This window comes from Cupriavidus sp. H39, assembly GCF_050271075.1.
In the GTDB taxonomy this organism is placed as follows: Bacteria; Pseudomonadota; Gammaproteobacteria; order Burkholderiales; family Burkholderiaceae; genus Cupriavidus; species Cupriavidus necator_B.
On sequence record NZ_CP189848.1, the window covers coordinates 1,626,596 to 2,083,824 of the forward strand.

Sequence of the window (457,229 nt, forward strand, 5' to 3'; positions counted from 1 at the left end):
GCCACCGAATACATGCGGATGTAGTGCGGCTTGCCCGCTGCATCCGTGCCCGGCGGGACGATGCCGATCGACTGGCCTTCCAGGATCGGGAAGAAGTGGGTGCCGAGATCCAGCACGATATGGTGGATGTCGCTGGAAGCATCCGCGGCGGTGAGCCGGTAGTTCCCCGCCACGGTGGCCGTCACGGGCGCGCGCACGCCATGCAGGTTCACATAGGGATGGGCGGCCGACCACGGCGCGCGCGGTGACGTATGGCGGCTGGTTTCCACGGACTGGATCGCGGCGTCGTTGTCCCCGGCGGCGGGGGCGCTGCCGGCGGAGGCTGGCGCGGATTCATCGGGGGCGTCCAGGTCCGGCAACGGCACCTCGGCCGGCAGTTCGTCCCACAGCAGCTGCGCCTCGATCGGGTAGGCCTGGCCGCGCAGCATGGTGCGCCAGTTGTCGATGGCGCCGGTGGGACACGGCGACAGGCAGGCATTGCAGCCGTTGCACACGTCGGCGCGGACCACGTAGTTGCGGTCGTCATGGGTGATGGCGTCGATCGGGCAGGTGTCTTCGCAGGTATTGCAGCGAATGCAGATTTCCGGATCGATCAGGTGCTGCTTGATGATGTCGGGGGCGCCCATGGCAATCTGGTTCGGTTCAGGTTCAGGTTCAGTTGAAGCGCACGTACTCGAAATCCATCGGCTGGCGGTTGATGCCCACCGCCGGCGGGGCGATCCAGTTGGCGTACTTGCCGGGTTCGGTGACGCGGCCCATCAGCGAGGCGACGAAGGCGCGGTCTTCGTCGGTCGCCAGCCAGTCGCGTTGGTTGGCCTGCCATTCGGCTGCCGATATCAGCTGGCCCGCGGGCGAGACATGGACATTGGCCAGCGTGCCGATCTTGCGGTTGAAGGCCTTGTGCGGCACGGTCAGCCGGAACGCGATGCCGGCCTTTTCGATGACCTTGTTCCAGCGCGCAACGCCGCCCATGCTGTCCTTGATGTAGTCGTCGCGCAGCACTTCATTGAGCGCGTTGAGCATCGGCACCTCGCGCTCGCCCAGATGGCCGTCGCGCACTTCCAGCACGCGGTAGACCTCGCCCTTGAGCACATGGTCGTCGGCGCGCTTGCCTTCCTCGAAGCGGCCCTTCAGGCCCGCGCTGTAGAAGGTGGCCGCGTTCGACGACTGGTCGGCGCCAAACAGGTCGATGGTGACGCTGTAGTGGAAGTTCAGGTAGCGCTGGATGGTGGGCAGGTCGATCACGCCGGCGGCGCGCACCTCGGCCGGGTCTTCGATGCCGCGCTCGCGCATCACCTCGCAAGTGCGCTGGATCACGCGCGATACGCCCGACTCGCCGACGAACATGTGATGCGCTTCCTCGGTCAGCATGAAGCGCGTGGTGCGCGCCAGCGGATCGAAGCCCGACTCGGCCAGCGCGCACAGCTGGAACTTGCCGTCGCGGTCGGTGAAGTAGGTGAACATGAAGAACGCCAGCCAGTCCGGCGTGCGTTCGTTGAAGGCGCCGAGGATGCGCGGGTTGTCCTGGTCGCCCGAGCGGCGCTCCAGCAGCGCCTCGGCTTCCTCGCGGCCATCGCGGCCGAAATAGCGGTGCAGCAGGTACACCATGGCCCACAGGTGGCGGCCTTCTTCCACGTTGACCTGGAACAGGTTGCGCAGGTCGTACAGGCTTGGGGCGGTCAGCCCGAGGTGGCGCTGCTGCTCGACCGAGGCCGGCTCGGTATCGCCCTGCGTCACGATGATGCGGCGCAGGTTGGCGCGGTGCTCGCCCGGTACTTCCTGCCAGGCAGGTTCGCCCTTGTGCTCGCCGAAGTGGATGCGGCGCTCGGGGTCGGCCGGCTGCAGGAAGATGCCCCAGCGATAATCCGGCATCTTGACATGGTCGAAATGCGCCCAGCCCGACGGATCGACCGACACCGCGGTGCGCAGGTATACATCGAAGTTATGCGAGCCATCGGGCCCCATGTCGCGCCACCAGTCGAGGAACGCCGGTTGCCAGTGTTCCAGCGCGCGCTGCAGCGCGCGGTCGTCGGACAGGTTGACGTTGTTCGGGATCTTCTGGCTGTAGTCGATGCTCACGGGCTGTCTCCTGTATGGTCTGGCCGGGCGTCTAGACGCGGTCCCAGTCGAAGCGGGCCTTGTTGCCGCTGCCGAAGACCTTCAGCGCGCCGTGCTCGCCGACGGCGTTGGGGCGCTGGAAGATCCAGTTCTGCCACGCGGTCAGGCGGCCGAAGATGCGCGTTTCCATGGTCTCGGCGCCGCCGAAGCGCAGGTTGGCTTCCATGCCGGTCAGCGCATCGGGCGACAGGCTGGCGCGTTCTTCCAGCGCGATGCGGATCTCGTCTTCCCAGTCGATATCGTCCGGGGCCGCGGTGATCAGGCCGAGCGAGTCGGCGCTGAGCGCGTCCAGTGGCGCGCCGATGTGGTCGCGCACGGCGCCCAGCGCGGCTTCGTCGCCGTAGAAGCGTGCGCTCAGCCGGGTTTGCCCATTGGGCATCGGGTAGTGGCCGAAGTTTAGCGCCGAAACGAACACGCGCGGCGCGTCGTCGGGCGCGTCGGGCAGGTGCAGCATATAGCTGCGGTCGGCGGCCAGCGCCAGTTCCAGCAGCGTGCCGGCAAAGCAGGAATCGGGCTCGATCAGTGCGATCAGGCTGCGCGAAGACACGTCCAACCGTGACAGCGTGCGGCGCAGCATGCCCACGGTCTCGCGCACGAACCAGTGGCCGGCGTGCGCGTCCAGCAGGGCATCGGCCGCCAGCACCGCGGCCGGGTCGCCATCGGTCTTCAGCACCCAGATGCCGATGTCGAGATGGTTGGTGCGCAGCGCCAGGATGGCGTCGTCGAGTTCGCGCGCCATCTTCAGCGGCCACCATTGCGCGCCCGCCGCGACCACGCCGGCAAGATCGGCGGGCTGGTGCTTGTCCGGCCCGAACACGGTCAGCGTGGCCTTGCGCGCGGCGGCATCGATATGCACGCGTACGGTCTCGTAGCGATAGCCGTCCGGCTCCACGGCGCGCGACAGCGGCGTCAGCGTGATGCCGTGGTGGCCCTGGGGGCGGTCGCTGCCTGCCGCCAGCGCCGCGGCGCGCTCGGCGATGTATTCGGCGAAGCGCGCCGGCTTGACCACCTCGTCGACCAGCTTCCAGTCTTTGGCGCGCTGGCCGCGCACGCCTTCGGTGGTGGTGCAGAAGATATCGGCGTGGTCGCGGCGCACATGGCGCTTGTCGGTCACGCGCGTGAGGCCGCCGGTGCCCGGCAGCACACCCAGCAGCGGCACCTCGGGCAGGCTTACGGCGGAGGAGCGGTCGTCGACCAGCACGATCTCGTCGCACGCCAGCGCCAGTTCATAGCCGCCGCCGGCGGTGGTGCCGTTGCAGGCGGCGATGAACTTCAGCCCCGAGTGCCGGCTGGCGTCCTCGATGGCATTGCGGGTCTCGTTGGTGAACTTGCAGAAGTTGACCTTCCACGCATGTGAGGACTGCCCCAGCATGAAGATATTGGCGCCCGAGCAGAAGATGCGCTCGCGCGCGCTGGTCAGCACCACGGTGCGGACCTCGGGGTGCTCGAAGCGGATCCGCTGCAGCGCGTCGTGCAGTTCGATGTCGACGCCGAGGTCGTAGGAATTGAGCTTCAGCGCATAGCCCGGGCGCAGGCCGCCTTCTTCATCGACATCCATCGCCAGCGTGGCGACGGGGCCGTTGAAACTCAGCTTCCAGTGGCGGTACTGGTCCGGATGGCGCTCGAACGTGACAGGCGCGGGGGCGTCTGCCTGGCCGGGGCGTTGCGGGGCGATTGCCGGCGTGGACATGGCTGTCTCCTGAGTGCACTATAGTGCCTTGCGGCTTTTGATGAAATATAGTGCATGGAGACGGCGGGTGCAACGTCTTTGTCAGCGGGCCGGCAGGCGTGGCCGCCCGCGCGGGCGGCATCAGGCGCCGGCGGCCTGCAGCTGGGCGCGCAGTTGCTGCAGCGAGGTGGCGGCGTCCTGGCCGCTGGTGTCGATCGACAGGTCGGCGCGGTCATACAGCGGCGCGCGCGCCTGCAGGATGCGGCGCAGGTCGGCCATGGCCTCGCGGTTGCCTTCCATCGGCCGCATGTCGCCCTGGGCCACCACGCGCGCCATGTGTTCTTCCGGCGAGGTGCGCACCCAGATGGTGTAGCACTGGGCCAGCAGCAGGTTGAAGGTGGCCGGTTCCGATACCAGGCTGCCAGGGGTGGCCAGCACCACGCGGTCATGTTCGCGCAGGGTCCGCTCCAGCGCGCGCATTTCATAGCGGCGATAGGCGGCCTGCCCGTACAGCGAGTGGATCTCGGACAGGCTGGCGCCCGCTTCCTGCTCGATCACGGCATTCAGTTCGACGAAGGGTACGTCGCGCACGGCCGCGAGCGCGCGTCCGAGCGTCGATTTGCCGGCGCCGCGCAGGCCGATCAGCGCGATGCGGCGGTGGCGCGCATCGCCGGATTCCGCCGGCGCCAGCGCATGGCGGCAGGCTTCGCGCACGCGCGCCATGTCCCCCGCCGGCAGCTGCGCCAGCCATTGCACCATCTGCGCGAACTCGGACGCCTGCTGGCCGTTGAGGCTGTCCACTTCGGCCAGCACCACCGGCAGCGGCACGTCCAGCGCGCGCGCCACCTGCCGCAGCAGCAGCACCGAGGCGTTGCCGGTGCCGGTTTCGAGGTTGGCAAGATAGCGTTCGGAGACCGCTGCGCCGCGCGCCAGGTCCTTGCGCGACATGCCGCGCGAGGCGCGCAGCGAACGGATGCGTTCGCCCAGCTGGGTCAGGTAGGGGTCGCGTTCAGCGTTGGCAGCGGCCGCGGGAGGCGTGTCGGCCTCGTCGGCGCTGGTGGCAGGCAGCGGGGCGGAATCGCGGCGCATGGTGTCGGTCGGTTGGTGCGGCCAAAAAACAAGGGCGCATTATACGGTCAGCGCGGTGGGCCAAGTGGTGCCGAAGGCGGCTCCCCCCGGCAACCCTGTCCTATAGTGCATTCCCTTGGTTGCATAATAGTTGATGTGAAATAAAATGCATCAACAAGCGGATCCCGGCTGCAACCCGGCCGGCACCGAGAACAGCGACTGGCCTGGCGCCGGCGCGTGCCTGCCGGCCAGCGGCGGGCCGCGGCGCGCGACACCAAGGAGTGCAGACATGACGCCCCCGAACCCCGCCGCCGGCACCCCCAGTGCCATTGCGGCGCTGCCGTCACGCTATAACGCCGCCGACGACCTGTTGTCGCGCAATCTCGCGGCGGGCCGTGGCGGCAAGACCGCTTATCTCGACGACACCGCTGCGCTGACCTACGCCGAGCTCGACGACCGTGCCCGCCGCTTTGCCGGCGCACTGCGGGCGGCAGGTTTTCGCCAGGAAGAGCGGGTGCTGGTGTGCGCGCTCGATACCATCGATTTTCCGGTCGTGTTCCTCGGCTGCCTGCTCGCGGGGGTGGTGCCGGTGGCGGTCAATACCTTGCTGACCGCTGACGACTACGCCTACATGCTGGGCCACAGCGGCGCCCGCGCGGTGGTGGTGTCGGAGCCGCTGCTGCCGGTGATGAGGGCCGCGATCGACCAGAGCGGACTGTCCCCGACCGTGATCCAGGCGGCCCCGCACGCGGACGCCGCGCCGTCGTGCAGCGTCGGCGCGATGTTGGCGCGCACGCGCACGCCTGTGCCCGCGGCCAGCACAGGGCCCGACGACATGGCGTTCTGGCTGTACTCGTCCGGCTCCACCGGCCGGCCCAAGGGGACCGTGCATACCCATGCCAACCTGTTCCATACCGCCGACCTCTATGCGCGGCAAGTGCTGGGCATCCGCGAGGACGACGTAGTGTTCTCCGCCGCCAAGCTGTTCTTCGCCTATGGGCTGGGCAATGCGCTGACCTTCCCGATGTCGGTCGGTGCCACCACCGTGCTGATGGCCGAGCGGCCCACGCCCGCCGCCGTGTTCAGGCGCCTGCGCGAGCGCAAGCCGACGGTGTTCTGCGGCGTGCCGACGCTGTTCGCCGGCATGCTGGCCGCGCCCGACCTGCCGCCGCGCGCCGAGGTGGCGCTGCGCGTGTGCACCTCCGCCGGCGAGGCGCTGCCGCGCGATATCGGCGAACGCTTCCGCGCGCATTTCGGCTGCGACATCCTCGACGGCATCGGCTCCACCGAGATGCTGCATATCTTCCTGTCGAACCGGCCCGGTGCGGTGCGATACGGCACCACCGGCGTGCCGGTCCCCGGCTATGAGCTCAAGCTGCTCGACGAGCAAGGCGAGCCGTGCGCGGAGGGCGAGATCGGCGACCTTTACATCAAGGGCCCCAGCGCCGCGCTGATGTACTGGTGCAACCGCGACAAGAGCCGCGAGACCTTTGTCGGCGCGTGGACGCGCAGCGGCGACAAGTACCTGCGCGATGCGGACGGGTACTACACCTACGCCGGCCGCAGCGATGACATGCTGAAGGTGGGTGGCATCTACGTCTCGCCGTTCGAGGTCGAGGCCGCGTTGGCACAGCACCCGGCCGTGCTCGAAGCCGCGGTGATCGGCGTGACCGATGCCGATGAACTGGTCAAGCCGAAGGCGTTCGTGGTGCTGCGCCCCGGCCAGCAATGGCACGAGGGCATGGCGGCAGAACTGCAGGCTTTCATCAAGTCGCGCCTGGCGCCGTACAAGTATCCGCGCCAGATCGAATGCGTGCCCGAGTTGCCCAAGACCGCCACCGGCAAGATCCAGCGCTTCCGGCTGCGCCAGCGCGAGCAGGCCGCGCGCGCCTGAAGCGCAATTCCCCTGAACCGATGCAAGCAGACAAGTTATCCATGCCCAGCAGCCTGGTCGAGATACCGTTCGACAACCGCCATATCCAGATCGAGTACCAGTGGCTGCGCGCTGAGCGCGCGCAGCGCCCGCTGGTGGTGTTCCTGCACGAGGGCCTGGGTTCGGTCAGCATGTGGCGGGACTTTCCGCAGGCTTTTTGCGAGGCCGGCGATTACCGCGGGCTGGTGTTTTCCCGTTACGGCTATGGGCGCTCCACGCCGCGGCCGCACGACGAGAAGTGGCGCCCCGATTTCATGCACCGGCAGGCGCGCGAGGCGCTGCCCGCGCTGTTCGATGCGCTCGAGATCGGACCCGGCCGCGCGCGCGGCACGCCATGGCTGCTCGGCCACAGCGATGGCGCTTCGATCGCGCTGATCCATGCCGCCAGCTTTCCGCGCGCGGTGGCCGGCATCACCGTGCTGGCACCGCATATCGTGGTCGAAGACCTGTCGGTGCGCAGCATCGCGGCGACGCGCCAGGCCTACCTGGAGACCGACCTGCGCGAGCGGCTGGCGCGCCATCATGCGGATGTCGATTCCGCCTTCTGGGGCTGGAACGATATCTGGCTCGATCCGGAGTTCCGCCGCTGGGACCTGCGGCCGCTGCTGCCAGCGCTGCAGTGCCCGGTGCTGGCGGTGCAGGGCGAGGACGACGAGTACGGCACCATGGCGCAGATCGAGGGTATCCATCGATATGCCCCCCAGACCACCTTGCTTAAACTCGCGCGATGCGGACATTCGCCCCACCGCGATCAAAAAGAGCCGTTGACGCTGGCCGCGGTTCGGCATATAAACGCATATACTTCAAACCTAAAATAATTCGGCTTCCCGCCGATTGCGCAGGGGTTCCCGGTGCCGGATGCGCCGGCGGTCCGTGGCAAGGGCAGGGGTGACCGGCAACGGTCCAGCGAGCCAACCGGCTTGACCACCAGGAGACACCATGCGTCGCTTCCCCTCGCGCAGGCTTGCGCCTGCCTGCCTTGCCGTCGCCACCGTCTTTGCCATGGCCGGCGCTGCCGCGCAGCCCGCGGCGCCCGCAGCCGGCGCGCCCGCCGGCGGCAAGATCAAGGTCGGCTTCATGCTGCCGTACACCGGCACCTATGCCGCGCTGGGCAACGCCATCGAGAATGGCTTCCGCATGTACGTGCAGCAGCAGGGCGGCAGGCTGGGCGGGCGCGAGATCGAATACTTCAAGGTCGACGATGAGTCCGATCCGGCCAAGGCGCCGGAGAATGCCACCAAGCTGGTCAAGCGCGACCAGGTCGACGTGGTGGTCGGCACGGTGCATTCAGGCGTGCAGATGGGCATCGTCAAGGTGGCCAAGGAAAACAACACGCTGCTGATCATTCCCAATGCCGGCGTCGACGAGGCCACCGGGCCGCTGTGCGGGCCCAACATCTTCCGCACCTCGTTCTCGAACTGGCAGCCGGGCTATGCGATGGGGCAGGTGCTGGGCGAGCGCGGCCTGAAGAAGGTGGTGACGCTGACCTGGAAATACGCTGCCGGCGAGCAGTCGGTCAAGGGCTTCAAGGAAGCGTTCGAGGCCAAGGGCGGCAAGGTGGTGAAAGAGCTGAGCCTGCCGTTTCCCAATGTCGAGTTCCAGGCGCTGATCACCGAAGTGGCGTCGCTCAAGCCCGATGCCGTGTTCGTGTTCTTTGCCGGCGGCGGTGCGGTCAAGTTCGTCAAGGACTGGGCCGCGGCAGGGCTGAAGGACAAGATCCCGCTGTATGGATCCGGCTTCCTGACCGACGGCACGCTCGAGGCACAAGGCAACGCCGCGCAGGGGCTGGAAACCACGCTGCATTATGCCGACGGCCTGACCAACCCGCGCGACAAGAACTTCCGCCTGGACTACGCCAAGGCCTACAAGCTGCAGCCCGACGTGTACGCGGTGCAGGGCTACGATGCCGCCCAGCTGCTTGCCGCCGGCGCAGCCGCGGTGAAGGGCGACATGACGCGCAAGGCCGACCTCTACAAGGCCATGGGCGGCGCCAGGATCGACAGCCCGCGCGGGGCATTCACGCTGTCCAAGGCGCACAACCCGGTGCAGGATTTCTACCTGCGCAAGGTGGACGGGCGCGAGAACAAGGTCAGCGCGGTGGCGGTGAAGGCGCTGGCTGACCCGGCGCGCGGGTGCAGGCTGTAAAGGTTTCAATACCCGCGGGTTGGCTCCCCTCTCCCGCTTGCGGGAGAGGGGCAGGGGGTGAGGGCACGCGGGTCAATGGCTGAGGTCGGTGTTGCAAAGCCATTGGCCCCGTTTGGTGTGACGCCTTGCTAAACCACCCCTCACCCCGACCCTCTCCCCATGCGGGGAAAGGGAGAACACCTTGCTAAGGCAAGTTCCGGCGGCCTTGGCGCACCCAAAACCGTCATCCTGTCGTAGTCTGCAGAAGTGCCCGCATGGACATCGTCTCCTTCCTCATCCAGTGCCTGAACAGCGTCCAGTACGGCCTGCTGCTGTTCCTGGTCGCCAGCGGCCTCACGCTGATCTTCGGCATCATGGGCGTGATCAACCTGGCCCACGGCAGCTTCTACATGCTGGGCGCCTACCTGGCCTTCACGCTGGCCGGCCTGACCGGCAACCTGTTCATCGCCATTCCGCTGGGCATCGTGCTGGCGGTGGCGTTCGGCTATGTGCTGGAGTGGGCGTTCTTCAGCTACCTGTATGAGCGCGACCACCTGCAGCAGGTGCTGATGACCTACGGCCTGATCCTGGTGTTCGAGGAACTGCGCAGCATCCTGGTCGGCGATGACGTGCACGGCGTGCAGGTGCCGGCGCTGCTCGACGGCGCGCTGCCGATCGGCAACGACATGACCTACCCGGTGTACCGCCTGTTCATCTCCGCCATCTGCCTGGCGGTAGCGGTGGCAATGTATTACGTGATTCGCCGCACCCGGCTGGGCATGATGATCCGCGCCGGCGCCACCAACCGCGAGATGGTGCAGTCGCTGGGCATCAATATCACCGTGCTGTACCGCTTTGTGTTTGCGCTCGGCGTGGCGCTGGCGGTGCTGGCCGGCATGATCGCCGCGCCGGTGTCGTCGGTCTATCCGGGCATGGGCGCGCAGGTGCTGATCGTCTGCTTCGTGGTGGTCGTGATCGGCGGCATCGGTTCGGTCAAGGGCGCGCTGGTGGCGTCGCTGTTGCTGGGTTTTGTCGATACCTTCGGCAAGGTGTTCTGGCAGGAGGCAGCCGGCGTGCTGATCTACCTGCTGATGGCGGTGATCCTGCTGTGGAAGCCGCAGGGGCTGTTCAAGGCGGGATGACATGAATCCGACGACAATGCCGGCGCGCCGGCACGCTGCGCGCAACGCCACGCTCGCCACCGCGCTGGGCTGGGTGGTGGCTTTTGCGGTGCTGGCCGGGCTGCCGCTGCTGCTGACCGCGGACAGCCATAAGTTCTATATCGAGCTGGTCAGCAAGGTGATGATCATGGCGATCTTCGCGCTGTCGCTGCAGCTGCTGATCGGCTACACCGGGCTGGTCAGCCTGGGCCATGCCGCTTACTTCGCCATGGCCGCCTACGCCACCGCCATGCTCGCGCCGCAGAGCGGCCCTGGCAACGGCTGGGTCCTGCTGGCCGGCGCGCTGGCGGCATCGGCCGCGCTGGCGCTGGTGGTGGGCGCGCTGGTGCTGCGCACGCGCGGCGTGTATTTCATCATGGTCACGCTGGCGTTCGCGCAGATGGTGTATTTCGTGTTCCATGACACCAAGGTCGCGGGCGGCAGCGACGGCACCTATATCTACTTCCGCCCGGAATTCCCCGTGCCCGGCGAGCACCTGCTGACGGTGAACGACCCCATGCACTTCTACTGGCTGGTGTGGCTGGGCCTGGTGGCGACCGTGGCGGTGCTGATGCTGGTGCTGCGCTCGCGCTTCGGCCACGCGCTGGTCGGCATCCGCCACAACGAGCAGCGCATGCGCGCGGCCGGCTATGCCACCTACCGCTACCAGCTGGGCGCCTTTGTCGCGGGCGGACTGCTGGCGGGGCTGGCCGGGTTTCTCTATGCGATCCAGTTCGGCTTCGTCAATCCGGAGATCGCGTCGTGGCACCAGTCGGGCAACGCCATGCTGATGGTGATCCTGGGCGGTGTCGGCAGCCTGGCCGGCGCGGTGCTGGGCGCGTTTTCGTTCGTGCTGCTGGCCGAATGGTTCAGCACGCTGACCAAGCACTGGCAGCTGCTGATGGGCGGCTTCATCATTGTCGCGGTGGCGCTGCTGCCGCGCGGGCTGGTCAGCCTGCCGTCGGTGCTGCGGCACGGGCGGCGGCGCCGCAATGGCGACGCCGGCCCCGGCACGGACGAAGCGGCGGGCAACCCGGAACGCCGCAGCCATACGGAGGCCGCATGAACACGCCTGCCACCCCCATCCTCGAGGCGCAGCAACTGACCCGGCGCTTCGGCGGGCTGACCGCCGTGGCGGGTGTCGACCTGACGCTGGCGCTGCATGAGATCCACGCCGTGATCGGCACCAACGGCGCGGGCAAGTCGACCCTGATCAATATGCTGTCGGGCGAATTGCCGCCATCCTCCGGCCGGCTGCGCCTGAAGGGCGAGGACGTGACCGGCTGGTCGCAGCCGCGGCTGGCGCGCCATGGGGTAGGGCGCAGCTACCAGCGCAACAACATTTTCCTGCCGCTGACAGTGCGCGAGAACTGCCGGCTGGCGGCGCAGTCGCGCGCGCAGCGCGCCTGGCGCCTGTGGGAAAGCGCCCAGGGCTGCCGCACCAGCGCAACGCTGGCCGACGAGGCCATGGAACGGGCCGGACTGGAACACCTGGCGGAGCGGCGCGCCAGCGAGCTCGCGCACGGGCAGAAGCGCCAGCTGGAGGTGGCGATGTGCCTGGCCACGCAGCCGGTCGCACTGCTGCTGGACGAGCCGCTGGCGGGCATGGGCGCGGAAGAATCGGCACGGATGCTGGCGCTGCTGCGCGGGCTGCGCGAAGGCCACGCCATCCTGCTGGTGGAGCATGACATGGACGCGGTGTTCTCGGTCGCCGACCGCATCACCGTGATGGTCAACGGCGCCGTGATCGCCACCGGCAGCCCGCAGGCGATCCGCACCAACCATGAAGTCCAGGTCGCCTACCTGGGCGAGGAAGAGGACGAGGCCGCATGAACCCGCCGAACCCCGCGGTGGCCCCGGCCACGCCGATGATCGAGGCTGTCGGCATCAACGCCTGGTATGGCTCGAGCCACGTGCTGCGCGACATCGATTTCACCGTCGGCGCGGGCGAGACGGTCGGGCTGCTGGGGCGCAACGGCATGGGCAAGAGCACGCTGTTGCGCACGCTGCTGGGCCACGTGCGCCAGCGCCAGGGCCGGATCCGCGTGGCCGGCCGCGACGTCTCGCGCGCACAGCCGTTCGAGGTGGCGCGGCTGGGCGTGGCCTACGTGCCCGAGGGCCGCGGCATCTTCCCCAGCCTGTCGGTGCGCGAAAACCTGCTGATGGCCGCACGCAAGGGCTGCAATGGCCGCAGCGACTGGGACGAGGCGCGCGTGCTCGATCTGTTCCCGCGCCTAAAGGAACGCTTGTCCCATGGCGGCCAGCAGTTGTCTGGCGGCGAGCAGCAGATGCTGTCGATCGGCCGCGCGCTGATGACCAATCCGGACTGCCTGGTGCTGGACGAGGCCACCGAAGGGCTGGCGCCACGCATCGTGCGCGAGATCTGGGCGGTGATCGCCACCGTGCGCGGGACCGGCATTGCCTCGGTGGTGGTCGACCGCAATTTCCGCTCGGTGCTGGCCCACGCCGACCGCGCCGTGGTGCTGGAGAAAGGGCGGGTGGTGCTGTCCGGCCCCGCTTCTGACCTGGCCGGCAAGCCGGAGGCCCTGGACCGCTACCTGGGGGTCTGAACCGTATTTAAGTGGCCGAAACATCACTAATGTCGCCCCGCCGCAACGGTACTTGCGGGCGCAAGTTGCCGGTGTTTTGCTCTGCCGGGGCTTGACCATCCGCCACTTCCCACCCATTCTTGCGAAGTCACGAAAGCGGCATCCCTTTTTGCCGCAGTGGTCGATAGTCGACAGTTCAACTAGAATTGCGCGCGTTTGTGCAATGCAATAAGAGCCGCAACCAGCACCGGCCCCGGGCGCAGCAACCTGTTGCGCTGTATCGGACCGGACCGCGGCAGAGCCAACAAACCTGCCGGCGCTTCGCTCGAGCAGACCCAATTTCATGACCCAGTCCACAACCAGCCACTATTTTGTCGAGAGCCCCAGCACGCGCGCCCTGGTGCTCGGCGCGGTAGGCGTCGTCTTCGGCGACATCGGCACCAGCCCGCTCTACGCCCTCAAGGAATGCTTCAGCAAGGAGCACGGCATTGCCTTCAGCCCGGACGCCGTGCTGGGCGTCATCTCGATGCTGTTCTGGGCCATGATCATCGTGGTCTCGATCAAGTACGTGATGTTCGTGATGCGCGCCGACAACGACGGCGAAGGCGGGGTGCTGGCGCTGATGGCGCTGGTGCTGCGGTCCGTGGCGCAGCGCTCGGCCAAGGCCAAGGTGCTGATGATGCTCGGCATCTTCGGTTCCTGCATGTTCTACGGCGATGCGGTGATCACCCCGGCGATCTCGGTGCTGTCGGCGGTGGAGGGCCTGGAGATCGCCGCGCCGCAGTTGTCGCAATTCGTGATACCGATCACGCTGGTGATCCTGGCGGCGCTGTTTCTGATCCAGCGCCACGGCACCGCAGCGGTGGGCAAGCTGTTCGGGCCGGTCATGACGGTCTGGTTCGTGGCGCTGGGCGCACTGGGCATCTACAACCTGGTGCAGGCGCCCGAGATCCTGAAGGCGGTGAACCCCTACTACGGCATCAGCTTCCTGATGGAGCACGCGCTGCAGGCGTTCATCGTGCTCGGCTCGGTGTTCCTGGTGCTGACCGGCGCCGAGGCCCTGTACGTCGACATGGGCCACTTCGGCGCGCGCCCGATCCGTATCGGCTGGTTCGTCCTGGTGATGCCGTGCCTGATGCTGAACTACTTCGGCCAGGGCGCGATGCTGCTGAACAATCCGGCCGGTGCCGAGAACCCGTTCTACCTGATGGTGCCGGAGTTGCTGCAGATCCCGATGGTGCTGCTGGCCACCTGCGCCACCGTGATTGCCTCGCAGGCGGTCATCTCGGGCGCGTACTCGCTGACCAGCCAGGCCATCCAGCTGGGGTTCCTGCCGCGCATGCGGGTGCGCTATACCTCGGCGGCGGAGATCGGCCAGATCTACCTGCCGGTGGTCAACTGGCTGTTGCTGCTGCTGGTATTCGGCGTGGTGATCTCGTTCAAGAAATCCGAGAACCTGGCGGCGGCCTATGGCATCGCGGTCACCACCACCATGGTGATCACCACCATCCTGGCGACGGTGTGCATGCGCAATGTCTGGAAATGGAACCCGGCCCTGGTGGCGGTGCTGGGCACGGCCTTCCTCGTGGTGGACTTGTCGTTCTTCGCGGCGAACCTGCTCAAGGTCGCCGAAGGCGGCTGGTTCCCGCTGCTGCTGGGCGCGACCGCATTCTTCCTGCTGATGACCTGGTACAGCGGCCGCAAACTGCTGCGCGCGCGCAGCCTGGAAGACGGCATCCCGCTCGAGCCGTTCATCGCCGGCCTGCTGGCACACCCGCCGCACCGGGTCGAGGGTACCGCGGTGTTCCTGACCGGCAATACGGATTCGGTGCCGGTATCGCTGCTGCACAACCTGAAGCACAACCGCGTGCTGCATGAGCGCGTGGTGTTCCTGAACTTCATCACGCGCGACGTCCCCTACGTGGACGACGACCAGCGCCTGAGCTGCAAGGACCTGGGCGGCGGCGTGTTTATCCTGAAGTCCGAGTACGGCTTCAAGGAAACGCCGGACGTGCAGAAGGTGCTGGACCTGGCCGATCGCAAGCTGGGCATGCATTTCGAACTGATGGAGACCTCCTTCTTCATCGCCCGCGAATCGGTGATCCCGTCCAAGCTGCCGGGCATGCCGATGTGGCGCGAAAGCCTGTTCGCGTGGATGCACCAGAACGGCGCCAAGCCGTCGGACTTCTTCCAGATCCCGGCCAACCGGGTCGTCGAACTGGGCACCAAGGTCGAGATCTGAGCGCGCGCGGGCTACGCCCGCCGCCCGCTCCGCCAGCCCCCGGGCCTGCGCCGCCAGGCGCCCCGGGGGCTTTTCTTTGCGCCGTGATGCCCGGCGGCAGGGCACAGGTCCCGGAAAGCGGCCCGCTGGCGGCCCCAACCGGGACCGTGGCCTCATGCGGCCAGCCCGCCCGCATCCGACAATGCGTCCCTCAGCTTGTCTTCGCCCCGCGCCTTGCGGCAGTTCCCTCATCGGCGTGGCGGCATCCAGACTGCCCCAGCACACCCCCGGATCCCCGGAGTCCGACGCCACGCTGCTGCCCTGATGGGAGGGCAGCCAGCCGGCGCCAGGCAATGGCTTGCACGGCACGGGCGATCCCGTGCAGCCGCACGGTTTGGTCGTCGATCGCCCGAATCACGGTATTGCCGAGGCAGACCTGCTGTCGGCTACCGCAGTTGGAGAATGCAATGCATAGGAATCTTGCCCAGACCCTCGTTGCCGCTGCCGCACTCGCCGCTGGCTTCAGCCACGCGGCCCACGCCGGCGCCTATGGCGAAGCCCTGGCCGCCGCCGTGCCGTACCACGCCGCCGGACGCGACGCTTTCACCGAGGGCGGGCGCAGCCCGGCCGCGCAGAGCGCGCTGCTGCCGGTGATGGCGCGCGGCAACCTTTCCGTGTGCCGGGTCCGCGGCTTTGACGCGAGCCAGGACGGGATGCGCAAGCCGGACCCCTATACGGACGGCGCGCGCATGGGCCGCTTCGATGTCTTCACCGAGGGCGCGCGCACCGGGGCGCGCGACCCCTATGCCGACGGCGCGCGCAGCGATGCGCGCGGCAGCGGCGAATGCCTGTCCTGACCCCACGGCGGCGCTTTTGCGCCGCCCAACCTTTGCCTAAGCTAGGGAAGTCACGCGGCGCGCCCGCATGGCAGCCGCGGCCCGCGGCTGCCGGCCGGCAGTTGCAGCCCGCGCGGCCCCGACATGCCGATGTTCAAGCAGCAGATCCGCCTGTGCACCAGCCGTGATGGCGTGCGGCTGGCCTATGCCATCACCGGCAGCGGTGCGCCGCTGGTCAAGGCGGCCAACTGGATGAGCCACCTGGAATTCGACGTCGGCAGCCCGGTGTGGAGCCACATGATCACGGCGCTGTCCGACACGCACACGCTGATCCGCTATGACGAGCGTGGCTGCGGGCTGTCCGACCGCGAGATCGGGGAGCTGTCCTTCGACGCCTGGCTGCGCGATCTCGAAACCATCGTCGACGCCACCGGCGTGGACCATTTCCCGCTGCTGGGTATCTCGCAGGGCGCATCGATCGCAGTGGCCTACGCGGTCGCGCATCCGCAGCGGGTCAGCCACCTCGTGCTCCACGGCGGCTACGCACGCGGGCGCCTGAAGCGCGACCACCTGAGCCAGCGCCTGCTGGAGGAAGCCGAGTTGATGAACAAGCTGGCCGAGCTGGGCTGGGGCCAGGAGAACCCCGCCTTCCGGCAGTTTTTCACCACCCAGTTCATCCCGGGCGGCACCGCCGAGCAGCATGCCTGGTTCAACGAACTGGAGCGGGTGTCGACCTCGCCGCTGAATGCGGCGCGCTTCATGCGCGTATTCAACGAGATCGATGTGGTGGCGCTGCTGCCGCGCGTATCGTGCCCGACCCTGGTGCTGCATGCGGTGCGCGATGCGCGCGTGCCGTTCGATGAAGGCCGCCTGATCGCCAGCGAGATTCCCGGAGCGCGCTTCGTGCCGCTCGAAAGCGGCAATCACCTGTTGCTGGAGACCGAGCCCGCGTGGCGCCGTTGGCTCGAAGAGGTGCGCGCGTTCCTACCGTCGGCGCAGCCGGGGCGCTCCCCCGCGTTCACCGCGCTCACGCGCCGCGAGCGCGATATCGTCGAGCTGATCGCGCAGGGGCGCGACAACGCGCAGATCGCGGCACACCTTGACCTGTGCGAGAAGACCGTGCGCAACCATATCACCAGCATCTTCGCCAAGCTGGAGGTGGAAAACCGCGGGCAGGCCATCGTGCTGGCGCGCAAGGCCGGCTTCGATCGCGCCGGTGCCTGAGGCGTGCTTCGTGGGGCGCTGGCACAACGGTCTCGCGAGGTTTCCGCGGGTAGTCCCGGCGTCGCAATCACCCTCTTGAAATCCTCCGGGCCGATCACTAAGTTGGGATTGCCCAGCCGCTGCAGCAACGCGCTGTGGCTTCCCGCCAGCCGGCGCCGCCGCTGGCCGGGAACCCAGGCGTCCGTGCGCCTCCCCGCTGCACAGAAGGAGGATCCAACCATGAGTGACTTCATTTTCGGGACTGACCTGTTCAGTGAATTCGACCGGATGCAACGGCAGATGGCAAGCCTGTTCGGCGGCTTTCCGTCCAGCCTGCGCTCCGGGCGTTACGGTGCGTTTCCGCCGCTCAATATCGGCACCACCGACGACTCCATCGAGATCGTGGTGTTTGCCCCGGGCCTGAAGGCGGAACAGTTCGAGGTATCGGTCGACAAGGGCCTGCTGACCATCAGCGGCGAGCGCGCCGCGGTGCAACCGGAGGGCGACGCCGAAGCGCGCCCCTATGCGCAGGAGCGCTTTGCGGGCAGCTTCCGCCGTGTGATCGAGTTGCCGCAAGCGGCCGATCCCGACAAGGTGCAGGCGCGCTACGCCAATGGTTGCCTGTCGATCAGCGTCGGCAAGCGCGAGGCGTCGCGCCCGCGTGCCATCGCCGTCAGCTAATGTGAGGAGATTGCCATGACCGAATTGAATCAAGTGGTTCAGCGCGACCAGGACAATGCGGGCGGGCAGGGCAGCGCCGTGGCGCAGCGCCGCGAGGACGCGCCGGCCATGACGCTGATTCCCGCGGTGGACATCTTCGAGACCGCCGCCGGCGTCACGCTGTGGGCGGACTTGCCGGGGGTGCCGCGCGAAAAGCTCGAGGTCAACGTCCACGACGGCAGCCTGCGCATCGAAGGCGAGGCGGTGCTGCCGATGCCGGCGGGCCTGCGCGTGCAGCATGCCGAGGTGCGGCAGCCGCGCTACGCGCGCACGTTTACACTCAGTCCTGACCTGGACGCATCCGGGATCGAGGCCAACCTGCAGGATGGCGTGCTGAAACTGACCATCCCGCGCCGCGATGAAGCGCGGCCGCGCCGGATCGAGGTCTCGGTGGGCTAAGCCTGCCCGATGCAAGAGGGCGGCGCCTGGCGCCGCCGTCTTGCTGCCTGGCTTCGCCGCAAGTCCTCAGGCCTGGTTGACCAGGATGCGGGCATCGCCGACATGGCCCCGGTACGCCTCGAAGATGCGCCGCAGCGCCGCTTCCATGCTGATCTCCGGGCGCCAGCCCAGCTCTTCGATGGTGTTGTCGATCTTCGGCACGCGGTGCTGCACGTCCTGGTAGCCCTTGCCGTAGAAGTCGCCCGACGAGGTCTCGACGATCTGCGTATGGCGCGCTTCCTGCGCGTACTCCGGGTAGTCGGCGGCCATCTTCAGCATCATCTCGGCCAGTTCGCGCACCGAGTGGATATTGCCCGGGTTGCCGATGTTGTAGATCTTGCCGCTGGCCACGCCGCCGGGATTCTCGATGATGCGCATCAGCGCGCTGATGCCGTCGGCGATGTCGGCGAAGGCCCGCTGCTGCGCGCCGCCGTCGACCAGCTTGATCGGTTCGCCGCGCACGATGTGGCCGAGGAACTGCGTCACCACGCGCGACGAGCCTTCCTTCGATTCGAAGATCGAGTCCAGCCCCGCGCCGATCCAGTTGAAGGGGCGGAACAGCGTGTAGTTCAGCCCCTGCTCCATGCCGTAGGCGTGGATCACGCGGTCCATCAGCTGCTTGGAGCAGGCGTAGATCCAGCGCGGCTTGTTGATCGGGCCGTAGACCAGCGGCGAGGCCTCGGGATCGAACTCTTCATCGCTGCACATGCCGTAGACCTCGGAGGTCGACGGGAACACCAGGTGCTTGCCGTACTTGACCGCGGCGCGCACGATCGGCAGGTTGGCCTCGAAGTCCAGTTCGAACACGCGCAGCGGCTGGCGCACGTAGGTGGCCGGGGTGGCGATGGCGACCAGCGGCAGCACCACGTCGCACTTGCGGATGTTGTACTCGATCCACTCCTTGTTGATGGTGATGTCGCCCTCGAAGAAGTGCATGCGCGGGTGGTCGACCAGATCGCCGAGGCGGTCCGATGCCATGTCCATGCCGTAGACCTCCCACGGCGTGGTTTCCAGGATGCGGCGCGTCAGGTGGTGGCCGATGAAGCCGTTGACGCCGAGGATCAGTACTTTCTTGACTTGCATGCGTTAAGGAATGGCAGGGAAATCGGGAACAAGCCGGCGCGGCTGAAGCTCGCCGGCAAAGGCAAAGTTGGACACCGCGACGCGGCGCCAGTCGCGTGCGATGACATGCATCGGCACGCGCGCGCTCAGCTCGGCAAATGCTTGCGGCGACAGCAGTGCGATCGCGCGCGGGCCATGCTGCCAGGCGTCGACGAAGGCATCGATGGTGGGCAGCCACTTTTGCGGCTCCTGCGCCGCGCCGAAGGCCAGTTCATCGGCCTGCGCCACCATGGTGAGCGGATGGCGCAGGTAGAACGGCAGCGTATGGTCGAGCATGCCGACGCCGTACAGCGGCATGCCGGGCCGCAGCACGCGCGCGATCGGCGCGACCAGGTCGATGCCGGACGCCGAACGGCCGATGGCTTCGTGACCGAGCAGCGCGATGGAAAAGGCCAGCAGCATGCCGAAGGCATAGCCCGTGACGCTGACCATGCGGCCGTGCCGCCGAAGCAGCCACAGCGCCGCGGCGGCACTTGCCATCACCAGCGCGCAAGCCAGCGCCACCCAGATCGCATAGCTGCGGTACAGCGCATTGGGCGTGTTGTTGGCATCGAGGGTGGCTATCACCGGGCTTGCCAGCAGGCCGATGGCGCCAACCACCAGCATGGCGCGCAATTGCCGGGCCCAGGCACGCTCGGCGGTGTGTGCCAGGACTGCGCCGGCCAGGATGGCGAGGGCGGGGAACATGGGCACGATGTAGCCCGGCAGCTTTGAGCCCGACAGGCTGAAGAACACGAAGATCGTCGCTGCCCACAAGCCGGCCATCAGCGCCGGCTGGAAGGGCTGGCAGGGCGGGCTGGCGGTGCGGGCCGCGTGCGCCACGCCGGCGCGCCGCGCGACCGCGCGCACCATGTCCGGCAGCAAGCCCAGCCATGGCAGGAAGCCCCCGGCCAGCAGCGGCACGAAGTACCACGGCGCGCCTCTGCGCGCGTGCACGGTCGAGGTATAGCGCTGCCAGTGCTCATGGATGAAGAAGAAGTGCAGGAATTCCGGGTTGCGCTGCGCCACCAGCCAGTACCATGGCGCCGCCACCAGCAGCATCAGCGCGATCCCGGCCGGTGCATGCAGGCGCCGCCACAGGGCCAGGTCGCGCGTGACGCCGGTGTAGAGCACCAGCACCAGCCCGGGCAGCGCCACGCCGACCAGTCCCTTGGTCAGCACCGCCACGCCCATGGCCGCCCAGCACGCCAGCATCCAGCGGCGGCGCGCGGCCGGCGTCGCGGCCGGATGCTGCGCCAGCAGCAGGCTGGCCAGCACGCAGGCCATGGCGCCGGACAGGGTCATGTCGAGCGTGTTGAAATGCGCCGCGACATTCCACATCGGCGCGCCGGCCAGCACCAGCCCGGCCATCGCCCCGGCGCGCGCGCCGAACCAGCGTGCCGCCGCCAGCATCGACATCCCCAGGCCCGCTGCGCCGGCCAGCGCCACGCACAGCCGCGCCTGCCAGTCGCCAATGCCGAACAGCGCGTACGACACCGCCGTCATCCACATGTGGAACGGCGGCTTCTCAAAGTACTTCAGGCCGTCGTAGCGGATCGTGACCCAGTCGCCGCTGGTCAGCATCTCGCGGGCGATCTCGGCATAGCGGCCTTCGTCGGGACCCAGCAGGTGGCGCATGCCGAGCGTGCCGAACCACAGCAGCGCAAAGGCCATTACCACCAGCGCCAGCGTCAGCGCCGGAAAGCCGGCCACGCGCGCGGCATGCCAGGGCCCGGCGGCCCTGGTGGAGAGGAGCCCGGGCTCGGCGGCAAGGCGATCGGAACGGTGGGGCATGCGGGAACGGCTCGGCGTGGGCGGAATGATGTGGCACGGCAAGCGCCGACGGGCCGGCGCGGGCGGACCAGGCCATGTCCACGCCGGCAAGGCGCGCGGCGTTGTACGGGAGCGCGCCTGAAATGTGAGCGGAGCATAATGCGCGAACCTTAATGGCACATTAAGGCGGCGCGCGTAAGCTGCCGTGATACCTGCAGTCCACTCCAGAGCATGAGACTCCTTATCGTTGAAGACGACCCGATGCTGGGCGACGGCCTGCGCCGCGGCCTGCAGCTACTTGACTACGCGGTCGACTGGTTTCGCAACGGCGCGGACGCCGACCATGCGCTCGGCCTGGCCCACTACGATGCCGTGGTGCTGGACCTGGGCCTGCCGGGCGAGGACGGCATGACGCTGCTGGCGCGCTGGCGCGCGCGGGGCAGCCGCATCCCGGTGATCGTCCTGACCGCGCGCGACGCTATCGACAGCCGCATCGGCGGGCTCGATGCCGGTGCCGACGACTACCTGGTCAAGCCGGTCGCGCTCGATGAACTGGCCGCGCGGCTGCGCGCCGTCACGCGCCGCGCGGCGGGGATGTCCGCGCCGGTGTGGCAGCACGGCGCGCTGGCCTTCCATCCGGCCGCGCGCCAGGCGTACTGGCACGGCAAGCCGGTCGAGCTGACCAGCCGCGAAGCGATGCTGCTGGAACTGTTGCTGGCGCATCCCAACCGGCTGCTGACGCGCGAGGTGCTGCGCGACAAGCTGTATGACTGGCAGGGCGGGATCGAGAGCAATGCGCTGGAAGTCCACATCCACCACTTGCGCCGCAAGATCCATCCGAAGATCGTGCGCACCTTCCGCGGCGCCGGCTACACGCTGGGCGCGGCCGAGGACTGCACATGACGCTGCAGCGCAGGCTGGTGCTGGCGGTGCTGGTCGCCGCGCCGGTGGTATGGCTGCTGACCCTCGGCATGACCTACGTGCGCGCCCGGCACGAGATCAATGAGCTCTACGACACCGACATGGTGCGCATGGCGCTGCAGATGCATTCGGTGGTGCCGTTGGTGGACGTGGCCGCGGCGCCGTCGCGCACCCGGTTGCCGGAGCTGGTCGAGGGCGACCAGGGCGATGCCGGGCTGGGCGACCTCGCCATCGCGGCGTGGCTGCCCGATGGCAAGCCGCTGCATATCGATCCCGAGGGCGACCTGCTGCCACGCGCGCCAGGCGTCAAGGGGTTCACCGAGGTCATGATCAACCGCGAGCCGTGGCGCCTGTACTACCTCGACGATCCCGACACCGGCTGGCGCGTGTGCGTGGGCCAGCAGCTCGGCGAGCGCAATGAGCTGATCCTGTCCTACATTGCCGCGCAGGTGCTGCCGTGGACAGTGGGGCTGCCGCTGCTGATCGGGCTGCTGCTCTGGTTCATGCGGCGCGCGATGGCGCCGGTGCGGGCACTGTCGGCGGACATCGAAGGCCGCACCCCCGAAGACCGCCGCCCCCTCAGCCTGCAAGCCGTCCCCGGCGAGCTGGTGCCGCTGGTACATGCGATGAACCAGTTGCTGGCGCGGGTTTCGGACTCGCTGGAGCACGAACGGCGCCTGACCGCCGATGCCGCGCATGAAATGCGCACGCCGCTGGCGGCGCTCAAGGCGCAATGGGAGCTTGCGCAACGCTCTGCCGACGAAGCCGAGCGTGCCCAGGCGCGCGCCAACGTGGCCGCCGGCATCGATCGCATCAGCCGGCTGGTGTCGCAGCTGCTGACGCTGAGCCGGCTCGAGGACGCCGCCGGGCTGCCGTCGCGCCAGCCGGTCAACTGGGAGCCGGTGGCGCAGCAGGCGCTGTCCGACTGCCTCGCGCTGGCGCAGCAGAAGCAGGTCGACGTGGAGCTGGAATGGCCGCCGCCTGGCCAGGCGCCACTGCCGGTGGCGGGCGACCCCGGGCTGCTGTCGCTGCTGTTGCGCAACCTGCTCGACAACGCGATCCGCTACAGCCCGCCCGGCGCGCTGGTGCGGGTCGATTTCCGGCCCGACAGCATCACCGTGCGCGACCAGGGCCCCGGCGTCGCGCCGGAGTTGCTGGCGCGCCTGGGCGACCGCTTTTTCCGCGGCGGCCAGGGGCAGCGCGAGCAGGGCCACGGCCTGGGCATTTCCATTGCGCAACGCGTGGCGCGGCTGCACGGGCTGGAGATGGCGTTTGCCAACCGCACCGATGGCGCTGGCACGGGGCTGGCGGTGCGGCTGGCCCACGGCGGCTGAAAAGAAAACGCCCCGCACGGTTTCCCGTGCGGGGCGCGATGGCCATGGACTGGCCGCTCAGCGCTTGAGCTTGGCGAACGCCGCCGCCATGGCGCCCGCGGGCTCGGCCTCGCGCCGGCCGCCGCTGAAGCCCTTGCTGTTGCCAGGGCGCTGGCCGCCACGGTCGCCGCCGGCGCGCGCCGCAGCCTGGCCGGGCTCGTCGTCCAGCCGCATCGACAGGCCGATGCGGTTGCGCTTGACGTCGACTTCCATCACCTTGACCTTGACGATCTGGCCGGCCTTGACCACTTCATGCGCGTCCTTGACGAACTTGTTCGACAGCGCCGAGATATGGACCAGGCCATCCTGGTGCACGCCGATATCGACAAACGCGCCGAAGGCCGCCACGTTGGTGACCACGCCTTCCAGCACCATGCCGGGCTGCAGGTCCTTCACGTCCTCCACGCCGTCCTGGAAGGTCGCGGTCTTGAACTCGGGGCGCGGGTCGCGGCCCGGCTTTTCCAGTTCGGACAGGATGTCGCGCACGGTGGGCAGGCCGAACGAGTCGTCGGTGAATTTCTCGGGCGACAGGCCGCGCAGCGCCTCGCGGTTGCCCATCACATCGCGCAGGCCTTTCTTGACGTGGTCCAGGATGCGCTGCACCACCGGATACGCTTCCGGGTGCACCGACGAGCGGTCCAGCGGATTGTCGCCGTCGTTGATGCGCAGGAAACCCGCGGCCTGCTCGAAGGTCTTGTCGCCCAGGCGCGGCACCTGCTTGAGCGCAGCGCGGTTGGGGAAGGCGCCGTTGGCGTCGCGGAATTCGACGATATTGCGCGCCAGCACCGAGTTCAGCCCCGACACGCGCGCCAGCAGCGGCGCCGACGCGGTGTTGACGTCGACGCCCACGGCGTTGACGCAGTCCTCGACCACCGCGTCGAGCGCGCGCGCCAGTTCGCGCTGGTTGACGTCATGCTGGTACTGGCCCACGCCGATCGACTTGGGATCGATCTTGACCAGCTCCGCCAGCGGATCCTGCAGCCGCCGCGCAATCGACACCGCGCCGCGCAGCGACACATCGAGGTCCGGGAATTCCTTGGCCGCCAGTTCCGACGCCGAGTAGACCGAGGCGCCGGCCTCGCTGACCACGATCTTGGTCAGCTTCAGCTCGGGCATCTGCTTCATCAGGTCCTGCACCAGCTTGTCGGTCTCGCGGCTGGCGGTGCCGTTGCCGATCGATACCAGCGCCACGTTGTGCTGCCTGGCCAGGCGCGCCAGCGTGGCGAGCGAGCCGTTCCAGTCGCGGCGCGGCTCGTGCGGATAGATGGTGGCGGTCTCCAGCAGCTTGCCGGTGCTGTCCACCACCGCGATCTTGCAGCCGGTGCGGATGCCCGGGTCGACGCCCATTACCGACTTGGGACCGGCCGGCGCTGCCAGCAGCAGCTCATGCAGGTTGCGGCCGAACACCTTGATGGCCTCGCTCTCGGCGGTTTCGCGCAGCTGCGTCAGCAGTTCCGTTTCCAGGTGCGGCTGCACCTTGACGCGCCAGCACCAGCGGCACACGTCGCCCAGCCACTTGTCCGCCGGGCGGCCCAGCTGCTGGATGCCGACATGGCGCGCGATCATGCCTTCGCACGGGTGCGGCACCATGGCGTCCTGCTCTTCGCCGAGGCCCAGCTTGACCATCAGCACGCCGGCATTGCGGCCGCGGAACAGCGCCAGCGCCCGGTGCGACGGCACCGTGCGCAGGGTTTCGCTGTAGTTGTAGTAGTCGCGGAACTTCTCTTCTTCCGCGCCTTCCTTGCCTTCCATCACCGTGGAGGCCACCACGCCGTGGTTCCACAGGTGCTCGCGCAGCTTGCCCAGCAGTTCGGCGGTTTCGCCGAACTGCTCCGACAGGATGTCGCGCGCGCCGTCCAGCGCGGCCTTGACGTCGGGCACGCCGCCGTCGGCGGTGGGGTTGCCGTTGACGTACTTCGCCGCCTCGGCCTGCGGGTCGAGCGTGGGATCGGCCAGCAGGGCCAGCGCCAGCGGTTCCAGCCCGCATTCACGCGCGATCTGGGCGCGGGTGCGGCGCTTGGGCTTGTAGGGCAGGTAGAGGTCTTCCAGCGCCTGCTTGGTTTGCGCGCCCTCGATGACGGCCTGCAGCTCGGGCGTGAGCTTGCCTTGTTCCTCGATCGACGCCAGGATCGCGGCGCGGCGGTCTTCCATGTCGCGCAGGTACAGCAGGCGCTCTTCCAGGTTGCGCAGCTGCGTATCGTCGAGGTTGCCGGTCACTTCCTTGCGGTAGCGGGCGATGAAGGGGACGGTGGCGCCTTCATCGAGCAGCGCCACGGCCGCGGCCACCTGGCGGGGCTGCACGGACAGTTCAGCCGCGATGAGCGCGACGATCTTTTGCGAGACGGATGCGGGCAGGTTGGACATCTTGGAACGCAGCGTGGGACGCAGTCAGTCGAAAGCGGGGCATTTTGCCACAAGCGCGCGAGCGCTCGGCGCAGGCGGCGGGCGCGCCCGCGACGGGCGGCGTTGCGCGCACCTGCGCAGGGCTGCCGGGCGGGCCGGGGGGCGGCCCGGATGCTAGAATCCGGGCATGATCGCCAAGTCCCGCCCGGCCGCCGCCAAGGCCCCCCTCCTGGCCATGCCAACCTTCGCCAACGTGCCCGCATCTTTCCTGATCCGCTACAGCGCCATGGCCGCCGTGGTCGCCTGCGCCGTGCTCATGCCGCTGCATCAGGCCCAGGCCCAGGCGCCGGCGCCCGCCGCCAGTGCCGCGCCCGCTGCGGGGCGCGACTTTGCCGCCGAGCGCAAGGCCATCGGCGATTCGCGGGCGTGGACCAATTACCGCTTTGCTGCCGCCGAGCGCGAGTGCTACAGCAAGTTCTTCGTCACCCACTGCATCAACAACGCCAAGGAAATCCAGCGCGAAGAAACGCAGGTGCTGCGCAAGCGCGAACTGGAAGTGGGCGAGGCCGAGCGCGCCCACCGCGCCGCCGAGCGCGACCGGGAACAGGCCTTGCGCCGCGCCGAGTTCGAGGCCAGCCAGCCGCAGCGCGCGGCCAGCGAGCAGTCCAGCCGCGAGGCGTTCGAGAAGAAGCAGCAGGAACAGCAGTTGCGCGATGCGCAGCACCAGGCCGAGGCGCCGCAGCGCTCCGCCAACGCACAGGCCTATGAAAAAAAGCAGTCCGACTTCGATGCCCGCATGCAGGAGGCGCAGCAGAAGGGCGCGGAGCAGGCCCGCCAGCGCCAGGAGAACGTGAAGGCATACGACGCCAAGCAGCGCGACCTCGAGCAGCGCCAGAAGGCGCTGGAAGAGCGGCGCGCCAAGGCCAGGGAGCAGCAACAGGGCCCGGCGTCGGCGCCGCGTCCGTTTGGCTTCTGAGCCCCGGCACGGTGATGGCAGCGGAGGCATAGATGGACAGCAACCTGAATACCCTGGAACGCCGCATCATGGAGTTGCAGATCGAGCACCGCGATCTCGACTTCCTGATCGACCGGCTCGCCGGCGATGCGGTCCATGACGAATTGCAGCTGCGCCGGCTGAAAAAGCGCCGGCTCAAGCTGAAGGACGCCATCACGCTGCTGCAGCTGCAGCTCGAACCCGACGTGCCAGCCTGAGCGCCATCGCGCCCAGGCCCGCCGATCGCCGCCGGCAGCGCCCGGCGGCCCATACAACTTTCCTGCAGCCTTGTCCGATCTGATCGATTCCACCGACTTGCCCGATGACACCGGCGCGGACGCCGCCGCGGCGCCCACGCATGCCGCGCCGGCCGACGCCGGCGCCAGCCGCGGCGCCGAGCTCGCCACCATCTTTGCCGATACCGGCACGCTGGCCCAGGCCATTCCCGGCTACCGGCCGCGCGCGTCGCAGCACAAGATGGCCGAGGCCGTCGCCGACGCGATCGCGCAGAACGATTCCGTCATCGTCGAGGCCGGCACCGGCACCGGCAAGACCTACGCCTACCTGGTGCCCGCCATGCTGTGGGGCGGCAAGGTGATCCTGTCCACCGGCACCAAGAACCTGCAGGACCAGTTGTTCCTGCGCGATATCCCGACCGTGCGCCACGCGCTCAATGTGCCGGTGTCGGTGGCGCTGCTCAAGGGCCGCGCCAACTATGTCTGCCACTACCACCTGGAACGCGCGCAGGCCGGCGGCCGGCTGGCCTCGCGCCAGGATGCGGCGTGGCTGCGCGAGATCGGGCGCTTCATCAAGGAAACCGCCACCGGCGACAAGGCCGAACTGGCCGCGGTGCCTGAAAACGCCCCCGTGTGGCAGATGGTGACTTCCACGCGCGATAACTGCCTCGGCTCCGAATGCCCGCATTACAAGGACTGCTTTGTGATGCGCGCGCGCAAGGAAGCGCAGCAGGCCGACGTGGTGGTGGTCAACCACCACCTGTTCTTTGCCGACGTGGTGCTGCGCGACACCGGCATGGCTGAACTGCTGCCCACGGCCAATACCGTGATCTTCGACGAAGCGCACCAGTTGCCCGAGACCGCCACGCTGTTCTTCGGCGAGACGCTGTCGACCAGCCAGTTGCTGGAGATCGCGCGCGATACCGTGGCCGAAGGCCTGTCGCATGCGCGCGATGCGGTGGACTGGGTGGCGCTGGCGGCGCCGCTGGAGCGTGCCACGCGCGATCTGCGCCTGGCCTTCAGCAAGGACAACGCGCGCCTGGCGCTGGGCCAGATCGAAGCCGATCGCCGCATCGCCGAACCGTTCAACGAGACCCTCGATGCGCTGGACGCGGCGCTGTCAGACTTCGTCGCGATGCTCGAAAGCCAGGCCGAGCGTGCCGAATCGCTGCAGCAATGCCACCGCCGCGCGCTCGAGCTGGCCAACAAGCTGGCGGCATGGCGCGCCGATGCCGCGCCGGCGCCGGCGCCGCAGCCGCAAGGCGAGGGCGAGGGCGAGGACAGGGCCGCGCCGGCCGTCGCTGCCGGCCCCGAAACCGTGCGCTGGGTCGAGGTGTTCTCGCACACGGTGCAACTGCACCGCACGCCGCTGTCGATCGCGCCGATCTTCACGCGCCAGCGCGACGGCCAGCCGCGCGCATGGGTCTTCACCTCGGCCACGCTGTCGGTGAAGGGCAATTTCACCCACTACGCCGCGCAGCTGGGGCTGGACAAGGACCGCTCGCTGACGCTGCCCAGCCCGTTCGACTACGCGAAGCAGGGCCTGCTGTACGTGCCGCGCGAGATGCCCGCGCCGCAGTCGCCGCAGTTCACCGACGCCGTGGTGCAGGCGGGGCTGCCACTGATCGAGGCGGCCGGCGGGCGCACCTTCCTGCTGTGCACCACGCTGCGCGCGGTGCAGCGTGCCTCGGACCTGCTCTATGACGCCTTTGCCGAGCGCGGCCTGGACTTGCCCCTGCTGGTCCAGGGCCAGGCCAGCCGCACCGAGCTGCTGGACCGCTTCCGCGAACTGGGCAATGCGGTGCTGGTCGGCAGCCAGAGCTTCTGGGAAGGCGTGGACGTGCGCGGCGAGGCGCTGTCGCTGGTGATCATCGACAAGCTGCCGTTCGCGCCACCCGACGACCCGGTGCTGGCCGCGCGCATGGAAGTGCTGCAGAAGAAGGGCTTGAGCCCGTTCGCGGTCCACCAGCTGCCGCATGCGGTGATCACGCTCAAGCAGGGGGCGGGGCGGCTGATCCGCTCGGAATCGGACCGTGGCGTGCTGGCGATCTTCGACACGCGCCTGGTCGAGAAGCCTTACGGGCGCCAGATCTGGCAGAGCCTGCCGCCGTTCACGCGCACGCGCGAGGCGGCCACGGTGGTGCGCTTCCTCGAGTCGCTGCGCGGACCGGCCAAGGCGGCCGCTGAGACGCCGGCCGAAACCGGTGCCGAGGATTCGGCCGCCAACTGATCGCCACGCGCCACGGCAAAAGAAAAACGGGACGGTCATCCGACACGTCCCGTTTTTTATGGCCGCTGGCGTTGCGGCGTCAGAACACTTCCCACCAGGACTTGTCCTTGCGGCGTGCGCCGTACTTGATGAAGTCGCTTTCGGGGAAATTCTTCTCCATCACGCGGGCGGTGTCGTCGCGCAGGTCCTTCATGCCCAGCGCGTCATAGGAGCGGATCATGATGTACAGCGCCTCTTCGTTGGCCGGTGCCCCGTCGTAGTCCTTCAGCGACTGCTGGGCACGGTTGACGGCCGCGAGGTAGGCGCCGCGCCGGAAGTAGTAGCGCGCGGCATGCACTTCATGCTGGGCCAGCGAATTGACGATGTACTGCATGCGCAGCGTGGCGTCCGGCGTGTACTTGCTGTCCGGGTAGCGCGTGATCAGCGTATGGAAGGCATCGTAGGCGGCACGCGCGGCCTTGGGGTCGCGCTCGCTCAGGTCCTGCCCCGAGAAGCGGCCCAGCCAGCCGAGGTTGTCGTTGAAGTTGATCAGCCCCTTCAGGTAGTAGACGTAATCGATGTTGGGGTGGTTCGGGTGCAGCTGGATGAAGCGGTCCACCGCCGCCAGCGCCGCTGCGGTTTCGCCATCCTTGTAGTTGGCGTAGGCGGTATCGATCTGCGCCTGCTGCGCGTAGCGGCCGAACGGATAGCGGCCTTCGAGCTTTTCATACAGCTTGACGGCGCGGGTGTAGTCGCCGCCATCGAGGGCATCCTTGGCTTCCGAATATAATTTGTTGGCCGACCAGCCGGCGGTCTCGTCGGGCTGGTCCGCGAGCAGGCCGCATGCAGACAGCATGACGCAGCCGCCTGCGAGCAGAACCGCTCCTATTGTCGTGCGCCAGCGCGCGCGTTTCATGCTCTGCAATTGCATGGGCAATCGTATCCCGGATGAAGAAAAATAGCGTCAAGCATTATAGCCCAAGCCCCCAGACCAACCCGGAAGCCGGAGAAGGCGTGGGAGGACTGCCACCCGAACGGGTGCGCGCCGCCGCGGCGGTGGCCGATTTCGAGGACAACCCGGAGGCATTCGACGACGCCGTCGAGGCGCCCGCCGCCAGTGCCGAGCCGGCCGTGACCCTGTCGCTGGAGGTCGACAGCGCCTCGCACGGCGAGCGTCTCGACAAATTGCTGGCGCGTCACTTCAGCGAGTTTTCGCGCAGCCGCCTGCAGCAGTGGATCGAAAGCGGCGCGGTGCGCGTCGACGGCCAGGTGCGCCGTCCGCGCGACGCGGTGCAGATGGGCAACCGCATCGAGATCCAGCCGCAGGCCGCGCCGGAATCGTCCGCGTTCGCGCCCGAGGACGTGCCGCTCGACGTAGTCTATGAGGACGACACGCTGCTGGTGATCGACAAGCCCGCCGGGCTGGTGGTGCATCCGGCCGCCGGCAATTGGAGCGGCACCGTGCTGAACGGCCTGCTGCACCGCTACCCCGGTGCCGGGTCGCTGCCGCGCGCGGGCATCGTGCACCGGCTCGACAAGGAAACCTCGGGGCTGATGGTGGTGGCGCGCACGCTGACCGCGCAGACCGACCTGGTGCGTCAGCTGCAGGCGCGCACCGTCAAGCGCACCTATATCGCGCTGGTGTGGGGCCGCACCTACGACGAAGGCACCATCGACGCGCCCATCGGCCGCGACCCGCGCGAGCGCACGCGCATGGCGATCGTGCATACCGCCAGCGGCAAGCCGTCGCGCACGCATTTCCGCACGCTGGCCACGGTGCCGCTCGGGCGTGGCTTCGTGTCGATGGTGATGTGCAAGCTCGAGACCGGCCGCACCCACCAGATCCGCGTGCATTTCGAATCCATCGGCCATCCGCTGGTGGGCGACCCGGTCTATTTCCGCGCCACCCAGCGCGGCCAGCGTCCCGCGATCCGCGTGCCGCTGCCGGTGCCCTATGCGCGCCAGGCGCTGCATGCCTACCAGCTCGGCCTGGTGCATCCCGCAACCGGCAAGCACATGTCATGGACCGCGCAGCCGCCCGCAGACCTGCAGGCGCTGATCGATGCGCTGGACTTTGAAAGCGCGCAGGCTGATGACGAGGACGAGGCCTGGGACGAAGTGTGGGAAGGCGGCGAAGCGCACTGGGAATACGCTGGCGATGACGATGACGAAGACGGTGATGCCGATGAGCGCGACGCCTGATCCTGCGTGGCTGGTCCCCGACTGGCCGGCGCCGGCGCGCGTGCGCGCGCTGTCGACCACGCGCCAGGGCGGTGTCAGCCAGGCACCGTACGGGCTTGCCGGCGGCATGCCGGGCGGCCTGAACCTCGGCACCCACGTTGGCGACGATCCGGCCGATGTGGCGCGCAACCGCGCGCGGCTGGCCGCGTGCCTGCCGTCGATGCCGCAATGGCTGGAACAAGTGCATGGCTGCGCCGTCGCCACCGTCGACCATGTGGCGGCAGCGACCGACGCCGTGCCGCAGGCCGATGCGAGCCTGGCGCTGGCGCCGGGCCACGTCTGCGCCGTGATGACGGCCGATTGCCTGCCGGTGCTGCTGTGCGATGCGCAGGGCACGGTGGTGGGCGCCGCGCATGCCGGCTGGCGCGGCCTCTGCAACGGCGTGATCGAGGCCACGCTGGCGCGGATGCAGGCAGCCGCCGGCGGCGCTGCCATGCGCTGGCTGGCGTGGCTCGGACCGGCGATCGGCCCCGAGGCCTTCGAGGTGGGCGCCGAAGTGCGCGAAGCCTTTCTCGCGCAGGCACGACCGGACGAACAGGCCGCGGTTGCCGCAGCGTTCCGTGGCGGGGCCGGAGGCAAGTACCTTGCCGACCTTTATGCGCTGGCACGCACGCGGCTGGCCCGCGCGGGCTGTGTCGACGTTCACGGCGGCGATGCCTGCACCGTTGCCGATGCCGACCGCTTCTACTCCTACCGGCGCGACGGTGTGACCGGGCGCATGGCCAGCCTGGTCTGGCTGGCCGACTGAGCGCGGCTGCCTTATTCGTCCGCGCCCTTCGTCGCCTCGCTGGCCGTGTCACCCGTCGCCTGCGCCCGTTCGGCTTCGGCCTTGCGCCGGCGCCGGCCCGGCGTGCCCATGATGTAGAGCACCAGCGCGACCGGCGCGACCCCATACATCACGAAGGTGGCGACGCCCGCCACCACGTTGTGCTCGGTGATCGCCATCATCAGCGCCACGTAGAGCCAGCCAATGGCCACGATGTACATCAGAATTTCATCCTTCTCGCCTATGCTCGATGGCCTCGGCAGGTGCGTGCGCTGCATACCGTCCGGTAGGTCGGGCGGCGTGCCACGCCGGGGCGGATATCCGCATTGACAGCGTGCGCGTTGCAAGGCAACAATGGCCTCGAATGTCTCGGAATCGCTAACGATTCCCAGGTTTTTCCGGCAAGCATAACGCATGGCGCTGGCGGCCGAGGACTCGTGCCCGCCGGATGTCGCCGGATATGCCGCCGGATAATGGGGAGCCGCTATCGGAATGGATGCAAGCCCTGGCCGCGCATGACCTGGCCCGGGTTCCAGGCCAGTTCCAGGGCAGATGTGCCGGCCGACCCTCCCGCATGCGGGGGACTGGAGCCGGGTCCATTCGGATAGCATCTCCCCATCCAGAGTGCCGGCCAGGGCAATGCCCCGAGCCGGTTCGAATAGTGACGGCAGAGAGACAAACTTGATCATGGCGACCGGCAAAGGTGCGGCAGCTTCCACGCAGGAAGGCAAGTCCCAACCACCCAAGTTCACGCCGGGGCCATTCGATCCAGCCACATGGCTGGAATGGTCCCGCCAGTGGCAGGGCACTGAAGGCAACGGCCATGCGGCCGCATCGGGCATGATGTCCGGCATCCCCGGACTCGATTCGCTGGCAGGCGTCAAGATCGCGCCGACGCAGCTGGCCGACATCCAGCAGCGCTACATGAAGGACTTCGCGGCGCTGTGGCAAGCGCTGGCCGAGGGCAAGCCCGATGGCACCGGCCCACTTCACGATCGTCGCTTTGCCGGCGATGCGTGGCGCAACAACGTGCCGTACCGTTACGCTGCCGCCTTCTACCTGCTCAACGCGCGCGCGCTGACCGAACTTGCCGACGCTGTCGAAGCCGATGCCAAGACGCGCCAGCGCATCCGCTTTGCGATCTCGCAGTGGGTCGATGCGATGTCGCCCGCCAACTTCCTCGCCACCAATCCGGAAGCGCAGCGCCTGCTGATCGAATCGGGCGGTGAATCGTTGCGCGCCGGCGTGCGCAACATGATGGAAGACCTGACGCGCGGCAAGATCTCGCAGACCGACGAGACCGCCTTTGAAGTGGGCCGCAATGTCGCGGTGACCGAAGGCGCGGTGGTCTACGAGAACGAATACTTCCAGCTGCTGCAGTACAAGCCGCTCACCGCCAAGGTCCACGCGCGGCCGCTGCTGATGGTGCCGCCTTGCATCAACAAGTACTACATCCTTGACCTGCAGCCGGAAAGCTCGCTGGTGCGGCATACGGTGGAGCAGGGCCATACGGTGTTTCTGGTGTCGTGGCGCAATCCCGATGCCAGCATGGCCTCGCGCACGTGGGACGACTACATCGAGAACGCGGCCATCCGCGCCATCGAAGTCGCGCGCGACATCAGCGGCCAGGACCAGATCAACGTGCTGGGCTTCTGCGTCGGCGGCACCATCATTTCCACGGCGCTGGCGGTGCTGGCCGCGCGTGGCGAGCATCCGGCGGCCAGCCTGACGCTGCTGACCACGCTGCTGGACTTTGCCGACACCGGCATCCTCGATGTCTTCGTCGACGAGGGCCATGTGCAGCTGCGCGAGGCCACGCTCGGCGGCGGTGCCGGCGCGCCGTGCGCGCTGCTGCGCGGGCTCGAGCTGGCCAACACCTTCTCGTTCCTGCGCCCGAACGACTTGGTCTGGAACTATGTGGTCGACAACTACCTGAAGGGCAACACCCCGGTGCCGTTCGACCTGCTGTTCTGGAACGGCGACGCGACCAACCTGCCGGGGCCGTGGTACTGCTGGTACCTGCGCCATACTTACCTGCAGAACGAGCTGAAGGTGCCCGGCAAGCTGACCGTATGCAATGCGCCGGTGGACCTCGGCAGCATCGACGTGCCGACCTATCTCTACGGCTCGCGCGAGGACCATATCGTGCCGTGGACCGCGGCCTATGCCTCGACCGCGCTGCTGAAGAACCAGCTGCGCTTCGTGCTGGGCGCGTCCGGCCATATTGCCGGCGTGATCAATCCGCCGGCGAAGAAAAAGCGCAGCCACTGGACCAATGACGCGTTGCCGGCGTCGCCGCAGCAATGGCTGGCCGGCGCCACCGAGCACCACGGCAGCTGGTGGCCGGACTGGTCGGCATGGCTGGCCGGCCATGCCGGCGCCAAGCGAGCCGCGCCTGCGGAGTACGGCAACGCGCGCTATCCTGCGATCGAACCCGCGCCTGGGCGATACGTGAAAGCCAAGGCTTGATCCCCGCATGTCCCGCCGGCGCGCGCCCTGCGCGAGGCGCCGGCGGGCTTGCGGGTCCCTGTTTCCATTGAGAGGACTACACCATGACTGACGTTGTCATCGTATCCGCGGCCCGTACCGCGGTTGGCAAATTTGGCGGCTCGCTGGCGAAGATCCCGGCGCCGGAACTGGGTGCCTTGGTCATCAAGGCCGCGCTCGAGCGTGCCGGCATCCAGCCGGACCAGGTCAGCGAAGTGATCATGGGCCAGGTGCTGACCGCCGGCTCGGGCCAGAACCCGGCGCGCCAGGCCTCGATCAAGGCCGGCCTGCCGGCCATGGTCCCGGCCATGACCATCAACAAGGTGTGCGGCTCAGGCCTGAAGGCCGTGATGTTGGCGGCCAACGCCATCATGGCCGGCGACGCCGAGATCGTGGTGGCCGGCGGGCAGGAGAACATGAGCGCCGCGCCGCACGTGCTGCCGGGCTCGCGCGACGGCTTCCGCATGGGCGATGCCAAGCTGGTCGACACCATGATCGTCGACGGCCTGTGGGACGTGTACAACCAGTACCACATGGGCATCACCGCCGAGAACGTGGCCAAGGAATACGGCATCACGCGCGAGGCGCAGGATGAATTCGCGGTGGGCTCGCAGAACAAGGCGGAAGCCGCGCAGAAGGCCGGCAAGTTCGATGAAGAGATCGTGCCGGTGCTGATCCCGCAGCGCAAGGGCGACCCGGTGGCGTTTAAGACCGACGAGTTCGTGCGGCAGGGCGCCACGCTGGACAGCATGTCCGGCCTCAAGCCGGCCTTCGACAAGACCGGCTCGGTGACCGCGGCCAACGCTTCGGGCCTGAACGACGGCGCCGCGGCGGTGGTGGTGATGTCGGCCGCCAAGGCCAAGGAGCTGGGCCTGACCCCGCTGGCCACCATCAAGAGCTACGCCAACGCCGGCGTGGACCCGAAGGTGATGGGCATGGGCCCGGTGCCGGCGTCCAAGCGCGCCCTGTCGCGCGCGGGCTGGACCCCGCAGGACCTGGACCTGATGGAAATCAACGAGGCCTTCGCCGCGCAGGCGCTGGCCGTGCACCAGCAAATGGGCTGGGATACCGCCAAGGTCAACGTCAACGGCGGCGCCATCGCCATCGGCCACCCGATCGGCGCGTCGGGCTGCCGTATCCTGGTGACGCTGCTGCACGAAATGAAGCGTCGCGATGCCAAGAAGGGCCTGGCGTCGCTGTGCATCGGCGGCGGCATGGGCGTGGCGCTGGCGGTCGAGCGCAATTAAGGGGTGTGCCGGGCTGCGCATCGCGCGCGCCCGGCATCAAATAACGAAAAGCCAATCAAGGAGTGGACATGACTCAGCGCATTGCGTATGTGACCGGCGGCATGGGTGGTATCGGGACTGCCATTTGCCAGCGGCTGGCCAAGGATGGCTTTCGCGTGGTGGCCGGCTGCGGCCCCAATTCGCCGCGCCGTGAAAAGTGGCTGGAGCAGCAGAAGGCCCTGGGCTTCGATTTCGTGGCGTCGGAAGGCAACGTGGCTGACTGGGACTCGACCAAGGCGGCATTCGACAAGGTCAAGGCCGAGGTCGGCGAGGTCGATGTGCTGATCAACAACGCCGGCATCACCCGCGACGTGGTGTTCCGCAAGATGACCCGCGCCGACTGGGACGCGGTGATCGACACCAACCTGACCTCGCTGTTCAATGTCACCAAGCAGGTGATCGACGGCATGGCCGACCGCGGCTGGGGCCGGATCGTCAATATCTCGTCGGTGAACGGGCAGAAGGGCCAGTTCGGCCAGACCAACTACTCCACCGCCAAGGCCGGCCTGCACGGCTTTACCATGGCGCTGGCGCAGGAGGTGGCGACCAAGGGGGTGACGGTGAACACCGTTTCGCCGGGCTACATCGCCACGGACATGGTCAAGGCCATCCGCCAGGATGTGCTCGACAAGATCATCGGCACGATCCCGGTGAAGCGCCTCGGCGAGCCGGAAGAGATCGCCTCGATCTGCGCCTGGCTGTCGTCGGACGAGTCCGGCTTCTCGACCGGCGCCGACTTCTCGCTCAACGGCGGCCTGCACATGGGCTGACCTGGCACTCTCAGCCAGCCGCGCCGGCAGCCGCGTTTTGCAGTGCAGCCAGCGCGGCGCACAAGGCGGCGTGCCTCGGGTTTCGCCGCCGGTTACGCGGGCCGTCATGGCCCGCGAGTCATTTCCAGGCGGGCGGTATTCAGCGGGCGGTGTCCCGGTTCACCGGGTTTTCCTTAAGTCCAGTCGCTTTTCTTAGTGCTTTGTTGGGCATAGAATCAGGGCAGCGGCGCAGCCAGCACCATAGTCGTGCAGCATGGCCCTCGCGGGGGCGAGACGGCAGGCCGCGGCGCGCAGCACATGCGCGAACAGCTGCAAGAGGGCCGGCACGAGCACGGCAGATGGCGCGGGCGGTACCGATTTGCGCACTGCACCCCATGCGGTGCAGCAGCGCGCAAACAGCGACGACACAAGGACAGAGCACCGATGGCCACGACCAAAAAAGGCGCAGAGCGACTGATCAAAAAGTATCCCAATCGCAGGCTCTACGATACCCAGACCAGCACCTATATCACCCTGGCCGACGTCAAGCAGCTGGTGATGGATACCGAGGACTTCAAGGTCGTCGATGCCAAATCCGGTGACGACCTGACGCGCAGCATTCTGCTGCAGATCATCCTGGAGGAAGAGACCGGCGGCGTGCCGATGTTCTCCAGCGCCATGCTGTCGCAGATCATCCGCTTCTACGGCCATGCCATGCAGGGCATGATGGGCACCTACCTGGAAAAGAACATCCAGGCCTTCATCGACATCCAGAACAAGCTGGCCGAGAACTCCAAGGGCCTGTACTCCGGCGAAGCCTTCAGCCCGGACATGTGGTCGCAATTCATGAACATGCAGGGCCCGATGATGCAGGGCATGATGAGCAACTACATCGAGCAGAGCAAGAACCTGTTCGTGCAGATGCAGGAGCAGATGCAGAACCAGGCCAAGAACATGTTCGGCACCTTCCCGTTCAACCAGCAGGACAAAAAGTAACAGGCCGCGGCGGCGGGCAAGGTGCCCGCCATACCCTGTCCGCAACGGCTAGCCTGCGCTCGCATGCAGCCGTATGCCCAGCGCTCGCATCACCTTCCAGATCGTCCCGAACTCCGGATTGCCTTCGCCCGACAGCGAACGGTAAAGGCTTTCACGCGAGAGGCCGGTTTCACGCGCCAGCCGCGTCATGCCGCGGGCGCGTGCGACCACGCCAAGCGCGTAGGCAATGAACCGGTCGTCGTCTCCCGCTTCGGCCAGGCAGGCGTCCAGGTAGGCGGCAATTTCCTGCTCGTTCCGAAGTTGTGCGGCGGAGTCCCAGGGGCGGGTGGTTTCTTTCATAGCTCACTCCAGATCCAGGTGTGCCGCGAGGTGGCGTGCCCTGTCGATATCAGCCTGCTGGGTCGACTTGTCGCCTCCGCAGAGAAGAATGACAAGGAGCTTGCCGTGTTTCTGAAAATAGATGCGGTAGCCGGGGCCGTGATCCACGCGCATTTCACTGATACCACCGTCCAGGGCCTTCACGTCTCCGGAACTGCCGTTCAGCATGCGGTCGATTCGGACCTGAATGCGAATCCTGGCGGTGTTGTCGCGCAGGGCCGAGTACCAGCGGTCGAACGTTCGGGTTGTGCGGATACTGAGCATACCACACCGTAGCCGTTGGGCTACAATGCCGGAATCGCCGATCCCCGAAAAACAGGCCAATCCCAAAGCAGGTAGAATGCGCGCTTTGCCCCGTCCGGGGCCCTGTCATACGCAACTCTCTCAGCGGCGGCTCAGTTTGGGACTCGCCATATCTGCGCGGCGTCCCATGTCCCAAGTTTTCCAGTTTCCTTGCCACGCGCCGCTGCCTGCGGCGCGCGCCTTGTCATGAGCCGGCTGTTCCTGGCCCCGATGGAGGGGCTTGCCGACTATGTCCTGCGCGACGTCCTGACCGATACCGGCGGCTACGACGGTTGCGTGTCGGAGTTCGTGCGCGTGACGGGCTCGCTGCTTCCGGCGCGGGTCTACGAGCGCGACACCCCGGAGATCCTGTCCGGCGGCTATACCCGCAGCGGCACGCCGATGGTGATCCAGCTGCTGGGCAGCGATCCCGAGTGGCTCGCGCGCAATGCCACCTACGCCGCCTCCTTGTCGCCGCATGGCATCGACCTGAACTTCGGCTGTCCCGCCAAGGTCGTCAACCGGCATGGCGGGGGCGCGATGCTGCTGACCAATCCTGCGCTGCTGAACCGGATCGTCGCGTCAGTGCGCGCCGCGGTGCCGGCCGATATCCCCGTGACGGCAAAGATGCGGCTGGGCGTCTCGGATACCGCGCTCGCCATCGACTGCGCTACCGCGCTGGCCGAAGGCGGCGCGGCCTCGCTGGTGGTGCATGCCCGCACGCGCGACCACGGCTACCGGCCGCCGGCCCACTGGGACTGGATCGCACGGATAGCCGCAGCGGTGGACATCCCTGTGATTGCCAATGGCGAAGTCTGGACGGTGGCGGACTGGGCCCGCTGCCGCGAGGTCAGCGGTTGTGCCGATGTCATGATCGGGCGCGGTGCCGTGTCCGACCCGTTCCTGGCGTTGCGCATCCGCGGCCTGATGGACAGCACGCCGTCCGGCGAAGAATGGTCGCTGGTATTGCGCCAGATCGCGACGTACCTGAAGAAGCTGCATGCCCGCATCGCGTCCTGCCATGAGCACGGCCGCGTGAAGCTCTGGCTCAGCTACCTCAAGCGCACCTGGCCGCAGGCCGGCGAACTGCATGCCGCGATCCGCCGCATGCAGGATTCGCTGGAGATCGAGCAGGTGCTGCGCAGCCAGCCTGGCGTGGCGGCGTTGGCGGAGTGACGTAGACGTTACCGCGACCGTCTTTCCCGATGTCGTGAGTCAGGCGCCGGCAAACGCCTGCAAACGGGTAAAATGCGCGATTCGCTTTTCGCCTGGCGCCTCGTTCCCATAAAGGAATGAACCGGCCGCCGCGGCTTGCCCCCCATTCGGATTCCATTGTGAAAAACCCCTCAGAAGCAACGAACCAGAAAGACCAAAGTCCGCGTGTGGGCTTCGTTTCCCTTGGCTGTCCGAAAGCGCTGGTCGACTCCGAGCAGATCATCACGCAGCTGCGCGCCGAGGGCTACGCCATCAGCGGCACCTATGACGGCGCCGACCTGGTGGTGGTCAATACCTGCGGCTTTATCGACGAAGCCGTGCAGGAAAGCCTGGACGCCATCGGCGAGGCGCTCACCGAGAACGGCAAGGTCATCGTGACCGGCTGCCTGGGCGCGAAGAAGGACGCGTCGGGCCACGACATCGTGTCGTCGGTGCATCCCAAGGTGCTGGCCGTGACCGGTCCGCACGCGCTGGGCGAGGTCATGCAGGCGGTGCACACGCACCTGCCCAAGCCGCACGACCCGTTCACCGACCTGGTGCCGGCCGCCGGCATCAAGCTGACGCCCAAGCACTACGCCTACCTGAAGATCTCCGAGGGCTGCAACCACCGCTGTTCGTTCTGCATCATCCCGTCGATGCGCGGCGACCTGGTCTCGCGTCCGGTGGCCGAAGTCATGCTCGAGGCCGAGAACCTGTTCAAGGCCGGGGTCAAGGAACTGCTGGTGATCTCGCAGGACACCAGCGCCTATGGCGTCGACGTCAAGTACCGCACCGGCTTCTGGAACGGCCGCCCGCTCAAGACCCGCATGACAGAACTGGTGGCGGCGCTGGGCGAGCTGGCCGCGCAGTACGGTGCCTGGGTGCGCCTGCACTATGTGTACCCGTATCCGCACGTCGACGAAATCATCCCGCTGATGAACAACGGCCACGTGCTGCCGTACCTGGACGTGCCGCTGCAGCACGCGCACCCGGACGTGCTCAAGCGCATGAAGCGCCCGGCCAACGCCGAAAAGACCATGGATCGCATCCGCGCCTGGCGCGAGATCTGTCCGGAACTGACTATCCGCAGCACCTTTATCGCCGGCTTCCCGGGCGAGACCGAGGCCGAGTTCCAGACCCTGCTCGACTTCATTGCCGAGGCCGAGCTGGACCGCGTCGGCTGCTTCGCTTACTCGCCGGTGGAAGGCGCGACGGCCAACGACCTGCCGGGCGCGCTGCCCGACGAGGTGCGCGAGGAGCGCCGCGCCCGCTTCATGGAAGTGGCCGAGGCCGTGTCCGCGCGCCGCCTGCAGCGCAAGGTCGGCCAGACCCTGCGCGTGCTGGTCGACGAAGTCAACCAGGACGGCGGCATCGGCCGGTCGTCGGCGGATGCGCCGGAAATCGACGGCCTCGTGTATATCGCGCCGGCGCAGCGCACCTCGCAACGCTACCGCGCCGGAGAGTTCGTCGACGTGCGCATCACCGGGGCCGACGGCCACGATCTGTGGGGCGAGGTCTGAGCTAGTCCCGCCGGACGATGCCGGAAACGGCGCCATTAGGTAAAAGTACGATCGTTCGCTTCGGCCCCGGCACCGCTATACTGTGCGGTGCAACATAACCCACATGGAGACAGTCATGACGCGTGAAGTCGTAGTGGTAAGCGGTGTTCGCACCGCCATCGGAACCTTTGGCGGCAGCCTAAAGGACGTGGCGCCGGCCGAACTGGGCGCGCTGGTCGTGCGCGAGGCGCTGGCCCGCGCGCAGGTGTCGGGCGACGACGTCGGCCATGTGGTGTTCGGCAACGTGATCCAGACCGAGCCGCGTGACATGTACCTGGGCCGCGTCGCGGCGGTCAACGGCGGGGTCTCGGTCAACGCGCCCGCGCTGACCGTGAACCGCTTGTGCGGCTCGGGCCTGCAGGCCATTGTCAGCGCCGCGCAGACCATCCTGCTGGGCGATGCCGACATCGCCATCGGCGGCGGTGCCGAAAGCATGAGCCGCGCCCCGTACCTGGCGCCGGCGGCCCGCTGGGGCGCCCGCATGGGCGATGCCAGCCTGGTCGACATGATGCTGGGCGCGCTGCACGACCCGTTCCACCGCATCCACATGGGCGTCACGGCCGAGAACGTGGCCAAGGAATACGACATCTCGCGCGCGCAGCAGGACGAGGCCGCGCTGGAATCGCACCGCCGCGCCTCGGCCGCGATCAAGGCCGGCTATTTCAAGGACCAGATCGTCCCGGTGGTGAGCAAGGGCCGCAAGGGCGAGGTCACTTTCGACACCGACGAGCATGTGCGCCATGACGCCACCATCGACGACATGACCAAGCTCAAGCCGGTCTTCGTCAAGGAAAACGGCACGGTCACGGCTGGCAATGCCTCGGGCCTGAACGATGCCGCCGCCGCGGTGGTGATGATGGAGCGTGCCGAGGCCGAGCGCCGCGGCCTGAAGCCGCTGGCGCGCCTGGTGTCGTACGGCCATGCCGGCGTCGATCCGAAGACCATGGGCATCGGCCCGGTGCCGGCGACCAAGATCGCGCTGGAGCGTGCCGGGCTGCAGGTGTCGGACCTGGACGTGATCGAAGCCAACGAAGCCTTCGCCGCGCAGGCTTGCGCCGTGACCAAGGCCCTGGGCCTGGACCCGGCCAAGGTCAATCCGAACGGCTCGGGCATCTCGCTGGGCCACCCGATTGGCGCCACCGGCGCGCTGATCACGGTGAAGGCGCTGCACGAACTGAACCGCGTGCAAGGCCGCTACGCGCTGGTGACCATGTGCATCGGCGGCGGGCAGGGCATCGCCGCCATCTTCGAACGGATCTGAGGATTGCCTTGCGCGTGGCCTTGACGGACCTCTGCACGACGCTTGGCGCCGCCGCCGCGCTCGCCCTGGCGGGCGCGGCGCAGGCGGCGCCGGCCACCGAGCTGTCGACCGGCCCGGTGAACAGTGCCGCCGCTGGCGGTGAAGCCCTGGGCCTGAACCAGGCCATCCGCGACGGCGAGACCCGCCGCGGCGCCACGCTGTCGACCGGCGCCGCCAGGGCGCTGGCACCGCGGCCCGAATACGCGTCGCTGCCGGTCTATGTCGGCAAGGTCGGCGACCAGCCGGTGCGCCTGCGCCTGGGCCCCAAGCCCGACGAGCGCGACAGCGTGCGCGGCGAGTACAGCGGCCGTGGCGCCGGGGTGCGCCTGCTGGCGGGCGAGTGGGAGGACGGCGCCTTCCTGATGGAAGAGTCCGACGACGGCACCCGGGTATCGGGCAACTGGGAAGGCACCATCGATGCCAGCGGCGCCGTGCGCGGCACCTGGACCGATGCCTTCAATCCCGCCATCGTGCTGCCGTTCTTCATCCGCCCGCTGGGCATGCTGGTGATTCCGCCGTTCGACATGACGCCCAACAGCGGCGTCACCTACGCGCCGCCGCCGCCGAAATCGTCGATTTCCGGCTGGTAAGCCCTTTCGTGATGCGGTCCGGTGGCGCGGGCGGCATTTGCTGGTAAGCTCGAACGCTCATCGCGTCTCACGCCTGACTGTGCCGCGCGTCTGCCGGGGCGATACCGCCCGTGCAGCGCGCCGCGGCCGGCCAGCAGCCAGCAAGGAAACCGCCGTGTCCGATTCGCCATCCGACAAGCCCGCAGCCCCCGCCCATTACCTGCAAACCGTTGCGGTCCAGCCCGAGCTGGACATCGCGCCCGGCTTTGCGTCGTTCTCCCCGGCCACGCACCGCGGCTCGACCGTGGTGTTCCGCAACCTCGCCGAACTGCGCGCGCATGGCGACGGGGCCACCACGTACTGGCGCTACGGCCTGCATGCGACCCCCACCAGCGAGGCGCTGTGCCAGCACCTGGCATTGATCGAGGGCGCGCGCCACGCGTTGCTGCAGCCGTCGGGCCTGGCGGCGATCTCGCTGGTGTATTTCGCGCTGCTGAAGAGCGGCGACGACGTGCTGGTGCCGCATAACGTCTACGGCCCCAACCGCGACCACGGCGAATGGCTGGCGCGCGACTTCGGCGTCACCGTACGCTACTACGACCCGATGGACGCGGCGGCGGTGCCCGCGCTGATCCAGCCGAACACGCGCCTGATCTGGATGGAGTCGCCCGGCTCGGTGACGATGGAAGTGCCCGACTGCGGCGCCATCGTCGCCGCTGCGCGCGCGCGCGGCGTGCTGACCGCGATCGACAATACCTGGTCGGCCGGCGTCTACTTCCGCCCGTTCGAGCTGGGCGTCGACATCTCGGTGCAGGCCCTGACCAAGTACCAGTCGGGCGGCAGCGACGTGCTGATGGGCGCGGTGCTGACCTGCGACGATGCCCTGCACGGCCGGCTCAAGCGCACCCGCATGCTGATGGGCTGGGGCGTGTCCGCCGACGACTGCCACCTGGTGCTGCGCGGCCTGCCGAGCCTGCCGGTGCGTCTCGCGGCCCATGACCGCGCCGCGCGCGAGGTCGCCGAATGGCTGCGCCAGCGGCCGGAGGTGGCGCGCGTGCTGCATCCCGCGCTACCGGATTGCCCGGGCCATGCCAACTGGCGGCGTGAATTCACCGGCGCCAGCGGGCTGTTCGCCATCATTCTGCGCGAGCGCTATACCCGCCAGCAGGTCGATGCCTTCGTCGAGGCATTGCGGCTGTTCGCTATCGGCTGGTCGTGGGGCGGCGCGCACAGCCTGGCGGTGCCGTATCACGTGGAGGGCATGCGTCCGGCGGGAACCTGGCCGCCGGCCGGCTGGCACGATACCGGCGAGCTGGTGCGGCTCTATATCGGCCTGGAAGACACGCGCGACCTGATTGCCGACCTGCGCCAGGCGCTGGAGGCCACGCTGGCCGCGTAGCCGGCCGGCGGCGCTAGGCTGGCTGTCTCAGCGCCAGGTTGAGCTGGTCGACGACTTCGGCCCAGTCGGCGTCGTCGAGCAGCTCGTCGCGCAGCAGCGTGGCCTGGGCGGGTGTCCAGAAGGGGGCTTCGGCCAGTTCGATGGTCTCGGGCAGCGGCGCATGCTTGCCGATGAAGGCGCGGATGCTGGCTTCGTCCGAGGCCAGGCCGAGCTGGGCGAACAGTTCTGAAAACTGGTGGAAGGTCGGTTCCATGATGGTCGGGCTCGCTATGGTTGGCCACAGGTAGTGTAGGGCAGCCACCGGACCGGTGCGGCGGCGCGGCTCAATAAAAACGGACGCCGCGGCGTCCGTTTTTATTGAGCCGGCGCCGGTGCTTCAGCGCGTATCCGTGCCGGACATCGCCCTGCCACCGCCGGCGGCCCCGGCGGCCTGATGTGCCCGCGCTGCCTGCGGCATGGCCCAGACCGACTCCGCCGGCCCGCTGCGGGCGCGGCGCGCGGTGGCGCGGGCGAGGGCGACAAAGCCCGCGGCCAGCGCGATTGCGCCCAGGTCAAAGCCCGCGATGACCCAGTGCCCGCTGGGGATGCTGTGCAGCAGGTGATCGCCGGTCAGGATCGCATTCGACAGCGGCACCGTCAGCGCCGCCAGCGCGGCGGCGTAGAGCAGCTCCACCGCGGCGCGCACCGGAGGGCGCAGCAAGGCCCAGGCGCAAGCCAGGCCGAACGCGGTGAAATAGGTCTGGCTGACGGCGCGCCCGGGCCACAGCAGCGCCGCCGGGAAGCACAGCGCCACGCCGATGCAGCAGCCGATGCACACGCCCACGGTGGCCTGCGCCAGCAGGCGGTGCACGCGCGGCTGCTCGGCCTGGCGCAGCTTGCGCCGCGATTCGATCCACAGCAGGTTGCCCGAATAGAAGAGGAAGGCGCCGGCCAGCCCGGCCAGCAGGTAGACCAGCCGCACCGGCAGCTCGCCGAAGGTGCCGAAATGCAGCGCGTACAGCGCGCTGTAGAGTCCGTGGTTGCTGTCGCGCGCGCCGGCGGTCTGGTTGGCGGTCAGCTGGCCGGCGTTGGGCTCGCCGCTGGCGGCGTGGATGCCGACCGAGCCGAGGTTGCCGAGCGCCCGCGTGCTGGTGCCGCGCACTTCGACCACGGCGTTGGCGTCGCCGTAGCGCTGGAAGCGGAACGATTCCGGGGTGAAGCGCTCGCCGCCATGTTCGCGCGCAATTTGCATCAGCTTGGCGGCGGGCAGCGTCGGCACCGCGCGGCCCGCCGCGGCCACTTCCGGCACCGCGGTAGTGGCGCGTGGCACCGCCTCGAACAGGCGTCCGTCGAAGGTCAGCGTGTTGAACACCATCATCAGCACCAGCGACAGGCAGAACAGCGCGCCGGTGATGGCAAAGACCAGGTGGAAGGGCAGGCTGAACAGGCCCAGCACATTGTGGGTGTCCATCCAGAATCGCTTGAGGTTGCGCCCGGGGCGCACCGCGAACAGGTCTTTCTTCAGTCGCGGCAGGTGCAGCAGCACGCCGGACACCAGCGCCAGCCCGTACAGCACCGAGATCGCGCCCATGAAATAAATGCCGCCGACCGGGATGCCGAGCGAGTAGTGCAGGCTGTTCAGGAAGGCCGACAGCTCGCCCATGACGTGGTCGCGCGAGGTGTCGCGCTGCATCGCCGGGTTACCGGCCAGGCGCGCATCGGTGGTCATCTGCCACTCGCCGGCCTGGTCCTGCCAGTAGGCGGAGATATTCGGCTCGCCCTCCGATGGCATGATCACGTAGGCGCTGGCCGCGGCCTCGGGGTGGATCGCGACCAGCTTCTGCATGAAGCGGTCGACCGCGGCCGGATCGGCGCTGGCCTCGACCGGCGCGCTGCCCTTGAGCCGCGACGGCGACTGCCAGACGTGCAGCTCGTGGTGGAACACGGTGACCGCCCCGGCAAAGAAGGCGATAAACAGGGCCCAGCCGGCCATCAGGCCGACCCAGGTATGCAGCGTCTGGTACAGGCGCAGGGTTGCGGTTTTCATGATGGTCTCAGGAGGCGGGCACGGCGGCGAGTGCGGCCGGCGCCAAGCCGGCCAGGCGCAGCACCCATAGCGCGCCGAAGCCCAGCAGGTTGGCGCCGGCCAGCCACAGCCACGCGCTGCGGCTGGAACGGAACAGCAGGCTGGCGCTGATGATGCCGACCCACACGGGCAGACACGCCACCACGGCGGCGACCAGGCCGGTCTCCCAGCCACCTGGCAGGCCCAGGATCGCCAGCGTGCACAGGACTACCGCCAGCGGGAGCCCGAGCAGCGCGCCAGCCAGCCACTTGGTGCCCATGCCGGATGCGTCCGCGCTCATGCCCGCTGCTCCCGCGCGCCGTGGCGACGGCGTGCCGCATAGGTGCCGATGAACGGCCACACCGACAGCGCGCAAGGCACTGTGACCAGGCTGGCAGCGAGCGCGACCGGCCAGCCGTCGGTAACGGTCCACAGCCACGTGCTGACGCAGGTAAGGGCCAGCCCCAGCCAGCCCGCCAGCCGCGGCCGGGTCAGGATGCCGGGCGGCAGCAACACCTGGTTGGGCGCGGCCAGGTACAGGCACGCTGCCGCAGCCAGGCCGAGAAGAACGGCCAGTACTTGCATGGGGCAATGTCAGATCAACGAAACATTAATAATAATGATTCGCATTTGACTTCGCAAGCGCTACGTCGGCCGGACGTCCCTTGGGCGGGATTTCACTGCACTGGAACAGACGCTCGCGCGGCGATCGGCGCGTGCGGACCGCGCCCGGGCGGCGCGGACGATTCAGCAGGCAAGCGCGGGGTAAGCGGCAGCGACGCGCGCGCCGCGGGGGATTCAGTGCGGGAACAGCGCCAGCAAGCCGTCCAGCCCCACGTGGTTGAACGCGACGCTGGCCTGCGCGCGCACCACCGGCTTGGCGCGGAACGCCACCGACAGGCCCGCCACGGCCATCATCTTCAGGTCGTTCGAGCCATCGCCCATGACGATGGCCTGGTCCGGCGTGGCGCCGATCTGCGCGCACACTTCCTGCACGGTGCGGGCCTTGACGTCGGCGTTGACGATCTCACCGACCACGTTGCCGGTCAGCTTGCCGTTGACGATCTCGAGCGTGTTGGCGCGGGTGAAATCCAGCTTCAGGCGGGGCTTGAGCTGGTCAGTGAAGTGCACGAAGCCGCCGGATACCAGCAGCGTCTTCAGGCCCAGCGCCTGCACCGCCTGCAGCATGCGCTCGGCGCCCGGCGACAGCCGCAGGCGTTCGGCATAGACGCGGTCCAGCACGGCGGCGTCGAGCCCCTTGAGCAGCGCCACCCGGCGGCGCAGGCTTTCGTTGAAATCAGTAATCTCGCCGCGCATGGCGGCTTCGGTGATGGCGGAGACCTCGGCCTTGAGGCCGCAGAAGTCGGCGATCTCGTCGATGCACTCGATCGTGATCAGGGTCGAGTCCATGTCCATCGCCACCAGGCGGAAGTCGGACAGCCTGCGCCCGGCCGGCACCACCGCCCAGTCGATCGCGCGCGGGCCGCAGAAGTCGTCCAGCGCATCGCGCAGCGCCGGCGTCAGCGGTGCGCAGTCCTCGGCCACGGCCACGGTGTCGCTGCGCGGCACCGGTGCGCTGGCGCGGGCCAGGGTGCGGGCGGTGTCGAGGTCGGCGGGGGAAAGCGGGGCGAGGCTCTGCAGGATCAGGGGCATGACGGATGGGAATCGGGCGCTTGCCGCGGTTGTCGGCAAGGCGGGGGCTGCAACGCGGCAAAAGCGCTATTGTAGCCCCCCGTGGTGCCCCGGGCGAACCCGCTCAGCGTTGCGCCATCACCATGTAGTCCACGGTCAGGCTGGACAACGCGCGCACGCCATTGATCAGCGCCGGCTCATCCACATAGAACTCCGGCGAGTGATTCGATGGCGCCTTGGTCACGTCCTGCCCCTTGGGCGTCACGCCCAGATTGAAGAACAAGCCGGGCACTTTCTCCTGGTAGAAAGAAAAATCCTCGGACGCGGTGGCCTTGGGCGTGATCATCCAGTTGCCCTCGCCGGCCACGCGCCGCAGCGTCGGCGCCATCTGCTCGGTCAGGGCCGGCTGGTTGACGGTGGCGTTGTACAGCTCGACCACGCGGAAGCTGGCCTCGGCCCCGGCGCTGGAGGCAATGGCCTCGGTGGTGCGCTTCATGCGGGCATGGATGTCCTTCTTCATGCCTTCGTCATAGGTGCGGATGGTGCCCATCATCTCGACCTTCTCCGGCACGATGTTCATGCGGTTGCCGCCGTGGAAGGTGCCCACGGTGATCACCGACGGCTCCAGCATGGCATTGACCTGGCGGCTCTGGATGGTCTGCAGGCCCAGCACGATCTGCGACGCCACCACGATCGGGTCGATGCCGCCCCACGGCCGCGCGCCGTGCGTCTGGCGGCCCTTGACGTCGATCCAGAACTGGTCGGCCGCCGCCATCGATGCGCCGCTGCGCCAGCCCAGCTTGCCCGATTCGATGCCGCTGCTGACGTGCAGGCCGAAGATGGCATCGACCTTGGGATTGTCCAGCACGCCCTCCGATACCATCTGCTTGGCGCCCCACATGTTCGAGCCGTTGGGCTCGAAATCGGCCGGGCTTTCCTCGGCCGGCTGGAAGATGAACTTGACGGTGCCGGGCAACTGGTCCTTCATGCCGGCCAGCACTTCCGCGGTGGCCATCAAAATCGCGACGTGGGTGTCATGGCCGCAGGCGTGCATCACGTCCACTTCCTTGCCCAGGTACTGGCCCTTGGCCTTGGAGGCAAACGGCACGTCAACGCGCTCCTTCACCGGCAGCGCGTCCATGTCGGCGCGCAGTGCCACCACGGGTCCCGGCTTGCCACCCTTGAGCAGGCCCACCACGCCGGTCTTGGCCACGCCGGTCTTGACCTCCATGCCGAGCTTGCGCAGGTGGTCCGCCACCAGCTTGGCCGTGCGGGTCTCGTAGTTGCCCAGTTCCGGATGCTGGTGGATATCGCGGCGCCAGGCGATCAGCTGCTTTTCCACCGCCTTGGCGCGGGTTTCGATCTGGGCATGCAGCGCATCGGCGCCGGGGGGTGCCGCCGGGGCCTGCGCCTGAGCGGTGTGGCAGAGCAGCCCGGCGGCCAGGGCCAGGCCGGCGAGGGCGAAGCGGGTGGTGGAACGCGATGCGGTGCGACGTGCAGCCATGCAGGATCTCCTTCGTTGTTGTTGGTTTGATGCTGGCGGTGTGGTTGGCGCGCGGCAGAATGCATGCGCCGAGGAAAGCTGAGTGGTTTCTCCCCTCTCCCGCAAGCGGGAGAGGGGAGCGAGCCAACCCTGGTGAAGTTCAGCCCGCTACCCGCAGGCTGTCCACCACCTTGTGCAGGAACGCCTCGCACGCAGCCAGCTGCTCCAGCGCAACGAACTCGTCCGGCTTGTGCGCCTGCTGGATATCGCCGGGCCCGCACACCACCGCCGGAATGCCCGCGCGCTGGAACAGCCCGGCCTCGGTGCCGTAGGCAACCTTGTTGGTGTCGCGGTCGGCGGTCAGCGCGCGCACCAGCTGCGTGATGGCTTCCTGCTCGGCGACGTCGAGCGACGGCGCGGCGGCGATCTTGCTCAGCGTCAGGCCGGCATCGGCATGCTCGGCGCGCATCTTCGGCAGCAGCACGTCGTTGGCATAGCCCTGGATGCGCGCGTAGATCGCTTCAGGATCGACGCCCGGCAGGTTGCGGAACTCGAACACGAACTCGCACAGCGCCGGAATCGTGTTCAGCGCAATGCCGCCCTGGATAGTGCCGGTCTGCGCGGTGGTGTAGGGCACGTCGAAGGCCTGGTCGTAGGGGCCGTTGGCCTTGAACTCGTCGGCGAGGTCGCGGATGAAGCAGATCAGGCGCGCGGCGTATTCGATCGCATTGACGCCGCGCGGCGTCAGCGACGAATGCGCGGCCTGGCCTTTCACGCAGCAGCGGTAGGCGTTGATGCCCTTGTGCGCAACGATCACGCGCATGCTGGTGGGTTCGCCGACGATGCAGCCGCCCGGGGTCACGCCGCGCTCGCGCAGTTCGGCCAGCAGGTAAGGGGCGCCCATGCAGCCGATCTCTTCGTCGAACGACAGCGCGTAGTGCACCGGCTCGCGCAGCCTGGCATCGAGGATGGCCGGCAGCAGCGACAGGCTGGTGCCGATAAAGCCTTTCATGTCGCAGGTGCCGCGGCCGTACAGCTTGCCGTCGCGCACCACCGGCTTGAACGGGTCGGTGGTCCAGGCCTGTCCGTCCACCGGCACCACGTCGGTATGGCCCGACAGCACGATGCCGCCATTGGTTGCGCCATTGGCCGCCGGCACGGTCACGAACAGGTTGGCCTTGTCCTGCTGCGGGTTGTAGCTTAGATGCGGCTTCAGCCCCTTGGCCAGGAAATGGTCGCGCACCGACTCGATCAGGCCCAGGTTGGAATGGCGGCTGGTGGTGTCGTACGCGACCAGCCGCTGGGTCCATTCCAGCGCGCTGCCGCGCGCGGCGGTTTCGGTGACGGACTGGCGGGAGTCGGCTCGGGCGGCTGGGGCTGGCATGGGGGCGGTATCACTAACTTGTTAAGGAATTGATGCTACACCCGGCCGCGCGCCGCGTCCATGCAGGATCGGCATGGACGCTACGCCAGTTGCCGCAACGTATGCTTGATGGTCTGCGCGCGCACCGCCACGTCCGGCATCTTGGCCTCGATGCGCAGCTTGTCCTGGCCGGCCAGCTTGATATGGCGGTTCTTCTGCACCAGGTCGATGATGCGCATCGCGTCGATCGGCGGGTTGGGCACGAACTGCACGCTGATGGTGGCTTCGCCGGCGTCGATCTTGCGCACGCCCAGCGGCGCCGCGGCAATGCGCAGCCGGTGGGTCTCGACCAGCGCCTGCGCCTGCGCCGGCAGCCGGCCGAAGCGGTCGACCAGCTCTTCCTGGATGTCGTCGACGCGCTCGGGGGTCTCGCAGTTGGCCAGCCGCTTGTACAGCGACAGGCGCTCATGCACGTCGGCGCAGTAATCGTTAGGCAGCAGCGCCGGCGTGCCCAGGTTGATCTCGGTGGTGGCGGCCAGCGGCGCCATCAGGTCGGGCTCCTTGCCGGCCTTCAGCGCCTTGACCGCGGCGTTGAGCATGTCGGTGTACAGCTGGAAGCCGATTTCGTGGATCTCGCCGGATTGCTTGTCGCCCAGCACTTCGCCGGCGCCGCGGATTTCCAGGTCGTGCATGGCCAGGTAGAAGCCCGAGCCGAGTTCCTCCATCTGCTGGATCGCTTCGAGCCGGCGCTGTGCCTGCTTGGTCAGGCCGTCGACGTCATGCACCAGCAGGTAGGCATAGGCCTGGTGGTGCGAGCGCCCGACCCGGCCGCGCAGCTGGTGCAGCTGTGCCAGGCCGAACTTGTCGGCGCGGTGGATCAGGATGGTGTTGGCGGTCGGCACGTCGATGCCGGTCTCGATGATGGTGGTGCACAGCAGGATGTTGTCGCGGCGCGAAACGAAGTCGCGCATCACGCGTTCCAGCTCGCGCTCGTGCATCTGGCCGTGCGCGACCGCGATGCGTGCTTCCGGCACCAGCTCGGCCAGCCGCGCGCGCTTGTTCTCGATGGTCTCGACCTCGTTGTGCAGGAAGTAGACCTGGCCGCCGCGCTTGAGCTCGCGCAGGATGGCCTCGCGGATCACGCCATCTTCTTCGCGGCGCACGAAGGTCTTGATCGCCAGCCGCTTCTGCGGCGCGGTCGCAATCACCGAGAAATCGCGCAGGCCTTCCAGCGCCATGCCCAGCGTGCGCGGGATCGGCGTGGCGGTCAGGGTCAGGATGTCGACTTCGGCGCGCAGCGTCTTCAGCGCTTCCTTCTGGCGCACGCCGAAGCGGTGTTCCTCGTCGATGATGACCAGCCCCAGGCGCTGGAACCTGACCTGGTCGGACAGGATCTTGTGCGTGCCGATGACGATGTCGACGGTGCCTTCGTTGATCTGCTTGATGGCCGCGTCGATCTCCTTCTTGGTCTTGAAGCGCGACAGCTCGACGATGCGCACCGGCCATTCGGCAAAGCGGTCGGACAGCGTCTGGAAATGCTGCTCGGCCAGCAGCGTGGTCGGGGCCAGCATCGCCACCTGCTTGCCGCCCAGCACCGCGACGAAGGCCGCGCGCAGCGCCACCTCGGTCTTGCCGAAGCCGACGTCGCCGCACACCAGCCGGTCCATCGGCTTGCCCGAGGTCATGTCGGCGATCACCGCCGCAATCGCGGCGGCCTGGTCCGGGGTTTCCTCGAAGCCGAAGCTTTCGGCGAAGGTCTCGTAGTCCTTTGGCGACAGCGGGAAGGCAAAGCCCTCGCGCGCGGCGCGGCGCGCATACAGGTTGAGCAGTTCGGCGGCGGTGTCGCGGATCTGCTGGGCGGCCTTGCGCTTGGCCTTGTCCCACTGGCCCGAGCCCAAGTGGTGCAGCGGCGCGGTATCCGGGTCCGCGCCGGAGTAGCGCGAGATCACGTGCAACTGGTGCACCGGTACATAGAGCTTGCTGCCCTTGTCGTAGTCCAGGTGCAGGAATTCCTCGTCGCCCTGGCCCATGTCGAGCGTCACCAGGCCCTGGTAGCGGCCGATGCCGTGCTCGCTGTGCACCACCGGGTCGCCGATCTTCAGCTCGGCCAGGTCGCGCACCATCGAATCGACGGCGGAAGCCTGCTCCTGCTTGCGGCGGCCAGTGCGGCGCGCGGTGCCGGCGTACAGTTCGGCCTCGGTGACAAAGGCCAGTTGCGCCTGCGGCAGCGCAAAGCCGCTCTGCAGCGGCGCCACCGCGATCGAGAAATGCGCGTCGCCGGCGAGGAACGCGGCAAAGTCATCGACCGTCTGCGGGCGCAGGCCGCTTTCGGCAAACAGTTGCAGCAGCGTCTCGCGCCGGCCGGCGGAGTCGGCGCACATCAGCACGCGGGTCTGCTTGTCGAGCAGCAGGGCCTCCAGGTTGACCAGCGGGTCTTCGGCGCGGCGATTGACCGCGACGTCGGGCAGGATCGCCGAAAACGCCGGCTGCTCCGCGTTGGCCTCGGCCTGCAGCACCAGCCGCGCCATCGGCTTGGCGGCGACGAAGAACTGCTCCTCGGACAGGAACAGGTCCGCGGGCGGCAGCAGAGGGCGCTCGCGGTCATGGCGCATGAAGTTGTAGCGCTGCGTGGTGTCGGCCCAGAAGCGGCGGATGGCCTCGTCGACATTGCCGGCGAACGCCAGTTGCGTGTCGGCGGGCAGGTAGTCGAACACGGTGGCGCTGTGCTCGAAGAACAGCGGCAGGTAATACTCGATGCCGGCCGACGGCACGCCGTTGCCGATGTCCTTGTAGATCGGCGACTTGGTCGGGTCGCCTTCGAACAGCTCGCGCCAGCGGCCGCGGAAGGCGGTGCGCGCGGCTTCGTCGAGCGGAAATTCGCGCCCGGGCAGCAGCCGCACTTCCTTCACCGGGTACAGGCTGCGCTGGGTGTCCGGGTCGAAGGCGCGGATGGTCTCGATTTCGTCGCCGAACAGGTCGATCCGGTACGGCAGCGCCGAGCCCATCGGATACAGGTCGATCAGGCCGCCGCGCACGCTGTATTCGCCGGGCCGCATCACCGCGCTGACATGCTCGTAGCCGGCCAGCGTGAACTGCGCCTTGAGCGCGGCTTCGTCGAGCCGCTCGCCTTGCTTGAAGAAGAAGGTGTAGGCCGCCAGGAAGGCTGGCGGCGCCAGCCGGTACAGCGCCGTGGTGGCGGGCACCAGCATCACGTCGCACTGGCCGGTCTGGATGTCGTGCAGCGTCGCCAGGCGTTCGGACACCAGGTCCTGGTGCGGCGAAAAGCTGTCGTAGGGCAGGGTTTCCCAGTCGGGCAGCAGGCGCACGCGCAGCTCCGGCGCGAACCATGGGATTTCCTCGGCCAGGCGCTGCGCGTCGACGGCATGCGAGCACACCACCGCCAGCATCGGCGCGCGCGCGCGGTGCTGGCGCGCGTACGCGGCCAGCGCCAGCGCATCGGCCGAGCCGCGCAGGCCGGCCACGCTGTGGCGCAGCCCCGGCTTGACCAGCGGCAGGTTGACAAAGGGAAAGGCGGGCGTGGCGTCAGGCATGTCGGCAGGGGGCGTTCAAAACGACGACGCCCCGCCGGCGTTGCGGGCGGGGGTCGGAACAGGGGACTTCAGGTGCCGGTGGCGCCAGCCGGTTACGTTGACACGGCATGGCGACAGGCAAGGGCCGTATTATAGAATGCGCACCGGTTGTCCCGCTGGCCAGGCTGGCCGGCGGTGGCCGCGCTTCTTTCACTCCACGCCGATCCTGTGTCCGCTCGCCGCTTTGCCCTGATTCCCTGTGCCGGTACCGGCAGCCGCGCCGGCGGCGCCGTACCCAAGCAATACCAGACCGTGGCCGGCCGGCCGATGATCTGGTACGCGCTGGCGGCCTTTTCGGCGTGCGACGCCATCAATGCCACCGCGCTGGTGCTGGCGCCCGACGACATGCCGCTGGAATCGCGTTTCGGCGCGGCTGCGTTTGCCGGGCTGCGCTTCGATACCGCCTTTGTTGGCGGCGACAGCCGCCATGCCTCGGTGCTGGCGGGCCTGCACCACCTGGCGCAACTGGGCGCGACCGATGCCGACTGGGTGCTGGTGCACGATGCCGCGCGCCCCGGGCTGACCCCGGCGATGGTCCATGCGCTGGTGCGCGCGGTGGAAAGCGATGGCGACGACGATCCCGACGCCGCCATCGGCGGCATCCTGGCCGTGCCGGTGCCCGATACGCTGAAACGGGCCCAGGACGATGCCCGCATCGGCGCCACGGTGCCGCGCGAAGGGCTGTGGCAGGCGCAGACGCCGCAGATGTTTCGCCTGGGCGTGCTGCGCCAGGCGCTGCAGGACGCCATGGCGGCTGGTGCGGTGGTGACCGACGAGGCCAGCGCGATCGAGCGCCTCGGGCTGCATCCGCGGCTGGTCAACGGCTCGCTGCGCAATTTCAAGGTGACCTACCCGGAGGACTTCGCGCTGGCCGAAGTGCTGCTGGGCAACCACGCCAAAGGAGCATGACCGCATGATGCCTTTCGATATCCGGGTGGGACAGGGCTATGACGTCCACGCGCTGGTGCCCGGCCGCAAGCTGATCCTCGGCGGCGTGGAGATTCCGCATGACCGTGGCCTGCTGGGCCATTCCGATGCCGATGCCCTGCTGCACGCGGTCACCGACGCGCTGTTCGGTGCCGCGGCGCTGGGCGATATCGGACGCCATTTCCCCGACACCGATGCGCAGTTCGCCGGCGCCGACAGCCGCGCGCTGTTGCGCGAGGCGGCGCGCCGCGTGCGCGAGGCGGGCTATGAAATCGGCAATGTCGACGCCACGGTGATTGCGCAGGCGCCCAAACTGGCGCCGCATATCGGCGCCATGGTCGCCAACCTGGCCGAAGACCTGGCGATTGCGCGCGGACGTTGCAACGTCAAGGCCAAGACCAACGAGAAGCTGGGCTTCGAAGGGCGCCAGGAAGGGATCGTGGCGCAGGCCGCGGTGCTGCTGTGGCGCGCCTCGGTGGCGGACGCGCAGGACTGAATTCAGCCGCGCGGGGCGTCGGGCGCCGCGGGGTCTTCCGGCGGGATGGCGTAGGTGTAGTCGATCAGCCGCGCCATCGCGCCGCTGCGCGCGCCGGCCTCGGTGCGCTTGGTGAACCCCATCTGCTGGCACAGCCGGTTGGCCGACGCCATTTCCGGCATGGTCCGCACCACCAGCGTCGACGCGCCGATATCGCGCGCGCGCTGGATGCAGATCTGCATCAGCGTGCGGCCCAGCCCCAGGCCGCGCGCCTGCGGGCTGACCGACAGCAGCCGTGCTTCGGGCTGGGTCAGGGTAATGGTGCTGCCGTCCAGCGCCGGCAGCGTCGCACCCGGGTGGCAGAACAGCACGGCGCCCATGATGCCGTGATCGGTCTCCGCCACCCACCATTCCATATCCGGGTTACTGGTCGCCAGCACGGCCTGCATGCCGCGCTGGAACGAGGCGCGGCAATCTTCCATGATGGCCAGCTCATATTGCCCGTAGGCCTGTTGCGTGACGGCGGCGATGTCGCCCCAGTCATGCACCGCCGCCAGGCGGTAATGGAAGCGGGGGGAGTTCGGCGAAGGCAGGGTCATGGCGGGCTGAAAGTGCGTATCCTGCCTGGATTGTAGGCGGATCGCGGGGCCCGCGCAGGTTCGGGCGATGCCGGTTGCAGGATGGGAACAGCCGGCAATCCCGGATGGGAAGCTGCCGGCTGCTGTGCTACGGCGCCAGTTTCCGGGCGCCGGGAGGGCGCGGGGGCGCGCTGATGCCTTACTGCGCCGCGATCACGTTGGCGGCGGCCACGATCACGGCGGCAATGCGGCCGACGTCGCGCAGCTGCTGCGCCGTCATGCCTTGTTCGTTCTTCAGCAACTGGTAGTGCGACTTGACGCAGAAATGGCACTTGCCCACGATCGAGGCGGCCAGCGCGTACATCTCGAAGCGGCGCTTGTCCACGCCACCATGGTTGGCGTAGGCGTTCATGCGCAGCCCGGCCGGCTGGCTGGCCAGGTCCGGATCGTCGGCCATCTCGACATACGGATACCAGGTGTTGTTCATGCCCATCAGCGCGGCCGCGGTCAGCGCGCCATTGGTTTCCTCGGGCGACAGCACCTCGGCGTTGCGGATGGCGTCCACCAGCACCTTGCTCTGCGCCGCGAACGCCGCCGCCAGCGCCACGCCCACCGCATCGTTGCCTTCCAGCGAAGAGCGCGCGATGGTGCCGTCCACGTTCAGGCGGATATCCTTGGCGTAATCGGGAATGAGATTCTTAATCGTGCTGAGGAATTCCATTTATTTCTCCTATCAAGCGGGGCTCAAAAAACCCGCGCAAGCGGGTTTTGCTGCGGAGGGCAGGGCCCTCCGCGGATCGCCACGGCGTCTGGCGACTGACAGCAATTACAGCGTGGCGCCACCAACGGCACGGTTGCACGGGCACAGCTCGTCCGTCTGCAGGCCGTCCAGGATGCGCAGCACTTCGTCCGGGTTGCGGCCGACGTTCAGGTTGTTCACCGACACGTGCTGGATCGTGTTTTCCGGATCGACGATGAAGGTCGCGCGCAGCGCAACGCCGGCAGTGTGGTCACGCACGCCCAGCTGGTCGATCAGCGAACCGGTCACGTCGGCGAATTGCCACTGGTTCAGCTTGTTCAGGTCCTTGTGCTCACGGCGCCATGCCAGCTTGACGAACTCGTTGTCGGTCGAACCGCCCAGCACGATCGCGTCGCGGTCGGCGAAGTCGCCGTTCAGCTTGGCGAACGCCACGATTTCGGTCGGGCACACGAAGGTGAAGTCCTTCGGGTAGAAGTAAATGATCTTCCACTTGCCTTCAAACGACTTCTCAGTGATGTCTTCGAAAGCCGACTGGCCACTCTCTTCGTGATTGTTGAAACCCGGCTTGACACCAACGACGTGGAAGGCTTCGAGCTTGTCACCAACGGTCTTCATAGACTTCTCCTGATACGGTTGCAATGAGAGCGGTGCCGCCGCCGCGGGCCCGGCGTGGGACCGGTGCTACGGCTGCTGCGGCGGCGTACCGCGACAAAACGTGATTATGCGTCATCACCGAGGGGCGGGCTAATTGATATTCTCAAACAGCCCGATAGGCAAAGCATGTGGCGCATCTTCGTGCGGTCTCTGGTGCCATCGGCATCGGCGCGCCAGCGCTGCCGATGCGGTGGGCCAGTATGCCATGCGTGGCGGGACCGCACATGGCAATTGGTGACGTTCGCCGGGAAATCAAGCGGCCGGGATTGCCACCCCGCTGCGGGCATCGAAAACCGGTGAATGCGCCGCGCCGCTCAGGCGCGCCGGAAGCACGCGCTGACCACCAGCCCCGTGGCCGGCGCGGCGCGGTTGGCGAGCAGCAGCCGGCCGCCGTTGCGCTGCATGATGCGGTTGACGATGGACATGCCCAGCCCGGCGCCCTTGGCTTCGCTGCGCGCGGCGTCGAGCCGGTAGAAGGGCCGCGTCAGCAGCGACAGCTGGCCGTCGGGCACGCCGTTGCCGTGGTCGGCCACGGTCAGCACGGCTTCCTTGTCGTCCACGCGCGTGGAGATCTCCACCACAGCCATGCCGGTCTGCTCGTCCTTGGCATAGCGGCGCGCGTTCTCGACCAGGTTGTCGAGGATGCGCTGCACTTCCATGCGGTTGGCTACCGCCATCACCGGCTCGTTGGCGCGCACATGCACGCGCACGTCGTCATGCGCGGCATAGACCCCGACCGCATCGTGCACCAGCGCCGACAGGTCCACCGGCTCGACCGTATCGAGCGGCGGTCGCGCGTAATTGAGGAACTGGCCGATGATGGCGTCCATCTGCTCGATGTCGGCGATCATGGCGTCGCGCGTGGTGCCGTCCATCGGCGACATCTCGGTTTCCAGCCGCAAACGCGTCAGCGGCGTGCGCAGGTCATGCGAGATGCCGGCCAGCATCACCACGCGGTCGTCGTCGAGCTGGCGCAGGTCGCGCACCATCTGGTTGAAGCTGTGGTTGGCCAGTGCCACTTCGCTGGCGCCATGCTCGGGCAGCGGCGGCGGATCGCCGCCGGCACCGATGGCGCGCGCGGCGTTGGCCAGCCGCTTGAGCGGGTAGTTGACGCGCGCGGTGATAAAGGCCGCGCCGATGATCGACAGCAGCAGCGCGGCAATGCTCCACCACAGCCACTGGATGCCAGGCACGCGCTCAAAGCGCTCGGGGCTGATCGCGACCCAGTAGTCGTCGCCCTCGATTTCAAAGCTGACCCATACGCCCGGAATATCGTTGACGGTGGTGGCCAGCACGGTGTCCTCGCCCAGGCGGCTGCGGATCTCCTGCTGTACCAGCGAGGTCAGGAACGGATTGGCGGTGGGCGCGGCGAAGTCGTCGTCCTTCTCGCGCGGATAGACCTTGATGCCTTCGTTCTGCACCAGGTCCAGCAGCAGGAAACGCCGCCGCGCGGGGTCGGAATACAGCAGCGCGGCGCGCGTAAGCTTGACCACGCTGACCACCTGCATCGCGATCTGCTGCGCGCGCGGGGCGCGTTCGAACAGCCGGTAGCTCTGGAACCAGATGCCCAGCGAGATGGCCAGCAACAGGGCGATCAGCATGAAGGTCCGCCAGAACAGCGAACCAAAGAACCGCGTTGCGGTACGGCCGATTACGGTCGCCACGATAGGAACAGCGGCCGTAATCGGTTATTTCACGCCATCGGGAATGAAGACGTAGCCCAGGCCCCACACCGTCTGGATGAAACGGGGGTTGCTGGGGTCCGGCTCGATCAGCTTGCGCAGGCGCGAGATCTGCACGTCCAGGCTGCGGTCGAACACTTCATATTCGCGGCCGCGCGCCATTTCCATCAGCTTTTCGCGCGACAGCGGCTGGCGCGGATGGCGGGCGAACACCTTCAGCACCGAGAACTCGCCGGTGGTCAGCGTGATTTCCTCGTCGTTCTTGGTCAGCGTGCGCGTGGCCAGGTTCAGCACGAAGTCGCCGAAGGCGAAGGTCTCGGGGGTTTCCGACGGGGCGCCGGGCACTTCGGCCGGGCCCTTGCGACGCAGCACCGCGTGGATGCGCGCAATCAGTTCGCGCGGATTGAACGGCTTGGGCAGGTAATCGTCGGCGCCCATCTCAAGGCCGACGATGCGGTCCACGTCCTCGCCCTTGGCGGTGAGCATGATGATCGGGGTCTGGTCGTTGGCGCCGCGCAGCCGGCGGCAGATCGACAGGCCGTCTTCGCCCGGCATCATCAGGTCCAGCACCAGCAGGTCGAAACGCTCGCGCAGCCAGAGCTTGTTCATCGCGGTGGCGTTTTCCGCCACCAGCACGGTGAAACCCTGTTCGCCCAGATAGCGGCGCAGCAAATCGCGCAGACGCGGGTCATCGTCGACGACAAGAATCTTGTGGCTGGTATTTTCCATGGCGGTATCTTAGCGACTATCGCTTTCGCTCAAAATGGCTTAACAAAACGTTACATACTTTACCCCGTGGTATGGCAGTGTGCACCAATCGTGCGATTACACTGCGCAATCCGTCCATTTCGGCGCCGTGCGCGGCAGTTTTCCACGCATTTTCGCCGGACGATCCACGGCTTCCGCCAGCCCGTCCAGCCCTGCTGGCGCAATGCTTGCAGAGGATGCGGCGCCGGACGGGGTATCGGAATCCCAGGCTTCAGGGCGGTCCAACCACCGCCTGATCGCGAAGCCAAGACCGCCATTATCAATGAAAGTGAACCGAACCCGGCCCGGGCATCCGCAGCATGGTATCGCCGGCGCATGCCTTGCGCTGGCGCTGGCCGTGCTGGCGCTGTGCATGCCGGCCGGGACGGCGCGCGCGCAATCGGCGGGAATGGCCCACTTGCTCAAGCGCTACCCGTCGGCACAGGCGAGCGATCCGGGCAACAGCCAGCGCGAGGCCCGCGCCCGCGCAGAGCGCCACCGCGCCGAGCAGCGCGAGGCCGAGCGCCGGCGCGGCGAGGAACGCGGCGGCTCGCGCCTGTCGCCTGACGAGCGCCGCCGTCTGCGCAAGAACCTCTACGACTTCGGCCGCGACATCTACCAGGGCGGCTGACCCGTTGCCGCCGGGCCTCGCGCGTGTCTAGCCGCGCGGCTGGAAGTGCCGCAGGAAATCCACAAAAACCTCAGCGGCCAGCTGCGCATCGTCGGCCGTGATGGTCTCCAGCGGGTTGTGGCTGATGCCGCCATTGCCGCACCGCACGAACAGCATCGCCACATCGGTGATCCGCTGCATCATCATGGCGTCATGGCCGGCCCCCGACGGCAGCTCGAACGCCTGCAGGCCGCGCTTCTTCAGCACCGCCCCGAACTGATCCATCAGCCAGCGCGCGCACGGCGCGTTGTTGACCGGGGGCACGCGCTCCACCTGCGCGGTCAGCCCGCGGCGCCCCGCAATCTGCGCGATGCCGGCCACGATGTCGGTGATGGCGGCCTCGCGGATGCCGTCCTCGCCGGCGCGAATGTCCATCGAGAAGGTGCAGGCCGCCGGGATGACATTGCTCGACCCGTCCGGCACCTGCAGCTGTCCCACCGTGCCAACCAGCGTCGGCGTCGCCGCGCAGCGCTGCTCCACCAGCAGGATCATCTCGGCCGCGCCTGCGGCGGCGTCGCGGCGCATGCCCATCGGCGTGGTGCCGGCGTGGCTCGCGAGACCTTCGACGCGTACCGAGAAACGGCTGCTGCCGGCAATCTGCGTGACCACGCCCAGCGGCAGGCCATGGTGCAGCAGCACCGGGCCCTGTTCGATATGCACTTCGACAAAGCCCAGCAGCGACGCAGGATCGACCGCCGCCGCGCGCAGCGCTTGCAGGTCGCCGGCGCCGGGCAGGCCGGATGCGGCCAGCGCCTCGCGCAACGTGACGCCGTCGGCGTCCTGGCGTTCGAGCAGGGCCGGGTCGAAGCGCCCGGCCAGCACGCTGCTGGCCAGGAAGCTGGTCTTGAAGCGCAGCCCTTCCTCTTCGGCGAACCCCACCACCTCGAGGTGATAGGGCAGGCGGATGCCGGCCTGGTTGAGCGCGCCCACCACGGCGATCGGCAGCAGGATGCCCAGCCGGCCGTCATAGCGCCCGCCATTGCGGACCGTGTCGAAGTGCGAGCCGGTCATCAGCACGCGGGCGTCGCGCACGGCCGCATCGGCGGCATAGCGGCCGATGACATTGCCGATGGCATCGATGCGCACCGGCATGCCGGCGGCTTCCATCCACTGCGCCAGCCGGGCTTGCGCGGCGCGGTGGGCCGGGGTCAGGTAGGCGCAGGTCAGGCCGCCCTCCATGTCGGAGAAACGGGCGAGTGCGTCGGCATGGGCGAGGATGGTGTCGCCGAGGGCGGCGGAGGACTGCGTCATGGCGGTACGGCTTGGGACAAGTGGATCGGGAACGGCAGGCGTGGTCGGCGCGCTAGCTGTTGCGCACCCAGGTCTTCCAGGCGATCCACAGCTTGCGCAGCGGCGTCAGCGCGATACGCTGGTTCAGCACCTGGAACTGGCTGGCTTCCAGTTCATCGAGCAGCGCGTGATAGATCGCGCCCATCAGCAGGCCGGCGCGCTGGGCGCGGCGGTCCTGCCGGGGCAGCAGCGCCAGCGCCTCATGGTACAGCGCGCGCGCGCGGCCGGCGTGGTATTGCATCAGAGCGACAAAGCGCTCGGAATGCTCGCCCTTGAGGATCTCGGATGCCGGCACCTGGAATTGCTGCAGCGTATTGACCGGCAGGTAGATGCGCCCGCGCCGGGCGTCTTCGCCGACATCGCGCAGGATATTGACTAGTTGCAGCGACTGGCCAAGTTTTTCGGCGAAGACCAGCGTCTGCGGATCGGTGTAGCCGAAGAGGCGCGCACTGAGCGTGCCGACCACGCCGGCGACGCAGTGGCAGTAGCGCGCCAGGCCGGCCTCGTCCAGGTAGCGGGTCTGAGTCAGGTCCATCTCCATGCCTTCCAGCACCTCGGCCATCTCGGCCTGGCTCAGGCCGGCGCTGGCGACGTGCGGCTGCAAGGCCTGGGTGGTGGGATGGGTGGGCGCGCCGTCGAACAGGCGGCGCAGCTCGGCGCGCCACCAGTCGAGCTGCTGGTGCGCCAGGGCGGCGTCATGGGTGTCGTCGACCACGTCGTCGACTTCGCGGCACCAGGCGTACAGCGCGGTGATGGCGCGGCGGCGCTCGGCCGGCAGGAACAGGAAGCTGTAGTAGAAGCTCGAGCCGCTCTGGGCGACTTTCTCTTGGCAATACTGATCGGGCGTCACGCCGGTCTCGGGTCGAAGATTGGGGGATGCGGGGCGGGCCGATGCGCAAAAACCGCGACGCAGCCGCAGCGGCGCGCCGGATTGTAGCATCGGCGGGCGGGCTGCCCCGGTGCGCGCTGGCGCAGTTCGCCGGCCAAGATGGCAACTGAGGCTTCCTTCCAGCCGTTTCGTCGCCTGCCGTTTGACGCACCCCGAGGCGGTCGTTATATTACTGACCGGAAAGTTATTTATTGCCCCTCGCCGGCTTCCGGCCCGTCCGTTCAGCCCACCGACAGCCCGCCACGTGGCGCGGCGCGGACGGCCGCTGCGACCGGCCAGCGTCCCGTTGTGCCCATCCGACTTGTTGCCTACCGATGCCAGTGCGTTGCCAAGTGCCGGAAGTTGCGGCCGCAGATACCCCCGTCCTCATGACGCCGCACCGGCAGGCCAGGCGCGCCGCGCGTGGCATGGCCGCGGCGGCGCTGTCGCTGGCCGGTGCGCTGGTACTGGGCGGCTGCGGCAAGCCGCCGGAGCCCGCGCCGGAGATCCGCCCGGTGCGCATGATGCAGCTCAGCCCCCACAGCGGCAAGACTGCCTTCGAGTTTTCCGGCGACGTGCGCCCGCGCGTGGAGTCGCGGCTGGGGTTCCGTGTCGGCGGCAAGATCGCCGCGCGGCTGGTGGATGTCGGGGCGGTGGTCAGCAAGGGCCAGCCGCTGGCGCGCCTGGATCCGACCGACCTGTCGCTGGCCGAAGCCGGTTCGCGCGCGCAGTTCGAGGCCGCCCAGACCGACCGCGACCTCGCCGCGGCCGACCTGAAGCGCTACAACGACCTGTTCGCCAAGGGCTTTATCAGCGCTGCCGAGCAGCATCGGCGCCAGGCCAGTTTCGATGCCGCCGAAGCGCGGCTGCGCCAGGCGCAGGCGGGGCTGCGCAGCCAGTCCAACCAGACTGCCTATGCCGTGCTGCATGCCGACGCTGACGGCGTGGTCACCGCCATCGACGCCGAGGTGGGCCAGGTGGTGACCCCCGGCCAGCCGGTGGTGCGGGTGGCGCAAACGGCCGAGAAGGAAGTGGCGATCGGCCTGCCCGAGGACCAGGTCGGCCTGCTGCGCGGCCTGACCGACGTCACCGTCCATACCTGGGCCGCGCCGCAGCGCGCGCTGCCCGGCCGCGTGCGCGAGATTTCCGCCGCGGCCGACCCGGTCACGCGCACCTATGCCACCCGCGTGAGCGTGCCCAATCCGCCCGCTGACCTCAAGCTCGGCATGACCGCGGTGGTGACCTTCGTGCGCACCGGCGCGGCGACGGCGATCCGGGTGCCGCTGACCGCGTTGCTGCAAGATCACGGGCGCGACCAGGTCTGGGTCTACGACACCGCGTCCGGCACGGTGAAGCCGGTGGCGGTGACACTGGGGGATGCCATCGGCAACGAGATCGAGGTGCGACAGGGCCTGGCGCCGGGCCAGACCATCGTCACCGCGGGCGTGCACCTGCTGCGCCCCGGGCAGAAGGTGCGCCCCCTGCAGACGGTTACGCCGGCCTCGGCAGCGGCCGCCACCCCGAAGCAGGGGTGAGTGGATGGATCATTCCCGCTTCAACCTGTCGCGCTGGGCGCTCGAACACCAGCCGCTGACCCGCTACCTGCTGGTGGTGCTGCTGCTCGGCGGCCTGCTGGCGTTCTTCCAGCTGGGGCAAGACGAGGACCCGCCGTTTACCTTCCGCGTGATGGTGGTGCAGGCCTTCTGGCCCGGGGCCACTGCCGAGCAGATCGCGGTCCAGGTCACCGACAAGATCGAGCGCCAGCTGCAGGAAGTGCCCTATGCGGACAAGATCCGCAGTTTCTCCAAGCCGGGCGAGACCACGGTGATCTTCCAGCTCAAGGACACCTCACCCGCCAGGGAAACCGCGCAGGTCTGGTACACCGTGCGCAAGAAGATCGGCGACATCCAGCAGACCCTGCCGGCCGGCGTGCGCGGGCCGTATTTCAACGACGAGTTCGGCGACGTGTACGGCACCATCTACGCGCTCTCGGCCGACGGCTTCAATTACAAGGAACTGCGCGAATACGCCGACCTGGTGCGCCAGGAGCTGCTGCGCGTGCCGTCGGTGGCCAAGGTGTCGCTGATCGGCCTGCAGGACGAGAAGGTCTACATCGAGTTCAACCAGGCGCGCTTTGCCCAGCTGGGGCTGGACCTCAACGCCATCGCCGACCAGATTGCGCAGCAGAACAACCTGACCGGCAGCGGCGTGCTGGTGACGCCGAGCGACAACCTGCAGGTGCGCCTGTCGGGCCAGTTCGCCAGCGTCGAAGACCTGGAGAACCTGGTGCTGCGCGGGCCCAACGGCATCGCCAATATCCGCCTGGGCGACATCGCCCACGTCTACCGCGGCTATGTCGACCCGACCCAGGCGCGCATGCGCTTCAACGGCAAGGACGTGATCGGCCTGGGCATTTCGATGCAGAAGGGCGGCGACATCATCGAGCTGGGCAAGAACCTGCGCAGCGTCTTCGAGCGGCTGCGCGGCCAGCTGCCGGTGGGCATCGAGATGGACCAGGTGCAGGACCAGCCCGAGGCGGTGCAGCGCTCGGTGGGCGAGTTCGTGCGGGTGCTGATCGAGGCGGTGGTGATCGTGCTCGCGGTGAGCTTTGTCTCGCTCGGCCTGCATACGCGGCCGCTGCGGCTAGATGTGCGGCCGGGGCTGGTGGTGGCGCTGACCATCCCGCTGGTGCTGGCGGTGACGTTCCTGTTCATGAACATCTTCGGCATCGGCCTGCACAAGATTTCGCTGGGCGCGCTGATCGTGGCGCTGGGGCTGCTGGTCGACGACGCCATCATCGCGGTCGAGATGATGGTGCGCAAGCTGGAAGAGGGCTTCTCCAAGATGGAGGCCGCCACCTTCGCCTATACCTCGACGGCGATGCCGATGCTGACCGGCACGCTGATCACCGCGGCCGGTTTCCTGCCGGTGGGGCTGGCGCGCTCGACGGTGGGCGAGTACACCTTCGCCATCTTCGCGGTGACGGCGCTGGCGCTGGTGCTGTCATGGCTGGCCGCTGTCTATTTCACGCCTTACCTGGGCTACCTGTTGCTCAAGAGCCGCGGCCCCGGTGCGGGCGAGGTCCACGAGGTCTTCGACACGCCGTTCTACGCGCGCTTCCGCCGGCTGGTGGACTGGTGCGTCACCTGGCGCAAGCTGGTGATCGCGATCACGCTGGTGGCGTTCGGGCTGGGGCTCTACGCCTTCAAGTTCGTCGAGAAGCAGTTCTTTCCGGATTCGAGCCGCCCGGAGCTGATGGTGGAGCTGTGGATGCCAGAGGGCACCAGCTTTGCGCAGATGGAAACCGAAGCGAAGCGCTTCGAGCAACGGATCGGCAAGGACCAGCAGGTCGCCAGCCTGACCACCTTCGTCGGCACCGGCGCGCCGCGCTTCTACCTGCCGCTGGACCAGATTTTCCCGCAGAGCAACGTGGCGCAGGTGATCGTGATGCCGGCCAGCACCGCAGTGCGCGACGCGCTGCGCCGCCGCATCATCCAGCTGCTCGATGCCGAGTTTCCGTACCTGCGCGGACGCGTCAAGCTGCTGCCCAACGGGCCGCCGGTGGCCTATCCGGTGCAGTTCCGCGTGATCGGGCCGGACGCCGCCGGCGTGCGCCGGCTGGCCGACCAGGTCAAGGCCGAGATGCGCGCCAATCCCAACACCGTCGGCGTCAACGACAACTGGAACGAGAACGTCAAGATGCTGCGCCTGGAAATCGACCAGGACAAGGCGCGTGCACTGGGCGTGACCACCCAGGCCATCGCCCGCGTCACGCAGACCGTGCTGAGCGGCGTGCCGGTGGGACAGTACCGTGACGGCGACAAGCTGATCGACATCCTGATGCGCACGCCGCGCAACGAGCGCGACGCGATCTCGGACCTGAACAACCTGCTGGTGCCGACCAACGCCGGGCGCGTGGTGCCGCTGACGCAGGTGGCGCGCGTGGCGCTGCGCTCCGAGCCCGGCGTGGTCTGGCGCGAGAACCGCGACTTCGGCGTGACCGTGCAGGCCGACGTAGTCGACGGCATCCAGGGGCCGACCGTCACCGCGCAGATCAATCCGAAGCTGGACACGCTGCGCGCGCAATTGCCGCCGGGCTACCGCATCACCGTCGCGGGCGCGGAAGAAGAAAGCGGCAAGGCCGGGGCTTCCATCGCGGCGCAGCTGCCGCTGTGCATTTTCATCATCTTCACGCTGCTGATGTTGCAGCTGCACAGCTTCTCGCGCGCGGCCATGGTGTTCCTGACCGGCCCGCTGGGGCTGATCGGTGCCGCGGCCACGCTGTTGCTGCTGCGCGCGCCGATGGGGTTTGTGGCGCAGCTGGGCATTACCGCGCTGCTGGGCATGATCATCCGCAACTCGGTGATCCTGGTCGACCAGATCGAGCAGGATATCCGCGCCGGCGTGCCGCCATGGACCGCCATCGTCGAAGCCGCGGTGCGCCGCTTCCGCCCGATCATCCTCACCGCCGCCGCCGCCGTACTGGCGATGATCCCGCTGTCGCGCTCGATGTTCTGGGGGCCGATGGCAGTGGCCATCATGGGCGGGCTGATCATCGCCACCGTGCTGACGCTGCTGTTCCTGCCGGCGCTGTACGCGGCGTGGTTCCGCGTCAGGCGGCCGGAAGGCGGACCGGGCGCCGTGGCCGTATAACGACCGGCGCCATGGTCCTGCGCCACTGCAACAGGCCTGCGCCTAGTTGCAGATCGTGCCGGGAACAGGTTTGCCGGAGGCCGTCAGCCCCTGGCAGGCATCGCCGCTGGCCAGGCTGGTGTCCGAAGCCGAGCCCGGCGACAGCCGCAGCTTGCCGGCCACGGTGCAGCATCCGCGCGGCGGTGGCGGGGCGGGGCTGCGTTTGACGGTGGTGCCGGTCAGGGTAGAAGGCGCGCTGGGGACTACCGAGGTATGCGGGACCGGCGTGACTTCCGCCCCGGAGACGGTCGCGGCAGCGGCGGCGCCGGCCTTCGGCGGCCCGCCGGCCTCGGCCGACTCTTCCACTTCGGGATAGACGCATTGCCCCTGGTGGCAGATCCGCTCACCTTTGCACTGCATGTCGTACTGGCATCCGGCGGCCTGTGCGAGCGATGTCCAGCCAGCGGCCATCGACGCTGCCAACAGCAAGGCAGGGAATTTCATATGCCCTCCGATCAGGGCTGAGGTGATGACGCTGGAAGCCACGCGCGCAGCGCGCAGCGCAACTCCAACATCTTCAGCATAGATCGCCGCAAGGGTCCGCGAAAGGCGGCTTCCCTCAGGTGTTCTACCACCTGCTGCAAGCGCCGCGAACGCGCGCGTCATCACTGCGATACGCAGCCGAATGCCGCATGGCCGATCGAACTCGGAAGGGGGAAGGGGCAAGGGGGAAGGTTGTCAGCCCGCCACTTGACAGGCGGGTGGTGCGAGGGAGGGGACTCGAACCCCTACACCATTGCTGGCGTCAGGACCTAAACCTGGTGCGTCTACCAATTTCGCCACCCTCGCGGTCCTTGCGGCGCTGCCCGGACGGGCGGCCGCGATGCTCGTTGCAGGACATGAAAGCAAAAAGGCGGCTGGAATTGCCCGCCTTTGCCCGCTTTGTTGCTGGCGACACCGGCTGCCGGACGTGGTGTCGGCAAGGCTTGCGCCCGCAGTGCAACGAGGCTGCGGATTGTAGCGCAAGGCGCGGGGGGAATCCAGCCCCGGGGTGCCGGGCCGCCCGCGGCTGGCCCGTGCGGCTATATTGTCGGCTTTGCAGATGTTCGTCACCCGCCCATGATTGCCGTTCCGACCCTTACCCCGCTGCGCTGGCGCCTGCTGTTCTGGGCTTGCGCCGCGACCGTGCTGGCGCTTTCGCTGATGCCGCCGACGCAGCCGCTGCCGACCACCGGCTGGGACAAGGCCAACCATATGCTGGGTTTTGCGGTGCTGGGCGTGCTGGGCGGGCGTGCCTACGCCGGGCGCGGCTGGCCGCTGTGGCTGGGGCTGATCGCGTATGGCGGCCTGATCGAACTGCTGCAAGGGCAGACCGGCTACCGCGAGGCCGACTGGCTCGACCTGCTTGCCGACAGCGTCGGCGTGGCTGCGGCCATGGCGCTGGACTGGCTGGTGCGCCGGCTCAGTGCTCCTCGGCTTCGAGCGTGAACCCGGCGCCGTCGTCCTGCCCGAGCAGGTCGACCAGCACGGGCATGGCCTGCTGCAGCGATTCCTGCAGCCGCCACGGCGGATTGACGATGAACATGCCGCTGCCGTGCAGGCCCAGCCCGCCCTCGACCGGGCGCTTGACCGTCAGGGTCACGTGCAGCCAGCTCTTGAGGGGCAGGCCCTGCAATTGCTCCGGCAGCTGCACCGCTTCGCGCCGCTGCACCTGCGGGTACCAGACCGCGTAGACGCCGGTGGCAAAACGCTCCAGCCCGTCGCGCACGGTCTGCACGGTGCGCGCGTAGTCCTGCTTGTCTTCGTAAGAGGGATCGACCAGCACCAGCGCGCGCCGCGGCGGCGGGGGCAGGATGGCCTTGATGCCACCGAAGCCGTCGCCGTCGTACAGCATGACGCGCCGCCCGGCGCCGCGGAAATTGTCGCGCAACACCTGGATCTCGGTGCTGTGTAACTCGAACAGCCGCAGCCGGTCGTGCTCGCGCAGCATCTGCCAGGCCAGCCAGGGCGAGCCGGGGTAGTGGCGCAGGTTGCCGTCCGGGTTGAGCGCGCGCACCTGATCCAGGTATTCGTCCAGCATCGCCGGCAGCGCGGTGCCGCTGGCGGCGGCGCGCCACAGCGGCGCGATGCCGGTCTCGAACTCTGCCTTCTTCTGCGCGTAGGCGTGGTCCAGTGCATAGAGGCCGGCGCCGGCATGGGTGTCGATATACCAGAACGCCTTGTCCTTCTGCGTCAGGTGCTCGAGCAGTTGCACCACGACGGCGTGCTTGAGGACATCGGCATGATTGCCGGCATGGAAGGCGTGACGATAGCTGAGCATGTGGAGCGGGGCGCCGTGGCGGCGCAAAACGGGGCAGACGGCGACGTCCGCGAGAAGGCCGCTATGCTACCATCCGCCGCCAGTTGCTCTTCCTGGCCCCTCCCACGCCCCGGTGCTCCGTCACGGGCAATCTGCTTCAGAATTTCCTGTCCCATGCCGCGCGCACTAGAGCCCGCCGAGCCCATCCTGTCTGCCCAGGGCACGCCGTATTCGCCCCGCTACGACGACGTCTACCACAGCACCGAAGGCGGCCTGGCGCAGGCCGCCCATGTCTTCCTCGGCGGCAATGGCTTGCCGGGCGCGTGGGCCGGACAACGGCAGTTCGTCATCGTCGAGACCGGCTTCGGCCAGGGGCTGAATTTCCTGGCGACCTGGCAGGCATGGCGCGACGATCCGCAGCGCTGCGGCACGCTGCATTTCGTCTCGATCGAAAAGCATCCATTTACGCGCGCCGGGCTGGCGCAACTGCATGCCGGCCTGGATGGGCTGCAGCCGCTGGCGCAGGCGCTGCAGGCGCAATGGCCGTTGGCGCTGCCGGGTCTGCACCGGCTGGCGTTCGACCAGGGCCGCGTGGTGCTGACGCTGGCGCTGGGCGATGCCGAGGCCATGCTGCCGCGGCTGGTCGCCGGTGCCGATGCCTTCTACCTGGACGGCTTCTCCCCGGCGCGCAATGCCGAAATGTGGTCGGCGCCGGTGTTCCGCGGCCTGGCGCGGCTGGCGCGTCCAGGTGCCACGCTGGCGACGTATACCGCCGCGGGCTTCGTGCGGCGCGGGCTGAAGGAAGTCGGCTTCGAAGTCAGCAAAGTGCCCGGCTTTGGCGGCAAGCGCCACATGACGGTGGCACGCTTTCGCCCGCAATGGAAATTGCGTCGCCATGCGCCGCCGCTGCCGGCGCAATGGCCCGAGCGCCATGCCATCGTGGTCGGCGCCGGCCTGGCGGGCTGCGCCATGACCGAGCGGCTGGCCGCGCGCGGCTGGCGCGTAACCCTGTTCGACGGCCACGAGGGACCGGCGCGGCAGACTTCGGCGCATCGCGCCGCGGCCATGCATGCGCACGTGTCGGCCGACGACAGCCTGCTGTCGCGGCTGTCGCGCGCCGGCAACCAGTACGCGCTGCGCGCCTGGGCGGCGCTGGCCGAGGCCGGCCATCCGGTCGGCTGGCACGGCTGCGGCGTGCTGCAGATCGGCGAGGACGAGGCCGACGGCGAGGCCCAGCGCGCGGCGCTGGCGGCAATGGGCTTGCCGCAAGATTTCGTGCGCTGGATGAGCGCGGCGGAGGCGGCCGCGACGCACCACGCCGGCGTGCCGCGCGGCGGCCTGTGGTTTCCGCAAGGCGGGTGGGTCGCGCCGCCGGACATCTGCGCGGCGCAGCTGGCGCGCGCCGGCGCTGCGGTCACGGCGCGCTTCGGCTGCCGGGTCGGCGCGATCGCGCGCGTCGAGGGGCAATGGCAGGCGCTCGGGCAGGACGGCGCCGTGCTGGCCTCGGCGCCGGTGCTGGTGCTGGCCAATGCACACGAGGCCCAGCAACTGCTGCCACAGCGGCACTGGATCCTGCGGCGCGTGCGCGGGCAGCTGACCACGCTGGCGCCGGCGCAGCTCGATGCCCTCGGCGGCTGGCCCGATTGCGTGGTGACCGGCGCGGGGTACCTGCTGCCGCGTGCCGACGACGGCAGCGGCCGCGTCGGCTCCAGCTATGACGACGACACCGGCCCGCTGGTCGAGCAGCCCGCGGTGCACGCCGCCAACCTGGCACGGCTGGCCGGACTGCTGCCGGACCAGGCCGACGCGGTGGCCGCCATCGATCCGGCGGCCGTGTCGGGCTATGTCGGCGTGCGCACCGTGACGCACAACCGGCTGCCGCTGATCGGGCCGGTGCCCGACGAGGCCGCCGCCGCGGCGCAGGCGGCGTCGCTGCGCGGCGCCCACCTGCGCGACTTGCCGCGCCTGCCCGGGCTCTACGCGGCCCTTGCCTATGCCTCGCGCGGCCTCACCTGGGCAGCGCTGGGCGCGGAACTGCTGGCCAGCCAGATCGAAGGCGAGCCACTGCCGCTGGAGTCGGACCTGGCCGATGCGGTGGATCCGGCACGCCTGCTGCTGCGCGCGCTGCGCCATGGGCAGGCAGCGTAGCGCGGCGCACCAGGCTGCAGGGTTGCGGCGCGTTCCGGGCAAAATCTGCCGGAAGCGAATCAAAACCGTGCGATAATCCTCGTTTTCCGTTTGCGCGGAGCTTTCCGTTCGCCGGTGCGCTGCCCGGCCGTCCTGTGGTGACGGCGACGTGGCAGTAAAGCGGACGGTACGCGTACAAGACGGCAGCACCTACGAACACAACTACATTTCTGGATTGGATCTACGACCATGTCGAACGTGATTGAGAACCTCGGCAAGCTGGACCGCAAGGTGACCCTGGCCATCCCCAAGGCCGAAGTGGAAAAGGAAAAGCAGGAGCGCCTGGTTCGCCTGTCGAAGACCGTGAAGATGTCGGGCTTCCGTCCGGGCAAGGTGCCGATGAAGATGGTCGAGAAGCAGTACGGCCAGCAGGTCGAGTTCGAGGTGCGCTTCGACAAGGCCGCGCGCAAGTTCTTCGACCTCACCAAGGAACAGGACGTCAAGGTTGCCGGCCAGCCCAAGTTCGAGATCAAGAACGAAGGCGTGGGCGAGGATGAAGTGGCGTTCGACGCCACCTTCGAGGTGTACCCCGAAGTGACCATCGGCGACCTGTCGGCTGCCGAAGTCACCCGCACCAGCACCGAGATCACCGACGCCGAAGTCGACAAGACCATCGACATCCTGCGCAAGCAGCGCGTGCACTACCACGCCCGCGGCGAAGCCGGCGAGCATGGCGACGGCGGTGCCGACGTCACCGCCCAGAACGGCGACCGCGTCACGCTGGACTTCGTCGGCAAGATCGACGGCGAAGAGTTCCCCGGCGGCAAGGCCGAAGACTTCCCGTTCGTGCTGGGCGAAGGCCGCATGCTGCCCGAGTTCGAGCAGGCCGCGCTGGGCCTGAAGGTCGGCGAAAGCAAGACCTTCCCGCTGGCCTTCCCGGCCGACTACCACGGCAAGGAAGTGGCCGGCAAGACCGCCGAGTTCACCGTGACCCTGAAGAAGATCGAGTGGGCCCACCTGCCGGAAGTGAACGAAGCCTTCGCCAAGTCGCTGGGCATCGCCGACGGCAGCGTCGACAAGATGCGCGCCGACATCCGCGAAAACCTGGAGCGTGAAGTCAAGCGCCGCACGCATTCGATGCTGAAGGACCAGGTCATGGAAGCGCTGCTGAAGGCGAGCGAGCTGGACGTGCCCAAGGCGCTGATCGAGCAGGACCAGGAGCGCCTGGTCGAAATGGCCCGCCGCGACCTGGAACAGCGTGGCATGCCCAACGCCAAGGACATGCCGATCCCGGCCGAGATGTTCGCGCAGCAGGCCGAGCGCCGCGTCAAGCTGGGCCTGATCCTGGCCGAGATCGTCAAGGCCAACGGCCTGGAAGCCAAGGCCGACCAGATCAAGGCCGAGATCGAGGACTTCGCCAAGAGCTACGAAGACCCGAAGGAAGTCATGCGCTGGTACTACGGCGACCAGCAGCGCCTGGCCGAAATGGAAGCCTACGTGCTCGAAAACAACGTGGTAAATTTCGTGTGCGACAAGGCCAAGGTCACCGACAAGAAGGTGTCCTTCGAGGAACTCACCGCCGAAGGCAACCCGCAGCAAGCCTGAGGCCGGAAGTGACCGGCCGCCCCGCGCCACGGTGCGGGGCCCGGACTTCCCGAGTTACCCGGATTGCCTTGCGATCCGATGAATCCATGGAGAACATGCATGACCCGCAATGATTTGCTTGACCGTCTCGCCACCACGCAGGCTTCGGCACTGGAAACCCAGGGCCTGGGGCTGGTGCCGATGGTCGTCGAGCAGTCCGGCCGGGGCGAGCGCGCCTATGACATTTACTCGCGCCTGCTGAAGGAGCGCGTGGTGTTCATGGTGGGCGAGGTCAACGACCAGACCGCCAACCTGGTGGTGGCACAGCTGCTGTTCCTGGAAAGCGAGAACCCCGACAAGGACGTGTCGCTGTACATCAACTCGCCGGGCGGTTCGGTATCGGCGGGGCTGGCCATCTACGACACCATGCAGTTCATCAAGCCGGACGTGTCCACGCTGTGCATGGGCATGGCGGCCAGCATGGGCGCCTTCCTGCTGGCGGCCGGCGCCAAGGGCAAGCGTTCGGCGCTGCCCAACTCGCGCATCATGATCCACCAGCCGCTGGGCGGCGCGCGCGGCCAGGCCTCGGACATCGAGATCCAGGCGCGCGAGATCCTGTACCTGCGCGAGCGGCTCAACACCATCCTGTCGGAAGTGACGGGCCAGCCGGTCGAGAAGATTGCGCGCGATACCGATCGCGACAACTTCATGAGCGGCGACCAGGCGGTCGACTACGGTCTGATCGACAAGGTCCTCGCCCGTCGCGGCTGATGCCGCGGGCCGCCGTGGCGCATTCCGCGGCGGCGGCCGGCCACGCTGGCTTGGGTCCAAATGGCGAAGGCTACACCGGAACGAGGCCCCGTGCCTCGTTTTTTGCATCAGGACCCATGAAACGGGTGCCTGGCCCCACAGCCGGGGGGAACCGCCGGTAGTGCCAATTGTTTTGGCGTATGATGCGTTTGAAGCGTATCGCCGAGGAGCCTGTCGCCCCGCGGTGTGCGCCCTGCAAAAGTGACTGATTCCTATGGCGGACAAAAAAGGTTCATCCAGCGAAAAGCTTCTGTACTGCTCCTTCTGCGGCAAGAGCCAGCATGAGGTCAAGAAGCTGATTGCCGGCCCGTCGGTGTTCATTTGCGACGAATGCATCGACCTGTGCAACGAGATCATCCGCGATGAGGCCACGGCATCCGAGAAAGACGCCGCCGCGGCCGCGCGCTCGGATCTGCCGACGCCCCACGAGATCCGCGAAAGCCTGGACCAGTATGTGATCGGCCAGGAACAGGCCAAGAAGATCCTGGCGGTGGCGGTCTACAACCACTACAAGCGCCTCAAGCACCTCGGCAAGAAGGATGATGTCGAGCTGTCCAAGAGCAACATCCTGCTGATCGGGCCGACCGGCTCCGGCAAGACGCTGCTCGCGCAGACGCTGGCGCGCCTGCTCAACGTGCCGTTCGTGATCGCCGACGCGACCACGCTGACCGAAGCCGGCTACGTCGGCGAGGACGTCGAGAACATCATCCAGAAGCTGCTGCAGAACTGCAATTACGAAGTCGAGAAGGCGCAGCGCGGCATTGTCTACATCGACGAGATCGACAAGATCTCGCGCAAATCGGACAACCCGTCGATCACCCGCGACGTCTCCGGCGAAGGCGTGCAGCAGGCCCTGCTCAAGCTGATCGAAGGCACCATGGCATCGGTGCCGCCGCAAGGTGGCCGCAAGCACCCGAACCAGGACTTCCTGCAGGTGGACACGACCAACATCCTGTTCATCTGCGGTGGTGCTTTCGATGGCCTCGAGAAGGTCATCATGCAGCGCTCGGACAAGACCGGCATCGGCTTTGCCGCGCAGGTCAAGAGCAAGGAAGAGCGCGACGTCAGCGAGGTGCTGCCGCAGACCGAGCCGGAAGACCTGATCAAGTTCGGCCTGATCCCCGAACTGATCGGCCGCCTGCCGGTGGTGGCGACGTTGGCCAAGCTGGACGAGGCCGCGCTGATGCAGATCCTGGTCGAGCCCAAGAATGCCCTGGTCAAGCAATACCAGAAGCTGCTGGCGATGGAAGGCGTCGAGCTGGAAATCCGTCCCGGTGCGCTGAGCGCCATCGCCCGCAAGGCGATCCGCCGCAAGACCGGCGCGCGCGGGCTGCGTTCGATCCTGGAGCAATCGCTGATGGACGTCATGTATGACTTGCCCAACTACAAGGGCGTGCAAAAGGTGGTGATCGATGAAAACACGATCAACGGCGATGCACCCCCGCTGCTGATGTACGAGGAGCAGCAGCCCAAGGTGGCAGGGTCTAACTGACGCGACGGCTGCCAGCGTGGCAAGTGGTTGGCACCACACCGGCAGCAAGGCGGAAAGGCCGTTCGCGTAGAAGCGAGCGGCTTTTTTTGTTTATTTCTACCGACGAGAGGGAGGAAACGCGGGTATGCTGTTTCAGAGGGGCCACCAAGTGCAGGGAGCGGCATCTGCCTGCCTTGATGAATCGATTGGCACGTATCTTGTAATCGATTCGGGCGGCCCAATTTACGCCTTAAATGACTGACTTGGGGAAAATGATGTCCGGAACACAACTCCTCCCGGCCGAGCCGATTCGCCTGCCACTGTTGCCGCTGCGCGACGTGGTGGTGTTTCCGCACATGGTGATCCCGCTGTTCGTGGGTCGCCCAAAGTCCATCAAGGCGCTTGAGACTGCGATGGAGGCGGGCAAGAGCATCATGCTCGTGGCCCAGAAGACGGCGGCCAAGGACGAGCCGACCGCCGACGACCTGTACGAGGTCGGCTGCATCGCCAATATCCTGCAAATGCTGAAGCTGCCCGACGGTACCGTGAAGGTGCTGGTCGAGGGCACCCAGCGCGCAAACATCCGCGAGGTGAGCGAAGACGATTCGCACTTCATGTGCGAAGCCGTGCCCGTGCCGCCCGCGCCTGGCGAAAGCGCCGAGACCGAGGCCCTGCGCCGCGCGATCGTGTCGCAGTTCGACCAGTACGTGAAGCTCAACAAGAAGATCCCGCCTGAGATCCTGACCTCGCTGTCGGGCATCGACGAGGCCGGGCGCCTGGCGGATACCATCGCCGCGCATCTGCCGATCAAGCTCGAGCAGAAGCAGAAGATCCTGGAGATGGTCAATGTGACCGAGCGCCTGGAAAGCCTGCTGTCGCAACTCGAGGGCGAGATCGACATCCTGCAGGTCGAAAAGCGCATCCGTGGCCGCGTCAAGCGCCAGATGGAGAAGAGCCAGCGCGAGTACTACCTGAACGAGCAGGTCAAGGCCATCCAGAAGGAACTGGGCGAGGGCGAAGAAGGCGCCGACCTGGAAGAACTCGACAAGCGCATCAAGGCTGCGCGCATGCCGAAGGAAGCCAAGAAGAAGGCCGACGCCGAATTCAAGAAGCTCAAGCTGATGTCGCCGATGTCGGCCGAAGCCACCGTCGTGCGCAACTACATCGACACGCTGGTGAACCTGCCGTGGCGCAAGAAGAGCAAGGTCAACAATGACCTGGCCAATGCCGAGCGCGTGCTGGAAGAGGACCACTACGGTCTTGAGAAGGTCAAGGAACGTATCCTGGAATACCTCGCTGTGCAGCAGCGCGTGGACAAGCTGAAGGCGCCGATCCTGTGCCTGGTTGGCCCCCCCGGCGTGGGCAAGACCTCGCTCGGCCAGTCGGTGGCGCGCGCAACGAACCGCAAGTTCGTGCGCATGGCGCTGGGTGGCGTGCGCGACGAGGCCGAGATCCGCGGCCACCGCCGCACCTACATCGGCTCGATGCCGGGCAAGATCCTGCAAAGCCTGTCCAAGGTCGGCGTGCGCAATCCGCTCTTCCTGCTCGACGAGATCGACAAGATGGGCGCCGACTTCCGCGGCGATCCGTCGTCGGCGCTGCTCGAGGTGCTGGACCCGGAACAGAACCACACGTTCCAGGACCACTACATCGAAGTGGACTTCGACCTCTCCGACGTGATGTTCGTGGCGACGTCGAACTCGCTGAACATCCCGCCGCCGCTGCTCGACCGCATGGAGGTGATCCGCCTGTCGGGTTACACCGAGGACGAGAAGGTCAATATCGCCCAGCGCTACCTGCTGCCCAAGCAGATCAAGAATAATGGTCTGAAGGCTGGCGAGATCGAGGTGGCCGAAGGCGCGCTTCGCGACATCATCCGCTACTACACGCGTGAGGCGGGTGTGCGTTCGCTGGAACGCGAGGTGTCCAAGATCGCCCGCAAGGTGGTCAAGCTGCTGCTGCTGAAGAAGGAGTCGGGCACGATCAAGGTCGATTCCGAGAACCTGGACAAGTTCCTCGGCGTGCGCAAGTACGACTTCGGCCTGGCCGGCAAGGAAAACCAGGTGGGCCAGGTGACCGGCCTGGCGTGGACCGAGGTGGGCGGCGACCTGCTGACCATCGAAGCCGCGATCATGCCGGGCAAGGGCAACATCACGCGCACCGGTTCGCTGGGCGATGTGATGAAGGAATCCGTCGAAGCCGCGCGTTCGGTGGTGCGTTCGCGGGCACGCCGCCTGGGCATTACGGATGAGATGTTCGAGAAGCGCGACATCCACATCCACGTGCCCGAAGGCGCCACGCCCAAGGACGGCCCGTCAGCGGGCGGTGCGATGACCACCGCGCTGGTGTCGGTGCTGACCGGCATCCCGGTGCGCGCGGATGTCGCCATGACCGGCGAGATCACGCTGCGCGGCGAGGTGCTGCCGATCGGCGGCCTGAAGGAGAAGCTGCTGGCGGCCCACCGGGGCGGCATCAAGCTGGTGCTGATTCCCGAAGACAACGTCAAGGACCTGGCCGAGATCCCTGACAACGTCAAGAACGCCATCGAGATCGTGCCGGTGCGCTGGATCGACAAGGTGCTGGAACTGGCGCTCGAGCGCAAGCCCGAAGCGTTGCCGGAAGAAGATGCCAAGCCCGCCGAGGTGGCCGACAAGGCCACCGCCAAGGTCGAGCGTCTGCATCACTGAGTTCGCTTCAGCCGCATGAAGGAAACGCCGCTGGGCAGCGATGCCCGGCGGCGTTTTTTTGTCCGCACGGCCTTGGCAAACCGAAATCACCTGTATTAAACTTGCGCCCTCGCAACGCAAACCACGGCATCTGCCGCGAGGTGCGGAGCGTTCAGCAAGTTGCAGGCGCCAGCCTGCGAGGGTCGAGCGGGTGCTTAGCTCAGTTGGTAGAGCGGCGCCCTTACAAGGCGTAGGTCGGGGGTTCGAACCCCTCAGCACCCACCAACGTTCGATCGATGAAATCAAGGACTTAGAGCGATCTAGGTCCTTTTTTTATGCCTATTTCACCACCCCGCAAAAGAGGGGCCGACCTCGCTGTGGCGCTTTGGTGACCGTGCGTTTGGCAGACAGTCGCTCGGCTGTTTGCGAGATGATGAGCTTTTTAGCGTAGGCCAGCACATCGCAGGTCATCATTACCCAGGCCCGTCCAACCTTGCCGGCGGGGATAGCTCCCGACCGGATCAGTTCTTCCACTGTCTTGGGATGGACGTGGAGGATCCCGGCTGCCTCGAAGATTCCGACTGTCTGACCGTCTACGGCGTTCGTTAGCCTCCTGTTTTCCGCTTTCCGTAAGGATCGACCCGGCCGCTTAATTGATGGCCGCGCCCGGGCACCCTATCGTTCAGCCAAACCAACAAGAACGGTGCCGTTCCCGTGCGGCCTCACCAACCAGGAGACAAGACTTCGTGGCCTATCCCTTCCTTCTGTTGCCGTAGCGGCAGATCCGACTCCCCGGCCGGGCCCCCGCGCTGCCGGATTCCCCTGACTTCCTTGCCAGGCGGCTTGTGCGCACGCACGCTTGCCGCGACGGAGCCGTTATGTCGTCACACATCATTTCCATCTCGGTGCTAGGGCTGATGTTCGTCATCGCCACGGTACTGCCTATCAACATGGGCGCGCTTGCCTTTGTCGGTGCCTTCCTGGTCGGCACCCTGGTCGCGGCCATGCCGGCCAAGGCTATCCTTGCCGGCTTTCCTGCCGACCTGTTCCTGACCCTGGTCGGCATCACGTACCTGTTCGCCGTGGCGCAGAACAACGGCACCATCGACTGGCTGGTGCGGCTCGCGGTGCGGGCCGTGGGCGGCAGGATCGCAGCCATTCCATGGATCATGTTCATGATCGCGGCGCTGCTGACGTCGGTCGGTGCGGTCAGCCCGGCGGCGGTGGCCATCATCGCGCCGATTGCGCTGGGCTTCGCCGCGCGCTACGGCATCAACCCGCTGCTGATGGGCCTGATGGTCATCCACGGCGCGCAGGGCGGTGGCTTTTCGCCGGTCAGCATCTATGGCGGCATTACTAACAAGATCGTGCAGAAGGCCGGGCTGCCGCTCAACGAGATGGCCACGGCTTTCGCCAGCCTGGGCGTGAACCTGGCCGTGGCTGCCGGCCTCTTCGTTGCGCTGGGCGGGCTGCGCCTGATGCGGCAAGCGGCGCCGGCGGTGGCGCAACCGGTCTCGGGCGGCGTGCTGGCCATGGGCGCGCCGTTCGGCGCGCATACCGTGCCCGCACAGGGAGCGCAGATCTATGGCGATGCGGAGGCCGAGGCCGGCACGGAAGAGCGGAAGACGATGGCGCGCGACCGTGCTTCGCTGCTCGACAGCGGTGCCGAAGGCGCGGGCGAATCCCCTGCCGGTCTGTACCAGTACCTGACCGTGGCGGGCCTGGTCGCGCTGGCGGTGCTGACGCTCTACTTCAAGCTCGATATCGGCTTTGTCTCGCTGACCATCGCGCTGGTGCTCACGCTGATGGCGCCGGAGCTGCAGAAGCGCGCGCTGAGCCAGGTGTCATGGCCCGAGATCATGCTGATCGTCGGGGTCAGTACCTTCGTCGGCGTGATGGACAAGATGGGCACTATCGACTTTGTCGGCCACAGCGTCGCCGGGCTGACGTCGCCGCTGATGGCCGCGCTGCTGCTGTGCGTGGTCGGGGCGGTGGTGTCGGCGTTCGCCTCGTCGACCGCGGTGCTGGGTTCGCTGATCCCGCTGGCGGTGCCGTTCCTGCAACAGGGCTCGGACGTGAGCGCCATCGGTTTTATCGCCGCGATGGCGGTGTCCTCGACCATCGTCGACGTCAGCCCGTTTTCGACCAACGGCGCGTTGGTGCTCGCCAACGCGCAGGGCGTGGACCGGCAGGCCTTCTTCCGCACGCTGCTGATCTATGGCGCGCTGGTCACCGTGATCGCACCGGTCGTGCTGTGGTTCGTCTTCGTCGTGCTTTGATTCCTGCTGACGATACCTGACTCCTGACCATGAAATTGTTTGAATCCCTCATGCATGCCCGGCAGGCCATCCATGGGCCGCATCGACGACGTGCTGAACGTGTCGGGCCACCGCATGGGCACGATGGAGATCGAGTCGGCGCTGGTGGCCAACCCGCTGGTGGCCGAGGCCGCGGTGGTCGGACGTCCCGACGACATGACCGGCGAGGCCATCTGCGCCTTCGTCGTGCTCAAGCGCTCGCGTCCGACTGGCGACGAAGCCGTGAAGATCGCCACCGAGCTGCGCAACTGGGTCGGCAAGGAGATCGGCCCGATCGCCAAGCCAAAGGACATCCGCTTTGGCGACAACCTGCCCAAGACGCGCTCGGGCAAGATCATGCGGCGCCTGCTGCGTTCGCTGGCCAAGGGTGAAGAGATTACGCAAGACACCTCGACGCTGGAGAACCCGGCCATCCTCGAGCAGCTCGGCCAGACCAGTTAGCGGTGCGCACTCGCCGCCCCGCGGCTAAGATAGGAGCCGGCCCCCAACTACAGCCCGACCCATGAGAATCCGCATCGGCGAAGAGATCACCTTCCGCAAGCTCGAAGCCCTGCTGGCGTTCATGGAATCGGGCAACCTGGCCAAGGCGGCAGAGATCCTCGATACCAGCACGGTCAGCGTGCATCGCGCGCTGCACTCGCTGGAAGAGGGCACCAGTTGCGCGCTGTTCCGCCACGAGGGCCGCAACCTGATCCCGACCGACGCCGCCCATGTGCTGGCGGATACGGCCAGGGAGGTGCTCAAGGCCATGGCCGACGGCATCCGCGCCACGCGCGAGGCCGCGGGCTTTTCGGCCGACCACCTCAAGATCGGGTCGCTCTATTCGCTGACGGTCCAGACCGTGCCCAAGATCGTGATCGGCCTGAAGCTGCGGCGCCCCGAACTACAGACCGAGCTGGTGCTGGGATCGAATGCGGACCTGCTGCAGAAGCTCAAGCAGGGCTCGATCGACGCCGCGCTGATGGCCGTGCCCGAGACCGATCCGGAGATCGAATCGATTCCGCTGTTCGAGGACGATATCTTCTTTGCGGCGCCGGCCAATTCGCCCTATGCCTCGATGCCTGCGGTGGATCTGCGCGCCTGCCGCGACGAGCCGTTCGTCAGCCTGAGCGAGGGTTTCGTCACCTACAGCGGCTTCCTGGAGGCGTTCCGCATTGCCGAATTCACGCCGAATGTGGTGATGAAGGTCGGCGATATTTTTTCGCTGATGAACCTGGTGGGCGGCGGCATCGGCTATACGCTGCTGCCGGGCCGGGTGAAAGGCGTGTATTCGCGCAATGTGGCGTTCGTGCCGCTGGCCGGCGAGTACGACATCAAGCAGACCATCGCCCTGAATTTCCTGCGCCGGCGCGAGCGCGATCCCAACCTGCTGGCGCTGGCGGCGGCGTGCCGCATGGCGATGCGCGACGCCGACCAGTAAAGGGGGGGCGGGCGGGCTTTTCGCCCACACCGTGGTCTCGCTTCCGGCCAGCGTAACGGTTCATTTCCCGGCGTGATTGTTTGCCGGACGTCGCCTGTTTAAGGTGGGAGCCATCAGACAGACGCCAGCCGGAGACGCGATGACCAACACCAGCACGGGCCGCCAATGGAATACCCGCAGGGAAGCCAAGGCGCGACGCAAGCAGAACGCCGCCGCCATTGCCCAGGGCAAGGTGGTGCCGACCAGCGACATCGTCGCCTTCCTGGAGGCCGTGCTGGCGTCCGGCGACCGCGTCGTGCTGGAGGGCAACAACCAGAAGCAGGCTGACTTCCTGTCGCGCTCGCTGGCGCAGGTCGACCCGGTGCGCGTGAATGCGCTCCACATGATCATTCCTAGCGTGAGCCGGGTCGAGCATCTCGACCTGTTCGAACGCGGCATCGCGCGCAAGCTGGACTTCTCGTACGCCGGGGCGCAGAGCATCCGCATCTCGCAGTTCCTGGAGGACGGGCAGCTCGAAGTGGGCGCGATCCATACCTATATCGAACTGTATTCGCGGCTGTACGTGGACCTGGTGCCCAATGTGGTGCTGATCGCCGGCTACAAGGCCGACCGCCAGGGCAACCTCTACACCGGCCCGAGCACCGAGGATACGCCGGCGCTGGTCGAGGCCGCGGCCTTTCGCGACGGGCTGGTGATCGCGCAGGTCAACGAGATCGTCGACGATCCCGCGGGCCTGCCGCGCGTCGACGTGCCGGGCTCCTGGATCGACTACGTGGTGCAGGCGGACAAGCCATTCTTCTGCGAGCCGCTGTTCACGCGCGACCCGCGCCTGATCAAGCCGGTCCACGTGCTGATGGCGATGATGGCGATCCGCGGCATCTACGAGCGCCACCAGGTGCAGTCGCTTAATCATGGCATCGGCTTCAACACTGCCGCGATCGAGTTGATCCTGCCGACCTACGGCGAGTCGCTCGGGCTGAAAGGCAAGATCTGCAAGTACTGGACGCTCAACCCGCACCCGACACTGATTCCGGCGATCGAGACTGGCTGGGTCGAGGGCGTGCATAGCTTCGGCAGCGAACTGGGCATGGAACCCTACGTCGCCGCGCGGCCTGACGTGTTCTTTACCGGCGCGGACGGCTCCATGCGTTCCAACCGGGCCCTCTGCCAGCTTGCCGGCCAGTACGCGGTGGACCTGTTCATCGGCTCGACGCTGCAGATCGACGGCGACGGTCATTCGTCCACGGTGACGCGCGGGCGATTGTCCGGCTTCGGCGGCGCGCCCAACATGGGCCACCAGCCGGGCGGGCGCCGCCACCCGACGCCGGCCTGGCTCGACCTGATCGAGACCGACGACCCGCTCGCGCGCGGCCGCAAGCTGGTGGTGCAGATGGTCGAGACCTTCCAGGCGGGCGGCAAGCCGACCTTCGTCGAATCGATGGATGCCGTCGACGTCGCGCGCGAAAGTGGCATGCCGCTGGCGCCGGTGATGATCTACGGCGACGACGTCACGCACGTGCTGACCGAAGAGGGCATCGCCTACCTGTACAAGGCGCAATCGCTGGAAGAGCGGCGCCGGATGATTGCCGCCGTGGCCGGCGTCACGCCCATCGGCATGAAGCACGATCCCGCCACCACGCGCCGCATGCGCAGCGACGGCCTGATCGCGCTGCCTGAGGACCTGGGCGTGCAGCGCAGCCAGGCCACGCGCAGCCTGCTGGCGGCCAAGAGCATGGCCGACCTGGTCGACTGGTCCGGCGGGCTGTACGAACCGCCGGCACGCTTCCGGAGCTGGTGATGGCAGGCGCCCTCGCAAGGATCCTGCCAGTGCCGGCCCCGTACGCGCCCGGGCAGCGCCCGTCGGCGTCCGCCCATGCCGAGGCGCTGGCGGGACTCGCCGTCGGCGCCATCGCGGAAGAAGCGCGGCTCTCGCCCAAGCCCGGCCTGGTCGACAGCCGCGGCAGCGGGGCCCATGCCGACCTGACCTTGCCGCTGATGCTGCGCTCGGCGCACGCGCTGGGGCCGTCGTTCGCGGCCATGGCCGATGCCGGGCTGCAGGCGCCGCGCGTGGGCTATGGCCTGCGCGAACAGCTGGGCGCGCTCGGCCGCGAGGCGGAGGCCGTGATGCTGTGCGCCACCGGCGGCGTCAACACGCATCGCGGCGCGATCTGGTGCATCGGCTTGCTGGTCGGAGCCGCGGCGCATGCGAGCACTGCCGGGCTGGGTGCCGGTGCCGGGGCGATCAGTGCCACGGCCGGCGCCATTGCCTCGCTGTCGGACCGGCACCGACCGCTTCTCACCGGCAACAAGGGCGAACTCGCCTGCCTGGCCTACGGTGTGGGCGGCGCGCGGGCCCAGGCACGAGCGGGTTTCCCGCACGTGACGCGGCTGGCGCTGCCGGCGCTGCAGCGCAGCCGCGCGCGCGGCGATACCGAATCGACGGCACGCCTGAACGCGCTGCTCGCGCTGATGAGCGAACTGGACGATACCTGCGTGCTGGCCAGGTCGGGGCGCCCCGGGCTGGACTACATGCAGGCCGGCGCCAGGGCGGTGCTGTCGGCAGGCGGCGCGGGCACGGTCAACGGGCGGCGCCACCTGCGCAGCCTCGATGCGGGCATGCTGGCCAGGCGGGCCTCGCCGGGCGGCGCGGCAGACCTGCTGGCCGCGACCATTTTCCTCGACCAGCTGTCACGGCACGGCATTGCCGATGTGATGGCTGTGGCCGACGACTTCAGGGGACTTTGATGGAACAACTGCGATTTGAATTCCCGGCGGGGCAGCCCGCCACCGGACGCGTACTGGTCGGCGTGGTGGGATCGGGCGACCTCGAGGTAGTGGTCGAGCCGGGCCAGAGGGGCAAAACCACGGTCGAGGTCACCACCTCGGTCAATGGCTACGGCCGCGTCTGGGATGCGCAGCTGTCGCGCGTCTTTGCCACCGAGCCGCGCGCATCGATGCAAATCCGCATCCACGATTTCGGCGCGACCCCGGGCGTGGTCGGCATGCGCCTGGCGGAAGCCTTTGAAGCGCTTGGCGCGTCGCAACCAGGAGAGGGGGCATGAACACGGCGGAACTGCTGGCGCGCAACAGCTTTATCGAACTCGGCGCACGCGAGCGCGCGCGTGCATTGCTCGATGCGGGCACCTTCCGCGAACTGGCCGGGCCATTCGATGGCCTGCAGTCGCCGTGGCTGCCACCGCAAGGCGTGGTGCCGCAGAGCGACGACGGCGTGGTGGTGGCCAAGGGTCGCATCGACCGGATGCCGGTGGTGGTGCTGGCAATCGAAGGCGCCTTCCAGGGCGGCAGCATGGGCGAGGTCGGGGGCGCCAAGATCGCCGGGGCGCTGGAACTGGCGGCGGAAGACAACCGCCGCGGCGAGCCGACGCGCGCGGTGCTGCTGCTGGAAACCGGCGGCGTGCGCCTGCAGGAGGCCAACCTTGGCCTCGCGGCCATTGCCGAGATCCATGCCGCGATCGTCGACCTGCGCCGGTACCAGCCGGTGGTCGGCGTGATCGCGGGGCAGGTGGGCTGCTTTGGCGGCATGTCGATCGCGGCCGGATTGTGCAGCGCGCTGGTGATGACGCAGGAGGGCCGCCTGGGGCTGAACGGCCCGGCAGTGATCGAGCAGGAAGCGGGAATCGCCGAATACGATTCGCGCGACCGGCCCTCGATCTGGGGCTTTACCGGCGGCAAGCAGCGCGTCGCCACCGCTTTCGCCGATGCGTACGTCGATGATGACTGCGACGCCATGCGCGCGCAGGTTGCCGCGCTGTTGCGCGAGCCGGTCGCCGTCAGCCATCGCAGCGAGCAGTATGCGCAATACCTGGCCGCGTTGCAGGCATACGACGCCAGCGCCCAACCCACGCCCGCGCAGGTGCAGGCGCTGTTTCAACGGGAGACCAAGGCATGAACGCACCACTTCATCCCGCTGCCGCGCGCGAAGCCAGCCGTGGCGAGCGCTGGCTGCAGGCGCTGGCGCCAGCGGCGCCGCGCCAGCCGGGCTATCCGGACTCGGTGCAGGTGGCCGATGGCGAACTCGCCGGCACCGCGGTGCGTTGGATCGCGCTGGTGCCCGACGCCGGCAGCCGCTTCCCGCGCGCGCGCCACGGCGAAGCCGGGTTGCTCGAGGGATGGTCGCTGGCGCGCGCGGTGCGCGAGGCGATCGAGGCGGACCGTACCGCGCCGGTCAAGCGCGCCATCGTGGCGATCGTCGATACGCCCAGCCAGGCGTACGGCAGGCGCGAAGAGGCATTCGGTATCCACCAGTCGCTGGCCGGTGCGGTGGCCGCGTATGCCGAGGCACGCCTGGCGGGGCATCCGGTGGTGGCGCTGATCGTCGGGCGGGCCATGTCGGGCGCCTTCCTCGCGCACGGCTACCAGGCCAACCGCATCATCGCGCTCAATGACCAAGGGGTGCTGGTGCACGCGATGGGCAAGGAAGCGGCCGCGCGCATCACGATGCGCACCGTCGAGGACCTCGAGACGCTCGCGTCGACGGTGCCGCCGATGGCCTACGACATCGAGAATTTCGCCACGCTGGGCATCCTGTGGCGGCTGATCGATGTCGAGTCGGCCAGTGCGCCGGTGGCCGCCGATGCGCATCTGGCGCGCGACACCATCCTCTCCGCGTTGGCAGACATCCGTCGCGACCCGGGGCCGGGCCTGCAAGGCCGCCTTGGCGGGCCCAACCGTAAGGCGTCGGCCGCGGTTCGCGCGTGCCTGTCGCGGCAATGGCAGGCCTGAATAACGGCCGGCCCGCCCCGCACGACCTGGTCTGGCTGGACGATCCGGCCAGCGCCCTGGCGCACGCTGCGCTGCCGGAGTGGATCGCTCTGCCCGCGTTGCTGGAAACGCCGCTGGTCGTGCGGCGCGACTGCCGCCGGCCGGGCGAGATCCCGGTCGGCTTGCGTGGCCGCACGCGCGCGGAGCGCTTCGGCACGTGGATAACGCCGTCGGCGATCCGCAAGCGGGTCACGCCGATGCAGCTGGCCGTCCAACGCGCGTGGCGCCTGAACCCGATGCTGGCGGCATTGCCGGCCATCCGCGCGCTCGAGGCCATGGCCGACTCACTCGATGCCGCCGGCATCCACTGGGGCGTGACAGGTAGCGTTGGCTTTACGCTGGCATGCGCGCGTAACGTGCTGCATGCCGGCAGTGACCTCGACCTGATCGTGAGGGCAGACCGGCCGCTGCCGCCCGGCCACCTGTACCTGCTTGGCGAGTTGCAGCGCACCGCGCCGGCCAGCGTCGATATCCAGGTTGCGACCCCTTATGGCGGCTTTTCGCTGCTAGAGCGGCTGCGCAGCGGGGGCAGGGTGCTGCTGAAGACCGGCCACGGCCCTCGCCTGTGCGACGATCCCTGGCAACCGGCGCCATGCAGGTCCTGATCACGTTCCCCGGCCAGGGTACGCAGCGTCCCGGCATGCTGAAGGACCTGCCAGACGACCCGGCAGTGGCGGCGGTGCTGGCGCAGGCAGAGGAGGTCTTGCAGGTGCCGGTGGCTGGCATGGATACGCCCGAGCGCCTGCAATCCACGGTATGGACGCAGCTATGCCTGCTGACTTCAGGCGTGGCAATGGCGCGGTGCCTGGCCGCGCACGGCGCCCGCGCCGACGCTGTGGCCGGGCTTTCCATCGGCGCGTATGCCGCCGCGGTAACCGCCGGCGTGCTGTCCTTTGCCGATGCCCTGCGGCTGGTGCGCCTGCGCGGCGAACTGATGGCACAGGCCTATCCCAGCGGCTACGGCATGACCGCCATCCTGGGGCTCGACCGCAACCGGCTCGCACCGCTGGTGGCGCAGGTGTGTTCGCCGCAGCGGCCGGTGTATCTGGCGAACTTCAATGCCCCGATGCAGATCGTGATCGCAGGCAGCCAGGCGGCGATGGCCCAGGTCGCAGCGCTCGCGCTTGCCGCCGGCGCGCAGGCCTCAAAGCCGGTCGCGATCCCTGTGCCTTCGCATTGCCCGCTGCTCGATGGCGCCGCGCATGCGCTGCAACAGGCCATGCAGGGCGTGGCGCTGACCGCGCCATCGCTGCGTTATTTCAGCGCCAGCAAGGCGCGCGAGTTGCGCGACCCGGGCAAAATCGCCGACGACCTGGCGCTGAACATGGCAACGCCGGTGCGGTGGCACGAAACCATGTTGCTGGCACATGCCAATGGCGCCCGGCTGGTGGTCGAAGCGCCGCCGGGCGATGTGCTCACGCGCCTGGCGCAGCCAATGCTCGTCGACGGCATGGCGCTGGCCTGCGACAGGGCGCGACTGGACTCGGTCGTGGCGCTGATACGGCGCAGGCAGGGGAATCCCTGAAGCAGTTCTAGATTCGAACAGGGCGCATCTGCCGGCGCTCTTTCTCGCAAGCCTGGCTTCGTTGATTGGGGTGTCTCATGAGGCACTCCAGCAAAGCCGAAATTTATATCGTATAGTTTCGATATTAAATTTGAGAGGGAACGATCTATGTTTCGCAGATTGGCGAAACAGCGTTCCTTGACCCAAGGCGAACCCCTCCATGGACATCGATGCCATCCACAAGGCGCTGGCCAATCCGGTCCGGCGCAATATCCTGGCCTGGCTCAAGACGCCGCAGCAGTGTTTCAGCGAGCAGGAATATCCGCTCGACCTCGGCGTATGCGCGGGCCTGATCGACGCGCGCACCGGGCTGTCGCAATCCACCGTCTCGGCCCACCTCGCGACCTTGCAGCGAGCCGGGCTGGTGACGTCGAAGCGGGTCGGCCAGTGGGTTTTTTTCAAGCGCGATGAAGAGACCATCCGCGCCTTCCTCGATCACATGCAGAGCGATCTTTGAAGGACCGGCACTGCGCATAACCTGCGGCGCGCAAGCGCCAAATTCCGCACCGATGGTGCTTCACCCTCCTCGATACCGAAAACCATGCCTACACTCTTTGACCCGATCCGTATCGGCGACCTCGACCTTCCCAACCGCGTCATCATGGCGCCTCTGACGCGTTCGCGCGCAGTGGGCGGCGGCCGCGTGCCCAACGCGTTGATGGCCCAATACTATGTACAGCGCGCTTCAGCGGGCCTGATCCTGAGCGAAGCCACGGCCGTGACGCCGCAAGGCGTGGGCTATGCCGACACCCCGGGCATCTGGTCGCAAGAACAAGTGGCTGGCTGGAAGCACGTCACCGACGCCGTGCACGCCGCCGGCGGCCGCATCTTCCTGCAACTGTGGCACGTGGGCCGCATCTCCGACCCGGTCTTCCTCGACGGCGAACTGCCGGTGGCACCCAGCGCAATCGCGGCCGGCGGCCATGTCAGCCTGGTGCGCCCCAAGCGCGCCTTTGTTACCCCGCGCGCGCTTGAAACCGATGAAATCCCGGGCATTGTCGCCGCCTACCGGCGCGGCGCGGAGAACGCCAAGGCCGCCGGCTTCGACGGCGTTGAAGTGCACGGCGCCAATGGCTACCTGCTTGATCAGTTCCTGCAGGACAGCACCAACCAGCGCAACGATGCCTACGGCGGCTCGATCGAAAATCGCGCCCGGCTGCTGCTGGAAGTCACGGATGCCTGCATCGCGGTTTGGGGCCCGGCGCGCGTGGGCGTGCACCTGGCCCCGCGCGGCGATGCCCACAGCATGGGCGACTCCAACCCGGCCGCCACCTTCGGCTATGTGGCCCGCGAACTGGGCAAGCGCGGCATTGCCTTCATCTGCTCGCGCGAAGCGCTCGGCGATAACCGCCTGGGGCCGGAACTGAAGCGAGCCTTCGGTGGCACTTATATCGCCAACGAAAAAATGACCAAGGCCACCGCCGAGCACGTCTTGCAGGCCGGCGAAGCTGACGCAGTGGCCTTCGGCCAGCTCTTCATCGCCAACCCTGACCTGCCGCGCCGCCTGCAACTGGATGCGCCGCTCAACGCGCCGCAGCCGGAAACCTTCTACCATCCCGGCGCCGAAGGTTATATCGACTACCCCGCGCTCGCCTGAGCAACGGTTGTGGCCCGCGCACCCGCGCGCGGCCACCAATGCTTTCGCGCCGTGCTCGAGCCGGGGCTTCCGGCGACGATCTCGATCGAGGGACGCGCACGCATCGACGCGGCAGGGGATTCCCTGCCGGCGAACACCTACGATGCGCGCGCCCGGCCTTCCTCAGAGACGCTAGCGTTATGGCCAGATCCCGCTACCTGGCGCCACTGTGCAGCACCGCATTGCGGCGCGCGTACAGGAAGTAGATCACCAGCCCCACCGCCAGCCAGATCAGGAAGGCGGCCCAGGTCAGCACCTGCAGGTGCGCCATCAGAAACAGGCAGAAGCCGATCGACAGCAACGGCACCACCGGCGCGCCCGGGCAGCGGAATGCGCGCGGCAGCTCGGGCCGGGTCTTGCGCAGCACCAGCACTGCCACCGAGATCAGCGTAAACGCCGCCAGCGTGCCGATATTGATCAGTTCCGCCAGCACGTTCAACGGCACCAGAGCGGCAATCGCGGCAAACACGAGGCCCACGGTCCAGGTGGCAAAGTAGGGCGTGGCATGCACCGGGTGCACCGAGGACAGCCGCTCGGGCAGCAGCCCGTCGCGCGACATGGCAAAGATCACGCGGGTCTGGCCATAGGTCATCACCAGGATCACCGTGGTCATGCCCAGGATCGCGCCAAGGTCGACAAAGCCCGCGACCCAGTTCTGCCCCGCAAACTGCAGCGCCAGCGAGACCGGATGATCGACGCCGGCAAACTTCGCGAACGGCACGATGCCGGTCATGATCGCCGCCACCACCACGTACAGCACCGTGCAGACCGCGAGCGAGCCGATGATGCCGATCGGCAGGTCGCGGCGCGGGTTGCGCACTTCTTCCGCGGCCGAGGTCACGGCGTCGAAGCCGATAAACGCAAAGAACACCAGCGCCGCCGCATTGAAGATGCCGGTAAAGCCGAACGGCGCGAACGGCTGCCAGTTGGCCGGCTGCACGTGCCAAACGCCCACCGCGATAAACAGCAGCACCACGCCGATCTTGATCGCGACCATCAGGTTGTTGACGCGCGCGGACTCGCGCACGCCGTAGGACACCACCCAGGTGATGGCCAGCATGATCAGGCATGCCGGCAGGTTCAGCACGGTCTGCACGCCCGGCACCGAGCCCGGCGCCGCGGTCAGCGCCACCGGCAGCTTCATGCCGAAGCCAGCCATCAGCGACTGGAAATAGCCTGACCAGCCGACCGACACCGCCGACGTGGCCAGCCCGTATTCCAGCAGCAGGTCCCAGCCGATCATCCACGCGACGATCTCGCCAAGCGTGGCGTAGCTGTAGGTATAGATCGACCCCGACACCGGGATCGCCGAGGCGAACTCCGCGTAGCACAGCGCGGCAAAGCCGCACGCCAGCGCCGCGATCACGAACGACACCGTCAGCGCCGGCCCCGCGGTCAGCGCGCCAGTGCCGGTCAGCACGAAAATGCCGGTGCCGATGATGGCGCCGATCCCCATCATCACCAGGTCGACCGGACCCAGCACTTTCTTCAAGCCACTAACGTGGTTGTCCGCCAGCATGGCGTCGATGTCCTTGGTTCGGAACAAGCTCATTGCGTAGTCTCCTGCATGTATTGCCGCGCGATCGCACGGGCCCGCGCCGGAGATGGCGATGAGTCATGCGGCCGCGACGGCATCCGGGCAGCGTGCTATCGGGTAGACGGCACGGCTTGCCGGCACGCGGGTCGCGCACCGGCCCCGGTATTTTCTGAATTACCCGGACCGCCCAGGCGGGCGGGGACAGACGTCAAACCGAATCAACGCGGCGCGCGATGTCCTGCGATTCCTTGCACGCCGTCAAACACGCCGGTCTCAATCGACGTGATGCACCCATCCGAACGGGTCGGCGGTCTTTCCGCGCTGGATGCCGGTCAGCAACGAACGGAGGCGTCGCGTGACTTCGCCTTCCCCGCCATCGCCGATCGTGAACTCGCCACCAGCGTGCCGCACCTGCCCGATGGCGGTGACGACCGCGGCCGTGCCGCAGGCGAACGTTTCCTTGACGCGGCCACTGGCTGCGTCTGTGCGCCACGTCTCGAAGTCGTACGGTGTTTCGCTGACCGGAATTCCCTCGTGCCCGGCCAGTTCGATGATCGAAGCGCGTGTAATGCCGGGCAGGATGGTCCCTGATAATGGGGGCGTGCGCAGAGAGCCGTCATCCATCACGAAAAACACATTCATGCCCCCGAGCTCCTCGATCCAGCGGTGCTCCGCGGCGTCAAGGAACACCACCTGGTCGCAGCCCTTGGACGAGGCCTCGGTCTGCGCGATCAGGCTGGCCGCGTAATTGCCGCCGCACTTGGCCGCGCCGGTGCCGCCAGGGGCCGCACGGGTGTATTGATCCGAAACCCATACAGTCACCGCCGACTTGCCGGCCTTGAAATAGGGGCCGACCGGGCACGCGATCACGCAAAATACAAATTCGGCCGAGGCGCGCACGCCGAGGAAACTCTCCGAGGCGAACATGAATGGGCGCAGGTAGAGGCTGCCCTCGCTGCCTGGAATCCAGTCGCGGTCAATATCGACGAGCGCTTCGACGGCTTGCAGGAAGATGGCCTCAGGCAGGTCGGCCATCGACATGCGGGCAGCGGAGGCGCGAAAACGCCTGGCGTTCTCCTGTGGTCGGAACAGCGAGATCTTGCCGTCCTCGCCACGGTATGCCTTCATGCCCTCGAAGATTTCCTGCGCGTAGTGCAGTACTGCGCAGGCGGGATCGATCTGGAATGGACGGCGTGCCTGGACCTTCGCGTCATGCCAGCCGCGACCGTCGGTCCAACGGATCGTGACCATGTGATCTGTGAAAACGCGTCCGAACGTCGGATTCGCCAGCCTGGCAGCGATCTCATCGGCGGGCGTGGGGCTGGGATGCGGCTCTAGAACGAACTGCAATGGATTTTCCGTGCTCATTCTTCAGTGTTCCGGGGATATTGGGCCATATGGCCCGGGCCGCCGCGGTAGCGTCACCGGGGCGGGTGCGTTACAAGGGTGGAGAGTTACTCGCCAGAAAAACCAGGGCTTCGTTGACAACGGGGTGGGAACGCCAGCAGCGAGGTACGTTTTGTCTCCCACGGCGCGTGGTCGACGGCGGCCGGTGCCGAGCCGCGGCAGGCGGAGATGAAGCCGGCCGTCTTCAGGCAGGCGGCGCGGTCGCGCGCATTCTGCAGCATGGGCAAGCGGACCCGCCCTGGACCACGGCCATGTCAACGCGGCCTTTGTCGAGGGGCCTTTTGTCCAGGCTGGCGTAGGCCGCGGCCTGGTGCAGGTCAGCGCGTAATGTGGCATTCACGATGTCTGTCTCCGGATGCTTCTGCTTCTTTTGTTTGGAGGAGTGTAAGAAGCGGCCGCGCTACCGTAAATTCATGAATTCCAACATCTGGTATCTTCAAAACGAATAGCGAGCGATACTCAGACCCATCCGCATCGCCGAAGGCTTCAACATGACTGCCGACCTTGCCCGCTCCTGGTTGACCTTCAGCGCGCCCGTGGCCGCCGCACGCGCCGCCGGCCGCCCGCTCGTGGCGCTGGAATCGACCATCATCGCTCACGGCATGCCGTACCCGGAGAACGTGCGCACTGCGCGCGAAGTGGAAGACTTGATCCGCAACCTAGGCGCAGAGCCAGCGACGATCGCGCTGATCGGTGGCCGGATCCGCATCGGCCTTGCGCATGATGAACTGGAACGGCTCGGCCGCTCGGGCCAGGCACAGAAGGTCAGCCGTCGCGACCTGCCGGCCGTGCTGGCCAGCGGAGGGCTCGGCGCCACGACGGTGGCGGGCACCATGATATGCGCCGCGCTGGCCGGCATCGAGGTCTTCGTCACCGGTGGCATCGGCGGCGTGCACCGCGGTGCGCAGGAGACCTTTGACATCTCGGCCGATCTGCAGGAGCTGGCGAAGACCTCGGTGGCAGTGGTCTGTGCCGGTGCGAAGTCCATCCTGGACATCGGGCTCACACTGGAATACCTGGAGACACATGGCGTGCCGGTGCTCAGTTGCGAGCAGGACAATTTCGCTGCGTTCTACACCCGCGACAGCGGCTTTCGCGCGGATTTCAGGCTGGACGATGCCGCACAGCAGGCACGCTTCATCCGCACCAAATGGGAGCTCGGCCTGGCGGGCGGCGTGGTGTTGAGCACTCCGGTGCCAGAAGCGGCAGCGATGGCATCAGATGAAATCGACGTGCTCACGCAGCAGGCGCTCGCCGACGCCATGGCGCAGGGGATCACCGGCAAGGCCGTGACCCCGTTCCTGCTGGCGCGAATCGAGGCCCTGACAAGCGGGCGCAGCCTGGCGACGAACATCGCGCTCGTCAAACACAATGCCGAGGTGGGGGCAAGGCTGGCACTGGCGCTGGCAAAAGTGCGGTGAAGCCCGGCCTTGACCTGCCATGGCCCCGCGCCTGGAGGGCCGTGCCTGCCTTGGCGATGCTTCAGCCAGCGAGCTCGCGGTGCAACGCCAGATATTCCTGCGCCAGCTTGTGGCGCGGATCCAGGTGGATCATGGGGGTAGCGTACTGGTGCGATTCCCGGATCTTCACCGACGCAGAGAGACGTGATTCAAGTACCGGCAGGCCCTCGCTTACCAGTTCTTCGACCAGTTTCGCCGGCAAGCTTGCACGCGGCTGGAACTGGTTGATCACGATGCCCTCGACTTGCAGCCCGTCGTTGTGGTCCTGCTGGATTTCCTTCACATTATCGAGCAGCGAGTACAGGGCCCGGCGTGAAAAGTCATCGCAATCGAACGGGATCAGGCAGCGTTCCACGGCGATCAGCGCGGACCGGGTGTAAAAATTCAGGGCTGGGGGCGTGTCGATGTAGATGGCGTCATAGACAGCCTCCAGTTCAAGCAGGGCGTCGCGCAGCTTGTAGATCTTGTAGCGGGATTCCAGCTTGCCATGCAGCGCGTCCAGGTCAGGATGCGACGGCATCACGTCCAGGTTCTCAAACGGCGTTGGGCGGACAAAGGACGTCACGTCGACCGGCTTGAAATTGTAGGTCAGGGACGTCTCGAAGAAGTTTGCCGCGGTCGGACCGGCCTCTCCGGCCTGCGCGCCCATCAGATACTGGGTCGAGTTGCCCTGCGCATCCAGGTCAACGACGAGGGTGCGCAAGCCTTCGCTGGCGCTGATCGCGGCGAGGTTGCATACAATGGTTGATTTTCCGACCCCACCCTTCTGATTGAATACGACGCGCCGCATTTGCCCCTCTGGAGAAGATCGATTCGAAGGCGAAAGCATACCTTAGCAAGGCGGGTGGCTGGTAGCAGCCGGAAGCCCTGGCTCGCAGTTTGGCGGACCATTCTCAGCGAGGAGCGGACACTATATTTGTGACCGATGGAAAGAGCGAATGTCGGGTCATGGCCGACGTGCGACGGCCAGATTGCAATGGGGACGACCGCGGTCGGCCAATCCTCGACGGTCGCCGGCATCCAGTGCCGGGGGTTCAATCATTGGCTTGATCCATCCTTCCGGAGCCACTGGCCCGATTCGGGGTGCACGCCGACCCCTTCGCCATTCCGCCACACTTGCTCTTCATTGACCGTCATCGCAAGCATAAGGTCATTGTCGAAGGCGACTTTGAGCGCCTGTCCGACACCGGGATCCTCGATGGGAAGCTCCCACGTCAGGAATATCTGCGTGCAATCCTGGCCGTAAGGGAAGTCAGCCACGTCAAAACGGTTGCTGCCACGCCGGACGACCCCATGAGGCTGGCAAGTATCGAATATCAGAACCGTTCCCCGCCTCAGGGGGATTCGAAGATCGAGCGACGGAAAATATACGTCCTGCCCCTTGTCCTCGCTCAGGAAGAGATTGCAGAAGGCCGCACCGCCATACTGCTCTCCGTCATGGTGATACCTGGCTCCGCGGCAAGCCATGAGCGCCACGTCGCTTGGGGCAAGCAGTCCAGGAAGTCCGAGCGAGCTCGTCCAATGGGACACCTCTCCCACGCAGCGCGAGTAGTCCGGCCAACGCGCGCGCGCGCGTGCTAGTGGCATGACTTCGACATCCCCCGCTTCCAGGGCCATGCGGAGCGATATCTCCCTGGCCCAATCCGCCAGCAGCCGCGCAGGCGGTTCCGGGACGTCGACCGTGCCTGACAGCACAATGTCGCTCACGCTCCGGCTGCGGATGGCGTCGCCACTCCAGAAGAAGGAGGTGACGCGGTTCTGGGTGTGAGGTTGTCGGGGGATGTGGCTCATTTGTGGCAGGCAACGTGGCTTCCGTAATCGACCGAGGTACCGACAGGACGCCGGATGGACCAGAAGTAACCGGCAGCCTGAGCGGAGCGGCACGACTATTTCGATCGCGACGCGTGCGGCCCGCGCTCCAGGATCTTGTACAGATGCGAGCAGGAGATCCGCAGCCGCCATCCATCCATCCTAGTCGACGGCGTCAGCGTTGGAGCCACGCTGCAATTTGAGCCACCGGCTCGGGGTCAGGCCGAAGCCTTCAGCCGGCTGGCGCAGGTTGCGTGGGGACAGCGGCCCGGCAAACGGGCGCCAGTCTGGGTGGCAACGCGCGAGCTACTTCCTGCTGGCGCTCAAATTTGAGTGGCTCCGGGCCGGCTTCAGTCCAATCCCGTGTTCTTCAAGTTCGGCTTCAAGGTGAGCATTTCACGGACCTGGAACCCAGGATCCGCTCGGTATCCTCGCCGAGACGAGGGGCAGGCTTATAGATCGAAGCAGGCGTCCTGGAGAACAGGGCTGTCGGGCGGGTTGTTACCACGTCGCCTTCGGTGGGGTGCGTCATCGTCTGGAACAGCCCGGTGCTTTGTACATGGGGGTGGGTGTGGATGGTGTGAATGGAATACATTTCCGCGACCGGAATATCCATCTCCCGGCATACATCCATCATCTCCTTTGTGGTGTACTGCGAGGTGATGTTGCGCAGCTCCGCATAGATCGCCTGGATGTTCTTGTTGCGCTCGATGCGGCTGCTGATGTTGAACTGGTCGATGAACTCGCCGCGCCCGAAGCGATGGAAGAAGGCCTTCCAGTGCTGCTCCGTGTAGGGCAGCACGGCAATATAGCCATCTCGCGTCGGCGAAGGCTTGCGCCCACCCTTGAGCAGGCGCGCATAGCCGGCATCGCCGATTGGCGGGTGGAAACCATGGCCGCCCAGGTGTTCCGTCATGGTAAAGGCGACCATGGTTTCGAACATCGGCACCTCGACGTACTGGCCTTCGCCGGTGCGGGCCTTGTGCACCAGTGCGCCGAGAATGGCGTTGGCCGTGGCCAGGCCGGCGATCTTGTCGGCCAACAGCGCGGGCGGATAGTCCGGCACGCCGCTCTCATGTCCCACCAGATGGGCCAAGCCACAGGCCCCCTGGATGATGTCGTCGAACGCGGGCTGGCCGGCAAAAGCGCCGCCCTCGCCAAAACCGGTGGCGGCGCAGTAGACGATGCCCGGGTTGATCTGTGCCACCGCATCGTAGTCGAAGCCCAGCCGCTGGATCGCCTTGACCCGGATGTTGTGCACCAGCACGTCGCAGCGGGCAATCAACTGGCGCAACTGCGCCTTGCCTTGCTCCGTCTTCAGGTCGATACAGACCGAACTCTTGTTGCGGTTGATATTCATGAAGGTCGAGCTCATGCCGGGCGTGCGGCTTACGCCGTTGGCACGCATCAGATCGCCCTCGGACGGTTCCACCTTGATCACCTCTGCCCCGTAGTCCGCCAAGACCTGGGTCGCGACCGGACCCAGCACCACAGCGGTTAGGTCCAGCACGCGGATACCGGCGAGAGGGCCGTGGGGAATCGTGGCGTGACGTTGCGTCGGGTCGGTCGTATCGCTTGCTTTCATGGTGGACTGGCTTCTCCTCGTAATTACCTAGAGCGGACTCGAGGCATTCACTATAGAGTTTTGCTTGTTCGCAAGCAAGTAAGGATAAACATGGATACGTTGCACATCGCGGTAGGCGACTTGCCGCCGGAATGCGAGGCGCTGCGCGAGGAAGCCAGGGCATTTGCGAAAGAGCACATGACCCGGTATTCCCGCGTCGAGCGCGCGCACAACTGGGCCGGGCGGGACCCCGCCTTCTCGAAAAAGATGGGCGAGAAGGACTGGCTCGGCATGACGTGGCCGACCGAGGCAGGCGGCGGCGGCAAGAGCATGCTGGAGCGCTACGTGATGCTCGAAGAGCTGCTGGCCGTGGGGGCGCCGATGGGCGCGCACTGGGCCGCGGACCGGCAGATGGGTCCCCTGCTGATCCGCTACAGCCGCGACAAGCTTGCCCCGAAGATCATTCCGCAGATTCGCCGCGGCGAGGCCTTTATCTGCATCGGCATGAGCGAGCCGGACTCGGGCTCCGACCTGGCTTCCATCCGCACCCGCGGCACCCGGGTAGAAGGCGGCTGGAAGATCAACGGCCGCAAGGTATGGACCTCGGGCGCCCACCATGCGCACTACATGGTGGCGCTGGTGCGCACCAGCGAACGCGGCGATGACCGCCACGCCGGCATGAGCCAGATCTTCATCGAGATGGACCGGCCGGGCGTGACCGTGCGCCCGATCGTGTCGCAACTGGGCACCCGCATATTCAACGAGGTGATTCTCGACGACGTCTTTGTCCCCGACGACCACCTCGTCGGCGAAGAGGGCAAGGGCTGGAGCCAGGTCATCAACGAGCTGAAGTACGAGCGTTCCGGCGCGGAGCGCTTCCTGAGCAGCACTCAGTTGCTGCTGGAGATGCTCGATGCCGCCGATGCCGGCAACCGTCAGCAGGCCGTGGCGCTTGGCAAGGTGGTCGCGCGCTATGCCACCTTGCGGCAGATGTCGCAGGGCATCGCGCTGATGCTGGCCGAGGGCCAGGATCCGTCGCTGGCCGCCTCCATCGTCAAGGACCAGGGCGCGCTACTGGAGCAGTCGCTGCCCGATATTGCGTATGAGGTGTTTCCTGACCGGCTGGGCGACGGCAGCGAGTTTGACCAGGTGCTGAACCTGGTAACGCTGGCGGCGCCATCGTTCTCGCTGCGCGGGGGCACGAGAGAGATTTTGCGCGGGATTATTGCGAAAGGACTGGGGCTGCGATGAGCGACAACATGATTGAAGAAACCGTCAGGCGACTGCTCGCCAACGAGGTGAACCGCGAACTGCTGACGGCGGTCGAGGCCGGCGCATTCGCCGGCGCACTGTGGCAGACCATCGCCGCAAGCGGCATGAGCAAGATCCTGTGCCGCGAGGCGCACGGCGGGATCGAGGCCTCCTGGCCCGAAGCGTTGCCGCTGTTCTACCAGGTAGGCTACACGCAGGCCCCGATACCGCTGGCGCAGGCAGTGGTGGGCCAGTACCTGGCATCGCGCTGCGGGCTGGATCTGCCGCCCGACGGCGTGTTCGCGCTTGCTGCCGGGGCGCAGACGCGGTCATTGGCATTGACCAGCCATGAAGCCGGCAAGTCGGCCACGCTCTCCGGCACGATGACCGCCGTGAAGTGGGCGCGCCATGCCCACTGGCTTGTGGTCGAGGCTGCTGGCCACCTTGCACTGGTGGATGCCAGGGGGCCCGGCGTGCGGATAGAGCCAAAGGCCGATGCCGCCTCGCTGCCGGCCGATACCGTGGTGCTAGATCAGGCTCCGGTTTCTCATGCGTTGGCTGCCGGCATTGCGGGCCTGAGCCGACCGCTGGAAGTGTGCTACGCCGCCACCACCGCGGCGCAGCTGACCGGCGCACTGGACTATGCGCTGGACCTTGCGGTGCAGTATGTGAAGGACCGCGTGCAGTTCGGCAAGCCCATCGGCAAGAACCAGGCGATCCAGCAGCAACTGGCGGTGCTGGCCGGCGAAGTGGCCTGCAGTTATGCGGCCGCCACGACGGCGCTGCGCGACCTGCCAGCGATCCATCAGCACAGCGCACCGCAGGCGGAATTCAGCGCAGCGGTCGCCAAGGTGACGGCCAGCGACGCGGTGCGCACCGGCGCCTCGATCGCGCACCAGGTCCATGGCGCCATTGGCTTTACCTACGAATACCCGCTCAACTTCGCCACCCGGCGCCTGTGGGCCTGGCGCGCCGAGGCCGGCACCAGCACCGAATGGGCCGAGCGCCTGGGCCAGGCGTTCATCCAGGCAGGCTCCGAGCAGTTCTGGCCAAACCTGACGGCGCGCACCTTGCCGTCCGGAGATGGCGCGGCGAGCCCCGCTGCCCGGCACACCAAATCGATGCAAGCAGAAGGGAACGCAACCCATGCCTGACACGACGGACCAAGTCATCCTCAGCCGACGCGACGGCCATGTCGCCATCGTCGAACTGAACCGCCCGCCGCACAATTTTTTCGATGTGGACATGATTGCCCGGATCGCCGATGAGCTGGACCGGCTGCAGGGCGACAAGACCTGCCGCGCGGTGCTGCTGCAAGCGGGCGGCAGCGCGTTCTGCGCGGGCGCAGACTTTTCGCGGCGCGACGGCGCCGCGGTACCGCGCAGCGCTTCGCGCGTCAATCCCATCTATCTCGAGGCCTTGCGCATTTTCAGCTTCGGCAAGCCGATCGTGGCTGCGATCGAGGGGCCTGCAGTCGGTGGTGGCCTGGGCCTGGCGCTGGCGGCCGATTTTCGCGTGTCGTGCACGGAGGCGCGCTTTTCCGCCAACTTCAACCGCCTCGGCTTTCATCCGGGGTTTGCGCTTTCGTACACGCTGCCCGCGCTGATCGGCAGGCAAATGGCGGCATGGATGCTATACACCGGCACCCGCGTCGACGGGGCACGCGCCCGGGAGATGGGGCTGGTGGACTTCATCGTGCCCCAGGCCGAGGTGCGCGGCGCCGCGCTGGCCTTGGCTCGGGAACTGGCCACTTCGTCGCCGCGGGCACTGCAGTCTACTCGCCAGACCTTGAAGGCCGACTCGCTCAGCCATATCCGCAATGCCATCTCGCGCGAGAGCGCGGAGCAGGCGGTCCACTTTGGCGGGCCGGACATCGCCGAGGGGGTGAAGGCCATGGCCGAAAGACGCCCACCGGTCTTTGAAGACTGACGCCTGCCGGACAGGTACGGATAATCGATAAACGGAGACAAAGACATGTATCGCAGACAATTCGGCGCTACCCTGCTGGCGGGCGCGGCAACGCTGGCATTTCCCGGCCTGGCGCGGGCGCAGGGCAAGGCGATTCGCGTGATCGTGCCCTTCACGGCGGGTAGCGGCTCGGACGAAGGCGCGCGCTTTTACGCAGAGCAGATCGGCAAGGCCCTTGGCCGCGCCATCGTGGTCGAGAACAAGCCGGGCGCCAGCGGCCTCATCGCCGTACGTACTGTGCTGGCGGAGCCGGCTGACGGCAACACGATTCTGCTGGGCAGCAACTCGCTGATCGCGGTCAACCCGGTGATGGTGAAGAACCTGGGTTACGACCCGTTCAAGGACCTGGTGCCGCTGCACGGCCTGGCCATCTCGGCCGCCGCCTTCGTGGCCAGCAACGATTCGCCGTACCATACCATTGCCGATGTGGTGGCCCGCTACAAGGCCAGCGGCAAGCCAATCTCGGTGGGCAACTATTCCGAAGGATACCGGCTGGTGGGCGAGTGGCTGGCGCAGGCGACGGGCATCAAGACCACGCCGGTGCCCTACAAGGGCGGCGCGCCGATGGTGACGGACGTGATCGGCAACCGGCTCGACATCGGCCTGAACGATATCACCGGCATCGCGCCAATGGAGAAGGCCAGGAAGCTGCGCGTGCTCGCCATCACCGGGGGGGAGCGCGACAAGCTGTTGCCCAATGCCCCGACCATGAAGGAACTGGGCTACACAGACTTCGAGTCTTACGTCTGGTCGTCCTTCTCGATGAAGGCCGGCACCCCGCAGGACAAGCTCAATGAGCTTGCCGCAGCCATCTCCGCCGCACAGAAGACGGAGGAGGCAAAGGCTTACCAGGCCAAGCGCGCCGGCACCTTCCTCAACAAAGCGCTTGGCGAACTGGGAGAATTCCAGCGCGCGGAATACCTGCGGTTCAAGCGCGTCGCGGAAAGGGCCAATATCCAGGCGGGCTGAACTACCGGGCACCGCGCGTACGGCGGCGAACTGCGAACGTGGCAGCCGGTGTTGCCTGCGAGCCGGGCGGGCCGGTGATGCCTGGAAAGCGATCTTTTCCCTTCGGTACAATCTGGCTTCGGCGCAACTTCGCGTTGAACCGGCCGGACCTTTGGTCAACGCGAGGCACGACGACACCACCAATTATCCGCAGGCGGCATCACATTCACTACCTATGAAGCAGCAATCCAGTCGCACCCAGGAGCAACGGCGTGAAGAGTCCGTCGGCCGCATGGTGCAGGCCGCTATCGAGCTGATTTCCGAGAAAGGCCTGGCGGGGCTGACCATGAATGAAGTCGGCACAAAGGCCGGCTATAGCCGCGGCCTGGCGCACACCCACTTCGGCTCCAAGGAAAAGCTGCTGGCGGAGTGCCTGGAGCAGTTGTCGCGTGAATTCAATGCCCAGCGCAAGAAGGATGGCAGCGACACCAGGGGAATTCATGGCATTTACTCGCTGGTGGATGCCTACACCCAGCGCCCGGAAAGCGCGGTCAACAGTATCCGGGCGATGTTCTTCATTGTGCTGGACTCGTCCGTGGCTAACTCGCCTCTGCATGGCTTTGTCCACGACTACAATAAAAAAAACATGGCCTACGTCGAGTACAAGCTCAACGAGGCCAAGGCCCTGGGGCAGATCCGCGCAGACGTCGATACAAAATCCGCGGCCTTCATTCTGATGAGCCTGCTGCGCGGTATCTCCGTGCATCGCCTGAACCGGGCCTCGATGGATCCGGCCGCCGTGAAGGCGGAAATCCTGCGCATGATCGGGGAGTGGTTGCTGTAGAAGAATCATCGCCATAGCGATGGTCAAGGATGGGTGGGCAAAGCAGCCCCTCGGGGCGACGCCGGCCGCGCCGAAGCGTGGCAAAGACAGCGCCGCAGCGGCGCGGGCCAGGGAGAGATTGCTATGGACAGCGGCATGGTCAAGTCGGCTAATCGCGTGTTCGACCTGCTGGAACTGTTCGAGCGCGTGCGGCGGCCGCTGCGCGTTGGCGAGATCGCCGAGCGCCTCGGCATCCCGCAGTCCAGTGTCTCGATGCTGCTGCGGACCATGGTCGCGCGCGGCTACATGGAGTTCGACGCGCAGTTGCGCACCTATTGCCCGTCGGTGCGGGTCGCCTTCCTGTGCGGCTGGACCACGCGCAAGCAAGGCGCCGGCGCGACGGTGCACGACGCCATGCGCCGGCTGTCGAGCGAAACCGGCGAGACCGTGCTGCTGGGCCGCCAGAGCGGCAACATGCTGCAATACTTGTCCGTGATCGAATCCAGCCATGCGCTGCGCCTGTCTGTATCGTCGGGCATTCTCCGGCCAATGCATCGCACCGCGATCGGCATCATGCTGATGAGCCGGATGGAGGACGAGCAGATCGGACGTCTCCTGCGCCGCTACAACGCCGAGGCGGCCGCCGGCGAGCCGCTGGCACGGCCCGCCGAGATCCTGCGCGAGGTCGAGCTGGCGCGGCACCAGGGCTACTACGAATCGGCCAGCCTGGCCACGCCGGGGGCCGGCGTGATTGCCACGCTGATGGCCACACCCATCCGCGGACAGTGGCTGGGCATCGGCACTGGCGGCCCGGTGGCGCGCCTGCATGCGCGCCGGAAGAAACTGCTGGCCGCGGTGCTGGCCGTAGCGCAGGACTGCTGAGCGCTCACGCGTCGTTCAGCGGCCGGGCCGTTCGCTGCGCGCCCGGATGGTGTCGAGCCGCGCCAGCAGGCGCGTGGCCTGTTCCAGGTGCAGGCGCTCGACCATGCGTCCCTCCAGATTGATCACGCCCGCGGCGGCGTGTTCGGGCCGCGCGAAGGCCGCGACGATCGCCCGGGCCTCGGCCGTGGCGGCGTCCGACGGCGTGAACGCCGCATTGGCCGGATCGACCTGCGACGGGTGGATCAGCGTCTTGCCGTTAAAGCCCATCCTGGCCGACTGCAGCACTTCATTGTCGAAGCCGGCGCGGTCGCCGAAGTCGTTCCACACACCGTCGAGCACGTCCGTGCCATAGCGCTTTGCCGCCAGCACCACCGACATCAGCCAGGGCAGCAGGTACGCGCGATGGTCGCCCGGATAGACGCCGGTTTCCTTGGCCAGGTCATTGGTGCCCACCACCAGACAGTCGAGTTGCACCTGCCGGCGCTGGCCGGCTTGCAGGATGCCGTCGATCTGGTGGATCGCGGCAGCCGTTTCGATCATGGCCCATAGCATGGGCGCGGGGCCATTGGCGACGGCGCCGATGGCCGCGGCGAAGCGTTCCAGGTCCGCACCGGAGTCGACCTTCGGCAGCAGGATGGCATCAACCCCGCATGTGGCGGCGGTGCGCAGGTCGGCATCGAACTCGGTGGTTGCCAGCGCATTGACACGGATCACCGTTTCATGCGCCGCAAACGGCTGCGCGGCAAACGCACTGGCCAGATTATCCCTGGCCTGGGCTTTCATCGCCGGGGCCACGGCGTCTTCCAGGTCGAACACGATAGCGTCGCAGGGCAGGTGGCGCGCCTTCTCGATGGCGCGGGTATTGGTGGCAGGCACATACAGCACGGAACGGCGGGGTGCGAGCTTGATCGTGGTCATGAGTGGTGGCGCCGTGGACGCGAATGGTTGACGAAGGCGGGACAGGGCGACCATGCGCGACACTGGGCGCCGCGCATGGCCACGGACGAGAGTTTCGGTCCCAAACGCCCACACATCCTTCACATATGTGATGGATGCCAGCGACCAACATTCATCACATATGTGATGCCGCGCTCCTCGGCATTCGCCAATACTGGGTCCATCGACAACAACACGGCGCCGGCCAACGCGGCGATGCTTCCGGTGGAACCTGACCATACCTTCGACAACACAGCGGACCGCGCCGGCTTCACCCGCGCGCTGGCCGACTGGACCAGCACGGTCGACGATGCCGAAATCGGCGCGCCGGCTTTTGCCTGGGCGCGCCATGCCATGCTCGACTGGATCGCGGTGACCCTCGCCGCCGCGCGCGAGCCGCTGGTCGAAATGCTCGTCGCCGAATATGCCGGCCTGCGTGACCTGCCGTGCGCGCTGGTGGGCAGCCCGCTGCGTGCGGAACCGGCGCAGGCTGCGCTGATCAACGGCGCCGCGGGCCATGCCCTGGACTTTGACGATGTTGCCTCGGCCATGCACGGGCACCCGACCGTGCCGGTGGCGCCCGCGGCGCTGGCTATGGCCCAGGTGGCTGGCGCCAGCGGCAAGGATCTGCTGCGCGCGCTGATCCTGGGGCATGAAGTGGAAAGCCGGATCGGCGAAGTGGTTGGCGCCGAGCAGTATCGCCTCGGCCTGCACCCCACCGGCACCACCGGCACGCTTGGCGCCGCCACTGCCTGTGCGAGGTTGGGTGGACTCGACCCGGCGCGCACGGCTCACGCACTGGGCCTCGCCGCGACGCAGGCCGCGGGGCTCAAGTGCATGTTCGGCACCATGGCCAAGCCGTTGCACGCGGGCAAGGCCGCGATGAATGGCGTGATGGCGGCACGGCTGGCGGCGCGCGGGTTCACCGCCAACGCAAGCGGCATCGAGTGCGAGCAGGGCTTTGGCCGCACCCAGGCGCCCGCCGCGCCGGCGTTTCCAACCACCTTCGAGCGCGGCGCAGGCATGGCGATCGAACGCACCCTATTCAAGTTCCATGCGTCCTGCTACCTCACGCACTCCACCATTGAAGCCGTGGGCCACGCTTGCCGTGAGCACCGTATCGACCTCGATGCGCTCGAGTCGATGACCATCTCCGTGTCCGGTCCGCATCGTGGCGTGTGCGATATCGCGAACCCGCAAACCGGTCTGGAGATCAAGTTCGCCATCCAGCATCTGGCGGCGCTGGCGATGGACGGCGCGCCAACCGCGTCGCTCGCCCTGTATTCGCCGGAGACCGCGCTTGCGCCGCGCTATGTCAGGGCGCGGCAGCGGATCGCCCTGCAGGTGGTGCCCGGCCTGGAGCGCAACGCCGCTACGGTCAAGATCCTGACGCGCGATGGCCGCACGCTGCACGCGCAAGCCAATGTCGCGGTGCCGGCCGCAGACCTTGCCATGCAGTGGCGGCGTCTGGTGGACAAGGCACAGGCCATCGTCGTGCCGCGCATCGGCGCGGCCAAGTTCGCGAAGCTGGTGTCGGTGGTCGACACGCTGGACCAGCTTTCTTCCGTCGAACCCTTGTTTGAGGCAATGCAATGACATCCACCAGTCACGCCATCGGGCGCGTTCCCGAGATCCCCGCCGATCCGGTCGTCGCCCGCCTGAAAGCCGAGGCCCGGCTGCGCGGCCGCGGCAACCGCTACGAGGATTTCGAGCCGGGCCGCCGCTTTAACCACCACTGGGGCCGCACCGTCACCGTGTCGGACAACACAATGTTCTCGGTGCTGACGCTGCACTACAACCCGCAGTACACCAACGAGGCGGTGGCGCGGGCTAACGGCCACCCCGGCGTGCCGGTCAATCCGCTGCTGGTGTTCAACACCGTATTCGGATTGTCGGTGGAAGACCTGTCCGAGGGCGGCGGTCCCTTTCTCGGTGTCGACGAGCTGGCCTATCTGCGGCCGGTCTATCCCGGCGAGACGCTCTATGCCAGCTCCGTCGTGGTGTCGCGCAGGCCGGCCAGCAACCGGCCTGGCTACGGCATCGTCACGTGGCACACGCAGGGCACCAATCAGGAGGGCGATGCGGTGATCGAGTTCAAGCGTACCAATCTGGTCAGGATGAGGGGATAAGCATGTCAGGAGACGGTCTGGGGTACATGACGGAGGCGCGTTGCATGATCCGCGATGCCGCGCGCGAGTTCACGATGAAAGAGGTGCTGCCGGTTGCCAATGCACTGGACGGCCCGGATGGGGAGATCCCGATGTCGCTGCGCGACAAGATGGCCGAGATGGGCTACTTCGGCATCACGATCCCGGAGGAGTACGGCGGCTTGGGCCTTGGCATCTTCGAGTATTGCCTGATCTGCGAGCAGCTGTCGCGCGGCTGGATGTCGGTGGCGTCGATCGTCGCCCGTGCGCAGGGCGGCTGGATCATGAAATCGATGCCCGAGGCCATGCGGCGGGAATACCTGCCGCGGGTGGTGCGCGGGGAATTCCTCAATGCCAGCGCGCTGTCCGAGCCGGATACCGGTTCCGACCTGGCGTCGATTTCCTGCCGCGCGGTGCTGGACGGCGACGAATGGGTGCTGACCGGCAACAAGTACTGGTGCACCTTTGCCGACGGCGCCGACTACCTGATCGTGTTCGCGCGGACGTCCGCGCCGCCATCGCCCGACAAGCGCTGGGAAGGCATTTCATGCTTCATGATCGAGAAGCAGCGAGGGGGGTTCCCGCCGGGCATGACCGGCTCGCCGATCCCCAAGATCGGGTATTTCGGCTGGAAGACCTTCGAGCTGGCACTCGACGGCGTGCGCGTGCCGAAACGCAACCTGATGGGTCCGGAGGGCAAGGCCTTCCTGCTGATGGCCAAAGGGCTGGAGGGTGCCCGCGCGCATACCGCCGCCCGTGCGATCGGCCTGGCGCAGGGCGCGATGGAAGACGCGATCGCCTATTCCCTGGAGCGCCGCCAGTTCGGTATGCCGATCGCCGAGTATCAGGCGATCCGCTTCAAGATCGCGACCATGGCCACCGAGATCGAGGCCGCGCGGCAACTGCTCTACTTCGTCTGCAATGAGATCGACGGCGGGCGCCGCTGCGACAAGGAGGCCTCGATGGTGAAGTACTTCGCCTCGGAGATGGCCGAGCGCGTGACCTCGTCAGCGCTGCAGATCTTCGGCGGCGCTGGCTATACCAAGCTGTTTGCGGTGGAGCGCTACTGGCGCGACGCACGCCTCACCAAGATTTTCGAAGGCACTTCCGAGATCCAGCAACGCATCATCGCCAACAGCCTGCTTGGCAAGTCCGAGGTCGAGGGCATGATCGCCAGCCGCGCATTCGGCGGGCAGGTCCGACAGTCGAAGGAGGCGGCATGAAACTTTGCGCACTCACCAGCCCCGACGGGTACTTCGAGCACTTCGAGCCCGGCATGCTGATCCGCCATGCGCGCGGCAAGACCGTGACCGAGATGGACAACGTCATGCTGACCAACATGGTCATGAATACGGCCGAAGGGCATTTCAACGAAGACGCGATGCGACATGCCGCCGGCGGCATCTTCGCGCAGCGCGTGGTCTTTGGCGGGATCAACCTGTCGATGGTGCTTGGGCTTGCGGCGCAGGACACGGCCGAGCACTGCCTGAGCGAACTGGCGCTGGACAAGATCCGCCTATCGCATCCGGTCTTCCATGGCGACACGCTCTACGCCTTCACCGAGGTGCTGGGCAAGGAGGATGCCGACCGCGAGGATGCCGGCATCGTTCGCTTCCGCCACTACGGCGTGAACCAAAACGACAAGCTGTGCGTGCAGGCGGAGCGGACTGCGCTGATCAAGCGCGAGAGCCATTGGGGCGGGCGATGAGCGCGGATGGCAGCGCAGATGGCCGCCCCAGGGGCGCGCTCGACGGCATGGTGGTGCTCGACCTGACCCAGATGTTGGCCGGCCCGTATTGCTCGATGATGCTTGCTGACCAAGGCGCGCGCGTGATCAAGATCGAGCCGCCCGGAGGCGACCAGACCCGGCGCAACGGTCCGCACCTCGAGGGCGCGTTGCGGATGGAGTCGGGCGGGTTCGGCGGCTACTTCGGCTCCATCAATCGCAACAAGGAATCGCTGGTGCTGGACCTGAAGCAGCCGGCGGGTCGCGCGGCCTTGCTGAAGCTGGTGCGCAGTGCCGATGTGCTGGTCGAAAACTACCGCGCAGGCGTGATGGAGCGCTTCGGCCTTGGCTACGAACGGCTCGCCGAGGAGAACCCCAGGCTGGTGTACGCGGCACTGCGCGGTTTCGGCGACCCGCGCAGCGGGGAGAGCGCCTACGCCAGTTGGCCCGCCTACGATCCCGTCGCGCAGGCAATGGGCGGCATCATGGGGATTACCGGCCCGCAGCGCGGCGGCGCGCCGACCAAGATCGGCCCGGGCGTCGGCGACATCGTGCCGGCCATGTTTCTGGCGTACGGCATCGCGGCGGCGTGCTGGCATGCCCAGCGCACCGGCCGCGGCCAGTTCGTGGATGTGGCCATGGTCGATGCCGTGCTGGCCGTATGCGAGCGCATGGTGTTTCAGTACAGCGCTTCGGCGCAGGCGCCGGGGCCCGAGGGCAACGGCCACCCGCTGCTGTGCCCGTTCGGGCTGTTTCCGGCTAGCGACGGCTTTATCAGCCTGGGGGTACCTAATGACCGCTTCTGGCGCCTGCTGCTGGAGCGGATGGGCCATCCGCCATGGGCCGACGATCCGCGCTTTGCCACCAATGAGCTGCGCGTGCGGCACCGTGCCGAGGTGGAGCAGGCGGTCGCCGCCTGGACCGTGCGCCACACCAAGCGCGCGCTTGCCGGGATGCTGGGCGGCGAGGTGCCATTCGGCCCGGTGTTCGATGCGGCCGACATCTTCGCCGATCCGCATTTCCGCATCCGCGGGATGCTGGTCGAAGCCGAGCAGCCAGGCTCGGCGCGCGCACTGACCATTGCGGGCAGTCCGGTGCGCATGAGCGCCACGCCCGGAGGCGTATGGCATCGGGCCCCCATGACCGGCGAGCACACCGACCGTACCCTGGCCGACCTCGGCTTCGATGCTGCCGAGATCGCCGCGCTGCGCGTGGACGGCGTGGTGCAGTAGGCGGTGGGGCCACGCCGGGACGACTGAAAGACAACACTAGTACAACAATCAGGAGACAACTTCATGCAGGAACGAACTAAGCGGCTGCGCCGTTGCCAGCTGTCCGTACCCGGCTCGAGCGAGAAGATGATGGCCAAGGCCGCGGGCATGGGCGTGGACTTCGTCTTCCTTGACCTGGAGGACGCGGTCGCGCCGAGCGAAAAGCGCCCGGCGCGGCGCAAGATCGTCGACGCGCTCAACGGGCTGGACTGGGGACGCACCACGCGCTGCGTGCGCATCAACGACCTGACCACCGAGTATGCCTATGAGGACATCATCGAAGTGGTGGAGGGTGCCGGCCGCAATCTCGATGTCATCATGCTGCCGAAGGCCATGTCGGCGGCAGATGTGCAGTTTGTCGACAAGCTGTTGTCGATGATGGAGAAGAAGCTTGGCCTGCGCCACCGCATCGCCATCGACGTGCTGATCGAAGAGGTGGAGGCAATGATGAACGTCGAGGCCATTGCCGCGTCGACGCCGCGGCTGGAATGCCTGATCTTCGGCATGGGCGACTATTCGGCCAGCCAGGGCGTATCCATGCGCGACATTGGCGGCAGCGGCGGCTATCCGGGCGACATCTGGCACTACCAGCGCCAGCGGCTGACGATCGCCGCGCGCGCGCACCGGCTCGATGCCGTCGATGGTCCGTTCGCCGACTTCCGCAGCCCCGACGCGTTCCGCGAGGAAGCCCGCCGCGCCATGATTCTAGGCATGGTCGGCAAGTGGGCCATCCATCCGTCGCAAGTCGAACTTGCGCAGGACGTCTTCTCGCCCGCTGCCGCCGACGTGGCGCGCGCCCGCGACATGATGCGCGCCTATGACGAAGCCCTGTCGAAAGGACTAGGCGCCGTCCAGTACGAGGGCAAGATGATCGACATCGCCTCGGTCCGTATCGTCAGGAACATGGTGCAGCGTGCCGACCTGATCGGCATGTAGGGCCATGTAGTGACATGCCGCGCCGGCCGTTGCGCATCGCGACGGCCACCCGGGCGCCCGCGAGCCATCGCGGGCGCAGGCTTGAAGCATTCCGGAGAATACCCATGCGTTCCTCTCTTCGTCCGGGCAACGACTTGCCCGTGGATACCATCGACCTTCGCCGGCGTCGAGTGCTGGGCGCCGCGGCGGGGGCTGCTGCATTGCCCTGGCTGCTGCCGCGCCATGCGCTTGCCAACGACTGGCCCTCACGCCCGATCCGGATCATTGCGGCGCAGGCGCCGGGCTCTTCCAACGACAGCACCGCGCGCGCATTCGCGGAGTTTTTCTCCGCCAAGCTGAAGGTGCCTGTGGTGGTGGAAAACAAGCCCGGCGGCATCGGCATGATCGCCGCGGAGGCCGTGGCCCGGGCAAAGCCCGACGGATGCACGCTGCTGTGCACCTTGCACAGCCAGCTGGCGCAGGCGCCGGTGTTGCTCAAGAAGCCGCCGATCGATCCGTCGCGCGAGCTCACGCCGGTGGCGTCAATGAGTACCGGCGTCGGCGTGATGGTGGCGACCAAGGCGCTGCCGGCCGGTACATTCAAGGAACTGATCGCGCTGGCGCAGAAGCGGCCAGTCAGCGTGGGCAACTACGGCATCGGCTCGGGCTGGCAATTGATGGTGGCGCAACTGAAGAAGCTGACCGGAGCCCAGCTGGATATCATCAACTACAAGGGCACCGGCGCGATGATCGGCGACCTGCTGGCTGGGCACATCGACATCGGCGCCGGCTCGCTGCTCGGCATGTCAGGGGGACTGGGGTCCGGCGGGCTCAAGCCGCTGCTGGTCATTTCCGGCCCGCGTTCCGCGAAGCTGCCCGGCATACCGACTTGGGCGGATGAAGGCATCTCTGACCCGGTATTCAGCAACCTGGCCGAGTGCAACATGCTGCTGGGACCTGCCGGACTGCCTGCCGGCATCGTCTTAACGCTTGCCACGCTGGTACGGCAGTCGGTTACCGAATCCGAGGCGGTCAAGAACGTGCGGGAGCAATTGGGAAGCCAGGACACGCCTCTGACGGGTGAAGCACTGCAACAGTTCATCGGGCGTACATGGCCGACCTACCAGGCCATGACCAGGACGGTAGGGCTCAAAATGGAGTGATGGCCGCGTTGAAATCGGGCGCGCTCATGGCGCGTTACCGGTCTTTCGTTTGCGCAGCTGCGGCGCGTTCGCAGGCATGGTGTTTTCTGGTGGCTCAACTGGGAGCGGACATGCCCACTATCGTCAAGCGGTGGCTCATGCGGCCAAGATGGACAAAATTGCGGCTAGGGGACTTCAAATCCGCATTGAAGAATAGGCATGCAACAGCAAGTGCGTCCTGCGCGGAGACAGCTGACGATTTAATCGAAGCCATCGAGCAACCCCTGACTCTTGGCCCTACGTGCTCGGCGCGACCTTCAGCGCGGCGGACATCCATCTCGGTGCCTCGCTGGCATGGGTGGGGCGATTCGGCCCGCCCCGCTCCGCATCAGCGGGAGCCCGCGCATCCAGGACTACGTCAATCGGGATCACCGCGCGCGACGCGTTCGTGCGCGCGGCGCAGGCCCAGTGAGACGCGGCAAGTCCTGCGGCCTCAGTCCAGCGCAATCTTTGCCTTGCTGATCACCTCGCCCCAGCGCCGCGTCTCAAAGCGCACCAGGTTGGCATAGTCGGCACTGGTGCCGGGCAGCGGGATCGCCCCTTGGGCAGCGAGGCTGTCGGCAGTGGACTTCTCTTTCGCGATCTTGTTGATCTGGAGCGACAGCTTGTCGATCACAGCCTTGGGCGTTCCCGCTGGCGCCAGCACGCCGGACCAGGAGTCGACCACGAAGTCAGGGACGCCAGCTTCCGCCATGGTCGGCACGTCCGGCAGCGAAGCGGCCCGTCGCGCGCTCGCGACCGCGAGGGCGCGCATCTTCCCGCTCTGGATGTGCGGCAAGACGTTAGGCAAGTTCACGAACATCAGGTCGATCTGCCCCGACAGGAGGTCGACTGTCGCAGGGCCCGCGCCCTTGAACGGAACATGCTCGAAATTGGTGCCGGTCTTGTGCTGGAAGAGTTCGCCGACCATTTGGTTGACGCTACCGTTGCCGGCGGAGCCCATGAACAGTGTCTTGCCGCCTGATTTGGAATAGGCGATGAACTCCTTGACGGTTTTCGCCGGCACCTTGTTCGAGACCACGAGCACGTTTGGCACGGCCGCGAACAGCGCCACCTGGACAAAGTCCTTGTTCGGGTCGTAGGGCAGCTTCTTGTAGATGAGCTGGTGGATGGACTGGTGGCTTGATGACGCGAGCAGGAGCGTATAGCCGTCAGCCGGTGACTTGGCAACCACGTCCGCCCCCAACGTGCCGCCCGCGCCGGGCTTGTTCTCCACAATGACCTGCAGGCCCAGGGTCTCCGAGAGACGCTGTGCCAGCACACGGCCGATGAGGTTCACGGTGCCTCCCGCCGCGAACGGGACGATGAGGCGAATCGGCTTGTCCGGGTACGCGGCGGAGGCGCCCGGGGCAACGCAAGCGGCGGTAAGCGCCGCAATCAGGAACTTGGCGATGAGCTTCATGGTTCGTTGACGATGGAAAGATGGTTGGTGGATCAGGCGGCTGCCAATGCGGCGATGTCACGCTTCATCCGATTGCGCGCTGCATCGAGGCGCGCTCGCGTGGAGTTCACCGTAGCCAGCAAGGTGTCAACGTGGCCGCGCTGGCGCTGGATGGCGAGGGTGACCTCCGATGGCGCCGGGCCGCCGTTGCCGCGCGCGTTGACGCTCTCGACGGGATCCAGATACTGCCGCAACTTGTGCTCGGGCCATTCGATTTCCCGCCCGATCACGTCCACCGCGGCACGGTCCAGCATGGCACTGGTCAGCTCGCCTGCGGATCGGCCGGAGTCGAGTGCCATGCGCACCAGTCCGCCCACAACGTGGTGAGCGTCCCGGAACGACAGGCCTGCCTCGGCCACAAGCCCATCGGCCAGGTCCGTCGCCACGGAAAAGTCGAGGCTGGCGCGCTGCAGCATGCTCGGCAGCCTCGGCTCCACGCTGCCTAGGATCAGCTCGAACAGGGACAGACAGCGCGCGGTTTCCTCGCTGCACTCCCAGAAGCTGCGGATGCTCTCCCGGCTGCTGTCACCGGTGTGCGTGAAGTGCGTTCCCTTGACGGTAACCAGGGACGTCGTCAACAGGCCAACAATATGGGCGCTCTTGCCACGCAAGTATTCCAGCACGGCGGGATTCTTCTTCTGCGGCATGATGCTCGAGGTACTTGCCACCCGGTCGGGAAAGGCAACGAGGCCGAACTCGGGCGTGGACCACACGTAGAAGTCCTGTGCGACCCGGCCCCACGTCAGCGCGATGATAGCCAGGGCGGACATCGCCTCCCAGGCGAAGTCGCGGGACGCCACCGCATCCAGAGTGTTGTGCACCAGCGAGCCGAAGCCAAGCCCGTCCGCCGTGACTTGCCTGTCGATCGGGAAACGCGTGCCGGCCAGTGCTCCTGCACCCAGCGGCATGGCGTCGATCCGAGGCAATGCCGCATGGAGCCGGTCCATATCCCGGCCCAGGGCCTCGGACACGGCGCTCAGGTAAAAGCCGAAGGTGATCGGCTGCGCAGGCTGCAGGTGCGTGTATCCCGGCATGACGGCATCGGCGAATTCGCTGGCGCGCTGGAGCGCCACCTTGCGCAGCCTGCCCAGCGCCTCGATGGTGTCGAGAACGATGGTGCGGGCGCGCATCCGGTCAATGGTGGCCGCAATGTCGTTCCTGCTGCGCGCCATGTGCAGCCGCCCGCCGATGTCCCGGCTGGTCACCGTCATCAGCCTGGCTTCGTAGTTGAAATAGGGGTCTTCCTTGGCGGGATCGAGGGTCACCGCGCCCGGGCCTTCATTCTCCATCTGCTGCAGGCCGCTGGCCAGCTTCCTGGCGATCTCCGGTGACACCAGGCCGGTCTTGTGCAGCATGAGCAGGTGTGCCTGGTTCACCTCGGTGAGGTAGGCGAATTGCCTGGTGAAGTCACGCGCAAGACGCGGACCGTAAATGTGCTCGCAGATTTCTTTTGCGAGCGGCTCCTTGAGCCGGCGGCTGACTTTCGATTCCATGGTTTCCGATACGTTCTGTGGTGAATTGAGTATCGGACGGTGCTGGCATACCGGTCAAATGACAGCTTTGGCCGTCGGCATGCATTTTTGATATGGGGGTCCTGAAGAGGCGTTACCATTGCGGGCATGAACTTCAAGCAGATCGAGACCTTCAGGGCCGTCATGCTGACTGGCTCCATGACAGTCGCAGCAAAGCAGCTGCATACGTCCCAACCCAACGTGAGCCGTGTCATCGGCAAGCTCGAAGCGGAGCTCGGCTTCGAGTTGTTCGACAGGCTGCCCGGACGTGTCGTGGCGACCAAAGGGGCCGAGGCGCTGTTCAAGGAAGTGGAGCGCGCCTTCGTAGGGCTGGACAGCCTGGGCGAATCGGCGCGGGCCATCCGCGACGCCGGCGTCGGAACGCTGCGTGTGGCGGCTGCCGCGTCGATATCGCTTAGCGTGATCCCCCTGGCGGTCCGGGTGTTCAGCGAGAAGTACCCCTTGGTCCGCATTGTTCTGGACACCAGTGAGTCCCACGTCATCGCGAACTGGATCGCCACCCAGCACTGCGACATCGGTTTCGTCTCCAACATTGCCGATAAGCCGGGGGTCGTGGCGTCCGTCATACATACCGAAAGCGCGGTTTGTGTCGTGCCGGCGCGACACCCGCTGGCGAGGAAGAAGCGGCTCGTTCCGGAGGATCTGACCGGCGAGCGCTTCATTTCCCTCCCCGGCGGCAGCATGTCAAGGTGCGCAATCGATGCCGTGTTTAGCGACGGGGCGCGGATCATGGCGCTCGAAACTCCCTTTGCGGCGACGATCTGCAGGATGGTCAGCGAAGGCCTGGGGGTAAGCCTGGTGAATCCCATCGTCAGCCGGACGATGAAGTTCCCGGGCGTCGTGGCAATCCCATTCAAGCCGGAAATCCCGTTCAGGAGCTACATGCTGCGCGCGAAACTGGCGCCACGCAACACGCACGTCAATGACTTTGTCGCCTGCATGCGAGCCGCCTTCAAGTCCATGTGACAGGGCCAGCGGGCGGCTTTTCAGTCCACCCCGCCACCGGGCAGAGTTGGGAAGTTTGGTAGCCCCGCTGCCGCGCCGCTTCAATTCTTGAATTGATCACCGATAGAAACACGATGTTGTCCGCGTCAGCCTTCTCAAGGAAGGGCACGCTTCTGGTCCAGATCTTTGTTGCTCGTAGCGTCGGTAACGACGATGCCATACGTGATTTCAGTATCGGGATACTCCTTCATGGGACTTTCCATATCGACTGTGCCGGTTTATCGGATCTTTCCGGTGCGATCGCAATTCAACGGAAGCCGCACGCCCCCGTGCGGGCAAAAGCTTTCGGACATGGGCCTCGTCGTCACGGACACTAGCCGGGCGCCTTGGACTACGGCAACGGCACGTTGGCTTTGAAGAGTTCCTTTACCAGTTTGATGAAGTCCTCAACAACCTTGGAACGCGGTTGATGGGATGGCAAGACCATGGAGAAATGAAACTGCACAGCCGGCAACAACGGGCGCCAAACTACCCCTGGATCCCGCACTCTGCGAGCGGTAAAGGGATCAACTACGGTCAGTCCCAGCCCGCCCGCCACCAGACTGCACGCCACGTGGCCAAGGGACGTGTCCACCGAACGTTTGCATGTCACGCCCGCGGCTTCGAGTTCCATCTCCAACCGTATGCGCACCGAGCTATTGCGGCTCAGGGAGATAAGTGGCTCGTCCTGAAGCTCGGTGATCTTTATTGACTTCTTACGCGCCAAGGCGTGACCCCGAGGGAGCACGCACACCGCGGCGACACTGGGGAGAGGGAAAACATCTACACCGGGATACTCGTCGCCCAACATCTGGACAAATCCGATGTCAATTTGGTGCGCAGCGGCGAGCTTCAGAACGCCTAGAGAGTTTCGGACGTCCAGCGAGATGGCTAAATCAGGTCGTGAGAGGGAAAACTGCCTGACGCCCTCGCTGAGCAAGCTCAATCCCAAGGTGTGCATTGTCGCAATGCGGAGGGTACCGATGCGAGCCGATTTCAGGTCCTGCGCCACTCGCTCGATCTGCTCCATGCCCTGATAGAACCGGTCCACTTCACGGAACAGTCGTTGGGCTTCCGCTCCCGGGATGAGGCGATTGCCTTCCCGCCGAAACAGACGAATCTCTAATCTCTTCTCGAGATCCTTAATGAGCGCGCTCACTGCGGGCTGCGTGATCTTCAGAAGCTCTGCCGCAACCGTCATGCTGCCGGACACCATGACACTACGGAAGGCTTCTAGTTGGCGGGGGTTCAGTTGCATGGGGAGCGAGGAGAAGGCTTTCTCTGAAGCGTAATCAACGTGACAAGGTGCTGCAAGCATAAGATCTATTTATGCGCGTCCAACCTCGGCTGGGGTTGTTTGGCAATACCGCCGAGAGTCAGAATTTCGTCACGCGTCAGGGGTGGGCAGAAGCCGCACTCACCTTGGCTGCCCATGACAGACTTTCGCGCAAACCAGTTTCGCGCTTCCTAAGATCTCGCTCCATGAAGACGTCGTTCGAGCCAGCATTTCGCCACGTCGGTGGTTGCTGGTAGAGCTTTGCCGTCTCGCTCTGGGTTAGTTCGGATCGTCTGTTCTGTTCAACACTTGTTCAATGGAGCGATTCAGTGAATCTTCAGAAGACCCTGCTTGCCGCATTCGCCGCCGGTATTTTTACTATCGGCGCCGGCCATGCGCAGGAGCCAAAGCCTGCTGTAGTCGTCTATGCCACGGGTGGCACCATCGCCGGCGCGTCTAAGAGCAACACGGATACAACGACGTACAAAGCTGCATCGCTTGGCGTGCAGGCATTGCTTGAAGCGGTGCCTGAGCTGGCGCAAGTTGCCAAAGTTAGCGGGGAACAGATCGCAAATGTTGGCAGTAACGCAATCGACCAAGCTATCCTTTTGCGTTTGGCACATGCCATTAATATTCGATTGGCCGAGCCGTCGGTTCATGGTGCTGTAGTGACCCACGGGACCGACACTCTGGAAGAAACGGCCTTCTTCCTGGATCTCACCACCGCGAGTCCCAAGCCCGTCGTAGTCGTCGGATCAATGAGGCCGGCCACCGCGATCAGCGCCGACGGTCCTATGAATCTGCTTCAAGCCGTTACTTTGGCCGCCAGCAAAGATGCAGAGAACCGCGGCGTTCTCATTGCGCTGAACGACAGAATCGGTTCGGCCTACTACACGACCAAGACGAATACCACTGCCGTCGATACCTTCCGCGCTACAGAGCAGGGCTACTTAGGCATGTTCATTGGGACAGTACCCAAGTTTTACTACTCCGCAGCCACACCAGTCCATAAGCCTCATTTCAATGTCGAGGGCGTGAACTCGTTCCCCAAGGTTTCGATTGTCTACATGCACGAAGATCAGGATAACGAACAGATCGAAGCGGCAATTCGTGCCGGCGCGAAGGGGATTGTCATTGCCGGCACGGGCAATGGTTCCGTCCCGCCCGACGTTAAGAAGAGAATTCTGGAGTTGACCGAGCAAGGATTTCCCGTTGTGCGTTCAACGCGGACTGGCAGCGGCTTCGCGACCAAGAAGATGGAAGGAATCGGTTCCGGTGCCTTGAACCCACAGAAGTCCAGAATCCTACTGATGCTCGCACTATCCCAGAGTAGCGACTTGCCGACGATCCGTCGGTATTTCGAAGAGTAGGCACATCATCCTTGGTATGACGGTAGAGTTGGCCGTCGTGGCGATTGGATGCGATGCCGCGCCTGCGTGGCCTCATGCCGAGCATCCGACCTGAATAAGGACGACCTTTCTGGTGTACCGCGGACGTCGGCGGGGGTTACCGGCCACACCTATATAGCCTACGGTCCGCTGGCCCCCGGCGCCACGCAAATCGGCTCATGGTACGAGATCAATTACACGCCCTGGGCACAGAATATGCTCCGCATCAAGCGCATGCTTAAGCAAGCGCATCAGTGCCAGCGCCTCCGGGGTGCGGGAATAACAAAGGAATGGCTTCTTGTGCGTCCCGATCCCGTGTTCAGCCGAGATGCTGCCGTCGAATTCGCGCACCTTGGGGTAAAGCAACTCGCTGATCTCATCCTCGGGAAAATCCTCGGGCGTCGCGCCACGCAGATAGACACTGACGTGCAGGTTGCTGTCGCCGACATGACCGAAGTTGACCAGTTCGGCGTGCGGCCAGCGCGCCAGCACGGCGGTACGCAGGCTCTCGGAAAAGCGTCCGATCTGGCCGATCGGCACGCTCACGTCGTAGGCGGCGTTGGGCGCCCACATCACCGGAAACTCGGCGACCGCGTCGCGCAGTTTCCAGAAACTTGCGGCTTCCTTCTCGCTGGCTGCCACCGCGGCGTCGGTGATTAGGCCGGCTTCCATTGCGGCTTCCAGCATCGACTCGAACGCCGCGCCATCCTGGCCGGCGTCATTGCCTTGCAGATCGAGCAGCACGTAGAACGGCGCGCCCGCCGGCAACGGGGCGCGTACACCGGGCACGCGCGTGGTCACGAGTTCATAGAAGTCGGCCCACATCGCTTCAAACGCGGACACGCGTCCGGATAGCCGGCGCTGCGCGTGGCGCAGCAGCGCGACCACGTCGTCATAGCTGCGCAGCGCGCACAAGGCCGTCTGCGTACAACCGGGCAGCGGCGCGAGGCGAAGCACCGCACGCGTGATCACGCCCAGCGTGCCTTCACTGCCGATGAACAGCTGGCGCAGGTCGTAGCCGGCATTGTTCTTCTGCATCTTGTTGAGCGAACTGACCACGGTGCCGTCTGCCAGCACCGCTTCGAGCCCGAGCACCTGGTCGCGCATCATGCCGTAGCGGATCACCCGGTTGCCGCCCGCATTGGTGGCGATATTGCCGCCGATCTGGCAGCTGCCGCGCGCACCGAGATCCACCGGAAACAGCCAGTCCGCCGCGCGTGCGGCATCCTGCGCTGCCTGCAGCGTCGTGCCAGCCATCACGGTCATGGTGCCGGCCTGCGTATCGATTTCCTCCACGCCGCGCATGCGCTCCAGCGACAGTACCAGTTCGCCCCCCGCGGGCGTGGCCGCACCCGCCAGGCCGGTCAGGCCGCCTTGCGGAACGACGGCTTGCCTGTAGCGGTTGCAGATGGCCAGTACCGCCGATACTTCCGCCGTGCTGCGCGGCCGGGCCACGGCGATCGGCGGCAGCGGGTCCAGCGGCACATACCAGTCCTTGCGGAAGCGGGTCTCGATGGCATCGCCGGTCTGCAAGCCGGCGGGGTCGAGGACGGCGGCCAGTTCGGCCAGCAGGGCGGAGGTGTCGTGCGCGGGTGCCATGTGGGGTGTTTCCGTTTGCGTGTAGGGAGAGGTAGAAGGCGGGCAAGGGCAGCGGCACATGCTAGGCAAGCGGGCGCCCGATGGTAAGGGCCAATCGGTGCCGGCAAGGTGGCACCACCAGTGCCACCAGCGCAATCAGGCGCCGCTCCAGGCTTCGCTGTTGATTCGTGCGCGGAACTCGCGCGGCGGCTGGCGCGTGCGGGCCAGGTGTTCCATGGCGGGTTCGATGACTTCGGCCAGTTTGTGGAACGCCGGGCCGATTTCGTCTTCGGGCACGCAGGCGTAGCCCAGCAGCAGACCCTGGCGCGCATGCACTTCATCGGCGTAGTAGCGCGACAGCGGCCGTGCCGACAGGCCCTGCGTGCGTGCCGCCATGCTGATGCCGAGGTCATCCGCGCCCGGCGGCAGGTGCATCACCAGGTGCAGGCCGGCCTCGTGCGTGGAGGTCGGCCAGTCGCGGCCGAAGCGCGCGGCAATGGCTTCGCGCAGCAGGCCCTGGCGCTGCGCATAGCGCTGGCGCATGCGGCGCAGGTGGGTGGCGTAGTGCCCTTCCTCGATAAAGTCGGCCAGCACCGCCTGCTGCATCAGTTGGCCTTCCCGGAACAGCTCCGATAGCCCGGTGGCGAAATGCGGTGCCAGCGGCTTGGGCAGCACCATGAAACCCATGCGCAGGCCGGGGAAGAGCGTCTTGGAAAACGTGCCCATGTAGATCACGCGGTCATGCTGGTCCAGGCCCTGCAGCGACGCAAGCGGGCGGCCCTCGAAGCGGAACTCGCTGTCGTAGTCGTCTTCGACGATCCACGCACCGCGCTGGCGTGCGTACTCGAGCAGCATGCGCCGACGCGTCAGGCTCATGACCGTGCCAAGCGGATATTGATGGGACGGCGTGGCAAAGATGAAGCGCGGCGGATTCTGCAGCGTGGCGGCGTCGGGCGCGATGCCTTCGTCGTCCACGGGGATCGGGATCACGTCCACGCCGGCATTGGTCAGCAGGCTTCGCGTGCCCCAGTACCCCGGGTCTTCCATCCACGCCTTGTCGCCCGGATCGGCGAGCAGTCGCGCGATCAGGTCGATGGCCTGGTGGATGCCGGTGGTCAGGATGATCTGCTCCGGCTCGCAGCGCACCGCCCGCGCGAGCCGCAGATGCTCGGCGAGCACGCGACGCAGCGGCATATAGCCGCCATGGTGGGCGTAGGTCAGCAATTCCGGGCGCGGATTGCGCCAGTGCTTGTTCAGTAGCCTGGCCCAGACGGCATGGGGGAACAGCGAGACATCGGGTACACCCGCCATGAAGGCGCCCCACTGGCGGTCTGACGCACCAGCGTTGGCGACAAGGTGCATGCCACGTCGTGACAGATCAAAGCGGTTTGTGCTTTGCTGCACCGCAGGCACTGGCATGGTGCCATTCCGCGCGCCGCCCTTGTGCAATGCACTATGGTCGGGAAAAGTCTGCGACACAAAGGTGCCACTTCCTGTCGAGGCCGTGACGTATCCCTCCGCGAGCAATTGCTCGTATGCATAGAGAACGGTATTGCGGGAAACCCTTAGTTCCTTGGCAAGTAGTCGCGATGCCGGCAGCTTGCAACCTGCTGGCATAGAACCAGCAAGGATTTCCTGTCGGATGATTTCGTAGAGCTGGCGGTTCATATGCGCGCCGTTGCCCTCCGCCTTGGCGCCTGCCGTACGTTCCAGACGCTGCAGCAGCAGCTCGGACAGAATGACTTCTTTCAAAGTGGCTCCAGCAAGTGACCGGAATATGGATCTATGTATGGTACCAACGATCGTTTAATTTTCCATCTATGGGTTGCGCCGGTCGGCGCCCCACGTGTCCCCTCGCCAGCCCCCACACGCCAGGAGTATTCATGTCAGGTTCCGATTCCTTCGCGGCTCACGCGTACTCGCAGCAGGCAGCGGTGCCAACCACCGACGAACTCTCCGGCGCCGTGCGCGCGCTCTTGCCCTATATGGTCGAGACGCTGTCGGGCTTCGTGGCGGCCCGGAGCCCGTCGGGCGAAGAGCAGCCCGCCGCCGATTTCATCGAAGCGGCGCTGGCTGACCTGGGCCTGTCTTCCGAGCGCATCGCACTGCGTACCGAAGACATCCGGGACTTGCCAATGTACTCGCCGGCCTGCTGTCCCGACGGCGGCCGCTATAACCTGCTGGCCACGCACCGGCCCAGCCGCAAGGGCGGCCGGTCGGTGCTGTTCAACGGCCATCTCGACGTGGTGCCGACCGGGCCCGAATCGATGTGGAGCCAGTCGCCGTTCGAGCCGGTGGTCCGGGACGGATGGCTCTACGGGCGTGGTGCCGGCGACATGAAGGGCGGCATCGTCTGCGCGCTGGCCGCGTTCAAGGCGCTCGCCAGCCTGGGCCTGCGCCCGGCCGGTGCGGTAGGCTTCAATGCCGTGCTCGAAGAGGAGAACACCGGCAATGGCGCGCTGGCCACGGTCGCGGCGCTTCGCAGCGCAGTTGGCGCGGGCAAGCTGGCTTCGTTCGACACCGTGATCATTCCCGAGCCGCTCGGTGAAAGCCTGATGAGCGCACAGGTGGGCGTGTTCTGGATGTTCATCGAACTGACCGGCAAGCCCGCCCATGCCGCGTACATGACCACAGGTGTCAATCCTGTCGAGGCTGGCATCGCCGTGATGGAGAACCTGCGCCAGCTTGAGGCCGAATGGAACCGCCCGGAGCACCGTCCGGCGGTATACCGCGATCACGCCCATCCGATCAATTTCAACCTGGGCCAGATCCAGGGTGGCGAGTGGAACTCGTCGGTGCCGTGCACATGCACGCTGGGCGTGCGCATCGGCTTCTTCCCCAGCATGGATATCAACGAGGCCAAGGCCACGGTCGAAGCGCGCATCCGCGCGACCGTGGAACGCCTGGCCAGCAATCTCGAACTGCGCATCCGCTATGAGGGCTTTCACGCCCCGGGGTGCGAATTCGATCTCGATGTGCCCAGCATGCAGGCGCTGGGCGAAGCGCACCGCAAGGTCAACGGCGAGCCGATCCGCCGCGAGGCGACCACGGCGACCACCGATGCCCGGCATTTCCGCATCGGGCTGGAAACGCCCGTGACTTGCTATGGCCCGCAGGCTCGCAATATCCACGGCATCGACGAATCGGTGTCGCTGGAGAGCATGGTGCGCGTGACCACGACGCTGGCCCAGTTCCTGGTGGACTGGTGCGGCGTGGAACCGGCCGGCGACGCAGCCTGAAGAAGCCGCGCGCAAGCACAACCGGCATTGCCATCCCGATGTCCACACCAAACTGAGGAACTGCCCGATGAACCGATTCAAGATGCGCCTGACGAGGAGCGTATTTTCGATGGCGCTGGCCGCTGCCGGCCTTTCGCTGCTGCCGCTGGCGCTGCCTGCCGGCAACGCCATGGCCCAGACCAAAGGCGGCACGCTGTCGGGCATAGTCCAGCCCGAACCGCCCATCCTGGTGAGCGCGATGAATTCGCAGGCGCCGACCCAGTACGTGGCGGGCAAGATCTACCAGGGCCTGCTGACCTACGGCCCGGACCTCAAGCCCCGGCCGGAACTGGCCAAATCGTGGTCCATCTCGCCGGATGGCCTGACCTATACCTTCGAGCTGCAGAAGGGCGTCAAGTGGCATGACGGCAAGCCGTTCACGTCGGCCGACGTGGTGTTCTCGATCGACAAGATGCTGCGCGACGTTCATGTGCGCACGCGCGCGGTCATCAACAAGTACATGGCGTCGATCCGCGCCGTCAACGACAGCACGGTCGAGATCAAGCTGAAGGAGCCGTTCCCGCCGTTCATCTCGATGTTCGAGACCGGCACCATGCCGATGATGCCCAAGCACATCTACGACGGCACCGACTACCGCAACAACCCGGCCAACCAGAAGCCCATTGGCACCGGCCCCTTCATGTTCAAGGAGTGGAAGAAGGGCGCCTATATCAAGTTGGCCCGGTTCCCGGACTACTGGAAGAAAGGCAAGCCGTACCTGGACGAGGTGGTCTTCTACGTGATCCCGGATTCGGCTTCGCGCGCGGTGGCGTTCGAAAAGGGCGACGTGCAGGTGCTGCGCGGCGGCGATGTCGACAACGTCGACGTCAAACGCCTGCGGGCGCTGCCGAACGTGGAATACACCACTAAGGGCTGGGAGATGTTCTCGCCGATGGCCAGCATGCTGCTCAACGAGCGCAAGCCGCCGTTCGACAACGTGAAGGTCCGTCAGGCGGTCATGCACGCGCTCAACCGCAAGATGATCGTCAACAACATCTTCTTCGGCATGGGCAAGCCGGCGATCAGCCCGTTCTCGTCGACCACGCTGTTCTTCGACAAGAACATGCCCGAGTACGACTTCAACCTGAAGAAGGCGCGCGACCTGGTCAAGGAATCGGGTGTCGACGTGGGCAAGTACCCGATCAAGATCCTGTCGACTTCGTATGGCGCCAACTGGGATCGCCTGGACGAGTACGTCAAGCAGATGCTGGAGCAGCTCGGCTTCAAGGTCAGCATCGAATCGGCCGACGCGGGGACCTGGTCGGCCCGCGTCAGCAACTGGGACTTCGACCTCACCACCACCTACACCTACCAGTACGGCGATCCCGCGCTGGGCGTGGAGCGGCTCTATGTGACGCGCAATATCGTCAAGGGCACGCCGTTCGCCAACGTGCAGGGCTACAGCAACGCGAAGGCGGACGAGCTGTGGGCCAAGGCAGGTTCGACCATGGACCCTGCGGAGCGCCAGAAGATGTACAGCGAGCTGCAGAAAATCCTGGTGACCGAGGTGGCCAACGCCAACCTGTTCGAGGTGGAGTTCCCGACGCTGTATCGCAAGCACGTCAAGAACCTCGTCACCACCGCGATCGGCCTGAACGAGTCATTCGACAACGTCTCGATCGAGAAGAACTGAGCGAGACGCAAGTCGCCGCCCGCGCCTGAGCCGGGCGGGCGGTACGCCCCGATTTGCTGCCATCGTCGCACCCCATATGGGGCACGGCGAGGGCCAGCTGCATCCCGTTGTTGTGGTCGATTACCCCGGCCGCCAGCATGGAGCAACCCGTGAACTTTCTATCCTTCCTTGGCGCGCGTCTCGGCAAGGCCGTCGTGGTCGTCCTCGGCGTGGTCATCATCAACTTCTTCCTGATCCGCATGGCGCCGGGCGACCCTGCCACGGTCATGGCGGGCGAAGCCGGTGCCGGCGATGCCGCCTTCGTCAACCAGCTGCGCGAGCAGTTCGGCCTTGACCAGCCCGTGCTGACGCAGCTCGGCATCTACCTCAAGGGCGTGGCCCGGCTCGACCTAGGCTATTCCTACCGTAACCACCTGCCGGTGCTCGACCTGATCCTCGACCGACTGCCCGCCACGTTCCTGCTGATGAGCGGCGCCTTTCTCTTCTCCATCATCCTGGGCGTGCTGCTTGGCGTGATCGCGGCACGCACGCGCTACGAGAACCGTCGACGCTGGATCGACAGCGCGGTGATGTCGGGCGCGCTGCTGCTGTACGCCACGCCGCTGTTCTGGCTGTCGCTGATGGCCATCATCCTGTTCTCGGTGGTGCTGGGCTGGCTTCCCGCCTTTGGCATGGAAACCATCGGGGCGGGCTATACGGGCCTTGCACGCATCAAGGACGTGGCGTTGCACCTGATCCTGCCGACCGTGTCGCTCGGCTGCTTCTTCATGGCGGTGTATGTGCGGCTCACGCGCGCTTCCATGCTGGAGGTGATGGGCATGGATTACGTCAAGACCGCGCGGGCCAAGGGCGTGCCGGCCGGCCGCGTGATCCGCCTGCATGTGCTGCGCAACGCGCTGCTGCCCGTGATCACCTTCGCCGGCATCCAGCTGGGCCAGATGGCCGGCGGCGCGGTGCTGACCGAAACCGTGTTCTCGTGGCCGGGTATCGGCCGCCTGATGTTCGATGCGCTGCTGCAGCGGGACTACCAGTTGCTGCTCGGCGTCTTCTTCGTGACCTCGGCGCTGGTGGTGTTCTTCAACCTGGTCACCGACGTGATCTACCGCTTTATCGACCCGCGCATTGCGGCGGGTGCCACGGGAGCCGCAGCATGAAAGCCTTCCTGCAACGCTACTGCCGCAACTACGGCGCGGTGATCGGCTTGGTCGTGCTGCTGGCGGTGCTGGCACTGGCCATGCTGGCGCCGGTCTTCTACGAGGAATCTCCGTGGCTGATGGTGGCCGAGCCGCTGGTGAAGCCGTTCACCGACCCGGCATTGCCGTTCGGCACGGACATGCTGGGCCGCGATATCACCGCGGGCATGCTTTACGGCGCGCGCGTTTCGCTGCTGGTCGGCGTGATCTCCACCGCGGTGGCGCTGGTGGTGGGTGTCGCTGTGGGCGCGGTGGCCGGGTACTGCGGCGGGCGCATCGACGACGCGCTGATGCGCCTCACCGAGTTCTTCCAGACCATCCCGCAACTGGCGATGGCCGTGGTGATCGTGGCCATCTTCAACGCGTCGATCTATTCGATCGTCGCGGCCATCTCCGTGGTCTCGTGGCCGCCGGTGGCGCGCCTGGTGCGGGGGGAATTCCTTTCGCTCAAGCAGCGCGAGTTCGTGCAGGCCGCAGTCGTGATCGGGCAGAAGCCGGTGCGCATCATCGCCACGCAGATCCTGCCGAACGCCATGTCGCCAATCATCGTGTCAGCCTCGTTCATGGTCGCCACCGCGATCCTGACCGAATCCGCGCTGTCGTTCCTGGGCCTGGGCGACCGCAACATGATGAGCTGGGGCTTCATGATCGGCGCGGCGCGCTCCATGATCCGCGAAGCCTGGTGGATGAGCGTATGGCCGGGCGTGGCCATCCTGCTCACGGTGCTGTCGATCAACCTGATCGGCGAAGGCCTGAATGACGCCATGAACCCGCAGCTTCGCCGCCGAGGCGAGTGACCGCTCTCGGACTAGCCAAGGAAAACTGTGATGAAAGCCAGTGACCACGCGCCCCTGCTGTCGATCCGCGATCTTTCAATCGCGCTGCCCAAGGGCGGCGACCGGCCCTATGCGGTGCGCGAAATCTCCTATGACCTGCATGCCGGCGAAATCCTCTGCATCGTGGGCGAATCGGGCTCGGGCAAGTCGATGAGCGCCAACGCCATCATGGGCCTGCTGCCGTCCTACCTGAAGCCGGAAAGCGGCCAGATCCTGTTCAAGGGGCGCGACCTGCTCGTGCAGGACGAAACGACGCTGCTTGCCATGCGCGGCAAGGACATGGCGATGGTGTTCCAGGAGCCGCTGTCCGCGCTGAACCCGGTGATGACCGTTGGAGACCAGATTGCCGAGGTCATGCGCGTGCATCACGCCTATCCCGGCGAAGCGCGTGCGCGGCGCGTGCTCGAACTGCTCGAGTTCGTCGGCCTGCCGGACCCGGCCACGCTGATGCATGCCTACCCGTTCCGCCTGTCGGGCGGCCAGCGCCAGCGCGTGGTGATCGCGATGGCCCTCGCGCTCGAACCGGCGCTGCTCATCGCAGACGAGCCGACCACCGCGCTGGACGTGACCACGCAAGCGCAGATCCTGGACCTGATCCGCCGCATCCAGGCCGAGAAAGGCATGGGTGTCATGTTCGTGACCCACGACTTCGGCGTGGTGGCGGAGATCGCCGACCGCGTTGCGGTGATGGAGAAGGGCTTGCTCGTGGAAATGGGCAGCGCCGAGCAGGTGCTCAACCACCCGCAGCATCCGTACACGCGGCGCCTGATCGGCGCGGTGCCGCACGGCCGTGCCAGCGAGCGCGCGCGCAGCCAGGCCGAGACCGTGCTGGAGGTGCGCGAGCTGCGCAAGACCTATGTCACCGGGGGCGGCCTGTTCACAAAGAAGCGCGTGGTGAACGCGGTGGACGGCGTCAGCTTTACCGTGCGCCGCGGCGAAACGCTGGGCATTGTCGGGGAATCGGGCTCGGGCAAGTCGACCATCGGCAAGTGCCTGCTTCGGCTGACCGGCATCGAAAGCGGCGAGCTGCTGTTCGACGGACAGGACATCGCGAAACTGTCCGAGCGCCAGTTCCGCCCGCTGCGCCGCGACGTGCAGATGATCTTCCAGGACCCGTTCGCGTCGCTCAATCCGCGTCATACGGTCGGGCGCATCATCAGCGACGGTCCGGTCGCCAACGGCGTGCCTCCGGCCGCTGCGCAGGCGCGTGCGCGCGAACTGCTGCAGCTGGTTGGCCTGGAGGTGTCGGCATTCGACCGCTACCCGAACCAGTTCTCCGGCGGCCAGCGCCAGCGCATCGGCATTGCGCGCGCGCTGGCGCTGGAACCGAAGCTGCTGGTGGCCGACGAGTCGGTCTCCGCGCTGGACGTCTCGGTGCAGGCGCAGGTGCTGCAACTGCTGGGCGATCTGCAGAAGCGCCTGAACATCGGGCTGGTCTTCATTACCCACGATCTGCGCGTGGCCGCGCAGATCTGCCACCACGTGATCGTGATGCACAAGGGGCGCGTGGTGGAGTCAGGCCCGCCCGCGCAGATTTTCGACGCTCCGCAGCACGCCTATACCCAGCGCCTGATCGGCGCGATTCCCGGCAAGGAGTGGGATCCCACACTGATCCGTGCCGCTGCGTGAGCGGCGCGGATCCAACCCGTAGCCAAAGCAAAGATAACTGGAGAGAAGTGATGAAGAACGCCGATCTGGTCCGCCGCAAGGACGCCGCCACCCCGCGCGGCGTGGGTGTGATGTGCAATTTCTACGCCGAGCGCGCGCTGAACTCGGAGATCTGGGACGTCGAGGGAAAGCGCTATATCGACTTCGCCGCCGGCATCGCCGTGCTCAACACCGGCCACCGCCATCCGCGCCTGGTCGAGGCGGTGGAAAAGCAGCTGGGTCGCTTCACCCATACCGCCTACCAGATCGTTCCGTACGCCAGCTACATCGAGCTGGCCGAGAAGATCAACCAGCGTGCGCCGGGCCGCTCCGCCAAGAAGACCGCGTTCTTCACCACGGGCGCCGAGGCAGTCGAGAACGCCATCAAGATCGCCCGCGCCGCGACCGGCCGGCCCGGCGTAATTGCGTTCTCGGGCGGCTTCCACGGCCGCACCATGATGGGCATGGCGCTGACCGGCAAGGTCGCACCGTACAAGATCGGCTTCGGGCCTTTCCCGGGCGAGGTCTATCACGCGCCGTATCCGTGCGCACTGCATGGCGTAAGCACCGACGACTCGCTCAAGGCGCTGCAGCACTTGTTCAAAGCGGACATCGATCCCAAGCGCGTCGCCGCCATCATCTTCGAACCCGTGCAGGGCGAGGGGGGCTTCAACGTGGCGCCGTCGGACTTCGTTCGCGCGTTGCGTGCGGTGTGCGACGAACACGGCATCCTGCTGATTGCCGACGAGGTGCAGACCGGCTTTGGCCGCACCGGCAAGCTGTTTGCGATGGAACACTATGACGTGGCGCCGGACCTGACCACCATGGCCAAGAGCCTGGCGGGCGGCATGCCGCTGTCGGCCGTGTGCGGCCGTGCCGAGGTGATGGACGCTCCCGCCCCCGGTGGCCTGGGCGGCACGTATGCGGGCAACCCGCTGGCCGTGGCCTCGGCGCTGGCGGTGCTGGATGTGCTCGAAAGCGAAAACCTGATTCCTCGTGGCGCCGAACTGGGCCAGCGCCTGATGTCCCGCCTGGAGAGCCTGCGCCCGCGCGTGCCGCAGATTGCCGAGGTACGCGGTGTCGGTGGCATGGTCGCGGTCGAGTTCCGGCAGGCCGACGGCACGCCCGATGCCGACTTCACACGAACGGTGCAGAACCGCGCGCTGGAGAAAGGCCTGCTGCTGCTGTCGTGCGGCGTCTACGGCAACGTGATCCGCTTCCTGTTCCCGCTGACGATCCAGGACGCGGTGATGAATGAAGGCCTGGACATCCTGGCCGAGGCACTGACGCGCTGAAGCGCTGAAGCGCAGTTCCCGGCTACGCCCACACCACCGATATCGACGAGGCGATTTATGCAACTCAAGGACCCCGGCCTGCTGCGTGCGCAGGCCTATCTCGCCGGCAACTGGCAGGACGCCGACAGCGGCGCCACCTTTGCCGTGACCGATCCCGCCAGCCGTGCGCTGATCGGCACCGTGCCGGCCATGGGCGCTGCCGAGACGCGCCGCGCCATCGACGCCGCGCAGGCGGCCCAGGCCGGCTGGCGCCGCAAGACCGCGCGCGAGCGCGCCACGGTGCTGCGCGCCTGGTACGAGCTGATGCTCGCGCACGCCGACGATCTCGCGCTGCTGATGACCACCGAGCAGGGCAAGCCGCTGGCCGAGGCCAAAGGTGAAGTCGTGTACGCCGCGTCCTTCCTCGAATGGTTCGCGGAGGAAGCCAAGCGCGTGAGCGGCGACGTGCTGGCCACGCCAGCCAGCGACAAGCGGCTGGTGGTCGTGAAGGAGCCGGTAGGCGTGTGCGCTGCCATCACGCCATGGAATTTCCCGCTCGCGATGATCACGCGCAAGGCTGGCCCGGCGCTGGCAGCGGGCTGTGCGATGGTGCTCAAGCCCGCCGAAGACACGCCGCTGTCCGCGCTGGCACTGGCGGTGCTGGCCGAGCGCGCGGGCCTGCCTGCAGGCCTGTTCAGCGTGATTACCGGCGACGCGGTTGCCATCGGCGGCGAGCTGACCGCCGACCCGGTGGTGCGCAAGCTCAGCTTTACCGGCTCGACCGAGGTGGGCCGCATCCTGATGCGGCAATCCGCCGACACGATCAAGAAGCTCTCGCTGGAACTCGGCGGCAACGCACCGTTTATCGTGTTCGACGATGCCGACCTCGATGCGGCGGTGGAGGGCGCCATCGCGTCCAAGTACCGCAACGCCGGGCAAACGTGCGTCTGCGCAAACCGGCTCTACGTCCACGACAAGGTCTACGACGCGTTCGCCGAAAAGCTCGTCGCCGCGGTCGCCAGACTGAAGGTTGGCTATGGTGTCGAGCCCGGCGTGCTGCAGGGCCCGCTGATCAACGAGGACGCGGTGGCCAAGGTGGAGTCGCATATCGCCGACGCGCTCGGCAAGGGGGCGCGCGTCCTGTCCGGCGGCAAGCGCCATGCGCTCGGCGGCACCTTCTTCGAGCCGACCGTGCTGGCCGACGTCACGCCCGCCATGCGCGTGGCGAAGGAGGAAACCTTCGGTCCGCTAGCGCCGCTGTTCCGCTTTTCGACCGACGAGGAAGCGATCGCCATGGCCAACGACACCGAGTTCGGCCTGGCGTCGTACTTCTTCAGCCGCGATATCGGCCGCGTGTGGCGTGTGGCCGAGGCACTCGAATATGGCATGGTCGGCATCAACACCGGGTTGATCTCCAACGAGGTGGCGCCGTTCGGCGGCGTCAAGCAGTCGGGCCTGGGCCGTGAAGGCTCGAAGTACGGACTCGACGAGTACCTGGAGATCAAGTACCTGTGCATGGGGGGCGTGGACCGATGAGCGAAGCCCGGGACAGGCCCAAAGCTGTCGGCACGGTGCAGGTCGACAACGAGCGCGTGGTGGTCACCGAGTGGCGCTTCGCGCCCGGTGCCGAAACAGGACATCACCGCCATGGCTGCGACTACGTCGTCGTGCCGATGACCACGGGCGCGCTGCGGCTGCAGACGCCGGCGGGGGAGGTCGTCAGTCAGCTGGTCGCGGGCCAGGCGTACTACCGGTCAGCCGGTGTCGAGCACAACGTCATCAATGCGCACGAAGGCGAATGCGTGTTCGTGGAAATCGAGATCAAGCCGGCGGCGGGCGCCGCAGGTGGAGGAAGTTGCCAATGAGCCAGGCCAATTCCAATCTGCGCGAACGCAACGGGGGCCAGATCCTCGTTGAGCAATTGCGCATCCAGGGCGTGCGCCGCGTGTTCCTGGTGCCGGGCGAGAGCTACCTGCCATGCATCGACGCGCTGTATGACCACCAGGACGCGATCACGCCGATCGTCTGCCGCCAGGAGAGCGGCGCCGGCTACATGGCCGAGGCCCACGGCAAGCTGACCGGCGAACCGGGCGTGTGCTTCGTCACGCGCGGCCCGGGCGCCACCAACGCAAGCATCGCCGTGCATACCGCGTTCCAGGACTCGACGCCGATGATCCTGTTCGTGGGCCAGGTCGGCAACGATTTCTACGAGCGCGAAGCGTTCCAGGAGATCGACTACCGCCGCATGTTCGGGCAGATGGCCAAGTGGGTCGCGCAGATCGACCGCACCGACCGCATTCCCGAGTTCATCGCGCGCGCCTTCGCCGTGGCGACCAGCGGCCGGCCGGGCCCGGTCGTGCTGGCGCTGCCCGAGGACACGCTGTGGGGCAAGGCCACCGTGGCGGACATGCCGCGTTACGTGCGCAGCCATGCCGCGCCCACGCCACAGGCGCTGGCGTCGCTGGCCGGCCTGCTGGAACAGGCCAAGCGGCCGTTCCTGATGATCGGCGGCTCCGGCTGGACGCCGGAGGCGATGCGCCAGATGGAAGGTTTCGCCGAACGCTTCGGACTGCCGGTCGGGCTGGCGTGGCGTCGCCTGGAGTGCTTCGACAACCACCATCCCAATTATGCCGGCCACGTCGGCTGGGGCATGGGCGAGGCGCTGCGCGCGCGCATTCGCGAGTCCGACCTGCTGATCGCCGTGGGTACCCGCATGGGCGAGGCAACGACCGAGGGCTATACCGTGGTGGAAAGCCCGCTGCCGCGCCAGCGGCTGGTGCATGTGTATCCCGATCCCGAGGAACTGGGCCGCGTGTTCCGCGCGGAACTGCCCATCGTCGCGGATGTGGTCTCGTTCGCCGCCGCGGTCGACGGCCTGCGGCCGGCGCGCGGACACGACCGCGCGGCACGAGTGGAACGTGCGCGACGCGACTATCTCGACAGTCAAAAGGCGCTGCCCGCACCGGGGCCGCTGAACCTGAACCAGGCGGCCTGCCATGTGCGCGAACGACTGCCGCAGGAGGCCTGCATCACCGTCGGTGCCGGCAACTACGCGGTGTTCCCGCACACGTACTACCGCTACAAGGGCCCCGGCACCAGTCTCGCGCCCACGGTCGGATCGATGGGCTACGGCCTGCCGGCAGCCATTTCGGCCAAGCTCGAGCACCCGGAACGCACGGTGGTCTGCTATGCGGGCGACGGCTGCTTCCAGATGAATTTGCAGGAGCTGGGCGTGGCCATGCAGTACCGCCTCGGCATTGTAGTGCTGGTGTTCAACAATGGCATCTGGGGCACCATCCGCGCGCACCAGGAACGCGAGTTTCCTGGGCGCACGATTGCACTGGGCTTCGAGAACCCGGAGTTCGCCGAACTGGCGCGCGCCTACCGCGGCTATGGCGAGGTTGTCGCCAGCGATGCCGAGTTCGGCCCGGCGCTCGACCGCGCGCTGGACTTCGCCAGCACCCACAGCATGCCGGCGCTGCTGGAACTGCGCTACGACCCCGATGGCATCGCGCCCGGCGCGACGCTCTCGGGCATCCGCGCGGCGGCGCTCGCACGCCAGGCGGCAGGCTGAGGCTCAACCCGTTCACCAACATTCCAACACCATGCGTGCCTTCTTCTCGGATGAACAGTTGCTGCATGAGCCCCGCCAGTTTATGCGCGCGGGCCGGTTGTGCGAGCCGACTGACGTGCCGGCCAGGGCCGCGGCACTGCAACACGCGCTGGCCGCGCGCGGCATCGAACTGGCGGCGCCGCCCGACTGCGGGCGCGCACCGCTGGAGTCGGTGCACAGTGCGGCGTATCTCGATTTCCTGGCGAGCGCCTACGCACGCTGGCAGGAACTGGCACGCCCTGGCTTCGAGCCCGGCATCGAAGTGCTGCCGAATCTGTCGCCGTACCACAACGGCAAGGTGGGCGAGCCGCGCAGGTCCGTGTGTCCTACCGACTCGGTGATCGCGCAGGCCGGCTACTACCTTGGCGACTTGAGCTGCCCGCTCGGGCCGGACAGCTGGCGCGCGATCCTGCGCGGTGCGCACAGCGCTGTGGCGGCCGCGCGCCACGTGTGCGAGCGGCAGGATGGCGCCGGCATGGCTTATGCGTTGTGCCGCCCGTCCGGCCACCATGCCCACAGCGACCGCGCGGCGGGCTTCTGCTACGTCAACAACTCGGCCATTGCGGCGCAGACGCTGCTGAACCGCTTCGGCAAGGTGGCGGTGCTCGATGTCGACGCGCACCACGGCGACGGCACGCAGCAGATCTTCTATCACCGCTCCGACGTGATGACGCTCTCGCTGCATGCCGATCCGGTCGGCTACTACCCGTTCTATACCGGCTATGCCACCGAGCGTGGCTATGGTGCAGGCTACGGGTACAACCTCAACTTCCCGCTGGCACACGGCAGCGGCGACGCGGAGTTCCTGTCGGCACTGGACGGCGCGCTCGACGCGCTGCGCGACTACCGCCCGCAAGCGGTGGTACTGGCGCTGGGCTTCGATACCTACGAGAACGACCCCATCAGCGTGCTCAAGGTCAGCATGGACGGTTACCGCGGCATCGGCGAGCGCATCCACGCACTGGGCCTGCCTACGGTGGTGGTGCAGGAAGGCGGTTACGAGGTGGAGGCGATCGGGCGGGGGCTCGACGCATTCCTGGCCGGCTTCGCGCCGGCGATTGCCTGAGCGGGCCGGCGCACTTACGAATACAGGAGAACAGCAATGACTAGCAAGATCGCGATCAACGGCCAGCGCCTGTGGCAATCGCTGATGGACCTGGCGCGGATCGGCGCCACGCCGAAGGGTGGCAATGCACGGCTGGCGCTGACCGCGCTTGACGGGCAGGGGCGCGACCTGGTCAGCGGCTGGATGCGCGAAGCCGGCCTGAGCGTGACCGTGGACCGCTTGGGGAACATCTTCGGCCGCCGCGCGGGCCGCAATGATGCGCTGCCGCCGGTGATGACCGGCAGCCATATCGATACCCAGCCGACCGGCGGCAAGTTCGACGGCTGCTTCGGTGTGCTGGCCGGGCTGGAAGTCATGCGCACGCTTAACGACCATGGCGTGACCACCGAAGCGCCGCTGGAGCTGGCCATCTGGACCAACGAGGAAGGTACGCGCTTCGTGCCGGTGATGATGGGCTCGGGCGTGTTCGCGGGCATTTTTCCGCTGGAGACAGCGCTGTCCGCGACCGATGCCGACGGCAAACACGTGGCGGACGAGCTTCAGGCCATCGGCTACGCCGGCGCAGCGGAAGTGGGCGGGCGTCAGGTGGGCGCGTATTTCGAGGCGCATATCGAGCAAGGGCCGGTGCTGGAGGCTGCGGACAACGTGATTGGCGTGGTCACCGGTTCTCTCGGGCTGCGCTGGTACGACGTCACCGTGACCGGCATGGAGGCCCATGCCGGCCCCACGCCGATGCCGCTGCGCCGTGACGCGCTCTTTGGCGCCACGCACGTCATGCAGGAAGTCGTTCACATTGCCAACGACTTTGCCCCGCACGGACGTGGCACGGTGGGCGTAGTGAACATCCACCCGGGCTCGCGCAACGTCATTCCCGGCGCGGTGAAGTTTTCCGTCGACCTGCGCCACGAAGACGCGGGCAAGCTCGCCGAGATGGATGCCAGGTTCCGCGCAGCGTGCGAGGCGCTGGCCCAGGGCAAGACCACCGGCGCGCGGCTGGAGGTGAAGATCGACGATGTGCAGTATTTCTCGCCGACCCCGTTCGCACGGGAGCTTGTCGACCACGTGCGCGGCGAGGCCAGTGCGCGCGGCTACAGCCATCAGGACATCGTCACGGGCGCGGGTCACGACGCCGTCTACATGGCCAGCGTGACGCCGACCGCGATGATCTTCGTGCCCTGCAAGGACGGCATCAGCCACAACGAAGTGGAAGACGCGCGGCCCGAGCACCTGGAAGCCGGGGCCAATGTGCTGCTGGGCGCGATGGTGGCGCAGGCCGGCGCATGACCGCCGCGGCCCGGGGCGCGCCCGACTGGTGGCGCGGCGGCCTGCTGTTCCTGTGCGTGGTGATGCTGTTCGCTACGGTGGACGCTACCGCCAAGCACCTGGTCGGGCGCTATCCCGCGCCGTTTCTGAATGCGGTGCGCTACGCCGCAACGCTGGCGGTGGCCGTGGCCATGCTCGCCGGCTCTGGGTGTTTGCGCTTCTGGCATACCCCGCACCGCGGTCTGCTTGTGCTGCGCGGGCTGATGCTGGCCATCGTGGGCACCTGCTTCATGACCGCGCTGCTGTGGATGCCGCTGGCCGAAGCGACCGCCATCTACTTCATGGCGCCGCTGATGGTTGTAGGCCTGTCGCCGTGGATGCTCGGCGAGACAGTCGGGCCGCGCCAGTGGATGGCCGTAGGGGCGGGCTTCTGCGGCATGCTGCTGATCGTGCGTCCGGGCGGTGCGGTGTCGTGGCTCGGCACAGTGCTGATGCTGGCCGCCACGCTCGCTTATGCCATGCTGCAGCTACTCACGCGGCGCATGGCGGGGCAAGTGGACGCGCGCGTGCAGTATGGCTTTTCCGCACTGGTCTGCATGGTCGCCACCGGCTTGCCCGCGCCGTTTTTCCCGCCGCAGGTGTGGCCGGACCTGGCCGACTGGCTGGCGATAGCGGCCATGGGCCTGATGAGCGCGGCGGCCCAGGTGTTGCTGATCCTGGCCTTGCAACGCGCTCCTGCTTCGCGGCTGGCGCCGCTGAACTACTTTCACCTGCTGCTGGCGCTGGTCTACAGCGCGCTGTGGTTTGGCCGCTGGCCTGACGCACTGGCGCTTGCGGGCATTGCCCTGATCGTGGTGGCGGGTCTGACGCAGACCCTGCCGGTGCCCGTCACCGTCTCAACCAAACGAGGAACCCATTGAGTGAAATTCGCGATCTGGCCTACTGGCAGGCACGCGCGGCTACGCTGCGTCCGCAAGGCCGTGCCTGTATCGGCGGCGAATGGACAGACGCCACTGACGGCGCCACCTTCGACAGTATCAACCCGGCAAACGGCCACGTGCTGGCGCGGGTGGCGGCGTGCGGCGCGGCGGACGTGGATCGCGCCGTGGCAGCCGCGCGCCGGTCATTCGAGCAAGGCGTGTGGGCGGGCCTGGCACCGCGCGAACGCAAGGCCGTGCTGCTGCGCCTGGCCGCGCTGATCGAAACCCATGGCGAGGAATTGGCCCTGCTGGAAACGCTGGATATGGGCAAGCCCATTGGCGACACGCTGGCCTACGACATTCCGGAGGCCGCGCGCACGTTTGCCTGGTACGCCGAGGCCATCGACAAGGTCTACGACGAAATCGCGCCCACTGGCGGCAATGTGCTGGCCACCATCACGCGCGAGCCGCTGGGCGTGGTCGCGGCGGTGGTGCCGTGGAACTATCCGCTGCTGATGGCAAGCTGGAAGGTCGCGCCGGCATCTGGCGGCGGGCAACAGCGTCATCCTGAAGCCGGCCGAGCAGTCGCCGCTGACCACGCTGCGCCTGGCGGAGCTTGCCGCGGAAGCTGGCATTCCCGCGGGCGTGTTCAACGTGGTGCCGGGGTTGGGCGCACAGGCAGGGCAGGCGCTGGGCCTGCATCCGGACGTCGATTGCATTGCCTTCACCGGGTCCACGGCGACTGGCAAGCGCTTCATGGAATATTCGGGCCAGTCCAACCTCAAGCGGGTCTGGCTGGAGTGCGGCGGCAAGTCGCCGCATATCGTGTTCGACGACTGCCCCGATCTGGACCGGGCCGCACAGGCCGCTGCCATCGGCATCTTCAACAACCAGGGCGAGATCTGCATCGCGGGCTCGCGCCTGTATGTGCATCGGGCCATCTACGAGCCATTCATGGCGAAGCTTGAGACCTGTGCCAAAGCCATGCAGCCCGGCGACCCGCTCGATCCGGCCTCCGCGATGGGCGCCATCATCGACGCGCGGCAGCTCGATCGCGTGATGTCCTATGTCGATGGTGCGCAGCGCGAAGGCGCGCGACTGCGCCTGGGCGGCGAGCGCGTGCGCGCGGACACTGGCGGCTACTTTCTGCAGCCCACCATCTTCGAATGCCCGAGCCAGTCGCTCGCGATCGTGCGCGAAGAGATCTTCGGACCGGTGCTGGCGGTGACGGTATTCGACAGCGAAGACGAAGCCGTGCGAATGGCCAACGATTCACCGTATGGCCTGGGCTCGGGCCTGTGGACCGCCAGCCTGTCGCGGGCCCACCGGGTGTCGCGCCGGCTGCGCGCCGGCCTCGTGTGGGTCAACTGCTACATGGACGGCGACATCGCCGTACCGTTCGGCGGCGTCAAGCAGTCGGGCTCCGGGCGGGACAAGTCGCTGCACGCGCTGGACAAGTATACCGACCTGAAAGCCACCTGGATCAACTTGGGTTAAGGGATTGAAGGCGACGACCAGATCAAGGCAATCGCTCGCTGTGGAGGCGTCTTCGGCCTAACTGGTCTGAATATTTTCACCGGAGACGACGACGCGTCCGTGTAGGGGTTTGTGGGTCAAATTGATTACGTTGGCGAACTTGTGGGAGCCGATCAGCCACGAATCTGACGGCGTGGTGGCGTTTTTTACCTAACCCATGATGGCCTGCCCAGCCGCGAGAGAGTGCGGGCAAAGGCTCGCGCCGATCTGCCCGCAATGCGGTCATGAGTCGATGCGCCGGTCGCCGGACCAAAAAAAGCGACATGCTTGCGGAAAGTCCAGGCGGCTAACGAACTCGGCCTCCCCAACATTTGCACGTTCTCCTTCACGACAACCGGTCCTTCCGCCTCAACGACGAAGCCACGCTCAATCTCCGACTTGGCTGCCTAACAGGCCGATGCGCTCAAAGCCAAACGGTGGCCGGCTTGCCATCTAACCGTCCACTATGTGCGCTGCAGATCCCGTAGAAAGCATCCCATCGGACACATCCTGCCTTTTGCCTTGACGTGACCCAGCCCGCCACCTATAAATTGACCATCCAGATGGATGGTGCATGGATGGTGCATGGATGGCGCATGGATGGTGACTGATGTTTATGCGCCTGCTTGCGTCATTGAGCCCAACGGAACACATGACCCCTCAGAAAACCGAAGCCTCACCCCTGACGAAACCGAAGACTGGTGATACGGAAAAAATCACCATCAACCTCGGCCCGGTAGACCTCGGGCAGATCGACCTGCTGGTCGAAGAAGGCTTCTACTCGAACCGCTCTGATCTGATTCGGACAGCCATCCGGAACCAACTGGTCGCGCATGCCGTGGTTATCCACGAAACGGTGAGCCGTCGGGCCTTGGTCCTCGGACTGCAGCACTTCACGAAGAAGGACCTGGAAGCGGCGCGCGCGGCCAATGAAAGACTCGATATCCATGTCCTCGGCCTGGCGAGCATTGCCTCAGATGTCAGTCCGGAGCTTGCCCTGGCGACCATCAATTCCGTCGTGGTACTTGGCGCCTTTCACGCCCCGGCCGCAGTCAAGGCTGCGCTGGCCGGGCGAATACGGTAGTTCGCCGCAGTTTCGCTGCCCCTGGTTCGCCAGGTTACCTGGAAACAATGATGAAAATGAATGACGCGTTCCTCGCTTCGATGTACGAGGCCATGCAGTTGCTGCAGACGGCAGGCCCGATGGAGGCCACTGAGGTCATCCAGCGGGCACTGCGCCAGCACGCTTCCGCGGTTGTGCAACCCGGTCCGGCGGCGCCAATGGCGGCACAAGTGGTCGAACGCCTGTTGACCCATGACGGGGCTGCGGTTCGAACCCGCGGCACCGATGGCGTGGGCCCGGAGCCCGCGGCGGCCCGCGCGCCTGCTGTTGCGCCGGCTTCCCAGCCCGCACAAAGCGCTGCCCGCGCCGAACCCGGGCACTTCACGCAGCGCACCTACGCCAACCAGGCCGGCACCCGCGCGTACAAGCTCTACATTCCGGCGGGCCGGCATGCCGAGCCGATGCCGCTGGTCGTGATGCTGCACGGATGCACGCAGGACGCTGACGACTTCGCCGCCGGCACCCGCATGAATGAGCTTGCCGAGCGGCTCGGCTTCGCCGTGCTGTACCCGATCCAGCCCACCGACGCCAACCCATCGAAATGCTGGAACTGGTTCCGGCCCGGCGACCAGCAAGCCGACCGCGGCGAGCCCTCGTTGATTGCCGGCATGACCCGCGAGGTCATCGCCGCCTACGGCATCGACGCCAAGCGCGTCTATGTAGCCGGCCTCTCCGCCGGCGGCGCGATGGCGGCCGTTCTGATCCAGCGCTATCCCGGCCTGTTCGCGGCGGCTGGCATTCACTCGGGCTTGCCCGCGGGCAGCGCGCACGACCTGCCATCCGCGCTGGGCGCCATGCGGGGAGGCAAGGGCATCGGCGTGTCGAAGGGCAACAGCGCGCGACCGCTGCCGCCCATCAGGCCGATGATCGTGTTCCATGGCGATGCCGACAAGACCGTGCACCCGGCCAATGGCAGCCGGCTGGTGGCGCCATTCGAGCAAGGCGAGGCGCGCAAGGGCGAGCAACGCGAGACCGGTCGCGCAGGTCACGGCTACACGCTGCGCAAGATCACGACGCCCGCCGGCATCGACGCCGAGTACTGGATTATCCACGGCGCCGGACACGCGTGGTCGGGCGGGAGCGGTCGCGGCAGTTATACGGATCCGAAGGGGCCCGACGCCAGTGCGGAGATGATGCGGTTTTTCCTAGCGCATCCACGCGCGGACTGAGGCGTGAACGAGGCGGAGGAATTACCCTGAATTTCCGCCCCAACCGGTGCATTTCGCCTCACACAAGGGCAAGTGTATGGTTCATCGAGGAATTCCGGGGAAGGCTGCGCGGATTTTGAAATCTTCGCGTGGACGCGGGCCGTATTGCTTCATGGGGTGATCGCCTATGTTCGATATCGGAAAACCACGCCGGATCAGCTACTATCAAATGCTGCGGAGGTCCATTCAACGAACTCGCTTTCATTGCTCTCGACACCGTTGCCATGCAAGACAAGTCTGATGCGACAAACTTCGTGCCGTTCAGCATGCCCCTGTGCGAAGGACGGGAAGTGCTGGTGCGGGAAATTACCGAAGACGACAAGGTCGGCCTGTTGGCGGCATTCAACAGGCTTTCTGCCGATGCGCGCTACGCCAGATTCATGGCTGCCATGCAACAACTGCCGGAAGCGATGCTCGAACAAGCGACGCATCCGTCGATGGAGCGCGAGTTTGCGCTGGTAGCGCTTGCCACGGAAAACAAGGTGTCATCTATTGTGGGGGGAGCACGCTACGCCGCGGCGCCGGGCAGCGATACCTGCGAGTTTGCGGTGACTGTCGCCGATGACTGGCATCGGCTCGGCCTGGCCAGCCGACTGCTGGGTACACTGATCGACATCGCCCGGAGCCGCGGCTATCGATGCATGGAAGGGTATGTGTTGTCGTCGAATACCGCGATGCGGCGACTGGCTAAACGTTTTGGATTTGCCGATTTAGCGTGCCCAGACGATGCCACGCTGCGCGTGGTGAAGCTTGCGCTTTAAGGCACGAGAGCAGGTGCCAGGTGCATGCGTCTTCGCGCGCAGGGAGTCGAGCAGTTCGGGTGGCGCTCACGGTTTGAACATTCCATACTAGGGGTGTCGCCCTCCGTCGGAATGAGCATTCGTGGGTCGCATCGTCTTGCGATATAGGACGCCATCACCTTACATGGCCTCCTAAGACTACGAAAAGGTCAAGTCTGGCTTGCGCCAGGGCCGAGCAGCCTGCCAATCACCGAACGTAGAGGAGGAGGCGACGCTGGAGATGAAAGCGCCAGGCTTGCTCCTCGCCCTGTCAATCGCCGTGGGGACTGCGCCGCACGCCGGTGCAGTTGGATGCGAATATGACATGCAGTGCAAAGGCGAGCGCATTTGCCAGATGGGCCAATGCGTCTCTCCTGCGTCGACAGGCCCGAACGCAGACCGAGCTACCCAACCATCTTCCGCGACAAGAATCGTCCCGACACCCGAGCCACCTACAAGGGTTCGTCCGGCGATGGGGAATGTCCCAGCAACCGGACAGCCAGCCAAGACTGCTCCAGCGAGAAAGATTGGCCCGGCATCCGAACAACCCGAGCAGCCCTCGATGGCCAAAAGCGGCCCGACACTTCAGCAACCTGCCCTGGCTTCTCCCGCCATGACGAATACTCCAGCACTTTCGACTGAGTTTCGCTCTTGCTGCACGAAGATCGGCAAACTGCCCCTCGACCGAGAGCTGAACTCGGAGGGCGTTGCCGCTACCCCGAGTGATTTGTGTCATGGGAAAACCATTGATGGAACCTCTCTCCCAGGTACTCCGTGCAATTGAAGTGCTCACGTTGCGGTTCGAGTGAACTGCCTCAACCTCGCAGGGCCCGCATGCGACAGGCGGCAATTACGATAATGTCGTCAACGGAAAGCTCTTCGGCAAAATTCGGCGGCTGGCCACGGCTTCTCTAGCGCTTGGCATGAAATGCAAAGTCGATGGAATCTGTTGCAAAGCGCCGGCACGCGTCCGGTTCTACATTGGTCTCCATACGCGGCGTACTTCGCGCCGCCCTAGACCCAGGAGACCAAAGCTGTGGAAAAAATTGTCCGGATGTACGAGATCGGCGGGCCGGAAGTGCTGCGCTATGAAAGCACTGAAGTGGGCGACCCTGGCCCCGGCCAAGTGCGCATCCGCCACGTGGCGGTTGGCCTGAACTATGCCGATACATATTTCCGCAACGGGACCTACCGCGTGCCGCTGCCTTCGGGCATGGGCGTGGAAGCAGCTGGCGTGGTGCAGGCGATCGGCCCGGACGTCACCAATGTTGCCGTCGGCGATCGCGTGACCTATACCGGCTTCATCAATACCCTGGGCGCGTACAGCACTTCGCGCCTGGTGCCCGCCGCAGCGCTGATCCGCCTGCCTGAGACGATCAGCTTCGAGACCGCGGCGGCCATGACCATGCGTGGGCTGACCTCGGCTTACCTGATGCGCCGCATCCATGCCTTCAAGGCAGGCGACAGCATCCTGCTGCACGCCGCGGCCGGTGGCGTGGGTCTGATCGTTTCGCAGTGGGCCAAGCTGCTGGGCCTGACCGTGATCGGCACGGTTTCCTCCGAAGCCAAGGCGGAGGTGGCGCGGGCGCACGGCTGCGATCATGTCATCAACTACAGCCATGAAGACGTGGCGGAGCGGGTGCGCGCGCTGACCGATGGCGTCGGCGTGTCGGTGGTGTTCGACAGCGTGGGCAAGTCGACCTTCATGGCATCGCTGGATTCGCTCAAGCGGCGCGGCACCATGGTGTGCGTAGGCACCGCCTCGGGCCCGATTCCTCCGTTCGACCCGGTGCTCCTCGCCATGAAGGGCTCGTTGTTCCTGACTCGTCCTGCGCTGGCGGACTACATCGCCGACCCGGCCGAAAAGGCCGAACTGGCCGGCGAACTGTTCGATCACGTCGGCGCGGGCCGTATCCGCATCGAGATCAACCAGCGCTATGCCCTGGAAGATGCGGTGCAGGCACACCAGGACCTGGAGTCGCGCAAGACCACAGGCTCTTCGATCTTCGTCATCTGACACAACGCCATGCAAGTCCAACAAACTACCTGCGCGCTTGGCGCCGAACTGAGTGGTGTCGACCTGGCCGATGCGATTCGCGACGACGGCCTGTTTGCCGAGATCCGCGCCTTGCTGCTCGAGCACCGCGTTCTGTTCCTGCGCAACCAGCAGTTCAGCCGCGCCGAACATGTCGCCTTTGCCCGGCGCTTTGGCGAGCTGGAAGACCATCCCGTCGCCGGCAGCGATCCCGAGCACCCGGGCCTGGTCCGCATCTACAAGACCCCGGACCAGCCCAACGACCGCTACGAGAACGCCTGGCACTCCGATGCCACCTGGCGCGAAGCCCCGCAGTTCGGCGCCGTGCTGCGCTGCGTGGAATGCCCGCCAGTTGGCGGCGACACTATGTGGGCCAACATGGCACTTGCCTATGAGCGCCTGCCTGCGTACATCAAGGAGCAGATCGCCGACCTGCGCGCGCGCCACAGCATCGAGGCCTCTTTTGGCGCGGCGATGCCGATCGAGAAGCGCCTGGCGCTGAAGGCCCAGTATCCCGACGCGGAACACCCGGTGGTGCGCACGCACCCGGATACCGGCGAGAAGATCCTGTATGTGAACGCCTTCACCACGCATTTCACCAACTACCACACGCCTGGGCGGGTGCGCTCGGGCCAGGACGCCAATCCGGGCGCGGGCGACCTGCTGCGCTACCTGGTCAGCCAGGCGTATATCCCCGAATACCAGGTGCGCTGGCGCTGGGAACCCAACTCCGTGGCGATCTGGGACAACACCGCCACCCAGCACTACGCCGTGATGGACTATCCGCCTTGCCACCGCAAGATGGAGCGCGCGGGCATTATCGGCAGCAAGCCGTACTGACGGACAAGGCAGGACAAGCAATGCAAGACAACCTGATTACGGCCGCACAGTCGGCCTACGCTTACCCGCTGCTGGTCAAGCAGCTCCTGATCAACTCGGTCAGTCTCTACGGCGACCAGGAGATCAGCTACCGCGGCCAGATGCGCTACACCTTCCGCGATTTCCGCGGCCGCATCGGCCAGCTGGCCTCGGCGCTCACCGCGCTCGGTGCCGGCCACGGGACCACCGTGGCGGTGATGGACTGGGACAGCCATCGTTACCTGGAGTGCTACTTCGGCGTACCCATGATGGGCGCGACGCTGTTCACGGTGAACGTGCGGCTGTCGCCCCAGCAGATCCTGTACACGCTGAACGACGCCGGCGCGGACGTCGTGCTGTTCCATCCGGACTTCGCGCCGGTGCTCGAGCAGATCCGCGGCGAGCTGACCTGCAACCCGCGCTTCGTGCTGATGGCCGACGGCCAGGACGCACCGGCGCTAACCTTGCCGCTCGCGGGGGAGTATGAGGCGCTGCTCGACGACGCGTCGCCTGACTTCGAGTTCAGGGACTTCGACGAGAACACCAAGGCCGCGACCTTCTACACCACCGGCACCACCGGCGATCCCAAGGGCGTCTGCTACAGCCACCGCGAGATCGTGCTGCACACGCTGGCATCGGCAACCAGCCTGTGTTCGCCGCGCGAGGGCCAGCGCATGCATCGTGAAGACGTCTATATGCCGATCACGCCGATGTTCCACGTGCTGGCATGGGGCATCCCGTACATTGCCATGATGCTGGGCCTGCGTACCGTACTGCCGGGCCGCTACGCCCCCGATGCGCTGCTGAAGCTGCGCGAGACCGAAAAAGTCACCTTCTCGCACTGCGTGCCGACCATCCTGCAGATGCTGCTGCAGTCCGCGCAGGGCAGCGCGCAGGACCTGTCGGGCTGGAAGATCATCATCGGCGGCTCGGCGCTGCCGCCCGCGCTGTGCGAGGCGGCGCTGGCGCGGGGCATCGACATCTTTGCCGGCTACGGCATGTCCGAGACCGGCCCGATCGTGTCGCTGGCCCAGATTCCGCCGGGTTGTACGCCCAGGGACCGCGCCGAGGAAGTCCGCATGCGCTGCTCGACTGGTCGCCCGGTGACGCTGGTGGACTACCGCATTGTCAGCGAAGACATGCAGGACCTGCCGCGTGACGGCAAGAGCCGCGGCGAGATCGTGCTGCGCGCGCCGTTCCTGACCAAGGGATATTTCGGCAAGCCGCAAGCGTCGGAAGACCTGTGGTCGGGCGGCTTCCTGCATACCCAGGATGTCGCGGTGATGGGCGAGGACGGCTTCGTGCAGATCGTCGACCGTATCAAGGACGTCATCAAGACCGGCGGTGAATGGGTGTCTTCCATTGAAGTGGAGAACCTGATCACGGAGGTGCCGGGGGTGCAGGAATGCGCCGTGATCGGCGTGCCGGATGCGAAGTGGGGCGAGCGGCCAATGGCCTTCGTGGTGCGCAAGGCGGGCGCCGAAATCAAGGCCGAGCAGATCCGCGACCAGCTGATGGCGCACGCGGATTCGCGCCGGATCAGCAAGTATGCGGTGCCGGAGGCCGAGCGCATCATCTTCATTGAAGCAATCCCAAAGACCAGTGTCGGCAAGATCAATAAGAAGCAGCTGCGCGAAGACGCAGCCTGAAGGGTAATAAAGGGAATTCGCGGCAGTCCTCGGGCGGGGACTGCCGCTATTTTTTTTTGCTTTATCGTCGAGCAGTATTTGACATGAGGGGCTAGACCGCGGGTCGGTGGCAGGGCGATGGCTGGGACAGAATCCGCAACGGTGGGTTCTTTTGCCCGCGTCACGGGCAAAAGCAAAGCGCCTCCCGAAGGAGGCGCACAGGCTGCCGGCGCGTGGCCGGGGTCAGGGCTGGATACTGAAGGTCTTTACGATCGCCGCATTGCGCTCAAACTCGGCATTCAGGGACTGGCTCAATTCCGACAGCGGCTGCTCGCGCAGCGGCTCATAGCTCAATGCCTGCATCCGTTCCTGCACCTTGGGCGTTGCCGCCGCCTTGTAAGTGGCGGCCTGGATCTTCTGCGCCAGCTCTGCGGGCACGCGCGCCGAGGCAATCACGCCGACCCAGTTGCTGAACTCCACATCCGGATAACCCAGCTCCGCGAAGGTCGGCACCTGGGGCAGCAGCGGCGAACGGTTCTTTGAAGCCACCGCGTAGGCTTGCAGCTTGCCGGCCTTGATCATCGGCAGCGAGGTCACCATGCCGTCGTACATCAGCGCGATCTGGCCGCCCATCACCTGGGCCAGCGCCGGCGACGAGCCGGCAAAGGGAACGTGCGCAAGGTCGAGGCCGGCCTTCTGGTTCATGATCACGCCGGCATAGTGGGATGCGGTGCCGGCGCTGTAGGAGGCAAAGCTCAGCTTGCCAGGGTTGGCATGCACGTAGTTCACCAGGCTCTTGAAGTCCTTGGCGGGCAGGGACGGCGCGCCCACCAGCAGCAGGCGCGAGCGTGCCACCGCGGCCAAGGGCCGGATATCCTTCATCGTGTTGTACGGCGTCTTGAGCACGTGGGGGACTTCAGTCAGCACATTGGTGGCCGTCACCATGATGGTCTGGCCGTCAGGCGGTGCCTGCAGCATGGCGCTGATGGCGATGCCGCCGCCGGCGCCCGGCTTGTTGTCGACCACGACCGGCTGGCCGAGGTCCTGCGACAGCTGGTCGGCCAGAAGGCGGGCAATCACGTCCATGGTGCCGCCGGCAGGGGCCGGCACCAGCATGCGTACGGGCTTGTTGGTCCACGCCATGGCCGAGGGCATGGACAGGGCAATGACGGCGCTGACGGCGGCCAAGGCAGCGTGGCGCAGGTGAAAAAGGGCAGGGCGTTGAGGCATCTGTGTCTCCGTTGAACGTCTAGGTATGGATACGCCCATGCCAGCCTTCTTGTCGGGGGCAGTTGCACGGGATATTGCAGAAAAGTCGAGGCGAGGGCGCAATGCCGCCGTCACCAGGGTGTTCAGGCGGTGGCCCGGGTGGCGCGCTGCTTCGCGCGCGCCAGCGTGTGCAACATGGCTTCCAGCAGCGCGGCGGGAGGCCGCGCGCCAGACACGCTGCGGGTGCCGTCGAAGATAAAGTGCGGCACGCCTAGTCCGGCACGCAAGACCGGTTCATGCGGGTCGCCAAGTGACGGCAGCCAGTCCAGGTCACGGTGTGCCTCCGCATCGGGTTGACCCGGGACCTGATCCGGAATCGCGACGCCGCAGGTCGCGGCGGCCTGACGCAGCACGCGCGGATCACCGATGTTCTCGGCGCGCAGGAAGTAGCGCGTGAACAGCTCGTCGATCAGCGCAGCGGCCGCGTCTGCCCCTGCCTGTTGCCGGGCAAGGCGTACCAGGCGATGGGCCAGCAGGGTGTTGGGGAAGGTCTCAATGCGATCCAGTGCCAGGGTGAGGCCGGCATCTTGTGCCGCGGCACAGACCTGTGCCTGGCGTGCCGCCACTGCCTGAGGGCTGCCCAGGCGTGCCACATAGAAGTCGCGGTAGGGCAGGCCGGCCGGCGGCATGGCCGGAATCAGCGGATAAGAACGCCATTCCACCTGCACGGCGATGTCCGGACGCTCCCGCCCGAGCAAGGCGATGGCGCTTTCCAGGTGTTTCTTGCCGATCAGGCACCAGGGACAGATCAGGTCGAAATAGGCCTCGACCGAGAGCGTGGACGGATGGTTCATGGCAGCAGCTTCAAGACGCCAGCCGGCGAGCCCGGCGCAGGCCGCAGCAGGCTGTGAAATATCAGGGAGTGGGCGCCGGGGCGCGGCTGCGCCACGACTGGCGCGCCGGCAGCGAAGCCACGACCTCGGCGCGCTCTGCGTCGGTCATCTGCGCCCAGCGGCCGATTTCGACCGCAGTCCTGCCGCAGCCCTGGCAATACTTGCCAGCGAGGTCCATGCGGCAGATGTTCAGGCACGGATTGATGACGGAGAGGGGCGGGTTCATGGCTTGCAAGGTAGGTTGGACGACGGTGCGGCGGCAGGCACTTGCGCCCGCTGCCGCACCGGTGCGCGCGTCAGGCCGCGCGCAGGGGCAGGTTCTTCTGGCCGGCCTTGCGGTTCGGCGCCATGCCGTGCGCGGCCAGGGTTTCGTCGGCGCTGTCGTACCAGGTGCCGATGCGGTAGATCTCGCGGGCTTCCTTGCCCGAGGCGATCTCGCGGCCGAGTTCCCTGGCCACGCGCACGCACTGTTCGATCTGCTGGACCGAAGTCATGCGGTTGCCATGCTGGTCGATGATGGTGTCCTCGATGCCGCAGCGCGGATGCAGGCCCATCGACATCGCCATCATGTTGAACGGCAGCACGTTCTTCAGCAGCGATTCCGCGGTCAGGGTGCAACCGTCCGGCGCGCGGTGCACGAAGTTGAAGAAGTTGAACGGGTTGGGGCCGTCGAAGCCGCCGCCGATGCCGATCCAGGTCAGGTTCAGCGGGCCCTTGTAGTGGCCTGCGCGCACCATGCGCTCCAGCGTTTCCATGGCGTGGATGCCGGTGAGCTGGAAGTGCGGCTGGATGCCTGCGTTGCTCAGGCGGCGCAGGTGCTCTTCCACCCAGCCCGGGCCGGCCGGCACCGTCATTTCGCGGTAGGCAGCCAGGTAGGCGGGATGCTCCAGCGAGGTACCCTTCAGGTATTCGGGGTACAGCAGCTCCATGATGTTCATCTGCGTGGTGTTGATCGCCACGGTCACCTGGTCCGGCTTCGGGTCCAGTTCAGCCAGCATGTGGCGGGTATCGTCCGAGAGCCACTTGGCCGCCTGGCCGTCGTCTTCCGGCGCGAAGGAGATGGAGCCGCCCACCTGGATGATCATGTCCGGCACCGCGGCGCGCACGCCGGCGATCAGCTCGTTGAACTTGGACAGGCGCTTGGAACCCTTGCCATCCAGTTCGCGCACGTGCAGGTGCAGCACGGTGGCGCCGGCGTTGTAGCAATCCACGGCCTTCTGGATTTGATCTTCCATCGTCACCGGAATATCTTCCGGGAAATCCGCGGGCATCCACTCGGGGCCGTACGGCGCCACGGTGATGACCACCTTGTCCTGGTTTTCGGGGTGCAGGGAATCGTCGAGGAATTGCACAGTTGCTCCTGGTATGTTGTGGGCCGGACCGCCTGGATTTCCGCCTGGCTGGCGGCACCCGACGGTCGCGTTTGCGGTATCAAGTTCAGTGGCTGAAGTATCGTGTATCGACACGCGGCGATTTGATGATCCGGGACGAACGATTTACATTTCGGGACAGTCAGGGAAAACACGAGCGGAGCCGGCGCAAGGGCTGCTCTAGGCATCGATCCGCATTTCCATCGCGCACACGCTGTGACAGAATGCCCCGTCACCCTCTCTCCGGCATGCACTGCCTGCGCCCCGCGTGAACGGCCTGTCCGCTACCGTGCCAATCTCTGTCGTCAATGGCTTCCTGGCCGGCGCCGATCCCATGGCGATCGCGCGGCTGGCCGAGTGCTCAGGCATTGCCGGGGAGTTGCTGGCCGAGCCGGCCGCACGCGTCACGCAGGAACAGTTTTCCACGCTGTACCGCCTGCTCGCCAAGGAAGCCGACGATGAAATGCCCGGCATTTTCAGCCGGCCGCTGCGCAATGGCACGCTCAAGTACCTGTGCCTGAGCTTGCTGGATGCGCCAAGGCTGGAGGTGGCGCTGCATCGCTTCGGCCAGTTCTTCCACCTGATCCTAGATGACTTCCGCATCGAGTCGCGGCGCGATGGTGGGTCTGGCTATGTGGAGCTGGTAGACAACCCGGCCGGCCCCGCCGTCAGCGTGCTGGGGCGGGAACTAATGCTGAAGCTCGTGCATGGCGTGGCGTCGTGGCTGATCCGCCAAAAGATCCCGCTGCAGGCAGTGGAGTTCCAGGTTCATCACTCGCCGCTGGCCGGCGACCATCTATACCTGTTTCCCGGTCCGGTGCATTTCGGTTGCGACCAAAACCGCATCGGCTTCGATGCGGCTTACCTGGACATGCCGGTGCGCCAGCGCAAGCCGGATCTGGAGAAGTTCCTGTCGCGCGCGCCCGAGGACTGGATCTTCGTTTCCTTTGCCGAGCAGATGAGCTCCCACCGGGTCAGGCAATACGTTGCCGAGTGCCTGCCGGTGTCGCCCACCATCGAGGCGGTGGCCCATGCGTTGCACTGTTCGGTGCGCACCCTGTGCCGGCGCCTGTCGGCGGAAGGCACTTCCTTCCAGGCGATCAAGGACGACGTGCGGCGCGATATCGCCATCCAGCGCCTGACGCGCTCCGAGGATCCCATCGCGGCCATTGCCTTCGATGTGGGCTTCGACAATCCCACCGCATTCCATCGCGCCTTCCGCCACTGGACCGGCAGCACCCCCAACGCCTACCGCCGCGCGCTATAGACCCGCCTGCACGGCTGGCAAAGCTGGCCGGCGACTGACAAATCTGGCCACATTAGCCGGCTCTTGCGACGCATGTCGGCCGTTCAGGGCGGCTGCCGCGCAAAGCGGCAGGATTTGTCAGTGAATGGGCAGGTTTGGGTATCCGACTTCGTGCGTGCCGCCACTACGATCGGCACATAACGTTACAGCGCCACCGGTTAGTGAATCGGATGCCGGTGCTGTGGACATTGCACAGAGGCCGAGAATGAGCTACATCGCACCTACCAAGGACATCCTGTTTGTCATCCGCGAGCTGGCCGGACTGACAAAGATTGCCAGCCTGCCTGGCTATGAAGACGCTACCCCCGACACCGTCGAGGCCGTGATCGGCGAAGCCGCAAAGTTCCACGGCGAGGTGATCGCCCCCCTCAACGTTGCCGGCGACAAGCAACCCAGCAGCTGGCACGACGGCGAAGTCAGGACCACCCCCGGCTTCGCGGAAGCGTTCCGCCAGTTTGGCGAGGGCGGCTGGCAGGGCATCGTGCACCCGGTCGAGTTTGGTGGCCAGGGCCTGCCCAAGCTGGTCGGCACGCCGTGCATGGAAATGATGAACGCGGCCAACCTGTCGTTCGCGCTGTGCGCCATGCTGACCGACGGCGCGATCGAAGCGCTGCTCACCGCTGGCGCCGACGAGCTGAAGCAACGCTTCCTGCCGCGCCTGATCGCCGGCGAGTGGACCGGCACCATGAACCTGACCGAGCCCCAGGCCGGTTCCGACCTGGCGCTGGTGCGCACGCGCGCCGAGCCGCAGGCTGACGGCAACTACAAGATCTTTGGCACCAAGATCTTCATCACCTACGGCGAGCACGACATGGCGGACAACATCGTCCACCTGGTGCTGGCGCGCACGCCGGGAGCGCCCGAGGGCGTGAAGGGCATCTCGCTGTTCGTGGTGCCGAAGTTCCTGGTCAACGACGACGGCTCGCTGGGGGCGCGCAATGACGTGCAGTGCGTGTCGATCGAACACAAGCTCGGCATCAAGGCCAGCCCGACCGCGGTGCTGCAGTTTGGCGACCATGGCGGTGCCATCGGTTACCTGGTCGGCGAGGAGAACCGCGGCCTGGAGTACATGTTCGTGATGATGAACGCTGCGCGCTTCGGCGTGGGCGTGCAGGGCATTGCCATCTCCGACCGTGCCTACCAGCAGGCGGTGGCCTATGCGAAGGATCGCGTGCAAAGCCGCCCGGTCGATGGCTCGTCGCGCGAGGCGGTGGCCATCATTCATCACCCCGACGTGCGCCGCATGCTGACCGAGATGCGCGCGCTGACCGAAGGCGCGCGCGCACTGTCGCTGGTGGCGGCTGCGTACTCGGACCTTGCCCACCACGCACCGGATGCCTATACGCGGGCGCAGTTCAAGTCGGCCTACGAGTTCCTGGTGCCCGTCATCAAGGGCTGGAGCACGGAGATGTCGCTGGACGTGACCAGCCTGGGCGTGCAGGTGCACGGCGGCATGGGCTTTATCGAGGAAACCGGTGCCGCGCAGCACTTCCGCGACGCCCGCATCCTGCCGATCTACGAGGGCACTACCGCCATCCAGGCCAACGACTTGGTGGGCCGCAAGACCGTGCGCGATGGCGGCCTGGCCGCGCGCGCCATCCTGGCCGAAGTCGACCAGACCATCGATGCGCTCAGGGACTGCGCCGGTAGCGGCGCGGATGCGGCATGCAGCGCCATGTTCGTGCAGCTCGGCTACGCGCGCATGGCGCTGGGCCGGGCCGTCGACTTTGTGCTGGAGAACGCGGCCAAGGAGCCGAACGCGGTGTTTGGCGCAAGCGTGGCCTACCTCAAGCTGGCCGGCATCGTGCTGACGGGCTGGCAGATGGCGCGCGCGCTGGTCGTGGCGACGCACAAGCGCGGCGAGGACGAGGCGTTCTACGCCGCCAAGATCGCCACCGCTGAGTTCTTCGCCAAGCAGATCCTGCCGCGCGCCGCGGCGCTGGAAGCGGCCATCACCGGTGCGTCGGGCGAGGACGGTTTCCTGAACCTGGACGAATCCCGGTTTTGAAACCCAAACCGTGGCGCAGCGCGGCACGGGCAAAAAGATCAATCAATGCAGGAGGCAGTATGGCAATCGAAAACTACCGCATGGCGACGCTCAACGCGTTCGTCGGCAAGGAACTGGGCGTGTCCGACTGGGTGGAAGTGAACCAGGCGCGCATCGACGCATTCGCGCAATGCACCAACGATAAGCAGTGGATCCACGTGGACGTGGAGCGTGCCGGCAAGGAAAGTCCGTTCGGCGGCACCATCGCGCACGGCTACCTGACGCTGTCGTTGGTGGCAGGCCAAATGCAAGAGATGGGCGTGATCCCGGCCGATGCCAGCGCCGCAGTCAACTACGGACTGGAAAAGACGCGCTTCCTGGCGCCGGTGAAGGCGGGCTCGCGCGTGCGCAATCGCGTCAGCCTGCTGGCTGCAGACAACAAGGGCGGCGGCCGCGTGCTGCTGCGCACGGAAAACACGATCGAGATCGAAGGCGAGGTCAAGCCCGCGCTGGTGGCGGAAGCCCTGGCGCTGCTGGTCGCCTGAAGCAATGAGCAAGACAGTAGTAGCAAGGAATAAGGCGGGAGACGCATGATGACGAGGGTCAGCAGTACGAGAGAGCACGGCAGCAAGGGCGGCAGGGCCGGCAGGGCGAAGGTCGTTATGGCCAAGATCGATAGCGCCAAGGTCGATAGGGACGATAGTGCGGATCAGGCTGCAGCCGTGAGCGCGGCCACCGCGGTGGCGTCCATCGAACGCATGCCGGACATGATGGCCGGCCCCAACCCCTTCGTGGGCCTGCGCCTTGAAGACCTGGTCAGCACTGCGCAGCAGATCGGCGCGCAGTGCCTGCAGGAGCCGGTGCTGGTGCTGGAGCAGCAGGCGCAGCTGGCGCAGGACCTGGTCAGCGTGCTGGACGGCTCGGCCCCGATGCCGTCGGCGCGCGACCGGCGCTTTGGCGACCCGGCCTGGCGGGACAACCCGCTGTACCGCATGTCGCTGCAGGGCTACGAGACCTGGCGCAATTCCATCAGCGGCTTTGTCCGGCGCTCGGTCATGGACGAGCGCAGCAAGCACCGCGCGGAGTACTTCACCTCGCTGGTGGCCGATGCGCTGGCACCGACCAACACGCTGCTGGGCAACCCGGCGGCGCTCAGGAAAACTGTGGAGTCAGGCGGCATGAACCTGATCAGCGGGTTGACCAACCTGGTTACCGACACCCTGACCAACCGCGGCATGCCCGCCCAGGTGGACAAGGAGGCGTTCAGTGTTGGCAAGAACCTGGCCACCACGCCGGGCGTGGTGGTGTTCCGCAACGATGTGCTGGAACTGATCCAGTACACGCCGTCTACCGAGAAGGTCCACGCGCGGCCGCAGCTCATCGTGCCGCCGCAGGTCAACAAGTTCTACGTGTTCGACCTGGCGCAGGGCAAGAGCATGGTGGAGTACCTGCTGGCCCAGGAACTGCAGGTCTTCATCGTGAGCTGGCGCAACCCCACGGCAGCGCATCGCGACTGGGACATGGATACCTATGTCCGCGCGCTGATCGAAGCCATCCACGCCATCCGCGACATCACCGGCAGCCCTGACGTGAACCTGCACGGCGCCTGCTCGGGCGCGATGACGATGTCGGCGCTGATGGGCTACTGCGCCGCGAGCGGCGAGAAGCTTGTGCATGCGGCCACGCTGATGGTGTCGGTGTTCGGGCTGGATGCCCAGTCCCAGCTTGGCCTGTTCAGCACGCCCGAAGCCGTCACGGCCGCCCAGCAGGGCAGCCAGGCGCGCGGCGTGCTCGACGGCGAGGAGCTGGGTCGGGTCTTTGCCTGGCTGCGCCCCAATGACCTGGTGTGGAACTACTGGGTCAACAACTACCTGCTGGGCAATGCGCCGCCGGCCTTCGATGTCCTCTACTGGAACAATGACACCACGCGGCTGCCAGCCGGCCTGCATGGCCAGTTCCTCGACATGCTCACACTGAACCAGTTGGCCACGCCGCGCGCGCTGCGCGTGCTGGGCCACGCCATCGACCTGTCCGAAGTCCAGTGCGACAAATACGTGCTGGCCGGCATGACCGACCACATCACGCCGTGGAAGGCCGTGTACCGCTCGGTGCGCGCCTTTGGCGGACGCACGGAGTTCGTGCTCAGCTCCAGCGGGCATGTCCAGAGCCTGATCAACCCGCCCGGCAACCCCAAGGCGAAGTTCTTCCGCAACGACGCGACCGAGGCGGACCCGGAGACCTGGCTGGAAGGCGCCACGGCCACCCAGGACTCATGGTGGCAGCACTGGAGCCAATGGCTGAAGAAGCGCTCGGGGCCGAAGCGCAACGCACCGGCCAGCCCCGGTAGCCTGCAATACACGCCTTGCGGCGAGGCCCCTGGCCTTTACGTGTCTGAAGCGTAGTCCACCGGCCCCACAGGGCCATCGTTTTCTACAACCCAACCTGTCAGGAGAAATAAAGATGGAATCGACCAATACCGCGGGCACGTCGACCGCACACACCGCCCCGCACAAGAAGCTGTTTGACTTCGTCAAGCTGAACCGCCTGGACCCGGCGGCTATCCTCGAATCGCGCCGCAAGGACATCGAGGCCCTGGCCGGCGTGAATATCGCGCTGCTGGCCGGCCTGCAGTCGCTGGTGCGACAGCAGGGCGAATACCTCTGCGAGACCGCCGCCGACCTGCAGGCGCTGGCCCGTGGCGGCAAGGACGCCGACGGCCAGGCGGCCAAGGTCTCTGAAGTGCTGCCGCGCTCGCTGCAAAAGGCCGTGAACGGCCTGCGCGGCCTGACCGACACCGTGTACAAGACCCAGGCCGACAGCATTACCGCAGTAGGCCGGCGCATCGCCGAGAACGTCGAGGAAGTGAAGGGCATCCTGCGACCCAGGCAGTAAGCACCGGGGTGCACGGCCGCGATCGCAGCGATCGTGGCCGTGCCTTCGCGCCAACGACTCCAGGACAGCTTGATGACAATAAGCAATGCTGGCATCAGGGCCGGCCACATGCAGGTCCAGACTGTAGCTCTGGACGGGCAGCAACTCAGGGTCGGCATCCGGCCCGGCAGCGACGGGGGTCCGCCGCTGCTCATCTTCAACGGCATCGGCGCCAATCTCGAACTGATCGAGCCCTTCGTCGATGCGCTGGTGGGCGTGGAAGTCATCATCTTCGACGTTCCCGGCGCCGGCGGCTCCCCCGCGCCGCTGTTGCCTTACCGCTTCTCCAACCTTTGCGTGCTTGCCGACAGGCTGCTGTCGCACCTTGGCTATGCGGGCCAGGTCGATACGCTCGGCGTGTCGTGGGGTGGTGCGCTCGCGCAGGAATTCGCACGGCTCTATCCGCAGCGTTGCCGCCGCCTGGTGCTGGCGGCAACGTCGCCCGGCGTGCTCATGGTGCCGGGCAGGCTGTCGGTGCTGTCGAAGATGATCGGCGTGCGCCGCTACAGCGATCCGGAGTACCTGCGACGCGTTGGCGCCGACCTCTACGGCGGCGCCTTCCGCGACGATCCTGCACTGCTCGACGAACATGGACGGCACATGCAACCGCCACGGGGACGTGGCTACCTCTACCAACTGCTGGCGGCTTGGGGCTGGAGCAGCCTGCCGTGGCTGCGCGCGGTCAGGCAGCCCACGCTGGTGATGCACGGCGCCGACGATCCCATCGTGCCGCTGGTCAATGCCAGGATCCTCGCCGCCCGCATCCCCAATGCGGAACTGCACGTGCTCGACGACGGGCATCTCTTCCTCGTGACCGGCGCGGAGAACACCGCGCGCGTCATCGGCGCCTTCCTGCGCCGCTAGACCCTTGCTCAAGCCGCAACACGACCGCGGCTTTTTCTTGCTCCTCGAAACGAAAAAGAGCGGCCGCGCGGGGGAATCCCCGGGCGGCCGCAAACGAGCATATTGTCCAGTGTCGATCCGATGACCGGATCGCCTGGTCAGAACTTGTGGCGAATGCCGACGGCGGCTCCTAACATATTGCTCTGGCCATTGCCCAGCGCGTAGCTGTTGCCCAGCGACAGGCTGTTGGCGTAGATCGTTGCCAGCGATTCCATCATCAGGCCGGCGTTCTTGGCGTAGGCGGTCGTCAGGTAGACGTCGGTGCGCTTGGAGAACGCATAGTTCGCCACGAAGGCGATCTGCCAGGGGTTGGCGACGTTGGTATTGCCAAACAGGCTCTTGACGTTGTCGTAGTTGTATTCCAGCGTCAGGCCAATGGCTGACGTGACCTGGTAGTTGGCGCCGATCCAGTAGAAGTCATCACGCTGGATCACGACATCCGCCGCGTTTTTGTTCTGGCCCCAGCGGTAGCCGCCCATGATCTTGGCCGGCCCGATGCTGTAGCTGGCGCCCACCACGGCCTTTTTGGCGGTGCCAGTGCTGGTGCCGATGGTCGGGTTCCACTGATCGTAGCCAGCGGTCACGCCAAACGGGCCGCCCTGGTACGCAACCGCGGCGCCATAGGCGGTATCGCGCCGGAACTGGCCGGGGACCTCGCCGTTGCCACCGATCGGCGTGGCGATGCCCACGGTGGCCGGCAAGGCCAGGCCCGCGCCAAACGACCAGTGCGCCAGCGCCGTGACCGGGCCAAACTTGCCGGTGTACTTGACCGTGTTGTCCTCACGGAAGTTCGGGCCAGACTGCAGCACCACCGGTTCGTATTGCGTGGCATAGGCCGTGGGCGAGAAATTGGCCAGTGCCTCGAACATCGATGTGTACTGGCGGCCCAGGCTGACCATGCCGATGCCGGGCTTCTGCACGCCCACGTACGCCTGGCGCCCGAACAGCCTGCCGCTTTGCTGCGAGGTGCCGCTGTCGACGTTGAAGCCGCTTTCCAGCACGAACAGCGCCTGCAGGCCGCCACCGAGGTCCTCGCTGCCGCGAAGGCCCCAGCGCGAGCCGGAGACGCCGCCAGAGTTCATGCGGTAGACGTCGTTGGCCGGACCGCGGTTGAACTGGTTGGCGGCAGTCGGGACCGCGCCGAGGTGATTGGCATACTCCACGTTGATGTCCGCCACGCCGTACAGCGTAACGTTCGACTGGGCGAAGGCGCCCCCCGAACAGGCGAGCAGCGCGGCCGCGGCCATGCTCCTGAGCTTCATTGGTATTTCTCCTCTTTTCCTTTGGTTGCGATGCGGATGAATCCGTCTGTGTGAGTACTACAGGTACTGCAATCTCTGTGGCGGCTTTGCGCTACGCGAAGCCTATTGCGGCTCAACTGGCGCGCAGCAGCTTTTCCAGCAACTCGGTCGCGCGCGGCCACGGGCCATATCCGGCCGCCGGGTTCAGGTGGCCGACTTCGCCGAGGTCGACCAGGCGGCTGCCCCAGTCGCTGGCCATCTGCGCGGCGCGCTCATAGCTGGCCAGCGGATCGTTGCGGCTGGCGGCGAGGAGGCTGGGGAAGGGCAGTTGCGCCCGGGGCACGGGCAGCCAGCCGTTCCCGGCCAGCGCGGCGTGGTCCGGATAGCCGGCCGGCATCGGCGTTTCAAGATCAGCAGGCGTGGCCAGCAGCGCGCCACGGATCTTGCGGTGGTGCTGTGCGGCCCAATGCACGGTGATCATCACGCCGGCGCTATGCGCCACCAGCACCACCGGGCCGTCGATGTCGGCCAGGGCAGCGTCCAGCGCGCTCACGCGGGCATCACGGCTGAGCTTGTCGTGCTCCAGCGGCGCCACCGAACGGGCGTTCGGCAGCTCGGCCTGGAGCAGGGTCTGCCAGTGTTCCGCCACGTGATCGCGCAGGCCGGGAACCATCAGGAAGGTGATATCAGCGGGAAGGTTCATCAGTTGTCCAGGTAATCAATCAGAAGATCAAGCCTTGTTCGGGTCTGCCTCGCGCTGGCTTTCCAGGCGAAGCAGGTCGGCCATATAGGTGCGGCGCCCCACCAGGAAGCACAGCGCGGCAAGCACGCCTGCCAGCGGGATCAGTTGAAGGGCGCCGAGCAGGCCAATCCGGTCGGCGATCAGGCCAGTGACAAAGGGTCCGGGCGCCAGGCCCAACAGGTTGTTTGCCAGCGTAAGCGTGGCAAAGGCGGTGGCATGGATGGCTGGATGGGTCAGGTTTGCAACCGCGGCACTGGCCGGGCCTGCCGTGCCACCGACAAACAGCATGCCGGCACCGATCAGCACCAGTTGCGCGGTGCCGGCGGGCAGGTGGAACGCAGTGAGCAGCAGCGCGCAGCAGGTCACGCTGTAGGCCACGGCCATCAGCCACTTGCGCCCGGGGACGTGGCGAGCCACCCAGTCCGTCAGCGTGCCGCACAGGACCATCCCTGCGCCAGCCGCCAGCACGAATGCCGCGGCGGTCACGCCGGCACGGTCCGTCGCCATGCCGTAGTAGCGCGCCAGGAAGCTCGGCATCCAGGTGAGCAGGGCTCCCATGACCAGCAACTGCAGCGCACTGCCCACATACGCGCAGAGGATCGAACGCGCCGAAAAGAGAGCAGACAGCAGCGGGCGCAGTGAGACGCTCTCGCGCCGAGCGGCACTGTCCGGTTCCTCGCCCAGCGCACGGCGTTGCGCCTGCAGGCGCGGCTCGGTAATGAAGAGACGGTAGAACCCGACCAGCACAAGCCCGAAGATCGCCATGCCGGCAAAGGCCCAACGCCAGCCAAAGTGAGCGGACAGGGCACCCCCCGCCGCCATCCCCAGCACGGAGCCAAACGCCCCGCCAGCGATGAACGCCGAACTCAGGCTGGCACGCAGATGGCGCGGAAACACCGAAAGCACCACGGCAATGCCGACGCTGCCATAGGCCGCCTCACCAATCCCCACGCACAGCCGCGCCACGAACATCTGCCCGAAATTGCTGGCCAGCGCGCACCCCAGCGTGGCCAGGCTCCACAGCGCCGCCATCAGGATCAGGCTCCTGACCCGGCCCCAGCGGTCGGCCAGGATGGACAGCGGAAACGTCAGCAGGCCAACCATCAAGGCCACGATCCCGCCCAGCGCACCGAGCTCGGTGTCGCTCAGCGACCATTCCACCTTCAGCAGCGGAAAGACGGCGTTGAGCACCTGCCGGGACATGTAGTCAGACAGCAACAAGCCAAAGCTCAGCGCAAAGACGAGCCAGGCGTAAGAACGCGACGAACTCGCACCGGCCGCGCCGGCTGAGATGGGGGAATGCGTGATGGTTTGCCCGAGCATGAAAAGCCTTTTCCTGGATGCGCTTGACTGCGTCATGGCTACGCATGCAGGGAACAAAACCCTCCTTTCACACGCTGGCCACAGTCCTGTCGCGACCGGCGAAGTATCTAGGATTGGCTTTCAGCAGTTTGACTAGCGGGGACAACTTGTTTGCAATTTGGGACAGTCGGGGAAAACGAGGAGTGGGTTGGGGGCTCCGAAGATGTGGCGCATCAGGAGGCGCTCGGAACCGGAACGAGGTCGAAATGGGCCGCGGCATACATGGCGTTGCATGCCCATACCTCTTTTTCGTGCTTATAGAAAGTGACCCACTTGCCGTCGCTAACGCAGTGGGCGCCAGGGTGCACCTCATCATGGCCGTTCGGACTGTCGAGCGGGAAGGGTGCGTGTGGCGTGGCCCACTAATCGCCGCGCGGTAAGGGATCTATTGCCTTTGGCATGCCCCTCACATCCGATGTGGTGGCGCGGTCCTGGCGCCGCTATGGCGAAAACGGAAACAACCTTTGGGGTGAAGTGGGGAACTCCTGCTTGACTAATGCCCTTCGGCCGCCGCTTTTCGTGCGTAAAAACCCGCCACCTCTTCAATCTCCTTGTCCGTCATTGCCCTGGCCATGTTGCGCATCTGGCCTTCGGCGTCGTTGCGCCGCTGCCCGTTGCGAAAGGCGCGTAGTTCAGTGGTGAGGTAGTCATGCGGCATGCCTTCCAGCCAGGGTGCCCCGAACTTCTGGTCGACGCCGCCGTGGCACGAGATGCACGGGGCGATGTTGCGCAGCGGGTCGCCCACGCGGACGAGCGGGGGCAGGGATTCGTCATAGGTGGTCGGTGCGGTACGGGCCTTGGGGAGCGAGGCGTAGTAGGCGGCGAGGTCGGTGATGTCGCGTTCGGACAGGTTGCGGGCCAGCGATTCCATGATCGCGCTGCCGCGCTTGCCGGACCTGTAATCCTGCAACTGCTTGATGACGACTTCCGGGTACTGGCCGGCAAGGTTGGGCGCATTGGACGCGCTCATGCCGCGCGCGCCGTGGCACATCGTGCAATTGTTCAGGGCCAGCGTGGCGCCGCGGCCGACGACGTCGGCGGGCGCGGCGTGGGCCATGCTACGGTCGAGCACGACATTGGTGGCGATGTGGCCGTTGCGTGAGGTGCCCTGGCTATTCCAGCTGGCAGGGGCGCCGGCGGCGCGGCAGATAGCGTCCCACACGCCGCGTGCGGAGAAATCGCTTTGCACGGAGGGAAGCCAGATGAAGCCGACCAGCGCCAGCACCACCGTCAGCACGATCAGCGCCAATACGCTCTTGCTGCCGATGGGGTTGTGATGCGCGGACATTGACCGGGTCTCCTGTTTGGCCTGTGGGCAGCCGAGTCAGCGGCTACCAATCGGCACCACTGGCACCGACGCGTTGTCAAGCACTGCCAGCTGGACGATCGGATAACCGTAGTTGACCAGCGTGAGCGCGATCATCATCGCCACCCACAGCCCCAGGCCGTTCAGCGCTGCCGGAGGACGCGCCTCCGGGTGCAGCGTCTCGCTGAAGGTGTAGGGCGCGGGCGTGCCGGCCGGTCGGCGGTGGCCGGTGGCGAGGAGGATGACGAAGAGCAGCGCCGACAGCACCATCACCAGCCCGCCGAGCGTCGAGGCAATGACCGTCCATGCTTGCGGCTGCAGCGCGGGGTGGCTGTAGTCGTAGTACGCCATGCGGCGTGGCATGCCGAGCAGCCCCACCCAGTGCCACGGCAGCGACAGCACCAGCATGCCCAGGAACCAGAGCCACAATTGCAGGCGCATCAGCCCCGCCGGCAGCGGTCCGCGGCCGGTCAGCTGCGGCCAAAGATCGTAGGCCAGCGCCATGTACATGATGACGATGGCGCCGCCGAAGATCAGGTGAAAGTGGCCGGTGACCCATTGGGTGTTGTGGATCGTTTCGTTGAGTTGGTAGCTCATGTTGATGATGCCCCCCGCGCCACCGAGGCCCAGCATGATGAACGAGAACGTCACAGCCAGCATCATCGGGTTGTGCCACGGCAGCGCGGCCAGCCAGCCGAACGCGCCGCGGCCGCCGCGCAACCGGGCCGCGATCTCGACCGAGGCGACGATGGTGAAGACAGTGAGCAGCGTGGGGACCGACACCATTGCCGTCATCGCCGCATGGACGAACTTGAAGCCTGAGCCGACTTGCGGGTCGGCGAACAGGTGGTGGATGCCGATCGGCATCGAGAAGACCAGGAAGAGCGCGAACGCCACTCGGCCCATGGTGTCGCTGTAGAGTCGTCCGCCGATGGCGCGCGGCACGATGCTGTAGAAGGCGACATAGGCGGGAATCAGCCAGAAATAAACGATGGCATGGAGTGTCCAGGAGAAAAAGACCCGTGCCAGTCCGGCATTGATGGTGTCGGTGAGCCCCAGCGATGCCGGCAGGATCAGCACCAGCACTTCGATGGCCGCGCCCAGCGAGGTCCATGCCCAAAGGTAGGCGCCCGCCACGATGCCATACATGGCCAGCGGCACGGTCGCGCCCGGATTATCGCGCTTCCAGGCGGCCAGGTTGACCGACATCAGCGCCACCCATATCCACGAGCCGACCACCACCAGCACCACGCCCAGGTAGTAGAACGGGCTGCCGATCATCGGCGGGTAGAACGTATAGAGGACCGACGCCTTGCCAAGCCCCATGGTCGCCGCCGCGAGCACCGTGCCGGCGATGACCAGCCAGTAGCCGATCCACGCCCAGCGCAGGCCCAGCAGCGCCCGCTTCAGCGAGAGTTCACTGACCGCGTAGCCGAACCCCATCGCTACCAGCGTGGGCATCACGTACGCCATGACCGTGCCGTGCGCGGTGACGGAGCGGTAGTAATGCTCGGGATTGTTGACCCACTGCGCCAGCGGGCTGCGGATAAACATCTGCCATTCGCCGAGCAGAATGGCGCCCAGAAAGGCGACGAATGCCACCCAGAAATGGGCGAGAACGAGTTTTCTAGCGAGGAACACAGGTCATCCTTTCCGTGTTGCGCGCACGGGCCAAAAAGTCCTCGCGCGGGAGGACCTGCACCTTCGCCCACATGGCCTCGTGGCCAATGCCGCAGTACTCGTGACAGGGCATCAGGTGCTCGCCCGTCTGGTTGAAGGTGGTGGTGAACGTCGCCACGAAGCCGGGAATCAGCATGGTGTTGGCGTTGGTCGTGCCGACGATGAACCCGTGCACCGCGTCGGCGCTGGTGCCGCGGAACGTCACCGGCATGCCCTGCGGCACCACGATGCACTGCGGCTGGAATGAATACTGCTGGGCAACCAGCCGCACCGTGACCTTGCCGTCCCGGTCGACCGCGGTGCCGAGGTTGCCTTCGACGAATTCGCCTTCGAGATGCAGCGTCCTGACGTTGACCGTTTCCACGCGTGACGGCGGCATGGACGCCCAGTGGACGCTGGCGAAGATCATGAGCAGGACGATGACTGCGATGATCAGCCCGACCACCATGGCCCAGCGGCGCTCGGCCGCCACGGCGACCGACTCGGCGTGGTGGCCATCCGGCGCGGCGGTCATTGGACCAGCCCCCGCGGCACGTGCACGAAGAAAAAGAACAAGAGGTAGATGAGAACGACGATCGCCGTCGCCACACCGGCCACGGCGAAGGTGCCGGATGGGCCTGCGCTGACCACGCGATGCACCTCGGCATCGGTCGGGCGCGGCTCGTTGTGATCGGGAGGTTCTGGCATGTCAGGCCTCGTTGCAATCGGTTATTCCGGCAGCAGCTTGCGCAACTCGTTGACCTGCGGCGCTGCCACTGGGGTGCCGGTATTGCCCCAGGCTACGCGGATATAAGTCACCACGGCAGCAGCCTGGTCGTCATTGAGGATGTGAGAGAAGGGCGGCATGCCGTGCGGGCGTGGGTTCTTCTGCGTGCCGGGCGCATAGCCGCCATTCAGCACCATGCGGATGGCATTGACCGGAGACGACATCGTGATCGACTGGTTTGCAGCCAGCGGCGGATAGGATGGCGGATGACCCTTGCCGTCTTCGGCGTGGCACATCGCGCATTGCTGCTGGTAGATCTGGCGGCCTGCCTCCATCACAGCCGGCTGTACCAACCGCTCCTGGCTCGGGGGCGGCGCCTCGGTGTCGCGCTGCGGCAGGGCCTTCAGGTAGACGGCCATCGCCTGCGCATCCTCGTCGCTCATGTATTGCAGGCTGTTGTAGACGACCTCCGCCATCGGTCCGTACACCGTGGCACGGTGCGAGACGCCGACCTGCAGCAGGTCGACGATATCCTGGATCGGCCAGTTGCCAAGGCCGGCCTCGCGGTTCGAGGTCAGTGACGGCGCGTACCAGTTCTGGTTCGGAATCATGCCGCCTTCGAATTCCTTCGACTCGCTGGAGCCGCCCAGCGCATTGATGGCGGTATGGCACATGGCGCAGTGGCCGAGCCCCTGCACGAGATAGGCGCCGCGGTTCCATTGGACCGATTGGCTCGGGTCGGGCTTGAACTCGCCTTCCGTGAAGTAGAGTGTGCGCCACCCAATCAGCAGTTCGCGCTTGTTGAACGGGAAGCGCAGCTCGTGTGGATGGTTCTTGCGCTTTACCGGTGGCACCGACATCAGGTAAGCGTAGATCGCGTCCGAATCCTCGCGCGTGACCTTCGTGTACGACGCGAAAGGCATGGCCGGGTAGAGCAGGGAGCCGTCGCGCGAGACGCCGGTGTGCATCATCCGGTAGAAGTCGTCGGCGGTCCATTGGCCGATGCCGGTCTCGTCGTCGGGCGTAATGTTAGGGACATAGAGGTTGCCGAAGGGCGTCGGCATGGCGCGTCCGCCGGCGAAGGCGGGATTGTTCGGCTCGGTATGGCAGGCCACGCAATCGCCGGCGCGGGCAAGGTACTCGCCCTTGGCGATGATCTGGCTGGCGGGGTTCAGCGCGCCGGCCGCCTTCGCGCCGCTTGCCGCGGTGACGGGTGGGAGCGCGTTCGCCGGTTCGCGATGCATCAGCCGCACGGCCAGGGCGCCCAACGCCGCCACAACGACGATGCCGATGACGAGCGTGAGCAACCCGCGCGCTTTCATGGCGTCCTCATCGCTGGCTGCCGCATGCCAGTGGCATGCGCACCAGGTTGGACGATTCGGGCGAAGGGTCCTTGGGCGGCTGTTGCTGGGACAGCCAGGCGGCTACCGCCGAGATGTCGGCATCCGACAGCCGCGAGGCGACGCGCTTCATGCAGTCCGGTTCCATCGCGTGCCGTTCCCCCACTTTCCAGCGCGTAAGCTGGCCGACGATGTAGGTGTGCCGCAGGCCAACCAGGCCCGGAATGCCCGGCTCCATGCCGGTCAGCCCGGCGCCGTGGCATGCGGCGCATGCAGGAATCCCCTGCTTGGGATCGCCGCTCGCGACCAGTGCCTGCCCGCGCGCCATGGCGGCCTGCGGGACGTCGGTAGGGGCACTTGGCGCGAAAGCGGGGCGCAGCTTGGCGAAATACTCGGCGATTTCCTTCAGATAGGGGTCGGGCAGGTAGGCGACCAGGTAGTTCATCGGCGGATAGCGCCGGGTGCCATCTCGAAAAGCGATCAGCTGGTTATAGAGATAACCGGCTGGTTTGCCAGCAATGCGCGGGTAGTAGCCATTGCCAGTGCCCTGGCCGCTCTGGCCGTGGCAGGTAACGCAGCCCTGCACGCGGGCTTCCATCGAGTCGACCGTCTTGAAGGCGGGGATTGACTCCTGTGGTGGCGCCGGGACCGGCAGGGACTGCGCACGACCGTGGAGCGGCAAGCTGCTCAGCCAGACGAGAAGCGACGCCAACAGCCAATCACGCAGCAATGCCATCCGAGTGGGGCGCATGGTCCATCTGCTGTCCGGTGTGCAAACAGACTCATACTATGCGCTGTGCTGCATTTGTCAAAGTTGACTCCACCTCGACCGCGCGGCGCACTGTCTGAGGACGGCGGCCGGCTTGCCGGCATCAGGCACCTTCGCGCACGGCCGTTTGGGGAGTCCGGACTCATCAAGTTGGTTGCACGTCCATCGGCTGATCTGCAGAACCGCAGAACTGACTGGCAATGCAGTCCAGCGAGGTAGCGTTGTCGGCGTTTGCACCGATCTTGGGGCTGTGCAGTCGATGCCAGCGAGATGGCCCCGCAGATTTTCAGCGAAATGTGTATCGCAGCTTTCTTAGCGGAGCGTGCAAGTGAGATATATGCTGTGTGAACAGCGATGCCGGGCGCATCGTGCGATCAGCTGCTGGTCGGCACTGCCGCCGCCGGCAGTCCTGGCGCAAAAAGATGGCGGTATGGGCGGCGGCAATCAAGTCATTCGACCCCGGCTGGTTACCTACTGCAAGGCTAGCAAACGGAGGATGGCATGAAAGGCAAGACACTACTGGCCACGGCGGTGATGCTGGTGGCAATCACTGCTGCATGGGCGCAACCGAAAACCCGCATGGACGTCACGCAGTCGCCTGACGGGGCGACTGCGACTGGCACCGCGAAGCTCACCGCCACGATTGTAAAGATCGATGTGCCAAGGCGAACCGTCTCATTGAAATCCGGCGACGGCAAGATTACAGATCTCGTTGTGGGGCCGGAGGCCAGGAACTTCGAGCAGTTAAAGGTCGGCGACACTGTCACGGTCGAGTACAGGGAAGCGCTGACCATGAGCCTCAAGAAGGGCAGGGGAGCGCTTGCCATGCATGAGCGCGAGATCTCGGAGCGCGCCGCGCCGGGTGCAAAGCCGGGAGGTACGGTCGGCCGGGAAGTGACCGTCACGGCTGACGTCGTTGCCTTTGACACCGACGCCAGAACCGTCACCCTGAAGGGTCCAAACGGACGCATCGTGGTCCTGCTGGTAGGGGATCCCACACGCCTCAACGGCATCCAGAAGGGCGACCGGGTCGAAGCGGTCTATACCGAGGCCGTTGCCGTGTCCGTACAGCCGGTCGCAGGCAAGTAGGGGGAACAGCGGAGAATGCGTCCGTCGACGAGGAACTTTCAGGCTCCCGCGGCATGAGCAAAACGGCTACCTCTCCCCGGCTATCCCCGAGCCGTCCGGGTCGCCGTCAGGCCTTTCGCGTCCGAACCCCCGTGCCTGGGTGTCACCGCCACAGGCATGATTGGACAAGAAGCCCGAGCCCGGCGCTTCACTGGATGGGTGGCACGGTGCCGAGTTTCTCTGCCAGCATCCGCTCGTACACGCCAAAATGCGTATCCACCTCTGTTTGACCGACGATTACAACGTCAATCGTGACCTGCGCGGGCGCCAAGCCGAACATCGTAGCCAGAGCCATCTCCAGGTGTGGGGCCGCTACTCTGTCCTTCTCGAACGTCGTGCCTATGCTGAGCACATAAGCATCGCCTTGCGCCGTAACATCCACCAAGCGGGCCCGCGCGCTCAGGTTGTTATCGATCGCGAATGTTGCCAGCTCCGCCATGCGCCGCGTCCGTTCGGTAGGAAATCCACGCGTGCACTTAAGCCGCACCCGATGCCTGCCTAGCGTCACCCACTCAGAATCGAATTCCATCAAATTCTCCATCTTGGAAAGTGCTCGCCGCCAAAATAGAGGCCAGTCCGGCGATTTCAAGACCTTTGCATCGCCGCTCGATTTGCTGCGGAGCCGCAAGCGAGCACCGCGCGTGCCAAGCGCCGCCTGTGCCACGGACGGCATGGGCGGCGCGATGCACGGTCAGTAGGAATATGCCGGGCTGAGCGCGCAGGCTGACGCGAGCCTAAGCCCTTGTCGTAGCGCGCCAACTGTCGTCACTTCACCTCGATCGTCCTCACTGAAGATTGCGACGTACCAGTCTTTGGCAGACGCAGCGTCAATACTCCTCGGTCGAATTTCGCATCGATGTGATCGAGGTCGACGCCATCCGGCAGCGGGATACTGCGCATGAAGGCGCCGTATGCCCGCTCCAGGCGGTAGCAGCCGTTTTCCTCGCTTTGAATATCCTGTTTCTTCTCACCCCGTAACACCAGCGCACCGTCTTCGATGGTGGTTTGCAGGTCCTCGCGATCCATGCCGGGCAATTCCGCCGTGATCCTCAGCGCCAAGCCATCATCGACTACATCGATCCGCGGTTGGAAGCGCGACGAACTGAAGTCGCCAAACCATCGATCGAGCCCGCCGAAGCCCGCGAGAGGTTCATGCAGGAACTCGCCCATCGCCCGCCAGGGATCGCCTGAAAACAGCCGCGAAACGTCCGGCCAGTCCGGTGTCGAGCGCCTTGGCGCAGGGACATTCGACGACTCGCCCGTCGGTTGCCTGTCCTCGGTCGATTTGCGCAGGAACTTGAAGGGGTTCCATTTGCCCAGATCTGTTTTCATCTTGCCCTCACCCAATGTCCAACCAATTGGGCGCTGCCGGTAGCGTCCTTGCGGACGCCACCGGTAGCCGCCGACGGCATGTCAAGCCACGTTGACAGCAATGCGACGTGGACGCGCTTCGTCGCGACGCGGGATCGTCAGCTTGAGCACGCCGTCTTGCAGGTTTGCCTCGATCTTCGACGAGTCAAGGTCGGCGCTCAACGAGAAAGCACGTGCGAAGTGCGGTTGGCGAATTTCCGCGTGCTGCACCCGCAGTCCTTGGGGGGTGGGCACCACCGCTTCCGCCTCGATATGGAGATTGCCGTCGTGAACATTGACCTCGAGCTTGTCCTTGGTCACACCCGGAAGGTCGGCCCACAAGGTGACGCCGTTGCTGTCCTCGACGATGTCGACCGCGGGAAGCAGCGTCATCGTCGGCGTCGACCTGTCTTCCTGACCCTTTGTCACAGCGTTCTGGTTGCGTTCAACCACTTGAGTCGTATCGTTCATGGCATTCTCCCCGAGTTATTGGACCGTGATCGCTCGCGGTTTCGAGGCTTCCCGCTTGCCAACGCTGATTGACAAGCAGCCATTGGCGTAGCGCGCCTGGACCTTGTCCGGGTCCGCGCCCTGTGGCAACTCGACCACGCGCCGGAACGTGCCAGAGAACCGCTCTTGTGCGTACCGCCGGAGCTCCGGATCAGCCGCCGCTTGCGCTGCTTCGCGCTCGCCGCTGATGGTCAGCAGGCCCTTGTCGATCGACACCTCGAACTGGTCTGGCTTGAGCCCTGGGGCGAATGCGACGATCTCGATGGCATCGTCCGTGGCGCCGATATTGACGGGGGGAAATGCCCCGAAGCGGCCAGAGCGGAGGCTGGATGGGAACCCGCCAAACAAACTCGCCATCTGCCTTTGCATACGGTCGAGTTCGCTGAAGACATCGGTTCCAAGGAATAGATCACTCATGGTCGTATCCTCCTTCGATGCAGCAAGGAGGCGAAGGGGCATACGCGCTCCCATCCACCTGCCAAGCTGCTGGCAAACAAACAGAAACACGCAGCGCGCAACATCGCGACTGCCTGAGCGAAAATAAGATAGTAATCGGGCTGCCAAATTTCAAGAGCAATCGACCGCACCTATCCGGCCAAAAGACGTCGGTTCGCGACTGCCCTTGGCCGTGGGCTTACCTCCCATGCAGGGTATCTCCATCCGTTTGGCGGCACCCGTTTTGAGTGCCTAATAATGCTCATTTGGTATGCTTCCTACATTGGGAAACGTGGCAGAAGGCGGACGAAACCGGCGGCCCGTGCGCACACCTATGCCCTGAGGTTAGTCATGCTGAGATATCTGACGATTGCGATGTTTGCCTTGGCCACGAATGCCGCGGGCCAGACCATATATCAATGCAGAAGCGCCGCGGGACATGTCACGTTGCAGGACGCCCCTTGTCAGCACGACGCAAAGACTGAAGTGGTGAGGAAATCCATCGGCCAACGAAACGCGGAATACCGTGCTGAACCGTCTTCGTTCTTCGATCAGGAGGGGCAGAAGCGACTCGCATCGACCATCATGTGCCCGTCACTGCGCCAGTCCTACCGGGCAGCGGTTACCCATTCCGAGCGAGCCATGCTCACCCAAAATCCCGCGCAGATCCGGCAAGCATCCGAGGCTGTACAGCAAGCCGGTGCGCAGATATCCCGGTATCGATGCGAGTAAATATTCGCCCGAGAGACCATAGGAGGCCGTCGTGATACTCTCGAATAGCTAGCCTTTCAGTCCGTCACGCCAAGCAATCGCTTCGAGTTCAACTCTGACTGCGTCTTCGACGGAAACTACGGGGTGCGCTTGGAATTCAAGCGCGGGGAATGTTGAGCAAGCCTTGTGAACTGTCAACGGATCGTCGCAGTCCACCAGCATATGCCCACCCCACTCACCGACACGTACGACGAATAACTCGATATTGAGATTGTCCGGGGCCTTCCACTGACTAAACACCTCGAGGATTCGCTTTTGGGCATTCTCGTACTCCGTAGCCGAACCTTGTGGGCGTTCGAACCAACTGATCATGTACTTCATTGCTATCCTCCTTTGAAGCGCTGACGTCATCTAAGTGGTGGCGGTCGACCACCTCTTACAATTTTGCATATTGTCCAGAGCCCCAGTTGTGGCCCTCGGGACGTCGCTCGCCGTTTCCGAGTACGGCTCGCCGCAAGGATGGAAGTAGACGCTGCCGGGCGTTCCCTCGGATAAGAATAGGGTGGTCGGAAGGTCTTAGGGAACTGGCCAGTCGGGTCCAGAGTTGTCGCTCTGTGCGGAGCCGCACACACTTGCCGCCTGGCGTGGGCTCGGTGTGGTGGTGCTTGGGTGCCGGCGGCCTCTGGTACACATCGATTTCTGTGATGCAGGTGACGTTTTTTTTCTCGCGCGGGCACTAACCCCCGAGTGCCCGCCCCTTCAGTAGCGCAACCGCTTCGCGCGCCTGCGCGCCCAATTCGGCCAGGTCCACACTCGGCAGCGTATCGTCCTCGGTGATCATGCGACCGCCTACCAGTAGCGCTCGCAGCGTTGGCCGGCCACCGCTGGCCACCGGCGCAATGGCCGGATCGTGCAGCCCGAAGTAACGCGGATCATCGAGTCGGTAGACCGCGAGGTCCGCAGCCTGCCCCGGCGCAAGGGTGCCGACGCCTTCCAGCCCCAGTACTGCCGCACCGCCGGCGCTGCCCCAGCGCACCACGTCCTCCACGCGCGCGGCATCGGCGCCCCCTTCGCCCTGGCCGCCTTCGGCCAGCGAGCGCGCCAGTTCACCGCGCCTGGCACGCTGCATCAGCCATGCGGCATGGGTTTCGGAAATCATGTCCGCCGCCTCGTTGGAGGCTGCACCGTCAACACCGATGGACACTGGCACGCCGGCTGCCTCCAGCGCCGGAATGTCAGCGATGCCGCTGCCGAGCCGTCCATTGCTCTGCGGGCAGTGCGCAATGCCTGTCCCGGTTTCGCCCAGCATCCGGATTTCCTCCGGGGCGAGCTTGACGAGATGGGCAAACCAGACATCCGGCCCCAGCCACTCGTACTCGCCGCAGAACGCGACTGGCATGGTGTCGTGCAGCGCGCTGGCGGCGTTCTGGTATTCCACCGTTTCGGACAGGTGGCTGTGCAGCCGGATGCCAAGGCGACGTGCCGTGCGCGCGCAGGTACGCAGTTCCTCCGGTGACATCGAATACAGCGGCGTCGTGGGCGCCATGACCACACGGCGCATCGCCCCCGGCCCCGATTGGTGATAGCGGGCGGCCAGCCGTTCGCAGTCGGCCAGGTAGGCATCGAGCGTTTCCGGGCGCAACGCCTGCGGCAAGGCATTCTCCAGCCCGCGCGTGTGCGTCGCGCCGCCGCGGCAGAGCACGAAACGAAGCCCCAGTGCGTCGGCTTCCTCAAACAGGATCGCCGAGCCGTCGAACGGCATGCCGGGGTAATACAGATAGTTGTGGTCCGCCACCGTACCGCAGCCGCTGCGCACCAGTTCGACCAGGCCGATGCGGGCGGCGAGACGGAAGGTATGTTCGTCGAACGCCGCGCGGAATCGGTAGGGCGTGGCGCCGAGCCAAGGCGTCAGCGACAGGTTCAGCCCTTGCGGCTCGCCTTTGAGCAACGACTGGAACAGATGATGGTGCGTGTTGATCCAGGCGGGATAGACGACGCAATCCGTCGCATCGATGACGTGCTCACCGGGCCGTGGCCTCAGATGGCCGATCGCGTCTATCGTGCCATCCACGATGCGCAGATCGGGTCCGGGACTGCGCTCGGGCCGGCCCGGGCTGCCGTCCTGCCCGGTGAGTATCGCGGCCGCGTTGCGGATCAGCAGGGATGCACGTTGTTCGGAAAGAGTCGTCATGCCAGTTCACTTTCATGCCAGTGGGACAGAGCAAGCCGCGACAATGCAACCATGACCGCAAACAGGGTGATGCCCGTCACCGTGATCAGGAACAGCGCGGCAAACAGCCGCGGAATGTTGAGCGAGAAGCCCGCCTGCAGGATCTGGTACGCCAGCCCGGCACCGGTGCCGCCCGTGCCGGCCACGAACTCAGCCACCACCGCGCCGATCAGCGCCAGACCGCACGAGATACGCAGTCCGCCAAAGAAGTACGGCAGTGCGCTCGGAATCCGCAGGCGCAGCAGCGTGTCCCAACGGCTCGCGCGATTGATGCGGAACAGATTGGCGAGTCCGGGATTCACGCTGCGCAAGCCGAGCACCGTGTTCGAGATGATCGGAAACACCGCCACCAGCGTCGCGCAGATGACAAGCGCCAGCGTCGGCTCCTTGACCCAGATAATGATCAGCGGCGCGATCGCCACCACCGGGGTGACCTGCAGCAGGATTGCATAGGGAAACAGGCTGGCTTCGATCAGCCGGCTCTGCACGAACAGGAATGCCGCGACCGTGCCGCCTGCCACGGCCAGCGCAAACGCCAGCAACGTGATGCGCAGCGTCACCCACAGCGAGCCGAACAACAGGGACCAGTCTTCAGCCAGCGTCTTGCCGATGGCCACGGGCGACGGCACCAGGTAGGACGGCACGTCGAATGCCATGCAGACGGACTGCCAGGCGATCAACAGCACGATCCCCACGACCAGCGGCGCTGCCACGCGCTGTACGGCCGGACGGGACAACAACGGAGGGTTCATGATGGGTTCTCCAAAGGTCAGTCGGCTGCCGGCGCACCGGTATTGGCCTGTGTCAGCAGCGCCGACAGTTGCGCGCAGTACTGCATGAAGGCCGGCGACACGCGGAAGGCATCGTCGCGCACGGCCGGGCCTTCGATCGGCACGTCGGCAATGACCCGGCCGGGGCGAGCTGCCATGACGATCACACGGCTCGACAGATAGACCGCCTCGTAGATGCTGTGCGTGACAAACACCACCGTCAGCCCGCGCTCGGCCCACAGTGCGCGCAGGTCCGCATCGAGCTTGTTGCGCGTAAACTCGTCCAGCGCACCAAAGGGCTCGTCCATCAGCAGCAGGTCGGGATGCACGGCCAGGGCACGCGCGATCGACACGCGCATCTGCATGCCGCCGGACAACTCGCGCGGGTACGCTTTGCCGAAGTGACCAAGGCCGACGAGCGCGAGGGCGCGCCGGACGCGCTCGTCGGCCTCCGCGCGCGGCATGCGGGCCAGGTCGAGCGGCAGGCGCGCGTTGTCCGCCACGCTCGCCCATGGCATCAACGTTGCCTCCTGGAATACCATCGCGAGCGTTCGCCCTGGCGTGCCGATACCCGCGGCGAGCGCAGGACCGCCCCACCAGCGCACGTGGCCGGCCGACGGTTGTTCCAGTCCGGCAAACAGCTTGAGCAGCGTGCTCTTGCCACAGCCGGACGGCCCGAGCAGCGAGACGAACTCGCCCGGCTGGATGGCCAGCCTGACCCGCTCGAGGGCCACGGTGCCGTTCGGATACGTCTTCTCGACCTGGTTGGCGAACAACGCCTGGGCATCGGCGGCACGCGCGCCATCCAGCGGAAGCGGGCTGCCACCCGCTGGCGGGACGGCAGCAACGCGGCTGCTGCTACGAAAGACGAGCGACATGGCGGCCTCCCCAATAGAACACGGATTCGGCATGCGATGCGGTCTTCATGGCATCACCTTCAGGTCCTTGACGAACTGCGTGGTGTAGGCACGCTTCCAGTCCAGATCGGCCTTGAGCAGACCGACCTCGACCATGAAATCACGCGTCTTGCGCCAGCGCGCGTCGGTCATCACGCCAATGCCTTGCGTGGCGGCGTCCCCACCGGTGATCATGCGGAACTGCTTGAGCTTGTCCAGGCCATAGGCGAGCTGGTCGTCCTTCATGTTCGGGTTGTCACGCTTGATGAGCGCGTTGGCGGGCGCGGGGTCGGCCAGGTAGCTCTTCCAGCCCTCCATCGAGGCACGCACGAAACGGGCGATCAGATCCGGCTTTTCCCTGACGGTCTTGTCCATCGTCACGATGGTGGTGCCGTAGGGCGGGTAGCCATCATCGGCAAACAGGAAGAAGCGCGCCTTCACGCCTGCCTTGTCGGCGCTGAACAGCTCCGACGACGCGTAGGCCTGCTGCGCGGCATTGGGGTCGGCAAAGAACGGCTGCAGATTGAACGTGTAGACGCGCGACTGAGATTCATCGAGCTTGTATTTGCCCCGCAGCCACGGCCACCAGGTCGTGCGTCCAGAGGTGGAGACCAGGATGGTGCGCGTCTTCAGGTCCGCAAGGCTCTTCACGTCTTCATGCGTCATCATGCCTTGGGGATCGGTCTGCATTGAGGCGCCTACCGTGGTGACAGGCACACCCTGCTCGACGCTCTTGAGCACCTGCAGGTCATAGCCCATGAGAAAGTCTGCCTGGCCGCTGCTCAGGATCTGCATGCCGTTGACTTGTGGCCCGCCCATGCGGATCTGCACATCGAGGCCGTATTTCTTGTAGAGGCCGGTGGCAACGGCCTGGTAGAAGCCGCCATGTTCGGCCTGGGCGTACCAGGAGGTGAGGAAAACGACCTTGTCGAGTGCCAAGGCGCTGGCGGACCAGCAGGTGGCGGCAATGGCTGCCAACCCGAGCAGGCGGCGGAGCAAGAGGCGAGGTGTCATGGCGGGGCGCGGTTTGAGCTGTCGTTCAACACGCCTGCGTCCGAGCCGTCATGAGAGCCAAGCGGTTCAATGGATGCCGGGCATGCGTCATGAAGGCACGGCCTCGGTCCGAACTACCGGACACACAGGCGCGGCTTTCAAGAGCAATTTCCGGCTGTTCGCGCTGGTGATCCGGGAGCCGTTCGGCTCCTGGCGCGACAGTGAACGCTTCTACTCTTGCTCGTACTTCAGCAACTTCCATGCCATTCGCGGCGGCATATATGGGTGCCGTGCCCTTCGTGCCGACACGCCATCGGTGTGCATGTCCCGCCCGTTGCGGGTGCAGCGGGATTAAAGCTGGTGCGTCCACCGGGTAATTAGCCCTCACCTGAGGACCTCACTGCCTGGCGTGAACTTTGCACTGTTGCTGGCGAGAGTAGAAGCGTTCACCAGTCGCGGAGGTTGTGCCGGCTGGCCGGGAATTGCTCTTGAAGTCGGAACTGGTCGAGCCGCGACGGCTTGGCTTGCTTGCCGTTGGAGCTTCAAGACTGCTGCCCGGATCGCTTGCTCGAGCTTCCGCGCGTTGCCTGTTGCTCCCGGTCCGACACCCATCGACCTTCTTTCGCACGGAGCACATATGATTACGCTGACGGCCTCTCCTTACTCCCTGACCGAACTCGACAAGGAAGCCTGCATGGGCGGGCAGGGTTCGGAGACCCAGGCGCGTGAGGTCCGCCGTATCGACCTGTCCGACTTCGAGGCGCGCCGCACGCAGATCACTGAAGCGCTGTGGGCAGCCGCCACCGATGTCGGTTTCTTCCAGCTCGTCAACCACGGCATCGACCTGGCGCAGGTCCAGGGAGCGTTCGAGATGGCGCGGCGCTTCTTCGCCCTGCCGGAAGCCGTCAAAGCGCAGTACCCCTTGCAGCGGGCACTGAACAGCGGCTGGGAGAGCAAGGCACAGGTGCGCCCGTCCACGCGCACACACGACCAGAAGGAGTCGTACCAGATCACGCTGCCGCACATGGCGCCGCTGTGGCCGACCGAAAACGAGTTGCCGGCTTTTCGCGCCGTCATGCTGGCGTTCGAGGCGCAATGCTGGCAGGTCGGCATGCGCGTGCTGTCTTGCTTCGCCGAGAAGCTCGGCTTCGCTCGCGACTTCTTCACCCGCGCGCACGACCCGTCCCGATCCACCTACCAGAGCACGCTGCGCCTGCTGCACTACTTCCCAAGCGACCCCTCGGTGCCCTCCGGACTGTGGCGCGCTGGCGCACATACGGATTTCGACTGCCTGACGCTGCTATTCCAGCGCGCGGGCCAGGGCGGCCTGCAACTGTGTCCGGGCAAGGAGATGGAGGGCCAGGAATGGACCAGCATCGAGCCGGCGGATGACATCATCACCTGCAATATTGGGGACATGCTGATGCGCTGGAGCGATGACCGGTTGCCCTCCAATTTCCACCGCGTGCGCAACCCACAGCCGCACGAATACCAGGGCTCGCGCTACAGTCTGGCGTTCTTTTGCCAGGCCAACCGCGACGTGATGATCGAAAGCCCGTCCGGCAAGTACGCGCCGATCAGCGCGGAGGATTATCTGCGCCAGCGGGTATCCGCCAACTTCGAGCCGACGATGTAAGGATCCGGGCAGCCCCAATGCTTGGAGGCGGCGCCGGCCAGGGACATGCATTGGCAATGCGTCATTTCCCTGGGCACCGCCAAACGGCTGCACATCGAGCACTTGTCGTCGGCCATATCATTCTGGCCGACAAGCCGTGAGAAGCCTTGCCAATAGGGTGAGTCCTTCCGTCAGATCCTCGAAGGAAGGTCCACCAAGACAAAGACGGATTCCGCCCCTCTGATCATCGCCGTCGACCATCACGGCGTCTGGTGGCGTCACCCTGATGCCCAAGGAGGCAGCGGCTGTCGCGAAACGATTGGCGGCGTCGCGCGGCATCGGTAGCCACACGTGATAGGCATCGGGATGCGAGACAAGTGCGCTGGTGCCGAGTAGCGAGACGGCCAGGTCCGATCTGCGTCGCGCCTCATGAAGCAGATCCTGCTGGATCGGCTCAACCACGCCGCTGGATAACCATTCTTCCACTACGGCACAGGATAATGGCGAGGGGGCCATGGGTAAATCTTGCAGGACTTCTTCGGCAGCCGCGTTCATTCCAGCCGGTAGCGCGAGCATGCCGACTCTCAATCCGGGGCCGAGGGACTTCGACAGTCCATTGACGTGGAACACGATCTCGGGCGCCAAGGTCGCGAGTGCAGGGGCAGAGGAGGGGCTCAGCGCATAGACGCCGTCCTCGATGATCCAGGCACCCGCCTGCCGGCAGATATCGACGATTGCCTGCCTTCGCGCAGTTCCCATCGTGGCAGTCGTCGGGTTATGGAGCGTCGGTGTGAGATAGACGGCCCGGTTCCCGGGCGAAGCGATGCCATCGAGGGCGCTGGCAAGCGTTTCCGGCACCATCCCTTCCGCATCGATATCGATGCCCAGCATCCGATAACCTTTGCGCCGGGCCAGCGCGATGGCACCGGAATAGGTGATCCGTTCTGTCAGGATCACCCCTTGCGGGCCACAGGCAAGCTCGAAGGCCAGGGAAATGGCCTGGCGGGCATTACTCGTCAACACCAGATGCGACGGATCGACCGTCATGCCGAGGGTTTCGAGCCAGCTGGCCAGCAGGCGGCGGTGCTCCAGGTGGCCGGCGGGCGGGGCGTAGAGATTCAGGTGAGCCGCGTCGATCTTCCGTGCGATCGCGGTCAATGTCCGCGCCAGCAGACGGGCGCCAAGCATGGCCGGGGGCGCATTGGACGAGAGATCAATCTGTCGGTCCTCACCTGCCTGGCGGATCGCCACGAACGTCCCCCGACCCTTGACACTGCGTGCCAAGCCTCGCCGTTCGAGCGCGGCGTAGGCTTTCGTCACCGTACCAAGCCCAATACCCAGCTTCCAGGCAAGATCGCGATGGGCGGGCAGGCGGTCTCCGCCCCTGAGTCGGCCCTCGATGATGTCGCCGGCCAGAGCCAGCCCCAGCCTTTCAGCGAGACTCGCCTCGATGTCTGCCAGGCGGGGCACCCAGGGGGATTGAAGCCGCATTTTTACGATCCGAATGAATAGTGTCACGTGACACTATTTCAATAGCCAGCAAGTGTAATGCGAGTTATGGTACAGGCCGAACTCTGTACATGACAAATTCAGCCCGACCGTCATTGCGGGCCATCGGAGAGCCGGATGTTCAGCCATGTCACGGTGGGAACGCGAGATCTTGAGCGCGCTGGCAATTTCTATGATGCGGTCCTCGCTCCGCTCAGACTGAGGCGGCGCATGGTCACGCCCGATGGCGGGCCTCCGTCGCTGTGCTGGGTGACACAGGCAGCGCTGTTGCCGCGCTTCTATGTCTACAGCCCCCACAACGGCGAACCGGCGACGGCGGGCAACGGCAGCATGGTCGCCTTTCTGGCCCCGTCCGAAGCGGCCGTGAAAGCGGCGCATGCCGCGGGTCTTCTGCATGGCGGAACCGATGACGGCGCTCCCGGACCGCGTCTGCACTACGGCGACGGCTATTTCGGCGCGTATCTGCGCGATCCCGATGGCAACAAGGTCCACATCGTCCATCGTGGAGATCTCCCGCAATAGCGCGGAAGCCGACCCCGGACGTTTTAGCTTTAACGCAAAACTTTATCCAAAACCCGTTTGCCCTTTTCGGGATGCGTTCCAGGTGAATTTTCAATGAGTGGTAGTCAGATCGCGCTGGTCTATGGCACCTATCTCCTCGCCATCGCCAGTCCGGGGCCAAGCAACATGGCGATCATGGGAGCGGCGATGCGCGACGGCCGCATATCAGCCCTCGTCCTGGCGGCCGGCGTCATGACAGGCTCGCTGTTCTGGGCAACCCTGGCCGCGACCGGCATCTCCGCCGTGCTGGCCGCGTATGCCCAGGCGCTTTCCCTCATCAAGGTCATTGGCGGTGTCTATCTGCTCTACCTGGCGTTTCGCGCGGGCAGGTCCGCCCTGAAGCCGGTTTCGGACTTCGCGGGCACGGACGCAGGGCGGGCGATGCCACGCTATCGGTCTCTCTACCGGCAAGGCGTCCTTATGCACATCGGCAACCCCAAAGCCATCATGGCATGGACGGCGATCATGTCGCTCGGGCTCCGGCAAGACGCCCCGAGCGGCACCTTGCCGGCGATCATCGGCGGCTGCGCTCTTCTCGGCGTCATCGTGTTCGGCGGCTACGCGATCATCTTCTCGACCGCCCCGATGATTGCTTTCTACACCAGAGTCAGGCGTTGGATCGAGGGGGGATTGTCCGCGCTATTTGCGGTCGCGGGAGCGAAGCTCCTTGCATCGCAGAGCTGATGTCCCGGCGTGTAGACGTCGCTATTCGATGGATCAAAATTGACTGGCTACTCCGTCCGCGCCTGCCAGTGCCGCCATGAACCAGAGGAATGATTGATGAGCTTTGTCGTCCAGATGGTCGACGTCTTCGGCTCCGCGCCGGCTTCCGGCAACCCGCTGGCAGTGATCCTTGGCGCCGATGCGCTGGAGACGGACGAGATGCAGCGGTTGACGCGCTGGTTCAACCTGTCGGAGACGGCCTTTCTGCTATCGCCCACAAATCCGTGCGCGGACTACCGGGTCAGGATTTTCACGCTGGACAGGGAAATGCCTTTTGCCGGACACCCGACACTCGGGAGTTGCCGTGCCTGGCTTTCGACCGGCGGCGAGCCGAAGCAGCAGGCCGAAATCATCCAGGAATGCGGCGCAGGGCTGGTTACCGTTCGACGTGATCAGGGACGGCTTTCCTTTGGCGCTCCGCCGCTGATCCGATCCGGCACGCCCACCAACGATGAACTGACCGAGGCGCTGCAGTTTCTGGGGATCGAACCATGCGACGTCGTGGATGCCGCCTGGATCGACAACGGCCCCGGATGGCTGGGGATCAGGCTGGCCTCGGCGGAGAAGGTGCTTTCCCTCAACCCGGCACGAAGCTGGCCACGCAGGATTGATGTCGGCGTCGTCGGCCCCCATGCCGGCGGTGATGCAGCGTTCGAGGTTCGCGCTTTTTTTAGCGATCATCTGGGGACAATTGTCGAAGACCCTGTGACAGGAAGCCTTAATGCCTCGCTGGCGCAGTGGCTGTTTGCCGCAGGCGTGGTTAAGGAAGCCTATGTCGCCGCCCAGGGGACCCGCCTCGGTCGAAAGGGCCGCATTCATGTGAGCCGCGATGAAGCCGGCCGGATCTGGGTCGGCGGCGAAACCCGCACCCATGTCGAAGGCCGGCTGCGAGGCTTTTCAGCGCCGTAGGCAAGCTGCATAACGCATCGTGGCAAGCCAGCTTGCAGGCGCCACTTGCCTGTGCGCCAAGCCGTTCAGGCCACCACCAGGAACCACCCGAATTAAAACGGATATCGGCCTTCTCGACCCGGCCAACGTTTGAAACAAGGAGTTATCCGCATGCCCGCGGTCCCACAGATCCAGCCATCCCCCGCAGCCGCCGTTGACGCCGCGCCACCGGCTTCGGCCGCAGACACCTTGAAAATGCTAGTGCGTTACAAAGAATGGGCGAACGAACTGACCTTCAGGAGCGTGATGGAGCTGCCGGATGGCGAGGCTCTCCGCCCGCGGCCGACGCGGTTTGGGAACATGGTCCACACCTTGAACCATGTGTACGTCGTGGACGACATTTTCAGGCACCATCTGCAAGGCAGGAAACATGGCTACACCGCCCGCAACACCGAGCACACCCCACCGGTTGGTGACCTGTGGCAAGCGGTTCAGGAGATGGACCGCTGGTATATCGATCTTGTGTGCAAGTGGTCGAACGAGGATTTAACCAAGGCCGTTCATTTCGAGTTTGTCGGCGGGGGAGTGGGGGTCATGACACAAGAGGAGATCGTGCTGCATCTCGTCAACCATGCCACCTATCACCGCGGCTTCGTCGGCGACATGATGAATCAGGTTCCCTTTACGCCGCCGTCAAACGATCTGCCCGTCTTCGTCAGGGATCACTATCGCAAGGCTCGGTGAAGACTGTTCCCGGCACGGACGCCTTCCTGAAGGTCAAACAACAATCGCTGGCCGCTTGCAGCTACGGGGGCGCAGGCCACGATTACTCAAGCGCCTCTTCAGCGGCCCGGGCCGTCTTCGCGATCATCTCGCGCAGCCAGACATGACCCTCGTCGTGGTCGTCGCGGCGATGCCAAACCGCGCGCATGGTCTCGCTTCCCGCCTGGTACGGCGGGGGCCGGCGAATCAGGTCACCGCTTTTTGCCAGTGCCAGGGCCAGGGATGCGGGCACAATGGACAGCATGTCCGTATCGCGAAGCAGCGCCGGAATGGCGAGCGCGTGCGGGACGGTGACTCTTAGCCGCGGAACCTGCTTCGATTCAAGCAGTGCCATCTCCAGCGCGCGCCGGTCGAACATCTCCGACTGGCGCGCGAGTCCTCGCTCGATGATAAAGCCGCCTACCGCGCCTTCCTCTTCGCCGCCCACGGACAAGGTGACAAGCGAATACTTCGCCAAATCGCGCAGTGTGAGCTTCCGGCGGGAAGCAGGATGTCCCTTGCCCATCAAGATGGATTCCCCCTGGGACATCAGCGTTCGCGAGTTCAGACGCGCTGGCACCTGGGCAAAAATGCCGAGGGCAATATCGATGCGTCCCAGGTCGATCTGCTCGGCCAGATCCAGCCGCGTGGATGGCCGGATGACGAGGTCGACGCCCGGGGCCGCCTTTTGCAGCGCGCGGGACAACGGCGCAACGATCACCTCAGTGACATGATCGTTCGCTGCCAGGACGAAGCGCCGTCTCGATGCATCGGGGGAAAACGGCTTCACGCCCAAGGCGTCCTCGATGCGGCGCAGCGAGTCCAGCAGGATCGGCGCCATCGCCGTGGCGCGCCCGGTCGGCACCATGCCCTTTCCCATGCGCATGAACAGCTCGTCGCCAACCAGCTCGCGCAGCCGTCGTAGCGCGTGGCTGACGGCCGATTGCGTGAGATTGAGACGTTTGCCCGCCAGTATCAGATTGCGATCCTCGTAGACAGCCTCGAATACCTTCAACAGGTTCAGGTCCATGCGGCCGATGCTCATGATGTCGCTCCGACAGTTGAATGCCATTCATTATGAAAGTGTAAAGACATCAATTCCATTCAATTCTTGCTTGGCGCATGATGAGTTCAAACCTTGTGACAGGAAGCGAACCATGACCGAAGGCCTCATCAAAGATCGAGAAGCGCTGATCGAGCGCTGCATACCCTTCCTTGAGGAAGTGAAGGACCTGACCGCCGGCACCGCGGTCGAGCGCTGGCTGAACCACACCTACGGACCCGGCAGCGAACTCTATGAAACCCTGTCAGGCCTGGTCAGGAAGGGGGTGGAGGAGGGTTGGGCGGCGAACGTCCAGATCGATGGCCCGACTTACCGCCGCAGCCGCATCGCGGCGCCTTCGGAGCGCACGCTTCACTTCAGCATCACCGCTGTGTACATGGATAGCACCGGCAATCGGCAAGGGCACCCTGACCATCGATTCAGGGGGCAATACCACGGCCATCCTTATGGGGAGTTCAACATGGTTGTGCCGCTGGCTCCCGGCGCCGCCCTGAACGGGCCCAATGGCTGGTGCTCCGGAGGCTGGACCGCCCCGGCGCCAGGCAGCCATCACTATCCGGAAGCAAAAGGCGGCGCCGTTATCGCGCTGTTCTTCCTGCCGTCAGGCCGGATTTCCTACCACGATGTCCCGCAGGAGTAGTCCCTGGTGCAGGCAACAATGGAATGGTCCCAGCAGGCGGTGGCGAGATGCGTCGCCACCGTCATCCGCTCCCGGCGGTCGGTTCGTGCCTTCAAGCCTGAGCCGTTGCGCCGAGAACTCGTGGAAGAGATCCTGGGAGACGCAGCCACCGCCCCGAGTGGGGCCAATATCCAGCCCTGGCGAGTGTATGTCGTCAGCGGCGCGGTCAAGGATGAATTGGCCAACGCCCTGGTCGCTGCCTGCCGCGCCGGCACCGCATCACCACCCGCACACTTTCCTGAGCCGTTGCCGGACGTGTTTCGCGCGAGACTGACTGATTTCGGCGCGCGTTACTACGGCTCGCTCGGGATCGATCGCGACGACACCGCGGCGCGCATGCACCAGACCGAGCAGAACTTCTCGTTCTTCGGCGCGCCGGTGGGTCTCATCATCAGTATCGACCGCAGACTGAAGCCGCACAGCTGGGTCGACATCGGCCTTTTCGCGCAGAACCTGATGATCGCCGCGAAAGCGCGCGGCATCGACACCTGCCCGCAGGTTTCCTTCGCGCCGTTCCATGACCTGATCGCTGCGCACCTGCAAATGCCGTCGGAGGAAGTCACCGCCTTCGGTATATCGATGGGATATGGAGACCCGCAGGCCCGGGTCAATCAAACAAGGATGCCGCGGGAGCGTGTCCAGGACTTCGCGCGGCTCTTCGGTTTTCCGGCCTGAGACTTACGTGAGCGTCCATATCGGGTCTTGCGCGGATTCCGGCCAAAGAGCTTGGTCCGAGCACAGGTCTCGGCCGTGAGTCTAACGGGCATTGGTGCCAGCATTTAGTGCTGAAGCACGGAATTGTCCGATTTTGAATCGGCAGCACATTCTGCTGTGCAGCCGATAGAGTCATCCCTCATCAACGCGATCCAGCACCGGCTCTCCTTAATGTCCCGCACCGTCTGGATGATCCTGCGGCGCGGGCCCTTCATCGCCGCGGCTTGAAACGGCGGATGCACTGCGAGAGAAAAAAAGAGGTCCGGATACATCGCGCCAAAAAGCACCAGGCCGCCAGCGGGCCCGACCTGACACGCCGCTGGGGGCGGTGACCTCAAAACAGGCAACCCGGTGTCCATGCACCACCTGAAAAACCACGGAGACAACCAATGAAACTTCGACGACGCCTGCTTGTCATTGCGCCGGCAGTCCAGAAACCGTTCACCGATCCGGGCGTTCGAGTTTCCGATACTGATTGAAGTGCCGAATCGCCTTCTGTATGTGGCCGAGTTCCTGATGCAGGCGCGCGGCATTGTAGTGTGCGTCGGCGTCCCCCGGCGCCAGTTCGATACTGCGCTCGTAGGCACGCAGCGCGGCCTGGGTGGCACCGGTATCCTCGAGCGCGACGCCGAGATTGAAGTGCAGTTCGGGCTCGTCGGGCAGCGCGGTTAGCGCGGCTTCGTAGAGCAAGATCGCTTCGTCAAGCCGCTGCTGGTCGGCGAGCAAGCAGCCGAGATTCAGGTAGGCATCGAGCATCCCCGGACAAAGTGCCACGGCGCGCTGGTACGCTGCCTCCGCGCGCCGGACATCGACAGGCTCGATCGCTCGACCCTGCGCCAGGGCTGCATCCGCTGCGGCGTATGCCGGCTCCTGCCGTCTGAACTCGGTGACCCTGCGGTCCGCGTCCTCGCCGGCCTCAAAGTCAATGAGCCGCTGGCCCGATTCGACGATCCAGGCGCCATGGTGGTCCCGGGCGGATACCTTGCCGCCGCACGCTCCCACGCGGACTGCCGCCAGATGCCGGTTGGGCTTGAGCCGTTCGAGGTGACGCAACGCGCGCAGGATCTGCGCTGGTGTGATCCGAGCCCGATGCAGGGAAGCCGCCGTGCGTATCAGCACCGTGTCCTGGAAGGAAAAGACGTATTCACCGTGCCGGCCCCGTGTCGGGGTCACCAGGCCCGCGGCCACCAGGCCGGCGACCAGGCGCCGCGACACCCCCAGTCGGGCCTCCAGTTCCCGCATGCTCAGGCCTTCGCTGCGCTTCACGCTGATTTCTTCGTGGTGCGTCGGATCGGCGTAGGCTCGGCTGGCGCCGCGCCCCGCCTGGCGGATTTGCGCGCGGGCGGGTTCTGCGCGGACTTGCCCTTTGCCGCCGGTGTTCCCTTCTTCGACAGGCTGGCGCGCAAGGCATCCATCAGGTCGATGACCTGGCCGCCGGCATCGGCTTCCACCGGTTCTGGCGCGACGATATGCTTGCCGGCGATTTTCGCGTCGATGGCGGCGAGAATCCTGGCTTTTTCTTCATCCTGGTACTGGGTCGGATCGTATTCCTCTTCGGAGGCCTGCTCGATCAGCTGGATCGCAAGCTTCAGTTCGGCGTCGGAAACCGCCGCCTCTTCGATATGCAGTTCCGCGATGTTGCGCACTTCGTCGGCGAACAGGAGTTGCTGGAATACCAGCCCGCCCTCGATCGGGCGGATCTGCACGATATGCGATTTGCCTTTGGAAGCCCATTTGGCAATGGCGCAGCGTCCGGTCCTGGACATGGCCTCGCGCAGCAGGCTGTAGGGCTTGCCACCGCGCTTGTCGGGCGCGATGAAATAGGCCTTGTCGTAGTACAGCGGATCGACGCTGCGCTCGGGAATAAACGCGACGATATCGACCATGTGGCTGGCGCTTTCTTCCAGTGCCTTGAGTTCGTCCGGCGCGAACGTGACAAAGCGGCCCTTCTCGAATTCATAGCCCTTGATCATGTCGGCCCGCTCGACCACCTGCTGGGTCTGCTCGGAAATGTACTGCTGCTTCACGCGCGAGCCTTCCTTGCTCAACAGGTTGAAGCGGATCGCTGAACTGGCCTCGGTGGCGGTGTAGAGCTTGACGGGTATCGACACCAGGCCGAACGATAACGACAGGGAGGCGAGGGATCGGGCTGCCATTGGATGTCTCCCACAAGGCGATGCACGTCAGTTCAGCTTAACCGCTCGATGGCCTGCGTCAAAGTCTGGCATGTTTGCCAGTACGCCTGCCACGGATCCGCGAACTGGAAGCTCAGATACTAGCGCGCATTGCGGATAGTCCATTGCGCGCCACTTTTGAGCTTCGAAAGTTGCTTCCACGGCACCAGTAAGCTATATGCAGTCGTTCGGGCTCGGTTGCCTGCGGCATCGCCAACCATGAGATCAATCGCCAGCAAACTTCCTACAGCAGCAATGCCAGCTTCTAAGGGCGCCGTGACGTACGGCTCCCAGGGCGGGGGCTCGGCGGCGCATCGGATGGGCGCGTACGCCTCCGGCAGATTGCTCCGGTTTGATTACTCGGGCTGGATCGCCGCTTCCTTGACCACTTTGCCCCACTTGGCCAGGTCCGACTTGATCAGCGCCGCGTACTCCTGCGGCGTACCGCCTTGCACGTCGATGCCGGCCGTTTCCAGCTTGGCGCGCACTTCAGGCAGCTTCAGCACCGCGTTGATCTCGGTGTTGAGCTTCGCCACGACCTCCTTCGGCGTGTTCGCCGGTGCCAGGAAGCCGCCGTTGGTGTTGGCGTCGTAACCCTTGAGGCCTTGTTCTTCGGCGGTGGGTACATTGGGCAATGTCTTGGATCGCTTGCGCGTAGACACCGCCAGCGCACGCACATTGCCCGACTTCACCTGCTCCTGAATGGCGCTGATCGTGTCGATGTAGAGCACGGTACGTCCGGCGATCAGGTCGGGATGCGCTGCGGACGACCCCTTGTAGGGCACCAGCAATACCGGCGCGCCGCTGACCATGCGGAACATCTCGGCGGCCATTTCCTGCGCACTGCCGCGGCCTGACGTGGCCACCTTGGCCTCGGCGGGGTGGGCCTTCATCCAAGTCACCAGTTCGGGCACGGTCTTCACCGGCAGCTTGGGATAGACCGCGAACACCAACGGAATCTCGTGCGTATATACGATAGGCTCGAAGCTCTTTTCCGGATCCCAGCTCAGGTTCTTGAACAGGAACTTGTTGATGTTATGGCTGCCGCCGACGATGCCGATGGTATAGCCATCGGGCCTGGCGTTGGCCAGCACCGCCGTGCCCAGGTTGTTAGATGCGCCCGGGCGATTCTCGACGATAAACGGCTGGCCGAGCTTGACCGATAGTTTTTCGCCTACCACACGGGCGACGAGGTCGATGCCGCCGCCCGCCGGTGCTGGCACGATGATCGTGACGGGGCGGGTGGGGTAGTTGCCTTGGGCCGAGGCCATGGCGGGCACCCCCATCATGGCGGCGCAGGCAGTCATCGCCCCAATCAGGGTCGTGAGCGTTCGGGTGGGGATTTGCATGGTGTGTCTCCATCGGGATGCTGGTTAACTTGGGTCAACTCTGTGGGCGTCCCACGGATGCGAAGCCGTGGTGGCGCGGTAATTGGTCCGTTCTGTATCAGCCGCGGCCGACGAACGGCATGGCGCTGGCCATGACGGTCATGTTGAGCACGTTGGCGTCCAGCGGCAGCGACGCCATATGGCGCACGGCATTGGCCACGTGGCTGGCATCCATCATCGGCTCTGCCGCCATGGTGCCATTGGCCTGCAGCACGCCGCGCGTCATGCGTTCGGACAACTCGGTGAGCGCATTGCCGATATCCACCTGGCCGGCAGCGATATGGAAGGCGCGGCCATCAAGCGCCAGCGCCTTGGTCAGGCCCGTGACAGCGTGCTTGCTGGCTGTGTACGGCGCGGTGAACGGGCGCGGCGTGTGGGCCGAGACCGAGCCGTTGTTGATGATGCGTCCGCCTTGCGGCGACTGACGGCGCATCAGCGCGAACGCGGCGCGCGCACACAAAAATACGCCGGTGACGTTGGTGTTAATGACGTTGAACCATTGGTCCAGCGGCAACTCATCCATCGGCACCGCTGGCGCGTTCACACCCGCGTTGTTGAATAGCAGGTCGAGCCGGCCGAATTCGCGCTCGATGCTGTCGAACAGCGCCTGCACGCTCGCGGGATCGGTCACGTCGGTCGGCACGGCCAGCGCCGTCCTGCCACGCGCGGCGGCGTCGGCCACCAGCGTCTGTAGCGGATCGGCACGCCGGCCGGCCAGCACCACCGTCCAACCATCTTCCAGCAGAGCCAAGGCGGTCAGACGGCCGACGCCACTGCCGGCGCCAGTCACCAGCGCGATTTTTCGGGAGGGGTTCAACATTGTCTCCATGTTGTGTCAGGTGCTATGCCTGGGTGACCGTCAGCATGATCTCGCCGATGCCGGCCACAGCTGCGTGAATCACGTCGCCCGGTTCCAATGGCGCGACGCCTGACCGGCGATCGTTGCGGCCGATGCAGACAACGCGACGGATCGGGAGATACGCAGTGCTGTGCGTCATGGGCAAAGTGCTTGGCGCTGGCGGTGGCATGACGAAATCCATCATGGCGAAGTCAGGTGGTCAGGCTCATTGTGGGGCGCTTGCCGGCCAGTGCTTCGGCCACGCTGTCCAGCACCATGCGCGCCATGGCACCGCGCGTTTCCCACGTGGCGCTCGCGCGGTGGGCTTGCAGCGTGGTGCGGTCCGACTGGCGCAGCGTCAGCGGCACGCGCGGTTCATCGACAAAGACGTCCAGGCCCGCCCCCGCAATGCTTCCGGCTTCAATGGCCGCAGCTAGGTCGGCCTCGTTGACCAGGCGGCCGCGTGCCACGTTGATCAGGAACCCGCGCGGGCCGAGCGCATCGAGCACGGCTGCATTGACGATGCCTTCGGCCTTGTCAGCGGCAGCGCAGAGCACCAGCGCATCGCTGTCGCGTGCCAGGTCGATCAAGTCGGCGACGAAGGTATGCGTCACGTCGTCCATCGCGCGCAGATCCGTATAGCGGATGGGGCAGCCAAACGCTGCAGCACGGGTGGCCACGGCACGGCCCACCCGGCCCATGCCCACGATGCCGACGCGCATGCCGCTGAAGCGGCGCGCGAGTGGAATAGCGGACGGCGATGGCTGCATTTCCCACTGGCCGTCACGGACAAAACGGTCACCCGCGCAGAGGTTTCGGCACGCCGCGATCAGCAGGCCGATGGCCAGATCGGCCACGTCTTCGGTCAGCGCACCCAATGTGGCGGTCACGGGCAGTTGACGCTCGCGGCAATACGCCAGGTCGACGGCATCGGTGCCCACGCCGTTGACCGCCACCACTTTCAGTGCCGGCAGCTGTTCCAGCATCTCTCGGGAGATCCCGGTGTGACCGCCAGTGATGACGGCTTCGATAGACGGGCCATGCTGTTGCAGAAAGGCGGCTGGATCCTCGATCTCGAAGTACTTGTGCACGCGGTAACGAGCGGCCAGTTCTTCGTTCGCGGCGGGAATCAGGATGGGGTTCAGTTGCAGGATCTGAGGCGTCATATGCGTGGATGTCGTGGCTGAGCAGGTGGATGCATCGTAGGCAATAGTTGATTAACCACGCAATCTTGATATATAAAATCAATATAAATTGACGGGGGCAAGCAACAAGTGGGAACGTGGATATCCATGGAAGAGGCGTGTTCGCAGCTCGGGGTGAGGCCGCAGACCGTTTATGCCTATGTGAGCCGGGGCAAGATCGAGGTCATGTCCGACCCGGCCGATACGCGCCGCAGTCTGTACCGCGCAGAGGACGTGGCAACGCTGGCCAGGCGCAAGCAGGCCGGCCGCAAGCACGAGACACTGGCCGCCAACACGCTGTTCGGCGCAGAGCCCAGCATCCCCACGGCCATCTCTACGTTCGTGCGCGAGCGGCTTTACTACCGGGGACACGATGCGGTGACGCTGGCCGGATCGGCCACGCTGGAAGAGGCCGCGAATCTGCTCTGGGAGGCCGCGCAGCCCGTGGATTTCTCGTCGCCGGCACGTGTCGGCCAGCCGGGCCGCGTAGCGGCGTTCAGGGCCCTGGCGGAGCTGGCGGCGACGGGACATTCCACGCATGGCCGCATGACGCGCGTGCTGCATGGCGAAGCGCAGGGGCTGGTGGGACTGCTGGCCAACGCATTTGGCGCGCGGCCTGGCACGCAACCCTTGCATATGCGGCTGGCACAGGGCTGGGGTCAGCCCGCGGTGGCGGAGTTGTTGCGCACTGCCATGGTCCTGTTGCTCGATCACGAGTTGACCAGTTCGGCGTTTGCGTCGCGCATCGCTGCGTCAACGGGTGCATCGCTGCCGGCGTGCTTGCTGTCCGGGCTGACCACGCTGTCCGGGCCTTTGCATGGCGATGCATCGGGCCGCGTGAAGGCGCTTTTCAGTGAATTGGACCGGCAGGGCGAAGACGAGGTGCTCGCCCATCATCTGTCCACCGGTCAGCCGCTGGCTGGGTTTGGTCATCACCTGTATCCGGATGGCGATCCGCGCGCGACGGCGCTGCTGAGCCTGTTCGATCCGCCGCCCGTGATTGCGCGCTTTGTGGAAAAGGCAACGCGACTGACCGGTTTGCAGCCCAATATCGACGTGGCATTGGCGGCGCTGGTCACGCACTATGATTTGCCTGATGACGCGGCTTTCGGCATGTTTGCCACGGCGCGCAGCGTGGGTTTGCTTGCCCACAGCCTGGAGCAGTTGAACGTCGGTCAGGTGATCCGGCCGCGGGGCCGCTACGTGGGCAAGGTGCCCGAGCGAACCTGATGCTTGCTGATCAGCAATGACCGCCGACACTTCATGCGACTCGCCCTGGCGGGCGGCGCAGCGACTACGCTGTCGTGCCTGTCCCCGGCATATCCTGGACGTGACCGCCTGCCCCGGCTGGGTTTCGCGGGAGCCCGCGAAGGCGTTGGCTCACCCCACCAGCCGTTTCGCAAAACTCAGCTCATGGCCGTCGGGATCGCTGATATGGAAATACCGCTCGCCCCACTCGGCATCGCGCGGGGCGGCCTCGGGACGCAGCCCGTGTTCGAGCGCCCGTTGGTGGATGGCGTCGACATCGTCGACATGGAAAATGACGCGTCCCCACCATGACCATTGCCGGCTGGACGGCTGCGCAATCAGGTTGAGATAACCCGTGCCGACGTGGAAGCTGGTGAATTCCGCGTCGGCGCCTCCATAGCGGATCTGGAATCCGAGCGCCTGGTAGAAGGCAACGGCTCGTGACATGTCGTGGGTGGCGAGTGTCACGGCATCGATCGAGGAAATCATAGGCATTGGCGTGTTTAACCGGACTAGATCAGACTAGATCCCGATTTGCACCGGAATCCGCCGCCGCCCGAACTGGCGCTCGAATTGTCCGAAGCGACCGGCAATCGGCGCAAAGCATTCAGGACAGGTTCCCGCAGCAGTCAACCGATAGCTTTCGATCGCATGCCAGTCGCGCACAATCAGCGGTGCGTGGCATGCGGGGCAAGAGGTCGTGTCACCGGCGGTGTCATGGACATTGCCGGTGTACACGTAGTGCAGCCCCTCTGCCAGTGCGAGCTTGCGGGCACGCGCAAGCGTCGTGCAAGGCGTGGGCGGCACGTCGCGCATCTTGTAGTCGGGGTGGAATCCCGTGAAGTGCAGCGGTACGTCGGTACCTAGTTCCCTGGCGATCCACCGGGCCTCGGCGCGAATCTCGTCATCGCTGTCGTTCTTGCCCGGAATGAGCAGTGTCGTGATCTCGAACCAGACCGCGGTTTCGTGCTTCAGGTATTGGAGCGTCTCCAGCACTGGCTCCAGGTGGGCCCCGGTGCACGCAAGATAGAACGCGTCGGTAAAGCCTTTCAGGTCGACGTTTGCCGCATCCATCTTGGCGTAGAAATCGCGCCGCGCCTGCGCGCCCATATAGCCGGCTGTCACCGCCACCGCCATGATGCCCAGTTCGTGGCAGGCATCGGCCACGTCCATCGCATATTCGGCAAAGATCACGGGGTCGTTATAGGTGAAGGCGACACTCTTGCACCGGTGGGACGCTGCGGCTTCGGCGATGGCTTCGGGCAGCGCTGCATCGGCCAGCGTGTCCATCTCGCGCGATTTGCTGATGTCCCAGTTCTGGCAGAACTTGCATGCCAGGTTGCACCCCGCCGTGCCGAACGACAGGACCGCGCTGCCCGGGTAGAAGTGATTGAGTGGCTTCTTTTCGATGGGATCGATGCAGAATCCCGAGGAGCGGCCATACGCGGTGAGCACCATTTGCTTGCCGGCCCGCTGGCGCACGAAGCAGGCACCGCGCTGCTCGTCATGCAGGCGGCAGTGGCGTGGGCAAAGGTCGCATTGCATGCGGCCGTCGTCCGCGAAATGCCAGTAGCGGCCCGGGTAAGGGCCGGAATGCCTGGGATTAGGGGTCTGCTTCATGGCTCTGTCCCGCACTGGAACTGACTGCACCGGGTGCCGCCCGCACGCTTGACGCTTAATCCTTATGTGCCTTGTGGACGGCCGTTACCGACAACACATCCAGGTCGAAGAAGGGACTGTCCGGTGGCGGCGGTGACACTCCCGCGCCCCAGTTGGCGATGGCGAGCTTGATGTACTCAGCCATCTGCTCGTCGGAAACATCCCTGGGTTGGTCGATCATGACGACATAGCGGCGATTGCTCATGGCAGGTCCTTGGTCTGGCCCGTGACGGCATTCATCCCCGGTACCGCGTGAGGATGCGCCAGTGACCTCCATGGTCGCTGCTGGGAGGGCGCATCGGCTGAGTTCAGTATAGGTCCCCTGCATGCGCCAATGGCGCGCCGGTCAGCGCTGCGCATCCTCGCCGCGCTGCGCCCGAAGCCCCGAAATGAACGTTCTGACTTTCATCATCCGTGGCGAATCGATTCATCGACAGCGACATGGCGGCGCATGTGCACCTCTGCGACAAGCTTGCCGAGACAGGGAACGAACGGGTGGAGGTGTTCCGGCTCTTGCTTGCTTCGGGCGCGCGGCTTGAGTCAGTCCAATCCGCCGAGGCGAACCAGATTCGATGCTGTCGGGGGCGGGCCCTCATACCAATGGTATGCGATGAAGCCGCCGTCGTTGATGGCGAAGGGGCCGTCGTCGCCGTCGCGCCAGGCCAGCGCGGTGTTGCCGATCAGTTCCGGGCCGATGCCGGGCACCTCGGACACGAGGCGCTCCGGCGTGATCTTCATTACCTCCTTGCGGTGCGTCGTGTAGTAGAGGTTGCCCCCGGGCGAGAATACGAAGTCATCGGCGCGCACGGGTTCGGCAAAAACCTCCACGCCGCCGCCGGGCTTCAAGTCGTCGCCGATGCGGATGCGCAGCATGGTGGCGCGAGCGGTGTTCGACACGTAAAGGTGGCCGCGATGGATCTTAAGGCCGTTGGCTGCCGGCGTGGGCAACTGAAACCCGGCCGGCGCATCGAGCGCGTCGTCCCGGATGAAGGGCGAAACCCGCCCGGTCTTCACATCCAGGTGCCAGATCACGCCGCCGCGACCGTCGGCGATGAGCACGCGTCCCGGCGCGAGCAGCGTCATCCCGTTCAGGGCCCTTGCCTGGTCGACCTTGAGCAGCGGGCGCGGCACATCACCGGGCGCCTGGCGGTAGACCCATTGCGTGGGCGGCGAGGTCTTGCCGGTAATGCCAGCCTCCGCAGCGCCAAAGTACAGGGTCCCGTCGGTGTCGAAAACCATGCCCCACGGATGCACGTCGAGTTGTGCGTGGACCGAAAAACCCTTGTCGTCGACGTACTTCAGGATCTGACGGGCCCGGAAGTCCGTGACATAGAGTGCCCGGTCAGGTCCGACGGCGATGCTCTCAAGGAAGGAGGGCGCCGATTGCTGGGCCACCACCATCGGTCGCACGGTGCGGTCGCTTGCCGCTGCGGACTGAGCGCGAAGCGGAAGGCTGTGGCCAAGGAGCGCAACCAGGCAGGCCGCGCAAATTGTGCGTCGGTTCATCGTCTGTCTCTCATGGTTCTGGCGGGAGGCACTCATCGCGCCGGCGGCGCGCCGTCAAACGCGTCCTGCAGCAGTTGCCGCAATGCCTTCGCTTCCAGCGGACGGGGGTTCGGGTAGTGGTTCTCCATCGCCAACGCGCAGGCGCGGTCGAGATCCTCCTCGCGCATGCCGATATCGCGCAGCGCCACGGCAGCATCCAACGAAGCAGCCAGGTCGAACACCGCCTGTGGGCCGCTGGCGTCTCGGCGACCCAACGCAGCGGCAATCGCCGCCATCGCCTGGGGTGCCGCGGGCGCGTTGTATGCCAGCGCGTGCGGCAGCACGATCGTGTGCGTCTCGGCATGGGGCAGGTTGTAGCTGCCGCCGAGCGTGTGGCACAGCTTGTGATGCAGGCCAACCGTGGCGCTGCCCAGCACGGCGCCGCAGAGCCAGGCGCCATACAGTGCGTCGCCCCTGGCCGCGCGCAGCTCGGCGCTGTCCCGCTCGCCACCGGCTGTCGCGATCACCGGAAGCGCACGTCCCAACGCCGCGATGCCTTCCCGGCACATCCAGTCGCTGACGGGTGTCCGATCGCCCGCGTACAGCCCTTCGGCGGCGTGGGCAATGGCATTGATGCCGCTGGTCACGCTCATCGCCACCGGCAGGCCGAGGGTCAGGTCCGGATCGTAGACCACCGTGCGCGGCAGCACGCGTGGATCGCGCCCGGTACGCTTCAGGCCGCCTTCGGTCAGGCCATAGATCGGTGTCATCTCCGAGCCGGCGTAGGTCGTCGGGACGGCAAGGATGGGCAAGTCCGATTCGAGGGCGATGGCCTTGCCAAGCCCGATGGTCGAGCCGCCACCAATCGCCACCACGGCATCGGCGCCGAGTTCCGCCGCGCGGGACCGCGCCAGCCGCGCCTGCTCCACCGGCACGTGCATGACCGCGCCGTCGAAGATGCCGGCGCAGCGCGCGCCCAGCACCGCGGCGGCGCGTTCGGCCAGGTCGCGTTGTTGAGGCGTGCAGAGCACCAGCAGCTTGCGGGCGCGCAAGTTGTCGGCCTCGTCGCCAAGCGTTGCGAGTGAGCCGGCCCGGAAAACGATGCGCTGCGGATGGGTCTGGTAGATAAAGGGTTGCATGATGCCGGGCACCTATTCAAGGACGATGTGGCGCGCCTTGATCAGCCGGCCCCAGCGCGCGGATTCTTCCTGGATCAGCTTGTTGGCCTGGGCACCGTCGCCGGCGATGACATCGAAGCCGCCGTCGCTCAGTACCTTGCCGATGGCCGGATCGCGCAGCGTGGCGTTGACCTCGGCGGTGAGCTTGCCAATCACGCTGGACGGCGTGCGCGCCGGCGCAATCATCGCCACCCACGAATAGGCCTCGAAGCCCTTGTAGGACTCGGCCACTGCCGGCACCCCCGGCAGGCGCGCATCGCGCTGGCCGGCCGTCACGGCCAGTGCGCGCAGCTTGCCGGCCTGCACGTAGGGCATCACCAGCGGCAGGCTGGCGATCATCGAATCGACATGGCCACCCAGCAGGTCGTTGATGGCCGGGCCGCCGCCCTTGTACGGGGTATGCGTGCCGCTGGTCCCGGCGGCTTCATGGAACAGTTCGGCCACCAGCTGGTTGGAACTGCCGGCGCCGACCGACGCGTACGACACGCCATCCTTCTTCTTCGCCGCGGCGACATAGTCCTGCAGCGTCTTGTACGGCGAGCTGGCGGGAACGACCAGCACCATCGGCGAGCGGACCATGTACGAGACGCCGGTCAGGTCCTTCTGCGAGACATACGGCAGTTTGGGATAGATATGCGACTCGGTGGCGAAACCATCGAACACCATGCCGATGGTGTAACCGTCCGGCGTGCTGCGCGCGATCTGTGCGGTGCCGATGGTGCCGCCCGCGCCGGCGCGGTTGTCGATCATCACCGGCTGCGCCAGGCGCTTGCGCAGACCCTCCTGGATCTGCCGCGCCACCTTGTCCACGGTGCCGCCGGCGGCATAAGGCACGATCAGCGTGACCGGCTTGGCCGGCCAGGTCTCGGCGCGGGCGCTGGCGGGGGACATCGACACGGCCGTTACCGTGACCAGCGCCGCTGCCGCCAGCCGTGGCAGCGCGAAGCGCCGGATCGTCTTTGCTGCGGTAGTCTCCATCGGGGTCTGCTCCTCTCTGTCATAGGGGATGCCCAGGCAAGCCGCACTTTTGCTTTGTTTGCTAAAAGCCGGCGCGCCGGGATCGGTCACTGGATGTTAGACTGGGCCGCATCGTGCGGGAAGCCGGTTCGCCTGCGCAATGCCTTTGCGGAGATTGCAAAAATGGAGTTCAGCCGATTCGCAGAAAACCTGTCCATCTTCGTCGAGGTCGCCCAGTCCGGCAGCTTCTCGGCGGTAGCCCGCCAGCGCGGCCTCGTGGCCTCCTCGGTGGCGCGGCAGATCGATACGCTTGAGCGCGAACTAGGGGTGCCGCTGTTCACGCGCTCGACCCGGGCGCTGGTCCGCACCGATGCCGGCGAACTGCTGTTCGCGCGCGCCACGCGCATCCTGCATGAGCTGAGCGATACGCGCGATGCCGTGACGGCGCTGGAGCAGGGCGTCAGCGGGCTGATCCGGGTCGCGTGCCTGCCCGCGTTCGGCCGGCGCCACGTGGTGCCGCACCTCGGCGCGCTGTACGCCCAGTACCCGCGGCTGACGGTGGAGCTGGCGCTGACCGAGCGCATCGTCGATCCCGTGGTCGAACGGTTCGATGTCGTGATCCGCGTCGGCCAGCAGGCCGACAGCTCGCTGGTTGCCCGCTGCATCGCCAGCCAGCGCTACATCATCTGCGCGACGCCTGGCTACCTGGCCCTGCATGGTCGTCCGACGCATGCCGACGAGCTCGGCAGACACCGCCTGATCGACCGTGGCCACAGCACCAGCATGCGTGGCTGGCGTGAGCTGCTGACGCCGGCGCACGCCGCCGAGGCGACGTTTGCGCTCGAGTGTGACGACTGCGATGCGCGCCGGCTGTCGGTGCTGCAGGGCCTGGGCATTGCGCTGATGCCCGACTGGTCAGTCGGACCTGATATCGGCGCGGGCAGGCTGTTGGAACTGACGCTTGACGGCCTGCTGCCGCAGGCGCCCGGCGGCATCTACCTGCTCCGCGCCACCCAGCATGCCAGCGCGAAAGTAAAGGCTTTCTGCACCCATCTGACAGCCAGCATGGGCAGTCCTCCGACCTGGCAACAGGCGATGGCTGGGGAAGTCGCGCTGGCGTAAACGGTCCCCGGGGGCCGGCTTTCGCAACCTCCGCAAAATACTGGGCGAGCAGGGACGCCCGTTGCCTTGGACGCTAGGCCTGTCCGCTCCTTGCGACTTCAGGCACCAGGGCATGGAGTCGGGAAAGAACGTGCCGTGCCGCACGGGACAGCGGATGATGCCGCGTGACGCCCATCGCAATGGTCCGTGGCAAGCGCGGCTCGACAATCTCGACTGCCGACAAGCGCCCGGCGGCCACCTCGTGATCCACCGCCAGGAACGGAAGTATGGTCAACGCGCCACCGGCAAGCGCGACCTCCTTCATCGTGTTCAGCGATTCCACTTCCAGTGCCACGTCCAGCGAGATGCCGAGCTGGCGCGCGTGCTGGTCGAGAATCGAGCGCAGCCCATTGGGCGCCGGCGGCAGCACCAGCGGGACGCCGTCGAGCTTGCAGAACGCCACCGTCGGCATCCCGGCGAGTGGATGCCCGGGCGTGCAGATCAGGTAGGTGGCAACCTGGGCGAGCACGTCTTCGCTCTGTCGGGGCCCGGGGCCATAACGGTTGATGACGGCAAGATCGAGATGGCCCGATTCCAGTTCCTCGTCGAGCTGTCCGCTGAAGCCTTCCGCCACGCGCAGCCGGACACTTGGCGCCGTGGTGCGCAGGTCCTCGAACAGCGCCGGAATCAGGCGTGGTGCCATTGACGGCAGCACGCCGATCCTTACCTGGCCAAACGGCACGCCCGCCGCGTCCTTGACTTCGTCGCGCAGCCGCGCCGACTGGGCCAGCAGCAGCTGGACCTGCGGAAAGATCCGCTGGCCAAACTCCGACAGCACCACGCCGCGGCCGGTCCGTTCGAACAGCCGGTCGCCCCATTCGGCTTCGATCTGGGCAATGACGCGGCTCACCAGCGACTGGGCGATGCCCAGCGAGCGCGCCGCGCGTGACAGCGATCCCAATTCGGCCACCAGCGCCACGGTTTCGAGTTGCTTCAGGTTCACGCTGTTCTCTATCCATAAAGTAGATATCAGGTATCGACGATTCTACTCTTTTGCATTGGTCCCGGACTCCATACACTGAGTCCATCCCTCCTGCACAGAGAGGGGCTTACGAAACCAATGGAGACAACATGCCGCGCTTTTCCGCTGCGCTTCGCGCATTCCGGCGGCCGTTATGCGCTGTGCTTGGGGTTGCCGCGGCTGCCGCCGCGACGGCAGCCTTCAGCGCCGCCGCTGCACCCACCAGCTATCCCGCCAAGCCGATCCGCCTGCTGGTGCCGTTCCCGGCCGGCGGCCCCACTGACGCGATGGCGCGGCTGATCGGCCAGCACCTGTCGCAGCAGCTCGGACAGCCCGTGCTGATCGACAACCGCGGCGGCGCCGGCGGCACCATCGCCACGGAGGCCGCGGCGCAGGCGGCTCCCGACGGCTATACGCTGTTCTTTGCCACCACCGGCACCATGGCGATCAACCCCTGGCTCTACCGCTCGCTGAAGGTCGACCCGGTCAAGTCGTTCGATGCCGTGGGCTCGGTGGCCTCCACGGTCAACGTGCTGGTGGTGCCGGACAGCCTGCCGGTCAGCAACGTCAGGGAGTTGCTGGCGCTGGCAAGGCAGAAGCCCGGCACGCTGACCTTCGGCTCGGCCGGCAACGGCAGCTCCAACCACCTTTCGGGCGAACTGTTCAAGTCGATGGCGGGTGTCGACATCGTCCATGTGCCGTACAAGGGGTCGGCGGCGGCCTTCACCGACCTGCTTGGCGGACGCATCTCGATGATGTTCGACACGGTATCGAGCCAGGTGCAATACATCAGCACAGGCAAGGTCAAGGCGCTCGGCGTGACCGGCGCGACGCGTTCGGAGGCGCTGCCCAGGGTGCCGACCATTGCCGAGGCTGGCCTGCCGGGCTTCGACGTAACGATCTGGTTTGGCCTGTCGGCGCCGAAAGGAACCGCGCCCGACGTGATCCGCCGCCTGAACAGCGAACTGCAGGCCGTGCTGGCGCAGGCAGACGTGCGCAAGCAGCTCGCCGCGCTGGGTGCCCGGCCGCTGCCAGGGACGCCGGCCGACTTTTCCAGGCTGATCCAGCATGACGCCGGCAAGTGGTCGCCGGTGGTCAAGGCATCGGGAGCGACCCTTGACTGAGATCTCCGCAACCTTTGGCGCGCTGTTCTCGCCGGCCTCGGTGGCCGTGATCGGCGCCTCGGACAACCCCAACAAGGTGGGCGGACGGCCGATCCACTACCTGCGCACCTTCGGCTACACGGGCGAGGTGTTTCCGGTCAACCCGGGGCGCGAGGTCATCCAGGGCTATCGCGCGTATCCCGATATCGGTGCGATCGGCAAGGCGCCGGATGCCGTGGTGATCGCCGTGTCCGGCGATGCCACGCTTGAGCAGGTGCGTCAGTGCGGCGCTGCTGGCGTGAAGGCGGCCGTCATCATGGCGTCGGGCTTCGCCGAGACCGGCGAGGCAGGACGCCTGCGGCAGCAGGAACTGGTGGCGCTGGCCAATGACAGCGGCATGCGCTTGGTGGGGCCGAACGCGCAAGGCACGGCCAACTTCGCCAGCGGCGCGGTGCTCAATTTCTCGACCATGTTCATGGAGGTGGCGCCTCGGGACGGCCCGATCGCGATCATCAGCCAGAGCGGCGCGGCGAGCGTCATGCCCTATGCCTTGCTGCGCGAGGCCGGCCATGGCGTGCGCTACCTGGTGGCGACCGGCAACGACGCCGATCTAGACGCCTGCGCGATGACCGCGGCGGTGGCTGCGGACCCCGAAGTGCGGCTGATCCTGGTCTACCTAGAATCGGTGTCCGACCCGGCGCAACTGGCCCGCGCGGCCGCGCTGGCCCGGGCGCGTGGCGCCAGCATCGTGCTGCTCAAGGCCGGCAGCAGCGAGCGCGGCGCGAGGGCGGCAGCCTCGCATACCGGTGCGCTGGTCGGCAACGACGCGGCGATCGATGCCTTCCTGGCGCGCCACGGCATCTGGCGTGCACGCGATATCGGCGAGCTGGTCCGCGCCGTGCCCCTCTATCTGCAGCCCTGCACGCCCGGGCAGGGCCGCACGGTCGTGATGAGCCACAGCGGCGCCGTGGGCGTCATGGCGGCCGACCTGGCCGAGCGGCACGACCTGCCGCTGACCGAACTGCAGCCGGCCACGCTGCGCGAACTGGGCGCGATCCTGCCCGAGTTCGGAACCGCCGGCAATCCGCTCGACATGACCGCGGCGCTGCTGGGCAAGGGCGACATGTTCCCGCGCGTGCTCCAGGCGCTGGGCGCCGAGCCGCAGGCCGACATGGTGATGGTCGGCATTCCGGTGGCCGGTCCCGGCTACGACGTCGAGGCGCTGGCGCGCGACGCCGCTGCCTTCAGTTTGCAACAGGGTAAGCCCCTGGTGGCGAGCGCGCCGCAACAGTCGGTGCGCGAGGCCTTCGTGCGACACGGCATGCCGGCCTTCGTCACCGAAGCGGACGCCATTGCAGCCCTGGCGCAGTTTGCCGCGCATCATCGGCTGGCCGACGCGGCAGCCACGCCGCCCTGGCCTGAAGCACGCCAGCTCGACGGCAGTGGCTTGCAGGATGAAGCCGATAGCCTGGCCCTGCTCGCCGAAGCAGGAGTTCCGACCGTGCCGCACCGGCTGTGCGACAGCGTGGATGCGGCGGTGGCGGCGTATGACGCGCTCGGCGGGGTGCCAGTGGTGGTCAAGGGCTGTGCGGCGGAGATCCCGCACAAGAGCGAGCATGGCCTCGTGCATCTCCGGCTCACCGACGCGGCGGGCGTGGCCCGCGCGACGCGGGACTGCATCGATACGCTGCAGCGGCTGGGCGTGGCATCGCCGCGGGTGGTGGTGGCAACGATGGTAAAGGGCCGCCATGAGTTTGCGCTGGGCGTCTCGGTCGATCCGTTGTTCGGGCCGCTGGTCATGATCGGGGAGGGCGGCACGCTGCTTGAACTCCGCAAGGACGTCGTGACCCTGCTGGCGCCATTCACCGCCGGTGACGTCAAGGCGGCCTGCGCGCGGCTGCGCCTGGCGCCGCTCTTTGATGGCTATCGCGACATTCCGGCGCTCGACCTGGAGGCGCTGGCGTCGTCGGCGGTCGCGCTCGGCGACTGGGCATTGCGTCACCGCACCGCGCTGGTTTCGGTCGACATCAACCCGCTGATGGTGCTGGCGGCCGGCGAGGGGGTGATGGCGGTCGATGCCGTGGTGGAACTCAAGGGCAACAGAAGCGCAACAGAGGCGCAACAGAAGCGCAACTGAAGGGGGTTTGAACATGGAATCCGTACGCGTCGAACAGGATCGCGACGTCGCCATCGTCACGCTGAACCGGCCGGCACGCATGAACGCGGTCAACGACGTCCTGCGCGGCGAGCTGATCGAAGCGCTGGGCAGGCTCAATGCCGAACCATCGGTACGCGCCGTGGTGCTGACCGGTGCCGGCGAGCGGGCGTTCTGCGCCGGGCAGGACCTCGATGAGGCGGCCGTGGTGACCTGGCAGCAGCTCGTGCCCTGGCTGAACCGGCAACGGGCGATGTACCAGGCCGTGCGCGACCTGGACAAGCCGTGCGTGGCCGCCGTGCGCGGCGTCGCGGCAGGCGCGGGCTTCCAGCTGGCGCTGTGCGCGGACTGGCGACTGACCACGGCCGACAGCCGTTGGGGACAGCCGGAGGTCAAGGCAGGCCTGGCGAGCATCGTCGGCTCCTATCTGATGACGCTGCACGTGGGGCACACCCATAACGTGCAGATGTCGCTGTCGGGGGAACTGGTCAGTGGCCAGCGCGCCTTCGAAATCGGCCTGGTGACAGCGTTGTGCGGCGGGGCCGAACTGATGACGCAGGCGCTGGCACAGGCCAGGTTGCTCGGGGCGCTGCCGCCGACCGCCGTGCGCCTGTCAAAGCAGCGCTTACGCGCCATGACGCAGCCGGGATTCGACGAGGCCTGTGTCGCCGGCATCCGGGCACAACTTGAATGCTATGCCGACGGCGAACCGCAGCGCGTGATGGCAGCGTTCCTCGATCAACGCAAGAAACGCGAGACAAGGGAGTCGCAGTGAAGCAGTTGACCCAACACTACATAGACGGCGTACGTCGCCCGATACGAAGCGGCGAATCGATCCGCGTCTACGATTCGGCAACCGAAGCCCCGTTGGCCGAGGTCAGCCTGGGCACCACGGACGATGTGGCCGAAGCCGTGGCGGCGGCAGGGCGGGCGCAGCCACACTGGCAGGCACTGAGCGCGGCCGGGCGTGCGCCATACCTGCATGCGCTGGCCGATGCGCTGGAAGGCTGCGCCGCGGAGCTGGCCCACGAGATCTCGCGCGAAGTCGGCATGCCGCTGAAGCTGTCGCGCCGCATCCAGGTCGATGCGCCGATCGCGGCCTGGCGCGCCACGGCCGCGCTGGCCGGCACCTTCGATTTCCTGCGCACCATCGGCAATTCCCGCGTAACGCTGGCCCCGGTCGGCGTGGTTGCCGCCATCACGCCGTGGAACTACCCATTGCACCAGATCACCGCCAAGCTGGCCCCCGCGCTGCTGGCCGGCTGCACGGTGGTGCTGAAGCCGTCCGAACTGGCTCCGGCCGTCACGGAACGGCTGATGGCCGCGTGCGCGCAGGCACAACTGCCGCCGGGCGTGCTCAATCTCGTGCTGGGCGGCGCCGCAGTCGGCGAGGCGTTGGTCTCGCATCCCGGCATCCAGATGGTGTCGTTCACCGGCTCCACCGCCGTGGGCCGCAAGGTCGCGGCGCAGGCGGCCGGCGACATGAAGCGCGTGTCGATGGAACTGGGCGGAAAGTCGGCGGCCGTCGTGCTGCCGGGTGCTGATCTCGCCAGGGCGGTCAGGGCGACGGTGAGTTCCTGTTTCCTCAATTCGGGACAGACCTGCAGCGCCACCACCCGGCTGATCATCGCACGCGAGGATTACCCGCGCTGCCGGCAACTGCTGGCGGAAGTCGCGGCCGCGATGACCCTCGGGGATCCCGCCGATGGCGCAACCCGCGTCGGCCCCTTGCTGTCGGCGCTGCAGCGCCAGCGCGTGCAGGCGCATATCGCCGCGGCGGAACAGGCCGGCTTCGACCGGATCGCCGGCGGGGCCGATGCGCCGGTGCCGGCTACCGGCTATTTCGTCGCTCCGACCATCTACGGCAACGTCGCACCGGACAGCCGGCTGGCGCAGGAGGAAGTCTTCGGGCCGGTGCTGGCGGTGCTGTGCTACGACAGCGTCGACGAAGCCATCGCCCTGGCCAATGGCACCCCCTACGGACTGGCCGCGACGGTGTGGGCGGCCGATGACAGCACCGGCGAAGCGATTGCCAACGCGCTGCGGGCGGGGCAGGTGGACGTCAATGGCGCCCGCTTCAACCCCGCGGCACCGTTTGGCGGCTTCGGCCTGTCCGGCATCGGGCGCGAAGGTGGCGTCCACGGGCTGGAAGAGTTCCTGGAGCCCAGATCCGTCCAGCTGCCTTAGGCAAGACCAGTCAAGACATCAAGATATCGAAAGGAATCGCACTATGGACAGTCAGGTTACCGTTACTCGCGCCGGAAAAAGCGAGCGCATCGCCGTGGTCACCATGAACCGGCCGGACAAGCTCAACGCGCTGACCAAGGTCATGGAGGCCCAGTTGCGCGATGCCATGGAAGCCGTCGATCGCGACGACAACGTGCGCGTGGTGGTGCTGACCGGCGCCGGCAAGGGTTTTTGCGCCGGCATGGACATCGATGAACTGGAAGTGCTGCCCCCGGGCGACATCCGCGCCGCCCAGTGGATGCGCTCGTTCGACATGAACCGGCGCGCCGACTACCAGACCCGCTATGGCTATTTCCCGGCCATGCGCAAGCCTGTGATCGCGGCGGTCAATGGCGCCGCGGCGGGCCTGGGCCTGGTGTTCGCGCTGTACAGCGACATGCGCTTCGCCAGCGCCCGGGCCGTGTTCAGCACGGCGTTCGCGCGCCGGGGGCTGATTGCCGAGCACGGCATCTCGTGGCTGCTGCCGCGCGTGGTCGGCCCCGGCCATGCGGCCGATCTGCTGTATTCGGCGCGCAAGGTGCAGGCCGACGAAGCCCTGCGGATGGGCCTGGTCGACCGCGTCGCCGATGCGGACACGCTCATGGCGACGACGCTCGAATATGCCGACGACCTCGCCGAGAACGTTTCCCCAAGATCCATCCGGGTGATCAAGCGGCAACTGTGGGAGCAACCGTTCCAGTCATTGGCCGAAGCCACGCGGGTTGCCAATGCCGAGATGTTCGACAGCATCCGGAGCGAGGATTTTATAGAAGGGGTTGCCCATTTCATCGAGCGCAGGCCGGCGAGATTCTCCGGCCGTGACTGATTAGTCTGTCCGGGATGTCGTGACCGAGAACTCTTCCATGGCATTGCGCGCACGCATGGCCATCACGGCGTTACGGCGGCGAAGGCTTCAGGCAATGCCGCCTTGTCATGAACGGTGCGGTCGGTCTGCGCGCCCGCAGACCGTCAAGCCTTATGCGGGTCCGGCGACGCCACCAGCGCCATCAGCGGCGCCATGCACGGGCTGGCCGCCGCCAGCGCGCGGTGCTCGTCCAGGATGGACTGGAGAATTGCGGGCGTCGTATCCGGGTTGGCCAGCACCACGCGGAAAACGGCGATCGCGCGGCCACCCCACTGAGCCGATGTCAACTGCGTGCGCGAGATGAACGAGCGGCCGGCATCGCGCTGCATTTCCTGGATGCTGATGGTCAGCGCATCGAGCGCTTCGAGGATTTTCTCGCGCCGGTCTGCCGCAGCCGTGGCCAGCGCGGCACGGACGGTCTGCGGCACATGGCGATAGGTCAGGATGCAAAGCTGCGGGGCGCTGTCGAGCTCGAAATCCGGCTGTTGCGCGATCAGCGAGGCAAAGTAGCGGGCATTGTCGATGCTGCGCTCGATCAACTGCGCCAGCCCTTTGCGACCTAGCAAGTGCAGGTTCGCATAGAGCATGACCGCCGCCGCGCCGCGCGATCCTTCGAGCGTATGGCGCCCCAGGTCGACCGAGCCCTTGCGCACGATATAGTTGGCATGCTGGATGATTTCCTGCGTCCACGCGGGGCTGCGGAACAGCACCATGCCCGCGCCCATCGGCACGTAGAACTGCTTGTGCGCGTCGATGACGACGGAATCGGCACGCTCGATGCCCGCGAAGCGCCAGCGCTCGCGCTCCGACAGCAGCGTTGCGCCGCCCCAGGCGGCATCCACGTGGAAATGGCAGCCGGCCTCTTGCGCAACATCCGCAATCCCATCGAGCGGATCGACCGCGCCGGTCTCGGTGGTCCCTGCAATGCCGACGATCGCCATCGGCCGGATGTTGCGCTGCTGCAGTTCACGCAGGGTGTCGCGCAGCAGGTCGATGCGCATGCGGCCGTCTGCATCGACCCCGACCGGCACCAGATTGTCGCGCCCGATGCCCAGGACATCGGCGGCCTTGCGCAGCGAGTAGTGTCCGCGCTCCGAGACCACGATCGCGAGACCGTCATGGCCGTAATGGCGCAGCGCCGCCGCCAGTCCGGCGCGATGGATGCCGGCGAAGCCGTCACGCGCGCCCAGCAGCTGGTTGCGGCTGGCCCAGAGCGCGGTGAGGTTGGCGACCGTGCCGCCCGAACAGAACGCGCCCAGCGCGTGGTCGGCATCGTGCAGCCATCTCGCATAGAACGCGCGGTCCCCGGCAAAGACCAGCTTGTGCAGCATGCCGATCACCTGGCGTTCCAGCCCCGTCAGCGCGCCCGACGTCTCCAGCTTGACGACGTTCTGGTTCAGCGCCGTGACCACCTTGGCCAGCGAAGGCATGAACGATGGCAGCGACGACGTCATGTGTCCGACGAACGTTGGCGAGGCCACCGGCATCACGTGCCGGAATACGTCGTTGAGCAGATGATCGGCATGCGCCTGCGGCGACGTCGGCGTCTCGGGCAGCTCGACCGACGCGAAGTGCTCTTCCCGCGTGGCGCAGGCGCCGGCCGGATCAAAATGCTCGCCCGCGAAGAAATCAGCCGGGTGCTCGGCGATCAATCGCTCGAGCGATTCGAATGCGCCGAGATCCGCGTCGAACCAGCGCAAGGGGCAGTCGTCGCCGCCGGTCGTGGTTGGTGAGGTCTCCTCGGGGGAGATGTCCGCCTTGATTTGCATCGCCAGATTCAATCCAGTACCGCCATGGTGGCTTCCGGGATTATGCCGGATCCGACGGATGCTAAGGGCGGATAGCCCGCACCTGGCGCGCCAGGCGCGGCGCCATGCAGATCCGGATTCACGCTTCCGGTCTTGCACCGGTGCGTGACTATGCGCTATAGTTCGGCCTCGCTGCAGCAACCGGCACAGCCCGTTTGCAGCAAGCACCGACACAGGAGTGGTAGTTCAGTCGGTTAGAATACCGGCCTGTCACGCCGGGGGTCGCGGGTTCGAGTCCCGTCCACTCCGCCAGTATCAAAAAATGCCCGCGCCAGCGGGCATTTTTCTTTTTCGGAGTGGGAGGAAGTCGCCTGCGCGGTTTGTGCGCCCCGAAGTTTCGCTCTCTGCACAAACGGTGCCTGCCCACCGGCTCCTGCTAGAATCGCGGAGTTTGTCTTTCGTGCCCATCCACTACCCGAATCCGCATGCTTGATTTCGTACGCAACAACCGGCGCCTGATGCTCTTGCTGCTGCTGGTGCTTGTTTTCCCGTCGTTCGTGTTCTTCGGCGTGGAAAGCTATTCGCGCTTCATGGACAGCTCGCACGATGCCGCCAAGGTCGACGGCCGGGCCATCAGCGTGCAGGAGGTCGACAACGTGGTGCGCGACCAGAGCGAGCGCGCGCGCCAGATCCTGGGCGCCAACTATGACCCGCGCCAGTTCGAGGGGCCGGAGGCGCGCAAGGCGGTGCTCGAGCAACTGGTCCAGCAGCGCGTGATGGCCAATGCGGTGGCCAATGAGCACCTGACGGTGTCGGACGCCAAGCTGCTCGAAGAGATCAGCAACCTGCCGGCGATTGCGCAACTGCCGCGCGGCAAGGATGGCAAGATCGACGACAAGGCTTACCTGCAGCTGCTGCAGTCACAGGGCATGACGCCCGAGCAGTTCGATGCGCGCATGCGCTTCGAACTGGCCACGCAGCAGCTGGGCGCGTCGATTGCTGCGACGGCGTTCGTGCCGAAATCGCTGATCGAGCGCCTGATGGCGGTGCGCGACCAGCAGCGCGAGGTGCAGGCGCTGCTGTTCAAGCCGGCTGGCTACACCGCCAAGGTCCAGCCCGACGCCGCCGCGCTGAAGGCCTACTATGACAGCCACCAGCAGGCCTTCTCGGTGCCGGAGCAGGCCCAGGTGGAATACCTGGTGCTGTCGGGCGAGGCCCTGGCCGCGTCGCAGGCGGTGACGCCGGAAGAGCTGAAGTCGTACTACGAAAGCAATCTCGCGCGCTTCCGCGTCGACGAGCAGCGCCGCGCCAGCCATATCCTCATCAGCGCGCCGAAGGATGCGCCGGCCGCCCAGCGCCAGGCCGCCAAGGACAAGGCCACCAAACTGCTGGAAGACCTGCGCAAGCATCCGGAAACCTTTGCCGACGTGGCGCGCAAGAACTCGCAGGACCCTGGCTCGGCCGAGAAGGGCGGCGACCTCGGCTTCATGGGCCGCGGCGCGCTGGTCAAGCCGTTCGAAGACGCCATGTACGCGCTCAAGGAAGGCCAGATCAGCGACGTGGTCGAGACCGACTTCGGCTATCACATCATCAAGCTGACCGGCACCAAGCCCGCGGAAACCAGGCCGCTGGACGCCGTGCGCACCGAGCTGGAAGCCGAGCTGCGCAAGCAGTTCGCCGACAAGAAGTTTGCCGAGCAGGCCGATGCGTTCGGCAACACCGTCTACGAGCAGGCCGACAGCCTCAAGCCTGCCGCCGACAAGTTCAAGCTGACCATCCAGACCGCCGACAATGTCACGCGCCAGCCGAATCCGGCGCTGGGCGCACAGAGCCCGCTGAACAACGAGAAGCTGCTCAAGGCGCTGTTCAGCGACGACGCCATCAAGAACAAGCGCAACACCGAAGCCGTGCAGGTCGCCCCGAACACGCTGGTGGCCGCGCGTATCGTCGCGTACCGCCCGGCGACCGTGCGCAAGTTCGAAGAGGTGGAAGCCAAGGTGCGCGAAGGCTATATCGCGCAGCAGGCGGCGGAACTGGCGCGCAAGGACGGCGAAGCGCGGCTGGCCAAGCTGAAGCAGGCCGACAGTGCTGAAGGCTTTGGCCCGGCGCAGACCGTATCGCGCACCAAGGCCGAGGGCATGGCGCCGCAGGCCGTGGAAGCGGTGATGCGCGCCGATGCCGCCAAGCTGCCGGCGGTGATGGGGGTCGACCTGGGCGCCCAGGGCTATGCGGTCTATCGCATCACCAAGGTCAGCCAGCCGGCGCAGGCCAATTCGGCGCAGCGCCAGGCCGAGGCGCAGCAGCTGGCCCAGCTGGCCGGCCAGACCGACCTGCAGGCCTTCTACGAAAGCCTGAAGGCCCGTTCCAAGGTCAAGATGCTGGCGCCGGCGGGCGCGACGCAGGGGCAAGGCGCCGAGTGATATCCGCCAGCGCGGCGCCGCCGGCGACGCTGGACAAAAACCCCCTGCCACGCGGCAGGGGTTTTTTATGATCCCTTCGCGGCGCCGCGCTTCAGCAATGGCTTGAGCTGCGGCCACACCGTATCGAGCAAGGCCGGCTGTGCCGCGGCGGTGGGATGAATGCGGTCGGGCTGGAACCAGTCCTGCCGCGCGATCACCTGGTCGAGGAAGAAGGGCACCAGCCGCACCTTGTATTCGCCCGCCAGCCTTGGGTACAGCGTGACGAACTTCTCGGTGTAGTCCTGCCCGTAGTTGGGCGGGATGCGCATGCCGATCAGCAAGACGCTTGCGCCGGCCTTCTGTGCCGTGGTGACCAGGTTGCGCAGGTTGGCTTCGGTGGTCTGCAGCGGCAAGCCGCGCAGCGCGTCGTTGGCACCCAGCTCGATCACCACGATGGCGGGCCGGTGGCGCGACAGCAGGTCGGGCAGGCGGGTCTTGCCGCCGATGGTGGTCTCGCCGCTGATGCTGGCATTGACAACGCTATAATCGAAGCGCTCCTGCCGCAGCCGGTCCTGCAGCAGCGTGACCCAGCCCGCGCCGCGCGCGATGCCGTATTCGGCCGACAGGCTGTCGCCCAGCACCAGCAGCGCGGGGGCGGCACTGGCTGGCGCGGTGGCACGGGTCGCACTTTTTGCCGGGGTCTGGGCTTGCCCCGCGGCCGAAATCGCCAGCGCCATGCCGGCTGCCAGCAGCAGCCTGCGCCTTTTCCCTCGGATCCCTATATCCATGTCTTCTTCCATTCTTGCAGTCGAATCCCTCGGAAAGACCGTGGCCGACACGACCGGTTCGCTGACGATTTTGCACGACGTGACCTTTTCCGTCACGCCGGGCGAAACGCTCGCCATCGTGGGGGCGTCCGGATCGGGCAAGTCGACGCTGCTGGGGCTGCTGGCCGGGCTGGATCTGCCCAGCACCGGCACGGTGCGGCTGCAGGGGCAGGACCTGTTCGCGCTGGACGAGGACCAGCGCGCCGCGGTGCGCGGCCGCCATGTCGGCTTCGTGTTCCAGTCGTTCCAGCTAGTGGGCCACCTGACCGCGCTGGAGAACGTGATGCTGCCGCTGGAGCTGCGCGGCGAAACCGCGCAGGTGCGCGAGCGCGCCTTCGACATGCTGCAGCGCGTGGGCCTGGGCGCGCGCCTGGGCCACTACCCGCGCACGCTGTCGGGCGGCGAGCAGCAGCGCGTGGCGCTGGCGCGGGCCTTCGTGGCGCGCCCGGACATCCTGTTTGCCGACGAACCGACCGGCAGCCTCGATACCGCCACCGGTGAAGCGGTGATCGCGCTGATGTTCGAGCTTAACCGCGACGCGGGCTCGACGCTGGTGCTGGTCACGCACGATCGCTCGGTGGCGTCGCGCTGCGGACGCGTGCTGACCATCGACGCCGGCCGCGTGGCCAGCGACGAATGGATTGGCGCCGAGGTCTAGCGGCTAGCTGGCCGCGTCCGCCTTCAGCACCGCGCGGGCGCGCGCAATCAGCGCGGCGGTGGAGGCATCGTGCTGGCCGGTGGCCGTGCCGGCCAGTTCGGCCTCGATCGGCCGGGCCAGGATCTTGCCCAGCTCCACGCCCCACTGGTCGAACGAGTTGATGCGCCACACCACGCCCTGCACGAAGGTGCGGTGCTCATACAGCGCAATCAGCGCGCCCAGCACCTGCGGCGTCAGATCCTCCATCAGCAGCGTATTGCTGGGACGGTTGCCGTCGAACACCATATGCGCGATGCGCACCTCATCCTTCATCCCGCCGGCACGCAGCTCGTCGGCGCTGCGCCCGCGCATCAGCGCCTCGGCCTGCGCGAAGCAATTGGCCAGCAGCTTGGCGTGATGGCCCGGCAGGCGGCGCGGCGGCACCAGCGGCGCGACGAAGTCCACCGGCACGACCTGTGAACCCTGGTGGATCTGCTGGAAATAGGCGTGCTGGCCGTTGGTGCCGGCCGTGCCCCACACCACCGGCGAGGTATGCGTGCGGACGCCTTGCCCGTCGAGCTGCACGGACTTGCCGTTGCTTTCCATCTCCAGTTGCTGCAGGAACGCGGGAAACAGCTCCAGCGAGGTGGAGTAGGGCGCCATGCAGCTGGTGGGCAGGTTCCAGAAGTTGCGGTACCAGATGCCCAGCATGCCGAGGATCACCGGCATGTTGCGCTCCAGCGGCGCGCTGCGGAAATGTTCGTCCATCGCGCGGCCGCCGGCCAGCAGGTCGGCAAAGGCGTCGAAGCCCACCGCCAGCGTGATCGACAGGCCGACCGCAGACCACAGCGAAAAACGTCCGCCGATCCAGTCCCAGAACTCGAACATATTGGCCGGGTCGATGCCGAACTCGCGCACCGCCTCGGTATTGGTCGAGACCGCGACGAAATGCTTGGCGAGGTCCTGCTCGGCCACGCCGCTGGCGACGAACCAGGCGCGCGCGCTGCGCGCGTTGGCCATGGTTTCCAGCGTGGTGAAGGTCTTGGAGCAGACGATCACCAGGGTCCGCTGCGGATCCAGGCGCACCAGGGTCTCGGCCAGGTCGGTGCCGTCGACGTTGGAGACGAAGTGCAGGCGCGGCGCGGCGTTGCCATCCCCGTCGGCCAGGTGCGACAGCGCCCGGCACACCATGCGCGGCCCCAGGTCGGAGCCGCCGATGCCGATGTTGATGACATCGGTGATGCGCTCGCCGGTCGCGCCTTTCCAGGCGCCGCTGCGCACGCGTGCGGAAAAGTCGCGCATGCGCGCCAGCACCTGCTGGATGGCCGGCACGACCGCTTCGCCGTCGACCTTGTAGCCGGCGCCGGCGTCGGCGCGCAAGGCCACGTGCAGGGCCGCGCGGTCTTCGGTGGTGTTGATATGCTCGCCCGCGAACATCGCGTCGCGGCGCCGGGTGACGCCGGCTTCGGCCGCCAGCTGCATCAGCAGGCGCATGGTCTGCGCCGTGATGCGGTTCTTCGAGTAATCCAGATAGAGGCCGGCGGCCTCCAGCGAGCATTGCGCGACGCGCTGCGCGCCTTCGCGATCGAACCACTCGCGCATGGTGGCGTCGCGAAGCGTGTCATGGTGCCGCAGCAGGGCGTTCCAGGCGTGAAGGTCAGTGGGCATGCGGGACTGGCGTGCAGACTAGCGAGGTTGCGGGGCGCGAGCCGCGTAGCGTTGCCGGCTTGCAAGACGGAGCGGTAAGTATATCCCCGGGGCCTGGCGGCACCGAGGCTCGCGGTGGCGTCATATCGTTACCACTTGCAACATAGCAGCCGCGGCGCCGCGCGAGTATCGGTCGTTGTCTGACGGCATGTGCGCCCAGCACGGCGGGCGCCGGCGCGTCACGGGCAGGCAGTGCTCAGCAACTGGTTGAATACGGCGCGTGCCGGCGCATACAGTTCGCTGGCGGTGACGCCGGCCGGGCCGGTGCCCTCGGCGACCAGCACATCGGCGGCACGGCCGTGGATCCACACGGCCGCCTGCGCCGCGGCCAGCGGCGCCATGCCTTGCGCCAGCAGCGCGCCCAGCATGCCGGCCAGCACGTCTCCGGTGCCGGCGCTGGCCAGGGCGGCGTTGCCGGTGGGGTTCAGCGTCCACGGGCTGCCATCGGGCGCGGCGATCACGCTGCCCGATCCCTTCAGCACCACCACGGCCTGCCATTGGGCCGCCAGCGCGGCGGCGGCGGCAAGCCGGTCGCGCTGGATCTCGGCCACCGGCACGCCCATCAGGCGCGCGGCTTCGAGCGGGTGCGGCGTCATCACGGTGGCCGCGCCGCGGGCGGCCAGCGCGCCCGCCAGCGCCGGCTCGGACGCCAGCAGGTTCAGGGCATCGGCGTCCAGCACCAGCGGCAGCGGCGCGGCCTGCAGCAGCCGCGCCAACTGCTGGCGCGCGCCGGCATCGGTGCCCATCCCCGGCCCGATCACCAGCGCCGACATCGACGCCAGCGCCAGCGCGTCGACCGCATGCAGCATCAGTTCCGGATGCAGCGGATCGAGCAGCGGCGCCGGCTGCGCCAGGAAGCCGATATGCACCTTGCCCGCGCCCAGCCATTGCGCGGCGCGGGCGCCGAGCAGCGGCGCGCCTGTCATGCCGAGGTTACCGCCGATGACGGCGAGCGCGCCATGCGTGCCCTTGTTGCTGGCGTGGTGGCGGCGCGGCAGCGCGGTACTGAACAATGCGGGGCCGTTCACCAGGCCTCGGGGCGTGTCGTGCGGGGGATAGTCGAGGCCGATCGGCGCGATGTCGATTTCGCCGGCGCAATCGCGCCCGTCCAGCGTGAGCAGGCCGGGTTTTCCGGCAATGAAGGTCAGCGTGCGGCGCGCGCGCACGGCCGGTGCGCCCGCGCCGGTATCGGCGGACAGGCCGCTGGGAATATCCAGCGCGTACACCGGCAGCGCGCCACGGTTGAGTTGCGCGATCCACCACGCCATGGTGCCGTCGGCGGGGCGGCTCAGCCCGATGCCCAGCAGGCCGTCGATGACCGCGGCGGTGCCGGCGGGCCAGGGCAGGTCATGCGAGGTATCCACCTGCGCCATCACGCTCGACGGCACGCCCGCGGCCTGCGCCTGCTGCCACGCGGTGGCAGCATCGACGGGCAGGCGCTGCGGATCCGCGGCCAGCCATACCTGCACCGCACGGCCGGCGCGGTGCAGATGCGTGGCGGCGACCAGCGCATCGCCGCCGTTATTGCCGGGCCCCGCCAGGAACAGCAGCGCGCCCTCGGGCGCGTGGCAGGCAAGCCAGCGCGCGGCCGTCGCGCCGGCGCGCGACATCAGCGCGAAGGCCGGCAGCTGTGCCAGCGCGGCGTGTTCGATGCGGCGGATCGCGGCCACGTCGTAGAGCGGCACCGGGTCCGGTGCGGCTGCGTCCAGGGCATGCCAGCCTTCCCCTTGGTCAGCGGGCGTGATGACTGCGGCGGCAGAGGAGGTCATGTCGGGTTTTCAGCTCGGGCTTTCAGGTCGGACTTATCTGGCCGGCCCCAGCCCATAGCGATCCGGCAGCAGGCCTTCCATGTCGATGCCGGGACCGCAGCGGCCGGCGCAAGCACCAGCGCTGGCGGCGATCTGGTCAGCCGCAATCTTGCCTGATCCGCAGCTCATCGCCCAGCCCGTCGAGCCATGGCCCAGGTTCAGGAACAGCCCGGGCACCGCGGTGGGGCCGATCAGCGGCGGGCCGTCGGGCAGCATCGGCCGCGCGCCGGCCCATTGCGTGGCCTCCTGGTAGTTGCCGGCCACCGGGAACCAGTCGCGCGCGACCTTGACCAGCGTGTGCAGCGCGGCGGGGCGCAGGTCGAGCCGGCGCGAGCCCAGTTCCGCCGTGCCGGCCACGCGCAGCCGGTTGCCCATGCGCGTCATCGCGACCTTGTACGACTCATCCATCAGCGCCCCCAGCGGTGCCTGCAGTTCGTCGCGGATCATCACCGTCACCGAATAGCCTTTGACCGGATACAGCGGCACGCGCAGGCCCAGCGGGCGCAACAGCGCGGCGCTGTCGGCGCCGGCGGCGACCAGCACGCGGTCGGCACGCAGCACCGGCGCGGCACCCTGGCCGCCGGCGCGTGACAGTTCGATCTCCAGCTTGCCGGCCTGGCCCGGGCGGATGCGCGTCACCGGGGTTTCGAAGCGGAACGACACGCCCGCGGCCTCGGCATGCCGGTGCAGCGCGCGCACGAACATCGGGCAGTTGCCGGATTCGTCTTCGGGCAGATGCAGCCCGCCGGCCAGCGGCGTGCCGGCGGCCAGGCCCGGTTCGATTTGGCGGCATTCCTGCGCGCTGACCAGCCGGTGCGGCACGTTGTTCTCGCGCAGCAGGGCGACGGCGGGCGCGGCCAGGTCCAGGTCGCGCGCGGTGCGGAACAGCTGCAGGTAGCCTTGCGACTGCTCGTAGTCGATCTCCAGTTCGCTGCGCAGCTGGTGCAGGCAAGCGCGGCTGTAGAACGCCAGCCGCTGCATGCGCAGCTTGTTGGCGCGGTAGCGCTCCAGCCGGCATTCGCGCAGCCAGCGCGCGATCCAGCGCCACATGGCCGGATCGGCGGCAGGGCGGAACAGCACCGGTGCTTCGCGCGCAAAGAGCGTGCGCAGGATCTTGCCGGGCATGCCCGGCGCGGCCCATGGCGTGACATAGCCAGGCGCGATCACGCCGGCATTGCCGAAGCTGGCTTCCTGCGCCGGCGCGCCGCGGCGCTCGAGCACGGTCACGTCGAAACCTGCCTGCCGCAGGTACCAGGCGGAACTGACGCCGATCGCGCCGGCGCCGATGACGATCACATGCATCGGTCTGGGAACCTCCGTGCGAGCCCGTTGCGGTGCCTGTCCATGCTATTTGACTTCCTGCTGCATGACCATGTCCGGCAGCCATGTCACCACCTCCGGCCAGATCGTCACGATGGCGATCGCCACCACCATCATCATGAAGAAGGGCAGCGAGACCCGCGCGATGTAATTGCTGTCCTTGCCGGTCATGCTCTGCAGCACGAACAGGTTGAAGCCCACGGGCGGCGTCACCTCGGCAATCTCCACCAGCAGTACGATGAAAATGCCGAACCAGACCAGGTCGAAGCCGGCCGCCTGCACCATCGGCAGCACCGTGGCGGTGGTTAGCGCAATCATCGAGATGCCGTCCAGCGCCGTGCCCAGCACGATGTAGATCACCGTCAGCACCGCGATCAGCGCCCACGGCGACAGCTGCAGCGCCGCCACCCATTCGGCCAGCGCGCGCGGGATGCCGGTAAAGCTCATGGTCACCGACAGGAACGAGGTGGCGCCCAGCACGAACATGATCATCGCGGTCAGACGCGTGGCCGACATCAGGCTGTCCCAGAACGCCGCGCGCGTGAGCGAGCCGCCGGCCCAAGCCAGCGCCAGCGAGGCCACCACGCCATAGGCGGCCGCCTCTGTCGCGGTGGAGTAGCCGGTCACCATGATCCAGGTAATGAAGGCGATCAGCACGATGCACGGCAAAAGCTGCCGGATCGACGCCAGCCGGGCGCGCCAGTTAAAGTGCTCCGAGGCCGGGGTCTTGTCCGGGTTGGCCAGCGCCCAGACCACGATGTAGCCGGAGAACAGCAGCATCAGCAGCAGCCCCGGGAGAAAGCCCGCCAGGAATACGCGGATGATCGACACGTCCGCCGAGACCGCGTACACCACCATCGTGATCGACGGCGGGATCAGGATGCCGAGCGTGCCGGCGCACGACAGCGAGCCCAGCGTGATGCGCTCGTCGTAGCCGCGCCGCGTCAGTTCGGGCAGGGCCGACTTGGCGATGGTGGCGCAGGTGGCCGCCGACGAGCCCGACACCGAGCCGAAGATGCCGCAGCCCAGGATATTGACGTGCATCAGCCGCCCGGGCAGCCAGCTCAGCCATGGCGAGAGCCCGTTGAACATCTGCTCCGACAGCTTGGTGCGGAACAGGATCTCGCCCATCCAGACGAACAGCGGCAGCGAGGCCAGCGTGTACGACGCGCTTGACGACCACCACGCATTGGCCAGGCTGACCAGGGCCTCGCGGTCGGAGAACACCACCAGCCCGACCCACGACGTGACCGCGATGGCCACCGGAATCCACGCGCCGAGCGCGAGGAAGACGATTAGCACCAGCAGCAGGATCAGTGCAACGACGACGGTGCTCATCAGACCGTCTCCCCGAAATCGCCGGCGGCCAGCTTGGCTTCCTGGGCCAGCTGGTAGCGCGGCTTCTGCCGCCGCACCACGCGCAGCCATTCGTCGGCCACCGCCAGCAGGAAGCCCACGCAGCCCAGCACGGCGAAGCTCTGCGGCATCCACAGCGGGATCACGAGCTGGCCCTGCGAGACATCGCCGATGTCCCAGCTCTGCCATGCAAAGGTGCCCAGCGCCCAGGCCGCGTACGCGGCGAACACCAGGCAGATGGTCAGCGAGACCAGCTCCAGCACCCAGCGCCGGCGCGGGCCGACAGCTTCCAGCAGCATCTCCACGCGCACGATGCCGCCGTGCTGGAAGGTCTGGCCGAGCACCAGGAACGCGGAGGCGGCGCACAGCCAGGCGACGATGTCGTCGCCGCCCTTGAAGATCACCGAGGTTTCACGCGACAGCGACATCAGGATCATGATCACGCAGACGGCAAGGATGCATAGCGCGCCGAGCGTGGCGAACAGGTCCAGCAGGCGGTCGAGCCAGCGCTTGGAGGAGGGGGCAGTGGGCATGATGGGCGGCAAGGGAAGGATGGCCTCCCCGCATGGCAGCCGGCGCGGCCGCGATGCAGGGCGCTCGAGATCGGTGGACGCGGGCCCGCGGGTTTACTTGCGGTACGCGTCGAGGATGGCCTTGCCGTCGGCGCCCGCGCTCTTGGCCCAGTCGTCCACCATGGTCTGGCCGACCTTCTGCATGTCGGCCTTGAGCTGCGGCGAGGGCGGCTGCACCGTCATGCCGTTCTTCGCCAGCGTGGCCAGGTATTCCCGGGTCTTCTGCTCAGACACCTGCCAGCCCCGCTTCTCGGCGTCGGCGACGGCCTTGAGCAGCGCGTCCTGGGTGGGCTTGTCGAGCGCCGCGAAGGCCTTCTTGCTGACCACCAGCATGTTCTTGGGCAGCCAGGCATCGACGGCATAGAAGTACTTCACGCTCTCCCACACCTTGGTGTCGACGCCGGTTGCGCCCGACGACATGAAGGAGTTGACGGTGCCGGTGGCCAGCGCCTGCGCCAGGTCGGCGGCCTGGATCGTGACCGGCTGCGCGCCGACCAGTTCGGCGATGCGCGAGGTGGCGGGATTGTAGGCGCGCCACTTCAGGCCCTTCATGTCCGCGGCCGAATTGATCGGCTTGTTGGCGTAGATGCCTTGCGGCGGCCACGCCACGGCGTACAGCAGCTTCAGGCCCTGCTTGTCGAGTATTTTCTCCGTGACCGGGCGCGATGCGTGCCACAGCTTGTAGGCATCGGCATAGCTGGTGGCCAGGAACGGCACCGCGTCGACGCCGAACACCGGGTTCTCGTTGGCCAGCAGCGACATCAGGATCTCGCCCATCTGCACCTGGCCGGTCTGCACGCCGCGCTTGATCTCGTTGGCCTTGAGCAGCGACCCGTTGGGGTGCAGCACGATCTTGAGCTTGCCGCCGGTGGCCTTGTCCACGTCGCTGGCGAACTGCTGCAGGTTCTCGGTGTGCAGGTTGGCTACGGGGTAGCCGGTGGGCAGGTCCCACTTGGTGTCCGCCTGTGCCGCCGCGGCGGCCAGCATCAGCGCGGCCGCGATCATTGCCTTGACTCGCATCTTTCGATCTCTCCTGGTGTGCGCGCAGGGGCGCGGTTGTACAGCGGGTTGCGTACTACCTGGTACCACGCGCATGCCCGGTGCCCCGGGCGCGCATGGTGCAAGATCAACGGCGCGGCGGCGGGCTCAGTCGTCGCGCGGTGACGGCTGCACGATGCGTTCCAAAGCAAGGGCCGTGCCGAGCAGGCCGGCGTCGCGCATCGGCCCGTGCGACAGCATCAGTCCCACCGGCAGCTCGTCCGGCGCGTGGCAGGGCATCGACACCGAGCAGCCGTCGAAGAAATTGAAGGCGGAGGTGTTGCGCAACAGCAGGGCATTGACGCGGAAGAACTCCGCGTCATCGGTGCGCAGCGGCGCGATCTCGGGCGCCACCATCGGCACGGTCGGGCAGACCACCGCGTCGAAGCCGGCCAGCCGCGCTTCCATGCGGGTAATCCAGTCCAGCCGCGCGCGGCCCAGGTCGATATAGTCGGCGGCGCTGATACCCGCGCCGCGGTCGATGCGCGATGCCACGCGCGCATCGTAGCGGTCGCGGCGGGCCGCCAGCACGTGGCGGTGGATGGCGTAGGCCTCGGCCGCGCTGAAGCCGCCGTGCGCGTTCAGTGCGGCCAGTTCGCCGAGTTCGGGCAGGTCGACATGCTCCAGCCGCACGCCGGCGGCCGACAGCCGGCCCAGGGCGCGGTCGAAGGCGCGCGCCACCACCGGATCGAGATCGTCCAGCAGCAGCTGGCGCGGTATCGCCAGCCGCGTGGCGGCGGGGTCGGTCACGCGCGGCAGCAGGGCGCTGTCGGCGATCACGCTGTCCACCGCGATGCAGTCGCTGACCGTGCGCGCCATGGCGCAGGCGGTGTCGAGCGTGTACGACAGCGGGAACGCCCCGGCCAGCGGCACGCGCCGCGCGGTGGGCTTGAAGCCGGTGATGCCGCACAGCGCGGCCGGGATGCGGATCGAGCCGCCGGTGTCGCTGCCCAGCGCGGCGACCGCCAGCCCCAGCGCCACCGATACCGCGGCGCCCGACGACGATCCGCCCGGGATGCGCGCGGCGCCATCGGCGCCGGCCGGATTGACGGGCGTGCCGTAATGGGGATTGATGCCCACGCCCGAGAACGCGAATTCCGTCATGTTGGTGCGCCCGACCAGGGCTGCGCCGGCCGCGCGCAGCCGCGCCACCACCGGCGCGTCGGCGGCGGCCGGCGCGGCATCGGCGCGCACCAGCGAGGCGGCACGCGTGACCTCGCCCGCCACGTCATACAGGTCCTTGACCGAGACCGGCAGCCCCGCCAGCGGATGCAGCGCCTTGCCGGCGCGGCTGGCGGCATCGGCCGCGCGCGCCACCTGCGCGGCTGCGTCAAAGGTGCTGTGCAGGAACACGGCCTCGGCGGCCGGCGTGGCCGCCCGGGCCGCGGCCTGCTCGATGATCTGCGTGCGGCTGGTGGCGCCGTCGCGCAGGCGGCGGTTCAAGGTATCGAGGTCGGGAAGCATCAATGGCATGGGGTCTGCAAACAGGTGCGGGTCAGCGCTCGGCGGGCGCGGGCGGGCCGGGCAACGCCACCGACCCGGCCTGCCGGGCCGCCGGGGCGGCGCGGGAACCTCAAGGGTAGCAAGAAGCCCCGCAAGGTGACAGATAGGGATGGCCTCTATGGGATGGCGCGCAGGCCGCTGGTATCTACGGCACCGCCGAGCGGGGAACGCCTAGGGCTGGCGCGGCAGGCGTACCTCGAACACCGTGCCGGCCGGATCGGAGCGAGCCTCGATCGATCCCTGGTGGGCCCTGGCGATTTCGCTCGCGATATACAGCCCGAGCCCCAGTCCGGGGGCGTTCTTGTGGTGCGGATCCGGGCCGCGCTTGAGCGGATCGAAAATCTGGGCCAATGTCTGTGGATCAATGGGCGGGCCGCTGTTCCAGACCGCGATACGCACTTCCGCATCCTGGCCCGTCAGGACCACGCGGACCGGCGCGTCCGCCGCGCCGTACGTGACCGCATTGGTCACCAGGTTGGAAAGCAGCTGCTGCAGGCGCAAGCCGTCCCAGACGCCGCGCAAGTCGCCGCTGACATTCAGCTCGATGCGGTGGGCCGGGTGGGCGGCGCGCAGTTGGTCGACGGCATCGCCAAACACCAGCGCCAGGTCGATGCCGGCTGGCGTGATGTTGATACCCAGGCCGAGCTTGGTCCGGTTGAAATCGCACAGGTCGTCGAGCAGCGCATTCATGCGGGCGCCGCTGCGGATGAGCCGGGTGGCGGCTTCCGAAACTTTCTCGCCGGCATTCAGCGCTGCCAGGAAGCGGGCGGTGGTCTGGATGGTCTGCAGCGGACTGCGCATGTCGTGCCCCAGCATGCCGAGCAGCAGGTTGCGCGCCTGCTCGGCCTGGGTATCGAAGAAGCCCACCGATTCCGCGACGGCCTGGTCGACAGCCTCGTTGAAACGGATCATGTCGTCGACATCCGGCGGGTCCGGCTGGCAGGCATCGATCCACAGGCGCAGCACGCTGGCGCGCAGGGCGCGGTACTCGGCGACCATCTGGTTGATGTTGAAGCCGTGGCGGGCGCGCAGCAGCGCGTGGGTCTGGGCCGCGGTTTCCGGTGCATCGGCCAGGCGCGGAGCCCGGCCAATCGACTTTTCCCGCTGGGCGTCGCGGGTTTGCGGGGTCGACAGGTCCTTGGCCACGGCCGACAGGATCTGCTGCGCATGATCGCGCAGGGCAAGGGCATCCAGGTGTCGTGCGGCAGGCATCAGGGTGGCGGCAAACGCCTCCCATTCCGTCACGATGCGCGCCATGTCGCGCAAGATGAAATCAGCAAGTCGCATGTCTGCTCCGGCGGGATGAGCGAACCATCGATGCAGGTTGGCCGCAGCCATCTTACGCTGTTTGCAGGCGCGCTCCCTGATCGATCAACATTGCGATATCAAGCCGGCGGTCCCTCGGGGCTGCCCGCGGCCGCACGCCACCAACATGGCGATGGCTGTGCAGTTCGCCGTTTTACGCGTTCGGCCTGCGCCGATCTCGGTGGAGATCGCCGCCTCGGGCGCCGCGAACCGTCGTGGCTGCATCGGGCTTCCGGACTCCAGTGCCCAGCCATAGTCAATCGGCGTAACGCGAATGATTCGCGCTTGCAGGCCATCCGGATGCGGTGCCGGCCTTGCTTCAGGCAGGCTCGGCGCGATAGGCCGACCAGTAGTAGTGGCTGTGCCGGTTATGGCGGGCGAGCTTCTTCACGATAAAGAGGCGGACCGTGCCGAGATGGCCGGCTTCTACCAGGACCTCATGATGATTGGGCGCGTCCGCCGTGGCGCGCGGCAGGGTCTGCAGCGCGGCGGCGACATGGTGCCCTTGCACTTGCGCCAGTATGCCGTTTGCCCCCGGCGCCGGGTACGTGGCTGGGACCGAAGCCGGCAGGTGACAGGCCGCGGCCCGTTTGCTGTTGCCCATGCTCAGCTCCGCCCCGGCACGACGCGCACGCCGTCCCGACAGGTCTCGATGCGGGGCTGGTGGCCATAGGCGCGCAAGAGCCGGACATCGTGCCTCGCTGACGCCGGAATGTCCTGTCGGCAAGCCAGGGCACTGCGGCTGATGTGGAAGGGGCCGCAACCGGGGCAAAGGTAGAGATAGCCGTGCGGTGCGGCGCGCGTGCGCTCGGCGGCAGCGCCGCAGAGGGGGCAGTTTGCAGGTTCGGGCGACATGGGGGGCTCGGATCGGTACTGTATGGATATACAGTATAGCGCTTCCCGCGATGCGCGAGGGCTGGTCACGCCGCGTGATTGAACCGACCGCCACGCCGGTGGGCCGGTGCGCGAAATGTCGTTTTATTCCTGGTAATTCGCCGATAAACTGTCAGCCCAAAGGCGGTGGCCGCGGGGACGGTCCCGCGAAATTTGCCCCCGTCAACGCGCCCCATCGAAAGGAATCTCCGCATGTCACGCAAGCCAGCCGAAAGCGCGCCCGCCATCGCGGCCGCCGATGCCCCAGCCGGCAGGCCCGCTCCGGCACTGTCGCGCGCCGCCGGCGCGAATATCGTGTCGTCGTCGCATCTGGTGTCGGTGCGCAGCCCCGAGTTGTCGGAATTCGAGTTCGGCCTGAATACCGCCTACAACGCCTACAGCCGCTGGGTGGTGCGTTGCATGGGCGCGGCCGGCGTGCGCGACCTGACCTTCCTGGATGTGCTGGTGCTGCACCATGTCAACCACCGTGGCCGCTCCAAGCGGCTGGCCGACATCTGCTTCGTGCTCAACGTGGAAGACACGCACCTGGTTACCTATGCGCTGAAGAAGCTGCAGGGGCTGGGGCTGGTGAGCGGCGAACGGGTGGGCAAGGAGGCTACCTATTCGACCACCGAGGCTGGCGCCGAGGCGTGTGCGCGTTATCGCGAGATCCGCGAGCAATGCCTGACCAGCAATTTCACCGCGGGCAGTGAAGAGAATGCCGAGATCGGCGAACTGGCCCGGCTGATGCGCGTGCTGACCGGGCTGTACGAGCAGGCCGCGCGCTCGGCGACGTCACTCTGATCCTGTAAGCGGGCCCAAGTGATGCATAAGCGTTATCACGATCTTGCCTGACACAGCGCGGCCGCAATGCCGCAGTGCAAAAAACGGGGGCCGGCAAGGTACAATAGCGGTTTCCCGCCAGCCGGCACCCCATGCAGCGGTGCCGAGCAAGCAGCAGCCCCCTACCTCACCGCCTCCCGACCGCTACGATCATGGCGCATTTCTCGTGCTTCCCCGGCGCTTTGGCGCTTTCCGCCTTCCGTCAGCAACGCCTGCTCACCGCTCTCCGGCAAATCGACGCCGATATCGAGTCGGTGCACGGCCAGTTCCTGCATTTCGTCGATGCGCAGACGCCGCTGTCGGCCGACGACCAGTCGCGCGTGGCGGCGCTGCTGACCTATGGCGCACCATTCGCCGAGCAGCCCGAGGGCGACCGCTTCGTGGTGATCCCGCGCTTCGGCACGATCTCGCCGTGGGCCAGCAAGGCCACCGACATCGCCCACAACTGCGGCCTGACCCATATCCACCGCATCGAGCGCGGCATCGAGATCACCGTGGTCTGCAAGAAGGGCCTGCTGCGCGGCCGCAAGTCGCTGGACGCGGACACCCGCGCCGCCGTCGCCGCGCACCTGTTCGACCGCATGACCGAGACCGTGGTCGCGTCGCGCGACGATGCCGCCGGCCTGTTCCAGGAACTGCCGGCCAAGCCGCTGCGCTTCATCGACATCGCCGCCGGCCGCAGCGCGCTGGCCGCCGCCAACGTCGAGATGGGGCTGGCGCTGTCCGAGGACGAGATCGACTACCTGGTCGACGCCTACCGCAAGCTGGAGCGCAACCCGACCGACGTCGAGCTGATGATGTTCGCACAGGCCAACAGCGAGCATTGCCGCCACAAGATCTTCAACGCCACCTGGACCATTGACGGCGTGCAGCAGGACAAGTCGCTGTTCGCGATGATCCGCAATACGCACCAGCTCAATCCGCAGGGCTCGATCGTGGCCTACTCGGACAACTCGGCGGTGATGGAAGGCGACGTCGCCGAGCGCTGGTTCCCGCGCGGCGACGACCACAAGTACGGCCGCCACGAAGCGCTGACGCACACGCTGATGAAGGTGGAGACGCACAACCACCCGACCGCGATCTCGCCGTTCCCGGGCGCTTCGACCGGCGCCGGCGGTGAAATCCGCGACGAAGGCGCGACCGGCCGCGGCGCCAAGCCCAAGGCCGGCCTGACCGGTTTCACGGTGTCAAACCTGATGCTGCCGGATGCCGTGGAGTCCTGGGAAAACGACCGCGACGCCGCCCAGCCGGTGGCGCACCGCAACCCCGACGACAAGCCCGGCGTGACCGGCAAGCCGGACCGCATCGCCTCGCCGCTGCAGATCATGATCGACGGCCCGCTCGGCGGCGCCGCGTTCAACAATGAATTCGGCCGCGCCAACCTGGGCGGCTACTTCCGCGTCTACGAGCAGAACGTCGGCGGCACCGTGCGCGGCTACCACAAGCCGATCATGATCGCCGGCGGCATCGGCAATATCGACGCCGCGCACACGCACAAGAACCCGCTGCCGGCCGGCACGCTGCTGATCCAGCTGGGCGGCCCGGGCATGCGCATCGGCATGGGCGGCGGCGCCGCCAGCTCGATGGCAACCGGCACCAATACCGCCGACCTGGACTTCGATTCGGTCCAGCGCGGCAACCCCGAAATGGAGCGCCGCGCGCAGGAAGTGATCAACGCCTGCTGGCAGCTCGGCGACGCCAACCCGATCCTGTCGATCCACGACGTCGGCGCGGGCGGCATCTCCAACGCGTTCCCGGAACTGGTGGACGGCGCCGACCGCGGCGCGCGCTTCGACCTGCGCCAGGTGCACCTGGAAGAGTCCGGCCTGTCGCCGGCGGAGATCTGGTGCAACGAGTCGCAGGAGCGCTATGTGCTGGCGATCGCGCCGGATAGCTTCCCGCAGTTCCAGGCCATGTGCGAGCGCGAGCGTTCGCCGTTCGCCGTGGTTGGCATCGCCACCGAGGAAAAGCAGCTGCAGCTGGTCGACGCCAGTGTCGACGCCGCGCTCAAGGAACACTACGCGGTCAACATGCCGATGGACGTGCTGCTCGGCAAGCCGCCGCGCATGCACCGCGACGTCAAGCGCGTCGAGCAGCCGCTGCCGGCCGTGGACGTGACCGGCATCAGCCTGGAGCAGGCGGTGCGCGACGTGCTGCGCCACCCGACCGTGGCCAGCAAGTCGTTCCTGATCAGCATCGGCGACCGGACCGTGGGCGGCATGAACGCGCGCGACCAGATGGTCGGCCCGTGGCAGGTGCCGGTGGCCGACGTGGCCGTGACCACGCTGGACTACCAGGGCAAGGCCGGCGAGGCCATGACCATGGGCGAGCGCACGCCGCTGGCCGTGATCGACGCACCGGCCTCGGGCCGCATGGCGATCGGCGAGGCGCTGACCAACCTGGCCGCCGCGCCGGTCAAGGACCTGGGCAAGGTCAAGCTGTCGGCCAACTGGATGGCGGCCTGCGGCGTCGAAGGCGAGGACGCGAAGCTGTATGACACCGTGCACGCGGTCGGCATGGAGCTGTGCCCGGCGCTGGGCATCAGCATCCCGGTCGGCAAGGATTCGCTGTCGATGCGCACCAAGTGGCAGGACGACGGCGTCGACAAGGAAGTGGTCGCGCCGGTGTCGCTGATCATCTCGGCCTTTGCCGCGGTGGACGACGTCAACCGCACGCTGACGCCGCAGCTGCGCACCGACGCCGGCGACACCGTGCTGATCGCCGTCGACCTGGGCCGCGGCAAGCACCGCATGGGCGGCAGCATCCTGGCGCAGGTGACGCAGCAGGTCGGCGACAGCGCGCCGGACGTCGACAACGCCGAGGACCTGAAGAACTTCTTCAACGTGATCCAGCGCCTGAACCGCGAGGGCAAGCTGCTGGCCTACCACGACCGCTCCGACGGCGGCTTCATGGCGGCGCTGGCGGAAATGGCCTTTGCCGGCCATTGCGGCATCTCGCTCAACGTCGACATGCTGGCGCTCGATCCGCAGCAGGAGCAGGACTACGGCGACGCCAAGAACTGGGCCCAGCAGATCGCCGAACGCCGCAACGACCAGACCCTGCGCGCGCTGTTCTCGGAAGAGCTGGGCGCGGTGGTGCAGGTGCGCATGGAAGACCGCGACGCCGTGTTCGCGGTGCTGCGCGAAGCCGGGCTGTCGGCGTGCAGCCATGTGGTCGGCAAGCCCAACACCACCGACCAGGTCGAGATCTACCGTGACGCCAAGAAGGTGTTCGGCGCGTCGCGTACGGACCTGCAGCGCAACTGGAGCGAAGTCAGCTGGCGCATCGCGCGCCTGCGCGACAACCCGGCCTGCGCCGACAGCGAATATGACCGCCTGTTGGACGCCGCCGACCCGGGCATCAGCACGGTGCTGACCTTCGATCCGGCCGAAGACATCGCCGCGCCGTTCATTGCCACCGGCGCCCGTCCGCGCGTGGCGATCCTGCGCGAGCAGGGCGTCAACTCGCAGATCGAGATGGCATACAGCATGGACCGCGCCGGCTTCGATACGCACGACGTGCACATGAGCGACCTGATCGCCGGCCGCGCCAGCCTGGCCGACTTCCAGGGCTTCGTGGCCTGCGGCGGCTTCAGCTACGGCGACGTGCTGGGCGCGGGCGAGGGCTGGGCCAAGACCATCCTGTTCAACGCGCAGATGGCCGAACAGTTCGCGGCGTTCTTCAACCGCCAGGACACCTTCGCGCTGGGCGTGTGCAACGGCTGCCAGATGATGAGCAACCTGGCCCCGATCATCCCGGGCGCAGGCGCCTGGCCGAAGTTCACGCGCAACCAGTCTGAGCAGTACGAGGCGCGCTATGTCACGGTCGAGGTGCAGTCGTCGCCGTCGATCTTCTTCGCCGGCATGGAAGGCAGCCGCATCCCCATCGTGGTCGCCCACGGCGAAGGGTTTGCCGACTTCTCGCAGCAGGGCAATATCGACCAGGCCCATGTGGCGCTGCGTTTTGTCGACAACTACGGCGCGGTCACGCAGACCTATCCGCTCAACCCGAACGGTTCGCCCGACGGCATCACCTCGGTGACCACCGTCGACGGCCGCTTCACCGTGCTGATGCCGCATCCGGAGCGCGTGTTCCGTGCCGCGACCATGAGCTGGGCGCCGGACGCGTGGAAGCAGGTTGCCGATGGTGGCAGCCCGTGGATGCGGATGTTCCGCAATGCGCGCAAGTGGGTGGGGTGAGATCCAGCGCCAAGGCCGCGAACTGCTGAGGGTTTGCCCCGCTGCTCGCGTATGGTGAGGGCAGACGGGGAGGGCGAGCCGGGGCCTGCAACGGCCGTGACTTCGTCGATACGCCCGCCCACACCCCCGCCCCTCTCCCGCAAGCGGGAGAGGGGAGCCAACCGGTGGCTGCGTCAGATTCCTCGGGCTTTGCAACAGGCCGCTTGCGTGCTCCCTCTCCCGCTTGCGGGAGAGGGCTGGGGTGAGGGCGGGAGCATCAACGAAGTCAGGCGGTCACACCCCCCGCCCGCGAACTCCACACCACACACGCATACGTCAGCATCCGCGCGCCCTCATAGCCGCGCGTAGCCACGAGCGCGCCGCTGGCCAATCGGTAGGCCACCACGGCATGCAAGGTCTTTTCAGGGGAATACCGGTCCCGCAAGGGGAGGTGGGGATGGAGCTGGCGCCAGCCGGGGGCGGCGCCGTCCAGGGTTGCCCAGGCCAGTGCGCAATAGCACATGCCCCGGGACGAGAGATGCCAGAGTTGCCAATAGCGGCCGGTCGTCTCCACGCGCTGCATCCTTGATGGCTGCAGGACCGGGGGGGCGGCCGGCCCGCGGCTTACTGGACCTTGGCCTTGTCCTTCAGCGACTTCATCATGGCCTGGAACTGCTCACGCTGCCAGTTCTGGTCGCCCATCAGCATCTGTGTCAGCTGCGGCTTGACCTCTTCGAACGACGGGATCTTGGCGTCGCGCACGTCGACCAGCTCGATGATGTGCCAGCCAAACTGGGTCTTGACCGGGGTGTCGGTCATCTGGCCCTTCTTCAGGCTGGTCATGGCGGCCGAGAACTCGGGCACGTAGCTGCTGCTGTTGGCCCAGTCCAGGTCGCCTCCGTTGGCGCCCGAGCCCGGGTCCTTGGACGCGGCCTTGGCCTGGTCCTCGAACTTGGCGCCGCCCTTGATCTTGGCGATGATGGCCTTGGCGTCGGCTTCCTTCTCCACCAGGATATGGCGGGCATGGTATTCCTTGCCGTTGCCGAACTGCGACTTGATCTTGTCGTATTGCTTGCGCAGCTCGGCGTCGCTGGCGCCGTGGGTCTTGACGTAGTCTTCGAACACCGCGCCGGCCAGCACGTTCAGGCGCGCCTGTTCCAGTTGCTCCTGCACGTCGTCGCGCTGGGTCAGGCCGCGCTTGTTGGCTTCCTGCACGAGCAGTTCGCGGTCGATCAGCATGTTGCGGGCGCGCGTGCGCAGCTCCGGGCTGTCCGGCTGGCCGGTGCCGGCGATCAACTTGTCCAGCTTTGCCGACGGAATGGCCTTGCCATTCACGACGGCGGCATTCTGGGCGATGGCCGGCAGGCTGCCGGCAGCAAGCACAGCCGCCAGGCTGAACGAGAGGACGGTGGTCTTCATGGAATCAGGTCTGAGAGTTGCTGGAAGAATCGCGTGCGCGGGACTGGTACTCCTGGTCGGTGAACGCAGTCACGGCGAGGGCGTGGATCTGCGTGGGGAACAGACCGCGCAGCGCATCATACACCATGCGGTGTCGGGCAACCCGGTTGTGACCCGCAAAGCGCTCGCTGACGATTGTCACGTCGTAATGTCCGCCGCCAGAGGCGGCGCCGGCATGTCCGGCGTGCAGCGCGCTGTCGTCGCGCACGGCCAGGTGGCTGGGGGCGAGCGCTGCGCGCAGCATCGCCTCGATCGTAGCGGGATCGGCTGCCATCGATGGTTTCCTTCGGTTCTGGAATACGGGAGGGAACGGCGGCGCCGTCAGTCCTGGCTGTTCTCAGGCATGTGGCGCGACAGCCAGACGCTCTGCGCGACGATAAAGACCAGCATCAGCCCCATGCTGCCGAACAGCTTGAAGTTGACCCAGGCCTCGGTCGAGAACTGGTAGGCCACGTACAGGTTAAGCACGCCCATGGCGGCGAAGAAGCCGGCCCAGGCAAGATTCAGCCGCGCCCACACCGGATCCGGCAGGGTGACCTGCTTTTCCATCATGGCGCGGATCAGGTTCTTGCGCCAGACCAGCACCGAGCCCAGCAGCGCAACCGCGAACAGCCAGTACAGCACGGTCGGCTTCCACTTGATGAAGGTCTCGTTGTGCAGCACCAGCGTGGCGCCGCCGAACACCGCGATGATCAGCAGGCTGACCCACTGCATCGGCTCCACCCTGCGGTGGCGGAACCAGACCCAGCCGATCTGCAGCACCGTGGCGCCGATGGCCACGGCGGTGGCGGTGTAGATGTCGGCCAGCTTGAATGCGGCAAAAAACAGGATGACCGGGAACAGGTCGAACAGGAATTTCATGCGGGTCCAGGTTGTGTCCGGCGTCGTGGCCGGACAATTTGGGCTTCAGGGCTGCGGTTCGCGCTTGGGCGCTTCGGCAGCGTGGGCATCATCCGCCGCACGCTGGTCCGGATCGCGATCGTCGAATTTTAGCGCAGCCGAGTTGATGCAATAGCGCAGGCCGGTCGGTGCCGGGCCATCCTCGAACACGTGGCCCAGGTGGCTGCCGCATTCCTTGCAGCGGACTTCCACCCGCGTCATGCCGTGGCTATGGTCGGCGTGCTCGGCAATCACCTCGCCGTTGATCGGGCGGAAATAGCTGGGCCAGCCGCAGCCGGCGTCGAACTTGGTGGCGGATTCGAACAGCGGCGTGCCGCAGCCCACGCAATGGTAGATGCCGTTGTTCCAATGGTCCCAGTAGCGCCCGGTGAAGGGGCGTTCGGTGGCGGCCTCGCGGGTCACGCGGTATTCGATCTCGGAGAGTTGGGCACGCCACTCGGCGTCGGTCTTGGTGGTGGTCATGGTTTTCCTCGCGGAGTTGCTTGGAGTCGATTGCCGGTCAGGCGTTCGTCCGCGTTGGTCGTCGGCAATGCGCGAACCTTACACCGGCCCGCGCCGGCTTGCAGGCGCGCATCACATCCCGTCACGACGAGCAGCTGACTTCCAGCCCCGAGGCCCAGTCCGGCGGCAGCGCCGCATAGTGCTCGGCCTCCGGCTGTTCGTCGAACGGACGCGACAACACCGCCAGCAACCGGTCCACTTCGCTGAAGTCCTTGTCGCGGGCATGGCGGATGGCGGTCTCGGCCAGGTGGTTGCGCAGCACGTACTTGGGGTTGACCGCCAGCATTTCCAGTTCGCGGGCGGCGTCGTGCGAGGACTCGGCACGCAGGCGTACGCGGTAATCGGCCACCCAGGCGTCGAAGGCCGCGCGATCGAGGAACAAGTCGCGCACCGGCCCGTCGCGCGAGGCGTCGGTCGACGCAATGCGGCACAGCCTGCGCCAGAACAGGGTGTAGTCGACGCGCTGGCTATGCAGCAGCTGGAACAGCCCGGTCAGCAGCGGCTCGTCGGCCTTGTCGTCGCCGCCGGCGGGCGGGCGCAGGCCCAGCTTGGCGCGGTAGTGGCGGAAGAAGGCGGCGGCGTAGCGCTCGCGGAACGGGTCCAGCGCGGCGCGCGCGGCTTCGACGGCGGCGTCGCGCGCGCCTTCGCGGTCGGCGTCCTCGGGCGCCAGCCACAGCGGCAGCAGCGCCTGCGCCAGGCAGTGCAGGTTCCAGAACGCCACCTGCGGCTGCTGGCTGTACGCATAGCGGCCCTGGGTGTCGGAGTGGTTGCAGATATGGTTGGCGTCGAACGCGTCGAGAAAGCCGAACGGGCCGTAATCGATGGTCAGGCCGAGGATCGACATATTGTCGGTGTTCATCACGCCGTGGCAGAAGCCCACCGCCTGCCAGTGCGCGATCAGGTCGGCGGTGCGCAGCGAGACCTCGCGCAGCAGCGCCTGGTAGGGCTGCGCGTCGTCGCGGCAGGCGGGCATGAAATTGTCGATGACGAAGTCCGCCAGCTTGCGCAGCGCGGCCACGTCGTCGTGCGCGGCGAAATGCTCGAAGTGCCCGAAGCGGATAAAGGTCGGCGACAGCCGGGTCACGACCGCGGCGGTCTCGATGGTTTCGCGCCGCACCGGCGCGTCCGAACCCATGATCGATAACGCGCGCGTGGTCGGCACGCCCAGCGCGGCCATGGCCTCGGAGCAAAGGTACTCACGGATCGACGAGCGCAGCACCGCGCGTCCGTCGGCCATGCGCGAATACGGTGTCAGGCCCGCGCCCTTGAGCTGGATTTCCCACGGGCCAGTGTCGGTCTCGGCCTGGGCCAGGCGGATGGCGCGGCCGTCGCCGAGCTGGCCAGCCCAGACCCCGAACTGGTGTCCGGAATAAACCGTCGCCAGCGGATCGGCCCAGGCCGGCACCTGGTTGCCAATGAAGGTCTCGATAAAGTCTTGTTGGCTGCCGACGCCGGCGTCCCAACCGAGCAGCGCTGCGGCTCCCGGCGCCACGCTCACCAGGTATGGCGACGGCAGCGGCGTGGGACGCAGGCGTGTGAAGAAATGCGGGCCCAGGTCGGCAAAGCCGGGCGCGGTAGGGAAAGGCAGGGGCAACGTCGCCGGCGCGGCGGCGGCGGATTGGGTAGCGTGCGGCTGGGGCGTATCTGGCATCGCGTAGGGGCGCTCGGGCGTCAGGTGGCAGTGCGCTTTCGGTGCGCTTGGCGGGGTGCCGCGGCACGCGTCCAAGGCGGTGCGGCGCGGGCTGCAGAAGGCACGAAAATGCGATGGTGGCTAGGGAAAACGACATGTTGAGGTGCAACATGCCACGCAGTATTGTACGTCCTCAACGGCACGTCACCGCGCCCGGCGGGACATGCCGCCATGCACCGCAAGGTTATTTCCTGCCTTCACTGCACCCATGAATCCGGTGCATGGACTTCCGCAGAATTGCGGCCCCGACGACAGCAAACGCGACGACAGTACGGCAGTGCACGATCGGATCGGATCGGCTCGGTGCCGGTTCCATGCATGCGAATGACCGTCCAAAAATAGTACGGTTGTTCGTTTTTCGGTGGCAAAGAACAGAATTCAGGAGGCAGGTTCATGGCATTGATGGGTCAAATGATGAGCGCACCGCTGCTCATTTCCTCCATCATCAAGCACGCCGCGCGTTATTACGGCAGCACCGAGATCGTCTCGCGGCGCACGGAGGGCGACCTGCATCGCTATACGTACCGCGATTGCGAACTGCGTGCCCGCAAGCTGGCGCAGGCGCTTGGGGCGCTCGGCGTGGAGCAGGGCGAGCGTGTCGGCACGCTGGCCTGGAACGGCTACCGCCACCTGGAGATCTACTACGGCGTGTCCGGCATGGGCGCCGTCTGCCATACCGTCAACCCGCGCCTGTTTCCCGAGCAAATCGCCTATATCGTCAACCACGCGGAAGACGGCTATATCTTCTTCGACCTGACCTTCCTGCCGCTGGTGGAGGGCGTCGCGCCGCATTGCCCGGGCGTCAAGGGCTGGGTGGCGATGACCGACCGCGCCCACATGCCCGCCGAATCCAAGGTGCCGCTGCTGTGCTACGAAGAACTGCTCGAGGCTCAGGACGGCGATTATGAATGGCCCCAGTTCGACGAGAACCTGGCGTCGAGCCTTTGCTACACCTCGGGCACCACCGGCAATCCGAAGGGCGCGCTGTATTCGCACCGCTCGACGGTGCTGCACTCCTATGCGTCGGCCATGCCCGATGCGCTGGGCTGCTCCGCCAGCGACGTGATCCTGCCCGTGGTGCCGATGTTCCACGTCAATGCCTGGGGCCTGCCGTATTCGGTGCCACTGGTCGGCGCCAAGCTGGTGCTGCCGGGGCCCAAGCTGGATGGTGCCTCGCTCTATGAGTTGTTCGAGCAGGAAAAGGTCACCTTCTCCGCCGGCGTGCCGACGGTGTGGCTGGGCCTGCTGCAGCATGTGCAAGCGAACCAGTTGAAGTTCTCCACTTTCCGCCGCACCGTGATTGGCGGCTCGGCCGCGCCGCCGGCGATGATCCGCGCGCTCGAGGCGCTGGACGTCGAGGTGATCCACGCCTGGGGCATGACCGAGATGTCGCCGCTGGGCACGTCGTGCAAGCTGCTGGCCAAGCACCAGGACCTGTCCGACGCCGAGCGCCACAAGATCCAGGAAAAGCAGGGCCGCGTGATCTACGGCGTCGACATGAAGATCGTCGACGGCGAGGGCAAGGAACTGCCGTGGGACGGCAAGGCCTTCGGCGACCTGCTGGTGCGCGGCCCGTGGATCATCGACCGCTATTTCCGCAATGACGCCAGCCCGCTGGTCGACGGCTGGTTCCCGACCGGCGACGTGGCCACCATCGATGCCGACGGCTTCATGCAGATCACCGACCGCAGCAAGGACGTGATCAAGTCCGGCGGCGAATGGATTTCATCGATCGATATCGAGAACGTTGCCGCGGCGCATCCCGCCGTGCATATGGCGGCCTGCATCTCCGCCTACCACCCCAAGTGGGACGAGCGCCCGCTGCTGGTGGTGGTGAAGAAGCCCGGCGCCGAGGTCACGCGCGAAGAACTGCTCCAGTTCTTCGAAGGCAAGGTCGCCAAGTGGTGGATTCCGGACGACGTGGCCTTTGTCACCGAGATCCCGCTGACCGCCACCGGCAAGATGCAGAAGCTGCGCCTGCGCGAGCAGTTCAAGGACTACAAGCTGCCGACTGCCTGAGGCCGGCAGGTCAGCACCGGTACGCCGTGCCAGCTTGCGGCACGGCGCTGCCGGGGCCGGCCGCGCGGCGCGAACAGGAGGGCGCCACGCGGCGGGCCGCATCGACGACATCGACAACTTCGACGACAAGCCAACGACAAGAGTGAAGGAGACAGGTATGACCAAAATGCGTCCGCTGGTGGCCGGTGTGGCCATGTTTGCCGCACTGGGTTCTGCGCTGGTTTCGGGGTCCGCACTCGCGGATACGGTGAAGATTGCCTTTATCGATCCGCTCTCGGGCCTGATGGCCCCGGTTGGCCAGAACCAGCTCAAGAGCTGGCAGTACGTGGCCGATGTCGCCAACCAGAAAGGCTGGGCCGGTTCGCACAAGTTCGAGGTGGTGGGCTTCGACAACAAGCTGTCGCCGCAGGAAAGCCTGACCATCCTCAAGCAGGTGGCGGACCAGGGCATCCGCTACATCGTGCAGGGCAACGGCTCTTCGGTCGGCCTGGCGCTGCAGGATGCGGTGGCCAAGCACAATGAGCGCAATCCGGGCAAGGAGATCGTCTACCTGAACTACGCCGCGGTGGATCCGGACATGACCAATGCCAAGTGCAACTTCTGGCATTTCCGCCTGGACGCCAACTCGGACATGAAGATGGAGGCGCTGACCACCTTCCTGGCCAAGGACCCGAACGTCAAGAAGGTCTACCTGATCAACCAGAACTATTCGTTCGGCCACCAGGTGGCGCGCGCCGCCAAGGACTACCTCAAGCGCAAGCGCCCGGACATCCAGATCGTCGGCGAAGACCTGCATCCGCTGGCGCAGGTCAAGGACTTTGCACCGTACGCGGCCAAGATCAAGGCCTCCGGCGCCGACACCGTGATCACCGGCAACTGGGGCAGCGACCTCGCGCTGCTGATCAAGGCGGGCAAGGACGCCGGGCTCACCACCAACTATTACACTTACTACGCCGGCACCACCGGCGTGCCGACCGCGATGGGCGCGGCGGGAGCGGAGCACGTCAAGTACGTGGGCTACTACAACCCCAATAACAAGGGCTTCCGCGGCGCCGACATCATCGAAGGCTACAAGAAAAAGTACAACGACGACTTCTACGTGATGGCCTCGTACACCGGCATTGCCATGCTCAGCAAGGCGATGAAGGACGCCAACTCGACCGATCCGGTCAAGGTGGCCAAGGCGCTGGAAGGCATCAAGGTCGACAGCATGAACGGCACGGTCGAGATGCGCAATACCGACCACCAGGCGCAGCAGCCACTGGTGGTCGCCACCTGGACCAAGGTCGACGGCAAGGAAATCAAGTACGACCAGGAAAACACCGGGTACGGCTGGAAGACCAATGCGCTGATGGACCAGTACGTGTCCGCCCAGCCCACCTCCTGCCAGATGAAGCGGCCGGGCTGATCTCGTCCACGGCGGGCCGGCCACGCCGACAAAGTGGCCGCCCGTTCCTGCATACTCTCGGTTTTTTTCGGGTCGATAGCGGGGGGCGTCCGGGCACCATGTGTGCCCGGCGCAAGGGCTGCGCTCACCCTCAATCCAACCGGACGTTGCCGGCCGACCCCGGCTGTGGCCGTTGCGGCGGCCACGGTGCCGGCACCAGCTTGAAGGACACGCTGTGGAATTCTTCGTCATCTCCCTGCTGAACGGCATCAGCTACGGGCTGCTGCTGTTCATGCTGTCATCCGGCCTTACGCTGATCTTCAGCATGATGGGCGTGCTCAACTTCGCCCATGCCAGCTTCTATATGCTGGGCGCCTACTTTGCCTACACCATCGCCAGCAAGATCGGCTTCTGGCCGGCGCTGATCTTCGCGCCGCTGCTGGTGGCGGGCGCGGGCGCGCTGGTCGAGCGCTTTGGCTTGCGCACGGTGCACAAGTACGGCCATGTGGCCGAGCTGCTGTTCACCTTCGGACTGGCCTACCTGATCGAGGAGGGCGTCAAGCTGGTGTGGGGCCTGGCGGCGGTGCCGTACCGGATTCCCGCGGAGCTGGACGGACCGCTGTTCACGGTGTTCACCTCGTCCTTCCCCAAGTACCGCGCCTTCATGATGCTGGTATCGCTGGGCATGCTGGTGGCGATCTACCTGGTGCTGACGCGCACCCGCATCGGCCTGGTGATCCAGGCCGCGCTGACCCATCCGGAAATGGTCGAGGCGCTCGGCCACAACGTGCCGCGCGTATTCATGATGGTGTTCGGCGGCGGCGCCGCGCTGGCCGGGCTGGCCGGCGTGATCGGCGGCAATGCCTTCGTCACCGAGCCATCGATGGCCGCGGCGGTGGGGTCGATCGTGTTCGTGGTGGCGGTGGTGGGCGGCATGGGGTCGCTGGTGGGCGCGTTCATTGCGTCGATCCTGATCGGCGTGCTGCAGACCTTCGCGGTCACCATCGACGCCTCGCTGGCGGGCCTGATGAACAGCCTCGGGCTGGCCGTCGGCGAGGCCACGCCGTTCTATTCGTTGTGGAAGCTGACGGTGGCCCAGGTGGCGCCGGTGCTGCCATACCTGCTGCTGGTGGTGATGCTGATCTTCCGCCCGCGTGGACTGATGGGAACCAGGGAGAGCTGACGCCATGGAGCAAGCGATGCAACCACCCCGCGAGCCGGTGGCGACCGGCCGCACCCTGCGCTACCGCCCGCTGAACCTGGCGCGCTGGATCATCTGGAGCCTGACGGTACTGGTGATGCTGGTGCTGCCGCTGATCTTCACCGGGGGCTTCGCCATTACGCTGCTGTCGCAGATGGGCATCATGATCATCTTCGCGCTGTCGTACAACATGCTGCTGGGGCAGACCGGCATGCTGTCGTTCGGCCATGCGGTGTATTCCGGGCTGGGCGCCTTTATCGCCGTGCATGCGCTGAACCTGGCCGGTGCCGGCAAGGTGTGGCTGCCGGTGTCGATGCTGCCGCTGGTGGGCGGACTGGCCGGCGCCTTCTTCGGCGTCATCTTCGGCTACGTCACCACCAAGAAGGCCGGCACCACCTTCGCCATGATCACCATGGGCATCGGCGAGATGGTCTTTGCCAGCTCGCTGATGTTCCCGGAGTTCTTCGGCGGCGAGGGCGGCATCTCCACCAACCGCGTGGTCGGCGACCCGTTCCTGGGCCTCACCTTCGGGCCCGGGCGCCAGGTCTACTACCTGATCGCGGCGTGGTGCCTGGTGTCGATGGTGGCGATGTACGCCTGGACCCAGACGCCGCTGGGCCGCATTGCCAACGCCGTGCGCGACAACCCCGAGCGGGTCGAGTTCATCGGCTACAACACCCAGCGCGTGCGCTACCTGGTGCTGATCCTGTCGGCGTTCTTCGCCGGCATCTCGGGCGCGCTGGCGGCGATCAACTTCGAGATCGTCTCGGCCGAAAACGTCAGCGCGGTGCGTTCGGGCGGCGTGCTGCTGGCAGTGTTCATCGGTGGCGCGGGCGTGTTCTTCGGCCCGGTCATCGGCGCGGTGGTGTTCGTGCTGTTCGCGGTGGCGCTCTCGGACCTGACCAAGGCCTGGCTGCTCTACCTGGGCCTGTTCTTCGTGCTGATGGTGATGTTCGTGCCGGGCGGCCTGGCCAGCCTGCTGCTGATGCAGTTGCCGCTGCTGGGCAAGGGCAAGCTGGGCCGCATGCTGCCGTACTACGCGCGTGCCGGCGGCGCCGGCGTGGTGCTGTTGCTGGCCATGATCGTCACGGTCGAACTGGTCTACAAGATCCAGGTCGACAGCGCCAACGGCACCGCGATGAAGCTGTTCGGCATCGGCCTCGATGCCGGCACCTGGACGCCATGGCTGGCGGCGGCGGCGCTGTGGGCGGTCGGGCTGGCCGCGTGGCGGCTTGCGGTGCGCGCGTCGCGCGCGCAATGGGACAAGGTGCAGGCAGAAATCGCAGGAGGCAGGGCATGAGCGCGGCGGCACTGGAACTGACCGATGTACGCAAGAAGTTCGGCCAGACGGAAATCATCCGCGGCGTGAACCTCAGTATTCCGAAGGGCGAGCGCCACGCGCTGATCGGCCCCAACGGGGCCGGCAAGTCGACCACCTTCAACCTGATCTCGGGCCGCTTTGCGCCGAGCAGCGGCACGGTGCGCCTGAACGGCGCAGAAATCGGCGGGCTGCAGCCCTTCGTCATCAACCGCATGGGGTTGTCGCGCAGCTTCCAGATCACCAACATCTTTCACCGGCTGTCGGTGTTCGAGAACCTGCGCTGCGCGGTGCTGTGGTCGCTCGGCTACAAGTATTCGTTCTGGCACCGGTTGACCGGCCTGCGCGACGCGCGCGAGCGCGCCGACGAAGTGCTGGAGCTGATCGGCATGCAGCACCGCCGCGATACCCAGGCCGGACTGCTGACTTATGCGGAGCAGCGCGCGCTGGAGATCGGCATCACCATCGCCGGCGGCGCCGAGGTGATCCTGCTGGACGAACCCACCGCCGGCATGAGCCGCTCCGAATCGGACCACGCGGTCGAACTGATCCGCAAGGTCACCGTCGGCAAGACGCTGGTGATGGTCGAGCACGACATGAGCGTGGTGTTCGGGCTGGCCGACCGCATCTCCGTGCTGGTCTACGGCGAGGTCATCGCCACCGATACCCCGCAGGCGATCCGCAACAACCGCAAGGTCAAGGAAGCCTACCTCGGCACCACGCTCGACGAAGCTACCACCGAAGGAGCGCATTGATGGGCAAGCGGATGCTGGAAGTCAAGGGCCTGCACGCCTATTACGGCAAGAGCCATATCCTGCACGGCGTCGACGCGCATATCGACGAAGGCGAGATCGTGGCGCTGCTGGGGCGCAACGGGGTGGGGCGCTCGACCATGGCCAAGGCCATCCTGGGCATGGTCAAGGCCGAAGGGTCGGTCAAGTTCCGGGGCGAAGAGATCCTCGGCCGGCGCACCTTCGAGATCGCGCATCTCGGCATCGGCTACGTGCCGGAGAACCGCGACATCTTCCCCACGCTGACGGTGCGGCAGAACCTGCTGCTGGGCGAGAAGCGCAACCCGCGCCAGCCGAAGCCGCGCTGGTCGGTGGAAGATATGTTCACCATGTTCCCGCGGCTGAAAGAGCGCGAAAACACCTCAGCCGGCGTGCTCTCCGGCGGCGAGCAGCAGATGCTGACGCTGTGCCGCACGCTGATGGGAGATCCCGACCTCATCCTGATCGATGAGCCGACCGAAGGGCTGGCGCCGATGATCGTGGCGCTGGTGGGCGATTACCTGAAGACGCTGAAGGAGCGCGGCGTGTCCGTGCTGCTGATCGAGCAGAAACTGGCGATTGCGCTGGATATCTCGCAGCGCGTTTACGTCATGGGCCACGGGCATATCGTGTTCGAAGGGACGCCGGGCGAACTGAAGGCTAATGGGCAGGTCAGGAAGGAGTGGCTGGAGGTTTAGGTCTGGTCAGGCCGGTGCCTCCGATTCCCCACTATTGAACAATCCCAATGAGGCTGTAGGCAGCCTGCTGCCGGCCGTATCGAGGGGACGCCAGCGGCTGCTGCGCAGGTTCAACAGGCGCATGCGGGCATTGGGCGTTTGCGCGCAGCGCAGCCGAAGGCGTTCCTACGACAAGGCCAGCAGCAGGGACCACCCACCGCTCTGGGCTCGTTCAACCACCACTTCAACGCCCCTGCCACCGACGCGCACCCCTGCGGCAGGCAGCCCAGCTATGTGAGGAAGCGCAGCCCCGTACGAAAACCGCCAGGCACACTACGATAAGACATGCCGCCCGCAGGGCAGTAAACGCGCTTTTTGGTTACTTTTTGTCGCTCGGACAAAAAGTGACCCGCCCAGCAGGGCGGAACCAGGCGGTTCAACGGCCGACAGCATGTCACCAAAACCGACCAACCCCGCCGTTCCAACTCATCCCTTACTCCCCCGGCGTGGCGGAACACCAGCGCGAACGGGCTCACGCCCACGTCGGTCACGTCATTGCGCAGCAGGTTGGGATCGGTATAGGGAATCAGCACGCCGATGACCAGGATGGCCAGCACATAGAACAGCAGGATGCGCCAGAAGGTCTGCCGGATCGCGCGCGGAATCGTGATGGCGGGCCGTTCGGCTTCGCCGGCGGCGACGCCGATCAGGGTCGCTGGACCTTCCGCCGCCGGCATCTCGTGAAGGCCGGGGGCAAAAAACGAAAAGCCGCGAGTCTACCGTGTCCGCCGCGGCTATTTTGCCGTGCAGGTCAAATAAAGTCCGATACTGGTCTGGAAACCGTGCGTCGTGGTGCAGGCAAGTGTCTTACGCGGCATCGCGGGCGCCTGCCTTGCCATCGTTAAGCGCCGGCTCCATGCAGCGCGATCAGGGCCGGCATTCGCAGTGCGCATGGCTCGCGAAATGTTCCGAAATTAAAATTGAACGACCGTGCTATTTTGTGTATGCTTGTTTCGCCCAAGCGCCGGAAGCCGTTGCTGGGCGCGGAAAAGCGGCAGATCGGGGCAAGGGTTAACCCGCCCGTGACGACCGCCACCAGGGGCTTCGGCGGCAGCCGGCACGCCCCGCGCTGTAGAAAATATTCATTCGAGAATTCGAATCCCGAGACAAAACTTTCGTAAAGGAACCAGCATGACAGCGCAGTATCAGGTTCAGGACGGTGTAGCCGTCATCACGCTCGACAATCCCCCTGTCAATGGCCTGGGTCACAGCACCCGGCTTGGCATCGTCGAAGGCATGACCCGTGCGCTGGACGATGCCGCCGTCAAGGCGATCGTCATCACCGGCGCTGGCAAGGCTTTCTCGGGCGGCGCCGACATCCGTGAATTCAATACGCCCAAGGCCATGCAGGAGCCAACGCTGCATTCGGTGATCCGCGTGCTGGAGGCTTCGTCCAAGCCGGTGGTGGCCGCCGTGCACTCGGTCGCCATGGGTGGCGGCCTGGAACTGGCGCTGGGCTGCAATTACCGCGTGGCGTCCAAGGGCGCGCAGATCGCGCTGCCGGAAGTCAAGCTGGGCCTGCTGCCCGGCGCCGGCGGCACGCAGCGCCTGCCGCGCGTGATCGGCCTGGAGGCCGCCGCCAACATGATCGTGTCGGGCACCGCGGTGCCGTCCGAAAAGTTCGCCGGCACCAAGCTGTTCGATGAAATCGTCGAAGGCGACGTGCTGCCCGCGGCGGTCAAGTTCGCGCAGAACGTCGGCGCCGCCAGCGGCCCGCATCCCAAGGTGCGCGACCTGAAGGTGCGCCACGAGAACGCCGAAGGCTACCTCGGCTTCGCGCGCAACACCGTGGCGGCGATGGCCAAGAACTTCCCCGCGCCGCTGAAGTGCCTGGAAGCGGTGGCCGGCTCGCTCAAGCCGTTCGAGCAGGGCCTGAAGGAAGAGCGCGAAGGCTTCCTGTTCCTGGTGACCACGCCGGAATCGCGTGCGCTGCGCCACGCCTTCTTTGGCGAGCGTGCCGCCAGCAAGATCCCGGACGTACCCGAAGGCACCCCGACCCGCAAGATCGAGAAGGTTGCCGTGATCGGCGCCGGCACCATGGGCGGCGGCATCAGCATGAATTTCCTCAACGCGGGCATCCCGGTCACCATCCTGGAAACCAAGCAGGAAGCGCTCGACCGCGGCGTCGGCATCATCCGCAAGAACTACGAGAACAGCGCCAAGAAGGGCAAGCTCACGCAAGAGAAGGTCGAGCAGCGCATGGGCCTGCTGAGCACCACGCTGTCCTATGACGACATCAAGGACGCCGACATGGTGATCGAGGCCGTGTTCGAGGAAATGGGCGTCAAGGAGATCGTGTTCAAGAAGCTGGACGAAGTGATGAAGCCCGGCGCGATCCTGGCTTCGAACACCTCGACGCTGGACGTGAACAAGATCGCCTCGTTCACCAAGCGTCCGCAGGACGTGGTCGGCATGCACTTCTTCAGCCCGGCCAACGTGATGAAGCTGCTGGAGGTGGTGCGCGGCGACAAGACCGGCAAGGACGTGCTGGCCACGGTGATGCAGGTCGCCAAGAAGATCAAGAAGACCGCGGTGGTGTCGGGCGTGTGCGACGGCTTTATCGGCAACCGCATGATCGAGCAGTACAGCCGCCAGGCCGGCTACCTGCTGGACGAAGGCGCGCTGCCGGAACAGGTCGACAAGGCCATCGAGAAGTTCGGCTTTGCCATGGGCCCGTTCCGCATGGGCGACCTGGCCGGCAACGACATCGGCTGGGCCATCCGCAAGCGCCGCGCGGTGGACAAGCCGGACATCCAGTACTCCAAGACCGCCGACCTGCTGTGCGAGATGGGCCGTTACGGCCAGAAGACCGGCGCGGGCTGGTACGACTACAAGGCGGGCGACCGCAAGCCGTACCCGAACCAGCAGGTCAACGACATGATCGTGCAGCATTCGAAGGACCTGGGTATCACGCGCCGCAAGATCTCGGACGAAGAGATTGTCGAGCGCCTGGTGTTCGCGCTGGTCAATGAAGGCGCCAAGATCCTGGAAGAGGGCATTGCTTCCAAGGCCTCGGATATCGACATGGTGTACCTGACCGGCTACGGCTTCCCGCTGTTCCGCGGCGGCCCGATGCTGTATGCGGACCAGGTCGGCCTGTACAACGTGGCGCTGGCCATGAAGCGCTACGCCAAGGGCTACCACGGCGAAGCCTGGCAGGTCGCGCCGCTGCTGCAGAAGCTGGCGGACGAAGGCAAGGGCTTTAACGGCTAAATACCGACGGGTTCAGCCAGGAGCGGCCATGAGCACCACCATCGGACCGGACGATTGCCTGCTGGTGATCGACGTGCAGAACGACTTCATGCCGGGCGGCGCGCTTGCCGTGCCCAACGGCGATGAGGTCGTGCCCGTCATCAACCGGCTGGCGCGCGCGTTCGGCCATGTGGTAGTGACGCAGGACTGGCATCCGGCCGCGCATGTTTCCTTCGCGGCCAGCCATGCCGGCATGCAGCCGTTCCAGGTGCTCGCGCTGCCCTATGGCGAGCAGGTGCTGTGGCCGGTGCACTGCGTACAGGACACGCCCGGCGCCGCGCTGCATGCGGGCCTGCACGTGCCGCACGCGCGGCTGGTGATCCGCAAGGGCCACCATGCCGACGTGGACAGCTACTCCGCCTTCCTGGAAGCGGACCGCACCACGCGCACCGGGCTGGCGGGCTATCTGCGCGAGCAGGGCGTGAAGCGCGTGTTCTGCGCCGGGCTGGCGACAGACTACTGCGTGGCCTGGAGCGCGCTCGACGCGCGCGGTGCCGGCTTCGAGGCCGTGGTGATCGAGGATGCGTGCCGCGCCATCGACCTGCAAGGGTCGCTGGCCAGGGCATGGCAGGACCTCGGCGCCGCCGGCGTCGCGCGCGTGCAGTCCGCCGATGTGCGCAAGGATTGAAGGGCCAGGGCTGAACCGAACCACCGAACTGAACGACACAAGATTCCGAGGAGCAACACATGAACGAAGCAGTCATCGTATCCACCGCACGGACCGGCCTGGCCAAGAGCTGGAAGGGCGCCTTCAACATGACCCACGGCGCCACGCTGGGTGGCCACGCAGTGCAGCACGCCATCGCCCGCGCCAGGATCGACGCCGCCGAAGTGGAAGACGTGCTGATGGGCTGCGCCAACCCGGAAGGCGCCACCGGCGCCAATATCGCGCGCCAGATCGCACTGCGCGCCGGCTGCCCGGTCACGGTGCCCGGCGCCACCGTCAACCGCTTCTGCTCGTCGGGCCTGCAGACCATCGCCATGGCCGCGCAGCGCGTGATTGCCGACGAGGGCGACATCTTCGTTGCCGGCGGCGTGGAAAGCATCTCCTGCGTGCAGCAGGAAATGAACCGCCACATGGTCCAGGAAAGCTGGCTGACCAAGAACAAGCCGGAAATCTACTGGAACATGCTGCAGACCGCCGAGAACGTGGCCAAGCGCTACAACATCTCGAAGGAGCGCCAGGACGAGTACGGCGTGCGCAGCCAGCAACGCGCCGCCGCAGCGCAGGAAGCCGGCAAGTTCAAGGACGAGATCGTGCCGATGACCGTGCTTGCCGGCGTTGCCGACAAGTCCACCGGCCAGCTGGTGACGAAGGAAGTCACCATCGACCGCGACGAAGGCATCCGCGCCGACACCACGCTCGAAGGCGTGGCCAAGATCCGCAGCGCGGTGCCGGGCGGCGTGATTACCGCCGGCAATGCCTCGCAGTTCTCGGACGGCGCCTCGGCGGCGGTGGTGATGAACGCGCGCGTGGCCGAGGCCAAGGGCCTGCAGCCGCTGGGCGTGTTCCGCGGCTTTGCCGTGGCCGGTTGCGAGCCGGACGAGATGGGCATCGGCCCGGTCTTTGCGGTGCCCAAGCTGCTGAAGAAGGCTGGCCTGAAGGTCGACGACATCGGCCTGTGGGAGCTGAACGAAGCCTTCGCCGTGCAGGTGCTGTACTGCGCCGACACGCTCGGCATCCCGATGGACCGCCTCAACGTCAACGGCGGCGCCATCGCGGTGGGCCATCCGTACGGCGTGTCGGGCGCGCGCCTGGTCGGCCATGCGCTGATCGAGGGCAAGCGCCGTGGCGTGAAGTACGTGGTGGTGACCATGTGCATCGGCGGTGGCCAGGGCGCTGCCGGCCTGTTCGAGGTCCTTTGATGTCCGGAGCGGGCACAACGCGGCCTGCGACGGCCGCCGACCTGCTCGCCTGGGGCCGGGAAGTGCTGGCAAGCCAGCCCTTTTCGGTCCTGGTCGGAACCGAACTGGCGACGCTGTCGCCAGGCAAGGCCGAGCTGCGACTGCCGATGCGGCAGGAACTGCGCCAGCAGCATGGCTTCCTGCACGGTGGTGTGGTCAGCTACCTGGCGGACAACGCGCTGACCTATGCGGGCGGTGCGGCCATGCAGGTGCCCGTGGTGACTTCCGAGTACAAGATCAACTATGTGCGCCCGGCGGTCGGCGAGCTACTGATCGCCCGCGCAGAATGCGTCAGCGTGGGCCGCCAGCAGGCGGTGGTGCGCTGCGATGTGTTTGCCGTCAGGGATGGCGAGGAGAAGCTCTGCGCGGTGGCGCAGGGAACCATCGCGCGCCTTGGCGAAGGCGGTTGATAGCGGGCAAGAGCAGGGCGCGGCAGCGCCTTTTTTTGACCGCGCCATCCTGACCTGACAAGAATTCGCGGCGCGCCACGCAGTGCGCCGCATGGAGACACCATGTCGATGATCCTTTCCCGCCGCGACCTGAACTTCATCCTGTACGAATGGCTCAAGGTCGACGAACTCACGCGCATCCCGCGCTACGCCGACCATTCGCGCGAAACCTTCGACGCCGCGCTGGACACCTGCGAGAAGATCGCCACCGACCTGTTCGCGCCGCACAACAAGAAGAACGACCAGCACGAACCCGAATTCGACGGCGAGACCGTCACCATCATCCCCGAGGTCAGCACCGCGCTGAAGGCCTTCTGCGAGGCCGGCCTGATGGCCGCGGGCCAGGATTACGAACTGGGCGGCATGCAGCTGCCGGTGGTGGTCGAGAAAGCCGGTTTCGCCTACTTCAAGGGTGCCAACGTCGGCACCAGTTCCTACCCGTTCCTGACCATCGGCAATGCCAACCTGCTGCTGACGCACGGCACACCGGCGCAGGTCGAGACCTTCGTCAAGCCCGAGATGGCGGGGCGCTTCTTCGGCACCATGTGCCTGTCGGAGCCGCAGGCCGGCTCGTCGCTGTCGGATATCACGACGCGCGCCGAGTATGAAGGCGAATCGCCGCTGGGCGCGCAATACCGGCTGCGCGGCAACAAGATGTGGATTTCCGCCGGCGAGCACGAGCTGTCGGACAACATCGTCCACCTGGTGCTGGCCAAGATCCCCGGCCCGGACGGCAAGCTGATCCCGGGCGTGAAGGGCATCTCGCTGTTTATCGTGCCCAAGTACCTGGTCAACGAGGACGGCTCGCTGGGCGAGCACAACGATGTGGTGCTGGCCGGCCTGAACCACAAGATGGGCTACCGCGGCACCACCAACTGCCTGCTGAATTTCGGCGAAGGCATGAAGTACCAGCCAGGCGGCAAGGCGGGTGCGATCGGCTACCTGGTGGGCGAGCCGCACAAGGGCCTGGCCTGCATGTTCCACATGATGAATGAGGCGCGCATCGGCGTGGGCCTGGGCGCGGTGATGCTCGGCTACACCGGCTACCTGCATGCGCTGGACTATGCGCGCAACCGCCCGCAAGGCCGCCCGGTCGGCCCTGGCGGCAAGGACGCCGCCAGCCCGCAGGTCAAGCTGGTCGAGCATGCCGATATCCGCCGCATGCTGCTGGCGCAGAAGAGCTATGTCGAGGGCGGGCTGGCGCTGAACCTGTACTGCGCCCGGCTGGTGGACGAGGAGGAAGCCGCTGCCGCCGCCGGTGACCAGGAGGCGCATGCGCGCCTGGCGCTGCTGCTCGACATCCTGACGCCGATCGCCAAGAGCTGGCCGTCGCAATGGTGCCTGGAAGCCAACAACCTGGCGATCCAGGTGCACGGCGGCTACGGCTATACGCGCGAGTACAACGTCGAGCAGTTCTACCGCGACAACCGCCTGAACCCGATCCACGAAGGCACGCACGGCATCCAGGGACTTGACCTGCTGGGCCGCAAGGTGGTGATGAAGGATGGCGCAGCGTTCAGGCTGCTGGGCGAGCGCGTGCAGGACACCATTGGCCGCGCGCTGGGCGCGGACGATGCCGAACTGGCCGGGCAGGCGCGCGCGCTCGGCGCCGCGACCCGGCGCCTGGCCGAAGTGACCCAGGCGCTGTGGAGTGCCGGCGATGCCAACGTGACGCTGGCCAACGCGTCGATCTACCTGGAGGCCTTCGGGCACGTGGTGGTGGCGTGGATCTGGCTGGAGCAGGCACTGCTGGCGCAAGCCGCGCTGGCGCAGGCCAGCGGCCAGGAAGACCAGGACTTCTATCGCGGCAAGCTGGCCGCGGCGGCGTACTTCTTCCGCTTCGAGCTGCCCAGGGTCGGTCCTCAGCTTGACCTGCTGGCATCGCTCGACCGCACCACGCTGGACATGCAGGACGCCTGGTTCTGACCGCTTGCGACATCATCAAAGACAACCCAAGGAAGAGACAACATGCGCACCATCCAGCAACTGTTTGACCTGAAGGGCAAGACCGCGCTGATCACCGGCGGCTCGCGCGGGCTGGGCCTGCAGATTGCCGAGGCACTGGGCGAGCAGGGCGCGCGCCTGGTACTGTCGGCACGCAAGGCCGATGAGCTGCAGGCGGCGCAGGCGCACCTGAAGGCGCTCGGCATCGAGGCCGACTGGATCGCCGCCGACGGCTCGCAGGAATCCGAGATCGCCCGGCTGGCCGACGAGGCCATCGCCAAACTGGGTCACGTCGACATCCTGGTCAACAACGCCGGCGCCACCTGGGGCGCGCCGGCCGAGGACCATCCGGTGGAAGCATGGGACAAGGTGATGAACCTGAACATCCGCGGCGTGTTCCTGCTGAGCCAGCGCATCGGCAAGCTGTCGATGATCCCGCGCCGCCAGGGCCGCATCATCAACGTGGCGTCGATCGCGGGCCTGGCCGGCAATCCGCCGGGCAGCATGGAGACCATCGCCTACAACACCTCGAAGGGCGCGGTGGTCAACTTCACGCGCACGCTGGCGGCGGAATGGGGCGAGCACAACATCACTGTCAACGCGCTGGCGCCGGGCTTCTTCCCGTCGAAGATGACCAAGGGCTCGCTCGAGCGCATGGGCGTCGAGGCCATGTGCGCCGGCGTGCCGCTGCACCGCCTGGGCGACGACGAAGACCTGAAGGGCGCCGCGCTGCTGTTCGCCAGCGATGCCGGCAAGCACATCACCGGGCAGATCCTGGCCGTGGACGGCGGCGTCAGCGCGGTCTGAGTCAGCAAGGGCAATCCGGCGCCCGCTTGGCGGAACGGCGGATTGCCCTCAAACTTGGGGCCGGCGCGAGGCCGGAGCCTCGCGGGCATCCACTCTCCAGACTTGCATCGCACATGAACCAGTTCAAAGGCCCCCTGACTCACATCCCCTTCCTTGCCGATCTTGGCGTGACCTGCAACTTCGCCGAGGGGGGGCGCAGCGAGATCGCGTTGCCGATCGAGAAGCGCCACCAGAACAGCTGGGACATGGCCCACGGCGGCGTGATCATGACGCTGCTCGACGTGGCCATGGCGGTGGCCGGCCGCAGCAGCGATGCCGATGGCCGCGGCGTGGTCACCATCGAGATGAAGACCAGCTTCATGGCGCCGGGCCGCGGCGCGCTGACCGCGCGCGGTACCACCGTGCACCGCACCACCACCATGGTGTTCTGCGAAGGCGAGATCGTCGACGCGGACGGCAAGACCGTGGCACGCGGCTCGGGCACCTTCAAGTACATCCGGCGCATGCCGCCGCAGCGCCCGGGTGAAGCCGATACCGGTGCCGACGGCTGAGCGCCGGCACCGACGCAGCAAGCGGGCAGCGCGCCAGGGTATGCGCCGCTGCCGGTTCCGATGCAGTATTCAAGCTGTTCCCATTCCTACTGAAAGGAATCGACCATGTCCAAAACGTTCAAGCGCATCGTCCTGGCCTCGCGTCCCGAAGGCGCGGTGACGCCGGCCAATTTCCGCCTGGAAGAGGTGCCCGTACCGCAACTGGCCGACGGCCAGGTGCTGGTGCGCAACCACTACCTGTCGCTGGACCCGTACATGCGCGGCCGCATGAACGACAGCAAGTCGTATGCCGCGCCGCAGCCGCTCAATGAAGTGATGATCGGCGGCACCGTCGGCGAAGTGGTGGAAAGCAAGAACAGCAAGTTCAAGCCGGGCGACAAGGTGATCGGCATGTTTGGCTGGCAGGAAATGGGCGTCAGCGACGGCACCGGCCTGCAGCCGGTCGATACCACGCATATCCCGCTGTCGGCCTACCTCGGCGCGGTCGGCATGCCGGGCGTGACCGCATGGTATGGCCTGAACAAGATCATCCAGCCCAAGGCGGGCAAGACCATCGCGGTCAGTGCCGCGTCGGGCGCGGTTGGCAGCGTGGTGGGCCAGCTGGCCAAGCTGGCGGGCTGCCGCGCGGTGGGCTTTGCCGGCGGCAAGGACAAGTGCGACTACGTGGTCAATGAGCTGGGCTTCGATGCCTGCATCGACTACAAGGCGGCGCAGGATCCGAAGGACCTCTACCGCATGCTCAAGGAAGCCACGCCGGATGGCATCGACGGCTATTTCGAGAACGTTGGCGGCGATATCCTGGATGCCGTGCTGACGCGCATGAACGCCTTCGGCCGCATCGCCATGTGCGGCATGATCGCGGGCTATGACGGCCAGCCGCTGCCGCTGAAGAACCCGCAGCTGATCCTGGTGTCGCGCCTGACCATCGAAGGCTTTATCGTCTCCGAGCATATGGAGGTATGGCCGCAGGCGCTGAAGGAACTGGGCACCGCGGTCGCGCAGGGCAAGCTCAAGTTCCGCGAGAGCATCGCCGAAGGCCTGGCCAGCGCGCCGGAAGCCTTTATCGGCCTGCTCAAGGGCAAGAACTTCGGCAAGCAACTGGTCAAGCTGGTCTGACCCGCGCAGGCAGGGCCGCGGCGCGCCAGCCAGCGCGCCGCGGGCAAACGGATATCGCTGGACCCAACACAGGAACACAGGAGACACCGATGAATGCCCCGCAAGCCCCGCAAATCCAGAGTGCCGACGAGATCGGCGCCGGCCTGCCCGAAGCGGTCAAGGCGCGCTACCGCAACCTGCCGCAGCCGCCGCAGTTCGCCACCGCCGCCGAAGAGCGCCTGCACCGCAAGCAGCGCCTGGCGGCGGCCTTCCGGCTATTTTCGAAGTTTGGTTTCGATGAAGGCGTGGCCGGCCATATCACCGCGCGCGACCCCGAGTTTACCGATACCTTCTGGGTCAATCCCTTCGGCGTGCATTTCAGCCAGGTCAAGGTCTCGAACCTGATCCGTTGCGATCACCACGGCGACGTGGTCGAGGGCGACTACCCGGTCAATGCCGCGGCCTTCGCCATCCATTCGCGCGTGCACCAGACCCGCCCCGACGCGGTCGCGGCCGCGCATTTGCACAGCACCTATGGCCGCGCCTGGTCGACGCTCGGCCGCCCGCTCGATGCGCTGACGCAGGACGTGTGCGCCTTCTACAACGACCACGCGGTCTATGACGACTTTGGCGGCGTGGTGGTGGAGCTGGACGAGGGCCAGCGCATCGCCAACGCGCTCGGGCAGAACAAGGCCGCGATCCTGCAGAACCACGGCCTGCTGACGGTCGGCAAGACCGTCGACGAAGCGGCGTGGTGGTTCATCACCATGGAACGCTCGTGCCAGGTGCAGCTGCTGGCCGAAGCCGCCGCGGCGCGCACGCAGGCGCCGCTGAAGGTGATTGCCGACGCCGCCGCGCGCCAGGCCTATTCGATCGTCGGCACGGCGCAGGCGGGCTGGTTCCAGTTCCAGCCACTCTATGCCCGCATCGTCAAGGAACAGCCGGACCTGCTGGACTGAACCGCATGGCCGCCATGCGGCCCTGCCATTCCCATTCGACTCAAGCGACAGGACAGACCCCATGAAGGATTTCTCCAACAAGGTGGCCGTCATCACCGGCGGCGCCTCGGGCTTCGGCAAGGAATTTGCCCGTATCGCCGCGGACCTCGGCATGAAGCTGGTGCTGGCCGATGTGCAGGAAGACGCGCTGGACGCGACCGTCGCCGAATTCCAGGCCCGCAACGTGCCCGTGATCGGCTTGCGCACCGACGTCTCGCGCGCCGAGCAGGTGCAGGCGCTGGCTGACGCCGCCATCGAGGCCTTCGGCCAGGTCAACCTGCTGTTCAACAATGCCGGCGTCGGCGCGGGCGGCCTGCTCTGGGAGAACTCGGAGAAGGACTGGGAATGGGTGCTGGGCGTCAACCTGTACGGCGTAGTGCACGGGGTGCGCATCTTCACGCCGCTGATGCTGGCCGCCGCGGACAAGGACCCGGCGTTCCAGGGGCATATCGTCAACACCGCGTCGATGGCGGGCTTGCTGAATCCGCCAGCGATGGGCGTGTACAACGTGTCCAAGCATGCCGTGGTGGCGCTGACCGAAACGCTGTACCAGGACCTGGGCCTGGTGACGCAGCAGGTGCGCTGCTCGGTGCTGTGCCCGTATTTCGTGCCGACCGGCATCAGCCAGTCGCAGCGCAACCGGCCCGCGGACCTCGCCAACCAGGCCCCGCCGACGCGCTCGCAACTGGTATCGCAGGCCTTGTCCGACAAGGCGGTCGGCTCGGGCAAGGTGACCGCGGCCGAGGTGGCGCAGCTGACCTTCGATGCCATCCGCGACGAAAGCTTCTATATTTATTCCCACCCCCAGGCGCTCGCCCCCGTGCGCCAGCGCTTCGAGGATATCGTCGGGCAGCGCAATCCCGGCGATCCGTTTGCCGACAAGCCCGAGGTCCGCGCGGGCCTCGTTGCCGCGTTGCGCGGCTGACCGGCGTTCGCCAACCCCGGCCAGCACCACGCCACAACGAGGAGGACCGCATATGGAGAACAACATGGCAGCCCCCGCCGCCGTGATCCGCCACCTGCAGTACGCCACGCTGCCCAACGGCACCCGGCTGCACTACGCCAGCGCCGGCGAGCGCGGCAAGCCGCTGATGCTGTTCGTGCACGGCTTTCCGGAATTCTGGTTCGAATGGGAGGCGCAGCTGGCCGAGTTCGGGCGCACGCATTTTGCCGTGGCGCCCGACCTGCGCGGCTTCAACCTGTCCAGCAAGCCCGCCGACGTGAACGCCTACCGGCCGCGCCATATCGTCGAAGACCTGGTGCAGCTGGTCAGCGCGCTCGGCTATGACCAGGCCGTGGTAGTGGCGCACGACTGGGGCGGGGCAATCTGCTGGAACCTGGCGATCCAGTTCCCGCAGCTGGTGCGCCAGCTCATCATCGTCAACTCGCCGCACCCGTACCTGTTCGCGCGCGCGCTCGCCACCGACCCGGCGCAGCAGGCCGCTTCGGCCTACATGAACTGGCTGCGCAAGCCGGGCTCGGAACAGGCGCTGGCGGCCAACGACTTCGCGCTGCTGGACCGGATGCTGTCCGGCGACGACGGCAAGCCGGCGCCCTGGTACACCGCGCAGACGCGCGCCAGGTACCACGCCGCGTGGTCGCAGCCTGGCGAAGGCGACGATGCCGGCGTGCATCCGCTGACCGGCGGCGTCAACTTCTACCGCGCCTCGCCGATGCATCCGCCGGGCGAGGGCGAGCCGCCGCCCGATATTTCGCGGCTGGACCCGGCCGCCTTTGTGGTCAGGGTGCCGACGCTCGTGATCTGGGGCGAGCGCGACCGCGCGCTGCCGAAGTCGCTGGTGGACGGGCTGGCCGATTTCGTGCCCGACCTGCGGCTGGAGCGCATCCCCGAGGGCACCCACTGGGTGATCCACGAGCAGCCGGAACGGATCAACCAGCTGATCCGCAGCGCCCTGCCGGCCTGACCGAAGCGTGCGGCGGAAATGGCCGCCGCACGCGCTTTACTTTCAGGTCAGGCGCTCGCGGTAAAGCCGGTAGTTCTCGTCGTCGAAGCAGACGAAGGTGACCTGCTCGATCTCCGGGGCGCCGGCCAGTGCCTCGCGCACCGCAGCGATGGCGATATCCGCCGCGCGTTCGCGCGGGAAGGCATAGATGCCGGTGCTGATGTTGGGGAAGGCCAGCCTGCGCAGGTGGTGCTGCGCCGCCAGCCGGATGCTGTTGCGGTAGGCATTAGCGAGTTGCTCGTCCTCGCCCTGGCCGCCGCCGTGCCACACCGGTCCGACCGCGTGGATCACGTAAGGCGCCGGCAGGCGGCCGCCGGTGGTGATCACCGCCTCGCCGGTGGGGCAGCCGCCCTGCGCGTCGCGGATCGCGCGGCAGGCCTCCATGATGGCGGGGCCGCCGGCCCCGTGGATGGCCCCGTCGACGCCGCCGCCGCCCAGCAGGCCGCTGTTGGCCGCATTGACGATGGCATCGACTTCCATCCGGGTGATATCGCCATGGACTACCTGCAAGTGCTCGCCGCTCATGTTGTCTCCTGCGCTGTGGAGGGAGGGCCGCCGGACAGCCGCTTGGTCGGGTCCGACCGGCGGAAAGCCGCTGGGTGCTACGCGGTGTGCTACATGGACTGCTCAAGCATACGCCGATAATCCGCGGCGCTGGCTTCTTTCGGGTTGGTCTTGTGGCAGTGGTCGAGCAGCGCGCCGGCAATCACCTTGTCGAACATGTCTTCCGTGACGCCCATCTGGCGCAGGCCGGTGGGCAGGCCCAGGCGCGCGGTCATGTCGTGCACCGCCTGCGCGAGATCGGCGCCGTCGGGCAGGTGCATGGCCCGGCGCAAGCGCGCATAGCGGTCGTCGCGCACCACCGTCGGCGCATCGGCATTGAAGCGCAGCACCGCGGGCATCACCACCGCGTTGAGGGTGCCATGGTGCAGGCCGGTGCGGCCATCGATCTTGAGCCCGCCGAGCGGGTGCGACAGCGAATGCACGCAGCCCAGCCCCTTCTGGAACGCCATCGCGCCCTGCATCGACGCGCTCATCATGTTCAGGCGCGCATCGCGATCACTGCCATCGCGGGTGGCGCGCTCGATATGGCCCCAGCCGCGCTCCAGGCCGTCGAGCGCGATGCCGTCCGCGGGCGGGTTGAAGGCGGGGGCGAGGAAGGTCTCGATGCAATGCGCGATCGCGTCCATGCCGGTGGCGGCGGTCAGGCCCGCGGGCAGCCCAAGCGTCAGTTCCGGGTCGCACACGGCCGACTTGGGCAGCAGGTGCCAGGAGTGGAAGCCCAGCTTGCGGCCGTCGTCGAGGATGATGATGGCGCCGCGCGCCACTTCGCTGCCGGTGCCCGAGGTGGTGGGCACCGCGATCAGCGGCGCCGCCTTGTCTGTGATCTTGCCGCTGCCACCCTCGATGGTGGCATAGGTGGTCAGCTCGCCCTCGTGCGTGGCCAGGATGGCGATGCCCTTGGCCAGGTCGATCGACGATCCGCCGCCCACTGCCACCAGCCCGTCGCAGCCTTGCTCGCGGTACTGCGCGGCGGCCTTGCGCACCATGGCCTCGGTCGGGTTCGACGGGGTCTCGTCGAAGACCGCCACCGGCAGGCCCTGCATCGCATCGACGGCGCGCTGCGCCACGCCGGCGGCGACCACGCCCTGGTCGGTCACCAGCAGCGGGCGGCGGATGCCGATGCGCTCGCATTCCGACTTGAGCACGCTTACCGCGCCGAAATCCAGGTGGATATGGGTCAGATAGTAGATGAACGCCATGTTTGCTTGTCTCCTGCGGGGATCCGCCGCGAAATCGTTTGAATTCAGGCTTGGCACCGGGCCTGGGATAGGGGCTCGCCACGTGCGCCGTCTTGGGGTTCAATGGGACTGGTGCACGGTTTCCGCCGGCCCCTCGCATCGCGCCAGCCGATCATCGCGCAAAAACTTGCCGCGTGGCAGGCCGGGCAGGACTTTTCGGGGTTATCTCGGACTGCCGGGGCACGGAAACATCTGGCATCATACTAAAATCGAACGATCGTTCACTATTCGAACTTCTCCCGATGCGGGCATCGCGCCAGGGCTTGTGCGCGGTGCCCGCGCCGGGTCTGGAACCGCTTCACGCCCCATGTCAGCCGTACCGTCTTCCCACCCCGCCACACCAGGCCTGCCGGACAGTCCGCTGGATCCGCAGATGGCAGCGCTGCTGGCCTTGATCGCGCGCGCCAAGCGCCCGCCGATCCACGCCATGGATCCCGAAGACGCCAAGATTGCCTACGAGAAAAGCGCGCCCATCCTGGACATCAACCCGCCGCCGGTGCATACCGCGGAAGACCTGCTGGTGCCGGCGCGCGACGGGCACGCCATCCCGGTCAGGCTGTACACCCCGCGCGAGGCCAGCTGGACCGAGCCGCTGCCGCTGCTGGTGTACTTCCACGGAGGCGGCTTCACGGTCGGCAGCGTCGATTCGCATGATCCGCTGTGCCGCCTGCTGTGCGGGCAGGCCGACTGCATGGTGCTGTCGGTGGATTACCGGCTGGGGCCCCAGTGGCGCTTCCCGACGGCGGTCAACGACGCCTTCGACGTGCTGCACTGGGTCTTCGCCGAGGCCGACAGGCTGGGCGCCGACCCGGCGCGCATCGGCCTGGGCGGCGACAGCGCCGGCGGCACGCTGGCCGCCGCGTGCGCGGTCGAGGCCCGCGATGCCGGCCTGGCCCCGGTGCTGCAGCTGCTGATCTATCCCGGCACCTGCGCGCGCCAGGATACGCCGTCGCACCGAGCGCTGGCCGACGGCTACCTGCTGACGGCGGACATGATCCGCTGGTTCTTTGCCCAGTACCTGGACCAGGACGCCAGCCGCGACGACTGGCGCTTTGCCCCGCTCGACGGCGGCGGCACCGGCGCCGACGTGCGTGGCACCTGCCCGGCCTGGATCGCCGTGGCCGGCTACGACCCGTTGCATGACGAGGGCGTGGCCTACGCCGCGAAGCTGCGCGCCGCCGGTGTCGCGGCGACGCTGGCGGACTACCCCGGCATGATCCATGATTTCTTCAAGTTGGGCCGGTTCGTGCCGGCGGTGGCGCAGGCGCACGCCGACGCCGTTGCCGCGCTGCGCGCCGCGTTCGGCGCATCGCCGGACTAGACCGACTCGCGGTCGAGCCATCCCGGCCTCGACCTGCATTTTTTCAGCAGTGACTTGCAGCACAAGGAGACAGAGTCAAATGCAACGCCGCCACTTCCTCGCCCGCGCGGGCATCGCCGCCGCCACCGCGGCACTGGGTCTTGCCGCCGTGCCCGCCCAGGCACAGGCCGACAAGTTCCCGCAGCGCCCGATCCGCCTGGTGATCGGCTACACCGCCGGCGGCTCCACGGATATACCGTTCCGCGTGCTCGCGGACAATGCCTCGAAGATCCTGGGCCAGCCCGTGATCGTCGAGAACAAGCCGGGTGCCGGCGGTGTGCTGCCGGCGCAGATGATGCAGAGCACCGCGCCGGACGGCTATACGCTGGCGCAGGTCGCCATGCCGGTCTACCGCCTGCCGTACACCACCAAGATCAACTGGGATCCGGTCAAGGACCTCAGCTACATCATCAACCTGGCCGGCTATTCGTTCGGCCTGGTGGTGCCGGCCGATTCGCCGATCAAGACCATGCAGGACTACATTGCCTACGCCAAGGCCAACCCGGGCAAGCTGACCTACGGCTCGCCGGGCTCCATGACCACGCTGCACCTGACCATGGAAGAACTGGCGATGAAGCAGGGCGTGCAGTTCTCGCACATCCCCTACAAGGGCAATTCGGAATCGATGCAGGCCCTGCTGGGTGGCCACGTGATGTCGGTGGCCGACACGCCCGCATGGGCGCCGTACGTGGAGCAGGGCAAGCTGCGGCTGCTGTCGACCTGGGGCGAGAAGCGCTCGGCGCGCTTCCCCAACGTACCGACGCTGAAGGAACTGGGCATGGGCATCGTACAGACCTCGCCGTTCGGCCTGGTGGCGCCCAAGGGCACCGACCCGAAGATCGTGCAGAAGCTGCATGACGCCTTCAAGAAGGCCATGGAAATGCCCAACTACCGCGAGTCGCTGGCCAAGTTCGACATGGAGCCGTACTACATGAACCCCCAGCAATACGCGCAGTTTGCCGCCGACACCGTCAAGAAGGAAAAGGCGATCATCGAAAAGCTGGGACTGGCCAAGCCGCAGTAATCCCCCGATCATCCGCCAAATTGCGTGCATCCAGGCCGCCGCGCCTGCCGGCCTTGCCCCGGCGGGCGCGGCGGCCTGATGCCTTGCACGGTCCGGGACCATCAACAAGGAGAGCAGGCCAATGGCCAAAGAAGAGTTCCGCCACAGCATCCCGCTGCGCGTGCGCTGGTCCGAAGTCGATCCGCAATCGATCGTGTTCAATGCGCACTACCTGACGTATTGCGATATCTGCGTGACCGAATACTGGCGCGCGCTGGGCATCCGCTATCCGGAAGACGTGCTGCACGCGCACGGCGTCGACATCTTCGTGGTGAAGTCCATGCTGGAATACCACGCCTCGGCACGCTTCGACGATGCGCTCGATATCCGCGGCCGCATGGCGCGGCTGGGGCGGTCCAGCATGTTGTTCCGGGTGGAGATGTATCGTGGCGACGAGCACCTGATTACCGGTGAAATCGTCTATGTGTGCGCGGATCCGGCGACGCAGAAGTCGGCGCCGATCCCGGGGGTGGTGCGCGAGGTGATCGAGGGGTATGAGGTGGTGAAGCCGGCTGCGTAAGGATTCGCAAGACACCTTCAAATCCCGCTTGTTTGCTCCCCTCTCCCGCTTGCGGGAGAGGGGACCGGCCCTCAGCCATTGACAGGCTGTAGCAGTAGCTGAGCGAGATAAGCTTACTTCCCCACCCCCACATCCTCCATATAAGCCCGAATCACGTCATCGAAACTCGCGTCGCTCTCGAACCCCAGCGCCAGCGCCCGCTCCGCATTCCACGCCGCCGGCCACGTGCCGACGATGTTCTCGACGCGCTCCTCGCGTTGCCACGTCACCAGATCCGCCACCGCATCGCCTGCCACGCGGCGCAGCGCGTCGACCATGCCCGCGGCGGTGACCGACAGGCCGGGCAGGTTCACCACGCGGCGGTTGCCCAGCCGCTCGCCCGCCAGTTCGATGCCATTCACCAAGGCCGCCACCGCGGCGCGCGGCGACAGCAGCCACAGCCTGGTGTCGGGTGCTACCGGGCAGTTGGCCGCCACGCCCGACAGCGGCTCGCGGATGATGCCGCTGGCAAACGACGAGGCCGCCGCATTGGGCTTGCCGGGGCGCACGCTGATGGTGGGCAGGCGCAGCACGCGGCCGTCGACAAAGCCGCGGCGGCTGTAGTCCGACAGCAGCAGTTCGCCGATGGCCTTCTGCACGCCGTACGACGATTGCGGGTTCAGCGCGGTGTCGTCCTGCACCACCGGCGGCAGCTGGCCGCCGTAGACCGCGACCGAGCTGGTGAACAGCACGCGTGGCTGGTGGCCCAGCGCGCGGCAGGTTTCCAGCAGCGCGCGCGACGCGTCCAGGTTGACGCGCATGCCGAGCTCGAAATCGGCCTCGGCCTGGCCGCTGACCACCGCGGCGAGGTGGAACACGGCGCCGGTATCGGTGTCGAGCGCCTGGCGCAGTACCGCCGGGTCGGACAGGTCGCCGGTGACCACGCGCACGCGCGCATCGTCCAGGCCTTGTGGCGCCACCACGTCCAGCAGCGTCAGGCGCTGGATCGCCACGGGCTGGCCGTCGAGGTTCAGGGTGCCGCGTTGCAGCAGCAGGCGGGCCAGTTGCAGGCCGAGGAAGCCGGCGCCGCCGGTAATCAGTACGTTCATGGCAAGAGAGCTTTGATGGTTTGGGATCAGCGGCCCAGATAGGGTTTGAGCCAGCCCAGGCCGGCCGACGTGCCGGCGCGCGGGCGGTACTCGCAGCCGATCCAGCCGGCATAGCCGAGTGCGTCGATGACGTCGAACAGGTACGGGTAGTGCAGCTCGCCCAGGTCCGGCTCATGGCGCTCGGGCACACCGGCAATCTGGATGTGGCCGATGCCCGCGAAGTCGCGCCTGAGCTTCATCGCGACATCGCCCTCGACGATCTGGCAGTGGTAGCAGTCGAACTGGACCTTCAGGTTGGCCGCGCCGACTTCCTGGCAGATTGCCTGTGCATCGTCCTGGCGGTTGAGGAAGTAGCCAGGCATGTCGCGCGTGTTGATCGGCTCGATCAGCACCGTCACGCCTTGCCTGGCCGCTGCCGTGGCCGCGAAGCCAAGGTTTTCCAGATAGGCGGCGCGGCAGCGGGCGGGGTCGGCATCGGCGGGGACCAGGCCGGCCATCACATGGATGCGGTCGTTGCCGATCACGCCGGCGTATTCCAGCGCGCGCCCGATGGTGCCGCGGAATTCCGCCTCGCGTCCCGGCAGGGCGGCCAGGCCGCGCTCGCCCGCGGCCCAGTCGCCCGGCGGGGCATTGAACAGCGCCTGCGCCAGGCCGTTCGCGTCGAGGCGCGCGCGCAGCTCGGCGGCGGGATGCTCGTACGGGAACAGGTACTCCACGGCCTGGAAGCCGTCCGCCGCGGCGGCGGCAAAGCGGTCCAGGAAGGCGTGCTCTTGGTACATCATCGACAGGTTGGCGGCAAAGCGCGGCATGGGAACTCCAGAAGCAAGAAGCGGGTTCAACGATTGACCAGTTTAGCGGGCGTCAGCCACACCAGCACGGCGCCGACCAACAGGATCGCCGACAGCACGTACATCGGCAGCTGGGTGCTCTGGGTCAGGTCCTTCAGCGCGCCCACCATGTAGGGCGACACGAAGCCCGCCAGGTTGCCCACCGAATTGACCACCGCAATGCCGGACGCCGCGGCGATGCCCGACAGGAACGACGTGGGCAGCGACCAGAACAGCGGCGCGCAGGTCAGCACGCCCGCGGCGGCCAGCGACAGCGCGGCGATGGCCACGGTCGTGTTGTCGGTGAACGACGCGGCGATGGCAAAGCCCGCAGCGCCCATCAGCGCGGGCACGATCAGGTGCCAGCGGCGCTCGCGGCGCGCATCGGCGCTGTGGCCGAGGATGTTCATGACCACCACCGCGCACAGGAACGGAATTGCCGACAGCAGGCCGATGTTGAGGTTGCCGGTCACGCCGCTGGACTTCACCAGCGTCGGCATCCAGAAGGTCAGCGCGTACTGGCCGGTGACGAAGCAGAAGTAGATCAGGCACATCCACCACACGCGGCGATCGGCGAACACCGCGCCCAGCGAGTGGCCATGTCCGGTGCCGGCGGCGGCGCCGGCATTGCGCTGGTCTTCCTCGATATTGCGCTTGAGCACGCGCTTTTCGTCGGCGTCCAGCCACGGGGCCTTGTCGATGCCGTCGCGCAGCACGAAGATCGTGACGATGCCGACCACGAAGGCGGGCAGCGCCTCGAGCAGGAACATCCACTGCCAGCCGCGCATGCCGTGGGTGCCGTTGAACGCGTCCATGATCCAGCCCGACAGCGGGTTGCCGAACATGCCGGCGATGGGAATCCCCGACATGAACAGCGCGATCATTTTCGCGCGGCGGTTGGCCGGGAACCAGTAGGTCAGGTACAGGATCACGCCGGGATAGAAGCCGGCTTCGGCCAGGCCCAGCAGGAAGCGCATCACGTAGAACTGCGTCGGCGTCTTCACGAACAGGAACAGCGCCGAGATGATGCCCCACGTGATCATGATGCGCGCGATCCAGATGCGCGCGCCGATCTTGTGCATCAGCAGGTTGCTGGGCAGCTCGAACAGGAAGTAGCCGATGAAAAACAGGCCGGCGCCGAGGCCGAACACGGTTTCGGAGAAGGCCAGGTCCTGGCCCATCTGCAGCTTGGCAAAGCCGACGTTGACGCGGTCGAGGTAGGCGACCACGTAGCACAGCATCAGGAACGGCATGATGCGCCAGAACACCTTGTGGTAGGCGCGTTTCTCGATCGCGGCGTCGCTGTCCAGCCGGGCGTTGCCGCCCAGGCTGTCGAAGGCGGGCACGCCGGCCGCCGGTTGGTTGGATGGCATCGGTGGTCTCCGGGTATGGTGGTGGGTCTTGTCATGGCGGCCACGCGCAAAGTGCAGGCGTGCGCGTCCCCCGCGCGGTGGCCGGGGCCGCCGCGCCAGGATCAGGCCGTGGGTTGTCAGGGAAACAGCGGGGCTGGTGCTACCAGCGCGCCTGGAAGGCGTCGCGCAGTTCAGCCAGGGCGCTGTCGGGCAGCGCCGCGCGGGCGGCAAAGCCCGGCACGTCTTTCATCGTCATCCATAGCTTGGCGGTCTCCTCCAGTTCTTCCAGCGCGAACGCGGCGCGCGAAACGCTGGATTCCCACACCACCGGACCCAGGCGCTCGAGCAGCACGCCGCGCACCTGCGCGGCCAGCGTGGCCACGCGCGCGGCCACCGCCGGATCGCCGGGGCGATGGTAGGGAATCAGCGGGATATGGCCGACCTTCATCACGTAGTAGGGCGTGAGCGGCGGCAGTACGTCGTCCGGTTGCCAGACACCGGCCAGCGTCAGGGCCACGAGGTGCGTCGAGTGCGTATGCACCACGGCGTGCGCCCCGGGGTTGTTGTCGTAGATGGCGCGATGCAGCGTCAGCGTCTTCGACGGCTTGTCGCCCGAGACCCAGCTGCCGTCGGTGGCCACCTTGGCCACCGCGGCCGGATCCAGCATGCCCAGGCAGGCATCGGTCGGCGTGATCAGCCAGCCGTCGTCGAGCCGCGCGCTGATATTGCCGGCCGAACCCACGGTATAGCCGCGCTGGTACAGGCTGGCGCCGATGCGGCAGATCTCTTCGCGCAGCTTGTTTTCCGTATGCATCAGCGGCCCCCCAGTTGGCGCAGGGCTTCGTCGAAGAAGTCCGGGCCGCCGAAGTTGCCCGACTTGAGCGCCAGCGCCAGCGGCGCGGCGTCCAGCGTGACAGTCGCCGGCACGCCCGGCGCGATCTGCGCGCCGATGCGCAGGGCGCGCACCCCCAGCGCCTGCACCACCGCGCCCGAGGTCTCGCCGCCCGCCACCACGAAGCGCCGCGTGCCGCGTGCCTTCAGCCCGGCGGCGACCGCGGCCAGGCATTGCTCGACCAGGTGGCCGGCGCGCGCCACGCCCAGCTCGGCCTGCACGGCCTTGACTTCGTCGGGGCTCGAGGTGGCATAGACCAGCACGGTGGCGTCATGCGCGGCGGCAAAGGCGAGGGCAGCGTCCGCCACCGCCTCGCCGCGAGCCAGCGCGAGCGGATCGATGCGCAGTGCCGGCCGGCCTTGCTCCAGCCAGCGTGCCACCTGGCTGTTGGTCGCGCGCGACGCGCTGCCCGCCAGCACCACGCCGTGGCCGTCGATGGCCGGCACCGCGTCGGCGTCGGTGCGCTGCGGCAGCAGGCCGGCGCGGCGGAAGTTCTCGGGCAGGCCCAGCGCGATGCCGGAGCCGCCGGTGACTAGCGGCAGGCCGGCGCAAGCCTCGCCCAGCGTCAGCAGGTCCGCGTCGGAGACTGCATCGGCAATCGCCATGCGCACGCCGTCGCGGCGCAGTGCGGCGATGCGCTCGGCGGTGGCCTGCGCGCCGCGCGCCACCGCGTCGTAGCGCAGCAGCCCGACCTGGTTCTTGCTCTGGCGCTGCAGCACGCGCACCAGGTTGGCATCGGTCATCGGCGTCAGCGGGTGGTGCTCCATGCCCGATTCATTCAGCAGCGCATCGCCGACGAACAGATGCCCGCGGAAAATGGTGCGGCCGTTTTCGGGGAAGGCCGGGCAGGCGATGGTGAAGTCGCTGTCCAGCGCCGCCAGCAAGGCCTCGGCCACCGGGCCGATATTGCCGGCATCGGTCGAATCGAAGGTGGAGCAGTACTTGAAGACGAACTGGCGGCAGCCCTGCGCCCGCAGCCACTGCAGCGCGGCCAGCGACTCGGCCACGGCCTGGGCCGCGGGGACGGTGCGCGACTTCAGCGCGACCACCAGTGCGTCGGCTGCGCCGATATCGGCGGCCGATGCGGGCACGCCGATGGTCTGCACGGTGCGCATGCCGTTGCGCACCAGCGTGTTGGCCAGATCGGTGGCGCCGGTAAAGTCGTCGGCGATACAGCCAAGGAGGGCGGTCATGGTCGTGGCTCCTTATTCGGCCTGGCCCGGCAGCGCGATGCCCGGGAAGATCTTGATCACCGCCGAATCGTCCTCGCCGCCGTGGCCGGCGGTCGAGGCCATCATGAACATCTGGTGCGCGGCCGCCGACAGCGGCAGCGGGAATTTGCTGGTGCGCGCGGTGTCGAGCACCATGCCCAGGTCCTTGACGAAGATGTCGACCGCCGACAGCGGCGTGTAGTCGCCCTTCAGGATATGCGGCACGCGGTTCTCGAACATCCACGAGTTGCCCGCGCTGTGGGTGATCACGTCATAGAGCGCGTCCGGGTCAACGCCTTCGCGCAGGCCCAGCGCCATCGCTTCGGCGGCCGCGGCGATATGCACGCCGGCCAGCAGCTGGTTGATGATCTTGACCTTGGAGCCGGCGCCATGCGCGGCACCGAGGCGATACACCTTGCCGGCGATGGCGGCCAGCACGTCCTCGGCCAGCGCATAGGCTTCGGCGGGGCCGGAGGTCATCATCGTCATCTCGCCACTGGCAGCGCGCGCGGCCCCGCCCGAGACCGGCGCGTCCAGCATCAGCAGGCCCTGCGCGGCCAGCCGGCGGCTGAGCGCCTGGGCGAACTCCGGCGGCACCGTGGCGCTGGCGATCACCAGCTTGCCCGGCTGCATCGCGGCCGCGGCACCGTCGGCGCCGAACAGCACCGCCTCGGTCTGCTGCGCGTTGACCACCAGCGTCAGCACCACTTCGCAGCGGCTGCCTAGTTCGGCGGGCGAGGCGCAGGGCACGCCGCCGGCATCGGCAAAGCGCTGCAGCACTTCGGCACGCAGGTCGCAGGCGTGCACGTTGAAACCGGCCCGCAGCAGCGACTGCGCGACACCAAAGCCCATGGCACCAAGGCCGATGACGCCGATATTCCTGGACATAAGGACTCCCTGAAACAGATACGGATGATTCGATGCGGGCGTGGCGCGTCAGTTGGTCGCGCCGTGCGCGGTGCCGCTTTCGTCGGCGCCCAGCTGGGCCAGCCGGCGCGCGGCGTTGTACATGTGGTTCTGCGCGGCATTGCGCGCGGCCAGCGGATCGCCGGCGCGGATGGCGGCGACGATGGCCTGGTGTTCCTCGCGCACCTGGCGCGAAAAGTCGGCGCGCCGCGCTTCGTTGGTGCGGGTCACGCGCGTGGCGGCTTCCAGGTACTGGCTCAGGAACGCCAGCGTCTTGAGGAAATACGGGTTGCCGGTGGCCTCGGCGATGGCGCGGTGGAAGGCCACATCCTCGGCCACGCCGTCGCCGCCGTGCGCCACCTCGTCTTCCAGGCGCGCCAGCGCGGCGTCGATCGCCGCCATCGACGCGTCGGTGCGGCGCCGGGCGGCCTGCGCAGCCACTTCGGCCTCGATCGCGCGGCGCAGCTCGACGATCTGCAGCACCGACTCGAGCGTGCCGGTGTCGGTGTAATCGATCCGCAGTGGCCGGATGCCGGCCTGCAGCGTCACGAACACGCCGCTGCCCTGGCGCGACTCGACCACGCCTTCGTATTTCAGCCGGGAGATGGCCTCGCGGACCACGGTGCGGCTGACGCCGAACTCTTCGGACAGCACCGCCTCGGTGGGCAGCTTGTCGCCGCGGGCGAAGGCGCCGTTCTGGATCTTGTCCAGCAACTGTTCGGCAACGTTGTCGGTGAGGGCGCGGGCTGGGACTTTCTGGAACATGGCAGCTTCCCGGGTCATTCGGTAATCAGGTCATCATACAAATTTGCTATACGGCTGCCGACCCCAGGTAAACCCTGGGATGGTGCAAGTGCCCTGCAACGTGCGGACGGTGCTCCACATCGGTGCGTCTGCGGTGCGCCATCCGCTGGCGTATCATTGGCGCCCGTCCGTGCACGTGGCGCGGACGCGCTTCCTCTACAGCTGCCTGCTTTCACCGCCATGCCCACCGTCCTGATCTGCCCCTGGTCCGAAGCCCGCGATCGCGCGCGCGCCATCCGCTACACCGTCTTTGTCGAAGAGCAGGGCGTGCCGGTGGAACTGGAATGGGACGAATGGGACGAACCCAGCTGGCACGCGCTGGCGCTGGCCGAGGACGGCACGCCGGTGGCTACCGGCCGGCTGTTGCCCGACGGCCATATCGGGCGCATGGCGGTGCTCAAACCGGCGCGAGGCACCGGCGTCGGTGCGCTGGTGCTGGACGCGCTGATGCGCAAGGCGGAACAGCTGGGTTACCCGGAGCTGGTGCTCAACGCGCAAACGCACGCGGCGCCGTTCTATGCGCGCGTGGGCTTTGCGCAGGTGGGGCCGGAATTCGAAGAGGCGGGCATCCCGCACGTGGAGATGCGCAAGCGCCTGGCGGGATAAGGCGCGGCCGTCAGCGCGGGGCCGGCACGATACCGGTGTCGCGCGACAGGTTCAGCGTGCCGTGGTAGGCCACCTCGCCGATGCGGCCGTCGGCGTCGAAGCTGCGCTCGCTCAGGTCGAAACGGCCATCGTGGCGCACCCGCAGTACCGTGCTGGCGCGCGTGCCGTACATCGGCGAGCGGATAAAGGCGGACGACAGCAGCTTTTCCCAATCCGGCGCCACGCCGGTGGACGGCAGTTCGAAATCCGCGGCCTGGCGTTCGTCGGCCAGCATCTGCAGGTACGGCTCGGCGCTGGCATTGGGCTGGCCGCTGTCGGCGGCCAGTACTTCGGCCAGCGCGCCGACGCGGCTGCGCACCTTGGGCCAGGGCGTATCGAGCAGCGCGTTGGACAGGCCGTACAGCCCCGGACGCAGCCGTTGCGGCTGGCGCGACGCCGAGCGGTTGCTGTACCACCACAATTCGCGCAGGTCGCTCGCCAGCAGGTTGAAGCCGTTGTAGGCGCCGTCTTCGCCGGCGAGGCCGTCCAGGTAGTCGAAAGGCGCCGCGTGGCCGCGCAGGAAGCCTGCCACCAGCTCACCGCGCGAACGCGCATCGGTGCGTTTTTCAGACGGGGCGCGGTAGTTGGTCAGCGCGGCAAAACGGCCGTCGGCGTTGACGCCCATCCAGGTGCCGGGCTCGCCGATGACCTCGGCGAGGTCGCGGCCGGCCAGCACCTGTGGCGCATCCTGCCACCAGTGCGCGGCCGCCGCGGGGCGGGCATAGAATTCATCGCGGTTGCCGGCCACGACCAGGGCATAGTCCGGGTGGGATTGCCAGGCAACCAGGATCAGACACATCGCTTTGCTTCCTTTGCCGCGGGGCTTGCCGCGCCAGCGGCCCCCGCGTACTTCAGTCCGACGGCGCCCACAACCGCAATAGCGCCTACAGCACGTCCAGGTCGATAAAGTGTTCGGCCCGCCGCTCGCCTTCGACCCACTGGTCCAGCCCGCTCTGGCGCCACAGCCCTTCGAGCGTGGCATCGAACGCAGGCGGCACGTCGGCGTAGCACTCCATCCAGGTCTGCACGCCGGCGCGGGTTTCCGGCCTGCGCATCAGCGTACCACCAATTCCGGTGGCTTCGGCGACCGTCTCCATCCAGCGGTGCCAGTGCGGCAGCGCCTCGGCGGCGACGGCTTCCGGGACACGGAAATAGACGTACAGGTGATCGCTCATGGCGCGTCCTGTGAAAATCAGCTGGCGGCCTGCGCGGCTTCGCCGATCGGCACCGCGTAGGGCAGGCTGGCAGTGGTTACCGCCATGCCTTCGGCGCTGCCCAGCCGCAGCGCGCTGCCGGCGGCATCGATCTTCAGCTCGGCCAGCCCGGCCCAGCCGCCGTGCGGAGCGGGCGCGGCGTTGACGATCATGCCGCACGGCTGGCCCGGATCTTCCGGCCGATAAATCTCGGCCGCGGGCGCCGGCACTTCGCCTTCGCCCTGCACCAGCCACATGCGGCGCTTGAGCGTGCCGCGGTACTGGCTGCGCGCCACCACTTCCTGGCCCGGATAGCAGCCCTTGCGGAAGTTGACGCCGCCGACCAGTTCGAAATTGATCATCTGCGGCACGAACTGCTCTTGCGTGGCCGCGACGATGCGGGGCAGTCCCGCTTGCACGTCGAGCCAGTCCCACAGCGCTGGCGGGGCGTCCTGCAGCGTGGCGCCAAGCGCCGAACGTACCGCATCGACGCGCTCGGCCGGCAGCACCACCTGCCAGCGCGGGTGGCCCGCGCCGTCGGCCAGGCGGATTACGGTGGCGCCGTCGGCCTCGGCCACGGCAAAGGCCGTCTGCGGCGCGGGCAGGCCGGCGGCGGCAAGCGCCTGCGCGGCACCCGCCCCGGCGAGACCGAGGATGGCATGGGTGGGAGTGATATCGGACAGCTTGGCCTTGGCGCGCAGCACGAACATCGACAGCCGCTTCTGCACCGCGGCCTGGATTTCGGCCGACAGTTGCAGCAGGATGCCGTCGGCGTCGCGCCACATCAGGAAGGTGGCCAGCAGCCGGCCCTTGGGCGAGCAGTAGCCGGCCAGGCGCGCCACGCCCGGCTCCAGGTCATCGACCGCATTGGTCAGCTGGGTGTGCAGGAAGCTGGCGGCATCGTCGCCGGCCACGCGAACCAGGCCGAGCCCGGCGGGGTGGCAAACGACACCGCTGGCGTTCAGCGCGTCAAGGCTTGCGGCGAGTTGCTGGGCTTGGGGATTCAATTCTGGCATTGCGTGGCAATCGTCGAGGCAAATCGGAGAGGGAAAAACCCTGGCGGCACCGTTGGGCGAGGCGCCGGGCAGCGGCCCGCGGGCGGCGCCGGCGCCACGGCTCACGGTCGGTGCCGGGCTGCCGGTTATTATATGGGGCTATGAGATTTTCGGCGGCGCCGGCGGTCCGTGGCGGTGCGCGAGCCCGCCGACGGTGCCGGCAACCGGTCCCTATACCTGATACATGAAACGTTTATTCCTTAGCTTTGCGCTCGCCGTACTGGTGTTCGCGCTGGCAGCCGCAGGCGCGTTCGCGTGGTGGGCCAATCACCCGCTGCCCCTGGGCAAGTCGCCGGTCGAAGTGGTGATCAAGCCCAATTCCGGCGTGGCCAGCGTCGGCCGCCAGATCCAGCGCGGCGGCGTGGGCATGGATCCGCGGCTGTTCCTGCTGCTGGCGCGGCTGACTGGGCACGGCGCCGACCTGAAGGCCGGCGGCTATGAATTCGAAACCGGTGCCACGCCGCTGTCGATCATCGGCAAGCTGGCCCGCGGCGAGGTCACGCACTACGTGGTCACGGTGATCGAGGGCTGGGAATTCCGCAAAATGCGCGCCGCGGTCGATGCCAGCCCGGCGCTGCGCCACGATACCAGCGGCATGTCCGACGCGGAGCTGATGCAGGCCATCGGCGCGGCCGAGACCTCGCCAGAAGGCCTGTTTTTCCCGGATACCTACCTGTTTGCGCGCGGCAGCAGCGATATCGAGCTGTACAAGCACGCCTACCGCGCCATGCAGCGCCGCCTGAACGAGGCATGGAACGCGCGCGCGCCCGGTCTGCCATACCAGACTCCGTATGAGGCACTGGTGATGGCGTCGATCGTCGAGAAGGAAACCGGCCAGGCCGCCGAGCGCCCGATGATTGCCGCGGTGTTTATCAACCGGCTCAGGAAGAACATGCTGCTGCAGACCGACCCCACCGTGATCTACGGCCTGGGCGAGGCCTTCGACGGCGACCTGCGCAAGCGCGACCTGCAGGCCGACACCCCGTACAATACCTACACCCGCACCGGCCTGCCGCCCACGCCGATCGCGCTGCCGGGGCTGGCCTCGCTGGCCGCGGCGACCACGCCGGCGCCGTCCGACGCGCTGTATTTCGTCGCCCGTGGCGACGGCAGCAGCCATTTCTCCAACTCGCTACCTGAACACAACCGCGCGGTCGACAAGTACCAGCGCGGCAAATAGGCATTCCATGCGCGGAAAATTCATTACCTTCGAGGGCATCGACGGCGCCGGCAAGAGCACCCATATCGACTGGGTCGCCGACCGCCTGCGCGCCCGCAGCGACATCGCCGGCGTCGTCACCACGCGCGAGCCCGGCGGCACGTCGCTGGGCGAAGACCTGCGCCAGATCCTGCTGCATCGCAAGATGCACCTGGAAACCGAGGCGCTGCTGATGTTCGCGGCCCGGCGCGAGCATATCGCCGAAGTCATCGCCCCGACGCTGGAGCGTGGCAAGTGGGTCGTTTCCGACCGCTTCACCGATGCCACCTTTGCCTACCAGGGCGGCGGCAGGGGCCTGGACACCGGCCGGCTGGAAGTGCTGGAGAGCTGGGTCCAGGGCGGCCTGCAGCCAGATCTGACGCTGTTGTTCGACGTGCCGCTGGAAACCGCCAGTGCCCGCCTGGCGGGCGCGCGGGCGCCGGACCGATTCGAGGCCGAATCACGCGCGTTCTTCCAGCGCACCCGCGACGAATACCTGCGCCGCGCGGCGCAGTCGCCGCAGCGCTTCCGCGTCATCGACGCCACCCGCAGCATTGCCGATATTCGCGACGAACTTGAGAAAATCCTCGCAACCATCTGATTTGCCTGTCTTTTCTTCCGGGCGCGGCGTCAATGTTCAGCCATTACACGAAGTCAGATCGCTAACCTACTGATTTACATGCTTTATCCCTGGCAGAAAGAAGACTGGCAGCGGCTCGGCGCGCTGCGCGAGCGGCTGCCGCATGCCTTGCTGATCCACGGCCAGCAAGGCATCGGCAAGCGCGACCTGGGGCTGCATTTCGCCCAGGGGCTGCTGTGCGAGGCGCCGCTGGCGGACGGGCAACCTTGCGGCCAGTGCGCCGCCTGCCACTGGTTCAGCCAGGGCAACCACCCGGACTTCACCGTGGTGCGGCCCGAGGCGCTGGACGCCTCGGCCGAGGCTGAAACCGACGACGGCGGCAAGAAGAAGGCGCCTAGCAAGATCATCCGCATGGAGCAGGTGCGCGCGCTGATCGAGGCGGTGGGCGTGGGTACGCACCGCGCCGGCCTGCGCGTGGTGGTGGTCTATCCGCTCGACGCGCTGCAGACCGAGGGCGCCAACGCCTTGCTGAAGACGCTGGAAGAACCGCCGCCGTCTACCGTGTTCCTGCTGGTGACCGACCGCCTGGACCGCATCCTGCCCACCATCCTGTCGCGTTGCCGCCAGTTTTCGGCCCAGCGGCCGACGCCGGAGGCCGCGCTGGCATGGCTGCGCTGGCAGGGCGTGGCGGATGCCGAGGCCCAGCTGGCGCTGGCCGGCGGCTCGCCGCTGACCGCGCTGCATGCCGCCGAGGCCGAGGAGCAGCCGCTGCAGCGCTGGCTGGTCGGCCAGCTCGGCGCGGCGGCCGCCTTCGATGCCGGCGCGGCGGCCGAGCAACTGCAGAAGCTGCCGGTGCCCGCCGTGCTTGGCATCCTGCAGCGCTGGACGTACGATCTGCTGACACTGTGCCTGGATGGCGGCGCGACGCCGCGGTACTTCCCCAAGGAGCGTGCCGCGTTGGCGCGCTGCGCCGGGGCCACCGAGGCGCACGGCCTGCAGGCGTTTGCCGCGCGCCTGAACGCGCACCGCCGCAGCGAGAACCATCCGCTGGCGGCCCGGCTGGTGATGGAAGCGGTGTTCCTGGAATACCGGCAGCTGTTCCGGTAACGCGGCAGGCCGCCAGCAACCAGGTTCATAACAACAAGCAGCATCGTCGTCATTCAGGGGGTCAACCATGAACACAGCAGTCGCCGGCGTTCCGCCGGCTGCGCCGGGCTTTGGCGGCGGATCGGGCAGCGGGGCCGCGTCGCGCCCCAATGTGCTGTCGTTGTCGATCAAGGACCAGGCCGGGCTGTACGCGGCCTATATGCCGTTCCTGGCGCGCGGCGGCATCTTCGTGCCGTCGAACCGGCCGTTCCGGCTGGGCGAGCAGGTGTTCCTGGTATTGTCGCTGCTGGACCGGCCGCAGAAGTACCAGATCGCCGGCCATGTCGCCTGGATCACCCCCGCCGGCACGCCCATGAAAACGCCGGGTGTCGGCGTGCACCTGCCCGATGACGACAACGGCCGCAACCTGCGCCGCGCGGTGGAGGAAATCCTGGGCAAGATGCTGGAATCCGGGCGCCCCACACAAACCTTATAACGTTGTGAGATATCCCTCACAATTTGTTGATTTTCAATGAATTTCTCGCTTCGTATTGCTGAGCCGCGCGACCTCCCGGGCATCGTCGCCATCTATAACAGCACGGTGCCTTCGCGCATGGTCACCGCCGACACCGAGCCGGTTACCGTGGCCTCGCGCCAGGCCTGGTTCGACGCCCACCAGCCCGGGCGTCGCCCGCTGTGGGTGTGCGAGGATGCCGACGGCAGCATGGCCGGCTGGATGAGCTTTTCAGACTTCTACGGGCGCCCGGCCTATGGCGCCACCGCCGAGGTGTCGATCTACCTTGACGCGCAGCGCCGTGGCCAGGGGCTGGGGCGCTACCTGCTGCAGCAGGCCATCGACCATGCGCCCCGCGTCGGCGTGAACACGCTGCTCGGCTTTATCTTCGGCCACAACGCGCCCAGCCTGGCCCTGTTCGCGTCGCTGGGCTTCACGCGCTGGGGCGACCTGCCGCGCGTGGCCGTGCTCGACGGCGTCGAGCGCGACCTGATCATCGTCGGCCGCCGCGTGGACGCCGCCTGAGCCCGTATCCGAGATTGCCTATGTTTGTCGATTCCCACTGCCATATCGATTTCCCCGAACTGGCCGCGCGCCTGCCGGAACTGCTGGAGAACATGCGCGCCAACCAGGTCACGCATGCGCTGTGCATCTCGGTCACGCTGGAAGACTTTCCGCGCGTGCTCGCGCTGGCCGAGCAGCATCCCAACCTGTACGCGTCGGTCGGCGTGCATCCGGACTATGAAGAGGGCGAAGACCCGACGCTGGAGCGATTGGTGGCGCTGTCGGCCCACCCGCGCGTGGTCGGCACCGGCGAGACCGGGCTGGATTACTACCGGCTCAACGGCCGCAGCATCGCCGACATGGCATGGCAGCGCGAGCGCTTCCGCACCCATATCCGCGCCGCGCGCCAGACCGGCAAGCCGCTGATCATCCATACCCGCTCCTCCGCCGACGACACGCTGCGCCTGATGCGCGAAGAGAACGCGGGCGAAGCCGGCGGCGTGATGCACTGCTTCACTGAAACCTGGGACGTGGCCCGCCAGGCGCTGGACCAGGGCTTCCATATCTCGTTCTCAGGCATCGTCACCTTCAAGAGCGCGGCGGACTTGCAGGAAACGGCGCGCAAGGTGCCGCTGGAGCGCATGCTGATCGAGACCGATTCCCCCTACCTGGCGCCGGTGCCGTACCGCGGCAAGATCAACGAGCCGGCCTGGGTGCGCCATGTGGGCGAGTTCATCGCGCAGTTGCGCGGGGTGCCGGTGGAACAGGTCGCGGAACAGACCACGGAAAATTTCTTCAATCTCTTCAAGCACATTGACAGGAAATCTCATGTTTGACATGAAGTATGTCCGGCGTGCCGCCGGCGCCCTGGCGCTGGCCGCCGCCGCGCTTGCGCAGGCCGCGCCGGCCGACGACATGCGCAAGGCGGTGGAATTCGACGACGCCAACACCGTCAAGAAGCTGCTGGCCAAGGGCGTCGATCCCAACATGGTCGACAGCCGCGGCAACCCGGCCCTGGTGCTGGCGCTGCGCGAGAAGTCGCTGAAGGCCGCCACGGTGCTGATCCGCGCCAAGGATATCGATTTCGACAAGGCCAACCCGGCCGGCGAAACCCCGCTGATGATGGCGGCGCTGCAGGGCCAGCTCGACATGGTCAAGCTGATGGTCGACGACATGGAGGCCGAGATCAACAAGACCGGCTGGACCCCGCTGCACTACGCCGCCACCAACGGCCACAACAATGTGGTCAAGTACCTGGTCGACCATGCCGCGTATATCGATGCCGAAAGCCCCAATGGCACCACGCCGCTGATGATGGCCGCGCGCGGCGGCCATATCGAAACGGTCAGGCTGCTGCTGGACGAAGGCGCCGACATGCGCCTGAAGAACCAGCAGGGCATGACCGTGATCGACTTTGCCGAGCGCTACAACCAGGCCGAGATCGCCAGCGGGCTGAAATCGCGCTGGCAGAAGCTGTACCCGCAGACCCCGATCGTGCCGGCGCCGCCGCTGAAGGCGCCCACCGGCGAGCCCGGCGGCCAGCGCCCCGCGGCGCCGCAGGGCAAGGGCTGGTAAGCCGGCCAGGCGGCGATGGCCAACGGCTCGCGCCTGCGCCAGTGGGCGCGCGGGCTGAAAAGCAGCCTGCTGATGCTGTGGTTCTGCAGCCGCCATCCCGCCACGCCGTGGGCGGCGCGGCTGCTGGGCGCGCTGGTGGTGGCCTATGCCTTCAGCCCGATCGACCTGATCCCGGATTTCATCCCGGTGCTGGGCTATGTCGATGACGTGCTGCTGGTGCCGCTGGGCATCTGGCTCACACTGCGGATGATTCCCGCCACCGTGAAGGACGAATGCCGGGGCCGGGCCGAGGCTTGGCAGGCCAGCCATGCGCAGCGGCCGCGCAATCGCGCGGCCGCCGTGGTCATTGTGCTGGTGTGGGTGTTGCTGGCGTGGCTGGCGTGGCGCTGGCTGGCGCCGTACGCCATTTAGCCTCAGGCGTCATCGGCGAGCCGCACGCCGGTGAACTGCCAGCGCTGGTGCGGGTAGAAGAAATTGCGGTAGCTCGCCCGGATATGCGATTCAGGCGTGACGCACGACCCGCCGCGCAGCACCATCTGGCCGCTCATGAACTTGCCGTTGTACTCGCCCACCGCGCCCGCGTTGGGCCGGAAGCCCGGATAAGGCAGGAAGGCGCTCCCGGTCCATTCCCACACATCGCCGAACATCTGGCGCAGCACGCCTGAAGTGTTCTGCCGGTCCGGCAGCGGCCGCAACGCGCGCCCTTCGACGAAGTTCCCGGTGGCCGGCAGGCGGCTGGCCGCGTGCTCCCATTCCGCCTCGGTCGGCAGGCGGCGCTCGGCCCAGCGCGCGAACGCGTCGGCCTCATAGAAGCTGACGTGGGTCACCGGGCTGTCGGGGTCGACCGGGTGCATGCCGCGCAGCGACATCTGCCACCAGGTGCCGTCGCGCTCTTCCCAGTAAAGCGGGGCCTGGATGCCTTGTTCCGCCACCCAGCGCCAGCCGTCCGACAGCCACAGTCCGGCGCTCTGGTAGCCGCCATCCTCGATGAACTCGAACCATTGCCGGTTGCTGACCGGGTGCGAACACAGCGTGAACGGCGCCAGGTAGGCCTTGTGGCGCGGCCCTTCGCAGTCAAAGGCAAAGGCTTCGCCATGGTGGCCGATCTCGACCAGGCCGCCATCGAAGCCGATCCAGTCCGGCGCCGGGCGCGGGTCGGCAATCACGGGGGCGGGCAGTTCCGGGGCAAACGCGGGGCGCAGCGGGTTCTGCGCGAACAGGTGCAGCACGTCCGTCAGCAGCAATTCCTGGTGCTGCTGTTCATGCTGCAGGCCGAGCGTGATCAGCGCGGCCTCGTCGTCGGTCTGGGCGCTGCCCAGCAGCGTCAGCATCGATTCGTCGACGGCCTCCCGGTAGGCCAGCACCTCGTCCAGCGACGGGCGCGACAGCAGCCCGCGCTGCGGGCGCGGGTGGCGCGCGCCGACCGCTTCGTAGTACGAGTTGAAGAGATAGCGGTAGGCCGGGTCCACCGGCTCGTAGTCCGGCAGGCGCGCGGCCAGCACGAATTCCTCGAAGAACCAGGTGGTGTGCGCCAGGTGCCATTTTGCCGGGCTGGCGTCGTCCATGGACTGCACGGTGGCATCGGCATCGGACAGGTCGGCCACCAGGGTTTCGGTGGCGGCGCGTACATGCCGGTACTGCGAAAGCAGGGCGGGTTCGTGCGGGGGATGGAGGGCGGCGGCTGGCAACAGGGCTGAAGTCATGCGGGCTCCCGGGTTGGATCGGTCGATGACTGCAGGCGGTGCGCCACCGCGGCCAGGCGGCCGCGGCCGGCGCGCCGCCCATGGCACGCGGGGCGCCGTAGCGCCCCGAACCATCATAGACCTGATCCGCTCCCGGGGCGAGCCGGCGCCGTCCTACAGCGCCGGCCGGGCCCCCGGCCTCAGGCCGCCAGGCGGCTGGCGTCGTTCAGCGCCGCGATCTCGGTGCGGGCGCTGGCCAGGCCGGCTTCGCGGAACTGCGGGCCCATGGCCAGGCCGTGGGCGCGCACGTAGGTGATGTCGGTAATGCCCAGGAAGCGGAACACCACGTCTACCGTCTTTTCGTGCAGGTCCAGTTCATTGGCATCCTGGCGCACGCCGCCGCGCGACGACACCACGATCACGCGCTTGCCGCCGGCCAGGCCCACGGGACCGTTCTCGGTGTACTTGAAGGTGCGGCCGGCCTGCGCGATGCGGTCGATCCAGGCCTTGAGCTGGCTGGGAATGCTGAAGTTGTATTGCGGCACGCCAACCACCAGCACGTCGGCGGCCAGGAATTCGGCCAGCCACTGCTCGGTGCGCTGCAGTTCGGCTTCCTGCACGGCGTTCAGGCCGTCCTTGGGGCCGCCCAGCACGGGCAGCAGGTTGCCGGACAGGTGTGCCGGGGCGTCCTGGTCCAGGTCGCGCACGGTCACGGTGGCGGCGGGGTTGGCGGCGACCAGGTCGGCCACCACGCTGGCGGTCAGGCTGCGCGAAACGGAGTTGTCGCCGAGGACGCTGGAATCGATCTGCAGGATGTTCATGTCTTTCTCCACAAGGGTGCGGTTGCGATGGAAGAAAGATAGCGGCTGGCCATTGGTATCGGTAGTGAGGCAAAATGCAAAGGATTGTTCTACCGATGCAACGCCACGCCGGGCGGCATTCCTGCTGGAATGTGGGCCGTCCGGGTGGCTCCGGAGCCATCCATGCAAGACCTCAATGATCTGTCTCTGTTCGCCCAGGTGGTCGAGCACGGCAGTTTTTCCGCCGCCAGCCGCGCCACCGGCGTGCCCAAGTCGCGCCTTAGCCGGCGCATCGCCCAGCTCGAGCGCGACATCGGGGTGCAGCTGCTGCGCCGGACCACGCGCCAGGTGCGTGTCACGCCGCTGGGGGAATCCTTCTACGAACGTTGCCGCGCCATGCTCAACGAGGCCCAGGCGGCGCGCGAGGTCATCGAGCAGGCTCGCGAGCAGCCCGGCGGCACGCTGCGGGTCAGCTGCCCGATCGCCATCGCGCAGATCCTGCTGGCGCCGGCCATCGGCCATTTCATGCGTGCCAACCCGGCGGTGCGCATCGAACTGGAAACCACCAACCGGCGCGTCGACGTGATCGGCGAGGGCTTTGACCTGGCGCTGCGTGTGCGCGAGGTGATGGAAGACTCCAGCCTGGCGGTGCGCACCTTCGGCGCCAGCGAACTGATGCTGGTGGCCAGCCCGTCGCTGCTGGACAGCATCGGCCGTCCGCGCACGCCGCAGGCGCTGGACGGCATGCCGGGCATGGGCCAGCAGCCGCACGACGGCAAGCATGTATGGACCTTGCGCTGCAAGACCGGAGATTCGATCCAGATCGCCTACGACCCGCGCCTGGTCACCGATGAATTCGCCGTGCTGCGCGAGGCGGCCATCGCCGGGGTCGGCGTGGCGATGCTGCCGCGCATGTTCTGCCGCGAGGCGCTGGAAAGAGGCGAGCTGGAACTGGTGCTGCCGCAGTACGACATGCCGGTCGGCACGTTGCACGCGGTGTTCCCGTCGCGCAAGGGCGTGACGCCGGCCACCCGGCGCTTCCTGGATTTCCTGGGCGAGGTGTTGCCCGAGTGTGCGCACAAGGTCGGCATGCAGCAGCCGCGGCCGCCGTCGATGCACCGGGTGGTGTAGCGCAAGGTGCGGCACCGCGAGGCGCGGTGGCGGCCGCATCGGCGCCGCCCGCCATCGCGCATTTGCGGCTTTACGTTCACGCCACCTCGAACTAAGGTACAGGGGCGAACCTTGCGGCGTGAGGGCAAAGGCGCATGGATCGACAAACAATACGGTAGACAACGGCAAGGAGAATGGCCATGGGTGGCTCTCAGGGTTCCCAGGACTTGGGCAAGGCGCTGCTGCGCATCGTGCTTGGCGTGCTCATCCTGATGCACGGCATCGCCAAGCTGACCGGCGCGTCCGGCATCGGTTTCGTGTCGAAGGTAGTTGCCGACGCCGGCTTGCCGGCCTGGGTGTCCTACGGCGTCTACATCGGCGAAGTCGTCGCGCCGATCCTGCTGATCATCGGGCTGTGGAGCCGGCTGGCGGCGCTGGTCGTGGCCCTCAATATGCTGTTTGCGCTGGGCCTGGTGCACAGCAAGCAGTTCGGCATGCTGTCCGAGACTGGCGGCTGGGCCCTGGAGCTGCAAGGCATGTACCTTGGGGCGGCGCTGGCGGTGATCCTGCTCGGGGCGGGCAGGCTCAGCGTGGGCGGTATCAACGGCAAGCTCAACTAGCGCTCCACGGCGGCGCGGTACGGCGCGCCGCCGTCAATTCGTGGAGAGGTATCGTGAATGCGTTCCGGCAACTCTTCCCGGTCACGGTAGCGGCGCTGCTGCTGTCGGGCTGCGCCAGCGTCCCCGACATCAAGACCGACTACAACCGCGCCACCGACTTCAGTGCCTACCGCACCTTCGGCTTTGTCGAGCATCCCGGCACCGACCGCGCGGGCTATGAAAGCCTGACCACCCAGTACTTCAAGACCGCGGTCCAGCGCGAGCTGGGCGCGCGCGGCTACCGCTACGCGGCCCAGTCGCCGGACCTGCTGGTCAACTTTAACGCCAGGCTGCAGGAAAAGATCGACGTCAGCCCGGCGCCCGCGCCGATGATGGGCTACTACGGCTATCGTGGCGGACTGTATGCGCCGTGGCCGGGCTACGGCTTCTATCAAGACGTCTATCGCTACACCGAGGGCACCGTGAATATCGACCTGGTCGACCGGCGCCAGATGAAGCTGGTGTGGGAAGGCGTGGCGGTCGGCAGTGTCGACACCAGCGACAAGGCCAGCGCCCAGCAGCGCATCGACAAGACCGTGGCGCAGATCTTCGCCAAGTATCCGTTTCGGGTCGGGCAGTAGCGCCGGCGGCGCTCAGCCCGGCGGCATTGCCGCCGCGCGCTCGATCGCATCTGCGACAAAGGCCTCGGCCGGCCTGGGGGCGGACCACAGGTAGCCTTGGCCCAGCGGACAGCGCAGGGCCTTCAGCGCGGCCCGCTGGGCGTCGGTCTCGACGCCTTCGGCGACGCACTCCAGGCCCAGCTCGCGGGCCAGGCCGATCATGTTGCGGCAGATGGTGGCGCGCTGACCGTGCCCGTCGACTTCGGCGACGAAAGAGCGGTCAACTTTCAGCTGCGTGAACGGCAGGTCGGCCAGCAGCTTGAGCGTGGCGATGCCTACGCCGAAATCGTCGATCGCCACCCCATAGCCGAGCAGCCGCAGGCGATTCATCGCGACCGACAGGGCCAGCGTGTCGGGCACCGGGTAGCCCTCGGTCAGCTCCACCGTGAAGGCGTGTCGCGGCACGCCGCTGGCGGTCACCAGCGCATCGAACGATTCCAGCACGCCGGGCCGGCACAGCGTTTGCGCCGACGCGTTCAGGCCCATCGCAATCTCTACCCCGGCAGCGCGCAGGCGCTGCAGCGCCTGCGCGCACTGGCGCGCGACCAGGAAGAACACGGGGTCGGCCGCGTCCATGGCCTCGAGCTGCGGGATGAAATGGTCGGGCGGTACCAGGCCATGCTCAGGATGGCGCCAGCGCACCAGCGCTTCGGCCCCGGCCAGGCGGCCGCTGGCAATGTCGTGCTGTGGCTGCAGCATGACCAGCAGGTCCGTGCCGGCCCGGCTCGCGGCGAGCAGTTCCTCGGCATCGGGCGACCAGGCGGGCACGCCGGCCTCGGCATCCTGTCGCACCAGGGCATCGGCCAGGATCACTTCGAGCGCATCGCGCGACAGTGGCTTGCGCAGTGCGTGCACGCGGGGGATGCCGGCGGCATGCGCCAGGCCGCGATTGGAATCGAGGATGTCTTCGGCCAGCGCCGTGACCCAGACCCACACCGGCGGCGTGGCGGCAAAGGCGCGCTGGCCGCGCCGGTGCAGCTCGGCGATCAGCTCGGGGCCATTGCCGCCCGGCATTTCGATGTCGCACAGCACCACGTCGAACGGCTCGCGCGCCAGCAGCTCGGCGGCCAGCGCGCCGTTTTGCGCGCTGGTGACGCTCTGCACGCCGACATGTTGCAGCAGGCCCTCGGCGGCGGCGCGCTGGAACGGGTGGTCTTCAACGACGAGGATGCGCAGCCTGGCGTAGCGGATTGGCATGGGGAGGGAAGGGCGGTGGGCCGCCCGTATGCGATCGGGTTGGCCGAATGGTAGCGCGGCGCGGTTGCGCCAAGCGCGGGGAGGCGCAAGGCGTGGTCGCGCCTGCGCCCCGGAACGTCCCGACATCGTTGCGGCATGGCGCCTGGCACGCGCCGCGTTACGAATATTTGCGCTTTCCGATTCAATCGCTGACTGCCATAACCGCTACAATCGCTGCCCGGTGTTTTGAACATGGCATGTCGATAATGGGTTTGGGCTGGTTCGGTTTTTCGACTTTCTGGATAGTACCGCTGCTGTGGCGGCTGGTGACGCGCTGGCTGGCTGGCGAGCGGCGCCTGGCCGGTCCCGGCTCGCTGCGCGTGTGGCTGGGCACGCTGGCGGTGCTGTGCGCAAGCGCCTGCCTGGAAGCGCTGACCAGCGGCGGGGATCCGGAATCGAGCGCCGGCGGCAGCGCCGGCCGCGCGCTGGCCGGCACCCTCGGCAACCTGTTCGGCTGGACCGGCGCCTTGCTGCTGATGCTGGGCGTGCTGGGCCTGGCCGCGCCGATGGTGTTCGGCGAAACCTGGCGCAGCCTGTTCGCCCGCAAGCCGCGCCGCGCTGCAGCGCCCGCCGCCGCACCGGAAGAGCCGGCGGTGTCCTTTGCGCCCACCCAGCCGCTGCGCGAGGCCGAGCGCCGTGACACGCCGGCCCCGGGCAACGCCGGCTGGACCGCGCCCGCGCCGCGCCATCGCAGTTTTGAAGCCGTCTCCGCGCGCCGCCAGCCCGCCTGGCAGCCGCCGCGCCGCACCCGTGAATCGCCGCCGCAGCCTGGCGAGATCTGGCTGCATCATGCCGATGCGCCGGGCGCGGCCAGACCGGTTCGCGCCCCGCAGCCCGCACCGGCGGCCGTTGCGCCAGCCGCGCCGACCGTGCGTCCGGTCCCGCCGGCGGCGCGCAAACCGGCTACGGCCGCCACGGCTGCACCGGCCGCCGCCCCGCGGCCGGCACAGCCTTTGCGCGGTACCGTAGTCAGCAGCCCGTTCCGCCAGCCGCAGCCGCTGGTCCGTTCGGCGATCACGACCTTGCCGGAGGCCTCTGCCAGGGTCGCCACCGTGGCCGCAGCGCCGCCCGCCACCGCCCCGGCCGAGGTTGCCGCCGCCACGCCGGCGCCGGCGCCGACCAGTGCCGCGCAGGACGCCGTCGTAGCGGTCCAGTCACTTGCCGTGCCCGCGACAGAGCCTGCGCCCGCGATTGCCGAGACTGCCGAGAGCGCCGAGAGCGCCGAGAGCGCCGAGAGCGCCGAGAGCGCCGAGAGCACCGAGGGCACCGAGAGCACCGAGGGCAGCATGGCCGCACCGGCCAGCCCGTCCGCACCTCTGCAAGCCGCTGGCACCATCGCCCCGGCCGAACTCCCTGTGCTGGACGGCGAGGCCACGTCGCTGGCGGCGATTCGGCAGGAAGCGCTGGACCTGCTGGCGGAATTGCAGGCGCTGGCGGGCAAGTCCGCGCCAGCGCCGGCAGCCAGCCTGACAGCGAGCCCGGCGGCCATGGCGGAAGCGTCCGCGGACCTTGCCATGGACGCGCAAGCTTCAGCGCCAGCTGCGCTTGCGCCCCAGCCGCAAGCTGAGATGGCGGCCGTATATGGCGTCGAAGGCGAACCCGAAGCGCTGTCGGCTATCGAGGCGGAGTGCACGCCGGACCCGGAGCTGGCGCGCCAAGTCAGCGAGTCGGAGGCTGACGCAAAGGCCAACACAGACGCCGACGCCAACGCAGACGCCGACGCTGACGCCGTGGCTCAGGCCGTAGCCAGCTCCGCGATGGCGGAAGTTGCCGAGGCCGATGCCGAGGCGCTGCCCCCGGCAGCAGACACCGGCACGGAAAGCGCGCTGGTGGATGGCAACGGCCTGGTCGGCGAAGTGGTCGAGCCGGACGATTTGCAGGCCATCGACGCCATCGACGCCGCCGATGCCGTGGCAGGCGCCGAGGCCGTCGAACCTGCGCCATGGTCTGAAACCCAACATCCGGTGGAGTCCGCGCAAGCCAGCCTGCCGCCGGCGCCGCCCGCCAAGCCCCGCATCGTGCTGCCCGCCGTGGTCGGCCGCACCGTGCCGCTGGCGGCTGTCACGCCGGCCGCGCCTGTCCCCGCACCGGCGGCCCCGCCGGCGCCGCGCCCGGTGGTCGACTACCGCCTGCCGCCGGCGGAATTGCTGGAGAGCGAAGTCGACAGCGCCGAGCAGGTTTCGGAAGAACGCTTGCGTGAAACCGGCGAACTGATCGCGCAGCGGCTGGCCGAATTCAAGGTTCCGGTCGCCGTGGTCGGCGCCGGCGCGGGCCCGGTGATCACCCGCTTCGAGGTCGAGCCCGCCATGGGCGTGCGCGGCGCGCAGGTGGTCGGGCTGATGAAGGACCTGGCGCGCGCGCTGGGCGTGACCTCGATCCGCGTGGTCGAGACTATTCCCGGCAAGACCTGCATGGGGCTGGAGCTGCCCAATGCCCGCCGGCAGATGATCCGGCTGTCGGAGATCGTCAACGCGGCCTCGTTCCAGGCGCACCATTCGCGGCTGGTGCTGGCGATGGGCAAGGACATCACCGGCAATCCGGTGGTGACCGACCTGGCCCGCGCGCCGCACCTGCTGGTGGCCGGCACCACTGGCTCCGGCAAGTCGGTGGCGGTCAACGCCATGATCCTGTCGATGCTGTACAAGGCCACGCCGGAAGACGTGCGCATGATCATGATCGACCCCAAGATGCTGGAGCTGTCGGTCTATGAGGGCATTCCGCACCTACTGGCGCCGGTGGTCACCGACATGAAGCAGGCCGCGCACGCGCTCAACTGGTGCGTCGGCGAGATGGAAAAGCGCTACAAGCTGATGTCGGCGCTGGGCGTGCGCAACCTGGCAGGCTACAACCAGAAGATTCGCGCCGCGGAGGCCGCCGAGCAGAAGGTGCCGAACCCGTTCTCGCTGACGCCGGACGCGCCCGAGCCGCTGTCGCGCCTGCCGATGATCGTGGTGGTGATCGACGAACTGGCCGACCTGATGATGGTCGCCGGCAAGAAGATCGAAGAACTGATCGCGCGCCTGGCACAGAAGGCGCGCGCCGCCGGCATCCACCTGATCCTGGCCACGCAGCGCCCCTCGGTGGATGTGATCACCGGCCTGATCAAGGCCAATATCCCCACACGGGTGGCGTTCCAGGTGTCATCCAAGATCGACTCGCGCACCATCCTCGACCAGATGGGCGCAGAAAGCCTGCTCGGCCAGGGCGACATGCTGTTCCTGCCGCCTGGCACCGGCTATCCGCAACGGGTGCACGGGGCTTTTGTCGATGACGACGAAGTGCACCGCGTGGTGGAACACTGGAAGCAGTTCGGCGAGCCGGACTACGATGAAGCCATCCTCGCCGGCGACCCGGCCGAGGCCGGCAGCGCCGACCTGTTGGGCGACAGCAGCGGCGACGGCGAAGCCGACCCGCTCTACGACGAAGCCGCCAGCTTCGTGCTGACCAGCCGCCGCGCCTCGATCTCCGCCGTGCAGCGCCAGCTGCGCATCGGCTACAACCGCGCGGCGCGCCTGATCGAGCAGATGGAGGTTGCCGGACTGGTGTCGCCAATGGGCCGCAACGGCGCGCGCGACGTGCTGGCGCCGGGGGCGGGCGACTGACGGCTTTCACGACCAAGATCCAGGGAGGCAGCATGCAGCCTGAACACGGAAACCTGCTGGCCGAGGTGCCGGCCGGCGCGGCGCAGGAAATCTTCCAGCCGCTGCTGGAACGGCCCGGGCTGCGGATCGAACGCATCGTCTCCAATGGCCAGGCCAGCCCCGAAGGCTTCTGGTACGACAGTGCCGAGGCGGAGTGGGTGCTGTTGCTCAGCGGCAGCGCCGCCATCGAGATCGAAGGGCAGCCCGGGGAGCATCGCATGAAGCCGGGTGACTGGCTGCACCTGCCGGCCCACTGCCGGCACCGCGTGGCCTGGGCCGATGCCACGCAGCCCAGCGTCTGGCTAGCGGTGCATCACGCTGCCGGCTGAGCGGCTGGATCCCGGGCACGGTCAGCCTTCAGCAGCTTGAGCCGGGGCCGCCCGTCTTTTTTGGCCTGTGCGTGGCCGTAGTGCCACTCAATACTGGTACGTCAGCTGGACACCGCCCGTGAAACCGGCGGTATGGAAGGCAGTCGGCTTGTAGACGGGCATGCCGATGAACAGGTCGTAGCTCACACCGCCGAACTTTGTACGGCCGATCCCGCCACGCAAGCCGATGACTGCACCGGCCAGCTGTGTGCCGACCAGCGCCGCAGTGGAGGGCCCGAAGACACGGCCGTAGTCGAGGCCGGCGTACAAAGACTGCCCCGTCGTCGCGATCGGCACCTGCAGCTCGTTGCGCCAGTAGAAGCCGCTGTCGCCGGCGAGTAGATTCTCGCCATCGAAGCCGCGCACCGTATAGCGGCTCCCGATCGTCATGGCATCGAGGAAGTACAGCCGGTCGTTGGAGTACTGGCCGCGGAACGTCGTCACATACCGCAATGGCTGCCCGCCTAGCTTGAGCGGCACTGACAGGTTGGCGTCGGCCACCACCATGCGGTAGCGCCAGGTCGGCCCGCCGTCGGTGGCGAGGGTGTCAGACTGGGCGCCGAACCAGCCGACGCCCTGGCGGTACGCAACGCTCGCATCAAGCTGCGCGGCGCCGAAGTAGTGGCGGTCGGTGAAGCCCACCTCGGCAACGGTGTTGTTGCGCCGCTGCTGCGGGATCTCCGTGTCCTCAATAAAGTTCCGGCCGAAGCGCCGCGAAAGGCGGAACTGCAGGCCGAGTACGTCGTCCTGGCTGCGGTGGACGACGCGATGCAGCTTCAGGTCCGCTGTCTGCGATTCGCCACTGGACACAAAGGTCTGATTGACCCCGGCGATCTGCTGGAAGTAGTTGCTGGAGTACGCGGAGAGCGTCGCGGTCCAGTAACCCCATGGCACCGAATAGAAGCCGTTCCAGCCGTGCGTGCCCCGGGCCTTGTCGCTGCACGCCAGGTCCTGGCTGTAGCCGACATTGAAGAGGTCGTTCAGGCCCAGCGGGTTGTCGATGCCGAGGCCCAGGTTGCTCACCCACTTGCCGGTGGAGCGCGTGCCCGAGTTGTCGACAGAGGTGATGAGGGTCCACGGCTTGCCGCGCTTGACGGCAATGACCACGTCGCTCACGCCCGGCACGGTGGTCGGCACGACCTGCATGTCGACGTCCTGGCTGGCCACGCGCTTCATCTGCTCCAGGCCTTGCTCAAGGTCGCGCAGGTTCAGCAGATTGCCGCCGCGGGCCGGGAAGGCTGTCTTCCAGGTGCCCCAGAGGTTGGGGTCGGTGAAGCGCAACTCGCCAATGACGCCGGGGATCAGGGAGAGCCGCAGGGTGCCGGTGCTCAGGTCCTGCTGCGGCACCAACACGCGCGTGGTCACGTATCCCTTGCTCAGGATCGCCTGGGACACACCCTTGACCAACTGCTCGATGCCCTGCTTGCCAACACAGGCGCCCTCATAGCGCTCCAACCAGGCGTGGGCGAAGGCGAAGGGGTCTTGCGGCAAGGCGGAGGCGCCTTGCGCTTGCGCGGCGGCGGGCAGGTCGGGGGGCACTTCCAGGACGAAGCGGTCGATGCGAAAGCACGGTGTTTCGATGGGCAAGTCCGGATACTCGATTGGCACTGCCGCCGGTGCGCGCACGCGGGGAGCCTCAACGGCCTGGGCCCGTTCACGGGCTTCCTGCTGCTGGCGGGCACGCTGCTCCTGCTCGATGGCGGTTTGGGCCGCGGACTGCGCTGGAGTGGTAGGTGGAGTCTGCGCGAAAGCCGTTGGGCTTAACAACAGAATGCAGCCAGCCGACGGCCAAAGCTTGGTGACCGGGATTTTCTTCTCTTTCATTGTTGGGAAAGCAGGGATGCTACAGACGCTAGGGTATTGCCATCTGCCAAGACAACCCATTAGCTAGAACTCAATGTGAGGCGCACGACCAGATCGTCGAAAGCAACGTCGGATGTCCCATCGAGCCTCCGATCAGAAACCACGGGATAAATGTCAGGAGATAGATTTTGATGTCAACCTTGCTTGCCAGCATTAAAAAGAGGACAACGAAACCTGGGAAAAGTACGATCAGCAATCGCGAGCGACGCTTTTTGAATTTAAAAACGATTTCCGCATCCGGCAACGTTTTTTTGGTGGTATTCATTTTATTGGGCCCGTCAGATGCCGCTCAATTTTTTCAACTACCCTGCAAAGAACCTATTCCTTCGGTTTTTCGTCTTCCGAATAGGTACGCTTCGCCTTGCGCCAAGGCGATTCACCAAGAGGACGTAGGCCAAGTGCCTTTGATCGGCCTGCAAAGCCAGCAGCTGCGACCGCCATCAGTCCGATTGAAAAGCTCGCCAGCCTTCCGGGATAACTCTCAAGCCAATTTACACTCGCATACAAAAAAAACAAGCCAAAGCCAAGAAGCAGAATAATTGATAACCCAGTGAGATTTCCGTTATTAAAAAACATAATCATTTCCTCAACCTTTCATTGATCTTCTTTTGGGCATCGCTGGACCAGTCTGACGCCTTCCCAGCTTCTAACGCTTCATTTACTACCGGTGCAAGTAGCTTCCCATAGCCAGGAATTGCATTTGTGGCTTCACCTACACCAGCTGTCACCGTGTCGGCGGCGAGAGATCCCGCGTTCGGGCGCACAGTTTGTTGCAGCACCGTCAAGGCGAAATTCGCGCCTGTCGCTATCACAGACACGGCCTCTGACAGGGGCACATGAGCACCAGGTACTGCTGACGCCGCAGTTGCAGTGGAAGCGATCCGGCCTGCTTGCTGGCTAGCCCAGCCCGACCCGTCGGCAAAATTCTCCCGCTTCTCATTGAGTTCCTTATCACCCATGGGCTTCGGAAGGCCCGCTGCACAATCCCCTTGCCCGGCACCGCACTTAGCGGTAGGTAACGTGCCCGGTGAGTATCCAATTTTTGGTACATTACTGTAATCTTGGCGGCTTGGGTATGGCACATCGCCCTGCAATGCCTTCTGTTGCGATTGGATATAGGTAATGATTTCAGAATTCGGCTGAGCTTGAACTTCCTGAATACGGGTGGTTCCAGCAACAGATTGCCATTGCACGCCCGAGTCGATCGGCTTGGTGTTAGCCGCATCGATTACGTCCGGCCGACCCGACTCGATCACGTTGCCGTTCATATCGACCAGACTCGATAGCCGCATCTGGGCTTCGATCTGCTCGGCGGTGTATTTGCCGTTGCTGTTGGCAGCCATTTTCTTGGCCAACTGTTTTTCATCCGGATGCAGTTGCCGGTTGAAGCGATCCACATTCGCTGCCGTTGCTGCACCAGAGCCTCCGCCCACAACTGCACCAATACCGCCCGCAGCAATATTGGCCGCCAAGTTGCCAAGTGTTTCATTGAGGTCGGCGTTCCCGGTGTTTGCTCCCTTGGTCACCGCGCTGCTCAGCTCGTTCAGCTTGCCGCCGGCAAGCGATGCAAGCCCGGCTCCCGCAGCACCGGCCAAGGCGTTACCGCCACCAAGTCCGGCGATGAGCGCGCCGCCAGCGGAATGCAGCGCAGCCCGGTAGCTGCCACCTTCGCCCCAGCTCTTGGCCTCGGCCAGGTATTGCTCTTGCAGCCTGGTGTCGCCTGCCTCGCCGGCGGCCTTGGCGTTTCTCATGGCCTCATCGTACTTGGCCGTGGCGACATCGCCCACGGTCTTCGCCACTGCCTCGCCTGCCGCCTGCGCTGCCGCCATCATGTCGGCCTGCTTGCTCAGCAGGTTGTCCAGACCCGGATTGCTGCCGACCTGCGTATTGGTCTTTGACGTGTCGCGCTGCAGCGTCGCCAGATCCTGCTTCTGGTTGGCGCTGTCGGTGATGTTCAGCGTGCCTTCGGCCACCGCCGCCTGGGCGATACCACTTTCGCTACCGCTCTTGTGCTGCGGGACCATCGGGCTGATGCCGCCGGTGTTCTTGCCGGAGGTTGGACCGCTATTGCTTTGTCCGGATGGAGTGCCCATTGCGCCGCCCGCGGAGACACCCATCGATGTGGCGCTGTAGTCCGAGTGGTTCCGGACATCGCTCCAGGTCAGGGTGCCAGTGGTCAGGCTGTTCTTGTCCTTGCTGGCTTCGCTGGCGATCACCGCGCCCTTCAGGTCGGTGTTGCCCTTCACATCGATGTCGAAGCCACCTTGTCCGGCGTAGATGCCGGACTGCTCGGAGACGTTCGCGTAGCTGCTGTCCGCTTTGCCCTTTGAGGCAGACAAACTGGCCGAGCCACCGCCCTGGCTGATGCTGAAACCGCCGCCCATGCTTTGCTGGCGCGCATGGGATTCCTCGGTGTCCTGCCGGCTGGCGAGGTTCAGGTCGCCGCCTACGTTCGCGATCACCTTGCCGCCGCTGACCGTGCCACCGAGGATGTTGGTGTCGTTGCCCGAGACGATGGTCACCGACTCCTTGCCATTGACATGACTGTTGGCCTGGCTCGCTCCAACCGTATCCGCGTTGCCCTTGGATTTCGAAGCCGAGGCCGAAACGCCAAAGCCCTGCGCACCGTATGACACGCCCACACTCGCGCTGCTGGACTTGTTGGTGCTGTGGCTCTCGTCGGTATCGGTCGCCGACACGATGTTCACATCGTTCCTGGCCCCCAGCGCTACCTTGTTAGCATTGATGTCGGAGCCAACGACGTTCAGGGTGCCCGCCGTCTTGTTGCCGTCGGCATCCATGCCTGTGGCGACGAAGGCTGCGGTACCGCCTGCCTTCACCCGCGAGCCGTCGTGGCTGGTGCTGTCCTGTGTCAGCGTCTGCTTGCTCTGGCTGGTGCCCCAGGACAGGGTCACGGCTGCCCCGGCCAGCGGATTGCCCATGGCTTGGGCAGTATCGGCCACGTCCCGTGCGGCGGCGATGCCCCACAGCGCGGAGGCCCGGCCGTCCTGGCTCTTGCCGGCGGAATTGATCTTGTTGCCGGCATTGATCGCCGCGCCGATGGCGCCGCCTGATACGCCCAGCGTAAAGCCGCTTTGCTTCACTTCGTGCGTCTCGTCGTGGTGGCGCGTGCCTTGCGCCGCCTCGATGGTGACGTCTGCCGCCACGCCCGTCACGTCCTTCGCCGCGATCAGGTCACTGCCGCTCACCTTGATCGTGCTGCCGGCTTTTAGATGCACACTGCCATCAGTGGCGCCGACGAGGCTGCCGGTCTGGGTCACCGCGCTGTCGTTGGTGGTGTCCTTCTGATCCCGCTTGCCGTAGGAAATGCCAGAGCCGGTCGCTCCGAATCCCGACTTGGTCGTGTGCTCATAGCTATGCGCGGAACTGGTGTTCTGCGCGCTGCCGATGGTCAGGTTGCGGCCCGCGTCCAGGTTCACGTCATGCGTGGCCGCAAGCGTCGAACCGGAGACCGTCAGGTCTCGCCCGGCGTTGGCCGAGACGCTGTCGCCTGATACCAGCGAACCCACCGCGACGGTCTGTTGCTGGCTGCTCTCCTTGGTCGTCTGCTCCTTCGACATGAAGCCCGAACGCTTGGTCTCCGACCAGCTTTGCGACTGGTGGGTCTCCGTGATGGTGCCCAACGTCACGTCGCCCGTGGCAACCAGGTTGGCAGCGCCCTTGTCGGTGGTCACCGCCGAACCCAGCACCGCCAGGTTGCCGGTGCCATTACTGTCGGGCGAGGCAGGTGCGATGCCGTTGGCCTGCAGCACAGAATTCACACTGGCCGATTGCCCGGCTCCCAGGTTAGCGTTGTTGCCCGCGCGCACTGAACTGCCGCTCGCGCTCTCGTCAACCGACGATGTCGTGTACTGCGCGCCCTTGCCGCCGAGCGAGCCTTCGCTGTGTGTGCGCGTATCCATCAAGGCGGTGACGGTAGTGTCGCGCCCGGCGACCAGCGAAGCGTTGCCGCCTGCCTGGATGGCGGAGCCAGTCAGCGTCGCGTCGCGCCCGGCAACGACCACCGCATTCTGCCCCGCCTGCACCGCGCTGCCCGCGCCGGCGGTAGTCTGGTCATGGTAGTAGCTCTGGCCACCGCGTGAGCTGGAATCCTGGGTGGTGCCCAGCGCCACCGTGCCCAGGTTCAGGTCGCGGCCGGCCGCCAGCAGGGCGTTCTTGCCAGCATCGACGGTGCCACCGGCCATGTCGATGTCGCGTCCGGCGAGCACGGCCGCCGTACCGGTTGCCATAATGCTGGCTACGGCCCCGATCCCGGTCGCCCCGACGCTGTGGGTGCCCATGGCGACCTGGTTGGTGACGGTCTGCGTCTCGTTGACGACGTCACGTCCGGCGGACACCAGGGTGTCGGTACCGGTGATGCGTCCGCCCAGGTTGCGTACGTCCTGCCTGGCCTGGACCACGGTGGTGCCGGTGCTGCCAAGCTGGCCCCGGTTGACGATGTTGTTGCCAAGTACCTGCGTGGCGACGTCGCCAACGATACGGCCGCTGTTGTCGACGTCACCGCTTGCGCCGATCGCCACGGTCTTGCCAGCCACCAGCGAGCCGGAATCGGACAGGTTCACCGTGCTGGCCTGTGCCAGGTAGAGCTTGGGCACCAGTACGGACTGGCGGCTGCCGTCGGGCAATGTCACCTCTTGCGACACCAGCCACACCATGTCCGTGGTGAGCTGGCGCATCTGCGCGTCGGTCAGGCCCACACCCGGCGTCAGGCCGAAGGCATTGGCGTACGTCACGCCGTTCGTCATGAGGGCCTTGTACTCCTCGATGTGGTCAGAGTGCCCGGCAAGGAACGTGCGGCCGGTCAGCTGGGTCACCTGGTCACGCACCAGCTTTTCTTCGTAGAAGCCATCGCCCAGGCGCTTCTGGATCTTCTGCGGATCCAGCCCAAGTTGCCCCAGCAGGTAGTCGCTGGAGATGAACGACTTGTACTGCGTGAAGCGCGGGTCCGTCGCCACCAGGTAGGTCGCGCCCGGTGCAGGCTGGAAACGGAACAGGCCATTGGTCGGCAGCGTCAGGTTCGGTACGCCACCCTGCGCGGTGCCCACGGTTTGCGGACGGCTACTCTGGCCGGAGACACTGCCCACCTGCGCTCCGACGGTACCGCCACCGGTCACGCCATTGGTAGTCACGTTCTGGCCCACCGTGCTCACGGTCGCGACGGTCACATCCTTTGCCGCGATCTGCACTGCCTGGTTGGATGTGACCACGGCCGGCAGCGCCATCACCGTAGTAGGTGCTTGCGGCGTGGTCGGGTAGGGCACAACCTGCGTGTCGTTGTTGCCACCGGTCTTCTGGTGCCAGTAGAAGGTTGAGGTCTCGGTTGTGCTGACGCTGTGCTGCAGCGCTGTGCCGGTGCTGGTGATGCCGCCACCGGGAGCCCGTGCGGCCAGGTCGCCGCCGGCGGCAATGAGGGAAGACTGGTTCAGGATCGACCCGCCCGCGCTGTTGATGCGGATCGCCCCGTTTGCCTGGATCTTGCCCGGGTCGGTGGCGCTCACCAGCCGGTCAGTCGCGGTGGTGGTGGCTGTCGTGCGGGAGATTTCGCTGTAGTCGTGGCTGTCCACGCCCAGGTCAAAGCGCATCCGCACCTCGTCCGGGCGGATCTGCCTGGACGGATCCCAGTCGGGCCAGAAGGTGATGCTGTACGTGCTGCCGTTGTCCGTGATGGACTGGTAGTGCTGCGTCGGCTTGCTGGTCAGATTGCGCGTGAGCGGCTGCGGCGGCGGGCAATCCGAGCAGATGATCCGCGAAGTCACATCGTAGTATTGCTCAACCGGTGGCTGCGTAAAGGAGAACGTCCGTGCCGAGGCATCGAGATGATTGACTGTGGCTTTGTCCACCGTCAGCGTGACGGGCTGCATCAGGGCATAGGTGCGGCTGGCGCTGACCGAGGCATTTTCGCCGTTCCACCTCCAGCCCGGGAATGTCACGCTCTCATGAAAACTCAGGTCCGCACCGGTCATGCCGGCATTCCACATGGTCAGCGTCTTACTTTCCGTCTGCGCCGTGCCCGGCGCCGTGACGATGCTGGTGCGGGTGTTGCTGACCGTGCGCGCGGCAATGTCGATGTCGCCGTCCGCCTCGATCGTTGCGGATCGGTTGGTCAGGGTATTGACCTGGTTGGCGAGCATGCCGCCGGCGTCACGCATGCCATCGCGGGCAATCTGCAGGTTGCCCGCGCTGTAGAGCGTCGCGCCATCGAGGTTTGACACCGAGTTGGTCGCGTAGACCTTGAGATCCTGCGCGGCGGCGATGATCGCCGACGCGCCAGTGTTGGTCAGATCCGCGGCCTGCACCTGCACGGTATTGCCGATCACTGTGCCGGTGTTGTCCAGCGTCGTGCTGGTGGTCTGCACCGTATCGCCCTCGATGCGGCCCGCGTTTGTGATGGCATTGGCGGCCTGCACGCTGGTCATGGTGCCGTTCATGCCGCCGCCGGTGGCATTGATGACATTGGTGCCGGCCACAGTCAGGTTGCCGGCGGCTGCCAGCGCACCCGTGTTGGTCAGCGTGCCGCGGGCGGCCACGCGCAGATTGCCGTCGGCCTTGAGGTGGTTGGCCGCGTCGTTGAGGTAGTCGCCCGCCACGTCGAGCGACAGGTCGCGCCCGGCCGTCATCTCGCCACTGCCGGCAATGGCGCCTTTGGCACTGACGTCCCGGTTGGCACGCACGGCGCCGCCTGCGTTGCTCATCGACGCGACGTTGACCGTCACGTCCTGCCCGCCCAGCATGGTGCCGCCATCGTCGGCAAGCGTCGCGCCCGCCTGGTCCAGCGTCAGGCCGGTGCCGCCATACAGCGTGCCGCCGCGGTTGTCGACGCGGTGGCTGGTGTTCAAGGTCAGTGCCCCGGCGGCGACCAGCGTCGCGCGGCCGGTATTGGCGAGATCCTGGGCGTTGACCGTCACGTCGCCGTTGCCACCGAGCGCGCCGCCCGTGTTATTGAGCGCCGAGGCCGAGCTGACCGTGGTCGAGCCCGTGCCGGCGTTAACGAGCCGCCCGCCGGCGTTGTCGAGGCTGGCCGTCGAGACGACAGCCTGGCTGCCGGCGCCATTGGCGGCGAGGGTACCCCCGGTGTTGCCGAGCGCGCCGGCCGCGCTGACCGCGAGGTCGCCGCCGGTCTGTGTGGTGCCGCCCGTGTTGTCGAAGGCGTCGCCGCTGGTGAGCGACAGGCCGGTTTGTCCGTAGAGCGTGCCCTGGGCATTGTTGACGGTGCCGGCCTGGGTAACGAGCGCCCCATTAGTCTCGATGCGGCCTGCGGTATTGGCAAGCGCGCCCTGGCTGGTGAGCGTGAGCGAGCCGGTACCGGCGTGGTCGATCTGGCCACCGTCGTTGATGAGCGCACCCGCGCCAAGGGTCAAGTTCTGGCCATTGGCGGCGAGCTTGCCGCCAGTGTTGTCCAGCGATCCACCGACGCTAACGGCGGCATCGGTCTGCCCATACTGGCTGATGGTGCCGCTACGGTTGACCAGGTTGTCCGTCGTGCGCAGGCTGAGCTGGTCACTCTCGAGGCGGCCCGCGGTGTTGTCGAGCGAGGCGGCCGACGCGTTCAGCGTGGCGCCGGAGATCGTGCCCTGGCGGTTGCTCAGGGCGCCCGCCACGGTGGCGGTCAGGGTGCCGCCTGCGGTCAGGCTGCCGGCATCGTTGTTTAGCGTGGTTGCACTGACACTGGCATCGCCCGCGCCACTGATCTGGCCATGATTGGCGATGGTGTCGGCAGTCAGTTGCGCACTGCCGTTGCCCCCGATCACGCCGCCCTGGGCACCGGTCGCGGTGGTACCAGCGGCGTTGGTCAAGGCGCCGGCGGCGCGGATTGCCAGGCTGTCGCCGCCCAGTGACACCAGGCGCCCGGCGGTGTTGTCCACGGCGCCCGCGTCAACACCGAGCGCACCTTCGGCCTGGACGGTGCCTTGCGTGTTGTTCAGTGCGCCGGCCGCCTGGATGGTCGTCGCGCCCCGCGAGACGATCTGCCCGGCCTGGTTCGACACGCTGGCGGCCGTCAGGGAAAGATTGCCCTGGCTTGACAGTTGCCCCCGATCGTTGAGGAGGGCGCCCTGAGCGCTGGCAACGAGCGCGCCACCGGCGCTGGCCGCCGCCCCGGTCAGGTCGAGGTTGCCCCCCGTGGCCGTCAGGTTCAGGTTGCCGTTGACGCCGGTCTGGCCGCCCGCGAGCGTGACGCTCGCGCCCTGCAGGGTGGCGCTGCCGCCGGCGACGTTCCTGCCCGTGGCCGCCAGCGCGCCGCTTGCCGTCACGTTCAGATCCCCGCCTTGGACCACTGTGCCGTCGGCGTTGACGCCCGCGCCAAGCGTGCCGCTAGACGCCACGCGGTCGGCATTGACCGTGAGCGCTTGTTGCGCCGCCAGCGTCCCGCTGTTTGTCAGGGCGCCGCCGGTGCTGACCGATGCCGCTCCAGCGCCGTAGGTGATGCCGCTGTTTTCGATACCATCGCGCGCGCTGACGGCCAGGTTGCCGCCGGCGTTGGTTTGCCCCGCAAGGACCAGCTTGCCTTGCGCAGTGAGCATCAGGTCGCCAGCCTGCGCGGCCAGCACGCCCCGGTTTGAAACCCCGACACCCAGCTCGGTCGATGCCAGCAGGATCTTGTTGGCATACATGCCGCCCAACTGGCTCACGTCGATGCCAAGCCCCGGGGCGCCGCCGATGCCAGCCACCGGCGTAGCCGCCAGCGTGGCACGGTCCACCTGGTTCGCGCCGGCCACGACATTGAGCTGGTTGGCATAGAGCGCCGCATTGGCCGACACCGCGCGCGCGATCAGGTCGACCTGATCGACGTTGGCCGCGTTCAGGCCCGCGCCGTCGATACTGATCTGGCCACCGGTCACGCGAAACGCATCCAGGCTGCCACTGCCCCCGAATACCGGCACACCGGTCGTGAGCGTCGCGCGGCTGGTATTGATAAAGCCCGCGCCATTCACGAGGATGCCGTTGGGATTGGCTACGATTACCTCGCTTTTGGGGCCCGCCACCTCAAGATACCCGCGCAACTGGCTCGGCAGCGTACTGGTGACCTGGTTGACGATGAGCCGGGCCGAGCCGCCCGGCAACAGGTTTGGATTGCCGTTGATATAGCCTGCCTGCTGGGTCGAGGCCACCGTCGGCGAGTTGTTCAGGATCACGCCGGTTCTTGGTACATCGAACTGCGTGTAGGCATTGGCGGACACGCCCGCGGCCGAGGGGCGGGTGATGTTGACCTGCGGCAAGGCGTTGGCCGTTTGCCCAACCGTCGGACGATTCGCGCCGGCATTCGGGTCCGCCACCACCTGCGCGACAACCTGCACGGGTAGCCCTGCGGCCAGCCACGCCGCGAGTGTCAGCGCTGGCAGTGCAAAACGTGCAAGAGGCAGCGCGCCTCCAGCTTCCTCTTCTCCCGCCGCACGCGTGCCGGCCTGCTTGCCCTTGCCGGTGCTGGTGGCCGACTCTTCAACGGCAATCAGCATGCCGCGATGCTTGTTGAAAACGAGACGGTAGCGGCGGTGGTTCATAAGGTCGGGAATCCGCGAGGCATTTTTACGCCTCGCAATATAGCCAAGCCCTGTACCGCTCAATCATCAAAGATTCAAAGAATTGCGAGAACTCAAGGAAGTCGGGAAATCGGAATTTTCCGATATACGGCAGTAGAAGAGAATGCTAGCCGTATAATCGCCGGCATTGACGTTGAAGGGCAACGGCCAAGGTCAATTCCGCACGCACCACATTGAGGCTCATGTCGATATCCCAGATCACGAGGTGCGCGCCTTCCATGGCGAGGTCGATTGCAATAGCGCCGCCCATTCCCCGACCAGCGCCGGTGACCAGGGCCACACGACCCGATAGGGGTTGCCTCTGGTGTTGCATGATGATTCTTTATTTCGTCGTTTGCAGTGAGGGCATATCGATGGCCGGCTGTTTGCACGACACACGCGTAGCCAGTGCGAAGAACAGCGCCGAAGAGAGGGTCAGGGCGTCGGTGGTCAGCAATATCCTTGTCAGCGGCACGGTCACCCCATTTGCGATGAGATAGTCCGTCGCGGCACCAACGACCACGGTGCCAATCGCAAGTGCAAAGACGTTGATGCAGAGCATCGTAAAGCCGGAAATCGTCGAGCGCATGTTCTGGGGCGTCATGCTCGCGATTGCCGCATTGGCTGGCCCATAAATCGCCAGCGGCAGAAAGAACGCAACGCACATGCCGACATAGAACAGGGCGGACCCGGCCGGGGCGAGACGAAAGGCGATAACGAGCGGCGCGCAGACGATGACGAGCAGCGCGATGAAGCTTGCACGGCCACCACGGAACCGATGCCCCACGCGATCACTGAGCACGCCACCCGCCACTGCGCCTAGAGTGCCGAACAACAGCTGCAGCGCGCCAATGCGCGTGGCGATGTCGTTGGCTTCCATGCCGCGCTCATTCACTAGCCACAGTTGCATGAAGGACAGGCTGGCGAACGCGACGTGAATCAGCACGAAGCCAACAATGGTGAAACGCAGTGCACGGTGGCCCTTGATCAACTGCAGGACGGCCCGGATCTGTTGCATGGCGGGTGCGCCACGTTCCTGCGATGTCACCTGTCGCCGATCTTCCTTGAGCCATGCCAGCGGCACGGCAATGGCAACGCCGACTGCGCCCAGAATGTAGAAGGTGTCGCGCCAGCCGTGGGAGGCACCGAGTGTGCCCGCCAGCAGAAAGCTGCAACCGATGCCGAGGGGAATGCCCATGAAGAACAGCCCCATCGCCGTACCACGGCGTTTCTCGGAGAACAGTTCAGCAAGCAGACTCACTGCGGCAGGCACCAGTGCCGCCTCGCCGCTGGCGACAAAGAAGCGTGCAACGGCCATCTGCTCGAAGCTCTGTGCATGGCCAGAAGCCCAGGTGCAGACACTCCAGATCAGAATGCCGGCTGCGATAATCCGCGTCCGGCTGAAGCGGTCGGCAAGCGTTCCCATGACCATCGCCATGACCCCGAAGCTAAGCACCCACACCGCGCCAACCAGGAAGCCATATTGCGCATTGTTGAGCGCCAGATCCTTGATGATCTGGGGCGAGAATCCCAGCAACATGTTGCGATCAATGTGCGCAAGCAGATGGAGGGTCAACAGGGTCGCCAGAACGGCTGAAGGGCTTTTTTTCCAAAGCATTGGAGATCTCCACTTCTCGGAGCGCTGGTCATAGGCGGACGGCATGCGGGTACGCTGCCGCGCGCTGTCCGAGACAAGCTTGTGTCAGGCCGCCTTGCGCAACGGAACTCCGCGCTGCGCTGGCGCACGGTTGGGTACCATGCCCAGGGCGTTCAGCGTCTCTTCCGCGGAATTCCACTGGGTACCGATTTGGTAGATGCGGCGCGCATCCACTCCAGTGGCAATCTCGCGGTTCAGTTCGCGCGCAATGCGTACCATTTGATCGATCTGCTGGACAGACGTCGCGCGCTTGCCGTCCGGGCCGAACAGCGTGTCTTCGATACCGACGCGCACATGCAGACCAAGCGCGATTGCCATCGTGTTCATCGGCACGACATTGCGGTTCAGGGTTTCGATCGTGAGGACGGCGCCATCCGGGGTACGACGCGCGAATTCGAGCAGGTCAGCCGGATGCAGCGCTGAGGCGCCGCCGCCAATCGCGACATAGTTCAGGTTCAGTGGCCCGGCATAGACACCCCTGCGAATCAAACGCTCGAGGGTTTCCAGTTGCGTCAGGTTGCCAAGCATGAACTGCGGTTGAATGCCGCTGGCCACCAGGCGCTTGATGTGCTCGACATGCCACGACGGGTTGGACGGCGAGATCATGTCGCGATAGGCTGCCTGCAGCGCGGGATTCATGAACGAGGTGCCGGCGATGTCGGCTTCGGTCATCAACTCCATGATGTTCATCTGGCCGGTGTTGATCGCGACGGTGACTTGATCGGGACGTGGGTTCAAGTCGGCGAGCATATGTCGGGTGTCGTCGTCGGCCCACTTGGCGGCTTCGCCATCGCTCTCGGGCGCAAACGAGATTGAACCACCGACCTGCAACACCATCTCGGGCACGGCGTCGCGCAGGCGAGCGAGCATCTCATTGAATTTCGACAGCCGCTTGCTGCCTTTGCCGTCCGCCTCGCGCACATGGACGTGCAGCACGGTAGCACCGGCGTTATAGCAATCGACCGCCTTCTGGATCTGCTCTTCCATGGTGAGCGGGATATCGTCCGAGTCGCCAGGAATCCATTGCGGACCGTACGGCGCCACCTGGATCACGAGTTTTTCCTGGTTTTCCGGCAGCAGGGAGTCATCTAGGAATTGCATGGGTTAAGTCCTTGGATCGAGTGATTGTGTGACGGTAGGAAAATCGATCAGGCAGCGGTGCGCTCGGCTACACGCTTTTCCTGTTCCATGGCCGCCAGTTCTTCCAGGAGAATCGGGGCGCCCAGACTGGTGGAATGAATCCCCAGCACGCTGACTGCTTGCAAGACCGCGGCGATCTCTGCCCGGGTGGCCCCGAGTTCAAGCGCCTTGCGAATGTGACGGCGTGTGCCAGGTGCGTACATGTGAGTGCATGACGCATCCACTGCGATGGCGAGGAACTCGAGCACCTTCGGCTCGAGTACGCCCGACGTCATCGTGTGCGCGCCCATTGCCATGAATTTCTCGGTCCAGACGGGATCCAGTTCCGCAATCGGGTCCCACGCCGCATTCCAGTTACCAGTCTTGCGCAGTTGGTCGCAGACGGGGGTAGCCCCGGCCATATCGCTCATCGTTTGCCTCCTGAGTTTCGAAGCGGCGCGCATGTCAGCGCCTTGGATGCAAGTATCGGAGACAAGCCATCCGCCGATTTGACATTCCGGGCGTTTTTATTTACATATTCGGCAACACCCAGGGGACGCGCAACATGGCTTACCTCGTTCGAAGCTCCGCCCTCACGGATTACCTCAAGGTGGCGAGGTCCGTTGGCATCGATCCGTACCGCTTCCTCAGGGCAAACAGGATCGATCCCTCGGCACTGGCCTCGGATGTCATGATTCCGGCCGAGGCGGTGGCGCGCCTGCTGGAGGCATCCGCCGAGGCTGCAGGCATCGCGGATTTTGGGTTGCGCATGGCGCGAAGCCGTGAGCTTTCGAACCTCGGAGCCCTTGCTTTCGTGATGCAGGAGCAGCCGACCCTGCGCAAGGCACTTGACTCCGTTGGCCGCTATCTGCGTTTGCAAAACGAGGCACTTCACATGCGGATCGAGGAGGCCGAGGGCATCGTTGTTATCCGGGAAGATGTGCTGGATGGTTTTGCTGGAACCATGCGGCAGGCGATGCAGTTGGTGCTCGGTGTGCTGCATCGAACTCTGACCACGATTCTGGGTAGCTCGTGGAAACCCAGGGCCGTCTGTTTTACGCATGCGGCCCCTTCCAGCGTTGCCATGTACGAGCGGGTGTTCAATGCTCCTGTTTTATTCAAGCAGGACTTTGATGGCCTTATTTGCCGCGCATCCGATCTGGAAGTTGGGATCCCTGCCTATGATCCGGTAATGGCGCAGCAGGTTCGCCGGCACCTTGACATGCTGTTGGCGCAGTCCAATGCGACGATGCCCGAGCAGGTTCGAAAGCTCGTCGTCACGCTGCTGCCGTCGGGAATGTGCTCAATGGATCGGGTGGCGCGGCATTTGGGTGGTTGTCGCAGGACCGTCTCGACCCATCTTGCCCAACATGGCCAAAGCTATCTGTCGATAGTCGACGACGTACGGGAAGATATGGTTATGGGATACCTGGCTAATACCACCCGTCCAGTGTCAGAAGTCGCGACGCTGGTCGGCTTCTCATCTCTGAGTGCATTTTCACGCTGGTTTGGAAACCGATTCGGATCCAGTGTTTCCGAGTGGCGTCGCAAGAATGCTCGCAATGCGGTTTTGGGTAATGGGGACGGACAAGGAGCCGAGCCGTACAGTTCTATGTCGGGCGTGAACGCTGCTGAGACCCCCGCCGTCTTGCAGGGCGAAGATCTTCCGGATGATCTCGACAGCTTGCGTGCTGTTGCATTGCACCAAAACCGCCTTGCGCGTGCCTTGTGGAAGGAACTGGAAAGTCTGAGAAGACAGGTCGGACGGTAGTCGTTTGTGTGGAGTGGCCTATCGAAGGCTTGCTATGTCGGTTAAAGCCGTAAAGGCGGGCAGCAGGAGATTTCCCTAGGCGTGTCGTCGGAGTCCTCTTAAATTGAAGGATCTCTTCGCTCCATGTTGCATCAGTGGACGCTTGTCACCCGCAAGGAGGATGACTGCCATGTCTAGGAAACCAATTCCCGTTCTGATGGCACTTGCTCTCTGCGCGGCTTTGGGCGGTCGCGTTACCTCCGTGGAGGCGTACTTCGAACATCCACTGAGCGGAACCGTTATTGGGAGCATGAACAAAGCCGAAAAAGACGAACTGCTGCGAGCTATCAACACGTTGCTGGACAACGGGAAGGACCGCACGGCGGCTCCATGGCACTACCCTGCCAAGGGTTCACGCAAGGAAATTAAGGGCACGCTAACGCCCCTTAAGACAAAGACGGATCAGGGGCAGTCTTGTCGGCAATTGAATGTCCGCCTGCAGCGTGCCCACCAGAGCGGGAACTGGACGGGATGGTTCTGCAAACAAAGCGACGGTCGTTGGCTTTCACGCAGCGTTTCCCGGGACTAGCCGCGTGCAGAGTACAACTCGTCAACGCCAAGTTATGCCTCAGGGGCGCAAAGGACAAGAATAGGTAGGCTGCCAATACAGCCAGGTGCACGATACCCTGCAGGACATTGGGGCGACCCATGCCCGCGGTGCGGGGCAGCACGCTGCAACTGGCGAGGGCTGCAGCCTACCATCCGGCCGCAGCCACCTGACGGTTTATTCCCCGGTCTGCTCCGGGAACACCGGCTCACCCAGGTTCAGCATCAACCGGTTCGCCCACGCGAAGATTGCGACAGAGTGGATCAGGTCCAGGATCTCCGCATCCGTGAGGCCCGCGTCGCGCAGCGGCTCGATCTGCCCGGCAGTGACTTGCGCCGGTTGCTCGGTTAGTTCGATCGAGAACTTCGCGATCGCCCGTTCGCGCGCGGTGGTGCCGGCGGTGCGGGGATCGTCGAACACCTGGCGGATCACGTCGTTGCGCTTGGCGAGTTGCTCGAAGCGCTGCGCGTGGACCGATGCGCAGTAGACGCAGCCGTTGATGCGGGACACCACCGTGCTGGCCAGTTCGCGTTCGGCGCGCGGCATGCCGCCGGGCGCGTACATGATGGCGTTGAAGGCGGTGGAGCGCTGGCGCAGGATCTCGGGCTGGTGCACCAGGAACAGGTAGTAGTCTGACACCTTGGCCTTGGGATGGCTTTCCTCCAGCACCGCGATCTGCCCGGGCGTGGCGCTGTCGATCCGGACCACATCCAGCCAGGCCTTCCAGTCCAGCACTTCATTGGTGAAGCCATGCGCGCGGATCGGGTTCGGCAGCGTGGTGCCGGCCGGGGCGGCGACGGCCTTGGTGGCCGGTTCGCCGGCCCCCAGCGCCTGCATTGCCTTGAGTCCGGCGACCAGGCGTACCTGGTAGGACAGGAAGGCGACCAGTTGCGCCAGCGTTACCACGTCGGGTGTGGCCAGGCCGGCCGCGGGCAGGGTCTGCAGGGCGGCCTGGTCGCCTTCCACCGGGCGCTCGCTCAGCGTGCGGGTGAACACCAGGATGGCGCGCAGGCGTGCGTCGGCCAGCGTGTCGGGGTTGCCTTGCCCGGCCACGGTGACCAGCGCCGCGTTGGCCTCGATGGCCTGCAGGCGCGCGCGGTAGTGGGCCACCAGGTCGGCGGCGCCCGCCAGGCGGGCGGCGTAGAGCGCGACCAGCAGGCGTTCGGTGAGCGTCAGGCCAGGCAGGGCGGGATCGAACAGCCCGTCGTAGCTGCCCTGGGTGGACGCCACCACCTTGTCGCGCGCGTGGCGCAGCGCATGGATGGCGGAGCCGGCGGCTAGGCCGGCGACTTGATCCACCACGTCGGTGGCGGCAGCGTTGGCTTGGGTCATGCGAAGACTCCCTGAGTGTCGAAGGATGTGTTGTCGTGCGGGCTCGGCCGTGAGCGTCAGCCTGCGGCGGCCTGCTGGCGCGCGGCCACGGCCCGCGCCAGGAATGCGCGTACCCCGCGCCAGGACGCCTCGTCGGCGCCGGCATTGGCCGCGGGCGTGCCACCCGTGGTGCTGATACGGCGGGACACCGGATGCGCGTAGACCGCCTGCGTGGTAGGCACGTAGGGGAACAGGATGGCATGGCCGGCGTCCTCGAAGTCGAGGTGCTCGACCGGATACGGATGGCCGACCTCGGCCAGCTTGTCGGCGACCATGCGTGAATACAGGCTGGATGGCCATGAGCCGTCGTCGGTGCCGGACAGCAGCATCACCGGCCCGCGGATGTGCTCGACCCGGATGCGGGCGCGCGCCACGGCGTCGGCATTCTTCAGCGCGGTCAGGATGGCACGCTCGTGCCGGTGTGGCGCCGGGCCTTCATCGAATGGCGCCCAGCTGGCGTCGGGGTTGTTCTCCCACACATGCGGCAGCGGCTTGCCATGGTGCAGCCAGGCCGCGCCCTCGCGGCCGATGGCCGGGTCCGCGGCATTCTGCGCGCTGTGCACCACCGCGCCCGGCACGTAGCCGACCACCGCCGATACCAGGTTGGGGAAGGTCGCGCCCAGCAGCAGCACCAGTTCGCCGCCGCGCGACTGTCCGGACAGCGCGATGAAGCCGTGCGCGGGTTGCAGTTCGCGATGCATCCATTGCAGGCCGCGCTCGAAGTATTCCAGCGGCGTGTTGGAAATGTAGTCCGACAGGCCCGGCGCCTTGAAATAGCCCAGCGCCAGCGCGGCATAGCCATGCGAGGCATAAAGCGCGGCGCGCGGTTCGTTGATGCCGCCGCCGGAGCCGTTGAGCACCATCACCGCCGGATGCGGGCCGGGGCCTGGCGGGCGGTAGAGCGTGCCGACCAGCCCGTCCGCGCGGATGTCCTCGCGCACCACGCCTGGCGTGGCCAGCCGCTGCACCAGCTCGCCGTGCGCTTCGCCGCCGGCGACGCTGACGGTGATCTCGGTCACCAGGGGCCGGATGGCGTCGGCATGGAACAGTTCGCGGCTGTCCGATGCCACCGGGCGCTGCGCCCACAGCAGGCCCATCGGCGCCACGCCGCTGTAGCTGCCACGCACCGGCGCGTCGCGCTCCAGGTCCACGCTGCCGTCGCTGGCGGCAATGAACTCGGCCTGGCTGGCCCAGGCGACGTCGTGGCCGCGCACGGTGCGCGTGCTGACGGCCACGGTCTCGCCGGGTTGCAGCCCGGTGATGGCGATGCGGCGCGGCACGTCGATGAGCGCATCCGCAGGCGTGACGACAAGGGTGGGGGCGGTCATCGTGGCCATGCTCACTTGCCCGTGCGCGTCACCATCATGGCGGCGGTGCGGTCGCTGGTCATCGGCGCTACCTTCAGGCCCTTTTTCGCCGCCCAGATGTTCTGGTAGTGGTACAGCGGCAGCACGCCCACGTCGTCGGACACCAGCTTGACCGAGCGGCGCAGGATGGCTTCGCGCTTGCCTATGTCGAACTCGGCGGTGGATTCCTCTAGCGCACGGTCCACGGCGGGGTTGCTGTAATGGCCCCAGTTGGAGGCGCCCAGGCCTTTCTTCGCGTCCACGGTGGCCAGCACGTTGACTAGCGCATAGCTGGCCTCGCCGGTGCCGTTGCCCCAGGCCAGCATGCTGACCGCGTACTCGTTCTTGTTGGCGCGGCCGGAGTAGACCGACCAGGGCACCACCTCCACCTGGGTCTTCACGCCCACGCGGGTCCAGAACTGCGCCACCGCCTGCGCCGTTTCCGGGCCCTGAGGGTAGCGGTCGTTTGGGGCATGGATGGTCAGCTTGAAGCCGTCGGGAAAACCGGCCTCGGCCAGCAGCTTCTTCGCCTGGGCGGGGTCATAGGCAATGTCCTTGACCTCGGGGTTGTAGCCAAAGGTCCCCTTGGGCATCCACTGATTGGCTACGGTGGCGGTGTTCTGCAGGATGCGGCCCACCACGGCCTCGCGGTTGATAGCCAGCGACAGCGCGCGGCGCACGCGCACGTCAAGCAGCGGGTTCTTGTCCAGCGGCTTGCCGGCGTTGTCGGTAATGTTGGGGTTGGGGCCCGGCTTGAAGCTCGGCTGCAGCAGCATCACGCGCAGGCCGTTGTAGGGGAACACGCTGACGCCGGGCGATTGCTTGAGCTTGGCAAGGTCAGACACCGAGACCTTGTCGATCACGTCCACGTCACCGGACAGCAGCGCCGCGGTGCGCGCCGGGCCGTTGTTGATATAGCGGTAATTGACCTGTTGCCAGGTCGGCTTGCCGCCCCAGTAGCCGTCATTGCGCGCCATGATCACACGGTCGCCCGGGGTGTAGGAGACGAACTTGTAGGGGCCGGTGCCCACCACCGCACGGCCCGCGTTGTAGTCGTCGGTGCTGGCCTTGTCGCCTACATGCTTGCTGACGATGTGCACGGAGGCCAGGTTCAGCGGCAGGTCGGGGTTGGCGATATGGGTCTTGACCAGCAGCGTGTACGGGTCCTTGGCGGTAGCGGATTCGATGGTGCGCAGGTAGCCCGAGAATGAGGCCACGCTGCCCGGCACGTTGCGCGCGCGCTGGTAGGAGAAGACCACGTCCTCGGCGGTGAAGGGCTTGCCGTCCTGCCACTTGACGTCGCGGCGCAGCTTGAACTCCCAGGTCTTGTCGTCCAGGGCCTTCCACGACAGCGCCAGCCCAGGCTGCAGCTTGTTGTCCTTGTTTTCGACCAGCAGGTCCCAGAAGTGCAGGTCCACCGAGCGGTCACCGGCGTGGTTGTTCAGCTGGGGGTCCAGCGACGACAGCGGGTCGGCAAAGCCGATCGTCAGCGACTGCGCGGATGCCACTGCCGCGCCGGCGCAAAGCACGGCGGCCACGGTGGCGCGCAAGGAGAAGGACAGCGAGCGTTTCATGGGGCGATTCCTCGGGGCGGTTGCTGGAATGGGCGGGCAATAAGAGGGCATGCGGCGTCAGCCATCGTTGAGATGGCAGGCGCTCAAATGGGTGACGGCGATGCCGCGCAGCCTGGGCACCTCTACCGCGCAGCGCGGCATCGCGTGCGGGCAGCGCGGGTGGAAATGGCAGCCGGCCGGCGGCGCCAGCGGGCTGGGGATCTCGCCGCGGATTGCGGTGAAGGTCTTGTGGCGCGCGTCCAGGCGCGGGATTTCAGCGAGCAGCGCCTGCGTGTACGGGTGGTTGGGGCGGCGGAAGATCTCGGTGGTCGGCGCGCTCTCCACCACGCGGCCCAGGTACATGATCATCACGCGGTCGGAGATATGTTCGACCACGCCAAGGTCGTGGCTGATGAACAGGTAGCTCAGGCCCAGCTGCTCGCGCAGGTCCATGAACAGGTTCAGCACCTGCGCCTGGATCGACACGTCCAGCGCGGCCACCGCCTCGTCGCATACCAGCAGTTCCGGCTGCACCGCCAGCGCGCGGGCGATGCCGATGCGCTGGCGCTGGCCGCCGCTGAACTGGTGGGGGTAGCGCTGGCGCAGCCTCGGATCCAGCCCGGCACGCTGCAGCTGCGCGCTGACGTAGTCGTCGAAGCCGGCCGCATCCACCAGCCCTTGCAGGCGCGCGCCCTCGCCGACGATGCGGTCCACGCGCAGGCGCGGGTTCAGGCTGGCGTAGGGATCCTGGAACACCATCTGGATCTTCAGCCGCAGCGCCTGCCGCGCGGCGCGGTCCAGGCTGGCGGGACAGCGGCCGTCGATGCGGATCTCGCCGGCGGACGGGTCGAGCAGGCCTGCGATCATGCGCCCCAGGGTGGACTTGCCACAGCCGGATTCGCCCACCAGCCCGAGCACTTCGCCGTGCTTCAGTTCCAGGTCCACGCCATCCACGGCGTGGGTGATGCGCGCGGGTTCGGACCAGCCCAGGCGTTCCAGCGCCTGGCCGATGCGCCCCGGCTTGAGCTCGCCGAAGCGCTTGGCCAGCGCGCGCGCTGACACCAGCGGCAGCCTGCCGCTTGCCGCCGCCGGCACGGCTTGCGCGTGGCCCGCCTGGGCGGGATGCAGTTCGGGTTCGCTGACGGTCATGCCGGCTCCATGCTGGCGGCCAGCTGGCCGGGGTGGAAGCAGCGCACCTGGCGCAGCGGCGCGGGGGTGCTGATGGCGGGCGCTTCGGCACACGCGGCGCTGGCGCGCGGGCAGCGCGCGGCAAACGCGCATCCGGGCGGCAGCGCGGCCAGGTCGGGCGTCATCCCGGGAATCTGCCGCAGCCGCTGGCCGCGCTGGTTCAGGCTCGGCAGGCTGGCGATCAGGCCGGCGGTGTAAGGGTGGAGCGGGTGGTCCAGCACGTCGTCCACGGGGCCTTGCTCGACGATGCGGCCGGCGTACATGACCGCCACGTCATCGGCGAGGCCCGCCACCACGGACAGGTCGTGCGTGATCCAGATCAGCGCAGTGCCGTGCTGGCGCGCCAGCGCCTGCACTTCCGCGAGGATCTGCGCCTGGATGGTGACATCCAGCGCCGTGGTGGGCTCGTCGGCAATGATCAGGTCGGGCCGGTGCAGCATGGCGATGGCGATGGCCACGCGCTGGCGCATGCCGCCGGAGAGCTGGTGCGGGTAGGCCAGCAGCCGCTCGTCCGGGCTCGGGATGCCCATCATGCCCAGCGTGTCGCGGGCCAGCTCGCGCGCCTGCCGGTGGCTGGCCTTGCCGTGCGCGCGCACCGCCTCGATCATCTGCGCGTCGATCCGCATCACCGGGTTCAGCGTCATCATCGGATCCTGGAAGATCATGGCGATGCGGTTGCCCTGCAGCTGGCGCAACTCGGCCGGGCGCATGCGGGTCAGCTCACGGCCCTGGAACAGGATCTCGCCGCCGGCGATGCGCCCCGGCGCATCCACCAGCCCCATGATCGAGAAGCCGGTGACCGACTTGCCCGAACCGGACTCGCCCACCAGCCCCAGGATGCGGCCGCGGGCCACGGTGAACGAGACATCGTCCACCGCCCGCAGCGCGCCGTTGCGCGCGTCAAAGTGGGTGCGCAGGTGGCGCACTTCCAGCGTGGGGATAGCCGATGGCGTGGCGGGCGCGCTCATTTCTGCAGCCTCGGGTTGAGGACGTCGCGCAGGCGGTCGCCCACCAGGTTGATGGCCACCACGGTCAGCAGCAGCGCGATGCCCGGGAAGAAGCTGATCCAGTACTCGTCGGACAGCATGAACTGATAGCCATTGGCGATCAGCAGGCCGAGCGAGGGCTCGGTCACCGGCACGCCCAGGCCGAGAAAGGACAGCGTGGCCTCCAGCGTGATCGCGCGCGCCACCTGCAGCGAGCCGATCACGATCAGCGGCGGCATGCAGTTGGGTAGGATGTGCCCGACCACGATGCGCCAGTGCGCGATACCCTGGCCGCGCGCGGCTTCCACGTATTCGCGGCGGCTTTCCACCAGCGCCTGGGCGCGCGCCGTGCGGGCGTAGTAGGCCCACTCCAGGATCACCAGCGTCAGCACCACGTTGCCCACGCCCTTGCCCAGGAAGGCCAGGATCATCATCGCCACCAGGATGGACGGGAACGAGAGGAGCAGGTCCACGGTGCGCATGATCAGGCTGTCCACGCGCCCGCCGGCATAGGCCGCGAGCAGCCCCAGCAGGGTGCCGAGCACGCCGGCCAGCGCTGCCGAGCCCACCCCCACCACCAGGCTGATGCGCAGGCCGTAGAGGATGCCTGACAGGATGTCGCGGCCTTGCCCGTCGGTGCCGAGCCAGTAGCTGTAGGTACCGGCACCGGTGGCGGTGCCGGGCGCCAGGCGCGCGTCCATCACGTCCAGTTGCAGCAGATCGTAGGGGTTCTGCGGCGTGATCCACGGCGCCAGCAGCGCGGCGAGCACCAGCAGCACGAGCACCGCCAGCCCGAACACGGCGGTGCGCGAGGCGAGGAAATTGGCCGCCACGCGGCGCCATGGCGATTCGCGCCGCAACGCTGGCGCCGCGGACGGGACAAACTCCGCGGCCGGGATGGCAGTTGGCTTGTCGCTGGCGTTCATGCCGCGCCCTCCAGCCGCACGCGCGGATCGAGCAGTTTGTAGAGCACGTCGACGATCAGGTTAAGCGTGACGAACAGGCACACCACGACCACCAGGTAGGAGACGATCACCGGCCGGTCCAGCGCGTTGATGCTGTCCAGGATCAGCTTGCCCGCGCCGGGCCAGGCGAAGATGTTCTCGGTCACCACCGCGAAGGCGATGGTGGAGCCGAACTCCAGGCCCAGCACCGTCACCAGCGGGATCATGGTGTTGCGCAGCACGTGGCCAAGCACCACGCGCAGCGGCGACAGGCCCTTGGCGCGCGCGAACCTGACCCAGTCCTGCGGCAGCACCTCGCGCACGCCGGCACGCGTCAGGCGCAGCACCAGCGAGACCTTGAATAAGGACAGGTTGATGGCTGGCAGGATCATGTGGCGCAGTCCGTCGGCGGTCAGCCAGGACCAGGGCACGCCCAGCCATTCCGCGGTGGCGCCGCGCCCGCCCGAGGGCAGCCAGCCCAGCCGCACGCTGAAGGCCATGATCAGCATCAGGCCGACCCAGAACGTAGGCAGCGAGAAACCCACAATGCTGCCGGTCATCAGCACGCGCGACAGCGGATGCTCGGGATACAGCCCCGCGAACAGCCCGAGCGGCACGCCCACCAGCACGGCCAGCAGCAGTGCCGCCACCGCCAGCTCCAGCGTGGCCGGCAGCCGCTGCAGGATTAGCTGGATCGCCGGCACGTTGTAGACGAAGCTGTTGCCCAGGTTGCCGTGCAGCGCGCCGTTGAGAAAGCCCAGGTACTGGCGCCACAACGGCTGGTCCAGCCCCAGCGCGGCGATGATGCGGGCGCGGTCGACCTGGTCAACGTCCTGGCCGATCAGGATGTCGACCGGATTGCCGATGGCGTGCAGCCCGGCGAAGACGATGATCGTCATCACCAGCACCACAACCGCCGCCTGCAGCAGGCGGCGCAGCAGCCAGCGCCAGGGCCAGCGGGTGAGGGCGCCCCGCAGGGTTCTCATGGCGCCGGCGTCCATTCGTCGCCGAACACTTCGGGCTCGGCATAGGCTTCCAGGTTGGCGAAGTGAATTTCCACGTCTTCCTGGTACAGCAGGCCGGCAATGCCCTGGCCCAGCCGGCGCGCGCCGTCGCTGATGGCCGGGATGTCGCCCGACACCGTGCCGTGCGACAGCGCGGCCGGATAGCAGAAGCAGTGGATGCGCGACAGCCCGGGGCAGGCGCCGGGCGTCTTCTCGATGAATTCGAACGCGGGGCCCAGGTCCGGCGAGTCGGCCAGCTCCTGGTCTTCCTGGCCGGGGCGGGGCGTGTAGCGGTCGCGCCAGTAGCGGACCTGCGCGGCGAAGGCGGCGAACTCGGGCCTGGTTTCCAGTGCGATGCGGAAACCGGTGGAGAACACCAGGAAGTCCAGCTCGAACACGCCTTTGGGCGTCAGCACGCGCAGGCCGTCGCCATGCGGCTCGATCGCTTCGATCGGACAGCCCAGGTGGAAGCGCGCATTGGCATGGCGCGAGACCCGTAGGGTGCTGCCGCGCGGGGGCGGCACCTGCTCCGCGTTGATGTAATGGCGGATGCGCCATTTCCATTCATCGGACAGCATGGGATGGCCGTGGACCAGACCGGGACTGCCCGCGCCCTTGCCCTTGTTGACGCGCGGGATGTCGGCGCGGCGGATCAGCATTTCCACGCTGGCGGCGCCGGCTTCCAGCGCGGTTGCCGCGCTGTCCATGGCCGACGCGCCCGCACCGACCACGCCCACGCGCTTGCCGCGCAGCGCGGCGTAATCCATCTCGTCGGACGAATGCGCCCACAGGTGGCGCGGCAAGTGGTCCACGATTGGCGGCACGTAGGCACCGCCCAGGCCATCGCGGCCGGTGGCCAGCACCACGCGGCGGGCCAGCACCGTCCGCGGGCCGTCCGGAGTCTGCATTGAAAGCGCTACCAGCCCGTCCGGGCGCGGCACGATGGCATCGACCTGGTGGTTGTTGCGGATATCCAGCGCCAGCACCTGGCGGTACCAGCGCAGGTAGTCCATCCATTGCAGCCGGGGGATCTTGTCCAGCGCCTCCCAGGCGGCTTCGCCGAATTGCGCTTCGAACCAGGCGCGGAAGGTCAGCGCCGGCAGGCCCAGCGCGGGGCCGGTCAGTTGCTTGGGCGAACGCAGGGTTTCCATGCGCGCGGTGGTGGCCCAGGGCCCTTCAAGGCCCGCCGGTGCACGGTCGAAGGCCCGCACGCGGATGCCGAGATGCGTCAGCGTGGCGCAAGCAGCCAGTCCGGCCATGCCGCCGCCGATGACGGCCACGTCGAGGACTTCCTGGCCGTCCTGGATGCGCGGCACGGTCCAGGCCCTGGCGGGCAGTTCCAGCCAGGACAGGTCCTGGCGCAAACGCGCTTCGAGCGCGGCCAGGCCCGCGGGGGTGGGAGAGAAGAGGTCAGTCATGGCTTGGGAGTCCGGCGTCTTGTGTGAGCTTGTCAGTGTCGTCGCCGGCATCGCCGGCATCCCCATAGAGCGATTGCAGCAGCGCGCCATGTTCGGCGGGCTCGCGCCGGACCAGGTCGGGCAGCAGCGCCGCGGCGGCATCGGCCACGGCCTGCACCAGCCCCAGCACCGCTGTGCTGGCCGGCCGCGCCTGCGGCGTGATCACGCCGAAGTAGAAGGGAATATCGGCATCGATGGGCCGCACGGCGATATCGGTCAGCGGCAGCCCGCGTGCGGTCACGGGTTCCAGCACGGCGATGCCCAGCCCGGCGCGCACCAGGGTGAGCGCGCTGATCGAGGTGTTGGTGTCGATCACGCCCGCCTCCGGCACGCCGGCGCTGGCGAGTGCCCGATCGACACGGCGCCGCAGCCGATACGGGTTCTGCATGGTGACGATGCGGCGCCCGCGGCAGTCCTGCAGCGCGATGGCCGGCCGTGCCGCCAGCGGATCGTCCGCACGCAGCGCCGCCACGCAGGCGGACTGGCCGATCCAGTGCACGGTCACGCCGCGGTGTTCCAGCGGCAGGCTGTTCAGGCCGATATCGGCAGCGCCGGTCAGCACCGCGTGCACCACCTGTTCCGGGGAGACGCTTTGCACGGCTACGCGCTCGGGCGCACACAGCCCGCGCTCGAAGGCCAGTGCCAGTGCCGGCGGCAGCAGGCCGGCCGCCAGCGCCGGGGTTGCCGCAATGCGCAAGGGGCGGCCATCGCCGCGTGCCAGCGCCGCGGCGCGTGTGCGGATCTGCTGCATCCCGGCCAGGGTCTGCTCCACTTCGTCGTAGAGCAGGAAGCCTTGCTCGGTCGGGCTGACGCGCGGGCCGCTGCGGGTAAAGAGGGCAAAGCCCAGCTCGGCCTCCAGTTCCTGGATCAGCCGCGTAATGGCCGGCTGCGAGCGGCCGAGCAGCCGCCCCGCAGCGGTGACGCTGCCGGTGGTGACCACCGCGGCGAAGGCTTCCAGTTGCCGGATTTCCATGGGGGCGGGCGCTGGGGGGCGTTGTATGTGTAATCTGGATTCTGAGGCTTCAAGCATGCAGATAGCAAATACTATTTCTGGATAAGGACATGCGACAGCTATGATGTAGCGATGCCGGGCGCACACCGGCCCATCCATCGGGACAGACGCTTTGGCTTGGATCCGTGGCAGTCGTCTGAAAGGAAGTGCAGGGCGCGCGCTATGGCACGCATGGGCCTGGGTGCTGGCCGCGGCACTCGCGGGCGTCATGCCGGCGCGCGCGGCCGACCCGCTGCGCGTCGGCTCCAAGCGCTTCACCGAGTCATACATCCTTGGCGAACTGCTGACCCAGGCCGCGGGACCGCCCGGCACGGCGCAGCACCAGCCAGGCCTGGGCAATACCGCCATCGTTTTCGAGGCGCTGAAGGCCGGCAGCATCGACCTCTATCCGGACTACACCGGCACGCTGGCCGCGGAGATCCTGAAGCTGCCGCCCGGCGCCGGGCTCGATGCCATCCGGCGCGCGCTGGCGCCGCTGGGCCTGGGCGCCGCGATTCCGCTTGGTTTCGAGAACACCTATGCGCTGGCCGTCTCCGATGCCCGCGCCGGCAACCTGCGCCGGCTGGGCGACCTGGCGGCACAGCCGCAATTCAGGCTTGGCCTGTCCCATGAGTTCCTCGGGCGCGCCGACGGCTGGCCGGGGCTGGCCAGCCGCTACGGGCTGCCGCAACGCCCGGTCGGCCTGGACCACGGCGTCGCCTATGAGGCCTTGGCCGCAGGGCAGGTCGATGCCATCGATATCTATTCGACCGACGCCAAGATCCGCAAGTACAAGCTGCGCGTGCTGGAGGACGACCGGCACTACTTCCCGCGCTACGACGCGGTAGTGGTCTACCGCCTCGACGTACCCCAGCGCTTCCCGCAGGCCTGGCAGGCATTGGAGCGGCTGGCCGGCCGCGTCCATGCCGACGACATGATTGCCATGAATGCTGCGGCGGAGATCGATGGCCAGGCATTCGACGCGATCGCGCGCGCGTTCCTGGCCGGCACTGCAGGGCAATCGGCAACGCATGACGGTGCCGAACCGCGCGGCCGGCTGTTGGCCGCGCTGTTCGGGCCCGACACCGCGCGCCTGGCGCGGCGCCATGTCGCGCTGGTCGCGGGCGCGGTGGGTGCCGCGACGCTGGTGGGCGTGCCGCTGGGGATGCTGGCGGCGCGGCGGCGCCGCACCGGCCACGCTGTGCTAGGTGTGGTCAGCGTGCTGCAGACGGTGCCGTCGCTGGCCTTGCTGGCGATGCTGATCCCGCTGCTGGGCCGCATCGGCGTCTGGCCGGCGATGGTGGCGCTGTTTCTGTATGCGCTGCTGCCAATCGTGCGCAATACCGCCGCCGGCCTGGAGCAGGTGCCGCAGGGCATGCGCGATGCGGCGCGGGCGCTCGGGCTGCGGAGCGGCCAGGTATTGCGCTATGTGGAGCTGCCGCTGGCCTTGCCGGTGCTGCTGGCCGGCGTCAAGACCGCGGCCATCATCAGCGTGGGCACGGCAACCATCGCCGCGTTCGTCGGCGCGGGCGGCTTTGGCGAGCGCATTGCCACCGGGCTGGCGCTGAACGACACCGCGCTGCTGCTTGCCGGCGCGATTCCGGCAGCGGTGCTGGCCCTGGCGGTGCAGGGCGGGTTCGAGGCGCTGGAGTGGGCGCTGCGCCGCCATCGCGGCGCGCGCTAGCCGGCGTGCTGCTGCGCGATGAGCCGCCCGAGGGTGGCCACGGCGGCCTCGGCCTCGTCGTTCCACAGGTGGCCGTAGTTGAGCCGGATGCAGTTGCGGTAGCCTTGCCGCGCCGAGAAGATCGGTCCCGGCGCGATGCCGATGCCGGCTTCCAGCGCGGCATGGTGCAGCGCCAGCGCGTCGAAGCCGGCCGCAAACTCCACCCACAGGAAATACCCGCCCTCCGGCCGCGACACGCGCACCTCTTCGGGAAAGTGCTGGCCGATCGCGTCGATCATGCGGCCCTGCTGCATCTCCAGCACGTGGCGCAGCTTGCGCAAGTGCTTGTCGTAGCCGCCATGCTGCAGGTACTCGGCCAGCGCCACCTGCGTCGGCACGCCGGCCGACAGCGTGGTCATCAGCTTGAGCCGCTGGATGGCCTCGCCAAAGCGGCCCGGCGCCACCCAGCCGATGCGGAAGCCCGGCGCCAGGGTCTTGGAGAACGAGCTGCAATGCATCACCAGCCCCTGCGTATCGAAGGCCTTGGCCGGCAGCGGGCAGCGGTTGCCGAAGTAGAGCTCGCCGTAGACGTCGTCCTCGATCAGCGGTACCTGGTGGCGCGCGAGCAGGGCCACCAGCGCCTTCTTCTTGTCTTCCGACATGCTGGCGCCGAGCGGATTCTGGAACTGCGTCATGAACCAGCACGCCTTGACCGGATGGCGCGACAGCGCCGTGTCGAGCGCGCCCAGGTCGATGCCTTCGGCGGGGTCGACCGGGATTTCCACGGCCTTGAGCCGCAGCCGCTCCAGCGCCTGCAGCGAGGCATAGAAACCGGGCGATTCGATCGCGACTACGTCGCCCGGCTGCGTTACTGCCATCAGGCACAGGTTCAGCGCCTCGAGCGCGCCGTTGGTGACGACCAGGTCTTCCGCCGGCTGCGGCGCGCCCGCGCCCAGGTAGCGCAGCGCGATCTGGCGGCGCAGCGCGGCATTGCCGGGCGGCAGGTCGTTGACCGAGTACCAGGGGTCGAGCGCGCGGCCGGCACGCGCCAGCGACTTGCCCAGCCGCTCCCACGGGAACAGCTCCGGCGACGGGAAGGCCGAGCCGAACTGCACCAGCTCGCGGTCGCGCGCGCCTTCCAGCACGGCGAACACCAGCTTGGAGATGTCGACCTGCGTCGACACCTGCCGCGACGGGCGCGCCTGCGGCTGCGGCAGCTCGCGCCGCGCCGGCCCCGCCACATAGTAGCCGGAGCGCTCGCGCGCCCGCACCAGCCCGCGTTCTTCCAGCCGGTAATAGGCCTGGAACGCGGTCGACGGGCTCACCCCGTACTGCGCCACGGTCTTGCGGATCGAGGGCAGGCGCGTGCCCGGGGGCAGGCTGCCGTTGCGGATATCGGCGGCCAGGGTTTCGGCGAGGGCTTCGTACCGTTTCATGGTTGGGGCCGTGGGATGGTCGGGCAGCGGGGGTGCAAGGATTATCGCCCGGCCCGTCCAACTGATACGTAATTTTTCCAGTTATCTGATGCTGGTATGGCCGGCAAGGACGGCCCATAATCGGCATTTCGTCCACGCAGGCGTTGTGCAAGGAGATGCCATGAACCCGTTGAGGCTGTTGCGGACCGTGCTGTGGGGCTTCTTTGGCCTGCGCCAGGGCCGGGAGCACCAGCGCGACCTGGACAACCTGCGCCCGGTGCCGCTGATTCTCACCGGCGTGGCCGTCGCCGCCGGGCTGGTGGTGTGCCTGGTGCTGGCGGCCAACTGGGCCGTATCGGCGGCCCAGGCGGCCTGACCAGACTGCCTCCATGCGCTGCGATTCCAACCGGCCGGGCAAGGCTGTTTCCCGCGCCTTGCGCAAGCTGGCCGGGCTGGCGCTGGCCATGCTGCTGCCAGCGGGCCTGGCGCTGGCCGCCAGCGACACCCAGCAGGTCGAGCGCGGCCGCTACCTGGCGCGCATCGCCAACTGCGCCGCCTGCCATACCAGCGCAGGCGGCAAGCCGTTTGCCGGCGGGCTGCCGATCCGCACCGCGGTCGGCACGCTGTATTCGACCAATATCACGCCCGATGCCGGCAGCGGCATCGGCGCCTACACCCTGGCCGAGTTCGACCGCGCCGTGCGCCACGGCGTGGCGCGCGACGGCAAGCGGCTGTATCCGGCGATGCCATACCCGTCGTATGCGCGCCTGCGCAGCGACGACGTGGCGGCCCTCTATGCCTACCTGCGCGCCGAGGTGGCGCCGGTCGCGCAGCGCAATCCCGCGCCGCAGATGCGCTGGCCGTTCGGCATGCGCGGCCTGCTGGCGGTGTGGAATGTGCTGTTTCTCGATGACGACCCGGTTCGTACCGACCCGGCGCGCGACGCCGCCTGGCATCGCGGCGCGTACCTGGTGCAGGCGGTGGCGCATTGCGGTGCCTGCCATACGCCGCGCGGCACGCTGTTCGCCGAGAAGGGGCTGGACGAGCGCAGCCGGCACTTCCTGTCCGGCGCCAGCGTGGAAGGCTGGTCCGCCACCAACCTGACCGGCGACCAGCTCACGGGCCTGGGCGCCTGGTCGCGCGCGGAGATCGCCGAGTTCCTGCGCACCGGGCGCAATGCCCACGCGACCTCGTTCGGCCCGATGTCCACGGTGGTCTCCACCAGCACCCAGTTCATGAGCCCGGCCGACCTCGACGCGGTGGCCGCCTACCTCAAGTCCCTGCCAGGCGCGCGCGGCGAAAACCAGCCGTTCCGGCACGATCCCGCCACCGCGCAGCAGCTTCGGCAGGGCCGCTTCGACCTGCCCGGAGCGCGCCAGTACGCGGTGTTCTGCATGCCGTGCCATGGGGCCGATGGCAAGGGCTTCGCCCGGGTATTTCCGCCGCTGGCCGGCAACCCGACCGTGGCCGATCCGGATCCGGCCTCGCTGGTCAACCTGCTGCTCGACGGCGCCGTGACCGCGCGGGTGGGCACCGCGCCGTCGGACTACCACATGCCCGGCTATGGCTGGACGCTGGACGACCAGGAGCTGGCCAACGTGCTCAGCTTCATCCGCCGCAGCTGGGGCAATCGCGCCGCGCCGGTGCCGGAGTCCGAGGTCGCCGCGCGGCGCAAGGCCCTTGCCGCGCAGCGCCAGGCCGACGCCGAAACCATGAGCCGCCGATGACGATCACCCGCAGAGACTTCCTCAATGGCACCGCGCTGACCATTGCCGCGGGACTGGCGCCGGCGCAGCTGCTGCACGCGCAGACCCGCTCCGGCGCACCGTCTCCCGCGTATCCGCCCGCGCTGACCGGCCTGCGCGGCAACCATCCGGGCACCTACACGCTGGCCCACAGCCTGGCGCGCGAGGGCGCGAAGTATCCCGCGGTGCTGGCGCGCGAAGCCTATGACCTGGTGGTGGTCGGCGGCGGCCTCAGCGGCCTGGCGGCGGCGTGGTTCTACCGCCGCCGCTTCGGTGCCAACCGCCGCATCCTGATCCTGGACAACCACGACGATTTCGGCGGGCACGCCAAGCGCAACGAGTTCACGGTGCGCGGCAAGCGGCTGGTGACCTATGGCGGCAGCGCCGAGATGCCGGCAGGCGCCGCCAGCGACGCCGCGGTGCGCGAACTGCTGGCCGGGCTCGGGCTCGATCCCGCGCAGCCGCCCGCCGCCGCGGCCGCCGACCCCTATGCCGCGCTCGGCATGGGCCGGGCCGTGTTCTTCGATGCCGAGCACTTCGGGCGCGACCAATGGGTCGCGGGCGACCCGTTTGGCGAAGGGATCGACGCGCGCAGCGGCGCGCGCGCGGGCGCTCCGGATGCGGCGGCCTTGTCGCGCTTTCTGGACAGCGCGCCGTTGCCCGAGGCGGACCGCGCCGCGCTGGCGCGGCTGGCTGCCGGTACCACGGATTACCTGCCGGCGCTGTCCGGCGCGGCGCGCACGGCAGCGCTGCGCGCGATGCGCTACGCCACCTTCCTGCGCGACCGGGCCGGCATCGGCCTGGCCGGGCAACGCTTCCTGCGCAGCCGCAGCCATGACGCCTATGCGCTGGATGCCGACGGCATCTCGGTGGCCGACGCCATCGCCATCGGCCTGCCTGCCGGCGCCAACATGCCGGCGCCGGCAGGCAATGCGCGGCTGGGCAAGTCGCCGGCTTCACGGCTGTGGTTTGCCGATGGCAATGCCTCGCTGGCGCGGCTGCTGGTGCAGAGCCTGATCCCGGGCGTGGCGCCGGTCACCCGCGCGGCGGACGTCGTGTCGGCCGCGTTCGACTACAGCCGCCTGGACCGCGACGGGCAGCCGGTGCGGCTGCGGCTGAACAGCACCGCCATCGCGGTCGAGCCCGACGGCCCGATCACGCGCGTGACCTATGGGTTCAGCGGCGACCTGCATCGGGTCGAGGCGCACCACGTGGTGCTGGCCGGCTACAACATGATGATCCCTTACCTGTTGCCGTCGCTGCCGGCGCAACAGAAAGCGATCCTGCACAACGGGGCCAAGGCGCCGCTGGTCTACACCAAGGTGGCGCTGGACCACTGGCAGGCGTTTGCGGCGCTGCGCACGCGCCGCATCCATGCGCCGGCCATGGCCTACACCGATCTGTGGCTGGAGCCGCCCGCCGGCAGGGAGCCCTCCGACCCCGCCGTGCTGCACATGCTCTATGTGCCGACGGTGCCCGACAGCGGCATGCCCGCGCGCGACCGCTTCCGCGCCGGCCGTGCCTTGCTGCTGGGCACGCCGTTCGACGCGATGGAGCGCGACATCCGCACGCAGCTCGACCGCATGCTGGGGCACCAGGGCTTTGCCGCGAAGGACGTGATCCGCGGCATCACCGTCAACCGCTGGGCCCACGGCTACAGCTACATGCCGGACAGCCTGGCCGGCGAAAACGTGGCGCCCGACGCGGCGTGGCCGGGGCTGGCCGGTGCCGGCAACATCAGCATCGCCAACAGTGACAATGCCGGCAGCCCTTCGCTGACGGCGGCGGTGGGGCAGGGCAAGCGCGCCATCGAGCGGCTCCCCGGCTAGCGGTGGCTCAGCCCTGGCGCGGCGGCATCAGCGCATCGATCTCCGCGTCCTTGGCCTCCCACTGGCGTGCCAGCCAGTGGTGGAATTCGGTGCGGAAGGCCTTGTCGCTGCCGTAGTCGGCCTGGCAGAAAGAAGGTGGCACCGGCAGCTGGCGCATGCGCACCAGCACCGGGCCCGCGCGCCCGCAGGCCAGGTCCCAGAAGCCCGGTGCACCGTCCGGGTAGGCGATGGTGACATCGATCAGCGAGCGGAACTTGTCGCCCATCGCGTTCAGCGCCACCGCCAGCCCGCCGGCCTTGGGCTTGAGCAGGTGGCGGTACGGCGAAGCCTGCGCGGCGCGCTTGGCCTCGGTGAAGCGCGTGCCTTCGGCAAATACCATCACGCTGGTTGGCACCAGCGAGAACTTCGCGCAGGCGCGCCGGGCGGTTTCCTGGTCCTGGCGCCGCGCCGCCGGATTGCGTCGCAGCTCGGCCTTGCCATGGCGCTTCATGAACGGGAAGTCCAGTGCCCACCAGGCCAGGCCGATCACCGGCACATAGATCAGCTGTTGCTTGAGGAAAAACTTCAGCAGCGGGATGCGCCGGTTCAACGCATGCTGCAGTACGAAGATGTCGGCCCACGACTGGTGGTTGCAGTTGACCAGGTACCAATCCGCATAGCGCAGCCCGTCGTTGCCGCGGATGTCCCACGGTTCGCGCTGGATCCACGAGAACCAGCCGGTGTTGCAGGAAATCCAGGCGGTGGCGATGCCGTTGAGCAGTGGGTCGATACGCCGCCTGGCCGCGGCAAATGGCAGCGCCAGTTTCAGCAGCGCCAGCGGAAACAGCAGCGCGCACCAGAACAGCGTGCTGGCGATCAGCAGGGTCCAGCTGAGGATGCCGGTGACAAAGGCGAAGCGGCCGCGCGGCACCAGCGCCCGGCGGCGCGGCGGCACGGAGGGCTCGGCGGGCGCAGGCGGGCGGGTGTCGCCGGTAACGGGGGAAGAGGAAGGCAAAATCGTCATGGTGGCCAGTGTGCAGGCAGGAAATGGATTTGGGCTTGCGCTTGATCAACGCGGACGCAGCGGCTTGATCGCTCGGCCAGCGGCAGTCCTTTGGCGGACTCCGGCATGCGTTCAGAAGACCAGCGTCGCCGTGCCCATGAATGTGTTGGTGCTCTTCAGCCGGTTCTTGCTCGCCACCGATGGCACCCAGCGCAGGCCCAGCGACAGCAGGCTCTTGGCGCCCACCTTGGTGTCGTAGGTGACGATCGGGCCCACGGCCCAGTCGTGCCCGCGGAAGCCGTTCAGGCGGTCCGCCAACGGGCCGCTGTCGTCGCCCAGCTGCTGCGTCGTGCCGGCGATCAGGCCCAGGCCGGCCCCGTTCGAAAAGCGCTTCAGCAGCATGGTGTCGAGCGTGAACAGCGGCGCGTTCTGGTAATCGGTGGCGTGGTTGCGGGTGTAGAACTGGATGCCCGCCACCGCGTCGAACTCGAGCCCGTGCTCCGGGAATAACTTGGTGTAGGCCACCTGCGGGATGAAGGTCCAGTTGTTCAGGCTGGGGTTGGCCAGGGCGTTGGGGTCGTACTTGCCGGTCGGCGCCCACACGTTCAGGCTCAGTGCCACGTGTTCGGTCTTGGAAAAATGGTAGCCGGCGATGATGGGCGCAAAGGTGATGTCGAACAGGTTGGACGCGGTGTCCTGCGTGCTGCTGCCGCGGCCGCCAAGCGCAAGGTTGGCCGTGACCTTGGTCCACACATAGGGCAGCGTAAAGCTGGAGGCAAAGTTCCAGGCGCCGGTATCGGTGTCCCACACTTTCATCACGGTCGCCAGCGTGAAGGCGACCTTGCCGTCCACCCCGGCGGAGGCCTTGCCCGCGATCGGCACGGTGCGGCTGCCGCCGATCGAGCCGTCAAGGTAGATCTCGCCGACATTGACGATCAGCGCCGGCTCCGGCGACACGATCCCCGCATTGGGAACCACGCTGGTGCCGGTCACGGGGCGTCCGAGCGCGCCTTCGGTCGCGTGGGCGCCGGCGCAGGCAAGGATCAGGTTTGCGGACATGGCAAGCCGGAGGGCGAAGGTTTTTGGCATAGGCATGAACACGGAATGCAGCCCGGGCCGGGTACGGTGCCCGCGGCTGCCGCAATGAGATGTCGCGGTAAAGGAGCGCCCCGACCGCCTGGTTTCCCGACATTGCATACTAGCAGCAAACCCCCTCGTTCCTGGAGCACGCGAACTCTCGAAAATTTTTCATTACGGCATCGCAAACATTTACTTCACAAGGGAAACGCCGCTCTGCCATGATGCAAACGCCATATTCGAATGGCGATGATAATGAATTTATCCGGGGCGCATCAGGCAATGATTTTGTTCATGCGGATATCGGGGCTTGCGGCGGGCTGTGCGGCGGCGATGTTGCCGGTCCTGGCACTGGCGGCGGGTCCGTCGACCGACGACATGAATGCCTCGAACAATCCGCTGACCCCGACCATTACCCTTAATTTGCAGGACCAGTACGTGGGGCGCTATGACGGGCTCGGCGACGAGGACGGCAACAGCGTGCTGCTGCGCGGCACCGTGCCGCACAAGCTGTTCGGGCTGCCGCAGATCCTGCGCTTCACGCTGCCCGTCGTCACCACGCCCAATGTCGCGCCCGATGGCAGCAAGACCGGGCTGGGCGACCTCAACCTGTTCAACCTTGTCCTGGTGAAGGGCCTGGGCATGGAATGGGGCATCGGACCGCAACTGACCATTCCTACCGCGTCGCGCGACCAGACCGGTACCGGCAAGTGGCAGGCCGGCCTGGCGGGCGTGGCCATCGCACCGCAGAAGTGGGGGCTGCTCGGCGGGCTGGTGACCTGGCAGCACTCCTTTGCCGGCGAGGGTGACCGGCCCACGCAGGATAACCTGAGCGCCCAGCCTTTTGTCATCTATAACCTGCCGCAAGGCTGGTACCTGCGCAGCAGCGCGACCTGGAACTTCGACCTCAAGCGCGGCAACTATTACATCCCGATCGGAATTGGCGCGGGCAAGATCTGGAAAGTCGGCAAGGAAACCTACAACCTGTTTGCAGAACCGCAATGGACGGTCAGCCATGACGGCAATGGTGTGCCGAAATTCCAGGTGTTCATGGGCTTGAATATCCAGTTCCCGTTGTGATCGTCGCCGCGGTCTGCGCGCTTGCCGATCCCCGATCCACTGCCGGCTGACGGCACCGCATGAAGAGACCAGGAATCGAACTGAAGCCCTGAGCCTGCGCCGATGATTCGTCCCGACACCACCAGGCGCCTTGCCGCGCTGATTGGCACACTGGCTGCCTTCTGGTGCAGCGCCGCATGCGGCCAGGCCGAGGCAACTGCCGGCAAGCAGCCGCTGTCGTTCTTCGACCCGGAAGACGGCGCGCTGGACATGAGCGACTTCCTGCTTAACCACAAGGGCGCGCTGCCGGTGCCCACCATCATCACCGAACCGGCGGTCGGCTACGGCGCGGGGCTAGGGCTGATGTTCGTCTCGCAATCGATGGCCGATGCCGCCGCCAGTGCCAAGGCCAGCGGCAAGGGGCCGGCGCCGCCCAACATCACCGGCGTCGGCGGCGCCTATACCGAGAACGGCACCTGGGGCGCCGGCGTCGCGCATTTCCACACCTGGGACGGCGACCGCTACCGGTATCTCGGCGCCCTGGCCAAGGTCGATGCCAACCTCGACTATTACGGCTTGCGCAACCAGGCGCGTGCCTATGCGCTGCGCGGGGTGTTCCTGGTGCAGCAACTGCTGGTGCGCATCGCCGATAGCCGCTGGTACGTGGGGCCGCGCTATGTGTACTTCGATTCGACCGCGACCTTCAAGTTTGGCGATGCCGGCGAGCTCGGCAGCTTCGACCGGACCCAGCGCATCGGCAAGGCCGGACTGGTGATCGACTACGACTCGCGCGACAACATTTTCTATCCCAGCCGCGGCAGCTATGCCGAACTGGAGGCGCAGTTCGCGCGCGGCGGATTTGGCAGTACCCAGTCGTTCAACATGTACAACGCGCGCGGCTTTACCTGGCTGCCGCTGGCGCGCACCGTCATCCTGGGCCTGCGCGCCGATACGCGCTTTTCCAGCGGCGACGTGCCGTTCTATGCGCAGCCGTACGTCGACCTGCGCGGCGTGCAGAAAGGGCGCTACCAGGACCGCAATGCGCTCGCGGCGGAAATGGAATGGCGCTGGGACGTGACCCCGCGCTGGTCGCTGCTCGGCTTCACCGGCGTCGGCAAGGCCTATGGGCGCTGGCATGATTTTGCCGACGCCGCCACGATCTACAGCGTCGGCGCGGGCTTTCGCTACATGATCGCGCGCAAGCTGGGGCTGTCGATCGGGCTGGATGTGGCCCACAGCAAGGGCCAGAACGCGTTCTATATCCAGGTAGGGAGCGCCTGGCACTGAAGCCGCAGCCTGCGAAAAAAACTTAATTCACTGCGCGCTGAAATCATAAAAAGCTGACTTCTGATTACTGTAGCCATCTGAGATCATTGTTTGCGCTGAATCAGCGCGGCTTTTGCATACAGAGACAATGGAATGAGCGGACAACGTGAAAGCGGCAATCCCGGCCCAGCGGCGGGGCGTTCCGGCTCAGCGGCACGGAAGCCCGGATGGCGCAGCGGCAAACGGGCGTGGCTGCTGGCCTTGCTCGGCCTCGGGATGGCCGCCGGCCTGGGCGGCAGCTACTGGTATCTGAAGGGTGGTACCCCGGCGGTGCCGGCCATTGTCGTCGGCGATGGCAAGAGCGGTCCGGCCGGCATGGTGCGCGTGCCCGGCGGCGAGTTCCTGATGGGCAGCGACAGCAAAATGGCGCAGCTCAATGAAAAGCCGGCGCACAAGGTGCGCGTGCATGCGTTCTGGATGGACCAGCACCATGTCACCAACGCGGAATTCCGCAAGTTCGTCGAAGCCACCGGCTATGTGACGACCGCCGAGCGCGCGCCCGACTGGGAAACCCTGCGCGTGCAGCTGCCGCCGGGCACGCCGCGCCCGCCCGACAGCGCGATGGTGGCAGGCGGCATGGTCTTCGTCGGCACGCCGCGGCCGGTGCCGCTGCAGGACTACTCGCGCTGGTGGCGCTATGTCCCCGGCGCGGACTGGCGCCATCCGACCGGCCCCGGAAGCTCGATCGAGGGCAAGGACAATCACCCGGTGGTGCAGGTCTCGTACGAAGACGCACAGGCCTACGCCAAGTGGGCCGGCAAGCGGCTGCCCACCGAGGCGGAATGGGAGTTCGCCGCGCGCGGCGGGCTGGAGCAGGCCACCTATGCCTGGGGCGAGCAGTTCGCCCCGGACGGCAAGCAGATGGCCAATGTCTGGCAGGGCCAGCAGAACCAGCCGTTTCCGGTGGTCAGTCCCAAGGCCGGCGGGGCGCTGGGCACCAGCCCGGTCGGCACGTTCCCCCCCAACGGCTATGGCCTTGCCGACATGACCGGCAACGCCTGGCAGTGGGTGGCGGACTGGTACCGGGCCGACCAGTTCCGGCGCGAAGCCGGCAAGGCCCAGCCGATTGAAAATCCGATGGGCCCGCTGGCGTCATGGGATCCGTCCGAACCGGGCGTGCCAGTCAACGCGCCCAAGCGCGTCACGCGCGGCGGCTCGTTCCTGTGCAACGAGGACTTCTGCCTGAGCTACCGCCCCAGCGCGCGGCGCGGCACCGATCCCTTTAACAGCATGTCGCATCTCGGCTTCCGCCTGGTGATGGACGAGGGCCGCTGGGCGGAGCTGCAGCGGCGGCCACCGGTGGCCATGGCCGGCACGGCCGCGCCGGCGGCGCGCTAGCCCCGCTCGCGCCACCTTGCCTTCGACACGGCAGCACGCGACAGGAGCGATCAACATGAACCGGGCAGCGCCCCTCGCAACCTTTACCAGCCACGCGCGCACGGCCATCGCCGCACTGGCGCTGGCCGGCCTGGCGCTGGCCGGCTGCTCGACCCCAGCCAGCGCGCCCGTCGCGCAGGATGGCGCCGCGCAGGCGGTGCAGCCGGCGGGGCCGGCGCTGGCATCGTGGCGCGACGGCGCGGCCCGGCAAGCCTTGCTGAAGTTTGTCGCCGACGTGACGCAGCCGGGCTCGCCCGGCTTCGTTCCGCCCGAGGCGCGCGTGGCCGTGTTCGACAACGACGGCACGCTGTGGAGCGAGCAGCCGCTGTACTTCCAGTTCTTCTTCCTGCTCGACCAGGTCCGCGCCGCCGCGCCGCAGCACCCAGAATGGCGCGGCAACCCGGCGTTCAAGGCGCTGATGGCCAACGACATGGAGGGCCTGATGCGCAACGAAAAGCAGCTGGCCGGGCTGATCGCCAACGCCAACAGCGGCATGACCGTGGACGACTACGACCGCACCATCCGCGACTGGCTGGCCAAGGCCCGGCATCCCAAATTCAACCGGCCGTACACCGAACTGGTGTACCAGCCGCAGCTGGAGCTGCTGTCCTACCTGCGCGCCAACGGCTTCAAGACCTACATCGTCTCGGGCGGCACCATCGATTTCATGCGGCCGTGGAGCCAGGCCATCTACGGCATCCCGCCCGAACAGGTGATCGGTTCCTCGCAGGCGGTGCGCTACCAGCTGCGGGACGGCAAGCCGGTGCTGGTGCGCGATCCCAAGCTGGAGTTTGTCGATGACGGGCCGGGCAAGCCGGTCGGCATCTACCGGCATATCGGCCGCCGCCCGATCCTCGCCGTCGGCAATTCCGACGGCGACCTGCAGATGCTCGAGTACACCACGGGGGGCGAGGGCCCGCGCATGGGCGTGCTGGTGCATCACGACGATGCCGAGCGCGAGTTCGCCTATGACCGCCAGTCCAAGGTCGGCAAGCTCGACAAGGCCCTGGACGCGGCCCGCGCCAGGGGCTGGACGGTGGTCAGCATGAAGCGGGACTGGCAGCAGGTCTATCCGGCCGGCAAGCCATGACCATCACGGGATCAGCAGTAAACCGACCGTAACGGGTCAACCAACGGAGGCTGGATATGCACCGAGTTGAAGAACGCATAGTCAGGCGGCGGAGTTCCAGGCTGGTGATGCTGGCCATGGCGGCCGTTGTGGTCGCGGTGACGGGCTGCGACAAGAAGGAAACGCCGCCCAAGGCGCAGCAGCCGGCGGCACAGGCACCCGCCGCGGCGCCTGGACCGACCGCGGCCGCACCGGTACCGGGCAAGGAGAATCCGCCGGTGGCGACCAGCGCACCGGTTCCGGCGGCGTCCGCGCCGGCGCTGGCAGCGCCAGCCGCGTCCGGCAAGAAGCCGAACATCCTGGTGATTTTTGGCGATGACATCGGGCAGACCAACATCAGCGCCTATAGCCATGGGGTGGTCGGCTACCGGACCCCGAATATCGACCGCATCGCCCAGGAAGGGATGCTCTTCACGGACTACTACGGCGAGAACAGCTGCACGGCGGGGCGTTCCACCTTCATCACCGGTGAAGTCGGGTTGCGTACGGGCCTGCTGAAAGTCGGCATCCCGGGTGCACCGGTCGGCCTGCAGGCGCAAAACGTGACCATTGCCCAGGCGCTGAAGCCGCTCGGCTATGCGACCGGCCAGTTCGGCAAGAACCATCTGGGCGACCGCAACGAGTACCTGCCTACCGCGCACGGCTTCGATGAGTTCTTTGGCAACCTGTACCACCTGAATGCGGAAGAGGAACCGGAGCGGCCGTACTACCCGAAGAACGACGAGGCCTGGGTCAAGGCCAACGCACCGCGCGGTGTGATCCATTCCTTTGCGGACGGCAAGGTCGAAGACACCGGGCCGCTGAACCGCAAGCGCATGGAAACCATTGACGATGAGACCACGACGGCGGCGATCGGATTCATGGACAAGCAGGTGAAGGCCGACAAGCCTTTCTTCGTGTGGATGAATACCACGCGCATGCACGTGTTCACCCATGTACGCGAATCGATGCGGGGGCAGAGCGGCATGCCCGGCAACGAGTATGCCGACGGCATGATCGAACACGATGGCCACGTCGGCAAGCTGCTCAAGGCGCTGGATGACCTGAAGGTGGCCGACAACACGATCGTGATCTACAGCACGGACAACGGCCCGAACCAGTTCAGCTGGCCGGATGCCGCGACCACGCCGTTCCGCAGCGAGAAGGACACCAACTGGGAAGGGGCATTCCGTGTGCCGGCGATCATCCGGTGGCCCGGCCGCATCAAGCCCAACACGGTGTCCACGACCATGATCTCCGGGCTCGACTGGTTCCCCACGCTGCTGGCCGCGGCCGGCGATGCCGATGTCAAGGACCGGCTGCTGAAGGGCACCAGCTTTGGCGGAAAATCATTCAAGGTGCACCTGGATGGCTACAATTTCCTGCCATACCTGACCGGGCAGACCAATACCGGGCCGCGCCAGGATTTCTTCTACTTCAATGATGACGGCGTACTGGTGGCGATGCGCCACAACGACTGGAAGTTTGTCTTCTGCGAACAGCGCCAGCCCGGCGGCTTCCAGGTGTGGGCCAACCCGTTCACCTGCCTGCGCGTGCCCAAGGCGTTCAATCTGCGCATGGATCCGTATGAGCGCGCGGATGTCGTTTCCGACCAGTACTATGACTGGACCGCGAAGAACGCCTACATGATCAGTTATGCGTCCTCCCGCGTGGCTCCATTCCTCCAGTCGTTCAAGGACTACCCGCCCAGCCAGCGGCCGGCGAGTTTCACCATCGACCAGATGACCGAGGCGGTGATGAAATCTCTCGACAAGGGAGCCGCCGGGGGCAAGTAGCAGCCGGCGTTACCGGCCAGTCAGCTTCCGCCTGGCGGGCTGGCTGGTCCATACCATAGGGATCGCACCATGGCAGAAGCGCGCGCCGGCGCAAGCTCCGGCAAGGAAACGGTGCGGTATGCGACGGCCAGGCGCGGGCAAGCAGCCCGTGCCGCCGTGCAGGCAGGGCAGGATCCGCTGGTTTTGCATGAAGCCGCGCGGGGGCCTGCCCTGCTGCTTTTTGCCTCGGGCACTGCGGGGCTGGTCTACCAGGTGCTATGGATCAGGCAGCTTGCCCTGGTGGTGGGCATCGAGGTCCATGCCGTCACCGCCGCCGTGAGCGCATTCTTCGGCGGGCTGGCGCTGGGCGGCTGGATCTTCGGGCGCATCGCTGACCGCGGTGGCCGTCTTCTCAGGCTGTATGCCGCGCTGGAAATCGCGGTGCTGGTGCTGGGTGTGGCTGCCACGCTGGCACTGGCCCAGGCCGCCGCACCGTTTGCCTGGCTGGAAAGCCGGGTGGGCATGCTGGCGTGGGCGTTGCCGTTGGTCCTGGTGATCCTGCCAGCGGCCGTCATGGGCGGAACGCTGCCGGTGCTGGTGCGCGTGCTGGCCTCGCGCCCCGGCTGCGTTGGCACGCACGGCGGGCGGCTCTACGCCGCCAACACCGCGGGCGCGATTGCCGGCACGCTGCTGGCGGGCTTTGTATTGCTGCCCGCGCTCGGCATCCTCGGCAGCGCCATCGCGGCGGGCGCACTCAATGGCGCGGCTGCGCTGGGGGCCTGGCTGCTCGATCGTCGCGGGCCCGCCGCCGCCGCGGCAGGCGGCGCCAGTGCAGCGCGCGGCGCCGCTGCTGCGCGCGATGCCGCTAATGGCAGGCTCGCGTTGCTGCTGTACGCCGCCGCCGGGGGCATCGCGCTGGGTTACGAGGTGGTCTGGTCGCAGGCCATCGTGCAATTTCTCAGCACCCGCACTTTCGCTTTCACCGTGGTGCTCGCCACCTATCTGTCCGGCCTGGCGCTCGGCAGCGTTCTGGCCGCGCGCCACGCCGATCGCGTGCGCGACCCCTGGGGCGCCTTCGGCCTGCTGGTGGCGGCCGCCGGGCTGGTGGCCTTGCTCGAATTCGTGCTGCTGGGCGAATGGCTGCTGCGTGCCCAGGGCAGCCTGTCGGCGTGGGTGCAGGGCGTCAGCGCCAGCCCGCTGCTGGCGGCTTGCGCGAGGTTCGCACTGGCGGCGCTGACGGTGGTGTTCGTGCCGACGCTGCTGCTGGGCGCGGCGTTCCCGTTCGTGCTGCGCGTCAGTGTGGACAGCCGGCGCATTGGCGCGGGCGTCGGCAGCGTGGTGGCGCTCAATACGCTGGGCGGCATCGCGGGTACGGCGCTGGCCGGTTTCGTGCTGGTGCCGTACCTGGGCCTGGTGCGTACCCTGTCGCTGCTGGCGATTGCGGCGGCGGTGGTCGGCGTGGTGGCGGTGGCGCTGGGCAGCGGCGTGCGGCCCCTGGCGCGCTGGACCGTGCCGATGGTGGGCGTGCTGGCCGTGATCGCCGCCGCGCTGGCGCCGCCGGACCGCTTCGCCACCCTGCTGGCGCAGGCGCGCGGCGGCGAACTGGTGTTCTACGAGGAAGGGCGCGGCGCCACCGTGGCGGTGCTGGAGCAGGCCTCCGCCAGCAACCGTTTCCGCCGCCTCTATATCCAGGGCGTGTCCAATTCCGGCGACGCCATGACCTCGCAGCGCTATATGCGCCTGCAGGCGCTGCTGCCGTTGATCGTGCATAACGGCGCGCCGAAGTCGGCGCTGGTGATCGGGCTGGGCACCGGCATCACGGCGGGCGCCACGCTGGCATGGCCGGGGCTGGAGCGGCGCGTGGTGGCGGAACTGCTGCCGCCGGTGGCGCGCGCGGTGCCCCGCTTTGAGGGGAATTTCGGCGTCGCCTCCGATCCGCGCGTGGAGATCCGCCTGCGCGACGGCCGGCGCGAGTTGCTGCAGAGCCCGCAGCAGTATGACCTGGTCACGCTGGAGCCGCCGCCGCCGTCGGCCGCCGGCGTGGCCAACCTGTATTCGACCGATTTCTACCGCCTGGCGGCGGCGCGGCTGCAACCCGGCGGGCTGGTGGCGCAGTGGCTGCCGCTGCCGACGCAGAACGACGAGGACACGCGCATGCTGGTGCGCAGCTTCCTGGACGTGTTCCCGCACGCCACGCTGTGGACCACCGAGCTGCACGAAATGATGCTGGTAGGCTCGATGGCGCCGCTGGCGCTGGATGCCGCGCAGATCCGCGCGCGCTTTGCGCAGCCCGGGGTCGCCGCGGCGCTGCAGGCCGTCGGCGTGCGCTCGGCGGCGGCGCTGATGGCCACCTGGGTCACCGACCGGGCCGGGCTGGACTGGTATGCCGCCGATGCGCCGCCCGTGACCGACGACCGGCCGCGCATCGAGTATGCCGGCTGGGTCCGCCCCGACGCCTTCCCGGAGTCCCTGTCCAGGCTGCTGGCGCTGCAAAGCGAGCCGCCGCTGGCCGGCGCCGACGACGCCTTCTGGCGCGAGCTGCGCCACCAGCGCCAGGTCCTGCACACGTTCTACCGCGCCGGCCTCGACGCCTACCGCGGCGATCGCGAGGCCTGGGCCAGCCATATCACGCAGGCCATGCGCGCCGATCCCGACAATCCCTACTATGCATGGTTCGTCGGCGGCCAGGCCCGCCGCGCCCCGGCCGCAACAAGGAATACCCCATGAGCACGCGCGACGACGTCCTGGCCCTGCAGCAGCGCATGGGCGAGTCGATCGTGGGCCAGCAGCGCATGATCGAACGCCTGCTGCTGGGCCTGCTGGCCGACGGCCACCTGCTGGTGGAGGGCCTGCCGGGGCTGGCCAAGACCCGCGCCATCAAGATGCTGGCGCGCAACCTGGATGCGCGGCTGTCGCGGATCCAGTTCACCCCGGACCTGCTGCCGGCGGATATCACCGGGTCGGAGATCTACTTCACCGAAGGCGGCAAGGGCGAATTCCGCTTCCAGGCCGGCCCGGTGTTCGCCAACCTGGTGCTGGCGGACGAGGTCAACCGCTCGCCGGCCAAGGTCCAGGCGGCGCTGCTGGAAGCGATGGAAGAGCGCCAGGTCACCGTGGGCGGCACCACGCACCAGCTCGAGCCGCTGTTCCTGGTGATGGCCACGCAGAACCCCATCGAACAGGAGGGCACGTACCCGCTGCCAGAGGCGCAGATGGACCGGTTCCTGATGCATATCAGCGTGAGCTACCCGGAAGCGGATGCCGAGGCCGATATCGTCAGGCTGGCGCGCGCGGAAGAGGCCGGCGGCGCGGCCGGCGGTGGCGCGGCGCCGGTGCGGCTGGCGCCCGAGGCCATCTTCACCGCGCGCGCGGAGATCCATGGCATCTACGTCAGCGAGGCGGTGGAGCGCTACATCGTCACGCTGGTGCAGGCCACGCGCGACCCCAAGCCGGTCGACGACGACCTTGACCAATGGATCCAGGTGGGCGTGAGCCCGCGCGGCTCGATCGGGCTGGACAAGGTGGCGCGCGCGCATGCGTGGCTGCGCGGGCGCGACTTCGTCACGCCCGAGGACGTGCAGGCCGTGGTCGGCGACGTGTTCCGGCACCGGCTGATCCTGTCGTACGAGGCGCATGCGGCCGGCGTCGGCGCCAATGCCGTGATCGAGCGCCTGGTGCAGCAGGTGGCGGTGGCCTGAGCGCCAGCGAGGCCACTACCATGCGCCTGCCATTCCAACGCGCCATCGCCCGCGCCGCGCCGGCGGCGCACGCGCCATCGTCGCAGGCGGTGCCTGGTGTCAGTGTCGATGCCGCGGCGCTGGCCAGGCTGGAGGTGGCCGCGCGCGACTTCCACTTCCTGCCGCGCCAGCCGGTGCACAGCGTGCTGGCCGGGCGCCATGCCTCCAGGGTGCGAGGGCGCGGCCTGGCCTTCGAGGAACTGCGCCTGTACTTGCCCGGCGACGATCTCCGCAGCATGGACTGGCGCGTGACCGCGCGTACCGGCCAGCCCCATGTGCGCGTCTATACCGAGGAAAAGGACCGTCCGGTGCTGCTGGTGGTGGACCAGCGCATCAACATGTTCTTCGGCAGCCGGCGCGCGATGAAATCGGTCAGCGCGGCCGAGGCCGCGGCGCTGGCCGCGTGGCGCGTGCTGGCTCAAGGCGACCGGGTCGGCGGCGTGGTGCTGGGCGATGCCCGCATCGAGGCGTTTGCGCCGCGCCGCAACCGCGACGCCGTGCAGCAGCTGCTGGGCGGGATCGCGCGCTTCAACCAGGCGCTGCGCGCCGATGCGCCGGCGCGCCGTGCCGCGGGACAGCTGAACGCGGCGCTGGAGCGCACCACGCGCATGGCGCGCCACGATTGCCTGGTCATTGTGATCAGCGATTTCGACGGCCATGACGCCCGCACCCGCGACCTGATGCTGGCGCTGGCCACGCACAACGATGTGCTGACCATCCTGGTCCACGATCCGTTCCTCGGCGAGCTGCCGGGTTCGGGGCAGCTGGTGGTCAGCGACGGCGAACTGCAGGTCGAGCTGGGCTTTGGCCACGCCGCCACGCGGCGCGGCATCGCCGAGTTTGCCGATGCCCGCGCCAGGTCGCTGCTGGACTGGCACCATGCCATGGGCGTGCCGCTGCTGCCGTTGTCGACGGCCGAGGAGACCGCGCCGCAAATGCGCCGGCTGCTGGGCCGGCCGCTGCAGCAAGCGCCGCTGCGGCAACGCACGGGAGCGGCGCGATGAGCCTGACCCACAGTGCTGGCCCGGCCACCCTGGCGACGCTGGCCGACCTGTCCGTGCCGCCGCCGCCATCGTGGCTGCCGCAGACCATTGGCTGGCCGATCGCCGCTGGCATGCTGCTGCTGGCGCTGGCCTGGGCGGCCTGGCGCGCGTGGCGGCGCTACCGTGCCAACCGCTACCGGCGCGAGGCGCTGGCCGAGCTGGCGGCGCTGCCGCTGGAAACTGACCCGATGCGCCGCGCCACGGCGCTGCGCGCGATGGCGGCGCTGCTCAAGCGCACCGCGCTGGCGGCATGGCCGCGCGCACAGGTGGCCAGCCTGACCGGCGGCGGCTGGGCCGAATTCCTGCAGGCGCATGCGGGGCGCGCCCGGGACGTCGCGCCGCAACTGGCCGCGCTGGTGCACGACGCCGAGTACCGCGGCGACGCGGCCCTGGCGCAATGGCCGGACCCCCAGGTGCGGGCCGTCGCCGCGGCATGCCGGCGCTGGATCGCTGAGCACCATGTACCAGTTTGAATACCCCTGGCTGTTCGTGCTGCTGCCGCTGCCGTTGTTGCTGTGGTGGTGGCTGCCGCCGTACCGCGAGGAAAGCCCGTCGGTGCGGCTGCCGTTTTTTGGCGAGGTGGCGAGTGCCGCCGGGCTGACGCCCGCGGCCGGTGCCGTGGTGCCGCGCCGCAACCGGCTGCAATGGGTGCTGGCGCCGCTGGCATGGGCCCTGGTGGTGACGGCGCTGGCGCGGCCGCAGTTTCTCGAAGCGCCGGTGCAGAAGGTGCAGCCCGCGCGCGACCTGCTGCTGGCGCTGGACCTGTCGCAGTCGATGGACACGCGCGACTTCCGCGATCCGTCGGGCGCACTGATCCCGCGTGTGCAGGCGGTGCGGCAGGTGGTCAGCAATTTCGTGGCAAGACGCCCGGGCGACCGCATCGGCCTGGTCGTGTTCGGCGACGCGCCATACCCGCTGGCGCCGTTTACGCTGGATCATCAGCTGGTGCAGACGCTGCTTGCCGGCCTGCTGCCCGGCATGGCGGGGCCGAGCACGGCGCTGGGCGATGCAATCGGGCTTGGCATCAAGATGTTCGAGCACAGCGAAGCGCCGCAGCGGGTAATGATCGTGCTGACCGACGGCAACGACACCGCCAGCCGGATGCCGCCCGAGCGCGCCGGCGGCATCGCCCGCGAGCGCAAGGTGGTGGTGCATACCGTCGGCATCGGCGACCCCAACGCCGCGGGCGAAGATAAGGTCGACCTGGAGGTGCTGCAGCGCCTGGCGGCGCAGACCGGCGGGCGCTATTTCTTCGGCGCCGACCAGGCCGGCCTGGAAACCATCTACGCCACGCTCGACCAGATCACGCCGCATGACCAGAAGACGCTGTCGTGGCGGCCGCGGCGCGAGTTGTTCATGTGGCCGCTGGGCGCCGCGCTGGCGCTGGTGCTGGCGTACCAGGTGCTGATGTTCGGGTATTCGGCATGGCGGTCGCGGCCGCGTCTGCGCCAGGCGGCTGAAGCGGCCGGAGTGGCCGGGGACGCTGACACCGCGGACCCGCCAGTCGCCATGGCGGATGCCGCCGGAGGCGGGCGCTGATGCTGGCCTGGCTGGACTCGCTCTCGCATTTCCATTTCCTGCGCCCGTGGTGGCTGCTGGGGCTGCTGCCGGCCGCGCTGCTGGTGTGGGCGGTGGGGCGCCGCGGCGACGTGCGGCGGCGCTGGCGCGAGGCCATCGCGCCGCACCTGCTCGACGCCCTGATGCTGGGCGAACGCCGCCGCCTGGCGCTGCGTCCGGTGCACCTGACCGCGTTGCTGCTGGCGCTGGGCGCCGTGGCGCTGGCGGGGCCGAGCTGGCGCCAGGAGCGCCCGCCGTTCCTCGATGACAAGGCGCCGCTGGCGATCGCCGTGGACCTGTCGCCCAGCATGGACGCGGTCGACGTCACGCCGACGCGGCTGGAGCGCGCCAAGCTCAAGATCAAGGCGCTGCTGGCACGCCGCGACGGCGGCCGCACGGCGATCTACGCCTATGCCGGCTCGACCCACCTGGTGCTGCCGCTGACCGACGACGCCAGCCTGCTGCAGACCTTCGCCGATGCGCTGCAGACCCGCATCATGCCGGTGCCGGGGCGCGACATGGCGCAGGCGCTGCGCGTGATCGACGCCGACCTGAAGCACGAGCCGGTGCCCGGCACCATCCTGTTCCTGACCGACGCCGTCGACCCAGCCGCCGCCGCGGCCTTCCGCGCCCAGGCAGACAGCGGCCGCAGCCAGCCGGTGGTGCTGGCGCTGGGCACCGCGCAGGGCGGCCCGCTGCGCAATGCCGCGGGCGGCTTGGTCGAGCGGGATGGCGCGCGCGTGTTTGCGCGCCTGGATGAGGCGGCGCTCAAGCGCTTCGGTGATGACAGCGGCGTGCCGCTGGCGACCTTTACACCCGGCAGCGACGACGACGTGGCCTGGGTGCAGCGCCACGTGCAGTCGCATCTCGAACGGATCCAGGCCGGCGACCGCGCGCGCTGGAAGGATGAAGGCTGGTGGCTGGTGCCGCCGATCGCGCTGCTGGCGATGCTGTGGTTCCGCAAGGGCTGGACCGTGCGCTGGAGCGCCGGCCTGCTGCTGGCGCTGGCATTTGCCGCGCCGCCCGAGGCCCGCGCGCAGTCATCCACGCAAGCCGCTGCACCAGCATCCACGCCGGCCGATGCCGTACGCCCATGGCGCTTTGCCGACCTCTGGCTGACACACGACCAGCAAGGCCGGCGCGCCTTCGAGCAGGGCGACTTTGCCCGCGCCGCCACGCTGTTCGACGATCCGATGTGGCGCGGCGTCGCGCAGTATCGCGCGGGCCAGTATGCGCAGGCGGTGCAGAGCTTCGCACTGGTCGATTCCGCGCAGGCAGACTACAACCAGGGCAATGCACTGGCGCGGCAGGGCCAGTACCAGCAGGCCGCCGCGCGCTATCGCCAGGCGCTCAGGCGCCAGCCACAATGGCCCGCGGCAACCGCCAACCTGGCGCTGATGGAAAAGCTGCTGGCGCAGCAGACACCCAGACAGAAGCCAGACCCCGACGACGAGGAAGAGCCCCCGGACCTGCCTCCGGACGAGATCAAGTACGACGCCGCGAAGCCGCCAGAGTCGGGCGGCAAGTCGCTGCAGGTCGGCCTGACGCAGGACGCGGCGATGTGGATGCGCGCGATCCAGACCACGCCGACTGACTTGCTGCAGCGCAAGTTCGCGCTGCAGCAAGGGCAGGGCGCGCCCGCGCAGGCGCCGCGATGAGGGCCGGCGCGGTGCTCCGCCGGGTTGCACCTCTGCTCCTGCTGATGACGGCGTGGCTGTGGCCGTGGCTGGCGCGGGCGGCGGCGGAGCCCATCGTGCGCGTCGAAGTGGGTGCGCGGCAGCCGGTGCTGGTGGGGCAGCAAGTCGGCATCGACATCACCATCCTGGCGCCCAACTACTTCCTGTCGGCGCCGGCGTTCCCGGCGCTGCAGGTGCCGGGCGCCGTCGTCACCCTGCCTGATGCGCGCGCACTGAATTCCACGGAGACCATCGACGGCGTGGTCTATGCGGGCATCCGCAAGACCTATGCGTTCACCGCCGAGCAGGATGGCGAGTTCCGGCTGCCGGCGGTGGTCATCCGATTTACCTACGCCGGCGACGACGGCGCACCGCGCCAAGGCAGTGTCACCTTGCCCGTCACCACGATCCGGGCTGGCGCCGGGGGCACCGGCACCGCCGCCGCGGGCGGCAGCGCGGGCCGGCGGTTGCTGCCGGTGGCGCGGCTCACCGTGACGCAAACGCTGGACCATGATCCCGACCACGGCGTGGTGCGGCTGCACGCGGGCGATGCGCTGGTGCGCACCGTCACCACCTTTGCGCCGCAGACCCAGGCGATGAGGATCGTTCCGCCGCAGGCCGCGGCGCCGCGCGGCGTGCGCATGTTCCGCGCGGATCCGCGCTTGTCCGATCATGCGGATGCCGCGCCGGGGCCGGGCGGCACGCGCATCGATACGCTGACCTATGTCTTCGAGCGGCCCGGCAGCTATACGCTGCCCGCGGTCACGATGGACTGGGTCGATCCCGCGACGCGGCAGCCTGCCACGTCGGAGGCGCCGATGGTGAAGATCGAGGTGGCCGCCGCGCGCAACGCCGGGGCGCTGGCGCCAGGCGGACCCTCGGCCGGCGCGCTGCCCGGCGAGGGCGGCTGGCCGTGGCGGACGCTGCTGTGGGCCGCGGGCGCGCTGCTCGCCGCCGCGGCGCTGGCTGCGCTGTGGCGTCGGCTAGGACCGCGACTGGCCCGCCTGCAACAACGGCGCGCCGCGCGTCGGCACACCCGCGCCGAGCGCCCCGACGCGCGCCTGGCGGCGACGCTGCAGGCCTGCCGGTCGGGCGATGCCGCCGCCGCCAGCCAGGCGCTCGACGGCTGGACCCGTGCCGTCCACGGCACCACGCCCGCGGCCTGGGCCGAGGCGGTCGGCGATGCCGGCCTGGCCGCAGCCGTGACCGGGCTGCAACGCCACCTTTACGGGCCGGCCCGGGCCCTGGCCGCCTGGGACGGCGGCCCGCTCCTCCAGGCGCTGGGGCGGCACGCCATCGCGGCCACGCCGCGCCGCCGGCACGCCAGGCCGGCGCTGCCACCGCTCAATCCCTGACCTCCTGCTCCCCCTCCACTCAACCCGCGCCCCCGATGACCTGTACCGTTGATTTCTTTGCTGCCAACCCGCTGCTGGTGCTGTTCCTCACCGTCGGACTCGGTTACTTCGTCGGCAAGGCGCGGGTCGGGCCGATCCAGCTGGGGGGCGTGTGCGGCACGCTGATCGTCGCGCTGCTCATGGGCCAGACCGGCTGCCAGATGCATGGCGAACTGAAGGACATGGCCTTTGCCTTGTTCATCTTCGCCATGGGCTATTCCGGCGGGCCGCAGTTCTTTGCCAACCTGAATCGCTCGAGCCTGCGCTATATGGTGTTGCCGCTGGTGGAGGCCGTCGTGGTGCTGGCGATCGCGCTGGGCGCGGCGGCGTACCTGGGCTTTGATCCGGGCACCGCCGCCGGGCTTGCCGCAGGCGCCGCGACCGAATCGGCGGTGGTGGGCACCGCCGCCGAAGCGCTGAAGCACCTGGGCCTGGACGCCGCCACCGTGGGCCGCTACGAGGCCAATATCGCCACCGCGTATACGCTGACCTACCTGGTCGGGCTGATCAGCATCGTGTTCTTTACCAGCCAGATCGCGCCGGCGCTGCTGGGCATCGACCTGCGCAAGGCCGCGCGCGAGGTCGCGGCCCGCATGGAGGCCGCGTCCGACGACGACGTGGCCACCCAGCCGGCGCTGCCGCGCCTGACCGGGCGCGCCTTTTCGGTCCACCAGGCGGCTGGCATGACGGTCAGCCAGTTGCAGCAACAGGTGGGCGGCCGGGCGTCGGTGGTCATCGTATTGCGGGATGGCGCCCGCATCGAGCTGGGCGACGACGATACCGTGCAGGCTGGCGATATCCTGGCCATGGTCGGCATCCGCAGCAACCTGCTGAAGGCCGCCACGCTGATCGGGCCCGAAGTGCTGCTGCCTGAAGCGCATACGGACGCCATCCAGCTGGTGGAAAAGCACGTGGTGGTGAACCGGCGCCGGGTCAACGGCAAGACCCTCGGCGAACTGGCGCGCCTGGCCGGCGCGCGGCGCCTGCGCGAGGTCTGGGTGCTGCAGGTGCGGCGCTCGGGCCTGTCGCTGCCGATCACGCGCTCGACGCCGCTGCAGCTGGGCGACGTGATCACCGTCGTCGGCCTGGAGCCGTCGCTGTCCGAGGCCATCGGCGGCATCGGCGTGGAGGTCAAGGCCACCGAGGTGACCGACCTGGTGTTCCTGTGCGCGGGCATCCTGGCCGGCCTGCTGGTGGGCACGCTGAGCCTGCACGCGGGCGGCATGAACCTCACGCTGGGCAGCGGCGGCGGGGCGCTGCTGAGCGGGCTGGTGTTCGGCTGGATCCATTCGCGGAAACCGTCGCTCGGCACCTTTCCCGCGTCCGCGGTGCAGATCCTGAAGGACCTTGGCCTGGCGGTGTTCGTCGCCTGCGTCGGGCTGTCCGCCGGGCCGGATGCGATCGCGCTGATCCGCGAGCACGGCGCGGTGCTGCCGCTGATCGGGCTGGCGGTGTCCCTCGGACCGGCGTGCCTGTCCTTGTGGATCGGGCACAAGCTGCTCAGGATCGAAGGCCCGCTGCTGCTCGGCGCGATTGCCGGGCAGCATGTCAGCACCCCGGCTATCAGCGCCATCCTGGCCGCCAGCCAGAGCTCGGTGCCGCTGCTGGGCTACACCATCACCTATGCCATCGCCAATGTGCTGCTGCCGGTGCTGGGGCCGATCATCGTTTCGCTGGCCTACCGCTTCACCTGAGCAGCAGATGGCCGAGGTCACCGGCAGGTGCCTGACGGACCATTTCTTTGCCGTTCGCGCCGCGCCGTCCTACAACTGGAGTGGGGGCGTAGTGCACCGCGCCGCACCCGCAAAGGACAAGGAGGAGCAATATGTGCCGCTGGCTGGCTTACTCGGGCAGATCCGTTGCGTTGGAAACGGTGCTGTTCCAGCCGGAACACTCGTTGATCGACCAGAGCCTGAATTCCCGGCTCGGCCACACCACCACCAACGGCGATGGCTTTGGCGTCGGCTGGTACGGGCGCCATGCCGAGGTGCCGTTCCGCTACCGCTGCCTGCACCCGGCGTGGAGCGACACCAACCTGCGCGAGACCGCCCGCGCCGTGCGCGCGCCGATGTTCGTCGCGCACGTGCGCGCGGCCACGGGCACGCCGACGCAGGAAACCAACTGCCATCCGTTCCGCTTCGGCCGCTGGCTGTTCGTCCACAATGGCCTGATCCGCGACTATCCGCTGGTGCGGCGCGACCTGATGATGGCGGTGGCGCCGCACCTGTTTCGCTGGATCGAGGGCTCAACTGATTCCGAGGTGATGTTCTTCCTGGCGCTGAGCTTTGGCCTGGAGCGCGATCCGGTCGGCGCGCTGGAACAGATGGCCGGGCTGATCGAGGAAGTCGGGCAGCGCCACGACGTGCAGTTTCCGCTCAACATGACGGTCTGCGTGACCGATGGCCAGCAGATCGTCGCGGTGCGCTATTCGAGCGAGACCAACTCGCGTTCGCTGTTCCACAGCACGTCGTTCCGGCAGCTGCGCGAACTCTATCCGGACGACCCGCGCATCGCCGCGGCGGGCGACGACGCCTTCCTGGTCCTGTCGGAGCCGCTGATCGACGTGCAGGGGGTCTGGGAGGAGATTCCCGAGGGCACCATCCTGGTGGCGCGCGGCGGCGAGATCGACCGCCACCGCTTCGTGCCGCGCCGGCCGAACCCGCCGCCCTTGCACGCGCCCCAGGGCAATGCGGCCGGGGGCTGATGCCACGGGCGCATCGGCAGCGCACCCGTCGCTCAGGGGCACGCCAGCGCGGCGGCGACATACAGCAGCAACGCCACCAGCACCACCACGGTAAAGCCGGCGTGGATCGCCAGCAGCGTGGCCAGCACCGCGGCCACCACCGAGGCGCAGGCGTTGATGCCCCAGGCCCACGGCACCAGCGTGCCGTCGCGTGCCGCGACCCTGGACAGGCCTAGCGGGAACGGCATGCCCATCAGGAAGGCCAGCGGCGCGATCAGCGCCACCGCGATGCCGACCCTGGCGGGATCCGGCAATGCGATCAGCAGCCTGAACACCAGTGGCAGCGCCGCAAGATAGACCAGCGACGCGGCACAGATGCCGCCGATCGCCAGCGCCGCCTGGCGCCGGCCGCGCCCGGGCAGGCGCGGGGCATAGCGGCTGCCCAGCCCGGCAAAGCACAGGAACGCGCATAGCACCACCGCGACGGCATAGAGCGGGTGGCTCAGGAACAGGATGAATTTCTGGATAAAGGCGATCTCGACGAACATGAAGCCGAGCCCGACCGCGCCGAAGTAGCAGCCGGTGCGCCATGCCGGCACGGGCAGTTGCGCTGCACCCTGGCCGCCGGACGCCAGGCGCCGGCGCAGCACCCGCAGCGGCACGCCGATCAGCAGCATGGCCGCGGCCGTGGCCTGCAGCAGCGTGGCCACCAGCACCGGATAGCCCCAGTCCAGCAGTGGCAGCCCGCCCTGCGCCTTCAGCGCGAGCAGTTCCGGCAGCGTGCGCCACTTGAAGAAATGAAAGAAGTACGGCCGGTCGTCGGTGGCGGGCCGCACGTCGAACTTGTAGCGCGACAGGAAGCGTTCGTGCTCAGGGCCAAGCAGGGCCTGCGCGGCCGCGTAGAAGTCGGGCTGGTCGAGCACGTTGTAGCGATTGGCCTCGCCCGGCCGGATGCCGGGATAGTATTCCACGTCGAATGAGCGGGCCCGGCTGAAATCGCGCAGCGCGTCGATTTCCGCGGGAAGGAAGTCGCCGTGCTTCACCAGCAGCGTAGCCGTCTTCCAGCCGCGCACCAGCACCAGCCGGCGCGACGGCTCGGGTACGCCCGCGCGCGCCATCGCCGCCACGGCCGTGGCAAACAGTTTCGGGATGTCGCGCGGCGGCAGCGACACCCAGCGCGTGATCGCCAGCAGGCCGCCGGGCCGCAGGTGGCGCAGGTATTCCGCGAACGCTTCCACGGTATAGAGGTAGCTTTCGGAGAGCGCATACAGGCCCGCCGACGAGGTGCTGAAGGAGTCCAGCAGCGCCACCTGGATCAGGTCGTAGCGGCGGTCGCTGGCGGCCAGGAAGCCCCGCGCCTCGCCGACATGCACCTGCACGCCTGGCGCGCTGTACGGCTTGCCGGAGAACGCACCGAAGCGGTCCTGCACCAGTCCGATCACCTGGGCGTTCAACTCCACGGCATCGACCGTGCTGGCGCCGTGGTAAAGCGCCTGCAACACGTCGGCGCCGGCACCGCTGCCCAGCACCAGCACGCGCGGCGCCTGCAGCAGGTGATACGGCAGGGCAGAGGTCAGGTCGCCGAGGTAGGCGAGCGGTTCGCGCCGGCCGTCGTAGTGGTTGAGCGCGCTCAGGCCATCGCCGTCGGTCAGCACGGCGAGTTGCGGCGGCGGCTCCGCCGTGGCATTGAGGCTGAGCCCGGGCGCATGCCGCAACGGGATCGACGGACTCTCGACCACCGTGACCAGGCCGAGCGGACTCGAGCGCTGCGCCACCACGCGCGCGTCGCCGATGCGCAGCACCTGGCTCAGTTCCTTGTACTCCGACGGTCGCAACGCCATCCAGCCGCCGGGGATGGCCGCCGGCACGATGGCCGCCGCCAGCAGCAGTGCCGGCAGCCAGGGGCGATGCGCGCGGCATTCCATGCAGGCCAGCGCCGCGGCTGTCATGCCTGCCATGCTGACCAGGCGCAGGGCATCGATCGGATCGAGCACGAACAGCGCGGCGATGATGCCCAGCGCACCCAGCCCGGCGCCGAGGATATCGAAGCTGTAGAGGCGGGGCACCTGCAGGGGAAAGCGGGCAAAACTCAGGCAGACGCTGGTGGCCGCGCACAGGAACGGCACGAACAGCAGCAGGTAGATCGCCACCAGGCGCAGCGGCTGCGATGGCTCCCACAGGATTTCCAGCGGGTTGAACCCAACCCGCTGTGCAAGCTCGAAGCAGGCCATGGCGCTGATGCCGAACAGCAGCGCGCCGCCGGCAAACACCGGCATGAAATGCCGGACCAGCGTGGGCTGCGCCAGTGCCACCAGCGCCCCCGCGGCGCCGTAGCCGAGCAGCGCCACGCTGATCATCATGTAGGCGAAGTGATGCCACAGGATGATGGAAAGCAGCCGCATCAGCAGGATTTCATAGCCCAGCGCGGCGGCGGAGAGCAAGGCCAGGGCAAACAGCGGCGGGCGTGGCATCGGGTAAGCCGGCCGGCGGCGGGCCGCGCCTCAGTGCTTGCCGACCAGCGGCACGAAGCGGACCGGCAGGATCTGCCGGGTGCTGACGGTGCCGTCCGCGGATTTTTCGACCAGCAGCAGATACTGCGTCAGGAACTGCGCGCCCACCGGGATCACCATGCGGCCGCCCGGCTTCAACTGGCGGATCAGCGGCGGCGGCACGTGGCTGGCCGCGGCGGTGACGACGATCGCGTCATAGGGTGCATGCTCGTCCCAGCCGTAGTAGCCGTCGCCCACCTTGCACGCCACCTGCCGGTAGGCCAGCCGGGTCAGGCGCTCGCACGCCTGGCGCCCGAGCGGCTCGATGATCTCGATGGTGTAGACCGCGCGCGCCAGCCCGCCCAGCACCGCGGCCTGGTAGCCGGAGCCGGTGCCGATCTCGAGCACGGTGTCGCCGGGCCGGAGCTGCAGCAGGTCCGTCATCAGCGCAACGATATACGGTTGCGAAATGGTCTGGCCATGGCCGATCGGCAGCGGCCGGTTTTCATAGGCGTGCGGCTTCTGCGGGTCGGGCACGAATTCATGGCGTGGCACCTGGCCCATGACGGCCATCACGCGCGGGTCGAGCGCATGCCGGCCGCTCTGGGCGCCGGCGGCCGCCGCGACTGCGGCAATCTCGGTGACCATATCGGCGCGCTGCGGCGAGCGGGCGTCGTCGCCGGCCGCGGCGGCATGGCCGAGCCAGGCCAGGGCGAGGGCGGCAAGGCAACGGAAGGGAGGCGGCGCGGACGGCTTCACGACGGGACAGGCAGGGAACCTACCGTCATCGTAGGCCATCGGCCCCGGTCGCGCCCGCAAGTGGCAAATGCGTGGCTTGCCGGCCTATCCCGCGATCAGCTTGAGGCCGGCAGGCAGCGCCTCGCCGAATACCCGTCCTTCGTCGGCGGCATCGAGTTCCACCACTTCGCGCACCATTGCAATCCATGCTGGCGGCGCATTGGCAGCCTCCAGCCGGCGCACCACGTTCGCGCGAATCTCGTCCGGCAGGTCGCGGGTGCGGTCGCCGGTCATGCGCGCGATCTGCACGGCGGCGAACGCGGCCGGCTCGACCTTTTTCCAGTCGAGCGCAAGGATGGCGTCCAGCCATGGGCCGGCGGTCTCGGCCGGCACCACGCTGTGCGCGCTGCCGTAGAACGGCATGCGCGCGCCGATGCGGCCCACCGCCCACCAGCCCTGGTTGTTCTCGGAGGGCTTGCGCAGCCGGGCCAGCAGCCATCCGGCCAGCTCGATCTTGGCGTCGGCGGGCAGGCGCTCGAGCGAGCCGGCGAGGCGCACCATGTCGGCATAGCCGCCGCGGGTCGGTCCGGCCGGCTTCTTGTAGCGGCCGCTGCCCGGCGGCTGCAAATAGAAGGCCATGTCTTCCAGCAGGCGCAGCTGCGCGCTCTCGTCCAGCCCGCCGGCGGCGCGCCGCCACAGCGTCCACCATTCCGACCAGTTCTGGCTTTCGTTCACGTACTGGATGCCCTGGTCGTACTGCGACCAGAGTTGCCCGACGCGCCATTCGTCAAGCGGGTAGCCGAAGCCCGGGCGCACGCAATAGCCGGCCAGGTTCAGCCAGACGCGCTCATGGTCGGCCGTGCGCCGCCGCCGTTTGGCACGTTCCCACAAGGCGCCGAACAGCTCGCGCAGCAGCGCGCTGTCCCACTGCTCGCGCGCGCCCAGCAGCTGCTCGAGCTGCGCGCGCAGGCGCTTGACCTCCTTGGGACCGACGTCCTGCGAGCGTGCGCCAAAGGTTCGGTCTATCACCTCCAGCGCTTGCGGCAGCGATGGGTGTGCCGCCTCGGCGGTGAGGGCGGCGGCTGCCGCCGGGGCATCGTGGCCGCGCAGCTGGAACTCCAGGCGCCATCGCCGCGCGGTGTCTTCGATGTCGATGCAGTGGACCTCGAGCGTACCGACCTCGGTCAGCGCGGTGGTGATCTGCACCGGCGTTTCGCGCGGGCCACCGGCGCCGCGCGTCGGCACCACGGTGGCGATCGGCGGCAGGCGCACGAAGTCGCCGCCAGCCAGGTCGGTCAGCGCGCCAGGCTGGTAGGGCGTCTCGGCCACCGACGAAACCAGGTGGAACTGCACCGGGTGGCCGAGCCGCAAGGCGAAGGTGCGGTCGTTGAGAGCGATCTCATGGCCTTCTTCGGTGCCGCGCGGCAGCAGGCAGATCCCTTGCTGGCCCGCGGCGCCGTCGTCGAGCACCAGGAAATAACTGCGCGCCGAGCCGCCGCCGATACGCGGCGCCTGGCCGGCGCGTGCGCGCGCATACGCGACCGCGCCACGGGCCACGGCAATGTCGGGATCGGCGTTGTGCAGCACCTGCAGCGGCGTGCCGCGCCAGCCCCCCAGCGTCTCGGCGAGGCGGTCGGCCAGTGCCTGCGCGCGGAACACGCCGCCGTTGAGCAGCAGGGTATCGGGCACCGGCAGCGCGTGCTCTGGCGTATCCGCGATGTCAAGTGCGGCGCGCGATTGCGCCGCGTGCTGGCTCAGGAAGGCGGCCACGTGCCGGGTCACGGCAGGGTCGGACGCATACGGCAGGCCGAACTCGACAATCGCGCCGCGCGCGCGCCCGGGCCGTTCGCCGGCGGGCACGCTGGGGAAGAAGCCGTCGACGACCAGCTGTTCGACGTCCTGCCGCGTCACGTCCACCGAACGTGCGCCGCCGATCAGCCGGGCGCCCGCGCCGAGCAGCGTCACCGTGACCGAATCGGGCGCATCCGCGCCCAGCAGCTGTTCCTTGGCGGCGCGGCAGCGCGCGACCAGCTGCGACAGGCTGGCCGCCGACAGCCGTGGCTGCGCCGGTCCGGCCGACGCGAGCCGCGCTTCAACCAGGTGCGCCAGCCCCAGGTCCATGTTGTCGCCGCCCAGCATCAGGTGGTTGCCCACGCCGATGCGGGTCAGTTGCGGCTGCCCGTCCTGCATCGCCACGCAGATCAGCGTGAGGTCGGTGGTGCCGCCGCCGACGTCGCAGATCAGCACCAGGCGGGTTTGCGCCAGGTCCTGGTCCAGGGTCCGCCGATGGTGGAACAGCCAGTCGTAGAGCGCGGCCTGCGGCTCCTCGAGCAGGCGCAGCGCGGGCAGCCCGGCCAGGCGCGCGGCTTCCAGTGTCAGCGCGCGCGCGCCCTCGTCGAACGAGGCCGGCACGGTGAGCACCACGTCCTGGTGTTCGAGCGGCGCGTCGGGGAAGCGGTGGTTCCAGGCGGCGCAAACATAGCCGAGGTAGCTGGCGCTGGCGACCACCGGCGAGATCTTGTCGAGATCCTCCTCGCCGCCCCATGGCAGGATCGGCGCGGTGCGGTCGACCGCGGCATGCGACAGCCAGCTCTTGGCGCTGGCCACCAGCCGGCCCGGCACCTGCGCGCCCAGCGTCGCCGCCAACCGGCCGAACACGGTCCGGCGCGCGGCGGCACTTGCCGCCGATTGCCAGGGCAACTGCAGGTCATCGCCGTTGAGCTCGCCCGGCGCCGCGTGGTAGCGCACCGACGGCAACAGCGGGCGCGCCGCGACCTCGCCGGGTGCGACCAGCTGGTCGATGTCGAACACGCGGATATCGTCCGACCCGGCCCTGGCATAGGCCACTACGGTGTTGCTGGTGCCAAGGTCGATGCCGACGACGTATTGCTGCATCGCCGGTGCCGCGGCTTCAGGCATCGGCAGTGCCGCGTACGTCGAATTGGACCTTCCAGCGTTCGCCGCTGCCGCGCGGCACGGCCTCGAGCTCGAGCGTGCCGGCCTCGGTCACGCGCGCATGCAGCCTGACCGGCACCACGTCGCCCGCGGTACGGCCCTCGGCGGGCAGGGTCGCCTGGATTTCTTCCAGTTCCTGCAGCTCTTCCGGCCCCCAGTAGTCCAGCAGGGTGCCGACCTGGTCCTGGCGGCGCACCGACGAGCCAAAGAAGCGGAAGTGCACCGGCTCGCCGACCACCAGGCCGAATTCCTGCGGCGGCAGCTCGGCCTCGGTGCCTTCCTCCATGCCGAACGGCGCCAGGCACAGCGCCTGGATCGGCGGCTCGAAGCCCGGCACGGCCGGCATCGACGATTCCACCGCCACGTAGTAGGCGCGCGCGGTGCCGCCGCGGATGCGCACGCCCTTGCCGCGCCGCACATAGCCGTAATAGGCGGCGCCGCGTGCCACCGCCAGGTCCAGCTCGGCGCCGTCGAGCAGGCGCGCCGGCGCCGCGCCTTCGGCGCCGAGCCAGCCGTTGAGGGTCTGCAGGATGCGGTCGACCAGCAGGCCCGACTTGAACACGCCGCCATTGAACAGCACGGCGGTGGGGTGCAGCAACGTGGCGCCTTCCGGCTGCGCGGACTGCAGGCCTTCGATGTCGGCCAGCGCCGCCACCTGCCGGCCCAGGAACGCCGCCAGGTGCCGCGTGATGGCCGCATCCTGCGCATAGGGCAGGCCCAGCTGCGTCAGGCCGGCGCGGGCCCGGCTGACCGGGCGCGCCGACGCGTCGACTTGTGGGAAGAATCCTTCCAGGATGGTCTGGGTCAGTTCGGCGCGGGTCAGGTCGGTGCGGATCGAGCCGCCGATCAGCTTCGCGCCGCGGCTGGGCACGACCAGCGGCACGCTCTCGGTGGCCGGGTCGGTCAGCAGCGTTTCCTTGGCGGCGCGGCAGGCATAGGTCAGCGCGCGCAGCTGCCACGGATCGGCCTGCGTGCCTTGCGCGGCGAGCTTGCGCGCGACCACGTGCGCCAGCGCCAGGTCCATGTTGTCGCCGCCCAGCAGGATATGGTCGCCGACCGCGATGCGATGCAGTTCCAGGTTGCCTTCGCGCTCGATCACGGCGATCAGCGACAAGTCGGTGGTGCCGCCGCCGACATCGACCACCAGGATGATGTCGCCCACCTTGACCTGCTTGCGCCATTGGCCGCCGCTCTTCTGGATCCAGCTGTAGAGCGCGGCCTGCGGTTCCTCGAGCAGCGTCATGCGGGCATAGCCGGCCGCCGCGGCGGCTTCGGCGGTCAGCTCGCGCGCGGCGGGATCGAACGATGCGGGGATCGTCACGGTGATGTCCTGCGCGCTGAACGGCGCCTCGGGGTGGGCCTGGTCCCAGGCCTCGCGCAGGTGCGTCAGGTAGCGTACCGAAGCCTCCAGCGGCGACACGCGCAGCACCTCGGGCGGCGCGTCGGCAGGCAGGATCGCCGCGCGGCGGTCGACGCCGGGATGGCACAGCCAGCTCTTGGCGCTGGACACCAGCCGGATCGGCGTGCCCGCGCCGCGGCTGCGCGCCATCTCGCCGACGGCGAAGTCGCGCGCGGCGCTCCACGGCAGGCTCAGGTCGCCAGGCGCGAGTTCGCTGGCGTGCGGCAGGTACAGGAACGAGGGCAGCAGGTCGAGGTCCTCGACCGCGCCGGGCGCAGTCAGCTGCGTGATCGGCAGCACGTGCAGGCTGGTCTTCTCGCCATCGCTGGCGGCCAGGTCGACATAGGAGACCGCGCTATGGGTCGTGCCCAGGTCGATGCCGATGGCATAGCGCGCCTCGCTCATAGCTCCACCTCGGCGGGGGCGATCACGCTGGCGTCATGGCGTTCGGCCAGGCGCGGCAGGCGCACTTCCTCGACCTTCCAGCCGCGATGGCTGATGGCGCCATGGAACGGCGCGCTGCCCACCACGTTGCCGGTCAGGCGGATCGCGCTGGCGTCGAAGCCGTCGGCCAGCGTCACGCGGCTGCCTTCCGCTTCTTCGCGCACCGGGCGGATGGTGAAATGCTCGCGCAGCACCGCGCGGCAGCCGTCGTGCACCAGGCGCGCGGCGGCGCCGATCTCGGCGTCGGCATAGCGCGCGATGTCTTCCTCGACGAAGTCGACAAAGCGCGCGTCGCGCTGGAGCAATCCGAGCAGCTGGAGCGCGGCGACGGGACTGGCTTCCTTCAATGCGGGCGCGCTTTCCGAAACCGGCGCGGCAACCGGCGCGGGGGCAGGTGCCGGGGCCGCGCCCGCCTGCGCAGCTGGCCCGCCTTCGCGCAGTCGCTTGACGCGGCCCGCCAGGTCCGGGTTGCCAAGGATGGCGAAGAACGTGCCCAGGGCAAGCGAGAGCCTGCCAAAGAAAGAGAGGTTCGAGTCAGGCATGAATAACACTCCTCTGTGCGCGGCGGCGGGGGGCCGCTCAGGCGTCGCGCAGATAGGTGATCAACTGGTCCGCGCGGCTGGGGTGCCGCAGCTTCTTCATCGCCTTGCTTTCGATCTGGCGGATCCGCTCGCGCGTGACATCGAACTGCTTGCCGACTTCTTCCAGCGTGTAGTCGGTCGACATGTCGATGCCAAAGCGCATGCGCAGCACCTTGGCTTCGCGCGGCGAGAGCTCGTCCAGCATCTCGCGCACCACCGCGCGCAGGCCGGCCTGCAGCGCGGCGTCGGCGGGCGTGGCGGTGTCCGAGTCGGCGATCATGTCGCCCAGGCTGGTGTCGCCATCCTCGCCCACCGGGGTCTCCATCGACACCGGTTCTTTCGCGATCTTCATGATCGAGCGGACCTTGTCCTCGGTCATGTCCAGGCGCTCGGCCAGCACCGCCGGATCGGGCTCCTTGCCGGTCTGCTGCATGATCTCGCGCGACAGGCGGTTGAGCTTGTTGATCTGCTCGATCATGTGCACCGGCACGCGGATGGTGCGAGCCTGGTCGGCGATCGCGCGCGTGACGGCCTGGCGCACCCACCAGGTGGCGTAGGTGGAGAATTTCCAGCCGCGGCGGTATTCGAACTTGTCGACCGCCTTCATCAGGCCGATGTTGCCTTCCTGGATCAGGTCCAGGAACTGCATGCCGCGGTTGGTGTACTTCTTGGCGATCGAGATCACCAGGCGCAGGTTGGCCTGCGTCATCTCGTGCTTGGCCTGGCGCATCTGGCGCTCGGCGGCCAGCATCTTGCGGTTGACGGCCTTCAGTTCGGGCAGCGACAGCGCCGCGCGGGCCTGGATGTCGATCAGCTTCTGCTGGTGGGCTTCCAGGTCCGGCAGCGCGCGCGCCACCGCCGCGCTGTAGGGGCGCGCTTCGGCGGCCAGGCCCTGGCCCCAGGCGAGGTTGGTCTCGTTGCCGGGGAAGCGGGCGATGACGTCCTCGCGCTCCATGCCGCAGCGCTCGACCAGCAGCTGGACCACCTGGCGCTCGATCACGCGCACTTCGTCGACCATGCCCTGGACGTTGGCGCACAGGCGCTCGATGGTGCGGGCGGTAAAGCGGATCGTGCGCAGCTCCTCGCGCACCGCATCGCGCGCGGACGCGAACGCCGCCGATGCCGGACCGCCGGCCTCGCTTTCGGCGCGCATGCGCTCGAACTGCTCGGCGACGCGCGCGAAGCGCTTCATGCATTCGTCGCGCAGCCTGGCCAGGTCGGCTTCGGCGCTTTGCTGGCCGCTGCCTTCATCGGCGGTGTCGTCGGCCTCTTCGTCGGCCTCGTCGGTGCTGTCGATGGGGCTGTCGTCGGCGTCGTCCGCGCCGGCCGCCGCCGGCTCGGGGATGCTCTCGTCGCTCAGGCCGTCGACCACGTCGTCGATGCCGATTTCATTGCTGGCGACCTTCTCCGACAGCTCGAGAATCGCGGCGACGGTAAACGGGCACGCCGAGATCGCGTGGACCATGTTGTTCAGGCCGTCCTCGATCCGCTTGGCGATCTCGACTTCCTGCTTGCGCGTCAGCAGCGTGGCCGAGCTCATTTCGCGCATGTACATGCGCACCGGGTCGGTGGTGCGGCCGAACTCGGAATCGACCGTCGCCAGCGCGACCTCGGCTTCCTCTTCGGCCTGCTCGTCGGAGGCCACCGCCGGGCCGTCGCTCAGCAGCAGGGTCTCGGCATCCGGGGTCTGCTCATAGATCTTCACGCCCATCTCGGCGAAGGTGCCGACGATGCTTTCCATCGCGGCCGTGTCCGTGAAGTTCTCGGGCAGGTGGTCGCTGATATCCGCGTGGGTCAGGTAGCCGCGCTGCCTGCCCAGCTGGATCAGCGCGCGCAGCTGCTGGCTGCGTGCGGCGGCTTCGGCCGACGGATCCGAGTGTGCCGCGGCCGCGCTGGCCTGGCCGGTGTCCTTGACTGCTGCTGCTCGTGTTTTGGCTGCCGTTCGTTGTGCGCCACTTGTCATTGACTGCTGTTTCCTTCGTGCATCGCGTTTCGACGGCAGTGCGCACGAGGCGCGCGTGATTCCAACCTGCTGTCAAGGCTCGCGGGGGTTCGGCGGGGGGCGAGGGTAAAAACCGTACGCCGCGGCCGTTTGAATAGGGGCCGCATATTCTACAGCCATTGCTGCGTCGCAGCAGGTTCCTGGCAGGGAAAGCGTGCCGGCAAGTCTGCCGGAACGCGGGGTATTTGCAACAGGATGCGCAAAAAAGCGCGGGGAAAGGCGCTGAAATGGCGGAAATTGCCAGCCGCGACGGGGTCAGGGGCCGTGTCTGGGCCGTATAAGTGAAGCCTCAGGCATAGTCCAGCGGCAAGGCGGTGGTGTACTTGATCTGTTCCATCGCGAAGCTGGAGCTGACATCGGCGAGTTCCGCGCCCTGGATCAGCTTCTTGTAGACCCGGTCATAGGCGGCGATATCGGGCACCACCACGCGCAGCAGGTAGTCCGTGTCGCCCGCCATGCGATAGAACTCGGTCACTTCCGGGATCGACGACACCAGTCCGTGGAACTGCTTGAGCCATTTCACGTTGTGCTGGCTGGTGCGGACGGAGACGAACACCGTGACGCCGGCATTGAGCTTGCCGGCGTCGAGCAGTGCCACGCGCTTGCGGATCAGGCCGGCTTCTTCCAGCTTCTGGATACGGCGCCAGCATGGCGTCGAGCTCAGGCCGACCCGCTCGCCGATTTCCGCCACCGGCAAGGTGGCGTCTTCCTGCAGGATGGCGAGGATCTGTTTGTCGTAGCGGTCCATGGCGCGGGGCGGTCAGTTGAGGGCGCGCCCGCACCAGGTGCGGAGCGGGGCGGCTAGGCGTAGGCGGGCACCAGCAGGTTCACGCCGGTCGCAATATGGTCGCGGCTGACACCGTAGAGATGCAGGGAAACCGCGATTTCGTCGCTGGTATTGCCGAGCGCATGGATGTGCTGCAGGCCGCCCGGCACGCTGAAGGTATCGCCGGCGGTGCGCGTGACGGTGTTGGCATGGCGCGCGTGCCGGCCGGCGGCATCCCACCAGTAGTGCTGCTCGGTCAGCGTGCCGCGCAGCACGCGGTAGGCGCACCAGGTGCGATGGCCATGCACCGGGCTGGCCTGCCCGGGGCGCCATACCAGCACCATGGCGGAGAAGCGTTCCAGCGGATCGCCATAGACCAGGTGCCGGGTATAGGTCTCGGCCGAGCCCAGCAACGCGCCCGGCGGCAACGCGGCCAGCAGCGTGTCGGTGTCGGGCAGGTGCTGCGCGAGGTGGCTGGCGACCATGCGGGCGCTGTGGGTGAAAACGTCGGCCAGGTCGAGCGCCAGCTGGTCGAGCGGGGCGCCAACCGGTCGGGCGGCAGTGAGAGGAGAGGCGGTCGTCATGGCGGGCTCCGTCGGCTTGTTCTTGTCTATTCATGATAGGGACGGGCGGGAGCACAGGCATGCGATTTGTCCTTCCAGGCAAGCTGGAATTGTAATGCCATTCCATCAATATGTGGATTCTTGGAATAATGTTCTATTCAGCCGCAGTTGGTGCGACAACGCACACTACCGGAACCGGCCGCGGCCAGGCGCCGAGGGGCTAGCCGCCCTCGTCCTTGGGCCAGAAGGTGATGAGGATATCGGACGGCGCCACGCCGTTGCTGTCGCGCGGCAGCGGGTCGGACCGCTGTACCGCGCGCAGCACGGCGTTGTCCCAGCCGGCATTGCCACTGGACCTGGCCAGGCGCGCCGACAGCAGTGAGCCGTCGGGCGCCATGTGCACGGCGACCACCGCGGCCGGATTGCCGGCGACGTCCTCGTTGAAGATGATGTTCGGCTTGACCCGCTGGCGCACGCGCTCGGCATAGCCCGAAGACGGCTTCGCCGAGGATCCGGAACCAGCCCCGGCCCGGGCGCTGGCCGCGGCGCCGGGACCCCCCGCCTGCGCGCGCAAGCGGGCCAGTTCGGCCTGGCGCTCGGCATTGCTGGCCTGGCGTTGCGCTTCCATGGCCCGGCGCTGGGCATCCTTGCGGGCCGCTTCGGCGCGGGCCTGGCTGTCGCGCTGCCGCGCCTGCTCGGCCTCGCGCTCGGCCAGCCTGGCCTTGCGCTGCTTTTCCTGCAGCGAGATATCGGCGTCTTCTTGCTCGACCGGCGGTGGCGTCGGCGCCGGCTTGATGGCGGGCTCGGGGAAGGTGGCTTCGGGGACGGGCTCCCACAGTTCTGCCGCAACACCGGTGGGCACGGCGTTGCGCCAGCGCACGCCGTAGTACAGCAGGGCCCCCAGCAGCAGGTGCATGAGCAGGGCCAGCAGGAAGCAGGTCAGCGTGCGCCGCTCGCGCACGGGCTGGTAGGGATAGGCGGCGGTCTGCATGGTCCTTCGATGCGCGGAAACCAGGCCATTTCATTCTATGAGGCGCAACCGCATCAACCAAGCGCAGGACGGGTACAGGCGGCGGGGCGTGGCGGTTGCCGGTGTCTCGCCAAAGACACTGCTAAGCCGGTTCGGCTTCAGCCCCTGGTGAAAATCTCGAGGAAGTGCTTGCTCGGATCCTCGAAGTAGATGCGCCGGCCGCCGTCGTCCGTATTGACCTCGCCGGGCCGGCGACGGTAGGGGTCGGCCCAGTACGCCAGGTTGCGCGCGCGGATGCGGGCAAAACCGTGGTCGAACTCGGCGTCGCTGACCAGGAATGCATAGTGCTGCATGGCAACCTCGCCCTGCGCGTCCATGAAATCGAGGGTGACGCCGTTGTCCAGCGCGACGCCAAGGAAGGGCCCGAACGGCTCGGCCGGCGGGCGGCCCAGGACCTCGCACAGGAAATCCGCGGAGGCCTGCTTGTCCTGAGAGAAGACGATGGTGTGGTTGAGCTGGACGGCCATGTCGCAATCTCCGTGGGGGAACGCCTCCTCCAGCGTACAAGGAATTTGCCGATTTGGCCGAGCGATCCGGTCAGGCGCCGTCCAGCTTGCGCAGCGCCGCGCCGACTTCGCCATGGAAGGCCCGCAGGGCCTCCAGCTCGATATTTGCGGGCTGCAGCGCGGGCCACAGCAAGGCCACCATGCCCGCGGCGGTGGTATCGATATCCACCTCGCGCTCGCGCGCGATGGCATCCCACAGGATATGCTCCATCGGCCCCAGGATCGCGGAGCGCATCAGGCTCAGCGGCAGGTCGGCGCGAATCTCGCCATGTTCGCGGCCGCGCGCGAGCAGGTCCATCAGCGGCGCCGTATAGCGGCGTTGCAGCGGCACGAACTCCTGCCCCAGGTCCGGCCCCTTGGCCCGGCCTTCCGACAGCACCAGCGCGCACAGCCCGGTGCCCTGGATCAGGAACAGGCGCAGGTGCGTCTTCACGTAGAACGCCAGCTGCGCCTTGATGCTCTGGTCGCGCGGCATGCCTTGCTCGATCGTGCCGATGATTTCGTCGTACCAGTCCTCGATCACCCGCACGCACAGCTTGCGCTTGCTCTGGAAGTACGTGAACACCGTGGCCTCGGACACGCCCAGGCGCTGGGCGATCTCGGTCGTGGTGGTTTTTTCGTAGCCCAGTTCGGCAAACACCTCGCGGCTGACACGCAGGATGTCGCGGATGCGTTGTTCCGCCCTGGCGCCGGACGGGGTCCGGCGGGTGGTGGCGATGTCTTCCATGATGTCGGATCCCTGCAAGCGAAGCGCGAAATGTCAGGCCGTGCCCCGGGCGGAGCCCGAACCTGCGGTAGCGCCGGCCCTGGCGGTTGCTGCGCGACGCCGTCACATCGTACTCCATTTTGTCTCGAAGTTGAGTGAGCCTCAAATTAAGGTTGAATTTTCGCCTGAGCCCGTATACCTTTTCGTCATTCCGATGTGACGAGACTGGAAATCGCCTAGCCATCCGGCAGCACTCAATAGCAGCTTATCGGGGTTAACCCCCAATTCTGGGCAGGATCACCCCGACGATATTCGTGTTCTTGAGTTACGCTCAACTCAAGTCGAAACCGAAGCGCTTTGGAGACAACGATGAAGATGCAGGGAGATCCGCTTCCCACCATTCTGCCGATCGGCGGGCTGTCGCATGTCCGTGGCGACACCAGCATTGCGCTGTCCGAGCAGACCGTGTCGGCGCTGCTGGCGCAGACCGTGGCAGCGTTCCCCGAACGCGAGGCCGTGGTATTTCGCGAACAGGGCGTGCGCTGGAACTGGCGCGAGTTCGCCGAAGCCATCGATGCGCTGGCCGCCGGGCTGCATGCGCTGGGCCTGGCCAGGGGCGATCGCGTCGGCATCTGGGCGCCCAACCGTGTGGAATGGCTGGTGACGCAGTTTGCCACCGCCCGGCTGGGCCTGGTGCTGGTCAACATCAATCCGGCCTACCGGCTGGCGGAGCTGGAGTACGCGCTGAACAAGGTCGGCGTCAAGGCCATCGTCGCCGCCGAGGTCTTCAAGACCTCGCGCTACCTCGAGATGCTGCAGGCGCTGGCGCCGGAGCTGGCCACCAGCGCAGCGGGCACGCTGCAGGCCGCGCGGCTGCCGTCGCTGCGATGGGTGATCCGCATGGGCGAGGGCGAGACCCCGGGCATGATCCGCTATGCGGACGTGCTGGCCCGTGGCGCCGGCGTGGCGCGCGCGGAGCTCGATGGCATCACGGCGCAGCTGGACCGCTATGACCCGATCAATGTGCAGTTCACCAGTGGCACCACCGGCGCACCCAAGGGCGCCACGCTGACACATCGCAATATCGTCAACAACGCGCGCTTCATCGCCATGGCGATGCGCTTCTCGGAGCAGGACAAGCTTTGCATCCCGGTGCCGTTCTACCACTGCTTCGGCATGGTGCTGTCGGTGCTGGCCTGCGTCTCGACCGGCGCGGCAATGGTGTTCCCCGGCGAGGCCTTTGACCCCGAGGCCACCATGCAGGCGGTCAGCGAGGAGCGCTGCACCGCGCTGCACGGCGTGCCGACCATGTTTATCGCGCAGCTGGACCACCCGCGCTTTGCCGACTACGACTTCTCGTCGCTGCGCACCGGCATCATGGCCGGGTCGCCGTGCCCGATCGAGACCATGAAGCGCGTGGTGGCACAGATGCATATGTCCGAGGTGACGATCGCCTACGGCATGACCGAGACCAGTCCGGTGTCGTTCCAGAGCAGCACCACTGATCCGCTCGACAAGCGCACTACCACCGTGGGCCGCATCCAGCCGCACCTGGAAGTGAAGATCGTCGACGCCACCGGCGCGACCGTGCCGGTCGGCGAGAAGGGCGAGCTGTGCACGCGCGGCTATTCCGTGATGCTCGGCTACTGGGATGACGAGGCCCGCACCGCCGAAGCCATCCGCGACGGCTGGATGCACACCGGCGACCTGGCCACCCTCGACGAAGAGGGCTACTGCAATATCGTCGGCCGGGTGAAGGACATGCTGATCCGCGGCGGCGAAAACATCTACCCGCGCGAGATCGAGGAATTCCTGTTCCGCCATCCGAAGGTCCAGGCGGTGCAGGTGTTCGGCGTGCCCGACGCCAAGTACGGCGAGGAGGTCTGCGCGTGGATTGTGCTCAAGCCCGGCGAGAGCGCCACCGAAGACGAGATCCGCGCCTTCTGCCGCGACCAGATCGCGCATTACAAGATCCCGCGCTACATCCGTTTTGTCGAAGAGATGCCCCTGACCGTGACCGGCAAGGTGCAGAAGTTCGTGATGCGCGACCAGATGGTGCGTGAACTGAACCTCGATGAATCCAGGACCGCCTGAGCGCGCCTGAGAAACAACGCAAACACCAATAACCGACTGCCCGAGGCCCATATGGCGGCAATTGAAACCAAGCTGAACGCCCGCTCCGAGTCGTTCAGGACCAACGCGCAGGCCATGCAGGCACTGGTTGCCGACCTGCAGGCAAAGATCGCGAAGCTGGCCGAAGGCGGCGGCGCCGACGCGCGCGCCAAGCACCTGTCGCGCGGCAAGCTGCTGCCGCGCGAGCGCGTGCAGCAGCTGCTCGACCCGGGCACGCCGTTCCTCGAGTTGTCGCAGCTGGCCGCGTACGACATGTATGACGACGCCGCGCCCGGCGCCGGCATCATCACCGGCATCGGTCGCGTGGCCGGGCAGGAATGCGTGATCGTCTGCAACGACGCCACCGTCAAGGGCGGCACGTATTACCCGATGACGGTGAAGAAGCATGTGCGCGCGCAGGAGATCGCCGAGGAGAACCACCTGCCGTGCATCTACCTGGTCGATTCCGGCGGCGCCAACCTGCCCAACCAGGACGAGGTGTTTCCTGACCGCGACCACTTCGGCCGCATCTTCTACAACCAGGCCAACCTGTCCAAGCGCGGCATCCCGCAGATCGCGGTGGTAATGGGCTCGTGCACCGCGGGCGGCGCCTACGTGCCGGCGATGAGCGACGAATCGATCATCGTCAAGAACCAGGGCACCATCTTCCTGGGCGGCCCGCCGCTGGTGAAGGCGGCCACCGGCGAGGAGGTCAGCGCCGAAGACCTCGGCGGCGCCGACGTGCATACGCGCCTGTCGGGCGTGGCCGACTACTTCGCGCAGAATGACCACCACGCGCTGAGCCTGGCGCGCAATATCGTGCAGCACCTGAACCGCCGCAAGCCGGACCAGATCCGCCTGCACGAGCCAGTCGAGCCGCTGTATCCGGTGGAAGAGCTGTACGGCGTGATCCCGACCGACACGCGCAAGCCGTACGACGTGCGCGAGGTAATTGCACGCCTGGTCGACGGCTCCGAGTTCGACGAGTTCAAGGCGCGCTACGGCACCACGCTGGTATGCGGCTTCGCGCGCATCTGGGGTTATCCGGTGGGGATCGTCGCCAACAACGGCATCCTGTTCTCGGAGTCGGCGCTCAAGGGCGCGCACTTTATCGAGCTGTGCTGCCAGCGCAAGATCCCGCTGGTGTTCCTGCAGAACATCACCGGCTTCATGGTGGGGCGCAAGTATGAGAACGAAGGCATCGCGCGCAACGGCGCCAAGATGGTGACCGCGGTGGCGACTGCGCAGGTGCCCAAGTTCACGGTGATCATCGGCGGCTCGTTCGGCGCGGGCAACTACGGCATGTGCGGGCGCGCGTATTCGCCGCGCTTCTTGTGGATGTGGCCGAACGCGCGCATCTCGGTAATGGGCGGCGAGCAGGCCGCGAGCGTGCTGGCGACGGTGCGCCGTGACGGCATCGAAGCCAAGGGCGGCCAGTGGAGCGCGCAGGAAGAAGACGCCTTCAAGCAACCGATCCGCGACCAGTACGAACACCAGGGCCACCCGTACTACGCCAGCGCGCGGCTGTGGGACGACGGCGTGATCGACCCCGCGCAGACGCGCACGGTGCTGGGGCTGGGGCTGTCGGCCAGCCTCAATGCGCCGATCGACGAGATGAAGTTCGGCGTGTTCCGCATGTAATCGTGGCATGTCACAACGACTAGGAAGCTCAATGTTCAACAAGATCCTGATCGCCAACCGCGGTGAAATCGCCTGCCGCGTGGCCGCCACCTGCCGCCGGCTGGGCATCCGCACCGTCGCGGTGTATTCCGATGCGGACGCCGAGGCGCGCCATGTCGCCTTCTGCGACGAGGCCGTGCATATCGGCGGCGCCGCCGCGCGCGACAGCTACCTGCGCGCCGACCATATCATCGAGATGGCGAAGGAGGCCGGTGCCCAGGCGATCCACCCGGGCTACGGCTTCCTGTCCGAGAACGAAGCCTTCGCCGAGGCCTGCGCTGCCGCCGGGCTGGTCTTCATCGGCCCGCCGGCGTCGGCGATCCACGCGATGGGCAGCAAGAGCGCGGCCAAGCAGTTGATGGAAAAAGCCGCGGTGCCGCTGGTGCCGGGCTACCACGGCGAAGACCAGGATCCGGCGCTGCTGCGCCGCGAGGCCGACCGCATCGGCTACCCGGTGCTGCTCAAGGCCAGCGCGGGCGGCGGCGGCAAGGGCATGCGCGTGGTCGAGTCGGGCGACGGCTTCGAGGCCGCGCTGGCGTCGGTCAAGCGCGAGGCGTCGGCCAGCTTTGGCGACGACAAGGTGCTGGTCGAGAAATACCTGACGCGCCCGCGCCATATCGAGATCCAGGTGTTCGCCGATACCCACGGCAACTGCGTCTACCTGTTCGAGCGCGATTGTTCGGTGCAACGCCGGCACCAGAAGGTGCTGGAGGAAGCCCCCGCGCCGGGCATGACCGAGGAGCGCCGCCGCGCCATGGGGGAGGCGGCCGTGGCCGCAGCCAAAGCCGTGGGCTATGTCGGCGCCGGCACGGTCGAGTTCATCGCCAACCAGGATGGCTCGTTCTACTTCATGGAGATGAACACGCGCCTGCAGGTGGAGCATCCGGTCACCGAGATGATCACCGGCCAGGACCTGGTCGAATGGCAACTGCGCGTCGCCGCCGGCGAGCCGCTGCCGCTCACGCAGGAGCAGCTGCGCATCGATGGCCATGCGCTGGAGGCGCGCATCTACGCCGAGAACCCCGACAAGCAGTTCCTGCCATCCACCGGCACGCTGCGCTTCCTGCGCACGCCGCCGGCGGTGCAGTTCATGCGCGGCGACGATGCGCACGGCCCGGCCGGGGTGCGCATCGACGCCGGCGTGCGCGAGGGCGACACCATCAGCCCGTTCTACGACCCGATGATCGCCAAGCTGATCGTCTGGGGCAAGGACCGCGACGAGGCGCTGGCGCGCATGCGCCAGGCGCTGGCGGCCTACCACGTGGTGGGCCTGTCGACCAACGTGGCGTTCCTGCAGCGGCTGGTGAAGTCGGAAGCGTTCCGCACCGCCGATCTCGACACCGGCCTGATCGCGCGCAACGAACAGGTCCTGTTTCCGCCGCCGGCGCCGGTCGGCATGGAGCTGATCGCGCTGGCGACCGCCGCGCTGCTGGCGCGTGAAAACAACGAGCGCCGCATCGATGCCGCCGACCCGCATTCGCCGTGGACCCACGCCGGCGCGTGGCGGCTGAACGGCGCCGTGTCGCGCATGCTGCGCTTCGGCTATGGCGAACAGGTGCTCGAGGTGACGCTGAACAGCAACGAGCGCGGCAGCACGCTGATCTACGCCGACCAGGCCGCGCCCTTCGCCTTTACCTGCCACGCGGACGATATCCGCATCAACCTCGGCACCCGGCGCACGCACGGGCAGGTCCATCTGGATGGCGACGAATTCCATGTCTTCCATGGCGGCCGCCACGCCACGCTGGCGTGGGTCGACCCGCTCGCGCACGCCGGCGAGGCCGAAGGCGAGGGCGGCAAGCTGACCGCGCCGATGCCGGGCAAGGTCATCGCCGTGATGGTCGAGGCCGGCAGCACGGTCGCGCGCGGGGCGCCGCTGCTGGTGATGGAGGCGATGAAGATGGAGCACACCATCTGCGCCCCGGCCGACGGGGTGGTCAGCGAGGTGCTCTACGGGATCGGCGAGCAGGTTTCCGAGGGGGCGCAGTTGCTCGCGTTCAGCGCCTGACGGCGCCGAGTCAGTGCTATCCTGCTGCCTCCCATCCATAGGGCCAAGGTGCCAGGAGGACGGTATGACCATGACGCTTTACTACAACCCCCAGAGCCGCGCGTCCGTGGCGCGCTGGATGCTGGAGGAGGTTGGCGCGGACTACGCGTTGCAGCATATCGATATCGCCAAGGGGGAAAGCCGTTCGCCGGCTTTCCTGGCGATCAATCCGATGGGGAAGATTCCCACGCTGGTACTGGATGACGGCACCGTGCTGACCGAGAACGGCGCGATCATTGCCTGGCTCGCCGACGCCTATCCGAAAGCAGGACTGATGCCGCCGCCGGGCTCGTCGGCCCGCGGCACGGTGCTGCGATGGCTGTTTTTCTGCGGCAGCTGTTTCGAACCCGCACTGACCGACCGCATGATGCGCGCGCAGGCGCCGCTGCCCAAGCAGACCGTCGGCTGGGGCGATTACGACGAAGTCATCGGCGCCATCGAAAAGGCCCTGTCTCCAGGCCCCTTCGTGCTCGGCGACACCTTCAGCGCCGCCGACGTCTATCTCGGCGCGTCGCTGGCGTGGGCGGGGCAATTCGGCGCGCCGCGCGTTGGCGACAGCCGCTGCATCCAGGACTACGTCAAGCGCATCACGGCCCGCGACGCGTTCGTGCGCGCAGCACAGGGCTAAGAACGCCGGCCGGCGCGGCTGCGGCACTCATGCCGGCGCGATCCTGCCCCCGCTGAATGGGGACAGTGTGCTCCGGTACTTTTCCCAGAGTTCGAGCAGCATGGGCTCCGACGGGGGCGTGAACTCGAAGCCGGCGACGTTGCCGAAGACCTCGACGACGCGCGCCCTGAACGAAGCCGGGTCGGGCGCCGGCTTCGGTGACTGGCGCGCGGGATCGATGATCGTATGCAGCTGCTCGCCCGAGAGCGCGGCGACGGCGGACCACAGGTCTTCAGGGCCGGCGTTGCACGGGTCCGGCGCGGCGGAAGGGGCATGGTCAGGCATTCGCGGTCTCCTGGCGAGCTCGACGCGCACCGGTGGCCGGATCCGGGTAGACCGCGCGCTGGAATGGTTCGATGCCGATCCGGCCGACCACGTCGACAAAGCGCTCGGCTTCGCTGTCCCGGTGCAGCAGATAGGTCTCGATCAGCCGTTCGACCACATCCGGCACCTGTTCCTGGGCAACCGACGGCCCGATGATGCGGCCGATGGCCGCGCCGCCGGCGGCCACGCCGTCCGCGCGGCCCTGGCCGTCGCCGCCGTTCTGCCGGCCCCCGATGGTGATCTGGTACCAGGCTTCGCCGGCCTTGTCGACGCCGAGGATGCCGATGTGGCCGATGTGGTGGTGGCCGCAGGAGTTGATGCAGCCGGAGATGTTCAGGTCCAGTTCGCCGATGTCGTGCACGTGGTCGAGGTCGTCGAAGCGGTCCTGGATGGCCTGCGCCAGAGGGATCGAGACGGCATTGGCCAGCGAGCAGAAGTCGCCGCCGGGGCAGGCGATGATGTTGGTGATCAGGCCCACGTTGGGCGTGGCCAGCCCGGCGGCGTCCAGCTCGCGCCACAAGGCGTGCAGGCCGCTGCGGCGGACATCGGCCAGGACCAGGTTCTGCTCGTGCGACACGCGCAGTTCGCCGAAGCCGTGGCGCTCGGCCAGGCCGGCCATGATTTCCATCTGGTCGGCGGTGATGTCGCCGGGCGCCTGGCCCGACGCCTTCAGCGATGCCGTGACGGCGGCGTAGCCGGGCACCCGGTGCGGATGGACATTGCTTCTCAGCCAGAGGCGGAAGGCGCGGTCGGTCTTCGCGAGTTCGGCTGACACGTCCGGCTCATCGGCGGCAGCGGGATCATACGGCGGCGTCGTGAAGCGCCCGGCGATGGACGCGACAAAGTCCTCGGATACCGTGTCCGCGCCGCCGCGGATTCGTTGCCATTGCTCCGCCACCTGCGCCCGGAACACTTCCGGGGTGAGGTCCTTCACCAGGATCTTGATGCGCGCCTTGTACTTGTTGTCGCGCCGGCCGTGCAGGTTGTAGACGCGCAGCGTGGCCTGCAGGTAGGTCAGCAGGTCCTGCCAGGGCACGAAGGGATGGATCAGCTTGCCCACCATCGGCGTGCGGCCCATGCCGCCACCGACCCAGACCTTGAAGCCGGTCTGGCCGTCCTGTTCAACGGCCTGCAGCCCGATGTCATGGACGCCGACCGCCGCCCGGTCCGTGCGCGCGCCACTGATGGCAATCTTGAACTTGCGCGGCAGGAAGGCGAACTCGGGATGCAGCATCGACCACTGCCTGACGATCTCGCACCACACCAGCGGATTCACCAGCTCGTCGGGCGCAATGCCGGCAAAGTGGTCAGTGGTGGTATTGCGGATGCAGTTGCCGCTGGTCTGGATCGCGTGCATCTGCACCGTGGCCAGTTCGGCGAGAATGGCGGGCGCATCCTCCAGCCGCGGCCAGTTGAACTGCAGGTTCTGGCGCGTGCTGAAGTGCCCGTAGCCGCGATCCCAGCGGCGCGCGATTTCCGCCAGCTTGCGCAACTGCCGCGAGGCCAGCATGCCGTAGGGAATCGCCACGCGCAGCATGGGTGCATGGCGCTGGATATAGAGGCCGTTCTGCAGCCGCAGCACGCGGAATTCATCTTCGCTCAGCTGGCCGTCCAGGAAGCGGCGGGTCTGGTCGGCGAACTGCACGACACGTTCGTCGACCAGCTTCTGGTCAATGGCGTCATAGACATACATGGTGGAAAGCCTCCTTGCGCGCAAGCGCTAGTCTTTTGCCCGTGCCCGTTCGACGGACATGTCGGTCGGCATCATGTTGATGTCGGCGTTGTGCATCACCCATAACGAACCGGCCACGACGATGACGATCAGGAAGCCGGTACAGGCAAAGATGGCGGTGTTGCCGCGCTGGCCGGGACCGGTGCCCAGGTGCAGGAAGTACACCAGCTGCACCAGCAGTTGCGCGACACAAAGGCCGACCACCAGCGCAATCGCGGCCGGCGTTGGCAGGGATCCGGTCATCACGGCCGCAAACGACGCCATCGTCAGCGCGACCGACAGCAGCAGTCCGATGGTGTAGCCGCGCGCGCTGCCATGCACCGCGGGCTGGTCCGCGTGCACGGCATGCAGATGGGACGGTTTCATGCGAACTCCCGCAAGTAGACAAAGGTAAAGACGCAGATCCAGACCAGGTCCAGGAAGTGCCAGAACAGGCTCAGGCAGGCTAGGCGGCGGCGCACGATATCGTCCAGCCCGAAATGCCTGATCTGGTGGATCATCACCGCAAGCCACAGCAGGCCTGACGTGACATGTAGCCCGTGCGTGCCGACCAGCGTGAAGAAGGCCGACAGGTAGGCGCTGACACCGGGACCCGCGCCCTGGTGCAGCAGGTGCGCGAACTCGTAGACCTCCATGACGATGAACAGGGCGCCGAGCGCGAAGGTCAGCGCCAGCCAGCGGATCATCCGCGGCGCGTCGTCGGCGCCCTGCCTGAGCATGGCCAGGCCGAAGGTATAGCTGCTCAGCAGCAGCACCATGGTTTCGGCGAACACGAACGGCAGCTCGAACAGTTGCCGCCCGCCGGGGCCGCCGGCCGTGTTTCCGGACAGCACGCCGAAGGTGGCGAACAACACCGCGAAGATCAGGCAGTCGCTCATCAGGTAAAGCCAGAACCCCAGCGGGGTGTGCGCGCCGGCTTCGTGATGGTGGTGCGCGGCGTCATGGGCCGCCTCATGCCCGGGATGGTGCAGGGTAGGGGAGAGAGTCGGAGTCATGGTCAGGCAGCTTCCTGCAGTTGTGCAAAGCGCGCGCGTTCGATCCGCTCGACTTCGGCGGCTGGCACGTAATAGTCCACGTCGCGGTCATAGCTGCGCAGGACGAAGGTCGCGATGGCGCCGACCAAGCCGGCGACGGCAACCAGCCACATATGCCAGACCAGCGCGAAGCAGCACAGCAGCCCGAACGCCGACACGATGAAGCCAGCCGAGGTGTTGCGGGGCATGTGGATGTCCTCGTAGCGCGCGGGCTGGCGCCATGCGCGGCCGGCTTCCTTGTCGTCCCAGTGCTGTTCCAGCGAGGTGATATGCGGCACGTGGGCGAAGTTGTAGAACGGTGCGGGCGAGGCGGTCGACCATTCCAGGCTGCGGCCATCCCACGGGTCGCCGGTCAGGTCCTGGTTCTGCTTGCGGTCGCGGACGCTGACCGCGAACTGCACCATCATCGCCAGGATGCCGGCGCCGATGACGAAGGCGCCCACCAGCGCCACCACCAGGTAGGGATGCCAGTCGACGTTGGCATAGTGGTTCATCCGGCGCGTCATGCCCTTGAAGCCGAGCACGTAGAGCGGCATGAAGGCCAGGAAGAAGCCGGTCAGCCAGCACCAGAACGACACCTTGCCCCAGAACTCGTTCAGCTTGAAGCCGAACACCTTCGGGAACCAGAAGCTGATCGCAGCCAGGCAGCCGAACAACACGCCGCCGATGATCACGTTATGGAAATGCGCCACCAGGAACAGGCTGTTGTGCAGGACGAAGTCGGCGCCGGGGACGGCAAGCAGCACGCCGGTCATGCCGCCGACCGCGAACGTCACCATGAAGCCGATGGTCCACATGGTCGAGGTATGGAAGCGGATCCTGCCGCGGTACATGGTGAACAGCCAGTTGAACAGCTTCACGCCGGTGGGGATCGAGATGATCGAGGTCATGATGCCGAAGAAGGCATTGACGTTCGCGCCGGAGCCCATGGTGAAGAAGTGGTGCAGCCAGACGAAGAACGACAGCACCCCGATCGACGAGGTGGCGTACACCATTGACTTGTAGCCGAACAGGGGCTTGCGCGAGAACGTGGCAATGATCTCGGAGAAAGCGCCGAACGCCGGCAGGATCAGCACGTAGACCTCCGGGTGGCCCCAGATCCAGATCAGGTTCACGTACATCATGGCGTTGCCGCCCAGCTCGTTGGTGAAGAAATGCATGCCGAGGTAGCGGTCGGCGGTGAGCAGCGCGAGCGTGGCGGTCAGTACCGGGAAGATCGCCACGATCAGGATGTTGGTGATCAGCGCGGTCCAGGTGAAGACCGGCATCTTCATCAGGGTCAGGCCCGGCGCGCGCATGCGCAGGATCGTGACGATGAAGTTGATGCCGGTCAGCGTGGTGCCCAGCCCCGATATCTGCAGGGACCAGATGTAGTAGTCAACGCCTGGCGTGGGGCTATAGCCCAGCTCGGACAGGGGCGGGTAGGCAACCCAGCCGGTGGCGGCGAAATCGCCGACGAACATCGACAGCATCACCAGCACCGCGCCCATCGCCGACATCCAGAAGCTCAGCGAATTGACGAACGGGAAGGCGACGTCGCGCGCACCGATCTGCAGCGGCACGATCACGTTCATCAGGCCGAGCACCAGCGGCGTGGCCACGAAGAAGATCATGATCACGCCGTGGGCGGTGAAGATCTGGTCGTAGTGATGCGGCGGCAGGTAGCCCGCGGCATCGCCATACGCGAGCGCCTGCTGCACGCGCATCATGATGGCGTCGGCGAAGCCGCGCAGCAGCATCACCAGCGCCAGGATGATGTACATCACGCCGACCTTCTTGTGGTCGACGGAGCAGATCCAGTCGTTCCACAGCGTCTTCCATTTGCCGTAGTAGGTGATGGCGCCCATCAGCGCCAGACCCAGCACGGCGACGACGGCCAGCGTCCCCATGATGATCGGCTCATGGAGGGGGATGGCGTCCAGGTTGAGTTTTCCAAGCATTCTTATTGCTCCATGCGGCCAGCGGGCGCCGGCGGGACGCTCTGGAAGGCCTGCAGAGACTCCGCGGTGTCCGCGCGGCAGACCTGGCCGTTTGCCAGCATGTATTTGTCGACGACCTGGTCGAACAGCTTCGGCGCGACGGCGGCGTACAGCGTCACGGGATCCTTGCTGCTGGGCCGTTCAAGCGCGCGATAGGTGTTCAGGTCCAGCGCCTGGGACGAAGCGCGGGCGGCCTGAATCCAGGCATCGAATGCCTCGCGCGAGGTCGCCACGGTCTTGAAGTGCATGTCCGAGAAGCCGGCGCCGCTGTAGGCAGCAGACTGGCCGAGATAGGTGCCCGGCGTGTCGGCGATCAGATGCAGGCGGGTCTGCATGCCCGCCATGGCGTAGACCATGCTGCCGAGCTGCGGGATGAAGAACGAATTCATCATCGATTCCGCGGTCAGGCGGAAATTGATCGGCGTGCCGACCGGGATCGCCAGTTGGTTCAGCGACGCGACGCCGTACTCGGGATAAATGAACAGCCATTTCCAGTTCAGGGCGATCACGTCGACCTGGACCGGCTTGACCTGCGATTCCAGGGGCCGATAGGGATCGAGCTTGTGCGTCGAGTCCCAGATCAGTACGGCCAGGCAGGCCACGATCACGCAGGGGATGCCCCAGACCACGACCTCGATCCTGGTGGAGTGCGCCCATTTGGGGGCATAGGCGGCGCTCGTATTGGTTTCACGGTAGCGCCATGCAAACCATAGCGTCAGCACGATCACCGGTATGACGACCATCAGCATGACGAACAGGGAGACCAGGATCAGCGACTTTTCCTGTTCGCCGATGCTGCCCTTGGGGTTGAGCAGTTCGAGGTTGCAGCCACTCAGCAGCGCGGCCAGGCAGGCGCTCAGCAGCAGGGCGGGGATGCGGCGCTGCGGGCCGGGGAGTGAGGGCGAGGGCGGGCCTTGTCGATGCTTGTCTGCCGGCCCGGCAATAGGATTGTTCATTTCGGACACCTTGGTTACGGATCACCGAAGGCACCCAACCCCGCTCCGATTCAAGCGCTGTCTCAGCCCCGCGCGAGCCTGGTTTGTATGGCTTCCCTCGGTGATGTCTGGCATGCTAATGCAAGACAAAACCCATACATCGAACAAATCGTCAGGGGAAAATCCATGCAAGAAGCCGTCAGCCGGGACGATCCAAGCGGCAAATGGGATTTGCAGATCACCCAAGGTGGCGGTGCGCGCTACCTGCAGATCGTGGACTTCATCGAGCGGGCCATCGGCGCCGGCCGCCTCGTCGCCGGCGACCGCGTGCCGCCGCAGCGCAGCCTGGCCAGATCCCTCCGCGTCGACCTGACCACCGTGACGCGCGCCTACAACGAGGCCAAGCGGCGGCATCTGATCGATGCCCGGGGGGCACTTGGCACCTTCATTGCCGCGCCGCGGGCGGAGTTGGCGCGGGTGGTCGACATGAGCATGAACGTGCCGCCGCCCCCGGCCGGCCTGGATTTCCAGGACCTGTTGCGGCGCGGCCTGGCGCAGGTGCTGCTGCGTAGCGACCCGCATCTGCTGATGACCTACCAGCTCGGCGGCGGCAGTGCTGCCGACCGGGCAGCCGGCGCCCGCTGGTTGGCGCAGGCGTTCGGCCCCGTGGCGACTGCGCGGCTGGTGGTATGTCCCGGCGCGCAGGCCGCCCTGGCCGCCGTGATCCTGGCCAGGACCCGGCCCGGCGATGCGATCGTGACTGAGCCGCTGGCCTATCCCGGTATCCGCGCGGCCGCGGCACAACTCGGGCGGCGTGTGGTCATCGCGCAGGTCGATGCCGACGGGATGCGCCCCGACGCGCTCGAGGCGGCCCGTGCCGACGGGGCGACACTGGCCTACCTGAATCCGACCGCCCAGAATCCCACCACGCACACCATGCCGGCCGCGCGCCGGGAGGCGATAGCCCGGGCCGCAGCGCACTGCGATCTGACGCTGCTGGAGGACGATCCCTACTGGCTGCTGACGCCGTCGGCGCCGCCGCCGCTGGCCAGCTTCGCCCCGGACCGCACGTACTATGTCTCGACCCTGTCCAAGACGCTCAGTCCCGGGCTGCGTACCGCCTATGTCTTGCTGCCCGAGGGCCGGCGCGGCGACGATCTGCTGGCATCGCTGCGCGCCTTCGCGCTGATGGCGGCACCGATGACCGCGGCGCTGGCGACGCAATGGATCCACGATGGCTCCGCCATGCAGCTGCTCGACGGTATCCGCACCGAAGCGGTGGCCCGCTGCGCGCTGGCAAGCCGATGGCTGAGCGGCATCGGCCAGCTTCTACCCAGCGGCATCCACGCCTGGCATCGCTTGCCGGAGCACTGGACGGCGCAGCAGCTGACCCGAGCGGCGCTGGCGGAGGACCTGCGCGTCACGCCGTCTGACGCATTCTGGGAAGGGCTCGGCGCGCCGAATGCCATCCGTATCTCGCTTGGTGGCGTAGAAGACCGCGCGCAGTTATCGGCTGCGCTGCGCAGGCTGGCCGCCTTGCTCGAGCGCCGCCCCACGCCGGGGCTGGACATGGTGGTGTGAGTGCCGTTCGCCCGGAGCCACGAACTGCCTTGTGGCAGATTCGCCCGCGGCGAAGCGCGGCACGAGACCCACGCCCCGGCCGGTGCGGCGGCGGAATTGACCATGGAATAGTGGGCGACAGGGCGTTGTCAGGACAAGCGGGGTAGCCACGGGCGGCAGGATGCCGGATTCCGGGGCGCCAAGCCATCTGCACGGATTATTTTGGGAAAGGGTATCCAGATGCTGCCGACCAGCGTATATTTCGCCCCGCGGGGTGGAGCAGTTGGCAGCTCGTCGGGCTCATAACCCGAAGGTCGCAGGTTCAAGTCCTGCCCCCGCAACCATATTCGTCGAAGCCCCGCCGGAGCAATCCGTGCGGGGCTTCTGCCTTGGCTCGGGCCGCGGCGGAGGCCAAGCGGGTCCCGGCATCGATGTGCAAATTCCGGCCAAGGATCCGCGACCTGCCAGGCATTCAATCCGCCGTGGCTCCCGACCGCTTTACCACGGTCGCCCATTTCCGAATCTCGCTATCGACGAACTTGCCCGTCTCGGCTGGTGTCATCGGCATCGGCTCAGACCCGCGTTCGGTGATGAACTTGTGCAGCTCAGGCGCTTGCAGTGCCTTCACCGTCTCGGCATTGAGCTGCTTGATGATCGCCGGCGGCGTGACCGCGGGCGCCATCAGCACCGCCCATCCGAGCGCTTCGAATCCCGGCACGCCTTCTTCGCGCACAGTCGGCACCGACTGCAATTGCGGCACGCGCCTTGAGGTGGTGACGGCCAGTGGCACGGCCTTGCTGGTCTGGATCAGAGGCATGGCCGCGGTGACGGAATCGACCATCAGCGGAATCTGGTTGCCGAGGAAGTCGGCCTGCGCGGGGCCGCTGCCCTTGTACGGAATATGCAGGATAAACACGCCGGTCTGGGCCTTGAGCATTTCCGCCGACAGGTGCTGCGTGCCGCCGATGCCGGCGCTGGCATAACTGTACTTGCCCGGCGCGGCCTTGGCTTTGGCGATCAGGTCGCGCAATGAGGTGAAGCCCGACTGCGGCGTGGCCAGAAAAACCAGCGGCACCGAGAACACACCGGAGACCGGCGCGAAGTCCTGGCGCGGATCGTAGTTGATTTTCTTGTAAAGGGTCTGGTTGATGGCCATCGCGCTGCCGGCCATGACCAGCGTGTAGCCATCGGCGGGGGCTTTCGCGGCGGCTTCCATGCCGATGTTGCCGCCAGCGCCGGCGCGGTTTTCCACTACGATGGACTGGCCGAGTTGCTTGCCGAGCTTCTCGGCCAGGGCGCGCGCGAAGATGTCGGTGGCTTGTCCGGGCGGAAACGGCACGATCAGCTTGATGGGGCGCTCCGGGTAGGCGGCGTGGGCGGTGCCGGCGCTGGCCAGCAGCAATGCGGCAAAGAGGTTGCTCGACAGCTTCAACGGGATCTCCTCATAGAATTGTCGACGCCGGGGCGTCTCTCATGGTGTCAGCCGGTGGGATTCTACGCCCGCGCATAGGGGTTGCCGGCCACGGGCAACGTGCAAGACCATGTGACGCCTGCCCGCCTGCACTGGCCACCGGAGTGTGAGACATTGGAGTTCGCGGCCAACGGCGTCGGCAACATCCGGCACGCGGGGCCGTACGATGTGGATGATTGGAGCGATTTCAACGGCACCGGATCGCCGGTGCCAGGTTTTCCAGGAGACGCAACATGCCTAGCAAGAACACGATCTGCCTGTGGTACGAACGCGATGCGCTGGATGCGGCAAACTTCTATGCCAAGACGTTTCCCGACAGCGCGGTCGGCGCCGTGATGCGCGCCCCCGGCGACTATCCGGACGGAAAGGAGGGGGATGTGCTGACGGTGGAGTTCACCGTTGCCGGCATTCCCTGTGTGGGCCTGAACGGCGGCCCGCACTTCAAGCACAGCGAGGCCTTCTCGTTCCAGATCGCGACGGATGACCAGGCCGAGACCGACCGGCTGTGGGACGCCATCGTCAGCAACGGCGGCCAGGAAAGCGAATGCGGCTGGTGCAAGGACCGCTGGGGCCTGTCATGGCAGATCACGCCACGCGCGCTTATTGCGGCGATCACCGACCCGGACCGCGCCGCGGCCAAGCGGGCGTTCGACGCGATGATGACGATGCGCAAGATCGACATCGCGACGATCGAAGCGGCGCGGCGGGGCGACGCTACGCCGGGTTGAGGCAGGGCTGCGGGCGGCAGCAGCCGGCCCGCATCCGCCAGCATCGAAAAAACTCCATTCCTTTTCTTGTAGCGTGGCACTCCAGCAAGGCTTCATCCTGACCCGGCACTGGCGCGATACGCCTAGAGGAACCGAGGTCGAATTCTGGCTGGCGACCGATGACGGGCCACGCCGGCTGCGTCTGGCGCCGCAGCCATCCGTCGCCTTTGTACCGCAGGCACAGCAGGCACGTGCCGAGGCGCTGCTGTGCCGGGAACGCGAGGTCGAACTGCGGCCACTGGGGCTGCGCGATTTCCAGCACAGGCCGGTGCTGGGGCTGTACTGCGCCCAGCATCGGCAGCTGATCCAGCTGGCCAGGTCGCTGCGCGATGCCGGCGTGGACGTGTATGAAGCCGATATCCGCCCGCCAGAGCGCTACCTGATGGAGCGCTTCATCACCGCCCCGGTGTGGTTCGATGGCGAGCCGGATGCCGGCGGCTTGCTGCGCAACGCGCAGATGAAGCCGTCGGCCGACTACCGGCCCGCGCTGCGGCTGGTATCGCTCGATATCGAAACCAGCGCGGCCGGCGAGCTCTATTCGATCGCGCTCGAAGGCTGCGGGCAGCGCCAGGTCTTCATGCTGGGGACGGCGCCGCCAACGCCCGCCGACGTCGATTTCTCGCTCGCCTATTGCACGACACGGCCGGAAATGCTGCAGCGCCTTAACGAGTGGCTGGCCGACCACGACCCCGATGCCATCATTGGCTGGAACCTGGTGCAGTTCGACCTGCGCGTGCTGCAGGAGCAGGCGCGCCAGTTTCAGGTACCGCTGCAGCTGGGGCGGGGCGGCGCCGAGCTGGAATGGCGCGAGCACAATGCGCAGCAGCACTTTTTCGCCAGCGCGCCCGGGCGGCTGATCATCGACGGCATCGAGGCGCTGCGGTCCGCCACCTGGAGTTTTCCGTCGTTCAGCCTCGAAGCGGTGGCGCAGGCGCTGCTGGGCGAGGGCAAGGCAATCGACAATCCGTACGACCGGATGGATGCCATCGACCGCATGTTTGCCCACGACAAGCCGGCGCTGGCGCGCTACAACCTGCGGGATTGCGAACTGGTGACGCGGATTTTCGACAAGACCGAGCTGTTGCCGTTCCTGCTGGAGCGCGCCACGGTAACGGGACTGCCGGCCGACCGCAGCGGCGGCTCGGTGGCGGCCTTCACGCATCTCTACATGCCGCTGATGCACCGCCAGGGCCTGGTCGCGCCCAACCTGGGCGATAAGGCGCCCGAGGCCAGCCCGGGCGGCTTCGTCATGGATTCGCGGCCGGGGCTGTACGAGTCCGTGCTGGTGCTCGACTACAAAAGCCTCTACCCGTCGATTATCCGGACCTTCCTGATCGACCCGGTCGGGCTGGTCGAAGGCCTGGCGCATCCGGACGATGCCGATTCGGTGCCGGGCTTCCGCGGGGCGCGCTTTTCGCGCACCAGGCACTGCCTGCCGGCCATCGTGGCGCGGGTGTGGCAGGGCCGCGAGGCCGCCAAGCGCGATGGCAACAAGCCGCTGGCGCAGGCGCTCAAGATCATCATGAACGCGTTCTACGGGGTGCTCGGGTCCAGCGGCTGCCGGTTCTTCGACGCGCGGCTGGCGTCGTCGATCACCATGCGCGGGCACGAGATCATGCGGCAGACCCGCGCGCTGATCGAGGCCCGCGGCTACGAGGTGATCTACGGCGACACCGATTCGACCTTCGTCTGGCTGCGCCGCGCCCGCGCCGAAGCCGATGCCGCGCAGATCGGGCGCAGCATCGTCGCCTACGTCAACGACTGGTGGCGCGACCACCTGTGGCAGGCCTACGGGCTGGAGAGCGCGCTGGAGCTGCAGTTCGAGACCCACTTCCGGCGCTTCCTGATGCCGACGATCCGCGGCGCGGACCTGGGCAGCAAAAAGCGCTACGCCGGCCAGGTGGAGCGGCCCGACGGAAGGCGCGAAATGGTATTCAAGGGGCTGGAGACTGTACGCACCGACTGGTCGCCGCTGGCGCAGCGCTTCCAGAAGGCCCTCTACGAAAAGGTCTTCAACCGCGAGCCGTATGCCGACTATGTACGCGACGTCGTGCGCCGCACGCTGGCGGGGGAACTCGACGCCGAACTGGTCTATCGCAAGCGGCTGCGGCGCAAGCTCGACGATTACCAGCGCAACGTACCGCCGCATGTTCGGGCCGCGCGCATTGCCGACGCGTATAACGCGCGCCAGGGCAGGCCGCGCCAGTACCAGCACGGCGGCTGGATCAGCTACGTGATGACCGTGGCCGGTCCGGAACCGCTCGAGGCGCGGTCAGCGCCGATCGACTATTCCCACTATGTGACCCGGCAGCTCCAGCCGATTGCAGACGCGATCCTGCCGTTCCTCGACGATGGCTTCGAGGCTCTGTTATCGGGCCAGATGGACCTGTTTCCGCAATAACCGCGCCGCAAAACCGCTCACGGTATCGAACGCTTCCTGCTGGAAATCCGGCACCGACCACCAAGTGCCGCAACCGGCTCTTTCACGATACTCAAGAAAATGCTTGTCAGGCCGGCGCCGGAGGCATTAAGATTCGCCCCCCGTTCGCAAGGCAGCGCGTAACGGGGCCGGGAACGGCGCGCAAGAATTGACTCGAAAGAGGGCGTCCAGCGCAATAAAGAATTTTTCGAAATCAGTTGCTTAATCGAAAAAATTTCTTTAAAGTCTCGTTCCTCGCTGCAGACAACGCAGCACGCTGAACGGCAAAGCCGGGAAGCGAAGTTCTTTAACAAACAAACAACCGATAAGTGTGGGCGCTTGATAGCGGATGCGAAAGACTTCGGTCTTTTAGCTTAAAAGTTATACAGTGCTCGCACAGCAAAACGTGACTGGGTCTTCGGATCTGGTCAGTCAGTTTTCTGAGAGTGAGCGACCGCTCGAAAGAGCGAGGGAGCCGCGAGGCTTCCACACAGAGATTGAACTGAAGAGTTTGATCCTGGCTCAGATTGAACGCTGGCGGCATGCCTTACACATGCAAGTCGAACGGCAGCACGGGGGCAACCCTGGTGGCGAGTGGCGAACGGGTGAGTAATACATCGGAACGTGCCCTGTCGTGGGGGATAACTAGTCGAAAGATTAGCTAATACCGCATACGACCTGAGGGTGAAAGCGGGGGACCGTAAGGCCTCGCGCGACAGGAGCGGCCGATGTCTGATTAGCTAGTTGGTGGGGTAAAAGCCTACCAAGGCGACGATCAGTAGCTGGTCTGAGAGGACGATCAGCCACACTGGGACTGAGACACGGCCCAGACTCCTACGGGAGGCAGCAGTGGGGAATTTTGGACAATGGGGGCAACCCTGATCCAGCAATGCCGCGTGTGTGAAGAAGGCCTTCGGGTTGTAAAGCACTTTTGTCCGGAAAGAAATGGCCCTGGCCAATACCCGGGGTCGATGACGGTACCGGAAGAATAAGCACCGGCTAACTACGTGCCAGCAGCCGCGGTAATACGTAGGGTGCGAGCGTTAATCGGAATTACTGGGCGTAAAGCGTGCGCAGGCGGTTTGATAAGACAGGCGTGAAATCCCCGAGCTCAACTTGGGAATGGCGCTTGTGACTGTCAGGCTAGAGTATGTCAGAGGGGGGTAGAATTCCACGTGTAGCAGTGAAATGCGTAGAGATGTGGAGGAATACCGATGGCGAAGGCAGCCCCCTGGGACGTCACTGACGCTCATGCACGAAAGCGTGGGGAGCAAACAGGATTAGATACCCTGGTAGTCCACGCCCTAAACGATGTCAACTAGTTGTTGGGGATTCATTTCTTCAGTAACGTAGCTAACGCGTGAAGTTGACCGCCTGGGGAGTACGGTCGCAAGATTAAAACTCAAAGGAATTGACGGGGACCCGCACAAGCGGTGGATGATGTGGATTAATTCGATGCAACGCGAAAAACCTTACCTACCCTTGACATGCCACTAACGAAGCAGAGATGCATTAGGTGCCCGAAAGGGAAAGTGGACACAGGTGCTGCATGGCTGTCGTCAGCTCGTGTCGTGAGATGTTGGGTTAAGTCCCGCAACGAGCGCAACCCTTGTCTCTAGTTGCTACGAAAGGGCACTCTAGAGAGACTGCCGGTGACAAACCGGAGGAAGGTGGGGATGACGTCAAGTCCTCATGGCCCTTATGGGTAGGGCTTCACACGTCATACAATGGTGCGTACAGAGGGTTGCCAACCCGCGAGGGGGAGCTAATCCCAGAAAACGCATCGTAGTCCGGATCGCAGTCTGCAACTCGACTGCGTGAAGCTGGAATCGCTAGTAATCGCGGATCAGCATGCCGCGGTGAATACGTTCCCGGGTCTTGTACACACCGCCCGTCACACCATGGGAGTGGGTTTTGCCAGAAGTAGTTAGCCTAACCGCAAGGAGGGCGATTACCACGGCAGGGTTCATGACTGGGGTGAAGTCGTAACAAGGTAGCCGTATCGGAAGGTGCGGCTGGATCACCTCCTTTCAGAGCGTGCAGCCAACGTTGAGCGTCCACACTTATCGGTAGTTTGTTGGTTAAGGCCAGGTGGCCAAATGCAAGCGCTTAGCATTGAGCGTTTGCATTTGGCATTGCCAAGCGATCTAATGATCGGCTGTTCTTTAACAATATGGGATGTAGTAAAGGTGTCGCGGTGCGTTGATGAGACGCACAGTTGTATAACGCGATACCGGGTTGTGATTGTATCAACCAAAATGTATTTAAGTGATCGAAAGATGACTTGGAATACGGCACAAGTGCGAGAACTCATCCTGTAGCGACGTTTCGAGTCATCGAGACACACTCGTTATAGGGTCAAGCGAACAAGTGCATGTGGTGCATGCCTTGGCGATCACAGGCGATGAAGGACGCGGTAGCCTGCGAAAAGCTTCGGGGAGCTGGCAAACAAGCTTTGATCCGGAGATGTCCGAATGGGGAAACCCGGCCCGTATGGGTCATCCCTGACTGAATTCATAGGTCAGGGAAGCGAACGCGGCGAACTGAAACATCTAAGTAGCTGCAGGAACAGAAATCAACCGAGATTCCCAAAGTAGTGGCGAACGAAATGGGAAGAGCCTTGTACTCTTTAGCAGTGGTGTTAGCAGAACGGGATGGAAAGCCCGGCCCTAGCAGGTGATAGCCCTGTATGCGAAAACACGATTGTGGAACTAGGTGTACGACAAGTAGGGCGGGACACGTGAAATCCTGTCTGAAGATGGGGGGACCATCCTCCAAGGCTAAATACTCGTGATCGACCGATAGTGAACCAGTACCGTGAGGGAAAGGCGAAAAGAACCCCGGGAGGGGAGTGAAATAGATCCTGAAACCGCATGCATACAAACAGTCGGAGCCTGGAAACGGGTGACGGCGTACCTTTTGTATAATGGGTCAGCGACTTACATTCAGTGGCAAGCTTAACCGATTAGGGAAGGCGTAGCGAAAGCGAGTCCGAACAGGGCGTTGAGTCGCTGGGTGTAGACCCGAAACCAGATGATCTATCCATGGCCAGGTTGAAGGTGCGGTAACACGTACTGGAGGACCGAACCCACTAACGTTGAAAAGTTAGGGGATGAGCTGTGGATAGGGGTGAAAGGCTAAACAAATCTGGAAATAGCTGGTTCTCTCCGAAAACTATTTAGGTAGTGCCTCGTGTCTCACCTTCGGGGGTAGAGCACTGTCATGGTTGGGGGGTCTATTGCTGATTACCCCGCCATAGCAAACTCCGAATACCGAAGAGTGCAATCACGGGAGACAGACATCGGGTGCTAACGTCCGGTGTCAAGAGGGAAACAACCCAGACCGCCAGCTAAGGTCCCCAAATATGGCTAAGTGGGAAACGAAGTGGGAAGGCTAAAACAGTCAGGAGGTTGGCTTAGAAGCAGCCACCCTTTAAAGAAAGCGTAATAGCTCACTGATCGAGTCGTCCTGCGCGGAAGATGTAACGGGGCTAAGCCATATACCGAAGCTGCGGACGCACAGTAATGTGCGTGGTAGGAGAGCGTTCTGTAAGCCTGTGAAGGTGTCTTGTAAAGGATGCTGGAGGTATCAGAAGTGCGAATGCTGACATGAGTAGCGATAAAGGGGGTGAAAGGCCCCCTCGCCGTAAGCCCAAGGTTTCCTACGCAACGTTCATCGGCGTAGGGTGAGTCGGCCCCTAAGGCGAGGCAGAGATGCGTAGCTGATGGGAAGCAGGTTAATATTCCTGCACCGTCGTATGATGCGATGGGGGGACGGATCGCGGAAGGTTGTCCGGGTGTTGGAAGTCCCGGTCCCTGCATTGGAGAAGGCGCTTAGGCAAATCCGGGCGCGGAATTCAAGAGTGTGGGGCGAGCGGCCTAGTGCTGCGAAGCAATTGGAAGTGGTTCCAAGAAAAGCCTCTAAGCTTCAGTCATACGAGACCGTACCGCAAACCGACACAGGTGGGCGAGATGAGTATTCTAAGGCGCTTGAGAGAACTCGGGAGAAGGAACTCGGCAAATTGGTACCGTAACTTCGGGATAAGGTACGCCCTGGTAGCTTGACTGGCCTGCGCCAGAAGGGTGAAGGGGTTGCAATAAAATGGTGGCTGCGACTGTTTAATAAAAACACAGCACTCTGCAAACACGAAAGTGGACGTATAGGGTGTGACGCCTGCCCGGTGCCGGAAGATTAAATGATGGGGTGCAAGCTCTTGATTGAAGTCCCGGTAAACGGCGGCCGTAACTATAACGGTCCTAAGGTAGCGAAATTCCTTGTCGGGTAAGTTCCGACCTGCACGAATGGCGTAACGATGGCCACACTGTCTCCTCCCGAGACTCAGCGAAGTTGAAGTGTTTGTGATGATGCAATCTCCCCGCGGCTAGACGGAAAGACCCCATGAACCTTTACTGTAGCTTTGCATTGGACTTTGAACCGATCTGTGTAGGATAGGTGGGAGGCTTTGAAGCGTGGACGCCAGTTCACGTGGAGCCGTCCTTGAAATACCACCCTGGTTTGTTTGAGGTTCTAACCTTGGCCCGTGAATCCGGGTCGGGGACAGTGCATGGTAGGCAGTTTGACTGGGGCGGTCTCCTCCCAAAGTGTAACGGAGGAGTTCGAAGGTACGCTTGGTACGGTCGGACATCGTACCTAAAGTGCAATGGCAAAAGCGTGCTTAACTGCGAGACCGACAAGTCGAGCAGGTGCGAAAGCAGGACATAGTGATCCGGTGGTTCTGAATGGAAGGGCCATCGCTCAACGGATAAAAGGTACTCTGGGGATAACAGGCTGATACCGCCCAAGAGTTCATATCGACGGCGGTGTTTGGCACCTCGATGTCGGCTCATCTCATCCTGGGGCTGTAGCCGGTCCCAAGGGTATGGCTGTTCGCCATTTAAAGAGGTACGTGAGCTGGGTTTAAAACGTCGTGAGACAGTTTGGTCCCTATCTGCCGTGGGCGTTGGAATCTTGACGGGGGCTGCTCCTAGTACGAGAGGACCGGAGTGGACGTACCGCTGGTGTACCTGTTGTCTCGCCAGAGGCATCGCAGGGTAGCTATGTACGGAAGAGATAACCGCTGAAAGCATCTAAGCGGGAAACTCGCCTGAAGATGAGGATTCCCTGGAGGCTTGACCTCCTTGAAGGGTCGTTCGAGACCAGGACGTTGATAGGCTGGGTGTGGAAGCGCAGTAATGCGTTAAGCTAACCAGTACTAATTGCCCGTAAGGCTTGATCCTATAACCAGTGTGTTTTGCCTGGTGAGTGATTCGCCTTGTGCCAGTTGACACAGTCCATACACAACCAAGACTACATCCCGATTCGTGACGCTGGCTTCAACCCCAGCGCCACAACCCCTCATGCCTGGTGACCATAGCGAGCTGGAACCACCCCTTCCCATCCCGAACAGGTCCGTGAAACAGCTCCGCGCCGATGATAGTGCGGATACCCGTGTGAAAGTAGGTCATCGCCAGGCTCTTATTGTGCAAAACCCCTCGACAGCATTCGCTGCGAGGGGTTTTTGCTTTGGCGCGGCCAATAAGCGCGCCGCCGTCAACGGCTGTACACGATGATGGCATCCGTCGAAGAGCGCGACGGCAACGACGACTTCCGCGTGGCCGCGTCCAATGCGATCCGGGCTGGCTTCGACGGCGTCGAAGTCCATGGCGCGCACGGCTACCTGCTTGACGCCTTCCTGCGCGACGGCACCAGATTGGCAGGGATTATTTGCAAAGCCGGCCGCTGTTGGCACGGGAATTCATTCAATCGTTGCCCGGGCAATGTGCCTGGACGGAGGCGGCTGGCCGCAAGGGCATGAGGGCGGTACTGCAGGGATGGTGCCGAGGTGCTAACCTCGAAAAAGGCGCCCGCAGCCCGGGCCGCCGTCACCCTTGCAAGATTGGGAGAGAAAATGAGCCGCCTGCTGCTCAGCAATATCGATCCCGGCACCTCGGACGAAGAGATCCAGGCCTTCCTGGAAAAGTATGGGTTCCCGCCCTTCGACAATCTGGAGCACGAGGACGGCGACGGCTCGCACCCGGCCGTGTTGCTCACCTATGGCAACCTGGACCCCGCGGTGCTGGGCAAGCTCCAGCAGCGCATCGATCATATGTACTGGAAGAAGCGCCAGCTGAGCGCTTCCATCCTGCATGACCGTTTTGCGTAAATGGCCTACCGAGATGGCACGGCCAGGCCAGCGGTACCGGGTTCCTCGGCGGTTTCGGGTGTCAGCGGGGCAGGAGCAGCGAGCATCTTCTCGGCCGGGTAGAGCGCCATGAAGCTTCGCGCCAGTTCGGGATCCCGGCACGCCAGCCACGCGCCCCACTGCCGGTGCGGAATCATGACGACCGCCCGCTTTTCCTTGCCGGGGGCGTGCATCAGCTTCATCACCGCATGGCCGGGCGCGCTCACCGTGAACATGGCAAAGGAATAGGAGCCATCCGGCCATTGCTTCCACAGTCCGGCGATGCCCATCGCCGGCTCGTCCGGTAGCCAGATCCGGTACCGAACCCAGCCCTGGCCGGCGACGTAGCATGGTTCGTAGATGGCCATCGCAGGCACCAGGCACAATTGAGTGCGGTGCCACGCGCTGCACGAAGCTCGCTTGTCGCCGACGCACTCGGCGCGAACGTTCATGGTTTCAAAATGCCGGGCGCCGTGGACGTTGCGCGAGCGCGGCACGAGCCCGAAGGTTGCCAGCAGGCACTCGCGTCGTCCGGTGGCATCCGCACGGACGATGGGCGCGGGATCGCACGGCCATACTTCAGGCTTCCATGCGCCAGGCGGTGGCTCGACACCGAAGACATCGCGCAGCACCGGGCCGGTCGCTGGGGCGAAATTGTTACACACGATCATGCCTCCCCTGACATCAGCTGCATTGCCGCAGGCCCGGTCAGCTGCGATTCGCTACGCCTGTCCAAGCGGGTGCGAAGGGAAGGGTGGGGGTTTCTCCAGCTGACCGGAATTCCGACCGCTATCGCGATACCTCCGACGCCATTTTCTTTGCCGATTCCAGATGATGCTCGAGTGTCGGCAAGGTCTTCTTTGCGAAATCCCGTACATCGCTGTCGCGCGCCTCGCTGGCGGCCTTGCGGAACAGCGTCACCGCTTCGTTGTGCGCCTTGACGCCGACTTCGCTGGCGTACTGCTTGTCAAAGGTGGCGCCTTGCAGTGCCCCCATGGCTTCCAGCTTCTTCTGATCATCGGGACTGGGAGTGGTCGGCAATTGCACGCCCTTGGCGGTGGCCAGGCGCTTGAGGTCTTCCGCCGCGGCGCGGTGGTCTTGCAGCATCTCCCCGGCAAAACGCTTGACCGTGCCGCTGGCGGCCTTGGTCTCGGCCAGCTTGCTGGCATCGATCTCCAACTGGCCTGCCTGTGCGGCCTTGTTCATGAAGTCCACGTCGCCGGCGGGCGGTGCGGCGTACAGACCTGTTGTCAGGCCAAGCAGCATCGCCGCAAGCGCGGTTTTAACGTGGAACCCGGGGCGGCGGGGCTGGCGTGCATCGCATGGCATGACTGTCTCCTGAACGGGCAACCATACCCGTCCATGCAACAATCATGCCGCCTGCAGTGCAGTCCCTCGTCTCAAGAGACACGAACGAATTTGGCGACGGACGGCACCCCCTGGGAGTCGATGATGAACAGCATGTAGTAACCCGGCGGCACCTCGGCGCTGGACCCGGGCAGGGTGACCCTCAGGTTCTTGGCACCCTGTTTGGTATACCGCAACTTGATATAGCGCTGGTGCATGTCGTTGCCGTGGGTCACAGCCCCCGGTGCCACCAAGGCAACGCTGGAAACATTGGGAGTGCTTGAACCAACGTTAAAGGTTTGCCCCAGGCCCAATGTGCCGGGTGCACTGGTGATGCTGGGGCGCGCGCCCTTGAACAGATAGGGTGGCGAATACACCTGTGCCTGGTGCGTGCTGGCTGCCTGGGGGTTCATGTCGTCCTGGGACAGCAAGACGGTGGCGTCAGGCAAAAGAATGGCACTCGAGTGATACCCCGCCTGTATGGTGTTCGGACTCATCGGAATCCAGCTGCCGGTCAGATCGCCGGCCGGCTTGTTGTAAAGCTCGCTGTTGAAATGCGGGTTGTCGTAGCCGGTGCTTGCCGCATTTCCGGCTACCGTAAACAGCGTGCCATCCGGCAGGATCACGGTATTGGCGTTATGCCGGGGCTGCAGCCATTGCGGATACTGCCTCCACCCGGCGCCGGGGTTGCCGACCTCAAACCATTCATTGTTGCGGAAAGCGCTGTCGCCTTCGGCACCGCCCGCAATCATGACAACCTGCTTGAGGGGCGTGACCGAGGCATCGGTATAGATAACCCCGTTGGCATACTCATAGTGCGAGCTCGTCATGTTCGGGATGGAGCTCCATGACCAGGTGCCAGGAGCCAGCAGCACGGTATTGTAGAAAGCAGGCCCGGCCTGCATCATTTGCCCCGACGAAACCAGGTACTGGAACGGGTACATGCCGGACGGGTCGTGGAAAGAGATCGTGCTCATCGTGCCAACGCCGTCCATGCTTGCGGCGGGGGTAAACAGTTCAACCACCGATGTGGTGTTCCCGGACCCCGTTTCATCGAGGCCGCTGGTAATCACCGCCCGGTTATCGGCCAGCTTGGTCACCGTTGGATACCAACGTCCGACTGACATATTCGGCTGCGCGGTCCAGGTCTCGGTGAGGGGATTAAAGGTATAGCTGCTCATCGACCCCTCGAAGTTGGTCTGTCCTGCCGGCGCGTTGGGGTCGGGGTAGCGCAGATTGCCGCCCGCAATGAAAACACGGCCATCGCTCAATATGGTCTGGCCGGCACACCAGATGTTTTCCGGCGGCGTAATAGCGTGGCCGGTGCGGGTCACGGGATCCCAGACATAGGCAACGCCTGTGTTGGACGCATCCGGATTATGGTATTGGCTCGGCTCGTACGACCAGAACAGCACCTTGCCGGTGTGCAGCAATACCGCTGTGATGCCGACCACGGGGATAACAAAGGGCGCGCTCCATTGGCCGGCCGTATTGGTCGCCTGGGCTTGCGCGGCTGCGAGGACCTGACTATCCGGCGTGGCAACTTTTTCCAGGCCCATCGCCACGCGACATTGCGTGGCACGCGCTCTGGCATGCGTCTCGGCATGGGCGGGACCCAGCACCGAGTTCTCCCGTTGCCGCAGCCGGGCTTCTGCAGAGGGGTTGGAGCAAGCATCACTATCGAAGCTGACGGGTGTGGCCGCGTAAAGCGGCGGCGCCACCAGGGACAAGCCCACCACTGATGCCAACACGGTTTTACGGAAGATCGTGAGTTGACGCATTTGCATCACCTCCTGTGGTGACAGCGTTGCCATGGCATCGACGTGAAAGCCAATCCCGGCAATCTCGGAGAGCCTGCGAGCCAGCATCGATGCACGAATCATCCTTGCCGACCGGACAGGCAAACGCCTCGCTGCGGGAGGGTCCGCGCGGGGGAGCTCACGGTGGAAAATTGCGAGGCCATTTTTTCCCACCGAGCTTTTGTAGCTTAGAGGGGCAAACAGAGAGCCAATGTGGGCTGGCGCACGGAACCAATGCGATTGGGAACTTGCGTTTTGCTTAAGCAGCGTGGGGGCGCACTGGGCCGGCCGGGAGGTGCTCTCTGTACATCATTTAACATAATATACATTATGCGAAACGAATGTGTTAGACCCAAATAGTAATGTCGTACTTGAGCCAAATAGAAATGTCGTACCCCCTTGCCAAGGCTGGCATGCTGGCGGCTTTCCGTCTGTCCGAGACCGGAGGCAGCCATGCCCAAGCCCGAGACCATCACGATGGCGATGCGCGAATTGGATCGGCTCAAGGTGATTCAGGCCGTGGTCGACCATGGCCTGGCAGTCTGGCGCGCGGCCGAGAAGCTCGGCTTGTCGCGGCGCCAGGTGGAACGGCTGGTGTTGCGCTACCGTGAAGACGGTCCCGGCGGCCTGGGCTCGCGCAAGCGTGGTCGTGACAGCAACCGCCAGTTGCCGCCCGGGCTGGAATCCCGCGTGCGCGGCCTGATCCGCGACAGTTACGCCGACTTCGGCCCGACCCTGGCCGCCGAGAAGCTGCGTGAGCGCCATGGCATCGACCTAGCCACGGAGACCGTTCGCCGCATCATGATCGACGCCGGCTTTTGGGTGCCGCGCAGGCTGCGCCCGCCCAAGGTCCACCAGCCAAGGAACCGCCGCGCCTGCCTGGGCGAGCTGGTGCAGATCGATGGCTCCGACCACGCCTGGTTCGAGGACCGGGCGCCGGCGTGCACGCTGCTGGTCTATGTCGATGACGCGACCGGGCGGCTGATGCAGTTGTTGTTCGTGCCGACCGAGTCGACGCCGGCGTATTTCAGCGCCACGCGCGCCTATGTCGAGCGCCATGGCAAGCCGATGGCGTTCTACAGCGACAAGGCCGGCATCTTCCGCGTCAACGCCAGGGACGGCGCCGAAGGCCGCGGCTACACCCAGTTCGGGCGCGCGCTGTTCGAGCTCAACATCGACATCCTGTGCGCCAATTCGAGCCCGGCCAAGGGCCGGGTCGAGCGGATGAACGGCACCTTGCAGGACCGGCTGGTCAAGGAACTGCGGCTGCGCGGGATCAGCACCATGGCCGCCGCCAACGCTTTTGCGCCGCATTTCATCGCCGACTTCAATGCGCGCTTCGCCAAGGTGCCCAGGCGCGACTTCGATGCGCACCGGCCGCTGCGCGGCGACGAGGACCTGGAACGGATCTTCAGTTGGCGTGAATGGCGCAAGGTGTCGGCCAGCCTCACGTTGCAGTACGACAAGGTGCTGTACCTGCTCGAGGACCGCCCCGAGCACCGGCGCTTGATGCACCGCTATCTCGAGGTCGCCGAGTACCCGGACGGCAGGATCGAGTTGTGGGCCGATGGCGCTGCCCTGCCCTACACCACCTATGACCGGCTTGGCGCGATCGACCAGGGTGCGATCGTTGAGCACAAGCGGCTGGGGCACGTGCTGGCCATCACGGCGCAGGTGCAGGCGCAGCGCGACAGTCGCCAGCAGGCGGGGCCGTCGCGCACGCTGCAAGGCGAACCTGCCCGGCCCCATCGCGCGCCGCTGAACGTCAAGCGGCAGCGGCTGATCAACCGGCTCGATCTGGAGCGCGCAATCGCTGCGGCCCCGCTCCAGCGGAATGCGGACATTTCAACTTGGCCCACCGCGCAGCCACCGCCCCACCCTGGGCCAGACTCAGTCACGTCAGGCCAGCCCCACCGCGCTACGGCCGACCCCCAAAAGCATCAAAACCCGCACAAAAAGCACGCTCGGACTGACATTTGAATTTAGCAGGCGCCCCGACCTTTCAAAACCGCCTAGACAGCAGGTGTTAGCCGTTTTTTCTAATGTCGTAGTTGGGATGAATTCAAATGTCGTACCTCATTCCCGGATCATGCCAAGCTGGCGGCCTTGCCGCCAAGCCAGGAGCACGATCATGGGCCGCCCCGACACGATCACCATGAGCATGCGGGAACTGGATCGCTCCAAGGTCATCCAGGCTGTTGTCGAAGACAGTCTGATGGTCTGGCGCGCCGCTGAGAAGCTCGGCATCTCTAAGCGCCAGGTCGAGCGCCTGGCGCAGCGGTACCGGCAAGACGGCCCCCGGGGTCTCGTTTCGCGTAAATGGGGCCAGCCGGGTCACCACCAATTGCCGCCGGGGCTGGAATCCCGCGTGCGCGGCCTGATCCGCGACAGTTACGCGGACTTCGGCCCGGCCCTCGCGGCCGAGAAGCTGCGCGAGCGCCATGGTATCGAGATCTCGCCGGCATGCGCGCCTATCTGGAGCGTCATGGCAAGCCCGTGGCGTTCTACAGCGACAAGGCCAGCGTCTTCCGCGTCAACAAGCCGAGTGCGACCGGCGGCGATGGCCATACCCAGTTTGCCCGGGTCCTGTTCGAACTGAGCATAGAGGGCATTTGCGCCAACAGCTGCCAGGCAAAGGGCCGCGTAGAACGAACCCACCTGACCTTGCAGGACCGCCTCGTCAAGGAACTGCGCCTGCGCAATATCAACTCAATGGAGGCCGCCAACGCGTTCATGCCCGAATTCATCGCGGACTACAACACGCGGTTTGCCAAGGTGCCGCGCAACAGCCATAACGCCCATCGTCCGCTGCGCTCCGATGAGAGCCTGGACCTGATCTTCACCGTGCGTGAGCCACCTTGCGTGTCCAAGAGCCTGACGATCCAGTACGACAAGACACTCTACCTGCTGGCCGATACCCCGGAACATCGCAAGCTGGCTGGGCGCTACATCGATGTCTACCACTACCCGGAGGGCACGATTGAGCCGCGGGCGAATGGCGCTGCCCTGCCCTACACGACCTATGATCGCCTCTCGGAAGTGGACCAGGGCGCGATCGTCGACAACAAGCGCCTTGGACACGTGCTGCAGTTGGCGCAATACGTGCAGGAGAAGCGCGACAATCGCCGGTCACAGGCCGGGCCGCGTACGGACGGTACTCCACGCAAGCGTGGGCGACCGCCAGGCACCAAATCCCAGCGTTCGCTGAATGGTGACGATATGCTTGAGGCGCTGCAGCGCTTGCAGCAACAGTCGTGCCTCTTACCGGAACGCAGAGTTGAAAGCCGCCGGGGGCCGACATGGCATTGGGTCTGTATCGCTGCCAGAGTCGGCTCGAACCTCGTGTTGCAACGTTACTTCGGCGTGTTCTCGCATGCGGTAGCGGCTATATCGATGGTGAGCGCCTTTGACCTCACCGCGCATCTCCGCCTTGGTTTAGCGCGCATCGAACGCCGCTTGTACTTCTGAAATCGTCGCAGCCTTGTCCTGCAGGTGCGGATAATGGCCGAGGCCGGGCAAGACCTTTATGTCAAGGCCGGCGCGGCCAGCCAGCTCCTCGCCCATTTCCTTGCGAATATAGATATCCTTCTCGCCCCAGATCACGCTGACAGGCGTCCTCAGTTTTCCCAGGTTCGCCTCGAAATAGTCCTGGTCACGCGTGAAATGAGAGTAATAGTGGTAGAACGCATCGGCAGACGTCAGGACACCGTTTTGCCATCCATGAGCGATATCGGCCTTGAATTCCGGTGTCAGTTCATAGCGCGAGGACTCGGGAAGTCCGCGGGTAAATGCGTTCTGCAGAATTTCGTTGCGTGTGCGGTTAAAGGCTGCATGAACCGCGTCGGCAGTGGCAGGTTCCTTGAGCCCTTGCAGGCGCTCCTGCATGAACTGCGGACGGTTGAATGGCGCAAAGTCGCCAACAACAATGCGCTTGGCGATGGCCGGGTCGTCGATGGCTGCCAGCAGGGCTGGCAGGGCGCCAATGTCCGTCGCGTAGATCACCAGGTTGTTCTTGTCGATGTCCGCCATGGCGATGTAGTCCCTCAGCACCTTTGCATAGTCCTGGGGTGCGTAGGCAAACCTGTCGGCCGCGGGACGGGACGATTCGCCATAGCCCGGCCAGTCGAAAGCGTGGACCTCATAGTCCTGGCTCAGCTGCATGGCAATGTCCTTCCACGCATACAGTGTCTCCGGGAATCCATGCAGGAACAGCACCGTGCCCTTTGCCTTGGCATTGCGTACGATCAGGCGCCTCAAACTGATATCCGGGTTGACCTGGACGACGCTGATTTCCTGTACTGCGGCTTGCGGAGCCGCCGCCGTGGCGCTCCCAATGAATAGCGTGGCGGCCAGCGCCACCGCGCCGGCGGCGGCCGAGAGGCGTAGTGCATTGCGAACTGTGGATTTCGTGGTCATGTCGTCTACCTTTTGCTTGATGGTCTGCAAGCCATCCAGCCAACGCGGCGGATATATGTTGCTAAGCAGCATTGAACGATAAAGATGTATCCCGGCTGTAGCGAAGGGAACCCCTTAATGTATTAGTTCGTATCTGTGGGTTGCGCCGCTACGTTGTCATACAAAGATCTCGACAGCCCGCCGCGGAGGTGTGCTCAGATGCGACGCCTGTCCAGAACTTCCGCGTCGCATTCGACCCTGGATGTGAGTGTGGATGCCACCCATCTGCATGAAAAGGAAAACGCCATGCCTTCTGTCCTCAAGTACCTTTCAGCCGCTGGCATCGCTGCGGCCTTCTGTGCGAGCGCGTCAGCGCAAGTTGCTCAGGATGCCATCCGTCCGCCTGCCATTCTTCCCCTCAGCAGCGAGCCTGCACCAAAGCTGATTCCCTACGCTGCGCTGCCGGAGCCGCTCGCGCGCGGCGTCGTCATCGTCCAGTTTCGAACCGAGAATTTCCGCGTTATGCCGGTATTCGGGAGGCCCGCCGTGGACATCTCGCCTCGTATCGGGCATCTGCACGTGACAGTTGACAATGCCCATGGCACCTGGGCCCATACGAGCGAGGATCCGATTATCGTGGTCGGGCTCACGCCGGGGCCACACAATATCCGCCTGGAACTGGCCGATCCTAGTCACAAGATCCTTGCCACTGAGGTGGTCGCCGTCACGGTCCCTGACCTGAAGGCTTCGGGATCGTCGCCGACATCGCCGCCCGTATCCCACCAGCATTGATCAGATTTTTACCCTTCTGTATCGCGCGCCGCCATTGCTGCCGGCCGCGATTGCCCAGGGCATCGAGCGCTGTACGCGTTCTATGGCTCTTAACGCTGTTCGCGCGGCCTGTCGTACGGCGCCTGACCGCTGTTGTTGTACATTGTCGCTAAATTATTCGGTGAGGATTCAGAACCTGCACGCGAGCATTTGCACCCGCTGTATGCCCGGAAAATGGAAAGTTCACCACGAACCGTTCATGGTGGCCAAGATGATGCGCGTCTGCAAGAGCGCCTTGCTTTGTCTCAAGTTCAGAAAGCGCACTCTCTAGATACGCATCAAAGTCGTCGTCTGTCATCAGGAGGAGGATGAGTTTCGTGTGCGGTTCTACGCTGAATCGTTGGCAAAACCGCCGCCTGCGTGGCGAAGAAGCAAGGTAGCCCCGTAGCTTTCGATGACCGCTCTCGCTTGCGCAAGAAATCGCTCTGCCTCTTGGCTTGGGCGAAATCGCAAGACGACGTCGATAACCACTTGTCGCCCTTGGCTTCGGGATAGCAGCTATAAACCTCCCCAGATTCAATGAAGCCGAGGTATGTATTGATTTTGGCCTGAAGCAACTGGAGGTGCGCCGTATCCCAAGGCAGGGAGTCGACGATATTGAGATGAACAGCCCCAGTTTGTCGGTCAACGCCGATCGCATCAATTGTCGAACCGCTCTGCACAGTGATTGGCACATTCATCGAGCTCTGTGGCGGACGTTTTAACTTAGCTGCCCGCCGGACATTTGAACTTTGCCTTGACAGCAGGTGTTAGACCCAAATAGAAATGTCGTACCCCCTTGCCAAGGCTGGCATGCTGGCGGCTTTCCGTCTGTCCGAGACCGGAGGCCGCGATGCCCAAGCCCGAGACCATCACGATGGCGATGCGCGAATTCGATCGGCTCAAGGTGATTCAGGCCGTGGTCGACCATGGCCTGGCGGTTTGGCGCGCGGCCGAGAAGCTCGGCTTGTCGCGGCGCCAGGTGGAACGGCTGGTGTTGCGCTACCGTGAAGACGGTCCCGGCGGCCTGGGCTCGCGCAAGCGTGGTCGTGACAGCACCGGCCAGTTGCCGCCCGGGCTGGAATCCCGCGTGCGCGGCCTGATACCGGGCGCCGGCGTGCACGCTGCTGGTCTATGTCGATGACGCGACCGGGCGGCTGCTGCAGTTGTTGTTTGTGCCGACCAAGTCGACGCCGGCGTATTTCAGCGCCACGCGCGCCTATGTCGAGCGAGCGGATGAACGGCACCTTGCAGGACCGGCTAGTCAAGGAGCTGCGGCTGCGCGGGATCAGCACCATGGACGCCGCCAACGCTTTGCGCCGCATTTGATCGCCGACTTCAATGCGCGCTTCGCCAAGGTGCCCAGGCGGGACTTCGATGCGCACCGGCCGCTGCGCGGCGACGAGGACCTGGAACGGATCTTCAGTTAGCGCAAGGTCTCGCAGAGCCTCACGCTGCAGTACGACAAAGTGCTGTACCTGCTCGAGGACCGGCCTGAGCACCGGCGCCTGATCCACCGGTATATCGAAGTGACCGAGTACCCGGACGGGCGCATCGAGCTGTGCGCCGACGGCGCGTCCCTGCCCTACACCACCTTTGACCGGCTCGACGCCCCCAGGAAAGCATTCAACCCCGCACAAAAAGCACGTTCGGACTGACATTTGAATTTAGCTTTGACAGCGAATGTGGGCCGTTTTTAGTAATGTCACCTTTGCGAAGTCGTCTAATCTAAAACTGTCCGGTAACATTACTCAGTCGGCCTACCCTGCAAATAAAGACGGTATGACTCCACGACGCCGGCTCCCCGACCCTCATCCGCTCCGCACAAAGCGGCTTACCAAGTTGCAATACCTGCGCGAAGCGCGTGAGGCATGCCTAAGTTACAGTGTGCCGCTTGGGATCATAGGGCCATACAAGGCTCGGTCACTGACCTGGAACTCGAGCACTTACTACTACGTCTTTGGCCAAGGGCTCGCCGGCAACGCCCGGCTCGTCGAGGCTTTCCGGGTAAACAGACACGGCGAATTGGTCCCCGTCCCCGCCTTCCAATACCCAGAACCATTCAAGGAATTGTTCCCGACCGATTACTCCATCTTGTATAGCGCCGACCCGTGGAACGGAGCCTTTCCTCCAGCCAAGCGAAGCGAAGTATTCGAGGGAGACTGAGCACATAGCCGCTGGTCGCGACCATGAAGCAGCATGACAGTCGCCCGGCGTCGGGCGGCCGTTTGCTCAAACGCCCGGCGCCGCCGCTGAACCCGTCACCCTGTCTCACCCTCGCGCTTCCGCGCGCCCCAAGAGTCTACTTCTTTTTTTCCTCGTCAATCTTTCCTCCTGATTTCTGGTAGCGATCGAGATACTCGTCGCGCAGCTTGCGGACGCTGCGACCGATCTTCACGTAGTCTTCTTGGTTGAGGTTGGCCAGAGAAACCCGTCCCGACGGATGTCGCGTACCAAATCCCTTGCCAGGCAGCAGCACCACGCCAGCTTCTTCGGCCAAGCGGAACAACAACTCGTGGGGCCCTACGGATTCAAGCAGCCACTTGACAAAATCCTCGCCAACGTCCCGGCTCTGCTGCTCCACATCGAGCAGCGTGTAATAGTCGACGACGTTCGAATCCACCGGCTCAGCCGCAACGCCCATGCCGCGATACAAGGCGGCCTTGCGGGTCCGGATCAACCCCTTCATCGCGTTCTTGTAGCTTTCCGTCGAATCCATCAGGGCGAACAGCGAGAACAGCACCATCTGCACTTGCTGGGGTGTGGAAAGGCCCGCCGTGTGATTGAGTGCCACCGTGCGGCTGTCCGCAACAATACGGTCAATAAACAGCAACTTCTCGGGTTCGGTAGTTATGGATTCGTAGCGATGGTTCAGCTCCTGGCGATCAGCTTGTGGCAGCTTAGCCAGCATGTCATCGAACAGGTTCGACTTGTGGGTGGCGATTACGCCCAGTCGCCAGCCGGTCGCACCAAAGTACTTTGAGAACGAGTACACCAAGATGGTGTTCCTCGGGCACATGGCAAACAACGACACGAAGTTGTCGGCAAAGGTGCCATAGACGTCGTCGGTCAGGATAATAAGATCCGGACGGTCTTTGACGATGGAAGCGAGATAGTTGAGGCTCTCATCGCTCATTCGCACCGAGGGTGGATTGCTCGGGTTCACCACGAAAAATGCTTTTACCTTCGGATCGCGCAGCTTGTCCAGTTCCTCGTTGGAGTATTGCCAGCCAGCAGCCGGATCTGCATTAATCATTACTTCGGTGAGCTCGTACTCCTTCAGTTCCGGAATCTCGATATACGGCGTAAAGATTGGCATGCCCAAGGCGATCTGGTCGCCCGCCTTGAGAAGGCGGTTGACACGCATCGAATTAAACAGATACGTCATTGCGGCCGTACCGCCTTCGACCGCGTACAAGTCGAAATCGCCCAGGAACGGATGGGAGCCGATCATTTCCTTCCGGATATATTGCTTGACGATCTTTTCACTTAGCCTGAGCATGCGATCCGGCACGGGATAGTTGCAAGCCAGAATGCCTTCGCACATTTCATAGAGGAAATCGCCTCCATCCAGGCCTAGCTCGTCGCGTACGAAAGAAACGGCGCCGGCCAGGAACTTGACTCCCGGAGTGTCGCGGTGATATCGCGTGAAGATATCGAAGCGCTCCTCGATACCCGCTCTGCGGGGAAAACCGCCGACCCCTTCCGTCAGGTATGCAAAGGACCGTTCGGATTCGGTCATCGCAAACAGGCCAAGCTGCCAGAAGCCATGGCGTGGAACCGTTGCAAGAAAGTTCGGGTTACCACGTCCGGCATTCAGCATCAGCCGGTTTGAAACGCTTCCCGCCAGCTTGATCAACTCATCCTTTAGTTCAAACGGTGAGAGACTTCCTAACTTCGATATATCTGGCTTGCTCATGACGCATTCCCCAAGAATTATTGCATGGCGGAAAACTGCGATTTTGATCCAGCAACGGGATCATTCTAGTCAACGATTGGCAACCCACCGCAAGCCTTTTGGATGCGAACTACTAAGGGCATCTGCTGTCGGCCACGCGCCAGCAGAACGCGTTCGCCCTTTCGCAATCAGCGTCCCATCCGACGGTCATAGCTGCGCGAAATACGATCGAGCAATCCGGGATCGCGCGAGTCACTGGCGCTGAACTGCACCCGCACGCTGCCGTCAGGCTGCTGTCGTACGGTGGCGGTCACCCCGGTGCCCTCGCGCTGCCCCGCGACCGTCCCGCTCGCCTGGTCCTGAGTGCTGACCACCACCTCCTGATCGCGCATGGCATCCGCCGCTGCGAAGAACGAGCGATCGTAGCTTGCGGGTACGGCGGTGCCGGGCGGATAGCCATAGTAGGTACAACCCGAGACGGCCAGAGTCGCGCCGAGTATCAGCGTAGCAAGCAAGTTCATCATGTGAGACCTGTATCCAATAGGGAAATCAGACCAGTCATGGCTCAGTCACGAGAGAATCATGATTACCACCATGCCCCAGATCGTCAGAAGCGTATTGCCGACCGCATAGGTGACGGTGTAGCCGAGACCCGGGACCTGACTCTTTGCCGCTTCGCAGATCATTCCCAATGCAGCCGTAGTGGTCCTCGAGCCGGCGCATACGCCGAGCAGAATGGCGGGGTCAAAACGGAACACGTACTTGGCCAGGTACATACCGATAAAAAGCGGCACCGACGTAGCAAAGATGCCCCAGAGGAACAGACTGATGCCGAGCTTCTGCAGGCCGGCGACAAAGCCCGGGCCCGCAGAGATGCCCACAACGGCGATGAAGACATTGAGGCCAACCGAGTTCATGAACCAGACAGTCGGCTCCGGAATGCGGCCAAAGGTCGGATGTATGGCTCGGTACCATCCGAAGACAATGCCGGCAATCAGCGCACCACCTGCTGTGGAAAGGGTTAAGGGAACCCCCCCTGCCTTCAGAACGACTGCGCCAATGAGCGCGCCAACGGTGATCGCAAGTGACATGAACGCTACGTCCGTCACCGTCGTAGGCCGGTCGATGTAGCCTAGTTCCTTAGCGGTCGCGTTGATATCCTGTGTGCGACCGACCAATGTCACCACGTCGCCGCGATAGAGTTTCGTCTTGGGCAGCACCGGGATCACGGTTTCGGTGGGCCCGCGCTTGATTTTCTTGACGAACACGCCACGCGCGCCTGGCCAGCGGGCGAGTTCCTGCAAAGTATGACCATCAACGGCCTTGTTCGTGACGTAGATATCAACGCCCTCCGTCTTCACGTCGAGCAGTTCAACATCCTCAACTTCGCGACCGCTTGGCCCGAGGCGTGCAATCAGCTGATCGCGCTTGCCGCCGATCGCGACAACGTCACCAGGCTCGAGCCTGGTGGCAAGGTCCGCCTCAATGATTTTGCCGCCGCGACGAATGCGTTCAACGAATGCCCGGACGCCCTCCTGTGTGCTTGCCTCCAGATCCCCTACTGCCCTGCCGATAAATGGGCTATTGGGCGCGATTGAATAGGCGCGCAATTGGAAATCATGCCACTTGGTGCCGCCTTCCCCCTCCTCTCCGGCGCCTAACTTCATTTCGTAATCCTTGCAAGCGGCGACCAGGTCAATGCCCAGAAGCTTCGGGCCGAGTTGCGCGAGGATGATTGCCGAACCGACCGTACCGAAGATATAGGTAACGGCATAGGCGATCGGCATGGCATCCAGAAGCTGTTTTGCCTCATCGGGTGGCATGCCGAGGCGATTGATGGCATCGGTGGCGAGCCCCATCGACGCGGAAATTGTCTGCGATCCCGCGAAGAGCCCAGCGGCGGAACCCAGGTCATATCCGGCCAACATTGCCGCCGCGACTGAGGCGGCCAGGCACAACACACACATGACCAAGGCGAAGATGGCTTGTGGCAAGCCGTCCTTGGCGATGCCGCGTACGAACTGCGGACCGACGCCATAGCCCACGGCAAACAAGAACATCAGGAAGAAGACGGACTTCACATTGGGCGATATTTTCACGCCGAGGATGCCAATGACAATCGACACCAGCAGCGTCGACGTGACCGCCCCAAGGCTGAAGCCTTTGTAGCTTTTCCCGCCAACCCAGTAGCCAATCCCCAGCGCGAGGAAGATTGCAATCTCAGGATACGATTTGAGTGTTTCCACGAACCAGGACATAGCGCTCCTCCGGTTAGCGATGGACAGGTGAAGTCGGGTGCTCTCCCTGCATCAGTCCATCCGGTGATTCCTGCGGAATACAGATGACTACGTGCGCGACACAGATCAGCCCGATTTTCGTTTCATGGCGTCCAGCGCTTCAGGCTTGAGCAGCTCAAGGCCGCGCGTTGCGTTGAATCCGTGGATCTCTTTCACATCAAGCTTGCGCATGAAGGCAATGGTTTCTGGCGTGATCACCTGGCCCGGAACCATGATTGGAAAGCCTGGTGGATAGGGAATAACGAACTTGGCGGAAACTAGTTCCGGGCCATTCGTCAGCCGCTCGTCGATACGGGGATCATTCAGGCGGATGCACTCGCAAGCCTGCGGGTCATAGGCCAGGTAGTAGGCGGCACGCATGTCGCCTTCCGACGTTGCGCTCTCGCTGTTCTTGCGCAGGGCGTTATGGAAGCGGCTGAAGTCCGGCAGACGGGGCACATCCTCAACCAGTCCCTTCACGCGAGCCTGGAAACTGGCTCGCGCCTCGTCGCTGCCCTCTTCCCATTCACGCTCCAGCCCGCGGGAGATATCTGCCAGCGCCTTGATCAGGTGCGCCAAGTCACTGCGGGTGTTGTTAATATTGATCTGTACCAGGACGCTGTTACGTGATGTCTTGTTGACCTGGATATCGTAGGATTCGGCGAGCAGTCCCTTGAAGCGGGTGCCGTCGTAGCCCGCGTTGCCGCAAAGCAATGTGATGCGTGTCGGATCGAGAAAGAATTCGTCGGCGCGCAGGGCCTGGGTAGCATCCGCGACGGTGCTGCCCGGCATGCCGTAATCGGCAAATCCGGAGACGCGATACTCCGCCGGAATCATGTCCGCCGGGGTTGCGGCATGGAAGTACTTTGAGATCAGCGGATGATTGTTGATCTCCTTGCGGATCTCGATGGCCAGTTGCAGCGCGCGCTGCACCAGCTCATAGCCTTCGAGTTCCATTTGCCGCCGGGCCACATCGATGGAGGCAATGATCTGCAGGTTCGGCGATGTCGAGGTATGCGTGAAGAAGGCTTCCTTGAACTGCGCCTCGACGGTGTGGAACTGCTGGTCGGCCACGACAATGATCGAACCCTGGCGCAAGGACGACATTGACTTGTGGATTGACTCTGTCTCATAGACGCGTACCTTCACCTGGTCCGGGTCAGGCAGCAATGGCATGTCGAGCCGTCGTGCATCGGTGTCGCCGATGCCATCGAGCGATGCCTTAAAGGCTTCGTACTTTTCCCGATAGGCCGCATCATGCATCAGCTCGCGCAACTTGGCCGCTCCCCCCATCGCGGTGCGCATGCGAAGCAGCGGCGAGAATCGGGCAAAGCCGAACCACGCCTCGTCCCACAGGAAGATGAGATCCGGCTTGATGGCCAGGCACTCCAGCATGGTCTGTTCCACGTTGGCGATGTGGCCGTCAAAGGTGCAATTGGTCAGCACCAGCATCTTCGCCCGGTCGAGCTTGCCTTCGGCCTTGAGCGCCAGCAGCGCCTGCTTGATGGGGCGGATGGCCAGGCTGCCGTACATCGAATATTGAGTGAGCGGGTAGGCATCGATGTAGAGCGGCTGCGCACCGGCCAGGACAATGCCGTAGTGGTGCGATTTGTGGCAGTCGCGGTCGATCAGGACGATGTCGCCCGGCGTGAGCAGCGCCTGGTGGACGATCTTGTTGGCGGTCGAGGTACCATTCGTGACGAAGAAGGACCGGTCGCCGCCGAATGCTCGCGCAGCTTTGTCCTGAGCCACCTTGATATTGCCGGCTGGCTCCAGCAGGCTGTCCAGCCCGCCGGTGGTGGCGCATGACTCCGCGAGAAACAGATTGGCGCCATAGAACTCACCCATGTCGCGAATCCAGTTCGACTTGAAGATGGACTTGCCTCGGGCGATTGGCAGCGCGTGAAAGGTACCCATCGGCCGTGCCGCGTAGTGCTTCAGATTGTCGAAATACGGCGTGTCGTAGCGGTCCTTGATGCCGTCCAGAATGGCAAGATGGACTTCCATGGGTTCCTCCGCGCCATAGAATATCCGGCGCAGCGGCGCGGCCTCCTCGGAGCCGGCGAGATGACCGACGTCGCGGTCTGTGGACAGGAACACATCGAGCTCAGGGCGCAGGCCCCGCAGCAGGTTGGCCAGCGCAGTACCCATATCCTGCATGGCCGCTCCGGTCCCTGTCGGGGTATTACGCACAATGATGTCGCGCAATGCCGGTGAGGTGTATTGCGACGCGAAGCCGAAGCCATCGACAATCACGACCGACTGAAGATTGCAGTTGAATATGGCTGCCAGCAGCGCGTCTTCAAAATTGCCGACCACGACCGTTTCATAGATGAATTGATCGTCATCGCGCCGCAGCCGGCGGAAGGTGTCACGCAAATCAGGCCAGGTCGAGCGCTCGCCGGCCGCCACCAGCAGCACCTCGAAATACGGTTTGCGGCTCTGTCCACGGCCGATCGATGGTGGCAGGAGATCCGGAAGGCGCGACTCACCGTCGTCGTCGGCAACCCAGGCCTCTCTGTCGTCCCGATAGCTATTGGAAAGTAACGCGCCACTGATGCGCTGCACGATGCGTTCCAGGCCAACCCAATCCCCTTCCGACAGGCGCTCCTGCACTTGCGCAAACAAGTGCAGTCCGGGGTAGGCGTTCAGCTCTTCGATCGGATGGACTTCGTCCAACACAGCTCTGGCTTGCCGGCGCATATCATCAGCATTGCTCGCTCCTTCAGCCGCCAGGTTGCGCGCGATACGGTTGAGGACGCGCCAGCGGTCGACCCGTGCGTCCCAGGCCGAGAAGAACTGATTGAGTTCGAACTTTGGTGTCGTTGCTTCAGTTACAACCATGTCGTTTCTCCGCTTACGGGTGGATGTCCACAAAGCGGGTGGCGATGGCATCGCACAGCGCTTCAACGATGACTCCGCCCGTTTCCGTCTTTACCAGCGGAATCGGCAACGTCCGGTCGTCTTTGCCGGTCAGTTCGTGCGCCACACGGCTGTTGCGTCCTCTCAAGAGGGAAGCCGGACAACAACTTGGTGCTCTCTATCGTCCGCCAACTCTAGTCGTACGCCCCGCTGACACCTATGAAATCTTTTCGAAGGCGAATTAAGAATTCCTTTAAACGTCAGAAGTGCACGTCCACGTGCACGTAGCTTCGTTGTCGCCGCGCGGTGTCACCAACACGACGCGCGGCCCTGGCGGGGGCTTGCCTATCGCGACAATGCAAAGGCGCAAGGAGTTTGGCCGAAGCACCGCCGGCGCATCGTGCCGCAACGCCTTTCGCGTGATGCGACTGAAGGCCGGGACAACGCTTTCCGGGGTGTAGGCGATGACGGCAATACCTTGCATGCGACGTCGGTCGGGGAACTCGAGCCAACGACTTCACACGCTGCGCAGCCTCTTACTCGAAGTGACCGATCGGCCACGTGTGCCGAGGTTTAACTACTCTCTTATCTCGGCGCAGAAAAATTTCATGTTGGAACAGCCGATGGTTACACATAGAGTATTCACTCCAACCTTAACCACAGCGTGTTCATCGGCCTGGTTGAAATTGAGGTCTCGCATTTTCGGCCAATTAGAACGCAGTGGCCCATAGGTTTCATTCTTTCCATGATGTATGTACGCTTAGGGAGGCAACATGTCTGTCTTGTTGCTTGCAAACGTGGATCCGGATACGACTGAGGAGGAAATCCGTGCGTTCCTGGTCAAGTATGGATTGCCGGAGTTCAACGACATCGAGTATCTCGACGGGGACGGCAGTAGGCCTGCTGCCAGGTTGACCTTTGACTCGCTGGACAGTGACGCCTTGGACAAGCTGAAAGGCCGTATTCACGGTATGTACTGGAAAGGGAAACAGCTTAGCGCACAGGTACTCAGAGAGCGCTTCAGCTGAACCACGGGCAGTCCGTTTTCATTCGCGCCTGTCATGCTGGCGACAACGACGGCTACAGGGGCACCACCCGATACTCGCGTGGACGATACGCATGCACCCGGCCTGCGATCGGTACGGAAAGCTTACGGCGGAAATCGTCGAGATCGACACCTCGATACGTAAGGTTTCCCGTGAGGGCGGAGACGGAAGGTGGTCGAGTTTGTCGTGAATCGGAGGCCAGGCCCCAAATTTTCGACGATGCCTTTAGCGGAGGGCAGCATGGACACAGGACAGAAACTGGCTCATGCCCGCGACGTGGGCGTGAAGACAGGCGTGGTGCTGCAAAAGCGCCTCAGGAACGCGCAAGAGGCCTTCAACAAACGGGCGCAGCAAGCCATGAACGGAGACCCGGCTACGGCGGCTGGCTGGATGGCCGCGGCGGATCCGATAAGCGCCTATGCCTACGCGGTTGACAGCATGCAGCGTGCCACCCTGTTCTGGGACACGATACGGCAGCGCGGCAACAACTTTGTCGAGAATGCGGTGCAGGGCCTCAAGCCGGTTCTGCATTTTGAGTACGAGACCGTGCTGGATGGCCGCAGCTTCGCGCGGCCCGTCAACTATGCGCTCCTAAAGATCAAACCGCCGAAGGGCGTCTCGATCGACAATCGCCGTCGCCCTTACGTCATCATCGATCCGCGTGCAGGGCACGGACCTGGCATTGGCGGCTTCAAGGACGACTCCCAAGTCGGCGTGGCACTGCGCGCGGGCCACCCCGTCTATTTCGTCATCTTCTTCCGCGACCCGGAGCCCGGGCAAACGCTTGTGGACGTATGTGAAGCGGAACAGCAGTTCATCAAGAAAGTGCGTGCGTTGCATCCTGACAGCCAGAAGCCGGCAATTGTCGGCAACTGTCAGGGAGGCTGGGCCGCCATGATGCTCGCGGCGTCGGATCCTGACGACACTGGTCCCATTGTCATCAACGGCGCGCCGATGTCTTACTGGGGCGGTGCCTGGAGCGCGGGCGAAGGCGACAACCCGATGCGCTACTCGGGCGGCCTGCTAGGCGGGACTTGGCTGGCGTCCCTGATGGCTGATCTCGGCGACGGCAAGTTCGATGGTGCCTGGCTGGTCCAGAATTTCGAGAACCTGAATCCGGCCAACAGCTTGTGGGACAAGTACTACAACCTGTACCGCAAGGCCGATACCGAGCCGCCGCGCTTCTTAGAGTTCGAGCACTGGTGGGGCGGCTATTATCTGATGAACCGCGAAGAAATCGAATGGATCACGCGTAACCTCTTCGTGGGCAACAAGCTCTGGAGCGGCGATGTCAAGGATGCCGGCGGAAAGGGCTTCGATCTGCGCGACATCAAGGCTCCCATCGTGTTGTTTGCCTCAATGGGTGACAACATCACCCCGCCGCAACAGGCATTCAACTGGGTGGTGGACGTCTATGGAAGCACCGAGGAAATCAAGGCCCGGGGGCAGGTCATCGTCGGGATGATGCACCAGGACGTCGGCCACCTCGGCATCTTCGTTTCCGGTAAGGTCGCACAGAAGGAGCACGCGCAGATTGTTTCCGTGCTGCAGAGCATCGAGTTGTTGCCGCCGGGTCTATACGGCATGGTGATCCATGAGCGGAAGTCCGGCGATGGCGTCGAGTACGAGGTCAAATTCCGCGAGCATTCCCTCGAAGAGATCGCGCAAAGGCTCAACCGCTTCGAGCGCGCCGACGAGAGGCCGTTCGAGGCCGTTGCTGCTGTCTCCGAATTCAACCAGCGCGCCTATGAACTGTTCGCCCAGCCGTACGTGCAAGCCATGTCGAACGAAACGACGGCACGCATGCTGCGAGAGTTCCATCCGCTAAGGATGCAGAACTGGGCGTTTTCCGATCTGAATCCCTGGATGGCCTGGCTAGGTGCGGCTGCCAATGCGATCAAGTCTAACCGGCAGGCGCTGGACGATGACCATCCGCTGCGCCAGCGAGAGCAGGCCGGCGCGGAAATGCTCAGCGCCGGCCTCGACGCCTATCGTGCAGTCCGCGATGCGATGACGGAAGCCGCCTTCTTCAACGTGTACGCGAACATGTTGTCAGTCCTGCCGCAGGACAAGACATCGCATGCCGGCCGGCCGGCGGTTACTGAGCCGCGCGAGCTGCCGGAGGTCAAGGCGGCGCTAGCTTCGATCCGGGAGGGCGGCTACGCGGAAGCCATCGCCCGGGTGGCCTGCCTGCTCAAGCGTCAGGGCGAGCCATTGCCGCTCTCCAGGCTCGAGCTACGCAAAGAGCTGATGACGGACTACGCAGAACTGCTGCCGGAACTGCTCCCGGAGGCATGGCGCCGGGTTCGTGGCCAGCAGGAACTCATCACACTGTATGCGCCGGAACAGGCGCTCGAGACGCTGCCGGTCCTGCTGCATGACCAGAACGATCGCGAGCGCCTTCAGGCACTGGCCGAGAAGCTCAGGGACGACGAGCGGCTGCTTGGCAGCGCGCCGACGGCCGAGCAAGCCGCGATGCTGCGGCGTATCCGTGCAGCCCTGTCGGGAGAAAGTCCGTGAATGCCATGCATGAGAAGTATGAGCGCCTGATCGGCTACTGCAAGTCCCTTCCCCCCACGCCCACGGCAGTGGTCCATCCGTGCGACCAGAGTTCGCTGGAGGGCGCGGTAGAGGCCGCGCGGCTGGGCCTGATTGCGCCGATCCTGGTGGGGCCGCACGGTCGTATCCAAGAGATCGCTCAGGCCAATGGTATTGATATCAGCCAATATCCCATAATTGATACCGAGCACAGCCATGCCGCTTCCGCCGCCGCCGTGCAGCTGGTTCGCGAAGGCAAGGCTGAGGCCTTGATGAAGGGAAGCCTGCACACCGATGAACTGATGGGGGCGGTGGTCAGGGGGGAAAGCGGCTTGCGCACGGCGCGGCGGATCAGCCATTGCTTCGTCATGGATGTTCCAGGCCATGAGGACGCGCTCATCATTACCGACGCCGCGGTCAACATCGCGCCGACGCTGGAAGAAAAGGCGGATATCCTCCAGAACGCCATTGACCTGGCGCACGCACTCCAGGTTAAGGAGGTGCGCGTCGCCATCCTCTCGGCCATGGAAACGGTCAATCCGAAGGTACCGTCCACCGTGGAGGCTGCGGCGCTGTGCAAGATGGTTGACCGGCACCAGATTACTGGCGCGGTGGTCGATGGCCCGCTTGCGCTGGACAACGCTATCAACCTCGATGCCGCACGCATCAAGAAGATCGACTCACCCGTCGCCGGGCGCGCGAACGTGCTGCTGGTACCAGACCTTGATGCCGGCAATATGCTGGCCAAGAGCCTGACGTTCCTGGCCGGTGCCGACGCTGCGGGCATCGTGCTGGGGGCACGGGTGCCCATTATCCTGACCAGTCGCGCGGATGCTGTCATGACGCGCCTGGCGTCATGTGCGGTGGCGGTGCTGGTGGCCAAGGCGCGCCGGGAATCCAGGCAGATACAGGGGTGACGACATGGCAGACGTAATCCTTGTCCTGAACGCCGGTTCTTCGAGCCTGAAGTACTGCGCCTACGATGCCAAGGGCGACGCACTCGAACTGATCCTGCGCGGGAGTATCGATGGGCTCTATACGTCGCCGAGCTTTCGCGCGGCGGATGCCTCGGGCACCAGCGTGGAAACCCGGCAGTGGGGCGATGGGACCAACCTTGGGCACGGCGGTGCCGTTGCCTTTCTGGCGGACTTTTTGAGGAGCCATGGAGAAGGCCATACGCTGGTGGGCGTTGGACATCGCGTGGTGCATGGCGGCCTACGCTTTTCCCGGCCGGAAAGGGTAAGCGAACCACTCCTGGCGGAGCTGGATGCGCTTTGCCCCCTGGCCCCACTGCATCAGCCGCACAACCTCAAGCCAATCCGGATTCTCGCCGAACAGCGGCCGGAGCTGCCGCAAGTGGCCTGCTTCGACACCGCCTTCCACCGGGCGCAGCCTGAAATCGCCCAAGCCTTTGCGCTACCGGCGTCGATGACGGAACGCGGCATCCGCCGCTATGGCTTCCACGGGCTTTCCTACGAGTACATTGCCAGCGTCATGCCTGGGACCGACGCAAGGGCAGCGGCCGGCCGCACCGTGGTGGCCCACCTTGGCAATGGCAGCAGCATGTGCGCACTGGTGGCCGGCCGCAGCGTGGCCAGCACCATGGGGTTCACCGCGGTCGACGGATTGCCGATGGGCACGCGCTGCGGCAGCCTCGACCCGGGAGTGATCCTGTACCTGATCAGCCAGCTTGGCATGAGCGCGGACGACATCGAGGACTTGATCTATCGGCAATCCGGCCTGCTCGGCGTCTCCGGCGTCTCGAGTGATATGCGGGTGCTGCTGGCCAGCGACGATCCGCGCGCGCGCCTTGCCGTTGAACTTTTCATCTATCGCATCGGGCGCGAGCTTGGCTCGCTAGCCGCAGCAGCGCAGGGTCTCGACGCGCTTGTCTTCACCGCGGGGATTGGCGAGCACGCTGCCTTGATCCGCGAACGCGTGTGCCGCCAGGCAGCGTGGCTCGGGATCGATGTCGATGCGGAGGCCAATGGCAGCGGTGCGAGGCGCATCAGCGCAGAATCGAGCCGGGTGGCGGTGTGGGTGATCCCGACGGATGAGGAACTGATGATTGCGCGGCACACCAAGGCATTCATCGGCACGGCGGCTGAATGAGCGCCGATGGGCCGCGCCTAAATTCAATTTCTGGGGAGAAGTCGGATGACCGTCCAGACCATGCAACCGATCCTGGCCAACGTCAAGGCGCTGGTATGCGGGATCGCGAATGAGCATTCCATCGCCTATGGTTGTGCCAAGGCGTTTCATGAGCTGGGCGCCGAGGTTGCGATCACCTATGCCAACGAAAAGACCCGGCAGTATGTGGAGCCGGTGGCGCAGGAACTTCAGGCACCCATCTTCCTGCCGCTCGATGTTTCCAACGAGGCCGAGATGGCGGCGCTGTTCAAGCAGATCGAGGTCAAGTGGGGAAAGCTCGATATCCTGCTGCACTCGGTGGCCTGGGCGCCGAAGGACGACCTGCAGGGAGGGCTGCTGAACTGCTCCGCGGAAGGGTTTGCCAAGGCCATGGACGTCTCCTGCCATTCCTTCGTCCGGATGGCCCGCCTGGCTGCGCCGCTGATGCGGGACGGTGGAACCATGTTCACGATGAGTTATTACGGTGCCAACAAGGTCGTGCCTAACTATAACGTCATGGGACCGGTGAAAGCGGCACTGGAAGCGGTTTCGCGCTACCTGGCTTACGAACTGGGGTCTCAAGGAATTCGCGTTCATGCGATATCGCCGGGTCCGCTCAAGACGCGGGCTGCATCCGGCCTGAAGGACTTCGACCTGATGCTTGCCGACGCGGCGCAGCGCGCACCGCTCGGCGAGTTGGTCGACATCATGGATGTCGGATATACCTGCGCCTTCCTTGCCACCCCCTATGCCCGCCGATTGTCGGGCGAGACGCTTTACGTCGATGGTGGCGTGAACATCATGGGGTAGGCGCCGCGGCGGACATCGCAGCACGAAACCTGGTCCTCGCTCGCGCCACACAGTGTGCGCCGCGGTTAGTCAGGATAGCGCGATTGCTACGCTGCCTGCTCCTGTGTCCAGCGAGCGACGGCAGCCATAGGCATCACTGTAGAAGCCAAGACTCCGGGAGCCATCATGATCAACATTCGGACAATTGTGTCGGTAATAGGTGTATGCGGTTCGCTGGGCCTGAATTGCATTGCATACGCGCAGCGCCAGGACGGTGCGGCTGCGGCAGCCGATGCTGTCAGCGAGGCTGTGCAGGAAGGACATAGTCCTTATCATCCCTCACGCGTGCCGGTAGCCTCCGGCAATATCAATTCGGCGGAGTGCCAGGAGTTATTGGAGCAATTCAACGCGAGATCCAGCCGAGCGTACCAGCCCGCCTCCGGACGACCGATTACAACGAGCCAGGGGCGAGTCGTACCTGGTCTGGAAAGAAACCGTGCGCGCGACGATCTTATCGATACGTTCAGGGCAAAGTGCACACATTAGAGTACTGTGTGGCATAGACGGGTGCCCGATCGGTGTCAAAGGCCACGACGTCAGCCGTGACGGTCACTTCCCGGCCGACCGTACCTCCCGGCTTTACACCCGGCGCAGCGCGCTCCGAGATCTCGCGCTCATGCATGGCAAGCGCTCCCCTGCCCTTCTTGAGGCTCATGGTCAGCGCTTCCCTGTACTCGATCGTGACAGTGTCGCCGACCTTTAATTGCTCAAAGTTCCTGGCTCCGGCCCCACAACGAGATCTGTAATCTTGCCGTCGCCGGATTTCAATGAGACGGTTCGCCTTGGCACATTGACTTGATTGCCGCCCATACCGCCATCTTTTTGCGCCAGGGCTGCCGGCGGCCCGATGTCCGAACTGCCGGAGTTGGCGGAAAAGGAAGGTGCGATCCCGCTGATCGAGACCGGTGGGAAAGCCGGGGCAGCCCTACAGAGTGCGGATAAGGACATACTGATCCGATTATCCGAGGGATGCCAAGGAGGTCTGGCTTCCGCCCATTCCGAATCGCATCGAATTCTCCATGGCTGCGCCGCCATTTGGCGTATGCCATGGCAGTCATACCGGCTTTCCGACTATTCTAATTAGCGGTAGAAGCCGATTTCCAGACAGCCAGGTTTTGCAACTCGCTCGTGACAGCGAGGCATGCATGGGCGGATCCGGAGGATCCATGACACGATTGCCGACGCCTGCATTGCTTATATTTGCGTTGTTGCTCCTGCTGGGCGGCTGCGCCAGCCGGCCGGTAAACCCGCCGATCGTCCACGCGGACCCCAATGCCGGCTATCGTTTTGTTACGCGCCCGCAGTACTCGACGGACAACGAGAACCTGGTGATCCTGGCTTTCTCGGGCGGTGGGACACGCGCTGCCGCATTCTCGTACGGCGTCCTTGAATTCCTGCGCAATACCGAAGTCATCGGACCGACGGGCAAGAAATCTCGCTTGCTGGACCATGTCGGGGTCATCACCGGCGTGTCGGGCGGAAGCTTTACGGCGCTCGCCTATGGCCTATACGGCGAAAAGCTGTTCGATGATTACGAACAACGCTTCCTCAAGCGCGACGTGCAGGGCACGATTACATGGCGCACGCTCAATCCGACCTACTGGCCTGCCCTTTGGTCGAGCGGCTGGGGCCGCTCGGAGCTGGCTGCAGACCTGTACGACGAGATCTTGTTCGATGGCGCGACGTTCGGCGACCTCCATCGTGGAAATGGTCCATTGATCATCGCATCGGCCACGGACATCTCCACTGGGGCCCGCCTGCCCTTTACGCAGGCCACCTTCGACGTGCTCTGCTCGGATCTGAATGCGATTCGGCTTTCCCGTGCCGCTGCCGCATCTTCGGCAGTACCGGTGGTGCTTACGCCCATTACCCTCAACAACTACGGTGGCACCTGCGGCTATGAACCACCCGCCTGGATCAAGCCATTTGTCGATGCCAGGGACCCGCCCCGGCCGGCTGCACGTGCAACCCGCCATTTGCGAGAAGAGGCTGAGTTCGGAGACAGCATCAATCGGCCCTACCTCCATTTCGTGGATGGCGGTGTTTCAGACAACCTGGGCATGCGCAGCGTGCTGGATTCCTTGGAACTCATGGAAGCTCTGCATTTGGTCGGCCAGCCATCGCCGCTCGACCATATCCGTAGGATCGTGGTCTTTGTCGTCAATTCACTGTCAACACCCAAGACGGCATGGGACAAATCGGAATCCCCACCGGGCACGCTGAGTATCCTGGTGAAAGCCTCTGGCGTTCCGATCGACCATTATTCCTACGAGGCGACCGAGCTGTTGAAGGACAGCCAGTCGCGGTGGCAAGCCATGCGCGAGGTCCGGAATTCCTCCGCGTTTGCCAAAAACAAGGATGCTGCGATAGCCACCGCGTTACGCACGCCAGACGCGACAATCTATGCCATCGATGTGTCGTTCGCCCAGTTGACGGACAAGGCGGAACTGGCCTACCTGAACGAACTGCCCACGTCGTTTTCCATCACGGCCGACGCTGTCGATCGGCTGCGCGCCGCCGCTGGGAAGATCATCCTCTCGTCGCCCGATTTCCAACGGCTGCTGCAGGACGTCGGCGCCAGAATCGTAGCTGACCCGACGCCGGCGCAGAAGACGCCGGCAATTCCGGGAGGGAGGTAGCGCACGGGAAATATGCCCTCATTTGCTGATTCGGCCGTGGGTCACGTTGCTGCCTCGATTGGCCAAATCGCGGGTGGAGGCACATCGCTTTATTCAAGCATTAAAGGAGGGCATGAGAATGACGCGTCAATCGTTGTACATACTTGCGTTGACTATTGGGCTACTTGCCGATGTAAACGCACAGCAAGCTGTGTACCCCGCAAAGGGGCAGTCACCGCAAAAGCAAACGAGCGACGAGGCCGCCTGCTATTCGTGGGCGGTCCAGCAAAGCGGATTCGATCCGGCCAAGGCGCCGCCGGCGGCCCAGCCACCGACTACGGCAACCGGAACGACCCCAGGCGCGGGGGCGCGCGGCGCGGCGCGAGGGGCAGTCGTGGGCGGAATCATGGGGGATGCTGGGGCCGGCGCAGCCGCCGGTGCGGTTGCCGGACGTGGGCAAAGCCGGAGGCAAAATGCCGCTACTGCGCAGCAAGGTCAGGCCGCGTCGCAGCAACAGCAACAGGCCTTCGCCAATGCTCGCGCCGCCTGCCTTGAGGGACGCGGGTACACCGTCAAATGAAGTCGGAGGTGCAGGCACGCCAATCCCCTGCAGGCACTGTGATGCCCCGGAGCTCATCATTGAGGTCATCCAGCGCAGTGCCTGCATCCGCGGACCGCCACGGCAGCGAGCCCCCGCGCATTACTCGCATCCTTCTTGGCGTCGTGCGCCCCGTGCCTATACTGACATCGTCCTCGACCGTTCGCTGCATCGCCAAACATGATGGCGGTGGCGAAGGTTAATGCCAACGCGCCGCCCGCTCAGGCATGCGCACTCGATTGGCCCGTCTGGGCATACGATGCCAACAGGGAAACCTGCAATGGAGACGATGATGGATAAAGACGATCACCCGAAGCCGTTCTACAGATCCCTCTACTTCCAGGTCATCACCGCCATAGTCATCGGCGTCATTCTCGGCCATTTCTGGCCGCAGACCGGCGAGGCGATGAAGCCGTTGGGGGATGGCTTCATCAAGCTGATCAAGATGATCATCGCGCCGATCATCTTCTGCACGGTCGTGGTTGGCATTGCCGGCATGGAGGACATGAAAAAGGTCGGCAAGACCGGCGGGCTGGCGCTGCTGTACTTTGAGGTCGTGAGCAGCATTGCACTGTTGGTCGGCCTGTTGATCATCAACATCGTCAAGCCCGGCGCCGGCATGAACGTCGACGTATCCACCCTTGACACGAAGGGCATCGCTGCCTACACCGAGCCCGGCAAGATGCAAGGCACGGTCGATTTCCTGCTGCACGTGATCCCGAACACGGTGGTGGATGCCTTTGCCAAGGGCGAGATCCTCCAGGTGCTGCTGTTCGCGGTGATGTTCGGTTTCGCGCTGCACAGGTTCGGCGGTCGCGGCACGCTGGTGTTCGACTTTATCGAGAAGTTCTCGCATGTGCTGTTCACCATCGTCGGCTACATAATGAAAGTCGCGCCGATTGGCGCCTTCGGCGCCATGGCTTTCACCATCGGCAAGTACGGCGTGGCCTCGCTGCTGCAGCTTGGGCAGCTGATGGCGACCTTCTACGCCACCTGCCTGCTCTTCATCTTCGTCGTACTGGGCACCATCGCGCGGCTGCATGGCTTCTCGATCTGGAAGTTCATCAAGTACATCAAGGAGGAACTGCTGATCGTGCTGGGCACGTCGTCGTCGGAATCCGTGTTGCCACGGATGATGGCCAAGCTGGAGAACCTGGGCGCGCGCAAGTCCGTCGTCGGACTGGTGATCCCGACGGGCTACTCCTTCAACCTGGATGGCACCTCCATCTACCTGACCATGGCGGCGGTGTTCATCGCCCAGGCCACCAACACCGACATGAGCCTGATGCAGCAACTCACTTTGCTCGCCGTGCTGCTGCTGACCTCCAAGGGCGCCGCCGGCGTCACGGGGAGTGGCTTCATCGTGCTGGCGGCCACGCTTTCGGCAGTGGGGCATGTTCCGGTGGCGGGGTTGGCCCTGATCCTCGGCATTGACCGCTTCATGTCAGAGGCGCGCGCGCTGACCAACCTGATCGGCAACGGCGTGGCCACGGTGGTGGTGGCGAAATGGACAGGCGACCTCGATATGGAGCGGATGCGCCGCAGGCTTGATGACGAGTCGGACATTGAGGCCGACGAGCCGGAAGTGGTGCTCGATCAGGCCGCGACCCATATGCCCGACACTGCGACAAGCCGGTGAGCGGCAGCGCAAAAGCGCATCACCACCCCGGGGCTGTGGCCACTTTGGCATCTCTTCGGGATGACGCTGGGGCAATGAAATCTCGCGACACGGCGATTCGCCAACGACTACGCCCATTCTTTGCATGGAAAAGTACGATGACCCCAAAAAGAATGACTACCCCGTCTAGAACGCGATGGCAAGCGAAGCAATGACCACCTGCTCTGGCGACGTCGGATTGAACCAGTACACGCTACCGGTGTACTTCTTGTATGTCAGTTGCACGAAGCCGCCACGCTGGAACTCGCGGTCGCCGCCATAAATGCGCGTGTGCTGCGCGACAACACCCAGTCGCAACCATTCGACGGGGCGAAAACCCAGTTCGCTCCAGGTGTAGGTATAGGCCGATGTGTCCCCCGTCCCGCCCAGGTACTCCGCTTCGATGTAATAGTCCAACTTACCAATGGCGACGCTCGCCTCTACGCCGGGAATGGGCCCGTGGGCGCCGCCGGTGACAAAGCCGATGATCGGCGTGGCCTTGACCTTGATCGTCTCGCCGCCGGAGAACGACCACCCCACGAAGGCGGACTGCGAGTGGCGTGCTTCGTAGTTGATTCTCGCTTCAAGATGGAGCTTGCCATTGTGGTCGGCCGTGACGATGCCGGAGCCATAGTCCGAGTCCGAACGCGGCATGTTCCAGTATCCCGACAACAGGAAACTCCAGGCGGGAGCCTCCTCGGCCGGCGGGGTGTGGGGCGCGGTGCCCGCAGTCACCTGCGCGTGGGCGCAGGTAACTGCGCAGCAGAGCCCGGCGGCGGCAAGATGGGCGCGCATGTCAGCCACCCAGCGCGATCACGGCCATGGTCACGGCAACGCCGAGCGCCGTCATGCCGAGGCCGGCCAGCAAGGGGCTGAAGCCCGCGTAGTGCCCCAGTGCCATGCCACCGCCGAACAGCATGATCAGCGTCAGCACGCGGGAGACCACCAGCGCCAGGTGGAGATCGTCTAAGACGACGAAGGGCAGCGCGACGGGAAAGGTCGACAGGACAACGATGAAAAAGATGCGCACGGCGCCAAGGTAGTCCGCGAGATTGAGGCCCACGCGGTCGGACAGGCATGCCCCCGACGCCAGCCGGGTGCGGATCGGGTCCAGGTCGGCATCCGTTGCGATGGCATTCATGGTGGGTGGCAGTGCGTCGCGGATGGCGGCAATACCGGCGGCCCCGTCCGGGGCCTGCCGCACGGTCTGGGCGAGCTTGGCGCGCATGCCGCGGCCCGCGATCGTCCGCACCAGGAACATGATCGCGTCGACCAGCCCCCACGCGAGATTGCAGCCGAGCGCCGTGCGCAGCATGGTTTGGCCGGCATCCGGGCCTGCGGTGGCGGAGTGCACGGCGCCGACGAACGTCAGCGCCATGAACAAGCCGAACAGCATTTCGGAAACGCGGTCGATGACATCCAAAACCGAGCTTTGCCTGTCAGCGCTGTTGGCGTCCACCGGAGCCGCAATTGGCATGGTTGGTGCTCCCTCTTTCCAAGGCTAACGAGATCTGCAAATTCGTTGCGGCCCGGCCGGGAAATATCGGAAGGCCCCCTTCTACTTATCCTTAAACACCTGCTTTTGCTTGTCGATAAACGCTCGCATTCCCTCGTCAGCGTCGCTGCTCTGAAAAGCCAGCGTGATGAGATCCGCTTCGATTGACAAAGCGATCCGTGCTTCAGACATGCCCCAATAACTGCCACCAGAGCGGTCCGACCACGAGCCAGACGACCATGTAAATGAGGCTCATCAGGAAGCCCGCTTTCCACCACTCTCCCTGCGTGACATATCCGGCGCCAAACATGACCGGGCCGGAGCCGATGCCATACTGGGTCAGACAACCGTTGATATTGCTCAGGATGCCAAGCGCCACCGCGGCGGTGAACGGCGGAATGCCGGCGGCGACCATCAGCGCCATGGACAACGGGAACAGCGCGCTGATGTGGGCCGTGGCGCTTGCGAAGAAATAATGGATGTAGCAGTAGATCGCCGCCACCAACATGTACACGGCCAAGCGGTGATAGCCCTCGAGATGGGCGCCGAATTCCTTGCCGAACCAGGAAACCATGCCGTATTCATTGAGCTTGGACGCCAGCATGATCAGCAGGCCGATCCAGATCATGGTGTCCCAGGCCGACTTCTCGTTGAGCGCGTCCTGCCAGGTCAGCACGCCGGTAATGAACAGCACCGACACGCCGAGCGCGGCCGCGAGGGTGGCACTGATCTTCAGGTCCTCACCGAACACCCAGAGCACCAGCAAGCCGACGAAGATGACCGCCATGATGATTTCCTTGGCGGAGATCGGGCCCAACGCCGTGAGTTCGCGCTGCGCCAGGGCCGTCGCATCGGGTGTCTGGCGAACTTCCGGCGGGACGATCCAGAGCATGGCTAGCGGAATGATGGCCAGGCAGAGCAAGCCGGGCACCGACGCTGCCACCGCCCATTCGAGCCAGCTGATCGAGACGCCCTGGTCCGCCGCGAGTTTCACCGCAAGGGGGTTGCCCGCCATCGCCGTGATGAACATGCCGGCGGTAATGATGTTCGCATGGAAGGCGCACAAGATCAGGTAGCGCCCCACCTTGCCGCGGGTTTCCGGGTTATCGGCATGACTGCCCAGGACTTCCGATATGGCCTTTGTGATCGGCAGCATCACGCCGCCCGCGCGCGCCGTGATGCTGGGCATGGCGGGCGAGATAATGAGTTCAGTGAGCGCCAATCCATAGCCAAGGCCAACCGTGCGCTTGCCTAACAGTCGCATGAACAGCAGCGCGATGCGACGCCCCAGTCCCGTCTTGATCACGCCGCGCGAGATGAAGAAGGCGAGCATGACCAGCCAGACGAGGTCCGTGCCCGTGGACTTGGTCACGTCCGCAAACGACACGACACCCACCAGCACACCCACGGTGGACCCGATGATTGCCACCGCCGACATCGGCAGCGGAGCCGTCATGATGCCAGCAATGGTGGCGACAAATACGGCGAACATGTGCCATGCCTTCACCTCCAGGCCTGCCGGCGGCGGCAGGAACCACAGGACGATGCCGAGGCCCACGGGGACGAGATACTTCCAGAGGTTGCCGAGATGCCCGATCGGTGGCGTCGACGTGGATGTGCCTGCAGACGCTGAAGTCTTGGCGTGCAATCCAGCCATGATGAACCTCCTGCCGCTTTTGCGGCGGTTCTACCTGGTCCGAAAAGCGTGGACTCCGCCTACTAGCCGCGAAGTACGCTGTCGGTTGCTTCCTTGACGATGCACGCGCTGCGCTGCAGGGCCTCGCGTTCACCGTTATCTAGTTCCGGGTAAGCAAGTAGCCTGGCACCGGCACCGTTGACAACCATCGGCAGCGACAGACACACGTCGGGCACGCCTTCGACTTCGGCATGCACGGTGGCGACTGTCAGAATGAGATCGGTGTTATGCACGAGGGCCTGGGAAATCCGCCCGATGGCACTCGCAATACCGTAGTGGGTGGCGCCCTTTCCTTCCTTGATCAGCTTGGCAGCCTCATGGACGGAGCGCAGGATCAGGTCGCGGCTTGCGGGCCCCAACTCCTTGCCGCTTCTCTCCAGGAAGGTTTCGAGCGGCATGCCGGAAACCGTCGCACTGGACCACGCGATCACGGCGGATTCACCGTGTTCCCCAAGAACGTGGGCGTGAATAGCGGGCGCCACGACGCCGAGCCGCTCGGATAGCAGCGAGCGCAGGCGCCCTGTATCGAGGGAGGTGCCGGTGCTGATTACCCGTTCCCGCCCGCAGCGCAAACGGTCATGCACGACGCCGGCCAGCACGTCACACGGATTGGTGGCGATCACGTAAATCGCATCGGGCGCCAGAGGTGCTATCTGCTCGACAATCTCGAGCGCGATCTCGGCATTGGTGCGGGCTAGGTCCAGTCGTGTCTGCCCCGGCTTCACGCCTGCGCCGGCGGTAATCACGACAATGTCCGCGTCGCGGGCGTCTTCATAGTCGCCTGGACGGAAACGGTTATGCCCCCAGAATGCCGCGGCGTGAGCGAGGTCGAGCACCTGCCCTTCTGCCCGGACTCGGGCAACATCAATGATGATGATTTCAGCGCTCGGAACGGCCAGAGCGGTAAATAGCGCAGCTGAACCGCCGACGAGTCCGGCGCCCACCAGGACAATCTTAGGTTGCCGCATAGCTTGCCTCTGACCTGTACTCTCATAGAGGATAGTGATCCGCAGTCAATTCCCCAAGCTGTCGAGAAGCTAATGTCTCATGTGGTAGAGGCTGCCATGGTCAAGGAATCCCGCAATTGCCACATCCGACCCGGCTTGCGTGTCCAGCCACACCTTCGCGGTCCATAACGCCTCGTATTGTTCACGGAACTGATGTATCGAACTGTCCACCACCGTCACGGCGCCGTCGCCGGCCGGCCCTGCGTCATACCGCTCAGTTTTCAGGGGTGATTTTTGCGTCCTCGACGATCTTCGCGAACCGGGCAGCGTCCTGTTTGATAAAGGCCGCGAACTGGTCGGGCGACATTGGCGTCGGATTGCCGCCCAGTTCCCTGAGCCGTGTGGACAGGCCGGGATCCTTGAGCGCATCCACGACAGCCCCGTTCAGGCGGGCGATGACCGGCGCGGGCGTGCCCTTGGGCGCAAACAGGCCGAACCAGTTTTCGAGCGAGTAGCCCTTGAGGGTGGCTGAATCGGAGATTGCCGGGATGTCGGGCGCCAGTACGCTCTTGCCTTGCGATGTGATGCCGATGGCGCGGACCTTGCCGTCCCGGATGAACTGCCGGGCGCCCGCGAGGCTGACGAAGGTCATCTCGATGTTGCCGCCGATCACATCGAGCAACTGGTTGGACGCACCGCGATACGGCACATGGGTGAGCTGGATGCCGGCCTGGTGCGCCATCAGTTCGCCGGACAGATGCTGGGGATTGCCGACACCACTCGTGCCATAGCGCACCTTGCCGGGATTCGCCTTCGCGTAGGCCACCAGTTGGTCGACCGTCTTGTAGGGCAGCGCGGGATTGACCACGACTACGTTGGGCACCTTGACCACCAGGCTGATCGGCACCAGATCGGTCTGCGGGGCATATTGCATGCGGTTCTTGAACACGTAAGGGTTGATCGCCGTTTCGCCGGCGGATCCCATGAGCAGCGTGTAGCCATCCGCCGGCGCCTTGACCACGGCCTGGGCGCCGATCATCCCGCTGCCCCCGCCCTTGTTCTCAATGACCACGGACTGGCCCAGGGTCGTGCGCAGCTTTTCTGCAAGCACGCGCGCCATCGCGTCGACGCCCCCGCCAGCCGAGAATGGCACCACGATCGTGATCGGTCGGGATGGATAGCTGCCTGCCTGTGCCACAGCGGCCCCGGAAGCAATCGTGATGCATGCCATGGCGATGCAGCGGAACATCGGGACGTATCGGTTTCGGTTCATGGGTGTTCTCCCAGTCGATTTCAGAATGTGTATGGCATGCCGAGCACGTGCCGCTCAGGCGGAGAAGACCATGCAGACCGGGCTGCCGGATTGCACGCTGAAACCGGTCGGCTTGAGCCGGCCGCTGGCCGGATCGATTTGCATCGCGACGATCGAGTCGCTGTCCTCGTTCAGCACGTACATATGGCGGCCGCCTGGCGCAGTTGCGAAAAAACGTGGGGTCTTGCCTTGCGACGGGACCGCTTCAACAAAGCGCAGATGGCCGCTGGCCGGATCGATCCGGAACACCGCGATGCTGTCGTGGCCACGGTTGGAGGCATACACGAAGCGACCCGCGGGATCGACCTCGATTTCCGATGCGCGGCTGTTGCCCGTGTACGTCTCGGGCAGGCTCGACACGATCTGCAGCGGCTTCAATGCGCCGGACCCGCTTTCGTAGGCATAGGCGGTGACCGTCGAATCAAGTTCGTTGATGACGTAGCCGAACTTGCCGTTCGGGTGGAAGGCCAGATGGCGCGGCCCCGAGGCTTCGCGCGCTGCCACGAAGCCTGGCGTTGCGGGGGTGAGCTTGCCGTCGGCGAAACGGAACGAGAACGTGCGGTCCAGCCCCTTGTCTGGCACCACCACGAACTGGCCGCTCGGGTCGAACGGGTTGAAGTGGGGCTTGGCCTGCTTCTGCTCCACGCGATGCGGGCCGATCGGGCCTTCCAGCTGCACGAGTTGGGTTAACTCGCCCAGCGAACCATCGCCCTGCAGCGGCAGCACGGCCAGGCTTGCGCCGATATGGTTCGAGACCACGATGTACTTGCCACTGGGATCGATCGCCAGGTGCACGGGATTCTTGCCCTGCGTGCTCTGGCGGTTGATGAATTCCAGCTTGCCCGTGCCCTTGTCGACGGCCAAGGCGCTGATCTCGCTGAGGTCGCCGTGCACCGTGTACAGGCGCTCGCCATTGGCACTCAGCGCCAGGAACGACGGGTTCACCAGTTCCTTGACGAGCTGGGTCAGTTGCAGCGCGCCCGATTCCGCGTCGATCCGGAACACGCTGATGCCCTCGCCACGTGCGTTGCGCTCCCGGGTGGTTCTTGATCCTACATAGGCGTACCTGGCGGTCATGCTGGTTCCTTTCGATTTGACCTTGTGTCCCGGCGCTGCCGTGGATGCAGCCGCCCCCTGCGCGGGGGTGGGAAGCCCGAGCCCGAAGACGGCGGTGGCGGCGGTGGCCGCGACCGCACCGCCTAGCAAGCGGCGTCGGCCCGGATCGGGCGTTGGTTCGGGACACAAAATGGGCGAGTTCACGGGTTGTCTCCTTGTTTCCATGGGCGATGCGGGTTTCCACTTGATTGCATTTTTGCGTAAACCAATGCAAAGTACAGTCATGGAAAACACCTACCGCCGCCCCATGACTCCGCTGGCAGGCCAGTTTCACGCTGGCGACATCACCTACCGCTTCGTCGACCTGCCTGGCATGTTCGGTGCGTCTCTGGCGCGGTTGCCGGTGGTGCTGCGCCTGCTGCTGGAGAACGTGGCGCGCAACATGGAGGACGCGGAACGGACCGAGGCGATGTCGGCCATCGAGGCGTGGCTCGAGACCGGCACGAGCGAAGCGGAAATCGCATTCCAGCCCGGCCGCGTCCTGATGCACGACACCACGAGCACACCCGCGCTGGTCGATATCGCCGCCATGCGCGACGCGCTGGCCGAGGCCGGCGCCGACCCTAACGCGCTTAACCCGGTGTTGCCCGTCGATTCGTCGGTCGATCATTCGCTGGCGGTCGATGCGTTCGCGCGGCCTGGCGCGGCGGAACACAACCTCAAGCTCGAGGCACAGCGCAACGCCGAGCGCTACAGCTTCCTGCGCTGGGCATCGAAGGCGCTCAAGGGCGTGCGCATCCATCCGCCGGGCACGGGCATCATGCATACGATCAACCTGGAGCAACTCGCCACGGTGGTGACCACGCAGCAGCGTGATGGCGCGGTGTGGGCCGTGCCCGATACCCTGATCGGAACGGACAGCCACACGCCGATGATCAACGGCATCGGCGTGCTGGGCTGGGGTGTCGGCGGGCTGGAGGCGCAGACCGTGATGTTCGGCATGCCGGTCATGCAGCGGATCCCCGATGTCATCGGGGTACACCTGACCAACGCCCTGCAGCCCGGCGTGCTGGCCACCGACCTGGCGCTGACCGTGACGCAGCGGCTGCGCGCCATCGGCGTCTCGGGGGAATTCGTCGAGTATTGCGGGCGCGGCGTCGCCACGCTGACGGCGGGCGAGCGTTCCGTCGTGGCCAACATGGCGCCCGAGTACGGCGCCACCACCGGCTTCTTCCCGATCGACGGACAGACGCTCGACTACCTGCGCGCCACCGGCCGTAGCCCGGCCCAGGTTGCGCTGGTCGGCGACTATGCAAAACACGCCGGCTTGTGGCTCGACCCCGACAACGTCCCCCGCTACACGCGCACCATCGAGATTGACCTGGCCACTATCGGCATGCACGTGGCCGGCCCGCGCCGCCCCCAGGATCTGCTGTCCTACGCCGACACTGCCGCAGCCCTGGCGCGGTTCCCCTTCGAGCCGCAGCGTCGGATCAAAGGCATGCCGCGCTATCCCGTCGCGATTGCCGCGATCACCAGCTGCACCAACACGTCGGATCCAGCGCTGCTGATGGCTGCCGGCATCGTCGCCCGCAAGGCGCGCGCCCGCGGCCTGACCGTGGCGCCGTGGATCAAGACCTCGCTCGCCCCCGGGTCGCCGGCGGCCGCCGACTACCTGGCGCGCAGCGGGCTGACGCGCGACCTGTCGGCCGTCGGCTTCGATATCGTCGGCTTTGGCTGCACGACCTGCATCGGCAATTCCGGGCCGCTGACGCCCGCCATCCGCGATGCCGCCGAGGCCGGTGCGGCGCGGCCGGTGGCCATGCTGTCCGGCAACCGCAACTTTCCGGGCCGCATCCATCCGGACCTGAATCTTGGGTTCATCATGTCGCCACCGCTAGTGGTGGCATTTGCGCTGGCCGGCGATGCCGAGCGCGACCTGAGCCGAGAGCCGGTGCAAATCGCGCCAGACGGGACCCCGGTCTTCCTGAAGGAGCTCTGGCCCACGCGCGATGAGGTGGCTGCGGCCCTGGCCGCCGGCGCGGACCCAGCCGACTACCCGCGCGCCTTTGCCGTGGCGTCGCGGAACCCGGTCTGGGCTGCCCTGCCCTCGGCCGATGCAGCGCGCTACCCATGGAATCCTCGTTCAACCGCGCTGCGGCGCCCGCCGTTCGCCGCGCTGGACCAGGGTTCGCAGCTGGGCGAGTACGACGCCTGGCCGCTGCTGGTCCTCGGCGACGACATCACGACGGACCATATCTCTCCGGCCAGCGCCATTCCGAAAGACAGTTTCGTGGCCGACTTCCTTGTCAGCCGGGGCGACGACCGGAACGACCTCAACGTCTTTGCCTCGCGGCGCGGCAACTGGGAAGTGATGATGCGCGCGGCGTTCTACAACAAGACGCTGGTGAACCTGCTGCATCCCGATGCGCCCACGGCACATACCGTGCACGTACCGAGCGGCGACATCGCGCCCATCCACGAGGTGGCGCAGCGGTATCGCGACGAAGGGCAGTCCGTGGTGCTGCTTGCCGGCGAGCGATACGGCACCGGCTCTTCGCGCGACTGGGCGGCCAAGGGGCAGCGGCTGCTGGGGATCCGCGCCGTGATTGCGGTAAGCTTCGAGCGAATCCACCGTTCCAACCTGATCGGCATGGGTATCCTGCCGCTGCGCATGCCGGCTGGGGTGAACCCGCAGACGCTGGCGCTCCGGCCCGGCGACGTGGTCCACGTCGAGGCCGACGCGGCAGCACTGGCGCCGCGCTGCAGGATACCGGTGCGGATCGTGCGCAAAGACCGGACGGTGGAAGCATTCGATGCCACCGCCGCCGTCGAGACCCGGCTTGAAGTCGACCTGTTGCGGCGCGGCGGCGTGATTCCTTCGATTCTGCACAAGGCGCTGGCGCGGCATGGGGAAGACTTGGCGGCCCCCTGACCATCCCGGCGCAGCATCCGCTTGACACCATGGCCCAGGACAGATCCATCGCTACCCAGATCGTCGAGTTCATCCAGAACGAGCAGTTGCCCGTCGGCGCGCACCTGCGCGCGCAGATGCTTGCCGACAAGCTGCGCGTCTCGCGCACCCCGGTCAACGAGGCGCTCGCCATCCTGCATGACAAGGGCCTGGTCAGGCGCGAGAAGAATCGGGGATTCTTCCTGGCCCAGCCAGTCATGAAACCCGCCGCCGAAGTTGCCGAGGAACTCGGCCTTGCCGAGCCGGACGTCGTCGGCGACGCGTATTTCCAGATCGCCGAAGACCTGCTCAACGGCTCGCTCGCCACGGAAGTCCCGGAGCAGACTATCCGGCTGCGATACGGGCTCACCGCCACACAGCTCAACACGGTGCTGACGCGCATCACGCAGGAGGGCTGGGGCGAACGCAAGCCGGGCTACGGCTGGGCCTTCTCGGCCATGCTCACGACGCCCGACTCGCTACTGCAGTCCTACCGCATGCGCCTGGCGCTGGAGCCGGCTGCGCTGCTGGAGCCTGGCTATCGCCTTGACGCGCAGACCATCGCGCGGCTGCGTGCTGCCGAACATCATCTTCTGGACGGTGGCATCAAGACCGACAGCGCGGACCAACTGCACGACCGCGGGGTCCGCTTCCACGAGTCACTGGTCGAAGGTTCCGGCAACCCCTTCTTCATCGACACGATACGTCGCGTCAACCGTGTACGCCGGCTCTTGTCCTACCGCTCCATGCGGGAACGCACGCGGTACGAAGAACACGCGCGGCAACACCTGCACTTGCTGGACCTGCTCGAACAGGGCCGCAACGCGGACGCGTCCGCCGCGATGCACGATCACCTCGAGCATACGCTCACGGCTCTGGCCAATATCCGCGGCATTCTTAAATCCGAGTGATCCGTCACTGACAATGACCACAGACCCAGACCTCGTCCAGGCTTTCGCCCCCGCCGGCGCGCTACGCGCCTCCATCAACCTGGGCAATCCGATCCTCGCCCATCGGTTGGCAAACGGCAGCGCCGGCGGCGTCTCCGTCGACCTGGCCACGGCGCTCGCGGCGCGCCTGGGCGTCCCCCTCGAGCTCGTTGTCGTGGACACGGCCGGCCGTTCCGTCGATATTGTGGCGGCCGAGGCAGCCGATGTCGGCTTCTTTGCGATCGATCCCAAGCGCGGCGCGCGCATCGCGTTCACCGCACCGTACGTCCTGATCGAAGGCTGTTACCTCGTCCGCGAGGATTCGCCGGTAACGGACAACACCGATGTGGACCGCGCCGGTACCCGCGTCGTAGTCGGCAAGGGCAGCGCCTACGATCTCTACCTGACCCGCGAACTGCAGCAGGCCGAGATCGTTCGCGCACCTACCTCACCGACCGTTGTAAAGACCTTCCTGAAGGGCCAGTACGACGTGGCCGCGGGCGTCAGGCAGCAGCTCGAGTCCGACATCCACGGTGTGCCGGGCCTGCGCCTGCTGGGCCAGCGCTTCATGGTCATTCGTCAGGCCATGGGAATACCCACATCGCGCGGGGAGAAGGCAGCATCCTTCCTGGCACGCTTCGTCGAGGATATGAAGAAATCCGGTGCCGTGGCGCACGCCCTGCAAACGCACGGCGTCCAGGGGGCTACGGTGGCTCCGCTCGCGTAACCCATCCCGACCGCGCGCCGGCATAACCTTCCCCGGGCTGCGTCAAGCAGACGCCATGGCGCCTGCTGCCAGGGTTTCATACAACGCCGTCGCGGCAGGCTGCAATGGCTTGTCGCGGCGCCGTATCAGCGCCAGGACCCGATCCACGGAAGGTTCGACCAGCGGGATGCTGCAAAGCCGGGGATGATCGCGCGGCAGGGCCATGCCAGGCAGTACGGCGATCCCCACCCCGGCCTCGACCAGCGCCAGCACGCCGACCACGTGGTTGGCTTCGTAGTGAATGGTGGGGCGCTGCCTGAGGTGGGCGATGGCGTTTTCGATCAAGGCGCGATTGCCGCTTTGCTTGGACACGCTCACCATCCTTTGGCCCGCCAGTTCCTCCCAGGCAATGCAATCCCGCCCGGCCCACGGGTGGTCCCGTCGCAATGCCAGCCGGTAAGGCTCGGCGCGGATGGCGCGGAATTCAATGTTGGGCTCCTGGGCGCCGATGAAATTCAGCCCGAAATCGGACTCTCCCGACATCACGCTGGCCAGTACGGCATTCGCGTTCTCGTCGATCACGCGCACGCGCACGCCCGGATGCTGGCCGGCAAAGCGGTGGATGGCGTCGGGAAGGAAATGCAGCGCCGCCGACGGTATCGCGGCAACGGTGACCAGTCCGCGCTGCAGCGCAACCTCGTCGCCAAACCGCAGTACCGCGCTGTCCAGGATATCCAGGGCGGCGCGGGCCTCCTGTAGAAACTGCCGTCCGGGCTGGGTGATCTCCACGCGGCGCGTGGTCCGCTCCAGCAGGCGAGAACCGAGCGTCGTTTCCAGCTTCTCGATGCGCCGGCTGAGCGCTGGCTGCGAGATGTGCAGCGCTTCCGCGGCCATGCGGAAGCTGCCTTTTTCCGCCGTCGCGACGAAGGCCTGCAGGTCTTCAAGGCCAAAATTGATGCGTGCCATGCATGGAATCTTTCGAAAGTTGCAATTCACAGAATAGTCCGCCCGCAATACCCTTGCAATGCCTGACCGGGACGCCTGCCGTGCCGCCAAGCGCACGCCAAATTTAGATCCTGGAGACCTACCTTGAAGACTGCAGTTCGCTACCTCGCGACCGCCCTGACGCTGGCCGCCTGCACCCTGAGCGCCTTCGCCGAAACCTGGCCGGCAAAGCCGGTGAAATTCGTCGTACCGTTTGGTCCCGGCGGTGCCAACGACCTGGTCGCGCGCGCCGTGGCGGACGTGGCATCCAGACAACTGGGCCAGCCCATCATCGTGGAAAACAAGCCCGGCGCCGGTTCGGTCCTCGGTGCCGACTATGTCGCCAAGTCTGCTCCGGACGGCTATACCTTCCTGGCGCCGGCAGCCGGCGTGATCACCAATGCCATGATCAAGGCTCGCTTGCCGTACAAGGAGCAGGACCTGGTGCCAGTTGCCATGCTGGCGGTCAGTCCCTCCGTCATCGTGGTGCCGGCCGACTCGCCAATAAAGGACCTCAAGGGCCTGGTCGCGCTTGGAAAGACCGGCAAGAGCCTGAACTTTGCTACGGCCGGCACTGGCAGCACGCCGCACTTCGTCGCCGAGATGCTGAAGCTGGCGACCGGGGCCCGGCTCGAGATCATCCCCTACAAGAGCGGATCGGAAGGCATGGTCGCCGTCGTCGGCAAGCAGGTAGACGCGACGTCGGAGGCCAGCGTCGTGGTGCTGCCGCAGGTGAAGGGCGGAAAACTGCGCGCCATCGCCTCGACATGGAATACGCGCATAGCCGCGATGCCGGACGTGCCGACCACCACGGAACTTGGCTATCCCGGCGTCTTCATCGGCCACTGGTCCGGAGTCTTCGCACCGCGCGGTACGCCCGACGCAATTCTCGACAAGATGAACAAGGCAATCGACGTCGCCCTCAAGTCGGCTGAACTTCGCGCCAGGCTGATCCCGCAAGGGATCCAGCCCATGGGCGGAACGCGGGCCGACTTCGCCAAGTTCCTGGCAGGCGAAAAAGCCCGCCTGGGCCCGATCGCGCGTGCCGCCAACATGAAAGAAGACTGATCGGCGCGATCCGCAGCCGTCCATCAAGGAGACAACATGAAGTCCACCACCACCGCGGCCAGGCACTGCGTGCTGGTCCTGCTCGTCTGGCTGTCCGGGCCGGCCTTTGCTGACGAGATCCGTGTCATCACTTCGGGCGGCTTTACCGCTGCCTACCAGAAGCTCGTGCCGCTATACGAGGCCGCCACGCAGGACCATGTCATCACCGCGTACGGGGCCTCGATGGGCAATGCGCCCGATTCGATTCCGAGCCGGCTGGCGCGCGGCGAGACCTTCGATGTGGTGATCCTGGCGGACTCGGGGCTCGACAAGCTGGTAGCCGAAGGCAAGGTGGCGGCGGGCAGCCGGGTCGACCTGGCGCGCTCGCTGATCGGCATGTCGGTGCGCAAGGGCACGCCCAAGCCGGATATCAGCACCACCGAAGCGGTAAGGCAGACCCTGCTCAACGCCAGGTCGATCGCCTATTCCGCCAGCGCCAGCGGCACCTACCTGGCCAACGAGCTGTTTCCCCGGCTGGGCGTCGCGGACGAGATCAAGGACAAGGCCCGCAAGATCTACAGTGAGCGGGTCGGCACGGTCGTGGCGCGCGGCGATGCGGAAATCGGCTTCCAGCAGGTCAGCGAACTGCTGCCCTTCAAGGAGCTGGATTATGTCGGGCCGCTGCCGGACGAACTGCAGCAGCGAGTCTTCTTTTCGGCCGGAACGGTTGCAGGCCGGCAAACCACCGCAACCTCGCGCTTCGTGAGCTTCCTGGCGTCTCCGGCAGCGGCTGAGATCGTAAGCAGCACCGGACTGGAACCGGTGGCAACGCCGCTGCCACCACCGGCGCCACCGGTGCTTGGGAACCCGGCGAAGCCCTGATGCCCGGAGGTGATGTCGGGCGGCTCTAGCGAGCCCACGGCCGAGAATCTGGTGACGTCGTCGCACAGCGATGCAAAGGTCGGCATCATGCCGCCGATGGCAAAGCCGATATTCCACGACAGGCCAGTCCCCCGTTGCGCGAATGCTGGTGGGGAACCGTTCATTCAGAACATGCAGCGCCAGCCCCATGTGTCAAAGGCAAGATCTAGATCTGGATCTGTGTTCCGATTTCAATGACGCGATTTGGCGGTATGTTGAAGTACTCGCCCGCGTTGCCGGCATTCCTGCTCATTGTGGCAAAGAGGCGCTCTTGCCAAAATGCCATCCCGCTGGCGATCCCCGCCACCGGAATGACTGTCTCGCGGCTCAGGAAGAACGAAGTCTCCATCATGTTGAATCCCAGGTTTGATACTCGGGGCAGCATGTTCAACGCTTGCGAGACGTCCGGCCGGTTCATGAAGCCGAAGCTCAATGTGATCCGATAACAATCGTGCCCGAGCGGTTCGATGGCCAGACTCTCGCCCGATGGTACCCACGGCACATCCTTCATCTTCGCGGTAAGAAACAGGATGCGCTCGTGCAGCACCTTGTTGTGGTTAAGATTATGCATCAGTGCGTGGGGCACGACATCCGATGTCGCTGCGAGGAATACCGCTGTCCCGGATACGCGCGATGGAGGTGCACGGAACAGCGAGTCCAGGAATGATTTGAGCGGCATGTCGTTACTTTGAAGGCGTCCGAGCAAAACCTGCCGGCCGCGTAGCCATGTCAGCATCACGACGAACATCCCGGTGCCGACAAGCAGCGGGAACCAGCCGCCCTCAGCCACTTTCAATAGGCTCGAGGAGAGGAACGCTACGTCTACGGCCGCGAAGAAGCTAGTGGCGACGAGGCTTAGCGACAGGGTGTAGCCCCAGCCGTAGTGGACCACAAAGAAGGTGAGGAGGGTCGTTGCCAACATGGTCCCAGTCACCGCCACGCCATACGCCGAGGCCAGTTTCGAAGACGAGCCGAAGCCGACCACGGCAGCCAAGACCGCCACCAGCAGTATGGCGTTGAGGCCCGGGACGTAAATCTGCCCCATGGCTTTTTCCGATGTTTGCACGACCTGCATGCGCGGCAGGTAGCCCAGCTGGATTGCCTGCTTAGTCAGCGAATAGGCCCCCGATATCGTCGCCTGCGAAGCGATCACGGTTGCCGCGGTGGCGAGTGCCACCATTGAATACAGTGCCCAGGAGGGATAAAGGAGATAGAAGGGATTTTCGACCGCTTTCGTATTGACGGCGAGCAGCGCGCCCTGCCCCAGGTAATTGAGCGCAAGCGCTGGAAACACCAATCCGAACCACGCCAGCCGTATCGGGCCACTGCCAAAATGCCCCATGTCGGCATAGAGTGCTTCGGCACCCGTGAACGCAAGCAGCACCGCTCCCAGTACCGCGAACGAGGCGAAGCCGTGCTGCGTGACGAAGCCGAATGCATGCAGTGGATTGAGTGCGCCGAGGATGGCAGGATGCTGGACGATGCCGTGGATGCCGGCGGCGGCCAGGGCGAGGAACCACAAGACCGTAACAGGCCCGAACAGCGCACCGATCTTGGCGGTACCATGCCGCTGGCCCAGGAATAGCACGATCAATACGCCCATGGATACCGGCAGGACGTAAGGCTTCAGCGCCGTTGTGCCCACCTCGAGTCCTTCGACCGCGGAGAGGACCGAGATGGCTGGCGTCAGCACGGCATCCCCGTAGAACAGCGCGGCGCCGAACAGGCCAATGAGCACGACTGGCGCGGGGGAGCGCCCCACCTTTTTCACCGATGACAAGGCAAGCGCAAGCAATGCCATGATGCCACCCTCCCCCCGATTGTTGGCCCGCATAATCAGTATTACGTACTTGAGCGAAACGACAATCATCAGCGCCCAGAGGATGGCGGAAATGCCGCCGAGTACGTTTTCGGGGGACAGTGGGATGCCGTGCGCAGGATTAAACGTTTCCTTGACCGCATACAGCGGGCTGGTACCGATGTCACCATAGACGACCCCCAGCGCAGCAAGGGTGAGCGCTGCCCGGGAATGCTCCAGGTGCGCGCCGGTTGGCGATTCGCGGCTATTTGCAAGAGAATCCACGATTACTCCTCCTCCTGACCGTTGATATTTTCCCGAAACTGGAGAGCCCGTTCGAACTCGAAGACGAACCGCAGGGACCCATCCCTGAGCCCTGTCACCGATGTCCTATTGGCTTGGGGCCATGACTTCAGTCCAGGCCATCTAGTCTGTAGCCCACCCCCAGTTCTGTGATGAAGTGGCGTGGCGCGGTCAGCTTCTAGCTTATGCCGCAAAGTTGCCCATGTAGATCCGCAGATAGTGGGCACGCTCCGGGACGTTCGGCACCTCCCACCATGGCGATCATGCGGTCAAGGAAGGCCCCGCCGGGGTTGACGCTGACGCGAGCGATCAGCAATCGCTCAATACGCGGGTGCGGCCGGTGATCGCCGAGAGGTCTCCGCCGGATTCGCGGATCACCCGGCATGGGGGCGGATAAATGGACGGTAGAAAAATTCGTGTAAAGAACGTATCAAGACCACGGGCGGTGGCGTAAAAATTGTGTAAACGACAGGCGTCTCTCACCGGAGTCTGATCGCCTTGCAGGGATTTGACGCAGCCGTACCTGCCGAAGAAAAGTGCGCCAGGCTCATCTCCTGGGCAGCCCCAGAACGGGAAGGGAGTCGGGCCTAAGTATTCGCTAAAGGCGTCGTTCAGTTTTGTTAGCATTGACAGCCGTGCGGCAACGGTAGTCAGCCATAGCAATTGCCATGCGGATCGCGATCCGTATTAATTTCAGACGGAGGAAAGCAAAGTGAAATCGAGCAAGCTTTTTCCAGCAGACGGTGGTTGTGCCTGCCAATCCGTCCGATATCGCATTGAAACACCACCTCTGTTTGTACACTGCTGCCACTGCCGCTGGTGCCAGAGAGAGACCGGAGCTTCATTTGCCCTCAATGCAATGATTGAAGCAGACCGGGTCTCGCTCTTGTCTGGAGAGCCGGAGATTGTCGATACGCCGTCGGCAAGTGGACAGGGGCAAATGATTGCTAGATGCCCAAAGTGCCATGTCGCTGTGTGGAGCAGCTATGCGGGGTCCGGGCCGATACTACGCTTTGTGCGTGTTGGCACACTGGACAATCCAGATTTGCTCCCCCCGGATATTCACATCTACACATCTTCAAAGCAACCCTGGGTCATTATCCCGGAGACCGTGCCTTCCGTTATGGAGTACTACGATCGCGAGCAGTACTGGACAGCGGAGAGTCTGGAGCGGCGCCTGGCGATACTCCCAAAGATCAAGGCTTATCAAGCCGAGCGTCAGCGGGCGGGAAGCTAACGATTCGCTCAAAGCCGAAGCGCGCTTCGCGCTCGGACTGACTGTGGCGTTCCAACGGCAGGCTCATCTCGGCCAAGCGGTTGGTAACGAAGCCGACCGGTCTCCATGCGGAGACCGGTGCGTCGGAGATGCTATAGCGGTTCTGTGTCCGGGCATGCCGCGAGCGCGGCGATCACTCAGTTCCAGACAGGATTTTCATTCTGCATCTGTGCCTTGGTCTTCGACTGCCAGTACGCGCCGATCTGACGTTGTGTTACGTAGCCCCGCTTCCTGGCGTCGATCTTGTCAAAGCGCTTGTAGACCTCCGGCATGCCTGCCTGGGCTTCGTCGCGGCTGAGTTTCCCGTCATGGTTGGCGTCGGCCGCCTTGAACTTTTCGTCGATCAGGGCCTTTGCCTGGGCGGTGGTCGGCGGCGCAGCCGGCACCTGGGCTGCATCTGTTTCCTTGGCGGGTTGCGGCTGCTGCGCGCTCGCTGCGCCAAAAACGAGCGCCATCGAAACGAAGCCCGCCGCAGACAATTTACGAACGATCATGTTTTATCTCCTCAAGTATTTATGGTTCTACCTTGCCGTCCCGCGAAAATTGCGTAGCCGTTACTGACCACAGATCGCCGGGCTTGCGCCAACCACACTGCCGCCCGTCTTCCGTCATGCTATTTACCGGCGGCCGGCTGCACCGACACCGCCAGGGCTTCCGTATAAACCGCCTGGACCCGATCGCCCTTCTTGATGTTCTTGAGTCGCTCCGGATCGTCAACCATCAGGTCGACCGTACGTCCTTTTGGGCCCTTCAGGGTAACGGTCCTGGCAGTGGCGTTCACCGCGACAACGTCAGCTGTGGCCGTCACTTCCCGACCCACCGTGCCACCAGGCTTGGCGCCGGGTGCCGAGCGGTCGGACATCTCGCGCTCTTGCATGGAAAGCGGCCCGCTGCCCTTTTGCAAGCTCAGGCTCAGGGCTTCCTGGTACTCGACAGTAACGGTGTCGCCGACCTTTAACTGGTCAAAGTTCCGGGCTTCCTCGCCGACCACCAGGTCCACCACCTTGCCGTCTTTCTTCTTCAGTGAAACCGTTCGTGTCGATGCATCGATCTTGGCGATCTTGGCGGTCACCTTGGATGTGCTCGTCGCCTTCATCTGCCCGGGGGCCTGCGAGACGTCCATCTTCGTTTCAGGCTGCGCCCAAGCCGACGCCGTAGCCGCCATCATCACGGCCACGGCCAGCAGTGTCTTACTTTTCATGCCGCTCTCCCTTTCATCTGTGTTGCGTCGATCCAAGGCCGGGCGTGCGTGCGCCGCGATGGTCTCACCATGCTGTTTCGGAAATCATGGTCAATCTTCCGCGGACCTGGCACCTGCCGCGACCGGCTGCGGCGCCGCGCATAAGGACTGCGTGACCGTGTGCATCATGGCGTCACCTCGGTCCAGCCGGGGCCCGGGTCAAAGGCCCGGATCGCCAGCGCCCTGCCCCGGCTGTCCGGGCCAAGGTCGCGCTCGAAGATCCGTCCGTCATGACTGACCATGAAGCTCTTGATCCCGGTATCGCCATAGCGAACCGGCCACGCAATCACCGCAAAGCCACCGAATAGCTTGCCATTCACGAGATAGTCGTACTGGCCACCCGGTGCGTGGCTTCCCTGCGAAGTCAGTAGCTTGAAGTGATAACCGTAATAACCGCCCTGCCCCGCGTTGCGCATGGTTGCCTCAAGAAAGGCGGGCCCGAGCGGGCTTTGCGGTTCGCCGGGCTTTGTCGGCCAGTACAGGCCATCGCGCTTGCCAGGCGAACTGGTGAGCTTGGCTGCGTACAGCGACACACCGCTGGTCTGCCGGCTCATCTGCGCATAGTCGTTCTGCGCATCGCAAAGCGCCAGCAAGGTCTGCATCACCGCCAGTTCGTTGCGGCCGATGCGGCGCACACGCATTTCCTCAACCCCAGCGCGCGTATCGAAATGCCAACCTTTGGCAGTCTTTACCAGGGGAATCGGCAACGTCCAGTCGTCTTTGCCGGTCACAATGCGAGCGCGGTTGTCCCCTTCACGCCGAATGGCGTGTGCCTGGCTCCATGACTCAAGGAACCGGTAGCGAATCTCCGCGCCCACCGGTGGGATCAGGTTGTGATAGCTGGCGCCAAGCAGCGATTTCACCGCCTCATCATCACTGGTGGCCACCGCTTCGCCAAAGGCGTTCATCGCCGCTTCGGGTGAGCTGAAATTCTTCTGCGCAGCGGCCGGCGCCATGCCCCAAATGAGCAACGCAAGCACCTGGGCGATGGCACTGCCCCAGGCACAAGGCCGGCACGCAGAAGATCGTGGTGTCAAATGCATGATCGTGTTTCCCCGGATTAGCGCCTGCCGCCACGACCGCCGCCACCGCCACCACGGCCGCCACCACGGCCGCCGCCACCGCTGAATCCACCGCCGTGGCCACCGGCGCCACTGAATCCACTGCTGCTTCTGCCCGCGCCGCTCGGGCGTTGCGCAACCGATTGCGCGCTGGACCTGCCTCGGTCAAGATCCCGCTGCGCCGCCGCGCCGCCTCCGCCTACGCCCTGGAACGCGTTATCGCGTCCACCGCCTGCACCGCCTTCGCGTCCGCCTGCAACTCCGGCACGATCCGACACGCCTCCGCGGTCGCCCACACCGCCGCGATCGCCCACACCGCCACGATCGCCCACACCGCCACGATCGCCCACACCGCCACGATCGCCCACACCGCCGCGATCGCCCACACCGCCGCGATCGCCCACACCCCCACGATCGCCCACACCGCCCCCATCGCGACCACGGAACTCGTTGCGCCTGTCGGCACCGGCCCCACTCCTGCCGCCAAACTTCTCACGCGAGGCGTTATCGCGGTACGACACGCCTTTCCGATGCGAGGCGTCGTGCTGCCATTTTCCACCGGCCTGCACCTTGGTGCGGTCGAAGTTGCGATCGATGTTGGTAGCTCTGTTAACGTTGACGTTCACGTCGCCGCCGCCCCAGTTGCAGTTGCCGAAGATGGCTCCGGCCGCTGCCAGGCCAACGCCCCATGCCAACCCGGTGGCCAGGGCTGCGCCGGGATAGTAGGCCGGATATGGCGGCCAGTAATAAGGCGGATAAGCGGGATAGCTCCAGGCGCCGTAAACAACGCTCGGATTGTAGGCAGGCACATAAATGACCTCCGGGTTCGCCGGCTCGATCCGTACGATGCTCTGAGGGGGCGGCGCCGCCGTCGGCACCTGGCCCTGGGCCGGGGCGGGAGGCGGCGCGGATTCCACAATCACCTTCTGCTGTTGGTTCGACTGGAGGTTGCCCGATTGCTGGGCGCGCGCCCGCAGCCGCTGTACCGCTGCCAGCACGTCCTTCTCCTGGCCCAGGAAGGCGTCGCCAAGCTTCTGCGTCCAGTCGAGCTTGTCGCTCATCGGCTCAAGCGCCTGTGGAAAGGCAACCAGCGACTTTACGCTGACATCCCATGGCTGGCTCTCGACCGCCTTGACGGCGGCATCGCCTTTCACCTTCGGGTTAGCCTTGACCCAGCGCGCAGCCTGCACGATCTCCAGCGGATAGGTGGAAGCCATCAGGACCTGGGACAACACCGAATCGGGGTAGAGCGCAATCGGCGCGACCAGCGCCTCGAGCTCCTCGGGCTTGAACGGGGGCGCTTGCTCCGACCCAGCTTGCGCACTTGCACCGAACGAGACCAGCGTCAGGCTGGCGAAAAGCCAGGGTCGGACGTAACGAAACAAACGCATCAGCCAACGGTTCATCCCCAGGCCTCCACCATTTGCCGTTCACCATATCGGGCTTCTTCATGCCCTGGGGCCGCGCAGGCCAGGAAGGGCGGCGGCGCCGACAAAGGCCCTGGCCGCCCGGATCTGGTCAGATAACTTGCCGCGCCCGGCGGGAAAGATCACCCGGGCCAGTCCCGTGGACAGGAGCGCATCGGTTCTTGCGCGCTACGGATGTTGCGCCCTCCCGGGACGGAAGCCGGACAACAGGTGTTCTCTATCGTCCTCATGCCAACTCTAGCCGTATGCTTCGCTGACACCTATGAAATCTTTTCGAAGCCGAAATAAGAAATTTCCATTAAACGCCAGCCGTCCACCTGCGGGCGCGCGGTGCCGGCTGTCCGGACCTGGACTGGCTGCCGCCATGACAAAGAGGCGATGCGGTGCTATATTGGGAGCAATCATTTCCTAATTAACAGGTCCACCGGCATGACCGCAACCCAGCCCCCAGTATCCACACGCTCACGCGGCCGGGGCCGCCCGCGCGAGTTCAATGTCGATCAGGCGCTCGATCGGGCAGTGCGCGTGTTCAGCGAACGCGGTTACCACGGCACTTCGATCACCGACCTCACCGACGCCATGGGCCTCGCGCAAGGCAGTCTCTACAAGGCGTTCAAGGACAAACAATCGCTGTTCCTGGCGGCGTTCGATCGCTACCGGGCCCAGCGGGCGGAGAAGCTGCACCGGATCAGCGATAACGCCGGCACCGGCCTGGATCGCCTTCGCGCCACCCTGGACTTCTATGCCGACTCCGCCCAGGGCGCGGCCGGTCGGCAAGGGTGCCTGGTTGTCGGCAGCACGGTGGAACTGTGTGCATTTGACAAACCAGTGGCCGACCACATCGCCGCCGCGCTGTCGCGCAACGAGGCGTTACTGGCTGAACTGATCCGCCAGGGCCAGGAAGACGGCTCGATCTCGGCCCATGTGAATGTCGAAGCGACTGCGCAGATGCTGCTGTGCCTGACGCAAGGCATGCGCGTCGTCGGCAAGACCGGTCGCAGCCGCGAACAGATGCAAGCCGTGGCGGCCGTTGCACTCAAGGCATTAGCCTGAAAATTTTTTGCCTATTTAGGAAGCAATCGATTCCCTTTTGGCCAAGGAGAACTCTCCATGAAGATCGCTTTTTTGGGCCTCGGCACGATGGGTCTGCCAATGGCCACCAATTTGCTCAAGGCCGGCCATGCGATGCGTGGCTGGAATCGCTCGCCCATGCCGGTGGCGAAATTCACCGCGCTCGGCGCGCAAAGCGCGGCCACACCCGTCGAGGCCGTGGCCGATGCGGACGTGCTGGTCTCGATGCTGGCCGATGATGCAGCCACCCGTGCCACGATACTGGATGCACAGACACTGCCCGCGCTAAAGCGGGGAGCGATCCATGTCAACATGGCCACGATATCGGTGGCCCTGGCAGCAGAACTGGCTGCGTTACACCAGGCGCAAGGCGTGGGCTACGTTGCCGCCCCGGTGCTGGGACGGGTAAACGTGGCAGAAGCGGGCCAGCTCAACATCCTGGCTGCCGGCAATTCCGAGGCCATTGCAACCGTGCAGCCGCTGCTGGATGTACTCGGTCAAAAGACCTGGCATCTGGGCGAACGGCCAGAACAGGCCAATGCTGCCAAGCTTGCCGTGAACTTCATGATCGCCAGCGCCATCGGTACGATGGGCGAAGCGGTGGCACTGGCGCACGGCCACGGGGTAGACAAGGTCGGCTTTCTGGAAATGGTCATGTCTACGGCCTTCGCGGCTCCAGTCTACAAGGGCTATGGGCAGGCCATCGCCGAAGAGCGCTTCGAGCCAGCAGGTTTCAAGCTGGCGCTGGGCTTCAAAGACGTGCGCCTGGCGCTGGAAGCTGCGGAACAGGCTAACGTTCCCCTTCCTCTGGCGAGTACGCTGCGCGATACGCATATCGAAAGCCTTGCGCATGGCGAAGGCCACCTGGATTGGGCTGCACTGTCGCGCACGTCCGCGCGCCGTGCCGGGCAGGCCTGAACCGCCACCGCACCTGCGGCCGCAGCACAGGACCGGGTTGCCGCGTATTCCAAGGACAGGCCGCTACTGCAGCGGCCAAGCCAAATCCGGACCGAGCACTTTACGCTGGAGGACTGTTCTGGCTCAGTTGAAATGTCAGGGCTGGTCCGGACAACCTGTGCGGCCCCCGCCAAGAAGCTTCCATGCCACCGATACCATCGGCAGAAGCGACGACTCGAACTGCGTCCCTTGGACAACCCGGTTTCCGCGCTGCTATATTCCCGGATACTTCAAGTGTGCCTCACTGACCACCCCCACCCATGGCTCGCTGGCTTCCGCTCGCAGCATTGGCTGTTCTCCTGCATGGCTGTGCCGGTGCACCTTCCTTTGCCTTGTTCGGCGCCTATTTTCCGCTGTGGCTGTTGAGCGCGCTGATCGGCATCCTGGGCGCCGTGCTCGCCTGGCGTGTCTTCATTGCAACCGGCTGGGCGGAGACGGTCCGCTTCCAGCTGCTCGTCAATACGGCGATCGGCCTTATCGTCGCCGAAATCGTCTGGCTGATCGGTACGGGGCATCTATGAAAATGGCTGGCATGCGCCGCGGCCCGTGGCGCGGGAAAGGGATTGCGCTGGGGATCGTGGCGCTGGCCGTGGCGCTTTCTCTCTATGCCTACGAGCGGACCGTGCGGTTTCCCTCGACCGACGATGCCGCGCTGGACGCGGACCTGATCCACGTCGCGTCGCCGGTGGGCGGCCGCATTGCCCGGATCCTGGTGACGGAAAACCAGCGCGTTGCCAAGGGCGATGTCCTGTTCGAAATCGACCCGGTGCCGTACCGGCTGACCCTGGCCCAGGCACAGGCCGATCTGGAACTGGCCAGGGCAATGCTCGGCACGCGGCGCCGCAGCATCGGCACCGAGCGCGGCACCGCCTCCGTCGCTGCCGAGCAGATTGCCCGTGCCGAGCAGAACTACGCGCTGACGCAGCGTACCGTAGAGCGTTTGCGGCCACTGGCTGCCGATGGCTATGTGCCGAAGCAGCAGTTGGACCAGGCCGAAGTTGCCAGGCGCGACGCCGCAGTGACGCTGAAGCAGGCGCAGCTGCAGCAAGCCACCACGGCACAGGCGGTGGGCAATGCGGACGATGCCATGGCCACGGTGCGCGCACGCGAGGCGGCCCTGGCCCTCGCCCAGCGTGCGCTCGACGATACCGTGGTGCGCGCCGCGTTCGATGGCCGTGTCAGCGGCCTGCGGGTGCTGGCCGGCGAAGTCGTGCTGCCCAACCAGTCGCTGTTCCTGCTCGTGCATACCGGCGAGTGGTTTGCCATGGCCAATTTCCGCGAGACCCAGCTGGCGGATATCCATATCGGCGACTGCGCCACCGTCTACTCGATGATCGACCGGCGCACGGCCCTGCGTGGCACCGTGGAAGGTATCGGCGTCGGCATCGGCGACACCGATCGCGTGAATCTTCCGCGCTCCCTGCCCTATGTGCAGCCGTCGGTGAACTGGGTGCGCGTGGCCCGCCGGTTCCCGGTGCGCATCAAGCTGGCGGAGCCGCCGGAAGCCCTGGCCCGGGTCGGAGCGAGCGCCATCGTCGAGGTGCGGCATGGCGCAGCCTGCCGCTGACCAGCCGCGCCGTGCCGTTGCCGAGTTCGGCGCCCTGCTGGCACCGTTTCCGGGTCGCGCGGCGCTCACCACCCGCATTGCGGTGGCCAGCACGCTGACCGTACTGATCGCCGCGATGTATGGCACGCCGGAGGCCGCGATCTCCGCATACGTCATCTTTTTCATCAACCGCGCAGACCGCACCAGCAGCATCGTGCTCAGCCTCGCCATGCTGGTCCTGGTCAGCCTGATCGTCGGGCTGGTGATCGTGCTGGCTGATTTCACGCTCGACAACCCCGTGCTGCGCGTGGCATGCATGGCGGCGTTGTCGGCCGGGCTGCTGTTCCTGACCTCCGCCAGCAAGTTGCGCCCGGTGGGCGCAATCGTGGCGATGATCGTCGGTTTCGGACTGGATGAACTGGGACTGGTGCCAGCCGGCGAGTTGGCCACGCGCGGCCTGCTGTATGCCTGGCTGATGGTGGCCATCCCGATTGGCGCCAACGTGGTGGTCAACCTGCTGCTGGGGCCATCGCCACGCCGGCTGGCAGGCGAGCGGCTGGCGCATTGCCTGCGCGTGGCGGCGCGCAGCCTGCGCGATCCGGCAGCGCAAGGCACCGCGCTGGCGATGGCGTTACGCGATGGCGTGCAGCCCCTGCCCGGCTGGCTCAGGCTGGCCAGGCTCGAAGGCAGCGTGAATGCGGCTGACGTGCTCGCGCTACGGCAAGCGATGACGTCGACCATGGCCATCCTGATGGCCGTCGATGTCGCCTGGCGGCAACCCGAGGCGCGTTTGCCCGCCGCCTGCGCGGCGATCCTCGCCGATACGCTCGACGCCATGGCACGCATGCTCGCCGCAGGCGGCTATCCGGTCGACATCGCCCTGGCGCTGCCCGAGGCCGCGGCCCTGCCGCCGCTGCAGCAAGCGGTGGCAAAGGCGCTGCGCGAGGCCATCGAACACTATGCCGAACCCGAAGCACCGGCGGCACCGGGCGCGGCGCACAGTGCTCCGGCCAGCAAGCCCGGCGGCTTCATGGACCGCGACGCCTTCACTAACCGTTCCCATGTTCACTACGCGCTGAAGACCACCGGCGCTGCGATGTTCTGCTACCTGCTCTACCAGCAGTTGAACTGGCCCGGCATCCATACCTGCTTTATTACCTGCTACCTGGTTGCGCTCGGTACGGTGGCGGAGTCCGTGGAAAAACTCGCGCTGCGGCTGGCGGGATGCCTGGTCGGCGCGGCGGCGGGGACCGCGGCCATCGTCTATGTCGTGCCGGCACTGGATTCCGTGACCGGTTTGCTGGCGCTGGTGCTGGTCGGTACGTGGCTGTCGGCGTGGGTGGCGTCAGGCTCGCCGCGCATCGCGTACGCGGGATTTCAGGTCGCGTTTGCGTTCTATCTCTGCGTGATCCAGGGTCCGGGCCCGGGATTCGACCTGACCATCGCCCGGGATCGGGTGATCGGCATCATCATCGGCAACCTGGTGGTGTACCTGGTGTTCACCAGGATCTGGCCAGTCAGCATCGCCGGCCGCATCGACGCGGCGCTGGCGGCATTGGCAAGCCAGTGGCAGCAGCTGATCGATGCGCACCAGCCCGCCGCGCGCCGCCAGCATGCCGCCAGCGCCATGGCACTGCAGCGAGATATTGCGCAGGACCTGTCGCTGGCTCGTTACGAGCCGGCGTCGGTCGGCCCTGCGCCGGCGTGGCTGGCGCGTCAATGGCAGCGCCTGAGGCTGCTCGACGCGGTGGCGGGCCCCCTGTTCCTGCTGGCGGAACGGTTCCCCGGCGATCCTGCGATCGCCGCGCGGCTTCGCGCAGTGCGAACCGGCGAGGCACCGTCTGCCGGCGCGGAGCGTGATGCAGCGGCCGGCCCGGGCGACGCCACACGCGCCACCCTGCTGGCGCTGGTCGATCAACATTTGTCTGAAACGCGCCCGGCCGCGGCGCATGCACCCTCTTCCCATGCGCAAACCTGATCCGCTCGCGCTGCTGCCGCTGGTGGTGGTGCTGGCCCTGGCCGGCTGTGCCACCGCGTCGCTCGACCTTGCGCCACCGCGGCCCGACCGGCCATGGCAGGCGCCCACCGGCGCGACGGGCGAAATCGTCGCCGGTGCGCCGGCCGGATCCGCCCCGACGGACTCGCCATCGGACTACGTGCTGCCTGCGAACACGACGCTGGCGACCATCGCCCCGCCCGTGCCGCTCGATGCCGCGCACGCCTATACGCTGCCCGAACTGATCGACCTGGCGCAATCGCACAACCCGCTGACCCGGGTGGCCTGGAACGACGCCCGCAATGCCGCGCTGGCCACCGGCATCGCGCGCAGCAGTTATCTGCCGCAGCTTTCGGTGGCGGCCATGGGCGGCTGGCAGAACGCCCGCCTGTCCGGTTCCACCGTGCTGGGCCAGGCAGGCACCGACACATCGCGCCACGGTGCGATCTCCGCGGTATCGCTGCAGTGGCTGCTGTTCGATTTCGGCGAGCGCGCGGGCGTGGTCGAAGCCGCCGAGCAGGCCACGGTGGCGGCGAACATCGCCTTCACCGCCCTGCACCAGCGCATCATCCACGAGGTCAGCGTCGCGTTCTACCGCTACCAGGCAGCGCGCGCGCGGCTGGCCACGGTCGACCAGGCCACGGCCAATGCCGATGCGGTGCTGACGGCCGCCCGGTCACGCTACCAGCGCGGCATCGGCACGGTGGTGGAAGTGGCGCAGGCCACCCAGAACCAGGCCCAGACCAGGCTGGCGAAGGTGCAGGCGCAAGGCGCGGAGACCGATGCCTACCTGGGGCTGATCAACGCCATCGGCATTTCCCCGCTGTCGAAGCCGCGCATCGCCGGGATGCCGGTGCGGCCGCTGTCGCCGGCGCTGCGCAGTTCGATCGAGCAGATCGTGGCGCGGGCCATCGCGCAACGGCCCGATGTGCTGGGGGCCTACGCGGTGGAGCGCGCCAGCCAGGCCCGCGTGAAGGCGGCCGAAGCGGCATTCCTGCCGAAGGTGTTCATGTCGGGGGTGGCCTCGTATGCGTCGGGCGGATCCGCCATCACGGCGATTCCTCCCGTGGGACAGCAGCCGCCGACGGTCAATCTCAACGGTTATCGCTACGGCAGCAGCGTATTCCTGGGCGTGACGCTGCCGCTCTATGACGGCGGCATGCGCTCGGCCGTGCTGGCGCAGGCGCGCAACGATGCGGACAGCGCATCGGCGAAGCTGACGCGCGCCAAGGAGGAATCGGTGCGCCAGGTGGTGGTCAGCCAGAGCGCGCTGGAATCGAGCTTGGCCGCCTATGACGCCGCCAGGGCGCTGGCCGACGCTGCGCAGATCACCTATGACGCGGCGTACAACGCCTATCGCCGGGGCGTGGGCACGGTCACCGAGGCCAACCTCGCGCAAAACCAGTTGCTGCTGGCGCGCAACGCATCGGCCGATGCCTACAGCGCGGCCTTGACCGCGGCGGCAATGCTGGCGCTGGCCACCGGCGAAATCGGCAGGGGTGCCAACTAGCGGGCAACGCTCGGCCCCAGAACGGCGGTTGTGCCCGGCCTCCCACCCCTGACCAAAGCATCCGTGCGCCGGCGCACAGATGGGTGCGCCGGCTGACGGCATGCTGGGACGTCACTTTCCCGTTAGCGGGGGCCCTGTGCTGTGCATGCCATGGAGCGCAAAGAGGATGAGCCAGCCTGAGCCACCGGAGGTCGCCCCGCCGCCGCTGCCCGACCTCTTGATCTTCAGCGCCCCGTTCCACCCCTCCGTTGGCGGCATGGAGCGCTTTGCCGAGGACCTGGCGGCGGGACTGACCGAGCTCGGCTATCAGGTCGAGCTGGCAACGCGCACGCCGGCCGCCGCGAATGACGTGCCGGCGTACCCCTATCCGGTGACGCGCGTGTCGAGCATGGTCGAGCTGGCGCGCGTCATGCTGCGGCATCCGCTGATCGTGTTCGTCGGCCTGACGTTCTACGACGTGTTGCTGGCTACCGCGCTAGGGCGCCGTATCGTGCTGACGCATCATGGCCCGTACGACCACTATGGCGAGAAGCGCCGTTTCACCCCAGGCAACGTCAAGCGCTGGATGTCGCGCTTCTACCACAACATCTGCGTCAGCCGGTACCTGGCCGGATGGCTGCCGGGACAGCCCCTGGTGATTCACAACGGCTATCGCGACGACCTGTTCGCGCCGTCATCCGTGGCGCGCCGGCCGGGCAGCTTCGCTTTTGTCGGGCGGCTGGTGACCGAGAAAGGCGCTGACCTGCTGCTGCGCAGCTTCGCCAGGCTGCGCGCGCTGCACGCTGACGCGCACCTGACGATGATCGGCGACGGGCCGCAGTACGCGATGCTGGTCGCGCTGGCCGCCACCCTGGAGTGCGCCGAGGCTGTGACGTTTGCCGGCGCGCAGCCGGCCGCGGCGGTGGCGACGATGCTGGCGCAGCATGCCTGCCTGGTGGTGCCGTCGATCGGTTACGAGCCCTTCGGCATCGTCGCGCTGGAAGGCCTCGCGGCAGGCTGCGAAGTCATCGTCACGCGCCGCGGCGGCCTGCCCGAGGCCGTCGGCGGGTTCGGCTGGGTGGTGGATCCTGCGGTCGACCCGTTGTGCGAAACGATGCTGGCGGTGCAGGCCGGCGCAACCCGTCGCAGCGAACCGGGCTTGCGCCTGTTCCTGGCCGACCACCAGCGCAAGACCGTTGCGCGCCGGTACGCCGAAGCGATCGCGGGCTTCACGCAGCGACGCCGCAAACGCTGAGGTGGCGGCTGTCCGGCGCGCTGCCGCGCGCCGGTCCTCACGCGCCCAAGCCTGTCGAAACCCCCGTCAGCCGCGTCTAGCGCGCCGGCTTGTTCGGCTTCCGGGTTTCACCCTGATGCTGTCTCTGCGGATCTTCGTTCTTGAAGCCGCCATAGCTGCTCTGCCCGGGATCGGCGCTGCGGCTCTTGATCTGGCTGGCATCCCGGTCCATCCGCGCGCCCGGGTTCTTTTTGTCCGCGCCGGTCTTGCCGGTCTTGCCTGCCGTCTTTCCACTTGAACCTGGTTTCATTTCCAACTCCTTGTCGTTACACAGTGTCGGTCTGAGGACTTGCCCCGGGGCCGGCTGACTCCGCCTTTCAGGAGTCCGCTGCTGGCGCCCGGAAGCGAAAACCACGCAACTTTTATTCCACGATCGATAGCGGCGCGCGGTCAACCGTGGCGGCCGCCGCGGGGGGCGCCTGCGGTATCGCGTGCAACAGCATTGCAGAATTTGCCGGCCTCCCAGGCCCTCAGGCCAGCTGCAGCAGCCACGCGACCGCCCAGGCCGCGCCGGTCGACAGCACCAGCCCGAGCGCCACCGGCACCGCAAAGTGCGCGCCGCCCGCCGTCGACGCGACGATCTTGCTGACGGTATTGGCGGTCAACGCCCCCAGCACCGGCCATACCGCGGCCGGCGGCTCGACCTTGCCGGCGCCGACCATGGCGCCGATCGAAGTGGCCGCGGCATGCGCGTCGGCAAAGCCGGCGCCCACCGACAGGGCCAGCAGCCCCTCGTTGCCGGCCCATGCCTGCGTGGCCGCGCCCACCAGTTGCAGCACGGCAAACAGCAGCGCAAACACCGCCGCCCCGCGCCAGTCGAAGATCCCGCCGCCGGGCACGCCCTCGGTGCCGCCGCGGGCCTCGTGCCAGGAGCGCCAGAGCCAGATCCCGCCAAAGGCCGCGATCACCGCCAGCCCAGCCGCCAGCGGCAGCGCCAGCGCCCCCAGCGCGGACAAGCTGGTGGCGCCCAGCAACAGCAGCATCTGCACGTAGGTGGCGACACTCGACAGCAAGGCCGCCGCCACCGGACCGTGGATGCGCGCCTCGCTCTGGCGCGACAGCACCGCCATCGCGGCAATGGTGGCGGTGCTGGAGACGAAGCCGCCGAACAGGCCCGAGATCGGCAGCCCCAGGCGGTCGCCGAACAGGCGCGCGCAGACGTGCCCGACCGCGCCGGCCAGCAGCACCAGCAGCACCACCAGCCAGATCGCATGCGGGTTCCAGGCCTGCAGCGGGCCCAGGTAGCGGTCCGGCAGCAGCGGCCAGACGATCAGCGCGGCAGTGGCAAGGATTAGCGCCTCGCTCATTTCCTCGCGCGTGACCACGCGGCGGGCCAGATGGTGCAGGAAGGACTTGCCATGCAGCAACAGCACCACCACCGTGGCCAGCGCTGCCGCCAGCGCCGGATGGCTCGCCGCCAGCGCGCCCAGCAGCAGGGTCAGCAGCAGCGCGAATTCGGTGGTCAGGCCGCTGTCGCGGCTGGCCGAGCGATGGTAGCTCAGCGCCGTCAGCATGGCCGCGCCCAGCAGCATGACCGGCAGCACCAGCGCCGACGGCAGTATCGCGCTGGCCACGCCCGCCAGGCTGGCCAGCGCGAAGGTGCGCAGCCCGGCCGGGGCTTCGCTGCTGCCGTCGGCCGCCTGGCTGCGCTCGCGCTCCAGCCCGATGGCCAGTCCGATGCCCAACGCCACCGATGCGGAAATGATCAAGGGGTCCATGCCATATGCCCGAGGTTGCAGTCGTCGTGAAGCCTGGCAGATGCCGGTGACGACAGTATCGGTGCAGGCGACGATTTGCGCACCCCTTGAGCGAGCCTGGTGGACCGGTGCGCGTTGCTCAGCCCGCGGGCGCCGCCACCATGACCACATGCGCCTGCATGGGGCCGGCCAGCGGCCCGGCGCCATAGGCCTGGATCAGCGCCTGCTCGCAGTGGTCGGTTGCGCGCGCGAGGGCGTCGGGCCCGCGCGCTTCCAGGTCGGTGCGCAGCGGCGTGCCCTGGCAGAATGCCACGGCGGGGATGCGCGCGGCGGCTGCGTGGCTGGTTTCGGTGACGGTCTCGAACACCGCGCCCGCCGTGAATCCGCCCGCGCGCAGGTCTTGCTCGATGGCGGCCTGGCTGTGATAACCGTGCGGGATGCGGACCATGAAATCGGGCGGCGCGTCGGGAAACAGCGCGGCGAGCGCCGCGGTGATGTCGCGCGCAAACGCGTTGAACGCGATCCGGTCCCACACGTTGAACACCAGCGTGCCGCCTGGCACCAGCACGCGGCGGGCCTCGGCGAACGCCCTGCCCTTGTCGGGGAAGAACATCGCGCCGAACTGGCATGCCACCAGGTCGAAGCTGGCGTCGCCGAACGGCAGCTGCATGGCGTCGGCCTCGCGCCATTGCACCGGCCGCGTGGTGCCCGCGGCTTGCGCGTACGCCAGCATCGGTGCATTGAGGTCGGTGGCGACGACCAGGGTATCCGCCGCCAGGCGCAGCGCGAGTTCCCGGGTCAGCACGCCGGTGCCGGCGGCCAGCTCCAGCACCCGCCGCGGCCGCAGCGCGGCGATGCGCCGCCCCAGGTCGGCGGCATAGGGCGCAAAGATCATCGGCACCATCAGGGTCTCATAAACCTCGGGAATCGCCCCCGCAAAGACTTTGTCCTGGTGTTGCATGCCCATGGCCCGGCCCTCCCCTGTGCGGCCCGGCGGTAAAGTCGCCGGGGTTGCCTGACTGGGTGTAGGACACATCGCGGGCAATGTAAACCGCGCCGCTAGAACGTCTTGCTCAGCGATCCCCAGACCGTGGCGCGGCCAAGGTAGCGCCCTTGGGCGCTGGTGTACACCGCCCGGTCGGCATTGGTATCGATATACGCCAGCGCCAGTGCGAAGCCCTGGCCCAGGTCTTTGGTCAGGCCAAGTTTCCAGTCAGCGTACGAGGCATCGGCCACCTGCACTTTCTGGTAGCCCGCGTGGGCGTTGAGGGTCAGGCCCCAGAACCCGAGCGGCACGTTGGCCGACAGATCCGCATACCAGCTGTGGCGGCTCTCGGCCAACCCGAACAGGTTGGTCGGCGCATAGGAATACTTTAGCGTCACCGGGCCGTAGCCGACGCCGACGTAGAGCTCGGTGGTGTCAGGGCTGGTGTAGCGGTCGGGATAGCTGCCCGGATAGTAGTACTGCAGCACGCCCAGGTCGGTGCTCCAGCCGCTGTCGCCAAATGCATGCCGGTAGCCGCCGTAGAAGTCCATCTCGACCGGCGCTGACACGTCCGCATGGCTGTCGCCCAGCCAGCTGATGCTGGCGTTCCAGTTGCCGAGGTAGAAGCCGCTGGCATGGCTGTAGTCGAAGCCGCCCTGGATCGCGGGGCGGCCGCTGCTTTGCGTCAGGCCGCGGTAGCGGTAGTCGCTGGCCAGCGCAAGGTTGGCGCTGAACGTGTGGACAGCGGCGGCGTCCGCCGTATCGGAGCTGGCTTGCGCCAGGACGGGCGTGGCGTTGGCGAGCCACAGGGCCGCGGCCAGCGCGGCTGGCGCGGCGTGGCGGCCGGTGGAGTTGCGAAGCAAGGTCATGGTCGAAGGTGGCGGATTGAGGACGCGTCCGCATCAGGACGCCCCGCCACGATAGGGACTTCGACATAAAAACGGCGTCAAGAGACGCCGTGACCGTATTGAAATGCGGTAAACGCCTTATGCCGGCGCAGCCGCCCGCTGCAGTGGGTGCTGGCCACGGACAGCATTTCGCCAAGGCGCGGATCTTGCGGGGCTGGCCTGGATGCTCTCCCATGAGGGGCGCCCGGGATGGCGCGCAGGCAGTATGGCGCCGTCGATTGCAAAAAGTACAGACCAGGGCATGGCGATGATCCGCATCGGCATTTCAGGCTGGCGCTATGCCGGCTGGCGCGGCGTGTTCTATCCCGACGGGCTGGCGCAGCGGCGCGAGCTGGAATTCGCGTCGCGCGCGGTCGAGACCATCGAGATCAACGGCTCGCACTACGCGCTGCAGACGCCGAAGAGCTATCGCGCCTGGCATCAGGCCACGCCGCCGGGCTTTGTGTTCAGCGTCAAGGGCCCCCGCTACCTGACCCACATGCTGCGTTTTCGCGACGACTCGGCACGGCCGGCGATGGCCAACTTCTTTGCATCCGGCGTGCTGGCGCTGGAAGAAAAACTAGGCCCGGTGCTGTGGCAGTTTCCGCCCAACTTTGGCTTCGATCCCGAGCGCATGGACCGCTTCCTGTCGCTCATTCCCCACGACACGCACAGTGCCCGCGAACTGGCGCGGCACCACAATCGCAACGTCAGAGACCCGTGGTACGAGACGAGTCGCCGGCGCCCGATCCGGCATGCGGTGGAAATCCGCCACGCCAGCTTCTGCACGCCGGAATTCCCGGCCCTGCTGCGCCGCCACCGGGTTGCGCTGGTGATCTCCGACGCCGTTGCCGACTGGCCCTATGCCGAGGACGTGACCAGCAATTTCCTGTACCTGCGCCTGCATGGCACCGAGACCCTGTATGGCGGCGCCTATTCCGATGCGGCGCTGGATCGCTGGGCCGCGCGGCTGGTCAAGTGGGCCAACGGCCAGGAGCCGGCGGATGCGCAGCGGATCTCGCCGAAACGACCCCGCGCTGCCGCGCATCGCGACATCTACTGCTATTTCGACAACGACAAGAAGGTCAAGGCTCCGTTCGATGCGCAACGGCTGCGCGCGCGGATCGAGGAAAAGTAGGCGACAAGACCACGCTGGCGCCGGTTCTGGTCAATCGCGGATGCGCGGCATCCAGCCGCTGCCGCGCGTGCGCGGGTCCACCGGCAGCTGCCGCTGCAGCGCGGCCTTGGCCAGCATGTGGGCGCTGATCGGTGCGGTCAGGAACAGGAACGCGGTCACCAGCAGCTCATGCAGGCTGGCTTCCCCGCGGAAGCTGAAATACGCCACCGAAGCCAGCACCACGCCGCCCACGCCGAGCGTGGTCGACTTGGTCGGCCCATGCAGGCGCATGAAGAAATCCGGCAGCCGGAACAGCCCGATGGCCCCGACCAGCATGAACACGCTGCCCACCAGCAGCAGCGCGCAGACGATGAATTCGGCAACAGGATGCAGCATGGCCCGGGCTCCTAGTATTCGATGATGTCGCCGCGCTGCAGGTACTTCGACAGCGCCACGGTGGCCACGAAGCCCATTACCGCGAGCAGCAGCGCGGCCTCGAAGAACAGCTCCGAATCCAGGCTGATGCCAAGCACCACGATCAGCGCGATGGCGTTGATGTTGAGCGTATCGAGCGCCACGATGCGATCGGGCAGGCTGGGCCCGCGCAGCAGCCGCGCAAGCGTCAGCAGGAAGGCCAGGCCAAGGATCGCCAGGCAGACCGGAATCACGATGGCAAGCATTGGAAGATCTCCTTGAGCGGGGTTTCATAGCGCGACTTGATCAGCGCGACCAGCGCGGCCTCTTCTTCCAGGTCCAGGACATGGACCAGCAAGGCGCGGCGGTCGTCGCTCAGTTCGGCGCACAGCGTGCCGGGGCTGAGCGAGACGATGCTGATCAGCGCGGTGGTGGCAAGTTCATGCTCGACGTCGAGCGGGACCACGATAAACGCCGGGCGCAGCCGCGCGGTGCGCCCCAGCACCATCATGGCCACTTCCAGGTTGGCCTTCACGATATCGATCAGCACATGGCAGCTCAGGCGCAGGATCAGGTCCGGGCGCGACAGGCGGAAGGCGCCCAGCACCAGCCAGCGGTCGGCCAGCCGGCCGATGGCCCAGCCGAGGGCAGCGCCCAGCAGCCAGTGTCCCGGCGCGACGCTCTGGACTAGCATCAGCCACATGAGCATCAGGATCAGGCTGAGCCAGGGATGGGGCAGCAGACGACGCCACATGCTCTACCCCCGCTCGCCGGGCAGCACCGCCCGCAGGTAGGCGGCGCGGTCCAGCAGTTGCGCGGCGGCATCCGCCACATAGTCGCTGACCGGACGCGCGGCCACGGTCAGCGCCAGGTTGCCCGCCAGCAGCAGCATGCAGCAGGCCAGCTTGCGCGCGTCGGGCCGCACCCGCAGGCGCGCCGCGCCGGGATGGTCTTCATCCAGATATTCCGCGCCTTCGGCCACGCGCTGCGCTTCATGCGGCAGGCGCCACAGCAGCCGCGTGCCGGTGCGGGAGACGGCAATCAGCAGCAGCAGGCTGGATCCCAGCACCGCGGGCCATAGCACCGGCATCCACGGCGCCGGCGTGGCACGCAGGATCATGAGCTTGCCCAGGAAGCCCGACAGCGGCGGCAAGCCCACCGCCGCGACCACGCCCACCAGGTACAGCAGCCCCGCCAGCCGCGAGGCGCTGACCGGGGCACCGTCGGTGCGCGCGGCTTCCGGCTCGAGCGCATCGGCCAGCAGGAACAGCGCCGCGGTGCACAGCGTGGTGCTGAGCAGGTAGTACAGCGCCGCGGCCCAGCCGGCCTGGGTTTGCATCGACACGCACGCCGCCAGCAGGCCAACCGACGCCACCACCAGGTAGCTGGTCATGGTGCGCAGCGCCGTGGCCGCCAGCGCGCCCAGCGCACCGACCGCCAGCGTGGCCAGCGCCAGCACGAACACCCAGTCATGCAGGAACGGCGCCAGCAGTCCTTGCGCGCCGCCGAAGATCAGCGCATCGCAACGCAGCATCGCGTAGATGCCGACCTTGGTCATGATGGCGAACAGCGCCGCCACCGGCCCGGCCGCGCTGCCATAGGCCCGCGGCAGCCAGAAGTACAGCGGGAACAGCGCCGCCTTGAGCGCGAACACCAGCATCAGCATCGCGCCGGCGGCCACCGCCAGCGGCAGGTCCTGGGCCGGCAGCCCGGCCAGCCGCAGGCCCAGGTGCGCCATGTTGAGCGTGCCCGAGAGGCCGTACAGCACGCCGATCGCCACCAGGAAGAACGACGACGCCACCAGGTTCAGGATCACGTAGTGCAGCCCGGCGCCGATGCGCGCGCGGCCCGCCCCATGCACCAGCAGCGCGTACGAAGCGATCAGCAGGATCTCGAAAAAGACGAAGAGGTTGAACAGGTCGCCCGCCAGGAACGCGCCGTTCAGGCCCATCAGCTGGAACTGGAACAACGCGTGGAAGTGCCGCCCCTGCCGGGCCGTGCCGTCCCCCGCCGCGGCCAGCGCGGCGACGGCAAGGACCGCGGTCAGCGCCAGCATCATCGCACCGGTGCGGTCCAACTGCAGCACGATGCCGAACGGCGCGCTCCAGTTGCCCATGGCGTAGACCGCGATGTCGCCGCCGGCCGCATGGCGCAGCAGCAGCACGGCCACAGGCACCAGCAGCAGCGTCGCCACCGCGCTGGCCAGGCGCTGCGCCTGCAGCCGCTGCGCCGGCATCGCCGTCAGCAGCGCGCCGGCAAACATGGGAACCAGGATGGGCAGCAGCACCGCATGGTTCATGGCCGCGGCTCCGTGCCGCTGCCGTCGGCAGCGGGATCCTCGCCCGCCTGCGGCTGGCCGGCGGCGTCGACATGGTCGCTGCCGGTGAGGCCCAGCGAGCGCAGCGCCAGCACCACCGCGAACGCGGTCATGCCGAAGGCGATGACGATGGCGGTCAGCACCAGCGCCTGCGGCAGCGGGTCGGCATAGCTGGCCCCCGGCGCGATCACCGGCGGGCGGCCGATCGACAAGCGCCCCATGCCCAGCAGGAACAGGCTGACCGCATACGACAGCAGGGTCAGCCCCAGCACCACCGTGAACACGCGCTCGCGCAGCAGCAGGTAGATGCCGGCGGCAGTCAGGATGCCGATGGTAATGGCGTAGAGCGCGGCCATCAGTCCTCCTCGGCGGCTTGCGCCGGCGGCAGGTTGCGCACGCCCAGGTGAGACACGATTACCAGCGTGGTTCCGGTCACGGTGCAGAACACTCCCAGGTCAAAGATCATGGCCGTGGCCAGTTCCACCTCGCCGATGCCAGGCAGGTGGAAGTGCCCGAAGGCAGTGGTCAGGAACGGATAGCCGAAGGCCAGGCTGCCCAGTCCGGTCAGCCCCGCGACCAGGATGCCGGCGCCGGCGATGGCGCGGTAATCCGGTGCGATGCGCGCCTCGGTCCAGCGCACGCCGTTGGCAACGTACTGCAGCAGCAGCGCCACCGAGGTGATCAGCGCCGCGATAAAGCCCCCGCCGGGCTGGTTGTGCCCGCGCAGCAGGATGAAGGTCGCCACCAGCAGCGTCAGCGGCAGCATCAGCCGCGCCAGCATGGCCAGCAGCAGCGGGTGCGCCTGGCTGGTCCACGGCAGCCCGTCCGGCGCCGCCGACGGGGTCGGCAGGCGCATGCCCTTGAGCAGGGCCTGCACCGCCAGGCCGGCGACCAGCAGCACGCAGATCTCGCCCAGGGTATCGAAGCCACGGAAGTCCACCAGCAGGACATTGACCACGTTGTGCCCGCCGCCGCCCGGGACCGATTGTTCGACGTAGAACGCGGACACCGGGTCGTATGGCCGCGTCATCACCGCGTAGGCCGCCACCGCCAGCAGCGTGCCGCCGCCCAGCGCCAGCACGGCATCGCGCACGCGCCGGCCGGCGCCGGGGCGGTCATGCGCTGCGCGCGGCAGGTAGAACAGCGCCAGCACCAGCAGCAGGATGGTCACCACCTCGACCGAGATCTGGGTCAGCGCCAGGTCCGGCGCCGAAAAGCGCAGGAACGCCAGCGACACCATCAGCCCGCAGCCGCTCAGCAGCACCAGCGCCAGCAGCCGCTGCCGGTGCGCCGCCACCACGGCGATGGCGCACAGCGCCAGCAGCGCCAGCGTGGCGGCGCCGACCGGATCGATGGCGCCGGCGGGCACGCTGCCGGCCAGCGTGCCCAGGTCAGCCAGGAACCAGGCCGGCACGGCCAGCATCGCCAGCAGCATCCAGGCGATATAGGTCGGCAGCGAACCGTCTTCCAGCCAGCGCGTGACCGCGCCGGCAAAGCGTTCCAGCGCGCTCATGCCATGCTCGAACGAGCGCCGCGCGCTCAGGTGCTCGATCGCCTGCTGCCAGCGCCGCAGCGCGTCGCGGCGCAGGAAGAACAGGGTCGCGCCGCCCGCCATCGAAACCAGGCTCATCACCAGCGGCAGGTTGACCCCGTGCCACAAGTGCAGGCTGTATTCCGGCAGCGGCGCGCGCAGCGTCGCCAGCGACGCGGCCGCGAGCAGGTCACCAACGGTGTAGGCCGGCACCAGCCCGACCACCAGGCAGATCACCACCAGGAACTCGACCGGCACCTTCATGAAGCGCGGTGGCTCGTGCGGCGGGTAGTTGGGCAAGTCGGGCTGGCCCGTGCCGAAGAACACGCCGTAGATGAAGCGCAGCGAATAGGCCATGGTCAGCGCGCCGGCCATGGTCGCTGCGGCGGGGATGACCCAGTTGAATTCGCCCAGCAGACCCTGCGCCAGGGTCTCGCCGAAAAACATTTCCTTGCTGAGGAAGCCGTTGAACAGCGGCACGCCCGCCATCGACAGCGACGCCACGATGGCCAGCACCGCGGTGTGCGGCATATAGCGGGCGAGCCCGCGCAGGCGGTAAAGGTCGCGCGTGCCGGTTTCGTGGTCGATGATGCCGGCGGCCATGAACAGCGACGCCTTGAACACCGCGTGGTTGATGATGTGGAAGATCGCGGCCACCGTGCTGAGCTGGGTGTCGAGCCCGAACAGCAGCGTGATCAGGCCCAGGTGGCTGATGGTGGAATAGGCCAGCAGGCCTTTCAGGTCGCGCTGCAGCAGCGCCATGCCGGCGCCGACGATCAGCGTGGCCAGCCCGGTCATGCTGACCAGGTAGAACCAGCTGTTGGTGCCGTCCAGCACCGGGTAGAGCCGCGCCAGCAGGAACACGCCGGCCTTGACCATGGTGGCCGAGTGCAGGTAGGCCGAGACCGGCGTGGGCGCGGCCATGGCGTGCGGCAGCCAGAAGCTGAACGGGAACTGCGCCGACTTGGTGAACACCGCCAGCAGCACCAGCACCAGCATCGGCAGGTACAGCGGGTGGTGCTGGACCTTGCCGGCCTGCGCCAGCACCACGGACAGCTCGAAGCTGCCGCAGATATGGCCCAGCAGCAGCACCCCCGCCAGCAGTGCCAGCCCGCCGCCGCCGGTCACCGTCAGGGCCATGCGCGCGCCCTGGCGCGCATCGGTGCGCCAGGACCAGAAGCCGATCAGCAGGAACGACAGGATGCTGGTCAGCTCCCAGAACACCACCAGCAACAGCAGGTTGCCGGCGAGCACCACGCCGAGCATGGCTGCCATGAACAGCAGCAGCAGGCAGAAGAAGCGCACCGCCGATTCATTGCGCGCCAGGTAATAGCGCGCATACAGGATCACCAGCAGCCCGACGCCCAGCACCAGCAGCGCGAACAGAAAGGCCAGGCCGTCAAGGCGCAGCGACAGGTCCAGCCCGAGCGCGGGCAGCCACGCCACGCGCCAGCCCTGCGCGTGCCCCGGCTGCGCGAAGACCTCGCCGCGCAGGTTCAGCAGCAGCAGCAGCGCGGCCAGCGGCGGGCCCATGGTGACCGGTGCCACCAGCCGCGGGGCACGCATGCCGATCAACCACGTCAGCGCCGCGGCCAGCAGGGGCAGCGCAATCAGCAGCGGCAGCGCCATGCGCGCGGCCTCAGCCATTGCCCGGGGTCGCGGCCGGCGTGCGCGCGCCGGGGACGTGCCGGGCGGCAGGTCGGGCAATGGACTGGCATCGGATAGTCGGGGCGGTGGTCATGGTCTGGATTCTCTCGGCAGGCGATCCCGGCCGCTACTGTCCGGATTCTGCCGTCATTGCGCAGGCCGTGCCAGCCAATTGCCGCGATTTCCAAAAAAATCATCGACTCGCGCAAGAAACTGAAAGGCGCATCGTCGGCCGTGCCGTGAGGCAGTGGCAACGCCCCCTGTCGTCCCGGCTTGCCGTGCGCAGGCCGGAGGCATAGCGAACCGTGGTACCCCGCAGACCGGGGACCGAGCCGCGCCAGCGATATCCGGCAAATATCGCTGATGAATAAATGAATATTAGACGCCGGGCCGCCCCTGGCTTAGCCTTGGGCCCAAGACAGGCTATCCCACCCCCGCATCCGGAGCCCTCACCATGACCCAGTTCCTTCTCTACCAACAGCAGGACCACATCGTCACGCTGACGATGAACGAGCCCGAGCGGCGCAATCCGCTGACCGGCAACACCGCGGTGGCGGAATTCCTGGCCGCGATCGAGCGCATCCATGGCGACCGCAGCGTGCGCGCGGTGGTCATTACCGGCGCCGGCACGGCGTTCTCGTCGGGGGGCAATATCAAGGACATGGAGCGCCAGGCTTCCGGCACGGTGCCGGGCATGGAGATCCGCCAGGACTACCGCTGCGGCATCCAGCGGCTGCCGCTGGCCCTGTTCAATCTGGAAGTGCCGGTGATCGCGGCGGTCAATGGCGCGGCCATGGGCGCGGGACTGGACCTGGCCTGCATGTGCGACATCCGCATTGCCTCGGAACGCGCGCAGTTCGCCGAGTCCTTCGTCAAGCTGGGCATTATTCCGGGCGACGGCGGCGCGTGGCTGCTGCCGCGCGTGATCGGCCTGTCGCGGGCGGCCGAAATGACTTTTACCGGCCAGCCGATCGACGCGAAGCTGGCGCTGGAATGGAACCTGGTGTCGCGCGTGGTCGCACCGGACGCGCTGCTGCCCACGGCTTATGAACTGGCTGGCCGCATTGCCGCCAACCCGCCGCACGCGGTGCGGCTGGCCAAGCGCCTGATGCGCGAGGCGATGCATACCCGGCTCGATACGCTGCTGGAACTGTCGGCTGGCTTCCAGGCGCTGTCGCACCAGACCGCCGACCACCGCGAAGCGGTGCAGGCCTTCCTGGACAAGCGCACGCCGGTGTTTACCGGAAACTGAAGCGGCAGCTGAAACCTCGCAAGCGCCCTAACCTGCGACGCCGAGCGCCCCTTCGACATTGCGCACCAGGCTGACCAGGCGCGGACCGATATCTTGCTCCAGCTGCTTGCTCTGCTGGCTGAACACCGGCACCGACGCGGCGAAGATCCAGGCTTCGCCGTCGCGGCGCGCGCGCATCGGCACGGCCACCGATTCCACCTCGCGGTGCAGGTCGCGATGGCCGCGGCAGAAGCCGTGCTCCTGCAGGTCGCGAGCGGCATCGGCCAGGCGCGCCTGCAGCCACTCGGCGCGCTGCGGATCGGTGGCGCGCAGCTGGGCGAGATACGCCTCGCGCTCGACCTGGTCCAGCCGCAGCAGATACGCGCGGCCCGAGCCGGTGCGCGAGGCCGACACGCGCGTGCCGACCTCCGGCCGGAACACAGGGCTGCCCACGCCCTGCGCGACCTCGACATAAGTCAGCGCATGGCCACTGCCGACGATCAGCTCGACCTGCCCGGCGATATGGTCGGCCAGTTCCTGCATGGCCGGCCGCGCCAGCTGGCGGATCGTCATGCGGGCCAGCGCCGGCGCGGCGAGGTTGATCAGCCCCACGCCTGGCACATAGCGCGACAGCCGCTCCGAGTAATGCAGCAGCCCCAGCCCGCACAGCGTATCGAGCAGCCGGAACAGGGTGGGCTTGGCCAGGCCGGTGCGCTCCATCAGTTCCCGGCTGCTGAGTTCCTGCACCGTCGGCGAGAAGCAGTTGAGGATCGAAACGCCCCGCGCCAGCGCGCTGACAAGGCGCGCTTCGCCGTCGGCAGCGGCGGATGGCGGGGCCACTGAGGCATGTGGAGCATTAGTCATCGCTGGGCCTGAATCTGAAGTTTTTTGATACACGCGTCTCAAAACCCGGATGTTGCCCTTCGCCTTTTCCAAAGTCAAATCTGGTTTTTTGAATTTACAGAAGGATTTTCCGACGCCAGAATCCCAATTCATCGTATCGGACGAGAACTTTTCGGTACGGGCGTCTCAATATAGCCACCACGACTCGCAACGCTCAGCTTTCTCAGGAGACTCCCCCATGCAACAAGCCGTCATCGTCGACGCCATCCGCAGCCCGATGGGCCGCTCCAAGCCGGGCTCGGCCTTCACCGAACTCCATGCCACCGAACTGCTGGCCCAGGTGCTCAAGGGCCTGGTCGAACGCAACCGGCTGGACCCGGGCCTGGTCGACGACGTCATCACCGGCTGCGTGACCCAGGCGGGCGAACAATCCGCCGGTCCCGGCCGGGTCGCGTGGCTGGCGGCAGGGTTGCCGGAGCACGTGCCGGCCACCACCATCGACCGCAAGTGCGGCTCCAGCCAGCAGGCGGTGCATTTTGCCGCGCAGGGCATCATGGCCGGGGCCTATGACATCGTCATCGCCTGCGGCATCGAGTCGATGAGCCGGGTGCCGATGGGCTCGGCGCGCATCGGCCAGAATCCGTATGGCCCGTCGATGGAAGCGCGCTACGCGCCCGGGCTCGTGTCGCAAGGCGTGGCGGCCGAGCTGGTGGCGGCGAAGTACGAGCTGTCGCGCGAGCAGATGGACACCTATTCGGCCCGCTCGCACGCGTTGGCCGCGGCCGCGCGCGAAAGCGGCGCGTTCCGCCGCGAGATCCTGGGCATCAGCACGCCCAACGGCGTGGTCGAGCACGACGAGACCATCCGCGCGGGCACCTCGGTGGAAAAGCTGGGCACGCTGCAGGCGTCGTTCCGCAACGACGAACTCAGCGCGCGCTTCCCGCAGATCGGCTGGAACGTGACCGCGGGCAATGCCTCGCAAATCAGCGACGGCGCCGCCGCGATGCTGCTGATGAGCGAAACGATGGCGCAACGCCTGGGTTTGCAGCCGCGCGCGCGCTTTGTCGCGTTCGACGTCTGCGGCGACGATCCGATCGCGATGCTGACCGCCCCGATCCCTGCCAGCCAGCGCGCGCTCAAGAAGAGCGGCCTGACGCTGGACCAGATCGACCATTACGAAATCAACGAAGCCTTTGCCTGCGTGCCGCTGGCCTGGCAGCGCGCGCTCGGCGCCGACCCGGCGCGGCTGAACCCGCGCGGCGGCGCGATTGCGCTGGGCCATCCGCTGGGCGCCTCGGGCGTGCGGCTGATGACCACCATGCTGCATGCGCTGGAAGACAGCGGCCAGCGCTATGGCCTGCAATCGATGTGCGAAGCCGGCGGCATGGCCAACGCCACCATCATCGAGCGCCTGTAAGCGGCGCGCGGCCCCATCCCGATCCCAATCAAGGAGACACACCATGAAACTGATCAATATGTCCGCCGTCGTGACCGGCGGCGCTTCCGGCCTGGGCCTGGCCTGCGTGCGGCGCCTGGTGGAACGCGGCGTCGACGTGGTCATCGCCGACCTGTCGGAAGAGCGCGGCAACGCGGTGGTCGACGAATTCGGCGGCAAGGTCCGCTTCGTCAAGGCCGACGTGACCGACACCGATCAGATGAACGCGGTCTACGACGCCGCCGAGGCCGTGGCCCCGCTGCGCGCGCTGATCCATTGCGCCGGCCTGGGCGGTCCGGTGCGCGTGGTCGAGAAGGACGGCTCGCCGGGCTCGCTGGAGAAGTACGAATCGATCGTGCGCATCAACCTGATCGGCACCTTCAACGCGCTGCGCCTGGGCGCCGCGCGCATGGCGAAGAACGAACTGGTCGACGGCGAACGCGGCGCCTGCGTGCTGACCGCCTCGGTGGCTGCCTACGAAGGCCAGATCGGCCAGATTCCCTATGCCTCGGCCAAGGCCGGCATCGTCGGCATGACGCTGGTGGCTGCGCGCGACCTGGCGCAGCGCGCGATCCGCGTGTGCACCATCGCCCCCGGGCTGTTCGACACCCCGCTGCTGGCCAAGCTGCCCGAGAACGTGCGGGCCTCCCTGGGCGCGATGGTGCCACACCCGGCACGCCTGGGTGCGCCGGACGAATACGCCTCGACCGCGCTGCACATCCTCGAGAACCCCATGCTCAACGGCGAAACCATCCGCCTGGATGGCGCCATCCGCATGGCGCCACGCTGAACCGGCCGACAACTGGAGACACCCATGAGCGATACGCTGCTGAAGGAAATCCGCGGCAACGTGATGGTGCTGACCATCAACCGTCCCGAGGCCCGCAATGCGATGGATTTCGAGACCGCCACGGCGATTGCCGCGGCGCTGGATGAACTCGATGCGCGCGATGACCTTAGCCTGGCGGTGCTGACCGGCGCCGGCGGCACCTTCTGCTCCGGCATGGATTTGAAGGGCTTTCTTGCCGGCAAGCGCCCGAGCATTCCCGGCCGCGGCTTCGGCGGCGTGACCGAACGCCCGCCGCGCAAGGTGCTGATTGCCGCAGTCGAAGGCTATGCGCTGGCCGGCGGCTTCGAGCTGGTGCTGGCGTGCGACCTGGTGGTGGCCTCGCGCGCGGCCAAGTTCGGCCTGCCTGAAGTCAAGCGCGGCCTCGCGGCCGCCGCCGGCGGCCTGATCCGCCTGCCGCGCCGCGTGCCATACCACGTGGCGATGGAATACGCGCTGACCGGCGACATGCTGCCGGCGGAGCGTGCCTACGACCTCGGCCTGGTCAACCGCCTGACCGATGCCGGCGGCGCGCTCGACGCGGCGCTGCAACTGGCCGCTGCGGTCGGCGCCAACGGGCCGCTGGCGATTGCCGCCAGCAAGCAGGTGGTGGCGCAGTCCGGCGACTGGACCCGCGAGGAAATGTTCGTGCGGCAGAAGCCGCTGATCGACCCCGTCTTTACTTCCGCCGACGCGCGCGAAGGCGCGGCCGCCTTCGCCGAGAAGCGCAAGCCGGTCTGGACGGGCAAGTGAACGCTCCCGCCCTGAGCTGAGAACGGCCGGCCGCAAGCCGGCCGTTGTTGCATTGCCAAGCAGCACACACACTACAACATGGAGGAGACCCATGACACCCAAGCTGCCCGCACCGCTGTCCCTCGCCAGCGCAGCCCTGCTGCTGGCCACTGCCCCGGCGCTGTCCTGCGCCGCCCCTGCGGCAGCTCATGCCGCGGCCTGGCCCGAGCGGCCCATCACCATCATCGTGCCCGGCGCGCCGGGCGGCACCACCGATATCCCGACGCGCCTGGTGGCGCAGAAGCTGTCGGCCATGCTGGGCCAGCCGGTGGTGGTCGACAACAAGCCCGGCAGCGGCGGCATCATCGGCACGCAGGCCTTCATGCGCGCGGCGCCGGACGGCTATACGCTGCTGGTCGGCAATACCGGCTCGCATGCGATCAACTACAGCGCCTACAAGCAGCTGTCCTACCAGCCGCAGGATTTCCTGCCGCTGACCGACCTGATCTCGTTCGCCAATGTGCTGGTGGTCGGCACGCAAACGCCGGTGCGCAGCGTGGCCGACCTCGTGGCGCAGCTTGAGCAGTCACCAGGCAAGTATTCCTATGCCTCGGCCGGCATCGGCCAGACCACGCACCTGACCGCGGAACTGTTCCGGCTGCGCACCGGCACCGAGGTGATTCACGTGCCGTACAAGGGCTCGACACCGGCCACCACTTCCGTGCTGGCGGGCGAGACAACCTTCATGTTCGACAACCTGACCCAGGCGCTGCCGCAGATCCGCGCCGGCAAGCTGCGCGCGCTGGCCGTGACCAGCGCCGAGCGCCTGCCCGCGCTGCCCGACGTGCCCACCATGGCGCAGGCCGGCGTGAAGGATTTCGTGGTGATGGGATGGCTGGGCTTCTTCGCACCGGCCAGGACACCGCCCGCCGTGGCCGCGGCACTGCAAGAGGCGCTGGGCAAGGCAATGCGCGACCCCGAGGTGGTGGCCCGCTTCCGCGACATGGGCGGCGCCCCCGGCGGCGAGCCGCAGCCGAAGTTCGCCGCGCTGGTCCGCGGCGAGATCCAGCGCTGGGGCGAGACCATCCGCGCGTCAAAGGTCAGCCTGGACTGACCGGCGCCGCTGGCCGGGCCGCCTTTGCCAAAACGGAAGGCGGCCCGGCCCAAAGCCAAATTGACAGGGCCCGGCGCCGCGGCATACCCTCGCCTTACCCTGCGGTATATTCAGTGCCCGCTTACATTCCAGTACATTGCAGACATGGAAGGCGCCCGGGGTTGACAACGATAACGATAATCCCAGCGACCGAGACCCAGCGTGCCCCTCTCCCCCGCTCCTTCCCGCTACGCCGGCCTGCGCCCGGCCTTGCCGATCCTGCTTGGCGCGTCCGTGATGCTCAGCCTGGCCATGGGCCTGCGCCAGAGCCTCGGCATCTTCATGCCGCCGCTGACGCGCGACCTCGGCATCTCGGTGTCGGATTTCACCGTTGCCATTGCCGTGCAGAACCTGGCGTGGGGCCTGCTACAGCCGCTGGCCGGCGCCTGGGCCACGCGCATCGGCTTCCGCCCGCTGATGATGGCGGGCTCGCTGCTGTATGTCATCGGGCTGGTGCTGCTGGCCACCGCGCACAGCCTGGTCGGCGTCACGCTGGGCGCGGGCGTGGCCATCGGCGCGTCGATGGCCTGCACCGGCAGCGCGCTGGCGATGGCGGTGGCGGCGCGGCCGGTGCCGGCGGCGCTGCGCAGCACGGTGCTGGGGCTGGTGTCCGGCGCGGGCTCGCTGGGCGCGCTGCTGGCGGCGCCGATCGGGCAGATGGTGACGCAGGCCTATGGCTGGCGCATCGGCCTGGCGGCCTTCGTGCTGCTGGCGCTGGTGATGCTGCCCGCGGCGTGGTCGGCCGGGCGCGTCGACCAGCTGCCGCTGGCCACGCCGGCGGGCATCGGCCAGGACAACGCGCGCCAGGCGCTGGCCACCGCGCTGCGCCACGCGCCCTTTGTGGTGATGGCGCTGGCCTATTTTGTCTGCGGCATGCAGTTGGTCTTCCTGACCACGCACCTGCCGTCGTATCTGGACGTCTGCGGCATGGACCCGATGCTCAGCGCCGAGGCCCTGGGCGTGATCGGCGGCTTCAACGTGCTGGGCAGCATCTTCTTCGGCTGGGCCGGCGGCCGCTTCAACAAGCTGATGCTGCTGGGCGGCATCTATACATTGCGCTCGCTGGCGCTGACCTGGTATTTCTCGTCGGCCCCGACGCCGCAGAGCACGCTGGTGTTCGCCGCCGTGATGGGCTTCCTGTGGCTGGGCGTGGCGCCGCTGGTGTCGGGCTGGATCGCCGAAACCTTCGGCCTGCGCTGGCAGGCGATGCTGGGCGGCGTGGCCTTCTTCAGCCACCAGATCGGCAGCTTTGTCGGCGCCTTCGGCGGTGGGCTGGTCTATGACGCGCTGGGGTCCTATACCGTGGCCTGGCAGGTCGGCGTGGCGCTGGGGCTGGCGGCGGGCCTGGCGCAGATCGCTTTCGCGGTGGCCACCCGTCCGCGACCGCCGCTGATGGCGACATCCTGAACACGCACCCGGTCTTGCTGCGGCGCCTGGCCGCCACCCGGCGGCGGTAAGAATCGACGCGCATTGTAAATCTGGCGTCACGCGGCGGTCGCGTGGCGCGCGCCCGGCCCGCGTGCTCGGGGCAGGCACGGCTGGAACAGTTCGTGCCTGTGTCCGCAGTGACGCAATGCTCTGACCCAAGGAGGCCCCATGACCTCGACCGAACAGGAGATCCTGGTGTGCGGCCCGGAAGACGGCCGCTGGCATCTGGAGATGCGCACCGGCAACGGCGCCCCGGAGCGGCTCGACGGCGAGTTCGACTCGCCCGACATGGCGATCGCCGGCGCCCAGCAGGTGTACCCATCGATTCCGGTACGCGTGACCGATATCTCCGGCGCGCCGGCACCGTCGGCCCCCGCGCATGAAGGATCACTGACCGACTACCACTACGGCGGGCACAGCGTAACCCGGGATGAGAAGCTGACCGGCCGGGCGCATCCTTCCAGCGACACCTCGCAGCCTCCGCCCGGCCCGCATCCCTATCAGCCCACCGGCCTTGGCAAGCTGCCGGAAGGCACGCCGCGTCACGGCATGTACGGCGTCGCCTCCAGCCCGGCCGAGGCCGAGGCGGCCGACCGCAAGGACGAGGCGGCGCGGCGCCACACCGGCTCGCGCGACGCCGAAGACTAGGCTACGCGGCACCGTGGCGGGCGCCAGCACGTACAATTCCGGTTTTCCTTTCGCCTCGCTGCGCCGCCGCCATGACCACCCTCGGAACGCCCCTCTCCCCCTCCGCCACCAAAGTGATGCTGCTCGGCTCCGGCGAGCTCGGCAAGGAGGTGCTGATCGCGTTGCAGCGCCTGGGCGTGGAGACCATCGCGGTGGACCGCTATGACAACGCGCCCGGCCAGCAGGTTGCGCATCACGCGCGCACCATTGCGATGAGCGACCCCGACCAGCTCAAGGCCCTGATCGAAGCCGAGAAGCCGCACCTGGTGGTGCCCGAGATCGAGGCCATCGCCACGCCGATGCTGGAAACGCTGGAAGCCGCCGGCACCGTGCGCGTGATTCCGACCGCCCGCGCCGCGCGCCTGACCATGGACCGCGAAGGCATCCGCCGGCTCGCCGCCGAATCGCTCGGCCTGCCGACCAGCCCCTACAAGTTCTGCGACTCGCTCGAAGAATTGCAGGCCGCCATCGACGGCGGCATCGGCTACCCGTGCGTGGTCAAGCCGGTGATGAGCAGCTCCGGCAAGGGCCAGAGCAAGATCGACGGTCCCGAAGGCGTCAAGGCGGCGTGGGACTACGCCATGGCCGGCGGCCGCGTCAGCCACGGCCGTGTGATCGTCGAAGGCTTTATCGATTTCGACTACGAGATCACGCTGCTGACCGTGCGCGCGGTGGGCGCCAGCGGCCAGGTGGAAACGCAGTTCTGCGCGCCGATCGGCCACGTGCAGGTCAGCGGCGACTATGTCGAGAGCTGGCAGCCGCAGCCGATGCACCCGGCCGCGCTGGCAAGCGCCCAGCGCATCGCGCAGGCGGTTACGGCCGACCTCGGCGGCATGGGCCTGTTCGGTGTTGAGCTGTTCGTCAAGGGCGAGCAGGTCTGGTTCAGCGAGGTCAGCCCGCGCCCGCACGACACCGGCATGGTCACCATGGCCACGCAATGGCAGAACGAGTTCGAGCTGCATGCCCGCGCCATCCTCGGCCTGCCGGTCGACACCAGCCTGCGCAGCCCCGGCGCCAGCGCCGTGATCTACGGCGGCGTGGAGGCGCGCGGCGTGGTCTTCGATGGCATTGAGCAGGCCTTGCGCGTGCCGCAGACCGAAGTGCGGCTGTTCGGCAAGCCGGAGAGCTTCGCCAGGCGGCGCATGGGCGTGGCACTGGCCTATGCCGACGACGTCGACACCGCCCGCACGCGTGCCAAGGAAGCCGCTAGCCGTGTGCGCCCGCGCGCGGTGGGCTGAGCGCCCCGCTACATCGGATGGCTGCCCGCGGCGGCGCCGTTGGCCGGGGCATGCTGCACCGCCTGGGCAGCCGCCACCTGCGCTGCCGCCAGCACCGGCGAAATGCGCACGCCGGTCAGGTCGGCGCCTGACGGCGCCTGGTACAGCCGCAAGCCCAGTTCCGGCAGGATCGCCAGCAAGTGGTCGAACACATCGCCCTGGATGCGCTCGTAGTCCATCCACGCGGTCAGCGCGGTGAAGCAGTAGATCTCGACCGGGATGCCCTGCGAATCGGGCTCCATCATGCGCACGTTCAGCAGCAGGTCGTGGTGGATCTCGGGGTGCGCCTTCAGGTAGGCAATGCCATAGGCGCGGAAGGTGCCGATATTGGTCAGCCGGCGCCGGTTGACGGGGTCGTTGCCCGCGGCGATCAGCAGCCGGTTTGCCTCGTCGACCTCGGCCTGCTTTTCTTCCAGGTAGTCGTGCAGCAGGCGGAAGCGCATCAGCGCCTGGACCTCGCGGTCTTCCAGGAAGCGCACGCTGCCCGCATCCAGCCGCAAGGTGCGCTTGATCCGGCGCGCGCCGGACTCGAACATCTGGCGGTAGTTGCGATAGCTCTCCGAGAACAGCTTGTAGGTCGGCACCGTGGTCACGGTGTTGTCCCAGTTCTGCACCTTGACCGTATGCAGGGCGATGTCCTTGACGTAGCCGTCGGCGTTGCACTGGGGCATCTCGATCCAGTCGCCGATGCGCAGCATGTCGTTGGAAGTCAGCTGCGTGCTGGCCACCAGCGACAACAGCGTGTCCTTGAACACCAGCAGCAACACCGCCGACAGCGCCCCCAGGCCGGACAGCATCCACAGCGGCGAGCGGTTGATCAAAATCGACAGCACCAGCACCGCGCACACCAGCCCCAGGCCCAGCCGCCCTACCTGGATATAGCCCTTGATCGAGCGCGTCTGCGCCTGGCGGCTGCTGGCGTAGACGTCCTGCCACGCGCTCAGCACGCCGCCCAGCATCAGGAAGAAGCAGATCCAAAGGCTGGCATGGGCCAGGCGCTCGATCGCCAGCGCATAGCGGCCCATGCGCGGCACTTCGCCGACGCCGATGGTAATCACCGCGAAGCCCACGGCATAGCCAAAGCGCCGGTAGGCGCGATGGCGCGTCAGCGCCTTGCTCCACTGCCCCTTGCCCCATACCGTCAGCAGGCGATGGGCCAGGCGCGAGGTCACATGGCCGCACAGCCATTGCGCCAGCACCGCGATCAGCACCAGCGCCAGCAGGTACAAGGCAATCTGGGCGGACGGATGGGCCGGAACACGTTGCTCGAACAGGTCCAGCAGGGCATCGAAACTCATAAGGGGCCAATTTGCGCCAGTCACGTGGCCAGACAGTGTACCCAACCGCCGCGGCATCCGCGTCGGCTAAGCCGGGCGCACGCCCGGGCTCGCGTTATTTCAACTTTTTGATTTACGTATTAAGTACTTGCGTAGCTGCCGGCGCCAAAAAGAAAAGTCACCCATTGGGGTGACCAGCGCCATTGCAGAAACCAGCGCCCCTCTCAGGCTGGTAGCAGTTTCAGCCCGCCAATCCCGACGAAAATCAGCCCGATCAGCACCAGCCGCAGCGGCGACGCGCTCTCGCCCAGGAACAGGATGCCAATCAAGGTCACGCCGATCGCGCCGATCCCGGTCCAGATCGCATAGGCCGTTCCCACCGGCAAGTGCCGCAACGCCGCGCTGAGCAGGTAGATGCTGGCCAGCGCGGCGCCGATGCCCAGCGCCGTCGGGCCGACGCGGGTCCAGCCATCGGTATGTTTAAGCGCCAGCGCCATCACGATCTCGATCAGTCCCGCCAGCACCAGCAGCGTCCACGCCATTGCCATGTTGTTCTCCTCGTCCGCCGCCGGGGCACCCGTTGCCGGCCAGCCTCCGCCACTGTAGGCTGTGCGGATTGGCACGAAAACTGGCGAATTTTGCAAAGGGGCTATGCAAACATGCAGGAAGCAGACTGGGACGACCTGAAATACTTCCTTGCCGTGGGCCAGTCCGGCTCGCTGGCTGGCGCCGCGCGTGCCCTGCACGTCAATCACTCCACGGTGCTGCGCCGGCTGGCGCGGCTGGAAGACACCCTGGGCACCCTGCTGTTCGAGCGCCACGCCACCGGCTACGCCATGACCCCGGCCGGCGAAGCGCTGGCGCAACGGCTGGCCGGGGTTGGCGAACAGATCGATGCGGCGCAGCGGCAGCTGTCCGGCCTCGACAGCCAGCTGAGCGGCCCGTTGCGCGTGACCACCACCGACACGCTGCTGGGCGGGCTGCTGATGCCGCTGTTCGCCGAGTTCCGCGCGCTGCATCCGCGCATCCAGCTGCAGCTTGTCGTCAACAACAGCTTCCTCAGCCTGAGCCGGCGCGAGGCCGACGTGGCGATCCGGCCGGCGAACGCGCCGCCGGAGTACCTGGTGGGCCGCCGTATCGGCCGGCTGCAAACGGCGCCGTACGCGGCGCGAAGCTACCTGCGGCAACTCGGCCTGCCGACCGACGCGGACCACCCCACGCTGGCCGACTGGCCGGCCTATGACTGGGTCGTGCCCGACGAAGCCCTGTCGCACCTGGCCCAGTCGCGCTGGATCCACGAGCACGTGCCGGAGCCGCGCCGCGTGGTCAGCGCCGACAGCCTGGTGGCGATGGCGGATGCGGTCCGGCATGGCATGGGCGCCGGCATGCTGTTGTGCCTGCTGGCCGGGGACGATCCGGCGCTGGTGCGGCTGGCGCCGGCGGATACGGCCATGGATACCGACCTGTGGGTGCTGACCCACCCGGACCTGCGCCACAGCGCGCGCGTGCGGGTGCTGGCGGATTTCCTGCACGGCCGGCTGAGGCAAGGGCAATGGCTGGCGGGATGACACTACACCCGCGCCGGGCCCGGTGCGGGCTCAGGCAGCCGGCGCATACAGCTCCAGCAACTGCTCCTCCGTGTAGCCCCACTCCGCCGCGTTCTCGAACGCGACCACCGTTTCATCGCTATGGCGCAGGTCGATCAGTGCGTTCGGCACCGGCCTGGACTGCGCCACGGAGTAGAACGCCATCACCCGCGGCCGCAGCGGGTCGGCATCGTTCTGCGCGCACACCACCGCGAGCCGGTTGGAGCGCAGGCGCAGCACGGTGCCGAGCGGATAGATGCCGACGGTGCGCGAGAAAGCCTTGAACACGCGCCGGTCGAACAGCGTGTCGACGCGCACGGCCATGTATTCCATGGCACGGGCCGGCGACCAGGGCTGGTGTCCGGGATGGCCGCCGGTCAGCGCGTCATAGGTATCGCAGATCGCGCCGATCTTGGCGTGCACGCTCAGTTCCCGCCCGATCAGGCCGAACGGAAAGCCGCGCCCGTCGACGCGCTCATGGTGGTGGACGCAGACATCGAGCGGGATATTGGAATAGAGCCGCGCTTCGTT

The 457,229-nt window shown here is 66.4% G+C and carries 387 protein-coding genes, 4 tRNA genes, 3 rRNA genes and 6 pseudogenes (2 of these 400 running past the window's edge); 216 read left to right on the top strand and 184 right to left on the bottom strand.

Annotated elements, in window-relative coordinates; all coding sequences use genetic code 11:
* The 4 genes from boxA to ACOCMH_RS23030 form a co-directional block, all read right to left on the bottom strand.
* Window positions 1-626, bottom strand: partial view of a benzoyl-CoA 2,3-epoxidase subunit BoxA gene (boxA, locus tag ACOCMH_RS23015; RefSeq protein WP_427313166.1) — the 5' portion only. 622 nt of this gene lie to the left of the window's left edge; 626 of the gene's 1,248 nt are visible here — the first part of the coding sequence; it begins with the start codon at window positions 624-626; its stop codon lies off the left edge, out of view.
* A gap of 28 nt (window positions 627-654) precedes the next feature.
* Window positions 655-2,079 (bottom strand): benzoyl-CoA 2,3-epoxidase subunit BoxB, encoded by a 1,425-nt coding sequence (boxB, locus tag ACOCMH_RS23020; RefSeq protein WP_427313167.1) that lies wholly within the window; start codon window positions 2,077-2,079, stop codon window positions 655-657.
* Window positions 2,080-2,110: 31 nt separating this feature from the next.
* Entirely contained in the window at window positions 2,111-3,808 is a 1,698-nt protein-coding gene (boxC, locus tag ACOCMH_RS23025; protein ID WP_427313168.1) for a 2,3-epoxybenzoyl-CoA dihydrolase, read from the bottom strand.
* A 120-nt stretch (window positions 3,809-3,928) separates the two neighbouring features.
* A complete protein-coding gene (locus ACOCMH_RS23030; RefSeq protein ID WP_427313169.1) occupies window positions 3,929-4,876 on the bottom strand; it encodes a helix-turn-helix transcriptional regulator in 948 nt (315 codons plus the stop codon).
* Between the two features lie 268 nt (window positions 4,877-5,144).
* Here ACOCMH_RS23030 and ACOCMH_RS23035 point away from each other — a divergent pair, with 268 nt between their 5' ends.
* From ACOCMH_RS23035 to ACOCMH_RS23090, 12 genes are all read left to right on the top strand, one after another.
* Window positions 5,145-6,749 carry a benzoate-CoA ligase family protein gene (locus ACOCMH_RS23035; protein WP_427313170.1) on the top strand — a complete coding sequence of 535 codons (1,605 nt, stop codon included), beginning with the start codon at window positions 5,145-5,147 and terminating at the stop codon, window positions 6,747-6,749.
* A gap of 41 nt (window positions 6,750-6,790) precedes the next feature.
* Entirely contained in the window at window positions 6,791-7,606 is an 816-nt protein-coding gene (locus ACOCMH_RS23040) for an alpha/beta fold hydrolase (protein WP_427313171.1), read from the top strand.
* A gap of 121 nt (window positions 7,607-7,727) precedes the next feature.
* The gene (locus ACOCMH_RS23045; RefSeq protein WP_427313172.1) at window positions 7,728-8,933 is read left to right on the top strand and encodes an ABC transporter substrate-binding protein; all 1,206 of its coding nucleotides are present in this window, start codon (window positions 7,728-7,730) and stop codon (window positions 8,931-8,933) included.
* 254 nt (window positions 8,934-9,187) lie between these two features.
* Window positions 9,188-10,054 (top strand): branched-chain amino acid ABC transporter permease, encoded by an 867-nt coding sequence (locus tag ACOCMH_RS23050; protein WP_171514701.1) that lies wholly within the window; start codon window positions 9,188-9,190, stop codon window positions 10,052-10,054.
* 1 nt (window position 10,055) lies between these two features.
* Complete coding sequence (locus ACOCMH_RS23055) at window positions 10,056-11,138, top strand: branched-chain amino acid ABC transporter permease (RefSeq protein WP_427313173.1); 1,083 nt, start codon at window positions 10,056-10,058, stop codon at window positions 11,136-11,138.
* Window positions 11,135-11,905 (top strand): ABC transporter ATP-binding protein, encoded by a 771-nt coding sequence (locus tag ACOCMH_RS23060; protein WP_427313174.1) that lies wholly within the window; start codon window positions 11,135-11,137, stop codon window positions 11,903-11,905. Before ACOCMH_RS23055 ends, ACOCMH_RS23060 begins: the two co-directional genes overlap by 4 nt.
* On the top strand, window positions 11,902-12,642 hold the full coding sequence (locus tag ACOCMH_RS23065) for an ABC transporter ATP-binding protein (protein ID WP_427313175.1): 741 nt from the start codon (window positions 11,902-11,904) through the stop codon (window positions 12,640-12,642). Before ACOCMH_RS23060 ends, ACOCMH_RS23065 begins: the two co-directional genes overlap by 4 nt.
* A 322-nt stretch (window positions 12,643-12,964) precedes the next feature.
* Window positions 12,965-14,863, top strand: a complete 1,899-nt coding sequence (locus ACOCMH_RS23070) for a potassium transporter Kup (RefSeq protein ID WP_427313176.1) — start codon at window positions 12,965-12,967, stop codon at window positions 14,861-14,863.
* Between the two features lie 446 nt (window positions 14,864-15,309).
* Complete coding sequence (locus ACOCMH_RS23075; protein ID WP_427313177.1) at window positions 15,310-15,699, top strand: hypothetical protein; 390 nt, start codon at window positions 15,310-15,312, stop codon at window positions 15,697-15,699.
* Between the two features lie 123 nt (window positions 15,700-15,822).
* A complete protein-coding gene (locus ACOCMH_RS23080) occupies window positions 15,823-16,902 on the top strand; it encodes an alpha/beta fold hydrolase (RefSeq protein WP_427313178.1) in 1,080 nt (359 codons plus the stop codon).
* A gap of 219 nt (window positions 16,903-17,121) precedes the next feature.
* On the top strand, window positions 17,122-17,562 hold the full coding sequence (locus ACOCMH_RS23085) for an Hsp20/alpha crystallin family protein (protein WP_427313179.1): 441 nt from the start codon (window positions 17,122-17,124) through the stop codon (window positions 17,560-17,562).
* A 15-nt stretch (window positions 17,563-17,577) separates the two neighbouring features.
* Window positions 17,578-18,000 (top strand): Hsp20/alpha crystallin family protein, encoded by a 423-nt coding sequence (locus ACOCMH_RS23090; protein ID WP_427313180.1) that lies wholly within the window; start codon window positions 17,578-17,580, stop codon window positions 17,998-18,000.
* Window positions 18,001-18,066: 66 nt separating this feature from the next.
* Here the strand turns inward: ACOCMH_RS23090 and ACOCMH_RS23095 are convergent, their stop codons facing one another.
* Both ACOCMH_RS23095 and ACOCMH_RS23100 read right to left on the bottom strand, forming a co-directional pair.
* Window positions 18,067-19,122 (bottom strand): bifunctional UDP-4-keto-pentose/UDP-xylose synthase, encoded by a 1,056-nt coding sequence (locus tag ACOCMH_RS23095; protein WP_427313181.1) that lies wholly within the window; start codon window positions 19,120-19,122, stop codon window positions 18,067-18,069.
* Between the two features lie 3 nt (window positions 19,123-19,125).
* The gene (locus ACOCMH_RS23100) at window positions 19,126-20,934 is read right to left on the bottom strand and encodes a glycosyltransferase family 39 protein (RefSeq protein ID WP_427313182.1); all 1,809 of its coding nucleotides are present in this window, start codon (window positions 20,932-20,934) and stop codon (window positions 19,126-19,128) included.
* Between the two features lie 210 nt (window positions 20,935-21,144).
* Here ACOCMH_RS23100 and ACOCMH_RS23105 point away from each other — a divergent pair, with 210 nt between their 5' ends.
* Window positions 21,145-21,816, top strand: a complete 672-nt coding sequence (locus ACOCMH_RS23105) for a response regulator (RefSeq protein WP_427313183.1) — start codon at window positions 21,145-21,147, stop codon at window positions 21,814-21,816.
* A complete protein-coding gene (locus tag ACOCMH_RS23110) occupies window positions 21,813-23,168 on the top strand; it encodes an ATP-binding protein (RefSeq protein ID WP_427313184.1) in 1,356 nt (451 codons plus the stop codon). The genes ACOCMH_RS23105 and ACOCMH_RS23110 overlap by 4 nt, the downstream gene beginning before the upstream one ends.
* Before the next feature lie 57 nt (window positions 23,169-23,225).
* On the opposite strand, the gene ACOCMH_RS23115 is transcribed toward ACOCMH_RS23110, so the two are convergent.
* Window positions 23,226-25,571: a Tex family protein gene (locus tag ACOCMH_RS23115; RefSeq protein ID WP_427313185.1), complete on the bottom strand. Its 2,346-nt coding sequence runs from the start codon at window positions 25,569-25,571 to the stop codon at window positions 23,226-23,228.
* A 166-nt stretch (window positions 25,572-25,737) separates the two neighbouring features.
* On the opposite strand from ACOCMH_RS23115, the gene ACOCMH_RS23120 reads away from it, so the two are divergent.
* From ACOCMH_RS23120 to ACOCMH_RS23130, 3 genes are all read left to right on the top strand, one after another.
* The gene (locus tag ACOCMH_RS23120; protein WP_427313186.1) at window positions 25,738-26,526 is read left to right on the top strand and encodes a hypothetical protein; all 789 of its coding nucleotides are present in this window, start codon (window positions 25,738-25,740) and stop codon (window positions 26,524-26,526) included.
* A gap of 32 nt (window positions 26,527-26,558) precedes the next feature.
* Entirely contained in the window at window positions 26,559-26,762 is a 204-nt protein-coding gene (locus tag ACOCMH_RS23125) for a DUF465 domain-containing protein (RefSeq protein ID WP_114135277.1), read from the top strand.
* A 70-nt stretch (window positions 26,763-26,832) separates the two neighbouring features.
* Complete coding sequence (locus tag ACOCMH_RS23130) at window positions 26,833-29,010, top strand: ATP-dependent DNA helicase (protein WP_427313187.1); 2,178 nt, start codon at window positions 26,833-26,835, stop codon at window positions 29,008-29,010.
* Window positions 29,011-29,089: 79 nt separating this feature from the next.
* Here the strand turns inward: ACOCMH_RS23130 and ACOCMH_RS23135 are convergent, their stop codons facing one another.
* Complete coding sequence (locus ACOCMH_RS23135) at window positions 29,090-29,920, bottom strand: outer membrane protein assembly factor BamD (RefSeq protein ID WP_427313188.1); 831 nt, start codon at window positions 29,918-29,920, stop codon at window positions 29,090-29,092.
* 17 nt (window positions 29,921-29,937) lie between these two features.
* Here ACOCMH_RS23135 and ACOCMH_RS23140 point away from each other — a divergent pair, with 17 nt between their 5' ends.
* Together ACOCMH_RS23140 and pgeF are read left to right on the top strand one after the other, a co-directional pair.
* The gene (locus tag ACOCMH_RS23140) at window positions 29,938-31,191 is read left to right on the top strand and encodes an RluA family pseudouridine synthase (RefSeq protein ID WP_427313189.1); all 1,254 of its coding nucleotides are present in this window, start codon (window positions 29,938-29,940) and stop codon (window positions 31,189-31,191) included.
* On the top strand, window positions 31,175-31,978 hold the full coding sequence (pgeF, locus tag ACOCMH_RS23145; protein ID WP_427313343.1) for a peptidoglycan editing factor PgeF: 804 nt from the start codon (window positions 31,175-31,177) through the stop codon (window positions 31,976-31,978). The genes ACOCMH_RS23140 and pgeF overlap by 17 nt, the downstream gene beginning before the upstream one ends.
* An 11-nt stretch (window positions 31,979-31,989) precedes the next feature.
* On the opposite strand, the gene ACOCMH_RS23150 is transcribed toward pgeF, so the two are convergent.
* Window positions 31,990-32,217, bottom strand: a complete 228-nt coding sequence (locus ACOCMH_RS23150; protein ID WP_427313190.1) for a hypothetical protein — start codon at window positions 32,215-32,217, stop codon at window positions 31,990-31,992.
* A gap of 466 nt (window positions 32,218-32,683) precedes the next feature.
* On the opposite strand from ACOCMH_RS23150, the gene phaC reads away from it, so the two are divergent.
* The 4 genes from phaC to phaR all read left to right on the top strand — a co-directional run bounded on the left by phaC (window position 32,684) and on the right by phaR (window position 37,514).
* Entirely contained in the window at window positions 32,684-34,465 is a 1,782-nt protein-coding gene (gene phaC / locus ACOCMH_RS23155) for a class I poly(R)-hydroxyalkanoic acid synthase (protein ID WP_427313191.1), read from the top strand.
* Between the two features lie 83 nt (window positions 34,466-34,548).
* Window positions 34,549-35,730, top strand: coding sequence for an acetyl-CoA C-acetyltransferase (locus ACOCMH_RS23160; protein WP_427313192.1), 1,182 nt, complete (start codon window positions 34,549-34,551; stop codon window positions 35,728-35,730).
* A 68-nt stretch (window positions 35,731-35,798) separates the two neighbouring features.
* Window positions 35,799-36,539 carry a 3-ketoacyl-ACP reductase gene (locus ACOCMH_RS23165; protein ID WP_427313193.1) on the top strand — a complete coding sequence of 247 codons (741 nt, stop codon included), beginning with the start codon at window positions 35,799-35,801 and terminating at the stop codon, window positions 36,537-36,539.
* Between the two features lie 423 nt (window positions 36,540-36,962).
* Entirely contained in the window at window positions 36,963-37,514 is a 552-nt protein-coding gene (gene phaR / locus ACOCMH_RS23170; protein ID WP_427313194.1) for a polyhydroxyalkanoate synthesis repressor PhaR, read from the top strand.
* A gap of 48 nt (window positions 37,515-37,562) precedes the next feature.
* Here phaR and ACOCMH_RS23175 read toward each other — a convergent pair whose 3' ends face one another.
* Complete coding sequence (locus tag ACOCMH_RS23175; protein ID WP_427313195.1) at window positions 37,563-37,853, bottom strand: addiction module antidote protein; 291 nt, start codon at window positions 37,851-37,853, stop codon at window positions 37,563-37,565.
* Window positions 37,854-37,856: 3 nt separating this feature from the next.
* Window positions 37,857-38,156, bottom strand: coding sequence for a type II toxin-antitoxin system RelE/ParE family toxin (locus ACOCMH_RS23180; RefSeq protein WP_427313196.1), 300 nt, complete (start codon window positions 38,154-38,156; stop codon window positions 37,857-37,859).
* 225 nt (window positions 38,157-38,381) lie between these two features.
* Between ACOCMH_RS23180 and ACOCMH_RS23185 the strand changes: the two genes are divergently transcribed.
* The 5 genes from ACOCMH_RS23185 (at window position 38,382) to ACOCMH_RS23205 (ending at window position 44,195) form a co-directional block, all read left to right on the top strand.
* Entirely contained in the window at window positions 38,382-39,350 is a 969-nt protein-coding gene (locus ACOCMH_RS23185) for a tRNA dihydrouridine synthase (RefSeq protein ID WP_427313197.1), read from the top strand.
* Window positions 39,351-39,508: 158 nt separating this feature from the next.
* Window positions 39,509-40,888 (top strand): 30S ribosomal protein S12 methylthiotransferase RimO, encoded by a 1,380-nt coding sequence (gene rimO / locus ACOCMH_RS23190; RefSeq protein WP_427313198.1) that lies wholly within the window; start codon window positions 39,509-39,511, stop codon window positions 40,886-40,888.
* 115 nt (window positions 40,889-41,003) lie between these two features.
* A complete protein-coding gene (bktB, locus tag ACOCMH_RS23195; protein ID WP_427313199.1) occupies window positions 41,004-42,188 on the top strand; it encodes a beta-ketothiolase BktB in 1,185 nt (394 codons plus the stop codon).
* Between the two features lie 8 nt (window positions 42,189-42,196).
* On the top strand, window positions 42,197-42,817 hold the full coding sequence (locus tag ACOCMH_RS23200) for a hypothetical protein (protein ID WP_427313200.1): 621 nt from the start codon (window positions 42,197-42,199) through the stop codon (window positions 42,815-42,817).
* A gap of 154 nt (window positions 42,818-42,971) precedes the next feature.
* On the top strand, window positions 42,972-44,195 hold the full coding sequence (locus ACOCMH_RS23205) for a cystathionine beta-lyase (protein WP_427313201.1): 1,224 nt from the start codon (window positions 42,972-42,974) through the stop codon (window positions 44,193-44,195).
* A 13-nt stretch (window positions 44,196-44,208) separates the two neighbouring features.
* On the opposite strand, the gene ACOCMH_RS23210 is transcribed toward ACOCMH_RS23205, so the two are convergent.
* From ACOCMH_RS23210 to mfd, 8 genes are all read right to left on the bottom strand, one after another.
* Complete coding sequence (locus ACOCMH_RS23210) at window positions 44,209-44,448, bottom strand: DUF2789 domain-containing protein (RefSeq protein WP_427313202.1); 240 nt, start codon at window positions 44,446-44,448, stop codon at window positions 44,209-44,211.
* A gap of 123 nt (window positions 44,449-44,571) precedes the next feature.
* The gene (locus ACOCMH_RS23215; RefSeq protein ID WP_427313203.1) at window positions 44,572-46,221 is read right to left on the bottom strand and encodes a PepSY-associated TM helix domain-containing protein; all 1,650 of its coding nucleotides are present in this window, start codon (window positions 46,219-46,221) and stop codon (window positions 44,572-44,574) included.
* A gap of 7 nt (window positions 46,222-46,228) precedes the next feature.
* Window positions 46,229-46,540, bottom strand: a complete 312-nt coding sequence (locus ACOCMH_RS23220; RefSeq protein ID WP_427313204.1) for a hypothetical protein — start codon at window positions 46,538-46,540, stop codon at window positions 46,229-46,231.
* On the bottom strand, window positions 46,537-46,824 hold the full coding sequence (locus tag ACOCMH_RS23225; protein WP_427313205.1) for a hypothetical protein: 288 nt from the start codon (window positions 46,822-46,824) through the stop codon (window positions 46,537-46,539). Before ACOCMH_RS23225 ends, ACOCMH_RS23220 begins: the two co-directional genes overlap by 4 nt.
* Window positions 46,825-47,037: 213 nt before the next feature.
* A complete protein-coding gene (serB, locus tag ACOCMH_RS23230; RefSeq protein WP_427313206.1) occupies window positions 47,038-47,892 on the bottom strand; it encodes a phosphoserine phosphatase SerB in 855 nt (284 codons plus the stop codon).
* Window positions 47,893-47,995: 103 nt separating this feature from the next.
* A complete protein-coding gene (locus ACOCMH_RS23235) occupies window positions 47,996-49,375 on the bottom strand; it encodes an amidohydrolase (RefSeq protein ID WP_427313207.1) in 1,380 nt (459 codons plus the stop codon).
* 139 nt (window positions 49,376-49,514) lie between these two features.
* Window positions 49,515-50,738, bottom strand: coding sequence for an acetylornithine deacetylase (gene argE, locus ACOCMH_RS23240; RefSeq protein ID WP_427313208.1), 1,224 nt, complete (start codon window positions 50,736-50,738; stop codon window positions 49,515-49,517).
* A gap of 80 nt (window positions 50,739-50,818) precedes the next feature.
* Window positions 50,819-54,268 carry a transcription-repair coupling factor gene (gene mfd / locus ACOCMH_RS23245; RefSeq protein ID WP_427313209.1) on the bottom strand — a complete coding sequence of 1,150 codons (3,450 nt, stop codon included), beginning with the start codon at window positions 54,266-54,268 and terminating at the stop codon, window positions 50,819-50,821.
* A gap of 207 nt (window positions 54,269-54,475) precedes the next feature.
* On the opposite strand from mfd, the gene ispD reads away from it, so the two are divergent.
* The gene (ispD, locus tag ACOCMH_RS23250) at window positions 54,476-55,216 is read left to right on the top strand and encodes a 2-C-methyl-D-erythritol 4-phosphate cytidylyltransferase (RefSeq protein ID WP_115706714.1); all 741 of its coding nucleotides are present in this window, start codon (window positions 54,476-54,478) and stop codon (window positions 55,214-55,216) included.
* A 4-nt stretch (window positions 55,217-55,220) separates the two neighbouring features.
* On the top strand, window positions 55,221-55,730 hold the full coding sequence (ispF, locus tag ACOCMH_RS23255) for a 2-C-methyl-D-erythritol 2,4-cyclodiphosphate synthase (protein ID WP_012352652.1): 510 nt from the start codon (window positions 55,221-55,223) through the stop codon (window positions 55,728-55,730).
* Window positions 55,731-55,732: 2 nt separating this feature from the next.
* Here the strand turns inward: ispF and ACOCMH_RS23260 are convergent, their stop codons facing one another.
* The 5 genes from ACOCMH_RS23260 to ompR form a co-directional block, all read right to left on the bottom strand.
* Entirely contained in the window at window positions 55,733-56,308 is a 576-nt protein-coding gene (locus tag ACOCMH_RS23260; protein WP_427313210.1) for a GNAT family N-acetyltransferase, read from the bottom strand.
* A gap of 178 nt (window positions 56,309-56,486) precedes the next feature.
* Complete coding sequence (locus ACOCMH_RS23265) at window positions 56,487-57,008, bottom strand: carboxymuconolactone decarboxylase family protein (RefSeq protein WP_427313211.1); 522 nt, start codon at window positions 57,006-57,008, stop codon at window positions 56,487-56,489.
* A 105-nt stretch (window positions 57,009-57,113) separates the two neighbouring features.
* Window positions 57,114-57,662, bottom strand: coding sequence for a peroxiredoxin (locus ACOCMH_RS23270; protein WP_427313212.1), 549 nt, complete (start codon window positions 57,660-57,662; stop codon window positions 57,114-57,116).
* A 353-nt stretch (window positions 57,663-58,015) separates the two neighbouring features.
* The gene (locus ACOCMH_RS23275; RefSeq protein ID WP_116356344.1) at window positions 58,016-59,365 is read right to left on the bottom strand and encodes an ATP-binding protein; all 1,350 of its coding nucleotides are present in this window, start codon (window positions 59,363-59,365) and stop codon (window positions 58,016-58,018) included.
* Between the two features lie 24 nt (window positions 59,366-59,389).
* Entirely contained in the window at window positions 59,390-60,112 is a 723-nt protein-coding gene (ompR, locus tag ACOCMH_RS23280) for a two-component system response regulator OmpR (protein WP_010810107.1), read from the bottom strand.
* A gap of 301 nt (window positions 60,113-60,413) precedes the next feature.
* Here ompR and ACOCMH_RS23285 point away from each other — a divergent pair, with 301 nt between their 5' ends.
* Window positions 60,414-60,761 (top strand): hypothetical protein, encoded by a 348-nt coding sequence (locus ACOCMH_RS23285; protein ID WP_427313213.1) that lies wholly within the window; start codon window positions 60,414-60,416, stop codon window positions 60,759-60,761.
* Between the two features lie 27 nt (window positions 60,762-60,788).
* Here the strand turns inward: ACOCMH_RS23285 and ACOCMH_RS23290 are convergent, their stop codons facing one another.
* On the bottom strand, window positions 60,789-62,051 hold the full coding sequence (locus ACOCMH_RS23290) for a Zn-dependent hydrolase (protein ID WP_427313214.1): 1,263 nt from the start codon (window positions 62,049-62,051) through the stop codon (window positions 60,789-60,791).
* Between the two features lie 52 nt (window positions 62,052-62,103).
* Window positions 62,104-62,940, bottom strand: coding sequence for a presqualene diphosphate synthase HpnD (gene hpnD / locus ACOCMH_RS23295; protein WP_171514660.1), 837 nt, complete (start codon window positions 62,938-62,940; stop codon window positions 62,104-62,106).
* A gap of 353 nt (window positions 62,941-63,293) precedes the next feature.
* On the opposite strand from hpnD, the gene ACOCMH_RS23300 reads away from it, so the two are divergent.
* Both ACOCMH_RS23300 and ACOCMH_RS23305 read left to right on the top strand, forming a co-directional pair.
* The gene (locus ACOCMH_RS23300) at window positions 63,294-64,493 is read left to right on the top strand and encodes an efflux RND transporter periplasmic adaptor subunit (RefSeq protein ID WP_427313215.1); all 1,200 of its coding nucleotides are present in this window, start codon (window positions 63,294-63,296) and stop codon (window positions 64,491-64,493) included.
* 4 nt (window positions 64,494-64,497) lie between these two features.
* Entirely contained in the window at window positions 64,498-67,611 is a 3,114-nt protein-coding gene (locus ACOCMH_RS23305) for an efflux RND transporter permease subunit (RefSeq protein WP_427313216.1), read from the top strand.
* A gap of 42 nt (window positions 67,612-67,653) precedes the next feature.
* Here the strand turns inward: ACOCMH_RS23305 and ACOCMH_RS23310 are convergent, their stop codons facing one another.
* Window positions 67,654-68,094 carry a hypothetical protein gene (locus ACOCMH_RS23310; protein WP_427313217.1) on the bottom strand — a complete coding sequence of 147 codons (441 nt, stop codon included), beginning with the start codon at window positions 68,092-68,094 and terminating at the stop codon, window positions 67,654-67,656.
* Window positions 68,095-68,352: 258 nt separating this feature from the next.
* A tRNA-Leu gene (locus ACOCMH_RS23315) sits at window positions 68,353-68,439 on the bottom strand.
* A 270-nt stretch (window positions 68,440-68,709) separates the two neighbouring features.
* On the opposite strand from ACOCMH_RS23315, the gene ACOCMH_RS23320 reads away from it, so the two are divergent.
* Window positions 68,710-69,078 carry a VanZ family protein gene (locus ACOCMH_RS23320; protein WP_427313218.1) on the top strand — a complete coding sequence of 123 codons (369 nt, stop codon included), beginning with the start codon at window positions 68,710-68,712 and terminating at the stop codon, window positions 69,076-69,078.
* Here the strand turns inward: ACOCMH_RS23320 and ACOCMH_RS23325 are convergent.
* Window positions 69,053-69,910 carry a 23S rRNA (adenine(2030)-N(6))-methyltransferase RlmJ gene (locus ACOCMH_RS23325; RefSeq protein ID WP_427313219.1) on the bottom strand — a complete coding sequence of 286 codons (858 nt, stop codon included), beginning with the start codon at window positions 69,908-69,910 and terminating at the stop codon, window positions 69,053-69,055. The genes ACOCMH_RS23320 and ACOCMH_RS23325 overlap by 26 nt on opposite strands.
* 153 nt (window positions 69,911-70,063) lie before the next feature.
* Between ACOCMH_RS23325 and mnmC the strand changes: the two genes are divergently transcribed.
* The 6 genes from mnmC (at window position 70,064) to ACOCMH_RS23355 (ending at window position 78,832) form a co-directional block, all read left to right on the top strand.
* Entirely contained in the window at window positions 70,064-72,037 is a 1,974-nt protein-coding gene (mnmC, locus tag ACOCMH_RS23330) for a bifunctional tRNA (5-methylaminomethyl-2-thiouridine)(34)-methyltransferase MnmD/FAD-dependent 5-carboxymethylaminomethyl-2-thiouridine(34) oxidoreductase MnmC (protein ID WP_427313220.1), read from the top strand.
* A gap of 228 nt (window positions 72,038-72,265) precedes the next feature.
* On the top strand, window positions 72,266-73,621 hold the full coding sequence (gene tig, locus ACOCMH_RS23335) for a trigger factor (RefSeq protein WP_171514653.1): 1,356 nt from the start codon (window positions 72,266-72,268) through the stop codon (window positions 73,619-73,621).
* Between the two features lie 99 nt (window positions 73,622-73,720).
* Window positions 73,721-74,371, top strand: a complete 651-nt coding sequence (gene clpP, locus ACOCMH_RS23340) for an ATP-dependent Clp endopeptidase proteolytic subunit ClpP (RefSeq protein ID WP_011615108.1) — start codon at window positions 73,721-73,723, stop codon at window positions 74,369-74,371.
* Between the two features lie 253 nt (window positions 74,372-74,624).
* Window positions 74,625-75,902 carry an ATP-dependent Clp protease ATP-binding subunit ClpX gene (clpX, locus tag ACOCMH_RS23345; protein ID WP_012352668.1) on the top strand — a complete coding sequence of 426 codons (1,278 nt, stop codon included), beginning with the start codon at window positions 74,625-74,627 and terminating at the stop codon, window positions 75,900-75,902.
* Between the two features lie 254 nt (window positions 75,903-76,156).
* A complete protein-coding gene (gene lon / locus ACOCMH_RS23350; RefSeq protein WP_171514652.1) occupies window positions 76,157-78,568 on the top strand; it encodes an endopeptidase La in 2,412 nt (803 codons plus the stop codon).
* Between the two features lie 188 nt (window positions 78,569-78,756).
* Window positions 78,757-78,832 (top strand) — tRNA-Val (locus ACOCMH_RS23355).
* A gap of 54 nt (window positions 78,833-78,886) precedes the next feature.
* Here ACOCMH_RS23355 and ACOCMH_RS23360 read toward each other — a convergent pair.
* Entirely contained in the window at window positions 78,887-79,201 is a 315-nt protein-coding gene (locus tag ACOCMH_RS23360; RefSeq protein WP_427313344.1) for a helix-turn-helix domain-containing protein, read from the bottom strand.
* Window positions 79,202-79,425: 224 nt separating this feature from the next.
* On the opposite strand from ACOCMH_RS23360, the gene ACOCMH_RS23365 reads away from it, so the two are divergent.
* From ACOCMH_RS23365 to ACOCMH_RS23420, 12 genes and pseudogenes are all read left to right on the top strand, one after another.
* Complete coding sequence (locus ACOCMH_RS23365) at window positions 79,426-80,826, top strand: SLC13 family permease (RefSeq protein ID WP_427313221.1); 1,401 nt, start codon at window positions 79,426-79,428, stop codon at window positions 80,824-80,826.
* Window positions 80,827-80,898: 72 nt separating this feature from the next.
* Window positions 80,899-81,306: pseudogene (locus ACOCMH_RS23370) on the top strand (AMP-binding enzyme); the annotation flags it as partial.
* A gap of 61 nt (window positions 81,307-81,367) precedes the next feature.
* Window positions 81,368-82,285, top strand: a complete 918-nt coding sequence (locus ACOCMH_RS23375) for a LysR family transcriptional regulator (protein ID WP_427313222.1) — start codon at window positions 81,368-81,370, stop codon at window positions 82,283-82,285.
* A 139-nt stretch (window positions 82,286-82,424) separates the two neighbouring features.
* A complete protein-coding gene (gene mdcA / locus ACOCMH_RS23380; protein ID WP_427313223.1) occupies window positions 82,425-84,083 on the top strand; it encodes a malonate decarboxylase subunit alpha in 1,659 nt (552 codons plus the stop codon).
* A complete protein-coding gene (locus ACOCMH_RS23385) occupies window positions 84,083-85,030 on the top strand; it encodes a triphosphoribosyl-dephospho-CoA synthase (protein ID WP_427313224.1) in 948 nt (315 codons plus the stop codon). Before mdcA ends, ACOCMH_RS23385 begins: the two co-directional genes overlap by 1 nt.
* Window positions 85,030-85,347, top strand: coding sequence for a malonate decarboxylase subunit delta (locus ACOCMH_RS23390; protein ID WP_427313225.1), 318 nt, complete (start codon window positions 85,030-85,032; stop codon window positions 85,345-85,347). Before ACOCMH_RS23385 ends, ACOCMH_RS23390 begins: the two co-directional genes overlap by 1 nt.
* Entirely contained in the window at window positions 85,344-86,195 is an 852-nt protein-coding gene (locus ACOCMH_RS23395; RefSeq protein ID WP_427313226.1) for a biotin-independent malonate decarboxylase subunit beta, read from the top strand. The genes ACOCMH_RS23390 and ACOCMH_RS23395 overlap by 4 nt, the downstream gene beginning before the upstream one ends.
* Window positions 86,192-87,028: a biotin-independent malonate decarboxylase subunit gamma gene (gene mdcE, locus ACOCMH_RS23400; protein WP_427313227.1), complete on the top strand. Its 837-nt coding sequence runs from the start codon at window positions 86,192-86,194 to the stop codon at window positions 87,026-87,028. Before ACOCMH_RS23395 ends, mdcE begins: the two co-directional genes overlap by 4 nt.
* Window positions 87,016-87,672 (top strand): malonate decarboxylase holo-ACP synthase, encoded by a 657-nt coding sequence (locus ACOCMH_RS23405; protein ID WP_427313228.1) that lies wholly within the window; start codon window positions 87,016-87,018, stop codon window positions 87,670-87,672. The genes mdcE and ACOCMH_RS23405 overlap by 13 nt, the downstream gene beginning before the upstream one ends.
* Window positions 87,660-88,592 carry a malonate decarboxylase subunit epsilon gene (mdcH, locus tag ACOCMH_RS23410; RefSeq protein ID WP_427313229.1) on the top strand — a complete coding sequence of 311 codons (933 nt, stop codon included), beginning with the start codon at window positions 87,660-87,662 and terminating at the stop codon, window positions 88,590-88,592. The genes ACOCMH_RS23405 and mdcH overlap by 13 nt, the downstream gene beginning before the upstream one ends.
* Before the next feature lie 199 nt (window positions 88,593-88,791).
* The gene (locus ACOCMH_RS23415) at window positions 88,792-89,088 is read left to right on the top strand and encodes an ArsR/SmtB family transcription factor (RefSeq protein ID WP_427313230.1); all 297 of its coding nucleotides are present in this window, start codon (window positions 88,792-88,794) and stop codon (window positions 89,086-89,088) included.
* An 84-nt stretch (window positions 89,089-89,172) separates the two neighbouring features.
* Entirely contained in the window at window positions 89,173-90,228 is a 1,056-nt protein-coding gene (locus ACOCMH_RS23420) for an alkene reductase (RefSeq protein ID WP_427313231.1), read from the top strand.
* Between the two features lie 193 nt (window positions 90,229-90,421).
* On the opposite strand, the gene ACOCMH_RS23425 is transcribed toward ACOCMH_RS23420, so the two are convergent.
* Window positions 90,422-91,819, bottom strand: a complete 1,398-nt coding sequence (locus tag ACOCMH_RS23425) for an amino acid permease (RefSeq protein WP_427313232.1) — start codon at window positions 91,817-91,819, stop codon at window positions 90,422-90,424.
* A 258-nt stretch (window positions 91,820-92,077) separates the two neighbouring features.
* Window positions 92,078-93,172 (bottom strand): branched-chain amino acid aminotransferase, encoded by a 1,095-nt coding sequence (locus ACOCMH_RS23430; RefSeq protein ID WP_427313233.1) that lies wholly within the window; start codon window positions 93,170-93,172, stop codon window positions 92,078-92,080.
* 530 nt (window positions 93,173-93,702) lie between these two features.
* Here ACOCMH_RS23430 and ACOCMH_RS23435 point away from each other — a divergent pair.
* Window positions 93,703-94,632 carry a pseudouridine-5'-phosphate glycosidase gene (locus tag ACOCMH_RS23435; protein ID WP_427313234.1) on the top strand — a complete coding sequence of 310 codons (930 nt, stop codon included), beginning with the start codon at window positions 93,703-93,705 and terminating at the stop codon, window positions 94,630-94,632.
* A gap of 61 nt (window positions 94,633-94,693) precedes the next feature.
* Here ACOCMH_RS23435 and ACOCMH_RS23440 read toward each other — a convergent pair whose 3' ends face one another.
* The 3 genes from ACOCMH_RS23440 to ACOCMH_RS23450 all read right to left on the bottom strand — a co-directional run bounded on the left by ACOCMH_RS23440 (window position 94,694) and on the right by ACOCMH_RS23450 (window position 98,065).
* Window positions 94,694-95,461 carry a ParA family protein gene (locus ACOCMH_RS23440; RefSeq protein WP_427313235.1) on the bottom strand — a complete coding sequence of 256 codons (768 nt, stop codon included), beginning with the start codon at window positions 95,459-95,461 and terminating at the stop codon, window positions 94,694-94,696.
* 248 nt (window positions 95,462-95,709) lie between these two features.
* A complete protein-coding gene (locus tag ACOCMH_RS23445; RefSeq protein WP_427313236.1) occupies window positions 95,710-96,462 on the bottom strand; it encodes a hypothetical protein in 753 nt (250 codons plus the stop codon).
* Window positions 96,463-96,862: 400 nt separating this feature from the next.
* On the bottom strand, window positions 96,863-98,065 hold the full coding sequence (locus ACOCMH_RS23450) for a CaiB/BaiF CoA transferase family protein (protein ID WP_427313237.1): 1,203 nt from the start codon (window positions 98,063-98,065) through the stop codon (window positions 96,863-96,865).
* A 90-nt stretch (window positions 98,066-98,155) separates the two neighbouring features.
* Between ACOCMH_RS23450 and ACOCMH_RS23455 the strand changes: the two genes are divergently transcribed.
* From ACOCMH_RS23455 to ACOCMH_RS23480, 6 genes are all read left to right on the top strand, one after another.
* Window positions 98,156-99,295, top strand: coding sequence for an acyl-CoA dehydrogenase family protein (locus tag ACOCMH_RS23455; protein ID WP_427313238.1), 1,140 nt, complete (start codon window positions 98,156-98,158; stop codon window positions 99,293-99,295).
* Window positions 99,296-99,303: 8 nt separating this feature from the next.
* The gene (locus ACOCMH_RS23460) at window positions 99,304-100,449 is read left to right on the top strand and encodes an acyl-CoA dehydrogenase family protein (RefSeq protein ID WP_427313239.1); all 1,146 of its coding nucleotides are present in this window, start codon (window positions 99,304-99,306) and stop codon (window positions 100,447-100,449) included.
* Complete coding sequence (locus tag ACOCMH_RS23465; protein ID WP_427313240.1) at window positions 100,442-101,224, top strand: enoyl-CoA hydratase/isomerase family protein; 783 nt, start codon at window positions 100,442-100,444, stop codon at window positions 101,222-101,224. The genes ACOCMH_RS23460 and ACOCMH_RS23465 overlap by 8 nt, the downstream gene beginning before the upstream one ends.
* A gap of 45 nt (window positions 101,225-101,269) precedes the next feature.
* Window positions 101,270-102,232, top strand: a complete 963-nt coding sequence (locus ACOCMH_RS23470; protein ID WP_427313241.1) for a tripartite tricarboxylate transporter substrate binding protein — start codon at window positions 101,270-101,272, stop codon at window positions 102,230-102,232.
* Window positions 102,233-102,446: 214 nt separating this feature from the next.
* A complete protein-coding gene (locus ACOCMH_RS23475) occupies window positions 102,447-103,055 on the top strand; it encodes a TetR/AcrR family transcriptional regulator (RefSeq protein ID WP_427313242.1) in 609 nt (202 codons plus the stop codon).
* A gap of 123 nt (window positions 103,056-103,178) precedes the next feature.
* Window positions 103,179-103,916, top strand: coding sequence for an IclR family transcriptional regulator (locus ACOCMH_RS23480; protein ID WP_427313243.1), 738 nt, complete (start codon window positions 103,179-103,181; stop codon window positions 103,914-103,916).
* Window positions 103,917-103,931: 15 nt separating this feature from the next.
* Here ACOCMH_RS23480 and ACOCMH_RS23485 read toward each other — a convergent pair whose 3' ends face one another.
* Entirely contained in the window at window positions 103,932-104,834 is a 903-nt protein-coding gene (locus ACOCMH_RS23485) for an HpcH/HpaI aldolase/citrate lyase family protein (protein ID WP_427313244.1), read from the bottom strand.
* A 165-nt stretch (window positions 104,835-104,999) separates the two neighbouring features.
* Here ACOCMH_RS23485 and ACOCMH_RS23490 point away from each other — a divergent pair, with 165 nt between their 5' ends.
* The 7 genes from ACOCMH_RS23490 to ACOCMH_RS23520 all read left to right on the top strand — a co-directional run bounded on the left by ACOCMH_RS23490 (window position 105,000) and on the right by ACOCMH_RS23520 (window position 112,074).
* Window positions 105,000-106,448 (top strand): MmgE/PrpD family protein, encoded by a 1,449-nt coding sequence (locus ACOCMH_RS23490; RefSeq protein WP_427313245.1) that lies wholly within the window; start codon window positions 105,000-105,002, stop codon window positions 106,446-106,448.
* Window positions 106,445-106,981 carry a MaoC family dehydratase gene (locus tag ACOCMH_RS23495; protein WP_427313246.1) on the top strand — a complete coding sequence of 179 codons (537 nt, stop codon included), beginning with the start codon at window positions 106,445-106,447 and terminating at the stop codon, window positions 106,979-106,981. Before ACOCMH_RS23490 ends, ACOCMH_RS23495 begins: the two co-directional genes overlap by 4 nt.
* A 26-nt stretch (window positions 106,982-107,007) precedes the next feature.
* Window positions 107,008-108,222, top strand: coding sequence for an acyl-CoA dehydrogenase family protein (locus ACOCMH_RS23500; protein ID WP_427313247.1), 1,215 nt, complete (start codon window positions 107,008-107,010; stop codon window positions 108,220-108,222).
* A complete protein-coding gene (locus ACOCMH_RS23505) occupies window positions 108,219-108,707 on the top strand; it encodes a MaoC family dehydratase (RefSeq protein ID WP_427313248.1) in 489 nt (162 codons plus the stop codon). The genes ACOCMH_RS23500 and ACOCMH_RS23505 overlap by 4 nt, the downstream gene beginning before the upstream one ends.
* Window positions 108,704-109,957: a CaiB/BaiF CoA transferase family protein gene (locus tag ACOCMH_RS23510; RefSeq protein WP_427313249.1), complete on the top strand. Its 1,254-nt coding sequence runs from the start codon at window positions 108,704-108,706 to the stop codon at window positions 109,955-109,957. The genes ACOCMH_RS23505 and ACOCMH_RS23510 overlap by 4 nt, the downstream gene beginning before the upstream one ends.
* Window positions 109,958-110,020: 63 nt before the next feature.
* Window positions 110,021-110,932, top strand: coding sequence for an HpcH/HpaI aldolase/citrate lyase family protein (locus ACOCMH_RS23515; protein WP_427313250.1), 912 nt, complete (start codon window positions 110,021-110,023; stop codon window positions 110,930-110,932).
* A 14-nt stretch (window positions 110,933-110,946) separates the two neighbouring features.
* Window positions 110,947-112,074 (top strand): Bug family tripartite tricarboxylate transporter substrate binding protein, encoded by a 1,128-nt coding sequence (locus tag ACOCMH_RS23520; protein ID WP_427313251.1) that lies wholly within the window; start codon window positions 110,947-110,949, stop codon window positions 112,072-112,074.
* A 472-nt stretch (window positions 112,075-112,546) separates the two neighbouring features.
* Here ACOCMH_RS23520 and ACOCMH_RS23525 read toward each other — a convergent pair whose 3' ends face one another.
* Together ACOCMH_RS23525 and argH are read right to left on the bottom strand one after the other, a co-directional pair.
* Window positions 112,547-113,515 carry a Bug family tripartite tricarboxylate transporter substrate binding protein gene (locus tag ACOCMH_RS23525; RefSeq protein WP_427313252.1) on the bottom strand — a complete coding sequence of 323 codons (969 nt, stop codon included), beginning with the start codon at window positions 113,513-113,515 and terminating at the stop codon, window positions 112,547-112,549.
* A gap of 32 nt (window positions 113,516-113,547) precedes the next feature.
* A complete protein-coding gene (argH, locus tag ACOCMH_RS23530; RefSeq protein WP_427313254.1) occupies window positions 113,548-115,047 on the bottom strand; it encodes an argininosuccinate lyase in 1,500 nt (499 codons plus the stop codon).
* A 126-nt stretch (window positions 115,048-115,173) separates the two neighbouring features.
* On the opposite strand from argH, the gene ACOCMH_RS23535 reads away from it, so the two are divergent.
* Window positions 115,174-116,052 carry a LysR substrate-binding domain-containing protein gene (locus ACOCMH_RS23535; RefSeq protein WP_427313256.1) on the top strand — a complete coding sequence of 293 codons (879 nt, stop codon included), beginning with the start codon at window positions 115,174-115,176 and terminating at the stop codon, window positions 116,050-116,052.
* 370 nt (window positions 116,053-116,422) lie between these two features.
* On the opposite strand, the gene ACOCMH_RS23540 is transcribed toward ACOCMH_RS23535, so the two are convergent.
* Window positions 116,423-117,328, bottom strand: coding sequence for a LysR substrate-binding domain-containing protein (locus ACOCMH_RS23540; RefSeq protein ID WP_427313257.1), 906 nt, complete (start codon window positions 117,326-117,328; stop codon window positions 116,423-116,425).
* Between the two features lie 347 nt (window positions 117,329-117,675).
* Here ACOCMH_RS23540 and ACOCMH_RS23545 point away from each other — a divergent pair, with 347 nt between their 5' ends.
* Window positions 117,676-118,716, top strand: a complete 1,041-nt coding sequence (locus tag ACOCMH_RS23545) for an asparaginase (protein WP_427313258.1) — start codon at window positions 117,676-117,678, stop codon at window positions 118,714-118,716.
* A 195-nt stretch (window positions 118,717-118,911) separates the two neighbouring features.
* Here ACOCMH_RS23545 and ACOCMH_RS23550 read toward each other — a convergent pair whose 3' ends face one another.
* Together ACOCMH_RS23550 and ACOCMH_RS23555 are read right to left on the bottom strand one after the other, a co-directional pair.
* The gene (locus ACOCMH_RS23550; protein ID WP_427313259.1) at window positions 118,912-120,333 is read right to left on the bottom strand and encodes an FAD-binding oxidoreductase; all 1,422 of its coding nucleotides are present in this window, start codon (window positions 120,331-120,333) and stop codon (window positions 118,912-118,914) included.
* Window positions 120,334-120,468: 135 nt separating this feature from the next.
* Window positions 120,469-122,064, bottom strand: a complete 1,596-nt coding sequence (locus ACOCMH_RS23555) for a PLP-dependent aminotransferase family protein (RefSeq protein WP_427313260.1) — start codon at window positions 122,062-122,064, stop codon at window positions 120,469-120,471.
* 131 nt (window positions 122,065-122,195) lie between these two features.
* Between ACOCMH_RS23555 and ACOCMH_RS23560 the strand changes: the two genes are divergently transcribed.
* The 19 genes and pseudogenes from ACOCMH_RS23560 to ACOCMH_RS23650 all read left to right on the top strand — a co-directional run bounded on the left by ACOCMH_RS23560 (window position 122,196) and on the right by ACOCMH_RS23650 (window position 146,202).
* Window positions 122,196-123,551 carry an ArgE/DapE family deacylase gene (locus tag ACOCMH_RS23560; protein ID WP_427313261.1) on the top strand — a complete coding sequence of 452 codons (1,356 nt, stop codon included), beginning with the start codon at window positions 122,196-122,198 and terminating at the stop codon, window positions 123,549-123,551.
* Window positions 123,552-123,618: 67 nt separating this feature from the next.
* Window positions 123,619-125,223 (top strand): ABC transporter substrate-binding protein, encoded by a 1,605-nt coding sequence (locus ACOCMH_RS23565; protein WP_427313262.1) that lies wholly within the window; start codon window positions 123,619-123,621, stop codon window positions 125,221-125,223.
* 137 nt (window positions 125,224-125,360) lie between these two features.
* Window positions 125,361-126,377, top strand: coding sequence for an ABC transporter permease (locus ACOCMH_RS23570; protein WP_427313263.1), 1,017 nt, complete (start codon window positions 125,361-125,363; stop codon window positions 126,375-126,377).
* Complete coding sequence (locus tag ACOCMH_RS23575) at window positions 126,374-127,213, top strand: ABC transporter permease (RefSeq protein ID WP_427313264.1); 840 nt, start codon at window positions 126,374-126,376, stop codon at window positions 127,211-127,213. Before ACOCMH_RS23570 ends, ACOCMH_RS23575 begins: the two co-directional genes overlap by 4 nt.
* 30 nt (window positions 127,214-127,243) lie before the next feature.
* The gene (locus ACOCMH_RS23580; protein WP_427313265.1) at window positions 127,244-128,881 is read left to right on the top strand and encodes an ABC transporter ATP-binding protein; all 1,638 of its coding nucleotides are present in this window, start codon (window positions 127,244-127,246) and stop codon (window positions 128,879-128,881) included.
* A 50-nt stretch (window positions 128,882-128,931) separates the two neighbouring features.
* Window positions 128,932-130,194, top strand: a complete 1,263-nt coding sequence (gene gabT, locus ACOCMH_RS23585; RefSeq protein ID WP_427313266.1) for a 4-aminobutyrate--2-oxoglutarate transaminase — start codon at window positions 128,932-128,934, stop codon at window positions 130,192-130,194.
* Window positions 130,195-130,251: 57 nt separating this feature from the next.
* Window positions 130,252-131,709, top strand: coding sequence for an NADP-dependent succinate-semialdehyde dehydrogenase (gene gabD, locus ACOCMH_RS23590; protein ID WP_427313267.1), 1,458 nt, complete (start codon window positions 130,252-130,254; stop codon window positions 131,707-131,709).
* A complete protein-coding gene (locus ACOCMH_RS23595) occupies window positions 131,706-132,038 on the top strand; it encodes a cupin domain-containing protein (protein ID WP_427313268.1) in 333 nt (110 codons plus the stop codon). The genes gabD and ACOCMH_RS23595 overlap by 4 nt, the downstream gene beginning before the upstream one ends.
* A complete protein-coding gene (locus tag ACOCMH_RS23600) occupies window positions 132,035-133,747 on the top strand; it encodes a thiamine pyrophosphate-binding protein (RefSeq protein ID WP_427313269.1) in 1,713 nt (570 codons plus the stop codon). The genes ACOCMH_RS23595 and ACOCMH_RS23600 overlap by 4 nt, the downstream gene beginning before the upstream one ends.
* Before the next feature lie 31 nt (window positions 133,748-133,778).
* Window positions 133,779-134,852, top strand: coding sequence for a histone deacetylase family protein (locus tag ACOCMH_RS23605; RefSeq protein ID WP_427313270.1), 1,074 nt, complete (start codon window positions 133,779-133,781; stop codon window positions 134,850-134,852).
* Window positions 134,853-134,888: 36 nt separating this feature from the next.
* Window positions 134,889-136,136, top strand: coding sequence for a Zn-dependent hydrolase (locus ACOCMH_RS23610; RefSeq protein ID WP_427313271.1), 1,248 nt, complete (start codon window positions 134,889-134,891; stop codon window positions 136,134-136,136).
* Window positions 136,133-137,035, top strand: coding sequence for a DMT family transporter (locus ACOCMH_RS23615; protein WP_427313272.1), 903 nt, complete (start codon window positions 136,133-136,135; stop codon window positions 137,033-137,035). Before ACOCMH_RS23610 ends, ACOCMH_RS23615 begins: the two co-directional genes overlap by 4 nt.
* A 5-nt stretch (window positions 137,036-137,040) precedes the next feature.
* Window positions 137,041-138,532, top strand: a pseudogene (locus tag ACOCMH_RS23620) (aldehyde dehydrogenase).
* Window positions 138,533-139,202: 670 nt separating this feature from the next.
* Window positions 139,203-139,634 carry a CopG family transcriptional regulator gene (locus ACOCMH_RS23625; protein ID WP_427313273.1) on the top strand — a complete coding sequence of 144 codons (432 nt, stop codon included), beginning with the start codon at window positions 139,203-139,205 and terminating at the stop codon, window positions 139,632-139,634.
* Window positions 139,635-139,684: 50 nt separating this feature from the next.
* The gene (locus ACOCMH_RS23630; protein WP_427313274.1) at window positions 139,685-140,842 is read left to right on the top strand and encodes an extracellular catalytic domain type 1 short-chain-length polyhydroxyalkanoate depolymerase; all 1,158 of its coding nucleotides are present in this window, start codon (window positions 139,685-139,687) and stop codon (window positions 140,840-140,842) included.
* A gap of 263 nt (window positions 140,843-141,105) precedes the next feature.
* Entirely contained in the window at window positions 141,106-141,642 is a 537-nt protein-coding gene (locus ACOCMH_RS23635) for an N-acetyltransferase family protein (protein ID WP_427313275.1), read from the top strand.
* A gap of 1,054 nt (window positions 141,643-142,696) precedes the next feature.
* Window positions 142,697-143,677, top strand: coding sequence for a quinone oxidoreductase family protein (locus tag ACOCMH_RS23640; RefSeq protein ID WP_035816476.1), 981 nt, complete (start codon window positions 142,697-142,699; stop codon window positions 143,675-143,677).
* A 9-nt stretch (window positions 143,678-143,686) separates the two neighbouring features.
* The gene (locus tag ACOCMH_RS23645) at window positions 143,687-144,535 is read left to right on the top strand and encodes a TauD/TfdA dioxygenase family protein (RefSeq protein WP_427313276.1); all 849 of its coding nucleotides are present in this window, start codon (window positions 143,687-143,689) and stop codon (window positions 144,533-144,535) included.
* A 20-nt stretch (window positions 144,536-144,555) separates the two neighbouring features.
* Window positions 144,556-146,202 (top strand): fatty acid--CoA ligase, encoded by a 1,647-nt coding sequence (locus ACOCMH_RS23650; RefSeq protein WP_427313277.1) that lies wholly within the window; start codon window positions 144,556-144,558, stop codon window positions 146,200-146,202.
* Window positions 146,203-146,424: 222 nt separating this feature from the next.
* On the opposite strand, the gene ACOCMH_RS23655 is transcribed toward ACOCMH_RS23650, so the two are convergent.
* The 4 genes from ACOCMH_RS23655 to ACOCMH_RS23670 form a co-directional block, all read right to left on the bottom strand.
* Window positions 146,425-147,411, bottom strand: coding sequence for a Bug family tripartite tricarboxylate transporter substrate binding protein (locus tag ACOCMH_RS23655; protein WP_427313278.1), 987 nt, complete (start codon window positions 147,409-147,411; stop codon window positions 146,425-146,427).
* A 122-nt stretch (window positions 147,412-147,533) separates the two neighbouring features.
* Window positions 147,534-148,244: a DsbA family oxidoreductase gene (locus ACOCMH_RS23660; protein WP_427313279.1), complete on the bottom strand. Its 711-nt coding sequence runs from the start codon at window positions 148,242-148,244 to the stop codon at window positions 147,534-147,536.
* A gap of 61 nt (window positions 148,245-148,305) precedes the next feature.
* Complete coding sequence (locus tag ACOCMH_RS23665; RefSeq protein WP_427313280.1) at window positions 148,306-148,509, bottom strand: DUF1289 domain-containing protein; 204 nt, start codon at window positions 148,507-148,509, stop codon at window positions 148,306-148,308.
* Between the two features lie 70 nt (window positions 148,510-148,579).
* Complete coding sequence (locus ACOCMH_RS23670) at window positions 148,580-149,635, bottom strand: 3-keto-5-aminohexanoate cleavage protein (protein WP_427313281.1); 1,056 nt, start codon at window positions 149,633-149,635, stop codon at window positions 148,580-148,582.
* A gap of 313 nt (window positions 149,636-149,948) precedes the next feature.
* Between ACOCMH_RS23670 and ACOCMH_RS23675 the strand changes: the two genes are divergently transcribed.
* The 6 genes from ACOCMH_RS23675 (at window position 149,949) to phaZ (ending at window position 156,741) form a co-directional block, all read left to right on the top strand.
* Window positions 149,949-150,920: an AraC family transcriptional regulator gene (locus tag ACOCMH_RS23675; protein ID WP_427313345.1), complete on the top strand. Its 972-nt coding sequence runs from the start codon at window positions 149,949-149,951 to the stop codon at window positions 150,918-150,920.
* Window positions 150,921-151,164: 244 nt separating this feature from the next.
* Window positions 151,165-152,967, top strand: a complete 1,803-nt coding sequence (locus ACOCMH_RS23680) for an acyl-CoA dehydrogenase (RefSeq protein WP_427313282.1) — start codon at window positions 151,165-151,167, stop codon at window positions 152,965-152,967.
* A gap of 59 nt (window positions 152,968-153,026) precedes the next feature.
* Window positions 153,027-153,491: a MaoC family dehydratase gene (locus ACOCMH_RS23685; protein ID WP_427313283.1), complete on the top strand. Its 465-nt coding sequence runs from the start codon at window positions 153,027-153,029 to the stop codon at window positions 153,489-153,491.
* Window positions 153,492-153,704: 213 nt separating this feature from the next.
* Complete coding sequence (locus ACOCMH_RS23690; protein ID WP_427313346.1) at window positions 153,705-155,348, top strand: alpha/beta fold hydrolase; 1,644 nt, start codon at window positions 153,705-153,707, stop codon at window positions 155,346-155,348.
* Between the two features lie 58 nt (window positions 155,349-155,406).
* Window positions 155,407-155,838, top strand: coding sequence for a phasin family protein (locus tag ACOCMH_RS23695; RefSeq protein ID WP_427313284.1), 432 nt, complete (start codon window positions 155,407-155,409; stop codon window positions 155,836-155,838).
* A 72-nt stretch (window positions 155,839-155,910) separates the two neighbouring features.
* A complete protein-coding gene (gene phaZ / locus ACOCMH_RS23700) occupies window positions 155,911-156,741 on the top strand; it encodes a poly(3-hydroxyalkanoate) depolymerase (RefSeq protein ID WP_427313285.1) in 831 nt (276 codons plus the stop codon).
* A gap of 137 nt (window positions 156,742-156,878) precedes the next feature.
* Here phaZ and ACOCMH_RS23705 read toward each other — a convergent pair whose 3' ends face one another.
* The 9 genes from ACOCMH_RS23705 to ACOCMH_RS23745 form a co-directional block, all read right to left on the bottom strand.
* Window positions 156,879-158,042, bottom strand: a complete 1,164-nt coding sequence (locus tag ACOCMH_RS23705; protein ID WP_427313286.1) for a porin — start codon at window positions 158,040-158,042, stop codon at window positions 156,879-156,881.
* A 112-nt stretch (window positions 158,043-158,154) separates the two neighbouring features.
* Window positions 158,155-158,724, bottom strand: a complete 570-nt coding sequence (locus ACOCMH_RS23710) for an RBBP9/YdeN family alpha/beta hydrolase (protein ID WP_427313287.1) — start codon at window positions 158,722-158,724, stop codon at window positions 158,155-158,157.
* Window positions 158,725-158,751: 27 nt separating this feature from the next.
* Complete coding sequence (locus ACOCMH_RS23715) at window positions 158,752-160,086, bottom strand: MFS transporter (protein ID WP_427313288.1); 1,335 nt, start codon at window positions 160,084-160,086, stop codon at window positions 158,752-158,754.
* 532 nt (window positions 160,087-160,618) lie between these two features.
* Complete coding sequence (locus tag ACOCMH_RS23720; protein WP_427313289.1) at window positions 160,619-161,374, bottom strand: c-type cytochrome; 756 nt, start codon at window positions 161,372-161,374, stop codon at window positions 160,619-160,621.
* A gap of 75 nt (window positions 161,375-161,449) precedes the next feature.
* The gene (locus ACOCMH_RS23725) at window positions 161,450-163,072 is read right to left on the bottom strand and encodes a cbb3-type cytochrome c oxidase subunit I (RefSeq protein ID WP_427313290.1); all 1,623 of its coding nucleotides are present in this window, start codon (window positions 163,070-163,072) and stop codon (window positions 161,450-161,452) included.
* On the bottom strand, window positions 163,059-163,625 hold the full coding sequence (locus ACOCMH_RS23730) for a cytochrome C oxidase subunit II (protein ID WP_427313291.1): 567 nt from the start codon (window positions 163,623-163,625) through the stop codon (window positions 163,059-163,061). The genes ACOCMH_RS23725 and ACOCMH_RS23730 overlap by 14 nt, the downstream gene beginning before the upstream one ends.
* On the bottom strand, window positions 163,622-163,798 hold the full coding sequence (locus ACOCMH_RS23735; protein ID WP_427313292.1) for a hypothetical protein: 177 nt from the start codon (window positions 163,796-163,798) through the stop codon (window positions 163,622-163,624). Before ACOCMH_RS23735 ends, ACOCMH_RS23730 begins: the two co-directional genes overlap by 4 nt.
* 21 nt (window positions 163,799-163,819) lie before the next feature.
* Window positions 163,820-165,139, bottom strand: coding sequence for a c-type cytochrome (locus ACOCMH_RS23740; protein ID WP_427313293.1), 1,320 nt, complete (start codon window positions 165,137-165,139; stop codon window positions 163,820-163,822).
* A 7-nt stretch (window positions 165,140-165,146) separates the two neighbouring features.
* Entirely contained in the window at window positions 165,147-165,908 is a 762-nt protein-coding gene (locus ACOCMH_RS23745) for a c-type cytochrome (RefSeq protein WP_427313294.1), read from the bottom strand.
* Between the two features lie 519 nt (window positions 165,909-166,427).
* Between ACOCMH_RS23745 and ACOCMH_RS23750 the strand changes: the two genes are divergently transcribed.
* The gene (locus ACOCMH_RS23750) at window positions 166,428-167,015 is read left to right on the top strand and encodes a hypothetical protein (RefSeq protein ID WP_427313295.1); all 588 of its coding nucleotides are present in this window, start codon (window positions 166,428-166,430) and stop codon (window positions 167,013-167,015) included.
* 187 nt (window positions 167,016-167,202) lie between these two features.
* Here ACOCMH_RS23750 and ACOCMH_RS23755 read toward each other — a convergent pair whose 3' ends face one another.
* The 4 genes from ACOCMH_RS23755 to ACOCMH_RS23770 form a co-directional block, all read right to left on the bottom strand.
* A complete protein-coding gene (locus tag ACOCMH_RS23755) occupies window positions 167,203-167,583 on the bottom strand; it encodes a hypothetical protein (RefSeq protein ID WP_116342970.1) in 381 nt (126 codons plus the stop codon).
* A gap of 236 nt (window positions 167,584-167,819) precedes the next feature.
* Window positions 167,820-168,386: an Hsp20/alpha crystallin family protein gene (locus ACOCMH_RS23760; RefSeq protein WP_427313296.1), complete on the bottom strand. Its 567-nt coding sequence runs from the start codon at window positions 168,384-168,386 to the stop codon at window positions 167,820-167,822.
* 81 nt (window positions 168,387-168,467) lie between these two features.
* Entirely contained in the window at window positions 168,468-168,875 is a 408-nt protein-coding gene (locus ACOCMH_RS23765; RefSeq protein ID WP_116342974.1) for an Hsp20/alpha crystallin family protein, read from the bottom strand.
* Window positions 168,876-168,890: 15 nt separating this feature from the next.
* Window positions 168,891-169,331 carry an Hsp20/alpha crystallin family protein gene (locus ACOCMH_RS23770; RefSeq protein WP_427313297.1) on the bottom strand — a complete coding sequence of 147 codons (441 nt, stop codon included), beginning with the start codon at window positions 169,329-169,331 and terminating at the stop codon, window positions 168,891-168,893.
* A 369-nt stretch (window positions 169,332-169,700) separates the two neighbouring features.
* Between ACOCMH_RS23770 and ACOCMH_RS23775 the strand changes: the two genes are divergently transcribed.
* Window positions 169,701-170,081, top strand: coding sequence for a DUF4124 domain-containing protein (locus ACOCMH_RS23775; protein ID WP_427313298.1), 381 nt, complete (start codon window positions 169,701-169,703; stop codon window positions 170,079-170,081).
* 48 nt (window positions 170,082-170,129) lie between these two features.
* Here the strand turns inward: ACOCMH_RS23775 and ACOCMH_RS23780 are convergent, their stop codons facing one another.
* The 5 genes from ACOCMH_RS23780 to ACOCMH_RS23800 form a co-directional block, all read right to left on the bottom strand.
* A complete protein-coding gene (locus tag ACOCMH_RS23780) occupies window positions 170,130-170,441 on the bottom strand; it encodes a DUF3303 domain-containing protein (RefSeq protein ID WP_427313299.1) in 312 nt (103 codons plus the stop codon).
* A gap of 355 nt (window positions 170,442-170,796) precedes the next feature.
* On the bottom strand, window positions 170,797-172,251 hold the full coding sequence (locus ACOCMH_RS23785; RefSeq protein ID WP_427313300.1) for an amidohydrolase family protein: 1,455 nt from the start codon (window positions 172,249-172,251) through the stop codon (window positions 170,797-170,799).
* Window positions 172,248-173,042 (bottom strand): ABC transporter permease, encoded by a 795-nt coding sequence (locus ACOCMH_RS23790; protein ID WP_427313301.1) that lies wholly within the window; start codon window positions 173,040-173,042, stop codon window positions 172,248-172,250. Before ACOCMH_RS23790 ends, ACOCMH_RS23785 begins: the two co-directional genes overlap by 4 nt.
* 17 nt (window positions 173,043-173,059) lie before the next feature.
* Entirely contained in the window at window positions 173,060-173,938 is an 879-nt protein-coding gene (locus ACOCMH_RS23795; RefSeq protein WP_427313302.1) for an ABC transporter ATP-binding protein, read from the bottom strand.
* 45 nt (window positions 173,939-173,983) lie between these two features.
* Entirely contained in the window at window positions 173,984-174,970 is a 987-nt protein-coding gene (locus tag ACOCMH_RS23800) for an ABC transporter substrate-binding protein (RefSeq protein WP_427309250.1), read from the bottom strand.
* 616 nt (window positions 174,971-175,586) lie between these two features.
* Between ACOCMH_RS23800 and ACOCMH_RS23805 the strand changes: the two genes are divergently transcribed.
* Window positions 175,587-176,585 carry an isopenicillin N synthase family dioxygenase gene (locus ACOCMH_RS23805; protein ID WP_427309252.1) on the top strand — a complete coding sequence of 333 codons (999 nt, stop codon included), beginning with the start codon at window positions 175,587-175,589 and terminating at the stop codon, window positions 176,583-176,585.
* Between the two features lie 117 nt (window positions 176,586-176,702).
* On the opposite strand, the gene ACOCMH_RS23810 is transcribed toward ACOCMH_RS23805, so the two are convergent.
* Window positions 176,703-178,055 carry a PLP-dependent aminotransferase family protein gene (locus ACOCMH_RS23810; RefSeq protein ID WP_427309254.1) on the bottom strand — a complete coding sequence of 451 codons (1,353 nt, stop codon included), beginning with the start codon at window positions 178,053-178,055 and terminating at the stop codon, window positions 176,703-176,705.
* Window positions 178,056-178,190: 135 nt separating this feature from the next.
* Here ACOCMH_RS23810 and ACOCMH_RS23815 point away from each other — a divergent pair, with 135 nt between their 5' ends.
* The 4 genes from ACOCMH_RS23815 (at window position 178,191) to ACOCMH_RS23830 (ending at window position 180,989) form a co-directional block, all read left to right on the top strand.
* Entirely contained in the window at window positions 178,191-178,595 is a 405-nt protein-coding gene (locus ACOCMH_RS23815; RefSeq protein ID WP_427309256.1) for a VOC family protein, read from the top strand.
* 93 nt (window positions 178,596-178,688) lie between these two features.
* Window positions 178,689-179,318 (top strand): LysE family translocator, encoded by a 630-nt coding sequence (locus ACOCMH_RS23820; RefSeq protein ID WP_427309258.1) that lies wholly within the window; start codon window positions 178,689-178,691, stop codon window positions 179,316-179,318.
* 96 nt (window positions 179,319-179,414) lie between these two features.
* On the top strand, window positions 179,415-180,266 hold the full coding sequence (locus ACOCMH_RS23825; RefSeq protein ID WP_427309259.1) for a PhzF family phenazine biosynthesis protein: 852 nt from the start codon (window positions 179,415-179,417) through the stop codon (window positions 180,264-180,266).
* 150 nt (window positions 180,267-180,416) lie between these two features.
* Complete coding sequence (locus ACOCMH_RS23830) at window positions 180,417-180,989, top strand: DinB family protein (RefSeq protein WP_427309261.1); 573 nt, start codon at window positions 180,417-180,419, stop codon at window positions 180,987-180,989.
* 82 nt (window positions 180,990-181,071) lie between these two features.
* Here the strand turns inward: ACOCMH_RS23830 and ACOCMH_RS23835 are convergent, their stop codons facing one another.
* Complete coding sequence (locus tag ACOCMH_RS23835) at window positions 181,072-182,052, bottom strand: LysR substrate-binding domain-containing protein (RefSeq protein ID WP_427309263.1); 981 nt, start codon at window positions 182,050-182,052, stop codon at window positions 181,072-181,074.
* A gap of 112 nt (window positions 182,053-182,164) precedes the next feature.
* Here ACOCMH_RS23835 and ACOCMH_RS23840 point away from each other — a divergent pair, with 112 nt between their 5' ends.
* The gene (locus tag ACOCMH_RS23840) at window positions 182,165-182,710 is read left to right on the top strand and encodes a DUF4863 family protein (protein ID WP_427309265.1); all 546 of its coding nucleotides are present in this window, start codon (window positions 182,165-182,167) and stop codon (window positions 182,708-182,710) included.
* An 18-nt stretch (window positions 182,711-182,728) separates the two neighbouring features.
* Window positions 182,729-183,424: a nitroreductase gene (locus tag ACOCMH_RS23845; protein WP_427309267.1), complete on the top strand. Its 696-nt coding sequence runs from the start codon at window positions 182,729-182,731 to the stop codon at window positions 183,422-183,424.
* A gap of 480 nt (window positions 183,425-183,904) precedes the next feature.
* Here the strand turns inward: ACOCMH_RS23845 and ACOCMH_RS23850 are convergent, their stop codons facing one another.
* The 6 genes from ACOCMH_RS23850 to ACOCMH_RS23875 all read right to left on the bottom strand — a co-directional run bounded on the left by ACOCMH_RS23850 (window position 183,905) and on the right by ACOCMH_RS23875 (window position 189,029).
* Window positions 183,905-184,729, bottom strand: a complete 825-nt coding sequence (locus tag ACOCMH_RS23850; protein ID WP_427309269.1) for a tetratricopeptide repeat protein — start codon at window positions 184,727-184,729, stop codon at window positions 183,905-183,907.
* A complete protein-coding gene (locus tag ACOCMH_RS23855) occupies window positions 184,726-185,619 on the bottom strand; it encodes a Ku protein (RefSeq protein WP_427309271.1) in 894 nt (297 codons plus the stop codon). Before ACOCMH_RS23855 ends, ACOCMH_RS23850 begins: the two co-directional genes overlap by 4 nt.
* 374 nt (window positions 185,620-185,993) lie before the next feature.
* Window positions 185,994-186,944, bottom strand: coding sequence for a Bug family tripartite tricarboxylate transporter substrate binding protein (locus tag ACOCMH_RS23860; RefSeq protein ID WP_427313347.1), 951 nt, complete (start codon window positions 186,942-186,944; stop codon window positions 185,994-185,996).
* Window positions 186,945-187,083: 139 nt separating this feature from the next.
* A complete protein-coding gene (locus ACOCMH_RS23865; RefSeq protein WP_427309273.1) occupies window positions 187,084-187,845 on the bottom strand; it encodes an SDR family oxidoreductase in 762 nt (253 codons plus the stop codon).
* 22 nt (window positions 187,846-187,867) lie between these two features.
* Complete coding sequence (locus ACOCMH_RS23870) at window positions 187,868-188,023, bottom strand: hypothetical protein (protein WP_427309275.1); 156 nt, start codon at window positions 188,021-188,023, stop codon at window positions 187,868-187,870.
* A gap of 52 nt (window positions 188,024-188,075) precedes the next feature.
* Window positions 188,076-189,029 (bottom strand): 2-hydroxyacid dehydrogenase, encoded by a 954-nt coding sequence (locus ACOCMH_RS23875; RefSeq protein WP_427309277.1) that lies wholly within the window; start codon window positions 189,027-189,029, stop codon window positions 188,076-188,078.
* A 126-nt stretch (window positions 189,030-189,155) separates the two neighbouring features.
* On the opposite strand from ACOCMH_RS23875, the gene ACOCMH_RS23880 reads away from it, so the two are divergent.
* The gene (locus ACOCMH_RS23880; RefSeq protein WP_427309278.1) at window positions 189,156-190,277 is read left to right on the top strand and encodes a citrate/2-methylcitrate synthase; all 1,122 of its coding nucleotides are present in this window, start codon (window positions 189,156-189,158) and stop codon (window positions 190,275-190,277) included.
* A gap of 150 nt (window positions 190,278-190,427) precedes the next feature.
* Here ACOCMH_RS23880 and ACOCMH_RS23885 read toward each other — a convergent pair whose 3' ends face one another.
* The 6 genes from ACOCMH_RS23885 to ACOCMH_RS23910 all read right to left on the bottom strand — a co-directional run bounded on the left by ACOCMH_RS23885 (window position 190,428) and on the right by ACOCMH_RS23910 (window position 195,595).
* Window positions 190,428-190,790, bottom strand: coding sequence for a VOC family protein (locus ACOCMH_RS23885; RefSeq protein WP_427309279.1), 363 nt, complete (start codon window positions 190,788-190,790; stop codon window positions 190,428-190,430).
* A gap of 27 nt (window positions 190,791-190,817) precedes the next feature.
* A complete protein-coding gene (amrS, locus tag ACOCMH_RS23890; RefSeq protein ID WP_427309281.1) occupies window positions 190,818-191,915 on the bottom strand; it encodes an AmmeMemoRadiSam system radical SAM enzyme in 1,098 nt (365 codons plus the stop codon).
* Between the two features lie 55 nt (window positions 191,916-191,970).
* Window positions 191,971-192,159: a hypothetical protein gene (locus ACOCMH_RS23895; RefSeq protein ID WP_427309283.1), complete on the bottom strand. Its 189-nt coding sequence runs from the start codon at window positions 192,157-192,159 to the stop codon at window positions 191,971-191,973.
* 335 nt (window positions 192,160-192,494) lie between these two features.
* Window positions 192,495-193,460, bottom strand: coding sequence for an SMP-30/gluconolactonase/LRE family protein (locus ACOCMH_RS23900; protein ID WP_427309285.1), 966 nt, complete (start codon window positions 193,458-193,460; stop codon window positions 192,495-192,497).
* Between the two features lie 32 nt (window positions 193,461-193,492).
* The gene (locus ACOCMH_RS23905; protein WP_427309287.1) at window positions 193,493-194,578 is read right to left on the bottom strand and encodes a maleylacetate reductase; all 1,086 of its coding nucleotides are present in this window, start codon (window positions 194,576-194,578) and stop codon (window positions 193,493-193,495) included.
* A gap of 12 nt (window positions 194,579-194,590) precedes the next feature.
* Window positions 194,591-195,595, bottom strand: coding sequence for a tripartite tricarboxylate transporter substrate binding protein (locus ACOCMH_RS23910; RefSeq protein ID WP_427309289.1), 1,005 nt, complete (start codon window positions 195,593-195,595; stop codon window positions 194,591-194,593).
* A 162-nt stretch (window positions 195,596-195,757) separates the two neighbouring features.
* Between ACOCMH_RS23910 and ACOCMH_RS23915 the strand changes: the two genes are divergently transcribed.
* Window positions 195,758-196,696, top strand: a complete 939-nt coding sequence (locus tag ACOCMH_RS23915; protein WP_427309291.1) for a LysR substrate-binding domain-containing protein — start codon at window positions 195,758-195,760, stop codon at window positions 196,694-196,696.
* Between the two features lie 73 nt (window positions 196,697-196,769).
* Here the strand turns inward: ACOCMH_RS23915 and ACOCMH_RS23920 are convergent, their stop codons facing one another.
* Window positions 196,770-197,678 carry a LysR family transcriptional regulator gene (locus tag ACOCMH_RS23920; RefSeq protein ID WP_427309293.1) on the bottom strand — a complete coding sequence of 303 codons (909 nt, stop codon included), beginning with the start codon at window positions 197,676-197,678 and terminating at the stop codon, window positions 196,770-196,772.
* 128 nt (window positions 197,679-197,806) lie between these two features.
* Here ACOCMH_RS23920 and ACOCMH_RS23925 point away from each other — a divergent pair, with 128 nt between their 5' ends.
* From ACOCMH_RS23925 to ACOCMH_RS23945, 5 genes are read left to right on the top strand one after another with little or no spacing between them, the layout of a single operon-like run.
* Window positions 197,807-198,820 carry a Bug family tripartite tricarboxylate transporter substrate binding protein gene (locus tag ACOCMH_RS23925; protein ID WP_427309295.1) on the top strand — a complete coding sequence of 338 codons (1,014 nt, stop codon included), beginning with the start codon at window positions 197,807-197,809 and terminating at the stop codon, window positions 198,818-198,820.
* Window positions 198,813-200,936 (top strand): acetate--CoA ligase family protein, encoded by a 2,124-nt coding sequence (locus ACOCMH_RS23930; protein ID WP_427309297.1) that lies wholly within the window; start codon window positions 198,813-198,815, stop codon window positions 200,934-200,936. The genes ACOCMH_RS23925 and ACOCMH_RS23930 overlap by 8 nt, the downstream gene beginning before the upstream one ends.
* Window positions 200,937-200,949: 13 nt before the next feature.
* Window positions 200,950-201,729 carry an enoyl-CoA hydratase/isomerase family protein gene (locus ACOCMH_RS23935; RefSeq protein ID WP_427309298.1) on the top strand — a complete coding sequence of 260 codons (780 nt, stop codon included), beginning with the start codon at window positions 200,950-200,952 and terminating at the stop codon, window positions 201,727-201,729.
* Window positions 201,726-203,141 carry an aldehyde dehydrogenase family protein gene (locus ACOCMH_RS23940; protein WP_427309300.1) on the top strand — a complete coding sequence of 472 codons (1,416 nt, stop codon included), beginning with the start codon at window positions 201,726-201,728 and terminating at the stop codon, window positions 203,139-203,141. Before ACOCMH_RS23935 ends, ACOCMH_RS23940 begins: the two co-directional genes overlap by 4 nt.
* 43 nt (window positions 203,142-203,184) lie before the next feature.
* On the top strand, window positions 203,185-204,006 hold the full coding sequence (locus ACOCMH_RS23945; RefSeq protein ID WP_427309302.1) for an enoyl-CoA hydratase: 822 nt from the start codon (window positions 203,185-203,187) through the stop codon (window positions 204,004-204,006).
* Between the two features lie 143 nt (window positions 204,007-204,149).
* Here the strand turns inward: ACOCMH_RS23945 and panP are convergent, their stop codons facing one another.
* Entirely contained in the window at window positions 204,150-205,814 is a 1,665-nt protein-coding gene (gene panP, locus ACOCMH_RS23950; protein ID WP_427309304.1) for a pyridoxal-dependent aspartate 1-decarboxylase PanP, read from the bottom strand.
* 214 nt (window positions 205,815-206,028) lie between these two features.
* On the opposite strand from panP, the gene ACOCMH_RS23955 reads away from it, so the two are divergent.
* Both ACOCMH_RS23955 and ACOCMH_RS23960 read left to right on the top strand, forming a co-directional pair.
* Window positions 206,029-206,105 (top strand) — tRNA-Asp (locus tag ACOCMH_RS23955).
* Window positions 206,106-206,278: 173 nt separating this feature from the next.
* Complete coding sequence (locus ACOCMH_RS23960) at window positions 206,279-208,213, top strand: SurA N-terminal domain-containing protein (protein ID WP_427309306.1); 1,935 nt, start codon at window positions 206,279-206,281, stop codon at window positions 208,211-208,213.
* 65 nt (window positions 208,214-208,278) lie between these two features.
* On the opposite strand, the gene ACOCMH_RS23965 is transcribed toward ACOCMH_RS23960, so the two are convergent.
* Window positions 208,279-208,980: an arylesterase gene (locus tag ACOCMH_RS23965; RefSeq protein WP_427309308.1), complete on the bottom strand. Its 702-nt coding sequence runs from the start codon at window positions 208,978-208,980 to the stop codon at window positions 208,279-208,281.
* On the opposite strand from ACOCMH_RS23965, the gene ACOCMH_RS23970 reads away from it, so the two are divergent.
* Window positions 208,979-209,677, top strand: coding sequence for an ABC transporter ATP-binding protein (locus ACOCMH_RS23970; RefSeq protein WP_427309309.1), 699 nt, complete (start codon window positions 208,979-208,981; stop codon window positions 209,675-209,677). The two genes, ACOCMH_RS23965 and ACOCMH_RS23970, sit on opposite strands and share 2 nt — an antisense overlap.
* Window positions 209,678-209,680: 3 nt before the next feature.
* On the opposite strand, the gene pgi is transcribed toward ACOCMH_RS23970, so the two are convergent.
* From pgi to ACOCMH_RS24015, 9 genes are all read right to left on the bottom strand, one after another.
* Entirely contained in the window at window positions 209,681-211,324 is a 1,644-nt protein-coding gene (gene pgi, locus ACOCMH_RS23975; protein ID WP_427309311.1) for a glucose-6-phosphate isomerase, read from the bottom strand.
* 218 nt (window positions 211,325-211,542) lie between these two features.
* Window positions 211,543-213,132 carry an NAD(P)H-hydrate dehydratase gene (locus ACOCMH_RS23980; RefSeq protein ID WP_427309313.1) on the bottom strand — a complete coding sequence of 530 codons (1,590 nt, stop codon included), beginning with the start codon at window positions 213,130-213,132 and terminating at the stop codon, window positions 211,543-211,545.
* A gap of 33 nt (window positions 213,133-213,165) precedes the next feature.
* Window positions 213,166-214,473, bottom strand: a complete 1,308-nt coding sequence (locus ACOCMH_RS23985; protein ID WP_427309314.1) for a D-amino acid dehydrogenase — start codon at window positions 214,471-214,473, stop codon at window positions 213,166-213,168.
* Window positions 214,474-214,518: 45 nt separating this feature from the next.
* Entirely contained in the window at window positions 214,519-215,829 is a 1,311-nt protein-coding gene (locus ACOCMH_RS23990) for a TRAP transporter large permease (RefSeq protein WP_427309316.1), read from the bottom strand.
* A complete protein-coding gene (locus tag ACOCMH_RS23995) occupies window positions 215,829-216,380 on the bottom strand; it encodes a TRAP transporter small permease subunit (protein WP_427309318.1) in 552 nt (183 codons plus the stop codon). The genes ACOCMH_RS23990 and ACOCMH_RS23995 overlap by 1 nt, the downstream gene beginning before the upstream one ends.
* A gap of 93 nt (window positions 216,381-216,473) precedes the next feature.
* Window positions 216,474-217,439 (bottom strand): TRAP transporter substrate-binding protein, encoded by a 966-nt coding sequence (locus tag ACOCMH_RS24000; protein WP_427309320.1) that lies wholly within the window; start codon window positions 217,437-217,439, stop codon window positions 216,474-216,476.
* Window positions 217,440-217,565: 126 nt separating this feature from the next.
* Window positions 217,566-218,930, bottom strand: a complete 1,365-nt coding sequence (locus ACOCMH_RS24005) for an amidase (protein WP_427309322.1) — start codon at window positions 218,928-218,930, stop codon at window positions 217,566-217,568.
* A gap of 201 nt (window positions 218,931-219,131) precedes the next feature.
* Window positions 219,132-220,247, bottom strand: coding sequence for an ATP-binding protein (locus ACOCMH_RS24010; RefSeq protein ID WP_427309324.1), 1,116 nt, complete (start codon window positions 220,245-220,247; stop codon window positions 219,132-219,134).
* A gap of 337 nt (window positions 220,248-220,584) precedes the next feature.
* The gene (locus ACOCMH_RS24015; protein ID WP_427309325.1) at window positions 220,585-220,869 is read right to left on the bottom strand and encodes a hypothetical protein; all 285 of its coding nucleotides are present in this window, start codon (window positions 220,867-220,869) and stop codon (window positions 220,585-220,587) included.
* A 482-nt stretch (window positions 220,870-221,351) separates the two neighbouring features.
* Between ACOCMH_RS24015 and ACOCMH_RS24020 the strand changes: the two genes are divergently transcribed.
* Window positions 221,352-221,942 carry a winged helix DNA-binding protein gene (locus tag ACOCMH_RS24020; RefSeq protein ID WP_427309327.1) on the top strand — a complete coding sequence of 197 codons (591 nt, stop codon included), beginning with the start codon at window positions 221,352-221,354 and terminating at the stop codon, window positions 221,940-221,942.
* Window positions 221,943-222,133: 191 nt separating this feature from the next.
* On the top strand, window positions 222,134-226,180 hold the full coding sequence (gene purL / locus ACOCMH_RS24025) for a phosphoribosylformylglycinamidine synthase (protein ID WP_427309329.1): 4,047 nt from the start codon (window positions 222,134-222,136) through the stop codon (window positions 226,178-226,180).
* A 603-nt stretch (window positions 226,181-226,783) separates the two neighbouring features.
* Here the strand turns inward: purL and ACOCMH_RS24030 are convergent.
* The 5 genes from ACOCMH_RS24030 to ACOCMH_RS24050 all read right to left on the bottom strand — a co-directional run bounded on the left by ACOCMH_RS24030 (window position 226,784) and on the right by ACOCMH_RS24050 (window position 230,669).
* Complete coding sequence (locus ACOCMH_RS24030; protein ID WP_427309331.1) at window positions 226,784-227,578, bottom strand: peptidylprolyl isomerase; 795 nt, start codon at window positions 227,576-227,578, stop codon at window positions 226,784-226,786.
* A gap of 4 nt (window positions 227,579-227,582) precedes the next feature.
* Window positions 227,583-227,891: a BolA family protein gene (locus ACOCMH_RS24035; protein WP_427309332.1), complete on the bottom strand. Its 309-nt coding sequence runs from the start codon at window positions 227,889-227,891 to the stop codon at window positions 227,583-227,585.
* Window positions 227,892-227,938: 47 nt separating this feature from the next.
* Complete coding sequence (locus tag ACOCMH_RS24040; RefSeq protein WP_427309334.1) at window positions 227,939-228,478, bottom strand: septation protein A; 540 nt, start codon at window positions 228,476-228,478, stop codon at window positions 227,939-227,941.
* A 45-nt stretch (window positions 228,479-228,523) separates the two neighbouring features.
* A complete protein-coding gene (msrB, locus tag ACOCMH_RS24045; RefSeq protein WP_427309336.1) occupies window positions 228,524-228,979 on the bottom strand; it encodes a peptide-methionine (R)-S-oxide reductase MsrB in 456 nt (151 codons plus the stop codon).
* A 121-nt stretch (window positions 228,980-229,100) separates the two neighbouring features.
* Window positions 229,101-230,669 (bottom strand): protein adenylyltransferase SelO, encoded by a 1,569-nt coding sequence (locus ACOCMH_RS24050; protein WP_427309338.1) that lies wholly within the window; start codon window positions 230,667-230,669, stop codon window positions 229,101-229,103.
* 432 nt (window positions 230,670-231,101) lie between these two features.
* On the opposite strand from ACOCMH_RS24050, the gene ACOCMH_RS24055 reads away from it, so the two are divergent.
* The 6 genes from ACOCMH_RS24055 to ACOCMH_RS24080 all read left to right on the top strand — a co-directional run bounded on the left by ACOCMH_RS24055 (window position 231,102) and on the right by ACOCMH_RS24080 (window position 238,101).
* The gene (locus ACOCMH_RS24055) at window positions 231,102-232,727 is read left to right on the top strand and encodes a 3-(methylthio)propionyl-CoA ligase (protein WP_427309340.1); all 1,626 of its coding nucleotides are present in this window, start codon (window positions 231,102-231,104) and stop codon (window positions 232,725-232,727) included.
* A 157-nt stretch (window positions 232,728-232,884) separates the two neighbouring features.
* On the top strand, window positions 232,885-234,135 hold the full coding sequence (locus ACOCMH_RS24060; RefSeq protein WP_427309342.1) for a branched-chain amino acid ABC transporter substrate-binding protein: 1,251 nt from the start codon (window positions 232,885-232,887) through the stop codon (window positions 234,133-234,135).
* A 214-nt stretch (window positions 234,136-234,349) separates the two neighbouring features.
* On the top strand, window positions 234,350-235,297 hold the full coding sequence (locus ACOCMH_RS24065) for a branched-chain amino acid ABC transporter permease (RefSeq protein ID WP_427309344.1): 948 nt from the start codon (window positions 234,350-234,352) through the stop codon (window positions 235,295-235,297).
* A 4-nt stretch (window positions 235,298-235,301) separates the two neighbouring features.
* A complete protein-coding gene (locus ACOCMH_RS24070; protein ID WP_427309346.1) occupies window positions 235,302-236,615 on the top strand; it encodes a branched-chain amino acid ABC transporter permease in 1,314 nt (437 codons plus the stop codon).
* Window positions 236,612-237,388 (top strand): ABC transporter ATP-binding protein, encoded by a 777-nt coding sequence (locus ACOCMH_RS24075; protein ID WP_427309348.1) that lies wholly within the window; start codon window positions 236,612-236,614, stop codon window positions 237,386-237,388. The genes ACOCMH_RS24070 and ACOCMH_RS24075 overlap by 4 nt, the downstream gene beginning before the upstream one ends.
* Window positions 237,388-238,101, top strand: coding sequence for an ABC transporter ATP-binding protein (locus tag ACOCMH_RS24080; RefSeq protein WP_427309350.1), 714 nt, complete (start codon window positions 237,388-237,390; stop codon window positions 238,099-238,101). Before ACOCMH_RS24075 ends, ACOCMH_RS24080 begins: the two co-directional genes overlap by 1 nt.
* 479 nt (window positions 238,102-238,580) lie before the next feature.
* On the opposite strand, the pseudogene ACOCMH_RS24085 reads toward ACOCMH_RS24080, so the two are convergent.
* Window positions 238,581-238,835 (bottom strand): annotated as a pseudogene (locus tag ACOCMH_RS24085) (amino acid permease); the annotation flags it as partial.
* A 436-nt stretch (window positions 238,836-239,271) separates the two neighbouring features.
* Between ACOCMH_RS24085 and ACOCMH_RS24090 the strand changes: the two are divergent.
* From ACOCMH_RS24090 to ACOCMH_RS24140, 11 genes are all read left to right on the top strand, one after another.
* Complete coding sequence (locus ACOCMH_RS24090; RefSeq protein WP_427309354.1) at window positions 239,272-241,353, top strand: 3-hydroxyacyl-CoA dehydrogenase NAD-binding domain-containing protein; 2,082 nt, start codon at window positions 239,272-239,274, stop codon at window positions 241,351-241,353.
* 28 nt (window positions 241,354-241,381) lie between these two features.
* Entirely contained in the window at window positions 241,382-242,020 is a 639-nt protein-coding gene (pncA, locus tag ACOCMH_RS24095; RefSeq protein WP_427309356.1) for a bifunctional nicotinamidase/pyrazinamidase, read from the top strand.
* Window positions 242,021-242,079: 59 nt separating this feature from the next.
* Window positions 242,080-243,258 (top strand): acetyl-CoA C-acyltransferase, encoded by a 1,179-nt coding sequence (locus tag ACOCMH_RS24100; protein ID WP_427309358.1) that lies wholly within the window; start codon window positions 242,080-242,082, stop codon window positions 243,256-243,258.
* Entirely contained in the window at window positions 243,258-243,707 is a 450-nt protein-coding gene (locus ACOCMH_RS24105; protein WP_427309359.1) for a PaaI family thioesterase, read from the top strand. The genes ACOCMH_RS24100 and ACOCMH_RS24105 overlap by 1 nt, the downstream gene beginning before the upstream one ends.
* A 102-nt stretch (window positions 243,708-243,809) precedes the next feature.
* Window positions 243,810-245,672, top strand: a complete 1,863-nt coding sequence (locus tag ACOCMH_RS24110) for an acyl-CoA dehydrogenase (RefSeq protein WP_427309361.1) — start codon at window positions 243,810-243,812, stop codon at window positions 245,670-245,672.
* A gap of 42 nt (window positions 245,673-245,714) precedes the next feature.
* On the top strand, window positions 245,715-246,497 hold the full coding sequence (locus ACOCMH_RS24115) for an SDR family oxidoreductase (RefSeq protein ID WP_427309363.1): 783 nt from the start codon (window positions 245,715-245,717) through the stop codon (window positions 246,495-246,497).
* Between the two features lie 113 nt (window positions 246,498-246,610).
* Window positions 246,611-247,048: a PaaI family thioesterase gene (locus tag ACOCMH_RS24120; RefSeq protein ID WP_171514544.1), complete on the top strand. Its 438-nt coding sequence runs from the start codon at window positions 246,611-246,613 to the stop codon at window positions 247,046-247,048.
* Window positions 247,049-247,153: 105 nt separating this feature from the next.
* Entirely contained in the window at window positions 247,154-248,164 is a 1,011-nt protein-coding gene (locus ACOCMH_RS24125) for an NADP-dependent oxidoreductase (protein WP_427309365.1), read from the top strand.
* An 89-nt stretch (window positions 248,165-248,253) separates the two neighbouring features.
* Window positions 248,254-249,102: a class II aldolase/adducin family protein gene (locus tag ACOCMH_RS24130; protein WP_427309367.1), complete on the top strand. Its 849-nt coding sequence runs from the start codon at window positions 248,254-248,256 to the stop codon at window positions 249,100-249,102.
* Window positions 249,103-249,163: 61 nt separating this feature from the next.
* Window positions 249,164-250,066: an SDR family oxidoreductase gene (locus ACOCMH_RS24135; RefSeq protein ID WP_427309369.1), complete on the top strand. Its 903-nt coding sequence runs from the start codon at window positions 249,164-249,166 to the stop codon at window positions 250,064-250,066.
* A gap of 52 nt (window positions 250,067-250,118) precedes the next feature.
* On the top strand, window positions 250,119-251,066 hold the full coding sequence (locus tag ACOCMH_RS24140; RefSeq protein WP_427309371.1) for an alpha/beta fold hydrolase: 948 nt from the start codon (window positions 250,119-250,121) through the stop codon (window positions 251,064-251,066).
* Between the two features lie 42 nt (window positions 251,067-251,108).
* Here the strand turns inward: ACOCMH_RS24140 and ACOCMH_RS24145 are convergent, their stop codons facing one another.
* Entirely contained in the window at window positions 251,109-251,630 is a 522-nt protein-coding gene (locus ACOCMH_RS24145; protein WP_427309373.1) for an O-acetyl-ADP-ribose deacetylase, read from the bottom strand.
* An 89-nt stretch (window positions 251,631-251,719) separates the two neighbouring features.
* Window positions 251,720-252,868, bottom strand: coding sequence for an iron-containing alcohol dehydrogenase (locus tag ACOCMH_RS24150; protein ID WP_427309375.1), 1,149 nt, complete (start codon window positions 252,866-252,868; stop codon window positions 251,720-251,722).
* Between the two features lie 346 nt (window positions 252,869-253,214).
* Here ACOCMH_RS24150 and ACOCMH_RS24155 point away from each other — a divergent pair, with 346 nt between their 5' ends.
* The 3 genes from ACOCMH_RS24155 to ACOCMH_RS24165 all read left to right on the top strand — a co-directional run bounded on the left by ACOCMH_RS24155 (window position 253,215) and on the right by ACOCMH_RS24165 (window position 255,850).
* Window positions 253,215-254,228: an alpha/beta hydrolase gene (locus tag ACOCMH_RS24155; RefSeq protein ID WP_427309376.1), complete on the top strand. Its 1,014-nt coding sequence runs from the start codon at window positions 253,215-253,217 to the stop codon at window positions 254,226-254,228.
* A gap of 79 nt (window positions 254,229-254,307) precedes the next feature.
* Window positions 254,308-255,291, top strand: coding sequence for a tripartite tricarboxylate transporter substrate binding protein (locus ACOCMH_RS24160; protein WP_427309377.1), 984 nt, complete (start codon window positions 254,308-254,310; stop codon window positions 255,289-255,291).
* A 121-nt stretch (window positions 255,292-255,412) separates the two neighbouring features.
* Entirely contained in the window at window positions 255,413-255,850 is a 438-nt protein-coding gene (locus ACOCMH_RS24165) for a YbgC/FadM family acyl-CoA thioesterase (protein ID WP_427309379.1), read from the top strand.
* 113 nt (window positions 255,851-255,963) lie between these two features.
* On the opposite strand, the gene denD is transcribed toward ACOCMH_RS24165, so the two are convergent.
* From denD to ACOCMH_RS24200, 7 genes are all read right to left on the bottom strand, one after another.
* The gene (gene denD / locus ACOCMH_RS24170; RefSeq protein WP_427309381.1) at window positions 255,964-256,938 is read right to left on the bottom strand and encodes a D-erythronate dehydrogenase; all 975 of its coding nucleotides are present in this window, start codon (window positions 256,936-256,938) and stop codon (window positions 255,964-255,966) included.
* A gap of 26 nt (window positions 256,939-256,964) precedes the next feature.
* Window positions 256,965-257,747 carry a 2-oxo-tetronate isomerase gene (gene otnI / locus ACOCMH_RS24175; protein WP_427309382.1) on the bottom strand — a complete coding sequence of 261 codons (783 nt, stop codon included), beginning with the start codon at window positions 257,745-257,747 and terminating at the stop codon, window positions 256,965-256,967.
* A gap of 26 nt (window positions 257,748-257,773) precedes the next feature.
* A complete protein-coding gene (locus ACOCMH_RS24180) occupies window positions 257,774-259,138 on the bottom strand; it encodes an MFS transporter (protein ID WP_427309384.1) in 1,365 nt (454 codons plus the stop codon).
* Window positions 259,139-259,277: 139 nt separating this feature from the next.
* Window positions 259,278-259,931, bottom strand: coding sequence for an aldolase (locus ACOCMH_RS24185; RefSeq protein ID WP_171514531.1), 654 nt, complete (start codon window positions 259,929-259,931; stop codon window positions 259,278-259,280).
* Entirely contained in the window at window positions 259,931-261,202 is a 1,272-nt protein-coding gene (gene otnK / locus ACOCMH_RS24190; protein WP_427309387.1) for a 3-oxo-tetronate kinase, read from the bottom strand. The genes ACOCMH_RS24185 and otnK overlap by 1 nt, the downstream gene beginning before the upstream one ends.
* A gap of 12 nt (window positions 261,203-261,214) precedes the next feature.
* Complete coding sequence (gene ltnD / locus ACOCMH_RS24195) at window positions 261,215-262,108, bottom strand: L-threonate dehydrogenase (protein WP_427309389.1); 894 nt, start codon at window positions 262,106-262,108, stop codon at window positions 261,215-261,217.
* Window positions 262,109-262,156: 48 nt separating this feature from the next.
* Window positions 262,157-262,891, bottom strand: coding sequence for a FadR/GntR family transcriptional regulator (locus ACOCMH_RS24200; protein WP_427309391.1), 735 nt, complete (start codon window positions 262,889-262,891; stop codon window positions 262,157-262,159).
* 219 nt (window positions 262,892-263,110) lie between these two features.
* Between ACOCMH_RS24200 and ACOCMH_RS24205 the strand changes: the two genes are divergently transcribed.
* Entirely contained in the window at window positions 263,111-263,536 is a 426-nt protein-coding gene (locus ACOCMH_RS24205; RefSeq protein WP_427309393.1) for a GNAT family N-acetyltransferase, read from the top strand.
* A gap of 10 nt (window positions 263,537-263,546) precedes the next feature.
* Here ACOCMH_RS24205 and ACOCMH_RS24210 read toward each other — a convergent pair whose 3' ends face one another.
* From ACOCMH_RS24210 to ACOCMH_RS24220, 3 genes are all read right to left on the bottom strand, one after another.
* Complete coding sequence (locus tag ACOCMH_RS24210) at window positions 263,547-264,374, bottom strand: NRDE family protein (RefSeq protein WP_427309395.1); 828 nt, start codon at window positions 264,372-264,374, stop codon at window positions 263,547-263,549.
* Between the two features lie 85 nt (window positions 264,375-264,459).
* A complete protein-coding gene (locus ACOCMH_RS24215; protein ID WP_012352764.1) occupies window positions 264,460-264,750 on the bottom strand; it encodes a DUF4936 family protein in 291 nt (96 codons plus the stop codon).
* Between the two features lie 17 nt (window positions 264,751-264,767).
* Window positions 264,768-265,784 carry a YgfZ/GcvT domain-containing protein gene (locus ACOCMH_RS24220; protein WP_427309398.1) on the bottom strand — a complete coding sequence of 339 codons (1,017 nt, stop codon included), beginning with the start codon at window positions 265,782-265,784 and terminating at the stop codon, window positions 264,768-264,770.
* 223 nt (window positions 265,785-266,007) lie between these two features.
* Between ACOCMH_RS24220 and mltG the strand changes: the two genes are divergently transcribed.
* From mltG to ACOCMH_RS24260, 8 genes are all read left to right on the top strand, one after another.
* Window positions 266,008-267,003, top strand: coding sequence for an endolytic transglycosylase MltG (gene mltG, locus ACOCMH_RS24225; RefSeq protein ID WP_427309400.1), 996 nt, complete (start codon window positions 266,008-266,010; stop codon window positions 267,001-267,003).
* Window positions 267,004-267,010: 7 nt separating this feature from the next.
* On the top strand, window positions 267,011-267,622 hold the full coding sequence (gene tmk, locus ACOCMH_RS24230; protein ID WP_427309402.1) for a dTMP kinase: 612 nt from the start codon (window positions 267,011-267,013) through the stop codon (window positions 267,620-267,622).
* A gap of 78 nt (window positions 267,623-267,700) precedes the next feature.
* On the top strand, window positions 267,701-268,708 hold the full coding sequence (locus tag ACOCMH_RS24235; RefSeq protein ID WP_427309404.1) for a DNA polymerase III subunit delta': 1,008 nt from the start codon (window positions 267,701-267,703) through the stop codon (window positions 268,706-268,708).
* A 67-nt stretch (window positions 268,709-268,775) separates the two neighbouring features.
* On the top strand, window positions 268,776-269,183 hold the full coding sequence (locus tag ACOCMH_RS24240) for a PilZ domain-containing protein (protein ID WP_427309406.1): 408 nt from the start codon (window positions 268,776-268,778) through the stop codon (window positions 269,181-269,183).
* Between the two features lie 36 nt (window positions 269,184-269,219).
* Window positions 269,220-269,726, top strand: coding sequence for an N-acetyltransferase family protein (locus ACOCMH_RS24245; protein ID WP_427309408.1), 507 nt, complete (start codon window positions 269,220-269,222; stop codon window positions 269,724-269,726).
* Between the two features lie 20 nt (window positions 269,727-269,746).
* On the top strand, window positions 269,747-270,541 hold the full coding sequence (locus ACOCMH_RS24250; protein WP_427309409.1) for a TatD family hydrolase: 795 nt from the start codon (window positions 269,747-269,749) through the stop codon (window positions 270,539-270,541).
* On the top strand, window positions 270,534-271,280 hold the full coding sequence (locus tag ACOCMH_RS24255; protein WP_427309411.1) for an ankyrin repeat domain-containing protein: 747 nt from the start codon (window positions 270,534-270,536) through the stop codon (window positions 271,278-271,280). Before ACOCMH_RS24250 ends, ACOCMH_RS24255 begins: the two co-directional genes overlap by 8 nt.
* A gap of 15 nt (window positions 271,281-271,295) precedes the next feature.
* Window positions 271,296-271,691, top strand: a complete 396-nt coding sequence (locus ACOCMH_RS24260) for a YkvA family protein (RefSeq protein WP_427309413.1) — start codon at window positions 271,296-271,298, stop codon at window positions 271,689-271,691.
* Window positions 271,692-271,693: 2 nt separating this feature from the next.
* On the opposite strand, the gene egtB is transcribed toward ACOCMH_RS24260, so the two are convergent.
* Together egtB and ACOCMH_RS24270 are read right to left on the bottom strand one after the other, a co-directional pair.
* Window positions 271,694-272,983 (bottom strand): ergothioneine biosynthesis protein EgtB, encoded by a 1,290-nt coding sequence (egtB, locus tag ACOCMH_RS24265; RefSeq protein WP_427309414.1) that lies wholly within the window; start codon window positions 272,981-272,983, stop codon window positions 271,694-271,696.
* Window positions 272,984-273,162: 179 nt separating this feature from the next.
* Complete coding sequence (locus ACOCMH_RS24270; protein WP_427309416.1) at window positions 273,163-273,783, bottom strand: FMN-dependent NADH-azoreductase; 621 nt, start codon at window positions 273,781-273,783, stop codon at window positions 273,163-273,165.
* Between the two features lie 162 nt (window positions 273,784-273,945).
* Between ACOCMH_RS24270 and ACOCMH_RS24275 the strand changes: the two genes are divergently transcribed.
* The 3 genes from ACOCMH_RS24275 (at window position 273,946) to ACOCMH_RS24285 (ending at window position 276,112) form a co-directional block, all read left to right on the top strand.
* Window positions 273,946-274,893 (top strand): LysR family transcriptional regulator, encoded by a 948-nt coding sequence (locus ACOCMH_RS24275; protein ID WP_427309418.1) that lies wholly within the window; start codon window positions 273,946-273,948, stop codon window positions 274,891-274,893.
* Between the two features lie 179 nt (window positions 274,894-275,072).
* Window positions 275,073-275,492, top strand: a complete 420-nt coding sequence (locus tag ACOCMH_RS24280; protein WP_427309420.1) for a DoxX family protein — start codon at window positions 275,073-275,075, stop codon at window positions 275,490-275,492.
* Between the two features lie 53 nt (window positions 275,493-275,545).
* Window positions 275,546-276,112: a DUF4136 domain-containing protein gene (locus ACOCMH_RS24285; protein WP_427309421.1), complete on the top strand. Its 567-nt coding sequence runs from the start codon at window positions 275,546-275,548 to the stop codon at window positions 276,110-276,112.
* A 12-nt stretch (window positions 276,113-276,124) separates the two neighbouring features.
* On the opposite strand, the gene ACOCMH_RS24290 is transcribed toward ACOCMH_RS24285, so the two are convergent.
* Entirely contained in the window at window positions 276,125-277,348 is a 1,224-nt protein-coding gene (locus ACOCMH_RS24290) for an EAL domain-containing response regulator (RefSeq protein WP_427309423.1), read from the bottom strand.
* Between the two features lie 245 nt (window positions 277,349-277,593).
* Between ACOCMH_RS24290 and ACOCMH_RS24295 the strand changes: the two genes are divergently transcribed.
* Entirely contained in the window at window positions 277,594-280,989 is a 3,396-nt protein-coding gene (locus tag ACOCMH_RS24295) for a DNA translocase FtsK 4TM domain-containing protein (RefSeq protein WP_427313348.1), read from the top strand.
* A gap of 32 nt (window positions 280,990-281,021) precedes the next feature.
* A complete protein-coding gene (locus tag ACOCMH_RS24300; protein WP_427309425.1) occupies window positions 281,022-281,357 on the top strand; it encodes a cupin domain-containing protein in 336 nt (111 codons plus the stop codon).
* An 87-nt stretch (window positions 281,358-281,444) separates the two neighbouring features.
* On the opposite strand, the gene ACOCMH_RS24305 is transcribed toward ACOCMH_RS24300, so the two are convergent.
* The 8 genes from ACOCMH_RS24305 to ACOCMH_RS24340 all read right to left on the bottom strand — a co-directional run bounded on the left by ACOCMH_RS24305 (window position 281,445) and on the right by ACOCMH_RS24340 (window position 296,002).
* Window positions 281,445-283,220, bottom strand: coding sequence for a ShlB/FhaC/HecB family hemolysin secretion/activation protein (locus ACOCMH_RS24305; RefSeq protein ID WP_427309427.1), 1,776 nt, complete (start codon window positions 283,218-283,220; stop codon window positions 281,445-281,447).
* A 70-nt stretch (window positions 283,221-283,290) separates the two neighbouring features.
* On the bottom strand, window positions 283,291-283,524 hold the full coding sequence (locus ACOCMH_RS24310; RefSeq protein ID WP_427309428.1) for a hypothetical protein: 234 nt from the start codon (window positions 283,522-283,524) through the stop codon (window positions 283,291-283,293).
* Window positions 283,525-283,577: 53 nt separating this feature from the next.
* The gene (locus ACOCMH_RS24315; RefSeq protein ID WP_427309430.1) at window positions 283,578-283,841 is read right to left on the bottom strand and encodes a hypothetical protein; all 264 of its coding nucleotides are present in this window, start codon (window positions 283,839-283,841) and stop codon (window positions 283,578-283,580) included.
* Window positions 283,838-292,777: a hemagglutinin repeat-containing protein gene (locus tag ACOCMH_RS24320; RefSeq protein WP_427309432.1), complete on the bottom strand. Its 8,940-nt coding sequence runs from the start codon at window positions 292,775-292,777 to the stop codon at window positions 283,838-283,840. The genes ACOCMH_RS24315 and ACOCMH_RS24320 overlap by 4 nt, the downstream gene beginning before the upstream one ends.
* Before the next feature lie 145 nt (window positions 292,778-292,922).
* Complete coding sequence (locus ACOCMH_RS24325) at window positions 292,923-293,129, bottom strand: hypothetical protein (RefSeq protein WP_427309433.1); 207 nt, start codon at window positions 293,127-293,129, stop codon at window positions 292,923-292,925.
* Window positions 293,130-293,138: 9 nt separating this feature from the next.
* Window positions 293,139-294,413, bottom strand: a complete 1,275-nt coding sequence (locus ACOCMH_RS24330) for an MFS transporter (protein WP_427309435.1) — start codon at window positions 294,411-294,413, stop codon at window positions 293,139-293,141.
* Window positions 294,414-294,497: 84 nt separating this feature from the next.
* Window positions 294,498-295,553, bottom strand: coding sequence for a 3-keto-5-aminohexanoate cleavage protein (locus tag ACOCMH_RS24335; RefSeq protein WP_427309436.1), 1,056 nt, complete (start codon window positions 295,551-295,553; stop codon window positions 294,498-294,500).
* Between the two features lie 47 nt (window positions 295,554-295,600).
* Window positions 295,601-296,002 (bottom strand): carboxymuconolactone decarboxylase family protein, encoded by a 402-nt coding sequence (locus ACOCMH_RS24340; RefSeq protein WP_427309438.1) that lies wholly within the window; start codon window positions 296,000-296,002, stop codon window positions 295,601-295,603.
* Window positions 296,003-296,136: 134 nt separating this feature from the next.
* Here ACOCMH_RS24340 and ACOCMH_RS24345 point away from each other — a divergent pair, with 134 nt between their 5' ends.
* Together ACOCMH_RS24345 and ACOCMH_RS24350 are read left to right on the top strand one after the other, a co-directional pair.
* The gene (locus ACOCMH_RS24345) at window positions 296,137-297,342 is read left to right on the top strand and encodes an AraC family transcriptional regulator (protein WP_427309440.1); all 1,206 of its coding nucleotides are present in this window, start codon (window positions 296,137-296,139) and stop codon (window positions 297,340-297,342) included.
* A gap of 289 nt (window positions 297,343-297,631) precedes the next feature.
* Entirely contained in the window at window positions 297,632-297,910 is a 279-nt protein-coding gene (locus ACOCMH_RS24350; protein ID WP_427309442.1) for an RT0821/Lpp0805 family surface protein, read from the top strand.
* Between the two features lie 195 nt (window positions 297,911-298,105).
* Here ACOCMH_RS24350 and ACOCMH_RS24355 read toward each other — a convergent pair whose 3' ends face one another.
* Genes ACOCMH_RS24355 through ACOCMH_RS24395 form a run of 9 tightly spaced genes read right to left on the bottom strand, consistent with a single transcriptional unit; the run spans window position 298,106 to window position 308,750 of the window.
* Window positions 298,106-299,260 (bottom strand): CMD domain-containing protein, encoded by a 1,155-nt coding sequence (locus ACOCMH_RS24355; protein WP_427309443.1) that lies wholly within the window; start codon window positions 299,258-299,260, stop codon window positions 298,106-298,108.
* A gap of 56 nt (window positions 299,261-299,316) precedes the next feature.
* Window positions 299,317-300,627, bottom strand: a complete 1,311-nt coding sequence (locus tag ACOCMH_RS24360) for an acyl-CoA thioesterase/bile acid-CoA:amino acid N-acyltransferase family protein (protein WP_427309444.1) — start codon at window positions 300,625-300,627, stop codon at window positions 299,317-299,319.
* A gap of 11 nt (window positions 300,628-300,638) precedes the next feature.
* Window positions 300,639-302,219 carry an ABC transporter substrate-binding protein gene (locus ACOCMH_RS24365; RefSeq protein ID WP_427309445.1) on the bottom strand — a complete coding sequence of 527 codons (1,581 nt, stop codon included), beginning with the start codon at window positions 302,217-302,219 and terminating at the stop codon, window positions 300,639-300,641.
* Between the two features lie 57 nt (window positions 302,220-302,276).
* The gene (locus ACOCMH_RS24370) at window positions 302,277-303,347 is read right to left on the bottom strand and encodes an ABC transporter ATP-binding protein (RefSeq protein ID WP_427309446.1); all 1,071 of its coding nucleotides are present in this window, start codon (window positions 303,345-303,347) and stop codon (window positions 302,277-302,279) included.
* Complete coding sequence (locus ACOCMH_RS24375; RefSeq protein WP_427309447.1) at window positions 303,344-304,354, bottom strand: ABC transporter ATP-binding protein; 1,011 nt, start codon at window positions 304,352-304,354, stop codon at window positions 303,344-303,346. Before ACOCMH_RS24375 ends, ACOCMH_RS24370 begins: the two co-directional genes overlap by 4 nt.
* The gene (locus ACOCMH_RS24380) at window positions 304,351-305,298 is read right to left on the bottom strand and encodes an ABC transporter permease (RefSeq protein WP_427309448.1); all 948 of its coding nucleotides are present in this window, start codon (window positions 305,296-305,298) and stop codon (window positions 304,351-304,353) included. The genes ACOCMH_RS24375 and ACOCMH_RS24380 overlap by 4 nt, the downstream gene beginning before the upstream one ends.
* On the bottom strand, window positions 305,295-306,302 hold the full coding sequence (locus tag ACOCMH_RS24385; RefSeq protein ID WP_427309449.1) for an ABC transporter permease: 1,008 nt from the start codon (window positions 306,300-306,302) through the stop codon (window positions 305,295-305,297). Before ACOCMH_RS24385 ends, ACOCMH_RS24380 begins: the two co-directional genes overlap by 4 nt.
* On the bottom strand, window positions 306,299-307,738 hold the full coding sequence (locus tag ACOCMH_RS24390) for an FAD-dependent oxidoreductase (protein WP_427309450.1): 1,440 nt from the start codon (window positions 307,736-307,738) through the stop codon (window positions 306,299-306,301). Before ACOCMH_RS24390 ends, ACOCMH_RS24385 begins: the two co-directional genes overlap by 4 nt.
* Window positions 307,731-308,750 (bottom strand): LysR family transcriptional regulator, encoded by a 1,020-nt coding sequence (locus tag ACOCMH_RS24395; RefSeq protein WP_427309452.1) that lies wholly within the window; start codon window positions 308,748-308,750, stop codon window positions 307,731-307,733. The genes ACOCMH_RS24390 and ACOCMH_RS24395 overlap by 8 nt, the downstream gene beginning before the upstream one ends.
* A 247-nt stretch (window positions 308,751-308,997) precedes the next feature.
* Here ACOCMH_RS24395 and ACOCMH_RS24400 point away from each other — a divergent pair, with 247 nt between their 5' ends.
* Window positions 308,998-310,452, top strand: coding sequence for a glycine betaine ABC transporter substrate-binding protein (locus tag ACOCMH_RS24400; RefSeq protein ID WP_427309454.1), 1,455 nt, complete (start codon window positions 308,998-309,000; stop codon window positions 310,450-310,452).
* Here ACOCMH_RS24400 and ACOCMH_RS24405 read toward each other — a convergent pair.
* Window positions 310,449-311,867 carry a PLP-dependent aminotransferase family protein gene (locus tag ACOCMH_RS24405; protein ID WP_427309456.1) on the bottom strand — a complete coding sequence of 473 codons (1,419 nt, stop codon included), beginning with the start codon at window positions 311,865-311,867 and terminating at the stop codon, window positions 310,449-310,451. The two genes, ACOCMH_RS24400 and ACOCMH_RS24405, sit on opposite strands and share 4 nt — an antisense overlap.
* A gap of 160 nt (window positions 311,868-312,027) precedes the next feature.
* On the opposite strand from ACOCMH_RS24405, the gene ACOCMH_RS24410 reads away from it, so the two are divergent.
* Genes ACOCMH_RS24410 through ACOCMH_RS24420 form a run of 3 tightly spaced genes read left to right on the top strand, consistent with a single transcriptional unit; the run spans window position 312,028 to window position 315,420 of the window.
* Entirely contained in the window at window positions 312,028-312,222 is a 195-nt protein-coding gene (locus ACOCMH_RS24410; protein WP_427309457.1) for a DUF2970 domain-containing protein, read from the top strand.
* Between the two features lie 13 nt (window positions 312,223-312,235).
* A complete protein-coding gene (locus tag ACOCMH_RS24415) occupies window positions 312,236-313,573 on the top strand; it encodes a c-type cytochrome (RefSeq protein WP_427309459.1) in 1,338 nt (445 codons plus the stop codon).
* Complete coding sequence (locus tag ACOCMH_RS24420) at window positions 313,570-315,420, top strand: NAD(P)-binding protein (RefSeq protein ID WP_427309461.1); 1,851 nt, start codon at window positions 313,570-313,572, stop codon at window positions 315,418-315,420. The genes ACOCMH_RS24415 and ACOCMH_RS24420 overlap by 4 nt, the downstream gene beginning before the upstream one ends.
* 7 nt (window positions 315,421-315,427) lie before the next feature.
* On the opposite strand, the gene ACOCMH_RS24425 is transcribed toward ACOCMH_RS24420, so the two are convergent.
* The gene (locus ACOCMH_RS24425; protein ID WP_427309463.1) at window positions 315,428-316,423 is read right to left on the bottom strand and encodes an acyltransferase; all 996 of its coding nucleotides are present in this window, start codon (window positions 316,421-316,423) and stop codon (window positions 315,428-315,430) included.
* Window positions 316,424-316,534: 111 nt separating this feature from the next.
* Window positions 316,535-317,491, bottom strand: a complete 957-nt coding sequence (locus ACOCMH_RS24430) for a SphA family protein (RefSeq protein WP_427313349.1) — start codon at window positions 317,489-317,491, stop codon at window positions 316,535-316,537.
* Window positions 317,492-317,857: 366 nt separating this feature from the next.
* On the opposite strand from ACOCMH_RS24430, the gene ACOCMH_RS24435 reads away from it, so the two are divergent.
* The 14 genes from ACOCMH_RS24435 to ACOCMH_RS24500 all read left to right on the top strand — a co-directional run bounded on the left by ACOCMH_RS24435 (window position 317,858) and on the right by ACOCMH_RS24500 (window position 336,235).
* Window positions 317,858-318,559, top strand: coding sequence for a hypothetical protein (locus tag ACOCMH_RS24435; protein WP_427309465.1), 702 nt, complete (start codon window positions 317,858-317,860; stop codon window positions 318,557-318,559).
* 102 nt (window positions 318,560-318,661) lie between these two features.
* Window positions 318,662-319,825: a BamA/TamA family outer membrane protein gene (locus ACOCMH_RS24440; protein WP_427309467.1), complete on the top strand. Its 1,164-nt coding sequence runs from the start codon at window positions 318,662-318,664 to the stop codon at window positions 319,823-319,825.
* A gap of 132 nt (window positions 319,826-319,957) precedes the next feature.
* Window positions 319,958-321,202, top strand: coding sequence for a formylglycine-generating enzyme family protein (locus ACOCMH_RS24445; RefSeq protein WP_427309469.1), 1,245 nt, complete (start codon window positions 319,958-319,960; stop codon window positions 321,200-321,202).
* A gap of 55 nt (window positions 321,203-321,257) precedes the next feature.
* Window positions 321,258-322,331, top strand: coding sequence for an HAD family hydrolase (locus tag ACOCMH_RS24450; protein ID WP_427309470.1), 1,074 nt, complete (start codon window positions 321,258-321,260; stop codon window positions 322,329-322,331).
* Window positions 322,332-322,447: 116 nt separating this feature from the next.
* Window positions 322,448-324,145, top strand: a complete 1,698-nt coding sequence (locus tag ACOCMH_RS24455) for an arylsulfatase (RefSeq protein WP_427309472.1) — start codon at window positions 322,448-322,450, stop codon at window positions 324,143-324,145.
* A gap of 69 nt (window positions 324,146-324,214) precedes the next feature.
* A complete protein-coding gene (locus tag ACOCMH_RS24460) occupies window positions 324,215-326,851 on the top strand; it encodes a fused MFS/spermidine synthase (protein WP_427309474.1) in 2,637 nt (878 codons plus the stop codon).
* Window positions 326,848-327,822: an AAA family ATPase gene (locus tag ACOCMH_RS24465; protein WP_427309476.1), complete on the top strand. Its 975-nt coding sequence runs from the start codon at window positions 326,848-326,850 to the stop codon at window positions 327,820-327,822. The genes ACOCMH_RS24460 and ACOCMH_RS24465 overlap by 4 nt, the downstream gene beginning before the upstream one ends.
* Window positions 327,823-327,842: 20 nt before the next feature.
* Complete coding sequence (locus ACOCMH_RS24470) at window positions 327,843-328,865, top strand: DUF58 domain-containing protein (RefSeq protein WP_427309478.1); 1,023 nt, start codon at window positions 327,843-327,845, stop codon at window positions 328,863-328,865.
* Complete coding sequence (locus tag ACOCMH_RS24475; RefSeq protein ID WP_427309479.1) at window positions 328,862-329,377, top strand: DUF4381 domain-containing protein; 516 nt, start codon at window positions 328,862-328,864, stop codon at window positions 329,375-329,377. The genes ACOCMH_RS24470 and ACOCMH_RS24475 overlap by 4 nt, the downstream gene beginning before the upstream one ends.
* Entirely contained in the window at window positions 329,364-330,443 is a 1,080-nt protein-coding gene (locus ACOCMH_RS24480; RefSeq protein ID WP_427309481.1) for a vWA domain-containing protein, read from the top strand. Before ACOCMH_RS24475 ends, ACOCMH_RS24480 begins: the two co-directional genes overlap by 14 nt.
* Window positions 330,443-332,119 carry a VWA domain-containing protein gene (locus ACOCMH_RS24485; protein ID WP_427309483.1) on the top strand — a complete coding sequence of 559 codons (1,677 nt, stop codon included), beginning with the start codon at window positions 330,443-330,445 and terminating at the stop codon, window positions 332,117-332,119. The genes ACOCMH_RS24480 and ACOCMH_RS24485 overlap by 1 nt, the downstream gene beginning before the upstream one ends.
* Before the next feature lie 44 nt (window positions 332,120-332,163).
* A complete protein-coding gene (locus ACOCMH_RS24490) occupies window positions 332,164-333,492 on the top strand; it encodes a BatD family protein (RefSeq protein WP_427309485.1) in 1,329 nt (442 codons plus the stop codon).
* A gap of 35 nt (window positions 333,493-333,527) precedes the next feature.
* Window positions 333,528-335,225, top strand: a complete 1,698-nt coding sequence (gene aspT / locus ACOCMH_RS24495; protein WP_427309486.1) for an aspartate-alanine antiporter — start codon at window positions 333,528-333,530, stop codon at window positions 335,223-335,225.
* A gap of 131 nt (window positions 335,226-335,356) precedes the next feature.
* Window positions 335,357-336,235 carry a class II glutamine amidotransferase gene (locus ACOCMH_RS24500; protein WP_427309488.1) on the top strand — a complete coding sequence of 293 codons (879 nt, stop codon included), beginning with the start codon at window positions 335,357-335,359 and terminating at the stop codon, window positions 336,233-336,235.
* Between the two features lie 32 nt (window positions 336,236-336,267).
* On the opposite strand, the gene ACOCMH_RS24505 is transcribed toward ACOCMH_RS24500, so the two are convergent.
* The 11 genes from ACOCMH_RS24505 to ACOCMH_RS24555 all read right to left on the bottom strand — a co-directional run bounded on the left by ACOCMH_RS24505 (window position 336,268) and on the right by ACOCMH_RS24555 (window position 350,414).
* A complete protein-coding gene (locus tag ACOCMH_RS24505; RefSeq protein ID WP_427309490.1) occupies window positions 336,268-338,685 on the bottom strand; it encodes a spermidine synthase in 2,418 nt (805 codons plus the stop codon).
* Between the two features lie 30 nt (window positions 338,686-338,715).
* Window positions 338,716-339,462 carry a protein-L-isoaspartate(D-aspartate) O-methyltransferase gene (locus ACOCMH_RS24510; protein ID WP_427309492.1) on the bottom strand — a complete coding sequence of 249 codons (747 nt, stop codon included), beginning with the start codon at window positions 339,460-339,462 and terminating at the stop codon, window positions 338,716-338,718.
* An 84-nt stretch (window positions 339,463-339,546) separates the two neighbouring features.
* The gene (locus ACOCMH_RS24515) at window positions 339,547-342,360 is read right to left on the bottom strand and encodes an Hsp70 family protein (protein WP_427309494.1); all 2,814 of its coding nucleotides are present in this window, start codon (window positions 342,358-342,360) and stop codon (window positions 339,547-339,549) included.
* The gene (locus ACOCMH_RS24520) at window positions 342,353-344,200 is read right to left on the bottom strand and encodes an Hsp70 family protein (protein WP_427309496.1); all 1,848 of its coding nucleotides are present in this window, start codon (window positions 344,198-344,200) and stop codon (window positions 342,353-342,355) included. The genes ACOCMH_RS24515 and ACOCMH_RS24520 overlap by 8 nt, the downstream gene beginning before the upstream one ends.
* Window positions 344,197-344,781, bottom strand: a complete 585-nt coding sequence (locus ACOCMH_RS24525; RefSeq protein WP_427309498.1) for a DUF2760 domain-containing protein — start codon at window positions 344,779-344,781, stop codon at window positions 344,197-344,199. The genes ACOCMH_RS24520 and ACOCMH_RS24525 overlap by 4 nt, the downstream gene beginning before the upstream one ends.
* Before the next feature lie 37 nt (window positions 344,782-344,818).
* Window positions 344,819-346,783, bottom strand: coding sequence for an RNA polymerase sigma factor RpoD (gene rpoD / locus ACOCMH_RS24530; RefSeq protein WP_427309500.1), 1,965 nt, complete (start codon window positions 346,781-346,783; stop codon window positions 344,819-344,821).
* A gap of 328 nt (window positions 346,784-347,111) precedes the next feature.
* A complete protein-coding gene (locus ACOCMH_RS24535) occupies window positions 347,112-347,570 on the bottom strand; it encodes an Lrp/AsnC family transcriptional regulator (protein ID WP_171514477.1) in 459 nt (152 codons plus the stop codon).
* A gap of 53 nt (window positions 347,571-347,623) precedes the next feature.
* Window positions 347,624-348,172 (bottom strand): cysteine dioxygenase, encoded by a 549-nt coding sequence (locus ACOCMH_RS24540; RefSeq protein ID WP_427309502.1) that lies wholly within the window; start codon window positions 348,170-348,172, stop codon window positions 347,624-347,626.
* Between the two features lie 199 nt (window positions 348,173-348,371).
* On the bottom strand, window positions 348,372-349,142 hold the full coding sequence (tolA, locus tag ACOCMH_RS24545; protein WP_427309504.1) for a cell envelope integrity protein TolA: 771 nt from the start codon (window positions 349,140-349,142) through the stop codon (window positions 348,372-348,374).
* Window positions 349,143-349,279: 137 nt separating this feature from the next.
* Window positions 349,280-349,648: a VOC family protein gene (locus ACOCMH_RS24550; RefSeq protein WP_427309506.1), complete on the bottom strand. Its 369-nt coding sequence runs from the start codon at window positions 349,646-349,648 to the stop codon at window positions 349,280-349,282.
* A 70-nt stretch (window positions 349,649-349,718) separates the two neighbouring features.
* On the bottom strand, window positions 349,719-350,414 hold the full coding sequence (locus ACOCMH_RS24555; protein ID WP_427309508.1) for a TetR/AcrR family transcriptional regulator: 696 nt from the start codon (window positions 350,412-350,414) through the stop codon (window positions 349,719-349,721).
* Between the two features lie 348 nt (window positions 350,415-350,762).
* Between ACOCMH_RS24555 and ACOCMH_RS24560 the strand changes: the two genes are divergently transcribed.
* The 4 genes from ACOCMH_RS24560 to ACOCMH_RS24575 all read left to right on the top strand — a co-directional run bounded on the left by ACOCMH_RS24560 (window position 350,763) and on the right by ACOCMH_RS24575 (window position 356,860).
* Entirely contained in the window at window positions 350,763-352,487 is a 1,725-nt protein-coding gene (locus tag ACOCMH_RS24560; RefSeq protein ID WP_427309510.1) for an AMP-binding protein, read from the top strand.
* 51 nt (window positions 352,488-352,538) lie between these two features.
* On the top strand, window positions 352,539-354,146 hold the full coding sequence (locus tag ACOCMH_RS24565) for a carboxyl transferase domain-containing protein (protein ID WP_427309512.1): 1,608 nt from the start codon (window positions 352,539-352,541) through the stop codon (window positions 354,144-354,146).
* Between the two features lie 31 nt (window positions 354,147-354,177).
* Window positions 354,178-356,193: an acetyl/propionyl/methylcrotonyl-CoA carboxylase subunit alpha gene (locus tag ACOCMH_RS24570; protein WP_427309514.1), complete on the top strand. Its 2,016-nt coding sequence runs from the start codon at window positions 354,178-354,180 to the stop codon at window positions 356,191-356,193.
* A gap of 64 nt (window positions 356,194-356,257) precedes the next feature.
* Entirely contained in the window at window positions 356,258-356,860 is a 603-nt protein-coding gene (locus ACOCMH_RS24575; protein ID WP_427309516.1) for a glutathione S-transferase family protein, read from the top strand.
* A 27-nt stretch (window positions 356,861-356,887) separates the two neighbouring features.
* On the opposite strand, the gene ACOCMH_RS24580 is transcribed toward ACOCMH_RS24575, so the two are convergent.
* Genes ACOCMH_RS24580 through cyoA form a run of 6 tightly spaced genes read right to left on the bottom strand, consistent with a single transcriptional unit; the run spans window position 356,888 to window position 362,924 of the window.
* A complete protein-coding gene (locus tag ACOCMH_RS24580) occupies window positions 356,888-357,184 on the bottom strand; it encodes a hypothetical protein (RefSeq protein WP_427309518.1) in 297 nt (98 codons plus the stop codon).
* A complete protein-coding gene (locus tag ACOCMH_RS24585) occupies window positions 357,177-358,916 on the bottom strand; it encodes a nitrite/sulfite reductase (protein ID WP_427309519.1) in 1,740 nt (579 codons plus the stop codon). The genes ACOCMH_RS24580 and ACOCMH_RS24585 overlap by 8 nt, the downstream gene beginning before the upstream one ends.
* Before the next feature lie 27 nt (window positions 358,917-358,943).
* Window positions 358,944-359,321 (bottom strand): cytochrome o ubiquinol oxidase subunit IV, encoded by a 378-nt coding sequence (gene cyoD / locus ACOCMH_RS24590; protein ID WP_427309521.1) that lies wholly within the window; start codon window positions 359,319-359,321, stop codon window positions 358,944-358,946.
* Complete coding sequence (gene cyoC / locus ACOCMH_RS24595; protein WP_427309523.1) at window positions 359,318-359,950, bottom strand: cytochrome o ubiquinol oxidase subunit III; 633 nt, start codon at window positions 359,948-359,950, stop codon at window positions 359,318-359,320. The genes cyoD and cyoC overlap by 4 nt, the downstream gene beginning before the upstream one ends.
* A 2-nt stretch (window positions 359,951-359,952) precedes the next feature.
* Window positions 359,953-361,929 (bottom strand): cytochrome o ubiquinol oxidase subunit I, encoded by a 1,977-nt coding sequence (gene cyoB, locus ACOCMH_RS24600; RefSeq protein WP_427309525.1) that lies wholly within the window; start codon window positions 361,927-361,929, stop codon window positions 359,953-359,955.
* Between the two features lie 2 nt (window positions 361,930-361,931).
* Window positions 361,932-362,924, bottom strand: coding sequence for a ubiquinol oxidase subunit II (gene cyoA, locus ACOCMH_RS24605; protein ID WP_427309527.1), 993 nt, complete (start codon window positions 362,922-362,924; stop codon window positions 361,932-361,934).
* A gap of 165 nt (window positions 362,925-363,089) precedes the next feature.
* Here cyoA and ACOCMH_RS24610 point away from each other — a divergent pair, with 165 nt between their 5' ends.
* Entirely contained in the window at window positions 363,090-364,484 is a 1,395-nt protein-coding gene (locus ACOCMH_RS24610) for a PLP-dependent aminotransferase family protein (protein WP_427309528.1), read from the top strand.
* 247 nt (window positions 364,485-364,731) lie between these two features.
* Window positions 364,732-364,807 (top strand) — tRNA-Met (locus tag ACOCMH_RS24615).
* Between the two features lie 128 nt (window positions 364,808-364,935).
* Here the strand turns inward: ACOCMH_RS24615 and ACOCMH_RS24620 are convergent.
* The gene (locus ACOCMH_RS24620; RefSeq protein WP_427309530.1) at window positions 364,936-365,895 is read right to left on the bottom strand and encodes a tripartite tricarboxylate transporter substrate binding protein; all 960 of its coding nucleotides are present in this window, start codon (window positions 365,893-365,895) and stop codon (window positions 364,936-364,938) included.
* Window positions 365,896-366,167: 272 nt separating this feature from the next.
* Between ACOCMH_RS24620 and ACOCMH_RS24625 the strand changes: the two genes are divergently transcribed.
* The 7 genes and pseudogenes from ACOCMH_RS24625 to ACOCMH_RS24655 all read left to right on the top strand — a co-directional run bounded on the left by ACOCMH_RS24625 (window position 366,168) and on the right by ACOCMH_RS24655 (window position 375,283).
* Window positions 366,168-366,662, top strand: a complete 495-nt coding sequence (locus ACOCMH_RS24625; RefSeq protein WP_427309531.1) for a VOC family protein — start codon at window positions 366,168-366,170, stop codon at window positions 366,660-366,662.
* A 73-nt stretch (window positions 366,663-366,735) separates the two neighbouring features.
* Window positions 366,736-369,102 carry a DNA polymerase II gene (locus ACOCMH_RS24630; protein ID WP_427309533.1) on the top strand — a complete coding sequence of 789 codons (2,367 nt, stop codon included), beginning with the start codon at window positions 366,736-366,738 and terminating at the stop codon, window positions 369,100-369,102.
* A 517-nt stretch (window positions 369,103-369,619) separates the two neighbouring features.
* Window positions 369,620-371,151: ribosomal RNA gene (locus ACOCMH_RS24635) — 16S ribosomal RNA — on the top strand.
* A 325-nt stretch (window positions 371,152-371,476) separates the two neighbouring features.
* Window positions 371,477-374,357: ribosomal RNA gene (locus ACOCMH_RS24640) — 23S ribosomal RNA — on the top strand.
* A gap of 123 nt (window positions 374,358-374,480) precedes the next feature.
* A 5S ribosomal RNA gene (gene rrf / locus ACOCMH_RS24645) occupies window positions 374,481-374,593 on the top strand.
* The 16S, 23S and 5S rRNA genes sit together here, the layout of an rRNA operon.
* A gap of 126 nt (window positions 374,594-374,719) precedes the next feature.
* Window positions 374,720-374,827: pseudogene (locus tag ACOCMH_RS24650) on the top strand (alkene reductase); the annotation flags it as partial.
* A gap of 201 nt (window positions 374,828-375,028) precedes the next feature.
* Window positions 375,029-375,283 carry an RNA-binding protein gene (locus tag ACOCMH_RS24655; protein ID WP_427309535.1) on the top strand — a complete coding sequence of 85 codons (255 nt, stop codon included), beginning with the start codon at window positions 375,029-375,031 and terminating at the stop codon, window positions 375,281-375,283.
* 5 nt (window positions 375,284-375,288) lie between these two features.
* Here the strand turns inward: ACOCMH_RS24655 and ACOCMH_RS24660 are convergent, their stop codons facing one another.
* The 3 genes from ACOCMH_RS24660 to ACOCMH_RS24670 all read right to left on the bottom strand — a co-directional run bounded on the left by ACOCMH_RS24660 (window position 375,289) and on the right by ACOCMH_RS24670 (window position 378,531).
* Window positions 375,289-375,966, bottom strand: a complete 678-nt coding sequence (locus ACOCMH_RS24660; protein ID WP_427313350.1) for an SOS response-associated peptidase family protein — start codon at window positions 375,964-375,966, stop codon at window positions 375,289-375,291.
* Between the two features lie 124 nt (window positions 375,967-376,090).
* On the bottom strand, window positions 376,091-376,630 hold the full coding sequence (locus ACOCMH_RS24665) for a DUF4142 domain-containing protein (RefSeq protein ID WP_427309537.1): 540 nt from the start codon (window positions 376,628-376,630) through the stop codon (window positions 376,091-376,093).
* Between the two features lie 71 nt (window positions 376,631-376,701).
* The gene (locus ACOCMH_RS24670) at window positions 376,702-378,531 is read right to left on the bottom strand and encodes a galactose oxidase-like domain-containing protein (protein WP_427309539.1); all 1,830 of its coding nucleotides are present in this window, start codon (window positions 378,529-378,531) and stop codon (window positions 376,702-376,704) included.
* A 393-nt stretch (window positions 378,532-378,924) separates the two neighbouring features.
* Between ACOCMH_RS24670 and ACOCMH_RS24675 the strand changes: the two genes are divergently transcribed.
* Window positions 378,925-380,427, top strand: coding sequence for an ISNCY family transposase (locus tag ACOCMH_RS24675; RefSeq protein WP_427308413.1), 1,503 nt, complete (start codon window positions 378,925-378,927; stop codon window positions 380,425-380,427).
* A gap of 151 nt (window positions 380,428-380,578) precedes the next feature.
* Window positions 380,579-381,702, top strand: a pseudogene (locus ACOCMH_RS24680) (helix-turn-helix domain-containing protein); the annotation flags it as partial.
* A 180-nt stretch (window positions 381,703-381,882) separates the two neighbouring features.
* On the opposite strand, the gene ACOCMH_RS24685 reads toward ACOCMH_RS24680, so the two are convergent.
* Complete coding sequence (locus ACOCMH_RS24685) at window positions 381,883-382,863, bottom strand: alpha/beta fold hydrolase (protein ID WP_427309541.1); 981 nt, start codon at window positions 382,861-382,863, stop codon at window positions 381,883-381,885.
* A 285-nt stretch (window positions 382,864-383,148) separates the two neighbouring features.
* Between ACOCMH_RS24685 and ACOCMH_RS24690 the strand changes: the two genes are divergently transcribed.
* On the top strand, window positions 383,149-383,634 hold the full coding sequence (locus ACOCMH_RS24690) for a DUF6130 family protein (protein ID WP_427313351.1): 486 nt from the start codon (window positions 383,149-383,151) through the stop codon (window positions 383,632-383,634).
* Between the two features lie 317 nt (window positions 383,635-383,951).
* Here the strand turns inward: ACOCMH_RS24690 and ACOCMH_RS24695 are convergent, their stop codons facing one another.
* Entirely contained in the window at window positions 383,952-384,353 is a 402-nt protein-coding gene (locus ACOCMH_RS24695) for a DUF6572 domain-containing protein (protein ID WP_427309543.1), read from the bottom strand.
* Between the two features lie 182 nt (window positions 384,354-384,535).
* Here ACOCMH_RS24695 and ACOCMH_RS24700 point away from each other — a divergent pair, with 182 nt between their 5' ends.
* Both ACOCMH_RS24700 and ACOCMH_RS24705 read left to right on the top strand, forming a co-directional pair.
* Window positions 384,536-384,796 (top strand): helix-turn-helix domain-containing protein, encoded by a 261-nt coding sequence (locus ACOCMH_RS24700; RefSeq protein ID WP_427313352.1) that lies wholly within the window; start codon window positions 384,536-384,538, stop codon window positions 384,794-384,796.
* Window positions 384,759-385,259: pseudogene (locus ACOCMH_RS24705) on the top strand (ISNCY family transposase); the annotation flags it as partial. The gene ACOCMH_RS24700 and the pseudogene ACOCMH_RS24705, both read left to right, overlap by 38 nt.
* Before the next feature lie 695 nt (window positions 385,260-385,954).
* Here the strand turns inward: ACOCMH_RS24705 and ACOCMH_RS24710 are convergent.
* The 5 genes from ACOCMH_RS24710 to ACOCMH_RS24730 all read right to left on the bottom strand — a co-directional run bounded on the left by ACOCMH_RS24710 (window position 385,955) and on the right by ACOCMH_RS24730 (window position 392,815).
* Window positions 385,955-387,571 (bottom strand): bifunctional aspartate transaminase/aspartate 4-decarboxylase, encoded by a 1,617-nt coding sequence (locus tag ACOCMH_RS24710; RefSeq protein ID WP_427309545.1) that lies wholly within the window; start codon window positions 387,569-387,571, stop codon window positions 385,955-385,957.
* Window positions 387,572-387,738: 167 nt separating this feature from the next.
* Window positions 387,739-388,074: a hypothetical protein gene (locus ACOCMH_RS24715; protein WP_427309547.1), complete on the bottom strand. Its 336-nt coding sequence runs from the start codon at window positions 388,072-388,074 to the stop codon at window positions 387,739-387,741.
* A 45-nt stretch (window positions 388,075-388,119) separates the two neighbouring features.
* Window positions 388,120-389,808: an aspartate-alanine antiporter gene (gene aspT / locus ACOCMH_RS24720; protein WP_427309549.1), complete on the bottom strand. Its 1,689-nt coding sequence runs from the start codon at window positions 389,806-389,808 to the stop codon at window positions 388,120-388,122.
* Between the two features lie 105 nt (window positions 389,809-389,913).
* The gene (locus ACOCMH_RS24725; protein ID WP_427309551.1) at window positions 389,914-392,670 is read right to left on the bottom strand and encodes a decarboxylase; all 2,757 of its coding nucleotides are present in this window, start codon (window positions 392,668-392,670) and stop codon (window positions 389,914-389,916) included.
* A 13-nt stretch (window positions 392,671-392,683) separates the two neighbouring features.
* Window positions 392,684-392,815 carry a hypothetical protein gene (locus ACOCMH_RS24730; protein ID WP_427309553.1) on the bottom strand — a complete coding sequence of 44 codons (132 nt, stop codon included), beginning with the start codon at window positions 392,813-392,815 and terminating at the stop codon, window positions 392,684-392,686.
* Window positions 392,816-393,461: 646 nt separating this feature from the next.
* Here ACOCMH_RS24730 and ACOCMH_RS24735 point away from each other — a divergent pair.
* The 7 genes from ACOCMH_RS24735 (at window position 393,462) to ACOCMH_RS24765 (ending at window position 404,106) form a co-directional block, all read left to right on the top strand.
* On the top strand, window positions 393,462-393,716 hold the full coding sequence (locus tag ACOCMH_RS24735) for an RNA recognition motif domain-containing protein (RefSeq protein WP_427309006.1): 255 nt from the start codon (window positions 393,462-393,464) through the stop codon (window positions 393,714-393,716).
* Window positions 393,717-393,974: 258 nt separating this feature from the next.
* Window positions 393,975-396,254 (top strand): DUF3141 domain-containing protein, encoded by a 2,280-nt coding sequence (locus tag ACOCMH_RS24740; RefSeq protein WP_427309555.1) that lies wholly within the window; start codon window positions 393,975-393,977, stop codon window positions 396,252-396,254.
* Entirely contained in the window at window positions 396,251-397,189 is a 939-nt protein-coding gene (locus tag ACOCMH_RS24745) for a phosphate acetyltransferase (protein ID WP_427309557.1), read from the top strand. Before ACOCMH_RS24740 ends, ACOCMH_RS24745 begins: the two co-directional genes overlap by 4 nt.
* Window positions 397,190-397,193: 4 nt before the next feature.
* Window positions 397,194-398,384, top strand: coding sequence for an acetate/propionate family kinase (locus ACOCMH_RS24750; RefSeq protein ID WP_427309558.1), 1,191 nt, complete (start codon window positions 397,194-397,196; stop codon window positions 398,382-398,384).
* Between the two features lie 45 nt (window positions 398,385-398,429).
* Window positions 398,430-399,212 carry an enoyl-ACP reductase FabI gene (gene fabI, locus ACOCMH_RS24755; RefSeq protein WP_427309560.1) on the top strand — a complete coding sequence of 261 codons (783 nt, stop codon included), beginning with the start codon at window positions 398,430-398,432 and terminating at the stop codon, window positions 399,210-399,212.
* A gap of 1,205 nt (window positions 399,213-400,417) precedes the next feature.
* A complete protein-coding gene (locus ACOCMH_RS24760) occupies window positions 400,418-401,890 on the top strand; it encodes a patatin-like phospholipase family protein (RefSeq protein ID WP_427309561.1) in 1,473 nt (490 codons plus the stop codon).
* 869 nt (window positions 401,891-402,759) lie between these two features.
* Window positions 402,760-404,106: a dicarboxylate/amino acid:cation symporter gene (locus tag ACOCMH_RS24765; RefSeq protein WP_427313353.1), complete on the top strand. Its 1,347-nt coding sequence runs from the start codon at window positions 402,760-402,762 to the stop codon at window positions 404,104-404,106.
* A gap of 165 nt (window positions 404,107-404,271) precedes the next feature.
* Here ACOCMH_RS24765 and ACOCMH_RS24770 read toward each other — a convergent pair whose 3' ends face one another.
* The 6 genes from ACOCMH_RS24770 to ACOCMH_RS24795 form a co-directional block, all read right to left on the bottom strand.
* Window positions 404,272-404,919, bottom strand: a complete 648-nt coding sequence (locus ACOCMH_RS24770) for a hypothetical protein (RefSeq protein ID WP_427309563.1) — start codon at window positions 404,917-404,919, stop codon at window positions 404,272-404,274.
* Window position 404,920: 1 nt separating this feature from the next.
* A complete protein-coding gene (locus ACOCMH_RS24775) occupies window positions 404,921-405,601 on the bottom strand; it encodes a hypothetical protein (RefSeq protein ID WP_427309565.1) in 681 nt (226 codons plus the stop codon).
* A gap of 202 nt (window positions 405,602-405,803) precedes the next feature.
* Window positions 405,804-407,276 (bottom strand): DASS family sodium-coupled anion symporter, encoded by a 1,473-nt coding sequence (locus tag ACOCMH_RS24780; protein ID WP_427309567.1) that lies wholly within the window; start codon window positions 407,274-407,276, stop codon window positions 405,804-405,806.
* Window positions 407,277-407,338: 62 nt separating this feature from the next.
* Window positions 407,339-408,283, bottom strand: coding sequence for a lactate/malate family dehydrogenase (locus ACOCMH_RS24785; RefSeq protein ID WP_427309568.1), 945 nt, complete (start codon window positions 408,281-408,283; stop codon window positions 407,339-407,341).
* A gap of 253 nt (window positions 408,284-408,536) precedes the next feature.
* Window positions 408,537-409,535, bottom strand: coding sequence for a Bug family tripartite tricarboxylate transporter substrate binding protein (locus ACOCMH_RS24790; protein WP_427309570.1), 999 nt, complete (start codon window positions 409,533-409,535; stop codon window positions 408,537-408,539).
* Between the two features lie 54 nt (window positions 409,536-409,589).
* A complete protein-coding gene (locus ACOCMH_RS24795; RefSeq protein ID WP_427313354.1) occupies window positions 409,590-410,651 on the bottom strand; it encodes a lactonase family protein in 1,062 nt (353 codons plus the stop codon).
* Window positions 410,652-410,913: 262 nt separating this feature from the next.
* Between ACOCMH_RS24795 and acnA the strand changes: the two genes are divergently transcribed.
* Genes acnA through ACOCMH_RS24810 form a run of 3 tightly spaced genes read left to right on the top strand, consistent with a single transcriptional unit; the run spans window position 410,914 to window position 415,239 of the window.
* Window positions 410,914-413,565, top strand: a complete 2,652-nt coding sequence (gene acnA, locus ACOCMH_RS24800; protein ID WP_427309572.1) for an aconitate hydratase AcnA — start codon at window positions 410,914-410,916, stop codon at window positions 413,563-413,565.
* Between the two features lie 29 nt (window positions 413,566-413,594).
* Window positions 413,595-414,494, top strand: coding sequence for an FCD domain-containing protein (locus ACOCMH_RS24805; RefSeq protein ID WP_427309574.1), 900 nt, complete (start codon window positions 413,595-413,597; stop codon window positions 414,492-414,494).
* Between the two features lie 13 nt (window positions 414,495-414,507).
* Window positions 414,508-415,239, top strand: coding sequence for an ABC transporter substrate-binding protein (locus ACOCMH_RS24810; protein ID WP_427309575.1), 732 nt, complete (start codon window positions 414,508-414,510; stop codon window positions 415,237-415,239).
* Window positions 415,240-415,281: 42 nt separating this feature from the next.
* Here ACOCMH_RS24810 and ACOCMH_RS24815 read toward each other — a convergent pair whose 3' ends face one another.
* On the bottom strand, window positions 415,282-416,184 hold the full coding sequence (locus ACOCMH_RS24815) for a LysR family transcriptional regulator (RefSeq protein WP_427313355.1): 903 nt from the start codon (window positions 416,182-416,184) through the stop codon (window positions 415,282-415,284).
* Window positions 416,185-416,307: 123 nt separating this feature from the next.
* Here ACOCMH_RS24815 and ACOCMH_RS24820 point away from each other — a divergent pair, with 123 nt between their 5' ends.
* Both ACOCMH_RS24820 and ACOCMH_RS24825 read left to right on the top strand, forming a co-directional pair.
* A complete protein-coding gene (locus ACOCMH_RS24820; protein WP_427309576.1) occupies window positions 416,308-417,270 on the top strand; it encodes a Bug family tripartite tricarboxylate transporter substrate binding protein in 963 nt (320 codons plus the stop codon).
* A 36-nt stretch (window positions 417,271-417,306) separates the two neighbouring features.
* Complete coding sequence (locus tag ACOCMH_RS24825; protein WP_427309578.1) at window positions 417,307-418,131, top strand: substrate-binding domain-containing protein; 825 nt, start codon at window positions 417,307-417,309, stop codon at window positions 418,129-418,131.
* Between the two features lie 205 nt (window positions 418,132-418,336).
* Here ACOCMH_RS24825 and ACOCMH_RS24830 read toward each other — a convergent pair whose 3' ends face one another.
* Window positions 418,337-420,253, bottom strand: a complete 1,917-nt coding sequence (locus ACOCMH_RS24830) for a potassium transporter Kup (protein WP_427309580.1) — start codon at window positions 420,251-420,253, stop codon at window positions 418,337-418,339.
* Window positions 420,254-420,983: 730 nt separating this feature from the next.
* Here ACOCMH_RS24830 and ACOCMH_RS24835 point away from each other — a divergent pair.
* On the top strand, window positions 420,984-421,508 hold the full coding sequence (locus tag ACOCMH_RS24835) for a GFA family protein (RefSeq protein ID WP_427309581.1): 525 nt from the start codon (window positions 420,984-420,986) through the stop codon (window positions 421,506-421,508).
* Between the two features lie 176 nt (window positions 421,509-421,684).
* On the opposite strand, the gene ACOCMH_RS24840 is transcribed toward ACOCMH_RS24835, so the two are convergent.
* The 4 genes from ACOCMH_RS24840 to ACOCMH_RS24855 form a co-directional block, all read right to left on the bottom strand.
* The gene (locus ACOCMH_RS24840) at window positions 421,685-422,041 is read right to left on the bottom strand and encodes an EF-hand domain-containing protein (protein ID WP_427309583.1); all 357 of its coding nucleotides are present in this window, start codon (window positions 422,039-422,041) and stop codon (window positions 421,685-421,687) included.
* A gap of 119 nt (window positions 422,042-422,160) precedes the next feature.
* The gene (locus tag ACOCMH_RS24845; RefSeq protein WP_427309584.1) at window positions 422,161-422,748 is read right to left on the bottom strand and encodes a hypothetical protein; all 588 of its coding nucleotides are present in this window, start codon (window positions 422,746-422,748) and stop codon (window positions 422,161-422,163) included.
* 164 nt (window positions 422,749-422,912) lie between these two features.
* Complete coding sequence (locus ACOCMH_RS24850; RefSeq protein ID WP_427309586.1) at window positions 422,913-423,830, bottom strand: DUF2950 domain-containing protein; 918 nt, start codon at window positions 423,828-423,830, stop codon at window positions 422,913-422,915.
* Window positions 423,831-423,847: 17 nt separating this feature from the next.
* On the bottom strand, window positions 423,848-425,254 hold the full coding sequence (locus ACOCMH_RS24855; protein ID WP_427309587.1) for a DUF3300 domain-containing protein: 1,407 nt from the start codon (window positions 425,252-425,254) through the stop codon (window positions 423,848-423,850).
* A gap of 450 nt (window positions 425,255-425,704) precedes the next feature.
* Between ACOCMH_RS24855 and ACOCMH_RS24860 the strand changes: the two genes are divergently transcribed.
* From ACOCMH_RS24860 to ACOCMH_RS24890, 7 genes are all read left to right on the top strand, one after another.
* Window positions 425,705-426,328, top strand: coding sequence for a TetR/AcrR family transcriptional regulator (locus tag ACOCMH_RS24860; RefSeq protein ID WP_427309589.1), 624 nt, complete (start codon window positions 425,705-425,707; stop codon window positions 426,326-426,328).
* Window positions 426,329-426,385: 57 nt separating this feature from the next.
* Window positions 426,386-427,264, top strand: coding sequence for an NAD(P)-dependent oxidoreductase (locus ACOCMH_RS24865; RefSeq protein WP_427309591.1), 879 nt, complete (start codon window positions 426,386-426,388; stop codon window positions 427,262-427,264).
* Between the two features lie 299 nt (window positions 427,265-427,563).
* Window positions 427,564-427,824 (top strand): hypothetical protein, encoded by a 261-nt coding sequence (locus ACOCMH_RS24870; protein WP_171518159.1) that lies wholly within the window; start codon window positions 427,564-427,566, stop codon window positions 427,822-427,824.
* Complete coding sequence (gene mdtN, locus ACOCMH_RS24875; protein WP_427309593.1) at window positions 427,821-428,870, top strand: multidrug transporter subunit MdtN; 1,050 nt, start codon at window positions 427,821-427,823, stop codon at window positions 428,868-428,870. Before ACOCMH_RS24870 ends, mdtN begins: the two co-directional genes overlap by 4 nt.
* Complete coding sequence (locus ACOCMH_RS24880; RefSeq protein ID WP_427309595.1) at window positions 428,851-430,827, top strand: FUSC family protein; 1,977 nt, start codon at window positions 428,851-428,853, stop codon at window positions 430,825-430,827. The genes mdtN and ACOCMH_RS24880 overlap by 20 nt, the downstream gene beginning before the upstream one ends.
* The gene (locus ACOCMH_RS24885; RefSeq protein ID WP_427309597.1) at window positions 430,814-432,355 is read left to right on the top strand and encodes a TolC family protein; all 1,542 of its coding nucleotides are present in this window, start codon (window positions 430,814-430,816) and stop codon (window positions 432,353-432,355) included. The genes ACOCMH_RS24880 and ACOCMH_RS24885 overlap by 14 nt, the downstream gene beginning before the upstream one ends.
* Before the next feature lie 166 nt (window positions 432,356-432,521).
* Entirely contained in the window at window positions 432,522-433,589 is a 1,068-nt protein-coding gene (locus tag ACOCMH_RS24890) for a glycosyltransferase family 4 protein (RefSeq protein ID WP_427309599.1), read from the top strand.
* Window positions 433,590-433,665: 76 nt separating this feature from the next.
* Here ACOCMH_RS24890 and ACOCMH_RS24895 read toward each other — a convergent pair whose 3' ends face one another.
* The 4 genes from ACOCMH_RS24895 to ACOCMH_RS24910 form a co-directional block, all read right to left on the bottom strand.
* Complete coding sequence (locus tag ACOCMH_RS24895; protein ID WP_171518164.1) at window positions 433,666-433,878, bottom strand: hypothetical protein; 213 nt, start codon at window positions 433,876-433,878, stop codon at window positions 433,666-433,668.
* Window positions 433,879-434,098: 220 nt separating this feature from the next.
* Entirely contained in the window at window positions 434,099-435,346 is a 1,248-nt protein-coding gene (locus tag ACOCMH_RS24900) for an MgtC/SapB family protein (protein ID WP_427309601.1), read from the bottom strand.
* Between the two features lie 118 nt (window positions 435,347-435,464).
* On the bottom strand, window positions 435,465-436,292 hold the full coding sequence (locus ACOCMH_RS24905; protein WP_427309603.1) for a class I SAM-dependent methyltransferase: 828 nt from the start codon (window positions 436,290-436,292) through the stop codon (window positions 435,465-435,467).
* A 92-nt stretch (window positions 436,293-436,384) separates the two neighbouring features.
* Window positions 436,385-437,179: a TorF family putative porin gene (locus ACOCMH_RS24910; RefSeq protein WP_427309605.1), complete on the bottom strand. Its 795-nt coding sequence runs from the start codon at window positions 437,177-437,179 to the stop codon at window positions 436,385-436,387.
* Between the two features lie 286 nt (window positions 437,180-437,465).
* Here ACOCMH_RS24910 and ACOCMH_RS24915 point away from each other — a divergent pair, with 286 nt between their 5' ends.
* A complete protein-coding gene (locus ACOCMH_RS24915; RefSeq protein ID WP_427313356.1) occupies window positions 437,466-438,335 on the top strand; it encodes a DUF72 domain-containing protein in 870 nt (289 codons plus the stop codon).
* Window positions 438,336-438,365: 30 nt separating this feature from the next.
* Here ACOCMH_RS24915 and ACOCMH_RS24920 read toward each other — a convergent pair whose 3' ends face one another.
* Genes ACOCMH_RS24920 through ACOCMH_RS24945 form a run of 6 tightly spaced genes read right to left on the bottom strand, consistent with a single transcriptional unit; the run spans window position 438,366 to window position 444,205 of the window.
* The gene (locus ACOCMH_RS24920; RefSeq protein ID WP_171518168.1) at window positions 438,366-438,710 is read right to left on the bottom strand and encodes a Na+/H+ antiporter subunit G; all 345 of its coding nucleotides are present in this window, start codon (window positions 438,708-438,710) and stop codon (window positions 438,366-438,368) included.
* A gap of 11 nt (window positions 438,711-438,721) precedes the next feature.
* On the bottom strand, window positions 438,722-438,994 hold the full coding sequence (locus ACOCMH_RS24925; RefSeq protein ID WP_427309606.1) for a K+/H+ antiporter subunit F: 273 nt from the start codon (window positions 438,992-438,994) through the stop codon (window positions 438,722-438,724).
* Entirely contained in the window at window positions 438,979-439,482 is a 504-nt protein-coding gene (locus tag ACOCMH_RS24930) for a Na+/H+ antiporter subunit E (RefSeq protein WP_427309608.1), read from the bottom strand. The genes ACOCMH_RS24925 and ACOCMH_RS24930 overlap by 16 nt, the downstream gene beginning before the upstream one ends.
* 3 nt (window positions 439,483-439,485) lie before the next feature.
* A complete protein-coding gene (locus tag ACOCMH_RS24935; protein WP_427309610.1) occupies window positions 439,486-441,027 on the bottom strand; it encodes a monovalent cation/H+ antiporter subunit D in 1,542 nt (513 codons plus the stop codon).
* Window positions 441,024-441,401 (bottom strand): Na+/H+ antiporter subunit C, encoded by a 378-nt coding sequence (locus tag ACOCMH_RS24940; RefSeq protein WP_427309611.1) that lies wholly within the window; start codon window positions 441,399-441,401, stop codon window positions 441,024-441,026. Before ACOCMH_RS24940 ends, ACOCMH_RS24935 begins: the two co-directional genes overlap by 4 nt.
* A complete protein-coding gene (locus ACOCMH_RS24945; protein ID WP_427313357.1) occupies window positions 441,401-444,205 on the bottom strand; it encodes a monovalent cation/H+ antiporter subunit A in 2,805 nt (934 codons plus the stop codon). Before ACOCMH_RS24945 ends, ACOCMH_RS24940 begins: the two co-directional genes overlap by 1 nt.
* 472 nt (window positions 444,206-444,677) lie before the next feature.
* On the opposite strand from ACOCMH_RS24945, the gene ACOCMH_RS24950 reads away from it, so the two are divergent.
* Window positions 444,678-445,475, top strand: coding sequence for a crotonase/enoyl-CoA hydratase family protein (locus ACOCMH_RS24950; RefSeq protein WP_171518173.1), 798 nt, complete (start codon window positions 444,678-444,680; stop codon window positions 445,473-445,475).
* Between the two features lie 27 nt (window positions 445,476-445,502).
* Here the strand turns inward: ACOCMH_RS24950 and ACOCMH_RS24955 are convergent, their stop codons facing one another.
* Window positions 445,503-446,318, bottom strand: coding sequence for an IclR family transcriptional regulator (locus tag ACOCMH_RS24955; protein ID WP_427309614.1), 816 nt, complete (start codon window positions 446,316-446,318; stop codon window positions 445,503-445,505).
* Window positions 446,319-446,535: 217 nt separating this feature from the next.
* Here ACOCMH_RS24955 and ACOCMH_RS24960 point away from each other — a divergent pair, with 217 nt between their 5' ends.
* From ACOCMH_RS24960 to purT, 7 genes are all read left to right on the top strand, one after another.
* Window positions 446,536-447,714 (top strand): thiolase family protein, encoded by a 1,179-nt coding sequence (locus tag ACOCMH_RS24960; protein WP_427309616.1) that lies wholly within the window; start codon window positions 446,536-446,538, stop codon window positions 447,712-447,714.
* A 43-nt stretch (window positions 447,715-447,757) separates the two neighbouring features.
* Window positions 447,758-448,522 carry an SDR family NAD(P)-dependent oxidoreductase gene (locus ACOCMH_RS24965; protein ID WP_427309618.1) on the top strand — a complete coding sequence of 255 codons (765 nt, stop codon included), beginning with the start codon at window positions 447,758-447,760 and terminating at the stop codon, window positions 448,520-448,522.
* Window positions 448,523-448,546: 24 nt separating this feature from the next.
* Window positions 448,547-449,311, top strand: a complete 765-nt coding sequence (locus ACOCMH_RS24970; RefSeq protein WP_427309619.1) for a crotonase/enoyl-CoA hydratase family protein — start codon at window positions 448,547-448,549, stop codon at window positions 449,309-449,311.
* 91 nt (window positions 449,312-449,402) lie between these two features.
* Entirely contained in the window at window positions 449,403-450,404 is a 1,002-nt protein-coding gene (locus tag ACOCMH_RS24975) for a Bug family tripartite tricarboxylate transporter substrate binding protein (protein WP_427309621.1), read from the top strand.
* A gap of 201 nt (window positions 450,405-450,605) precedes the next feature.
* Window positions 450,606-451,850 (top strand): MFS transporter, encoded by a 1,245-nt coding sequence (locus tag ACOCMH_RS24980; protein ID WP_427309623.1) that lies wholly within the window; start codon window positions 450,606-450,608, stop codon window positions 451,848-451,850.
* Between the two features lie 189 nt (window positions 451,851-452,039).
* Entirely contained in the window at window positions 452,040-452,519 is a 480-nt protein-coding gene (locus ACOCMH_RS24985; protein ID WP_171518180.1) for a hypothetical protein, read from the top strand.
* 71 nt (window positions 452,520-452,590) lie between these two features.
* Window positions 452,591-453,796: a formate-dependent phosphoribosylglycinamide formyltransferase gene (gene purT / locus ACOCMH_RS24990; RefSeq protein WP_427309625.1), complete on the top strand. Its 1,206-nt coding sequence runs from the start codon at window positions 452,591-452,593 to the stop codon at window positions 453,794-453,796.
* 8 nt (window positions 453,797-453,804) lie between these two features.
* Here the strand turns inward: purT and ACOCMH_RS24995 are convergent, their stop codons facing one another.
* Window positions 453,805-455,133, bottom strand: coding sequence for a mechanosensitive ion channel family protein (locus ACOCMH_RS24995; protein ID WP_427309626.1), 1,329 nt, complete (start codon window positions 455,131-455,133; stop codon window positions 453,805-453,807).
* A 203-nt stretch (window positions 455,134-455,336) separates the two neighbouring features.
* Window positions 455,337-455,654, bottom strand: a complete 318-nt coding sequence (locus tag ACOCMH_RS25000) for a DMT family transporter (protein WP_115680273.1) — start codon at window positions 455,652-455,654, stop codon at window positions 455,337-455,339.
* A gap of 117 nt (window positions 455,655-455,771) precedes the next feature.
* Between ACOCMH_RS25000 and ACOCMH_RS25005 the strand changes: the two genes are divergently transcribed.
* On the top strand, window positions 455,772-456,680 hold the full coding sequence (locus tag ACOCMH_RS25005) for a LysR family transcriptional regulator (RefSeq protein ID WP_427309627.1): 909 nt from the start codon (window positions 455,772-455,774) through the stop codon (window positions 456,678-456,680).
* Window positions 456,681-456,710: 30 nt separating this feature from the next.
* Here the strand turns inward: ACOCMH_RS25005 and ACOCMH_RS25010 are convergent, their stop codons facing one another.
* A protein-coding gene (locus ACOCMH_RS25010; protein ID WP_427309628.1) for an HD-GYP domain-containing protein crosses the window boundary here: on the bottom strand, window positions 456,711-457,229 show its final stretch. It continues 702 nt past the right edge of the window; the window shows 519 of its 1,221 coding nt (coding positions 703-1,221); its start codon lies beyond the right edge, outside the window; the stop codon is at window positions 456,711-456,713.

Excerpts from the sequence above, each read along its gene's own strand:
- serB (WP_427313206.1), bottom strand. The coding sequence starts at position 47,892 with ATGCCCCTGATCCTGCAGAGCCTCGCCCCGCTTTCCCCCGCCGACCTC.
- ACOCMH_RS24345 (WP_427309440.1), top strand. The coding sequence starts at position 296,137 with ATGGCTTACCTCGTTCGAAGCTCCGCCCTCACGGATTACCTCAAGGTG.
- aspT (WP_427309486.1), top strand. The coding sequence starts at position 333,528 with ATGACCTGTACCGTTGATTTCTTTGCTGCCAACCCGCTGCTGGTGCTG.
- ACOCMH_RS23610 (WP_427313271.1), top strand. The coding sequence starts at position 134,889 with ATGACTAGCAAGATCGCGATCAACGGCCAGCGCCTGTGGCAATCGCTG.
- ACOCMH_RS24115 (WP_427309363.1), top strand. The coding sequence starts at position 245,715 with ATGCGCACCATCCAGCAACTGTTTGACCTGAAGGGCAAGACCGCGCTG.
- ACOCMH_RS24930 (WP_427309608.1), bottom strand. The coding sequence starts at position 439,482 with ATGTGGCGTCGTCTGCTGCCCCATCCCTGGCTCAGCCTGATCCTGATG.
- ACOCMH_RS24480 (WP_427309481.1), top strand. The coding sequence starts at position 329,364 with ATGTACCAGTTTGAATACCCCTGGCTGTTCGTGCTGCTGCCGCTGCCG.
- ACOCMH_RS23980 (WP_427309313.1), bottom strand. The coding sequence starts at position 213,132 with ATGACCTCCTCTGCCGCCGCAGTCATCACGCCCGCTGACCAAGGGGAA.
- ACOCMH_RS24315 (WP_427309430.1), bottom strand. The coding sequence starts at position 283,841 with ATGATTATGTTTTTTAATAACGGAAATCTCACTGGGTTATCAATTATT.
- ACOCMH_RS23605 (WP_427313270.1), top strand. The coding sequence starts at position 133,779 with ATGCGTGCCTTCTTCTCGGATGAACAGTTGCTGCATGAGCCCCGCCAG.
- ACOCMH_RS23820 (WP_427309258.1), top strand. The coding sequence starts at position 178,689 with ATGAGTGGTAGTCAGATCGCGCTGGTCTATGGCACCTATCTCCTCGCC.
- ACOCMH_RS24970 (WP_427309619.1), top strand. The coding sequence starts at position 448,547 with ATGAGCGATACGCTGCTGAAGGAAATCCGCGGCAACGTGATGGTGCTG.
- ACOCMH_RS24010 (WP_427309324.1), bottom strand. The coding sequence starts at position 220,247 with ATGCGACTTGCTGATTTCATCTTGCGCGACATGGCGCGCATCGTGACG.
- ACOCMH_RS24975 (WP_427309621.1), top strand. The coding sequence starts at position 449,403 with ATGACACCCAAGCTGCCCGCACCGCTGTCCCTCGCCAGCGCAGCCCTG.
- ACOCMH_RS23645 (WP_427313276.1), top strand. The coding sequence starts at position 143,687 with ATGCAAGTCCAACAAACTACCTGCGCGCTTGGCGCCGAACTGAGTGGT.
- ACOCMH_RS24180 (WP_427309384.1), bottom strand. The coding sequence starts at position 259,138 with ATGCCATCCAACCAACCGGCGGCCGGCGTGCCCGCCTTCGACAGCCTG.
- ACOCMH_RS23470 (WP_427313241.1), top strand. The coding sequence starts at position 101,270 with ATGTATCGCAGACAATTCGGCGCTACCCTGCTGGCGGGCGCGGCAACG.
- ACOCMH_RS24710 (WP_427309545.1), bottom strand. The coding sequence starts at position 387,571 with ATGAGCAAGCCAGATATATCGAAGTTAGGAAGTCTCTCACCGTTTGAA.
- ACOCMH_RS23860 (WP_427313347.1), bottom strand. The coding sequence starts at position 186,944 with ATGACTGCCTGCGCCGCCATGATGGGGGTGCCCGCCATGGCCTCGGCC.
- ACOCMH_RS24550 (WP_427309506.1), bottom strand. The coding sequence starts at position 349,648 with ATGGCCGTCCAGCTCAACCACACCATCGTCTTCTCTCAGGACAAGCAG.
- purT (WP_427309625.1), top strand. The coding sequence starts at position 452,591 with ATGACCACCCTCGGAACGCCCCTCTCCCCCTCCGCCACCAAAGTGATG.
- ACOCMH_RS23795 (WP_427313302.1), bottom strand. The coding sequence starts at position 173,938 with ATGTCGCTCGTCTTTCGTAGCAGCAGCCGCGTTGCTGCCGTCCCGCCA.
- ACOCMH_RS23565 (WP_427313262.1), top strand. The coding sequence starts at position 123,619 with ATGAACCGATTCAAGATGCGCCTGACGAGGAGCGTATTTTCGATGGCG.
- ACOCMH_RS24405 (WP_427309456.1), bottom strand. The coding sequence starts at position 311,867 with ATGAAACGGTACGAAGCCCTCGCCGAAACCCTGGCCGCCGATATCCGC.
- ACOCMH_RS23080 (WP_427313178.1), top strand. The coding sequence starts at position 15,823 with ATGCCGATGTTCAAGCAGCAGATCCGCCTGTGCACCAGCCGTGATGGC.
- ACOCMH_RS23450 (WP_427313237.1), bottom strand. The coding sequence starts at position 98,065 with ATGAAAGCAAGCGATACGACCGACCCGACGCAACGTCACGCCACGATT.
- ACOCMH_RS23310 (WP_427313217.1), bottom strand. The coding sequence starts at position 68,094 with ATGAAATTCCCTGCCTTGCTGTTGGCAGCGTCGATGGCCGCTGGCTGG.
- ACOCMH_RS24795 (WP_427313354.1), bottom strand. The coding sequence starts at position 410,651 with ATGACCGCCAGGTACGCCTATGTAGGATCAAGAACCACCCGGGAGCGC.
- ACOCMH_RS23825 (WP_427309259.1), top strand. The coding sequence starts at position 179,415 with ATGAGCTTTGTCGTCCAGATGGTCGACGTCTTCGGCTCCGCGCCGGCT.
- ACOCMH_RS24135 (WP_427309369.1), top strand. The coding sequence starts at position 249,164 with ATGAAGGATTTCTCCAACAAGGTGGCCGTCATCACCGGCGGCGCCTCG.
- pncA (WP_427309356.1), top strand. The coding sequence starts at position 241,382 with ATGAGCACCACCATCGGACCGGACGATTGCCTGCTGGTGATCGACGTG.
- ACOCMH_RS23600 (WP_427313269.1), top strand. The coding sequence starts at position 132,035 with ATGAGCCAGGCCAATTCCAATCTGCGCGAACGCAACGGGGGCCAGATC.
- ACOCMH_RS23075 (WP_427313177.1), top strand. The coding sequence starts at position 15,310 with ATGCATAGGAATCTTGCCCAGACCCTCGTTGCCGCTGCCGCACTCGCC.
- ACOCMH_RS23290 (WP_427313214.1), bottom strand. The coding sequence starts at position 62,051 with ATGACGCAGTCCTCCGCCGCCCTCGGCGACACCATCCTCGCCCATGCC.
- ACOCMH_RS24215 (WP_012352764.1), bottom strand. The coding sequence starts at position 264,750 with ATGAGCGATCACCTGTACGTCTATTTCCGTGTCCCGGAAGCCGTCGCC.
- ACOCMH_RS23790 (WP_427313301.1), bottom strand. The coding sequence starts at position 173,042 with ATGAACCCTCCGTTGTTGTCCCGTCCGGCCGTACAGCGCGTGGCAGCG.
- phaZ (WP_427313285.1), top strand. The coding sequence starts at position 155,911 with ATGACAATAAGCAATGCTGGCATCAGGGCCGGCCACATGCAGGTCCAG.
- ACOCMH_RS23710 (WP_427313287.1), bottom strand. The coding sequence starts at position 158,724 with ATGAACCTTCCCGCTGATATCACCTTCCTGATGGTTCCCGGCCTGCGC.
- amrS (WP_427309281.1), bottom strand. The coding sequence starts at position 191,915 with ATGAAGCAGACCCCTAATCCCAGGCATTCCGGCCCTTACCCGGGCCGC.
- ACOCMH_RS24580 (WP_427309518.1), bottom strand. The coding sequence starts at position 357,184 with ATGCCTGACCATGCCCCTTCCGCCGCGCCGGACCCGTGCAACGCCGGC.
- ACOCMH_RS23430 (WP_427313233.1), bottom strand. The coding sequence starts at position 93,172 with ATGAGCACGGAAAATCCATTGCAGTTCGTTCTAGAGCCGCATCCCAGC.
- ACOCMH_RS24505 (WP_427309490.1), bottom strand. The coding sequence starts at position 338,685 with ATGCCACGCCCGCCGCTGTTTGCCCTGGCCTTGCTCTCCGCCGCCGCG.
- ACOCMH_RS24725 (WP_427309551.1), bottom strand. The coding sequence starts at position 392,670 with ATGGTTGTAACTGAAGCAACGACACCAAAGTTCGAACTCAATCAGTTC.
- ACOCMH_RS24475 (WP_427309479.1), top strand. The coding sequence starts at position 328,862 with ATGAGCCTGACCCACAGTGCTGGCCCGGCCACCCTGGCGACGCTGGCC.
- ACOCMH_RS24895 (WP_171518164.1), bottom strand. The coding sequence starts at position 433,878 with ATGAAACCAGGTTCAAGTGGAAAGACGGCAGGCAAGACCGGCAAGACC.
- ACOCMH_RS24275 (WP_427309418.1), top strand. The coding sequence starts at position 273,946 with ATGCAAGACCTCAATGATCTGTCTCTGTTCGCCCAGGTGGTCGAGCAC.
- ACOCMH_RS23115 (WP_427313185.1), bottom strand. The coding sequence starts at position 25,571 with ATGTCCAACCTGCCCGCATCCGTCTCGCAAAAGATCGTCGCGCTCATC.
- ACOCMH_RS24040 (WP_427309334.1), bottom strand. The coding sequence starts at position 228,478 with ATGAAATTCCTGTTCGACCTGTTCCCGGTCATCCTGTTTTTTGCCGCA.
- ACOCMH_RS24005 (WP_427309322.1), bottom strand. The coding sequence starts at position 218,930 with ATGCCATTGATGCTTCCCGACCTCGATACCTTGAACCGCCGCCTGCGC.
- ACOCMH_RS23185 (WP_427313197.1), top strand. The coding sequence starts at position 38,382 with ATGAGCCGGCTGTTCCTGGCCCCGATGGAGGGGCTTGCCGACTATGTC.
- ACOCMH_RS23580 (WP_427313265.1), top strand. The coding sequence starts at position 127,244 with ATGAAAGCCAGTGACCACGCGCCCCTGCTGTCGATCCGCGATCTTTCA.
- tig (WP_171514653.1), top strand. The coding sequence starts at position 72,266 with ATGTCGAACGTGATTGAGAACCTCGGCAAGCTGGACCGCAAGGTGACC.
- ACOCMH_RS23270 (WP_427313212.1), bottom strand. The coding sequence starts at position 57,662 with ATGAAGACCGTTGGTGACAAGCTCGAAGCCTTCCACGTCGTTGGTGTC.
- ACOCMH_RS24080 (WP_427309350.1), top strand. The coding sequence starts at position 237,388 with ATGGGCAAGCGGATGCTGGAAGTCAAGGGCCTGCACGCCTATTACGGC.
- ACOCMH_RS24775 (WP_427309565.1), bottom strand. The coding sequence starts at position 405,601 with ATGCCAATTGCGGCTCCGGTGGACGCCAACAGCGCTGACAGGCAAAGC.
- ACOCMH_RS23680 (WP_427313282.1), top strand. The coding sequence starts at position 151,165 with ATGAGCTACATCGCACCTACCAAGGACATCCTGTTTGTCATCCGCGAG.
- ACOCMH_RS23995 (WP_427309318.1), bottom strand. The coding sequence starts at position 216,380 with ATGCCCACTGCCCCCTCCTCCAAGCGCTGGCTCGACCGCCTGCTGGAC.
- ACOCMH_RS23735 (WP_427313292.1), bottom strand. The coding sequence starts at position 163,798 with ATGCCAGAACCTCCCGATCACAACGAGCCGCGCCCGACCGATGCCGAG.
- ACOCMH_RS23040 (WP_427313171.1), top strand. The coding sequence starts at position 6,791 with ATGCCCAGCAGCCTGGTCGAGATACCGTTCGACAACCGCCATATCCAG.
- ACOCMH_RS24740 (WP_427309555.1), top strand. The coding sequence starts at position 393,975 with ATGGACACAGGACAGAAACTGGCTCATGCCCGCGACGTGGGCGTGAAG.
- ACOCMH_RS24270 (WP_427309416.1), bottom strand. The coding sequence starts at position 273,783 with ATGAACATCCTGCAGATCGATTCCAGCGTCCTCGGCGACAACTCCGTT.
- ACOCMH_RS24435 (WP_427309465.1), top strand. The coding sequence starts at position 317,858 with ATGAATGCCTCGAACAATCCGCTGACCCCGACCATTACCCTTAATTTG.
- ACOCMH_RS23475 (WP_427313242.1), top strand. The coding sequence starts at position 102,447 with ATGAAGCAGCAATCCAGTCGCACCCAGGAGCAACGGCGTGAAGAGTCC.
- ACOCMH_RS23990 (WP_427309316.1), bottom strand. The coding sequence starts at position 215,829 with ATGAGCACCGTCGTCGTTGCACTGATCCTGCTGCTGGTGCTAATCGTC.
- ACOCMH_RS24340 (WP_427309438.1), bottom strand. The coding sequence starts at position 296,002 with ATGAGCGATATGGCCGGGGCTACCCCCGTCTGCGACCAACTGCGCAAG.
- ACOCMH_RS24665 (WP_427309537.1), bottom strand. The coding sequence starts at position 376,630 with ATGCCATGCGATGCACGCCAGCCCCGCCGCCCCGGGTTCCACGTTAAA.
- ACOCMH_RS23540 (WP_427313257.1), bottom strand. The coding sequence starts at position 117,328 with ATGCAACTGAACCCCCGCCAACTAGAAGCCTTCCGTAGTGTCATGGTG.
- ACOCMH_RS24815 (WP_427313355.1), bottom strand. The coding sequence starts at position 416,184 with ATGGCACGCATCAATTTTGGCCTTGAAGACCTGCAGGCCTTCGTCGCG.
- ACOCMH_RS23495 (WP_427313246.1), top strand. The coding sequence starts at position 106,445 with ATGACATCCACCAGTCACGCCATCGGGCGCGTTCCCGAGATCCCCGCC.
- ACOCMH_RS23525 (WP_427313252.1), bottom strand. The coding sequence starts at position 113,515 with ATGAAGCTCATCGCCAAGTTCCTGATTGCGGCGCTTACCGCCGCTTGC.
- ACOCMH_RS23840 (WP_427309265.1), top strand. The coding sequence starts at position 182,165 with ATGACCGAAGGCCTCATCAAAGATCGAGAAGCGCTGATCGAGCGCTGC.
- ACOCMH_RS23100 (WP_427313182.1), bottom strand. The coding sequence starts at position 20,934 with ATGCCCCACCGTTCCGATCGCCTTGCCGCCGAGCCCGGGCTCCTCTCC.
- ACOCMH_RS23715 (WP_427313288.1), bottom strand. The coding sequence starts at position 160,086 with ATGCTCGGGCAAACCATCACGCATTCCCCCATCTCAGCCGGCGCGGCC.
- ACOCMH_RS23490 (WP_427313245.1), top strand. The coding sequence starts at position 105,000 with ATGCCGCGCTCCTCGGCATTCGCCAATACTGGGTCCATCGACAACAAC.
- ACOCMH_RS23385 (WP_427313224.1), top strand. The coding sequence starts at position 84,083 with ATGGCAGGCGCCCTCGCAAGGATCCTGCCAGTGCCGGCCCCGTACGCG.
- ACOCMH_RS24350 (WP_427309442.1), top strand. The coding sequence starts at position 297,632 with ATGAACAAAGCCGAAAAAGACGAACTGCTGCGAGCTATCAACACGTTG.
- ACOCMH_RS24565 (WP_427309512.1), top strand. The coding sequence starts at position 352,539 with ATGGCGGCAATTGAAACCAAGCTGAACGCCCGCTCCGAGTCGTTCAGG.
- ACOCMH_RS24105 (WP_427309359.1), top strand. The coding sequence starts at position 243,258 with ATGTCCGGAGCGGGCACAACGCGGCCTGCGACGGCCGCCGACCTGCTC.
- ACOCMH_RS23895 (WP_427309283.1), bottom strand. The coding sequence starts at position 192,159 with ATGAGCAATCGCCGCTATGTCGTCATGATCGACCAACCCAGGGATGTT.
- cyoA (WP_427309527.1), bottom strand. The coding sequence starts at position 362,924 with ATGAACAATCCTATTGCCGGGCCGGCAGACAAGCATCGACAAGGCCCG.
- ACOCMH_RS23045 (WP_427313172.1), top strand. The coding sequence starts at position 7,728 with ATGCGTCGCTTCCCCTCGCGCAGGCTTGCGCCTGCCTGCCTTGCCGTC.
- ACOCMH_RS23780 (WP_427313299.1), bottom strand. The coding sequence starts at position 170,441 with ATGAAGTACATGATCAGTTGGTTCGAACGCCCACAAGGTTCGGCTACG.
- ACOCMH_RS23390 (WP_427313225.1), top strand. The coding sequence starts at position 85,030 with ATGGAACAACTGCGATTTGAATTCCCGGCGGGGCAGCCCGCCACCGGA.
- clpP (WP_011615108.1), top strand. The coding sequence starts at position 73,721 with ATGACCCGCAATGATTTGCTTGACCGTCTCGCCACCACGCAGGCTTCG.
- ACOCMH_RS24390 (WP_427309450.1), bottom strand. The coding sequence starts at position 307,738 with ATGACTGACCTCTTCTCTCCCACCCCCGCGGGCCTGGCCGCGCTCGAA.
- ACOCMH_RS23650 (WP_427313277.1), top strand. The coding sequence starts at position 144,556 with ATGCAAGACAACCTGATTACGGCCGCACAGTCGGCCTACGCTTACCCG.
- ACOCMH_RS23505 (WP_427313248.1), top strand. The coding sequence starts at position 108,219 with ATGAAACTTTGCGCACTCACCAGCCCCGACGGGTACTTCGAGCACTTC.
- ACOCMH_RS24540 (WP_427309502.1), bottom strand. The coding sequence starts at position 348,172 with ATGACGACCGCCTCTCCTCTCACTGCCGCCCGACCGGTTGGCGCCCCG.
- ACOCMH_RS24070 (WP_427309346.1), top strand. The coding sequence starts at position 235,302 with ATGGAGCAAGCGATGCAACCACCCCGCGAGCCGGTGGCGACCGGCCGC.
- ACOCMH_RS23480 (WP_427313243.1), top strand. The coding sequence starts at position 103,179 with ATGGACAGCGGCATGGTCAAGTCGGCTAATCGCGTGTTCGACCTGCTG.
- ACOCMH_RS24865 (WP_427309591.1), top strand. The coding sequence starts at position 426,386 with ATGAAGATCGCTTTTTTGGGCCTCGGCACGATGGGTCTGCCAATGGCC.
- ACOCMH_RS24500 (WP_427309488.1), top strand. The coding sequence starts at position 335,357 with ATGTGCCGCTGGCTGGCTTACTCGGGCAGATCCGTTGCGTTGGAAACG.
- ACOCMH_RS23090 (WP_427313180.1), top strand. The coding sequence starts at position 17,578 with ATGACCGAATTGAATCAAGTGGTTCAGCGCGACCAGGACAATGCGGGC.
- ACOCMH_RS23395 (WP_427313226.1), top strand. The coding sequence starts at position 85,344 with ATGAACACGGCGGAACTGCTGGCGCGCAACAGCTTTATCGAACTCGGC.
- ACOCMH_RS23135 (WP_427313188.1), bottom strand. The coding sequence starts at position 29,920 with ATGCAATTGCAGAGCATGAAACGCGCGCGCTGGCGCACGACAATAGGA.
- ACOCMH_RS24690 (WP_427313351.1), top strand. The coding sequence starts at position 383,149 with ATGCCTTCTGTCCTCAAGTACCTTTCAGCCGCTGGCATCGCTGCGGCC.
- ACOCMH_RS24385 (WP_427309449.1), bottom strand. The coding sequence starts at position 306,302 with ATGAGAACCCTGCGGGGCGCCCTCACCCGCTGGCCCTGGCGCTGGCTG.
- ACOCMH_RS23320 (WP_427313218.1), top strand. The coding sequence starts at position 68,710 with ATGATTGCCGTTCCGACCCTTACCCCGCTGCGCTGGCGCCTGCTGTTC.
- ACOCMH_RS24935 (WP_427309610.1), bottom strand. The coding sequence starts at position 441,027 with ATGAACCATGCGGTGCTGCTGCCCATCCTGGTTCCCATGTTTGCCGGC.
- ACOCMH_RS24110 (WP_427309361.1), top strand. The coding sequence starts at position 243,810 with ATGTCGATGATCCTTTCCCGCCGCGACCTGAACTTCATCCTGTACGAA.
- ACOCMH_RS23375 (WP_427313222.1), top strand. The coding sequence starts at position 81,368 with ATGAGAATCCGCATCGGCGAAGAGATCACCTTCCGCAAGCTCGAAGCC.
- ACOCMH_RS23635 (WP_427313275.1), top strand. The coding sequence starts at position 141,106 with ATGCAAGACAAGTCTGATGCGACAAACTTCGTGCCGTTCAGCATGCCC.
- ACOCMH_RS23065 (WP_427313175.1), top strand. The coding sequence starts at position 11,902 with ATGAACCCGCCGAACCCCGCGGTGGCCCCGGCCACGCCGATGATCGAG.
- ACOCMH_RS24870 (WP_171518159.1), top strand. The coding sequence starts at position 427,564 with ATGGCTCGCTGGCTTCCGCTCGCAGCATTGGCTGTTCTCCTGCATGGC.
- ACOCMH_RS23220 (WP_427313204.1), bottom strand. The coding sequence starts at position 46,540 with ATGAGCGCGGACGCATCCGGCATGGGCACCAAGTGGCTGGCTGGCGCG.
- ACOCMH_RS24910 (WP_427309605.1), bottom strand. The coding sequence starts at position 437,179 with ATGACCTTGCTTCGCAACTCCACCGGCCGCCACGCCGCGCCAGCCGCG.
- ACOCMH_RS23165 (WP_427313193.1), top strand. The coding sequence starts at position 35,799 with ATGACTCAGCGCATTGCGTATGTGACCGGCGGCATGGGTGGTATCGGG.
- ACOCMH_RS23690 (WP_427313346.1), top strand. The coding sequence starts at position 153,705 with ATGCCGGACATGATGGCCGGCCCCAACCCCTTCGTGGGCCTGCGCCTT.
- mdcE (WP_427313227.1), top strand. The coding sequence starts at position 86,192 with ATGAACGCACCACTTCATCCCGCTGCCGCGCGCGAAGCCAGCCGTGGC.
- ACOCMH_RS24905 (WP_427309603.1), bottom strand. The coding sequence starts at position 436,292 with ATGGGCATGCAACACCAGGACAAAGTCTTTGCGGGGGCGATTCCCGAG.
- ACOCMH_RS23050 (WP_171514701.1), top strand. The coding sequence starts at position 9,188 with ATGGACATCGTCTCCTTCCTCATCCAGTGCCTGAACAGCGTCCAGTAC.
- argH (WP_427313254.1), bottom strand. The coding sequence starts at position 115,047 with ATGGAATCGAAAGTCAGCCGCCGGCTCAAGGAGCCGCTCGCAAAAGAA.
- ACOCMH_RS24945 (WP_427313357.1), bottom strand. The coding sequence starts at position 444,205 with ATGGCGCTGCCGCTGCTGATTGCGCTGCCCCTGCTGGCCGCGGCGCTG.
- ACOCMH_RS24430 (WP_427313349.1), bottom strand. The coding sequence starts at position 317,491 with ATGCCAAAAACCTTCGCCCTCCGGCTTGCCATGTCCGCAAACCTGATC.
- ACOCMH_RS23435 (WP_427313234.1), top strand. The coding sequence starts at position 93,703 with ATGACTGCCGACCTTGCCCGCTCCTGGTTGACCTTCAGCGCGCCCGTG.
- egtB (WP_427309414.1), bottom strand. The coding sequence starts at position 272,983 with ATGACTTCAGCCCTGTTGCCAGCCGCCGCCCTCCATCCCCCGCACGAA.
- ACOCMH_RS24445 (WP_427309469.1), top strand. The coding sequence starts at position 319,958 with ATGAGCGGACAACGTGAAAGCGGCAATCCCGGCCCAGCGGCGGGGCGT.
- ACOCMH_RS23915 (WP_427309291.1), top strand. The coding sequence starts at position 195,758 with ATGGAGTTCAGCCGATTCGCAGAAAACCTGTCCATCTTCGTCGAGGTC.
- ACOCMH_RS23655 (WP_427313278.1), bottom strand. The coding sequence starts at position 147,411 with ATGCCTCAACGCCCTGCCCTTTTTCACCTGCGCCACGCTGCCTTGGCC.
- ACOCMH_RS24335 (WP_427309436.1), bottom strand. The coding sequence starts at position 295,553 with ATGCAATTCCTAGATGACTCCCTGCTGCCGGAAAACCAGGAAAAACTC.
- ACOCMH_RS24260 (WP_427309413.1), top strand. The coding sequence starts at position 271,296 with ATGGCCAACGGCTCGCGCCTGCGCCAGTGGGCGCGCGGGCTGAAAAGC.
- ACOCMH_RS23325 (WP_427313219.1), bottom strand. The coding sequence starts at position 69,910 with ATGCTCAGCTATCGTCACGCCTTCCATGCCGGCAATCATGCCGATGTC.
- ACOCMH_RS24585 (WP_427309519.1), bottom strand. The coding sequence starts at position 358,916 with ATGTATGTCTATGACGCCATTGACCAGAAGCTGGTCGACGAACGTGTC.
- ACOCMH_RS24850 (WP_427309586.1), bottom strand. The coding sequence starts at position 423,830 with ATGCATTTGACACCACGATCTTCTGCGTGCCGGCCTTGTGCCTGGGGC.
- ACOCMH_RS24320 (WP_427309432.1), bottom strand. The coding sequence starts at position 292,777 with ATGAACCACCGCCGCTACCGTCTCGTTTTCAACAAGCATCGCGGCATG.
- panP (WP_427309304.1), bottom strand. The coding sequence starts at position 205,814 with ATGCAAATCAAGGCGGACATCTCCCCCGAGGAGACCTCACCAACCACG.
- ACOCMH_RS24885 (WP_427309597.1), top strand. The coding sequence starts at position 430,814 with ATGCGCAAACCTGATCCGCTCGCGCTGCTGCCGCTGGTGGTGGTGCTG.
- ACOCMH_RS23260 (WP_427313210.1), bottom strand. The coding sequence starts at position 56,308 with ATGACCCTGCCTTCGCCGAACTCCCCCCGCTTCCATTACCGCCTGGCG.
- ACOCMH_RS23810 (WP_427309254.1), bottom strand. The coding sequence starts at position 178,055 with ATGCGGCTTCAATCCCCCTGGGTGCCCCGCCTGGCAGACATCGAGGCG.
- ACOCMH_RS23785 (WP_427313300.1), bottom strand. The coding sequence starts at position 172,251 with ATGACGACTCTTTCCGAACAACGTGCATCCCTGCTGATCCGCAACGCG.
- ACOCMH_RS23560 (WP_427313261.1), top strand. The coding sequence starts at position 122,196 with ATGTCAGGTTCCGATTCCTTCGCGGCTCACGCGTACTCGCAGCAGGCA.
- ACOCMH_RS24765 (WP_427313353.1), top strand. The coding sequence starts at position 402,760 with ATGGATAAAGACGATCACCCGAAGCCGTTCTACAGATCCCTCTACTTC.
- ACOCMH_RS23235 (WP_427313207.1), bottom strand. The coding sequence starts at position 49,375 with ATGGCTGCACGTCGCACCGCATCGCGTTCCACCACCCGCTTCGCCCTC.
- ACOCMH_RS24210 (WP_427309395.1), bottom strand. The coding sequence starts at position 264,374 with ATGTGTCTGATCCTGGTTGCCTGGCAATCCCACCCGGACTATGCCCTG.
- ACOCMH_RS24140 (WP_427309371.1), top strand. The coding sequence starts at position 250,119 with ATGGAGAACAACATGGCAGCCCCCGCCGCCGTGATCCGCCACCTGCAG.
- ACOCMH_RS24525 (WP_427309498.1), bottom strand. The coding sequence starts at position 344,781 with ATGCCTGACTCGAACCTCTCTTTCTTTGGCAGGCTCTCGCTTGCCCTG.
- ACOCMH_RS23965 (WP_427309308.1), bottom strand. The coding sequence starts at position 208,980 with ATGGATATAGGGATCCGAGGGAAAAGGCGCAGGCTGCTGCTGGCAGCC.
- ACOCMH_RS23875 (WP_427309277.1), bottom strand. The coding sequence starts at position 189,029 with ATGACGCCTCAGATCCTGCAACTGAACCCCATCCTGATTCCCGCCGCG.
- ACOCMH_RS23440 (WP_427313235.1), bottom strand. The coding sequence starts at position 95,461 with ATGCGGCGCGTCGTATTCAATCAGAAGGGTGGGGTCGGAAAATCAACC.
- ACOCMH_RS24165 (WP_427309379.1), top strand. The coding sequence starts at position 255,413 with ATGGCCAAAGAAGAGTTCCGCCACAGCATCCCGCTGCGCGTGCGCTGG.
- ACOCMH_RS24240 (WP_427309406.1), top strand. The coding sequence starts at position 268,776 with ATGAACACAGCAGTCGCCGGCGTTCCGCCGGCTGCGCCGGGCTTTGGC.
- mdcH (WP_427313229.1), top strand. The coding sequence starts at position 87,660 with ATGCAGGTCCTGATCACGTTCCCCGGCCAGGGTACGCAGCGTCCCGGC.
- ACOCMH_RS24760 (WP_427309561.1), top strand. The coding sequence starts at position 400,418 with ATGACACGATTGCCGACGCCTGCATTGCTTATATTTGCGTTGTTGCTC.
- ACOCMH_RS24700 (WP_427313352.1), top strand. The coding sequence starts at position 384,536 with ATGCGCGAATTCGATCGGCTCAAGGTGATTCAGGCCGTGGTCGACCAT.
- ACOCMH_RS23550 (WP_427313259.1), bottom strand. The coding sequence starts at position 120,333 with ATGGCACCCGCGCACGACACCTCCGCCCTGCTGGCCGAACTGGCCGCC.
- ACOCMH_RS23455 (WP_427313238.1), top strand. The coding sequence starts at position 98,156 with ATGGATACGTTGCACATCGCGGTAGGCGACTTGCCGCCGGAATGCGAG.
- ACOCMH_RS24675 (WP_427308413.1), top strand. The coding sequence starts at position 378,925 with ATGGCGATGCGCGAATTGGATCGGCTCAAGGTGATTCAGGCCGTGGTC.
- ACOCMH_RS23615 (WP_427313272.1), top strand. The coding sequence starts at position 136,133 with ATGACCGCCGCGGCCCGGGGCGCGCCCGACTGGTGGCGCGGCGGCCTG.
- ACOCMH_RS24925 (WP_427309606.1), bottom strand. The coding sequence starts at position 438,994 with ATGCTTGCCATCGTGATTCCGGTCTGCCTGGCGATCCTTGGCCTGGCC.
- ACOCMH_RS23520 (WP_427313251.1), top strand. The coding sequence starts at position 110,947 with ATGCCGCGCCGGCCGTTGCGCATCGCGACGGCCACCCGGGCGCCCGCG.
- tolA (WP_427309504.1), bottom strand. The coding sequence starts at position 349,142 with ATGCAGACCGCCGCCTATCCCTACCAGCCCGTGCGCGAGCGGCGCACG.
- ACOCMH_RS23945 (WP_427309302.1), top strand. The coding sequence starts at position 203,185 with ATGGACAGTCAGGTTACCGTTACTCGCGCCGGAAAAAGCGAGCGCATC.
- ACOCMH_RS24440 (WP_427309467.1), top strand. The coding sequence starts at position 318,662 with ATGATTCGTCCCGACACCACCAGGCGCCTTGCCGCGCTGATTGGCACA.
- ACOCMH_RS23800 (WP_427309250.1), bottom strand. The coding sequence starts at position 174,970 with ATGACACCTCGCCTCTTGCTCCGCCGCCTGCTCGGGTTGGCAGCCATT.
- ACOCMH_RS23695 (WP_427313284.1), top strand. The coding sequence starts at position 155,407 with ATGGAATCGACCAATACCGCGGGCACGTCGACCGCACACACCGCCCCG.
- ACOCMH_RS23845 (WP_427309267.1), top strand. The coding sequence starts at position 182,729 with ATGGAATGGTCCCAGCAGGCGGTGGCGAGATGCGTCGCCACCGTCATC.
- ACOCMH_RS23815 (WP_427309256.1), top strand. The coding sequence starts at position 178,191 with ATGTTCAGCCATGTCACGGTGGGAACGCGAGATCTTGAGCGCGCTGGC.
- mdcA (WP_427313223.1), top strand. The coding sequence starts at position 82,425 with ATGACCAACACCAGCACGGGCCGCCAATGGAATACCCGCAGGGAAGCC.
- ACOCMH_RS24770 (WP_427309563.1), bottom strand. The coding sequence starts at position 404,919 with ATGCGCGCCCATCTTGCCGCCGCCGGGCTCTGCTGCGCAGTTACCTGC.
- ACOCMH_RS24780 (WP_427309567.1), bottom strand. The coding sequence starts at position 407,276 with ATGGCTGGATTGCACGCCAAGACTTCAGCGTCTGCAGGCACATCCACG.
- ACOCMH_RS23465 (WP_427313240.1), top strand. The coding sequence starts at position 100,442 with ATGCCTGACACGACGGACCAAGTCATCCTCAGCCGACGCGACGGCCAT.
- ACOCMH_RS24280 (WP_427309420.1), top strand. The coding sequence starts at position 275,073 with ATGGGTGGCTCTCAGGGTTCCCAGGACTTGGGCAAGGCGCTGCTGCGC.
- ACOCMH_RS24220 (WP_427309398.1), bottom strand. The coding sequence starts at position 265,784 with ATGCCAGAATTGAATCCCCAAGCCCAGCAACTCGCCGCAAGCCTTGAC.
- msrB (WP_427309336.1), bottom strand. The coding sequence starts at position 228,979 with ATGACCACCACCAAGACCGACGCCGAGTGGCGTGCCCAACTCTCCGAG.
- ACOCMH_RS24570 (WP_427309514.1), top strand. The coding sequence starts at position 354,178 with ATGTTCAACAAGATCCTGATCGCCAACCGCGGTGAAATCGCCTGCCGC.
- ACOCMH_RS24860 (WP_427309589.1), top strand. The coding sequence starts at position 425,705 with ATGACCGCAACCCAGCCCCCAGTATCCACACGCTCACGCGGCCGGGGC.
- mdtN (WP_427309593.1), top strand. The coding sequence starts at position 427,821 with ATGAAAATGGCTGGCATGCGCCGCGGCCCGTGGCGCGGGAAAGGGATT.
- ACOCMH_RS23215 (WP_427313203.1), bottom strand. The coding sequence starts at position 46,221 with ATGAAAACCGCAACCCTGCGCCTGTACCAGACGCTGCATACCTGGGTC.
- boxC (WP_427313168.1), bottom strand. The coding sequence starts at position 3,808 with ATGTCCACGCCGGCAATCGCCCCGCAACGCCCCGGCCAGGCAGACGCC.
- ACOCMH_RS23420 (WP_427313231.1), top strand. The coding sequence starts at position 89,173 with ATGCCTACACTCTTTGACCCGATCCGTATCGGCGACCTCGACCTTCCC.
- ACOCMH_RS23105 (WP_427313183.1), top strand. The coding sequence starts at position 21,145 with ATGAGACTCCTTATCGTTGAAGACGACCCGATGCTGGGCGACGGCCTG.
- ACOCMH_RS23500 (WP_427313247.1), top strand. The coding sequence starts at position 107,008 with ATGACGGAGGCGCGTTGCATGATCCGCGATGCCGCGCGCGAGTTCACG.
- ACOCMH_RS24360 (WP_427309444.1), bottom strand. The coding sequence starts at position 300,627 with ATGACCGCCCCCACCCTTGTCGTCACGCCTGCGGATGCGCTCATCGAC.
- ACOCMH_RS25000 (WP_115680273.1), bottom strand. The coding sequence starts at position 455,654 with ATGGCGTGGACGCTGCTGGTGCTGGCGGGACTGATCGAGATCGTGATG.
- ACOCMH_RS24915 (WP_427313356.1), top strand. The coding sequence starts at position 437,466 with ATGATCCGCATCGGCATTTCAGGCTGGCGCTATGCCGGCTGGCGCGGC.
- ACOCMH_RS23750 (WP_427313295.1), top strand. The coding sequence starts at position 166,428 with ATGAAAGGCAAGACACTACTGGCCACGGCGGTGATGCTGGTGGCAATC.
- ACOCMH_RS24060 (WP_427309342.1), top strand. The coding sequence starts at position 232,885 with ATGACCAAAATGCGTCCGCTGGTGGCCGGTGTGGCCATGTTTGCCGCA.
- ACOCMH_RS24515 (WP_427309494.1), bottom strand. The coding sequence starts at position 342,360 with ATGCCTGAAGCCGCGGCACCGGCGATGCAGCAATACGTCGTCGGCATC.
- ACOCMH_RS23755 (WP_116342970.1), bottom strand. The coding sequence starts at position 167,583 with ATGGAATTCGATTCTGAGTGGGTGACGCTAGGCAGGCATCGGGTGCGG.
- ACOCMH_RS24090 (WP_427309354.1), top strand. The coding sequence starts at position 239,272 with ATGACAGCGCAGTATCAGGTTCAGGACGGTGTAGCCGTCATCACGCTC.
- ACOCMH_RS24290 (WP_427309423.1), bottom strand. The coding sequence starts at position 277,348 with ATGCCAATCCGCTACGCCAGGCTGCGCATCCTCGTCGTTGAAGACCAC.
- ACOCMH_RS24310 (WP_427309428.1), bottom strand. The coding sequence starts at position 283,524 with ATGAATACCACCAAAAAAACGTTGCCGGATGCGGAAATCGTTTTTAAA.
- ACOCMH_RS23925 (WP_427309295.1), top strand. The coding sequence starts at position 197,807 with ATGCCGCGCTTTTCCGCTGCGCTTCGCGCATTCCGGCGGCCGTTATGC.
- ACOCMH_RS24610 (WP_427309528.1), top strand. The coding sequence starts at position 363,090 with ATGCAAGAAGCCGTCAGCCGGGACGATCCAAGCGGCAAATGGGATTTG.
- ACOCMH_RS23210 (WP_427313202.1), bottom strand. The coding sequence starts at position 44,448 with ATGGAACCGACCTTCCACCAGTTTTCAGAACTGTTCGCCCAGCTCGGC.
- ACOCMH_RS24305 (WP_427309427.1), bottom strand. The coding sequence starts at position 283,220 with ATGAAAGAGAAGAAAATCCCGGTCACCAAGCTTTGGCCGTCGGCTGGC.
- ACOCMH_RS24185 (WP_171514531.1), bottom strand. The coding sequence starts at position 259,931 with ATGCATACGGAAAACAAGCTGCGCGAAGAGATCTGCCGCATCGGCGCC.
- ACOCMH_RS23285 (WP_427313213.1), top strand. The coding sequence starts at position 60,414 with ATGAAAGTGAACCGAACCCGGCCCGGGCATCCGCAGCATGGTATCGCC.
- ACOCMH_RS23485 (WP_427313244.1), bottom strand. The coding sequence starts at position 104,834 with ATGACCACGATCAAGCTCGCACCCCGCCGTTCCGTGCTGTATGTGCCT.
- denD (WP_427309381.1), bottom strand. The coding sequence starts at position 256,938 with ATGAACGTACTGATTACCGGCGGCGCCGGCTTCCTCGGCCTGCAACTG.
- ACOCMH_RS23765 (WP_116342974.1), bottom strand. The coding sequence starts at position 168,875 with ATGAACGATACGACTCAAGTGGTTGAACGCAACCAGAACGCTGTGACA.
- ACOCMH_RS24890 (WP_427309599.1), top strand. The coding sequence starts at position 432,522 with ATGAGCCAGCCTGAGCCACCGGAGGTCGCCCCGCCGCCGCTGCCCGAC.
- clpX (WP_012352668.1), top strand. The coding sequence starts at position 74,625 with ATGGCGGACAAAAAAGGTTCATCCAGCGAAAAGCTTCTGTACTGCTCC.
- ACOCMH_RS24245 (WP_427309408.1), top strand. The coding sequence starts at position 269,220 with ATGAATTTCTCGCTTCGTATTGCTGAGCCGCGCGACCTCCCGGGCATC.
- ACOCMH_RS23665 (WP_427313280.1), bottom strand. The coding sequence starts at position 148,509 with ATGAACCCGCCCCTCTCCGTCATCAATCCGTGCCTGAACATCTGCCGC.
- gabT (WP_427313266.1), top strand. The coding sequence starts at position 128,932 with ATGAAGAACGCCGATCTGGTCCGCCGCAAGGACGCCGCCACCCCGCGC.
- ACOCMH_RS24125 (WP_427309365.1), top strand. The coding sequence starts at position 247,154 with ATGTCCAAAACGTTCAAGCGCATCGTCCTGGCCTCGCGTCCCGAAGGC.
- ACOCMH_RS24880 (WP_427309595.1), top strand. The coding sequence starts at position 428,851 with ATGGCGCAGCCTGCCGCTGACCAGCCGCGCCGTGCCGTTGCCGAGTTC.
- ACOCMH_RS23935 (WP_427309298.1), top strand. The coding sequence starts at position 200,950 with ATGGAATCCGTACGCGTCGAACAGGATCGCGACGTCGCCATCGTCACG.
- ACOCMH_RS24050 (WP_427309338.1), bottom strand. The coding sequence starts at position 230,669 with ATGCCAGATACGCCCCAGCCGCACGCTACCCAATCCGCCGCCGCCGCG.
- ACOCMH_RS23745 (WP_427313294.1), bottom strand. The coding sequence starts at position 165,908 with ATGCGCCCCACTCGGATGGCATTGCTGCGTGATTGGCTGTTGGCGTCG.
- ACOCMH_RS24805 (WP_427309574.1), top strand. The coding sequence starts at position 413,595 with ATGGCCCAGGACAGATCCATCGCTACCCAGATCGTCGAGTTCATCCAG.
- ACOCMH_RS24965 (WP_427309618.1), top strand. The coding sequence starts at position 447,758 with ATGAAACTGATCAATATGTCCGCCGTCGTGACCGGCGGCGCTTCCGGC.
- ACOCMH_RS24840 (WP_427309583.1), bottom strand. The coding sequence starts at position 422,041 with ATGATCGTTCGTAAATTGTCTGCGGCGGGCTTCGTTTCGATGGCGCTC.
- otnI (WP_427309382.1), bottom strand. The coding sequence starts at position 257,747 with ATGCCGCGCTTTGCCGCCAACCTGTCGATGATGTACCAAGAGCACGCC.
- acnA (WP_427309572.1), top strand. The coding sequence starts at position 410,914 with ATGGAAAACACCTACCGCCGCCCCATGACTCCGCTGGCAGGCCAGTTT.
- ACOCMH_RS24355 (WP_427309443.1), bottom strand. The coding sequence starts at position 299,260 with ATGACCCAAGCCAACGCTGCCGCCACCGACGTGGTGGATCAAGTCGCC.
- ACOCMH_RS24790 (WP_427309570.1), bottom strand. The coding sequence starts at position 409,535 with ATGAACCGAAACCGATACGTCCCGATGTTCCGCTGCATCGCCATGGCA.
- ACOCMH_RS24235 (WP_427309404.1), top strand. The coding sequence starts at position 267,701 with ATGCTTTATCCCTGGCAGAAAGAAGACTGGCAGCGGCTCGGCGCGCTG.
- ACOCMH_RS24205 (WP_427309393.1), top strand. The coding sequence starts at position 263,111 with ATGCCCACCGTCCTGATCTGCCCCTGGTCCGAAGCCCGCGATCGCGCG.
- ACOCMH_RS23035 (WP_427313170.1), top strand. The coding sequence starts at position 5,145 with ATGACGCCCCCGAACCCCGCCGCCGGCACCCCCAGTGCCATTGCGGCG.
- ACOCMH_RS23030 (WP_427313169.1), bottom strand. The coding sequence starts at position 4,876 with ATGCGCCGCGATTCCGCCCCGCTGCCTGCCACCAGCGCCGACGAGGCC.
- phaC (WP_427313191.1), top strand. The coding sequence starts at position 32,684 with ATGGCGACCGGCAAAGGTGCGGCAGCTTCCACGCAGGAAGGCAAGTCC.
- ACOCMH_RS23225 (WP_427313205.1), bottom strand. The coding sequence starts at position 46,824 with ATGCAAGTACTGGCCGTTCTTCTCGGCCTGGCTGCGGCAGCGTGCCTG.
- ACOCMH_RS24655 (WP_427309535.1), top strand. The coding sequence starts at position 375,029 with ATGAGCCGCCTGCTGCTCAGCAATATCGATCCCGGCACCTCGGACGAA.
- ACOCMH_RS24555 (WP_427309508.1), bottom strand. The coding sequence starts at position 350,414 with ATGGAAGACATCGCCACCACCCGCCGGACCCCGTCCGGCGCCAGGGCG.
- ACOCMH_RS24460 (WP_427309474.1), top strand. The coding sequence starts at position 324,215 with ATGGCAGAAGCGCGCGCCGGCGCAAGCTCCGGCAAGGAAACGGTGCGG.
- ACOCMH_RS24960 (WP_427309616.1), top strand. The coding sequence starts at position 446,536 with ATGCAACAAGCCGTCATCGTCGACGCCATCCGCAGCCCGATGGGCCGC.
- ACOCMH_RS24150 (WP_427309375.1), bottom strand. The coding sequence starts at position 252,868 with ATGGCGTTCATCTACTATCTGACCCATATCCACCTGGATTTCGGCGCG.
- ACOCMH_RS24155 (WP_427309376.1), top strand. The coding sequence starts at position 253,215 with ATGTCAGCCGTACCGTCTTCCCACCCCGCCACACCAGGCCTGCCGGAC.
- cyoC (WP_427309523.1), bottom strand. The coding sequence starts at position 359,950 with ATGACTCCGACTCTCTCCCCTACCCTGCACCATCCCGGGCATGAGGCG.
- ACOCMH_RS24920 (WP_171518168.1), bottom strand. The coding sequence starts at position 438,710 with ATGCTGCATCCTGTTGCCGAATTCATCGTCTGCGCGCTGCTGCTGGTG.
- ACOCMH_RS24950 (WP_171518173.1), top strand. The coding sequence starts at position 444,678 with ATGACCCAGTTCCTTCTCTACCAACAGCAGGACCACATCGTCACGCTG.
- gabD (WP_427313267.1), top strand. The coding sequence starts at position 130,252 with ATGCAACTCAAGGACCCCGGCCTGCTGCGTGCGCAGGCCTATCTCGCC.
- ACOCMH_RS24810 (WP_427309575.1), top strand. The coding sequence starts at position 414,508 with ATGACCACAGACCCAGACCTCGTCCAGGCTTTCGCCCCCGCCGGCGCG.
- ACOCMH_RS23305 (WP_427313216.1), top strand. The coding sequence starts at position 64,498 with ATGGATCATTCCCGCTTCAACCTGTCGCGCTGGGCGCTCGAACACCAG.
- ACOCMH_RS23120 (WP_427313186.1), top strand. The coding sequence starts at position 25,738 with ATGATCGCCAAGTCCCGCCCGGCCGCCGCCAAGGCCCCCCTCCTGGCC.
- ACOCMH_RS23855 (WP_427309271.1), bottom strand. The coding sequence starts at position 185,619 with ATGGCAGCCCGATCCCTCGCCTCCCTGTCGTTATCGTTCGGCCTGGTG.
- purL (WP_427309329.1), top strand. The coding sequence starts at position 222,134 with ATGGCGCATTTCTCGTGCTTCCCCGGCGCTTTGGCGCTTTCCGCCTTC.
- ACOCMH_RS23125 (WP_114135277.1), top strand. The coding sequence starts at position 26,559 with ATGGACAGCAACCTGAATACCCTGGAACGCCGCATCATGGAGTTGCAG.
- ACOCMH_RS24015 (WP_427309325.1), bottom strand. The coding sequence starts at position 220,869 with ATGGGCAACAGCAAACGGGCCGCGGCCTGTCACCTGCCGGCTTCGGTC.
- fabI (WP_427309560.1), top strand. The coding sequence starts at position 398,430 with ATGACCGTCCAGACCATGCAACCGATCCTGGCCAACGTCAAGGCGCTG.
- ACOCMH_RS24200 (WP_427309391.1), bottom strand. The coding sequence starts at position 262,891 with ATGTTCCAGAAAGTCCCAGCCCGCGCCCTCACCGACAACGTTGCCGAA.
- rpoD (WP_427309500.1), bottom strand. The coding sequence starts at position 346,783 with ATGACAAGTGGCGCACAACGAACGGCAGCCAAAACACGAGCAGCAGCA.
- ACOCMH_RS24160 (WP_427309377.1), top strand. The coding sequence starts at position 254,308 with ATGCAACGCCGCCACTTCCTCGCCCGCGCGGGCATCGCCGCCGCCACC.
- ispF (WP_012352652.1), top strand. The coding sequence starts at position 55,221 with ATGATGCCTTTCGATATCCGGGTGGGACAGGGCTATGACGTCCACGCG.
- ACOCMH_RS23760 (WP_427313296.1), bottom strand. The coding sequence starts at position 168,386 with ATGAAAACAGATCTGGGCAAATGGAACCCCTTCAAGTTCCTGCGCAAA.
- ACOCMH_RS24825 (WP_427309578.1), top strand. The coding sequence starts at position 417,307 with ATGAAGTCCACCACCACCGCGGCCAGGCACTGCGTGCTGGTCCTGCTC.
- ACOCMH_RS24295 (WP_427313348.1), top strand. The coding sequence starts at position 277,594 with ATGGGTTTGGGCTGGTTCGGTTTTTCGACTTTCTGGATAGTACCGCTG.
- ACOCMH_RS23985 (WP_427309314.1), bottom strand. The coding sequence starts at position 214,473 with ATGCATGTGATCGTCATCGGCGCCGGCGCGATCGGCGTCAGTTCCGCC.
- phaR (WP_427313194.1), top strand. The coding sequence starts at position 36,963 with ATGGCCACGACCAAAAAAGGCGCAGAGCGACTGATCAAAAAGTATCCC.
- ACOCMH_RS23265 (WP_427313211.1), bottom strand. The coding sequence starts at position 57,008 with ATGGAATTCCTCAGCACGATTAAGAATCTCATTCCCGATTACGCCAAG.
- ACOCMH_RS23960 (WP_427309306.1), top strand. The coding sequence starts at position 206,279 with ATGCTTGATTTCGTACGCAACAACCGGCGCCTGATGCTCTTGCTGCTG.
- ACOCMH_RS23460 (WP_427313239.1), top strand. The coding sequence starts at position 99,304 with ATGATTGAAGAAACCGTCAGGCGACTGCTCGCCAACGAGGTGAACCGC.
- ACOCMH_RS23150 (WP_427313190.1), bottom strand. The coding sequence starts at position 32,217 with ATGTACATCGTGGCCATTGGCTGGCTCTACGTGGCGCTGATGATGGCG.
- pgeF (WP_427313343.1), top strand. The coding sequence starts at position 31,175 with ATGAGCGCGACGCCTGATCCTGCGTGGCTGGTCCCCGACTGGCCGGCG.
- ACOCMH_RS23180 (WP_427313196.1), bottom strand. The coding sequence starts at position 38,156 with ATGCTCAGTATCCGCACAACCCGAACGTTCGACCGCTGGTACTCGGCC.
- ACOCMH_RS23415 (WP_427313230.1), top strand. The coding sequence starts at position 88,792 with ATGGACATCGATGCCATCCACAAGGCGCTGGCCAATCCGGTCCGGCGC.
- ACOCMH_RS24465 (WP_427309476.1), top strand. The coding sequence starts at position 326,848 with ATGAGCACGCGCGACGACGTCCTGGCCCTGCAGCAGCGCATGGGCGAG.
- ACOCMH_RS24995 (WP_427309626.1), bottom strand. The coding sequence starts at position 455,133 with ATGAGTTTCGATGCCCTGCTGGACCTGTTCGAGCAACGTGTTCCGGCC.
- ACOCMH_RS23425 (WP_427313232.1), bottom strand. The coding sequence starts at position 91,819 with ATGAGCTTGTTCCGAACCAAGGACATCGACGCCATGCTGGCGGACAAC.
- pgi (WP_427309311.1), bottom strand. The coding sequence starts at position 211,324 with ATGCCCACTGACCTTCACGCCTGGAACGCCCTGCTGCGGCACCATGAC.
- ACOCMH_RS24395 (WP_427309452.1), bottom strand. The coding sequence starts at position 308,750 with ATGGAAATCCGGCAACTGGAAGCCTTCGCCGCGGTGGTCACCACCGGC.
- ACOCMH_RS24625 (WP_427309531.1), top strand. The coding sequence starts at position 366,168 with ATGCCTAGCAAGAACACGATCTGCCTGTGGTACGAACGCGATGCGCTG.
- ACOCMH_RS23625 (WP_427313273.1), top strand. The coding sequence starts at position 139,203 with ATGACCCCTCAGAAAACCGAAGCCTCACCCCTGACGAAACCGAAGACT.
- ACOCMH_RS25005 (WP_427309627.1), top strand. The coding sequence starts at position 455,772 with ATGCAGGAAGCAGACTGGGACGACCTGAAATACTTCCTTGCCGTGGGC.
- ACOCMH_RS23905 (WP_427309287.1), bottom strand. The coding sequence starts at position 194,578 with ATGCAACCCTTTATCTACCAGACCCATCCGCAGCGCATCGTTTTCCGG.
- lon (WP_171514652.1), top strand. The coding sequence starts at position 76,157 with ATGTCCGGAACACAACTCCTCCCGGCCGAGCCGATTCGCCTGCCACTG.
- ACOCMH_RS24365 (WP_427309445.1), bottom strand. The coding sequence starts at position 302,219 with ATGAAACGCTCGCTGTCCTTCTCCTTGCGCGCCACCGTGGCCGCCGTG.
- ACOCMH_RS24255 (WP_427309411.1), top strand. The coding sequence starts at position 270,534 with ATGTTTGACATGAAGTATGTCCGGCGTGCCGCCGGCGCCCTGGCGCTG.
- ACOCMH_RS24100 (WP_427309358.1), top strand. The coding sequence starts at position 242,080 with ATGAACGAAGCAGTCATCGTATCCACCGCACGGACCGGCCTGGCCAAG.
- ACOCMH_RS23705 (WP_427313286.1), bottom strand. The coding sequence starts at position 158,042 with ATGAAGCTCAGGAGCATGGCCGCGGCCGCGCTGCTCGCCTGTTCGGGG.
- ACOCMH_RS24035 (WP_427309332.1), bottom strand. The coding sequence starts at position 227,891 with ATGGCAGCCGATCCCGCTACGATCGAGGCGATGCTGCGCGCAGCGCTC.
- cyoD (WP_427309521.1), bottom strand. The coding sequence starts at position 359,321 with ATGAAACCGTCCCATCTGCATGCCGTGCACGCGGACCAGCCCGCGGTG.
- ACOCMH_RS23300 (WP_427313215.1), top strand. The coding sequence starts at position 63,294 with ATGCCAGTGCGTTGCCAAGTGCCGGAAGTTGCGGCCGCAGATACCCCC.
- ACOCMH_RS23770 (WP_427313297.1), bottom strand. The coding sequence starts at position 169,331 with ATGAGTGATCTATTCCTTGGAACCGATGTCTTCAGCGAACTCGACCGT.
- ACOCMH_RS23630 (WP_427313274.1), top strand. The coding sequence starts at position 139,685 with ATGAAAATGAATGACGCGTTCCTCGCTTCGATGTACGAGGCCATGCAG.
- ACOCMH_RS23730 (WP_427313291.1), bottom strand. The coding sequence starts at position 163,625 with ATGACCGCCGCGCCGGATGGCCACCACGCCGAGTCGGTCGCCGTGGCG.
- ACOCMH_RS23660 (WP_427313279.1), bottom strand. The coding sequence starts at position 148,244 with ATGAACCATCCGTCCACGCTCTCGGTCGAGGCCTATTTCGACCTGATC.
- ACOCMH_RS23595 (WP_427313268.1), top strand. The coding sequence starts at position 131,706 with ATGAGCGAAGCCCGGGACAGGCCCAAAGCTGTCGGCACGGTGCAGGTC.
- ACOCMH_RS24055 (WP_427309340.1), top strand. The coding sequence starts at position 231,102 with ATGGCATTGATGGGTCAAATGATGAGCGCACCGCTGCTCATTTCCTCC.
- ACOCMH_RS24455 (WP_427309472.1), top strand. The coding sequence starts at position 322,448 with ATGGCGGCCGTTGTGGTCGCGGTGACGGGCTGCGACAAGAAGGAAACG.
- ACOCMH_RS23095 (WP_427313181.1), bottom strand. The coding sequence starts at position 19,122 with ATGCAAGTCAAGAAAGTACTGATCCTCGGCGTCAACGGCTTCATCGGC.
- ACOCMH_RS24715 (WP_427309547.1), bottom strand. The coding sequence starts at position 388,074 with ATGATGAACTTGCTTGCTACGCTGATACTCGGCGCGACTCTGGCCGTC.
- ompR (WP_010810107.1), bottom strand. The coding sequence starts at position 60,112 with ATGGAAAATACCAGCCACAAGATTCTTGTCGTCGACGATGACCCGCGT.
- ACOCMH_RS23740 (WP_427313293.1), bottom strand. The coding sequence starts at position 165,139 with ATGAAAGCGCGCGGGTTGCTCACGCTCGTCATCGGCATCGTCGTTGTG.
- ACOCMH_RS23870 (WP_427309275.1), bottom strand. The coding sequence starts at position 188,023 with ATGACGCACAGCACTGCGTATCTCCCGATCCGTCGCGTTGTCTGCATC.
- ACOCMH_RS24120 (WP_171514544.1), top strand. The coding sequence starts at position 246,611 with ATGAACCAGTTCAAAGGCCCCCTGACTCACATCCCCTTCCTTGCCGAT.
- ACOCMH_RS23880 (WP_427309278.1), top strand. The coding sequence starts at position 189,156 with ATGGAAGAGGCGTGTTCGCAGCTCGGGGTGAGGCCGCAGACCGTTTAT.
- ACOCMH_RS24560 (WP_427309510.1), top strand. The coding sequence starts at position 350,763 with ATGAAGATGCAGGGAGATCCGCTTCCCACCATTCTGCCGATCGGCGGG.
- ACOCMH_RS23970 (WP_427309309.1), top strand. The coding sequence starts at position 208,979 with ATGTCTTCTTCCATTCTTGCAGTCGAATCCCTCGGAAAGACCGTGGCC.
- ACOCMH_RS23060 (WP_427313174.1), top strand. The coding sequence starts at position 11,135 with ATGAACACGCCTGCCACCCCCATCCTCGAGGCGCAGCAACTGACCCGG.
- ACOCMH_RS24470 (WP_427309478.1), top strand. The coding sequence starts at position 327,843 with ATGCGCCTGCCATTCCAACGCGCCATCGCCCGCGCCGCGCCGGCGGCG.
- ACOCMH_RS23775 (WP_427313298.1), top strand. The coding sequence starts at position 169,701 with ATGCTGAGATATCTGACGATTGCGATGTTTGCCTTGGCCACGAATGCC.
- ACOCMH_RS23510 (WP_427313249.1), top strand. The coding sequence starts at position 108,704 with ATGAGCGCGGATGGCAGCGCAGATGGCCGCCCCAGGGGCGCGCTCGAC.
- ACOCMH_RS23685 (WP_427313283.1), top strand. The coding sequence starts at position 153,027 with ATGGCAATCGAAAACTACCGCATGGCGACGCTCAACGCGTTCGTCGGC.
- ACOCMH_RS23575 (WP_427313264.1), top strand. The coding sequence starts at position 126,374 with ATGAAAGCCTTCCTGCAACGCTACTGCCGCAACTACGGCGCGGTGATC.
- mnmC (WP_427313220.1), top strand. The coding sequence starts at position 70,064 with ATGCCGCGCGCACTAGAGCCCGCCGAGCCCATCCTGTCTGCCCAGGGC.
- ACOCMH_RS23830 (WP_427309261.1), top strand. The coding sequence starts at position 180,417 with ATGCCCGCGGTCCCACAGATCCAGCCATCCCCCGCAGCCGCCGTTGAC.
- ACOCMH_RS23865 (WP_427309273.1), bottom strand. The coding sequence starts at position 187,845 with ATGTTGAACCCCTCCCGAAAAATCGCGCTGGTGACTGGCGCCGGCAGT.
- ACOCMH_RS24370 (WP_427309446.1), bottom strand. The coding sequence starts at position 303,347 with ATGACCGTCAGCGAACCCGAACTGCATCCCGCCCAGGCGGGCCACGCG.
- ACOCMH_RS24940 (WP_427309611.1), bottom strand. The coding sequence starts at position 441,401 with ATGGCCGCGCTCTACGCCATTACCATCGGCATCCTGACTGCCGCCGGC.
- ACOCMH_RS23445 (WP_427313236.1), bottom strand. The coding sequence starts at position 96,462 with ATGAGCCACATCCCCCGACAACCTCACACCCAGAACCGCGTCACCTCC.
- ACOCMH_RS23405 (WP_427313228.1), top strand. The coding sequence starts at position 87,016 with ATGGCAGGCCTGAATAACGGCCGGCCCGCCCCGCACGACCTGGTCTGG.
- ACOCMH_RS24425 (WP_427309463.1), bottom strand. The coding sequence starts at position 316,423 with ATGACGATTTTGCCTTCCTCTTCCCCCGTTACCGGCGACACCCGCCCG.
- ACOCMH_RS24325 (WP_427309433.1), bottom strand. The coding sequence starts at position 293,129 with ATGCAACACCAGAGGCAACCCCTATCGGGTCGTGTGGCCCTGGTCACC.
- ACOCMH_RS24685 (WP_427309541.1), bottom strand. The coding sequence starts at position 382,863 with ATGACCACGAAATCCACAGTTCGCAATGCACTACGCCTCTCGGCCGCC.
- ACOCMH_RS24380 (WP_427309448.1), bottom strand. The coding sequence starts at position 305,298 with ATGAACGCCAGCGACAAGCCAACTGCCATCCCGGCCGCGGAGTTTGTC.
- ACOCMH_RS23805 (WP_427309252.1), top strand. The coding sequence starts at position 175,587 with ATGATTACGCTGACGGCCTCTCCTTACTCCCTGACCGAACTCGACAAG.
- ACOCMH_RS24845 (WP_427309584.1), bottom strand. The coding sequence starts at position 422,748 with ATGAAAAGTAAGACACTGCTGGCCGTGGCCGTGATGATGGCGGCTACG.
- ACOCMH_RS24670 (WP_427309539.1), bottom strand. The coding sequence starts at position 378,531 with ATGATTCGTGCATCGATGCTGGCTCGCAGGCTCTCCGAGATTGCCGGG.
- ACOCMH_RS24300 (WP_427309425.1), top strand. The coding sequence starts at position 281,022 with ATGCAGCCTGAACACGGAAACCTGCTGGCCGAGGTGCCGGCCGGCGCG.
- ACOCMH_RS23070 (WP_427313176.1), top strand. The coding sequence starts at position 12,965 with ATGACCCAGTCCACAACCAGCCACTATTTTGTCGAGAGCCCCAGCACG.
- bktB (WP_427313199.1), top strand. The coding sequence starts at position 41,004 with ATGACGCGTGAAGTCGTAGTGGTAAGCGGTGTTCGCACCGCCATCGGA.
- ACOCMH_RS24750 (WP_427309558.1), top strand. The coding sequence starts at position 397,194 with ATGGCAGACGTAATCCTTGTCCTGAACGCCGGTTCTTCGAGCCTGAAG.
- ACOCMH_RS24695 (WP_427309543.1), bottom strand. The coding sequence starts at position 384,353 with ATGAATGTGCCAATCACTGTGCAGAGCGGTTCGACAATTGATGCGATC.
- ACOCMH_RS24955 (WP_427309614.1), bottom strand. The coding sequence starts at position 446,318 with ATGACTAATGCTCCACATGCCTCAGTGGCCCCGCCATCCGCCGCTGCC.
- cyoB (WP_427309525.1), bottom strand. The coding sequence starts at position 361,929 with ATGCTTGGAAAACTCAACCTGGACGCCATCCCCCTCCATGAGCCGATC.
- ACOCMH_RS23110 (WP_427313184.1), top strand. The coding sequence starts at position 21,813 with ATGACGCTGCAGCGCAGGCTGGTGCTGGCGGTGCTGGTCGCCGCGCCG.
- ACOCMH_RS24985 (WP_171518180.1), top strand. The coding sequence starts at position 452,040 with ATGACCTCGACCGAACAGGAGATCCTGGTGTGCGGCCCGGAAGACGGC.
- mltG (WP_427309400.1), top strand. The coding sequence starts at position 266,008 with ATGAAACGTTTATTCCTTAGCTTTGCGCTCGCCGTACTGGTGTTCGCG.
- ACOCMH_RS23835 (WP_427309263.1), bottom strand. The coding sequence starts at position 182,052 with ATGAGCATCGGCCGCATGGACCTGAACCTGTTGAAGGTATTCGAGGCT.
- ACOCMH_RS24855 (WP_427309587.1), bottom strand. The coding sequence starts at position 425,254 with ATGAACCGTTGGCTGATGCGTTTGTTTCGTTACGTCCGACCCTGGCTT.
- ACOCMH_RS23085 (WP_427313179.1), top strand. The coding sequence starts at position 17,122 with ATGAGTGACTTCATTTTCGGGACTGACCTGTTCAGTGAATTCGACCGG.
- tmk (WP_427309402.1), top strand. The coding sequence starts at position 267,011 with ATGCGCGGAAAATTCATTACCTTCGAGGGCATCGACGGCGCCGGCAAG.
- ACOCMH_RS24575 (WP_427309516.1), top strand. The coding sequence starts at position 356,258 with ATGACCATGACGCTTTACTACAACCCCCAGAGCCGCGCGTCCGTGGCG.
- ACOCMH_RS24490 (WP_427309485.1), top strand. The coding sequence starts at position 332,164 with ATGACGGCGTGGCTGTGGCCGTGGCTGGCGCGGGCGGCGGCGGAGCCC.
- otnK (WP_427309387.1), bottom strand. The coding sequence starts at position 261,202 with ATGACCGCCCTCCTTGGCTGTATCGCCGACGACTTTACCGGCGCCACC.
- ACOCMH_RS23365 (WP_427313221.1), top strand. The coding sequence starts at position 79,426 with ATGTCGTCACACATCATTTCCATCTCGGTGCTAGGGCTGATGTTCGTC.
- ACOCMH_RS24785 (WP_427309568.1), bottom strand. The coding sequence starts at position 408,283 with ATGCGGCAACCTAAGATTGTCCTGGTGGGCGCCGGACTCGTCGGCGGT.
- ACOCMH_RS24900 (WP_427309601.1), bottom strand. The coding sequence starts at position 435,346 with ATGGACCCCTTGATCATTTCCGCATCGGTGGCGTTGGGCATCGGACTG.
- ACOCMH_RS23055 (WP_427313173.1), top strand. The coding sequence starts at position 10,056 with ATGAATCCGACGACAATGCCGGCGCGCCGGCACGCTGCGCGCAACGCC.
- argE (WP_427313208.1), bottom strand. The coding sequence starts at position 50,738 with ATGCCAGCCCCAGCCGCCCGAGCCGACTCCCGCCAGTCCGTCACCGAA.
- ACOCMH_RS24535 (WP_171514477.1), bottom strand. The coding sequence starts at position 347,570 with ATGGACCGCTACGACAAACAGATCCTCGCCATCCTGCAGGAAGACGCC.
- ACOCMH_RS23570 (WP_427313263.1), top strand. The coding sequence starts at position 125,361 with ATGGAGCAACCCGTGAACTTTCTATCCTTCCTTGGCGCGCGTCTCGGC.
- ACOCMH_RS24130 (WP_427309367.1), top strand. The coding sequence starts at position 248,254 with ATGAATGCCCCGCAAGCCCCGCAAATCCAGAGTGCCGACGAGATCGGC.
- ACOCMH_RS23535 (WP_427313256.1), top strand. The coding sequence starts at position 115,174 with ATGAACTTCAAGCAGATCGAGACCTTCAGGGCCGTCATGCTGACTGGC.
- ACOCMH_RS23885 (WP_427309279.1), bottom strand. The coding sequence starts at position 190,790 with ATGCCTATGATTTCCTCGATCGATGCCGTGACACTCGCCACCCACGAC.
- ACOCMH_RS23175 (WP_427313195.1), bottom strand. The coding sequence starts at position 37,853 with ATGAAAGAAACCACCCGCCCCTGGGACTCCGCCGCACAACTTCGGAAC.
- ACOCMH_RS24250 (WP_427309409.1), top strand. The coding sequence starts at position 269,747 with ATGTTTGTCGATTCCCACTGCCATATCGATTTCCCCGAACTGGCCGCG.
- ACOCMH_RS24400 (WP_427309454.1), top strand. The coding sequence starts at position 308,998 with ATGCCGGCGCGCGCGGCCGACCCGCTGCGCGTCGGCTCCAAGCGCTTC.
- ACOCMH_RS23160 (WP_427313192.1), top strand. The coding sequence starts at position 34,549 with ATGACTGACGTTGTCATCGTATCCGCGGCCCGTACCGCGGTTGGCAAA.
- ACOCMH_RS24735 (WP_427309006.1), top strand. The coding sequence starts at position 393,462 with ATGTCTGTCTTGTTGCTTGCAAACGTGGATCCGGATACGACTGAGGAG.
- ACOCMH_RS24075 (WP_427309348.1), top strand. The coding sequence starts at position 236,612 with ATGAGCGCGGCGGCACTGGAACTGACCGATGTACGCAAGAAGTTCGGC.
- ACOCMH_RS23140 (WP_427313189.1), top strand. The coding sequence starts at position 29,938 with ATGAAGAAAAATAGCGTCAAGCATTATAGCCCAAGCCCCCAGACCAAC.
- ACOCMH_RS23910 (WP_427309289.1), bottom strand. The coding sequence starts at position 195,595 with ATGGAGACTACCGCAGCAAAGACGATCCGGCGCTTCGCGCTGCCACGG.
- ACOCMH_RS24030 (WP_427309331.1), bottom strand. The coding sequence starts at position 227,578 with ATGAAGACCACCGTCCTCTCGTTCAGCCTGGCGGCTGTGCTTGCTGCC.
- ACOCMH_RS24020 (WP_427309327.1), top strand. The coding sequence starts at position 221,352 with ATGTCACGCAAGCCAGCCGAAAGCGCGCCCGCCATCGCGGCCGCCGAT.
- aspT (WP_427309549.1), bottom strand. The coding sequence starts at position 389,808 with ATGTCCTGGTTCGTGGAAACACTCAAATCGTATCCTGAGATTGCAATC.
- ACOCMH_RS24485 (WP_427309483.1), top strand. The coding sequence starts at position 330,443 with ATGCTGGCCTGGCTGGACTCGCTCTCGCATTTCCATTTCCTGCGCCCG.
- ACOCMH_RS24520 (WP_427309496.1), bottom strand. The coding sequence starts at position 344,200 with ATGAGCGAGGCGCGCTATGCCATCGGCATCGACCTGGGCACGACCCAT.
- ACOCMH_RS24450 (WP_427309470.1), top strand. The coding sequence starts at position 321,258 with ATGAACCGGGCAGCGCCCCTCGCAACCTTTACCAGCCACGCGCGCACG.
- ACOCMH_RS24415 (WP_427309459.1), top strand. The coding sequence starts at position 312,236 with ATGCGCTGCGATTCCAACCGGCCGGGCAAGGCTGTTTCCCGCGCCTTG.
- ltnD (WP_427309389.1), bottom strand. The coding sequence starts at position 262,108 with ATGTCCAGGAATATCGGCGTCATCGGCCTTGGTGCCATGGGCTTTGGT.
- ACOCMH_RS24410 (WP_427309457.1), top strand. The coding sequence starts at position 312,028 with ATGAACCCGTTGAGGCTGTTGCGGACCGTGCTGTGGGGCTTCTTTGGC.
- ACOCMH_RS24330 (WP_427309435.1), bottom strand. The coding sequence starts at position 294,413 with ATGCTTTGGAAAAAAAGCCCTTCAGCCGTTCTGGCGACCCTGTTGACC.
- ACOCMH_RS24145 (WP_427309373.1), bottom strand. The coding sequence starts at position 251,630 with ATGAGCGGCGAGCACTTGCAGGTAGTCCATGGCGATATCACCCGGATG.
- ACOCMH_RS24000 (WP_427309320.1), bottom strand. The coding sequence starts at position 217,439 with ATGCGAGTCAAGGCAATGATCGCGGCCGCGCTGATGCTGGCCGCCGCG.
- mfd (WP_427313209.1), bottom strand. The coding sequence starts at position 54,268 with ATGCCTGACGCCACGCCCGCCTTTCCCTTTGTCAACCTGCCGCTGGTC.
- ACOCMH_RS24420 (WP_427309461.1), top strand. The coding sequence starts at position 313,570 with ATGACGATCACCCGCAGAGACTTCCTCAATGGCACCGCGCTGACCATT.
- ACOCMH_RS23515 (WP_427313250.1), top strand. The coding sequence starts at position 110,021 with ATGCAGGAACGAACTAAGCGGCTGCGCCGTTGCCAGCTGTCCGTACCC.
- ACOCMH_RS24375 (WP_427309447.1), bottom strand. The coding sequence starts at position 304,354 with ATGAGCGCGCCCGCCACGCCATCGGCTATCCCCACGCTGGAAGTGCGC.
- ACOCMH_RS23900 (WP_427309285.1), bottom strand. The coding sequence starts at position 193,460 with ATGAACCGACGCACAATTTGCGCGGCCTGCCTGGTTGCGCTCCTTGGC.